The organism is Streptomyces sp. NBC_01410 (assembly GCF_045040195.1).
Classification (GTDB): domain Bacteria; phylum Actinomycetota; class Actinomycetes; order Streptomycetales; family Streptomycetaceae; genus Streptomyces.
In genome coordinates this window covers 1,481,574-1,939,172 of sequence record NZ_CP109530.1, presented here as the reverse complement: position 1 = coordinate 1,939,172, position 457,599 = coordinate 1,481,574, and the positions used below count along the sequence as shown (strand labels likewise).

General features: G+C 70.2%; 416 protein-coding genes, 8 tRNA genes, 3 rRNA genes, 3 pseudogenes and 2 riboswitches (2 of these 432 running past the window's edge). Of the genes and pseudogenes, 263 read left to right on the top strand and 167 right to left on the bottom strand.

Annotation, left to right across the window (positions count from 1 at the left end):
- The 5 genes from OG741_RS08975 to OG741_RS08955 all read right to left on the bottom strand — a co-directional run.
- Window positions 1-1,013 carry the 5' portion of a TerD family protein gene (locus OG741_RS08975; protein WP_405596279.1) on the bottom strand. It extends 856 nt beyond the left edge of the window, so 1,013 of the gene's 1,869 nt are visible here — the first part of the coding sequence; its start codon is at window positions 1,011-1,013; the stop codon falls past the left edge of the window.
- A 145-nt stretch (window positions 1,014-1,158) separates the two neighbouring features.
- A complete protein-coding gene (locus OG741_RS08970) occupies window positions 1,159-1,701 on the bottom strand; it encodes an NUDIX hydrolase (protein WP_405596278.1) in 543 nt (180 codons plus the stop codon).
- A gap of 9 nt (window positions 1,702-1,710) precedes the next feature.
- Window positions 1,711-2,835 (bottom strand): adenosylhomocysteinase, encoded by a 1,125-nt coding sequence (locus tag OG741_RS08965; RefSeq protein WP_405596277.1) that lies wholly within the window; start codon window positions 2,833-2,835, stop codon window positions 1,711-1,713.
- The gene (locus tag OG741_RS08960) at window positions 2,745-3,251 is read right to left on the bottom strand and encodes a hypothetical protein (protein ID WP_405596276.1); all 507 of its coding nucleotides are present in this window, start codon (window positions 3,249-3,251) and stop codon (window positions 2,745-2,747) included. Before OG741_RS08960 ends, OG741_RS08965 begins: the two co-directional genes overlap by 91 nt.
- Complete coding sequence (locus tag OG741_RS08955) at window positions 3,248-3,658, bottom strand: hypothetical protein (RefSeq protein WP_405596275.1); 411 nt, start codon at window positions 3,656-3,658, stop codon at window positions 3,248-3,250. The genes OG741_RS08960 and OG741_RS08955 overlap by 4 nt, the downstream gene beginning before the upstream one ends.
- A 119-nt stretch (window positions 3,659-3,777) precedes the next feature.
- Between OG741_RS08955 and OG741_RS08950 the strand changes: the two genes are divergently transcribed.
- The 4 genes from OG741_RS08950 (at window position 3,778) to OG741_RS08935 (ending at window position 6,371) form a co-directional block, all read left to right on the top strand.
- Window positions 3,778-4,845 carry a helix-turn-helix domain-containing protein gene (locus OG741_RS08950; RefSeq protein WP_405596274.1) on the top strand — a complete coding sequence of 356 codons (1,068 nt, stop codon included), beginning with the start codon at window positions 3,778-3,780 and terminating at the stop codon, window positions 4,843-4,845.
- A gap of 33 nt (window positions 4,846-4,878) precedes the next feature.
- Window positions 4,879-5,550, top strand: a complete 672-nt coding sequence (locus OG741_RS08945; protein WP_405596273.1) for a YdcF family protein — start codon at window positions 4,879-4,881, stop codon at window positions 5,548-5,550.
- A gap of 113 nt (window positions 5,551-5,663) precedes the next feature.
- A complete protein-coding gene (locus OG741_RS08940; RefSeq protein ID WP_405596272.1) occupies window positions 5,664-5,831 on the top strand; it encodes a hypothetical protein in 168 nt (55 codons plus the stop codon).
- Between the two features lie 78 nt (window positions 5,832-5,909).
- Entirely contained in the window at window positions 5,910-6,371 is a 462-nt protein-coding gene (locus tag OG741_RS08935) for a hypothetical protein (RefSeq protein WP_405596271.1), read from the top strand.
- A gap of 49 nt (window positions 6,372-6,420) precedes the next feature.
- Here the strand turns inward: OG741_RS08935 and OG741_RS08930 are convergent, their stop codons facing one another.
- Entirely contained in the window at window positions 6,421-7,410 is a 990-nt protein-coding gene (locus tag OG741_RS08930) for an alpha/beta fold hydrolase (protein WP_405605464.1), read from the bottom strand.
- 141 nt (window positions 7,411-7,551) lie between these two features.
- The gene (locus OG741_RS08925) at window positions 7,552-8,148 is read right to left on the bottom strand and encodes a DUF2867 domain-containing protein (protein WP_405596270.1); all 597 of its coding nucleotides are present in this window, start codon (window positions 8,146-8,148) and stop codon (window positions 7,552-7,554) included.
- A 97-nt stretch (window positions 8,149-8,245) separates the two neighbouring features.
- Between OG741_RS08925 and OG741_RS08920 the strand changes: the two genes are divergently transcribed.
- On the top strand, window positions 8,246-8,806 hold the full coding sequence (locus OG741_RS08920; RefSeq protein WP_405596269.1) for a TetR/AcrR family transcriptional regulator: 561 nt from the start codon (window positions 8,246-8,248) through the stop codon (window positions 8,804-8,806).
- Between the two features lie 151 nt (window positions 8,807-8,957).
- Here the strand turns inward: OG741_RS08920 and OG741_RS08915 are convergent, their stop codons facing one another.
- The 5 genes from OG741_RS08915 to OG741_RS08895 all read right to left on the bottom strand — a co-directional run bounded on the left by OG741_RS08915 (window position 8,958) and on the right by OG741_RS08895 (window position 13,645).
- Window positions 8,958-10,109, bottom strand: a complete 1,152-nt coding sequence (locus OG741_RS08915) for a DUF475 domain-containing protein (protein WP_405596268.1) — start codon at window positions 10,107-10,109, stop codon at window positions 8,958-8,960.
- A gap of 96 nt (window positions 10,110-10,205) precedes the next feature.
- Window positions 10,206-10,601, bottom strand: coding sequence for a universal stress protein (locus OG741_RS08910; RefSeq protein ID WP_405596267.1), 396 nt, complete (start codon window positions 10,599-10,601; stop codon window positions 10,206-10,208).
- Window positions 10,602-10,614: 13 nt separating this feature from the next.
- Window positions 10,615-12,114, bottom strand: coding sequence for a tripartite tricarboxylate transporter permease (locus OG741_RS08905; protein WP_405596266.1), 1,500 nt, complete (start codon window positions 12,112-12,114; stop codon window positions 10,615-10,617).
- Window positions 12,114-12,647 carry a tripartite tricarboxylate transporter TctB family protein gene (locus OG741_RS08900; RefSeq protein WP_405596265.1) on the bottom strand — a complete coding sequence of 178 codons (534 nt, stop codon included), beginning with the start codon at window positions 12,645-12,647 and terminating at the stop codon, window positions 12,114-12,116. The genes OG741_RS08905 and OG741_RS08900 overlap by 1 nt, the downstream gene beginning before the upstream one ends.
- A complete protein-coding gene (locus tag OG741_RS08895; protein ID WP_405596264.1) occupies window positions 12,644-13,645 on the bottom strand; it encodes a Bug family tripartite tricarboxylate transporter substrate binding protein in 1,002 nt (333 codons plus the stop codon). Before OG741_RS08895 ends, OG741_RS08900 begins: the two co-directional genes overlap by 4 nt.
- Before the next feature lie 97 nt (window positions 13,646-13,742).
- Between OG741_RS08895 and OG741_RS08890 the strand changes: the two genes are divergently transcribed.
- A complete protein-coding gene (locus tag OG741_RS08890; RefSeq protein WP_405596263.1) occupies window positions 13,743-15,392 on the top strand; it encodes an ATP-binding protein in 1,650 nt (549 codons plus the stop codon).
- Complete coding sequence (locus OG741_RS08885) at window positions 15,389-16,063, top strand: response regulator (protein ID WP_405596262.1); 675 nt, start codon at window positions 15,389-15,391, stop codon at window positions 16,061-16,063. Before OG741_RS08890 ends, OG741_RS08885 begins: the two co-directional genes overlap by 4 nt.
- A 55-nt stretch (window positions 16,064-16,118) precedes the next feature.
- On the opposite strand, the gene OG741_RS08880 is transcribed toward OG741_RS08885, so the two are convergent.
- Window positions 16,119-16,613 carry a DUF402 domain-containing protein gene (locus OG741_RS08880; protein ID WP_266478100.1) on the bottom strand — a complete coding sequence of 165 codons (495 nt, stop codon included), beginning with the start codon at window positions 16,611-16,613 and terminating at the stop codon, window positions 16,119-16,121.
- Window positions 16,594-17,514, bottom strand: a complete 921-nt coding sequence (locus tag OG741_RS08875) for a GNAT family N-acetyltransferase (RefSeq protein ID WP_405596261.1) — start codon at window positions 17,512-17,514, stop codon at window positions 16,594-16,596. Before OG741_RS08875 ends, OG741_RS08880 begins: the two co-directional genes overlap by 20 nt.
- Before the next feature lie 70 nt (window positions 17,515-17,584).
- On the opposite strand from OG741_RS08875, the gene OG741_RS08870 reads away from it, so the two are divergent.
- Entirely contained in the window at window positions 17,585-17,959 is a 375-nt protein-coding gene (locus OG741_RS08870) for a GntR family transcriptional regulator (protein WP_405596260.1), read from the top strand.
- 38 nt (window positions 17,960-17,997) lie between these two features.
- Here OG741_RS08870 and OG741_RS08865 read toward each other — a convergent pair whose 3' ends face one another.
- The 4 genes from OG741_RS08865 to OG741_RS08850 form a co-directional block, all read right to left on the bottom strand.
- Complete coding sequence (locus tag OG741_RS08865; RefSeq protein ID WP_405596259.1) at window positions 17,998-19,092, bottom strand: DUF5925 domain-containing protein; 1,095 nt, start codon at window positions 19,090-19,092, stop codon at window positions 17,998-18,000.
- A gap of 89 nt (window positions 19,093-19,181) precedes the next feature.
- Window positions 19,182-19,961 carry a polysaccharide deacetylase family protein gene (locus OG741_RS08860; RefSeq protein WP_405605462.1) on the bottom strand — a complete coding sequence of 260 codons (780 nt, stop codon included), beginning with the start codon at window positions 19,959-19,961 and terminating at the stop codon, window positions 19,182-19,184.
- A gap of 20 nt (window positions 19,962-19,981) precedes the next feature.
- The gene (locus OG741_RS08855) at window positions 19,982-21,187 is read right to left on the bottom strand and encodes a glycosyltransferase (RefSeq protein WP_405596258.1); all 1,206 of its coding nucleotides are present in this window, start codon (window positions 21,185-21,187) and stop codon (window positions 19,982-19,984) included.
- Window positions 21,184-22,122, bottom strand: a complete 939-nt coding sequence (locus OG741_RS08850; protein WP_405596257.1) for a glycosyltransferase family 2 protein — start codon at window positions 22,120-22,122, stop codon at window positions 21,184-21,186. The genes OG741_RS08855 and OG741_RS08850 overlap by 4 nt, the downstream gene beginning before the upstream one ends.
- 661 nt (window positions 22,123-22,783) lie before the next feature.
- Between OG741_RS08850 and OG741_RS08845 the strand changes: the two genes are divergently transcribed.
- Entirely contained in the window at window positions 22,784-23,593 is an 810-nt protein-coding gene (locus OG741_RS08845) for an SGNH/GDSL hydrolase family protein (RefSeq protein ID WP_405596256.1), read from the top strand.
- Here the strand turns inward: OG741_RS08845 and OG741_RS08840 are convergent.
- From OG741_RS08840 to OG741_RS08825, 4 genes are all read right to left on the bottom strand, one after another.
- On the bottom strand, window positions 23,577-25,232 hold the full coding sequence (locus tag OG741_RS08840) for a protein kinase domain-containing protein (RefSeq protein WP_405596255.1): 1,656 nt from the start codon (window positions 25,230-25,232) through the stop codon (window positions 23,577-23,579). The genes OG741_RS08845 and OG741_RS08840 overlap by 17 nt on opposite strands.
- A gap of 42 nt (window positions 25,233-25,274) precedes the next feature.
- Window positions 25,275-26,834: a sulfite exporter TauE/SafE family protein gene (locus OG741_RS08835; RefSeq protein ID WP_405596254.1), complete on the bottom strand. Its 1,560-nt coding sequence runs from the start codon at window positions 26,832-26,834 to the stop codon at window positions 25,275-25,277.
- Window positions 26,831-28,147 (bottom strand): tetratricopeptide repeat protein, encoded by a 1,317-nt coding sequence (locus OG741_RS08830; protein ID WP_405596253.1) that lies wholly within the window; start codon window positions 28,145-28,147, stop codon window positions 26,831-26,833. The genes OG741_RS08835 and OG741_RS08830 overlap by 4 nt, the downstream gene beginning before the upstream one ends.
- 127 nt (window positions 28,148-28,274) lie before the next feature.
- Window positions 28,275-29,807, bottom strand: a complete 1,533-nt coding sequence (locus OG741_RS08825) for a DUF4331 domain-containing protein (protein ID WP_405596252.1) — start codon at window positions 29,805-29,807, stop codon at window positions 28,275-28,277.
- A gap of 258 nt (window positions 29,808-30,065) precedes the next feature.
- On the opposite strand from OG741_RS08825, the gene OG741_RS08820 reads away from it, so the two are divergent.
- A complete protein-coding gene (locus OG741_RS08820) occupies window positions 30,066-30,329 on the top strand; it encodes a hypothetical protein (protein WP_266478115.1) in 264 nt (87 codons plus the stop codon).
- Between the two features lie 72 nt (window positions 30,330-30,401).
- Here OG741_RS08820 and OG741_RS08815 read toward each other — a convergent pair whose 3' ends face one another.
- From OG741_RS08815 to hmgA, 4 genes are read right to left on the bottom strand one after another with little or no spacing between them, the layout of a single operon-like run.
- Window positions 30,402-31,598 carry a CaiB/BaiF CoA transferase family protein gene (locus OG741_RS08815; protein WP_405596251.1) on the bottom strand — a complete coding sequence of 399 codons (1,197 nt, stop codon included), beginning with the start codon at window positions 31,596-31,598 and terminating at the stop codon, window positions 30,402-30,404.
- Between the two features lie 59 nt (window positions 31,599-31,657).
- Entirely contained in the window at window positions 31,658-32,821 is a 1,164-nt protein-coding gene (locus OG741_RS08810) for a type ISP restriction/modification enzyme (RefSeq protein WP_405596250.1), read from the bottom strand.
- A gap of 32 nt (window positions 32,822-32,853) precedes the next feature.
- Window positions 32,854-33,603, bottom strand: coding sequence for a GntR family transcriptional regulator (locus tag OG741_RS08805; RefSeq protein ID WP_405596249.1), 750 nt, complete (start codon window positions 33,601-33,603; stop codon window positions 32,854-32,856).
- A 13-nt stretch (window positions 33,604-33,616) separates the two neighbouring features.
- Window positions 33,617-34,936: a homogentisate 1,2-dioxygenase gene (gene hmgA / locus OG741_RS08800; protein ID WP_405596248.1), complete on the bottom strand. Its 1,320-nt coding sequence runs from the start codon at window positions 34,934-34,936 to the stop codon at window positions 33,617-33,619.
- Window positions 34,937-35,299: 363 nt separating this feature from the next.
- Here hmgA and OG741_RS08795 point away from each other — a divergent pair, with 363 nt between their 5' ends.
- From OG741_RS08795 to OG741_RS08775, 5 genes are all read left to right on the top strand, one after another.
- The gene (locus OG741_RS08795; RefSeq protein ID WP_405596247.1) at window positions 35,300-37,483 is read left to right on the top strand and encodes a molybdopterin oxidoreductase family protein; all 2,184 of its coding nucleotides are present in this window, start codon (window positions 35,300-35,302) and stop codon (window positions 37,481-37,483) included.
- Window positions 37,484-37,602: 119 nt separating this feature from the next.
- Complete coding sequence (locus OG741_RS08790; protein ID WP_405596246.1) at window positions 37,603-38,994, top strand: CitMHS family transporter; 1,392 nt, start codon at window positions 37,603-37,605, stop codon at window positions 38,992-38,994.
- A gap of 165 nt (window positions 38,995-39,159) precedes the next feature.
- A complete protein-coding gene (locus tag OG741_RS08785; RefSeq protein ID WP_405596245.1) occupies window positions 39,160-40,503 on the top strand; it encodes an ABC transporter ATP-binding protein in 1,344 nt (447 codons plus the stop codon).
- Between the two features lie 96 nt (window positions 40,504-40,599).
- A complete protein-coding gene (locus tag OG741_RS08780; RefSeq protein WP_405596244.1) occupies window positions 40,600-41,994 on the top strand; it encodes an aldehyde dehydrogenase family protein in 1,395 nt (464 codons plus the stop codon).
- Between the two features lie 19 nt (window positions 41,995-42,013).
- A complete protein-coding gene (locus OG741_RS08775) occupies window positions 42,014-43,093 on the top strand; it encodes a Zn-dependent alcohol dehydrogenase (RefSeq protein ID WP_405596243.1) in 1,080 nt (359 codons plus the stop codon).
- 229 nt (window positions 43,094-43,322) lie between these two features.
- Here the strand turns inward: OG741_RS08775 and OG741_RS08770 are convergent, their stop codons facing one another.
- Genes OG741_RS08770 through OG741_RS08760 form a run of 3 tightly spaced genes read right to left on the bottom strand, consistent with a single transcriptional unit; the run spans window position 43,323 to window position 45,743 of the window.
- Window positions 43,323-44,321: a DMT family transporter gene (locus OG741_RS08770; RefSeq protein WP_405596242.1), complete on the bottom strand. Its 999-nt coding sequence runs from the start codon at window positions 44,319-44,321 to the stop codon at window positions 43,323-43,325.
- 32 nt (window positions 44,322-44,353) lie between these two features.
- Window positions 44,354-45,049: an ArsR/SmtB family transcription factor gene (locus OG741_RS08765; RefSeq protein WP_405596241.1), complete on the bottom strand. Its 696-nt coding sequence runs from the start codon at window positions 45,047-45,049 to the stop codon at window positions 44,354-44,356.
- Between the two features lie 49 nt (window positions 45,050-45,098).
- The gene (locus tag OG741_RS08760) at window positions 45,099-45,743 is read right to left on the bottom strand and encodes a TetR/AcrR family transcriptional regulator (protein WP_405596240.1); all 645 of its coding nucleotides are present in this window, start codon (window positions 45,741-45,743) and stop codon (window positions 45,099-45,101) included.
- Between the two features lie 164 nt (window positions 45,744-45,907).
- Between OG741_RS08760 and OG741_RS08755 the strand changes: the two genes are divergently transcribed.
- Both OG741_RS08755 and OG741_RS08750 read left to right on the top strand, forming a co-directional pair.
- Window positions 45,908-46,201, top strand: a complete 294-nt coding sequence (locus OG741_RS08755) for a YiaA/YiaB family inner membrane protein (RefSeq protein WP_266478141.1) — start codon at window positions 45,908-45,910, stop codon at window positions 46,199-46,201.
- Between the two features lie 56 nt (window positions 46,202-46,257).
- Window positions 46,258-46,893 carry a TetR/AcrR family transcriptional regulator gene (locus OG741_RS08750; RefSeq protein WP_266478143.1) on the top strand — a complete coding sequence of 212 codons (636 nt, stop codon included), beginning with the start codon at window positions 46,258-46,260 and terminating at the stop codon, window positions 46,891-46,893.
- Window positions 46,894-46,906: 13 nt separating this feature from the next.
- On the opposite strand, the gene OG741_RS08745 is transcribed toward OG741_RS08750, so the two are convergent.
- Window positions 46,907-47,368 carry a MaoC family dehydratase gene (locus OG741_RS08745; RefSeq protein ID WP_405596239.1) on the bottom strand — a complete coding sequence of 154 codons (462 nt, stop codon included), beginning with the start codon at window positions 47,366-47,368 and terminating at the stop codon, window positions 46,907-46,909.
- A gap of 109 nt (window positions 47,369-47,477) precedes the next feature.
- Between OG741_RS08745 and soxR the strand changes: the two genes are divergently transcribed.
- Window positions 47,478-47,957 carry a redox-sensitive transcriptional activator SoxR gene (soxR, locus tag OG741_RS08740; RefSeq protein WP_266478147.1) on the top strand — a complete coding sequence of 160 codons (480 nt, stop codon included), beginning with the start codon at window positions 47,478-47,480 and terminating at the stop codon, window positions 47,955-47,957.
- Between the two features lie 64 nt (window positions 47,958-48,021).
- On the opposite strand, the gene OG741_RS08735 is transcribed toward soxR, so the two are convergent.
- The 4 genes from OG741_RS08735 to OG741_RS08720 all read right to left on the bottom strand — a co-directional run bounded on the left by OG741_RS08735 (window position 48,022) and on the right by OG741_RS08720 (window position 53,105).
- Window positions 48,022-49,098 (bottom strand): RNA ligase (ATP), encoded by a 1,077-nt coding sequence (locus OG741_RS08735; protein ID WP_405596238.1) that lies wholly within the window; start codon window positions 49,096-49,098, stop codon window positions 48,022-48,024.
- Between the two features lie 429 nt (window positions 49,099-49,527).
- On the bottom strand, window positions 49,528-50,139 hold the full coding sequence (locus OG741_RS08730; protein ID WP_405596237.1) for a hypothetical protein: 612 nt from the start codon (window positions 50,137-50,139) through the stop codon (window positions 49,528-49,530).
- A gap of 136 nt (window positions 50,140-50,275) precedes the next feature.
- Window positions 50,276-51,592, bottom strand: coding sequence for a serine-threonine protein kinase (locus OG741_RS08725; RefSeq protein ID WP_405596236.1), 1,317 nt, complete (start codon window positions 51,590-51,592; stop codon window positions 50,276-50,278).
- A gap of 274 nt (window positions 51,593-51,866) precedes the next feature.
- Entirely contained in the window at window positions 51,867-53,105 is a 1,239-nt protein-coding gene (locus tag OG741_RS08720) for an exo-beta-N-acetylmuramidase NamZ domain-containing protein (protein ID WP_405596235.1), read from the bottom strand.
- Between the two features lie 184 nt (window positions 53,106-53,289).
- On the opposite strand from OG741_RS08720, the gene OG741_RS08715 reads away from it, so the two are divergent.
- From OG741_RS08715 to OG741_RS08705, 3 genes are read left to right on the top strand one after another with little or no spacing between them, the layout of a single operon-like run.
- Entirely contained in the window at window positions 53,290-54,054 is a 765-nt protein-coding gene (locus OG741_RS08715; RefSeq protein WP_405596234.1) for an SDR family oxidoreductase, read from the top strand.
- A complete protein-coding gene (locus OG741_RS08710; RefSeq protein WP_405596233.1) occupies window positions 54,051-55,703 on the top strand; it encodes an AMP-binding protein in 1,653 nt (550 codons plus the stop codon). Before OG741_RS08715 ends, OG741_RS08710 begins: the two co-directional genes overlap by 4 nt.
- Before the next feature lie 50 nt (window positions 55,704-55,753).
- A complete protein-coding gene (locus OG741_RS08705) occupies window positions 55,754-56,347 on the top strand; it encodes a TetR/AcrR family transcriptional regulator (protein WP_266478161.1) in 594 nt (197 codons plus the stop codon).
- A gap of 176 nt (window positions 56,348-56,523) precedes the next feature.
- Here the strand turns inward: OG741_RS08705 and OG741_RS08700 are convergent, their stop codons facing one another.
- From OG741_RS08700 to OG741_RS08685, 4 genes are all read right to left on the bottom strand, one after another.
- Window positions 56,524-57,738, bottom strand: coding sequence for an acyl-CoA dehydrogenase family protein (locus OG741_RS08700; RefSeq protein ID WP_405596232.1), 1,215 nt, complete (start codon window positions 57,736-57,738; stop codon window positions 56,524-56,526).
- Between the two features lie 6 nt (window positions 57,739-57,744).
- Entirely contained in the window at window positions 57,745-58,767 is a 1,023-nt protein-coding gene (locus tag OG741_RS08695; protein WP_405596231.1) for a phosphotransferase family protein, read from the bottom strand.
- Between the two features lie 169 nt (window positions 58,768-58,936).
- Entirely contained in the window at window positions 58,937-59,851 is a 915-nt protein-coding gene (locus OG741_RS08690) for an MBL fold metallo-hydrolase (protein ID WP_405596230.1), read from the bottom strand.
- A gap of 81 nt (window positions 59,852-59,932) precedes the next feature.
- Complete coding sequence (locus tag OG741_RS08685) at window positions 59,933-60,229, bottom strand: hypothetical protein (RefSeq protein WP_405596229.1); 297 nt, start codon at window positions 60,227-60,229, stop codon at window positions 59,933-59,935.
- A gap of 169 nt (window positions 60,230-60,398) precedes the next feature.
- Here OG741_RS08685 and OG741_RS08680 point away from each other — a divergent pair, with 169 nt between their 5' ends.
- Window positions 60,399-61,334 carry an NADP-dependent oxidoreductase gene (locus tag OG741_RS08680; protein WP_405596228.1) on the top strand — a complete coding sequence of 312 codons (936 nt, stop codon included), beginning with the start codon at window positions 60,399-60,401 and terminating at the stop codon, window positions 61,332-61,334.
- Between the two features lie 7 nt (window positions 61,335-61,341).
- On the opposite strand, the gene OG741_RS08675 is transcribed toward OG741_RS08680, so the two are convergent.
- From OG741_RS08675 to OG741_RS08665, 3 genes are read right to left on the bottom strand one after another with little or no spacing between them, the layout of a single operon-like run.
- Window positions 61,342-61,659, bottom strand: a complete 318-nt coding sequence (locus OG741_RS08675; protein WP_405596227.1) for a DUF202 domain-containing protein — start codon at window positions 61,657-61,659, stop codon at window positions 61,342-61,344.
- Window positions 61,656-62,054, bottom strand: a complete 399-nt coding sequence (locus tag OG741_RS08670) for a YidH family protein (RefSeq protein WP_405596226.1) — start codon at window positions 62,052-62,054, stop codon at window positions 61,656-61,658. Before OG741_RS08670 ends, OG741_RS08675 begins: the two co-directional genes overlap by 4 nt.
- 10 nt (window positions 62,055-62,064) lie before the next feature.
- Window positions 62,065-62,571 carry an NUDIX domain-containing protein gene (locus OG741_RS08665; RefSeq protein ID WP_405596225.1) on the bottom strand — a complete coding sequence of 169 codons (507 nt, stop codon included), beginning with the start codon at window positions 62,569-62,571 and terminating at the stop codon, window positions 62,065-62,067.
- Between the two features lie 96 nt (window positions 62,572-62,667).
- On the opposite strand from OG741_RS08665, the gene OG741_RS08660 reads away from it, so the two are divergent.
- The 4 genes from OG741_RS08660 (at window position 62,668) to OG741_RS08645 (ending at window position 67,536) form a co-directional block, all read left to right on the top strand.
- Window positions 62,668-64,323: an FAD-binding dehydrogenase gene (locus OG741_RS08660; protein ID WP_405596224.1), complete on the top strand. Its 1,656-nt coding sequence runs from the start codon at window positions 62,668-62,670 to the stop codon at window positions 64,321-64,323.
- 200 nt (window positions 64,324-64,523) lie between these two features.
- A complete protein-coding gene (locus OG741_RS08655; protein WP_405605460.1) occupies window positions 64,524-65,189 on the top strand; it encodes a molybdopterin-dependent oxidoreductase in 666 nt (221 codons plus the stop codon).
- The gene (locus tag OG741_RS08650) at window positions 65,161-65,793 is read left to right on the top strand and encodes a cytochrome b/b6 domain-containing protein (protein WP_405596223.1); all 633 of its coding nucleotides are present in this window, start codon (window positions 65,161-65,163) and stop codon (window positions 65,791-65,793) included. Before OG741_RS08655 ends, OG741_RS08650 begins: the two co-directional genes overlap by 29 nt.
- 282 nt (window positions 65,794-66,075) lie before the next feature.
- Window positions 66,076-67,536, top strand: coding sequence for an amino acid permease (locus OG741_RS08645; RefSeq protein WP_405596222.1), 1,461 nt, complete (start codon window positions 66,076-66,078; stop codon window positions 67,534-67,536).
- On the opposite strand, the gene OG741_RS08640 is transcribed toward OG741_RS08645, so the two are convergent.
- Both OG741_RS08640 and OG741_RS08635 read right to left on the bottom strand, forming a co-directional pair.
- On the bottom strand, window positions 67,533-68,492 hold the full coding sequence (locus tag OG741_RS08640; protein WP_405596221.1) for an RluA family pseudouridine synthase: 960 nt from the start codon (window positions 68,490-68,492) through the stop codon (window positions 67,533-67,535). The two genes, OG741_RS08645 and OG741_RS08640, sit on opposite strands and share 4 nt — an antisense overlap.
- An 89-nt stretch (window positions 68,493-68,581) precedes the next feature.
- Window positions 68,582-68,669, bottom strand: a tRNA-Leu gene (locus OG741_RS08635).
- A 184-nt stretch (window positions 68,670-68,853) separates the two neighbouring features.
- Between OG741_RS08635 and OG741_RS08630 the strand changes: the two genes are divergently transcribed.
- The 3 genes from OG741_RS08630 (at window position 68,854) to OG741_RS08620 (ending at window position 71,472) form a co-directional block, all read left to right on the top strand.
- Window positions 68,854-70,179, top strand: coding sequence for a M20/M25/M40 family metallo-hydrolase (locus OG741_RS08630; protein WP_328679725.1), 1,326 nt, complete (start codon window positions 68,854-68,856; stop codon window positions 70,177-70,179).
- Window positions 70,180-70,345: 166 nt separating this feature from the next.
- Window positions 70,346-70,579 carry a chaplin ChpH gene (gene chpH, locus OG741_RS08625; protein ID WP_405596220.1) on the top strand — a complete coding sequence of 78 codons (234 nt, stop codon included), beginning with the start codon at window positions 70,346-70,348 and terminating at the stop codon, window positions 70,577-70,579.
- A 140-nt stretch (window positions 70,580-70,719) separates the two neighbouring features.
- The gene (locus tag OG741_RS08620; protein ID WP_405596219.1) at window positions 70,720-71,472 is read left to right on the top strand and encodes a chaplin family protein; all 753 of its coding nucleotides are present in this window, start codon (window positions 70,720-70,722) and stop codon (window positions 71,470-71,472) included.
- A gap of 102 nt (window positions 71,473-71,574) precedes the next feature.
- Here OG741_RS08620 and OG741_RS08615 read toward each other — a convergent pair whose 3' ends face one another.
- Entirely contained in the window at window positions 71,575-71,763 is a 189-nt protein-coding gene (locus tag OG741_RS08615; protein WP_005319466.1) for a DUF5703 family protein, read from the bottom strand.
- Window positions 71,764-71,810: 47 nt separating this feature from the next.
- On the opposite strand from OG741_RS08615, the gene OG741_RS08610 reads away from it, so the two are divergent.
- A complete protein-coding gene (locus OG741_RS08610; RefSeq protein ID WP_405596218.1) occupies window positions 71,811-72,470 on the top strand; it encodes a hypothetical protein in 660 nt (219 codons plus the stop codon).
- Between the two features lie 96 nt (window positions 72,471-72,566).
- Here the strand turns inward: OG741_RS08610 and OG741_RS08605 are convergent, their stop codons facing one another.
- Window positions 72,567-74,693 (bottom strand): helix-hairpin-helix domain-containing protein, encoded by a 2,127-nt coding sequence (locus OG741_RS08605; protein ID WP_405596217.1) that lies wholly within the window; start codon window positions 74,691-74,693, stop codon window positions 72,567-72,569.
- Window positions 74,690-75,673 (bottom strand): aldo/keto reductase, encoded by a 984-nt coding sequence (locus OG741_RS08600; protein ID WP_361917217.1) that lies wholly within the window; start codon window positions 75,671-75,673, stop codon window positions 74,690-74,692. The genes OG741_RS08605 and OG741_RS08600 overlap by 4 nt, the downstream gene beginning before the upstream one ends.
- A 129-nt stretch (window positions 75,674-75,802) precedes the next feature.
- Between OG741_RS08600 and OG741_RS08595 the strand changes: the two genes are divergently transcribed.
- Window positions 75,803-76,852, top strand: a complete 1,050-nt coding sequence (locus tag OG741_RS08595) for an LLM class F420-dependent oxidoreductase (protein WP_266478225.1) — start codon at window positions 75,803-75,805, stop codon at window positions 76,850-76,852.
- A 270-nt stretch (window positions 76,853-77,122) separates the two neighbouring features.
- The gene (locus OG741_RS08590; RefSeq protein ID WP_405596216.1) at window positions 77,123-77,908 is read left to right on the top strand and encodes a ferritin-like domain-containing protein; all 786 of its coding nucleotides are present in this window, start codon (window positions 77,123-77,125) and stop codon (window positions 77,906-77,908) included.
- Between the two features lie 10 nt (window positions 77,909-77,918).
- On the opposite strand, the gene corA is transcribed toward OG741_RS08590, so the two are convergent.
- Window positions 77,919-78,902: a magnesium/cobalt transporter CorA gene (gene corA, locus OG741_RS08585; protein ID WP_405596215.1), complete on the bottom strand. Its 984-nt coding sequence runs from the start codon at window positions 78,900-78,902 to the stop codon at window positions 77,919-77,921.
- Between the two features lie 67 nt (window positions 78,903-78,969).
- On the opposite strand from corA, the gene OG741_RS08580 reads away from it, so the two are divergent.
- The 5 genes from OG741_RS08580 to OG741_RS08560 all read left to right on the top strand — a co-directional run bounded on the left by OG741_RS08580 (window position 78,970) and on the right by OG741_RS08560 (window position 86,073).
- A complete protein-coding gene (locus OG741_RS08580; RefSeq protein WP_405596214.1) occupies window positions 78,970-79,656 on the top strand; it encodes a histidine phosphatase family protein in 687 nt (228 codons plus the stop codon).
- 104 nt (window positions 79,657-79,760) lie between these two features.
- On the top strand, window positions 79,761-80,351 hold the full coding sequence (locus tag OG741_RS08575; RefSeq protein ID WP_266478233.1) for a DUF3090 domain-containing protein: 591 nt from the start codon (window positions 79,761-79,763) through the stop codon (window positions 80,349-80,351).
- Entirely contained in the window at window positions 80,315-81,133 is an 819-nt protein-coding gene (locus tag OG741_RS08570; protein ID WP_405596213.1) for an SCO1664 family protein, read from the top strand. The genes OG741_RS08575 and OG741_RS08570 overlap by 37 nt, the downstream gene beginning before the upstream one ends.
- Window positions 81,134-81,704: 571 nt before the next feature.
- On the top strand, window positions 81,705-82,934 hold the full coding sequence (gene mshC, locus OG741_RS08565) for a cysteine--1-D-myo-inosityl 2-amino-2-deoxy-alpha-D-glucopyranoside ligase (protein ID WP_405596212.1): 1,230 nt from the start codon (window positions 81,705-81,707) through the stop codon (window positions 82,932-82,934).
- A 94-nt stretch (window positions 82,935-83,028) separates the two neighbouring features.
- Entirely contained in the window at window positions 83,029-86,073 is a 3,045-nt protein-coding gene (locus OG741_RS08560; protein WP_405596211.1) for an NPCBM/NEW2 domain-containing protein, read from the top strand.
- A gap of 73 nt (window positions 86,074-86,146) precedes the next feature.
- Here OG741_RS08560 and OG741_RS08555 read toward each other — a convergent pair whose 3' ends face one another.
- Window positions 86,147-86,623, bottom strand: a complete 477-nt coding sequence (locus OG741_RS08555; RefSeq protein WP_405596210.1) for a hypothetical protein — start codon at window positions 86,621-86,623, stop codon at window positions 86,147-86,149.
- A gap of 61 nt (window positions 86,624-86,684) precedes the next feature.
- The gene (locus OG741_RS08550) at window positions 86,685-88,457 is read right to left on the bottom strand and encodes a S8 family peptidase (protein ID WP_405596209.1); all 1,773 of its coding nucleotides are present in this window, start codon (window positions 88,455-88,457) and stop codon (window positions 86,685-86,687) included.
- 272 nt (window positions 88,458-88,729) lie between these two features.
- On the opposite strand from OG741_RS08550, the gene OG741_RS08545 reads away from it, so the two are divergent.
- The gene (locus OG741_RS08545; RefSeq protein ID WP_405596208.1) at window positions 88,730-89,695 is read left to right on the top strand and encodes an SMP-30/gluconolactonase/LRE family protein; all 966 of its coding nucleotides are present in this window, start codon (window positions 88,730-88,732) and stop codon (window positions 89,693-89,695) included.
- Window positions 89,696-89,775: 80 nt separating this feature from the next.
- Here OG741_RS08545 and OG741_RS08540 read toward each other — a convergent pair whose 3' ends face one another.
- From OG741_RS08540 to OG741_RS08515, 6 genes are all read right to left on the bottom strand, one after another.
- The gene (locus tag OG741_RS08540; RefSeq protein WP_324972115.1) at window positions 89,776-90,768 is read right to left on the bottom strand and encodes a PAC2 family protein; all 993 of its coding nucleotides are present in this window, start codon (window positions 90,766-90,768) and stop codon (window positions 89,776-89,778) included.
- A gap of 375 nt (window positions 90,769-91,143) precedes the next feature.
- The gene (locus OG741_RS08535; RefSeq protein ID WP_405596207.1) at window positions 91,144-91,815 is read right to left on the bottom strand and encodes a FadR/GntR family transcriptional regulator; all 672 of its coding nucleotides are present in this window, start codon (window positions 91,813-91,815) and stop codon (window positions 91,144-91,146) included.
- Between the two features lie 102 nt (window positions 91,816-91,917).
- Window positions 91,918-93,519 carry an FAD-dependent oxidoreductase gene (locus OG741_RS08530; protein ID WP_405596206.1) on the bottom strand — a complete coding sequence of 534 codons (1,602 nt, stop codon included), beginning with the start codon at window positions 93,517-93,519 and terminating at the stop codon, window positions 91,918-91,920.
- Window positions 93,520-93,525: 6 nt separating this feature from the next.
- Window positions 93,526-95,061 (bottom strand): glycerol kinase GlpK, encoded by a 1,536-nt coding sequence (gene glpK / locus OG741_RS08525; protein ID WP_405596205.1) that lies wholly within the window; start codon window positions 95,059-95,061, stop codon window positions 93,526-93,528.
- Between the two features lie 30 nt (window positions 95,062-95,091).
- Entirely contained in the window at window positions 95,092-95,880 is a 789-nt protein-coding gene (locus tag OG741_RS08520) for an MIP/aquaporin family protein (protein ID WP_405596204.1), read from the bottom strand.
- Window positions 95,881-96,106: 226 nt separating this feature from the next.
- On the bottom strand, window positions 96,107-96,871 hold the full coding sequence (locus tag OG741_RS08515; protein WP_266478266.1) for an IclR family transcriptional regulator: 765 nt from the start codon (window positions 96,869-96,871) through the stop codon (window positions 96,107-96,109).
- A 238-nt stretch (window positions 96,872-97,109) separates the two neighbouring features.
- On the opposite strand from OG741_RS08515, the gene metH reads away from it, so the two are divergent.
- The 3 genes from metH to OG741_RS08500 all read left to right on the top strand — a co-directional run bounded on the left by metH (window position 97,110) and on the right by OG741_RS08500 (window position 103,519).
- Window positions 97,110-100,622: a methionine synthase gene (gene metH / locus OG741_RS08510; RefSeq protein ID WP_405596203.1), complete on the top strand. Its 3,513-nt coding sequence runs from the start codon at window positions 97,110-97,112 to the stop codon at window positions 100,620-100,622.
- A gap of 96 nt (window positions 100,623-100,718) precedes the next feature.
- Window positions 100,719-101,420 carry an HAD family hydrolase gene (locus tag OG741_RS08505; protein WP_405596202.1) on the top strand — a complete coding sequence of 234 codons (702 nt, stop codon included), beginning with the start codon at window positions 100,719-100,721 and terminating at the stop codon, window positions 101,418-101,420.
- A gap of 503 nt (window positions 101,421-101,923) precedes the next feature.
- Window positions 101,924-103,519, top strand: coding sequence for an ABC transporter substrate-binding protein (locus tag OG741_RS08500; protein ID WP_405596201.1), 1,596 nt, complete (start codon window positions 101,924-101,926; stop codon window positions 103,517-103,519).
- Window positions 103,520-103,589: 70 nt separating this feature from the next.
- Here the strand turns inward: OG741_RS08500 and OG741_RS08495 are convergent, their stop codons facing one another.
- Together OG741_RS08495 and OG741_RS08490 are read right to left on the bottom strand one after the other, a co-directional pair.
- Window positions 103,590-104,261, bottom strand: a complete 672-nt coding sequence (locus tag OG741_RS08495; RefSeq protein ID WP_142216181.1) for a response regulator transcription factor — start codon at window positions 104,259-104,261, stop codon at window positions 103,590-103,592.
- 13 nt (window positions 104,262-104,274) lie between these two features.
- Window positions 104,275-105,135 carry a RecB family exonuclease gene (locus OG741_RS08490; protein ID WP_405596200.1) on the bottom strand — a complete coding sequence of 287 codons (861 nt, stop codon included), beginning with the start codon at window positions 105,133-105,135 and terminating at the stop codon, window positions 104,275-104,277.
- Window positions 105,136-105,255: 120 nt separating this feature from the next.
- Here OG741_RS08490 and OG741_RS08485 point away from each other — a divergent pair, with 120 nt between their 5' ends.
- The 3 genes from OG741_RS08485 (at window position 105,256) to OG741_RS08475 (ending at window position 108,285) form a co-directional block, all read left to right on the top strand.
- Entirely contained in the window at window positions 105,256-106,512 is a 1,257-nt protein-coding gene (locus tag OG741_RS08485) for a site-2 protease family protein (RefSeq protein ID WP_405596199.1), read from the top strand.
- Between the two features lie 83 nt (window positions 106,513-106,595).
- Window positions 106,596-107,483: a tRNA (adenine-N1)-methyltransferase gene (locus OG741_RS08480; RefSeq protein ID WP_266478282.1), complete on the top strand. Its 888-nt coding sequence runs from the start codon at window positions 106,596-106,598 to the stop codon at window positions 107,481-107,483.
- A gap of 226 nt (window positions 107,484-107,709) precedes the next feature.
- On the top strand, window positions 107,710-108,285 hold the full coding sequence (locus OG741_RS08475; protein ID WP_405596198.1) for a hypothetical protein: 576 nt from the start codon (window positions 107,710-107,712) through the stop codon (window positions 108,283-108,285).
- Between the two features lie 4 nt (window positions 108,286-108,289).
- Here OG741_RS08475 and OG741_RS08470 read toward each other — a convergent pair whose 3' ends face one another.
- Window positions 108,290-108,601, bottom strand: coding sequence for a ferredoxin (locus OG741_RS08470; RefSeq protein ID WP_266478286.1), 312 nt, complete (start codon window positions 108,599-108,601; stop codon window positions 108,290-108,292).
- 253 nt (window positions 108,602-108,854) lie between these two features.
- On the opposite strand from OG741_RS08470, the gene arc reads away from it, so the two are divergent.
- The 6 genes from arc to prcA all read left to right on the top strand — a co-directional run bounded on the left by arc (window position 108,855) and on the right by prcA (window position 114,951).
- Complete coding sequence (arc, locus tag OG741_RS08465; RefSeq protein WP_405596197.1) at window positions 108,855-110,621, top strand: proteasome ATPase; 1,767 nt, start codon at window positions 108,855-108,857, stop codon at window positions 110,619-110,621.
- A 236-nt stretch (window positions 110,622-110,857) separates the two neighbouring features.
- Window positions 110,858-112,369, top strand: coding sequence for a depupylase/deamidase Dop (dop, locus tag OG741_RS08460; RefSeq protein ID WP_324972170.1), 1,512 nt, complete (start codon window positions 110,858-110,860; stop codon window positions 112,367-112,369).
- A 137-nt stretch (window positions 112,370-112,506) separates the two neighbouring features.
- On the top strand, window positions 112,507-112,725 hold the full coding sequence (locus OG741_RS08455) for a ubiquitin-like protein Pup (RefSeq protein WP_016325855.1): 219 nt from the start codon (window positions 112,507-112,509) through the stop codon (window positions 112,723-112,725).
- 8 nt (window positions 112,726-112,733) lie between these two features.
- Window positions 112,734-113,330: an endonuclease VII domain-containing protein gene (locus OG741_RS08450; protein WP_405596196.1), complete on the top strand. Its 597-nt coding sequence runs from the start codon at window positions 112,734-112,736 to the stop codon at window positions 113,328-113,330.
- Window positions 113,282-114,127 (top strand): proteasome subunit beta, encoded by an 846-nt coding sequence (gene prcB, locus OG741_RS08445; protein ID WP_405596195.1) that lies wholly within the window; start codon window positions 113,282-113,284, stop codon window positions 114,125-114,127. The genes OG741_RS08450 and prcB overlap by 49 nt, the downstream gene beginning before the upstream one ends.
- A 50-nt stretch (window positions 114,128-114,177) precedes the next feature.
- On the top strand, window positions 114,178-114,951 hold the full coding sequence (gene prcA, locus OG741_RS08440) for a proteasome subunit alpha (RefSeq protein ID WP_405596194.1): 774 nt from the start codon (window positions 114,178-114,180) through the stop codon (window positions 114,949-114,951).
- Between the two features lie 88 nt (window positions 114,952-115,039).
- On the opposite strand, the gene OG741_RS08435 is transcribed toward prcA, so the two are convergent.
- Window positions 115,040-116,095, bottom strand: coding sequence for a hypothetical protein (locus OG741_RS08435; RefSeq protein WP_405596193.1), 1,056 nt, complete (start codon window positions 116,093-116,095; stop codon window positions 115,040-115,042).
- Between the two features lie 91 nt (window positions 116,096-116,186).
- Window positions 116,187-117,218 (bottom strand): LacI family DNA-binding transcriptional regulator, encoded by a 1,032-nt coding sequence (locus OG741_RS08430; RefSeq protein ID WP_405596192.1) that lies wholly within the window; start codon window positions 117,216-117,218, stop codon window positions 116,187-116,189.
- Window positions 117,219-117,358: 140 nt separating this feature from the next.
- Here OG741_RS08430 and OG741_RS08425 point away from each other — a divergent pair, with 140 nt between their 5' ends.
- The 11 genes from OG741_RS08425 to OG741_RS08375 all read left to right on the top strand — a co-directional run bounded on the left by OG741_RS08425 (window position 117,359) and on the right by OG741_RS08375 (window position 128,665).
- Entirely contained in the window at window positions 117,359-118,639 is a 1,281-nt protein-coding gene (locus OG741_RS08425; protein ID WP_405596191.1) for an MFS transporter, read from the top strand.
- A 9-nt stretch (window positions 118,640-118,648) separates the two neighbouring features.
- On the top strand, window positions 118,649-120,010 hold the full coding sequence (gene pafA / locus OG741_RS08420; protein ID WP_266478305.1) for a Pup--protein ligase: 1,362 nt from the start codon (window positions 118,649-118,651) through the stop codon (window positions 120,008-120,010).
- Window positions 120,011-120,176: 166 nt separating this feature from the next.
- Window positions 120,177-121,115 carry an FKBP-type peptidyl-prolyl cis-trans isomerase gene (locus OG741_RS08415; RefSeq protein WP_405596190.1) on the top strand — a complete coding sequence of 313 codons (939 nt, stop codon included), beginning with the start codon at window positions 120,177-120,179 and terminating at the stop codon, window positions 121,113-121,115.
- A gap of 57 nt (window positions 121,116-121,172) precedes the next feature.
- Window positions 121,173-121,547, top strand: a complete 375-nt coding sequence (locus OG741_RS08410) for an FKBP-type peptidyl-prolyl cis-trans isomerase (RefSeq protein WP_266478309.1) — start codon at window positions 121,173-121,175, stop codon at window positions 121,545-121,547.
- Window positions 121,548-121,659: 112 nt separating this feature from the next.
- Window positions 121,660-122,616, top strand: a complete 957-nt coding sequence (locus tag OG741_RS08405) for a helix-turn-helix transcriptional regulator (RefSeq protein WP_405596189.1) — start codon at window positions 121,660-121,662, stop codon at window positions 122,614-122,616.
- 17 nt (window positions 122,617-122,633) lie between these two features.
- Window positions 122,634-123,590, top strand: a complete 957-nt coding sequence (locus OG741_RS08400) for a helix-turn-helix transcriptional regulator (protein ID WP_405596188.1) — start codon at window positions 122,634-122,636, stop codon at window positions 123,588-123,590.
- A 46-nt stretch (window positions 123,591-123,636) separates the two neighbouring features.
- Window positions 123,637-123,882 (top strand): hypothetical protein, encoded by a 246-nt coding sequence (locus tag OG741_RS08395; protein ID WP_405605458.1) that lies wholly within the window; start codon window positions 123,637-123,639, stop codon window positions 123,880-123,882.
- Window positions 123,883-123,901: 19 nt separating this feature from the next.
- Entirely contained in the window at window positions 123,902-124,099 is a 198-nt protein-coding gene (locus OG741_RS08390) for a hypothetical protein (RefSeq protein ID WP_405596187.1), read from the top strand.
- 228 nt (window positions 124,100-124,327) lie between these two features.
- Entirely contained in the window at window positions 124,328-124,621 is a 294-nt protein-coding gene (gene tatA / locus OG741_RS08385; protein WP_266478316.1) for a Sec-independent protein translocase subunit TatA, read from the top strand.
- Between the two features lie 98 nt (window positions 124,622-124,719).
- The gene (tatC, locus tag OG741_RS08380; protein WP_405605456.1) at window positions 124,720-125,610 is read left to right on the top strand and encodes a twin-arginine translocase subunit TatC; all 891 of its coding nucleotides are present in this window, start codon (window positions 124,720-124,722) and stop codon (window positions 125,608-125,610) included.
- Window positions 125,611-125,836: 226 nt separating this feature from the next.
- A complete protein-coding gene (locus OG741_RS08375; RefSeq protein WP_405605454.1) occupies window positions 125,837-128,665 on the top strand; it encodes a DEAD/DEAH box helicase in 2,829 nt (942 codons plus the stop codon).
- A gap of 93 nt (window positions 128,666-128,758) precedes the next feature.
- Here the strand turns inward: OG741_RS08375 and OG741_RS08370 are convergent, their stop codons facing one another.
- A complete protein-coding gene (locus tag OG741_RS08370) occupies window positions 128,759-129,157 on the bottom strand; it encodes a nuclear transport factor 2 family protein (protein ID WP_405596186.1) in 399 nt (132 codons plus the stop codon).
- Window positions 129,158-129,354: 197 nt separating this feature from the next.
- Here OG741_RS08370 and OG741_RS08365 point away from each other — a divergent pair, with 197 nt between their 5' ends.
- Together OG741_RS08365 and OG741_RS08360 are read left to right on the top strand one after the other, a co-directional pair.
- Complete coding sequence (locus OG741_RS08365) at window positions 129,355-130,014, top strand: TetR/AcrR family transcriptional regulator (protein ID WP_405596185.1); 660 nt, start codon at window positions 129,355-129,357, stop codon at window positions 130,012-130,014.
- Window positions 130,015-130,232: 218 nt separating this feature from the next.
- The gene (locus OG741_RS08360) at window positions 130,233-131,462 is read left to right on the top strand and encodes a class I SAM-dependent methyltransferase (RefSeq protein WP_405596184.1); all 1,230 of its coding nucleotides are present in this window, start codon (window positions 130,233-130,235) and stop codon (window positions 131,460-131,462) included.
- 9 nt (window positions 131,463-131,471) lie between these two features.
- Here OG741_RS08360 and OG741_RS08355 read toward each other — a convergent pair whose 3' ends face one another.
- From OG741_RS08355 to OG741_RS08345, 3 genes are all read right to left on the bottom strand, one after another.
- The gene (locus tag OG741_RS08355) at window positions 131,472-132,842 is read right to left on the bottom strand and encodes a cryptochrome/photolyase family protein (protein ID WP_405596183.1); all 1,371 of its coding nucleotides are present in this window, start codon (window positions 132,840-132,842) and stop codon (window positions 131,472-131,474) included.
- Window positions 132,843-132,906: 64 nt separating this feature from the next.
- Window positions 132,907-133,656 (bottom strand): anti-sigma factor domain-containing protein, encoded by a 750-nt coding sequence (locus OG741_RS08350; RefSeq protein ID WP_405596182.1) that lies wholly within the window; start codon window positions 133,654-133,656, stop codon window positions 132,907-132,909.
- A complete protein-coding gene (locus OG741_RS08345) occupies window positions 133,653-134,237 on the bottom strand; it encodes a sigma-70 family RNA polymerase sigma factor (protein WP_266478321.1) in 585 nt (194 codons plus the stop codon). The genes OG741_RS08350 and OG741_RS08345 overlap by 4 nt, the downstream gene beginning before the upstream one ends.
- 149 nt (window positions 134,238-134,386) lie before the next feature.
- On the opposite strand from OG741_RS08345, the pseudogene OG741_RS08340 reads away from it, so the two are divergent.
- Window positions 134,387-134,638 (top strand): annotated as a pseudogene (locus tag OG741_RS08340) (ABC transporter permease); the annotation flags it as partial.
- 22 nt (window positions 134,639-134,660) lie between these two features.
- Here OG741_RS08340 and OG741_RS08335 read toward each other — a convergent pair.
- Window positions 134,661-135,122 carry an ABA4-like family protein gene (locus OG741_RS08335; protein WP_328679870.1) on the bottom strand — a complete coding sequence of 154 codons (462 nt, stop codon included), beginning with the start codon at window positions 135,120-135,122 and terminating at the stop codon, window positions 134,661-134,663.
- Window positions 135,119-136,075 carry a hypothetical protein gene (locus OG741_RS08330; protein ID WP_405596181.1) on the bottom strand — a complete coding sequence of 319 codons (957 nt, stop codon included), beginning with the start codon at window positions 136,073-136,075 and terminating at the stop codon, window positions 135,119-135,121. Before OG741_RS08330 ends, OG741_RS08335 begins: the two co-directional genes overlap by 4 nt.
- Window positions 136,076-136,183: 108 nt before the next feature.
- Here OG741_RS08330 and OG741_RS08325 point away from each other — a divergent pair, with 108 nt between their 5' ends.
- Entirely contained in the window at window positions 136,184-136,933 is a 750-nt protein-coding gene (locus OG741_RS08325; protein WP_405596180.1) for a MerR family transcriptional regulator, read from the top strand.
- Window positions 136,934-136,963: 30 nt separating this feature from the next.
- Here the strand turns inward: OG741_RS08325 and OG741_RS08320 are convergent, their stop codons facing one another.
- The gene (locus OG741_RS08320) at window positions 136,964-137,806 is read right to left on the bottom strand and encodes a siderophore-interacting protein (RefSeq protein WP_405596179.1); all 843 of its coding nucleotides are present in this window, start codon (window positions 137,804-137,806) and stop codon (window positions 136,964-136,966) included.
- Window positions 137,807-137,855: 49 nt separating this feature from the next.
- The gene (locus OG741_RS08315; RefSeq protein ID WP_405605452.1) at window positions 137,856-138,761 is read right to left on the bottom strand and encodes a 5'-3' exonuclease H3TH domain-containing protein; all 906 of its coding nucleotides are present in this window, start codon (window positions 138,759-138,761) and stop codon (window positions 137,856-137,858) included.
- Between the two features lie 334 nt (window positions 138,762-139,095).
- Between OG741_RS08315 and OG741_RS08310 the strand changes: the two genes are divergently transcribed.
- The 3 genes from OG741_RS08310 (at window position 139,096) to OG741_RS08300 (ending at window position 140,818) form a co-directional block, all read left to right on the top strand.
- Window positions 139,096-139,674, top strand: a complete 579-nt coding sequence (locus OG741_RS08310) for a helix-turn-helix domain-containing protein (protein WP_405596178.1) — start codon at window positions 139,096-139,098, stop codon at window positions 139,672-139,674.
- Between the two features lie 9 nt (window positions 139,675-139,683).
- Window positions 139,684-140,406 (top strand): helical backbone metal receptor, encoded by a 723-nt coding sequence (locus tag OG741_RS08305; RefSeq protein WP_405596177.1) that lies wholly within the window; start codon window positions 139,684-139,686, stop codon window positions 140,404-140,406.
- Window positions 140,407-140,536: 130 nt separating this feature from the next.
- A complete protein-coding gene (locus tag OG741_RS08300) occupies window positions 140,537-140,818 on the top strand; it encodes a hypothetical protein (RefSeq protein WP_266478340.1) in 282 nt (93 codons plus the stop codon).
- On the opposite strand, the gene OG741_RS08295 is transcribed toward OG741_RS08300, so the two are convergent.
- Window positions 140,819-141,949 (bottom strand): TDT family transporter, encoded by a 1,131-nt coding sequence (locus OG741_RS08295; protein ID WP_405596176.1) that lies wholly within the window; start codon window positions 141,947-141,949, stop codon window positions 140,819-140,821. It abuts the gene before it with no gap.
- A 70-nt stretch (window positions 141,950-142,019) separates the two neighbouring features.
- On the opposite strand from OG741_RS08295, the gene OG741_RS08290 reads away from it, so the two are divergent.
- Window positions 142,020-142,946: a LysR family transcriptional regulator gene (locus tag OG741_RS08290; protein WP_405596175.1), complete on the top strand. Its 927-nt coding sequence runs from the start codon at window positions 142,020-142,022 to the stop codon at window positions 142,944-142,946.
- A 360-nt stretch (window positions 142,947-143,306) separates the two neighbouring features.
- On the opposite strand, the gene OG741_RS08285 is transcribed toward OG741_RS08290, so the two are convergent.
- From OG741_RS08285 to OG741_RS08275, 3 genes are all read right to left on the bottom strand, one after another.
- Window positions 143,307-143,984 (bottom strand): gamma-glutamyl-gamma-aminobutyrate hydrolase family protein, encoded by a 678-nt coding sequence (locus OG741_RS08285; RefSeq protein ID WP_405596174.1) that lies wholly within the window; start codon window positions 143,982-143,984, stop codon window positions 143,307-143,309.
- A 33-nt stretch (window positions 143,985-144,017) separates the two neighbouring features.
- Window positions 144,018-145,463, bottom strand: a complete 1,446-nt coding sequence (gene eat / locus OG741_RS08280) for an ethanolamine permease (protein WP_405596173.1) — start codon at window positions 145,461-145,463, stop codon at window positions 144,018-144,020.
- A gap of 117 nt (window positions 145,464-145,580) precedes the next feature.
- Window positions 145,581-146,309, bottom strand: a complete 729-nt coding sequence (locus OG741_RS08275) for a FadR/GntR family transcriptional regulator (protein WP_405596172.1) — start codon at window positions 146,307-146,309, stop codon at window positions 145,581-145,583.
- A 78-nt stretch (window positions 146,310-146,387) separates the two neighbouring features.
- Between OG741_RS08275 and OG741_RS08270 the strand changes: the two genes are divergently transcribed.
- The 4 genes from OG741_RS08270 to OG741_RS08255 are packed head-to-tail and all read left to right on the top strand — an operon-like array spanning window position 146,388 to window position 150,897.
- Entirely contained in the window at window positions 146,388-147,752 is a 1,365-nt protein-coding gene (locus OG741_RS08270) for a glutamine synthetase family protein (protein ID WP_405596171.1), read from the top strand.
- 8 nt (window positions 147,753-147,760) lie between these two features.
- On the top strand, window positions 147,761-149,125 hold the full coding sequence (locus OG741_RS08265) for an aldehyde dehydrogenase family protein (RefSeq protein WP_405596170.1): 1,365 nt from the start codon (window positions 147,761-147,763) through the stop codon (window positions 149,123-149,125).
- Window positions 149,126-149,131: 6 nt separating this feature from the next.
- Window positions 149,132-149,917, top strand: coding sequence for a 3-oxoacyl-ACP reductase (locus tag OG741_RS08260; RefSeq protein WP_405596169.1), 786 nt, complete (start codon window positions 149,132-149,134; stop codon window positions 149,915-149,917).
- Window positions 149,918-149,958: 41 nt separating this feature from the next.
- Window positions 149,959-150,897 carry a DUF2510 domain-containing protein gene (locus OG741_RS08255; protein ID WP_405596168.1) on the top strand — a complete coding sequence of 313 codons (939 nt, stop codon included), beginning with the start codon at window positions 149,959-149,961 and terminating at the stop codon, window positions 150,895-150,897.
- 191 nt (window positions 150,898-151,088) lie between these two features.
- Here OG741_RS08255 and OG741_RS08250 read toward each other — a convergent pair whose 3' ends face one another.
- Window positions 151,089-152,291, bottom strand: coding sequence for an amino acid deaminase/aldolase (locus tag OG741_RS08250; protein ID WP_405596167.1), 1,203 nt, complete (start codon window positions 152,289-152,291; stop codon window positions 151,089-151,091).
- Between the two features lie 184 nt (window positions 152,292-152,475).
- On the opposite strand from OG741_RS08250, the gene OG741_RS08245 reads away from it, so the two are divergent.
- Window positions 152,476-154,149 carry a hypothetical protein gene (locus OG741_RS08245; RefSeq protein ID WP_405596166.1) on the top strand — a complete coding sequence of 558 codons (1,674 nt, stop codon included), beginning with the start codon at window positions 152,476-152,478 and terminating at the stop codon, window positions 154,147-154,149.
- On the top strand, window positions 154,146-155,318 hold the full coding sequence (gene mycP, locus OG741_RS08240; RefSeq protein ID WP_405596165.1) for a type VII secretion-associated serine protease mycosin: 1,173 nt from the start codon (window positions 154,146-154,148) through the stop codon (window positions 155,316-155,318). The genes OG741_RS08245 and mycP overlap by 4 nt, the downstream gene beginning before the upstream one ends.
- Here mycP and OG741_RS08235 read toward each other — a convergent pair.
- Window positions 155,305-156,003, bottom strand: a complete 699-nt coding sequence (locus OG741_RS08235; RefSeq protein ID WP_405596164.1) for a serine hydrolase — start codon at window positions 156,001-156,003, stop codon at window positions 155,305-155,307. The two genes, mycP and OG741_RS08235, sit on opposite strands and share 14 nt — an antisense overlap.
- Before the next feature lie 169 nt (window positions 156,004-156,172).
- Between OG741_RS08235 and OG741_RS08230 the strand changes: the two genes are divergently transcribed.
- Window positions 156,173-156,904 (top strand): SseB family protein, encoded by a 732-nt coding sequence (locus tag OG741_RS08230; RefSeq protein ID WP_405596163.1) that lies wholly within the window; start codon window positions 156,173-156,175, stop codon window positions 156,902-156,904.
- Between the two features lie 3 nt (window positions 156,905-156,907).
- On the opposite strand, the gene OG741_RS08225 is transcribed toward OG741_RS08230, so the two are convergent.
- Complete coding sequence (locus OG741_RS08225) at window positions 156,908-157,270, bottom strand: DUF1844 domain-containing protein (RefSeq protein WP_266478368.1); 363 nt, start codon at window positions 157,268-157,270, stop codon at window positions 156,908-156,910.
- Window positions 157,271-157,620: 350 nt separating this feature from the next.
- Here OG741_RS08225 and infC point away from each other — a divergent pair, with 350 nt between their 5' ends.
- From infC to OG741_RS08175, 10 genes are all read left to right on the top strand, one after another.
- Window positions 157,621-158,292 (top strand): translation initiation factor IF-3, encoded by a 672-nt coding sequence (infC, locus tag OG741_RS08220; protein WP_266478369.1) that lies wholly within the window; start codon window positions 157,621-157,623, stop codon window positions 158,290-158,292.
- Window positions 158,293-158,411: 119 nt separating this feature from the next.
- On the top strand, window positions 158,412-158,606 hold the full coding sequence (gene rpmI, locus OG741_RS08215) for a 50S ribosomal protein L35 (RefSeq protein ID WP_142216133.1): 195 nt from the start codon (window positions 158,412-158,414) through the stop codon (window positions 158,604-158,606).
- Window positions 158,607-158,707: 101 nt separating this feature from the next.
- Window positions 158,708-159,100, top strand: coding sequence for a 50S ribosomal protein L20 (gene rplT, locus OG741_RS08210; protein ID WP_266478373.1), 393 nt, complete (start codon window positions 158,708-158,710; stop codon window positions 159,098-159,100).
- A gap of 724 nt (window positions 159,101-159,824) precedes the next feature.
- Window positions 159,825-160,664 (top strand): TrmH family RNA methyltransferase, encoded by an 840-nt coding sequence (locus OG741_RS08205; protein ID WP_405596162.1) that lies wholly within the window; start codon window positions 159,825-159,827, stop codon window positions 160,662-160,664.
- A 98-nt stretch (window positions 160,665-160,762) separates the two neighbouring features.
- The gene (locus OG741_RS08200) at window positions 160,763-161,884 is read left to right on the top strand and encodes an ATP-binding protein (RefSeq protein ID WP_266478380.1); all 1,122 of its coding nucleotides are present in this window, start codon (window positions 160,763-160,765) and stop codon (window positions 161,882-161,884) included.
- A gap of 126 nt (window positions 161,885-162,010) precedes the next feature.
- Entirely contained in the window at window positions 162,011-163,138 is a 1,128-nt protein-coding gene (gene pheS, locus OG741_RS08195) for a phenylalanine--tRNA ligase subunit alpha (RefSeq protein WP_266478383.1), read from the top strand.
- Entirely contained in the window at window positions 163,138-165,651 is a 2,514-nt protein-coding gene (gene pheT, locus OG741_RS08190) for a phenylalanine--tRNA ligase subunit beta (protein ID WP_405596161.1), read from the top strand. The genes pheS and pheT overlap by 1 nt, the downstream gene beginning before the upstream one ends.
- A gap of 178 nt (window positions 165,652-165,829) precedes the next feature.
- A complete protein-coding gene (locus OG741_RS08185; RefSeq protein ID WP_405596160.1) occupies window positions 165,830-166,942 on the top strand; it encodes a PP2C family protein-serine/threonine phosphatase in 1,113 nt (370 codons plus the stop codon).
- Between the two features lie 295 nt (window positions 166,943-167,237).
- Complete coding sequence (locus tag OG741_RS08180) at window positions 167,238-168,578, top strand: transcriptional regulator (protein ID WP_405596159.1); 1,341 nt, start codon at window positions 167,238-167,240, stop codon at window positions 168,576-168,578.
- A 51-nt stretch (window positions 168,579-168,629) separates the two neighbouring features.
- Window positions 168,630-169,160, top strand: coding sequence for an NUDIX hydrolase (locus OG741_RS08175; protein WP_266478394.1), 531 nt, complete (start codon window positions 168,630-168,632; stop codon window positions 169,158-169,160).
- 57 nt (window positions 169,161-169,217) lie between these two features.
- Here OG741_RS08175 and OG741_RS08170 read toward each other — a convergent pair whose 3' ends face one another.
- The gene (locus tag OG741_RS08170) at window positions 169,218-169,475 is read right to left on the bottom strand and encodes a hypothetical protein (RefSeq protein ID WP_266478397.1); all 258 of its coding nucleotides are present in this window, start codon (window positions 169,473-169,475) and stop codon (window positions 169,218-169,220) included.
- A gap of 132 nt (window positions 169,476-169,607) precedes the next feature.
- Window positions 169,608-170,468 carry a 3-hydroxybutyryl-CoA dehydrogenase gene (locus OG741_RS08165; protein ID WP_324982595.1) on the bottom strand — a complete coding sequence of 287 codons (861 nt, stop codon included), beginning with the start codon at window positions 170,466-170,468 and terminating at the stop codon, window positions 169,608-169,610.
- A gap of 170 nt (window positions 170,469-170,638) precedes the next feature.
- Here OG741_RS08165 and OG741_RS08160 point away from each other — a divergent pair, with 170 nt between their 5' ends.
- Entirely contained in the window at window positions 170,639-171,901 is a 1,263-nt protein-coding gene (locus OG741_RS08160) for a glycoside hydrolase family 10 protein (RefSeq protein ID WP_405596158.1), read from the top strand.
- A 1-nt stretch (window position 171,902) separates the two neighbouring features.
- Here OG741_RS08160 and OG741_RS08155 read toward each other — a convergent pair whose 3' ends face one another.
- Window positions 171,903-172,094 carry a DUF1918 domain-containing protein gene (locus tag OG741_RS08155; protein WP_405596157.1) on the bottom strand — a complete coding sequence of 64 codons (192 nt, stop codon included), beginning with the start codon at window positions 172,092-172,094 and terminating at the stop codon, window positions 171,903-171,905.
- A gap of 101 nt (window positions 172,095-172,195) precedes the next feature.
- Window positions 172,196-173,173, bottom strand: a complete 978-nt coding sequence (locus OG741_RS08150) for a DMT family transporter (protein ID WP_405596156.1) — start codon at window positions 173,171-173,173, stop codon at window positions 172,196-172,198.
- On the opposite strand from OG741_RS08150, the gene OG741_RS08145 reads away from it, so the two are divergent.
- Window positions 173,172-174,671, top strand: coding sequence for a PLP-dependent aminotransferase family protein (locus OG741_RS08145; protein WP_405596155.1), 1,500 nt, complete (start codon window positions 173,172-173,174; stop codon window positions 174,669-174,671). The two genes, OG741_RS08150 and OG741_RS08145, sit on opposite strands and share 2 nt — an antisense overlap.
- A gap of 94 nt (window positions 174,672-174,765) precedes the next feature.
- Window positions 174,766-175,341, top strand: coding sequence for a histidine phosphatase family protein (locus tag OG741_RS08140; RefSeq protein WP_266478414.1), 576 nt, complete (start codon window positions 174,766-174,768; stop codon window positions 175,339-175,341).
- Window positions 175,342-175,366: 25 nt separating this feature from the next.
- On the opposite strand, the gene OG741_RS08135 is transcribed toward OG741_RS08140, so the two are convergent.
- The 3 genes from OG741_RS08135 to OG741_RS08125 form a co-directional block, all read right to left on the bottom strand.
- On the bottom strand, window positions 175,367-175,777 hold the full coding sequence (locus OG741_RS08135; RefSeq protein ID WP_405596154.1) for a PPOX class F420-dependent oxidoreductase: 411 nt from the start codon (window positions 175,775-175,777) through the stop codon (window positions 175,367-175,369).
- Between the two features lie 142 nt (window positions 175,778-175,919).
- A complete protein-coding gene (locus OG741_RS08130) occupies window positions 175,920-177,563 on the bottom strand; it encodes an FAD-dependent monooxygenase (protein WP_405596153.1) in 1,644 nt (547 codons plus the stop codon).
- 111 nt (window positions 177,564-177,674) lie between these two features.
- On the bottom strand, window positions 177,675-178,793 hold the full coding sequence (locus tag OG741_RS08125; protein ID WP_405596152.1) for an FAD-dependent oxidoreductase: 1,119 nt from the start codon (window positions 178,791-178,793) through the stop codon (window positions 177,675-177,677).
- A gap of 128 nt (window positions 178,794-178,921) precedes the next feature.
- Here OG741_RS08125 and OG741_RS08120 point away from each other — a divergent pair, with 128 nt between their 5' ends.
- A complete protein-coding gene (locus tag OG741_RS08120) occupies window positions 178,922-179,503 on the top strand; it encodes a TetR/AcrR family transcriptional regulator (RefSeq protein ID WP_405596151.1) in 582 nt (193 codons plus the stop codon).
- 137 nt (window positions 179,504-179,640) lie between these two features.
- Here OG741_RS08120 and OG741_RS08115 read toward each other — a convergent pair whose 3' ends face one another.
- From OG741_RS08115 to OG741_RS08105, 3 genes and pseudogenes are all read right to left on the bottom strand, one after another.
- Window positions 179,641-180,654: an FAD-dependent oxidoreductase gene (locus tag OG741_RS08115; protein ID WP_405596150.1), complete on the bottom strand. Its 1,014-nt coding sequence runs from the start codon at window positions 180,652-180,654 to the stop codon at window positions 179,641-179,643.
- Window positions 180,655-180,748: 94 nt separating this feature from the next.
- The gene (locus OG741_RS08110; RefSeq protein WP_405605450.1) at window positions 180,749-181,999 is read right to left on the bottom strand and encodes an MFS transporter; all 1,251 of its coding nucleotides are present in this window, start codon (window positions 181,997-181,999) and stop codon (window positions 180,749-180,751) included.
- A 343-nt stretch (window positions 182,000-182,342) separates the two neighbouring features.
- Window positions 182,343-182,453, bottom strand: a pseudogene (locus tag OG741_RS08105) (ATP-binding protein); the annotation flags it as partial.
- Window positions 182,454-182,638: 185 nt separating this feature from the next.
- Here OG741_RS08105 and argC point away from each other — a divergent pair.
- The 5 genes from argC to OG741_RS08080 are packed head-to-tail and all read left to right on the top strand — an operon-like array spanning window position 182,639 to window position 187,472.
- The gene (gene argC / locus OG741_RS08100) at window positions 182,639-183,667 is read left to right on the top strand and encodes an N-acetyl-gamma-glutamyl-phosphate reductase (protein WP_405596149.1); all 1,029 of its coding nucleotides are present in this window, start codon (window positions 182,639-182,641) and stop codon (window positions 183,665-183,667) included.
- A complete protein-coding gene (argJ, locus tag OG741_RS08095; RefSeq protein WP_405596148.1) occupies window positions 183,664-184,833 on the top strand; it encodes a bifunctional glutamate N-acetyltransferase/amino-acid acetyltransferase ArgJ in 1,170 nt (389 codons plus the stop codon). The genes argC and argJ overlap by 4 nt, the downstream gene beginning before the upstream one ends.
- Window positions 184,830-185,735 carry an acetylglutamate kinase gene (gene argB / locus OG741_RS08090; protein ID WP_405596147.1) on the top strand — a complete coding sequence of 302 codons (906 nt, stop codon included), beginning with the start codon at window positions 184,830-184,832 and terminating at the stop codon, window positions 185,733-185,735. Before argJ ends, argB begins: the two co-directional genes overlap by 4 nt.
- Window positions 185,732-186,928 (top strand): acetylornithine transaminase, encoded by a 1,197-nt coding sequence (locus OG741_RS08085; RefSeq protein WP_405596146.1) that lies wholly within the window; start codon window positions 185,732-185,734, stop codon window positions 186,926-186,928. The genes argB and OG741_RS08085 overlap by 4 nt, the downstream gene beginning before the upstream one ends.
- A gap of 7 nt (window positions 186,929-186,935) precedes the next feature.
- Window positions 186,936-187,472, top strand: coding sequence for an arginine repressor (locus OG741_RS08080; RefSeq protein ID WP_324982540.1), 537 nt, complete (start codon window positions 186,936-186,938; stop codon window positions 187,470-187,472).
- 25 nt (window positions 187,473-187,497) lie between these two features.
- Here the strand turns inward: OG741_RS08080 and OG741_RS08075 are convergent, their stop codons facing one another.
- The 6 genes from OG741_RS08075 to OG741_RS08050 form a co-directional block, all read right to left on the bottom strand.
- On the bottom strand, window positions 187,498-188,274 hold the full coding sequence (locus tag OG741_RS08075; protein ID WP_405596145.1) for an FAD:protein FMN transferase: 777 nt from the start codon (window positions 188,272-188,274) through the stop codon (window positions 187,498-187,500).
- Window positions 188,274-189,116 (bottom strand): FMN-binding protein, encoded by an 843-nt coding sequence (locus OG741_RS08070; protein ID WP_405596144.1) that lies wholly within the window; start codon window positions 189,114-189,116, stop codon window positions 188,274-188,276. The genes OG741_RS08075 and OG741_RS08070 overlap by 1 nt, the downstream gene beginning before the upstream one ends.
- Window positions 189,117-189,154: 38 nt before the next feature.
- The gene (locus OG741_RS08065) at window positions 189,155-190,486 is read right to left on the bottom strand and encodes a ferric reductase-like transmembrane domain-containing protein (RefSeq protein ID WP_405596143.1); all 1,332 of its coding nucleotides are present in this window, start codon (window positions 190,484-190,486) and stop codon (window positions 189,155-189,157) included.
- Window positions 190,487-190,633: 147 nt separating this feature from the next.
- Window positions 190,634-191,371: a L,D-transpeptidase gene (locus OG741_RS08060; RefSeq protein WP_405596142.1), complete on the bottom strand. Its 738-nt coding sequence runs from the start codon at window positions 191,369-191,371 to the stop codon at window positions 190,634-190,636.
- Between the two features lie 55 nt (window positions 191,372-191,426).
- On the bottom strand, window positions 191,427-192,011 hold the full coding sequence (locus OG741_RS08055) for a pyridoxamine 5'-phosphate oxidase family protein (protein WP_266478467.1): 585 nt from the start codon (window positions 192,009-192,011) through the stop codon (window positions 191,427-191,429).
- A gap of 43 nt (window positions 192,012-192,054) precedes the next feature.
- Window positions 192,055-193,524, bottom strand: coding sequence for a hypothetical protein (locus OG741_RS08050; RefSeq protein WP_405596141.1), 1,470 nt, complete (start codon window positions 193,522-193,524; stop codon window positions 192,055-192,057).
- A 159-nt stretch (window positions 193,525-193,683) separates the two neighbouring features.
- On the opposite strand from OG741_RS08050, the gene OG741_RS08045 reads away from it, so the two are divergent.
- Together OG741_RS08045 and argH are read left to right on the top strand one after the other, a co-directional pair.
- A complete protein-coding gene (locus OG741_RS08045; RefSeq protein ID WP_405596140.1) occupies window positions 193,684-194,877 on the top strand; it encodes an argininosuccinate synthase in 1,194 nt (397 codons plus the stop codon).
- An 83-nt stretch (window positions 194,878-194,960) separates the two neighbouring features.
- A complete protein-coding gene (gene argH / locus OG741_RS08040; protein ID WP_405596139.1) occupies window positions 194,961-196,388 on the top strand; it encodes an argininosuccinate lyase in 1,428 nt (475 codons plus the stop codon).
- A gap of 22 nt (window positions 196,389-196,410) precedes the next feature.
- Here argH and OG741_RS08035 read toward each other — a convergent pair whose 3' ends face one another.
- Window positions 196,411-196,914 (bottom strand): HAD domain-containing protein, encoded by a 504-nt coding sequence (locus OG741_RS08035; RefSeq protein ID WP_405596138.1) that lies wholly within the window; start codon window positions 196,912-196,914, stop codon window positions 196,411-196,413.
- 85 nt (window positions 196,915-196,999) lie between these two features.
- Between OG741_RS08035 and OG741_RS08030 the strand changes: the two genes are divergently transcribed.
- Together OG741_RS08030 and OG741_RS08025 are read left to right on the top strand one after the other, a co-directional pair.
- Window positions 197,000-197,551, top strand: a complete 552-nt coding sequence (locus tag OG741_RS08030) for a TetR/AcrR family transcriptional regulator (RefSeq protein WP_405596137.1) — start codon at window positions 197,000-197,002, stop codon at window positions 197,549-197,551.
- The gene (locus OG741_RS08025) at window positions 197,548-199,092 is read left to right on the top strand and encodes an MFS transporter (protein ID WP_405596136.1); all 1,545 of its coding nucleotides are present in this window, start codon (window positions 197,548-197,550) and stop codon (window positions 199,090-199,092) included. The genes OG741_RS08030 and OG741_RS08025 overlap by 4 nt, the downstream gene beginning before the upstream one ends.
- A 296-nt stretch (window positions 199,093-199,388) precedes the next feature.
- On the opposite strand, the gene OG741_RS08020 is transcribed toward OG741_RS08025, so the two are convergent.
- The gene (locus OG741_RS08020) at window positions 199,389-200,051 is read right to left on the bottom strand and encodes a lysophospholipid acyltransferase family protein (RefSeq protein WP_405596135.1); all 663 of its coding nucleotides are present in this window, start codon (window positions 200,049-200,051) and stop codon (window positions 199,389-199,391) included.
- Between the two features lie 249 nt (window positions 200,052-200,300).
- On the opposite strand from OG741_RS08020, the gene OG741_RS08015 reads away from it, so the two are divergent.
- The 3 genes from OG741_RS08015 to OG741_RS08005 all read left to right on the top strand — a co-directional run bounded on the left by OG741_RS08015 (window position 200,301) and on the right by OG741_RS08005 (window position 202,612).
- The gene (locus tag OG741_RS08015) at window positions 200,301-201,467 is read left to right on the top strand and encodes a glycerophosphodiester phosphodiesterase (protein ID WP_405596134.1); all 1,167 of its coding nucleotides are present in this window, start codon (window positions 200,301-200,303) and stop codon (window positions 201,465-201,467) included.
- 95 nt (window positions 201,468-201,562) lie between these two features.
- Window positions 201,563-202,072, top strand: a complete 510-nt coding sequence (locus OG741_RS08010) for a sigma-70 family RNA polymerase sigma factor (RefSeq protein ID WP_405596133.1) — start codon at window positions 201,563-201,565, stop codon at window positions 202,070-202,072.
- 36 nt (window positions 202,073-202,108) lie between these two features.
- Window positions 202,109-202,612: a GNAT family N-acetyltransferase gene (locus tag OG741_RS08005; protein ID WP_405596132.1), complete on the top strand. Its 504-nt coding sequence runs from the start codon at window positions 202,109-202,111 to the stop codon at window positions 202,610-202,612.
- Between the two features lie 6 nt (window positions 202,613-202,618).
- Here the strand turns inward: OG741_RS08005 and OG741_RS08000 are convergent, their stop codons facing one another.
- Window positions 202,619-203,050 (bottom strand): hypothetical protein, encoded by a 432-nt coding sequence (locus tag OG741_RS08000; protein ID WP_405596131.1) that lies wholly within the window; start codon window positions 203,048-203,050, stop codon window positions 202,619-202,621.
- A 2-nt stretch (window positions 203,051-203,052) separates the two neighbouring features.
- Window positions 203,053-203,412, bottom strand: coding sequence for a hypothetical protein (locus tag OG741_RS07995; RefSeq protein WP_405596130.1), 360 nt, complete (start codon window positions 203,410-203,412; stop codon window positions 203,053-203,055).
- Window positions 203,413-203,451: 39 nt separating this feature from the next.
- Between OG741_RS07995 and OG741_RS07990 the strand changes: the two are divergent.
- The 9 genes and pseudogenes from OG741_RS07990 to OG741_RS07950 all read left to right on the top strand — a co-directional run.
- Window positions 203,452-203,691, top strand: a pseudogene (locus OG741_RS07990) (HAD family hydrolase); the annotation flags it as partial.
- A gap of 392 nt (window positions 203,692-204,083) precedes the next feature.
- Window positions 204,084-205,157: a methionine ABC transporter ATP-binding protein gene (locus tag OG741_RS07985; RefSeq protein WP_405596129.1), complete on the top strand. Its 1,074-nt coding sequence runs from the start codon at window positions 204,084-204,086 to the stop codon at window positions 205,155-205,157.
- The gene (locus OG741_RS07980; protein ID WP_266478514.1) at window positions 205,154-205,825 is read left to right on the top strand and encodes a methionine ABC transporter permease; all 672 of its coding nucleotides are present in this window, start codon (window positions 205,154-205,156) and stop codon (window positions 205,823-205,825) included. The genes OG741_RS07985 and OG741_RS07980 overlap by 4 nt, the downstream gene beginning before the upstream one ends.
- A gap of 76 nt (window positions 205,826-205,901) precedes the next feature.
- Complete coding sequence (locus tag OG741_RS07975) at window positions 205,902-206,762, top strand: MetQ/NlpA family ABC transporter substrate-binding protein (protein WP_405596128.1); 861 nt, start codon at window positions 205,902-205,904, stop codon at window positions 206,760-206,762.
- Window positions 206,763-206,866: 104 nt separating this feature from the next.
- Window positions 206,867-207,559 (top strand): GNAT family N-acetyltransferase, encoded by a 693-nt coding sequence (locus OG741_RS07970; RefSeq protein WP_405596127.1) that lies wholly within the window; start codon window positions 206,867-206,869, stop codon window positions 207,557-207,559.
- Window positions 207,560-207,661: 102 nt separating this feature from the next.
- Complete coding sequence (gene cbiE / locus OG741_RS07965) at window positions 207,662-208,894, top strand: precorrin-6y C5,15-methyltransferase (decarboxylating) subunit CbiE (protein ID WP_405596126.1); 1,233 nt, start codon at window positions 207,662-207,664, stop codon at window positions 208,892-208,894.
- A 334-nt stretch (window positions 208,895-209,228) separates the two neighbouring features.
- Window positions 209,229-212,627 carry a nicotinate-nucleotide--dimethylbenzimidazole phosphoribosyltransferase gene (gene cobT / locus OG741_RS07960; protein ID WP_405596125.1) on the top strand — a complete coding sequence of 1,133 codons (3,399 nt, stop codon included), beginning with the start codon at window positions 209,229-209,231 and terminating at the stop codon, window positions 212,625-212,627.
- Window positions 212,628-213,264: 637 nt separating this feature from the next.
- The gene (gene cobA, locus OG741_RS07955; RefSeq protein ID WP_405596124.1) at window positions 213,265-214,536 is read left to right on the top strand and encodes a uroporphyrinogen-III C-methyltransferase; all 1,272 of its coding nucleotides are present in this window, start codon (window positions 213,265-213,267) and stop codon (window positions 214,534-214,536) included.
- Between the two features lie 81 nt (window positions 214,537-214,617).
- Window positions 214,618-215,436: a TrmH family RNA methyltransferase gene (locus OG741_RS07950; RefSeq protein WP_405596123.1), complete on the top strand. Its 819-nt coding sequence runs from the start codon at window positions 214,618-214,620 to the stop codon at window positions 215,434-215,436.
- Window positions 215,437-215,457: 21 nt separating this feature from the next.
- On the opposite strand, the gene OG741_RS07945 is transcribed toward OG741_RS07950, so the two are convergent.
- Window positions 215,458-216,651, bottom strand: coding sequence for a serine/threonine-protein kinase (locus tag OG741_RS07945; protein WP_266478537.1), 1,194 nt, complete (start codon window positions 216,649-216,651; stop codon window positions 215,458-215,460).
- A 231-nt stretch (window positions 216,652-216,882) separates the two neighbouring features.
- On the opposite strand from OG741_RS07945, the gene OG741_RS07940 reads away from it, so the two are divergent.
- The 4 genes from OG741_RS07940 to OG741_RS07925 all read left to right on the top strand — a co-directional run bounded on the left by OG741_RS07940 (window position 216,883) and on the right by OG741_RS07925 (window position 219,819).
- Window positions 216,883-217,140: a hypothetical protein gene (locus OG741_RS07940; protein ID WP_405596122.1), complete on the top strand. Its 258-nt coding sequence runs from the start codon at window positions 216,883-216,885 to the stop codon at window positions 217,138-217,140.
- 188 nt (window positions 217,141-217,328) lie between these two features.
- Complete coding sequence (locus tag OG741_RS07935) at window positions 217,329-217,535, top strand: hypothetical protein (RefSeq protein ID WP_266478543.1); 207 nt, start codon at window positions 217,329-217,331, stop codon at window positions 217,533-217,535.
- A 971-nt stretch (window positions 217,536-218,506) separates the two neighbouring features.
- Window positions 218,507-219,472 carry a phosphotransferase family protein gene (locus tag OG741_RS07930; RefSeq protein ID WP_405596121.1) on the top strand — a complete coding sequence of 322 codons (966 nt, stop codon included), beginning with the start codon at window positions 218,507-218,509 and terminating at the stop codon, window positions 219,470-219,472.
- Window positions 219,473-219,540: 68 nt separating this feature from the next.
- Window positions 219,541-219,819, top strand: a complete 279-nt coding sequence (locus tag OG741_RS07925) for a zf-TFIIB domain-containing protein (protein ID WP_266478549.1) — start codon at window positions 219,541-219,543, stop codon at window positions 219,817-219,819.
- Window positions 219,820-219,873: 54 nt separating this feature from the next.
- Here OG741_RS07925 and OG741_RS07920 read toward each other — a convergent pair.
- The 5 genes from OG741_RS07920 to OG741_RS07900 form a co-directional block, all read right to left on the bottom strand.
- Window positions 219,874-219,948: transfer RNA gene (locus OG741_RS07920), tRNA-Val, on the bottom strand.
- 42 nt (window positions 219,949-219,990) lie between these two features.
- Window positions 219,991-220,062: transfer RNA gene (locus tag OG741_RS07915), tRNA-Val, on the bottom strand.
- Window positions 220,063-220,082: 20 nt separating this feature from the next.
- Window positions 220,083-220,154: transfer RNA gene (locus OG741_RS07910), tRNA-Val, on the bottom strand.
- A gap of 1 nt (window position 220,155) precedes the next feature.
- A tRNA-Cys gene (locus tag OG741_RS07905) sits at window positions 220,156-220,229 on the bottom strand.
- A 33-nt stretch (window positions 220,230-220,262) separates the two neighbouring features.
- Window positions 220,263-220,335 (bottom strand) — tRNA-Gly (locus tag OG741_RS07900).
- A 145-nt stretch (window positions 220,336-220,480) separates the two neighbouring features.
- Here OG741_RS07900 and OG741_RS07895 point away from each other — a divergent pair.
- From OG741_RS07895 to OG741_RS07885, 3 genes are read left to right on the top strand one after another with little or no spacing between them, the layout of a single operon-like run.
- Entirely contained in the window at window positions 220,481-221,539 is a 1,059-nt protein-coding gene (locus OG741_RS07895; RefSeq protein WP_405596120.1) for a chorismate-binding protein, read from the top strand.
- Window positions 221,536-222,366 carry an aminotransferase class IV gene (locus OG741_RS07890; RefSeq protein ID WP_405596119.1) on the top strand — a complete coding sequence of 277 codons (831 nt, stop codon included), beginning with the start codon at window positions 221,536-221,538 and terminating at the stop codon, window positions 222,364-222,366. The genes OG741_RS07895 and OG741_RS07890 overlap by 4 nt, the downstream gene beginning before the upstream one ends.
- A 42-nt stretch (window positions 222,367-222,408) precedes the next feature.
- Window positions 222,409-223,248 (top strand): GNAT family N-acetyltransferase, encoded by an 840-nt coding sequence (locus OG741_RS07885; protein WP_405596118.1) that lies wholly within the window; start codon window positions 222,409-222,411, stop codon window positions 223,246-223,248.
- 6 nt (window positions 223,249-223,254) lie between these two features.
- Here the strand turns inward: OG741_RS07885 and OG741_RS07880 are convergent, their stop codons facing one another.
- Window positions 223,255-223,761, bottom strand: coding sequence for a DsbA family protein (locus OG741_RS07880; protein ID WP_405596117.1), 507 nt, complete (start codon window positions 223,759-223,761; stop codon window positions 223,255-223,257).
- 166 nt (window positions 223,762-223,927) lie between these two features.
- On the opposite strand from OG741_RS07880, the gene OG741_RS07875 reads away from it, so the two are divergent.
- Window positions 223,928-224,374 (top strand): hypothetical protein, encoded by a 447-nt coding sequence (locus OG741_RS07875; RefSeq protein ID WP_405596116.1) that lies wholly within the window; start codon window positions 223,928-223,930, stop codon window positions 224,372-224,374.
- A 103-nt stretch (window positions 224,375-224,477) separates the two neighbouring features.
- Window positions 224,478-224,630 carry a hypothetical protein gene (locus OG741_RS07870; protein ID WP_186357054.1) on the top strand — a complete coding sequence of 51 codons (153 nt, stop codon included), beginning with the start codon at window positions 224,478-224,480 and terminating at the stop codon, window positions 224,628-224,630.
- Window positions 224,631-224,645: 15 nt separating this feature from the next.
- Here OG741_RS07870 and OG741_RS07865 read toward each other — a convergent pair whose 3' ends face one another.
- Window positions 224,646-225,203: a CGNR zinc finger domain-containing protein gene (locus tag OG741_RS07865; RefSeq protein WP_405596115.1), complete on the bottom strand. Its 558-nt coding sequence runs from the start codon at window positions 225,201-225,203 to the stop codon at window positions 224,646-224,648.
- Window positions 225,204-225,428: 225 nt separating this feature from the next.
- Window positions 225,429-225,842, bottom strand: a complete 414-nt coding sequence (locus tag OG741_RS07860; protein WP_003959770.1) for an SsgA family sporulation/cell division regulator — start codon at window positions 225,840-225,842, stop codon at window positions 225,429-225,431.
- 190 nt (window positions 225,843-226,032) lie between these two features.
- On the opposite strand from OG741_RS07860, the gene OG741_RS07855 reads away from it, so the two are divergent.
- Together OG741_RS07855 and OG741_RS07850 are read left to right on the top strand one after the other, a co-directional pair.
- A complete protein-coding gene (locus OG741_RS07855) occupies window positions 226,033-226,491 on the top strand; it encodes a TIGR02611 family protein (RefSeq protein WP_405596114.1) in 459 nt (152 codons plus the stop codon).
- 54 nt (window positions 226,492-226,545) lie between these two features.
- Window positions 226,546-226,617 (top strand) — tRNA-Val (locus OG741_RS07850).
- A gap of 65 nt (window positions 226,618-226,682) precedes the next feature.
- On the opposite strand, the gene OG741_RS07845 is transcribed toward OG741_RS07850, so the two are convergent.
- Window positions 226,683-229,295 carry an SCO7613 C-terminal domain-containing membrane protein gene (locus OG741_RS07845; RefSeq protein ID WP_405596113.1) on the bottom strand — a complete coding sequence of 871 codons (2,613 nt, stop codon included), beginning with the start codon at window positions 229,293-229,295 and terminating at the stop codon, window positions 226,683-226,685.
- Window positions 229,296-229,398: 103 nt separating this feature from the next.
- Between OG741_RS07845 and OG741_RS07840 the strand changes: the two genes are divergently transcribed.
- From OG741_RS07840 to OG741_RS07830, 3 genes are all read left to right on the top strand, one after another.
- A complete protein-coding gene (locus OG741_RS07840; protein WP_405596112.1) occupies window positions 229,399-229,845 on the top strand; it encodes an SRPBCC family protein in 447 nt (148 codons plus the stop codon).
- Window positions 229,846-229,884: 39 nt separating this feature from the next.
- Window positions 229,885-229,956, top strand: a tRNA-Val gene (locus OG741_RS07835).
- Window positions 229,957-230,161: 205 nt separating this feature from the next.
- Window positions 230,162-231,832 carry a carbohydrate binding domain-containing protein gene (locus OG741_RS07830; protein ID WP_405596111.1) on the top strand — a complete coding sequence of 557 codons (1,671 nt, stop codon included), beginning with the start codon at window positions 230,162-230,164 and terminating at the stop codon, window positions 231,830-231,832.
- 39 nt (window positions 231,833-231,871) lie between these two features.
- On the opposite strand, the gene OG741_RS07825 is transcribed toward OG741_RS07830, so the two are convergent.
- Window positions 231,872-232,597 carry a 3'-5' exonuclease gene (locus tag OG741_RS07825; RefSeq protein ID WP_405596110.1) on the bottom strand — a complete coding sequence of 242 codons (726 nt, stop codon included), beginning with the start codon at window positions 232,595-232,597 and terminating at the stop codon, window positions 231,872-231,874.
- Window positions 232,598-232,769: 172 nt separating this feature from the next.
- Between OG741_RS07825 and OG741_RS07820 the strand changes: the two genes are divergently transcribed.
- From OG741_RS07820 to OG741_RS07805, 4 genes are all read left to right on the top strand, one after another.
- Window positions 232,770-233,366 carry a DUF4365 domain-containing protein gene (locus OG741_RS07820; protein ID WP_405596109.1) on the top strand — a complete coding sequence of 199 codons (597 nt, stop codon included), beginning with the start codon at window positions 232,770-232,772 and terminating at the stop codon, window positions 233,364-233,366.
- Window positions 233,366-234,586 carry a hypothetical protein gene (locus tag OG741_RS07815; RefSeq protein ID WP_405596108.1) on the top strand — a complete coding sequence of 407 codons (1,221 nt, stop codon included), beginning with the start codon at window positions 233,366-233,368 and terminating at the stop codon, window positions 234,584-234,586. The genes OG741_RS07820 and OG741_RS07815 overlap by 1 nt, the downstream gene beginning before the upstream one ends.
- Before the next feature lie 289 nt (window positions 234,587-234,875).
- Complete coding sequence (thrS, locus tag OG741_RS07810; RefSeq protein ID WP_405596107.1) at window positions 234,876-236,852, top strand: threonine--tRNA ligase; 1,977 nt, start codon at window positions 234,876-234,878, stop codon at window positions 236,850-236,852.
- Between the two features lie 102 nt (window positions 236,853-236,954).
- The gene (locus tag OG741_RS07805) at window positions 236,955-237,515 is read left to right on the top strand and encodes an HIT family protein (protein WP_405596106.1); all 561 of its coding nucleotides are present in this window, start codon (window positions 236,955-236,957) and stop codon (window positions 237,513-237,515) included.
- A gap of 51 nt (window positions 237,516-237,566) precedes the next feature.
- Here the strand turns inward: OG741_RS07805 and OG741_RS07800 are convergent, their stop codons facing one another.
- Both OG741_RS07800 and OG741_RS07795 read right to left on the bottom strand, forming a co-directional pair.
- On the bottom strand, window positions 237,567-239,222 hold the full coding sequence (locus OG741_RS07800) for a hypothetical protein (protein ID WP_405605448.1): 1,656 nt from the start codon (window positions 239,220-239,222) through the stop codon (window positions 237,567-237,569).
- 164 nt (window positions 239,223-239,386) lie between these two features.
- Complete coding sequence (locus tag OG741_RS07795) at window positions 239,387-241,591, bottom strand: elongation factor G-like protein EF-G2 (protein ID WP_405596105.1); 2,205 nt, start codon at window positions 241,589-241,591, stop codon at window positions 239,387-239,389.
- A gap of 266 nt (window positions 241,592-241,857) precedes the next feature.
- Between OG741_RS07795 and pgsA the strand changes: the two genes are divergently transcribed.
- From pgsA to OG741_RS07720, 15 genes are all read left to right on the top strand, one after another.
- Window positions 241,858-242,523: a phosphatidylinositol phosphate synthase gene (gene pgsA, locus OG741_RS07790; RefSeq protein ID WP_266478615.1), complete on the top strand. Its 666-nt coding sequence runs from the start codon at window positions 241,858-241,860 to the stop codon at window positions 242,521-242,523.
- Window positions 242,523-243,419: a phosphatidylinositol mannoside acyltransferase gene (locus OG741_RS07785; RefSeq protein ID WP_405596104.1), complete on the top strand. Its 897-nt coding sequence runs from the start codon at window positions 242,523-242,525 to the stop codon at window positions 243,417-243,419. Before pgsA ends, OG741_RS07785 begins: the two co-directional genes overlap by 1 nt.
- Window positions 243,416-244,576: a glycosyltransferase family 4 protein gene (locus tag OG741_RS07780; protein ID WP_405596103.1), complete on the top strand. Its 1,161-nt coding sequence runs from the start codon at window positions 243,416-243,418 to the stop codon at window positions 244,574-244,576. Before OG741_RS07785 ends, OG741_RS07780 begins: the two co-directional genes overlap by 4 nt.
- Before the next feature lie 295 nt (window positions 244,577-244,871).
- On the top strand, window positions 244,872-245,417 hold the full coding sequence (locus tag OG741_RS07775) for a hypothetical protein (protein ID WP_405596102.1): 546 nt from the start codon (window positions 244,872-244,874) through the stop codon (window positions 245,415-245,417).
- A gap of 133 nt (window positions 245,418-245,550) precedes the next feature.
- Window positions 245,551-246,465, top strand: a complete 915-nt coding sequence (gene pdxS, locus OG741_RS07770; RefSeq protein ID WP_405596101.1) for a pyridoxal 5'-phosphate synthase lyase subunit PdxS — start codon at window positions 245,551-245,553, stop codon at window positions 246,463-246,465.
- A complete protein-coding gene (gene pdxT / locus OG741_RS07765) occupies window positions 246,465-247,055 on the top strand; it encodes a pyridoxal 5'-phosphate synthase glutaminase subunit PdxT (RefSeq protein WP_405596100.1) in 591 nt (196 codons plus the stop codon). Before pdxS ends, pdxT begins: the two co-directional genes overlap by 1 nt.
- A 63-nt stretch (window positions 247,056-247,118) precedes the next feature.
- Window positions 247,119-247,871: a YebC/PmpR family DNA-binding transcriptional regulator gene (locus OG741_RS07760; protein WP_405596099.1), complete on the top strand. Its 753-nt coding sequence runs from the start codon at window positions 247,119-247,121 to the stop codon at window positions 247,869-247,871.
- A gap of 118 nt (window positions 247,872-247,989) precedes the next feature.
- Window positions 247,990-248,532: a crossover junction endodeoxyribonuclease RuvC gene (gene ruvC / locus OG741_RS07755; RefSeq protein ID WP_405596098.1), complete on the top strand. Its 543-nt coding sequence runs from the start codon at window positions 247,990-247,992 to the stop codon at window positions 248,530-248,532.
- Window positions 248,529-249,152, top strand: a complete 624-nt coding sequence (gene ruvA / locus OG741_RS07750; RefSeq protein WP_405596097.1) for a Holliday junction branch migration protein RuvA — start codon at window positions 248,529-248,531, stop codon at window positions 249,150-249,152. The genes ruvC and ruvA overlap by 4 nt, the downstream gene beginning before the upstream one ends.
- 31 nt (window positions 249,153-249,183) lie before the next feature.
- Window positions 249,184-250,263 carry a Holliday junction branch migration DNA helicase RuvB gene (gene ruvB / locus OG741_RS07745; protein WP_405596096.1) on the top strand — a complete coding sequence of 360 codons (1,080 nt, stop codon included), beginning with the start codon at window positions 249,184-249,186 and terminating at the stop codon, window positions 250,261-250,263.
- 164 nt (window positions 250,264-250,427) lie between these two features.
- Entirely contained in the window at window positions 250,428-250,919 is a 492-nt protein-coding gene (gene yajC, locus OG741_RS07740; RefSeq protein WP_405596095.1) for a preprotein translocase subunit YajC, read from the top strand.
- A 146-nt stretch (window positions 250,920-251,065) separates the two neighbouring features.
- Window positions 251,066-252,823: a protein translocase subunit SecD gene (secD, locus tag OG741_RS07735; RefSeq protein ID WP_405596094.1), complete on the top strand. Its 1,758-nt coding sequence runs from the start codon at window positions 251,066-251,068 to the stop codon at window positions 252,821-252,823.
- A 1-nt stretch (window position 252,824) separates the two neighbouring features.
- Window positions 252,825-253,919 (top strand): protein translocase subunit SecF, encoded by a 1,095-nt coding sequence (gene secF, locus OG741_RS07730; RefSeq protein WP_405596093.1) that lies wholly within the window; start codon window positions 252,825-252,827, stop codon window positions 253,917-253,919.
- Entirely contained in the window at window positions 253,916-254,458 is a 543-nt protein-coding gene (locus tag OG741_RS07725) for an adenine phosphoribosyltransferase (RefSeq protein ID WP_405596092.1), read from the top strand. Before secF ends, OG741_RS07725 begins: the two co-directional genes overlap by 4 nt.
- Before the next feature lie 227 nt (window positions 254,459-254,685).
- Window positions 254,686-257,256: a RelA/SpoT family protein gene (locus OG741_RS07720; protein WP_405596091.1), complete on the top strand. Its 2,571-nt coding sequence runs from the start codon at window positions 254,686-254,688 to the stop codon at window positions 257,254-257,256.
- Between the two features lie 76 nt (window positions 257,257-257,332).
- Here the strand turns inward: OG741_RS07720 and OG741_RS07715 are convergent, their stop codons facing one another.
- Both OG741_RS07715 and OG741_RS07710 read right to left on the bottom strand, forming a co-directional pair.
- Complete coding sequence (locus OG741_RS07715) at window positions 257,333-258,562, bottom strand: DUF349 domain-containing protein (protein ID WP_405596090.1); 1,230 nt, start codon at window positions 258,560-258,562, stop codon at window positions 257,333-257,335.
- Window positions 258,563-258,739: 177 nt separating this feature from the next.
- Window positions 258,740-259,531 (bottom strand): peptidylprolyl isomerase, encoded by a 792-nt coding sequence (locus OG741_RS07710; protein ID WP_405596089.1) that lies wholly within the window; start codon window positions 259,529-259,531, stop codon window positions 258,740-258,742.
- A gap of 133 nt (window positions 259,532-259,664) precedes the next feature.
- On the opposite strand from OG741_RS07710, the gene OG741_RS07705 reads away from it, so the two are divergent.
- Together OG741_RS07705 and hisS are read left to right on the top strand one after the other, a co-directional pair.
- Window positions 259,665-260,402: an MBL fold metallo-hydrolase gene (locus OG741_RS07705; RefSeq protein WP_405596088.1), complete on the top strand. Its 738-nt coding sequence runs from the start codon at window positions 259,665-259,667 to the stop codon at window positions 260,400-260,402.
- An 11-nt stretch (window positions 260,403-260,413) separates the two neighbouring features.
- Window positions 260,414-261,676, top strand: a complete 1,263-nt coding sequence (gene hisS / locus OG741_RS07700; RefSeq protein ID WP_405596087.1) for a histidine--tRNA ligase — start codon at window positions 260,414-260,416, stop codon at window positions 261,674-261,676.
- Between the two features lie 197 nt (window positions 261,677-261,873).
- On the opposite strand, the gene OG741_RS07695 is transcribed toward hisS, so the two are convergent.
- Genes OG741_RS07695 through OG741_RS07680 form a run of 4 tightly spaced genes read right to left on the bottom strand, consistent with a single transcriptional unit; the run spans window position 261,874 to window position 265,389 of the window.
- Entirely contained in the window at window positions 261,874-262,494 is a 621-nt protein-coding gene (locus tag OG741_RS07695) for a response regulator transcription factor (protein WP_266489332.1), read from the bottom strand.
- On the bottom strand, window positions 262,491-263,732 hold the full coding sequence (locus OG741_RS07690) for a histidine kinase (RefSeq protein ID WP_405596086.1): 1,242 nt from the start codon (window positions 263,730-263,732) through the stop codon (window positions 262,491-262,493). The genes OG741_RS07695 and OG741_RS07690 overlap by 4 nt, the downstream gene beginning before the upstream one ends.
- A complete protein-coding gene (locus OG741_RS07685) occupies window positions 263,690-264,538 on the bottom strand; it encodes an ABC transporter permease (RefSeq protein ID WP_405596085.1) in 849 nt (282 codons plus the stop codon). The genes OG741_RS07690 and OG741_RS07685 overlap by 43 nt, the downstream gene beginning before the upstream one ends.
- Window positions 264,535-265,389: an ABC transporter ATP-binding protein gene (locus tag OG741_RS07680; RefSeq protein WP_405596084.1), complete on the bottom strand. Its 855-nt coding sequence runs from the start codon at window positions 265,387-265,389 to the stop codon at window positions 264,535-264,537. The genes OG741_RS07685 and OG741_RS07680 overlap by 4 nt, the downstream gene beginning before the upstream one ends.
- Window positions 265,390-265,526: 137 nt before the next feature.
- Here OG741_RS07680 and OG741_RS07675 point away from each other — a divergent pair, with 137 nt between their 5' ends.
- Window positions 265,527-266,159 (top strand): vitamin K epoxide reductase family protein, encoded by a 633-nt coding sequence (locus tag OG741_RS07675; RefSeq protein WP_405596083.1) that lies wholly within the window; start codon window positions 265,527-265,529, stop codon window positions 266,157-266,159.
- A gap of 45 nt (window positions 266,160-266,204) precedes the next feature.
- The gene (locus OG741_RS07670; RefSeq protein ID WP_405596082.1) at window positions 266,205-267,554 is read left to right on the top strand and encodes a replication-associated recombination protein A; all 1,350 of its coding nucleotides are present in this window, start codon (window positions 266,205-266,207) and stop codon (window positions 267,552-267,554) included.
- 10 nt (window positions 267,555-267,564) lie between these two features.
- On the opposite strand, the gene OG741_RS07665 is transcribed toward OG741_RS07670, so the two are convergent.
- Window positions 267,565-268,248, bottom strand: coding sequence for a DUF2470 domain-containing protein (locus OG741_RS07665; protein ID WP_405605446.1), 684 nt, complete (start codon window positions 268,246-268,248; stop codon window positions 267,565-267,567).
- 188 nt (window positions 268,249-268,436) lie between these two features.
- Between OG741_RS07665 and rpsD the strand changes: the two genes are divergently transcribed.
- The 15 genes from rpsD to nusB all read left to right on the top strand — a co-directional run bounded on the left by rpsD (window position 268,437) and on the right by nusB (window position 282,822).
- A complete protein-coding gene (rpsD, locus tag OG741_RS07660) occupies window positions 268,437-269,051 on the top strand; it encodes a 30S ribosomal protein S4 (protein WP_266489341.1) in 615 nt (204 codons plus the stop codon).
- Between the two features lie 192 nt (window positions 269,052-269,243).
- Window positions 269,244-269,672 carry a DUF948 domain-containing protein gene (locus tag OG741_RS07655; RefSeq protein ID WP_405596081.1) on the top strand — a complete coding sequence of 143 codons (429 nt, stop codon included), beginning with the start codon at window positions 269,244-269,246 and terminating at the stop codon, window positions 269,670-269,672.
- Between the two features lie 6 nt (window positions 269,673-269,678).
- Window positions 269,679-270,014 (top strand): DUF6167 family protein, encoded by a 336-nt coding sequence (locus tag OG741_RS07650; RefSeq protein WP_405596080.1) that lies wholly within the window; start codon window positions 269,679-269,681, stop codon window positions 270,012-270,014.
- Window positions 270,014-272,683 carry an alanine--tRNA ligase gene (alaS, locus tag OG741_RS07645; RefSeq protein WP_405596079.1) on the top strand — a complete coding sequence of 890 codons (2,670 nt, stop codon included), beginning with the start codon at window positions 270,014-270,016 and terminating at the stop codon, window positions 272,681-272,683. The genes OG741_RS07650 and alaS overlap by 1 nt, the downstream gene beginning before the upstream one ends.
- On the top strand, window positions 272,683-273,147 hold the full coding sequence (gene ruvX / locus OG741_RS07640; protein ID WP_266489347.1) for a Holliday junction resolvase RuvX: 465 nt from the start codon (window positions 272,683-272,685) through the stop codon (window positions 273,145-273,147). Before alaS ends, ruvX begins: the two co-directional genes overlap by 1 nt.
- 104 nt (window positions 273,148-273,251) lie before the next feature.
- Entirely contained in the window at window positions 273,252-274,952 is a 1,701-nt protein-coding gene (gene mltG, locus OG741_RS07635; RefSeq protein ID WP_405596078.1) for an endolytic transglycosylase MltG, read from the top strand.
- The gene (locus OG741_RS07630; RefSeq protein ID WP_405596076.1) at window positions 274,949-275,788 is read left to right on the top strand and encodes a shikimate dehydrogenase; all 840 of its coding nucleotides are present in this window, start codon (window positions 274,949-274,951) and stop codon (window positions 275,786-275,788) included. The genes mltG and OG741_RS07630 overlap by 4 nt, the downstream gene beginning before the upstream one ends.
- A 138-nt stretch (window positions 275,789-275,926) precedes the next feature.
- Window positions 275,927-277,111, top strand: a complete 1,185-nt coding sequence (aroC, locus tag OG741_RS07625) for a chorismate synthase (protein WP_266489352.1) — start codon at window positions 275,927-275,929, stop codon at window positions 277,109-277,111.
- Window positions 277,108-277,623, top strand: coding sequence for a shikimate kinase (locus OG741_RS07620; protein WP_405596074.1), 516 nt, complete (start codon window positions 277,108-277,110; stop codon window positions 277,621-277,623). The genes aroC and OG741_RS07620 overlap by 4 nt, the downstream gene beginning before the upstream one ends.
- Window positions 277,620-278,711, top strand: a complete 1,092-nt coding sequence (gene aroB, locus OG741_RS07615; protein ID WP_405596072.1) for a 3-dehydroquinate synthase — start codon at window positions 277,620-277,622, stop codon at window positions 278,709-278,711. The genes OG741_RS07620 and aroB overlap by 4 nt, the downstream gene beginning before the upstream one ends.
- Window positions 278,708-279,148 (top strand): type II 3-dehydroquinate dehydratase, encoded by a 441-nt coding sequence (aroQ, locus tag OG741_RS07610; protein WP_266489356.1) that lies wholly within the window; start codon window positions 278,708-278,710, stop codon window positions 279,146-279,148. The genes aroB and aroQ overlap by 4 nt, the downstream gene beginning before the upstream one ends.
- A gap of 123 nt (window positions 279,149-279,271) precedes the next feature.
- Window positions 279,272-280,351 carry an AAA family ATPase gene (locus OG741_RS07605; protein ID WP_405596069.1) on the top strand — a complete coding sequence of 360 codons (1,080 nt, stop codon included), beginning with the start codon at window positions 279,272-279,274 and terminating at the stop codon, window positions 280,349-280,351.
- 304 nt (window positions 280,352-280,655) lie between these two features.
- Window positions 280,656-281,762, top strand: a complete 1,107-nt coding sequence (locus OG741_RS07600) for an aminopeptidase P family protein (protein ID WP_405596068.1) — start codon at window positions 280,656-280,658, stop codon at window positions 281,760-281,762.
- A gap of 62 nt (window positions 281,763-281,824) precedes the next feature.
- A complete protein-coding gene (efp, locus tag OG741_RS07595) occupies window positions 281,825-282,391 on the top strand; it encodes an elongation factor P (RefSeq protein WP_328680110.1) in 567 nt (188 codons plus the stop codon).
- 2 nt (window positions 282,392-282,393) lie between these two features.
- On the top strand, window positions 282,394-282,822 hold the full coding sequence (nusB, locus tag OG741_RS07590; protein WP_266489363.1) for a transcription antitermination factor NusB: 429 nt from the start codon (window positions 282,394-282,396) through the stop codon (window positions 282,820-282,822).
- 171 nt (window positions 282,823-282,993) lie between these two features.
- Here nusB and bldD read toward each other — a convergent pair whose 3' ends face one another.
- On the bottom strand, window positions 282,994-283,494 hold the full coding sequence (bldD, locus tag OG741_RS07585; protein ID WP_266489365.1) for a transcriptional regulator BldD: 501 nt from the start codon (window positions 283,492-283,494) through the stop codon (window positions 282,994-282,996).
- A 221-nt stretch (window positions 283,495-283,715) separates the two neighbouring features.
- On the opposite strand from bldD, the gene pyrR reads away from it, so the two are divergent.
- The 14 genes from pyrR to OG741_RS07515 all read left to right on the top strand — a co-directional run bounded on the left by pyrR (window position 283,716) and on the right by OG741_RS07515 (window position 300,330).
- Window positions 283,716-284,294, top strand: a complete 579-nt coding sequence (gene pyrR, locus OG741_RS07580; RefSeq protein WP_405596065.1) for a bifunctional pyr operon transcriptional regulator/uracil phosphoribosyltransferase PyrR — start codon at window positions 283,716-283,718, stop codon at window positions 284,292-284,294.
- A gap of 142 nt (window positions 284,295-284,436) precedes the next feature.
- Window positions 284,437-285,423 carry an aspartate carbamoyltransferase catalytic subunit gene (locus tag OG741_RS07575; RefSeq protein WP_405596064.1) on the top strand — a complete coding sequence of 329 codons (987 nt, stop codon included), beginning with the start codon at window positions 284,437-284,439 and terminating at the stop codon, window positions 285,421-285,423.
- A 2-nt stretch (window positions 285,424-285,425) separates the two neighbouring features.
- The gene (locus OG741_RS07570) at window positions 285,426-286,712 is read left to right on the top strand and encodes a dihydroorotase (RefSeq protein WP_266489372.1); all 1,287 of its coding nucleotides are present in this window, start codon (window positions 285,426-285,428) and stop codon (window positions 286,710-286,712) included.
- Window positions 286,709-287,329 carry a hypothetical protein gene (locus OG741_RS07565; protein WP_405596062.1) on the top strand — a complete coding sequence of 207 codons (621 nt, stop codon included), beginning with the start codon at window positions 286,709-286,711 and terminating at the stop codon, window positions 287,327-287,329. The genes OG741_RS07570 and OG741_RS07565 overlap by 4 nt, the downstream gene beginning before the upstream one ends.
- Window positions 287,326-288,462, top strand: coding sequence for a glutamine-hydrolyzing carbamoyl-phosphate synthase small subunit (carA, locus tag OG741_RS07560; protein ID WP_405596060.1), 1,137 nt, complete (start codon window positions 287,326-287,328; stop codon window positions 288,460-288,462). The genes OG741_RS07565 and carA overlap by 4 nt, the downstream gene beginning before the upstream one ends.
- The gene (gene carB, locus OG741_RS07555) at window positions 288,455-291,763 is read left to right on the top strand and encodes a carbamoyl-phosphate synthase large subunit (RefSeq protein ID WP_405596058.1); all 3,309 of its coding nucleotides are present in this window, start codon (window positions 288,455-288,457) and stop codon (window positions 291,761-291,763) included. The genes carA and carB overlap by 8 nt, the downstream gene beginning before the upstream one ends.
- 55 nt (window positions 291,764-291,818) lie before the next feature.
- Entirely contained in the window at window positions 291,819-292,928 is a 1,110-nt protein-coding gene (locus tag OG741_RS07550; RefSeq protein ID WP_405596056.1) for a quinone-dependent dihydroorotate dehydrogenase, read from the top strand.
- Window positions 292,925-293,764, top strand: a complete 840-nt coding sequence (pyrF, locus tag OG741_RS07545; protein WP_405596055.1) for an orotidine-5'-phosphate decarboxylase — start codon at window positions 292,925-292,927, stop codon at window positions 293,762-293,764. The genes OG741_RS07550 and pyrF overlap by 4 nt, the downstream gene beginning before the upstream one ends.
- A 277-nt stretch (window positions 293,765-294,041) precedes the next feature.
- On the top strand, window positions 294,042-294,365 hold the full coding sequence (locus tag OG741_RS07540) for an integration host factor (protein WP_005319887.1): 324 nt from the start codon (window positions 294,042-294,044) through the stop codon (window positions 294,363-294,365).
- A gap of 38 nt (window positions 294,366-294,403) precedes the next feature.
- Entirely contained in the window at window positions 294,404-294,967 is a 564-nt protein-coding gene (gene gmk / locus OG741_RS07535) for a guanylate kinase (RefSeq protein WP_405596053.1), read from the top strand.
- Between the two features lie 43 nt (window positions 294,968-295,010).
- On the top strand, window positions 295,011-295,283 hold the full coding sequence (gene rpoZ / locus OG741_RS07530; RefSeq protein WP_005319902.1) for a DNA-directed RNA polymerase subunit omega: 273 nt from the start codon (window positions 295,011-295,013) through the stop codon (window positions 295,281-295,283).
- A 136-nt stretch (window positions 295,284-295,419) separates the two neighbouring features.
- Entirely contained in the window at window positions 295,420-296,622 is a 1,203-nt protein-coding gene (coaBC, locus tag OG741_RS07525) for a bifunctional phosphopantothenoylcysteine decarboxylase/phosphopantothenate--cysteine ligase CoaBC (protein ID WP_405596051.1), read from the top strand.
- Window positions 296,623-296,864: 242 nt separating this feature from the next.
- Window positions 296,865-298,073 (top strand): methionine adenosyltransferase, encoded by a 1,209-nt coding sequence (metK, locus tag OG741_RS07520; RefSeq protein WP_405596049.1) that lies wholly within the window; start codon window positions 296,865-296,867, stop codon window positions 298,071-298,073.
- 112 nt (window positions 298,074-298,185) lie between these two features.
- Window positions 298,186-300,330 (top strand): primosomal protein N', encoded by a 2,145-nt coding sequence (locus tag OG741_RS07515; RefSeq protein ID WP_405596048.1) that lies wholly within the window; start codon window positions 298,186-298,188, stop codon window positions 300,328-300,330.
- Window positions 300,331-300,396: 66 nt separating this feature from the next.
- Here OG741_RS07515 and OG741_RS07510 read toward each other — a convergent pair whose 3' ends face one another.
- Entirely contained in the window at window positions 300,397-300,933 is a 537-nt protein-coding gene (locus OG741_RS07510; RefSeq protein WP_405596046.1) for a hypothetical protein, read from the bottom strand.
- Window positions 300,934-301,191: 258 nt separating this feature from the next.
- Window positions 301,192-302,418, bottom strand: coding sequence for an IS110 family transposase (locus tag OG741_RS07505; RefSeq protein ID WP_405596045.1), 1,227 nt, complete (start codon window positions 302,416-302,418; stop codon window positions 301,192-301,194).
- Between the two features lie 577 nt (window positions 302,419-302,995).
- Between OG741_RS07505 and fmt the strand changes: the two genes are divergently transcribed.
- Together fmt and OG741_RS07495 are read left to right on the top strand one after the other, a co-directional pair.
- Window positions 302,996-303,928 (top strand): methionyl-tRNA formyltransferase, encoded by a 933-nt coding sequence (gene fmt, locus OG741_RS07500; protein ID WP_405596044.1) that lies wholly within the window; start codon window positions 302,996-302,998, stop codon window positions 303,926-303,928.
- 273 nt (window positions 303,929-304,201) lie between these two features.
- The gene (locus OG741_RS07495) at window positions 304,202-305,635 is read left to right on the top strand and encodes an RsmB/NOP family class I SAM-dependent RNA methyltransferase (RefSeq protein ID WP_405596042.1); all 1,434 of its coding nucleotides are present in this window, start codon (window positions 304,202-304,204) and stop codon (window positions 305,633-305,635) included.
- Window positions 305,636-305,731: 96 nt separating this feature from the next.
- Here the strand turns inward: OG741_RS07495 and OG741_RS07490 are convergent, their stop codons facing one another.
- The 3 genes from OG741_RS07490 to OG741_RS07480 all read right to left on the bottom strand — a co-directional run bounded on the left by OG741_RS07490 (window position 305,732) and on the right by OG741_RS07480 (window position 310,479).
- Window positions 305,732-306,955, bottom strand: a complete 1,224-nt coding sequence (locus tag OG741_RS07490; RefSeq protein WP_405596040.1) for a branched-chain amino acid ABC transporter substrate-binding protein — start codon at window positions 306,953-306,955, stop codon at window positions 305,732-305,734.
- Window positions 306,956-307,102: 147 nt separating this feature from the next.
- Window positions 307,103-308,218 carry a CapA family protein gene (locus tag OG741_RS07485; RefSeq protein WP_405596039.1) on the bottom strand — a complete coding sequence of 372 codons (1,116 nt, stop codon included), beginning with the start codon at window positions 308,216-308,218 and terminating at the stop codon, window positions 307,103-307,105.
- 62 nt (window positions 308,219-308,280) lie between these two features.
- Window positions 308,281-310,479 (bottom strand): MMPL family transporter, encoded by a 2,199-nt coding sequence (locus OG741_RS07480; protein ID WP_405596038.1) that lies wholly within the window; start codon window positions 310,477-310,479, stop codon window positions 308,281-308,283.
- 157 nt (window positions 310,480-310,636) lie between these two features.
- On the opposite strand from OG741_RS07480, the gene rpe reads away from it, so the two are divergent.
- The 4 genes from rpe to OG741_RS07460 all read left to right on the top strand — a co-directional run bounded on the left by rpe (window position 310,637) and on the right by OG741_RS07460 (window position 315,093).
- Window positions 310,637-311,323: a ribulose-phosphate 3-epimerase gene (rpe, locus tag OG741_RS07475; RefSeq protein WP_142216015.1), complete on the top strand. Its 687-nt coding sequence runs from the start codon at window positions 310,637-310,639 to the stop codon at window positions 311,321-311,323.
- A 75-nt stretch (window positions 311,324-311,398) separates the two neighbouring features.
- Window positions 311,399-312,433: a sugar-binding transcriptional regulator gene (locus tag OG741_RS07470; RefSeq protein ID WP_266489420.1), complete on the top strand. Its 1,035-nt coding sequence runs from the start codon at window positions 311,399-311,401 to the stop codon at window positions 312,431-312,433.
- Between the two features lie 167 nt (window positions 312,434-312,600).
- Window positions 312,601-314,043: a GuaB1 family IMP dehydrogenase-related protein gene (locus OG741_RS07465; protein WP_405596036.1), complete on the top strand. Its 1,443-nt coding sequence runs from the start codon at window positions 312,601-312,603 to the stop codon at window positions 314,041-314,043.
- Between the two features lie 174 nt (window positions 314,044-314,217).
- On the top strand, window positions 314,218-315,093 hold the full coding sequence (locus OG741_RS07460) for an RNA polymerase sigma factor SigF (RefSeq protein ID WP_266489425.1): 876 nt from the start codon (window positions 314,218-314,220) through the stop codon (window positions 315,091-315,093).
- A 146-nt stretch (window positions 315,094-315,239) separates the two neighbouring features.
- Here OG741_RS07460 and OG741_RS07455 read toward each other — a convergent pair whose 3' ends face one another.
- Entirely contained in the window at window positions 315,240-315,623 is a 384-nt protein-coding gene (locus OG741_RS07455) for an ATP-binding protein (protein WP_405596034.1), read from the bottom strand.
- Between the two features lie 33 nt (window positions 315,624-315,656).
- Window positions 315,657-316,700: a GDSL-type esterase/lipase family protein gene (locus OG741_RS07450; RefSeq protein WP_405596033.1), complete on the bottom strand. Its 1,044-nt coding sequence runs from the start codon at window positions 316,698-316,700 to the stop codon at window positions 315,657-315,659.
- A 131-nt stretch (window positions 316,701-316,831) separates the two neighbouring features.
- On the opposite strand from OG741_RS07450, the gene OG741_RS07445 reads away from it, so the two are divergent.
- The 7 genes from OG741_RS07445 (at window position 316,832) to OG741_RS07415 (ending at window position 324,834) form a co-directional block, all read left to right on the top strand.
- The gene (locus OG741_RS07445; protein ID WP_405596031.1) at window positions 316,832-319,093 is read left to right on the top strand and encodes a nitrate- and nitrite sensing domain-containing protein; all 2,262 of its coding nucleotides are present in this window, start codon (window positions 316,832-316,834) and stop codon (window positions 319,091-319,093) included.
- Window positions 319,086-319,508: a roadblock/LC7 domain-containing protein gene (locus OG741_RS07440; RefSeq protein ID WP_266489433.1), complete on the top strand. Its 423-nt coding sequence runs from the start codon at window positions 319,086-319,088 to the stop codon at window positions 319,506-319,508. Before OG741_RS07445 ends, OG741_RS07440 begins: the two co-directional genes overlap by 8 nt.
- Before the next feature lie 3 nt (window positions 319,509-319,511).
- Complete coding sequence (locus OG741_RS07435; RefSeq protein ID WP_405596030.1) at window positions 319,512-319,880, top strand: DUF742 domain-containing protein; 369 nt, start codon at window positions 319,512-319,514, stop codon at window positions 319,878-319,880.
- A 244-nt stretch (window positions 319,881-320,124) separates the two neighbouring features.
- Window positions 320,125-321,591 (top strand): amino acid permease, encoded by a 1,467-nt coding sequence (locus tag OG741_RS07430; RefSeq protein ID WP_405596029.1) that lies wholly within the window; start codon window positions 320,125-320,127, stop codon window positions 321,589-321,591.
- A gap of 10 nt (window positions 321,592-321,601) precedes the next feature.
- Window positions 321,602-322,057: an Lrp/AsnC family transcriptional regulator gene (locus OG741_RS07425; protein WP_266489437.1), complete on the top strand. Its 456-nt coding sequence runs from the start codon at window positions 321,602-321,604 to the stop codon at window positions 322,055-322,057.
- Between the two features lie 209 nt (window positions 322,058-322,266).
- Window positions 322,267-323,064, top strand: a complete 798-nt coding sequence (locus tag OG741_RS07420) for a carbon-nitrogen hydrolase family protein (RefSeq protein WP_405596028.1) — start codon at window positions 322,267-322,269, stop codon at window positions 323,062-323,064.
- Between the two features lie 72 nt (window positions 323,065-323,136).
- Window positions 323,137-324,834, top strand: a complete 1,698-nt coding sequence (locus OG741_RS07415; protein ID WP_405596027.1) for a flavin monoamine oxidase family protein — start codon at window positions 323,137-323,139, stop codon at window positions 324,832-324,834.
- A gap of 95 nt (window positions 324,835-324,929) precedes the next feature.
- Here the strand turns inward: OG741_RS07415 and OG741_RS07410 are convergent, their stop codons facing one another.
- Window positions 324,930-325,634: a DUF5995 family protein gene (locus OG741_RS07410; protein WP_405596025.1), complete on the bottom strand. Its 705-nt coding sequence runs from the start codon at window positions 325,632-325,634 to the stop codon at window positions 324,930-324,932.
- 413 nt (window positions 325,635-326,047) lie between these two features.
- Window positions 326,048-327,259 carry an MFS transporter gene (locus OG741_RS07405; protein ID WP_405596024.1) on the bottom strand — a complete coding sequence of 404 codons (1,212 nt, stop codon included), beginning with the start codon at window positions 327,257-327,259 and terminating at the stop codon, window positions 326,048-326,050.
- Between the two features lie 88 nt (window positions 327,260-327,347).
- Here OG741_RS07405 and OG741_RS07400 point away from each other — a divergent pair, with 88 nt between their 5' ends.
- On the top strand, window positions 327,348-328,517 hold the full coding sequence (locus OG741_RS07400; RefSeq protein WP_405596022.1) for an ROK family transcriptional regulator: 1,170 nt from the start codon (window positions 327,348-327,350) through the stop codon (window positions 328,515-328,517).
- A 22-nt stretch (window positions 328,518-328,539) separates the two neighbouring features.
- Here the strand turns inward: OG741_RS07400 and OG741_RS07395 are convergent, their stop codons facing one another.
- On the bottom strand, window positions 328,540-329,277 hold the full coding sequence (locus tag OG741_RS07395; RefSeq protein WP_405596020.1) for an SDR family oxidoreductase: 738 nt from the start codon (window positions 329,275-329,277) through the stop codon (window positions 328,540-328,542).
- 229 nt (window positions 329,278-329,506) lie between these two features.
- A riboswitch (FMN riboswitch) is annotated at window positions 329,507-329,637 on the top strand.
- Window positions 329,638-329,791: 154 nt separating this feature from the next.
- Here OG741_RS07395 and ribD point away from each other — a divergent pair.
- From ribD to OG741_RS07345, 10 genes are all read left to right on the top strand, one after another.
- Complete coding sequence (ribD, locus tag OG741_RS07390; protein ID WP_405596019.1) at window positions 329,792-330,886, top strand: bifunctional diaminohydroxyphosphoribosylaminopyrimidine deaminase/5-amino-6-(5-phosphoribosylamino)uracil reductase RibD; 1,095 nt, start codon at window positions 329,792-329,794, stop codon at window positions 330,884-330,886.
- Between the two features lie 2 nt (window positions 330,887-330,888).
- Window positions 330,889-331,515, top strand: a complete 627-nt coding sequence (locus OG741_RS07385; RefSeq protein WP_405596017.1) for a riboflavin synthase — start codon at window positions 330,889-330,891, stop codon at window positions 331,513-331,515.
- Window positions 331,512-332,165 (top strand): nicotinamide riboside transporter PnuC, encoded by a 654-nt coding sequence (locus tag OG741_RS07380; RefSeq protein WP_405596016.1) that lies wholly within the window; start codon window positions 331,512-331,514, stop codon window positions 332,163-332,165. The genes OG741_RS07385 and OG741_RS07380 overlap by 4 nt, the downstream gene beginning before the upstream one ends.
- Entirely contained in the window at window positions 332,162-333,451 is a 1,290-nt protein-coding gene (locus OG741_RS07375) for a bifunctional 3,4-dihydroxy-2-butanone-4-phosphate synthase/GTP cyclohydrolase II (protein WP_405596015.1), read from the top strand. The genes OG741_RS07380 and OG741_RS07375 overlap by 4 nt, the downstream gene beginning before the upstream one ends.
- Window positions 333,452-333,506: 55 nt before the next feature.
- A complete protein-coding gene (gene ribH, locus OG741_RS07370; protein WP_142215996.1) occupies window positions 333,507-333,992 on the top strand; it encodes a 6,7-dimethyl-8-ribityllumazine synthase in 486 nt (161 codons plus the stop codon).
- 34 nt (window positions 333,993-334,026) lie between these two features.
- Window positions 334,027-334,299, top strand: coding sequence for a phosphoribosyl-ATP diphosphatase (locus OG741_RS07365; protein WP_142215995.1), 273 nt, complete (start codon window positions 334,027-334,029; stop codon window positions 334,297-334,299).
- Window positions 334,300-334,343: 44 nt separating this feature from the next.
- Entirely contained in the window at window positions 334,344-335,192 is an 849-nt protein-coding gene (gene hisG, locus OG741_RS07360; RefSeq protein WP_405596013.1) for an ATP phosphoribosyltransferase, read from the top strand.
- 14 nt (window positions 335,193-335,206) lie between these two features.
- A complete protein-coding gene (locus tag OG741_RS07355; RefSeq protein ID WP_405605444.1) occupies window positions 335,207-335,665 on the top strand; it encodes a PH domain-containing protein in 459 nt (152 codons plus the stop codon).
- Between the two features lie 212 nt (window positions 335,666-335,877).
- Entirely contained in the window at window positions 335,878-337,218 is a 1,341-nt protein-coding gene (locus OG741_RS07350; protein WP_405596011.1) for a hemolysin family protein, read from the top strand.
- Entirely contained in the window at window positions 337,215-338,297 is a 1,083-nt protein-coding gene (locus OG741_RS07345; protein WP_405596010.1) for a hemolysin family protein, read from the top strand. Before OG741_RS07350 ends, OG741_RS07345 begins: the two co-directional genes overlap by 4 nt.
- 46 nt (window positions 338,298-338,343) lie before the next feature.
- Here OG741_RS07345 and OG741_RS07340 read toward each other — a convergent pair whose 3' ends face one another.
- Together OG741_RS07340 and OG741_RS07335 are read right to left on the bottom strand one after the other, a co-directional pair.
- On the bottom strand, window positions 338,344-340,239 hold the full coding sequence (locus tag OG741_RS07340) for an AAA family ATPase (RefSeq protein ID WP_405596008.1): 1,896 nt from the start codon (window positions 340,237-340,239) through the stop codon (window positions 338,344-338,346).
- A gap of 355 nt (window positions 340,240-340,594) precedes the next feature.
- Window positions 340,595-341,224: a uridine kinase gene (locus OG741_RS07335; RefSeq protein WP_405596007.1), complete on the bottom strand. Its 630-nt coding sequence runs from the start codon at window positions 341,222-341,224 to the stop codon at window positions 340,595-340,597.
- A 178-nt stretch (window positions 341,225-341,402) separates the two neighbouring features.
- Here OG741_RS07335 and OG741_RS07330 point away from each other — a divergent pair, with 178 nt between their 5' ends.
- Window positions 341,403-342,767, top strand: a complete 1,365-nt coding sequence (locus tag OG741_RS07330; RefSeq protein WP_405596006.1) for a peptidase C39 family protein — start codon at window positions 341,403-341,405, stop codon at window positions 342,765-342,767.
- Between the two features lie 111 nt (window positions 342,768-342,878).
- A complete protein-coding gene (locus tag OG741_RS07325; protein ID WP_405596004.1) occupies window positions 342,879-343,559 on the top strand; it encodes a TetR/AcrR family transcriptional regulator in 681 nt (226 codons plus the stop codon).
- Between the two features lie 55 nt (window positions 343,560-343,614).
- Here the strand turns inward: OG741_RS07325 and OG741_RS07320 are convergent, their stop codons facing one another.
- The gene (locus OG741_RS07320; RefSeq protein ID WP_405596002.1) at window positions 343,615-344,880 is read right to left on the bottom strand and encodes a glycoside hydrolase family 18 protein; all 1,266 of its coding nucleotides are present in this window, start codon (window positions 344,878-344,880) and stop codon (window positions 343,615-343,617) included.
- 339 nt (window positions 344,881-345,219) lie between these two features.
- On the opposite strand from OG741_RS07320, the gene OG741_RS07315 reads away from it, so the two are divergent.
- From OG741_RS07315 to OG741_RS07305, 3 genes are all read left to right on the top strand, one after another.
- Window positions 345,220-346,392 carry an acyl-CoA dehydrogenase family protein gene (locus OG741_RS07315; RefSeq protein ID WP_405596001.1) on the top strand — a complete coding sequence of 391 codons (1,173 nt, stop codon included), beginning with the start codon at window positions 345,220-345,222 and terminating at the stop codon, window positions 346,390-346,392.
- 480 nt (window positions 346,393-346,872) lie between these two features.
- Window positions 346,873-347,997, top strand: a complete 1,125-nt coding sequence (locus tag OG741_RS07310; RefSeq protein ID WP_405596000.1) for a hypothetical protein — start codon at window positions 346,873-346,875, stop codon at window positions 347,995-347,997.
- A gap of 35 nt (window positions 347,998-348,032) precedes the next feature.
- The gene (locus OG741_RS07305) at window positions 348,033-349,106 is read left to right on the top strand and encodes a phosphotransferase family protein (protein WP_405595999.1); all 1,074 of its coding nucleotides are present in this window, start codon (window positions 348,033-348,035) and stop codon (window positions 349,104-349,106) included.
- A 4-nt stretch (window positions 349,107-349,110) separates the two neighbouring features.
- Here the strand turns inward: OG741_RS07305 and OG741_RS07300 are convergent, their stop codons facing one another.
- Window positions 349,111-349,518 carry a hypothetical protein gene (locus tag OG741_RS07300; protein WP_266489496.1) on the bottom strand — a complete coding sequence of 136 codons (408 nt, stop codon included), beginning with the start codon at window positions 349,516-349,518 and terminating at the stop codon, window positions 349,111-349,113.
- A 204-nt stretch (window positions 349,519-349,722) separates the two neighbouring features.
- On the opposite strand from OG741_RS07300, the gene OG741_RS07295 reads away from it, so the two are divergent.
- The 4 genes from OG741_RS07295 (at window position 349,723) to fxsA (ending at window position 353,993) form a co-directional block, all read left to right on the top strand.
- Entirely contained in the window at window positions 349,723-350,163 is a 441-nt protein-coding gene (locus tag OG741_RS07295) for an Lrp/AsnC family transcriptional regulator (protein WP_405595997.1), read from the top strand.
- Window positions 350,164-350,189: 26 nt separating this feature from the next.
- Window positions 350,190-351,830: an amidohydrolase gene (locus tag OG741_RS07290; protein ID WP_405595996.1), complete on the top strand. Its 1,641-nt coding sequence runs from the start codon at window positions 350,190-350,192 to the stop codon at window positions 351,828-351,830.
- Between the two features lie 707 nt (window positions 351,831-352,537).
- Window positions 352,538-353,305 carry a polyprenol monophosphomannose synthase gene (locus OG741_RS07285; protein WP_405595994.1) on the top strand — a complete coding sequence of 256 codons (768 nt, stop codon included), beginning with the start codon at window positions 352,538-352,540 and terminating at the stop codon, window positions 353,303-353,305.
- Window positions 353,306-353,396: 91 nt separating this feature from the next.
- Window positions 353,397-353,993, top strand: coding sequence for an FxsA family membrane protein (gene fxsA / locus OG741_RS07280; protein WP_405595993.1), 597 nt, complete (start codon window positions 353,397-353,399; stop codon window positions 353,991-353,993).
- Window positions 353,994-354,082: 89 nt separating this feature from the next.
- Here the strand turns inward: fxsA and OG741_RS07275 are convergent, their stop codons facing one another.
- The 4 genes from OG741_RS07275 to OG741_RS07260 all read right to left on the bottom strand — a co-directional run bounded on the left by OG741_RS07275 (window position 354,083) and on the right by OG741_RS07260 (window position 357,555).
- Window positions 354,083-354,457: an RNA polymerase-binding protein RbpA gene (locus tag OG741_RS07275; RefSeq protein WP_142215978.1), complete on the bottom strand. Its 375-nt coding sequence runs from the start codon at window positions 354,455-354,457 to the stop codon at window positions 354,083-354,085.
- Between the two features lie 255 nt (window positions 354,458-354,712).
- The gene (locus OG741_RS07270) at window positions 354,713-356,059 is read right to left on the bottom strand and encodes an MFS transporter (RefSeq protein ID WP_324989718.1); all 1,347 of its coding nucleotides are present in this window, start codon (window positions 356,057-356,059) and stop codon (window positions 354,713-354,715) included.
- A 42-nt stretch (window positions 356,060-356,101) separates the two neighbouring features.
- Entirely contained in the window at window positions 356,102-356,866 is a 765-nt protein-coding gene (locus OG741_RS07265; protein WP_405595992.1) for a glycerophosphodiester phosphodiesterase, read from the bottom strand.
- Window positions 356,863-357,555: a hypothetical protein gene (locus OG741_RS07260; RefSeq protein WP_324989714.1), complete on the bottom strand. Its 693-nt coding sequence runs from the start codon at window positions 357,553-357,555 to the stop codon at window positions 356,863-356,865. Before OG741_RS07260 ends, OG741_RS07265 begins: the two co-directional genes overlap by 4 nt.
- Before the next feature lie 64 nt (window positions 357,556-357,619).
- Between OG741_RS07260 and OG741_RS07255 the strand changes: the two genes are divergently transcribed.
- A complete protein-coding gene (locus tag OG741_RS07255; RefSeq protein WP_405595990.1) occupies window positions 357,620-359,119 on the top strand; it encodes a PLP-dependent aminotransferase family protein in 1,500 nt (499 codons plus the stop codon).
- A gap of 9 nt (window positions 359,120-359,128) precedes the next feature.
- On the opposite strand, the gene OG741_RS07250 is transcribed toward OG741_RS07255, so the two are convergent.
- A complete protein-coding gene (locus OG741_RS07250) occupies window positions 359,129-360,718 on the bottom strand; it encodes a hypothetical protein (RefSeq protein ID WP_405595989.1) in 1,590 nt (529 codons plus the stop codon).
- A 55-nt stretch (window positions 360,719-360,773) separates the two neighbouring features.
- Window positions 360,774-360,968: a hypothetical protein gene (locus OG741_RS07245; RefSeq protein ID WP_142215972.1), complete on the bottom strand. Its 195-nt coding sequence runs from the start codon at window positions 360,966-360,968 to the stop codon at window positions 360,774-360,776.
- 298 nt (window positions 360,969-361,266) lie between these two features.
- Between OG741_RS07245 and OG741_RS07240 the strand changes: the two genes are divergently transcribed.
- From OG741_RS07240 to OG741_RS07200, 9 genes are all read left to right on the top strand, one after another.
- On the top strand, window positions 361,267-361,659 hold the full coding sequence (locus tag OG741_RS07240) for an ankyrin repeat domain-containing protein (RefSeq protein WP_266489511.1): 393 nt from the start codon (window positions 361,267-361,269) through the stop codon (window positions 361,657-361,659).
- 479 nt (window positions 361,660-362,138) lie between these two features.
- On the top strand, window positions 362,139-363,557 hold the full coding sequence (locus OG741_RS07235; RefSeq protein WP_405595987.1) for a HEAT repeat domain-containing protein: 1,419 nt from the start codon (window positions 362,139-362,141) through the stop codon (window positions 363,555-363,557).
- Between the two features lie 105 nt (window positions 363,558-363,662).
- Window positions 363,663-364,787 carry a glycosyltransferase family 1 protein gene (locus tag OG741_RS07230; protein ID WP_266489515.1) on the top strand — a complete coding sequence of 375 codons (1,125 nt, stop codon included), beginning with the start codon at window positions 363,663-363,665 and terminating at the stop codon, window positions 364,785-364,787.
- Window positions 364,784-365,944: a glycosyltransferase gene (locus OG741_RS07225; RefSeq protein WP_405595986.1), complete on the top strand. Its 1,161-nt coding sequence runs from the start codon at window positions 364,784-364,786 to the stop codon at window positions 365,942-365,944. The genes OG741_RS07230 and OG741_RS07225 overlap by 4 nt, the downstream gene beginning before the upstream one ends.
- A gap of 287 nt (window positions 365,945-366,231) precedes the next feature.
- The gene (locus tag OG741_RS07220; protein WP_405605442.1) at window positions 366,232-367,083 is read left to right on the top strand and encodes an SGNH/GDSL hydrolase family protein; all 852 of its coding nucleotides are present in this window, start codon (window positions 366,232-366,234) and stop codon (window positions 367,081-367,083) included.
- Window positions 367,080-370,682 carry a hydantoinase B/oxoprolinase family protein gene (locus OG741_RS07215; protein WP_405595985.1) on the top strand — a complete coding sequence of 1,201 codons (3,603 nt, stop codon included), beginning with the start codon at window positions 367,080-367,082 and terminating at the stop codon, window positions 370,680-370,682. The genes OG741_RS07220 and OG741_RS07215 overlap by 4 nt, the downstream gene beginning before the upstream one ends.
- Before the next feature lie 223 nt (window positions 370,683-370,905).
- Complete coding sequence (locus OG741_RS07210) at window positions 370,906-372,441, top strand: hypothetical protein (protein ID WP_405595984.1); 1,536 nt, start codon at window positions 370,906-370,908, stop codon at window positions 372,439-372,441.
- A 177-nt stretch (window positions 372,442-372,618) separates the two neighbouring features.
- Window positions 372,619-373,539: a hypothetical protein gene (locus OG741_RS07205; RefSeq protein WP_405595983.1), complete on the top strand. Its 921-nt coding sequence runs from the start codon at window positions 372,619-372,621 to the stop codon at window positions 373,537-373,539.
- A 33-nt stretch (window positions 373,540-373,572) separates the two neighbouring features.
- Window positions 373,573-378,339: a hypothetical protein gene (locus OG741_RS07200; RefSeq protein ID WP_405595982.1), complete on the top strand. Its 4,767-nt coding sequence runs from the start codon at window positions 373,573-373,575 to the stop codon at window positions 378,337-378,339.
- Here the strand turns inward: OG741_RS07200 and OG741_RS07195 are convergent.
- Together OG741_RS07195 and OG741_RS07190 are read right to left on the bottom strand one after the other, a co-directional pair.
- Entirely contained in the window at window positions 378,336-379,292 is a 957-nt protein-coding gene (locus OG741_RS07195) for an IS481 family transposase (protein ID WP_405595981.1), read from the bottom strand. The genes OG741_RS07200 and OG741_RS07195 overlap by 4 nt on opposite strands.
- 270 nt (window positions 379,293-379,562) lie before the next feature.
- Window positions 379,563-380,003, bottom strand: coding sequence for a hypothetical protein (locus OG741_RS07190; RefSeq protein WP_405595980.1), 441 nt, complete (start codon window positions 380,001-380,003; stop codon window positions 379,563-379,565).
- A gap of 420 nt (window positions 380,004-380,423) precedes the next feature.
- Between OG741_RS07190 and OG741_RS07185 the strand changes: the two genes are divergently transcribed.
- Genes OG741_RS07185 through OG741_RS07170 form a run of 4 tightly spaced genes read left to right on the top strand, consistent with a single transcriptional unit; the run spans window position 380,424 to window position 384,730 of the window.
- A complete protein-coding gene (locus tag OG741_RS07185) occupies window positions 380,424-383,279 on the top strand; it encodes a nitrate- and nitrite sensing domain-containing protein (RefSeq protein WP_405595978.1) in 2,856 nt (951 codons plus the stop codon).
- Window positions 383,276-383,731, top strand: coding sequence for a roadblock/LC7 domain-containing protein (locus OG741_RS07180; protein ID WP_266489537.1), 456 nt, complete (start codon window positions 383,276-383,278; stop codon window positions 383,729-383,731). Before OG741_RS07185 ends, OG741_RS07180 begins: the two co-directional genes overlap by 4 nt.
- Window positions 383,732-383,739: 8 nt before the next feature.
- Window positions 383,740-384,144, top strand: a complete 405-nt coding sequence (locus OG741_RS07175) for a DUF742 domain-containing protein (RefSeq protein ID WP_266489539.1) — start codon at window positions 383,740-383,742, stop codon at window positions 384,142-384,144.
- Window positions 384,125-384,730, top strand: coding sequence for an ATP/GTP-binding protein (locus OG741_RS07170; RefSeq protein WP_266489542.1), 606 nt, complete (start codon window positions 384,125-384,127; stop codon window positions 384,728-384,730). The genes OG741_RS07175 and OG741_RS07170 overlap by 20 nt, the downstream gene beginning before the upstream one ends.
- A gap of 91 nt (window positions 384,731-384,821) precedes the next feature.
- Here OG741_RS07170 and glpK (OG741_RS07165) read toward each other — a convergent pair whose 3' ends face one another.
- From glpK (OG741_RS07165) to OG741_RS07140, 6 genes are all read right to left on the bottom strand, one after another.
- On the bottom strand, window positions 384,822-386,333 hold the full coding sequence (glpK, locus tag OG741_RS07165; RefSeq protein ID WP_405595976.1) for a glycerol kinase GlpK: 1,512 nt from the start codon (window positions 386,331-386,333) through the stop codon (window positions 384,822-384,824).
- Window positions 386,334-386,379: 46 nt separating this feature from the next.
- Window positions 386,380-387,141 (bottom strand): MIP/aquaporin family protein, encoded by a 762-nt coding sequence (locus OG741_RS07160; protein ID WP_405595975.1) that lies wholly within the window; start codon window positions 387,139-387,141, stop codon window positions 386,380-386,382.
- Window positions 387,142-387,426: 285 nt separating this feature from the next.
- Window positions 387,427-388,617 (bottom strand): lipid-transfer protein, encoded by a 1,191-nt coding sequence (locus OG741_RS07155; RefSeq protein ID WP_405595974.1) that lies wholly within the window; start codon window positions 388,615-388,617, stop codon window positions 387,427-387,429.
- Window positions 388,614-389,045 carry a Zn-ribbon domain-containing OB-fold protein gene (locus tag OG741_RS07150; RefSeq protein ID WP_405605440.1) on the bottom strand — a complete coding sequence of 144 codons (432 nt, stop codon included), beginning with the start codon at window positions 389,043-389,045 and terminating at the stop codon, window positions 388,614-388,616. The genes OG741_RS07155 and OG741_RS07150 overlap by 4 nt, the downstream gene beginning before the upstream one ends.
- 66 nt (window positions 389,046-389,111) lie before the next feature.
- The gene (locus OG741_RS07145; RefSeq protein WP_405595972.1) at window positions 389,112-389,459 is read right to left on the bottom strand and encodes an Mpo1-like protein; all 348 of its coding nucleotides are present in this window, start codon (window positions 389,457-389,459) and stop codon (window positions 389,112-389,114) included.
- A gap of 103 nt (window positions 389,460-389,562) precedes the next feature.
- The gene (locus tag OG741_RS07140; protein WP_405595971.1) at window positions 389,563-390,336 is read right to left on the bottom strand and encodes a M15 family metallopeptidase; all 774 of its coding nucleotides are present in this window, start codon (window positions 390,334-390,336) and stop codon (window positions 389,563-389,565) included.
- A 44-nt stretch (window positions 390,337-390,380) separates the two neighbouring features.
- Here OG741_RS07140 and OG741_RS07135 point away from each other — a divergent pair, with 44 nt between their 5' ends.
- Window positions 390,381-390,878 (top strand): NUDIX domain-containing protein, encoded by a 498-nt coding sequence (locus OG741_RS07135; protein WP_405605438.1) that lies wholly within the window; start codon window positions 390,381-390,383, stop codon window positions 390,876-390,878.
- A gap of 488 nt (window positions 390,879-391,366) precedes the next feature.
- Here the strand turns inward: OG741_RS07135 and OG741_RS07130 are convergent, their stop codons facing one another.
- The gene (locus OG741_RS07130) at window positions 391,367-393,727 is read right to left on the bottom strand and encodes a glycoside hydrolase family 31 protein (RefSeq protein ID WP_405595970.1); all 2,361 of its coding nucleotides are present in this window, start codon (window positions 393,725-393,727) and stop codon (window positions 391,367-391,369) included.
- Between the two features lie 217 nt (window positions 393,728-393,944).
- Between OG741_RS07130 and OG741_RS07125 the strand changes: the two genes are divergently transcribed.
- Window positions 393,945-395,930: an acetoacetate--CoA ligase gene (locus tag OG741_RS07125; protein ID WP_405595969.1), complete on the top strand. Its 1,986-nt coding sequence runs from the start codon at window positions 393,945-393,947 to the stop codon at window positions 395,928-395,930.
- Window positions 395,931-395,969: 39 nt separating this feature from the next.
- Here OG741_RS07125 and OG741_RS07120 read toward each other — a convergent pair whose 3' ends face one another.
- Window positions 395,970-397,289: an aminotransferase class I/II-fold pyridoxal phosphate-dependent enzyme gene (locus tag OG741_RS07120; protein ID WP_405595968.1), complete on the bottom strand. Its 1,320-nt coding sequence runs from the start codon at window positions 397,287-397,289 to the stop codon at window positions 395,970-395,972.
- 135 nt (window positions 397,290-397,424) lie between these two features.
- On the opposite strand from OG741_RS07120, the gene OG741_RS07115 reads away from it, so the two are divergent.
- Window positions 397,425-398,633: an MFS transporter gene (locus OG741_RS07115; protein ID WP_405595967.1), complete on the top strand. Its 1,209-nt coding sequence runs from the start codon at window positions 397,425-397,427 to the stop codon at window positions 398,631-398,633.
- A gap of 17 nt (window positions 398,634-398,650) precedes the next feature.
- Window positions 398,651-399,565 carry a hypothetical protein gene (locus tag OG741_RS07110; RefSeq protein WP_405595966.1) on the top strand — a complete coding sequence of 305 codons (915 nt, stop codon included), beginning with the start codon at window positions 398,651-398,653 and terminating at the stop codon, window positions 399,563-399,565.
- A gap of 75 nt (window positions 399,566-399,640) precedes the next feature.
- On the opposite strand, the gene ptsP is transcribed toward OG741_RS07110, so the two are convergent.
- Together ptsP and OG741_RS07100 are read right to left on the bottom strand one after the other, a co-directional pair.
- Complete coding sequence (ptsP, locus tag OG741_RS07105; RefSeq protein WP_405595965.1) at window positions 399,641-401,311, bottom strand: phosphoenolpyruvate--protein phosphotransferase; 1,671 nt, start codon at window positions 401,309-401,311, stop codon at window positions 399,641-399,643.
- 76 nt (window positions 401,312-401,387) lie between these two features.
- Entirely contained in the window at window positions 401,388-401,837 is a 450-nt protein-coding gene (locus tag OG741_RS07100) for a PTS glucose transporter subunit IIA (protein WP_405595964.1), read from the bottom strand.
- Window positions 401,838-402,408: 571 nt separating this feature from the next.
- Between OG741_RS07100 and OG741_RS07095 the strand changes: the two genes are divergently transcribed.
- From OG741_RS07095 to OG741_RS07035, 13 genes are all read left to right on the top strand, one after another.
- A 16S ribosomal RNA gene (locus OG741_RS07095) occupies window positions 402,409-403,933 on the top strand.
- 302 nt (window positions 403,934-404,235) lie between these two features.
- A 23S ribosomal RNA gene (locus OG741_RS07090) occupies window positions 404,236-407,359 on the top strand.
- A 96-nt stretch (window positions 407,360-407,455) separates the two neighbouring features.
- A 5S ribosomal RNA gene (gene rrf, locus OG741_RS07085) occupies window positions 407,456-407,572 on the top strand.
- Together the 16S, 23S and 5S rRNA genes form the textbook arrangement of a ribosomal RNA operon.
- A gap of 150 nt (window positions 407,573-407,722) precedes the next feature.
- On the top strand, window positions 407,723-408,331 hold the full coding sequence (locus OG741_RS07080; protein WP_405595963.1) for a CDP-alcohol phosphatidyltransferase family protein: 609 nt from the start codon (window positions 407,723-407,725) through the stop codon (window positions 408,329-408,331).
- Window positions 408,332-408,443: 112 nt separating this feature from the next.
- Window positions 408,444-410,939 carry a sugar phosphate nucleotidyltransferase gene (locus OG741_RS07075; protein WP_405595962.1) on the top strand — a complete coding sequence of 832 codons (2,496 nt, stop codon included), beginning with the start codon at window positions 408,444-408,446 and terminating at the stop codon, window positions 410,937-410,939.
- Between the two features lie 97 nt (window positions 410,940-411,036).
- Window positions 411,037-411,966: a DUF881 domain-containing protein gene (locus OG741_RS07070; RefSeq protein WP_405595961.1), complete on the top strand. Its 930-nt coding sequence runs from the start codon at window positions 411,037-411,039 to the stop codon at window positions 411,964-411,966.
- Entirely contained in the window at window positions 411,963-412,295 is a 333-nt protein-coding gene (locus OG741_RS07065) for a small basic family protein (RefSeq protein ID WP_003970459.1), read from the top strand. The genes OG741_RS07070 and OG741_RS07065 overlap by 4 nt, the downstream gene beginning before the upstream one ends.
- Window positions 412,296-412,300: 5 nt before the next feature.
- The gene (locus OG741_RS07060; protein ID WP_405595960.1) at window positions 412,301-413,266 is read left to right on the top strand and encodes a DUF881 domain-containing protein; all 966 of its coding nucleotides are present in this window, start codon (window positions 412,301-412,303) and stop codon (window positions 413,264-413,266) included.
- A 148-nt stretch (window positions 413,267-413,414) separates the two neighbouring features.
- Window positions 413,415-414,296 (top strand): FHA domain-containing protein, encoded by an 882-nt coding sequence (locus OG741_RS07055; protein WP_405605436.1) that lies wholly within the window; start codon window positions 413,415-413,417, stop codon window positions 414,294-414,296.
- A gap of 42 nt (window positions 414,297-414,338) precedes the next feature.
- Window positions 414,339-415,082, top strand: coding sequence for a MerR family transcriptional regulator (locus OG741_RS07050; RefSeq protein ID WP_405595959.1), 744 nt, complete (start codon window positions 414,339-414,341; stop codon window positions 415,080-415,082).
- 53 nt (window positions 415,083-415,135) lie between these two features.
- Entirely contained in the window at window positions 415,136-415,609 is a 474-nt protein-coding gene (locus OG741_RS07045; protein WP_006123076.1) for a bifunctional nuclease family protein, read from the top strand.
- Between the two features lie 158 nt (window positions 415,610-415,767).
- Window positions 415,768-416,361 (top strand): MerR family transcriptional regulator, encoded by a 594-nt coding sequence (locus OG741_RS07040; protein ID WP_405595958.1) that lies wholly within the window; start codon window positions 415,768-415,770, stop codon window positions 416,359-416,361.
- 67 nt (window positions 416,362-416,428) lie between these two features.
- A complete protein-coding gene (locus tag OG741_RS07035) occupies window positions 416,429-417,952 on the top strand; it encodes a DNA polymerase IV (protein WP_405595957.1) in 1,524 nt (507 codons plus the stop codon).
- Here OG741_RS07035 and OG741_RS07030 read toward each other — a convergent pair.
- Complete coding sequence (locus OG741_RS07030; RefSeq protein WP_405595956.1) at window positions 417,865-418,245, bottom strand: PRC-barrel domain-containing protein; 381 nt, start codon at window positions 418,243-418,245, stop codon at window positions 417,865-417,867. The genes OG741_RS07035 and OG741_RS07030 overlap by 88 nt on opposite strands.
- Window positions 418,246-418,359: 114 nt before the next feature.
- Window positions 418,360-418,456: riboswitch (glycine riboswitch) on the top strand.
- Between the two features lie 178 nt (window positions 418,457-418,634).
- Here OG741_RS07030 and gcvP point away from each other — a divergent pair.
- Window positions 418,635-421,520 carry an aminomethyl-transferring glycine dehydrogenase gene (gene gcvP / locus OG741_RS07025; RefSeq protein ID WP_405595955.1) on the top strand — a complete coding sequence of 962 codons (2,886 nt, stop codon included), beginning with the start codon at window positions 418,635-418,637 and terminating at the stop codon, window positions 421,518-421,520.
- A gap of 122 nt (window positions 421,521-421,642) precedes the next feature.
- Here gcvP and OG741_RS07020 read toward each other — a convergent pair whose 3' ends face one another.
- Window positions 421,643-421,834 carry a DUF5999 family protein gene (locus tag OG741_RS07020; protein ID WP_324975735.1) on the bottom strand — a complete coding sequence of 64 codons (192 nt, stop codon included), beginning with the start codon at window positions 421,832-421,834 and terminating at the stop codon, window positions 421,643-421,645.
- 331 nt (window positions 421,835-422,165) lie between these two features.
- Complete coding sequence (locus tag OG741_RS07015) at window positions 422,166-422,753, bottom strand: hypothetical protein (RefSeq protein ID WP_405595954.1); 588 nt, start codon at window positions 422,751-422,753, stop codon at window positions 422,166-422,168.
- 483 nt (window positions 422,754-423,236) lie between these two features.
- Here OG741_RS07015 and OG741_RS07010 point away from each other — a divergent pair, with 483 nt between their 5' ends.
- Window positions 423,237-424,751, top strand: a complete 1,515-nt coding sequence (locus OG741_RS07010; RefSeq protein ID WP_405595953.1) for a glutamate-cysteine ligase family protein — start codon at window positions 423,237-423,239, stop codon at window positions 424,749-424,751.
- Window positions 424,752-424,823: 72 nt separating this feature from the next.
- Here OG741_RS07010 and OG741_RS07005 read toward each other — a convergent pair whose 3' ends face one another.
- Window positions 424,824-426,629: a substrate-binding domain-containing protein gene (locus OG741_RS07005; protein WP_405595952.1), complete on the bottom strand. Its 1,806-nt coding sequence runs from the start codon at window positions 426,627-426,629 to the stop codon at window positions 424,824-424,826.
- A 161-nt stretch (window positions 426,630-426,790) separates the two neighbouring features.
- On the opposite strand from OG741_RS07005, the gene OG741_RS07000 reads away from it, so the two are divergent.
- Window positions 426,791-427,591, top strand: coding sequence for a CPBP family intramembrane glutamic endopeptidase (locus OG741_RS07000; RefSeq protein WP_405595951.1), 801 nt, complete (start codon window positions 426,791-426,793; stop codon window positions 427,589-427,591).
- A 289-nt stretch (window positions 427,592-427,880) separates the two neighbouring features.
- Here the strand turns inward: OG741_RS07000 and OG741_RS06995 are convergent, their stop codons facing one another.
- Window positions 427,881-428,702 (bottom strand): PhzF family phenazine biosynthesis protein, encoded by an 822-nt coding sequence (locus OG741_RS06995; RefSeq protein WP_405595950.1) that lies wholly within the window; start codon window positions 428,700-428,702, stop codon window positions 427,881-427,883.
- A 138-nt stretch (window positions 428,703-428,840) separates the two neighbouring features.
- Between OG741_RS06995 and OG741_RS06990 the strand changes: the two genes are divergently transcribed.
- Window positions 428,841-429,449, top strand: a complete 609-nt coding sequence (locus OG741_RS06990) for a PadR family transcriptional regulator (protein ID WP_405595949.1) — start codon at window positions 428,841-428,843, stop codon at window positions 429,447-429,449.
- Window positions 429,450-429,531: 82 nt separating this feature from the next.
- Here the strand turns inward: OG741_RS06990 and OG741_RS06985 are convergent, their stop codons facing one another.
- On the bottom strand, window positions 429,532-429,960 hold the full coding sequence (locus OG741_RS06985) for an SRPBCC family protein (protein WP_405595948.1): 429 nt from the start codon (window positions 429,958-429,960) through the stop codon (window positions 429,532-429,534).
- A 241-nt stretch (window positions 429,961-430,201) separates the two neighbouring features.
- Here OG741_RS06985 and OG741_RS06980 point away from each other — a divergent pair, with 241 nt between their 5' ends.
- The 3 genes from OG741_RS06980 to OG741_RS06970 all read left to right on the top strand — a co-directional run bounded on the left by OG741_RS06980 (window position 430,202) and on the right by OG741_RS06970 (window position 432,974).
- Window positions 430,202-430,726, top strand: a complete 525-nt coding sequence (locus OG741_RS06980; RefSeq protein WP_405595947.1) for a Clp protease N-terminal domain-containing protein — start codon at window positions 430,202-430,204, stop codon at window positions 430,724-430,726.
- 95 nt (window positions 430,727-430,821) lie between these two features.
- Window positions 430,822-431,814 (top strand): EamA family transporter, encoded by a 993-nt coding sequence (locus OG741_RS06975; RefSeq protein WP_405595946.1) that lies wholly within the window; start codon window positions 430,822-430,824, stop codon window positions 431,812-431,814.
- 212 nt (window positions 431,815-432,026) lie between these two features.
- Window positions 432,027-432,974, top strand: a complete 948-nt coding sequence (locus OG741_RS06970) for a DMT family transporter (RefSeq protein ID WP_405605434.1) — start codon at window positions 432,027-432,029, stop codon at window positions 432,972-432,974.
- A gap of 46 nt (window positions 432,975-433,020) precedes the next feature.
- Here the strand turns inward: OG741_RS06970 and OG741_RS06965 are convergent, their stop codons facing one another.
- Entirely contained in the window at window positions 433,021-433,689 is a 669-nt protein-coding gene (locus OG741_RS06965; protein WP_405595945.1) for a pyridoxamine 5'-phosphate oxidase family protein, read from the bottom strand.
- Between the two features lie 23 nt (window positions 433,690-433,712).
- Here OG741_RS06965 and OG741_RS06960 point away from each other — a divergent pair, with 23 nt between their 5' ends.
- Window positions 433,713-435,044, top strand: coding sequence for an aminotransferase class I/II-fold pyridoxal phosphate-dependent enzyme (locus OG741_RS06960; protein ID WP_405595944.1), 1,332 nt, complete (start codon window positions 433,713-433,715; stop codon window positions 435,042-435,044).
- On the opposite strand, the gene OG741_RS06955 is transcribed toward OG741_RS06960, so the two are convergent.
- On the bottom strand, window positions 435,035-435,997 hold the full coding sequence (locus OG741_RS06955; RefSeq protein ID WP_405595943.1) for a DMT family transporter: 963 nt from the start codon (window positions 435,995-435,997) through the stop codon (window positions 435,035-435,037). The two genes, OG741_RS06960 and OG741_RS06955, sit on opposite strands and share 10 nt — an antisense overlap.
- Window positions 435,998-436,071: 74 nt before the next feature.
- Between OG741_RS06955 and OG741_RS06950 the strand changes: the two genes are divergently transcribed.
- Window positions 436,072-436,992, top strand: a complete 921-nt coding sequence (locus OG741_RS06950; RefSeq protein ID WP_405595942.1) for a LysR substrate-binding domain-containing protein — start codon at window positions 436,072-436,074, stop codon at window positions 436,990-436,992.
- 63 nt (window positions 436,993-437,055) lie between these two features.
- On the opposite strand, the gene OG741_RS06945 is transcribed toward OG741_RS06950, so the two are convergent.
- Window positions 437,056-437,523 (bottom strand): pyridoxamine 5'-phosphate oxidase family protein, encoded by a 468-nt coding sequence (locus OG741_RS06945; protein ID WP_405595941.1) that lies wholly within the window; start codon window positions 437,521-437,523, stop codon window positions 437,056-437,058.
- A 127-nt stretch (window positions 437,524-437,650) separates the two neighbouring features.
- Between OG741_RS06945 and OG741_RS06940 the strand changes: the two genes are divergently transcribed.
- Entirely contained in the window at window positions 437,651-438,301 is a 651-nt protein-coding gene (locus OG741_RS06940) for a cysteine hydrolase (RefSeq protein ID WP_405595940.1), read from the top strand.
- Here the strand turns inward: OG741_RS06940 and OG741_RS06935 are convergent.
- Both OG741_RS06935 and OG741_RS06930 read right to left on the bottom strand, forming a co-directional pair.
- Window positions 438,288-438,740 (bottom strand): Rieske (2Fe-2S) protein, encoded by a 453-nt coding sequence (locus OG741_RS06935; protein ID WP_405595939.1) that lies wholly within the window; start codon window positions 438,738-438,740, stop codon window positions 438,288-438,290. The two genes, OG741_RS06940 and OG741_RS06935, sit on opposite strands and share 14 nt — an antisense overlap.
- Before the next feature lie 83 nt (window positions 438,741-438,823).
- Window positions 438,824-440,962 carry a prolyl oligopeptidase family serine peptidase gene (locus tag OG741_RS06930; protein ID WP_405595938.1) on the bottom strand — a complete coding sequence of 713 codons (2,139 nt, stop codon included), beginning with the start codon at window positions 440,960-440,962 and terminating at the stop codon, window positions 438,824-438,826.
- An 84-nt stretch (window positions 440,963-441,046) separates the two neighbouring features.
- On the opposite strand from OG741_RS06930, the gene OG741_RS06925 reads away from it, so the two are divergent.
- From OG741_RS06925 to OG741_RS06895, 7 genes are all read left to right on the top strand, one after another.
- Window positions 441,047-441,898 carry a HipA family kinase gene (locus OG741_RS06925; RefSeq protein ID WP_405595937.1) on the top strand — a complete coding sequence of 284 codons (852 nt, stop codon included), beginning with the start codon at window positions 441,047-441,049 and terminating at the stop codon, window positions 441,896-441,898.
- On the top strand, window positions 441,895-442,293 hold the full coding sequence (locus OG741_RS06920; protein ID WP_405595936.1) for a DUF3037 domain-containing protein: 399 nt from the start codon (window positions 441,895-441,897) through the stop codon (window positions 442,291-442,293). Before OG741_RS06925 ends, OG741_RS06920 begins: the two co-directional genes overlap by 4 nt.
- 153 nt (window positions 442,294-442,446) lie before the next feature.
- The gene (gene fabG, locus OG741_RS06915) at window positions 442,447-443,208 is read left to right on the top strand and encodes a 3-oxoacyl-ACP reductase FabG (RefSeq protein ID WP_266488421.1); all 762 of its coding nucleotides are present in this window, start codon (window positions 442,447-442,449) and stop codon (window positions 443,206-443,208) included.
- A gap of 17 nt (window positions 443,209-443,225) precedes the next feature.
- Window positions 443,226-443,987: an SDR family oxidoreductase gene (locus OG741_RS06910; protein ID WP_405595935.1), complete on the top strand. Its 762-nt coding sequence runs from the start codon at window positions 443,226-443,228 to the stop codon at window positions 443,985-443,987.
- A gap of 116 nt (window positions 443,988-444,103) precedes the next feature.
- Entirely contained in the window at window positions 444,104-445,684 is a 1,581-nt protein-coding gene (locus tag OG741_RS06905; RefSeq protein WP_405595934.1) for an ABC transporter substrate-binding protein, read from the top strand.
- A gap of 79 nt (window positions 445,685-445,763) precedes the next feature.
- A complete protein-coding gene (locus OG741_RS06900; protein ID WP_405595933.1) occupies window positions 445,764-446,447 on the top strand; it encodes a uracil-DNA glycosylase in 684 nt (227 codons plus the stop codon).
- Between the two features lie 133 nt (window positions 446,448-446,580).
- Window positions 446,581-447,054, top strand: coding sequence for a hypothetical protein (locus OG741_RS06895; protein WP_405595932.1), 474 nt, complete (start codon window positions 446,581-446,583; stop codon window positions 447,052-447,054).
- Between the two features lie 196 nt (window positions 447,055-447,250).
- On the opposite strand, the gene OG741_RS06890 is transcribed toward OG741_RS06895, so the two are convergent.
- Both OG741_RS06890 and OG741_RS06885 read right to left on the bottom strand, forming a co-directional pair.
- A complete protein-coding gene (locus tag OG741_RS06890) occupies window positions 447,251-447,715 on the bottom strand; it encodes a hypothetical protein (RefSeq protein WP_405595931.1) in 465 nt (154 codons plus the stop codon).
- A gap of 84 nt (window positions 447,716-447,799) precedes the next feature.
- The gene (locus OG741_RS06885; protein ID WP_405595930.1) at window positions 447,800-448,315 is read right to left on the bottom strand and encodes a DinB family protein; all 516 of its coding nucleotides are present in this window, start codon (window positions 448,313-448,315) and stop codon (window positions 447,800-447,802) included.
- 149 nt (window positions 448,316-448,464) lie between these two features.
- Here OG741_RS06885 and OG741_RS06880 point away from each other — a divergent pair, with 149 nt between their 5' ends.
- Window positions 448,465-449,370, top strand: a complete 906-nt coding sequence (locus OG741_RS06880; protein ID WP_405595929.1) for a Gfo/Idh/MocA family protein — start codon at window positions 448,465-448,467, stop codon at window positions 449,368-449,370.
- Here OG741_RS06880 and lnt read toward each other — a convergent pair.
- Window positions 449,294-450,913, bottom strand: coding sequence for an apolipoprotein N-acyltransferase (gene lnt, locus OG741_RS06875; RefSeq protein ID WP_405595928.1), 1,620 nt, complete (start codon window positions 450,911-450,913; stop codon window positions 449,294-449,296). The two genes, OG741_RS06880 and lnt, sit on opposite strands and share 77 nt — an antisense overlap.
- Before the next feature lie 93 nt (window positions 450,914-451,006).
- A complete protein-coding gene (locus tag OG741_RS06870) occupies window positions 451,007-451,465 on the bottom strand; it encodes a nuclear transport factor 2 family protein (RefSeq protein ID WP_405595927.1) in 459 nt (152 codons plus the stop codon).
- Window positions 451,466-451,593: 128 nt separating this feature from the next.
- On the opposite strand from OG741_RS06870, the gene OG741_RS06865 reads away from it, so the two are divergent.
- A complete protein-coding gene (locus tag OG741_RS06865) occupies window positions 451,594-452,217 on the top strand; it encodes a flavin reductase family protein (protein WP_405595926.1) in 624 nt (207 codons plus the stop codon).
- Window positions 452,218-452,226: 9 nt separating this feature from the next.
- Here OG741_RS06865 and OG741_RS06860 read toward each other — a convergent pair whose 3' ends face one another.
- From OG741_RS06860 to OG741_RS06845, 4 genes are all read right to left on the bottom strand, one after another.
- Window positions 452,227-453,384, bottom strand: a complete 1,158-nt coding sequence (locus OG741_RS06860) for a methyltransferase (RefSeq protein WP_405595925.1) — start codon at window positions 453,382-453,384, stop codon at window positions 452,227-452,229.
- 64 nt (window positions 453,385-453,448) lie between these two features.
- Window positions 453,449-453,622 (bottom strand): hypothetical protein, encoded by a 174-nt coding sequence (locus OG741_RS06855; protein WP_266488392.1) that lies wholly within the window; start codon window positions 453,620-453,622, stop codon window positions 453,449-453,451.
- A 53-nt stretch (window positions 453,623-453,675) separates the two neighbouring features.
- On the bottom strand, window positions 453,676-454,551 hold the full coding sequence (locus OG741_RS06850) for an undecaprenyl-diphosphate phosphatase (RefSeq protein ID WP_405595924.1): 876 nt from the start codon (window positions 454,549-454,551) through the stop codon (window positions 453,676-453,678).
- Window positions 454,552-454,867: 316 nt separating this feature from the next.
- A complete protein-coding gene (locus OG741_RS06845; RefSeq protein ID WP_405595923.1) occupies window positions 454,868-455,572 on the bottom strand; it encodes a TVP38/TMEM64 family protein in 705 nt (234 codons plus the stop codon).
- A 48-nt stretch (window positions 455,573-455,620) separates the two neighbouring features.
- Between OG741_RS06845 and OG741_RS06840 the strand changes: the two genes are divergently transcribed.
- From OG741_RS06840 to tuf, 3 genes are all read left to right on the top strand, one after another.
- Window positions 455,621-456,331, top strand: coding sequence for a DNA alkylation repair protein (locus OG741_RS06840; RefSeq protein WP_405595922.1), 711 nt, complete (start codon window positions 455,621-455,623; stop codon window positions 456,329-456,331).
- A gap of 100 nt (window positions 456,332-456,431) precedes the next feature.
- Window positions 456,432-456,554, top strand: coding sequence for a hypothetical protein (locus OG741_RS06835; protein WP_324983621.1), 123 nt, complete (start codon window positions 456,432-456,434; stop codon window positions 456,552-456,554).
- A 98-nt stretch (window positions 456,555-456,652) separates the two neighbouring features.
- Window positions 456,653-457,599 carry the 5' portion of an elongation factor Tu gene (tuf, locus tag OG741_RS06830; protein ID WP_324983622.1) on the top strand. It continues 223 nt past the right edge of the window, so the window shows 947 of its 1,170 coding nt (coding positions 1-947); the start codon lies at window positions 456,653-456,655; its stop codon lies beyond the right edge, outside the window.

Sequence of the window (457,599 nt, the reverse complement as noted above, 5' to 3'; positions counted from 1 at the left end):
GTTGGAACGTGCGCCGTCTTTTCCGGCGGCGCCAGAGCGGCGGTCTGTGCCGGAGCCGGCTCAGTCGACGGAGTGCCGGCGGGCTGTTGGTCGTGCGGTGTTCCTGAACGTACGTTGCCCAGCAGTCGGAGGAAGGTGTGTTCATCGATGACGGGCACGCCTTCGGAAGAGGCGCGCCGTGCCTTGGCGGATCCGGATGCCTGGTCGTTTGTCACGAGGACGCTGGTGTGCCGACTGACGGAGGACATCACGTTCATCCCGGCTGCGACCGAGCGAGCAACCAACTCGGCTCGGGACGTGGCGGTGTCCCCAGTAATGGCGATCTTCATGCCCTGTGTCAGCGGGCCGCCGGGAGACAGCCGTCCCGGATTTCGGAAGGCGCACGGTGTTTTGGGTGGCTTCGGCATGAACTGTGAGTCCTGCCGCGGCGGACAGGTCACGAGAGGTAATGGCAGATCGAGTCGGGCTGCCTCCCGGAGGGATGCGCGCAGTACGCCGGCCAGCACGCGTGTGTCGTCCAGCGCATCGTGTGCGTGGAGCTGCGGGACACCGTAATGGGCAGCCAGTGTGCCAAGGCGCAGGTCGTCGGTCGGTGGATCCACTCTCCGGTTCAGCGCCAGGGTGCACAGCCGCTGGGAGACCGGCAGCCACATCCGCGCTCGGGCGAATTCGTGAGCGAGGAAGTCGTAGTCGAACTGCGCGTTGTGGGCGACCAGTACGCGGTCCTGAAGCATGGCCCCGACCTGTCCGGCGATCTGCTCGAAGGTCGGGGCGCCCTGCAGTCGCTCGGCGGTCAGCCCATGTACATGCACCGGCCCGGGGTCACAGCCGGGGTTCAACAGGGTTGAGAACTCACCGGTTTGCTCGCCGTCCGGGCCGATTGTCACGACCGCGAGGGACAGCACACGATGCTGGCGCGGCACGAGGCCCGAGGTCTCGACGTCTACCAGCGCCCAGTCGAATGCATAGTCACGCAAGTTGGGCACATGGCTGGGGATGTGAGCGAGACTCATAGCGGCAAGGATCGTGCGATATTCACCCCTCCTTCAACCCGCATGACCATTTGTCCGCATTCTCAATGCTGGTTGTGCCAGTGGACGTAAAGGCGGTCCGTCGGGATCACGAAGGTGGAGCGCTCGGCGGACCGAGCGATTCGGCTCACCGAAGCGCATCGAGGATGCGGGTGCGCAGGGTCTCGTTGCCGATGGTGTCTGCGTGGTGCCAGGCCGCGGCGGTGACTTCTTCGGTTTGAAGCTCGATGACGTCGGCCGAGGTGCGGAAGAGGAACCGGAAGTCGAAGTGCTGGTGGTCGGGCTCGCCTTTGGTGGGGTTGGCGGGGATGTGGTGGGCGTCGATGTGTAGGGGACGGTGTCCGGCCGGGATGACGACTGATGCGGGGATGCCGGTTTCCTCGGTCAGTTCGCGCTGTGCGGCGGCGAGGAGGCTGGTGTCGTCGGGTTCGAGGTGGCCGCCGGGCAGGAGCCAGCGGCTGAGAGCGCGGTGTTTGATGTGGAGTACCCGGCCGGTGGGGTCGGTGAGGATCGCTCCGGCGGTGACGTGGCCGCGGAACTCCTTGCGGCTGGTGATGTCGGCTGCAGCGTCGAGGAGTTCCGGGAGCACGGCGAGTTGCCATTTCTCGTCGGGGTGGGCGTCGAGGTAGGTGTCGAGCACTTCGCGGATGTGGTCGGGCGTGATGGGCACAGGTGTCTCCTACCGGTTGAAGTAGTCGAGCCAGGTCGCCGCGATGGCGGCGCGGTCGGTGGGGCTGGTCTCGTGCATGCCGGGGTCGAGGCCACCGCGGGCGAGTGCGGTGGAGGCGGCGAGTATCTCGGCCTGGACGAGGAAGATGAACGGGCCCACGCTGGCGCCGTGCAGGAAGTTGACGGCGTTGCCGCCGTTGAGCAGGTAGAAGTAGTGGCCAGTCGTCAAGTAGCGGGTGACGTGTTCACCGATGTGGGCGCGCTCGTACACGTCCGGCAGGCCTTCGAGTTCGAGTTCGTCCTCGCTGCTGGTCACGGTGGCGACGTATGCGCCGTTGCGCAGCCGGGGAAAGTCCTCGCCGCGGAGGGAGAGCGCCCCGGTCGCGCACAACACGAGCCCGGCGTCGGCCAGTCCGCCGTCGCGGTCGCGGGCCACGGTGAAGCCCTGGGAGAGTGCCTGGGTTCGGCGCACGGGATCGATGTCGTACACCGTGACCCGTACGCCCTTGGCGTGCAGCAGGCGGGCGATGCTGGAGCCGAGTTTGCCGAAGCCGATCACGAGCGCGGTTCGGCCGTGCAGGATGTCGCCCCGGCTGCGCATGAGTGCCTCGGTCGAGAACACGACCGACTGGCCGACGAGGAAGTCTTCGGGGTCCTTGAGCGGGGAGCGGGCGACCGAGACGACCGGGCAGGGCAGCTTGTCGAGGTCCGCGTAGCGGCGGTGGCCGTTCTCGGTGTCCTCGACCACACCGAGGATCTGGCCCGAGAAACGGTCACACAGCGCGCCGAGGGCCGGAGCGAAGTAGCCGCCCACATCGAGGAGAACCACCTGGCGGCCTGCGGCTCGCGCCTCGATGTACCGCACGGCACGATCGGGGTCGGCGAACAGCTCACGCGACAGCGTGTCACAGGCGTGCCCATCCGCCTCGACCTGACGCAGCGCCCCGGCGTGCACGGACTTCGGCTTGGGTAACACCGCACGCAACTCGGTCACACCCGCCACGCCCCGGACAAACGCCGGACGTTCCGGCAGCAGGTGCGTGATCAGGAACGACGCGGGGCGCTCGGGTGGGGCAAAGGCGGAGGCGATACGACCGAAGTAGGCGTCGAGTCGGGCACGTTCAACGGATTCCATGGCGGTGTCTCCATCGAAGCGACGGTCTTGCTGTGCGCCCTGAGGGCGTGACGCAGCGCATCAGGGTCGGTGAGGCTGTCGTCGTCAGGTAGCTCGCACCACCCGCCGAACCAGTCGCCGACGCGGTAAGGGCTGGGGGCGACGAGCCATGAGTCCGAAGTGAGGAGTCGTACCGGCAGGTCACCCCATGTGCCACAGCTGCCGGTGGGGACGGCGAAGTAGAGCCGCTGGCTCGGCCGGTCGTAGAGCACCGGACCGAGCCGGTCCTCGGTAGCTCGGAGCCGCGTCAGTGCCACGAATCCGGCCTCGGCCGGGACACGTACCGCGTCCCAGGCCTCACCGAGCGCAAGCAGGTGTAGGCCCGCGATGCTTTCGATGAGCGGCGCGTCACGCAGTGCTTTACGTACAGAGATCACGCGATGCCCCTCTGCCACACGATCGGCCGCGCCCCGTCGGCACGTTCATCACCGCGCCTTGGGCCGGTCGGCCGCACCACGATCAATCGCACCCATAGCTCGGCCAGTTGCCGCTCCCGCTCGGCGGCGATGCGCTTCGGCCCGAGGTGTCCACGCGCAGGAACTACCACCCCGTACGCATCTGGCAGACCAAGAGCGTCAATCAGCCCAACGAAGGCCGGCGAGCGCGCTTCGGCTCTTGCCTCGCGCTCGGTGAAGAGGCCGCTCAGCGTCAACTCGTGCTGTCGGCAGCACTCGGCGAGCGCGTCGGAGAGGGCTGTGTGTCGTGCAGTACTGCGCGTTGTATCGCGTAAGTAGCCGTAGACGTAGGGACCGTTGACCTCGCATCGTTCCGTGATGGGATCCATGACTTCGAGCCTCGCGGTAATTCAGCGGCCTCGAAATGACCAGCTGGTGCACTTCCGTTGCACTCCGGCCTACCGTCGTCACTCTGTGTGTTTCGATTGGTGACACAAGGAGGCAGCCCGTGGTCAGCGTGCAGCAGTGGACCGGCAGAGAAGCGAGAGCCCTGCGCTCAGCGCTGCGGATGAGTACGCGAGCGTTCGCCGACCACCTCGGAGTCGCTCTGCGCACGGTGGCCAAATGGGAGAGCCTTGGCGAGGCCACGCAGCCTCGCCCGGACACTCAGGCCATCCTCGACACCGCGCTGGCGCGTGCCACCTCAGCCGTACACGCCCGCTTCGAGACACTGCTCTCCGGATCGACTCGTCGCAGCCGCGTACGCGCGGACTACGAGACGTGGACCGAGGACATCGACCGCGCCATCGTCTGCCTGAGCCGTCAGGACTTCACATTCGCATCAAGCCTCTTGAATCGGTGGCTGGGCCCGAACGATCCGCGCGGCCTCGATGACAAGGGCCTGTACCTCTATGGCCGTTCGCTCGTGCTACTCGGCGACCTGCAACGCGATCAAGGAGCGATCCTCGGACCACTGTCCGCTCGACGGTCGTACAGCAACGCTCACAGCCTCTTCACCGAACTCGACATCCCGCGCCGCACAGCGCAGATCGAGCTGTCACTCGCTGTCGTCAACGAGATGTCCGGCGAGCTGGGAGCTTCCGCCCGCCAGTACGAGCAGCTCGCAGACGACGAGCGCCTGAGTCGCAGAGACCGGGCCCGCGCTCGATTATGGGTCGGTACGGCGCTCAGCAAAGAGGGCAACAACGAGTACGCCGCTCGCGTCATGACGGCCGCAACCCGGGAATTCGAGGAGCTCGGCGAACCCGAGGACTGGTCGGTGGCTCACCAAAAGCTGGCCCTTGCCCATCGCGGTGCCGGCGACCTCACACGTGCACTCCACGACATCGACATCGCACGGCAGAGTGGGACCGTCGACTCGCCCATGCAGCGCGTGCGACTGGACACAGCACATGGGCACATCCTTCTGTCCGACTCGGCCACCCGGAATGATGGGCTGTCCGTCCTCGACGACGCGGCGCAGGTGGCCACGCAGTACGGCCTGAGTCACCAACTGCGCAGCATCAAGGGCATCCGGCGGTCGTACGACGGCCCGCCGACAGCCCAGCGGAGATGAGTGGCCAGCAAACGATGAGCGAGGGAGCCCCCCGTGCCGGACCGTGGACAGCACGCGATCACCGACGAGCAGTGGCGCGACGCCCGCCTGATCTGGCAGTACCACCAGATGGGCCACCCTCTGCGCCCCTGTTCTGCGGCGGTCGGCCTAGGCAGCCATGATCTCGGGGTAGCAACGACTGCAGCCGAGCTGTTTCGTGCAGGCCTCTTCCCCGTGGTCGTATTCAGCGGCGGCAACAGCCCGACCACCGCGGGCCGCTTCCCGCGGGGCGAGGCGGTCCACTATCGCGAGCACGCACTCGACCTGGGCGTGCCCGACGACGCGATCCTCCTGGAGACCGAGGCACGTAACACCGGGCAGAACATCACGCTCTCGCGCGACGTACTGCGCGCGGCGGGGCTCCGGATCGACTCGCTGCTCTTGATCTCCAAGCCGTACATGGAGCGCCGCTCCTACGCCACTTGTCGCATGTTGTGGCCCGAAGTCGAGGTCGTGTGCGCTTCCGAACCCCTGGAGCTTGACGACTACATCAAGTCCATCGGCGACGAGAAGTTGGTTGTAGACATGCTGGTCGGCGACCTGCAGCGGGTGATCGAGTACCCAAAGCTCGGGTTCGCCGTCGGGCAGGAAGTACCGAGGGATGTATGTGACGCCTACGAGCGCCTCCTGGGCTACGGCTTCGACAGCCGACTCATCAAGTCCTGACACGCTCACATGCGCCGCGTGCGGCGTGCGCGATCCATCAGCCCAACCTGTTCCCGAGTCTGTCCACCTAGGCCAAGCCGTACGCGGCCGACCGGTGGGTCGTCCTGGACGATGTGCAGTTCGCACGATGGGATTACCAGCGCCGCGCCCGGCTCGCGAATCTCAGCAACCCGAGCGAGCGTCAGTGGCTGACGCTCGCGAGACATCTTCCGCATCGCGGTCCTCGCCGGAGTCAGGGGCCCGGGGTTCCAACAGCTTCCACCAGCCGGTCACGGCCGTGACGATACGCCGCCGGGCTCAAGGTGGGAGGTATTGAAAGAGTGCGCAACCTGCGGCCGCCGGAACGCGTCCTTCCGGGCGTGAGCGAACTCCTTATCCCCTCCAGCCCTGACGACGACGAAGAGGCCGTGCTGCGCGGACCGCTGTGGCGCCACGCCGTATGGGTGGCGGGCCTCGCCGTCCTCGGAGTGGGCCTGGGTTGGGCAAGCGCCCAGTTCCGTATCGGCCCCGAGGAGTACGGGCTGCCGCCCGCCGCTCCGGGGCTCCAATGGCCGTATCTGGTCGCCTGGACCGTGACCGGCCTGGCGGCAGCAGCCGTACTGCGGGCTGCCGCCGCCAGGGTGCCGGTCTATGCCCCGGGGCCGATCGCGGTCGTGCTCACCCTCCTGGGCACCGAGCTTTCGCTGGGCTGGCGGCCGGAGGCGCCGGCGCTGGGTGCGATGGCCGGGGCCGCACTGACAGCGGCGGCCATATGGTGCGCCCTCGCGCTGCGCCCCGGCTCTCGTCGCAACCACGGCGGGGGAGTTACGACTGGCGGGTGAGGGGGCGGACCTCGCTTTCCGGACACGTGTCCGGGCTTCGAGTCACGCTTCAGGCGGGCAGGGCGGCGAGCCAGTCGGTCAGGAGCCGGTTGACCTCGGTGGGCTGCTCCTGCTGGATCCAGTGGCCGCAGCCGTCGAGGATGTGGGAGGCGGTCAGGCCGGGCAGTGTGACGGGGTACGCCTTGATCGCGTCGGCCAGCCAGGTGGTCGAGGCGTCCTGGCTGCCGCCGATGAACAGGGACGGCTGGGTGATGGGGGCGCCGTCGAAGTCGGCGAGGTCTTCCCAGTCGCGGTCCATGTTCCGGTAGCGGTTGAGCGGCCCGGTCAAGCCGGTCCGCTCGAACTCCCCGGCGTAGACGTCGAGGTCGCTTTCGCTGAGCCAGGCGGGCAGCCGACCGGCGGGGAACCGGTCCCTCAGCGTCCCGCCCCGGCTGACGAAGTGCGGGCCGGGCGCGCCGGGTGCGGGCATGGTGTCGGCGGACAGGGCGGCGTAGAAGCCCGCGAGCCAGCCGCGCACGTCGGGCTCGATCTCGGCCTCGGCGCGACCGGGCTCCTGGAAGTAGGAGACGTAGAACTCCTCTTCGCCGCCCATCTGGTGGAAGAGCTCGCTGGGCCTCGGTCCGCCGCGCGGGGCGTAGGGAATGCTGAGCAGCCCCACCGCGCGGAAGACGTCCGGCCTGATCAGGGCGGAGTTGGCGGCGATGGCCGCCCCCCAGTCGTGGCCGACGATCACCGCGGACTGTTCGCCCAGGGCGTGCACGACCGCCGCGTTGTCGGCCACCAGATCGAGCATCCGGTACGCGTCCGTGCCACCGGGTTTGGAGGAACGGCCGTAGCCGCGGACGTCGATGGCGACCGCGCGGTACCCTGCCGCGGCCAGCACCGGCAGCTGGTGGCGCCAGGAGTACCAGGACTCGGGGAAGCCGTGCACGAGGAGCACCAGCGGCCCGGTGCCCTGCTCCACCAGGTGGATCCGGCCCGTGGGCGAGGGGACCAGCCGGTGAGTGACCTCCGTGGCCTGCCAAGTGGCCTGCTGCATTGACTGCTGCGTCGACTGCTGCGACATGAATCCTCCGGGACTCTCGATCCGCCGTGTGCCAAGATCCTGTTCCCGATCATGCGGGGTTCCGCGCGGTCGTCGCGAGTCTTGTTGCCGCTTCGGCAAACGCACCGGATCCGGTCAGCCCGCGCTCTTCTCCCGGGTCCTCGCCTCCCACTCGCGTCCGATCCCTCGAAGCAGCGCCGGATACACCCCCAGGTACCGGAAGGGCTTGATACCCAGCATGTATATGGCGCCGAACACCCCGTTCGGTTTCACCAGGACGGCCATCTGGCCGCGGTAGCCACCGGCCCCGTCCGGGACCCAGCCGATGTGCATCACGCCGTGCATGGTCCGGTTGGCCGTCTCCGCCGCCCACTCGTCGTGCGTCTGGTAGACGGAGGTGAACGGAACCGCGTTGAGGTCCGGCCCGCGGGGGCCCTCGCGGAGGTCCGCCGGCAGCCGGTCGCGCAGCGTCGGCACCCGGCCGCCGAGGCCGTCGGCGGGCTTGTCCCAGCCGAGCAGGGCCCCGAGCTTCCAGCGGAGTGCGAAGAGTATGCGCCCCACGGGAGAGGGGACGGGATCCCCCTTGCCGCTGGCGAATTGGTCAACGAGCCGCGCGAGGTCGTCGGGGCCGCCTGGTGTCGGCAGTGCCCACACGTCCTCGATGCGGAAGTCACCGGCGATCTCGTGGATCCGCCAGGGACGCGAGGTGTGGGCGGTTGTCGGGAGTCTCATGAGCAAGCCCCTATCTATACGATGCCGTATAGAAGAAGGCTAGCACTCATCTATACGGCACCGTATAGATGAGTGGAGACGTGAGCGGAGACACATCATGGGTACGCCCCGCACGCCTCGCGGCAAGTGGATCGAGGAGGGGCTGCGGGCGCTCGCCGCCGGCGGCCCGGAGGCCGTCCGGATCGAGTCGCTGGCGCAGGCGCTCGGCGTCAGCAAGGGCGGCTTCTACGGGTACTTCCGCAACCGGGGCGCGCTGCTCACCGAGATGCTCGACACGTGGGAGCGCGAGGTCACCGAGGCGGTGATCGAGCGGGTCGAGAGCGGCGGCGGAGACGCCAGGGCCAGGCTGGACCGGCTGTTCACGATCGTCGCCTCGTACGGCGACGGCCCGACGACGGGCGTGGCGGCCGACCTCGCGATCCGCGACTGGGCCCGGCGCGACGAGGCCGTCGCCGAGCGGCTGCGGCGCGCCGACAACCGGCGCATGGACTACCTGCGTTCGCTGTTCGGCGAGTTCTGTCCCGACGAGGACGACGTCGAGGTCCGCTGCATGCTCACCTTCTCGGTGCGGATCGGCAGCTATGTCATCGCCGCCGACCACGGCGGCCACAGCCGCGCGGAGATCATGGCCCTGACGAGGAACTGGCTCCTGCGGTAGCCGTCTTCGCGACGACGGCCTGCATCCAGCCCGATAGGCCGTGCAATTGCTTCGGAGCGATCAGAGGCCCCTGTCTACGTCTCCGACATGACCAGCCAGGACGACGCCGGGCCGCGGGGAACGGCAGAGCCAACGAAGCACTAAGGACAGCTCATTTGGACAGCGCGGCCTGACCCGCTCTCTGGTCCGGGGCGTCAGCTTTTCCCTCTGCGGCCGCGAGCGCCTTATTGCGGCGCACCGAGGACCAGAAGGACCAGGCGATCAGTACGACGCCGACGAGACCGGTGATGACCTCGTTGATCTCGTACTGGATGGTGACGAGCAGGATCACGGCCAGCGCGCCGATCGCGTAGTGCGCGCCGTGCTCCAGGTAGACGTAGTCGTCGAGGGTGCCCTGGCGGACCAGGTAGACCGTGAGCGACCGGACGTACATGGCGCCGATGCCGAGGCCGAGCGCGATGACCACCGGGTCGTTGCTGACCGCGAAGGCGCCGATGACGCCGTCGAAGGAGAACGACGCGTCGAGGACCTCGAGGTACAGGAACATGAAGAAGGCGGCCCTGCCGACGAGTTTGACGGCCGAGACCGGCTTGCCGGCCTTTTTGGCCTCCTCCTCGGCCTCGTGCTCGCGCTCCTCCTCTTCCTCGAGCTTGTTCTGGAAGTAGCCGGAGAGACCGCCGACGACCATGTACGTGATGAGGCCGGCGATACCCGCGGTGAGCACCGTCCCCGACTTGTCGACGTGCTCCCCGCCGTACTGGTGGGCGTGGACCGCGAAGGTCGCCGCGGTGACCAGCAGGACGATCAGCGCGATGCACGCCGAGAGCATGTCGACCTTGCCGAGCTTGGCAAGCGGACGCTCGAGCCAGCCGAGCCACTTGATGTCCCGGTCCTCGAAGATGAAGTCGAGGAAGATCATCAGCAGGAAGATGCCACCGAAGGCGGCGATCGCCGGGTGAGCGTCGGTGACCAGCTGCTCGTACATGTCGTGGTCGTTCAATGCGAGGTCGACGGCCTTGATGGGCCCGATCCTCGCGGTGACCGCGACGATCACCACGGGGAAGATCAGCCGCATGCCGAAGACGGCGATCAGGACACCAATGGTGAGGAAGATCTTCTGCCAGAACTCGCTCATCTTCTTCAGCACGCCGGCGTTGACCACCGCGTTGTCGAAGGACAGCGAGATCTCGAGAATCGAGAGGATGGCGACGAGCCCGAAGGCCGCCCATCCTCCGTAGAACACCGCAGCGACCAGGCCGAGCGCAGTGACTGCGAACGACCAGCCGAAGGTTTTCAGTACCACTGGCTACCCCATCGTTGTGTACGGTCCCCGTTCGCACGGGCTTCCCCGGAGCCGCACGCGGCCATGTCCCGGGGACTACCCGATGCCGGGACGACGTCAGGAATCGGCTTTCACCGCGAGAACCGGGCAAGGCGCGCTCAGGAGGATCCGCTGCGCCGCGGAGCCCATGATGAGTTTGCCGACCGGGCTGCGGTGCCTCAGCCCGATCACTATCAGGGAGGCTTCGGACGACGCCGCCAGGTCGAGGATCTCTTCGTCGGCGTCGCGTCCGCCGACCACCTGGCGTAGCTCGAAGTCGACACCCAGCTCGGTCAGGTCCCGTCGGACGTGGTCGAGGTCTTTCTGCTCCGCGAAGGCGCGGTCGGCATAGGCGTCGCCTCGCGTTGTGTTCACCACCAGCAGGGTCTCGCCCCTGGTGCGGGCCTCGTCGATTCCCGCCCGCAGGGCGGCCTCGCCTTCCGGCGTCGGTACATATCCGACCAGTACGGTCATGGCTGCCTCCTTCTCAGGCACGTCGCTCGAGGACCGGACGCACGATGTACCGCCGGACCAGCGGCCAGGCCAGCAACAGCACGATCACGGTGTAGATCACGTAGGAGACCGGCCCGCCCAGCAGACCGGACAGGTCGCCGCCCGACAGCTGGAGCGACCGCCGGCCCTGCAGTTCTGCGCGCGGGCCGAGGATGACGCCCACGATCAGCGGCAGCACCGGCAGCCCGAATCTCCGCATGGCGAAACCGAGCAGGCCCAGCAGCAGGAGGAGGAACAAGTCCAGGGGCTGTGCGTTGACCGCGTAGGCGCCCATCGATGCGAAGAACACGATTCCCGCATACAGGTAGGGGCGTGGGATGCGCAGCAGCCTGGCCCACGCAGGTGCAAGCGGAAGGTTCAGCAGGAGCAGCAACAGGTTGCCGATGAAAAGGCTGGCGATCAGCGCCCAGACAAGGGTCGACTCGCGCTCGAACAGCAGCGGGCCCGGCTGGATGCCGTACGACTGGAACGCCGCGAGCATCACCGCGGCGGTCGCGTTCGTCGGCAGCCCGATGGCGAGCATCGGCACCAGGGTGCCCGCCGCGGACGCGTTGTTGGCGGCTTCGGGGCCCGCCACACCCTCGATCGCCCCCTTGCCGAACTCCTCGGGGTGCTTGGTGAGTTTCTTCTCCGTGGCGTACGACAGAAACGTCGGGATCTCCGCGCCGCCGGCCGGCATGGCCCCGAACGGAAAACCGTACGCCGTGCCGCGCAACCACGGCTTCCATGACCGTTTCCAGTCCTGTCGGCCCATCCACGGCACGCCGACCGGGATGACCCCCGCGGGCTTGCGCCGCAGATGCGCGGCCACCCACAGGGCCTCGCCGACGGCGAAGATGCCGACCGCGACCACCACCACATCGATGCCGTCGGCGAGTTGGGGGATGCCGAAGGTGAGCCGCTGCTGTCCGGACACCGAGTCGATTCCTACGATGCCGATCACCAGTCCGATGAGCAGCGAGGCGAATCCGCGGACGCGGGACGCGCCGAGCACCGCGGTGACCGCGATGAAGGACAGCAGCATGATCGCGAAGTAGTCCGGTGCGCCGAGGCTGACAGCGAACTGCACCACCAGCGGCGCGACCAGAACCAACAGCAGGGTGCCGATCGTTCCGGCGACGAAGGATCCGATCGCCGCTGTGGCGAGCGCCTGCGCCGCCCGGCCGGCCTTGGCCATCTTGTTGCCCTCGATGGCGGTGACGACCGAGGACGATTCGCCGGGGGTGTTCAGCAGGATCGAGGTGGTCGACCCGCCGTACATGCCTCCGTAGAAGATGCCGGCGAACATGATGAATGCCCGCGTCGGCTCCATTCCGTAGGTCACGGGCAGCAGCAGAGCCACAGTCATGGCCGGGCCTATACCGGGGAGGACTCCGACTGCCGTGCCGATGGTGACGCCGATCAGCGCCAGCAGGAGGTTCATCGGGGTGACGACGTGCGCGAACCCCTCGAGCAGATGATTCAGGTTGTCCATCACAGGATTCCTTGCAGCACGCCGGCCGGGAGATTGACGCCGAGCCCGATCGCGAAGGCGTAGAAGGTGATCAGCGACAGCGCGACCGAGATCGCGAGGTTGCGCACGTAGTGCCGGTTGCCCAGGGCGAAGGCCGTTCCCCAGAAGAGGACGGACCCGCTGATCACCCAGCCGAGGGGTTCGATCAGCACCGCATTGACGGCGAAGGCGCCCATCATCAGCAGCACCGTGCGCCAGTCGACCGGGGTCGTCAGGTCGACGTCCTCGCCGGCCTCCGGTTCGCCGCGACCGCCTCGCGCGACGTCGATGACGTACACCAGCGCGACCACGAGAAGAAGGACGCCGAGGATCACCGGCAGCGTGCGCGGGCCGAGCGGATCGGTGCTGCTGGTCGAGTTGCCGGTCCGGACGGCGTCGACGATGACGAGCACCCCCACCAGGGCGAGGAACGCGCACACGCCGTACTGTGCGCGGTCCCCGCCCGGTGACGGGCGGTGACTCGTTTCGTCCCGCTCGTTGACGTGCAGGCTCATGCCAGGCCGAGTTCGGTGAGGATGGCGGCGACGGCCTTGTCCTGATCCGTCAGGTAGGTGGCGAACCCATCGCCGGCCATGAACGCGTCGGTCCAGCCGTGCTTGGTCAGCTCGGCCTTCCACTCCTTGGAGTCGTGCATCGCGGTCAGGGCGTCGATCCAGACCTTCTTGTCGGCGTCGGTGATACCGGGCGGGGCGACGATTCCGCGCCAGTTCGTGAAGACCAGGTCGATACCCGAGGACTTCAGCGTCGGGACGTCCTTGAGCGCCTCGACCGGCTTCTCGCTGGTCACCGCGAGCACCCGGACCTGGCCGGCCTCGATCTGGTCGAGGAACTCACCGAAACCGCTGGCGCCGAAGGCGATCTTGTTGCCGAGGATGGCCGGGAGCAGCTCACCGCCGCCGTCGTAACCGATGTAGTTGACCTTCTTCGGGTCGATACCGACCGTCTTGGCGAGCTGCATCGGCAGAAGATGGTCCGGTCCGCCGGGCGACGAGCCGCCGCCGACAGCGACGCCCTTGGGGTTCTTCTTCCACGCGGTGACGAGATCGTCGATCGTCTTGTAGGGCGAGTCCTTGGGCACGACGATCGCGCCCGCCTCCTCCATCAGCTTGGCGAGGGGTGTGGTCTGCGCGAGCGTCGCCTTCGACTTCGCGGCGTACGACGCGCCGACGACTCCCAGCCCCATCTGCATGGCCAGCTTGCCGTTGCCCTTTTCGTTCACGGTGCGCTGCAGACCGACCGTGCCGCCTGCGCCCGGAAGGTTGAAGACCTGGATACCGGACGCGATCTTGGTGTCCTCCATCACCTTGGCCGCGGTGCGCGCCGTGGTGTCGTACCCGCCGCCCGGGGTGTTGGGGACCATGATCCGCAGGCCGGTGACGGGCTCGTCGCTCTTGCCCGTCGCCTGCTTCTGCCCAGTGGCGCCGCAGGCACTGACAGTGAGAATCGACACGGCGGTCAGGGCACCGACGAGGGCGGCTCTTCTTGCTCTCATGGCTGGTCTCTTTCGCTTCGGGCACTCGGACGCCATGATTGTGCGACTCGGCAGACACCCCGTCTGCGTTGTGTCAGCATTGAAGGTTGAGTTCATTGTGGTCGTGAAGTTTCGCCGCCATACACTCGCCGGCGAGCTGCTGGTACTGCAGCTCGCCATCATCGTGGCGGTGCTGGTGGCGGTCGCCGCGATCTCACTGGCTCAGTCCGAAGCGACCTTCGAACGGGTGGAAGGACGCCGGGTCACGGCGTTGGCCGAACAGATGGCCGGGAACCCCTTGGCGCGCAGCCAGCTCGACCGGCCCGCACCGGGAGAGGTGCTCGCCCCCCTGGTGCAGACCACGCTGACCCAGTCCGGCGTTACGTCCGTGACCGTCGCCGACGGCACCGGCAAGATCGTCAGCTCCACGAATCCCACGACGGTCGGTGACCGGATGTCACTCGGTCCTGGTGTCGCCGAGGCCCGCGGCTGGTCCGGCAAAGTGGCGCTGGACGGCTCCAGCCACATGGTGGCCCAGGTTCCGGTGATCGGTGCGGCTCAGCACAACCTCGGCCGCCACCTGGGGACGGTGATGGTCAGCGAGGCGTCGCCGACGGCCTGGCAGCGGCTGAGCAACGCGTCGTCGTATCTGCTCGCCTACCTCGGCATCGCGAGTGGGATCGGCCTGATCGGATCGTGGCTGCTGGCCCGGCGTACCAAGCGCCAGACCCTCGGCCTTGAGCCCCGCGAGATCGCCGGGCTGGCCGAGCACCGCGAGGCGATGCTGTACGGGATCGCGGAAGGCGTGATCGCCCTCGACCCGCAGTTGCGGCTCACCTTGGTGAACGCGGTCGGCAGGAGGTTGCTCGACCTGCCCGAGAACTGTGTGGGGATGAGCCTGGCCGACCTCGGGATCGAGGGCCGACTGCACGACGTGCTGGCCGGATCCCCCGGTGACACAGCCGGGCGACGCGACGAGGTCGTCATACGCCGGGGCCGGGTGCTGGTGATGAACCGGATGACGGTCACCAAGGACGGCCGCCGGCTCGGCTCGGTCACGACCCTGCGGGACCGTACCGAACTGGCCCAGCTGGAACGCGAGATCGGATCGTTCCGCAGTTCCGCCGAGCTGCTGCGCGCGCAGGGCCATGAGTTCGCCAATCAGCTGCACACGATTTCCGGACTGATCCAGATAGGCAAGCACGACGATGTGGTGCGATACGTCCGCGCGCTGAGCAGGCACCGCCAGTCGCTGGACATGACCGTGAACAGACGGATCCGCGACATGCCCGTCGGCGCTCTGCTGATGGCGAAGTCGTCACTTGCGGCGGAACGCAAGGTCGCGCTGCGTGTCTCGGAGCGTACGTCGCTCGACCGGCTGGCGCCGGAGGATTCGGCGGACGTGGCGACGGTACTCGGCAACCTCGTCGACAACGCGGTCGATGCGGCCGGGGCCGGCGACGACGACGGCCACGAGGCCTGGGTGGAGGTCGAACTGCGGCAGGACGCGTCCAGCGTCGAGATCGTGGTGCGCGACTCCGGCCCTGGAGTAGCGCCCGAACTCGCCCACGAGGTGTTCTCACACGGGTTCACCACGAAAGCCGCCCAAGAGGGGGAGCGGGGCATCGGACTGGCGCTCACCCGGCTCGTCTGCAAGCGCCGCGGCGGCGAGGTCGCGGTGGCCAACACGCCCGACGGTGCCATGTTCACCGCTCGGATGTCCGTCGGCAGCCCGGCCGACGCGGTACCGGAAGGAGCCTCCTCATGATCGACGTGCTGGTTGTCGACGACGACTTCATGGTGGCGAAAGTCCACCGGGCCTTCGTCGACCGCGTCGAGCCGTTCCGGGTCGTCGGCACGGCGAACACCGGCGAGCAGGCGGTCACAGCCGTCGGCGAGCTGCGCCCCGACCTGGTCCTGCTCGATCTGTATCTTCCTGACATGTTCGGACTGGATGTCATTCCACGTCTCCGGACCGCCGGCCATGACTGTGACGTCATGGTGATCACTGCCGCGCGCGAGGCAGCCGCAGTCCACCGTTCCGTCCGCCAGGGCGTGGTCAACTACCTGTTGAAGCCGTTCGAGTTCGAAGACCTGCGCCCCCGCCTCGAACGATACGCCGCCCAGCGCAGCAGCCTGCTCGCCTCAGTCGTCAGGGACCAGACAGACGTGGACCGGGTGCTGGCCGGCACCGCCCTGCCCACATCGAGCCCTGTGCTGCCCAAGGGCATGAGCGTAGAGACCGCGGGACTCGTCGAGCGGACGCTGCGCGGTATCGACGGATCGCTGTCCGCCGCCGAGTGCGCGGCCCGGGCCGGCATTTCCCGCGTCAGCGCCCGCCGTTACCTCGAACACTTCCAGTGCACGGGCCACGCTGAGGTGTCCCTGCGGTACGGAGCCGCGGGCAGACCTGAGCGCCGCTACAGCTGGCGCAGCTGAAGGCGCCCCGCGTGGGCGGGCCGTACGACCGCATCCACTACCGCAAGCAGCTCGCCTAACGACCGGTCCGATCGAGGAGGTCGGTCAACTTGCCCCGGTGGGCGAGGACTTCGAGCTCGTCGAGGGCGTCCACCGCACGCTCGGCGGCCCCCGGGTCGCGGGCGGCGAGGCCGCTCTCCTCGAACTCGTCCTCGTCCAGCCGCAGCACCTGAGCCCCGTCCGCCGACACCCACAGATCGAGGTCCAGGTCCTCGACGACCAGCTCGTCGCCGTCCAGGACGGCCGGGCGGGTGATGTCGCAGTACCAGCCCTTCAGCGCGCCGTCGCTCGAACTGACCTCCTTCACCGCGTACCAGCGGTCCCGCCAGTAGTGCTCGGTGAACACATCGCCCGCCTCGAAGCGTACGAAGCCGAAGTCACGAGCCTCCTCGCCCGCCCACGGCGCGCGCACCGTCACATGGGTGCCGTCGTCCGCGAGCAGCTCCGCGGCGTAACGGATCTTGGTCCGGCCCGCCTTGACCAGGACCACCTCAACCGAGCGTGCGGACATGCCGTACCTCCGTCGCGCAGATCTCGTAACCGAACCACTTGTTGATCGCCAGCATGGGCCCATTGTCCGCGTCATTACTGGTGAACGCGTCCGTGTAGCCCGCCGCGCGGGCGCGGCGCAGGGAGTCGGTCTTGGCGAGCTTCGCCAAACCCCGCCCGCGATGAGCGCGCAGCGTGCCCGTCATGCCGGACATGTAGCGGGTGCCGCCGTCCGACTGGGCCGCCGTGAAGGCGGCGACCTCGCCGTCCACCAGCACGACCGAGCTCAGCCCACGGTCGAGCAGCGGGTTGTTCCAGGTGTGGCGGATCCAGTCGTCGTAGTCGTCGAAGTCCGCGCCGATGTCGCTGGGCTCGTCCGACGTGGCCTCGGCATCGGCCCTGAACATCGGCCGCGGGTCGGCCTCGAAGTCTGCGGCGGTACGCAGCTCGACGCCCGCGGGCAGATCGGGCAGCGGCGGCAGTGTTCCGTTCGCGAGGTCAAGACGCTGGAAGTGGGCCGGACGGGTCGGCCGGTAGCCGTGTTTCTCCGCGAAGGCGCGGGACTCCGGCTCGTCGATCACCCAGGCGTAGACGGTCCTCGCGCCCTCGGCCGCCAGATGCTCCTCGGCGGTGCGCAGAATCAGCGCCCCCGCGCCCAAGCCGCGGTGCTCCGGGTGGACGTGCGGAGTGACGAACGACTGACCCGGCTCACTGGAGTCGTACGCGATGCCGGCATGGGCCGTGCCGATGATCTCCCCGTCCTTCTCGGCGATCAACAGCCTGTACTTCTTGGCCGGGTTGGCGGACTCCACACCGAAGGCGATGGCTGCCGGCGTCGTCACCATGTAAGGGAGGGCGGCACGCCTGACGCGCGACACCGACGCCGCGTCATCGGGGCGGAAATCACGGACGATCAAAGTCATGGGGAGGGACGGTACGTGCCCGCCGGGTGGCCCCGCCTCTCATTTTCCGGCGGTGAGGGAGAATCGGCGGGTGACCTTGAAGATCGCCATTGATGCCGATGCGGACCTCGCCCCGTACGAACAGGTGCGTACCCAGATCTCCCAGCAGGCGCGGTCGGGCGCACTGCCGGTGGGCTACAAACTGCCGACGGTGCGCGGGCTTGCCGAGGAGCTCGGGCTCGCCGCCAACACCGTCGCCAAGGCGTACCGCGCGCTGGAGACCGACGGAGTGATCGAGACCCGAGGCCGGAACGGCACGTTCATCGCGGCAGCGGGCGATGCGGCCGAGCGCCGGGCCGCCGCGGCAGCTGCGGCCTTTGCCGAGCAGGTGCATCGCCTGGGCCTGTCGCAGGAGGCGGCGCTGTCCGCGGCGCGGGATGCCCTGCGGGCGGCGTACGACGGCTGAGGCCGGTTGCCGGGGCTCCGCGCCTCAAACGCCGCCGGCTACAGGTACAGCCCCGCGTCCGCGCCGTCGTGCTGGAGAGGGACCGACGTGGGGCTGTGGCCGCGGCGCAGGGCGTACAGCTCGGCCAGCGTCGCGCCCTCGCGGCCGACACCCTCCTCCGTGCCCAGCCAGGTCACCGACTCCTTGCGGGTCAGCGCCCCCACCTCGATCCGGGCCAGACAGCGGCCCGGGCGGACCACCGCCGGGTGGAGCCGTTCCAGGTCCTCGTTGGTCGTCACTCCCACCAGGACATTGCGACCCTGGCCCAGCAGACCGTCCGTGAGATTGAGCAGCCGGGACAGCGCCTGGCCCGCGGTGTGCTTCGCCTCGCCGCGGATCAGCTCGTCGCAGTCCTCCAGGAGCAGCAGTCGCCAGCGGCCCTTCGAGGTGCCTTCGTCCTCGCCGATCGCGATGTCCATCAGGTAGCCGACGTCGTTGAAGAGCCGCTCGGGGTCGAGTACGCAGTCGACCTGGCACCAGTCCCGCCAGGAGCGGGCCAGCGTGCGCAGCGCGGAGGTCTTGCCCGTGCCGGGCGGGCCGTGCAGCAGGAGCAGCCGTCCGGCGATGTCGTCCGGCGTGACCTTCATCAGCCGGTCCATCGCATCGGCCACCGGCGCCGTGTAGTTGGGCCGGATCTCGTCCCAGGTACCGGCGGCGATCTGGCGGGTGGTGCGGTGCGGGCCGCGGCGCGGCGAGACGTACCAGAAGCCCATGGTCACGTTCTCCGGCTGCGGCTCCGGTTCGTCCGCCGCACCGTCCGTGGCCTGCTTGAGGACCTTCTCGGCGAGCTCGGAGGTGACCGCTGTGACGGTGACGTCCGCGCCGCGGTTCCAGCGGGAGATGAGCAGAGTCCAGCCCTCGCCCTCGGCGAGTGTGGCGCTGCGGTCGTCGTCCCGCGCTGAGCGCAGTACGGAAGCTGCCGGAGGCAGCAGGGTGGCGCCGGGCCTGACACGGTCGATGGTGGAGCTGTGGGAGTACGGCTGCTCGCCCGTCGCGAAGCGGCCGAGGAACAGCGCGTCGACGACGTCCGAAGGTGAATCGCTGTCGTCGACGGTGAGCCGGATCGGCAGTGCGTCCTGAGGCTTTGCAGACATGCGCCCATGATCCGGCACGGGACCGCCGCGCGCACGGTGTTTTGACCGGTGGCGCGGCCCGGGCCGCGGGCCGGCCGCCGGCTCCGGCATCAGCCGACGGTCCCGCGGATCAGCCCGAGGGCCCGGCGTGTGCGGCGCACCACGGCGTACCCCTTGGTGAGGGCACGGTCCTTGGCGAAGTTCCGGGCGATCGACCTCCCCTCGACGAGCCGCTCGAACTCCTCGATGCCGGTGGAGCGCCGTACGGTCACCCGCTGGATGGCGTACGGCCCCTGCCGGGGCAGGGCGAGGGCGTTGCCCACGGCGAGCGACTGCGCGAAGCCCGCCGCGCGGACCGCTCGGCGCACCCGGCGGCTGGAGTAGCCGTACGGGTAGGCGAAGGAGACCGGCGCGGTGCCCAGTTCGTCGGCGACGATGTCCCGGCAGCGGGCGGTCTCGTAGTGCAGCCGGTCGTCGTCGAGCTGGTCCATTTGCGGGTGGGTGTGGCTGTGGCCGCCGATCTCCGTGCCCGCGGCGGCCAGTTCGCGCACCTGGTCCCAGTCGAGCATGGTGTCGAGCGCGCCGCCGTCGTCATGGGCGCCGCGCAGCCAGCCGGTCGCGACGAACAGGGTGGACGCGAATCCGTGCTCGGCGAGGACGGGGAGGGCATGCCGGTGCACGCCCTCGTAACCGTCGTCGAAGGTGATCAGCACCGGGCGGCGGGGCAGGGGCCGGCGCCCGCCCGACCGCCACGCGTCGCCGAGCTGTGCGGTGGTGACGGGCGTGAACCCGCCCCCGCCGAGCAGCTCGAGCTGCTCGGCGAAGGCCTCGGGCGAGACGGACAGGCCGTACGTGGCCTCGGCCGGCCGGTGTCCGACGGCGTGGTACATCAGGACGGGGACGGGCTGGTTCACCCTGATGTACCTCCCGGTACGGACGAGGCCGGGGTTGCCCCGACCGGCCCGGGTCTCACAGGACCGGCAGCCGGCGAGGCCGGGCTCGCCAGGATCGGCCCGGGTGTCACCGGACCGGCAGCCGGCGGGGCTGGGTTTCCCGCGATCGGCCCGGGTCTCACAGGACCGGCAGCCGGCGAGGCCGGGCCTGCCAGGATCGGCCCGGACGAGAACGTCGCCCCGCCCCTGCGCGCCCGCAGGCTCCCCACCGCATAGCCGCCCGCCGCCACCGCGACCCCGGTGACGATCGCGCCGGCCCGGCCCGCTCCGCCGCGGCGGCCCAGCAGCGCGTCGCGCAGACCGCGTACGACCCCGGCCGGGAGGACCCGCGTGGTGTAGCGGCGTTCGGACTCCAGGCCCTTGTCCGCGCCCACACTTCGGGCCACCAGCGCCTTGGACAGACCCTCGGCATAGGCTCGGGTGCGGAAGTACCCGAACCGCTCCCGCGCCGCCGGGACCTTGTGGTGGATCACCGCGCGGTCGTCGATCAGCAGCACGGCTTCGGGCAGCGCCTTGGCGAGCCGGATGCACAGCTCCGTTTCCTCGCAGCCCAGCGGCCGTTTGTCGCCGTCGCGCCCGATGCCGGTGGCGAAGCCGCCCGACGCGTCGAACGCCGTGCGCCGGAAGGAGGCGTTGCCGCCCAGCACATTGCGCACCCGCACCTTGCCGCGCGGCAGGCCACGGTACGTACAGCCGACGACCCAGTCGAACTCCTCGGGGAACCAGACCGGCCTGCGCCCCGAGGCCCATGCGGCCATCGTCCGGCCGCCGACGGCCATCACCCGGTCGTCGTCGTACCCCTCGGCGAAGTACCGCAGCCAGTCACGCTCGGCCACGGCGTCGTCGTCGAGGAAGGCCACGAACTCGCCCCGGGCCGCGGCGATTCCGGTGTTGCGTCCTGCGGAGAGGCCGCGGGGGCCCGCATTGGCGAGCACCCGCACCTCCTCACCCTGCGCGACGTTCTCGCTCTGCCCGCCGTACTCCCGGTACTCCTTGTGCTCCTTGTTAAGCCTCTCCAGCAGCGCCGGATTGTGGTCGACCACCAGCAGCGTCTCCAGCGCGGGAAGCGACTGACGCCGTACGGAGCCGACGGCCGCGAGGATGTCCTCCCAGCGGTCCTCCGTATAGACGCAGATCACCACAGAGAAGCGTCGGTCGCTCAAGACACCTCTCCCCGCGACATCCTGAGGCTCAGCGACGCCTCGCGACGGCGCTCGGCGCGGCTGACGCCCTTCTCCTTGAGGATCACTCGGAGGACCCGCAGTCCGTCCCGTACGGCGCTGAGGTTGCTGACGCCGTGGATGCGCAGGTACTCGTGACTGGGGACCTCCTGCACACGCAGACCGGCCTTGACCACCCGGATGTTCATCAGCGTCTCGATCTCGAAGCCGGTGCAGTCCAGAGTGATCTTGTCCAGGCAGTGCTTCCAGAAGGCGTTGTAGCCGTAGCAGAGGTCGGTGTATCTGGCCCCGAACTTGGCGTTGACGACGGAGCACAGGACCCAGTTGCCGAGCTTGCGGATCGCGGTCATGTCATCGGTGCCGCCGCCGTTGGCGAAACGGGAGCCCTTGGCGAAATCGGCGCCGGAGACGAGGGCCGACACATAGGAAACGATCTCCCGGCCGTCGGCCGAGCCGTCCGCGTCGACCATCACGATGATGTCGCCGGTGCAGGCGGCGAATCCGCTGATGAGGGCATCCCCTTTGCCCTTGCCGGCCTGTTTGACGACCTTGACGTCCGGCCGCAGTTCGCGGGCGACCTGGACGGTGTTGTCGCTGGAATTCCCGTCGACCAGGACTACTTCGTGAATCCAGTCGGGGAGTGTCTTGAAGACGTACGGAAGATTCTCCGCCTCATTCATGGCGGGGATCACGACGCTCACGGGCGGAGTGATCGCGAGATGTGAGGAGATCGGCCGGTAGGCAGCTGATATCCGGCCGACTCCCTTCGCCGGACCTTCCGTTGTGGCAGCGGAATCGGCGGTTTCGGTGACGGATACGACGGCTGATTCGGCGGCTGATTCGGTGGTGCCCTGATGGTGCGACGGCTCGAAATACGGATCTTGCCCCGGAGCGGCCGGGTGCAGGACTGAGCTCATGAGTCTGGTTCCCTCTCCACCGGTGGACTGCCCACCCCCGGGCAGTCCGGATGAGTTTCCGGTTCGAAAGGGGGGTTCTTCTCACCCCGGCCAACACGACATAGCGACTCCGTACTTGGTGGGTGAGCTGGCAAAACTGGCCGCGCGGCGTAACGGCTCGGCAAGAGCGCGAAAACCGAGCACGGCACCCCCCTACCGCGCCCCGCTCAGGAACCCATCGCGACGCTTGAGCCCTCCCCTGGAGTCGCATTGCGTGATGGACCGTTGCGGGTGGATGTACGACGGTATTGATGATTAGGACTGTTTGGCAAGACCTGGAACAAGGACGCTTTTTTCCTTTTTTGATACACATTCGGTGGTCAGGTATGGGGGCGCCCTGATCGGATTTTCTTGATCCCTTTCATCAACCGCCCGGTCGGATTGATGTGTTCCGGGTTCCGCATTCGCCGGCCGAGGCTCCAGAGGAAGAGCAGGGCGGCGATCACGGTGATCGTCGTGATCCCTCCGCCCGCCGTCAGGACGTGCGGCGACCGTCCGGGCTGCGCAGCCCGGACGTAACCGTCAAGAAGCGCTCACGCAACATTCTTGGCATGGACACTTCCGGTGAAGTATGCCCGCTGCTACGAAAGTTGAGGCAGAGATCCTGCTAAAGGGAGGTTCCATGAAACTGTCCCGAATCGCGGCATTCTCATCCTCACTCCTCCTCGGCGCCGTCCTCGCTCTCACCGGAGCAGGCCAGGCACAGGCCTCGGACAGCGCCCTCGCCCTTGACTACGTGGCCCTGGGCGACTCCTACTCCTCAGGCGTCGGCGCCGGCAGCTACGACAGTGCGAGCGGCTCCTGCAAGCGCAGCACCAAGGCCTACCCCAAGCTCTGGGCGGCCGCGCATTCACCCTCGTCGTTCGCGTTCACCGCTTGCTCGGGCGCTCGTACGGGTGATGTCACGGCCGGTCAGCTCGGCCCCCTCAACTCCGCGACCGACCTCGTCTCGATCACCATCGGCGGCAATGACGCGGGCTTCTCCGACGTCATGACCACCTGCGTCCTGCAGTCCGAGTCCAGCTGCATCAACCGCATCAACCAGGCCAAGACGTACGTCGACACAACCCTGCCCGGCAAGCTCGACTCCGTGTACTCGGCCATCAGTTCCAGGGCACCCGCTGCGCGGGTCGTCGTCCTCGGCTACCCCCGCTTCTACAAGCTCGGCGGAAGCTGCATCGCAGGACTGAGCGAGAACGAACGGGCCGCGATCAACGGCGCCGCGGACTATCTCAACGCCGCCACCGCGAAGCGAGCGGCCGACCACGGCTACTCCTTCGCCGATGTCACCCCCGCCTTCACCGGACACGAGATCTGCTCCGGGACGGCCTGGCTGCACAGCCTGAACTGGCTCAACATCGGCGAGTCGTACCACCCCACCGCCTCCGGACAGTCCGGCGGCTACCTGCCCGTCTTCAGCTCGCGCGCCTGAGAAGGGCGTTCGTAGCGCCCGCGGTGTAGGAGCTCCCGTCCGTCGGGCTCTCCTGCTCGCAGGTGACCGAGAAATCGATCCAGTTGGAGCGTGCCTCGACCGGACTCCGGACTTCCACCCGGATCCGGTCGTGGTGCGTCTCGCCCTGCTTGTACGTCAGCTCGACGTGGCTGACCTGTTTCTGTTTCGAGCCTCCGGCCTCGAAGTCGAGCGTCTTCCACTCCGGGTCGGAGCTCTCGCCGCTTTTCGTCGCCCAGCGGTAGTCGACGGAGGCGGGGGTGCGGCCCACCGTGATCGTCGCCCGGAAGGCCGGAGCCTCCGCCTCGGGCGGCGGGCAGGTGCCCGAGTAACTGCCGTGCACCGTCTCGGCGTAGACCTTGACGGTCTGCGGCGGGGTGTACGTACCGCCGTTGCCGCCGCCGTTGTTGCCCTTGTTTCCGCTGTTGCCAGTGGTGCCGCCGTCCGTCCCGCCGCCTCCGGGGGCGGTGGCCGTATTGCCGGGGCTCGCGCTCGAACTCCCCGTCGCGGGACTCACGCTGCCGTTGTTGTCACCGCCGCCCTGGTTCCCCTTGCCGTTGTTGACCAGCGCCCAGGCGAGACCGCCGACGGCCAGGAGCAGCGCCGTCACCCCGGCGACCAGCACCACCGTCGCACGCCGCGCACGATCGGGCGGCACACCGGTCGTGGCCGTGGTGGCCGGACCGGGCACGGGCGTGGGCGGCTGGGGGAGTGCACGCGCGACAGGTGTCGGGGACGTCGACGAGACCGTGGGGCTGTACGGCCCCGGCGGCACCGGAGCCGTGGGCGCCGTGCCGCCCGCGCCCACCACCCGCAGCAGACGCTCGGCCTCCCCGGCCGAAAGGCGCTGCGCCGGATCCTTGCGCAGCAGCCCCGCGATCACCGGCGCGAGGGCCCCGGCCCTGCGCGGCGGGGGCAGTTCCTCGTCGACGACGGCACGCAGGGTGCTCAGCGGGGTGTTCTGCCGGAACGGGGAGTTGCCCTCGACCGCCGCGTACAGCAGCACGCCGAGCGACCACAGGTCCGACTCGGGCCCCGGCGTACGCCCCAGTGCCCGCTCGGGCGCGAGGAATTCGGGGGAGCCGATCAGCTCGCCCGTCATCGTCAGATTGGAGGTCCCCTCCACCATCGCGATACCGAAGTCGGAGAGCACCACACGGCCGTCGTTGCCTATCAGTACGTTCCCGGGCTTCACGTCCCGGTGCAGTACACCCGCCTCGTGCGCGGCGCGCAGGGCGGCGAGGATCTCCGCGCCGATGTGCGCGGCGCGCTGCGGGGCGAGCGGGCCCTCCGCGTCCAGTACGTCGGACAGAGCCAGCCCGCGCACGAGTTCCATCACGATCCAGGGACGGCCGTCCTCGGTCGCCACGTCGTAGACGGTCACCACATTGCGGTGGGAGATCCGGCCCGCGGCCCAGGCTTCCCGCTCGAGACGCGCGTACAGCCGCTGTTCGTCCGCGGTGCCGAGGCCGGCCGGGGCGCGGACCTCCTTGACGGCCACCTCGCGGTTCAGCACTTCGTCGCGGGCGCGCCACACCACGCCCATCCCGCCCTCGCCCAGGGGGCTCAGCAGTCGGTATCGCCCTGCCACCAGCCGCGAATCGCCCGGCACTTCGCTCACAGCGAGCCCCCATCGGTAGCAGAGGAACTACCCCAAATTACCTCACGCAAGGGCTGTTGCCGCCCCCCTGAGAGCCAATCCGCATCCGATGGCGAGAACGATGCAGGCCGTGCCGAGGGGGAGCGCGCGCTGGGCGGTGGTCAGCAGCCGCCCCTTGCGGCGGCTGCGATCGGCGAGCAGGCGGGTGGCGCGTTCGCCGAGCCGCACCGCCGCGAAGCCCGCGGCGGCGAGGGTGAGGGCGAGCCCGGCGCCGTACGCGAGGACGAGCAGCAGCCCGAACCAGGCCCGCCCGAGGGCCGCGGCGCCCACGAGGACGACGACGGCGGAGGGACTGGGGACGAGCCCGCCGGCGAAGCCGAGCAGGATGGTGGAACGGAGACCGAGGGAGCGGTGTTCATGGGTGTGGGAGTGGCTGTGCCCGTGCGTATGGCTGTGCCCGTGGTCGTCGTCGTGGCCGTGCCCGTGGTCATGCGCGTGGCCGTTGTCATGGCTGTGCCCGTGCCCGTGCTCATGACCGTGCCCGTGCGAGTGGCCGTGCGCGTGCGCGGCTCCCCGCGTCCTCCACGCCCTGCGTACGAGCACCACACCCGCCACCGCTACGAGGGCCCCGCTCGCGACGCCCAGCCAGGCGACCACCGACGGCGCTGCCGCCGAGCCCACCGCGATCAGACCGCCGAGCGCGAACACCCCGAGCGTGTGCGTGATCGTCACCGATGCGCCCAGAGACAGCACGTCGCGCAGGGAGTTGCGCCCGCCCGCCGCCGCCGCGGCCGCCATGACCGTCTTGCCGTGGCCCGGTGCGAGCGCGTGCATCGCGCCGAGCAGCAGCGCGGTCGCCAGAGCCAGCGCGGCGAATCCCGCGGTCAGGTCGCGGTGGGAGACCAGGCCGGTCAGCGCCTGCGTCCAGCGGTCGGCGCCGCGCGGCAGTACGGACGTGGGGGCCGCCGCCTCCTGCCGGTCCGCCGCCGCGGGCGCGCCGCCCGGCGTGACCGAGACCGACGCCGCCTTGCGGTCCGGCGCAGAGGACAGCTCCCCCTCGGGGTACTTCGTCAGCCGCCCCGATTCCGACGTCTGCGGTACGTCGGAGGAGGTGAGCGTCATCCGGTCGCCGCGGGCCGTGACCTCCCGCCAGCCCGGTCCCTCGGCCCCGCCCGCCGCCCGGAAGCCGATCGTCTGCCGCCCGCCGGGCAGTTCGGCCGTGAGCCTGCACTCGACGCGCAGCGTCGGCAGTCCGGCCTGCCCGGGGCGCACCTCGGCGCGGCTCGCGCCGGGCGTGAGGGCGACGGTGCGCTGTTCGACCGTGACGCGGCTGTCCCGCGCCGCGTCCCGGCAGCGCGTCCCCGCCCACGAGGACAGCTCCGCGGGGGACAACTCCCGGTCGCCGTCGCGGTCGACCTTCGTACGGGCCTGGGCCGCGGGGATCTCCGCCAGGTCCTCGACATGGTCGACGCCGAGGCGCCCGGGCGAGACGAGGAGGCCGTCGTAGCGATTGACCGTGAAGTTCCCGAGGGGATGCGCCGCGGCCGTCCCGGCGGGCAGTACGGCGAGCGCGGCACCGGCGACGAGGACCGCCGCGCCGACAGCGGTCGTACGCCTCTTCATGACGCCTCCAGAGCCTTCAGCGCGGCCCTGGCCGCACGTGAACCGGTGGGGGAGAAGCCGGGGTTGATCTTCAGCGCGGCGGCGAGCGACGCACGGGCGGCGTCCGTCCTGCCGGCGGCGCGTTCGATCATGCCGCGGTGGTACAGGAACACCGCGTTGCGGCAGCCGGCAGGCGCCGATGTGGCGAGATACGGGAGGGCTTCGGCGGAACGGCCGTTGACGTGCAGCGCCCAGGCCAGCGCGTCCGCCGTGTGCACGGTCCGGCGCTTGCCCCACTCGGCGCGCGCGGACTTGAGCGCCTCGGCCCTGTCGCCGTGGTCGGCCAGCGCCAGAGCGGTGTCCAGATCGGTGTCGACGCCGTTGGCGCGGGCCAGCTCGGTCCAGGTGCCGATGAGTTCGTACTGTGCCCGGGCGTCGGCCGCCCGGCCCCCCGCCTCGTACAGCTCACCCAGCGCCACCAGCTGACCCGGCAGCGGCAGCCGGTCCACCACCGCTTCGAGTCCCGGCAAAGCGCCCTTGGTGTCGCCGCGCGCGGACTGGGTGCGGGCTCGGCCCTCAAGGGCGGGAAGATACCCCGGGTCTGCGTCGAGCGCCGTCGTGAAGTACCGCTGCGCCGGGGCGTACGCCCCCTGGCTCCACTCCAACTGGCCCAGGGCGGTCGCGACATAGGCAGTGTCGCCGGGGGACGAGGCCGACCTCAGCGCGCCGCCGAGCACCCGCCGGGCGCCCGCGATGTCGCCGCGCAGCTCCAGGACGTATGCGTAGCGCGTGAAGACGGGGATGCCGGGGCGGCGGCCGTCGGCCTGCTCGGCGGCCGCCAGCGCCTTGGCGTAGCTGCCCAGTTCGACGAGGGCGTCGATCCGGGACGCGAGTGCGCGCTCGCTGTACGGGTTGACCTTCAGCGCCGCCTCCGACGAGCGCAGCGCCCCGCGGAAGTCGTGCCGCGCCGCCGCGAGCGCGGCACGACCCGCGAGTGCGGTGTCGTTGTCCTGCGGCTGGAGCGCCAGGGAACGGGCAAGCGCCTTGTCGGCCTGCGGATACCGGGTCGGGTCACCGCTGGTCCTGGCCTGCTCGACATAGGCGGCACCCAGAGCCGCCCACCCCCGCGCGTCCTTGGGCTGCGCCCGCAGATGCGCCTGGAGGCCGGTGACCCCGCGGGCGAGGTCACCGGTGCCGATCCGCTCGAACGGCGCGTCCGCAACAGGCGCGGCGGTCCGGGCCGCCGGGGGTTCGTCGCCCGCGCCGCCGGACACGACGATGCCCACGGTCAGGGCGACGGCCAGCATTCCGGCCGGCAGGAGCACCCCGGCCACACGTCCCGCCCCGAACCGGGGGCCGGTTTCCCGGCCCCCCGGGTCGCGGCCGTCGGCCGCTGTCGTTCCTGGCGCCCTTCGCAGGGACATCTGTCTGCCCTTTCCTCTCGTTGTCGCGTCGGGCCGGTCAGTAGCTGTTGCGCCGCCGCGTCCGCCACCAGGTCAGACCCAGCGCGACCAGCAGCACGCCCACACCCGCGGCGACAGCGGAGGCGATCAGCGTGTTGTCGGTGAATGCGCTGCTGGAGGAGGCGGACGACGCGCCCCCGCTGAGCAGATTGCCCTGGGCGTCCTTGGCATCGCCCTCCTTGGCGAGCGGGCCGCGCGAGCCCTCCGTCGGCAGCGCGAGATAGGGGAAGCTGCCGCCGAACTTCTGGTCGTTCTCGTTGACCGCGTCGCCCAAGTCGTTCTTCGAGCCGACCAGTTCGCCCTCGACGACCTGCAGCGCGATGTCCAGGACGTCGTCGCTCAGACGCCGGCCGTTGGGGAATCCGGCGTTGTCGCCGTCCAGCACACCCAGCCTCTTGGGCTCGGCGGTCGGCGCGATGGAGGTGTTGAGCCGCAGGGCCTCCGCGGGCTTCACCTTCGGCGGCTTGTTGAGCTTGTCGACGCCTGTCAGGAACACCGAGACCAGGTCGTTGCGCGGTTCCGCCGGAGCCTTGATCTTGTAGATGCCCTCGATCAGCTTCGGCAGCTCGGGCTGCGTGACGAACTGGAGGAAGTCACCGTCGTTCCACGGGTGGGACGCGTTGAACTTGTCCTTGTCCTTCACGGGGATGACGACCTCGTTGACCAGCGGCATACCGAGCCGGGACACCTGCGCCCAGTGACCGTTCGCGCTCTTGCGCTGGGTGGTGGACCAGATGCCGACGATCGGCTGCTTCTCGGACTGCCGGATGTACGCGGTCGGCACCTGCAGGGCAACGGAGTTGACGCTGTAGCCCTTGAGCGTGTCGTTGCCGACCTCGGAGAGGTTCCCGCCGTAGAGCAGGTCGAAGACGCGCAGGTCGGCGAAGAAGGGGTCGTCCGCCTGACCGGCGAACGCCGTTGATCCGCCCGCGAGTTTCTGCACGGCCTGGTCGCGCAGGGCCTGGTAGTCGGGCATGGACGCCTTGCCCACGTTCGACGGTGCCACCGGCAGATCGTCGCCGATCTTCGTGGAGTGCATCACATGCTGGTTCTTCAGCCTCAGCAGTTCGATGTCGTACGTCTGCGTGATGTTGAGGTCCGGGTCGTCGATGGTGGTGACGGGACCGGTGTTGTACAGGAAGGTGTTGCCGTTCTTGACGTGGTTCTTGAAGGTCCACCGGTAGATCAGGTCGCCCTGGGCGTCACCGTCGCTGTCGATGTGGATGTCGTACTGGGCGTCGTCGGCGAACTTGTAGAAGTTCGGCCCGCCGCCCGGTTCCTCGAACGGCAGCACGTTGGCGACGATCGTCGTGGTGTCGGGCTTGTCGGGGCTGACGAACGCGTACAGGTCCGTGTTGTCGTACTGCGGCTGCCCGGAGATCAGCGGTGCCTCCCGGTGGCTGGAAGCCTTGGCCGTGCCCGGCTCGACCCCGGTCACGCCGGAGGCCACGAGCGCCCCGGCGCCCAGCGCCACGCAGGTAAGAGCGGCGAGCCTCCTGGGCCCCCGCCCGCTGCTGCTCATTGCGGTCATCGAATCCGTCCTTCGCGAGTGCTGGTTCTGCTCCGATGTCAGCCATTCGGTGCGGAGGCCGGAACGGATTGGTCGCCAGTCCGAGAAGTTTTGTCGAGGTGCTGTCCCAAGTCGCCCTGGAATCACATGGATTCGGTGAGTAGTCGTCAACTCACGTACGGGTGTGGTGAATCCTGCGGGCGGGATACACGAGTGTGCCGGCGGGGCGATAGGGTTAACCTGCCCGGGCCGGGTGCCCTCGTACGGGTGGGGAGTGACATGGAACAGATAGCAATGCGCAGCAGGGCGCGTGTCCCTGCGATCACGTGTGGGAGCGGTGCGACCAGCACGCGTCTCGACCGACATCTCTCGGTGCTGGGCGGTCCCGCCGTCCCGCAGGGCGAGGCGGCCGAGGCGACATCGCTGATGCTCGAGCTCACCTCGCGTGATGTCGCGCACACCCGCAAGAGCAAGAGTGAGCGGGTCTCCCTCTTCGCGCCGCTCAAGCGGCTGCGTCGCTCACTCTTCGGCAGCCGCCGCTAGGGGGCATCTTTCGGATCAGACCGGGCGCGTCAGCGCCCCCTCCCTTCGCTTCACCCGTGTACGCGAACGCGCTCAGGCGATCACACCGTCCCGGCGCAGCGCCGCTGTCCCGGCATCAGTCATCCCCAGGGCCTTCAGCAGCGCGTCGGTGTGCTCGCCGAGCGCGGGAACCGCACCCATCCAGGCCTCGTCCCCGCCCGGCAGGACGATCGGCGGAAGCAGTGCCCTCAGCGGCCCCGCCGGTGAGTCCACGTTCCGCCACCGGTCGCGCGCCGCGAGCTGCGGATGCGCGGCCAGGTCGCTCACGCTGTTGAGCCGCGCGCACGCGATGCCCGCCGCCTCCAGCCTGTCGATCGCCTCGTCGCGGCTCAGCGACGACAGGCCCGCAGCCACCGCCGCGTCGGTCTCCGCCCTGTTCGTCGTGCGGGCCCTGTTGGTCGCGAAGACCGGATCGTCCGCCAGCTCGGGCCGGCCGAGTACCTGCTCGGCCAGCCGTCGCCACTCCCGGTCGTTCTGTACGGACAGCAGAACCTGGCCGCCGTCCGCCGTCGCATAGGCGTCGTACGGAGAAATGACGGCGTGCGCGACCCCGGTGCGCGCCGGGGCCTCACCCCCATGCATCTCGTGGTGCAGCGGATGCCCCATCCACTCGGCCAGCGAGTCCAGCATCGAGATCTCCACCGGCCCGCCGAGCCCTGTGGTCCCCCGCCGCAGCAGGGCCGCCAGCACCCCCGAGAAGGCGTACATCGCCGCGGCGATGTCGGCCGCCGGAATGCCCGCCTTGACGGGCTGGTCGGCGGTCCCGGTCACCGAGACCAGGCCCGCCTCGCACTGCACGAGCATGTCGTACGCGCGCTTGTGCGCATACGGCCCCTCCGCGCCGTATCCGGAGATGTCCACGGCGACGAGCCGCGGGTGCGCCGGGCACAGGGTGGCCGCGTCCAGACCGAGCCGGGCCGCCGCTCCCTGGGCGAGGTTCTGCACGAACACATCGGCATCCGCGAGGAGTTGGCGCACGATGTCCAGGCCGCGGGGGTCCTTGAGGTCGACGGCGATGGACTCCTTGCCGCGGTTGCACCAGACGAAATGCGAGGCGAGCCCGTGCGCCGCGGTGTCGTAGCCGCGGGCGAAGTCGCCGCCGTCGGGGCGCTCGATCTTGATGACGCGGGCCCCCAGATCGGCGAGCTGGCGTGTGGCGAACGGCGCCGAGACGGCCTGTTCGACGGCGACGACCGTGATCCCGTCGAGGGGGAGGGGCTGATGGTTCATAACAGCCGTGCCTACCGTGTACGTGCCACCTTTGTCACCCCGGGCGCGCGTCACCCCCCTCATACCAGGGCGAACTGACCCTCCGGGCCCTCTTCGTGGTGGTCGAGTACGGAGGCGGGCCGCCGGGCGGCGGCGGGCGGCGGAAGCACGCCCGGCAGCTCGGTGATCTCCTCCTCCACCTTCAACTCGTCCTGTCTGCTGCGGAGTTCGTCCAGCAGGGCCAGTACGGTGATCAGCTCCAGGAGATCGGAGGTCCACTCCTGCGGCCAGACGGCGGGCCGTATCGCCGCCGGCGTCCCGGGTTCGGCCGCGGCGGTACGGCCCTCGAACCAGAGCTCCAGCACGCGAACGCCGGCGACATGGAAGTCCCAGGCCTCGGCGGGCACGGGGGAGATGCGGCCGTCGCCCAGGCTGAGCACCTCCTCCTCGGCGTCGTACGCGATGGCATCGGGCCGCGCGGGCACGGCGGCCCGCACATAGGGCCGCCGTCCGCCCGGTAGCCGGGGCCGCTCGCCGCCCCGGGCCCCGCGCAGCTGGATCCGCGTCAGCTCTCGCCCCAACTCCACGCCGGACCGCCACACATCGGGGTCGGCGGGCAGCGGCACCACACAACCGGCGGCCGACGGCTCGGCGGCCGCGACGATCCAGGCCACCATCTCGTCCACGCCGACCTCGTGTCCGTAAAGGCTGCCGAGTGCGGACAGCAGACCCGGCGCGAGATTCGGCTCCACGCCCCCGGGCCGCCGGTAGAGCGGCCGGATCCGGCCGGGCCGTCCGGCCGGGGAGCGCCCGTCGGGCAGCAGCGCGCAGACGCTGACGGCGGGGCCCGCGGACTGAGCCACCCAGCCCTGCTCCACGACGAACAGCTGCCGCTCGTCGGCCACCCGCCACAGCTCGGGCCTGGCGACATCGATGAGCCGGTGGTCGGGGATCAGCCACTGCTCGTCGAAGGCCCCGTGGCAGACCCGCACCGGCGCCGGACAGGGCCCGTGCTCCCGCACGAACCTGGCTGTCCCACTGCTCTGCCCGGGCAGCTGACTGACGGCACTGCGCGGCGTACGCGCCCGCGTGCATCCGAACAGCGCGTCCTGCTCGACGCCCTCCGCCCGTACGACGGCATCCCAGCGCGCCTTGAGGGAGGCGGCATCCGGAGCCATCACCCAGGGCCGCCCCAGCCGCAGGGGTGCTGTGCCCCACGGCATGAGCTCGTCCAGCATCGGCATGCGGAAATGCTAACCGCGGGCCCTGACAACGCTCACTCCGCGTCGACGGTGACCGAGAAGGAGAAGCGGTCCCCCCGGTACCGGATCCGGGCCACGTCCACCACGCGGCCCTTCTCGTCGTACGTCACGCCTGTGTAGTGCAGGATCGGGCTCAGCAGCGGCACCTTCAGCAGCTCCGCCGTCCGCGGGTCCGCGAGGCGCGCCTCCACGGTGTCCGTGATGCGGCTGATCCGCACCCCCACCCCGTCGCGCAGCACCTTCGTCATCGGCCAGCGCTCCAGGTCCGCGAGGTCCAGCCGTGCCGCGATGTCCGGACGGACGGCGTTCTCCGCCCAGTTGGTCGGCTCACCGCTCTCGCCGTCGCAGCGCAGGCGCCGGTACGTCACGACCTCGGCGTCGTCGGGGAAGTGTTCCGCGAGTTCGCCGGGCACCGGCTCGGGGCCGTGCCCCAGGATCGTCGTGCGCTCGCCCGACTGCTGGGCCACGATCGCGTCGATCGAGCCCAGCAGCCGCCGCGGCGCTCCCCGCCGCGCCCCCGGTTCGATGAACGTGCCGCGCCGCCGGTGCCTGCTGATCAGGCCCTCCTCCTCAAGCTCCTTGAGGGCCTGGCGCATCGTGAGCACGCTGACGCCGTAGTGCGCGGCGAGCTGCTCCTCGGTGGGCAGCCGCAGCGACGCCTCGGGCGTTCGGCCCAGTATCGAGGCGCGCAGCGACTGCGAGACCTGGTACCACAGCGGCAGCTTGCGGTTCAGGACCAGCGAATCGGGGGCGAAGGCGGTCACGGCGTACTCCGTACTACGACCGGAAGTGGCGCTCAAGACCCTGCCACACGTCGTCGTACCCCTTCTGCAGATGGCCGGCGTTCGCCGCCTGCCCGGTCGCCGTCACCGGCCAGCGCGTCTCGAACATGAAGGCAAGCCCGTCGTCGATCTTCTGCGGCTTCAGCTCGGCGGCGCTGGCGCGGTCGAAGGTCTCCCGGTCGGGCCCGTGCGCGGACATCATGTTGTGCAGCGAGCCGCCGCCCGGGACAAAGCCCTCCGCCTTGGCGTCGTACGCGCCCTCGATCAGGCCCATGTACTCGCTCATCACGTTCCGGTGGAAGTACGGCGGCCGGAAGGTGTTCTCCCCGACCAGCCAGCGCGGCGCGAACACGACGAAGTCGACGCCCGCCAGGCCGGGGGTGTCGCTCGGCGAGGTCAGCACGGTGAAGATCGACGGGTCCGGGTGGTCGTAGGAGATCGTCCCGATCACATTGAAGCGGTGCAGGTCGTAGACGTACGGAACATGGTTGCCGTGCCACGCGACGACATCCAGAGGCGAGTGGTCGTAGGTCGCGGCCCAGAGGTTGCCGCAGAACTTGTTGACGACCTCGACCGGGCCTTCCACGTCCTCGTACGCCGCCACCGGCGCGAGGAAGTCGCGGGCGTTGGCCAGGCCGTTCGCGCCGATCGGGCCGAGGTCGGGCAGCTGGAACGGCTGACCGTAGTTCTCGCAGACATAGCCGCGGGCGCTCTCGTCGAGCAGCTCGACGCGGAAACGGACGCCACGGGGGATCAGCGCGACGTCGCCGGGGCGGGCCGCGAGCAGCCCGAGCTCCGTGCGCAGCAGCAGGCCGCCCCGCTCGGGCACGATCAGCAGCTCGCCGTCCGCGTCGCTGAACACCCGGTCCGTCATGGAGGAGTTGGCGTGGTACAGGTGCACGGCCATGCCCGTGCGCTGGGTCGCGTCACCGTTTCCGCCGAGGGTCCACAGACCGGCCAGCCAGTCGGTCCCGGGGGCGGGATCCGGCAGCGGGTTCCAGCGCAGCCGGTTGGGGTCGGGGACGGTCTCGGTGAAGGGCGCGCTGCGTACGCCGCCGTTGTCGATGCGGACGAACGGAGGATGCGCGGCCGACGGGCGGATCCGGTACAGCCACGAGCGGCGGTTGTGGACCCGCGGCTCGGTGAACGCACTGCCGCTCAGCTGCTCGGCATACAACCCCAGCGGGGCGCGCTGGGGTGAGTTCCGCCCGTGCGGAAGCGCGCCAGGCACGGCCTCCGAGCTGTGTTCATTGCCGAAGCCGGCCAGCTGCCCAAGGCCCTCGGCCGTCTTCCGCGCCTGCTCGATGCCGCTCATCGTCCGCTCCCGGTGCTGAAGGAATCCTATGGACAACCGTAGGATTGCGGGCCCGTCCCGTCAACGCGGCTCGGGTTGTCTGCGGCGCTGTTCCCCACCCCGCCCCTTCCCGTAACCGGGGGCGCTGCCCCCGGACCCCCGCTCCTCAAACGCCGGAGGGGCTGAATTATTCAGCCCGTCCGGCGTTTGAGGACATGCGGCCGAAGGTCGCATACGGGGAGGTTGGGGGTCCCCCCGGACGGAGTCTGGGGGAGGGCGGGTAGGGGAACAGCGCCGCAGGCGACCCGAACCGCGCCGACCCCTCCCCACCCTCCATACCGGTCGGTATGCTGGCGGGCATCGCCGTCGCCCCAGGGAGGGCCCATGCCCCGCACAGCCCCCACCCGCACCGCCCTCCGGATCTGTCCCCTCTGCGAGGCCACCTGCGGGCTGACCCTCACCATCGAGGGCACCCGCGTCACCGGCGCCCGAGGCGATCGTGAGGATGTCTTCAGCAAGGGCTTCATCTGTCCCAAGGGCGCCTCCTTCGGTGAGCTCGACGCCGATCCCGACCGGCTGCGCTCCCCCCTCGTGCGCGAGAACGGGGAACTGCGGGAGGCCACCTGGGACGAGGCCTTCGACCTGGTCGCGGCCCGGATCCGGCCGCTGATCGAGGAGCACGGGCCCAATGCCGTCGGCGTGATCCTCGGCAATCCGAACGTCCACACCATGGCCGGCGCCCTCTACCCGCCCGTCCTGCTCACCCTGCTGCGCACCCGCAATCTCTTCACCGCCAGCACCCTGGACCAGATGCCCAAGCACGTCTCCAGCGGGCTCCTCTTCGGCAGCGCCGTCGCCATCCCGGTCCCCGACCTGGACCGCACGGACCATCTGCTCCTGCTCGGCGCCAACCCCCTGGACTCCAACGGCAGTCTGTGCACCGCCGCCGACTTCCCCGGCAAGCTCAAGGCGCTGCGCAGGCGCGGCGGCACGCTGACCGTCGTCGACCCGCGCCGCACGCGCACCGCGCAGCTGGCCGACCGGCATGTCGCCATCCGGCCCGGGACCGACGCGCTGCTGCTCGCCGCCATCGCCGCCGTCCTCTTCGAGGAGAAGCTCACCGACCTCGGCGCGCTCGAAGCGCATGTCGAGCAAGTGGCCGAAGTCCAGGAAGCGGTACGGGAGTTCACGCCCGAGGCGGTCGCCGCCGCCTGTGACATGGACGCCGAGGAGATCCGTACGATCGCCCGCGAACTCGCCGCCGCGCCCACCGCCGCCGTCTACGGCCGGGTCGGCAGCTCCACCGTCGAATACGGCACCCTCACCAACTGGCTGGTGGACGTGCTCAATGTGATCACCGGCAATCTCGACCGCCCCGGCGGCGCGCTCTTCCCGCTGTCCGCCACCGATCGCGCTCCCCGCCCCGCCGCCCCCGGCAAGGGCTTCGCGCTCGGCCGCTGGGCGAGCAGGGTCAGCGGACACCCCGAGGCCAAGGGCGAACTGCCCATGGCCGCGCTGGCCGAGGAGATCGACACCCCGGGCGAGGGCCGCATCCGCGCGGTCATCTCCATCGCCGCCAACCCGGTGCTCTCCGCCCCCGACGGCGACCGCCTCGACCGCGCGCTGGCCGGGCTCGACTTCATGGTCAGCGTCGATCCGTATCTCAACGAGACGTCCCGGCACGCGGATGTGGTCCTGCCTCCGCCGCCGCCGTCCCAGAGCTCCCACTTCGACTTCGCGTTCAACGCCTTCGCCGTCCGCAACCAGGCCCGCTACACCCCGGCGGTCGTCCCCCTGGAGGAGGGGCGGATGGGCGAGTGCGAGATCCAGGCCCGGCTGGTGCTCGCCGTGGGCGGGATGCACGGCGCGGAGCCGGGCGCCGTCGACGACATGGTCATCGAGAACACCCTCGCCAAGGAGGGAGCTCCCAAGGAGCTGGCCGAGCAGCTCACCGGCCGCACCGGACCGGAACGGCGCCTCGACATGATGCTGCGCCTCGGCCCGTACGACCTCACCCTCGACAAGCTCCTGGAGAACCCGCACGGCGTCGACCTCGGCCCGCTCCAACCGCGCATTCCGCAGATCCTCAAGACCCGCAGCGGACGCATCGAGCTGCTGCCCGACCCGATCGCGGCCGATCTGCCCCGGCTGCGGCGCGCGCTGGCCGAGCGGCCCACCGCCCTCGTGCTCGTCGGCCGCCGCCATCTGCGCTCCAACAACAGCTGGATGCACAACGTCGCCACGCTCAACGGCGGCTCCAACCGCTGCACCCTGCAGATCCACCCCGCCGACGCGGCCCGGCTGGGACTCGAGGACGGCGCCCCCGCCCGTATCACCGCCGAGGGCGGCCAGGTCGAAGCGCCGGTGGAGATCACGGACGCGGTACGGACCGGAGTGGTGAGCCTGCCGCACGGCTGGGGACACGACCGGCCCGGCACCCGGATGTCGGTGGCGGCGGCGCGCCCCGGAGTCAATGTCAATCAGCTGCTCGACGGCTCACGGCTCGACCCGCTGTCCGGCACCGCTGTGCTCAACGGATTCCCCGTCGAGCTATCACCGGTGCGATGACCTGGGGTTTTGCTCGTATTGCTCACGCGTCAACATCTTGTTAACGGCTCTTGGCCGCACCTAACGTCATCCGCACCGCCGCTCCGGTGGGAGTTCAAGGATGAACGTTAGGTGTCCCCATGCTGACAATCCTCGGCTTCGCCATGATTGCGACCTTCCTGGTCCTGATCATGATGAAGAAGATGTCGCCCATCGCGGCGCTGGTCCTCATCCCCGCACTCTTCTGCGTAGTCGTCGGGAAGGGCGCGCACCTCGGTGACTACGTCATCGAAGGCGTCGGGAACCTCGCCCCCACCGCGGCGATGCTGATGTTCGCCATCGTCTACTTCGGCGTGATGATCGACGTCGGTCTCTTCGACCCGGTCGTGCGGGGCATTCTGCGCTTCTGCAAGGCGGATCCGCTGCGCGTCGTGGTCGGTACGGCGGTGCTCGCCGCGATCGTCTCGCTCGACGGCGACGGCTCCACCACCTTCATGATCACCGTCTCGGCGATGTATCCGCTCTACAAGCGCCTCAAGATGAGCCTGGTCGTGATGACGGGTGTCGCCGCCATGGCCAACGGCGTGATGAACACCCTCCCCTGGGGCGGTCCCACCGCCCGTGCGGCGACCGCGCTGAAGGTGGATGCGGGCGACATCTTCGTCCCGATGATCCCGGCGCTGGGCGTCGGACTGCTCTTCGTCTTCGTCCTCTCCTATGTGCTGGGCCGGCGCGAGCGCAAGCGCCTGGGTGTCCTCACCCTGGACGAGGTGCTGGAGCCGGAGACCGAGACGGTCCTGGTCAAGGCCGGCGGCGGCGGCGGGCAAGCGGCGTCCGCAAGTGCCGGTTCCGGTGCGGAAGTTCCCCAGCAGGACGACGGCGACGAGGGCTTCAAGGGCCTCGACCCGAACCGCGCGACCCTGCGGCCCAAGCTGTACTGGTTCAACGCGGCGCTCACCGTCGGCCTCCTCACCGCAATGATCATGGAATATCTGCCGATCCCTGTTCTGTTCCTGCTTGGCGCCGCGCTCGCCCTGACGGTCAACTACCCCAAGATGGCGGACCAGAGGGCGCGGATCGCCGCCCATGCCGAGAATGTCCTGAACGTCGCAGGCATGGTCTTCGCCGCCGCCGTCTTCACCGGAGTCCTCACCGGCACCGGGATGGTCAAGCACATGGCCGACTGGCTCGTCGGCGCCATCCCCGAGGGGATGGGCCCGCACATGGCGCTCGTCACCGGCGTCCTGAGCATCCCGCTCACCTACTTCATGTCGAACGACGGTTTCTACTTCGGTGTTCTGCCCGTCCTCGCCGAGGCCGGCGCCGCACACGGCGTCTCCTCGCTGGAGATCGCCCGCGCCTCGCTCACCGGCCAGGTCCTGCACATGTCGAGCCCGCTCGTCCCCGCCGTGTACGTCCTCGTCGGCATGGCCAAGGTCGAATTCGGCGACCACACGCGGTTCGTCGTCAAGTGGGCCGCCCTGACATCGCTGATCGTGCTCGGCGCGGGAATTCTCTTCGGCATCATCTGATGCCTTCCAGCGGCTGACCGCGCCCGACACCACCGCCTTCGCCTTCGCGCGGGCGGCGGTGTCGGTGGCACGGAGCCCCAACCTTCGCGCGACTCATTCCCTGACCGGGAGTAGTCGGCTAGTTTCAGGCGTCTCAGTCGCTCCCCTCTTCCTCCGGCGGAACTTATGAGTCGCGCCATCTCCCTGCGCAGTGTCAGCAAGAGGTACGAACGCGCCAATCGCGCCGTCGACCGGTTCTCACTCGACATCGAGCCGGGAGAGTTCGTGGTGCTGCTCGGCCCTTCGGGCTGCGGAAAATCGACCGTGCTGCGCATGATCGCGGGCCTCGAGGACATCACCGAGGGGGAGTTGCTGCTGGACGGTGAGTACGCCAACCACATCCCGCCCCGCGAGCGCGCCATGGCGATGGTCTTCCAGAACTTCGCGCTCTACCCGACCATGACGAACCGCGAGAACATCGGGTTCCCGCTGCGGCTGGAGAACCCGCGTGCGGACAGCGGCCCGCAGATCGAGGCCACTGCCCGCATGCTCGGCATCGAGGACGTCCTGGACCGCTACCCCAGCCAGCTCTCCGGCGGCGAACGCCAGCGGGTCGCGATGGGGCGGGCCATCTCCCGACGGCCCTCCGTCTTTCTGATGGACGAGCCGCTGTCCAACCTCGACGCGAAACTGCGCAACCATCTGCGGGCCGAGATAGCCCAGCTCACCGCCGAGTTGGGGGTGACGACCGTGTACGTCACGCACGACCAGGCCGAGGCGATGTCCCTCGGTGACCGGGTCGCGGTGATGCGCGGTGGCGTACTCCAGCAGGTGAGCACCCCGCGCGCGACCTATGCCATGCCCGCGAACGTCTTCGTCGCCGCGTTCATCGGCACGCCGCGGATCAATCTGCTGCAGGCGGTCGTCTACGCGCCGCTGGACGGCCGGATGTCCATCGATCTCGGCAAACAGCGACTTCCGCTGCCCGAACCCCTCAGCGCCGACCACCAGTTGCTCCGCATCCAGCAGGGCCGGCAGATCATCGTCGGCCTGCGCTCGGAGGCCACGCGAATTGCCCCGCCGAGCCAGGCCCGTCCCGGCGAGGTCGCGCTGACCGGGATCGTCGAGCACATGGAGTACCAGGGCCATGAGGCGCTCGTGCACTTCAACACCGGCTCACAGCCCGCCGTGGTCGCCGACCTCGAGTCGCCCAGGCCGCAGGGCCCCGTCCGCAGGCGCCGGACCCGCAGCGGCCCGAGCGTGCTGAACCGCCTCAAGAAGCGCGCGGTCGCCCATGTCTCGGGGCCCGTGGTGGCCCTGGACGACCCGGAGCCGCGGCCGGGGACCATGACCGCCGAGCGCCCGTCCGTGGCAGCGAGCGATCTGGTGGTGCGGACCGGGCCCGATGTGCGGCTGCGTACCGGCGCGCAGGTGCCGCTGCTCGTCGATCTCGCGCATCTCTATGTCTTCGACCACCACGGCCGCAGAATCTGCCCTGCTCCGACGGACCTCCCGGGCCTGGACGCCTGAGAGGTCCCCGTTACGCTCCAGGTGCCCTGGCGTCCAAAAACTAACACCGCTAGTTTGTGGGTGCGGACGACTGACGGCAGCTTCTGGAGGAGTGCGATGAAGGCTCACGACGGCATGTACATCGGCGGCCAGTGGCGGCCCGCCCGGGGTCCGGACACGATCGCGGTGGTGAACCCGGCCGACGAGCAGGTCATCGCCCATGCCCCGGCCGGTACGGCGGACGACGTCGACGATGCCGTGCGCGCGGCCCGCGAGGCGCTCCCCGGCTGGGCCGCCACCCCGCCCGCCGAGCGCGCCGCCCGGATCGCGGCCCTGCGCGATGTGCTCGTGGTCCGCGCGGACGAGATCGCCGAGACCGTCACCGCCGAGCTCGGCGCGCCGCTCCAGCTCTCGCAGACGGTCCACGCGGGCGTGCCGATCATGGTCGCCGGTTCGTACGCGGAGCTGGCGGCCTCGTACTCCTTCGAGGAGAGGACCGGGAACTCCACCGTGCTGCTGGAGCCGGTCGGCGTGGTCGGTGCGATCACGCCGTGGAACTACCCGCTGCACCAGATCGTCGCCAAGGTCGCCCCGGCGCTCGCGGCGGGCTGCACCGTCGTACTCAAGCCCGCCGAGGACACCCCGCTGACCGCGCAGCTCTTCGCCGAGGCCGTCGACGAGGCCGGGCTGCCCGCAGGCGTGTTCAACCTGGTGACGGGTCTCGGCCCGGTCGCCGGGCAGGCACTCGCCGCCCACGAGGACGTCGACCTGGTCTCGTTCACCGGCTCGACCGCGGTCGGCAGGCAGATCGGCGCGACCGCGGGCGGCGCGGTCAAGCGGGTCGCCCTGGAGCTCGGCGGCAAGTCCGCCAATGTCATCCTGCCGAGCGCCGACCTGGCCAGGGCCGTGGGCGTCGGTATCGCCAACGTCATGTCCAACTCCGGCCAGACGTGCAGCGCATGGACCCGGATGCTGGTCCACAAGGACCAGTACGACGAGGCGGTGGCGCTCGCGAGGGCCGCGGTCGCCAAGTACGTACCGGGCGAGCGGATCGGCCCGCTGGTCAGCGCCAAGCAGCAGCAGCGCGTACGCGGCTACATCGAGAAGGGCGTCGCCGAGGGCGCCCGCCTGGTCGCCGGCGGCCCCGAAGCCCCGCGCGAGACGGGCTACTACGTCAGCCCCACCGTCTTTGCCGATGTCACCCCCGAGATGACCATCGCGCAGGAGGAGATCTTCGGCCCGGTCGTCTCGCTGATCAAGTACGAGGACGAGGACGACGCCCTGCGTATCGCCAACGGCACCGTGTACGGGCTCGCGGGCGCGGTCTGGGCCGCCGACGAGGCCGAAGCCGTCGCCTTCGCCCGCCGGATGGACACCGGGCAGGTCGACATCAACGGCGGCCGCTTCAACCCCCTCGCGCCCTTCGGCGGCTACAAGCAGTCGGGCGTCGGCCGGGAGCTCGGCCCGCACGGTCTGTCCGAGTACCTCCAGACCAAGTCCCTCCAGTTCTGAGCCGGGAGTCCTACGCATCATGGTCCGCGCCGCCGTACTGCCCGCCGTCGGCTCTCCGCTGGAGATCACCGACATCCACCTGCCCGAACCCGGCCCGGGTCAGGTGCGGGTCCGCCTTGCCGCGGCCGGGGTCTGCCACTCCGACCTGTCCCTGTCCAACGGCACCATGCGGGTGCCGACGCCGTGCGTCCTGGGTCATGAGGGCGCGGGCACCGTCGTCTCCGTCGGCGAAGGGGTCACGCATGTCGCCCCGGGCGACGGCGTCGTCCTCAACTGGGCACCGTCCTGCGGCAGTTGCCACCACTGCTCGATCGGCGAGGTGTGGCTGTGCGCCAATGCCCTCGCGGGCGCGGCGAACGTCTACGCCCGTACCGCCGACGGCGCGGAGCTGTACCCCGGCCTGAACGTCGCGGCCTTCGCCGAAGAAACCGTCGTCGCCGCGAACTGCGTCCTGCCCGTCCCCGACGGCGTCCCGCTCACCGATGCCGCCCTGCTCGGCTGCGCGGTCCTCACCGGGTACGGCGCGGTCCACCACTCCGCCCGCGTCCGCGAGGGCGAGACGGTCGTCGTCTTCGGTGTCGGCGGGGTCGGCCTCGCCACGCTCCAGTCCGCCCGGATCGCGGGCGCGTCGACGATCATCGCGGTCGACGTTTCCGAGGAGAAGGAGTCCCTGGCGCGGGGGGCGGGTGCGACCGAGTACGTCCTCGCCTCCGACACCACCGCGAAGGAGATCCGCACACTCACGGGCGGCCAGGGCGCGGACGTGGCGATCGAGTGCGTCGGGCGGGCCGCGACGATCCGCACCGCCTGGGAGTCCACCCGCCGGGGCGGCCGCACGACGGTCGTCGGCATCGGCGGCAAGGACCAGCAGGTCACGTTCAACGCGCTGGAACTCTTCCACTGGGGCCGCACGCTCTCGGGCTGCGTCTACGGCAACAGCAACCCGGCGGTCGACCTACCGGTCCTGGCGGAGCATGTGCGCGCGGGGCGGCTGGACCTGGCGGCCCTGGTGACGGACCGGATCGGCCTGGACGGGATCGCGGATGCGTTCGCCAACATGCTGGCGGGCAGGGGCGGGCGTGCGCTGGTGGTCTTTTAAGTTCCCCACCCCGCCCCTTCCCGTAACTGGGGCAAGCCCCAGGCCCCGGACGCGCTTCGCGCGTGTCCTCAAACGCCGGACGGGCTGAACTTCAGCCCCTCCGGCGTTTGAGGAGCGGGGGTTCGGGGGCGGAGCCCCCGCACGGGGTCTGGGGCGGAGCCCCAGTTCGGGAAGGGGCGGGGTGGGGGAAAACCCACCGCCTGCGAGGCTGGCCCAGGGAGCCGCCGGATCAGTCCCGACGGCCGCCGGCCTCGGACGCCCCGGCATCCGGCGCGCACCTCGCGGCATCCCCCGGCGCGACCGCCGCATCCGGCGCAGCCGCGGCATCCCGTGAGGCCGACCTCCGGGACCGGGAGCGCGAGACGGCCACCCCCGCCAGGCACAGCGTCCCACCCGCCAGGGTGAGTCCGGCCGGCACCTCGTCCAGCGCCAGCCATGACATCAGCACGACCAGCGCGGGCACCGCATAGGTCGTCGCGCCCATCCGCCCCGCGGTCGTACGAGCCAGCGCGTAGGCCCAGGTCGTGAACGCCAGCGCGGTCGGGAAGACGCCCAGGTAGACCATGTTGAGCGTGGCCGACAGCGGAGCCCGTTCCGCCTGGGAGACCAGCTGTCCGACGAACGGCAGACAGGCCACCGCCCCGACCAGGCAGCCGAACGTCGTCACCTGCAGTGCGCTCGCGTGCGCCAGCGCGGGCTTCTGGGCCACCACCCCGCCCGCGTACCCCACCGCCGCCAGCAGGCACAGCAGTACGCCCAGCGTGGAGGCGCTGCCCTCGCCCGACATCGAGAGGCCGACGGTCACCGCACCCGCGAACGACACCGCCATCCCGGCCAGCAGCCGCGGCGGCAGCGCCTCGCCGAGCAGCCGGGCGCCGAGCAGCGCGATGAGAATCGGGCCGATGTTCACGACCATCGCGGCCGTGCCCGCGTCGACTTCCTGCTCACCCCAGTTGAGCACCACCATGTAGACGCCGAACCACAGCAGCCCGGATATGGCGATTCCCGGCCAGGCGGCCCGCGGCGGCAGCCCTTCTCGCCGGACCAGCAGGACGCTGCCGAGGGCGAGAGACCCGGCGAGGAGCCGCCCGAGGGCGAGAGCGCCGGGGGAGTACACCTCACCGGCGCTGCGGATCGACACAAAGGCCGAGGCCCACAGGACGACGGTGATGCCCGCGGCGGCGAGAGCGGGCCACTGCGAACGGGCGGGGCGCGGGGAGTGCGTCATGCGCCGACCGTACGGCGGCGACTGTTCGGCGTTCACCGCAATGTCCCTGGCTCGATGCCGAGCAGCTCGGCCAGCGCCCGCTCGCCGTCCGCGGTCACCTTCACCGCGCGCTCGGACCCGATCCGTACGCACCAGCCCGCATCCAGGGCGTGGCGGCACAGCTCGGCTCCCGCGAGCCCCGCGAGATGCGGTTTGCGCTCGGTCCAGTCCAGGCACGACCGTACGAGCGGACGCCGCCCCTTCCGCTCCAGCGTGAGCCCCAACTCGCCGAACCAGGCGATGCCTTGGGCGGTGAGCGCGAAGCCGGTGTCCTGGTGCAGCAGCCCGCGTGCCGTCATTGCCTGGGTGATCGCGATGCCGAGCCGCCCGGCGAGATGGTCGTAACAGGTGCGTCCGCGGGCCATGGCGCTGCGGGTGCTCGCGGCCCGCAGCGAGGCGGGCGGCGCGTCGGGGGCGGGTGGGGTGTGCGCGGCAAGCTCCTCGACGAGACGGGCGACGCTCTCGCCCGCGAGCCGCACATACCGGTGGCGCCCCTGGCGCTCCTCGGCGAGCAGCCCGCCCGCGACGAGCTTGCCCAGATGCTCACTGGCGGTCGACGGCGCCACGCGCGCGTGCCGGGCGAGTTCGCCCGAGGTCCAGGCGCGGCCGTCCAGCAGCGCGAGACAGAAGGAGGCCCGGGTCTCGTCGGCGAGGAGCGCGGCCAGCGCGGCAAGGTCTTTGGACTGCATGTGTCCAGGATGGCCCCATCACTGTTCGGCGGCCGCCGAACTGTCTCCGTCAGGCGCGCACCAGGGCCTCGTACTGCACGGACAGACCGTCGATGAGTGCCCGCAGACCCGTCTCGAACGCGCCCTCGTCCACCTTCTGCTGCCGCTCGGCGAGCAGATGCGCCTGCCCGAGATGCGGGTAGTCGGCCGGGTCGTACGCGGACTCGTCGTCGACGAAGCCGCGGGCGAACGAACCGAGCGCCGAGCCGGTGATGAAGTACCGCATCAGGGCGCCGATACAGGTCGCTTGGGCCGGTGGCCAGCCCGCGCGGACCATTGCGCCGAAGACGGCGTCGGCCACTTTGAGCCCCGCCGGGCGGCGGCCCGGGCCACGGGCGAGCATCGGCACGGTGTTGGGGTGGTCGGTCAGGGCCGCGCGGTAGGAGACGGCCCAGTCGTGCAGCGCGGTGCGCCAGTCGCGCTGGTCGCCCTCGTCGAACATCGACAGGTCGACCTGGGCGCTGACGGCGTCGGCGACGGCGTCGAGGATCTCGTCCTTGTTGCGGAAGTGGTTGTAGAGGGAGGGGCCGCTGACCCCGAGTTCGGCGGCGAGCCTGCGGGTGGAGACGGCGTCGAGGCCCTCGGCGTCCACGAGCGCGCTCGCCGTCTCGACGATGCGTTCTCGGCTGAGCAGGGGCTTGCGCGGGCGGGCCATGCGGCACATAGTAGGGCCTGCCGACGGGAAACTAGCAGTGATAGTTAAAGCGGGGTGGGCGTATGAACCTGGAGCTCGGTGAGGAGCAGACAGCCGTCCGCTGAGTACGCGTGTGAGTACGGGAGCGGATGTGGCGCGGGCCACGCCGACCGATGCTGACGCCTATGAGTGAGACACAGGTCAAGCAGCAGAACACCGCGGCCTTCTACGGACAGTCCGTCGCCTCCTTCGCCGTCGCGCTCGGCGCTGTCGGCCTCGGCATCCTCTATCTCGACGCCGACGCCTGGGTGCGCGGCTTCCTCGCCATCGCCGTCCTTTACCTCACGACCTCGGCGTTCACGCTGGCCAAGGTGATCCGGGACCGCCAGGAAGCCGGGCAGATCGTCAGCCGGGTCGACCAGGCCAGGCTGGAGAAGCTGCTCGCCGAGCACGACCCCTTCCAGAAGCCCAAGATCTAAGCGCTTGCTCACCCTCGGGGTATGGTGTGCCTTCTGATGAACGGAAGGGGCGAGCGATGAGTACGGCGGAGGACACGGCCGGCGAGGACATGCCGTGGGGCGAGGTCACGCCCGAGGCGGCGAGGAAGCTGCTCGTCGCCGCCGTCGAGGCCTTCGCCGAGCGGGGCTATCACGCGACGACGACCCGGGACATCGCGGGCCGCGCCGGAATGAGCCCCGCCGCGCTCTACATCCACTACAAGACCAAGGAAGAGCTGCTCCACCGGATCAGCCGGATCGGGCACGACAAGGCCCTGGAGGTCCTGTCGACGGCGGCCGACACGGGCAGCACGCCCTCCGAGCGGCTCGCCGCGGCCGTGAGTTCCTTCGTCCGCTGGCACGCGGGGCGGCACGACACCGCACGCGTGGTGCAGTACGAGCTCGACGCGCTCTCCGGCGAACACCGCGAAGAGATCGTCGAGCTGCGCCGCCGCAGCGACGCCGTCGTACGCGGAATTCTCCACGAGGGCGTCGAGTCGGGGGAGTTCGACGTCCCGGACGTCCCCGGCACCACGGTCGCCGTGCTGTCGCTCTGCATCGACGTGGCGCGCTGGTTCAACACGCGGGGCCGCAGGACCCCCGACGAGGTCGGCGCGCTGTACGCCGACCTCGTCCTGCGCATGGTCTCCGCCCGGAAGAGCCAGGACTCGTAGGAGTCGGCGGGACTCAGAAGAAGTAGCGGGACACCGACTCGGCCACGCACACCGGCTTGTCGCCGCCCTCGCGCTCCACCGTGACGAGGGCGGTCACCTGCACGCCGCCGCCCGCCTCCTCCACGCTCTGCAGCACCGCCGTCGCGCGCAGTCGCGAGCCCACCGGTACGGGCGAGGGGAAACGGACCTTGTTCGCGCCGTAGTTGATGCCCATCTTCATGCCCTCGACGCGCAGGACCTGCGGGACGAAGACCGGGAGCAGCGACAGCGTGAGATAGCCGTGCGCGATCGTCGTACCGAAGGGGCCGGTCGCCGCCCGTTCCGGGTCCACGTGGATCCACTGGTGGTCACCGGTCGCCTCGGCGAAGAGATCGATCCGCTTCTGCTCGATCTCCAGCCAGTCGCTGTGCCCCAGCTGCTCGCCGACCCCGGCGCGCAGCTCCTCGGCGGACGTGAAGATCCTCGGCTCGGCCATGTCCCTGCTCCCTGCGTCTCGTCTCTGCGGAACACCAATGTCTAAGCGCTTGCTCAGCATGGTTGGGCGGACAGCTCCTGTCAACGACGGGCCCAGTAGGCTTCGAGGAGTGCCACAGATTCCCGAGAAGATTCACGAGCTCACGGTCGGCCAGCTCTCCGCGCGCAGCGGGGCCGCCGTGTCCGCCCTGCACTTCTACGAGTCCAAAGGGCTGATCAGTAGCCGTCGGACCAGCGGAAACCAGCGCCGGTACAGCAGGGACGCGCTGCGCCGCGTCGCCTTCGTACGCGCCGCGCAGCGGGTGGGCATTCCGCTCGCCACGATCAGGGACGCACTGGCCGAACTGCCGGAGGAGCGCACACCCGACCGCGAGGACTGGGCGCGGCTGTCCGAGGCGTGGCGCGCGGAGCTCGACGAGCGCATCAGACAGCTCGGCCGGCTCCGCGACCATCTCACCGACTGCATCGGCTGCGGCTGCCTCTCCCTGCAGACCTGCGTTCTGTCCAACCCGGACGACATCTTCGGCGAGCGGCTGACGGGCTCCCGGCTGCTGCCGGAGCGCGGACGGCCCGCGAAGGACCGTGCCTGAGCATGGCGTACAGGCGGGCCCGCACCCCCGTGACGGGCCCGCCTCTGCCTTTTGCCGCGCGGGACTACTCGTACTCCGTGCCGCCCTTGCGCGTCAGATACGCCGGGCTGACCGCCTTGGCGATCGCCCGGCCGCCCACCACCGGGCTGTAGCGCTCGGCGGCGGGACGGATCACGACGCCTTCGCGCAGATGCAGCTCGCGCCCGGACACGGTCTCCCGGCCGCTCGCCAGTTCCAGCACCGTGCCGATGTCGTACGGACCCTCGAACAGCCGTGGCACCAGCGGCAGTTCACCCTCCAGCAGCTCGGCCGGCTCCAGCCAGCGGACCTGGCCGCCGATCTCGGCCGACACGTCGAAGACGGCGTAACCGAGCGCCTCGGAGCGGGCGTTGGCCCCGTAGGCGAGGTCCTGCACCCCGGCGCCGTACACCTCGCCGAAGATCCCGACCCGGCTCGCCCCCAGCTTCTCGGCGAGGCGCGCGGCGACCGCCGGGACGTCATGGCCGAGCACTGCGCGCCAGTACAGATTGCGCGGATCCTCCGTGAGGGCAAGGCCCTTGGCGCCGAAGCCCTTCGACGAGACCTGGACACGCCCCTGCCCGTCGTCCGTCGCGCAGTACGTCAGCAGGCAGGCCGAGCCGTGCAGCTTCTCGGTGATCACCACGGGCTCGCCCGGCTCGAAGATCTCCGGATAGCGCTGGATGTTCTCGATGTCGACCCAGGGCAGCAGATCGGGAGCCCGTTCCACATCGCCGCTCATCGTGGGCGGGATGGGCGGCGACCACTTGGTGATCGAGAGCAGCTCCGCGAAGTCCGTGCCGTCGGCGGCCGCCTGCGCCAGATCGATGTCTGCGAGGGCCTGCGGCCGGCAGACGATGCCCTGCGACAGCTCGCCGCGCAGCCGAACCGCCTTGACCCGGTTGGCCTCTCCGCCGGCCAGCCGTCCGGTCAGCCCCAGCTCCTCGATCAACCCGGCCGGGAGCACGGACTGTTCGGGGATGTAGACGGCGGCGTCACCACTGCGGTACGCGCCCTTGGCGACGACGGCGCGGTACAGGCCCACCTGGGCCAGTTCGAGCGCGTCGGCGTTCGGGTGCTCGTGGACGGTCAGCAGCTCTGCGGTGACACGCAGCGTGGACATCGGCGTCTCCTCGATTACGGATTTCCGCGTCCACTGTGCGGGCGGTGAGCGGGGGTCGGCCACTGAATATCGAGACGTCCAGGTCGGCGTGCGCAGTCCTGGGGCACCGCCGGTTGATCTTTCCCCACCCCGCCCCTTCCCGAACTGGGGCTCCGCCCCAGGCCCCGTCCGGGGGCTCCGCCCCCGGACCCCCGCTCCTCAATCGCCGGCGGGGCTGAATTTCGCGTCCGGGACCACGGCTCAAACGCCGGCGGGGCTGGAATGTGCGGCTCGGCCGCATATCCAGCCCGTCCGGCGTTTGAGGACATGCGGCCGAAGGCCGCATTCGGGGTCCGGGGCGAAGCCCCGTCGGGGGGCCGGGGGCAGCGCCCCCCGGTTACGGGAAGGGGCGGGGTGGGGAACAAGCCCCGCAGGGCCCGGCCCAACCGCTCAGGCCACCGACGCCAGCTCCCTGCGCCCCGCCCGCTTCGCCGCCGCCACCGCCTCGGACGTCAGTACGGGCTGCGGCACGACTATCCCGCAGCCCGTGCAAACCGGCCCGAACCAGGGCTCGTTCGCCAGATCCTGCCGCCACACGATGTGCGTCCCCCCGCACACCGGGCAGCCGTTTCCGGGTTCGGTCTCCAGCGCGGATATCAGCCGCCGCAGGACCTCGGCGAGCGGTGCCGACGGATGGTCGGCCGGGCTGTCGCAGCGGGCGACCCCGTTCCCGCCCCAGGTGCGCCGGTGCCAGTCGTCGATCGACGCCGGCCGTCGCAGTCCGTCGTGCTTCTCGCGCTTGCGGCGGTCCGCGAAACTCTCTTCGTACGCGAGCCAGACGGCCCGCGCCTGTTCCAACTCGTCGAGCGCGGCCACCAGCCGCGCCGGATCGGGGGCCCGGTCCTCGGGCTCGATGCTGTGCCTGGCGCACAGATGAGCCCAGGTTGCCCGGTGCCCATAAGGGGCAAATCGCTCCAGGCACTTGCGCAGCGAATAGCGTCGTAGCGCCAGATCACACCGCGCGTCGCGCACCTGTCTCGCAAGACTGCGGAAACCGGCCATCGCACTGCCACCTCCGTCGCTGGTACTTCGGCGTTGAGGAATGGACGTACGAGTACCCGATCCGGCTCCATCGAAAATTCGATGGGTGTCATTACAGGCCAGTGGTGGTGATCATGCCGTTTCGTCCGGATCGCCCTCAGTGTCCGATGCGGCCCGCGGCCAGTACCACCCGCGCCAGCTCCTCATGGCAGATGTCGCTGTGCGCACCGGCAGGAGGCCCGCCGCGCCGTACCACCGAGGCCGTGTCCACGCTGACGCAGCCCGAGCCGGGGATCCCCTGCCGCAGCGCCTCCTCCAGCGTCAGCCTGACCAGCGGCTGCGTGGCCTGGATGCCGTCGTGCCCCATCGCCCACCACCGCTTGTCGAGCCCGACCACGTTCGCGTCGTCCCCGGCCAGGCTGGAAGCCAGCGGATAGATCACTCCGAGCGCGCTGTCGTGCCGCGAATAGCAGGCCACCACCGGCCCGTCGACCCGCTGCTCCATGCTGCGCAGGGCGCCGCCGCTGTGTGCCGCGTGCGGCAGGCTCTGCGCGAACGCATAGTGCGAGAAGGCTCCCTGAAGAAGCGTCAGTGACTTCACGTTGTTCGCTCCGTGGGGCAGCCCGCGCAGCGCGAAGGAGACCAGCCGCGCCCCCTGGCTGTGGCCCACCAAATGCACCCGCACGGCGGGGGACGAGCGGGCGAGCTGGCCCAGCAGCGGGCCGAGACCCAGCTCGCCGACCCTCCCGGCGCGCCGCTTCATCGCGTAGTACGTCGTCTGCCTCAGTAGTTCCTTCGCGCCCTTCCACACCTTCTTGAGCCCGCCTCCGACGGCGAAGGACTCGACGGCGGGCTCCTTCTCCGTCACCTCCACGCTCTCCTCCAGCGCGAGCGCGAACCTCCGGCACATCGTCAGAGAATCCTCGAACAGGACGGCGGGCGGGCCCTGTTCGTCGTGGGGCAGATCGTCCGTGAAACAGGTCCCTCCGACTCCGCCGACCGGTGCCTCGGCCAACTGCCGTGCCAGTGAGCCGAACTCCGCGAAGGCCGCTTCCGACTCGGGCTGCGCATGCAGCAGTTGAGCGAGCCGTCGCACCGTCCCGTCGTGCCCGGGAAACAGCTCGACCAGGGCGTCCTGCGTCGCCTTGTCCAGTGCGGATTCCAGTGCGGAGTGCGGCGGGGGAGCCGTGGCGGACGGCCGGAAGTCCGGAATCGACTCGTCCGTGAACTTCATGGACGGCCACACCACACCCACGTATCCGAGCCGCACCCCCTCGCCCGTCAGCCCCGGGAAGGGCGCGAAGAAGGCCGAGTACAACTGGTTGGCGACGGAGGGCGAGTTGTTCCACCCGTGCGCGAACATCACCAGATCGGTGACGTCCATTTCAGCCAGACTGTCGCGCTGCGCGGCGTCCACGTCGCCGTCCTTGTCGAAGGTGACTTCGCGGTACGGCTCCACACTCATTTCCGGCATGACCGGCCCTCCCCGTTTTTGTCCGCCGATGCCCCAGCATCCTGCGCGAAGGGAGGAACGGCCATACCTACGACCGTGCTCGATCGCGCCTGGTCCCTGTCGGTCACAGGCGGTCGGTCAGAGGCGGTGGGCCGCGCATACCCGGTGGAGATGGATCAGTACGTCGTGCGTCACGGCCGGACGTACCGGCTCGGTATCGACCGGCCAGACGTTCCCGATGGTCCGGGTCTGGCGTACCACATTCAGCCAATCCCGCGCGACGGGTCTGATTGCCTCAGTACCTCAGGTACGTCCTCCGTACGGCCCTGAACGCGGCCAGCTCGCCCTGCCACGCCGCCACCACCTCGTCCGCCCCCGCCCCCGCGTCGATCATCGTCCGCACCCTCGCCGACCCCGTCAGCTTGTCGATCCAGTTGTCGGGCCGCCAGGCGAAGCCGCTCCACACCCGCTTCGCCGTCACCAGCAGGCCGATCCCGGTCCGCACGGGGTCGTACGACGTGCGGTCGTGGACATGCAGCTGGACCCCGCCGACCGTCTTGCCCTGGAACTTGGAGAATGTCGGCGTGAAGTACGCCTCGCGGAAGCGGACACCGGGCAGCGCGAGCCCATTCGCGGCCGCCGCCCAGGCGCGGTTGATGCCTTCGGCGCCCAGGAGCTCGAAAGGACGTGTCGTGCCGCGGCCCTCCGAGAGATTGGTGCCCTCGAACAGGCAGGTGCCCGAGTAGACCAGCGCGGTGTCCGGCGTCGGCATGTTCGGGCTCGGCGGGACCCAGGGAAGACCCGTCTCGTCGAAGAAGTCCGAGCGCCGCCAGCCCGTCATCCGCACCGTCTCCAGCTCCACCGGACGAGTCAGGAACTCGCCGTTGAACAGCAGCGCCAGCTCGGCGACCGTCATCCCGTGCGCCTGTGTGATGGGCTCGCGACCCACGAAGGTCGCGAAGGCCTTGTCCAGTACGGGCCCCAGCGCGGCTCGGCCCGTCACCGGATTGGGCCGGTCCAGGACCACGAAGCGCTTGCCCGCGAGCGCGGCCGCCTCCATGCAGTCGTAGAGGGTCCAGATGTAGGTGTAGAAGCGTGCGCCGACATCCTGGATGTCGAAGACGATCGTCTCCACGCCGGACGCGGTGAAGATGTCGGCGAGGGCCTGCCCGCTCTTGGTGTACGTGTCGTAGACGGGCAGCCCGGTCGCCGGATCGTCGTAGCGGCCCTCTGAGCCGCCGGCCTGGGCGGTGCCGCGGAAGCCGTGCTCGGGGCCGAAGACGGCGAGCAGGTTCACCCGGTCGTCGGCGTGCATCACATCCACGATGTGCTGTACGTCCCGGGTGATCCCGGTCGGGTTGGTGACTACACCGACCCGCTGTCCGGCGAGCGGCGCGTAGCCGTCTGCGGCCAGCCGCTCGAAGCCGGTGCGGACCCGGCGGTGGACGGCGAGGGCGGCGGCGGGCGAAGGGGCCGCGGCCAGCGCGCCCACCGCGCCACCGGCGGCCAGCAGACCCCGTCTGGACAGGCTCATCGGGTTACCTCCGTGGTCGCTGTCTGTCATGGCCACGCACGCTAGCGTGCACGGCGGGCGTGCGGAACGATTGCGACAGCGCGGTTCGGCCCCCGTGCGCCCGTGGCCGCACGCCCCCTTCCCTCGCGACATACCGACTGGTTAGTCTGCTCAAACGGGACGGTACGCAGAGAGGCGGAGCTTGATGAGTGCGGTGCAGGGCGCTGGAGTTGTGGTTACGGGCGCGGGCGGCGGCATCGGAGCCGCCCTGGCCCGCCGGTTCGCGGCGGAGGGCGCCCGTGTCGTCGTCAACGACATCGACCCGGCCAGGACCAAGGCCGTGGCCGACGAGATCGGCGCGACCGCGGTGCCGGGCGACGCCTCAGAGATCGTGGAAGAAGCCCGCGACGCACTGGACGGCACCGTCGACGTCTACTGCGCCAACGCCGGACTCGCCTCGCCCGGCGACGTCTTCGCCGACGAGCAGGTGTGGGCCGCCGCCTGGGACGTCAATGTGATGGCGCACGTCCGCGCGGCCCGCACCCTGCTGCCCGACTGGCTGGAGCGCGGCAGCGGCCGCTTCGTCTCCACCGTCTCCGCCGCCGGCCTGCTCACCATGGTCGGCGCGGCCCCCTACAGCGTCTCCAAGCACGGCGCGTACGCCTTTGCCGAGTGGCTCCAGCTCACCTACGCCCACCGGGGCCTGAAGGTGCACGCTATCTGCCCGCAGGGAGTGCGTACGGACATGCTCACCGCGGCCGGATCGGCGGGCGAACTCGTCCTCGCCCCCACCGCGATCGAGCCCGAGGACGTCGCCGACGCGCTGTTCGAGGGCATCGAGGCCGACCGCTTCCTGATCCTGCCGCACCCCGAGGTCGCCGAGTTCTACCAGGCACGCGCCGCGACGCCCGAGCGCTGGCTGGGCGGTATGAACCACATCCAGCAGAAGTGGGAAGGAGCGCAGAGGTGACATCCGTCTACGCGGCGAGGCCATGGCTGGCTCAGCTCACCGAGGCCCAGCGGGCCCCGATCACCCCGCCCGCGAGCGTCGTGCACTCCTTCCGCGCCGCCGTGGCCCGAGCCCCCGAGCACACGGCACTCGCCTACTTCGACGGGCGTCTGAGCTACCGCGAGACCGACGAGCTCTCCGACTCCGTCGCGGGCCATCTCGGCTCCCGCGGAGTCGGCCGCGGCGACCGCGTGGCGATCATGCTGCAGAACACTCCACACTTCGTGATCGCACTGCTCGGCGCCTGGAAGGCCGGGGCGGCTGTCGTCCCGCTCAACCCGATGTACAAGTCGGCCGAAGTCGCGCATGTCCTGAGCGACGCCGACGTCACCGTGCTGATCTGTTCGGACCGTGCCTGGGAGTCGTATCTGCGCGACAGTGCCGCCAGCTCGCCCGTACGCCTCGCCCTCACCGCCTGCGAACTGGACCTGCAGAGCCGCGACGACGAACGCGTCCTGGGCTTCGAGCGGCAGCCGGCCCCGCTGGACACCCACGACCTGCTGGCCGTGGCCCGGCAGGGACTGAAGGCGCCGGAAGGCCGCGAACTCACCCCCGCCGACGTGGCGTTGATCAGCTACACCTCCGGCACCAGCGGCACTCCCAAGGGTGCCATGAACCTCCACGGCGGGATCGTCCACAACGCCGAACGGCAGCGCACCGGCCACCCCGTGCCCGAGGGCTCCTGCTACTTCGCGCTCGCGCCGCTGTTCCACATCACCGGCATGGTCTGCGAGCTCGCCGCCTGTATCGCCAACGCGGGCACCCTCGCCCTCGCCCACCGCTTCGAGGCGGGCGTCGTCCTCGACGCCTTCGCCGAGCACCGGCCCGCGTACACCGTCGGCCCCTCCACGGCCTTCATGGCGCTGGCCGCGCATCCCGCCGCCACCCGCGAGCACTTCGCATCCTTCCGGATGATCTCCTCCGGCGGCGCCCCGGTGCCTCCCGCGCTTGTCGAGAAGTTCCGTAAGGGCTTCGGCCCCTACCTGTACAACGGCTACGGCCTCACCGAGTGCACCGCCCCCTGCGCCTCCGTACCGCCCGAGAAACAGGCCCCGGTCGATCCGGCGTCCGGCACCCTCTCCGTCGGCGTGCCCGGACCCGACACGATCGTGCGGATCGTCGACGAGAAGGGCCAGGACGTCCCGCTCGGCGAACAGGGCGAGATCGCGGTGAGCGGTCCCCAGGTCGTGCCCGGATACTGGCGGCTGCCCGAGGCCACGGCCGAGGCCTTCCCGGACGGTGAACTGCGCACCGGCGACATCGGCTTCATGGACACCGACGGCTGGCTCTATGTCGTCGACCGCAAGAAGGACATGATCAACGTCTCGGGCTTCAAGGTCTGGCCGCGCGAGGTGGAGGACGTCCTCTACACGCACCGGGCGGTTCGGGAGGCGGCCGTCGTCGGCGTACCCCACGACTACCGCGGAGAGACCGTCAAGGCGTACATCAGCCTGCGCCCCGGGGCGAGCGTGGAACCGGGCGAAATCTCCGCGTACTGTGCGGAGCGCCTGGCCGCGTACAAGTACCCGCGCGAGGTGGAGATCCTGCCGGAGCTCCCCAAGACGACAAGTGGGAAGATCCTCAGGCGGGAACTGCGTTTCCCCGGGTAAGTCAAGACACGAGTCAACCGAGTGAACTGAGTGAAAGGCGGGTGGCGGCAATGGCCAGGACGACGGACGGGGACGGCACCCCCGTCCCGCAGAGGCTGCTGGCCGCCGCCACCCGGCTCTTCGCCGAACGCGGCTACGACCGCACCTCCGTCCAGGAGATCGTCGAGGCGGCCGGCGTCACCAAGGGAGCGCTCTACCACTACTTCGGCTCCAAGGAAGACCTGCTCCAGGAGGTCTACGCCCGGGTGCTGCGGCTCCAGCAGGAACGCCTCGACGCCTTCGCAGGCGCGGACGAGCCGGTGGAGACGCGGCTGCGCGGCGCGGCGGCGGACGTCGTGGTGACGACCATCGACAATCTCGACGACGCGGCGATCTTCTTCCGCTCCATGCACCATCTGAGCCCGGAGAAGCACAAGCAGGTGCGGGCCGAGCGCCGCCGCTACCACGAGCGGTTCCGGGCGCTGGTCGAAGAGGGCCAGCAGAGCGGGGTCTTCTCCTCGGCCACGCCCGCGGACCTGGTGGTGGACTACCACTTCGGCTCGGTCCACCACCTGTCGACGTGGTACCGCCCGGACGGCCCCCTGACCCCTCAGCAGGTGGCGGACCACCTGGCAGACCTCCTGCTGCGCGCGCTGCGCCCGTGACGTGGCCGGGGGCGCTGCCCCCGGACCCCCGCGCCTCAATTATTCAGCCCGTCCGGCGTTTGAGGACATGCGGCCGAAGGTCGCATACGGGGTCCGGGGCGAAGCCCCGGCGGGGTCTGGGGGCTTGCCCCCAGTTACGGGAAGGGGCGGGTAGGGGAACAGACCCGCCCGCCCACCTACACGTACCGCTTCAACTCCCGCCGCGCCAGCGACCGCTGGTGCACCTCGTCCGGCCCGTCCGCCAGCTTCAGCGTCCGCGCCGCCGCCCACAGCTCCGCCAGCGGGAAGTCCTGGCTCACCCCGCCCGCGCCATGCACCTGCACCGCCTTGTCGAGGATGTCCACGACCGCCCGCGGCGTCGCGATCTTGATCGCCTGGATCTCGGTGTGCGCCCCGCGGTTGCCCACCGTGTCCATCAGCCAGGCCGTCTTCAGCACGAGCAGCCGCAGCTGCTCGACCGAGACCCTGGCGTCGGCGATCCAGTTCTGTACGACGCCCTGCTGGGCGATCGCCTTGCCGAAGGCCTGACGGGACACGGCCCGCCTGCACATGAGCTCGATCGCCCGCTCGGCCATGCCGATCAGCCGCATGCAGTGGTGGATACGGCCCGGCCCGAGCCGCGCCTGGGCGATGGCGAAGCCACCGCCCTCCTCGCCGATCAGGTTCGACGCGGGTACCCGTACATCGGTGAAGACCACCTCGGCGTGGCCGCCGTGGGAGTGGTCCTCGTACCCGTACACCTGCATGGCGCGCCGGACCTCCAGGCCCGGGGTGTCGCGCGGGACCAGGATCATCGACTGCTGGCGGCGGATGTCCTCGCCGTCCGGGTCGGACTTGCCCATCACGATGAAGATCTTGCAGTCGGGGTTCATCGCGCCGGAGATGTACCACTTGCGGCCGTTGATGACGTAGTCGTCGCCGTCGCGGTCGATCCGCGTCTGGATGTTCGTCGCGTCCGAGGAGGCGACCTCGGGCTCGGTCATCGCGAAGGCGGACCGGATCTCCCCGGCGAGCAGCGGCTCCAGCCACTGCTTCTTCTGCTCGTCGGTGGCGAACTGCGCGAGCACCTCCATGTTCCCGGTGTCGGGAGCGGCGCAGTTCAGCGCGGTCGGCGCCAGGTGCGGGCTGCGGCCGGTGATCTCGGCGAGCGGCGCGTACTGCAGATTGGTCAGGCCGGCCCCGTGCTCCGCGTCGGGGAGGAAGAGGTTCCACAGGCCCTGCTTGCGTGCCTCGGCCTTGAGTTCCTCCACGATCGCCGGGGTGTCCCACGGCGAGGCCAGCTGGGCGCGCTGCTCGTGCTCGATGGCCTCTGCCGGGTAGACGTGCTCGTCCATGAAGGCGAGCAGCTTGGCCCGCAGCTCCTCGGTTCGCGCGTCGAATGCGAAGTCCATGTGTACTCAGCCTTCCTGGAGGGTGGTGAGGCCGTGCTCGATGAAGAGGGGCACCAGCTCGCCGATCCGGTCGAAGCCTGGGCCGACGGTCTGGCCGAGGGTGTAGCGGTAGTGGATGCCCTCGAGGATCACGGCGAGCTTGAACCAGGCGAAGGCCGTGTACCAGGAGATGGCGGAGGTGTCGCGCCCGGAGCGGGCGGCGTACCGCTCGATGAGCTCGGCCGCCTCCGGATGGCCCGCCGCGCCGGCGGTGGTGCTGACGGGGGATTCGGGCAGCTCCAGCTTGACGCTGTACATCACCAGCAGACCGAGGTCGGTCAGTGGATCGCCCAGCGTCGACATCTCCCAGTCGAGGATCGCCTTGATCCGGTCGTCCGGGCCGACCAGGACGTTGTCCAGCCGGTAGTCGCCGTGGATGACGGCGGGTGCGGGGGAGTCGGGCAGCGCGCGGCCGAGGGCGGCGTGCAGCTCGTCGATGCCGGCCAGTTCGCGGTTGCGAGAGGCATCGAGCTGCTTGCCCCAGCGGCGCAGCTGCCGGTCGAGGAAGCCCTCGGGCCGGCCGAAGTCCGACAGGCCCACCGACTCGGGGTCCACGGCGTGCAGTTCGACCAGTGTGTCGACCAGGCCGAGGACGGCGTTCCTGGTGCGCTCGGGCCCGAGCGGGGCCAGTTCCTCGGCCGTGCGGTACGGGGTGCCGTCCACGAACTCCATGACGTAGAACGGCGATCCGATCACCGACTCGTCCTCGCACAGCAGCACAGGCTCGGGCACCGGTACCGCGGTCGGGTGGAGCGCGCTGATCACCCGGTGTTCGCGCTTCATGTCGTGCGCGGTTGCCAGTACGTGCCCGAGCGGGGGCCGCCGGACGACCCAGCGGCCGGTGCCGTCGGTGACGGAGTACGTGAGGTTGGAGCGGCCGCCCTGGATCAGCCGGACACCGAGCGGTCCGCTCACCAGACCCGGACGCTCGCGGTCGAGATAGCCGCGCAACTGCTCGGGATCGAGGCCTGGCGGGGGGACTGAGCTCATCGGTGGCACCTCCGAGGGGGCGGTAGGGAAGGTCCCGCTCATGATGACCGACCAGTCGGTATGTCGTCCAGTGCGCGCGCTGAACCGGGGTCTGGATCACAGGCTCCAGACCCACATCCCTACAAGGGGGCTATGGAGGATGACGGCGGTCGAGTGTCCGCCGGGCGGTTCAGGCGTGGCAGGCCACCGGAACGCCGCCGTTCATCGCCGCCATGTCACCGAAGACGGCGACGGGATCCAAGGGGGAGCCCTCCGGCAGGCCGTCCAGCTCCGCGTACGCCCGGTGCACGTTTGCCACCAGTCGTTCGGCTTCCCTCAGCTCGGCGAAGACCCCGAGATCGGCCTGGCGGGCGGTCTCCAGCGGAGTGAGCCCCTTGGCGTGCCCCTGCCCGGCCAGCTCGGCGACGTAGCGCAGATAGCGCTCTGTCGCGTCGTACGCCGACGGGTCGGTGACCGGGCCGTGGCCCGGCACCACGGTCGTCGCGTCCAGCGATCGCAGCACGTCCAGCGCCCGCAGTGACCCGCTCAGCGAGCCCATCGGGATGAAGGGTGTGCCGCCCTCGAAGATCAGGTCCCCGGTGAAGACCACCCGCTGCCGCGGCAGATGCACGATCGTGTCCCCGGGGGTGTGCGCGACGCAGCCGGGGTGGATGAGCCGAACCTCGATGTCCCCGACATGGACCGTGAGCCGGTCGTTGTACGTCACGGTCGGGGCGATGATCGAGATGTCGCCGAAGTCGGTGCCCGGCCACACGAGATGGAGCTGATGCCCGGCCGCCAGCTGCTCGCTGCGGCAGGAGTCGTGGCCGATCACCACGGCCTCGGGCAGGAAGACCCCGTTGCCGTAGGTGTGGTCGCCGTGGTGGTGCGTGTTGACGAGGGTCCGCGGAAGCGGGACCCCGGTCGCGACGAGCGCCTCACGCAGCGCCCGTGCGCGCCGCTCGGTGGCGGCGGTGTCGACGAGGAGGGTGGACTCCCCGTCGCTCACGAACCCCGCGTTGTTCAGGCACCAGCCGCCGTCCGGCTGGACGTAGGCGTGCACCTCTGGTGCGAGCTGGACGGTGTACGGATCGCTGACGGACAACTGAACTCCCCGAGTCGAGGCCGGACCGGTCAGCGGGAGCCTGCCAGCCGGCCCCGGCGCGGGGGAAGCCGGGGGGTGCGTTCAGTGGTCGTCCCAGTGCCCTTCGTGTTCGGCGTGCCGGTGGCCGTCGTGGACGTAGTCGACATGGTCACCGTGCTCCACGGCCGGGTGCCCGCAGCCGGGACCGTGGTCGTGCGCGTGGCCGCTGTGCGAGACATGTTCGCCGGGCTCGCACTCGTCCCAGTGGCCGGAGTGGGAGCGGTGGAGGTGTCCGTCGTGGGCGTAGTCGACGTGGTCGCCGTGCGGGACCTCGGCGTGTCCGCAGGCCGGACCGTGGACGTGCTCGTGCGCGGGGTGCTCATGGTGGAGGACGGTCATAGAGCTCACCTTTGATCTGATATACGGCGTTCTGTCATGGTTCAGGCTAGACCTCAAGACCCGGCTCGTCCGGGTCCCGGCGACGTGCCGCACCCGGGAAAACCGGGGCCGGCACCCCTGTGCCCCAGCCCGGCTTGCGCGGGTGCCGCGCCCGGCCGAGGGTCGGATCATGAAGGCGATCAGCTACAGCCGGTACGGCGGGCCCGAGGTCCTTGAGTACGGGGAGCTTCCCGAGCCCAAGGTCGGACCGGACTCCGTCCTGGTCAAGGTGCGCGCGGCGGCCGTCAATCCGGTCGACTGGAAGGCTCGCGAGGGCTACATCGACGCCCTCTTCGAACCGGTGTTCCCGGTGATCCCCGGCTGGGACGTCTCGGGCGTGGTGGTCCAACCGGGCATCGCCGTCACGGAGTTCGCGGTCGGCGACGAGGTGATGGGATACGTACGCGAGGACTTCGTCAGCCGCGGCACCTTCGCCGAATACGTGGCCGCCCCCGTCCGTACGCTCGCCCGCAAACCCCTGAACCTGAGCTTCGAGCAGGCCGCGGGGCTGCCGCTGGCCGGTCTCACCGCGTACCAGGTGCTGCGCGGCGCGCTCAAGGTGAACAGCGGGGACACGGTCCTGGTGCACGCCGCCGCGGGCGGCGTCGGGTCACTCGCCGTGCAGCTCGCCAAGCACGCGGGGGCACGCGTGATCGGCACGGCCAGTGAACGCAACCACGACCATGTGCGCGAGCTCGGCGCGGAGGCGGTGACGTACGGGGACGGGCTCGCCGACCGGGTCCGCGCGCTGGCTCCCGACGGTGTGGACGCGGCCTTCGACACGATCGGCGGGGACGCGCTCAAGTCCGCGGCCGAGGTGCTCGCGCCCGAGGGCCGGCTCGCCTCGATCGCGGACCGCGAAGTCCTGAGCCTCGGCGGCAACTACTGCTGGGTGCGGCCCGACGCTTCGGAGCTGGCGGCGCTCGGCGAACTCGCCGAACAGGGCGTGATCTCCGTCCATGTGGACCAGACCTTCCCCCTGGAACAGACGGCCGAGGCGCAGGCCGTGAACGCCGAGGGCCGCACCCGCGGAAAGATCGTCGTCACCGTCGACTGGGAGGCCTAGGGTCACCTCAGACGACCATGGCCACCGCGAACCCGGCCAGAGCGATGGTGCACGCCACCGCGGCCAGCGCCGCCCGGTCCGACATCACCCGCGGCCTCGGCCCCGCGCCCAGCGCGCGCACCCGCCAGTGGGCCACCCGCAGGAAAGCCAGCCACACCAGCGCACTGAACGCCACCGCCACCAGCCCGGCCGTGCTCAGATCGCCGCCCCCCACCTGCCGGGCCGCGAGCCCGGCCGCCACGGTGAACGCCAGCGTGGTCCTGCGCCACGCCAGCCTCGTCCGCTCCGGCTGAAGCCCCGGATCCCGCTCCGGCGCGGCCGTCAACGCCCGCCCTCCCAGCCGAAGAGCACGACCACCACCATCGCCACCGCGACAGCGGCGACCACCAGGCTCAGCACCGTCGGGAACCGCGAAACCGGCAGATCCTCGCCCCGCCGCATCGCCCGCTCGCAGCGCACCCAGTGATTCACGGCCCGCAGCGCGCACAACACCCCGGCGCCCAGCAGCCCGAGCGCCATCCCGGTCCGCAGCCACCGCGCCAGGTCCGGCAGAAACTGATCGACCGCGAACCCGCCGCCGATCAGGGCCAGCGCCGTCCGCAGCCAGGCGAGAAAGGTCCGCTCATTGGCGAGCGAGAACCGGTAGTCGGGAGTCTCGCCCTCCTCGCTCACCCGCTGGGGCGCGAACCACAGCCGCAGACTCCGTCCGAAATCGCTCACGCGTCGCACCCTACGTGCCCGACTCCCGCAGCCGTTCGTACGCCGCGAGACCGTCCGGCACCCACTCCCACTCCCCGAGCCGTTCCTCCAACTCCCGCTCGGGCAGGAAGTCGTGCCAGGCGACCTCCTCGGGCTGCGGGTTCACCGGCAGCTCGCAGCGGACCTCGTACACGGCCGACCACCAGGTCTGATCGCCGCGCTCGTAGAGGAACTTGAACAGCGGCACGGGCGCGGGGAGTCCGGAGACCCCCAGCTCCTCCTCGGCCTCGCGCAGCGCCGCCGCGTCATAGCTCTCACCCGCGCCGACGACGCCGCCCACGAACATGTCGTAGAGGGACGGGAAGACCAGCTTGATCGTCGTACGGCGGTGAACGAAGATCCGGTCCTGCGCGTCCCTCGCCAGAACGAAGACCGCACGGTGGCGCATGCCGCGCGCGTACACCTCGCCGCGCGGGGCCTGGCCGATGACCTCGTCGTTCTCGTCGACGATGTCCAGGATTTCGTCTGCGGGATTCATGTTCCCATCCAAGCACCGGCCGAACTGTTGACGAGTTACTGCCGCGTACCGAAGATCGGAGCCATCGCACTCCGGCCCCCGACAAGGATGGAACCCATGGCGTACGACGCTGATGTGATCGTGATCGGGGCAGGACTGGCCGGCCTGGTGGCCACCGCGGAGCTCGTCGACGCAGGGCGCAAGGTCATCCTGCTCGACCAGGAGCCGGAACAGTCGATCGGCGGACAGGCACACTGGTCCTTCGGCGGACTCTTCTTCGTCGACTCGCCCGAGCAGCGCCGGATGCGGATCAGGGACAGCCGGGAGCTGGCGCTCCAGGACTGGCTCGGCACGGCGGGCTTCGACCGCGAGGAGGACCTCTGGCCCCGCCAATGGGCGGAGGCGTACGTCGACTTCGCGTCCGGCGAGAAGCGGGCCTGGCTGCACGCCCAGGGGATGCGGTTCTTCCCCGTCGTGGGCTGGGCCGAACGCGGCGGCTACGACGCCACCGGGCACGGCAACTCCGTACCCCGGTTCCACATCACCTGGGGCACGGGCCCCGGAGTCGTCGCCCCCTTCGAGCGGCGGGTCAGAGCAGGCGTCGCCCGCGGACTCGTCCAGCTGAAGTTCCGTCACCGGGTCACCGGGCTGAGCAGCAGCGGCGGCACGCTCGACACGGTCGGCGGCGAAGTCCTCGAGCCCTCCGGCGCCGAGCGCGGCACCGCGAGCAGCCGCGAGGTCGTCGGGGCCTTCGAGTTCCGCGCGCAGTCGGTGATCGTCACCTCCGGCGGCATCGGCGGCAACCACGACCTCGTACGCGCACAGTGGCCCGAGCGGCTCGGCACCCCGCCCGAGAAGATGCTCTCCGGCGTCCCCGCCCATGTCGACGGGCTGATGATCGGCATCGCGGAACGCGCGGGCGCGAGCCACATCAACAGCGACCGGATGTGGCACTACACCGAGGGCATCGAGAACTGGAACCCGATCTGGGCCAAGCACGGAATCCGCATCCTGCCCGGACCCTCTTCGCTCTGGCTCGACGCGCGCGGCAAGCGGCTGCCCGTCCCGCTCTTCCCCGGCTTCGACACCCTCGGCACGCTCGAACACATCATGAAGTCCGGTTACGACCACACCTGGTTCGTGCTCGACCAGAAGATCATCGGTAAGGAGTTCGCGCTCTCGGGCTCCGAGCAGAACCCGGATCTGACCGGGAAGTCGATCCGCGACGTGATCCGGCGTGCGACGGCGGATGTGCCGGGACCGGTGAAGGCGTTCATGGACAACGGCGTCGACTTCGTCGTCGAGAAGGACCTCTCCGCGCTCGTACGCGGCATGAACGCGCTCACCAAGGAGCCGCTGATCGACGAGGCGCGGCTGCGGCGCGAGATCACCGCGCGGGACCGGGAGATCACGAACCCGTTCACCAAGGACCTCCAGGTCACGGCGATCCGCGGAGCCCGCAAGTACCTGGGCGACAAGCTCATCCGCACGGCGGCGCCGCACCGCATCCTCGACCCGAAGGCCGGTCCCCTGATCGCCGTCCGGCTGAACATCCTCACCCGCAAGTCGCTCGGCGGCCTGGAGACGGACCTGTCCTCGCGGGTGCTCAGCGACGACGGCGAGCCGCTGGCGGGTCTGTACGCGGCGGGGGAGGCGGCGGGATTCGGCGGGGGCGGGGTGCACGGCTACCGCTCACTGGAGGGCACGTTCCTGGGCGGCTGCATCTTCTCGGGCCGCGCGGCGGGCCGGGCGGCGGCGCGGGCGGTGGGGTGAATTCCAGCCCGTCCGGCGTTCGAGGACATGCGGCCGAAGGCCGCGTGCGGGGTCCAGAGGCGGAGGCCCAGGTGTGACGGAAGTCTGACGTGCGGCCGGATCCCCTGGCATCTCGCGTCCCCGAGTGTTCGAATCGAACCGTGACCACACACCACCCCGACGCCGAGGGCGCCCCCGTCGGCCGCCGCCTGGTGCTCGGCATGATCGGGCTCGGCGGGGCCGGAATCGTGGCCGCGCCGTATCTCCAGCGGGGGCTCGAGTCCTTTCTGGCCGCGGCCTCGGACAAGGACCCGACCGGCCTGACCGGACTGCTGCCCAACGGCGGCGGTTTCCGCTACTACTCGGTCGCCTCCTCCGTGCCGCACAAGAGCGAGCAGAACTACCGCCTCACCATCGACGGCCTCGTCGACCGCCCCGCGACGTACACGCTCGACAAGCTGCGCAAGCTGCCGCAGACCCGGGTCGTGCGCGACGTCCAGTGCGTCACCGGCTGGCGGGTCCCCGACACCCCCTTCGAGGGCGTGAAGCTGTCCCTGCTGCTCGACGCCGCGGGTGTACGCCCCGAGGCCAGGGCCATCCGTTTCACCTGCTTCGACGGCACGTACAGCGAGAGCCTCACCCTCCCGCAGGCCCGCCGCGACGATGTGCTGGTCTGCCTGAAGATGCAGGACAAGCCGGTCAGCCACTCGCACGGCGGCCCGGTCCGGCTGTACATGGCGCCGATGTACTTCTACAAGTCCGCGAAATGGCTCTCCGGGATCACCGTCACCTCCCGCGTCCGGCCCGGCTACTGGGAGGAGCGGGGTTATGACGTCGACGCCTGGGTCGGCCGGTCCAATGGCCGCAGTGACACCCCCACCGTCTGAACGGCCCGCCCGCGTCAAGCGGTTCAGCCGGGCCGAGCGCTGGGTGCACCGTACGACCGCCGGGCTGATGCTGCTGTGCGTGGCGACCGCGGCGGCCCTGTACGTACCGCAGATCGCCGAGCTCGTGGGGCGCCGCTACCTGGTGGTCACCCTTCATGAGTGGTCCGGGATCCTGCTGCCGGTGCCCTTCCTGCTGGGTCTCGCCTCGCCCGCCTTCAGGGCCGATCTGCGCAGGCTGAACCGTTTCGGGCCGCACGACCGGACCTGGCTGCGCGCTGCCCGGCGGCGTGATCGCAGGCCCTCGTCGCGTCCGGCGGGCAAGTTCAACGCCGGGCAGAAGGTGTACGCGGCGTGGATCGCGGGCGCGGTGCTCGTGATGCTGGTGACCGGGCTGCTGATGTGGTTCACACATCTGACGCCGCTGGTGTGGCGTACGAGCGCGACGTTCGTGCACGACTGGCTGTCGCTGGCCGTCGGCATCGCGCTGGCCGGACACATCGGCATGGCGCTCGCCGACCCGGAGGCACGCAGGGGTATGCGTACGGGGTCGGTCGAGCGCCCGTGGGCGAAGCGGGAGCACCCGCTGTGGCGCGAGGACGAGTAGAAATCCCCCGCCAGTTCGCCGTAGGGGCGCTCGCCGGGCTGGCACCACTGGCGCCCTGAAGACCTGGGCGGGGGTGTCACGCCCGACTGGTGCGTCTCTCGATGACCTTGCTTTACTGCGCCGTAACCTCTGAAACACCTCAGATCTATATCTGCGTGACCTTGGCCACTGCCAAAATCCCAGGGTTGCCCTGAATATGTGCCGTCGGGCCATGGCACGGTGACGCCCCCCACCGGCCACGGCCGGGACCGCCCATATCCCCTCACGAAGGCGAACCCCTCCATGAGTGACCGCACCACTGCGGCCGAAACGCTCGCCGCCGGGGCACCGGCGAAGAGCACCCCCCACGTCGACGCAGGCGACGCCGGCTACAGCAAGGACCTCAAGTCCCGCCACATCAACATGATCGCGATCGGCGGAGCGATAGGCACCGGCCTGTTCCTCGGAGCGGGCGGCCGGATGGCGAGTGCGGGCCCCTCCCTCGCCATCGCCTACGCGGTCTGCGGCGTCTTCGCCTTCTTCGTCGTCCGCGCGCTCGGCGAGCTGGTCCTCTACCGCCCGTCCTCCGGTGCCTTCGTCTCGTACGCCCGTGAGTTCATGGGCGAGAAGGGCGCCTTCGCGGCAGGCTGGCTCTACTTCCTCAACTGGTCGACCACCGCGGTCGCCGACATCACCGCGGCCGCCACCTACGCCCACTTCTGGGCCATGTTCAGCAGTGTCCCGCAGTGGGTCCTCGCGCTGATCGCGCTCGCCGTCGTCCTCGCCGCCAACCTCATCTCGGTGAAGTACTTCGGCGAGATGGAATTCTGGTTCGCGATCATCAAGGTCGCCGCGCTCGTCGCCTTCATGCTGGTCGGCATCTTCCTGGTGGTCACCCAGCACCCGGTCGACGGCCACACCCCCGGCTTCTCCACCGTCACCGACAACGGCGGCATCTTCCCCACGGGCATGCTGCCGATGCTGCTGGTCATCCAGGGCGTCGTCTTCGCGTACGCCTCTGTCGAGCTGTGCGGCGTCGCGGCCGGCGAGACCGAGAGCCCCGAGAAGATCATGCCCAAGGCGATCAACTCGATCATGTGGCGCGTGGGCCTCTTCTACGTCGGCTCGGTGGTGCTGCTCGCGCTGCTCCTCCCGTACACGGCGTACTCCGGTGACCAGAGCCCGTTCGTCACCGTCACGGAGAAGCTCGGTGTCCCCGGCACGGCCCACGTGATGAACCTCGTGGTGCTGACCGCCGCCCTGTCCAGCCTGAACTCCGGGCTGTACTCCACCGGCCGCATCCTGCGCTCCATGGCGCTGTCGGGCTCCGCGCCCAGGTTCACCGGCCGGATGAACAAGGGCCAGGTGCCCTACGGCGGCATCCTGCTGACCGCCGGCTTCGGCGTGCTGGGCGTCGCGCTCAACTACAAGGTGCCCGACGAGGCCTTCGAGATCGTTCTGAACCTTGCCTCGATCGGCATCCTCGGCACCTGGGGCATGATCATGCTCTGCTCGCTGCTGTTCTGGCAGCGCGCCCAGGACGGCCGGGTCACCCGCCCTTCCTACCGGCTGCCCTGGGCCCCGTACACCCAGATCGTCACGCTGTTCTTCCTGGCCGGCGTGGCCTTCCTGATGTGGTGGGGCGGCGGCGTCGGCCGTACGACCGTGATGCTGCTGCCGCTGATCGCGGCGGCGCTGGTCGGCGGCTGGTTCGTCGTCCGCCGCCGGGTGAGCGCCATCGCAGCGGAGCGCCAAGATGCCTAAAGCCAGGCGCTTGGCGGCTCCGCCGCGGGGTCGGGCAACTGCCTCAGCCGCAGGCGGCTCTCGAAGCGGTACGGCTCTCCCGTCACCGGATCGGTGAACTCCAGCACCTTCGCGAGGAGTTGCAGCGGCCGGGAGTAGTCGTCGGGCCCCGGCTCCTGGACGACCGGATAGACCGGGTCGTTCAGGAGCGGCAGCCCGAGGCTGTTCATATGGACCCGCAGCTGATGGGTGCGGCCGGTGGCCGGCAGCAGCCGGTACCGGCCGAACCCGCCCCGGTGATCGAGCAGCTCGATCCGGCTCTCGCTGTTCGGCTCGCCGGGCTCCTCACGCGCCGCCATCACCCCGCGCTCCTTCACGATCCTGCTGCGTACGGTCACGGGCAGGGTGACAGCCGGGTCGTACGGCGCGATCGCCTCGTACTCCTTGCGCACCCGCCGGTCCCGGAACAGCGTCTGGTACGCCCCGCGGTCCCCGGGCCGCACGACCAAGAGCGCGAGCCCCGCGGTCAGCCGGTCGAGCCGGTGCGCGGGCTGCAGTTCGGGCAGACCGAGATCGCGTCGCAGCCGCGCGAGCGCCGTCTCGGTGATGTGCCGGCCGCGCGGGGTGGTGGCAAGGAAGTGCGGCTTGTCGGCGATCACCAGACGCTCGTCGCGGTGGACGATCCCGACCTCGAAGGGCACGCGCTCCTCGGGGGCGAACTCGCGGTGGAACCAGAGATAGCGCCCGGCGGTGTACGGCTCGTCGGCGGCGACCGGACCGTCCGTGGAGACGATGCGTCCCTCCCGGAACAGGGCCTCGACCCTGTCGGCGCCGATGGCATCGGCGTACCGGGCGAGGAGATGGTCGTACACCGTCTTCCACGCGCCGTCGGGATCGGCGGGCAGCCGCAGCCGTACCGGATCGATGCCGTCGCGCTGGGGGAGCGGCGCGGGCGGGGCCTTGTGTCTGCGTCTCACCAAGATGACTGTATGCGCACCCTGGAGGCGCACCGCCTCGCGACCAGGCAGAACGCGAAGATCCCCACGGGATTCCGTGGGGATCTTGGTGGTGTCCGAGGGGGGACTTGAACCCCCACGCCCGATAAAGGGCACTAGCACCTCAAGCTAGCGCGTCTGCCATTCCGCCACCCGGACAAGGTGTCTGTTTCGCGGCCCTGGGCCGTTCCGACGTGGAAAACCATAGCAAACATTCGGACGTGCCCGATCACGCGCCGGTCCTTGTGAAGGGCGCACGACGGCGGACTGCCGCCTTGGGGTCCGGGCCCGCGCGCGGGAGGATGAGGAGGAACCACCAGCAGCGACAGTGGGAGGAATCAGCGTGAGCGAGTCGAACACGGCCCGTACCGTCTCGGGCGAGGACGAGGTCGTGGACCTCTGTCGTGAGCTGATCCGCATCGACACCAGCAACTACGGCGACCACTCGGGGCCGGGGGAGCGGGGCGCGGCCGAGTACGTCGCGGAGAAGCTCGCCGAGGTCGGACTCGAACCCAGGATCATCGAGTCACACAAGGGGCGCGCCTCCACGGTCGCCCGGATCGAGGGCGAAGACCCGTCGCGGCCCGCGCTCCTCATCCACGGTCACCTCGACGTCGTACCGGCGAACGCCCACGACTGGACCCACGACCCCTTCTCCGGCGAGATCGCCGACGACTGCGTCTGGGGCCGCGGCGCGGTCGACATGAAGGACATGGACGCGATGACCCTCGCGGTCGTACGGGACCGGCTGCGCAGCGGCCGCAAGCCCCCGCGCGACGTGGTGCTGGCCTTCCTCGCGGACGAGGAGGCGGGCGGCACGTACGGCGCGCGGTATCTCGTCGACAAGCACCCGGACCTCTTCGAGGGAGTCACCGAGGCCATCGGCGAGGTCGGTGGCTTCTCCTTCACCGTGAACGAGAATCTGCGGCTCTATCTCGTCGAGACGGCGCAGAAGGGCATGCACTGGATGCGCCTCACCGTCGAGGGCACCGCGGGGCACGGCTCGATGACCAACAACGACAACGCCATCACCGAGCTCTGCGAGGCAGTCGGCAGGCTCGGGCGGCACAGGTGGCCGGTCAGGATGACCAAGACCGTACGGTCCTTCCTGGACGAGCTCTCCGACGCGCTCGGCACGCCGCTCGACCCGGAGGACATGGACGCGACGCTCGCCAAGCTCGGCGGCATCGCGAAGATGATCGGCGCGACGCTGCGCAACTCCGCCGCCCCCACCATGCTGGGCGCGGGCTACAAGGTGAACGTCATCCCCGGGCAGGCGACCGCACACGTCGACGGGCGCTTCCTGCCGGGATACGAGGAGGAGTTCCTGGCCGACCTCGACCGGCTGCTCGGCCCGCGCGTCAAGCGGGAGGACGTGCACGGCGACAAGGCGCTGGAGACCAGCTTCGACGGGGACCTCGTGGACGCGATGCAGATCGCGCTCAAGGCGGAGGACCCCATCGCCCGTGCCGTTCCGTACATGCTCTCCGGCGGCACCGACGCCAAGTCCTTCGATGATCTGGGCATCCGCTGCTTCGGCTTCGCTCCGCTGAAGCTGCCTCCGGAGCTGGACTTCGCGGGAATGTTCCACGGGGTCGACGAGCGGGTGCCAGTCGACGGTCTGAAGTTCGGTGTGCGGGTGCTTGACCGATTCCTGGACGGGTGCTGAGTCGCTGCGGGTGAAATGCGCTGAAAAGAAACTCCAATAATCGTCAATGTGTGCGCACTTGACTGAAAAGAGTGAAAGGAGCCAGGGGCTCGTAGCCCACCCCTCTCCTCCTCGTTACAGGTGATGCGGTCCGCGGCTGGGATCGCATTGCCAACAAGGAGGAATAATGATCAAGAAGGTCGTCGCTGCTGCGGCTGCCACTGGCGGTCTGGTGCTCGCGGGTGCGGGCGTGGCCATGGCCGACGCGGGTGCCCAGGGTGCCGCCGTGAACTCCCCCGGCGTGCTCTCCGGAAACGTCGTGCAGGTACCCGTCCACGTGCCGGTGAACCTGTGCGGCAACGCGGTCTCCGTGATCGGGCTGCTGAACCCCACCTTCGGCAACACCTGCGTCAACGACTGACGTTGTGACTCGGCCCACCAGGGCCTGGGTTTGAACTCGGGCGGTCCCGGAGTGCGTGCCATGCACTCCGGGGCCGTCGGGCATTCCAGCCCCGGGCACGACGTCCGGGACTTCCTGAAGCGGAAAGCAGGGAACAACCTATGCGACAACTCTCTCGCAAGGGTCTGATCACCGTCGCGGCTGCGGGCGGGGTACTCGCCCTCGGCGGCGGTTATGCGCAGGCGGATGCCGGCGCGTACGGGAGCGCATCGAATTCTCCGGGCGTGGCGTCCGGGAATGCGGTCCAGGTCCCGGTTCACGTGCCCGTCAATGTGTGCGGGAACACGGTCAATGTCATCGCGCTGCTGAACCCCACGTTCGGCAACGGCTGCGCGAACGACAGCGGGTCCGACGACGCCTCGACCGGCGGAGCCCACACCGAGGGGGCGACCAGCAATTCGCCCGGCGTCGCCTCGGGCAACACCGTCCAGGTGCCGCTCGATGTCCCCGTGAACGTCTGCGGGAACACGGTCGATGCCGGAGCGGTGCTCAACCCGGCGTTCGGCAACGACTGCGGCACCGGCGGTGGCGACGATGCCAACACGCCGCCCTCCGTCCCCAACGAGCCGGGGAACCCGCAGGAGCCGACGCCCCCGGAGGAGCCGGCAACCCCCGGTGAGCCCACCACCCCGGCAGTCCCGGCTGTGCCCGTGACGCCCACCACTCCGCAGCCGGTCACTCCCGTCACTCCGGCCGTGCCGAACGCCCCCGGCACGCGGAACGTCGACCAGGGCGAGACCCCCGGCCAGCTCGCGCAGACCGGATCCAGCGCGCTCGGCCTGCTGGCCCCGGCGGGTGCGGGTCTGCTGCTGGCGGGAACGGTGCTCTACCGTCGCGCCCGCGCCTCCGCGTAACCACGCGGTTGCCGTGAGGTAGAGCGGTACGAAGCTGTACGAAGGTGCATGAAACGGAGCGGGTCCCGCGGTCGCGAGGCCCGCTCCGCTGCACTCACTCGCTCACCAGGTGGCGCGCACCTGACGGATGATGCGCCGGCGCAGCCGCACCCTGCGGCTGCCGTCCCGATGCAGACTCAGTCGGTCCAACTCCCAGTGTCCGTACTCGGCGTGGTCGGTCAGCAGACGGGTCGCTTCCTTGCGGGAGACCCCGCGCGGCACGTACACGTCGACAAATTCGTATTCCGGCATCGCATCTATTGTGCGGGCAGAGCCCCAGTACGGATAGCGTCTGCACTATGTCTGATGCTGCGCAGCCCACCGCTGCCGAGGTACGTGCCGCCGCCGAGGCGGTCAAAGCCGCACTGGACCGTCACCTCGCGGCGGTCGAGAACCGCTCGGGTGAGGACGACCCGGCCGTTTACGACGCGTTCAACATCCTTGCCGCGGCGGCGGAGGCGTACGACGAACGCCTCTACGACCGCTATGACGAGGTGACGCCGTTCGAGATCCCGGGCGCGGACGACTCGCTTCCGCCGTACGCGGGCCCCGAGGAGCCGAACGCGCTCAGCGTGCTGATCCGCCGGGACTACGCGGTGGTCGAGCCACAGCGGCTGCTCGCACAGGCACAGCGCATCGCCGATCTGGACCCCGAGGAGGACCGCTCGGAGGATGCGCCGTTGGTCGGCACGAGCGTGCACGCGGCGCTCGGCGTGCTCTTCGGGGAGTACGAACCGGATGAAATCGCCTCCCGGCACAAGGAGTTCGGCCTGGAGGAGGGCGACTCCACGCTGTGGGTGTCGGCCTCGGACGATCTTCCGGAGCCGGGGGAGTGGCTGAGTACGCCCTTCGACCAGGCGGACCCGCAGCGGGTCGTGTGCCGCTTCGACGTCAGCTCGGTCTTCGACGAGGACGAGCTGGGCGAGGGGATGGACGATCTCGACGAGTCGGAGTCCTGACCGCGGCCGGTCGGCTTGATTTCCAGCCGGGCCCCCGTCGCATCCCAGCGGCGGGGGCCTCGTGCCTTTCTGCCTGCGGTTCGGCGCCGGATGCGCCTACGGACTCGGTTCCGGGGCGAGCAGACCTTCGAGCAGCGGCCGCAGCCGGGTCGTACGGTCCTGGGACGGGATCTCCGCCACCGCACGCGGCAGCGCCTGGTCCACGCCGTGCACCACCGACAGATGACGCTCGCCACGGCTGAACGCGGTGTAGACCCACGGCCGGCTCAGCCCCTGCGCCGCGTCGCCCGGCAGCACAACCACCGCCGCGGGCCAGCGCATCCCGGCTGCCTGGTGCGCGGTGAGTGCCCAGCCGTGGCGCACGCCCGACTCGACCCGCTCCTTCGGTACGACGACGGGCGTGCCCTGGCAGTCCAGGTGCAGGCCGTCCGCGTCCGCCGAGACGACGGTGCCGGGAAGCGTCCGGCCGAGCGCCGGGGCGTAGGCCACTCGGTCGCCCGGGTCGAAGCCGCCGAACCGGCCGGGACCGGGGTTCAGCCGTTCTTTGAGGGCCGCGTTGAGCGCGCGGGTGCCCGCGGAGCCGCCGTGCCCGACGGTGATGACCTGGGTCTGCTCGGTCGGCACCCCGATGGCCCGGGGCACCGAGTCGGCGACGAGCTGGACCGTACGGTGGACCGCCTCGCCCGCGTCGCGCACCGGGACGATGACGACCTCCTTGCCGGGCGCCTCCACCTGGTTCAGCTCGCCGATCCCGATGCCCGAGACCAGCTCCCCGATCGGGCCAGGATCCGGCGTGCGCGAGGCGATCTGCGGGCACACCCCGGCCGCCAGCACATCGGCGAACACCCGGCCCGCGCCCGCCGACCACAGCACACCGGGATCGCCGCTCAGCACCAGACGGCTCCCGTCCGGCATCGACTCCACCAGCATCGCGGCGGTCTCCACATCGAGCTGCGGCGCGTCCAGCACCACCAGGAGGTCGAGTGCGAAGGCCCCGTCCGCGTCCCTGCCCGGTCCCTGAGAACCCGAGATCAGCCCGTCGAACGTGACCGCGTCACTGCCGAGCCGCCTGGTGCCGTTCTCGCTGTGGACCGCGATCACCGCGCGCAGCCCCAGCTCCGCGGCGGCCTCGGCCAGTGCCACCGGTTCGGCGCGCGCCGCCTCGCCTCCGGTGTGTACGACCAGACCGCTCACCGCGACCGCGCGGATCAGCTCGGTCGCCTCCGCCGCCTCCCATCGGGCGTCGGTGCCGGTCTTCGCCAGCCGCGCAAGCCCGTCCGCGAGGCTTTCCTCGGCGAGTGCGTAACGGTCGAGGCCCAACAGCACCGGCACGGCGGGCTGTTCGGACTCCGACTCCTCCCCGGCCTGCTCGATCTCCTCGACGCCGTCCTGGAAGACCAGTACCGCGCCCTCCGCGATGGCCTGCTGCAAGGCCTCGTCCGGATCCGGCACCGACCGCTCGGCCAGCGCGGCGCGCACGGCCGACGACTCGAGAGCGGTGTGACCCTGGAGCGCCGCGCGCTCCAACTGCCAGCCGACCAGGGCGGTCGTGCGGCGCTCGTCCCCCGGGCCGCACTCGGCGCCGAGCAGCGCCCGGGCGAAACCGTCGGCCTGCTCCGGCCGCACCCCGGGCACCGAGAGCAGCCGCCAGGGATCCTCGCGCAGGATCTCCGCGGCCTGCTCCCCGAGCGCCTGCGCGACCTGCCCCGCCAGCGCCTCGGGCGCACCGCCCTCGACGAGGACGGACCGCACGCCGTCGACGGTCTCCGGCGCGGTCGCCCGGGGTGCCCCGGCGGGCTCGGGAACCCGGGGCCGCACCGGCTCGGCCGCCGCGGGGGCGGGTCGCCTCGGCGCGGGTGCCGGGGAGTCGAAGAAAGCGGTGCCCGACTTCTCGCCGCTCTCCACCGCCCGTACGGCAGCGAGCAGATCGGCGGCCGTCCCGCTGAGCTTGGTGCCGGCCTCGATGGGCGCCGCCTTCTCGGCCTTGCGCTGCTCGATCCTGGCCCTCAACTCCCGCTGCGCGGCAAGCTCGGCCTCGGCCTCGGACAGCTCGGCGGCCTTCCCGGCGTCACCGGCGGCGGTGTCCGCCGTGCCTTCCTCGGGCGAGGCGGCCTCAGCGGTCTCGTCGGCGGCGGAGTCCGGGGCCTCGATGGCGTCCGCGGCCCCAGTGGCTTCAGCAGCCTCAGTGGCGTCCGCGGCCTCGGGCGCGTCCGGCTCGGTCACAGCGTGCTCCAGTCCTGGTCGGGATATCGGTGCACGGGCGCCGACACGTCGTCGAGCGCCTGGCAGATCTCGTCAGGAAGACTAAGCGCCTCCACTGACAACGCGGCCGTGAGCTGCTGCGCATTGCGCGCGCCGACGATCGGCGCCACCACTCCCGGCCGGTCCCGCACCCATGCCAGCGCCACCTGGAGCGTCGTCGCCGCAAGCCCGTCCGCCGCCGTCGCCACCGCGTCCACGATGCTGCTCGCCGCCTCGTCGAGATACGGCTCCACGAACGGCGCCAACTGCTCTGAGGCGCCCCGCGAGTCCGCCGGAGTGGCATGCCGGTACTTCCCCGTCAGTACCCCGCGGCCGAGCGGCGACGACGGCAGCAGACCGACCCCCAGGTCCAGCGCCGCGGGCAGCACCTCCCGCTCGACGCCCCGCTGCAGCAGGGAGTACTCCATCTGCGTACTCGCAAGTCGCGTGCGCACCCCGGGCGACGCAAGCTGCCAGGTCGCCGCCTTCGCCAGCTGCCAGCCACAGAAGTTCGACACGCCCGCATAGCGCGCACGCCCGCTGCTCACCGCGATGTCCAGCGCCTGGAGTGTCTCCTCCAGCGGGGTTTCCGGATCGAAGGCGTGGACCTGCCACAGATCCACATAGTCCGTACCGAGGCGCTCCAACGAGGCGTCCAGAGCGGCGAGGAGATGCCCGCGCGAGCCGTCGAAGCGCCGGTCCGGGTCCGGCACGCTGCCCGCCTTGGTCGCGATGACCAGATCGCGCCTCGGCACGAGCCGCTCGACGAGCTGCCCCAGCAGATACTCGGCATCCCCGCCGCCGTACACATCGGCCGTGTCGACCAGCGTGCCGCCCGCCTCCCAGAACGCCTTCAACTGGTCGGCAGCGTCATGCTCGTCGGTGTCACGCCCCCATGTCAGGGTGCCGAGCCCGATCCGGGACACGCGCAGGCCGGTACGGCCGAGATGCCTCTGCTCCATGGGCGCGAGATTACTGGCCATCGGCCCACCCTGAGAGAGCCTGTGGACAACGTCCCTCTGCCGGATCGCCCGAACCCGCGCTAGAGTCCCCGGAACAGGGACGTTACTGATCAGTAAGAGGGAGCGGTTATGCGGCTCGGCATCAACCTCGGCTACTGGGGCGCGGGGATGGACAGCGACAATCTCGCCGTCGCCAAGGAGGCCGACCAGCTCGGCTACGACGTCTGCTGGGCCGCCGAGGCATACGGCTCCGACGCCCCCACCGTGCTCACCTGGGTCGCCGCGCAGACCGAGCGCATCGACGTCGGCTCGGCCATCATGCAGATCCCGGCCCGCCAGCCCGCCATGACCGCGATGACCGCGGCCACCCTCGACTCCCTCTCCGGCGGCCGTTTCCGCCTGGGACTCGGCGTCTCGGGTCCGCAGGTCTCCGAGGGCTGGTACGGCATCAAGTTCGACAAGCCGCTCTCCCGCACCCGTGAGTACGTCGAGATCGTGCGCAGGGCGATGTCCCGCGAGCGCCTGTCGTACGAGGGCGAGCACTGGACGCTTCCGCTGCCGGACGGACCGGGCAAGCCGATCAAGCTCACCGTGCACCCGCAGCGCGAGCACATCCCGCTCTACATCGCCGCGATCGGTCCCAAGAACCTGGAGCAGACCGGCGAGATCGCGGACGGCGCGCTGCTGATCTTCCCGTCCGCAGAGCACCTCGAGGACACCGCGATCAAGTACCTCCGGGCGGGCCGCGAGAAGGCCGGGCTGACGATGGAGGGCTTCGACGTCTGCCCGACGCTGCCGCTTGCGGTCGGCGACGACGTGGGCGGTCTGGCCGACATGTTCCGTCCGTACACCGCGCTGTACGTCGGCGGCATGGGCAGCCGCAAGCAGAACTTCTACAACCAGCTTGCGCAGCGCATGGGTTACGAGAAGGAGGCGGCCGAGATCCAGGACAAGTACCTGTCCGGCGACAAGGCGGGCGCGGCCACGGCGGTCCCGCACCAGCTGATCGACCAGACGACGCTGCTGGGCCCGGTGGAGCGGATCGCCGAGCGGATGCAGGCGTACGCGGCGGCCGGGGTCACGACGCTGACGCTCGCGCCGGCCGGCTTCACGCTCGACGAGCGCCTGACCGCCCTGCGGGCGGGTACGGAAGCGCTGGAGCGCGCGGGCCTGGCGTAACCCGGTCGGCCCCCTGGGGCCGGGCAAGCCGGGCAGTGCGATTGTCGCCGTCGAGAAGTCCGCGGCCGTGGTGGGGGCTCGGGGGGTCTTCCCCGCCACGGCCGTCATGCAGCACAACGCCCGAGGGGCCTTCAGGGTTACTCCCCGGAGCCCCCTTCGTGTCGCGTACCGCCGTCGTCCGTTCGGCGGAGTTGTACGACTTACCTGTTGCCTCGCCTCCCGTACCGCATTTGACTCTTTATTTGCGGACATCTTCTTGGAGGTGCAGTGATGCTTTCGGCCCGAAGTCTTTTCCAGGAAATCGTCGACAGCGACGACGCATTCCAGCTCTTCTGCTCGATAGCCGCCAGCGGCGAGACGCAGGGCGGCTGGGAGAACGGCCGTATCGCCGCCCTCGTACCCGAAAGCATGCGTGCCCTCGCACCCAAGATCGCCCGGCACGGCGCCGACGAGGACAAGCACGGCAGACTCTTCAACGCCCTGCTCAAGAAGCGGAATCTTCAGCCGGTGCCCGTCCCGCCCGAGACCGACTACACGATGCTGCTCGAGCAGCGGGGCATCGGTCTCACCCACGAGAAGCTGCGCCGCGACCAGCCGCTGACCGAGGAGGACATCGTCGTCTACCTCTCGCACAGCCGGGTGACCGAACAGCGGGCGGCCGACCAGATGGACATGCTGGTGAAGTACTTCGGCAACCACCCCGAGCTGGGCAAGGCCATCACCATGATCTGCAACGACGAGGACAACCATCTGGCGTACTGCCACGAGGAGTTGCTGCGTCTGGCCGCCGCGGGCCACGGCCGCACCATCCAGCGGGTCCTGCGTGAGAGCGCCCTCGCCGAGATCCAGGTCTACCGCGATGTCAGCCTCGCCGTGATGGACCACATGGGCCGCGTGCTGCACTGGCCCAGGGCCAAGTCCGCCGCGCTGAGCGTGGGCATCCAGGCGATGTACGGCTACGAACGCTTCGGCGGCTGGCACCGGATGGTCAGCCTGCGGATGCCGGAGCGCGTGGGCGCGCTCGACGGTCCGCCGACCGTCGCCCCCGCCTTCTGATCCTGCGCGACTACAGCCAGCCCCGCCGCTTGAACAGCCGGAACAGGCCGTACACCGCACCGGCCATCAGCACCACTACCAACGGATACGCCCACACCCACCGCAGCTCGGGCATGTGGTCGAAGTTCATGCCGTAGATCCCCGCGACCATCGTGGGGACCGCGACCATGGCCGCCCACGCCGAGATCTTGCGCATGTCGTCGTTCTGCCGCACGCCCATCTGCGCGAGATGGGCGGACAGGACGTCCGACAGAAGCCGGTCCAGCCCCTCCACCTGCTCGTTCGCCCGCGTCAGATGGTCGTTGACGTCCCGGAAGAACGGCTGCGAGTGCTGGTGGACGAACGGCACGCCCGCGCTCGCGAGACGAGCCATCGGAGCCGCCAGCGGCCCGGCGGCCCGGCGGAACTCCAGCACTTGCCGCTTGAAGGTGTAGATCCGCACCGCGCTGTTGCGCGCACCGCCGCCGACCGGCGCGAAGACCTCGGTCTCCAATTCCTCCAGGTCCACCTGGAGCTCGCCGACGACATCGATGTAGTGGTCGACGATCGCGTCGCTGATCGCGTACAGCACCGCCGTCGGGCCGTGCTTGAGGACCTCCGGCTCGGCCTCCAGACGCAGCCGTACGGCATGCAACGGCGAGCTCTCGCCGTGCCGCACGGTCACCACGAACGAGTCACCGATGAAGACCATCAGCTCGTCCGTCGTGACGGCGCCGCTCTCCGGCGCGTACACCACCGGCTTGAGGACCACGAACAGCGAATCGTCGTACACCTCGAGCTTGGGCCGCTGATGGGCGTCGAGTGCGTCCTCCACCGCCAGCGGATGAAGCCCGAACTCCGCCGAGACATGGTCGAACTCCTTCTCCGTCGGCTCGTACAGGCCGATCCAGAGGAAGGCGTCGCCCGTGGCCCGCGCCTCGGCCAGGGCATCGGAGAAGTCGGCGGGGCCCGGCGTTCGGCGCCCCGCGCGATAGATGGCGCAGTCCACGATCACGAAGGCATTCTTCCCCGCACACGGCCCAGGCGCACCCCTTGGCGCAGGTCGGCCTAGGCTGACGGGCATGGCCACGCTGATCCTCGTACGCCACGGACGCTCCACCGCCAACACCGCGGGGGTGCTCGCCGGCTGGACCCCCGGTGTCTTCCTCGACCAGCGCGGCGCCGCGCAGGCCGCCGAGCTGCCCGGACGCCTCGCCGACGTGCCGCTCGCCGCGGCCGTCAGCAGCCCGCTGGAGCGCTGCGTGCAGACGCTGCGGCCCCTCCTCGACGCCCGGCCCGGACTGGAGCTGCAGACCGACGAGCGGATCGGCGAGTGCCACTACGGCGACTGGTCCGGCCGCAAGCTCGCCGAGCTCGCCGACGAGCCGCTGATGGAAGTCGTGCAGCAGCACCCGTCGGCGGCGGAGTTTCCCGGCGGTGAGTCGATGCGGGCGATGCAGGCGCGGGCCGTCGACGCCGTACGCGACTGGAACGCGCGCGTGGAGGCCGCGCACGGCGAGGACGCGGTGTATGTGATGTGCTCGCACGGCGACCTCATCAAGTCCCTGGTGGCGGACGCGCTCGGCATGCATCTCGACCTGTTCCAGCGGATTCATGTGGAGCCGTGTTCCGTCTCCGCGATCCGGTACACACGCACCCGCCCGTTTCTCCTGCGCCTCGGTGACACCGGGGACTTCGGCTCGCTGGTGCCGCGCGGGAACGGCGGTGGCGGGGCCGGAGTCGTCGGGGGCGGCGCGGGCGCCCCGTGATCGCTCCGCGCAGTAGGGTGGACGGGCCGAAAACCCGTATGCCCGCTCGATAACCTTCATGCCCGCTCGACAACCTTCCGCACTCGTCCCGAGGGAGACAGAACGTGTCCCGTCAGGTGTTCCTCTACGACCCGCCGGACCGGTTCGTGGCCGGTACGGTCGGGCTGCCTGGACGCCGTACGTTCTTCCTGCAGGCTTCGGCCGCAGGGCGCGTCACCAGCGTGGCCCTGGAGAAGACCCAGGTGGCCGCGCTCGCCGAGCGGATCGACGAGTTGCTGGACGAGGTGGTACGCCGCACCGGGGGCAATGCGCCGGTGCCGGCCGTGGCGCCCGCCGACGTCTCGGACACGGCGCCGCTGGACGCTCCGGTCGAGGAGGAGTTCCGGGTCGGCACGATGGCGCTCGCCTGGGACGGCGAGGAACAGCGCATGATCGTCGAGGCGCAGGCGCTCGTCGAGCTGGACGCGGACTCCGAGGAGGACCTCGCCGAGGCCGAGGAGCGGCTGCTCCAGGACGAGGAGAACGGCCCGCCGATGCTGCGCGTCCGGCTGAGCGGTGCGCAGGCCAGGGCCTTCGCCAAACGCGCGCTGGACGTGGTCAACGCCGGCCGGCCGCCGTGCCCGCTGTGCAGCCTGCCGCTCGATCCGGAAGGACACGTATGCCCGCGCCAGAACGGATACCGCCGCGGAGTCTGACGGCACTCGATCTCCTCACCAAGGGGGAGCTCAAGGTGCGCGGACAGGTCCGCGAGGCGTCCAACGCGGTGCTGTACTGCTCCGTCTCGTACGAGGGCGAAGAGGCCCACTGCGTGTACAAACCGGTCGCCGGGGAGCGGCCGCTGTGGGACTTCCCGGACGGGACGCTCGCACAGCGCGAGGTCGCGGCGTACGAGGTCTCCGAGGCGACGGGGTGGGGCCTGGTCCCGCCGACGGTCCTGCGGGACGGGCCGTACGGCCAGGGCATGGTCCAGCTCTGGATCGAGGCCGACCCCGAACAGTCCCTCCTCGCCCTGGTCGAGGACGAGGAGCCGGGCGAGGGCTGGAAGGCGGTCGGCTTCGCGGAGGTCGGCGAGGGGCGTACGGCGCTGCTCGTCCACGCGGACGACGTACGGCTGCGGCGGCTGGCCGTGCTGGACGCGGTGATCAACAACGGCGACCGCAAGGGCGGGCATCTGCTGCCGACGGCGGACGGTCATCTGTACGCGATCGACCACGGGGTCACGTTCAACGTGGACGACAAGCTGCGGACGCTGCTGTGGGGGTGGGCGGGGGATCCACTCCCGGCGGACGCACTGTCGGGGCTGGCGTCCCTGTCGGACTCCCTGTCGGCGGACGGGCCGCTGGCCACCCGTCTGGCGCAACTGCTGACGGCGGCGGAGGTGGAGGCGCTGAGGGGGCGGGTGGAGGCGCTGAGGGGGGCGGGGAGGCATCCGGTGCCGTCGGGGGAGTGGCCGGCGATTCCGTGGCCGCCGGTGTGAGGCGGGGTTTGTTCCCCCACCCCACCCCATCCCGAAACTGGGGCAGGCCCCCAGTCCCCACCGGGGCGGAGGGGAACGTGGGGGCTGACGCCCCCACACCCCAGGCGCCAGCTTCGCGGCGCGCCGCGCCCGCCACCCGCGCCGCGCCGGCTGCGCGGCGCAGGCCTGGGTCCCCGAGAGGGAGGTGCAACGTTGGGGCTGGCGCCCCACACCCCCCGAGCGCCGGCTTCGCGGCGCAAGCCGGGCATCCGCTTCCCGCGGCGCGAGCGAGGCACCCGCGTCTCCGCGGTGCGGGTGACCGAGCAGGTCACCCCGCAAGGGGGCCGCGGAGCGGGTGGAGTCGGGACGTAGAGCGTGATTTGTGGCGCGGGGACGCCCGCGCCCCTCGGTACGGCTGAGACGCGCCGTAAATCATGCAGTCCCGGCTGCACCCCGGAGCGGACCCCGAACGGCGAGCCCACGGCACCGGGCAACCCCGGCGCGGGTGCTCGACGGTCACCGACAGCGCACCGGGCAACCCCTACCCGACTCCGGGTCGTATGTGGAAGCGCCGTCCGGTTAGGCTCGTGTCATGCATGCCTGGCCCGCTTCTGAGGTCCCCGCCCTGCCTGGCAAGGGCCGCGACCTCCGGATCCACGACACCGCGACCGGTGGTCCTGTGACCCTCGACCCCGGTCCCGTCGCCCGTATCTACGTCTGCGGCATCACTCCGTACGACGCGACCCACATCGGTCACGCGGCGACCTACAACGCGTTCGACCTCGTTCAGCGCGTGTGGCTCGACAACAAGCGGCAGGTTCAGTACGTCCAGAACGTGACGGACGTCGACGACCCGCTCCTTGAGCGCGCCATCCGTGACGGGCACGACTGGACCGAGCTGGCCGAGCGCGAGACCGCGCTCTTCCGCGAGGACATGACCGCCCTGCGGATGCTTCCGCCCCAGCACTACATCGGCGCCGTCGAGGCCATACCCGGCATCGTGCCGCTCGTCGAGCGTCTTCGGGACGCCGGCGCCGCGTACGAGCTCGAAGGCGACGTGTACTTCTCGGTCGAGTCGGACCCGCATTTCGGTGAGGTGTCCCACTACGACGCCGAGGCCATGAAGGCGCTGTCCGCCGAGCGCGGTGGCGACCCCGAGCGCCCCGGCAAGAAGAACCCGCTCGACCCGATGCTCTGGATGGCCGCCCGCGAGGGCGAGCCGAGTTGGGACGGCGGCAGCCTCGGCCGCGGGCGGCCCGGCTGGCACATCGAGTGCGTGGCCATCGCCCTCGACCACCTCGGCATGGGCTTCGACGTGCAGGGCGGCGGATCCGATCTCGCCTTCCCGCACCACGAGATGGGCGCGTCGCACGCCCAGGCGCTCACCGGCGAGTACCCCTTCGCCAAGTCGTACGTCCACGCGGGCATGGTCGCCCTGAACGGCGAGAAGATGTCGAAGTCCAAGGGCAACCTGGTCTTCGTCTCCAAGCTGCGCCGCGACGGCGTGGACCCCGCCGCGATACGACTCGCGCTCCTCTCGCACCACTACCGGGCCGACTGGGAGTGGACCGACGACGTGCTCCGGGACGCCGTGGAGCGGCTCGGCCGCTGGCGTGCGGCCGTGTCCCGGCCCGACGGGCCGTCCGCCGACGCGCTCGTCGAGGAGATCCGCGACGCCCTCGCGAACGACCTCGACGCTCCCGCCGCGCTCGCCGCCGTCGACCGCTGGGCCGCGCTCCAGCAGTCCGAAGGCGGTACGGACGAGGGCGCGCCCGGCCTCGTCTCGCGCGCCGTCGACGCCCTGCTGGGCGTCGCCCTGTAGACCCGCTCCGGCCGCTCCCGGGCTTCGATAAGTCCAGGAGCGGCCGGACACAAGTCCATGGTCATGTACGCGGCAACGCGTTACACACAGCGCCATGAGATCCCCAAAACGCTTCAGATCAGCGGTCGTTGCCGCGCTCCTCGGTCTGTTCGCCGCCCTTGTGCCGCAGGTCACGGGCGCACAGGCCGAACCGGCCGACACGACGGTCGGTGACGTCACCGGGTTCGCTCACGACGGAGCCGTCTTCCGGCTGACCGCCGGCCGCGCCACCGCCCGCGTCAGTTTCGTCTCCGCCGAGACCTTCCGTATCGAACTCGCCCCGGACGGCGCCTTCACCGACCCCACGGGCACGGACATCGTCCTGCCCCAGGGCGCCCCGCCCGCGACGACCTGGCAGGACAGAGGCGACCGGTACGAACTCAGCACCTCCAAGGTCACACTGCGCGCGTACAAGTCGCCGCTCCGCTTCGCCCTGCACCGGGCCGACGGCACCCGGCTCTGGGCAGAGACCAAGGGCCTGACCTGGAACCAGGACAGGACCACCCAGACCCTGGCCCGCGGCGCAGACGAGCAGTACTACGGCGCCGGAATGCAGAACGGCCGTGGCAACACCTCGCACCGCGGCAAGACCGTCGAGGTCGGCGTCGACTACAACTGGAACGACGGAGGGCATCCCAACTCCGTGCCGTTCTACCTCTCTTCGGCCGGTTACGGCGTCTACCGCAACACGTACGCGCCCAATACGTACGCCTTCGACGACCCGGTGACGGCCACCGCCAAGGAACAGCGCTTCGACGCCTACTACTTCGCAGGACCGAGCGCCAAGGACGTCATCGGCCAGTACACGAGGCTGACCGGCAAGCCCTTCATGCCGCCCGTCTACGGCCTCGAAATCGGCGACGCCGACTGCTACTTGCACAACGCCAACCGTGGCGAGCGCCACACCCTCGACGCCCTCAAGGTCGCCGACGGCTACGTCCAGAACGACATGCCCAACGGCTGGATGCTCGTCAACGACGGCTACGGGTGCGGCTACGAGAACCTTGCGGAGACCGGCCAGGGCCTCAGGGACCGCAAGATGCAGATGGGCCTGTGGACAGAGGACGGCATCGGCAAGCTCGCCGAGCAGGTCAAGGCGGGCCAGCGCGTCGCCAAACTCGATGTCGCCTGGGTCGGCGAGGGCTACAAGTTCGCGCTCGACGGCTGCAAGGACGCGCACAAGGGGATCGAGGACAACAGCGACGCCCGCGGCTTCACCTGGGCGCCGGAGAGCTGGTCGGGAGCGCAGCGCTGCGGAGTGCAGTGGTCCGGCGACCAGTCGGGCAGCTGGGAGTACATCCGCTGGCAGATCCCGACCTACGCGGGCGCGAGCATGTCCGGTCTCGCGTACACCACGGGCGACGTGGACGGGATCTTCGGCGGCAGCCCCAAGACGTACACCCGCGATCTGCAGTGGAAGATGTTCCTGCCGGTCACGATGACCATGGACGGCTGGGCGGCCCACGACAAGCAGCCCTTCCGGTACGGCGAGCCGTACACCACTGTCAACCGCGGCTATCTCAAGCTGCACGAGTCCCTGCTCCCGTACATCTACTCCTACGCGCACGAGGCGACGAGCACGGGTGTGGGACTGGCCAGGCCGCTCGCCCTGGAGTACCCGGACGACCCCAAGGCGGCCACCGACGCGGCCAAGTACGAGTTCCTGAGCGGTGAGGACTTCCTGGTCGCGCCCGTCTACCAGGACGCCGTCAAACGGGACGGGATCTATCTGCCCAAGGGCACCTGGATCGACTACTGGAGCGGACGGACCTACGAAGGGCCCGTCACTGTCGACGGCTACAGCGCGCCGCTCGACACACTGCCGCTCTTCGTGAAGGCCGGGGCGGCCGTCCCGATGTGGCCGGGCATCCGCTCGTACGCGGACCGCACCGCCGATTCCCCGCTCGCCTGGGACATCTACCCGCAGGGGCGCTCGTCGTTCACGATGTACGAGGACGACGGCGTCACGCGCGAGCACCGGGCGGGGAAGTACGCCACCCAGCGCGCCGACGTGGCCGCGCCGAGCAGCGGAGCCGGCGATGTGACCGTCCGGATCGGCGGGAGCCAGGGGCAGTTCACGGGCAAGCAGGCCACACGCCCGTACCGCTTCAGCGTGCATACCGGCGACGCGCCGAGCAGGGTCGCACTCGACGGCCGGGCGCTGCCGAGGCTCAGCTCGAAGGCGGCGTACGAGAAGGCCGCGCAGGGCTGGTGGTACGACCAGGACGACCGCGGCGGAGTGGTGAACGTCAAGACGCCGTCCCTGCGCACCGACCGGAGCTTCGGTCTTGAGCTGAAGGACACCAGCGCCGTCGGCGGCGCGGTGGCCACAGCCGCCGCTGCCGTCGCCGTCCCGGCCGGCCAGGAGCTCGGCGCGGGCGTCGCGGGCACGGTCGCCGTCGACGTCACGGCGGGCACCCGGGACGCCACCGCGGTCCAGGTCTCGCTGAACGCCCCGGCGGGCTGGCAGGTGAGCCCGGCCCAGGCCGTGGACCGTATCCCGGCAGGGACCACCAGGCGCGTCGAGGTGGCCGTCACTCCGGCCAAGGACGCCACGCCCGGCGAGGCGACGCTGACCGCGCTCGCACGGCATCGGGCGGCGGGCGTCGACCGCACGTCACTTCAGCGGTTCGCGGTCGGGGTGATGCCGCAGCCGCCGGTCGCGGACGCATGGGCGAGCGATCTTCACTGGCTCACCGCGGCCAACGGCTACGGTCCCGCCGAACGCGACCGCAGCAACGGCGAGTCGGGCGCGGCCGACGGGCACGTGCTGACCCTGGCGGGCACGACGTACGAGAAGGGAATCGGCGCCCACGCCGACTCCGACATCGAGGTCTATCTCGGGGGGCGCTGCACCGCGCTGACCGCCGATGTCGGCATCGACGACGAGATCAACGGCTATGGGGAGGTGGCCTTCTCGGTCGAGGCGGACGGCAAGGTGCTGTGGACCTCGCCCAAGGTGACAGGCGCGTCGGCGACCGTACCGGTCGATGTGCCGCTCGTCGGGGCGCGGCATGTACGGCTGAAGGTCACCGACACCAACGGCTCGAAGGCGGGCGACCACGGCGACTGGGCGGCGGCCCGCTTCAGCTGCGCATAGGTACGTGGCCGGAGCATGATCGGGCGCCGGGTGGTCCCTTGCCCACCCGGCGCCCTCTGTGCGGGAGTTGGCGCTACTGCTTGTTCACGATGACGGCCTGGATGATGTCGTTCGTCGACTCGTAGATCCCGATGACCTGCTGCCCGAAGGCGAAGGCCTCCTGGACCTGGTCATGCGTCACCGCGTTGGGGTTGACCAGACGGCGCCAGCCGTTGTTGATGAACAGGTAGAGGATGGACGGCTGGCCGGGCAGCGGTGTCACGACGTCCCAGAACTTCGTCGCGATGCCGCTCGTGATGGCCTGGCTGTCGACCGCGCCCGGCAGCACCAGCGGCTGCTGCTGGTGTTGCTGCCCGGCCAGCTGCTGGAGCAGGTGCTGGTAGGGCTGCTGCTGGCTGAGCTGCTGCATCTCCTGCGCGAGCGGAATGTGGCTCTGCTGGCTCTGGTGGCCCATCTGGGGCGGTGCCGTGCTCGCGCCCTGCTGCGCGTACTGCTGCTGTCCGTACTGCTGGCTCATGGTGCTGGGGTTCATCTGCGGGGTGGTGCTCATGCGATGTTCACCTTCCCTTTCGATTTCCTCCGGCGATTGCTCCGGCGGTTTCATCCGCGGTTCATCCAGCGACGACCAGGCCCACGACCTCGTCGTCCGAGTACCAGACGCGAACGTCCGGCCGTCCCCCCGCGAAGGCGGCATGGACCGCCTGGCGGATGTCGGGGGCGGGGTGGTTGAGGTTGCGCCACGCGCCGGCCACGAACAGCCTCATGCGCGGCGGAAGTTCACGGGGATACGGCATCAGCTCGTCCCAGTACCGCTCCGCCCGGCCCGAGCCGACCGAGGCAGGGATCAGGTGGGTGACGGCGGACTTGATGTCGGGGCGGTTGCCGATCCGCTGCGAGGCGGGCCGTCCCGGGGCGTCCTGCTGCGGAGAACCGGTCCTGCGCAGGACCTCGCGCGCCTGCTCGGGCTTCATCGCAGCGAGCTGCGCCGCCCTGAGGATGCCCTGCAGGCAGGCCAGCGCGCCGACCACGACCGGCGAGGCGGACGAGGTGCCCGAGAAGGTGTCGGTGTACCAGGCGATCTCCTCGGCGCCGCCCTGGAGATCACCCGCCCGGTCCCAGAAACCGCCGGTCGTGGTGACCTCGCGGCCCCAGCCCTGGGCGTCGATACGCGCCCCGTAGTTGGAGAACGCCAGCCGCGAGCGGTCGGGACCGTGGTCGCGGCCGTGCGTCCCGGGCGGGGGAGCGCCCGCTCCGACGAGGATCGCCCCGGACGACTGGTTCGACGGGTTGAAGGGGTTGCGCCACCACTCGGGGAACTCGTCGGGCCTGCGCTCGTACAGCGCGTCGTCCAGGCTCTCGGCGCCGTTGCCCGCCGCCTCGACGACCAGGACACCCTTCTCGCTCGCCCAGCGGATCGCCGCGCAGTCGTCCGGCCACCACTCCAGCGCGATGTAGCCGCGCTGGTCGTCGCGCTCCTCGAAGTCGAACCTCGGTCCCGGCCGGTGGAGTTCGATGAGCAGGATGTCGCCGGGGGAGAGCCTTTCGGCCGCCGCGTGAATGGCCGCGGCCGAGCCGGTGCCCTGAAACGAGGCGGCCGCGGTCACCGCCTCCGGCGCGATCCCGGTGATGCCCTTCTCGTCGCGGTCGCCGCCGATGACGCCCAGGACCGCCGTGCCGTGGTTGCGCCAGGCGACATCCTGGACCGGATTGCCGACGACGATGCCCGCGAGCCTGTCCGCCAGGTCCTCGTGGCCCAGCTGCCAGGCGCCCTCGACATCGACGACGGTGACGCCCTGTCCCGAGCCGCCGGGACGCTGCCAGGACCAGTACGCGTCCACTCCTTCGGGCGCGGGCCGCAAGTAGCCCTGGCGGCCGGTGTAGTCGGGGGTCGCGGGCGCGCCCTCCTTGAGCCGCTTGGCCTCTTCCGTCAGGGCGGCCGGCGCAGGTGGGCCCTGTGGTGCCGTCCGCGCGGGAACGGCGCCGGGTTTGGCGTATGCCGTCTCGATCTCGGGGAGGGCCGCCAGCCGGGCGGTCAGCTCCAGGGCCCGGTCGCCCCCGCCCCGTACGCGATAGAAGAGCGAGAGGTCCGGCATCACGCCCCGTCCGGCCGGCCCGGCGGGCGGCGAGGGCAGGGCGGACCGGGTCCGCTCCTCATTGCCGAACAGCGGCTCCAGGGCGAGCTGTTCGTCGCTGAGGAACATGTTGAGGGCGGAGATGTCCGCCCCGGAGGCCGACCGTACGCGATCCGTGCCGGCGCGCAGCCGGGCCTCGGCCCGTGCGACGACGATCAGCTCCGGCTCGGCTCCTTGATAGGTGAATCCAGCTCCGTCGGGTCCAGGGCCCGTCGTTCCGGGGCCCTGACCTGGGAGTGCCTGATCGGTCATCGCGGTGACCGCTCCCTTCGGGTGCGTGCTCCGTGTCTGTGCCGGGTGGGTGCTCCGTGGCTGTGCTCCGTGGTGCCGGTGGCCACCCTGCTACCGACACCGCGGTACGTCCACCCCGCTGAACGAAATACGTTTGAATTCAAGCTGGTTGGGCAGCCCGTGCATTTCGGCTTGAAGGCGATGTCACGCCGCAATTCGGCCAAACACTGCAGAGTCGCATGGTGTGTGCTGAGGTGAGAGCGTCTGTGGAACGTGTGTCGGAAGGACGCTCAATGAACGGTCCCTTAGCACGTCGAAGAGTTCTCGGGACGGTCGCAGCCCTCGGCGGCGCGGCTCTGCTCGCCCCTCTGGAAGGGGTGGCCCGCGCGGCCGAATCCACCGGGGCGCGATGGCCCGCGCAATTCCCGTTGCCGACTGGCTTTCAGCCCGAGGGCATCACCATCGGAAAGAGTCCCTGTGCCTATTTCGGATCGATAGCGAACGGCGGCATCTACCGAGCGAGCCTGGCCACGGGCCGTGGACGCGTCATCAGCCAGGGCGGCGGCGCCGCTCACCCCGTGATCGGACTGAAAATCGACCGTCGGGAGCGCCTGCTGTTCCTCAGCGGCGGCCCGAGCCGGGAGATCCGGGTCGCCGATGTCCGCTCGGGGGAGCTGCTGAAGTCCTTTGCCGTCGGCTCGGATTCCACCTTCGTCAACGACGTGATCCTCACGCCGGGCGCCGCCTGGTTCACGGATTCGTTCGCACCGCAGATCTACCGGCTCCCACTGGACCGGCACGGCGATCCCGGTGACACGGTGACCACCGTCCCGCTGACCGGCGACTGGCAGCAGGGCCCGAGCTTCACGGCCAACGGCATCGAGCGCGCACCGGACGGCAGCGCACTGCTGGTGGTCAACGCCTTTGCCGGCGGCGGCGGTCTGATGCGCGTCGACCCGCGTACAGGAGCCGCCCGCAGGGTCGACATCGGCGACACCAAACTCCCCAACGGGGACGGCCTGTTGCTGCTCGGCCGCACGCTCTATGTCGTACAGCAGCAGCAGAACGCCATCGACGTGCTGCGGCTCAACGAGTCCGGCACCCGAGGCAGGGCGATCGCGCGCATCACCGATCCGCGCTTCAAGATCCCCACCACGGCTGCCGCCTGGGGCGACCGGATCTATCTGCCCAACGCCCGCTTCGATGTGGAGCCCACACCCGACACGACGTACGACGCCGTAGCGGTGGATCAGGTCTGAGCCGTACGGAGCTCTACGTGAGCGGGGCGGCACCGGTGAGGTGCCGCCCCGCTTCTCATGTCCGTGCCCCGGTGCCGTACTCAGTCCTCCGACGAGTCGTCCTCGTCGCCGGTATCGCCGTCCGCGTCGGCCTCGGGCTCCGCCCGGGGCGGCATCGGCGGACGGGTGCGCCCGCTGGAGGTGTCGCGCAGATACGAACCGCCCTCGCCGCCGTCGGTCGCATGCCCCGGACCGCCGTCGCGCCGCCGCAGATACCGTTCGAATTCGCGGGCGATCGCCTCGCCCGTGGCCTCCGGAAGCTCCGCGGTGTCCCGAGCCTCCTCCAGCGTCTGGACGTACTCCGCCACTTCGCTGTCCTCGGCGGCCAGTTGGTCCACGCCGAGCTGCCACGCCCGGGCGTCCTCGGCCAGTTCGCCCAGCGGGATCCGCAGACCGATCAGGTCCTCCAGACGGTTGAGCAGCGCCAGCGTCGCCTTGGGATTGGGCGGCTGCGACACATAGTGCGGCACCGCGGCCCACAGGCTCACCGCCGGAACACCCGCGTGGGTGCAGGCCTCCTGGAGAATGCCGACGATCCCGGTCGGACCCTCGTATCTGGTCTCCTCCAGATCCATGGTCCTGGCCAGGTCCGGGTCCGAGGTGATCCCGCTGACCGGCACCGGCCGCGTGTGCGGGGTGTCGCCGAGCAGCGCGCCCAGAATCACCACCATCTCGACGCCCAGCTCATGGGCGAAGCCCAGAATCTCGTTGCAGAACGAGCGCCAGCGCATGGACGGCTCGATACCGCGCACGAGCACCAGGTCGCGCGGCTTGTCGCCGCCGATGCGGACCACGGAGAGCCGGGTGGTGGGCCAGGTGATCTTCCGTACCCCGCCGTCCAGCCACACGGTGGGACGGTTGACCTGGAAGTCGTAGTAGTCCTCGGCGTCGAGCGCCGCGAACACCTCGCCCTTCCACTCCCGGTCCAGGTGTGCGACCGCGGTGGAGGCGGCGTCGCCGGCGTCGTTCCAGCCCTCGAACGCGGCCACCATGACCGGGTCGATCAGCTCGGGTACCCCCTCGAGCTCGATCACCCAGTGCCTCCCTTCCGAAGTTCCCTTGTCTACGCCCCAACCTTACGGCTTACCGGGTGCCCGGCCGCAGCCCCCGTGCACGCCAGGGTGAACTTCCGCTCTGTCGGGCATACGTCGGAGAAGCCCCGTACTCACCCCTCGATTCATCCGAGCTGTGCACGAGAATTCGGCCCCGGCCCTGGACGATGGCCCGTGAGCGGCGCCATACATCGGATGACCGGCAAAGGTCCGATGTTCTACCCGCGGGGTGCGCCGCATGTCCTCAAACGCCGGACGGGCCGCACATTCCAGCCTCGCCGGCGTCTGAGGCGCGGGGTCTGGGGCGGAGCCCCAGTTCGGGAAGGGGCGGGGTGGGGAACGAGCCCGCCGCAGGCGCTACAGCGAGGACCTCAGCCAGTGCTCCACGTTCGCGATATGCACCGTCGCCCACGACCTCGCCGCCTCCCCGTCCCGCTCCCGCAGCGCCGACACAATCGCCCGGTGCTCGTGCAGCGTGCGGCCGACCGCGTCCTCCTGGGTCAGGCCGCGCCACACGCGGGCGCGGGTGGTCGGACCTGAGAGACCGTCCAACAGGGAGCAGAGCACCGAATTGCCCGACGACTGAACGATGGCGCGGTGGAATTCGAGGTCGGCGGCGACCAGCTCCTCCACCGAGGGCTGCGGCCCCAGCGCGTCCAACTGCGCGCTCAGTACGTCCAGTTCGCTCTCGCTGATCCGCGTCGCGGCCATCGCCGTGGCGGCGGGCTCCAGGATGCGGCGTACGGCCAGGAACTCCAGCACCGTGTCGTCCCGGTGGAAGTCCACGACGAAGCTCAGCGCCTCGAGCAGCAACTGCGGGTCCAGGCTGGTGACATACGTGCCGTCGCCCTGCCGCACATCGAGGATGCGGATCAGAGACAGCGCGCGCACCGCCTCGCGCAGTGAGTTGCGGGACAGGCCCAGCTCGGCGGCGAGTTCGCTCTCCTTGGGGAGGCGGTCGCCGGGGCGCAGCGCACCCGAGACGATCATTGCCTTGATCTTCTCGATGGCCTCGTCGGTTACGGCCATGGGCGACCTCCATACATCCGATGTATCGGGCCCCATTATGCGTCCCCCAGTGGGCATGCGTAAGGGGCGGCCGCTCTTGCGACCGCCCCTTACCGACCTGCGCTACTTGCCGAGCAGATCCTCGACCTTGCTCCGGATCTCGTCCGTCGCGAGACCCCGGATCGTCAGCGTCGTACGACGGCGCAGCACATCGTCGGCCGTCTCGGCCCACTCGTGGTCACGCGCGTACACGACCTGCGCCCAGATCTCGGGAGCGTCCGGGTGGATGCGCTCGGCCAGCGCCGGGTCGTCGTTGGCGAGCCGGGCGATGTCGAACGAGAGCGAACCGTAGTGCGTGGCGAGGTGGCGCGCGGTGTCCGCGGCCATCCGCGGGCCCGGCGTGCCGCCGTCGACCAGCAGCCGGTGCGCCACCGCGTTCGGGTTGGCGATACCGGGCAGCGGGACCTTCTTCGGCAGCCGCGAGATCGGCTCCATGTCGTCGGCCAGCGGCTGCCCGGGCAGGGCGGCCAGCTTGTTCATCACGGTGCGGCCGATGTGGCGGAAGGTCGTCCACTTGCCGCCGGCCACCGACAGCATGCCGCCGCGGCCCTCCGTGACAACCGTCTCGCGCTTTGCCTTCGAGGTGTTGCCGGGACCGCCGGGCAGCACCCGCAGACCCGCGAAGGAGTACGTGATCAGATCGCGGGACAGCTGCTGGTCGCGGATGGAGAACGCGGCCTCGTCCAGGATCTGCGTGACGTCCTTGTCGTTGACCGCGACGTCCGCCGGATCGCCCTCGTACTCCTCGTCCGTCGTGCCGAGCAGCAGCATGTCCTCCCAGGGGAGGGCGAAGGTGATGCGGTACTTGTCTATCGGGGTCGCGAGCGCGGCCTTCCAGGGCGAGGTGCGCTTGAGCACCAGGTGCGCGCCCTTGGACAGCCGGATGGACGGGGCCGCGTTCGGGTCCTCCATCGTGCGCAGGTGATCGACCCAGGGCCCGGTGGCGTTGAGTACGAGACGCGCGCTGACGCCGAACTCGGTGCCGTCCATACGGTCCTTGAGCTCCGCGCCGGTGACCCGGCCCCTGGTGAAGCGCAGGCCGGTGACCTCGGCGTGGTTGAGGACGGTGGCGCCGGAGGCGACGGCCGCGCGGACGGTCATCAGCGCCATCCGGGAGTCGTTCATCTGGTCGTCGCCGTACACGGCAACGGCCTTCAGGTTCTCCGTACGCAGCTCGGGAACGTCGCGCTGCGCCTTGGACGCGCTGATGACATGGCCGACGCCGTCACCGAACGCGGAGAGCGCGGAGTAGGCGAAGACGCCTGCACCGAGCTTCGCCGCGCCGTGCGGTCCGCCCTTGTAGACCGGCAGATAGAAGGTGAGCGGGTTCGCCAGGTGGGGAGCCACCTGGCGGGAGACCGCGCGCCGTTCGAAGTGGTTCTCCGCGACCAGCTTCACCGCGCCGGTCTGCAGATAGCGCAGACCGCCGTGGAGGAGCTTGGAGGAGGCGGAGGAGGTGGCGCCGGCGAAGTCGCCGGCGTCCACCAGAGCCACCCGCAGCCCGGACTGCGCCGCATGCCAGGCGGTGGAGATGCCCAGGATGCCGCCGCCGATCACCAGGAGGTCGTATGTCGCCTTGGAAAGGTGCTCCCGAGTCTCGGCGCGGCTCGGAAGGGAGCCGGCCGGGTGCGTCCCCAGGGCAGGGACGCATCGCAGGGTGGTCATCTCGAATTACTCCTCGTCAGCGTCGTCTTCGAGCCAGCCCATGGTCCGCTCGACGGCCTTGAGCCAGCTCTTGTACTCGCGGTCCCGTTGGGCCGCATCCATGTGGGGGGTCCACTCGGCGGCCCGGCGCCAGTTGGCCCGCAGCGCGTCGGTGTCCGGCCAGTAGCCGACGGCGAGACCGGCGGCGTAGGCAGCGCCGAGGCAGGTCGTCTCGGCGACCATCGGGCGCACCACCGGTGCGTCCAGGAAGTCCGAGAGGGTCTGCATCAGCAGGTTGTTGGAGGTCATGCCGCCGTCGACCTTGAGCGCGGTCAGCTCGACGCCGGAGTCCTTGGTCATGGCGTCACTGATCTCGCGGGTCTGCCAGGCGGTGGCCTCGAGCACGGCACGCGCGATGTGCGCCTTGGTGACATAGCGGGTCAGGCCGGCGATCACACCGCGGGCGTCGTCGCGCCAGTACGGGGCGAACAGGCCGGAGAAGGCCGGTACGAAGTAGGCGCCGCCGTTGTCCTCGACACTCAGCGCGAGGGTCTCGATCTCCGCGGCAGTGCTGATCAGGCCCATCTGGTCGCGCATCCACTGCACCAGCGAACCGGTGACGGCGATGGAACCCTCCAGCGCGTACACGGGGGGCTGGTCGCCGATCCGGTAACCGACGGTCGTCAGCAGGCCGTTGTACGAGTTGACGGGCTCGTGACCGGTGTTCATCAGCATGAAGGTGCCGGTGCCGTACGTGGACTTGGCCTCGCCCTCGGAGAAACAGGTCTGGCCGAACAGCGCCGCCTGCTGGTCACCGAGCGCCGAGGCGACCGGCACACCGGCGAGGGCGCCGCCCTTGGCGACTCCGTACACCTCGGCGGAGGAGCGGATCTCCGGCAGCACCGCGGCCGGCACGTCCATCGACTGGAGGATCTTCTCGTCCCAGTCGAGGGTGTGCAGGTTCATCAGCATGGTGCGCGAGGCGTTGGTGACGTCGGTGACGTGGTGGCCGCCGTCGACGCCGCCGGTCAGGTTCCAGATGACCCAGGAGTCCATGGTGCCGAAGAGGATCTCGCCGCGCTCGGCGCGCTCGCGCAGGCCCTCGACGTTGTCGAGCAGCCAGCGGATCTTCGGTCCGGCGAAGTACGAGGCGAGGGGCAGGCCCGTCTCGCGCCGGAAGCGGTCCTGGCCCACGTTGCGGCCGAGCTCCTTGCAGAGCGCGTCGGTGCGGGTGTCCTGCCAGACGAGAGCGTTGTGCACCGGCTCGCCGGTGTTCTTGTCCCACAGGACAGTGGTCTCACGCTGGTTGGTGATGCCGATGGCCTTGACGTCGGCGGAGGTGATGCCCGCCTTCGCGACGGCGCTGTCGACAACCTCCTGGACGTTGGTCCAGATCTCGGCGGCGTCGTGCTCCACCCAGCCCGGCTTCGGGAAGATCTGCTCGTGCTCCTTCTGGTCGACGGAGACGATGCGGCCGTCGGTGTCGAAGACGATGCAGCGGCTGGAGGTGGTGCCCTGGTCGATGGCCGCGATGAAGGGGCCGGTGGTGTGTGCGTCAGTCACGGGGTGCTCCTGCGAGTTCGAAGGGAGGGCTTAGGCGAACGCGAGGTTGTAGATACCCGCCGCGAGGGCTCCGCCGGCCAGCGGTCCTACGACGGGGATCCAGGCGTAGCCCCAGTCCGAGCCGCCCTTGTTGGGCAGCGGAAGCAGGGCGTGCACGATACGCGGGCCCAGGTCGCGGGCGGGGTTGATTGCGTAGCCCGTCGGGCCGCCGAGCGAGAGGCCGATGCCGACCACGGTGAGCGCGACGATCAGTCCGCCGATGACGCCCAGACCCTTGCCGCTGTTGTTGAGGCCCTGTGTGAGTACCGCAAGGACGAGCACCGCGGTGCCGATGATCTCGGTGGCCAGGTTCTGCCACACCACGCGGACCTCGGGTCCGGTGGAGAAGACACCGAGCACCGGGCCGGCCTTCGGAGCGGCCTCTTCGCTGACCAGGCCTTCCTCGTGCGGAGGCGCGGAGATGATCTCCGGGTCCGTGAGGTGCGCCTGGAACTGTCCGTAGTACGCGATCCAGACCAGGGCGGCACCGAGCATGGCGCCGACCATCTGTCCGGCGATGTAGAGCGGAACGTTGCTCCAGTCGCTGTCCTTGATCGCGATGCCGACGGTGACGGCCGGGTTCAGGTGGGCGCCGGACAGTGTGCCCGTCATGTAAACCGCGATCAAGACCGCGAAGCCCCACCCGAAGGTGATCGCCAGCCAGCCGGCGTTCTGCGCCTTCGAGCGCTTGAGTACGACTGCGGCGACCACGCCGCCGCCGAGCAGGATGAGAACGGCGGTACCAATGATCTCGCCGATGAAGATGTCGGAGTTGGACACCCGCGACTCCTTTGTCCTTCGGGGGAAGGCGAACCCCGGGTCCCTCCGGTGGTCCGCGCCCTCAGGTGAGGGCGTTCTCGGCTTGGCGTTGCCACACCCTAGCGTGTATTGCCGGTAGGTGTTCGACAATGCCGACCGATGCACGGCAGTTTTGCGCCAGGGTTAACACGACGTCAAGGGTTGTGTGGCCGAAAATCGGATCGTTATCGATGATGCGACAGAACGGTCAGAATCGCCCGGCGCCGAGGTCGCGCGAAACCGAGCGTGCGCAGTCCCGTACTGCCGCGACCAGCTCCGACCGCAACTCGCCCGCGCTGCATACCCGTTCGACCGCACCTGTGATGGCGACAGCCCCCACCGGCATCCGGCGCCGGTCGTGGATCGGGGCGGCCACCGCGGCCACGCCCTCCCAGGTCTCCTCCACATCGGCCGCCCAGCCCCGCGCCCGGGTGTGGTCGAGCACCAGCTCGAACTCCTCCACGCCGGTGACCGTCCGAGGCGTGAAGCTCTTGCGCTCCACCTCCATGACCTCGGTGTGGGCCACCGGGTCGAACGCCGAGAGCACCTTGCCCAGCGCGGTGGAGTGCAGCGGCTGCATGGCCCCCACCTCCAGCACCTGGCGGCTGTCGTCGGGCCTGAAGACGTGGTGCACGATGAGCACGCCGTGCTGGTGCAGCACCCCGAGATGGACGCTCTCGCCGCTGGACCGCGCCAGGTCGTCCGTCCAGACCAGAGCGCGGGCACGCAGCTCGTGGACGTCCAGATAGCTGTTGCCGAGCCTGAGCAGCTCGGCCCCCAGCTGGTAGCGGCCGGACGCCGGGTCCTGTTCGACGAAGCCCTCGGCCTGCAGCGTGCGCAGAATGCCATGGGCGGTGCCCTTGGCAAGATCGAGCGAGGAAGCGATGTCCGACAGGCCCAGTCGGCGTTCCCCGCCCGCGAGCAGTCGCAGCATCGCCGCCGCCCGCTCGAGTGACTGGATGTTTTTCGCCATCGCTCGGCCCTTCTCACTGCGGTTCGACAATGCTGAACACTATCGGTCGATGCCGACCTTGGTCACCACAGAGTGAATCCTTCGTGTCCGAAAGACCATCCGGTGCGGCGAGGACATGATGCTGTCCCGCCCCGTGGGACGGCCACGCCCTGTTTCGGCGGGCACGGCTAGGCTGGCTTCGTGCGCCTTCCACCGGAGGCGCAAAGCCGACAGCCGTCGCATCCCAGGGAGCACATCCATGGCCTCGCTGCCGACCCCTTCCGCTGACAGCCGGACCCGAATCGACGCCCTTCGCGAAGCGCTCGCCACCCGAGTGGTCGTAGCCGACGGGGCGATGGGCACGATGCTCCAGGCCCAGGACCCGACACTCGAGGACTTCGAGAACCTCGAAGGCTGCAACGAAATCCTGAATGTGACCCGCCCGGACATCGTCCGGTCCGTCCATTCGGCCTATTTCGAGGTCGGCGTCGACTGCGTCGAGACGAACACCTTCGGTGCGAACCTCGCGGCCCTCGGTGAGTACGACATCCCCGAGCGGGTCTTCGAGCTCTCCGAGTCCGGCGCGCGGATCGCACGCGAGGCCGCCGACGAGTTCACGGCGTCGACCGGGCAGCAGCGCTGGGTGCTGGGCTCGATGGGACCGGGCACCAAGCTGCCGACCCTGGGACACGCCCCGTACGTGAAGCTGCGCGACGCCTACCAGCAGAACGCCGAGGGCATGATCGCGGGCGGCGCCGACGCCCTCCTGGTGGAGACGACCCAGGACCTGCTCCAGACCAAGGCCGCCGTCCTGGGCGCCCGCCGCGCTCTGGAGGCGACCGGCACCAACCTCCCCGTCATCTGCTCCGTGACGGTCGAGACGACGGGCACGATGCTGCTCGGCTCGGAGATCGGCGCGGCCCTGACCGCGCTGGAGCCGCTGGGCATCGACATGATCGGCCTGAACTGCGCCACCGGCCCGGCCGAGATGAGCGAGCACCTGCGCTACCTCGCCCGGCACTCCCGCATCCCGCTGTCCTGCATGCCCAACGCGGGCCTGCCGGTGCTCGGCAAGAACGGCGCGCACTACCCCCTGTCGGCGGGTGAGCTGGCCGACGCGCAGGAGACCTTCGTACGCGAATACGGCCTTTCCCTGGTCGGCGGCTGCTGCGGTACGACGCCCGAGCATCTGCGCCAGGTCGTCGAGCGCGTACGCGATCTCGCGCCCACCGAGCGCGTGCCGCACCCCGAGCCGGGCGCCGCGTCCCTCTACCAGACCGTGCCGTTCCGTCAGGACACCTCGTTCATGGCCATCGGCGAGCGGACGAACGCCAACGGGTCCAAGAAGTTCCGCGAGGCCATGCTGGACGGCCGCTGGGACGACTGCGTGGAGATGGCAAGGGACCAGATCCGCGAGGGCGCGCACATGCTCGACCTCTGCGTCGACTACGTGGGCCGGGACGGCGTCGCCGACATGGAGGAACTGGCCGGCCGTTTCGCCACCGCGTCGACGCTGCCCATCGTGCTCGACTCCACCGAAGTCGACGTCCTTCGGGCCGGGCTGGAGAAGCTGGGCGGCCGCGCGGTCCTCAACTCCGTCAACTACGAGGACGGGGACGGGCCCGAGTCGCGGTTCGCGAAGGTCACCGGGCTCGCGGCCGAGCACGGAGCCGCGCTCATCGCGCTCACCATCGACGAAGAGGGCCAGGCCCGTACGGTCGAGAACAAGGTCGCCATCGCCGAGCGGCTCATCGACGACCTGACCGGCAACTGGGGCGTGCACGAGTGCGACATCCTCATCGACACGCTGACCTTCACGATCTGCACCGGCCAGGAGGAGTCCCGCAAGGACGGCATCGCCACCATCGAGGCGATCCGTGAGCTCAAGCGCCGCCGCCCCGATGTGCAGACCACGCTGGGCCTGTCGAACATCTCCTTCGGCCTGAACCCGGCCGCCCGGGTCGTCCTCAACTCCGTGTTCCTCGACGAGTGCGTCAAGGCGGGCCTCGACTCGGCCATCGTGCACGCGTCCAAGATCCTTCCCATCGCGCGTCTCGAGGAGGAGCAGGTCCAGGTGGCCCTGGACCTCATCTACGACCGCCGCAGCGAGGGCTACGACCCCCTGCAGAAGCTCATGGAGCTCTTCGAGGGCGTCAACATGAAGTCGATGAAGGCGGGCAGGGCCGAGGAGCTCCTCGCCCTGCCGCTGGACGAGCGCCTCAAGCGCCGCATCATCGACGGCGAGAAGAACGGCCTGGAGGCCGACCTCGACGAGGCGCTCCAGACCCGCCCCGCCCTCGGCATCGTCAACGAGACGCTCCTGGACGGCATGAAGGTCGTCGGCGAGCTCTTCGGCTCCGGCCAGATGCAGCTGCCCTTCGTCCTGCAGTCCGCCGAGGTCATGAAGAACGCGGTCGCCTACCTCGAACCGCACATGGAGAAGTCCGACGCGGAGGGCAAGGGCACCATCGTCCTGGCGACCGTCCGCGGCGACGTCCACGACATCGGCAAGAACCTCGTCGACATCATCCTCTCCAACAACGGCTACAACGTCGTCAACCTGGGCATCAAGCAGCCGGTCTCGGCGATCCTGGAGGCGGCCGAGGAACACCGCGCCGATGTGATCGGCATGTCCGGCCTGCTGGTGAAGTCCACGGTGATCATGAAGGAGAACCTGCAGGAGCTCAACCAGCGCAAGATGGCCGCCGACTACCCGGTCATCCTCGGCGGAGCGGCGCTGACCAGGGCGTATGTCGAGCAGGACCTGCATGAGATCTACGAGGGCGAGGTTCGCTACGCGCGCGACGCCTTCGAGGGCCTGCGCCTGATGGACGCGCTGATCGCGGTCAAGCGCGGCGTCCCCGGGGCGGTCCTGCCCGAGCTCAAGCAGCGCCGGGTCCGCGCCACGACGAACGCCGTGGTCGAGGAGCGCCCGGAAGAAGGCGCCGTGCGCTCCGACGTCGCGATCGACAATCCGATCCCCGAACCGCCGTTCTGGGGCACCCGGGTGATCAAGGGCATCCAGCTCAAGGAGTACGCGTCCTGGCTGGACGAGGGCGCGCTGTTCAAGGGCCAGTGGGGCCTCAAGCAGGCCCGCACCGGTGACGGACCGACCTACGAGGAGCTCGTCGAGACCGAGGGACGGCCGCGGCTGCGCGGCTGGCTGGACCAGCTGCACACCCGGAACCTGCTGGAGGCAGCCGTCGTCTACGGCTACTTCCCCTGCGTGTCCAAGGGCGACGACCTGATCCTGCTGAACGAGGACGGCTCCGAGCGCACCCGCTTCTCCTTCCCGCGCCAGCGCCGCGGCCGCCGCCTGTGCCTCGCCGACTTCTTCCGCCCCGAGGAGTCCGGCGAGCGGGATGTCGTCGGGCTTCAGGTCGTCACCGTCGGCTCCAAGATCGGTGAAGCCACGGCAGAGCTCTTCGAGTCGGACTCGTACCGCGACTACCTCGAACTACACGGCCTGTCCGTGCAGCTGGCGGAGGCGCTGGCCGAGTACTGGCACGCCCGGGTGCGTGCCGAGCTGGGCTTCGCCGGCGAGGACCCGGCCGATGTGGAGGACATGTTCGCCCTGAAGTACCGGGGTGCGCGCTTCTCACTCGGTTACGGAGCGTGCCCGGATCTGGAGGACCGGGCGAAGATCGCCGAGCTGCTGGAGCCCGAGCGGATCGGCGTCCAGCTCTCGGAGGAGTTCCAGCTCCACCCCGAGCAGTCCACCGACGCGATCCTGATCCACCACCCCGAGGCGAAGTACTTCAACGCACGTTAGCCGCCCGAGACGTACACTTGTCGGTCCAGTGCAGGCCGGTTGCCTTCCCCACTTGGGAGGCGGCCGGCCTTCTCGTCCCCAGTGGAGGTGTGCCGGATGACCAGTACGGTCCCCGCGTCCCTGACCCGTTCGGCGGAAGGCTCCGCCCTTCAGGCCGTGTTTCTCGACATGGACGGCACCCTCGTGGACACCGAAGGCTTCTGGTGGGACGCCGAGGTGGACGTCTTCGCGGACCTCGGCCACGATCTCGACGAGGCGTGGCGCGAGGTGGTGGTCGGCGGCCCCATGACGCGCAGTGCCGCGTACCTCATCGAGGCGACCGGCGCGGACATCACGCTCGCCGAGCTGACCGTGCTGCTCAATGACCGCTTCGAGGACCGGATCGGGCGCGGTGTGCCCATGATGCCGGGCGCCGAACGGCTGCTGGCCGAGCTGGCCAGGCACAATGTGCCCACGGCGCTGGTCTCCGCCTCCCACCGCCGCATCATCGACCGTGTCCTCGCCTCGCTCCGCCCGCACACCTTCGCCCTGTCGGTCGCGGGCGACGAGGTGCCGCGCACGAAGCCGCACCCCGACCCCTATCTGCTGGCCGCGCGCGGACTGCGGGCCGAGCCCGCGAGATGCGCGGTCATCGAGGACACGGCCACCGGTGTCGCCTCCGCCGAGGCCGCGGGCTGCCGGGTGGTGGCCGTGCCGTCCGTGCACCCGATCGCGCCCGCCGACGGGCGACTGGTCGTACGGTCGCTCGAAGAAGTGGACCTTGGTTTTCTGCGTACGCTCATCACCACAATGAACTGATGCCTGTACGGTCCGTGTTTCTCGAATGCAGTGGAAACTCTGGGCAGCCGAGCGTGCCTTTTCCGTGACGAGCCCGGAGGGTTATCCGGTGCCGTTGGTGCAGAATTCACCACGTGACGTTCGTCACTGTGAGTGGCCTGGGTGATGTTGGTCCGGACCACTCCACGCCCCTTCCTGGGGTGCAGGACGCGCCATTGTGTCCGTATTGGTGGAGAGGTGTACGAATCCTTCCACCGTGGGGGCATCCACTCACAGGCATAACCGATCACTGAGCGCATACGCCCCAACTCGGGCCCGGTCACGCTTTCCTGGCGTCGCCGACTAATCTCGTCGCGAGAACTTCGTCGCATCATCGATGTGTCTCGGCGCCACCCAGTCATGGGGAACTCAGTGCCGATCGCTCTGTTTCCCCCTCCCGATCGCACCGCTCCGAACGGGCGGCCGCGACGGAGGCTCCCGAAGACATCGCTGTATCCCAGTGCCGGATGAGGAGAACGTCCAGGATGAACCGTAAGACTTTGGTGCTGCCGGCCTTGGTCGGCCTGCTCGCGCCAGTGCTTGTCGCCTGCGGCGGGGCGAAAGGCGGGTCCGGCGGCGGTGACGCCATTGTCGTGGGCACCACGGACCAGTTCGTCGCCACCGAAGACGCACCCGCGCCGCTCGACCCGGCCTACGCCTACGACACCGGTTCGTGGAGCGTCCTGCGGCAGACCGTCCAGACACTGATGCACGCCCCGCGCGGCGGCGGCGCGCCCGTGCCGGAAGCGGCCCAGTCGTGCGACTTCACGGACAAGGTCAGCGAGAGCTACCGCTGCAAGCTGCGCAGCGGGCTGAAGTTCGCCGACGGAAGTGCCATCACCGCCGAGGACGTGAAGTTCTCCATCCAGCGTGTCCTGGACATCAACGCCGACAGCGGCGTGAGCTCCCTCCTCGCGAACATCGACACGATCGAGGCCAACGGCGACGAGGTGGTCTTCCACCTCGCCACGCCGGACGCGACCTTCCCGTACAAGCTCTCGACGCCCGTCGCCGCCATCCTGAGCAAGGAGAAGTACGAGGGCAAGAAGCTCCGCGAGGGCTTCCAGGTCGACGGCTCCGGCCCGTACACCATGAGCGCCGAGACCAAGGACGGCCACGTCGCCAAGGTCACCTTCACCAAGAACCCCAACTACCTGGGTGACATCAAACTCCGCAACGACAAGGTCGAGCTGCGCTCCTTCGCGGACTCCGACTCGATGGGCCAGGCGCTCGAGTCCGGCGACATCGACATGATGACGCGGGCGATGTCGCCCGAGCAGATCAAGAGCATGTCCGAGAGCCCGAAGGAAGGCATCGAGCTCACCGAGATGCCGGGCCTGGAGATCCGCTACCTCGCCTTCAACACCAACGACCCGTCGGTGAAGGACAAGGCCGTCCGCCAGGCCATGGCCGCTGTTGTCGATCGTGGTCACATCGCGGGCAAGGTATACGGCTCCACCGCCGAGCCGCTCTACTCGCTCATCCCGGCGAGCATCGGGGCGCACACCAACTCCTTCTACAACAAGTACGGCGAGCCGAACCAGAAGAAGGCCGCGGAGCTGCTGCGCAAGGCCGACATCACCACCCCGGTGAAGCTGAAGCTCCACTACACGACCGACCACTACGGCGCCGGTACGGCCAAGGAGTTCGAGGCGCTCAAGCAGCAGCTGAACGCCACCAAGCTCTTCGACGTCACCATCGAGGGCGCCGAGTGGTCGAAGTTCGTCCCCGCCCAGAAGCGCGGTGAGTACGCGGTCTACGGAATGGGCTGGTTCCCCGACTTCCCGGACCCGGACAGCTTCATCGCGCCGTTCCTGGACAAGGGCAACTTCCTCAACACCCCGTACGTGAGCACCGAGGCGCGGGACCTCATCCCGCAGTCGCGGAAGGCCGCCGACCGCACCTCCGCGTCCCAGGCCTTCACGCAGATACAGGAGATCGTCGCCAACGACGTGCCTTTCCTGCCGCTGTGGCAGGGCAAGCAGTACGTCGCGGCGCGCACCGGCGTCACCGGCGTCGAGCGGGTGGTCAACTCCAGCTCGGACCTTCAGCTGTGGGAGCTGGGCCGCGGCACCGTGTGAGCTGCGTGCCATGAACAAGCGGCGGCGGGCCGATGCCCGCCGCCGCTTTTCGCGTGCTCCGTCCGGAGAACTACTGCGCGCCGGGGCGCACCAGACCACTCTCGTACGCGTACACCGCGGCCTGCACCCGGTCCCGAAGGCCCAGCTTCGTCAGCACATGGCCCACATGCGTCTTGACAGTCGTCTCACTGACGAAAAGATCCGCCGCGATCTCGGCATTGGACAGCCCCCGCGCGACCAGCTTGAGCACCTCCACCTCGCGCTCGGTCAGCGTGTGCAGCGTGTCCGGGACCGGCTCCTCGCCCGAGGGCAGATGGTCCGCGTACTTGTCGAGAAGCCTGCGGGTGATGCTCGGCGCGAGCATCGCCTCGCCCGCCGCGACCACCCGGATCGCCTGGACCAGCTCATTGGCGGGCGCGTCCTTCAGCAGGAAGCCGCTCGCCCCGGCCCGCAGCGCCTCCACCACGTACTCGTCGAGGTCGAAGGTGGTCAGCACCAGCACCTTCGCCGGGCCGTCCCGCCCGGGGCCGGTGATCTGACGGGTCGCCTCGACGCCGTCCATGCGGGGCATCCGGATGTCCATCAGCACCACATCGGGCTGCAGCGCACGCACCTGGTCGAGGGCCTGCAGACCGTCCCCGGCCTCGCCGACCACCGCGATGTCCTGCTCCGCCTCCAGGATCATCCGGAAGCCGGTACGCAGCAGCGGTTGGTCGTCGACCAGTAGGACGCGGATAGCCACGGGTACTCCTTAGTTAGACCGGGCCCATTCTGCCCTGACCATCCTCTGCCGAAGCGGTCGGGGAGATGCTCAGCGGATAAACCGGGGGAGTGCCGCCGAATTCCGGACAGACCGCCTGGTGGTCGCACCATCCGCACAGCTTCGTCGGCCGCGGCCGCCAGTCGCCCGTCTCGGTGGCCAGCCTGATCGCGTCCCAGAGCGCCAGCAGCTTGCGCTCCACGCGCTCCAGGTCCGCCGGGGCCGGGTCGTACGTCAGCACCTCTCCGCTGCCCAGATAGACGAGCTGGAGGCGGCGCGGCACCACGTTCTTCAGCCGCCAGATCACCAGGGCGTAGAACTTCATCTGGAACAGCGCGCCCTCGCTGTACTCGGGGCGCGGGGCCTTGCCCGTCTTGTAGTCGACGATCCGGACCTCGCCGGTGGGCGCGACATCGACCCGGTCGATGACACCGCGCAGCCGCAGCCCCGACTCCAGCTCCGTCTCGACGAACAGCTCCCGCTCGGCCGGCTCCAGCCGGGTCGGGTCCTCCAGCGAGAACCACCGCTCCACCAACTGCTCCGCCTCGGCGAGCCAGCCGGTCAGCCGCTCGCCCTCGGCGTCCTCCGCGAACAGCTCGCCCAGCTCCGGCTTCGTCTCCAGCAGCCGGTCCCACTGACCCGGGATCAGGGCCTTGGCACGCGGAGCCGTCCGCTCCGCCGCCGGCGCGTCGAAGAGCCGCTCCAGCACCGCATGCACCAGCGTCCCGCGGGTAGCCGCCTCGCTGGGCTTCTCCGGCAGCTTGTCGATCACCCGGAACCGGTACAGCAGGGGACACTGCATGAAGTCGCTCGCACGCGAGGGCGACAGCGATGTGGGCTGCTGACTCGTACTCATGACGCAGACCCTACGGCCCGCCACTGACAGCGAGCGGAATACCATCGACGTCAGACCCGCGAAACTGCATGATCGAACGAGCGAAGCATTCGCGACACCTTCGCGACAAAAAGGGGACCCGTGGACGAGGACGACACGAGCGGCGAGCGTGAGCGGGCGCAGTCCGGTGCGGGAGGAACGGACCCCGAGGGCAAGGGCAGCAAGCCGCGGCGTTCCGACGGCCCCGGCGGTGGCATTCTCATGGGCCGTCCCTTCGGTGTGCCCGTCTATGTCGCCCCGAGCTGGTTCATCGTCGCCGCGCTCATCACCTGGGTCTTCGGCGGTCAGCTCGACCGTGTGCTCCCCGAGCTCGGCGGCACGCGCTATCTCGTCTCGCTCTTCTTCGCGGTCGCCTTCTACGCCTCCGTACTGGTCCACGAACTCGCCCACACCGTCGCGGCGCTGCGCTTCAAGTTGCCGGTACGCCGGATCCAGCTCCAGTTCTTCGGCGGGGTGTCCGAGATCGAGAAGGAGTCCGAGACTCCCGGCCGCGAGTTCGTCCTGGCCTTCGTCGGACCGCTGCTCTCCCTCGTCCTGGCCGGCCTCTTCTACCTCGGGATGCAGGGCGTCGATCCCGGTACGGTCCCCGGCGTGCTGCTCGCCGGGCTGATGATCTCCAACCTGATCGTCGCCGCGTTCAACCTGCTGCCCGGTCTGCCGCTCGACGGCGGCCGCATGCTGCGCGCCGTCGTGTGGAAGATCACCGGCAAGCCGATGTCGGGCACCGTCGCCGCGGCCTGGGTGGGCCGGGCGCTCGCCGTCGCCGTCCTCATCGGCCTGCCGCTCCTCACCCACACCGGCGCCCTCGGCAATGCCACCGAGGACATCGGCGGCATGGAGACGGTCACGGACGCGCTGCTCGCCGCGATCCTCGCCGCGATCATCTGGACCGGGGCCGGCAACAGCCTGCGCATGGCCCGGCTGCGCGAACACCTCCCCGAGCTCGAAGCCCGGACGCTCACCAGGCGCGCCGTCCCGGTCGAGTCCGACACCCCGCTCTCCGAGGCCCTGCGCCGCGCCAACGAGGCGGGGGCCCGCGCGCTGGTCGTCGTCGACGGCCACGGCGACCCGACGGCCCTGGTGCGCGAGACAGCCATCGTCGGCGTCCCCGAACACCGCCGCCCCTGGGTCGCGGTCAGCGGCCTCGCCCAGGAGCTCACCGAAGGCATGAAGGTCTCGGCGGAACTGGCCGGGGAGGCGCTTTTGGACAAGCTCCGGGCCTCTCCGGCGACGGAGTACCTGGTGGTCGAGGACTCGGGCGAGATCTACGGCGTCCTGTCCACGGCGGACGTCGAGCGCGCCTTCGTCGCCGCGATGGCCCGGCCCGCGTCTTCTTGAGGTCTCGGTTGGCCTTCGGGGCGCCGGGCCCGCGGGGGCTCGCCGTGGTGAACGGGTCCGTTCCGGGCCGGTAGGCTGGTCACATGTCCGAACCGACCGGTGCCGCCCGCCGACGCGGGCCCTTCAAGGTCGGGGACCAGGTCCAGCTCACCGACCCCAAGGGACGCCACTACACGTTCACGCTCGAGGCCGGGAAGAATTTCCACACCCACAAGGGTTCCTTCCCGCACGACGAGCTGATCGGCGCTCCCGAGGGCAGTGTTGTCCGTACCACGGGAAACGTCGCCTACCTCGCGCTGCGCCCCCTGCTCCCCGACTATGTCCTGTCCATGCCCCGCGGCGCCGCCGTGGTCTACCCCAAGGACGCGGGGCAGATCCTGGCCTTCGCCGACATCTTCGCCGGCGCCCGCGTCGTCGAGGCGGGCGTGGGCTCCGGCTCGCTGAGCGCCTTCCTGCTGCGAGCCATCGGCGACCACGGCATGCTGCACTCCTACGAGCGGCGCCAGGACTTCGCCGAGATCGCCCAGCAGAATGTGGAGCGCTACTTCGGCGGCCCGCACCCCGCCTGGCAACTCACCGTGGGCGACCTCCAGGACAACCTGACCGACGCCGACGTCGACCGCGTGATTCTGGACATGCTCGCCCCCTGGGAGTGCCTGGAGGCCGTCTCCAAGGCCCTCGTCCCCGGCGGCATCCTCTGCTGCTACGTCGCGACCACCACCCAGCTCGCGCGCACCGTCGAGTCCATCCGCGAGATCGGCTGCTTCGCCGAGCCTCAGCCCTGGGAGTCGATGATCCGCAACTGGCACGTCGAAGGCCTGGCCGTGCGCCCGGACCACCGGATGATCGGCCACACCGGATTCCTCCTCACGGCCCGCCGTCTCGCGGACGGTGTGGAGCCCCCGATGCGCCGCCGCCGCCCCGCCAAGGGCGCGTACGGCGATGACTACGAAGGCCCCAACAAGGGCTGACGGAACGCCCCAAAACGGGCTGACGCCCGCACAACGTACCGACGCCGCCGTCGAGTTCCCCAGGCACCCTGGGGAACTCGACGGCGGCGTCTTCGTGTTGACCGCTTTCCCGACCTACACACTTTCTTGACCTACACACTCGGACCCCGCTGTTCCGCGCCCACTGTGACGTATGGCACGATGCAGGCCATCCCCGCCGGTTCCGCCTTCCCAGGAGACATCCCGCGTGCAGACCTCCGCCGTCCCGGACCTCGCGCACACGCACGCCCGCCCGGTGCACTGGCTCGCCACCGCGACAGCGATGGCCGGGGTGGTGGCCGCCGCCGGACTGCTGCAGCCCACAGCTCAGGCCGCCCCCCAGGCAGGCCCGCAGAACACCGGAACGGCCGCTGCACCCGCCCCCGCGCCCGATCCGGCGGGAGTGCGGCTCCCTCTGGAGTGCGGCGGCGCGAAGAGCGTGGTGACCAAGAAAGCCTCGGGCGACCTGGACGGCGACGGCAGCCTCGAAGCCGTGGTGGTGGCCCGCTGCGACGCGGGCTCCGGCACCCCTCCGAGCGGGGTCTACGTACTGACCCAGGGCCTGGGTACGGGCCCGCGCGTCGTCGCGACCCTCGTGGAGCCCGCACAGAAGCTCAGCGTCAAGGACTTCGCCGTACGTGACGGTGCGATTACGGCCACCCTGCTCGGCTACTCCTCGCCGGACGTGCCGAGCTGCTGCCCAGACCAGCTCGAGAAGGTCAAGTGGCAGTGGCAGGGCGGGAAGTTCGTCCGTACCGCCCAGCCAGAAGCACGCAGTATGTGATCCGTCACTCTGCGTCGGGTCCGAAGACCTCGACCCTGTCCGAAACGCGGCGGACGTGGATGCAGTCGCCCGGGCACTCCTTCGCGGAGTCCACGACATCGCTCAGCAGCGGCAGCGGCACGGGCGTTGTGGCGCCCGGGTTCTGGAGCAGTTCGTCGTCGGTGCTCTTCACGTAGGCGAGCCCGTCGATGTCCAGCTCGAAGACCTCGGGAGCGTACTGCGCGCAGATCCCGTCTCCGGTACAGAGGTCCTGGTCGATCCAGACCTCAAGGGCCTCGCCGACGGCTTCCGTGGGGACCTCGTGCTGCACGGTCATCTCTCCTGCCGTTTCCTTCGCCGGGTGTAGCAAAATGAAGCAAGTCGCGCCAGCCCTGACGGGTGTTGAACACTTCGACGATACCTCCGCCCGCTTTCCGATGTTGATGGGTGGGTATTCACCTGGCGTGAGGGAGAGCGCAAGGGTGAAGATCGGACACACCTCTACCGTCTTTGTGATCTAGGGGTTTCAATCACCACCCACCCAGGTAGGGTCAGGAAGCGTCCAGCTCCCCTTGGAGGAGGTGAGGACCGTGGCAGCCCACGACGACGACATCAACCGCGGCATCCGGCCGGGGCGGGGGTCTGAAGACCCCGCCGGTCAGGTTGCCTATCTCGAGCAGGAAATCGCCGTCCTGCGCCGCAAGCTCGCCGACTCTCCGCGTCATACGAGGATTCTCGAAGAGCGGATCGTCGAGCTACAGACAAACCTGGCCGGCGTCTCCGCACAGAACGAGCGGCTCGCCAACACGCTCCGTGAGGCCCGCGACCAGATCGTGGCCCTCAAGGAGGAGGTCGACCGGCTCGCACAGCCGCCGGCCGGCTTCGGTGTCTTCCTGCACGCCAACGAGGACGGCACCTGCGACATCTTCACCGGGGGCCGCAAGCTCCGGGTGAACGTCAGCCCCAGCGTCGAGCTCGAAGAGCTCCGGCGCGGCCAGGAAGTCATGCTCAACGAGGCGCTCAACGTGGTCGAGGCCATGGAATTCGAGCGCGCCGGGGACATCGTCACCCTCAAGGAGATCCTCGAGGACGGCGAGCGCGCCCTGGTGATCGGGCACACCGACGAGGAAAGGGTGGTGAGGCTCGCGGACACGCTGCTGGACACCACCATCCGCCCCGGCGACGCCCTGCTGCTCGAGCCCCGCTCCGGCTACGTCTACGAAGTGATCCCCAAGAGCGAGGTCGAAGAGCTCGTCCTCGAAGAGGTCCCGGACGTCGACTACACAAAGATCGGCGGTCTGGGCGGCCAGATCGAGATGATCCGCGACGCGGTCGAGCTTCCGTACCTCTACCCGGACCTCTTCAAGGAGCACGAACTGCGGCCGCCGAAGGGCATCCTGCTCTACGGCCCGCCCGGATGCGGCAAGACGCTGATCGCCAAGGCCGTCGCCAACTCCCTTGCCAAGAAGGTCGCCGAGGTGACCGGCCAGCCCGCGGGGAAGAGCTACTTCCTCAACATCAAGGGCCCCGAGCTCCTCAACAAGTACGTCGGTGAGACCGAGCGGCACATCCGCCTCGTCTTCCAGCGTGCCCGGGAGAAGGCGAGCGAGGGCACCCCCGTCATCGTCTTCTTCGACGAGATGGAATCCCTCTTCCGCACCCGTGGTTCCGGCGTCAGCTCGGACGTGGAGAACACCATCGTCCCGCAGCTGCTCGCCGAGATCGACGGTGTGGAGGGCCTGGAGAACGTCATCGTCATCGGCGCCTCCAACCGCGAGGACATGATCGACCCCGCGATCCTTCGCCCCGGCCGGCTCGATGTGAAGATCAAGATCGAGCGTCCGGACGCGGAGGCCGCGAAGGACATCTTCGCCAAGTACCTGACGTCCTCGCTGCCGCTGCACGCCGACGACCTCGCCGAGCACAGCGGCTCCAAGGACGCCGCCGCTCACGCGATGATCCAGTCCGTCGTCGAGCAGATGTACGCCGAGTCCGAGGAAAACCGCTTCCTCGAGGTCACGTACGCCAATGGCGACAAGGAAGTCCTGTACTTCAAGGACTTCAACTCCGGCGCGATGATCCAGAACATCGTCGACCGGGCCAAGAAGATGGCCATCAAGGCCTTCCTCGACCACAACCAGAAGGGCCTTCGGGTCTCCCATCTCCTCCAGGCATGCGTGGACGAGTTCAAGGAGAACGAGGACCTGCCGAACACCACCAACCCGGACGACTGGGCCCGGATCTCCGGAAAGAAGGGCGAGCGGATCGTCTTCATCCGCACCCTCGTCACCGGAAAACAGGGCGCGGACACCGGACGTTCCATCGACACGGTGGCGAACACCGGTCAGTACCTGTAGAACGCAGACCGGCTGCGGATGCCCGGCCGGGCATCCGCAGCCGAATGCTTTTCCGACAGGTCCAGCCATACCGGAGCAATGACGAAATTGATCTCCCCACCAGCGCAGAGGCGTTCTAGGCTCGTCGGTACCGCCGAGTCGCGCAGTGCGGGGACGGGCACCGCACACGCACCGGAGCTACAGCGGTACTTGAGCGCCGTTCCCGGAGGGGAGCGCCGCCGGGCAAGGAGGGCCGCATGACCGTACGGCGAGTAATGGGCATCGAGACGGAGTACGGCATCTCCGTCCCGGGCCACCCGAACGCCAATGCCATGCTCACCTCGTCCCAGATCGTCAACGCCTACGCGGCGGCGATGCACAGGGCGCGGCGCGCCCGCTGGGACTTCGAGGAGGAGAATCCGCTGCGGGACGCCCGCGGCTTCGACCTCGCCCGCGAGGCCGCCGACTCCAGTCAGCTCACCGACGAGGACATCGGCCTGGCCAATGTGATCCTCACCAACGGTGCCCGGCTGTACGTCGACCATGCGCACCCCGAATACAGCTCGCCCGAGGTCACCAACCCGCGCGACGCCGTGCTCTGGGACAAGGCCGGCGAGCGGATCATGGCGGAGGCCGCCGAGCGCGCGGCCCAGCTCCCCGGCGCCCAGCCGATCCACCTGTACAAGAACAACACCGACAACAAGGGCGCGTCCTACGGCACGCACGAGAACTACCTGATGAAGCGGGAGACCGCCTTCTCGGACATCGTGCGCCACCTGACGCCGTTCTTCGTCTCCCGCCAGGTCGTCACCGGCGCCGGACGGGTCGGAATCGGCCAGGACGGCCATGAACACGGCTTCCAGATCAGCCAGCGCGCCGACTATTTCGAGGTCGAGGTCGGGCTCGAGACCACGCTGAAGCGGCCCATCATCAACACCCGCGACGAGCCCCACTCCGACGCCGAGAAGTACCGCAGGCTCCATGTGATCATCGGCGACGCGAACCTGTCTGAGATCTCCACGTACCTCAAGCTGGGCACCACGGCCCTGGTGCTGTCGATGATCGAGGACGGCTTCATCGCGGTGGACCTGGCGGTCGAGCAGCCGGTCCGCACCTTGCACCAGGTCTCGCACGACCCGACCCTCAAGCGGCTGGTCACGCTGCGCAGCGGCCGGACACTCACCGCGGTGCAGCTTCAGATGGAGTACTTCGAGCTGGCCCGCAAGTACGTCGAGGAGCGCTTCGGCGCGGATGCCGACGAGCAGACCAAGGACGTCCTGATCCGCTGGGAGGACACCCTCAACCGGCTCGAGAACGACCCGATGAGCCTCGCCGGGGAACTGGACTGGATCGCCAAGAAGGAGCTCATGGAGGGCTACCGCAGGCGCGACGGCCTGGAATGGGACGCGGCTCGGCTGCACCTGGTGGACCTCCAGTACGCCGACGTACGCCCCGAGAAGGGCCTGTACAACCGGCTGGCGGCCCGCGGGAAGATGAAGCGGCTCCTGGACGAGCAGGACGTCGTACGGGCGGGGACGAAGCCCCCCGAGGACACCAGGGCGTACTTCCGCGGTCGCTGTCTGGAGCAGTACGCGGACGACGTCGCCGCGGCCTCCTGGGACTCGGTGATCTTCGATCTGCCCGGCCGTGACTCGCTGCAGCGGGTGCCAACCCTCGAACCGCTACGCGGAACGCGTAATCACGTCAAGGAGCTCCTTGACCGGTGCCGGACCGCGGAAGACCTGGTCCGGGTGCTGTCCGGCGGCTGAAATGGCTCAGGTCCGGGAATCATCGAGGTGGCCCCCGGACGTTGAGGAAAGTGCGGGGCCGATGTCGGACCCTGCTTGTAGGGTCTGATCTTGACCGAACGAACTCACGTCAGGGCAAACCGAGCGGGGTGAGGGATATGGCGACCAAGGACACCGGCGGCGGACAGCAGAAGGCGACGCGTTCCACTGAGGAGGTCGAGGAGCAGGCGCAGGACGCGCAGGCCTCCGAGGACCTCAAGGAGCGCCAGGAGAAGCTGTCGGACGACGTCGACTCCGTACTGGACGAGATCGACGACGTCCTCGAAGAGAATGCCGAGGATTTCGTGAGGTCTTTCGTTCAGAAGGGTGGACAGTAGGTCTCGCTATGGACCGCGAGGATCTGAAGTGGTGCTCTCGCTGCGAGAAGTTCCTGGCGCGCCACGCCTTCGGGCGGCACCGGGGACGACGTGACGGCTTGCAGGACTCCTGCCGGTCGTGCGCTCGTGAGTACGCGAAGCAGTGGGATCAGCGGAAGCGGCAAGAGCGCCGTGAGCTCAAGAACCCTGCCGTGCCCTCCGGGTTCAAGCGCTGCCACGGGTGTGGCGAGGTGAAGCCTCACAGCGATTGGCATCGCAACGCGACCGCCTCCGATGGCCTGTCGACACGCTGCAAAGCGTGCAAGGCCGTCGAGGGGCGGGCGGGTCACCTGAAGCGCAAGTACGGCATGACTGAGGCTGAGTTGACTCAACTCATCGACGAGCAAGGCGGTGTCTGCGTGATCTGCCTTGCTGCTCCGGCAGAGCATGTGGATCACGACCACGAGACGGGTAGGGTCCGAGGCGTACTGTGCTTCAGCTGCAATGCCGCACTGGGGCAGTTCAAGGATCGGCCGGATGCCATAAGGCGTGCAGCCGCATATGTGGAAGGAAACGCGTGGAAGCCAACACTCGTAGCACCGGGCGTCTACCAGCTGCCTTCCTGACGCCGGGCTCCTCTTCGTTCATGGACTTCCTCGGTCAGCACTCCCCGGAGATGCTGCCCGGAAGGCGGGTCCTGCCGCCCGTGCAGGGCGCCATCCAGGCACCGCACGGCACGACCATCGTCGCGACGACGTTCCCCGGTGGTGTGGTGCTCGCCGGTGACCGGCGGGCGACCATGGGCAACATGATCGCCCAGCGCGACATCGAGAAGGTCTTCCCGGCAGACGAGTACTCGGCCGTGGGCATCGCCGGCACCGCCGGCCTCGCGGTGGAGATGGTCAAGCTGTTCCAGCTGGAGCTGGAGCACTTCGAGAAGGTGGAAGGCGCCCAACTCTCCCTGGAGGGCAAGGCGAACCGGCTCTCCACCATGATCCGCAGCAACCTCGGCATGGCCATGCAGGGCCTGGCCGTGGTGCCTCTGTTCGCCGGATACGACGTCGACCGCGAGAAGGGCCGCATCTTCTCGTACGACGTCACGGGCGGCCGCTCCGAGGAGCACGGGTTCGCGGCCACCGGCTCCGGCTCGATCTTCGCCCGCGGGGCCATGAAGAAGCTCTACCGCGAGGACCTGACGGAGCAGCAGGCCACCACCCTGGTCATCCAGGCGCTGTACGACGCGGCCGACGACGACTCGGCGACCGGCGGACCCGATGTGGCCCGGCGGATCTATCCGATCGTCACGGTCATCACCGACGAGGGCTTCCGCAGGCTCACCGAGGCCGAGTCCTCCGAGATCGCCCGCTCGATCCTGGAGCGCCGCCTCGAACAGCCCGACGGCCCCCGCGCCGCGCTGCTCTGATGACCCCCTCTTCTGAACACATGCCACTGACAGAAAGGGACGGATAGCCGGTGTCGACGCCGTTCTACGTCTCACCCCAGCAGGCCATGGCCGACCGGGCGGAATACGCCCGCAAGGGCATCGCCCGTGGTCGCAGCCTCGTTGTGCTGCAGTACACCGACGGCATCGTGTTCGTCGGCGAGAACCCGTCCCGTGCGCTGCACAAATTCAGTGAGATCTACGACCGGATCGGCTTCGCCGCCGCCGGTAAGTACAACGAGTACGAGAACCTGCGGATCGGCGGCGTGCGCTATGCCGATCTGCGCGGATACACCTACGACCGTGACGATGTGACGGCCCGTGGGCTCGCCAATGTCTATGCCCAGACGCTGGGCACCATCTTCTCCAGTGCGGCCGAGAAGCCGTACGAGGTGGAGCTGGTCGTCGCCGAGGTCGGCGCGACTGCCGAGGGCGACCAGATCTACCGCCTGCCGCACGACGGATCGATCGTGGACGAGCACGGCTCGGTCGCGGTCGGCGGCAATGCCGAACAGATCAGCACCTATCTCGATCAGCGGCACCGCGACGGGATGTCGCTGGCGGAGGCGCTGAAACTGGCCGTACAGGCCTTGTCCAACCAGTCCAACGGCAGCGAGCGGGAGATCCCCGCGGATCGCCTGGAAGTCGCGGTCCTGGACCGGACGCGACCGCAGCAGCGGAAGTTCAAGCGCATCGTCGGACGGCAGCTGGCCCGGCTGCTGGAGGCGGACGGTGCGGCGTCGACCCCGACGGACGCGCCGTCGGACACGGAGGAGACCGAGGACGGCGGAGAGGGCGCGGAGTAGCCCTGCCGGAGCCTCGGCGACACACGCGACTGCGCCCCGGACCGCCCGTGCGGGCCGGGGCGCAGCCGTCTGCCCGGCTCCTGCCCGCTCAGGGGAGCGCCCAGTGGTGGAGGCGTTCGCGGTCCCGGGTGAGCCAGCTTCCGTCGCCGAGCGGGGTCACATCGCCCCCGACCGCCACCGGATACCGCAGCCGTCCCAGGGGACGGAGCGTCGCCGTGTCGCACAGCCAGTGACGGATCGAGACCGGCCGCCCGGGCAGATAGATCCGGCCGGTGACCAGGACATGATCCGCGTCGATCAGAAACGCGCCGGCGACCTCGTCGCTGTCGCGGTCGGCCGCCAGCTCCCCGAGGTCGAAGAGACCGGCCGGGTCGTCGGCGGCCACATCGTGCGAGGCGAGCTCGTCGCGGTCGTCGTTGTGTGCGATGCCCTCGGCGCGTCGCAGGGTGAGAACCCGGCCCTGGTCCGGCAGGAAGTCGATCACCTCGCGCATCGTGGTGCCGCCGCGGATGTGCAGCCCGTCCTTGCGGGGCTCGATCCACCACGTCGACCAGCTGTACCAGGCGGTCCAGCAGGAGAGGGCGAGCAGTGAGCCGTCCGGATGCCACCGCTGTGTCACGTCCGAGGAGACCGCTCCGATGGGGCGCCGGGCCCGGATATCGCCGGTCGCCGCGTCGAGCAGGAGCAGCGTGTCCCGCCCATAGCGGTGGCGTGGCGGGTTGTCGCAGATCAGTATGGCGGCGCGCTCGTCCCTGGTCGGCGTGGGCACGAGGACGCTGACGAGAGTTCCGTCCGGGCTCACGGCGGGCCTGCCGGGCGGGCGGGGGTCGCGGTGTGCGCCGTGCCAGCGGGCGTGCGACAGCTCCCAGCGGGTGGCTCCGTCGGCACCGAGTGCGCGGATCCTGCTGCCCTCGGCGACGACCGCGCTGCCGCCGGGCAGCGGGGCCGCCGCGCAGTAAGGCGGGAGGCGCAGGCTCCGGGTGGGCGCGAGGGTGCCCGAGAGGAAGGTGCCCGCGTCGTGTAACTCCAGCCCTTCGTCCGTTCTGACGGAAAGCCGTCCGTCCGCAAGCGGTGTCACGGAGCCCGCCGCGGGGGCCGTCCCGATCAGCGTCGCGTCGATCGGGCTCTCCGCCGTACTCATCATGATCGTGATCGTTCCACGGCGGACGGCGCGGTCTCAAGGCCGCTGGGTGAGGACCATACGTACGGGTTGGCGCGACCCCGGACGTCCGGGTTCACACGATCCGGGCGGGGGCCGAGGAGCCGCGTACGACCAGGCGGACCGGGAGGTCGCCCTCCTCGGGGCGGCGGCCCTCGAGAACGGCGAGCAGGGCCGCCATGCCCCGCTCGCCCACGCGTTCCGCGGGCAGGCTGAGCGTGGTGAGCTCGGGCTCTACGGCGGTGGCGAGCGCGAGGTCGTCGAAGCCGGTGACGGACATGTCCTCGGGCACCCGCAGGCCCACGCGGCGTACGGCCTTGCAGGCTCCGGCGGCCATGATGTCGTCGTCGCAGATGATCGCGGTGGGCCGGGGTCCGGGGGCGGCCAGCGCCCGCTCGGTGGCCTCGCGCGCGCCGTTGACTTCCAGGGGTGCGGAGACGGTCCGCACCACCGCGCCGGGGACGGTGCGCAGCGCCTCGTGGAGTGCCCGGGCCCGTACGTCGAAGGTCCAGGAGCTGATGGCCGACGCGAGATGGATGAAGCGGCGATGGCCGAGGGACAGCAGATGGTCCGTCATCTGCCGCATGCCGTCGGCGATGTCGAGGTTGACGTGAGCGGCCGCGCCGGGATCCGCCGGGTCGCTGTCGAGCATCACGAGCGGGAGATCCGTGCCGCGGATGGCTGTCAGCGCCTCGGCGGCCATCGAGGAGGCGATCACGCCGTCGAGCGCGGCCCGCGCCGAGGCGAAGGGGTCCTTGGCGGGTCCGACGCCCTCGGGGGACGGGTAGAGCACCACGCCGAAGCCGTGCTCGGCGGCGACGGTCGCAGCGCCGGTGTAGACGCGGGCGAAGAACTCATTGGTCAGCGCGGGCACCACGAGCAGCGCGGTCCTGGTCCGCCCGAGCCGCAGATTCCGCGCGGCGAGATTGGGCCGGTAGCCGAGCTCGCGGGCGGCGTCCCGCACCATCCCGGCGGTCCGCTCGGAGACGCGCCCGCGCCATTTCTCACCGAGGACGAGGGAAACCGTGGCCTGCGAAACCCCGGCAACCCTGGCGACATCCCGGCTGGTGGGGCGCACGCCGCCGGGCTGGGTGAACCCGTGTGCCATCGATGCCGTCCTCAGCCCTCGCCGCTCGCCGTGCCTCCGCGGTGGACCCGCGGACTGCCGTCATGGTACGTATGACGGAACACGTTATACGTAAAACCTCGGGTCGCACCCGTGGAAAGCCGGGGGAAGAGGAGCAGCACATGGCCGAGGGAACCGCCGGCTACCGGGACATCCTCAAGGCGCCGCACGCCGCGCGGCTGCTCACCGGCACGCTCGTCGGGCGGCTGCCCAACGCCACCGGGCCCGTGGCGATCGTCCTGTTCACCCGCGCTGAGGGCGGCAGCTACAGCCTCGCCGGCGGGCTCGCCGCCGTGTACGGCATAGCCACCGCGATAGGCCAGCCCCTCCTCGGCCGGGCGGTCGACCTGCACGGGCAGCCCCGCGTCCAGTTCCCCGCCGCCGTCGTCTCGGCCCTCGGCATGGTGCTGCTGGCCGCCGTCGGGATCGGCGCGCTGCCGCTCGCGTACGCGGCCGTCGCCGTCGCGGGCGTGTTCACACCGCCGCTCGAGGGCGGCCTACGGGCCCTGTGGCCCGGCGTCCTCGGCCGCGAGGACCGGGTGCACCGGGCCTACGCCATGGACGCCGTCGCCCAGGAAGTGATGTTCACCGTCGGCCCCCTGCTGGTGACGCTGCTCGTCTCGCTCTGGTCGGCGGGAGCCGCGCTCCTCGTCATCAACGTCATCGGCGTCCTCGGCGCGCTCTCCGTCGTCCTCTCGGAGCCCTCCCGAGGCTGGAGCTCGGCACCCCGAGAGGCCCACTGGCTGGGCGCCCTGCGCTCGCCCGGGCTCCTCGCGCTCCTCGGGGCCTTCTTCTTCGTCGGCCTCGCCCTCGGCTCGATCACCGTGGCCGCAATCGCGTACGCGGACGACCACGGTCAGGAGTCGGTGTACGGCTGGCTGATGGCGGCACTGGGCCTCGGCGCCCTCATCGGCGGCACGGCGTACGGCGCGCGGCAGTGGGCCGGAGCCCCCGAGCGCCGGCTGCGTGCCATCGTCGCCCTGCTCGCCCTCGGCTATCTGCCGCTCGCGCTCACGCCCGGGGTCGCCGCCATGACGGCGCTGGCGGCGGTCTCGGGCGTCTTCCTCGCCCCCGCGATCGCCTGCGCCTTCATTGTCGTGGACCGGCATGCCCCGCGCGGCACGGTCACCGAGTCCTTCTCCTGGCTCGTGACCACCTTCGGCGTCGGCGCGGCGGTCGGAACGGCCGTCGCGGGCCCGGCCGTCGAGCTCGGCGGAACCTCCTGGAGTTTTGCCGTCGCGGGAGCCGGAGGCATTGCCGCACTCCTGGTTCTGATGACCACTCAGCGGGTCCTGGCGGTTCCCGCCCGCAGCAAGGACATCGCGGTCGCAATCCCGGGCTCATCGGAAAATGATCGAAACGGTGCTGCCGAACCCGGTTTCAGCTCAGGCCGTGAGGCGTAATGTTCAGACATGGACCGCCGCATTTTCGGGCTGGAGAACGAGTACGGCGTCACGTGCACGTTCAGGGGACAGCGCCGACTGTCACCTGACGAAGTGGCGCGCTACCTCTTCCGCCGTGTTGTCTCATGGGGCCGCAGCAGCAATGTCTTCCTGCGGAACGGCGCCCGCCTCTACCTCGACGTGGGTTCGCATCCGGAATATGCAACTCCCGAATGCGACAACGTGACCGAGCTGGTCACCCACGACAAGGCCGGCGAGCGCATTCTCGAAGGCCTGCTCGTCGACGCCGAACGCCGCCTGCACGAGGAGGGAATCGCGGGCGACGTCTATCTCTTCAAGAACAACACCGACTCGGCGGGAAACTCCTACGGCTGCCACGAGAACTATCTCGTCGCCCGCCACGGAGAGTTCTCCCGGCTCGCGGACATCCTCATCCCGTTCCTGGTGACCCGTCAGCTGCTGTGCGGCGCGGGCAAGGTGCTGCAGACCCCGCGCGGCGCGGTCTACTGCGTCAGCCAGCGCGCCGAGCACATCTGGGAGGGCGTCAGCTCCGCCACCACCCGCTCGCGCCCGATCATCAACACCCGCGACGAGCCGCACGCCGACGCAGAGCGCTACCGCCGCCTGCATGTCATCGTCGGCGACTCGAACATGTCCGAGACGACCATGCTGCTGAAGGTCGGAGCGACCGATCTCGTCCTGCGCATGATCGAGGCCGGCACCGTGATGCGCGACCTGACCCTGGAGAACCCGATCCGGGCGATCCGCGAGGTCAGCCACGACATCACGGGCCAGCGCAAGGTGCGCCTGGCCAGCGGCCGTGAGGCCTCCGCCCTGGAGGTCCAGCGCGAGTACTTCGAGAAGGCCGTGGACTTCGTCGAGCGGCGAGGGATCCGCACCGGCATCGTCGAGCAGGTCCTGGAGCTCTGGGGCCGCACGCTGGACGCGATCGAGGCCGAGGACCTCGACCGGATCGGCACCGAGATCGACTGGGTCATGAAGTACAAGCTCATCGAGCGGTACCGCGCCAAGCACAACATGACCATGTCGCATCCGCGGGTCGCCCAGATAGACCTCGCCTACCACGACATCCACCGTCGCCGGGGCCTCTACTACCTGCTGGAACGCAAGGGCCAGGCCGCTCGCATCTGCAACGACCTGAAGATCTTCGAGGGCAAGTCGGTGCCCCCGCAGACCACCAGGGCTCGGCTGCGCGGCGACTTCATCCGCCGGGCGCAGGAGCAGCGGCGGGACTTCACCGTCGACTGGGTGCACCTCAAGCTCAACGACCAGGCGCAGCGCACCGTGTTGTGCAAGGACCCGTTCCGGTCGGTCGACGACCGGGTGGAGAAACTGATCGCAGGGATGTAACGACACGTTGAGTGGAACGCCACTCGGGCCCCGTACGTTCTCGTACGGGGCCCGTTGCACGCCCATAGGCGGGTGCCCGGCCGATCATGCCGGGCTCCGACAGGATCGGCCGGGCACCCCCTAGAGTGTCCGGGACCTACTGTGCCGTCTGAGATCTGAGGAACACGTGCGCCGACTAGCCGGCCTTCTCGTCATCCCCTTGCTGCTGCTGTCGGCAGTGGCGTGCGGCAGCGACGACAAGGACTCCGACTCCACCTCGTCCAGCGGGCTGCCCGCCATCACCGCAGGCGCCAAGTTCGGCGAGAAGCCGACCCTGGCCAAGGGTGAGGGTGATCCGCCCAAGGACCTGAAGGTCGTCGTGATCAGCGAGGGCAAGGGCGCGAAGCTGAAGAAGGGCGACTCGGCCCAGGTCAACTACCTCGGCCAGATGTGGGACTCCGACAAGCCCTTCGACAACAGCTTCGACCGGGGCCAGCCCTTCGACGTGACGATCGGCGGCGGCGGTGTCATCGAGGGCTGGCAGAAGGCCCTCGACGGCCAGAAGGTCGGCAGCCGTCTCGAGGTGTCGATCCCGCCGGCGCTCGGCTACGGCAAGCAGGGGCAGGGCGACATCAAGCCCAACGCCACGCTCGTGTTCGTCATGGACATCGTCAAGGCCACGGTCATTCCCGTCTCCGCCAAGGGCACCGAGGTCGCGCAGGACAACATCGATCTGCCGAAGGTGGGCACCAACACCGACGGCAAGGCCCCCTCGGTGACCTTCCCCAAGAAGGCCGACCCGCCGAAGAAGCTCGTCTCGAACTACGTGATCGAGGGCACGGGCCCGGTGCTCACGGCGAAGGACACCATCGTCGTGAAGTACGAGGCCTACCTCTGGGCCGGCGGCAAGAAGTTCGACAGCACCTACGCCGCGGGCAAGACCCAGACCTTCCCGCTGGCGCAGGTCACGCTCAAGGGCCTCAAGGACGGCATCATCGGCAAGAAGGTCGGCAGCCGTGTGCTGCTGGTCATCCCGCCGGACCAGGCATTCGGCGCCAAGGAGCAGCAGGGCATCCCGAAGAACTCGACGCTCGTCTTCGCCATGGACCTTCTGACGAAGCCGTAAGGGCAAAGATGTAAGACTGTCCTGGTTGCCCCGTTCATCATTAAGAGGAGCAGTTCAGTGAGCATCGAGAAGCCCGAGATCGACTTCCCGGGTGGCGAGCCGCCGGCCGACCTGGAGATCAAGGACATCTGGGAGGGCGACGGCCCGGTGGCCAAGGCGGGCGACACCGTCTCCGTCCACTACGTGGGCGTGGCCTTCTCCACCGGCGAGGAGTTCGACGCTTCCTGGAACCGCGGCACTCCGCTGCAGTTCCAGCTCGGTGTCGGCCAGGTCATCTCCGGCTGGGACCAGGGCGTGCAGGGCATGAAGGTCGGCGGCCGCCGCCAGCTGATCATCCCCGCGCACCTCGCGTACGGCGACCGCGGCGCCGGTGGCGGCGCCATCGCCCCCGGCGAGACGCTGATCTTCGTCTGCGATCTGGTCGCCGTCTGATCACGTACGGACAGTAAGAGGGCCCATGCCGGTCGGCATGGGCCCTCGGCTTTGCCGCGACACCCCGGGGCGGTACGGTCGACGATCAGAAGCACTGTGAGGAAGGGCGTCGATGGCCATTGCCAAGGCCGAGCGGCTGATGAATCTGGCGCTGTGTCTGCTGGGCACCCGCCGCCCGCTCAGCAAGCGCGAACTGCGCGGGTCCATCGAGGCCTACCTGGAGGCCGGTTCCGACGACTCCTTCAACCGGATGTTCGAGCGCGACAAGGACGACTTGCGTGAACTCGGCCTGGTCATCGCGACGGTGGAGAACCTCGACGGTGAGACCGGCTATCTCGCACGCCGCGACTCCAACCGGCTGCCCGCCATCACACTCGACGGCGAAGAGGCGGCCGCACTCGGTCTCGCGGCCAAGGTCTGGCAGCAGGCGCGCCTCGCCGGAGCCGCAAGCGGCGCTCTGCAGAAGCTGCGTGCGGCCGGTATGCCCGAGGCAGAGGACTCCTACGAGACGCACCACAGCGCCCTCGAACCCCGAATTCCCGTCCACGAGGCGGCCTTTGAGCCGCTGATGCTCGCCTGCCGCGACCGCCGCCCCGTCGTCTTCGACTACCGCAAGGCCAACGCCGCGCGCCCCGAGCCGCGGCATGTCGAACCATGGACCCTCGAATGCTGGCGCGGGCACTGGTATCTGGCGGGCTGGGACCGCGACCGCGGCGCCGAACGGGTCTTCCGGCTTTCGCGTATCACCGGTCGGGTCCGCTCGCGCGCCGGCTCGTTCACCGCGCCCGTGCCCGATGTCGTCACCGTCCGGGAGACCGTCGAGACCTGGGCCGGGGAGACCGCCACCCGCTCCGCGCGGATCCGGCTGCGCACCGGCTGCGGCTACCCGCTGCGCTCCAGGGCCCAGTCCATACGGGAACTGGGGGAGGGCTGGGACGAGTTGGAGATTCCGTACGGACACGGGCTCGACGCCTGGCTCGTGGAGTTCGGCCCGGACGTCGTCGTACTGGAGCCCGCGGATCTGCGGGCCGATGTGGTCGAGCGGCTGCGCGCCGTGGCCAAGGGCTGAGGGGGACTCGGACAACCATGGCCGCCAATGCCATTGACCAGACCCGGCGGATGCTCTCGCTGGTGACCTATCTGCGCGAGCGCCCCGGCGCGCGCGTCGGTGATGTCGCCCGCGCCTTCGGCATCACCGAGGACGAGCTGATCTCCGACCTCGACGTCCTGCCGATGTGCGGGACGAGCTTCCGCGGTGGCGATCTGCTCGACATTGACACAGACGGTGACCGCATCTGGTGGCACAACCCCGACGATGTCGCCGAGCCACTGCGGCTCGCGGCCGACGAGGCGACCGCGCTGCTGGTCGCCGCGCGCGCCGTGGCCACGCTGCCGGGCCTGCGCGAGAGCGACCGGCAGGCGCTGCTGCGCGCCACCGCCAAGCTGGAGACCGCCGCGGGCGAGGCGGCCGGGGCCAGTTCCCGGCTGTCGGTCACCTTCGAGTCCGAGGGCGGCGTCTTCGCCGAGGTCGACCGGGCGATCTCGGAACGGCGCCGGCTGTGGCTCAAGTACTACTCGCCCGCGCGCGACGAACTCACCGAGCGCGAGGTCGACCCGATCAGGCTCTTCGCCGTGGGACACACGTACATGGAGGCCTGGTGCCGTCTCTCCGAGGCGCGCCGGACCTTCCGTCTCGACCGGGTGGCGGAGATCAGGCTGCTCGATGCCCCCGCGGCGCCGCCCGAGATCGAACTGCGTGATCTTTCGGAGGGGCTGGTCCAGCCGTCCGCCGACGATCCCGAGGTCGTGGTCGAGGTCGGCCCCGGCGGGCGCTGGGTCGCGGAGTACTACCCGCACGACAGCGCGGAGGAGCTGCCCGACGGGGGGCTGCGCATCACGCTGCGTACGCCTGCTCCCGCCTCGCTGCGACGGCTCGCCCTGCGGCTGGGACAGGACGGGCGGATCGTCTCGCCGCAGGACCTGGCGGACAGCGCCCGGCTCGCGGCGCGCGAAGCGCTCGAGGCGTATGACGGTCAGGAATGAGGCCTATGACAGTCAGGAATAAGGAGATCTGCGCCGGATGTCTCTGATGTCTTCCCTCCCTGCCCAGGTGGGCCCGGTTCTCTTCAAGGCGGCGTGCCCCGAGTGCCGTGCCCGCTTGGAGTTGTCGGCAGGGGCGCTGCGACTGGCCATCGGCGCCAGCCGTCGCACCACCTTCTACTCCTTCACCTGTCCCGAGTGCGAGAGTGCCGTCCGCAGGCCGGCCGGTGAGCGCATCATCGAACTCCTCACCGGGGGTGGAGTGCGGACGCTGCGCCTGCACTCCACCGTCTAGAACGGTCTAGGCTCTGCGCATGTTCTGGCCCATGCTCGCCATCGCCCTCGGTCTCCTCGGGATCGCCGTGCTCGGCATCCTCGGTATCCGGGTCTTCGTCGAGGCCCAGCGCCTGGGCCGTGAGGTGGCACGCACCACCGAGCGGATCAACCGGGCGGCGGAGGATCTTGAGCACGCGGCGACCGATCTGGCCCGTACCGGCGAGGCCCTGCGCTAGAAGCACTGCTGGCACGGGTGCGCTCTGCTGCCGGGGTGACGCGGGCGGTAGGCTGATAGATGGCGGCAACAGGCAATGAGGCGCCGGCCGCAAACGGGAGTATGCAGAGGGATTGCCCTGCGTTTACCCGTGAGAGTTACGATCGCAGCCAGTCGCGGCTCGGACACCAGTCCAGCGCGATCAGCAGCTCAGCCCCATGCCGCCTCGGTGAGAAGGTAGACACCAGTTATGTTCCGACAGATCGGCCCCACCGAGATCATTCTCATCCTCGTCGTCGTGGTCTTGCTCTTCGGAGCCAAGAAGCTTCCCGAGATGGCCCGCTCGCTGGGCAAGTCGGCCCGGATCCTCAAGAGCGAGGCGAAGGCCATGAAGTCCGAGGGTCAGCCGGCTGCCACTCCTGCCGACCCGCCGCAGGACCCGGCCCAGGGTCAGGCCGCTCCTCGGACGATCCAGGCTTCCCCCGGCGATGTGACGAGCGCTCGCCCGGTGGCCGAGCCGACCGACACCACCCCCCAGCGCTGACCCCAAGGCCGCCCGCAGCGGCCTGCCGCACGAGATGAGGACGTGGGTTGCTCAAGCCTGCCCGCTCTAAACAGAAGGAGAAGGACCCCGAGGGGCGGATGCCGCTCGCGGACCATCTGCGTGAGCTCCGCAACCGGCTTGCGAAGGCGATGTTTGCGGTCACGATCGCGTCTGTCGCGGCCGCGTTCTACAGCCAGGAGCTGATGCATCTCCTGGCCTCGCCGGTCACCGCCTGTGAAAAGGGCGTGCTCGAGACCGGCGGCAAGTGCGCCACGATCGTGTACACGGACCTGCTGTCGCCCTTCACCACCACGGTGAAGGTGGTCATGATGGCGGGCATCATCGCGTCCTGCCCGGTCTGGTTCTACCAGCTGTGGGCCTTCGTGGCCCCGGGTCTGCACAGGAACGAGAAGAAGTACACGTACTACTTCATCGCCGCGGCCGTTCCCCTCTTCGCGGCCGGTGCCTATCTCGCCTTCGTGGTCATGCCGGTCAGCATGAAGGTGCTGCTGAGCATCACTCCCGACACTGCCGCGAACTTCCTCGAGGTCGACAAGATCCTGGACTTCGCCGTCCGGATGGTGCTGATCTTCGGCTTCTCCTTCGAGCTGCCGCTCATCCTGATCATGCTCAACGCGGCCGGTGTCGTCACTGGACGCCGGATGGCCGGCTGGTGGCGGGGCGTGGTCATGGGCATCTTCGTCTTCGGGGCCGTGGCCACGCCGTCGACCGACCCGCTGGGCATGGTCGCGCTGGCAGGGCCGATCATCGTGCTCTACTTCATGGCGGTCGGTTTCTCGATCCTCAACGACAAGCGGCGCGCTCGGAACAACCCCGACGCCGAACTCGACGATGACGAGGCGTCCGACCTCGACCTCACCCCCGGGGACATCGGCGAGATCGAGTCCGTACCGGCCAGCCGTGTCCTGCCCGAGCAGGCGGACGGCAGCCGCTCGGAGCGGCTCAACGGTTACGACGACGTCACCTGAGACGCGGAATGTGCGAGGGCCGGATGGGAATCCATCCGGCCCTTCTGCATGGCCGTGGCACCTACCCCAGGGTGAGCACCCACCGCGTCCGGACGATCACACTCCAGGCCGACGGGGTCATGGGATGCTGCGTGCCCGGTGCGGTGCGGGTGCTCTCGCCGGTGCTTGCCCCGGTCAATTAAAGATCGCCTGACTGTCAGTGGTGGCGGGTAGGCTCGTGAGCAAGATGACCGAGGACCTCTCTCCCGCCGAGCGCTACGCCGCCGCCCGCATCCGCGCTGCTGAGGACGCCACTGCGCTGGCCCCCTTCCGCGCGATGTACGAATTCGAGCTGGACCCCTTCCAGATCGAAGCCTGTCAGAGCCTGGAGGCGGGCAAGGGCGTGCTCGTTGCCGCGCCCACCGGTTCCGGCAAGACCATCGTCGGCGAATTCGCCGTCCATCTGGCCCTTCAGCAGGGCCGCAAGTGCTTCTACACCACGCCCATCAAGGCCCTTTCCAACCAGAAGTACACCGACCTGGCCAAGCGCTACGGCCCGGAGAAGGTCGGCCTGCTCACCGGCGACAACAGCGTCAACTCCGAAGCCCCCGTGGTCGTGATGACCACCGAGGTGCTGCGCAACATGCTGTACGCGGGCTCGCAGTCGCTGCTCGGCCTCGGCTACGTGGTCATGGACGAGGTGCACTACCTCTCCGACCGCATCCGCGGGGCCGTGTGGGAGGAAGTGATCATTCACCTCCCCGAGTCGGTGACTCTCGTGTCCCTGTCGGCGACTGTGTCCAACGCCGAGGAGTTCGGCGACTGGCTCGACACCGTCCGCGGCCACACCGACGTCATCGTTTCCGAGGAGCGGCCCGTGCCGCTGTGGCAGCACGTCATGGCCGGCCGCCGGATGTACGACCTCTTCGAGGAGGAGACCGACCACGGAGGCCGCGGCCCCGGCCGGCGCGAGGTCAATCCCGAACTCGCCCGTCTGGCACGGATGGAGAACCAGCGCACGTACAACCCCAAGGACCGCCGCCGCGGAAAGATGGTGCGCGAGGCGGACCGGGAGCGCGAGCGGCGCCAGCGCACCAGGATCTGGACACCGGGACGGCCGGAGGTCATCGAGCGGCTGGACGCGGAAGGGCTGCTGCCCGCGATCACCTTCATCTTCAGCCGCGCCGCCTGCGAGGCCGCCGTACAGCAGTGCATGTACGCGGGACTGCGGCTGAACAATGACGAGGCGCGTGCGAGGGTGCGCGAAATCGTCGAGGAGCGGACCTCCGCCATTCCGTCCGAGGACCTTCATGTCCTTGGCTATTACGAGTGGTTGGAAGGACTTGAGCGGGGCATCGCCGCGCACCACGCGGGCATGCTCCCGACCTTCAAGGAGGTCGTCGAGGAGCTCTTCGTCCGTGGTCTGGTGAAGGCCGTCTTCGCCACCGAGACCCTGGCGCTGGGCATCAACATGCCTGCACGCTCCGTGGTGTTGGAGAAGCTCGTCAAGTGGAACGGCGAGCAGCACGCCGACATCACCCCCGGTGAGTACACCCAGCTCACCGGACGGGCCGGGCGGCGCGGCATCGACGTCGAGGGCCATGCGGTCGTGCTGTGGCAGCGCGGCATGGATCCCGTCGGGCTCGCCGGACTCGCTGGCACGCGCACCTACCCCCTGCGCTCCAGCTTCAAGCCCTCGTACAACATGGCCGTCAATCTTGTGCAGCAGTTCGGGCGGCACCGCTCGCGCGAGCTGCTCGAGACGTCGTTCGCGCAGTTCCAGGCGGACAAGTCCGTCGTCGGCATCTCCCGCCAGGTGCAGAAGAACGAAGAGGGACTTGAGGGCTACCGCGAGGGAATGACCTGCCACCTGGGGGACTTCGAGGAGTACGCGCGGCTGCGCCGCGACCTCAAGGACCGCGAGACGGATCTGGCCAAGCAGGGCGCCGCCCAGCGCCGTGCGGCTGCTGCCACGTCGCTGGAAAAGCTGAAGCCGGGCGATGTCATCCATGTCCCCACAGGCAAGTTCGCGGGCCTCGCGCTCGTCCTCGACCCGGGGATCCCGGCGGGACGGAGCAACGGCCACCGCGGATTCGAGCACCACGACGGCCCCCGTCCGCTGGTGCTGACCGCCGAACGGCAGGTCAAGCGGCTGGCGTCGATGGACTTCCCGGTGCCGGTGGAGCCGCTGGAGCGGATGCGGATCCCGAAGTCCTTCAACCCGCGCTCGCCGCAGTCGCGCCGCGACCTGGCCTCCGCGCTGCGGACGAAGGCCGGACACATTGAGCCCGAGCGGCACCGCAGGCAACGGGCCGCCGCGGCCGACGACCGCGAGATCGCGCGGCTGCGCACGGAGTTGCGGGCGCATCCGTGTCACGGCTGCGACGAGCGCGAGGACCATGCGCGCTGGGCCGAGCGTTACCACCGGCTCCAGCGTGACACCCGCCAGCTGGAGCGCCGGATCGAGGGCCGTACGAACACCATCGCCCGTACCTTCGACCGGATCGTGGCGCTGCTGACCGAGCTGGACTATCTGCGCGCCGACGAGGTCACCGAGCACGGCAAGCGGCTCGCCCGGCTCTACGGGGAGCTGGATCTGCTGGCGAGCGAGTGCCTGCGCGACGGCGTGTGGGAGGGTCTCAGCCCGGCCGAACTGGCCGCGTGCGTCTCGGCGTTGGTGTACGAGGCGCGTCAGTCGGACGACGCGGTCGCCCCCAAGGTCCCGGCGGGGAAGGCGAAGGCCGCGCTCGGCGAGATGGTCCACATCTGGGGCCGGCTCGACGCGCTGGAGGAAGAGTTCAAGATCAACCAGGCGGAGGGTGTCGGGCAGCGGGAGCCGGATCTCGGCTTCGCCTGGGCCGCGCACCAGTGGGCCTCGGACCGGACGCTGGACGAGGTGCTGCGCGAGGCGGAGATGCCCGCGGGTGACTTCGTACGGTGGACGAAGCAGGTCATCGACGTGCTCGGGCAGATCGCGGCCGCGGCGCCGCGCGAGGGCAGCACGGTCGCGAAGAACGCGCGCAAGGCGGTCGACGCGCTGCTGCGGGGCGTCGTGGCGTACAGCTCGGTCGGCTGAGCAGGACGGACGTCGGCCCCGTTCCCGCTTTCGGGCGGCGAACGGGGCCGTCGCGCGTCTCCGGCGACGAAACGGGGGGTCGTCGGCGTCCGGTCAGGCCGCCCAGAAGGTGTCCTCCTCGTCGATGTCCTCGGTGCACTCGTCGATGTCGGTGATCTTGCCGCCGACGATCGTGAAGAAGAGCCCCTGGCGGATCTCGATGCCGCGGTCGCCCCGGTCGGCCCGGGTCAGGTGGAGTGACATGGCGTGCCCGCGCCCGTCGGCGAGCACTGCTTCGAGTTCGACCTGCATGGAGCCGTTGGTCTCCTCGCCCAGGCGGCGGTACAGCATGAGAACCGCGTCCCGGCCCTTGTGGTGCCCGGAGAGGATGTTGTTCCCGGGCACGTGGTGGACGACGTCCGCCGTCATCAGAGAGCCGAGTGTCTCCATGTCACCCGCTCCGAACGCTGCGTAACCCCGGCGTACCAGGGCACTGTCCGGGTGCTCAGCCATGCGAATCACGCCTTCCGTCCCGATAACTTCCCCTTTTGTTCCATGTTCCGCCGGGCGTGGAGGGCTGTCCACGCAGGGGCGGTCAGCTGTCTCTGTACGCCTGTCTTTGCGGGTCCGGGCGATTGGGGGACCGTTGCGGAACGCTCACCGTGATCTTGCGGAGGGGGGCGTTCCGGGCGTGTGCGACGATCAGCTTCATGGGCACCACCACGGGACGACGAGTCGGCAGGCCGCGCGCGATGCAGCGGCCGGACAGCGGGATGTCCGCACGGGACGAACTCCTTCTGGCCGCCGCGGAGTTGTTCACGACGCGGGGATACGCGGCGACGACGACGCGGGCGGTCGCCGAGAGCGCGGGCATGCGGCAGGCGACGATGTACCACTACTTCACCGGCAAGGAAGACCTGCTGGCGGAGCTCCTCGAGTCGACGGTCACGCCGTCCCTGACCCTCGCGCGCGCACTGCTGGCAGACGACGGGCGCCCGGCGGAGGACCGCCTGTGGGAACTGTGCCGCTCCGACGTGGGACTGCTGTGCCGGGGCCCGCACAACCTGGGCGCGCTGTACCTGCTGCCGGAGGTGCAGGGCGAACGCTTCCAGCGCTTCCACGGCGTACGGGCGGAGCTGAAGGCGGCGTACGGACAGCTGCTGTCGGCGACGACGGCGGGCTCGGAACTCTCCCGCCTGGAGCGGGCGCTGCGCACGGACCTGGTATTCGGCCTGATCGAGGGCGTCATCCTGATCCACAGGGGCACACCGGGCCGCGCGGTCTCGGGCCTGGCGGCGGCGATGGCGGACGCGGCGCTGCGGATAGTGGGAGCGTCGCGGTCGGGGGAGCCCGTCATCAGCAGGCCGTAGGCCAGGCCATGATCGGCAGGGCCCGGAAGAACAGCGGCGGCCCGTCTCCTCCGTCGCGTGGTGACGCGGAGCCATGTACCGCGCAGGCGGCGGAGCTGCCTTCGCCGAAAGATCCCGCCGTGGTACCAATCCGCGGCCGCCCCCGCGCCGAATGCCTACTGAGGACGGCGCCACCGTCGCCATGTCCAGTGGAGTCCGGCTCCCCAGGAGGGTGTGAATTGAGCGTGTCCCTGTCCCCGGCATCCTGGTCCCAGGCCCGGCCGACCGCGCCCGTCGCCGCGCGCCGTTGGCCCGATGTGGCAAGCCTGCCCCCGTCCTCCCGACTGCGGACGGCCGCGGCCGGACGGCGTGTGCGGCACGCGCTCGGCGCGCTGCCGATACGGGTGCGCTTCGGCGGCGGCGCGGTCGGCCGGGGCGGGCCCCTGGTGGAGGTGCGCGATCCGGCCGCGTTCTTCCGCAGGATCGGCGCCGGTGGCCTCGTCGGCTTGGGTGAGTCGTACATGGCGGGGGAGTGGGAGGCCCGCGATCTTGTCGGTGTGCTGACCGTGCTCGCCGAGCACGAGGCCGCCCTCGGTCCCAGGCCGCTCCGGCGGACGCGCGGAGCCCAGCAGTCCGACGGTCGCCCGCGCCCAAACCTCTCCGGCGAGCTGCTCGCGCTCTTCCTCGACGAGACCCTGACGTACTCCTCCGCGCTCTTCCGCGGCTTCCCGGCCGAGCAGCATCTCCTGGCGGCGGCGCAGCACCGCAAGGCCGACCGGCTGCTCGACCTCGCCCAGGTAGGCAGCGGCACGCAGCTCCTCGAACTCGGTACCGGATCGGGTGAGTTGGCGATCAGGGCGGCGCAACGCGGGGCGCGCGTGCTGACCGTCGCCCAGACGTCGGAGCAGCAGGAACTGGCACAGCGGCGCATCCGTGACGCGGGCTTCGAGAACCGTGTGAGTGTCCTGCTGCGTGACTTCAGCAGGGTGCTCGGCCGTTTCGACGCCATCGTCAGTGTGGAGATGATCGAGGCGATCGGCGAGGAGTGCTGGGCGCAGTACTTCCTGACGCTCGACCGCGTGCTCGCGCCCGGCGGACGTGTCGCCCTGCAGACGACCACCATGCCGCACGACCGGCTGCTCGCCTCGCGCGGCACCCGCACCTGGACCCAGAAGTACATCGTTCCCGGCGGGCTGGTGCCGTCGGCCGAGGCGATCGAGCGCTTCGTCACCCGCCGCACCGGACTGAGCCTGGCCGGACGGGACAGCTTCGGCCCGCACTACGCCGAGACGCTGCGGCTGTGGCGCGAACGCTTCACGCACAACGCCGCGCATGCCGACGCTCTCGGCTTCGACGAGATCTTCTGCCGGATGTGCACGTTCCACCTCGCCCACAGGGAGGCGGGCTTCCGGTCCGGAACGCTGGATGTGCAGCAACTGCTGCTCATAAAGGAGGAGTTGCCGGACTAGGGCGGAGGATCAGCCGAGGCCGCGGGCCCGCTCGAACCGGGCCCGCCCCTCCGCGTGGTCCACCAGCGGATCCGGGTAGTCCAGCCGTTCCCGCTGGAGCACGTCCAGCTTCCACGGTTCGTGGACGGCGGGCCCGGCCAGCTCCGCGAGTTCCGGCACCCAGCGCCTGACATAGTCGCCGTTCGGGTCGCAGCGCTTGGCCTGCGCCGCCGGATTGAGGACACGATGGGGGCGGGTGTCGGTCCCGGTGCCCGCCGCCCACTGCCAGTTGAGCTGGTTGTTGGCGATGTCCCCGTCCACCAGCAGCTCCAGGAAGTGACGGGCGCCGACGCGCCAGTCCACGTACAGCGTCTTGGTGAGATAGCTCGCTGTCAGCAGCCGCGCCCGGTTGTGCATCCAGCCCTCGTGCAGCAGCTGGCGCATCGCGGCGTCCACGATCGGGCAGCCCGTGCGGCCCTCCTTCCAGGCGGCGATCTCCTTCTCGTCGCCCCGCCAGTGGTCGTCGCGGCCGCGGTAGTCGGCGTGGGACGCGTCGGGCCGGGCGGCGAGTATCTGATGGTTGAAGTCCCGCCAGGCCAGCTGCCGTACGAACGCGTCCGCGCCCGGGCCGCCCTTGGCGCGTGCCCGCTGGGCGACTTCGGTGGCCGAGAGCGTGCCGAAGTGGAGGTGCGGGGACAGCCGGGAGGTGGCATCGCCCGGCGGATCGTTCTGCCGCCTGTCGTAGGCCGCGATGCCGTGGCTTTCGTCGGCGAGCCAGGTCCGCAGCCGCCGTCTCGCCTCCGTCTCCCCGCCCAGGGCCAGTCCCGGCGACACCCCGCCGACCGCGGTGCGCCGGGGCATGGGATGGCCCGCGAGTTCGGGAACCGGCACGGCGCGCGGCGCGGGCAGTGTCTCGCGCGGCGCGGTGTCCTGCCACCTGTGGAAGTACGGCGTGAACACCGCGAAGTGGTCGCGGCCGTCCGGTGTCACCCGCCCCGGCGGCAGCGCGGTCACCACCCCGTCGTGGACGTGCAGGGCGCAGCGGAGCGCGCTCAGCCCCTCCCTCAGCTGCTCCTCCCTGCGCAGCGCGTACGCGCTGACGCCGCCCGCGACATGCACCGAGCGGGCGCCGCTCTCGGTGATCACCCGGCAGACCTGCTCGGTGACATCGCCGGTGCGGACCACGAGCCGGCCGCCGCGCTCGCGCAGCCCCGCGTCCAGCGCGTGCAGACAGTCCGCCAGAAACGCCCGCCGGTTGGGCGCGTCGAAGCCCGCCTTCCGTATGCCCCTGTCCAGCACGAACAACGGCACGATCTCGTCGGCCTCGCGCAGTGCGGCACTCAGCGCCGGCTGGTCGTGGAGTCGCAGATCGGAGGTGAAGAGCATGACCGCAACGCTCATGCGGCGTCCTTCCTCGGACGGGGCGTCGGACAGGCAGCGGACAGGCGCCGGACCCGGGCGGTCATCACGTCGTGAACCGCACCAGGGCCAGCGGATCGGTCGTCGGCTGCGCGGAGCCGCCGGCCGGTTCGACCGTGATCCCCATGCCCGACGCGGCGTCCAGCGGACCGTCCATCAGTACGGCGTTGGTGGTGACGACCGGGTCCATCAGACCGGCCGAGCGGAACTTCCCCCCGTCGGAGAACCAGAGTTGGTAGACCTTGCCCTGCGGCGGCCTGGGCAGCCCCGAGGTCAGGAAGGCGGCCTTGTTCTCGCTCTGCGAGACCACGACCGTGCCGCGCGCACCGCCCGTGAGCTTTGCGCTGCTCACCCGGGCGTCGGGCGCGGCGAGCACAGAGGCCAGTTCCTCGGCCCGCTGCTGTGCGCGCTGCGCCTCCTGGCGGGCGTCCTGGGCCTCCTGGTGCTGCCAGAACGAGACACCGCCGAAGGCTGCGGCTGCGGCCACACATGCGGCCAGGACGAAGCGCGACATCCTCCGGCTGCGGTGGGCGCCGCCGGAGCGGCCCTGTCGTGCGACCCGCGGCGGATCCTGGCGCTCCGCGGCGATCCGCCGCAGCACGTGCTGCTTCAGCGCGGGCGGCGGCGTCACGGCCACCGCGAGGCCCAGCTTGCCGACGGTGGCGGCCAGTTCACGCACTTCCTGGGCGCAGGCAGGACACACCAGCAGATGCCGCTCGAACTCGGCACGCTCGTCGGGCGCCAGCGCGTGCAGCACGTAGGCGCCGGTCAGCGTGTGCAGATCAGCGGTGGTCATGCGCTCACCCCCAGGCAGTCGCGCAGCCGGATGAGCCCGTCGCGCAGTCGTGTCTTGACCGTGCCGAGTGGCACGGCGAGCAGTTCGGCCACTTCGCGGTAGGCCAGCCCGCGGTAGTACGCGAGCGTCACCGACTGCCGTTGCAGCTCGGTGAGGGTGCGCAGGCAGCGTCGTACCTGTTCGCGCTCGAGACGGGCCTCGACCTGCTCGGTGACCTCGTCGTAGGCGGGCGTCTGCTCCAGCAGCGCCGCCCTGCGCTCCCGGTCGGTCGCTGCCTGGGCCGAGCGGACCCGGTCCACGGCCCGCCGGTGCGCGAGCGTCAGGATCCAGGTCATCGCCGATCCGCGGGACGGCTGGAAGCGCGCCGCGCTGCGCCAGACCTCGATCAGCACTTCCTGGGTCACCTCCTCGGACTGGGCCGGATCGCGCAACACGGCGCGCACCAGCCCCAGGACCGGACCACAAACAGCGTCGTACAGGCGGGAGAAGGCCTCCTGGTCCCCACGGGCGACCAGTCCGAGCAGCTGTTGCAGATCGGGTCCCGCCGGGGCGGGGCCGCCGATGTGTACGGCTTCTTTCACGCGGCTTTCCTCCACTGTGCGGGCATGTAGTCCGGACAGGATTTCACCAGGCATTCGGAGCCCGTGAGGCGGTGGATTGGTAGGGATGCGCAGATGGTTGCACGCGAGTCTCCGGAAGCCTCGCCGATTCACGATATGTCGTGATTCACGACACCTTCCTGCTGCTGCCGCTGACCTTCCTTTCCTCGGCCTTCATGGCCCCCAGCCGGATGCCGTCCTGGATGGCCCGGATCGCGGACTTCAACCCGGTCAACTGGGCGATGGTGGCAGGCCGTTCGGCGCTGGCCGCCGAGCCGGACTGGGGCCTTGTGCTCGGTCGCGGGGGAGCGCTCGTCGGCCTCGCGGTGGTCGCGGTGTGGCTGTCGACGCGCGCTCTCCGCTCGTACCAGAAGTCGGTCTAGGTGCAGTCCGGCCGGTTTCCGGCTAGTACGACGACGGTTGTACGGCCCGGTCCTCGACTCCGGTCGCGGACCGGGCCTTCGCCGCGCGCAGCGCCAGGAAGATCAGCAGCCCGATCGGCGAGAGCAGGATCGTCAGCACCAGCAGCGGCCCCATCACCAGCGGATGGATCCCCAGCCGGCGCGACTGGAGGAACATCCACTGGCCCAGCAGCAGATCCCAGGCGATGACCTGCGCCCAGACGGCTCCTGCGCCGTTCGCGAGGGCTGCCAGGTCCCGGAATCCGTCGAGGGACGGGCTGCTCACGGCCGCCCACAGTTCGGGGAAGACGGGAATCGCCATGGTCAGATAGACCGCCAGGATCGGGATGACCGTCAGCGGCGAGGCGGCGATCCTCGCCGTGGGGCGCCAGTTGGGGGCGAAGATCATCAGCAGCCATATGGGGCTTGCCAGATAGAAGGACAGGTCGAAGAGAAATTCGGTCATGTCACGAGCTCCTTGTGGGTGTCGTCTGCCGTATGGGACGGGGGAGTTGTCCGCAGTGCGAGGAGTGATCCGGCCGCAGCGGCGACGAGGATCGCGGCCGCGGCGGTGAGCGTCGCGCCGTCCGGGTGGATCAGGGCCTGGCCGCGCAGCGCCTGCCAGGTGACCAGGGCGACCACGGCGGCGTACACCCCGCAGGCCACGAGCACGAGCCGCAGGCGTACGCGCTCGTCACGCAGCCGGGCGAAGCGCGGCGCCAGAGCGATGAGGGCGAGCAGGAAGAGAGGGATGAGCTGGAGGGCGTGCATCCCGACGAAGTGCGGGATGCGCAGATCACCGCCGGTCGTCGACCAGCCCGTGATCGGCAGGGAGGGGCCGCCCTCCGGAACGCCGACGTTGTGGGAACCGAGGACCTTGGCGAACTCCCCTTCCGCCCGTTGCTCGGAGGTGGGGCGCGTCATCAGGTTGCCCAGTCCGGCGCCCACCAGGGCGATGGCCGCGCCGAGCCGCATGGCCCAGGCGGCGGCGCGGTCGGCGAGGGGTGAGCGGAAGAGCAGGAACGCGATCGCCATGGAACTCACCCAGAGAGTGATGATGGTGGCGCCCATGATGTTGAACAGCAGGGTGTCGAAGGCGGTTGCGTAGTTGAAATGGCTGCGTTTGCCGCGGATCACCTGACCGACGATGATCACCATCTCGATCGCCCCGGCCAGGGCGACGACCGCGCCCGCCCACCAGCCCACCCGTCGGCCTCGGGTGGCCATCGAGAGCATCCAGGCCAGTGCCGCGGCGTACATCATCAGCGAGATCGAGAACTTGAAGGGCTTGAACCAGATCGGTGAGCCGACCAGAACGCGGTCGTCGGCGATCATGCCGATGCCCGACACCACTGTCAGAGCGGCCATCGACGCGGCGAAGATCATGAGCGGCCGGTGCCAGGAACGCCATGAAGGCATGCGGAACTCCCTCCCGAGTAGAATGGATAGTGACACCATCTGCTATCCGGTAGTGAAACTATCTATGCTGGTGTGTGGCGTTGGCAAGGGCGGAAGGATGAACGGGCAGTGCGCATTGGCGAGTTGAGTCGCAGAACCGGTGTTCCGGTACCGACGATCAAGTACTACATACGGGAAGGTCTGCTCCCCGCAGGACAGCTGACCAGCCCGAATCAGGCGAGCTACGACGAAGCGCACGAGCGCAGGCTTCGGCTGATCCGCGCGCTCCTCGATGTAGGAGGGCTGAAAGTAGCGGCCGTCGCGGATGTCCTCACGGCCGTGGACAAGCCCGGTACATCGGTCCACAAGGTGCTGGGCGTGGCGACGGAACTGATCGTCCCGACCTATGCGGACGTCGAGCCCGACGCCGCACTGGATGCGGCCCGCAAAGAGGTCCGGGACCTGATCGCCCGGCGCGGCTGGCTGACGGACGACGACTCTCCCGCCGGCGAGGCGCTCGCCGTGGCGCTGGCCGCGCTGAACCGGGCCGGACACGGTGCCTTCGCCGAGGTCCTGGACGCCTACGCGGACGCTGCCGAGCAGATCGCACGGGCCGACCTCGCCTATGTGGCCCGGCTCGCGGGGCTGGACGACCTGGTGGAGAGCGCGGTCGTCGGCACCGTGCTCGGGGACAGCCTGATCGCCTCGCTGCGCAGGCTCGCCCAGGCCGACGGCTCGGCACGCGTGTACGAGAACGAAGAGGCGGGGACGGACGACGCAGCGCCCCGCAGCAAGGCCAGGGCGGACGGCAAGGCCCGAGGCGGCCTCAAGTCCCGTGGGGGCCGCGGGACTTCCTCCGACGACAAGACCCCCGGCTGAGGCAGCCGGGGGTCCGTGGGGCGGCGGGTGTCAGGCCGCGCTGTCCTGCTCGCGCTCCACCTGCTCGTTCCACTCGCGCTTGACCGCGCGCCACGCCTCGTCGCTCTGGCCGAGCCGCCAGTAGCCCGAGATCGACAGCTGCTCGCGCGGGATCTGCCGGTCCAGGCGCAGATGGCGGCGCAGCTCCTTCACGAACGCCGCCTCGCCGTGGACGAACGCGCAGACGGCGCCCTCGGGGAAGTCCAGCGTCTTCACCGCCGCGATCAGCGACTCGCCCGCCGGGAGGTCCCCGCGGTGCAGCCAGGTGATCTCGACGCCGTCCGGCGTGACGACCTTCTGCTCCTCCTCCGGGCCCGCGACCTCGACGAAGGCGTGGACGACCGCGCCCGGCGGCATCCGTTCAATGGCCGCGGCGATCGCGGGCAGGGCGCTCTCGTCGCCCACCAGCAGATGCCAGTCCGCCTCCGGCGCCGGGGCGTAACCCCCGCCCGGACCGCTGATCCGCATGATGTCGCCCACCTGCGCCCGCGCCGCCCAGGGACCGGCCAGCCCCTCGTCGCCGTGCACCACGAAGTCGACCGCGAGTTCGCCGAGGACCGGGTCCCAGCTCCGTACCGTGTAGGTGCGGTTGGCGGGCCACTGCTCGCGCGGGAACTCCTCACGGATCCGCTCGATGTCGAATGGTTCGGGATAGCTCACGCCCTCGGGGGCGAACAGCAGCTTGATGTAGTGATCGGTGTACGCGCCGAGGGCGAAACCGGCCAGCCCCTCGCCGCCCAGGACGACACGCACCATGTGCGGGGTGATCCGCTCGGTGCGCACCACCCGCGCCTCGTACGGCTTGGGTCCCTTGCGGGCGGGTCGTTCTGCCACGGCGGTCTCCCTGGGCTCGTGCGTGCTTAGGCTTGCCTAAGTTAACACCTCAGCCCTGAAGTGTGGACAGCAGCCGCTGGAGCGCTCCGCCCAGTCCCCATCGGGCCGCGAGCTCATCCAGGGTCGCCGGATCGCGCGGCTCGTCGGGCAGGGCCGGATCGAAGTCGGGCAACCGCACGTCCGAGGCGACCCGCACCACCTTGGGGGCGACCGCGACATAGTCCCTGGCCTCGTCCAGCCGCTTGCGCTGCGAGGGCGTCAGCTTGGCGCGCGGATCGTCGACGGCGGCCATGATCCCGGCCAGATCGCCGAAGGTGTCCAGCAGTTTGGCCGCGGTCTTCTCGCCGATCCCGGGCACACCCGGCAGCCCGTCGCTCGGGTCGCCCCGCAGCAGCGCCAGATCGACATAGCCCGGCCCGTCCACGCCGTACTTCTCGCGCAGCCACGCCTCGTCCGTGACCTGGAGCGTCCCGACGCCCTTCAGCGGATACAGCACCCGCCGGCCGCGCGCGTCGTCCACCAGCTGGAAGAGGTCCCGGTCGCCGGTGACGATGTCGACGGGTCCGGTGGCCCGCCCGGTGAGGGTGCCGATGATGTCGTCCGCCTCATAGCCGTCGGCTCCGACACGGGCGATGCCCAGTGCGTCGAGGACAGCCTCGATCACCGGGACCTGGGGGGAGAGGGTGTCGGGGATCTCCTCCGTGTCGGGTCCTGTCGCCGTCTCGACGGCGACGCGATGTGCCTTGTACGAAGGGATCAGCTCCACCCGCCACTGCGGGCGCCAGTCGTTGTCCCAGCAGGCCACCAGGTCGTCGGGGCGGTGGTCCTGGACCAGCCGTGCGATGAAATCCAGCAGTCCGCGCACGGCGTTGACCGGGGTGCCGTCGGGGGCCCGGACCGAGTCGGGGACGCCGAAGTAGGCGCGGAAGTACAGGGAAGCGGTGTCGAGGAGCATCAGGCGTCGCGTCACAAGCCTGATGATGCCGCACGGCACTGACAGTCACCGTCCTTGCCGACCCGTGAACCTCCTTGGCCCTGGAGGAGCCGCGGCTGCCGACTCGAGGATTTCACGAGCCGTGGTGGAGCGTTCGGGCGCGGACGAGATCGCTCCGCAGTAGCCTGCAGTACGCACAAGGGGTGGTCCTCGCCGGTGGCGGGGCCACCCCTTCGGGCTGCCCCGCCGGGCGCGGGCCCGTGCTGCGCCAGGGTGCGGTGGCCTGCGCGGGAAACCGGAGCCGGAAGCTGCGTAAGGTGAGACAGGACCAGGGAAGGGGAGGGGAGCCCGCCAGATGGACGCGAAGGACGCGAAGGACCCGAAGGAGACCGAACCCCTTCGGGTGGGCGCCGCTGTCCGCAGACGCCGCCGCGCCCTGGACCTCACGCTCGCCGCGGTGGCGGAGCGCAGCGGCCTTTCCGTGCCCTTCCTCAGCCAGATCGAGAACGAGCGGGCCCGCCCCAGCACCCGCTCGCTCCAGCGGGTCGCCGACGCCCTGGAAACCACGACCGCACGGCTGCTCGCCGCCTCCGACGCCGCCCGCACCATCAAGGTCGTACGCGCCCCGCACGGCGGTGAGCTGCCGCCCACTGCGAGCACCCGTCGGCTCGTGCGGGGGCAGCACCAGCTGCAGGCCCTCGAATTCACCGGGGAGCAGGACGCGGGGCGCGAGTTCGAGCACCGTAACGACGAGCTGATGTACGTCGCCGACGGCGCGGCGGAGGTCGAGGCGGAAGGACGCGCCTACCGCCTGGCACGCGGCGACACCCTCTTCCTCTCCGGAGGAGTACGGCACCGCTGGCGCGCGACCGCGCCCGACACCCGGATCATCGTCGTCACGGTCTCCGACCACATCGAGACGCCGGAGCCGTAGGAAGCCGCCATGCGCGTCGTCTCCCTGGTGCCCTCGCTGACCGAGGCCGTGGCCGTCAGCGCGCCCGGGCTGCTGGTCGGGGCCACGGACTGGTGCAGCCATCCCGCCGGGCTCGACGTCGTACGGATCGGGGGCACCAAGAACCCGGACGTGGCGGCCGTGACCGGGCTGCGGCCCGATCTGGTGATCGCGAACGAGGAGGAGAACCGGGCGCCCGACCTGGCCGCGCTCAGGGCGGCGGGCATCCAGGTGCTCGAAACGGAGATACGCGACCTCGACCAGGCCTTCCGCGAGCTGGAGCGGGTCCTGGTGGCCGGGTGCGGCCTGACGCGGCCCCGCTGGCTGGACGGGGCGCAGGCGGCGTGGGCCGGGCTCGCGCCGCCGGGGGAGGTGCGGGCGGTCGTGCCCATCTGGCGGCGGCCGTGGATGGTGCTCGGGCGCGACACCTTCGCCGGTGATCTGCTGGCCCGGCTCGGCGTCGGCAATGTGTACGCGGGGCACGCCGAGCGCTATCCCCGTATCCCCCTGGAGGAACTGCGGGACTGTGGCGCCCAGTTGGCGGTCCTGCCGGACGAGCCGTACCGCTTCACGGCGGACGACGGGCCCGAAGCCTTTCCTTCGCTGCCGGCCGCGCTGGTCAGCGGCCGGCATCTCACCTGGTACGGGCCGTCACTGGCCGAGGCGCCGGCGGTTCTCGGCGCGGCGCTGCGACGAGGACTCGGCCGGCTGTAGCTGCCCGGTACCTCCATTCCTTCGGGATTCCGTCGGACGGCGCAGGGGCGCTCGCCACCACTCGCTGTGACCGAGGTGTGGACATAGCGTGGCAGGCAAGCTGATGTCGGACGTGAATCGAGGAGCTGAGATGGCAGTTCTGGTGCAGAACTACGGCGCGGGCTGGAACGAGGAGTTGTACCAGGCGACCTTCGACGGGGCGATCCCGGACCGTACGAAGCCGCCCGCGGGGCTCATCGCCCACCTTGCGGCGCCCGGGGAGAACGGCGGCTGGCAGGTCGTCGACGTATGGGAGTCGGAAGCCGCGTTCCGGCAGTTCGTGGAAGGGACGCTGATGCCTGTCGCACAGGAGCTCGGAGCGCCGCCTTTCGACACGTCCGTGGTCGAGCTGCACAACTCTCTGATCCCGTAGTCACCTCTGCCGGGACGCCGCGAGCAGCGTTCCGCCGAACAGGCCGCGCAGCGTACGGAAGCCGGTCACCGCCCAGGCGGTGACCAGGAGTACGTACAGGCCGACGGCCAGCCATTCGAGGGCCACCAGGCCGGTGTGGTGGGCGAGGCCCTCCGCGCCGGTCACGCACGTGCCGACCGGGAAGGTGAAGGCCCACCAGCTCATCGTGAACGGCATGCCCCTCCGGGCGGCCCGCGCCACCAACGCGGCGGCGAGTACCAGCCAGAGCAGGGCGAAGCCCAGCACCGGTACGCCGTAGATCACGGCGAACGCGCCGAAGCCCTGTGCGTACGGGGCGTCGATCGCGCCCGGGGCCGCGTCCGCGAGCTTGTTGACCGCGGTTGTGGACTGGCCCAGCGGGCCGAGCACCAGCAAGAGGGAGGGGGTGAGTGCGAGGGGCAGGGCGCCGTGGCGGATCAGCCGGGAGAAGATCACCGGCAGGATGATGAGCGTCGCGAGAAGGCTGATCCCGAACATGGCGTAGCTGGCGAGCAGCAGCGCCTCGCGCCACTGTCCGGCGGGCAGATGCGGCACCAGCAGAGGGCCCAGTGACGCGGAGACCATCGGCGGGACGACCGGAAGCAGCCAGACTGGGGAGGCGGTGGCGGGCCCGATGCGCCGACGTACGACCATCAGGTACGGGACGACGACTGCGGCGGCGAGGCCGATGAGCGTGCCGGCGCCGAACAGCGTCGCCGCCGTAACCACCGCGGCTCGCCGGCCGATCGCGTCCTGGCCCACGGTCAGGGTGCCGGTGCCGACGGCCAGCAGTGCCATCGCCAGACAGCCGTAGAACGGCGCGATCGCCGGGTCGACGAGATGGGCGCGGGCCTGGTCGCGGTGGTGGACCCAGTGGGCGGCGCGAGCGGTCAGAACGACGGCGAGCATCGCGGCGGACAGCGCCCACACCGCGGTGCAGGCTGTCCGCAGGCCCGGCACATCGACCGGGAGGCCGGCGCCGGCGGTCGCCACGATGGCCGTGCCCATGACTGTCGCGTACCACTGGGGGCCGAAATGGCGGAGCGACGGCAGCCGGACGGTGGTGAGAGCTGAGGCGGTGGTGTGAGTGCGGGGCTGCACGGCTGTGACCATTTCCCCACTGTCACGCCGGGCGGGGCTCCCCACCACGGACCGCTGTCCTATGGCCCCATAAGCTGGGTTTATGAGCGATGGCGATGAAGAGCGGATTCCGCTCGCACACAGGGTGCCGGATCTGGGCGCGCTGGAGCTGCTGCTCGCCGTCGCCCGGCACGGCAGCCTCGGGCGCGCGGCGCGTGAACTCGGGATCACCCAGCCCGCCGCGAGCAGCCGGATCCGCTCGATGGAGCGCCAACTGGGAGTGGCACTCGTCGACCGGTCGCCGCGCGGCTCCCGGCTCACGGATGCGGGGGCGCTCGTCACCGACTGGGCGCGGCGGGTCGTGGAGGCGGCCGAGGCGTTCGACGCGGGTGCGCAGGCGCTGCGGGGGCGACGGGACTCGCGGCTGCGGGTGGCTGCCTCGATGACGATTGCGGAGTATCTGCTGCCGGGCTGGCTGATCGCGCTCCGTGCGGCACGGCCCGGTACGGCCGTCTCGCTGTCGGCCGGAAACTCCGCGGCGGTCGCACAGCGGCTGCTCGCGGGCGAAGCGGACCTGGGGTTCGTTGAGGGCCTGTCCGTGCCGGAAGGCCTGGACGGGGCGGTGATCGGCCACGACCGGCTCGTGGTGGTGGCGGCGCCGAGCCATGCGTGGGCTAGGCGCCGTACGCCGCTCTCGGCCCCCGAACTGGCGGCTGCCCCGCTGATCCTGCGGGAGCGGGGGTCGGGGACGCGGCAGGTCCTCGACCGGGCGCTGAGCGAGTGCGGGGGGTTGGCGGAGCCGCTGCTTGAACTCGCCTCGACGACGGCGGTCAAGGCGGCGGCGGTGAGCGGGGCGGGGCCGGCGGTGATGAGCGAACTGGCCGTCACGGAGGAACTGGCGTCGCGCCGCCTGACGCGCATCCCGCTGGAGGGGGTCGACCTGCGCCGGGCCCTGCGCGCGGTCTGGCCGACCTCGCACCGCCCGACGGGCCCGGCGAGGGATTTGCTCGCGCTGACGAGGTCGGGGTGAGCGGTCTGGGGTGCGGGCCTTGGGGTTGCCCGGTGCGGTGTCGGTGACCGTTTGGGGTCCGCTCCGGGGTGCAGCCGGGACTGCATGATTTACGGCGCGTCTCTGGTCTGCCGCGGTGTGCGGGCGTCCCCGCGCCACAAATCACGCTCTACGTCCCGACTCCACCCGCTCCACGGCCCCCTTGCGGGGCGACGCTTGTCGGTCCCCCGCGCCGCGAAGCAGCGTTTCGGGGGTGTGGGGGCGTCAGCCCTCACGTTCCCTCTCCCCCTGGGGTGGGGGGCTGGGGGCCCGCCCCCAGTTACGGGAAGGGGCGGGGTGGGGGAACAAACCGCCCGCCGCCCCGGAAGGCGCGCGGGAACCTCACCCCGCCGCCCCCACCAGCGCCGACATCACCCGCACGTCCTCCCCCGCCTCCGGATGCCACTGCACCCCCAGCACCCACGCCGACCCCTCCAGCTCCGCCGCCTCCACCGTGCCGTCCTCCGCGTGGGCGCTCGCGGTGAGCGCGGTGGCGAGGCGGTCCACCGACTGGTGGTGGTAGGTCGGGACGGACGTCGCCTCCGGCACGATCGAGGCGTACCGCGTTCCCGGTACCGGCTTGACCGTGTGGCGGCCGAAGACGCCGACACCCCCGACGTGCCCGTCCAGGTGCTGGACCAGCGTCCCGCCGAGCGCCACGTTCAGCAGTTGCAGGCCGCGGCAGATCCCGAGCAGGGGGGTTCCGGCCGCCAACGCCGCCCGGATCAGGGCGAGTTCCCAGGCGTCCCGGTCCCGCGCCGGTGGGCCCGTGCGCGGGTCGGGCTCGGCTCCGTACCGTACGGGCTCGACGTCCGCGCCGCCCGCGACGACCAGGCCGTCCAGCCGGGCCACAACCGACTCGGCCGAGGCCGGGTCGTCCGGCGGGAGCAGTGCGGCGAGGCCGCCCGCGGCCTGGACGAGGCGGGGATATCCGGCGGGCAGTACAGCCGCGGGCATCTTCCACACGCCCCACGCGGCAGTTTCCAGGTAGGTGGTGACACCGATGAGCGGCTTGGACACAGCGACTCCCGTTTCGTTCCGTTCCGGTCCTGTTCAGTTGCGTTCGAGTTCGGCCTCCGCCGCCGCCAGCGCAGCGAACTCCTCCTCCGGCGCGCGAGCGACCAGATGATGCCGACTGTAGATCGCGAAGTAGGCGAGGGCGACGGCGTAGACGCCGAGCGCGATGAACGCCGCGTCCTTGTCCACCAGGAAGGTCGCCACCAGCGCGGAGAGCGCCAGTACGAAGGCCACGGATGAGGTCAGCACACCTCCCGGCGTGCGGTACGGGCGCTCGAGGTCCGGCTCGCGGCGGCGCAGGACGATGTGCGAGAGAGCCATCAGCGCGTACGAGATCGTCGCGCCGAAGACCGCGATGTTGAGCATCCGCGCGCCGTTCCCGGTGCCCGCCGCCAGCGCGAAGCCGATCGCCCCGGGGATCAGCAGCCCGAGGTACGGCGACTTGCGGCGGCTGGTGAGGGAGAGGAAGCGGGGGAGATAGCCGGCGCGGGAGAGCGCGAAGAGCTGGCGCGAGCCCGCGTAGATGAGCGAGAAGAAGGACGCGACCAGGCCGGCCAGGCCCGCGTAGTTGACGAAGCGGCTGAGCGGGGTCGGGTCCCCGTTGCCCTGGAGGGCGACCACGAGCGGGTTTCCGGCTTCCTGGATCGCCGCCGAGCCCCGCGCGCCGGTCGACGCGAAGAAGGTCACCACGGCCAGCAGCACCAGGATCGCCATCGAGATGGCGAGTGCCCGCGGCATCGAGCGCACCGGGTCCTTTGCCTCCTCCGCCGCCAGCGGTACGCCCTCGACGCCCAGGAAGAACCACATGCCGAAGGGGAACGCCGCCCAGATGCCCAGCAGGCCGAACGGCAGCCAGGAACCCGAGCCAAGGGCGTCCTTGTCGACGGGGATGTCGTCGAGATTGCTCGTACTGAAGTCCGTGAAGGCGCCGACCGCGAAAATCAGCAGTGCCGCGACCGCGATCGCCGTCACGATGAGGCTGAAGCGCAGCGCCTCGCCGACGCCCCACAGATGGATTCCGATGAAGATCGCGAAGCAGGCGAGATAGACGGGCCAGCCGGACTCCAGGCCGAACAGGCCGAGCGATTCGACGTAGTCGCCGATGAAGATGGAGATCGCGGCGGGGGCGAGGATGTACTCGATGAGGATCGCGGTGCCGGTCAGGAACCCGCCCCAGGTGCCGAGCGCCCGCCGGGCGAAGCCGTAGCCGCCGCCCGCGGTGGGGAGGATCGCCGACAGCTCGGCGAGTGCGAAGACGAGACAGGCGTACATCACGCCCATCAGGAGGGTCGCGATCGCGAGCCCGCCGAAGCCGCCCTTGGCAAGGCCGATGTTCCAGCCGGAGAAGTCCCCGGAGACGACGTACGCGACGCCGAGGCCGGTGAGCAGCAGCCAGCCGGCGCTGCCGCGGCGCAGCGTGCGGGCCTTCAGATAGGCGTCGTCGGCTGGGGAGGATTCGCGCGAGGTGGTGCCCTGGGCCATGAGTCGCTCCTGGCAGGCAGAGGTTCAAAGGTTTGTGCGGACACCATTGCGGGGGCCGTCAGGAATGCGCAAGCCCCGTGCGTAAATCTGTGGTTACGGATCGGCCGACGGCGGGTGTCAGGACAGGAAGCCGCGCAGCAGCGCCGCGGTGCCCTCGCAGTGCTCCCGCATCACCTCGCGCGCCGCGTCCGCGTCCCCGTCCAGAACCGCCTCGACCAGCGCGGTGTGCTGATGCTGGGAGTGCTCCAGATTGCGCACGAGCAGCGGAATGCAGTCCAGCAGATCGTTCAGCGTCGCCCTAACGGCGGCGTACTGCGCGGTCAGGGTGGGGGAGCCGGAGAGCTCGGCGAGGGTCAGATGCAGCAGGGTGTCCTGGCGCCGGTACTCGGTGAGCGGCGCGTCGTGGGTCGCGGACAGCGCCGTACGCAGCCGCTCCGCGCCCTCGTCGGTCAGGCCGTACGCGGCGCACAGTCCGGCGGCCCCCACCTCCAGGACCTCGCGGAAGCGCAGGGTGTCCTCGACGTCCACCGCGGCGACGCGCCTGCGCAGCTCGTCCTCGCCATGGGCGCCCGGGCGGTGCAGCACGAAGGTGCCGCCGTACCGGCCGCGCCTGCTCTCCACGAGCCCCTGGTCGGTCAGGACCTTCAGCACCTCGCGCAGCGTGACCCGGCTGATCCCCATCCGCTCGGCGAGCTCACGTTCCGCGGGCAGCCGCCCGCCGCCCGGGACCAGACCGAGGCGCAGCAGCTGAAGAATCTGTTCCAGCGCCTCTTCGAAGCCGTTGCCCGCGCGTACGGTGCGCAGTACGGGTGTCAGCCGGTCGCCCGCATCGTTCTTCTTCACCACGTCGCCGTTTCCTCTTCCCAGGCAATGGTCTTGGGTAATACCTTATGGCTTCCGGCTGACCCAAGGAGGCGTAATCCCGTGGCAGACCGCAAACCCCCGCTCGGGGTCGAGGAGCTTCGTGTCCTCGTAGCGAGCGGTGAGATCGACACAGTCGTCCTGGCCTTCCCCGACATGCAAGGGCGGCTCCAGGGCAAGCGGTTCGCCGCACCCTTCTTCCTGGACGAGGTCCTGGAACACGGCACCGAGGGCTGCAACTACCTCCTCGCCGTCGACACCGAGATGAACACCGTCGACGGCTACGAGATGTCCTCGTGGGACCGCGGCTACGGCGACTTCGCCATGCACCCCGACCTCACCACACTGCGACGCGTCCCCTGGAACGAGGGCACCGCTCTGCTCGTCGCAGATCTCGCCTGGAACGACGGCTCGCCCGTCGTCGCTGCACCCCGCCAGGTCCTGCGCCGCCAGCTGGAGCGCCTCGCCGAACACGGCTTCACCGCCCATGTGGGCACGGAGCTGGAGTTCATCGTCTTCAAGGACACCTACGAGCAGGCCTGGGACCGCAACTACCGCGATCTCACCCCGGCCAACCAGTACAACATCGACTACTCCGTCCTCGGCACCGGCCGTATTGAGCCGCTGCTGCGCCGGATCCGCAACGAGATGGCCGCGGCCGGCCTCACCGTCGAGTCCGCCAAGGGCGAGTGCAACCCCGGCCAGCACGAGATCGCGTTCAAGTACGACGAGGCCCTGGTCACCTGCGACCAGCACGCCGTCTACAAGACCGGCTCGAAGGAGATCGCCGCCCAGGAGGGCGTCTCGCTCACCTTCATGGCCAAGTACAACGAGCGCGAGGGCAACTCCTGTCATATCCACCTCTCGCTCCAGGACGCCGACGGCCGCAATGTGATGGCGGGCGAGGGACCTGGCGGAATGTCGCAGGTCATGCGGCACTTCCTGGCAGGACAGCTGGCCGCGCTGCGTGACTTCTCGCTGCTGTACGCGCCCAACATCAACTCCTACAAGCGCTTCCAGCCCGGCTCCTTCGCGCCCACCGCCGTCGCCTGGGGCTACGACAACCGCACCTGCGCGCTGCGCGTCGTCGGCCACGGCCGCTCGATGCGCTTCGAGAACCGGCTGCCGGGCGGCGACGTCAACCCGCACCTGGCCGTCGCCGGACTCGTCGCCGCCGGTCTGTACGGCATCGAGCAGCAGCTGGAACTCCCGGACGAGTGCACCGGAAACGCCTACACCGCCGGGTACGAACAGGTCCCCACCACGCTGCACGAAGCCGCCGAACTGTGGGAGAACAGCCCCATCGCCAAGGTCGCGTTCGGCGACGAAGTCGTCGCGCACTACCGCAACATGGCGCGGGTCGAACTCCAGGCCTTCGACGCCGCGGTGACCGACTGGGAGCTGCGCCGCTCCTTCGAACGTCTGTGAGGAACCACTTGTCGTACGAGCTCCAGGTACTGAACCCGGCGACCGAAGAAGTCGTCGCGAGCGTCCCCGCCACGACGGCCGCCGAGGTCGATGCCGCCGTCGCCCGGGCCGCGAAGGCACAGCAGGGCTGGGCGGCGGCCGCACCCGCCGACCGGGCCAGGCTGCTGCGCCGCTTCGCCGTCGTCGTCGACGAACACCTCGAAGAACTGGCCCGGTTGGAGGTCCGGGAGGCCGGACACACCATCGGCAACGCCCGCTGGGAAGCGGGCAACGTGCGCGATCTCCTCGACTTCGCGGCCGGGGGAGTGGAGCGTCTCAGCGGCCGCCAGATCCCCGTCGCGGGCGGCCTCGACATCACGATCCTCGAACCGCTCGGCGTCATCGGTGTGATCGCGCCCTGGAACTTCCCCATGCCGATCGCCGCGTGGGGCACGGCCCCCGCGCTGGCGGCAGGCAACGCCGTCCTGCTCAAGCCCGCAGAGACGACCCCGCTCACCGCACTGCGGCTGGCCGAACTCGCCCTGGAGGCAGGCCTTCCGCAGGATCTGTTCCAGGTACTGCCCGGCGCGGGCGACGTGGCGGGCAGCGCGCTCGTCGAGCACCCCGGCGTCGCGAAGATCGTGTTCACCGGCTCGACCCGGGTCGGCAAGAGCATCATGGCCAGGTGCGCCGAGCGCGTGAAGCGCGTGACGCTCGAACTCGGCGGCAAGAGCCCCAACCTCGTCTTCGCCGACTCCGACATCGAGGCCGCGGTCGCCGCGACCCCCATGTCCTTCCTCGACAACAGCGGTCAGGACTGCTGCGCGCGCACCCGCATCCTGGTACAGCGTTCGGTGTACGACCGCTTCCTGGAGCTCCTCGCGCCCGCGATCGAGTCCGTCGTCGTCGGCGATCCGGCCGACGAGAAGACGCAGATGGGCCCGCTGATCTCCCGGGTCCAGCTGGACCGGGTGCGTTCGTACGTCACCGACGAGCTGCAGGGGATCCGCGGCACCGCCCCCGATGGCCCCGGCTTCTGGTTCCCGCCGACCGTCCTCACCGGCCTCGCGCCGGACGCCCCCGCGGCCTGCGAGGAGGTCTTCGGCCCGGTCGCCGTCGTCCTCCCCTTCGAGGACGAAGCCGATGCGATCCGGCTCGCCAACTCCACCGAGTACGGCCTGTCGGGATCGATCTGGACCCGCGACATCGGCCGCGCGATCCGCGTCTCGCGTGCCGTCGCGGCCGGCAACCTGTCGGTCAACTCCCACTCCAGCGTCCGCTACTGGACGCCGTTCGGCGGCTACAAGCAGTCCGGCCTCGGCCGTGAACTGGGCCCCGACGCCCTCACCGCTTTCACCGAAACCAAGAACGTCTTCATCAGCACGGAGGCCTGAAGCATCATGACCGTTGAGACCCCCATCTGCCGCCGCCTCGTGGGCCGTACCGCAGTCGTCACCGGCGCCGGCAGCGGCATCGGGCTGGCCACCGCGCGCCGCCTCGCCTCCGAGGGCGCGAACGTCGTGTGCGCCGACATCGACGAGAGTGCGGGCAAGGCCGCGGCCGACGAGGTCGGCGGTACGTTCGTACGCGTCGACGTCACCGACCCCGAGCAGGTCGAGGCGCTGTTCAAGACGGCGTACGACACCTACGGCAGCGTCGACATCGCCTTCAACAACGCGGGCATCTCGCCCCCCGACGACGACTCCATCCTCACCACGAGCCTGGAGGCCTGGAAGCGCGTCCAGGAGGTCAACCTCACCTCCGTCTACCTGTGCTGCAAGGCCGCCATCCCTTACATGCGCCGCCAGCGCAGCGGCTCCATCATCAACACCGCCTCTTTCGTGGCCCGGATGGGCGCGGCGACCTCGCAGATCTCGTACACCGCATCCAAGGGCGGCGTGCTCGCCATGTCGCGCGAGCTCGGCGTGCAGTTCGCGCGCGACGGGATCCGCGTCAACGCGCTGTGCCCGGGGCCGGTCAACACCCCGCTCCTGCAGGAGCTGTTCGCCAAGGACCCGGAGCGCGCCGCGCGCCGCCTGGTGCACATCCCGGCCGGACGCTTCGCGGAGGCGGACGAGATCGCGGCCGCCGTGGCCTTCCTCGCCAGCGACGACTCCTCCTTCATCAACGCGACGGACTTCCTCGTCGACGGCGGCATCGCGGGCGCGTACGTCACTCCCGTGTAACCCCCGTGGAAGGGGCTCATCCCGCCCCCTAGTGTGGCCGGATGAGCATGACGACCCCGGCAGGCTGGTTTCCGGATCCGAACACGCCCGGCACCGAACGCTGGTGGGACGGGACCGCCTGGACCGCGCACACCCGCCCGGTCCAGGCGCAGGTCCCGCCGCCGGTTCCGGCCGGGTTCGGGCCGCCGACCGTGCCGATGGCGCAGGCGACGTCCGGAGGCGGCGGCAGGGGGCGGCTGTTGGCGCTCGTCGCCGCGGGTGTCGTCCTCGTGGGAGCTGTCGCCGCTGGTGCGGTGCTGCTCGGGAAGGGGGACGACGCGGACCCCGGCGCCGCGCCGAACGTATCGGAACCGGCCACGACCACGGCGGACCCGAAGAACAGCCAGTCCGCGACCCCGCCCGCGACGGACGACTCCGGGTCACTGACCGACCAGCTCAACGGCATCACCATCCCGATCCCCGAGGGCTGGGAGAAATCGGACAGCTCGCTCGACGAGGGCGCGACGATGGTCACGGACGAGACCTACGACTGCCCGGCCGGCGGTTCGCCGCTCTGCCGACGAGGCCGGGTGTCCTCCATCACCGCGTCGCGTACGGACGGGAAATCGCCCGCGGCGCTGGCCGAGCAGGACATCACGACGGCGGCGGACAAGGCGTACGAGGAAGACGCCGTCGGCACCCGCATCTACGGCGGCATCAGGTCCCACACCGTGCTCAAGTCCCAGTCCGTCGCGGTGGCCGGGCGCGCCGGCCATCTGGTCCGGTGGCGGGTCGTCACCGGAGCGGGCCCGGGCGGGTACGTGCAGTCGCTGGTCCTCCCCTCGTCGGTGGGAAGCGAGTCGATGGTGATCGTCCGCTTCGCCTTCGACGCGAGCCCCGAGGCGCCGAAGCTCGCGGACATGGACAAGATCGCCGCGAGCATCCGGCCGATCGGCGACGCGACGAGCGGCGGGGTGGGCAGCAGCATCGGCCCGGGCTAGGCCGTGTCTGACAAATCTCGCCTGGCGCGCGACGCCCGGCACGCCCACTCGCTGCGTTGTCAGAGTCATCCAAGTACGTCCAGTACGAGGATGATCCTCCGCCTTGCGATTGCACGCACCGGACGCCGCGCACCCCGCCCTGCGGGCGGACGGCGCTATTTGTCAGACACGGCCTAGGACTGCTCGCCTTCTTAGAGGAAGGTCTGGCCTTCGCCCCGATAAGTGGGCGCCGTACCCGACACGCTGTCGCCCTCGATCAGGTGCAGCGTGTCGAAGCGCTCGCACAGCTCCCCGGCCTTGGCGTGCCGGAACCACACCTTGTCACCGATCAGCAGATCGTCTGCGGGTGATCCGAGCAGCGGGGTCTGCACCTCGCCCGGGCCCTCCTGCGGGTCGTAACGCAGCCCTTCCGGGAGATACGGCACGGGCAGCCGGTCCGCGCCCGCGGCACCCGAGGCGGGATAGCCGCCGCCAAGCACGGTCACCACGCCCACGCCCGGCTTGCGCACCACGGGCTGCGCGAACAGGGCGGCCGGACGACCCGTGAACGACGTGTAGTTGTCGAACAGCCTCGGGACATACAGCCCGGAGCCCGCGGCGATCTCTGTCACCGCGTCCTCGGCCGCCGTGTGCTGGACGCTGCCGGTGCCGCCGCCGTTCACGAACTCCAGGTCCGGCGTCACCGCCCGCACCGCACGCACCACGGCCGCCCGCCGCTCCGCCAGTTCCCTGCGGGCGGCCGCCTGCATCAGCCTGATCGCCCGCGAGCGCAGCGGACGGCCGGCGAGCGAGTCGCCGACACCGGCGACATGCCCCTCGTACGCCATCAGCCCCACCAGCCGGAAGCCCGGGCGGCGCGCGATCGAACGGGCCAGCTCCGCCAGCTGGGCGGGCTCACGCAGCGGCGAACGGCGTGCCCCGATCCGTACCCGGCCGCCCAGCAGTCGCAGCGCGGTGTCGAGTTCCAGACAGATCCGGATCTCCTCCTTGCCGCCGGCGCGCGAGCGGTCGATCAGCTCCAGCTGAGCCGCGTCGTCGACCATCACGGTCACGGCGGCAGCGAGCTTCGGATCAGCCGCGAGCTCGGCGAAACCGGACCGGTCCGCGGACGGATAGGCCAGCAGTACGTCGTCGAACCCGGCCCGCGCCAGCCACAGCGACTCGTCCAGCGTGAACGACATGATCCCCGCGAATCCGTCCCGCGCCAGGACCCGCTCCAGCAGTGCCCGGCAGCGTACGGACTTGCTCGCCACCCGAATCGGCTTGCCGCACGCTCTGCGCACCAGGTCGTCGGCGTTCGCGTCGAAGGCGTCGAGATCGACGACCGCGAGCGGCGCGTCGAGATGGGCGGTGGCCCTGTCGTAGCGGGCCCGGTCAGCGGCGAGGGGCGTCATGGCCCGAGCTTGCCAGACCGGATTACCGCAGGGTAGGGGGATGTTCTGGGCAGATCCGCCCGGACCCCCGGTCTCGTTGCCGCCGGGTGCGTTCGAGCCCGTAGAGTGACGCACACGCGGTGACGAACGGGCCTGCCCCGAAAGGCGATCCGTTGGTATACGTGGACGAGGAACAGGGGGCGGGATGAGCACGGAGGCGCAGTGCCCTTCCGGCTCCGGCTCGTCTCAGTCCGACGGTGGGGGGACGACGCCCGGCGCGTCGCGCATCACGGATGCGCTGGTGCCGCCGGAGCCGGCTCCGAAGGAACTGCGCGTCTCGGGCATCGCGAAGCTGCTGTCCCCGACCCCGGGCGACGACGACCGCGCTGGAGCCCCCGGCACGCCCGCGGCGGGTCGCCCCGACGCCGACGGACCCCGTCGCCCCGCGCCTTCGACGGCACCTGCCGTCGGTCGCCCCGGCGCCGACGGACCTCGTCGTCCCGCGCCCTCGACGCCGGTCCCGGCTTCTGACAGCCGTCCCGGTTCGGCGGGTGGAGCAGGTCGCCCGGCGCCCGCGGCCGGTCGCCCCGAAGCCGACGGACCTCGTCTCCCGTCCGCCTCCGGCTCCGACGCGTCGCCGAGCACGCCCTCCACCGGGGCCCGTCCGCCCGCCGCCGGGCGTGCCGAGGCGCCCCCGCGCGCGCCCCGGCCCGCACCCGCCGCCGCCCCGTCGCCGAGCGTGCCCGCGCACCGGCCGCCGACCGGTCCACCCCCGCGTCCCGAGCCGACCCCGAGCGCCCCCGCGTCAAAGCCGCTGGCTTCCATACCCCCGCGTCCCGACGTACCGCCCGCGCGGCCGTCCGCCGGTGCGGAGCCGCCCGTCGCCCCCGTCGAGACCACCGCCAGGCTGCGGCCCATCGCCGCGCACCGCACCGCGCCCCTGCCGCCCGAGGCCCCGCCGCGACCCGTCGTCGCACCCGCCCGCCGCAGGCCCGTCGGTTCCGTCGACCTCACGCCCCCCGCACCCGGCACACGCCCCGCGCACCCGGGACCCGCCCCCTACTCCTGGGTGCCGCCGGAGACCCCGGCCGAGATGACCACCCGGCTCCGCCCCGTACGGACCCGGCGCCCCGCACGGACCATCGGCGCCCTCGCCTGCGTCGTCCTCGGCCTCGGGCTGATCGGCGGCGCCGCCACCGGCAGCTGGCTGACCGGCGACTCGAGTGCGGACCCCACCGCCCGCACCGGGTACACCGAGACCCGGACGCTGTGGCACAGCGTTCCCGTGAACACGCTCTTCCCCCGCACCCTCAGGGGCGAGGGCGCAGGCCCCGGCGGCGCCGACCGCGTCTGGACGCGGATCGCCGTCGCGCCGGACGGCGCCTGCGCACCCGCACTCGACCCGCTGCTGCTCAAGACGCTCCAGCCGGTCGGCTGCGTCCGGGTGCTGCGCGCCACGTACACCGACGCCACCGCGAGCAGTGTCACCACGGTCGGAATGATCTTCACCGAGGCCGACGCGGAAGCGATGGGCACGCTGAACTCCCGTTTCACCGAGCAGGGTCTCGACGAGCGCCGCGACCTGATGCCCCGCACCCTCCCCGCCAAGGGCACCGCCGCCTCAGGCTTCGGCGACCGGCAGCGTGCAAGCTGGACGGTCAGCGTCCTGACCGAGATGCCCGTCGTCGTCTACGCGGTGTCCGGCTTCGCCGACGGACGCACCGTCACCGACCCGCTGCCCGCCGCCGAAGCCAAGGCGGAGGGCGCGACGTCGGCGCCGGCGCAGGCCGGCCTCGGCCATGAGGCGACGGGCATCGCGGACCGGATCGAGGGCGGTCTGCGCAAGTCCGTCAGCACGGCCACGGAGAAGCCCGAATGAACCGCCGCCACCGCCACCGCATCGCCGCGACCCTCGCGGCCGCCGCTCTCGCCCTGCTCCCGGCGACGCCCGCACACGCGGACGGCATCCGGGCCCAGCAGTGGGGCCTGGACGCCCTGCACACCGACCAGGCCTGGGACACCACCAAGGGCAAGGGCATCACCGTCGCGGTCCTCGACACGGGAGTCGACGACAGCCACCCCGACCTGGCGGGCTCGGTCCTGCCCGGCAAGGACTTGATCGGGTTCGGCGCCGAGCAGGGCGACCGCTCCTGGGCGCGGCACGGCACCGCGATGGCGGGCATCATCGCCGCCCACGGCCACGGCCTCGACGACGAGGACGGCGTCATCGGCATCGCCCCCGAGGCCAAGATCCTCCCCGTCCGCGTCATCCTCGAAGGCACCGACACGGCCCGCGAGAAGGCCCGCAAGACCCGCGGCACGGCCCTCGCCCAGGGCATCCGCTGGGCCGCCGACAACGGCGCGGACGTCATCAACCTCTCGCTCGGCGACGACAGCGAGTCCGCGCACCCGGAGGCCGGTGAGGACGCCGCCGTTCAGTACGCGCTCGCCAAGGGCTGCGTCGTCGTAGCCTCGGCCGGCAACGGCGGTGAGAAGGGCGACCACATCTCGTACCCCGCCGCCTACCCCGGTGTGATCGCCGTGACGGCCGTCGATCGCTTCGGCACCCACGCCGCCTTCTCCACCCGCCGCTGGTACGCCACCGTCAGCGCCCCCGGCGTCGACATCGTCATCGCCGACCCCGACCGGAAGTACTACCAGGGCTGGGGCACCAGCGCCGCGTCCGCCTTCGTCTCCGGCGCGGTCGCCCTGGTGCGCGCGGCCCATCCCGGTCTCACCCCGGCCCAGATCAAGAAGCTCCTCGCGGACACCGCCCGCAACCGCCCCAAGGGGGGACGCGACGATGCCAAGGGCTACGGCAGCGTCGACCCGGCCGCCGCGATCAAGGCGGGCGCGAAGCTGCGCCCCGCGGATCTGAAGGCCGCATCCGCGGGCTACGGCAAGCCGTACTTCGGCCCGGGCCCCGCCCGCGCGGACAAGGACTCGGAACCGGCGGCCTGGCTCGCCCCGCTCGCGGGCGGCATGGGCGTGCTGGTGCTGCTCGGCGCGGCGGCCCTCTGGCGCGGCGGCCCGGTCAGAGGGAACTGACCGCTTTCCGCGCCGCCGCCTCGACGAGCGCGATGCCCGCCTCCTTCGTCGCGTGCCCGTCCGAGAGGACCGCCAGCAGGCACATTCGGCCGTCCACCGAGACCCGGCCGATGCTGTTGACGTCCCACAGCCCGGTGGCGGTCCGCGGCATCCAGCCGTTCTTGAGCGCCCAGCCGCTACCGGCCGCCGACACCCCCCAGTCCTGGTCCGTCGAGATCTGCTCCATCAGCCTTTGCAGATACGTACGGGATGCCTCGCTCAGCACCGAGTCCGCACCGAACACGGCCTGAAGCAGGACGAGTTGATCGCGCGCGGTGGTCTGCGTCAGCCCCCAGGCATCCGCCCCGGCCGTCTCGGTGAGACCGAGCCGCTCATTGGCCGCGTCGAGCCCCTGCGCCCCGCCGATCGTCTGCCACAGCGCCGTGGCCGCCGGGTTGTCGCTGAGCCGGATCATGGCGGCTGCCTGCGTCTTCTCCTGTGCGGTGAGCGAACGGCCCGCGTCCTGCGCCGCCAGCAGCAGAGCCGCCAGGATGTCCACCTTGACGATGCTCGCGGTGTCGTACGTCTCCTCGCCGTACACCGCGCTCTCCCCGCTCCCGGTGTCGAGCACCGCGACCGACAGCGACGCGCCGGACCGGGCGACGACCGGCTCGACCGCGGCGGCGAGCACCGTATCGAGATCCACGGTGACCTCCGCAGTTTCGGGAGTCCCCGACGGGGACTCGGACGGCGGGCCGACGATACGGCGCGGGGCGCGGCATCCGGCGAGCGCCCGAGGGAGTACGCCCCCGCGGCGACCGAACCCGTCAGGTCCGGTGAGATAGAGCCGGAGCGGGGGCGGCTAGGCTCGTCGCGTGGCGCTCAAGAACATCCCTGACCCCGGTTTCTCCGACGACGACGGCAAGGCCGATCCCCGGCTGACCGCGGCCCTCGCCGCGTGGTCCGCCGACCGCACTGCCGAGGGGCCGGTGCTCGAAGCCCTCAAGGGGGCCCGGCTGCTCGTCCCCGTCGTCGCCGTCCTCGGCGAGGTCGAGGAGGACGAGAACGGTCTGCGCCGTGAGAAGACCAGCGACATGGCCGTGCCCACCCTGACGGCAGGTGACCGCCGCGCGCTGCCCGCCTTCACCTCGATCGCCTCACTCGCCCGCTGGGACCCCGAGGCGCGGCCCGTCGCCGTGCCGCTCCATCAGGCGCTCGCGGCGGCCGCGCACGAGAAGGCCGACACACTCGTACTCGACCTGGCCGGGCCCGTCACGTACCAGCTGACCGGCAGCGCGCTGCTCGCCCTCGCCGAGGGGCGCACCAGTACGGACCCGCTCCACGACCCCGCCGTCACGACGGCTGTACGGGACGCGGTGGCGGCCGAACCCGGGGTGCTCCGCGCCCATCTGGGCCCGGGCGGCGCGGACGGCACCCTCGCCCTGGTTCTCGCCGCGGACGCCGACCCGGCCCGGTCGGCCCGCCGCGTCGCCGAGGCGCTGGCGGCCGACGACGTACTGAGGGCCCGCCTGGTGCGGGGCCTCGACCTGGCACTGCTGCCGGCCGAGGCGTCGCTTCCGGGCGAGCCCCTGTTCGTACGTGAGTAGCGGCTAGCCGTAGACCGGGCCCGTGTACTTCTCGCCCGGACCCTGGCCCGGCTCGTCCGGGACCAGCGAGGCCTCGCGGAAGGCCAGCTGCAGCGACTTGAGCCCGTCGCGCAGCGGCGCCGCGTGGAAGGAGCTGATCTCCGTCGCGCTGGCGTCCATCAGGCCGGCCAGCGCATGGACCAGCTTCCGGGCCTCGTCCAGGTCCTTGTGGTCGGCGCCGTCCTCGGTCAGACCGAGCTTCACGGCCGCCGCGCTCATCAGGTTCACCGCGACCGTGACGATCACCTCGACGGCGGGGACCTCGGCGATGTCGCGGGTCATGTCGTCGAAGCCGGGGGACTCATTGGGTGTGGTCGCGTCACTCATGACCCACACGATATGCCCCGCCGCCCGGCGTCCGGTCCCGGCCACCGGTTAGCCCGTTCCGGCCAGAGCTGCTAACCTTGTGTAACGACCGGCCGGACACGTGTGTGCCCGGCCCACAAGTGGAGGCTCCGATCTCCCACCTGACTGTCCTCCGGGACGGCGGGTCACCGGTCAGGCGGCGCCCATCGTTCCGTACGGACGATGGAGCCACCCGATAAGCCCCGCGGTTGCACGCGGCGGTGTTCCGGTATTCCAGGAGCTCCCGCCTGTGTCCCGTCCGGGGCATTTTTGATGTTCCGGTGCGGTTGGTCCAACAAAACAGACGTTACGCGGCTGCCTGCCAGCCAGCCGTGTGGTGCTACCGAGGAGGATCCATCAGCGCCGAGCCCCGCATCAACGACCGGATTCGCGTTCCCGAAGTGCGACTTGTCGGTCCCAGCGGCGAGCAGGTCGGGATTGTTCCGCTTGCCAAGGCCCTTGAGCTTGCTCAGGAGTACGACCTCGACCTCGTCGAGGTGGCGGCGACAGCCCGCCCGCCCGTGTGCAAGCTCATGGACTACGGGAAGTTCAAGTACGAGTCGGCCATGAAGGCCCGTGAGGCGCGCAAGAACCAGGCGCACACGGTCATCAAGGAGATGAAGCTCCGGCCGAAGATCGACCCGCACGACTATGACACCAAGAAGGGTCACGTCGTCCGGTTCCTCAAGCAGGGTGACAAGGTCAAGATCACGATCATGTTCCGTGGTCGTGAGCAGTCCCGCCCCGAGCTTGGCTTCCGCCTGCTGCAGCGTCTCGCTTCCGACGTCGAGGACCTCGGATTCATCGAGTCGAACCCCAAGCAGGACGGCCGGAACATGATCATGGTTCTCGGCCCGCACAAGAAGAAGACCGAGGCCATGGCCGAGGCACGTGAGGCTCAGGCCGCCCGCAAGGCGGAGCGCCAGGGCTACGCGAACGAGGAGACCTCGGAAGAGGCTGCCGAGGCTCCGGCCGAAGCACCCGCCGAGACTTCCGAGGCGTGACCTGAGGGGCGGCCATCCAGGCGCCCCGGGTCCCGCCCGGAACCACAAACCAAGATCTGACGCTCCTGCAGTCCGGTGTCCGCACCGGGGGAGCGCCACTGACGAGGAGATACGGCGCGATGCCGAAGAACAAGACGCACAGCGGTGCCAAGAAGCGCTTCAAGATCACCGGCTCCGGCAAGGTGCTCCGTGAGCGCGCCGGCAAGCGCCACCTGCTCGAGCACAAGTCGTCCAAGCTGACGCGTCGCCTCACCGGCAACGCCGAGATGGCCCCGGGTGACTCGAAGACCATCAAGAAGCTTCTCGGCAAGTGACGTTCGTGTCCCCGGTCCCCGGGGACACACGCCGAGACCGGGACCAATTCGTTTCCGGGCCGTGTGAGTCCAACCACGGCCCCGCTACAAGGAGTTAACAAGTGGCACGCGTCAAGCGGGCAGTCAACGCCCACAAGAAGCGCCGGGCAATTCTCGAGGCCGCCAGCGGTTACCGCGGTCAGCGTTCGCGCCTGTACCGCAAGGCCAAGGAGCAGGTCACCCACTCTCTGGTCTACAACTACAACGACCGCAAGAAGCGCAAGGGCGACTTCCGTCAGCTGTGGATCCAGCGCATCAATGCCGCTGCCCGCCAGAACGGCATGACGTACAACCGCCTCATCCAGGGTCTGAAGGCCGCCAACATCGAGGTGGACCGCAAGATCCTGGCCGAGCTCGCGGTCAACGACGCCAACGCGTTCGCCGCGCTGGTCGAGGTTGCGCAGAAGGCGCTGCCGAGCGACGTCAACGCGCCGAAGGCCGCGTCGGCGGCCTGACGGCCGCGCCGACCCGACCGGACCCGCAGGCCGAAGGCCTGCGGGTCCGGTGTGTTTGGCCCGGCTTCGGGGCCGCCCAAGGAACGGACCGGTCGGCTCCCGGCCCGGGCGGCCTGCCCCGGTCGGCGGGCGGGCCGCCTTGTACCGGTCGGGGACCTGCGCGTGGCCCGTACGGGACTGCCGCCCGCCCCGGCGGGTGCGTTCCGGCAGGTATCGCCCCCCGGCGGGGGCGTTCAGGGCCGGACGTCCCGCCCCCGGTCGGCCTGGCCGTCCGGGACGTGTGCGTGGCCCGTACGGAACTGCCGCCCGCCCCGGCGGGTGTGGACCGGCTGGTGCCGCCCCCCGGTGGGGGCGGTCGAGCCGGGCCTGCGCCTCGGTCGGCATGCCGACCGGTACGGCCCGGTCGGCTCGGGCGCCCCGCCCCGGTCGGCCTGCCGACCGGACACGGGCGCGGGCGTGCGCGTGGCCCGTACGAGACTGCGCGCACGGCGGGTCTGTCCCATCCGGACCCGCCCCCGGGGGCGAATCGCCGGAGGCGGTCCCGGGTCTGCGCGTGGACGCACGGGACGAGTCCCGGCGCCCGGCAGGTACGGGCCAGGGACCGGCACCGGCCCCCGCGTCCGGGATGGCCCGACCCCGCCGGGCCCCACCGGTGCCGCCACCCAACCACCACCGCAGGCGCGTCCGGGACACACCCGGACCCGAGTCAGAGAGCCGCAGGCACATGCCTACTCCCGAGCTGATCTCCCCGCGATCCCCGCGCGTCACCGCCGCACGGCGGCTGGCCAGGCGTGCCTTCCGGAGCAAGGAGCGCCTGTTCATCGCCGAGGGGCCGCAGGCCGTGCGCGAGGCCGTCGCGCACCGCGGGCCCGGCGGTGAGCCCACCCTCGTGGAGCTGTTCACCACCGTCGAGGCAGCCGAGCGGTACACGGACATCGTGGATGCGGCCCGGGCCGCCGGAGCCCGGGTGCACTACGCGTCCGACGCCGTCCTCGCCGAGGTCTCGCAGACCGTCACCCCGCAGGGTCTCGTCGGCGTGTGCCGTTTCCTCGACTCGCCCTTCGGGGAGATCCTCGCGGCCCGGCCGAAGCTCGTCGCCGTACTCGCGCACGTACGCGACCCCGGCAACGCGGGCACGGTACTGCGCTGCGCGGATGCCGCGGGCGCCGACGCCGTGGTCCTCACCGACGCCTCCGTGGACCTGTACAACCCCAAGTCCGTACGCGCCTCGGTCGGTTCGCACTTCCATCTGCCGGTCGTCGTAGGAGTACCCGTCGAAGAGGCGGTGCAAGGACTGCGTGAGGCCGGAGTGCGCGTACTGGCGGCCGACGGCGCGGGCGAGGACGACCTCGACGACGAGCTGGACGCGGGCACCATGGGCGGACCCACCGCGTGGATCTTCGGCAACGAGGCCTGGGGGCTCCCCGAGGAGACCCGCGCGCTCGCCGACGCCGTCGTACGCGTCCCCATCCACGGAAAAGCCGAGAGTCTGAACCTCGCGACCGCCGCAGCCGTATGTCTCTATGCCTCGGCGCGCGCCCAGCGCACAGGCAGTGCTCGCTGAGCTCGGGTACTCGCTCAGGGGGTCCGCTCCGTCACTTCCAGCTAGTAGGGTGACGGGCTCGGGGGCCCACTGCGCCGGCGGAGAGGTGGGGTACGGGGATGGCTGTCGGGACGAGCAGGCCCGCGGAGACACACGGGGCATTGCTGTGCCGTTCCGGCGCCCCCGAGGTGTTCGGCATCGACCCCGACGACCTCCCCGACGGACTCGTCGTCGCAGACGAGAGGGGCCGGGTGATCTGCTTCAACGACGCGGCCGTCAGGATCACCGCCGTCGCCAAGGCCGATGCTCTCGGACACCCGCTGGAGACCGCGCTGCCGCTGGAGGACCTCAAGGGCCGCCGCTGGTGGACGCTGACCGATCCGTACGGCGGACTCGCCACCCGCGTCGGCCAGCCCGAGCGCAATCTGCTGCTGCCCGGCGGCCGCGAAGTCCTCGTCTCCGCACGCTATGTGCGCGAGCGCCCCACCGGGCCGATACGCCGCCTGGTCATCAGCCTGCGCGGCACCGAGGCCCGGCGCCGCACCGAACGCAGCCACGCCGAGCTGATCGCCACCGTCGCCCATGAGCTGCGTTCGCCGCTCACCTCCGTCAAGGGCTTCACGGCAACGCTCCTGGCCAAGTGGGAACGCTTCACCGACGACCAGAAGCGGCTGATGCTGGAGACCGTCGACGCCGACGCCAACCGCGTCACCCGGCTCATCGCCGAGCTGCTCGACATCTCCCGTATCGACTCCGGCCGGCTCGAAGTACGCCGCCAGCCCATCGACATCGCCGCCGCCGTCGGACGCCACATCCAGGCACACATAGCCAGCGGCCAGTCCCCCGACCGCTTCTTCGTCCGCATCCAGCGCTGCCTGCCCGATCTGTGGGCCGACCCCGACAAGATTGACCAGGTGCTCGGCAATCTGCTGGAAAATGCGGTGCGCCACGGCGCCGGAACGGTCACCATCGAGGTGGCGCCGGCAGCGGCGAAGGACGACGAGAAGGGTACGGCCGTCACCGTGAGCGACGAAGGCCCCGGCATCCCCGAGGAGTCCATGGGCCGCGTCTTCACCCGCTTCTGGCGGGGGAGCAAGCGCGGCGGCACGGGCCTGGGCCTCTACATCGTCAAGGGCATCGTCGAGGCGCACGGCGGGACGATCACCGTCGGCCGCGGACCCGGCGGCGGCGCCGAGTTCCGATTTATTCTGCCCGTCGGCGCTCCTGCGTACCTCGCCTGAGCGGCCCGCGGGCTCATTCGCCACTCCACACCCCGTTAGACTCGGCCTTTGGCACCTTTACGTCCTCGGTCCGTCCCAGGTCGGCGAGCGGGGGCCCCAGCCAGCCCATCGGAAGTACGGGAAGAGATGTCCGCACCCAATAAGTCGTACGACCCTGTTGAGGTCGAGGCACTGAAACCGGAAGCGATCGAGCGCATGCGGGACGAGGCGCTCGCCGCCTTCGCCGCAGCGGGCGACCTCGAAGAGCTCGCCCACGCGAAGGTCGCGCACACCGGCGGTGCCTCGCCGCTCGCGCTCGCCAACCGGGAGATCGGCGCGCTGCCGCCGCAGGCCAAGGCCGAGGCCGGCAAGCGCGTGGGCCAGGCCCGCGGCGCCGTGAGCAAGGCGCTGGCCACCCGCCAGGCCGAGCTCGAGGCCGAGCGCGACGCCCGGGTGCTCGTCGAGGAGGCGGTCGATGTCACGCTGCCCCACGACCGCGTCCCGGCCGGCGCCCGCCACCCGCTGACCACGCTCATGGAGCGGCTCGAGGACATCTTCGTATCCATGGGGTACGAGGTCGCCGAAGGCCCCGAGGTCGAGGCGGAGTGGTTCAACTTCGACGCCCTGAACTTCGTGCCCGACCACCCGGCCCGGCAGATGCAGGACACCTTCTTCGTCCAGGGCCCCAAGGGCACCGTCGACGACGAGTCCGGCATCGTGCTGCGTACGCACACCTCCCCGGTGCAGGCCCGCACGCTGCTCGACCGCGAGCCGCCGGTCTATGTCGTCGTGCCGGGCCGCGTGTACCGCACCGACGAGCTGGACGCGACGCACACCCCGGTCTTCCACCAGATCGAGCTGCTCGCCGTCGACGAGGGCCTGACCATGGCCGACCTCAAGGGCACTCTGGACCACATGGTCCAGGCGCTCTTCGGCCGGGACATGAAGACGCGGCTGCGCCCGAACTTCTTCCCCTTCACCGAGCCGTCCGCCGAGATGGACATGGTCTGCTACGTGTGCCGCGGCGAGTCCGTCGGCAACCCGGACCGGCCCTGCCGCACCTGCGGCAGCGAGGGCTGGATCGAGCTCGGCGGCTGCGGCATGGTCAACCCCAAGGTGCTCATCGCCTGCGGCGTCGACCCCCAGAAGTACAGCGGATTCGCCTTCGGGTTCGGCATCGAGCGGATGCTGATGTTCCGCCACAACGTCGAAGACATGCGAGACATGGTCGAGGGTGACGTCCGGTTCACCCGGCCGTTCGGGATGGAGATCTGATGCGGGTCCCGCTTTCTTGGCTGCGGGAGTACGTCGACCTGCCGGCGACGGAGACCGGCCGTGACGTCCAGGCCAAGCTCGTTGCCGCCGGCCTCGAGGTCGAGACCGTCGAGCAGCTCGGCGGCGGGCTCAAGGGCCCCCTCGTCGTCGGCAAGGTCCTCACCATCGAGGAACTGACGGAGTTCAAGAAGCCCATCCGCTTCTGCACCGTCGACGTCGGCCAGGCCAACGGCACCGGCGACCCGCAGGAGATCGTCTGCGGCGCGCGCAACTTCTCCGTGGGCGACAAGGTCGTCGTGGTCCTGCCGGGCGCCGTGCTGCCCGGCGACTTCGCGATCGCCGCGCGCAAGACGTACGGCAAGACCTCGCACGGCATGATCTGCTCCGGCGACGAGCTCGGTATGGGCGACGACGGCAGCGGCGGCATCATCGTGCTGCCGCCCGAGTACGAGGTCGGCACCGACGCCATCGAGCTGCTCGAGCTGGTCGACGAGGTCCTCGACATCGCGGTCACGCCCGACCGCGGCTACTGCCTCTCGATGCGCGGAGTCGCCCGCGAGACCGCCATCGCCTACGGCCTGCCGCTGCGCGACCCGGCGCTCCTCGACGTCCCCGCCCCGAACTCGTACGGCTACGTGGTGAAGGTCGCCGACCCCATCGGCTGCGACCGCTTCACCGCGCGTACCGTCGTCGGCCTGGAGCCCGAGGCCCGCTCCCCGATCTGGCTGCAGCGCAGGCTGCAGAAGGCCGGAATGCGCCCGATCTCGCTCGCCGTCGACGTCACCAACTACGTGATGCTCGAGCTCGGCCAGCCGCTGCACGCCTACGACCGCGCCCGTCTCGACGGGCCGATCGGGGTACGCCGCGCCGAGCCCGGCGAGAAGCTCACCACCCTCGACGGCGTCCAGCGGGTGCTGGACGCCGAGGACCTGGTGATCACCGACAACCGCGGGCCGATCGGTCTCGCGGGCGTCATGGGCGGCGCCAACACCGAGATCGCCGACCACGACGACGAAGCCGGTGCCACCACCGGGGTCGTCATCGAGGCCGCGCACTTCGACGCGATCTCCATCGCCCGTACCGCGCGCCGCCACAAGCTGGCCTCCGAGGCGTCCAAGCGCTTCGAGCGCGGCGTCGACCCGCAGGCCGCGGCCGCCGCTGCCCAGCGGACCGTCGACCTGCTGGTGCTGCTCGCGGGCGCCACCGCCGAGGCCGGGGTCACCGAGATCGTCGCCCCGTCCGCGCCCCGCACGATCACCATGCCGGCGGACCACCCCGACCGTGTCGCGGGTGTCCGCTACGGCCGCGAGACCGTCGTACGCCGCCTCCAGGAGGTCGGCTGCGACGTTTACGGTCAGGACGAGCTGGTCGTCACCGTCCCGTCCTGGCGTCCCGACCTCGCCGAGCCGAACGACCTCGCCGAGGAAGTCATCCGTCTCGAGGGGTACGAGAACCTCCCCTCGACGCTGCCCAAGCCCCCCTCGGGCCGCGGGCTCACCGAACGGCAGCGGCTCTACCGCCGCGTCGGCCGGGCGCTCGCCGGTGCCGGCTATGTCGAGGCGCTGAACTACCCGTTCATCGGCGAGCCGGTCCTCGACCAGCTCGACATCCCGGCGGACGACGAGAGCCGACGGCTGGTCAAGCTGGTCAACCCGCTCTCCGACGAGGAGCCCGCGCTGCGCACGACGCTGCTGCCCGGGCTGCTCGGCGCGCTCCGCCGCAACGACGGCCGCGGCAGCCACGACCTGGCGCTCTTCGAGACCGGCCTGGTCTTCCGGGCTCCCGAGGAGGAGGGCATCGCGGTCCGGCTGCCGGTCCACCGCCGTCCGACCGACGAGGAGATCGCCGGTCTGAGCGGAGTGCTGCCCGTGCAGCCGCGCCATGTCGCGGTCGTGCTCGCCGGTGCCCGCGAGCAGGCCGGCTGGTGGGGCAAGGGCCGCCCGGCCGACTGGGCCGACGCGGTCGAGTCCGCCCGCGCGGTCGCCCGCGAGGCCGGGGCCGAACTGATCGTCCGCCAGGGGCAGTACGGCCCGTGGCACCCGGGCCGCTGCGCCGAGCTGGCCGTGGTGATCGACGGAGTGGAGCAGACCGTCGGTTACGCCGGTGAGCTTCACCCGCGCGTGGTCAAGGCGCTGCATCTGCCCGCGCGCAGCTGTGCGATGGAGCTGAACCTGGACCTGCTGGAGCGCTCCGCCCAGGGCGCTCTCCAGGCACCGCGGATCTCCACCTTCCCGGTGGCGACCCAGGACGTCGCGCTGGTCGTGGACCACAAGGTGCCGGCCGCCGAGGTCGAGCGGGTGCTGACGGAGGGCGCGGGTGAACTGCTCGAGTCCATCCGGCTGTTCGATGTCTTCACCGGTGAGCAGATCGGCGAGGGCAAGAAGTCGCTGGCGTACGCGCTGCGGTTCCGTGCCGCGGACCGGACGCTCACGGTCGAGGAGGCATCGGCCGCCCGTGACGCCGCCGTGGCGCTGGCCGCCGAGCGCACCGGGGCGGTTCTGCGCGGAGCCTGACCGCGTGTGATCTGCCGTACCGCCTGATGAGGGGCTCACCCGGACCACCGGGTGAGCCCCTCACTCATTCGGGTGAGAACGCGGGGCGACGTTCCCGCGGGGCTCGATTGATCGACAGAATCGACGCGGCCGCGGGGGCCTGCCTGCGCGCCGGAGGGCCTACGAGGGGACCATCCGCATGATCCGTTTCAGGTCTGGGGGTCCCTTGGGGACCCCGCGGCGGGCGAGGGCAGCGCACGCCGGCGGCTCACGGATCAGACGACTGCTGCCGCTGCTGCTTCCCGCCGCATGGGGCGCGGCCGCCCTGATCTGGAGGGTCGCCTGGCCACCGGACCAGCCGGAGAGTCTTGCCCGGCGGATCGTCACGGCCGTCGTCTTCTTCGCCGTGGGCACCGGTTTTGTGCTGGGCATCCGTCGGGAGCTGAGCCGCGAGCTCAGACGGATGCGCGAAGTCGCCCATGCCGCACAGCGGGTGCTGCTGCGGCCGCTGCCACCGCGCCTGGACGGTCTGGCGCTCGCCGCCAGGCAGCTTTCGGTGAGCCGCGGCGCCGCGGTCGGCGGTGATCTGTACGAGGCGGTGGCCACGGAGTACGGCGTACGGATCGTCATCGGCGATGTCCGCGGGCATGGCCTGGCCGCGATAGGAGCGGTCGCCGCGGTGCTCGGCAGCTTTCGGGAGGCCGCCCACGACGAGCCCGAACTGGGCGGTGTGCTCCGTCGGTTGGACCGGGCGGTCCAGCGGCATCTGCGGGAGCGTGGCAGGGACGAGCATCCGGCGGCCGGCGGAGGTGAGCCCGACTGCCCGTCCGCGGAGGAGTTCGTCACCGTACTGCTGCTGGAGATCGGTCCCGACGGCAGCCTGGTGGCTCTCAACTGCGGTCACCCCTGGCCCTATCGGCTCGGTTGCCACGGGGTGTCGCCACTCGCCTGTGTGGATCCGCTGCCACCCGTCGGCCTGTTTCCGCTCCCCGCCGAGCTGCCCGTGCACCGGTGTGCGCGGCTGCTTCCCGGTGAGGCGCTGTTCCTGCACACGGACGGGGCGGCGGACGCCCGTGACGCGTCGGGGAAGTTCTTCGCTCTGGAAGCCGTGCTCGCCGAGGCGGCGCTCGGCTCGCCGGTCTCGCCCGCCGCCGTGATCACCACCGTTCACTCGCAGTTGCTGCGGCACACGCGTGGGCGGCTCGCCGACGATGTGGCGCTGCTGGTGCTGCGCAATGACCGCTCCCGGGTGCCGGCGCAGTGCGGGGACGCCACACTGCGCCGTACCCGGCCGGAACCCTCCAATCGCTAGCCGTCACCTGCAGCCATGTGCAGCTTCGGCAACCAAGGGATTGCCGTGCGGCCGGCGCCGCCCGCCCTGCCGCGGAGTGTCGGGCAGATCAGCAGGGCAGACGACGCGATCGAGGGCCGCCGCACTGTACGAGGGGGAGCCGGCGGCCCGGCCGCCTCTGTGAGAGGCATTTCAGTCAACCGGGGTGTGCGGTACGGCGGCAGAGCGCGCGAGGCACAGATCGGGGCACTTGGTTCACACCCCGTGCGAATCCTCCTCCACTACGCTGAGGCCACCGAGCCACCGGAGTTGCCCCATGCAGCCCAACACACTGCTCGACGCCCTGCTCGACGAGGCGGGTATCTCCAACGCGGGCTTCGCCGCCCGCGTCAATCAGGCGGGCCGGGCACGGGGCCTGTCGCTGCGCTACGAACACACGGCCGTGGCACGCTGGTTGAAGGGCCAGCGTCCGCGCGGCCAGGTGCCCGACCTGATCTGTGAGGTCCTCGCGGGCCGGCTGCACCGGGCCATAACCCTCGGCGACATCGGTCTCGGCGGGCCCGGCGAGCTCGACACACCGCCCGGCTCGCCGCTGTGCGGCTTCGTGGAGCGCGCCACCGCACTGTGGCGCTGCGACGAACAGCAGCGGCCGCACATCATCGAGGCGCCCGCCGTCACCGGCACCCCCGCCGTGATGCCCGTATGGGAGTGGGAGAACCCGCCGGAGGACTCCGACGTCTCGCGCTCCGGGCAGACCCGCGTCAGCATGGCCGACATCAAGATGCTGCGGGCCGCACGGGCACACTACGAGCTGATGTACCGCAAGGCGGGCGGCATAGCGACCCGCGCCCGCATAGTCGGTTTTCTCAACGCCGAGACCGCGCCGCTGCTGCGCGGCGGCTACAGCGACGCGCTGGGCCGCCAACTGCACCGGGCGACGGGCGGTCTGGTGGCGGTGGCGGGTATCTGCGCGTACGACTCCGACGCGCACGGTCTCGCCCAGCGCTACTTCCATCAGGCGCTGCGGCTGGCAAAGGCCAGCGGGGACAGGGGACTTGACGCGTATGTCATCGCGCTGCTCGTCAACCAGTCGCTGTTCATGGCCGAGCACCGGCAGGCGGTGGCCTTCGCGGAGGCGGCCCTGCGGGCGGCCGGGCAGCAGATCACCCCGGCGCTGGCCGCCGATCTGTACGCGATGCAGGCCAAGGCGTACGCGCATCTCGGTGACGGCAGCAGTGCGCTGCGGTGCATCCGGCGGGCCGAACTGGAGGCGGAACGGATCCGTCCGGGGTATGAGCCGGACGAGACGGGCTATGTCCAGCCGGGCCTGGTGAACGTCCAGGTCGCGGAGGCTCTGCTGAGTCTCGGTGATCTCCCGGCCGCGCGCGAGCACGCCACGGCCGCCGTCGACACCCCCGCGCACGACCGCGGCCGGGTCCACCGGCTCGCCATGCTCAGCCAGATCGAGCTGCGCCAGGGCGAGGTGGACCGGGCGGCGAACACGGCCGCGGAGATGGTGGAGCGGGCGAGGGGGATGGAGTCGCAGCGTCTGAGGGACCGGCTGCGCGCGGTGCGGGAGCATCTCGTGGCGAGCGGTTGCACCAACGCGGACGAGGCGGCCGAACTCATCGACGGGGCGCTGCGAGTTCCCCTCTGACCGAGCTCCTGCTGCGATATTGCCATCTACTTGTCGGAAGGTGGCAGAAAAGTGCAGTGGACGAACTTAAGCGAACAAACTGTGTATGAAAACCGCTGGTTCAGGGTCAACCTGGCGGACGTAGTACTCCCCGACGGCCGGCACCTGGACCACTTCCTCATACGGCTCCGCCCGGTCGCCGTCGCGACCGCGGTCAACCGGGCCAACGAGGTGCTGATGCTCTGGCGGCACCGCTTCATCACCAACAGCTGGGGCTGGGAGCTCGCCGCGGGGGTCGTCGAGGACGGCGAGGACATCGAGGCCGCGGCCGCCCGGGAGATGGAGGAGGAGACGGGCTGGCGCCCGGGCCCCCTCCAGCACCTGATGACCGTCGAGCCGTCCAACGGCCTCACCGACGCCCGGCACCATCTCTACTGGTCCGAGGACGCGACGTACATCGGGCACCCCGAGGACGACTTCGAGTCCTCGCGCCGCGAGTGGATACCGCTCAAGCTGGTCCCGGACATGATCGCCCGGGGTGAGGTCCCGGCCGCCAACATGGCGGCCGGGCTGCTGATGCTCCACCATCTGCGGCTCGGCTGACGGTCTCGGACGGCCGGCCCCGGCGGATCGCCCCGGACGGCCTCCCCCGGCTGCCAGCTACTGGCCGAGCGCCTGCCAGACCGCCACCGCCAGCGCTCCGAGCGCGGTCAGCGCGGCCACGGCGGGCAGCGGCCACCTGGCGTGCTCGAGTGCCCCGACGCGCGCGGCCAGATCGGTGAGATCGCGGTCGATCTGGTCGTTGCGCTGTGCGAGCAGTGCCAGATGCCCGTCGATACGGGCGAGGCCGACGTCGAGGCAGCGGCGTAACTCGGCGAACTCCTCGACGACCACTAAATGATCAGGGTCGGTGGTCACGGATTCAACTCCTCTTCGGAAGGTTGTACAGCGGACCCTTGGCTGAGCGGGACCGAGTCAACTCTCCCTGGCAGGAGGGCGGGAGCGTGTGCGCACGGCATATGCGGGCACGCCCCGCACACTCCGTGTGAATCAGGAGTACGGATAGAACCCGGAGCCCGTCTTGCGGCCGAGGCGTCCCGCGTCCACCATCCGCTGCAGCAGCGGGGGAGCGGCGTACAGCGGCTCCTTGAACTCCGCGTACATCGAGTCGGCGACCGAGGCCACGGTGTCCAGACCGATCAGGTCGGAGAGCTTGAGCGGCCCCATCGGGTGGGCGCAGCCCAGCTCCATGCCGTTGTCGATGTCCTCGCGGCTGGCGATGCCCGACTCGAACATCCGGATCGCGGACAGCAGATACGGGATGAGCAGGGCGTTCACCACGAAGCCCGAGCGGTCCTGGGCACGGATCGGGTGCTTGTCGAGCACCTGCTGCACCACGGCCTCGGAGCGCTTGATCGTCTCTTCGGAGGTGGTGAGCGCCGGGATCAGCTCGACGAGCTTCTGGACCGGGGCCGGGTTGAAGAAGTGGATGCCGATGACCTGGTCCGGGCGGGAGGTCGCGACGGCCAGCTTCACCAGCGGGATGGAGGAGGTGTTGGAGGCGAGGATCGCGTCCTGCCGGGTCACCACCTGGTCGAGCACCTGGAAGATCTCGGTCTTGACCTGCTCGTTCTCCACGACGGCCTCGATGACGAGATCGCGGTCGGCGAACTCCCCGAGGTCGGTGGTGAAGCTGAGGCGCTCCAGGGTCGCGTCGCGCTCCTCCTCAGTGATCTTGCCGCGTTCGGCGGCCTTCGAGAGGGAGTTGTAGAGGCGGGTGCGACCGATCTCCAGGGCCTCGCCGGTGGTCTCGGCGACCTTCACCTCGAGGCCGCTGCGGGCGCACACCTCCGCGATGCCTGCGCCCATCTGGCCGCAGCCGACCACTCCGACGCGTGCAATGTCGGCCATTGAGTCCGTCACCTCGTGCCTTTCGCTGATTCGTGCGGCGAGTCCCCCGTGTGATTCCGGTGCCCGCCTCGACCCCCCGACGTTACTCCGGACGTACGGGTGGACACCCCCTGGGGGCGGGCATGCTGTGCGGATACGAACGTCGGCAGCGAGGGAGCTGAGGGCGCCATATGGGGCGGATCGGGAGAAGAGGGTTCGTGATGACGGCGGCCGGAGCCGTGGCCGCACTGGCGACGGCGGGGGACGCGACGCCTGGGGACGCGGCAGCGCAGTCCGCTGCTCAAGCGTCGAGGCGGGATGCGACGGCCCGGGAGTTCCGCGGCATGTGGATCGCGACAGTCGCCAACCGTGACTGGCCCTCCGCGCCCGGCCTCACCCCGGACCGGCAGCGCGCCGAACTCTGCGCCCATCTCGACACCGCGGTCGCCCGGAAGCTGAACGTCGTCGTCCTCCAGGTCAGGCCGACGGCGGACGCCCTGTGGCCGTCACCGTACGAGCCCTGGACGCAGTACCTCACCGGATCACAGGGGCGAGACCCCGGCTGGGACCCGCTCGGCACAGCCGTGGCCGAGGCCCACCGGCGCGATCTTCGGCTGCACGCCTGGTTCAATCCCTACCGCGCCGCCGTGCACACCGATCTGTCCCGGCTGGTCGAGAGCCACCCGGCCCGGGTGCACCCGGAGTGGGTCCTTCCGTACGGCGGGAAGCTGTACTACAACCCCGGCATTCCCGAGGTCCGCAGCTTCGTCCAGGACGCGATGATGGACGCCGTCCGCCGCTACGACATCGACGGCGTGCACTTCGACGACTACTTCTACCCCTACCCGGTCGCCGGCCAGGTCTTCGACGACGACGCGACCTACGCGCGCTACGGCGCCGGTTTCCCCGACAAGGCCGCCTGGCGGCGCGACAACACCGACCGGCTGGTGCGCGAGATGGCCGACCGGATCAAGAAGTCCAGGAAGCGCATCCCCTTCGGGATCAGTCCCTTCGGGGTGTGGCGCAATGCCGCCACCGATCCGCTCGGCTCGGACACCGCGGCGGGCGTGCAGACCTACGACGATCTGCACGCCGACACCCGCAAGTGGGTCAAGAAGGGCTGGATCGACTACGTCGTCCCGCAGATCTACTGGAACATCGGGTTCCCGGTGGCCGATTACGCCCGGCTGCTCCCCTGGTGGAACGACGTCGTACGGGACACGGACGTCGATCTCTACGCCGGTGAGGCCCTCTACAAGGCGGGTGACCCCGCCCAGCCCGCGCCCTGGCAGGACCCCGCCGAGCTCTCACGCCATCTCACGCTGGCGCGCGGGTACGAAGGAGTGCGGGGGCACTGCTTCTTCTCGGCGAAGGAGGTCAGGACGGACCGGATCGGGGCGATGGCCAGGGTGGTGGCCGATCACTATCCGACCAGAGTGCGTCCGCCGGACTGAGTCACTTCTGCTCGTGGTGGCGTACTTCGGTGTCGGGGCCCGGAGACAGCAGAGCCTCGTGGCCGTCGTCGAAGCGCACCCGGTACGGGGGGCTGCCTTTCTGCCCCAGTACCTCGACGACTTCGGCGGTCTTGTCGTGCTGTCCCACGATCCTGCCGTGGACCAGCAGTGTGTCGCCCACGTTCGCTTGCATCGGGAGTGACCTCCTCGAAGGCGGTGGTCCGTGTTTCGAGTCTAAGGCCGGGGCCGGGAGTTGCACCCCCGAGGCTCTCGGTCGATCCCGGCGCCCGGTCGTCAGCTGCGGGCCCGCTGGGTGACCGCGATGCAGACCAGGACCGCGACGGCCGCGACAGGTGCGGCGGGGGAGAGCCGCTCGCCCAGCAGGGACATCGACCAGACCAGGGTGAGCAGCGGCTGCGCGAGCTGGAGCTGGCTGGCCTTGGCGATTCCGATCGAGGCCATGCCCCGGTACCAGACGTACAGGCCGAAGAAGGTTGAACCTGCCGCGACCCAGGCGAGACCGATCATCCCGTGCGCGGTGAGCCTGACAGGCTCGACGGACAGGGCGACGGCCGAGCCCGCCAGGCTCAGCGGGAGGCAGAGGATGAGCGCCCAGCCGACCACGTGCCAGCCCGGCATCCGGCCCGCCAGCCTGCCGCCCTCGGTGTAGCCGGCCGCGCAGACCAGCAGCGCGCCGAAGAGATACAGATCGCCCCTCTGCAGCACGCCGCCGCTCTGCTGCACGGTGAAGGCGATCACCACGGCCGCGCCGGCCAGCGCCGCCAGCCAGAAGGTGCGCGAGGGGCGGCGGCCGGTACGCAGCGCGGCGAAGGCGGCGGTCGTCAGCGGCAGCAGGCCGACGACCACGGCGGCATGCGAGGTGGTGGAGGTCTGCAGGGCGAGCGTGGTCAGCAGCGGAAAGCCGACGACCACACCGCCCGCCACCACGGCGAGGCCCGCCCAGTGGCGCGACTGGGGTAGGGGGACGCGCAGCGCCAGCAGAAAGCCGCCCGCGACGACGGCCGCAAGGACGCAGCGTACGGCGACGAGCGACCAGGGGCCGAAGCTCTCCAAGCCCCAGACGGTGGACGGGAAGGTGAGCGAGAACGCGACGACGCCCAGTGCGGCGAGGGCTGTGCCGCTGCGTCCTGCGGCGGGGCTTCGGTGCTGAGATGCGAGGGCGTCGGCGTCGGCGCGGTCGGCCGTGGTGCCTTGCGCCGGTCCGGCGACCGCTATCGAGATGCGTGCAGTAGCGCTATCCTGTGCCTTCATGCAAGAGCGTAGCAGTGTCACGGAACTGGCAAACTCCCTGAAGCGTGAGCTCGACCGCTACTCATCAGGAGAGAAGCTGCCGTCGAGCCGGGCGCTGGTCGAGCGATTCCGTGTCTCCCCGGTGACCGTCTCGCGCGCGATCGCCCAGCTCGCCGCCGAGGGTCTGGTCGTCACCCGCCCCGGCGCGGGAGCCTTCCGGGCGCAGCCCCGCACCGGCACCGCTCCCGCGCCCGGGGACACCTCCTGGCAGGAGGTCACCCTCAGCGCGGACGCGGCGACCGAACTGGTGCCGCGTGCCGTGGACGCCTCCGGAGTCCTCGCGACGCTCGCCGCTCCGGCGCCTGGCGTCGTGGAGTTCAACGGCGGCTATCTGCACCACACCCTCCAGCCGGAACGGGCCATGGCCGCCGCACTGGCCCGGGCCGGACGGCGGCCCGGCGCCTGGGGTCGGCCGCCCACCGACGGGCTGCCCGAGCTGCGCGACTGGTTCGCCCGCGGCCTCGGCGAAAACAGCGGCGCGGCCGATGTGCTGATCACGGCCGGCGGCCAGTCGGCGCTGACCACCGCCCTGCGCGCGCTCGCCCCGCCCGGTGCCCCCGTCCTGGTCGAGTCACCCACCTACCCGGGCATGCTGGCGATCGCCCGCGCCGCCGGGCTGCGGCCGGTGCCCGTCCCGGTGGACGCCCAGGGGGTGCGTACGGACCTGCTCGCCGCCGCCTTCAAGGCCACCGGCGCCCGCGTCTTCGTCTGCCAGCCGCTCTTCCAGAACCCGACCGGCGCGGTGCTCGCGCCCGAGCGCCGCGGCGAGGTGCTGCGCATCGCCCGCGAGTCCGGGGCCTTTGTCGTCGAGGACGACTTCGCCCGCCGACTGGTCCACGAGGACGCGGGCCCGCTGCCCGGTCCGCTCGCCGCGGACGATCACGACGGAGTCGTCGTCCATGTCAGCTCCCTCACCAAGGCGACCTCGCCCAGCCTGCGGGTGGGCATGCTTGCGGCCCGCGGTCCGGTCCTGGAGCGGCTGCGCGCCATCCATGTCGTCGACACCTTCTTCGTGCCGCGCCCGCTCCAGGAAGCAGCTCTGGAGCTGGTCGGCTCACCGGCGTGGAATCGCCATCTGCGCGCCGTGGCAGCCGAGTTGAAGGCACGGCGTGAAACCATGTCAGCCGCCCTGCGCCTCGGCCTGCCCGAACTCGCCCTCCCGCACATCCCGTCCGGCGGCTACCACCTCTGGCTGCGCCTCCCCGACGGCACGGACGAGGCGGCCCTGCTCTCCGCCGCCCTGCGCGCGGGCGTCGCCATCGCCACCGGCCGTCCCTACTTCTGCGCCGAACCCCCGGCCGGTCATGTGCGGTTGAGCTTCGCGGGTGTGGCGGGCCCGGCCGAGATCGCCGAGGGCGTCCGAAGACTGCGCGCCGCCTGCGACGAGGTGCTCGGCCGACGGGCCGTCAGCGGCGACCCGGCAGAGCAGCCGCACCCCCCGGAAAACCGGCGGTCCTGAACCGGCGAGGCGCCCGCCAGGGCCGCGGGCCGCCCGGAGCGCGACCCTCCGGTCGCCTCTTGACCTGCGGGGCATTGGGAACCACGATCACGCCATGACTGTCCGGATCACGTTGGTCGCCGCGGCCCGCAGCTCCGCCGTGCTCGCGGAGCGCTTCGACGACGACCGGCCACTCGACTACGCGGGCTGGCACGAGGTGCAGCTCGCCGCGTACGCCTTGGTGCCGCTCAACACCGCCGAGCTGCGGTACTGCTCGCCGACCGCCCGCAGCCGGGCGACCGGCGAGGCCCTCGGCTTCGCGCCGATCGCGCAGCCCGCCCTGCGCGACTGCGACATGGGGCGCTGGCGCGGCTACACGCTGGCCGAGGTCGCGGCCCGCGAGCCCGCCGCCGTCGACGCCTGGCTCGCCGACCCGCGCTCGGCGCCGCACGGCGGTGAGCCGCTGCTCTCGTTCATATCGCGCATAGGGGGCTGGCTGGACACCAGGCCCGCCGAGGACGGCGGCTCCATGGTCGCCGTCGCCGAACCGGCGGTCGTCAGGGCAGCCCTCGTCTACGCGCTGAAGGCACCGCCCTCGTCGTACTGGAACGTGGACGTCCGTCCCCTGTCGACCGTGACGCTGGCGGGCCGGGCGGGCCGCTGGAGCCTGCGCCTGGGGACGACCGTCTGACGCGACCTCGCCGCGCCGGCGGGCATCAGAGGGCGGCGCTGCCCACCACCCGCTCCGGCGTGATCCGGATGACGATGCGTACGACCTCCGGCGGCAGCTCCAGATACTCCTCGCCAGCGCCCGCCCCCTCGTACTCCTCGGCCAGCGACACGGCGAGCTTCCTCCCGGCGTCCTCGCTCACGGTGGCCGTGCCGCGCACCTCGATGTACTGGAGCGGATCGTTCCGGTCGTACACCGTGAGGCTGACCCGCGGCTCGCGCCGTACGTTCTTGTCCTTGCGGCGTCCGGCTTCGGTGGAGATGAGTAGTTCGTCCCCGTCCCTGGCCACCCAGACGACCGATGTCTGCGGGCTTCCGTCCGGACTGACGGTCGCCAGGACCGCGGGGTTCGGCTCGTCGAGGAGTCTGAGTGCGTCTTCGCCGAATGTGATGGACATGCCCAGGAGGCTACGCCGCAGGCGCGAGGCCGAGCACAAGGCCGCGCGCAACGGGCTCGATGCCAACGAGTAGGGTCCGGCGCGTACGTACGGCCATGGGGCGCCCGGCCGAGGGAACGGGCATGGCACCGCGTCAGGTCATTCAGCCCGTCCGGAACACGCCCGCGAGGTGGGCGGTCAGCTCCTGGGCGGTCGGCGGGCAGAGCCTGGCGCCCAGGTAGCCGTCCGGGCGCACGACAAATGCCGTCGGCTCCTGCGCCCGGTAGATCCGCCCGAACTCGCCGCGGCTGTCGCGGTACACCGGCAGCCCCGTCCCGTCGGCGGGCCCGCCGTCGGCGAGCACCGCGCATGCCTCCACCCTGCCCTGTGACACCTCACGTGCGGCGGCGGCGAGTTCGTCGAACAGGTTGCCCGCCGGGTCGTGCCCGTACAGCAGCAGCACGTGCCCGCGGTCCCGCAGTACGTCGTACAGCCGCGACGGGTACGCGGCGATCTCCCCGGCGAGGCCGCCGCAGTCCGGGGCCCGGTCGCCGGGCTGGGGGCCGTCCCCGTTGCCGCCCGGGTCGGGCCGCCCCACGATCGGGCTGCCGCGGTAGGCGACGAGCAGTTGCGCTTCGCGCAGCATCAGGGTCGCCGGGTCCGTCGGGTCGGCCTGGACGCCCTCGGCGGCGTGCCGCACGGTGCGGCCGACGACCTCCTCGCCGACCGGCCGGCGCTCGGCGTCGTAACTCGTGAGCAGCCCGGGATCTGCGGCACCCTCGGCCGTGAGGGCGAGCTTCCAGGCCAGGTTGTACGCGTCCTGGATGCCGGTGTTCATCCCCTGAGCGCCCGTCGGCGGATGGATGTGCGCCGCGTCCCCCGCGACGAAGACCCGGCCCTCGGCGTACCGGTCGACCATCCGGTGGCTGATCCGGAACACCGAGGACCAGCGCATGTTGGACGCGGTGGTCGGCTGCGGCGCCAGCCGGTCCAGGACCTCCTGGATGTGGGGGAGCGAGGGGGCCCGGCCGCCCTCCAGGCCGTGCTCCACCCGGCTCCGGTCGGCTCCCTCGGTCTGCCGGGCGGTCGAGAGCTCGGGCGGCACCAGCATCGACATCCGGTACCGGCTCCGGCCGGGCAGCGGAATGCACACCAGCAGGTCGTCGACGACGCCGTCGGCACCGCGATGCATGGCGCGTACGCCGTATCCGTGCGGCAGGTCCCAGTCGGCTTCCACGTCCGCGAGCATGTACTCCTGCGGGAAGGCGCCCCCTTCGAAGGTGAGCCCGAGTGCCTTTCGGACAACGCTGTGCGCGCCGTCGCAGCCCACCAGGAACCGGGAGCGGACCTCCTCCTCCGCCCCGGAGGAGCTGACCAGCCGGCTGGTCACCCCGTCGGCGTCCTGGGTGAACGACACCAGTTCGGTGCCGCGCTCGATCCGGGCCCCGAAGCGGGCCAGGAACTCCTCGAGGATGCGCTCGGTCTCGTACTGCGGCAGCGCGGCGAATCCGTACGGCACCTCGGCCGGCAGGGCGAGGTCGATCCGGGCCTGCTCCGTGCCGTTGACGTAGGTCAGCTGCCCGCGCATCGGGACGGCCGCGTCCAGCGCGGCCCGTACCAGGCCCATCCGGTCCCAGATCTCCAGGGTGCGCGGCTGGATGCCCACGGCCTTCGCGAACGGCAGCCTGGCCGGCAGCCGGTCGACGATGCGGCAGGCGACTGACCGCCGCCGAAGCTCGGCGGCCGCGGTCAGCCCGACAGGGCCGGCTCCCGCGACCAGTACGTCCGTTACGTCGGTGTGCACCACTGGCGTCTCCCGGCGAGAGGCCCCCTTGTGAGCGGATCCACGTCAATGGTCGCCCGCAGGGTGGTGCCCAGCCACCGCTGGCCGCGGGGCGGAAGACGTGACGGAGCGTGCTCAGGAGTCCGTCGGGGGGAGGAGGTGGCCGAGTCCCTCCGCGCAGCCCTTCGCGGCCTCGGCCGAGCGCGGCAGCATGATGCTTTCGTAGGCACGGACGCCGTCGTCGAGGCTTGATTCGGTGACGAGGGCGTGGGCCAGGTCGGTGCCATCGAGCATGGCGAGGTTGGCGCCCAGCCCCAGAGGGGGCATCAAGTGCGCGGCGTCGCCCAGCAGGGTGACGCCGGGGGTGTGCTCCCAGGTGTGCGGGACGGGCAGCGCGAACAGCGGGCGATTGACGAAGCCGCTGTCGCTGTACCGCAGGAGATGGAGCAGGCTCTCGTGCCAGCCGTCGAAGATCTTCAGCAGGTGCGTCCGCACGGCCGTCGCGTCATCGAGGTCCAGATCGGCGGCCACGTGCCAGTCCTCGGGGGCGCGGAACGCGATGTAGGCGCGGATGTGGCCGTTGCTGTTGCGCTGGGCGAACAGGGCTTTGCCGTCGGCCTTCGCGAGCATGGTGCCGTCGCCGACCATCCGTGCGAGCTCTGCATGGCGGGTGTCGCAGTCGTCGAAGCCGGCCTCCACGAAGGTGACACCGGTGTAGCCGGGCGTGGCGTCCGACAGGGCCGGGCGGACCCGGGACCAGGCGCCGTCGGCGCCGACGACCAGGTCGAAGTCCTCGGTGGTGCCGTCACTGAAGAGCAGGCGGCAGGTGCCGTCCCGGAGCGGGGTGACCCCGCCGACGGCGCGGTCCCACCGCACGGTGCCCGCGGTGAGGGACTCCAGGAGCAGGCCGCGCAATTGGCCTCGGTCGATTTCCGGCCTGTCGCCGTCGCCCTCGTCGTCGGCAGGCCCCCCATCAGGCAGGAGGGCGGCGTTGGCGGTGTCGAGCAGGCGCCACTCCTGGCCTTCGGGACGGGAGAGGGTGCGGAACCGGTCGAGCAGGCCCGCCGCGCGCAGGGCGATCTGCCCGGTGTCGGCGTGCATGTCGAGAGTGCCGCCCTGAGAGCGGGCGTCGACGGACGCCTCGCCTTCGAAGACGGTTACGGAGCGACCGTGGAGTTGCAGGACGCGGGCGCAGGCAAGGCCGCCGAGGCCGGCGCCGACGACCGCGATGCGGGGGTCATGGGCGGAGTGCATGGAGCTGTCCCCTCGGAAGGTGGGTGTCGCCGGGAGGTCCCCGGCGACATCACCAAGAAAGCACACTCGCTAAATAAGTGCAATGACTCAACTTTTGTAGTGAGTGTGCTCCGGGGTACGGTGTGCAAGTGACCGAACCGACCGGGCGCCGCGAGCGCAAGAAGGCCCAAACCCGCAGGTCCCTGGCCGACGCCGCACTCGAGCTCTTCCTCGACCGCGGATACGACCAGGTCGGCGTCAAGGACGTCGCCGAGGCCGCCGACGTGTCGGTGACCACCCTGTTCAAGCACTTCCCCAGCAAGGAGGCGCTGGTCTTCGACCAGGACGACGACATCGAGGCGGCGCTCGTCGCCGCGGTGCGTGAACGCGCCCCCGGGCAGTCGATCCCGCGTGCCCTGTGCGAGCACGTCCTGCAGGCGCAGGCTCCCGCCGCGGACCCGCGGTTCGGCGAGTTCAGGCGCATGGTGGAGGACACTCCGGCGCTGCGTGACCACGCCCACCGCATGTGGATGCGCCACGAAGCGGCGGTGGCCCGGGCCATCGCCGAGGAGGTTGGCGCCCCCGAAGGCGATGTCACCTGCGCCGCCCTGGCCCGTTTCGCATTGGAGGCCCGGGACCTCGTGGGGCGACATGCCGACCCGAGGCGGGCCGCCGGAGAGGTCTTCGCCCTGCTCGAACACGGCTGGGCGGGCGCGCACCCCGACGGCTGATCGCCGAACAGACTGAGCGGTAGGTGGCCAGGGGCGCTCGTTGGCCACTGTGGCGACTGACAGTTGGCAATCGGGCTGCTTCCGCCCCCGTGCTGCTGTGCAGCGCGGGGGCGGGTGCCGTCCTCGCCCGCCTCAGGTCACTGGATTCCGGTGGCTCCGGTCACCATGCGTTGATGACGGGCGCCTCGGGTTCGTGCTGCCGCCAGGCCTCGTTGAGGCGCGCGAGCCGGTCCGCGGCGGCGATGCCGCGCAGGGACGCGACCTTGCCGTCGCTGACTTCGAACGCCACGGCTCCCACGACCCGGCCGTCGACCACGGCGAGGACGGCCGGGGAGCCGTTGACCAGCGCCATATGGATCGCGGGCGAGCCGCCGGCCAGCCGCCGCTTCGCCGGCGTGGGCTTCCTCCAGGCCGCCGCCGGCCGCGATGGGGTGCACGGCGAACCCGGCCGACCACACGGTCACGTCGGCCGGGATGGCCGTACCGTCGGCGGCGATCGCCCGTGTCGGCTCGACGGCTTCGATGCCGGTGTGCTCGTGGACGGTGATGCCGAGCCGGTCGAAGGCCTGGCGCAGGTGACGGCGGGCCTTCGGTGAGAGCCAGGCGCCCAGCTCGCCGCGGGCGGCGAGCGCGACCGAGAGGTCGGGCCGGGACTCGGCGAACTCGGTGGCGGTCTCGATGCCGGTCAGCCCTTCACCGACGACCAGCACGGTGCCGCCCCCGCCCAGGCCGGCCAGGCGCTCGCGCAGACGCAGCGCCGAGGACCGGCCGGTCACATCGAAGGCGTACTCGGCCACGCCGAGGACGCCATGGTGGGCCACGGAGCTGCCGAGCGCGTAGAGAAGCGTGTCGTACGCGAGCTCGCCGTCGCCGTCCTCGCCGGTCACGGCGACGGTCCTGCGCTCGGGGTCGACGCCGACGACGCGCGCCAGCCGCAGCCGCACCCCGGTGCCCGCGAATACGTCGGCGAGTTTCCGGAACGCGAGGTCCTGGCCGATCGCGAGCTGGTGGAGCCGCATCCGCTCAACGAAGTCGGGCACGGCGTTGACGACGGTGATCTCGGTGTCGGCGGGGGACAGCCGGCGGGCCAGGTTTCCGGCGGCGAAGGCCCCGGCATATCCGGCGCCGAGTACGACGATGCGGTGCTTCATGGCGTTGCTCCTGTCTCGTTCGCGTGCCCTTTGAACGAGACGGCGTCCCGATTGCTGACAGGAGCCGGGTGTGACGCGGGTCACCGAGAAGCCCTCACGCAGACGGGACCGGAGTCTCCGGCGGGGCGGGAAGCGTCCGTCCCAGACGGGCAAGTGGGGAAAAGGACATCAGCGCCGGCGACAGCAGCATGCCTGCGGCTGTTACCAGGAGGCTTGTGCGCGTCCCCCACACTTCCGCGAGAAAGCCGCCGAGCAACGAGCCGAGCGGGGTCAGCCCCATGCCGACAAAGTTGATCGTCGCGGCCGCGCGGCCTTGCATCCCGTCCGGAGTGACGGTCTGCCGGACGGCCATGAGCGTGACATTCACGAGCTGGCTGAAGGTCCCGAAGACGAAGTTGACCGTAAGGAGCGCGGGAACCGTCACCACAGAGGAGCCGTGCAGTGCAGGCACAAACAGGAACACGCAGTCGCCGAGTGCTGCCGCGGACACGAGAACAGCGCCATATCCGAAGCGGCTCGGTAAGCGGGCGGCCAGCAGCGAGCCCAGGAGCGCGCCCGGCCCAGTGGCCGCGAGTGCCAGCCCAACGACGCTGCCCGACAGGTTCAGGTCCCGTGGCAGGAGCAACAGATAGACGGTCATCACGGCCGCGAAGAAGAACTGGAAGGCGGCTGATGCGAGGCACACAGTCCGCAGCGAGGTGTCGCCGGCGACAAAGCGGAGGCCCTCGTGGATCCGCCGCCAGACCCGAGGAGGACGTTCCGAGCGTTCCGGGATGGATTCGCGGCGACCGATCCGTCGGATCGACAGGAACGACAGCGCGAAAAACAGCGCGCTGGAGGCGGCAGCGATCGGCGCCGACAGCACAGACACCAACGCACCGCCGAGGGCGGGACCGCCGATCTGCGCAGCGGACCGACTGCCCTCGAGCGCGCTGTTGCCCCGCACTAACTGATCGCGTTTCACCAGCCGTACCAAAGACGCCTGGTATGCCACGTCGAAGAACACGGACAGAGCCCCGACAGCGAAGGCAACCACAAGCAGCGCCGGCAGGCCTAGCCCACCGAGGAGGCCCGCCACGGTGGCCGCGCCCAGTGCCACGGCCCGACCGGCGTCCGCCAGCACCATCACCGTACGGGTCCGCCACCTGTCCACCCACGCGCCGACGAAGAGCGACAGCAGCAGGATCGGCGCCTGCCCCACCGCGCGCAGGGCGCCCAACTGGCCGGCACCGGCGTTGAGCGTCAGGACAGCGAAGAGCGGCAGAACCACCAGACTTGCATGTTCGCCCAGCTGGGAGGCCGTCTGCCCGACCCAGAGCCTGCGGAAGTCGCCGTCCCGCCACATGCTCGACGGAACAGGTCGACCGGAATCGGGTACAGCGGAGGAAGAGGACGGCACAGGGACCCCTCGGACGACCGAAGGCGAGCCCCGCCTACCGGCGCACGACAGGTGCACCGACCATTTCAGGCAGCGGGAAAGGAAGGCTCGCTGTGCCGCGAATCAACGGCAGCACGCGATGACAGGCCGCTCACGGCCTCAAACGTCAACGCGTGCTCGGACGACCGACCATGTCTTCGCTCCTCGTGAGTCACTCGCTGCGCGAACACTAGGCCTCAGTCGGCAGGGCACGAAAGGCGATTAAGGGGCTGAGCTGGGCCCCTGGTTGAGTCTGCGTGGCGTGCGGACCTCAACTCTTGACGGCCTCTGCGATCTGCCGTGCGGTCTGGTCGGGCGTGAGGTGCGTGGTGTCGACGACCTCGGCCTCGCCGTGCAGCCACGTACGGGCCGCCTCGGCCCAACGCTAGCTCTGTGCGGCCGCGGGTACGGGCACAGCAGAAACCCGGTACGGCTTCGGCGTTTCTCAGGGGTGCTGAAGGACCAGATCGGCTGCTCAGTCACACTGCGCCCTTGCGCCCACCCTCGGCACGATTGCATAAAAGTGCAGAGCTGCGTATAGTCATGCCATCACCGATGGAGGGTTCGATGGCAGTACGAGCAGCAGTCGCAGGAGCGAGCGGATACGCGGGCGGGGAACTGCTCCGACTGCTCCTGGCCCACCCCGGGACCGAGATCGGCGCCCTCACCGGCAATTCCAACGCAGGCCAGAAGCTCGGTGGCCTGCAGCGGCATCTGCTGCCGCTCGCCGACCGGGTGCTCGAACCGACCACCCCCGAGGTGCTCGCCGGGCACGACGTCGTCTTTCTCGCCCTCCCGCACGGGCAGTCCGCCGCCGTCGCCGAGCAGCTCGGCGGCGATGTGCTCGTCATCGACATGGGTGCCGACTTCCGGCTCAAGGACGCCGCCGACTGGGAGGCGTTCTACGGCTCCCCGCATGCCGGGACCTGGCCCTACGGCCTGCCCGAACTGCCGGGTGCCCGTGCCGCGCTGGAGGGGTCCAAGCGCATCGCGGTGCCCGGCTGCTTCCCGACCGCCGTGCTGCTCGCGCTCGTCCCCGCGTACGTCGCCTCCCTCGCCGAGCCCGAGGCCGTGATCACCGCGGCGTCCGGCACCTCCGGCGCGGGCAAGACGCCCAAGCCGCATCTGCTCGGCTCCGAGGTGATGGGGTCCATGACCCCGTACGGCGTCGGCGGCGGCCACCGTCACACGCCCGAGATGATCCAGAACCTCAGCGCCGCGGCGGGGGAGCGGGTCACCGTCTCCTTCACGCCGACCCTCGCGCCGATGCCCCGCGGCATCCTCGCCACATGCAGTGCGAAGGCCAGGCCGGGCACGACCGCGGCCGATGTGCGGACCGCGTACGAGAAGGCGTACGCGGACGAGCCGTTCGTCCACCTGCTCCCCGAGGGGCAGTGGCCGTCGACCGCGTCCGTCTACGGTTCCAACGCCGTTCAGGTCCAGGTCGCGTACGACGGGGCCGCGGACCGCATCATCGCGATCAGCGCCATCGACAACCTCACCAAGGGCACCGCCGGCGGCGCGGTGCAGAGCATGAACATCGCCCTCGGGCTCCCCGAGGACACAGGACTTTCCACGATCGGAGTGGCACCGTGAGCGTCACGGCAGCAAAGGGATTCACGGCGGCCGGTATCGCCGCCGGGATCAAGGAGAACGGCGGTCCGGACCTGGCTCTCGTGGTCAACAACGGTCCGCGCCGCGCCGCCGCGGGCGTCTTCACCTCCAACCGCGTCAAGGCCGCTCCGGTCCTGTGGTCCGAGCAGGTCCTGCGCGGCGGCGAGGTCAGTGCCGTCGTCCTCAACTCCGGCGGCGCCAACGCCTGTACGGGCCCCAAGGGCTTCCAGGACACCCACGCCACCGCCGAAAAGGTCGCCGAGGCTCTCGAGGGCCACGGTGCCTCCGAGGTCCCCGCCGGAGAGGTCGCCGTCGCCTCCACCGGCCTCATCGGCCTGCTGCTGCCCATGGACAAGCTGCTGCCGGGCATCGACAAAGCCGCGGCCGAGCTGAGCGAGCACGGGGGCGAGAAGGCCGCCATCGCCATCAAGACCACCGACACCGTCCACAAAACGTCCGTGGCCTCCAAGGACGGCTGGACCGTCGGCGGAATGGCCAAGGGCGCTGGCATGCTCGCCCCAGGGCTCGCCACCATGCTCGTCGTCCTGACCACCGACGCCGACCTCGAAGCCGCGACCCTCGACAAGGCCCTGCGCGAGTCGACCCGCCTGACCTTCGACCGGATCGACTCCGACGGCTGCATGTCCACCAATGACACCGTGCTGCTGCTGGCGTCCGGAGCGAGCGGGATCACGCCCCGGTACGAGGACTTCGCCGAGGCCGTGAAGAGCGTCTGCGACGACCTTGCCCGTCAGCTCATCGGTGACGCCGAGGGCGCCAGCAAGGACATCCGTATCGAGGTCGTCAACGCCGCGACCGAGGACGACGCCGTCGAGGTGGGCCGCTCGATTGCCCGTAACAACCTCCTCAAGTGCGCCATCCACGGTGAGGACCCCAACTGGGGCCGGGTCCTGTCGGCCATCGGCACCACGAAGGCCGCGTTCGAGCCGGACCGGCTCAATGTCGCCATCAACGACGTGTGGGTCTGCAAGAACGGCAGCGTCGGCGAGGACCGCGACCTCGTCGACATGCGCTACCGCGAGGTGAAGATCACCGCCGACCTCGCCGCCGGGTCCGAGTCCGCGGTCATCTGGGCCAACGACCTCACCGCGGACTACGTCCACGAGAACAGCGCGTACAGCTCATGACGAACGCCACGCGCAAGCACACCGCACTGCCGAAGGCCCAGATCCTCATCGAGGCGCTGCCCTGGCTGACCCGGCACAACGGCAGGACCGTCGTCATCAAGTTCGGCGGCAACGCCATGATCGACGAGGATCTCAAGGCCGCCTTCGCCCAGGACGTCGTCTTCCTGCGCCAGGCCGGGCTCAAGCCGGTCGTCGTGCACGGCGGCGGCCCGCAGATCAACGCGCAGCTGGACCGGCACGGCCTGGTCAGCGAGTTCAAGGCGGGCCTTCGGGTCACCACGCCCGAAGCCATGGACGTCGTACGGATGGTGCTCGCCGGGCAGGTCCAGCGCGAGCTCGTCGGGCTGCTCAACCAGCACGGGCCGCTCGCCGTCGGCATGACAGGCGAGGACGCCCACACCATGACCGCGACCAAGCACCAGCCGCAGATCGACGGAGAGCTCGTCGACATCGGCCGGGTCGGCGAGATCACCGAGATCGACACGGGCGCCATCCAGGCGCTCCTCGACGACGGACGCATTCCGGTCATCTCCTCCATCGCGCGCTCCGCCGACGACCACCACGTCTACAACGTCAACGCCGACACCGCCGCTGCCGCCCTGGCCGCGGCGCTGGGTGCCGAGACGCTGATGGTTCTCACCGATGTCGAGGGCCTGTACGAGGACTGGCCGCAGAGCGACGAGGTGATCAGCAGGCTCACCGCGAGCGAGCTGGAGAAGCTGCTGCCGGACCTCTCCAGCGGCATGGTCCCCAAGATGGAGGGCTGCCTGTTCGCCGTACGCAACGGGGTGAACACCGCCCGCGTGATCGACGGCCGCGTACCGCACTCGATCCTGCTGGAGATCTTCACCGACGAGGGCATCGGCACGATGGTCCTGCCCGACGGACTGGGGGAATCATGAGCAACCAGGAGTTCACGCGGCGGTGGCAGGGCGTGATGGCCGACAACTACGGCACGCCCAAGCTGTCGCTCGTCCGCGGCGAGGGCGCCACCGTCTGGGACGCGGACGGCGTGCGGTACACCGACTTCGTCGGCGGTATCGCCGTCAACGCGCTCGGCCATGCCCATCCCGCCGTCGTCGAGGCCGTCTCCCGCCAGATCGCCTCCCTGGGTCATGTCTCCAACCTGTATGTCGCCGAGCCGCCCCTCGCGCTCGCCGAGCGGCTGATCCAGCTCTTCGGGCGCCCCGGACGCGTTTTCTTCTGCAACTCCGGCGCGGAGGCCAACGAAGCCGTCTTCAAGATCGGCCGGCTCACGGGCCGCCGGCACATGGTCGCCACCGCCGGCGGCTTCCACGGCCGCACGATGGGCGCCCTCGCGCTCACCGGACAGCCGGGCAAGCAGGAGCCGTTCCTGCCGCTGCCGGGAGATGTCAGCCACGTGCCGTACGGGGATGCCGAGGCGCTGCGGGCCCAGGTCACCGAGGAGACCGCGCTCGTGATCATCGAGCCGATCCAGGGCGAGAACGGCGTGGTCGTCCCGCCCAAGGGCTATCTGGAGGCCGCCCGGCAGATCACCCGGGCGACCGGCACGCTTCTCGTGCTCGACGAGGTCCAGACGGGCATCGGGCGGACCGGCCACTGGTTCGAGCACCAGGCCCACCAGGGCATCGAGCCCGATCTCGTCACGCTCGCAAAGGGGCTCGGCGGCGGGCTCCCCCTCGGCGCGACGATCGCGTTCGGCGAGGCGGCCGAGCTGCTGAAGCCGGGGCAGCACGGCACCACCTTCGGCGGCAACCCGGTCGCCTGCGCCGCCGGCCTCGCCGTACTCGACACGCTCGCGGCCGGCGGAATCCTCGACGAGGTCAAGCGACTCGGCGAGAAGATCAGGGACGGAATCGAATCCCTGGGCCATCCGCTGGTCTCACATGTCCGTGGCGCGGGCCTGTTGCTGGGTATCGTGCTCACCGAGCCCCTCGCGCCCCAGGTGCAGCAGGCGGCTCAGAGCGCCGGCTTCCTGGTGAACGCCCCCGCCCCCGATGTCGTACGGCTGATGCCTCCACTGATCATCGGCGAGGCGGACGTGGACGGATTCCTCCGGGCCCTGCCGGGCGTTCTCGACGCAGCCAACGGGGATGGACGAGCCGGAGAATGAGACGACGATGACCGAGGCGCAGGACACCGAGCACGGCGGGCCCGCCGTACCCCAGACCCGCATGGCCCGCCACCGCCGGATCGTGGACATCCTCAACCGGCAGCCGGTGCGCTCGCAGAGCCAGCTGGCCAAGCTCCTCGCGGACAACGGACTGAGCGTCACCCAGGCGACGCTCTCCCGGGACCTCGACGAGCTGGGCGCGGTGAAGATCCGCAACACCGGCGGCGAGCTGATCTACGCGGTGCCCAGCGAGGGCGGCTTCCGCACCCCGCAGGCGCCGCTCGGTGAGTCGGCGAAGGAGGAGCGGATGCGGCGCCTTTCCGCGGAACTCCTCATCTCCGCGGAGGCCTCCGCCAACCTCGTGGTCCTGCGTACGCCGCCGGGCGCCGCGCAGTTCCTTGCCTCGGCCATCGACCAGGCCGAACTGCACGACATCCTCGGCACCATCGCGGGCGACGACACGCTGATGCTCATCAGCCGGGACCCGGCGGGCGGCCAGGCGCTGGCCGACCATCTGCTGCGCCTGGCTCAGAACGACCGCTGAGGCCAGGCGCCGGCGGGTCCGGTCGTCAGACAGTCAACTTCGCCGTGTGGCGGGCGAATCCGCTGGTCCGCCAGGTGCTGCCGTCGGCATTGACCGCAAAGCCCTCGGTGTCGGGCAGCTCCTCCAGCCAGTCCCGGGCCCGCCCGCCCATGGCGTACGCGGCGGTCGCGCGGGCGTCCGCGTGGGTCAGCCCCGGGCAGACGACGGTCATCGACGCCAGGGCCTCGGCGGGTGGCCGACCGGTGTGCGGGTCGAGGATGTGACAGCCGCGCTCGGCCGGACCCGAGGTGGCGACGGCGAGGCCCTCGTCGGCCTCGATCACCGTGAGGAGCCCGCCCGGGTGCAGCGGGTCGCTGACGCCCACCCGCCAGGGGCCGCCGTACAGCTGGATGTCGCCGCCTCCGTTCAGGCAGACCGCATCCGCACCGGAGGAGGCGAGCATGCGGACCGCGCACTCCACGGCCCAGCCCTTGACCAGGCCGGTCGGATCCAGCTCTCCGGCGTAGCGGGCGGTGAACCAGCCTTCGCTCTCCCGCTCGGCCGCGGCGCACAGATCGAGTACTTCGGCGACCTCGGTCACGCAGTCCCCGAGCGAGAGTTCGCCGCGGGCGAGCCGGCTGAGCTGGCTGCCGGGACGGTACGTCGAGAAGGTCTCGTCCACACGGTGCAGCCCGGCCACGGCGGCGGCGAGTCCGGCGCGCACCCTGGGAGAGGCGCCGGCGTCGGCGATACGGATGTCGAACGAGAAGACCGTGCCCATGGAGTGCTCGACATGGCGCAGACGCTCCCGGCCGTCGGGCATCACAGACCGGCCTTGTCGAGCGCGCTCTGCAGGGACTTGATGTAGCCCTCGCTGGTGTAGCTGGCCCCGGAGACGGCGTCGATCTGTGCGCTCTGCGCCGTGAGTGCTGCCTGGTTGAGCTGGGGGACTGCGGTGGCGGCGATCCGCCGGCTGTTGGCGTCGGAGTCGGGTGTCTTGACGGCGTCGGCCGCGGTGACCTTGCCGCCGGTGACCGTGATCCGGACCTGCACCGGGCCGTACTGGGTGTCGGCCACGTTCCCGAGGACGGTCTTCGCCGCCGCGGCGCCACCGGAGCCGGAGCCGGAACCCGAGCCCGGGTTCGAGCCGGAACCCGAGCCCGAGCCGGCGGCTTCACCGGAACCCGAACCCGATCCCGCGTCGGAACCCGAGCCGGAACCGGCGGTCTCGGCACCGGAGCCCACCGCCCCCGCCTTGTCGAGCGCGCTCTGCAGGGACTTGATGTAGCCCTCGCTGGTGTAGCTGGCCCCTGAGACGGCGTCGATCTGTGCGCTCTGCGCCCTCAGCACGGCCTGGTTGAGCCGGGGGATTGCGTCGGCGGCGATCTGTCGGCTCTTGGCCTCGGCGCTGGGCGCCTTCACCGCCTGGGCCCCGGTGATTCTGCCGCCGCTGAGGGTGAGCTGGACCTGGACGTCGCCGTACTGTGTGCCGGCGCTGTCACCGAGCACCGTCGCTCCCGCGCCGGCTCCGTTTCCGGCGGACGCCGAGCCGGCGGGCGGCACCTGCGAGCCGGCCTGCGACGACGCCTCCGCCACGCTGGTGCCAGGCTGCTTCAGCGCGAGCAGAAGCACGACAGCGGACGCCGTGGCGGCGGCGCCGATCATGATCCGGCGAAGTGGATGTTTCCTCTTCAAGGACGGCCTCACATCTCGAAGGACTCGTGGTGGATCCGGCGGGACGGCACTCCCGCTGCGCGCAGTGCCTGGTACGACTCCTCTGCGAGGCCGGGCGGCCCGCAGAGATAGACGTCGTGCTCGTCGATGTCGGGCAGCACTTCCTTCAGCCGCTCGGAGGTGATCTCGGGCCGGGCTCCGTCCGGACCGTTCACCGCGTACATCAGCTGTGCGTCCCGGCGCTCAGCGATCTGCTGGAGCTCGCTCCAGAGCGCCAGGTCCTGCTTCTTGCTGGCCCGGTAGAGCAGCGTCAGGTCGCCCGGGCCGCCGGGCAGCGTCTCGAACAGTGCCCGCAGCGGGGTGATTCCGGCGCCGCCCGCGATCAGCAGCACCTTGTTGCGGCTCCGTCGGCCGGCGGTCATGGCTCCGTACGGGCCTTCTGCCCAGATCCGCGTCCCCGGCTCCAGCCGGGACAGGGCCGTGCTGTGCTTGCCGACCGCCTTGACGGTGATACGCATCAGAGTGGGGCGGGGCGCCGCGGAGAGCGAGTACGGATTGGCGCTCCAGCGCAGCCCCTTGGTGAGGAACCGCCAGCGGAAGAACTGACCCGCCTCGGCGCCGAGCCGGTGCAGCCGCCGCCCGGTGATCAGCACGGAGACCACACCGGGTGCCTCTTCCACGGTCGACTCGACCCGCATCCGGTGCCAGAGATTGAGCCGCACGGGCGCCAGGACGCGGTACCAGACCAGCAGCGCGCCGACCGCCCCGTACAGCACGTACCAGACGGTGCGCACGGTCGGGTTCGCCACGAACTCGGCACCCGTCGCCAGCTGGTGCCAGAAGGTCAGATACACCGCGACATAGGTGAGAAGGTGCAGGTAGTACCAGGTCTCGTACGCCATCCGCCGACGGACTGCCCCGGCCGAGACGAAGCCGATGAGCAGCAGGAGCCCGGTGCCGATCGCCGCCTTGATCATTTCGGGGAAGTCGACGACGACGGTTACCGTCTGCTCCACGAGGCCGGTACGGGCCTGAACGGCGTACCCCCAGAGGGTCAGCACGACATGCGCGACGATCAGACTGATCGCGTAGCGTCCGCTCATCGCGTGCCAGCGGGTCACCCGGTCGGAACCCACCCGCCGCTCCAGAGCCGGAACGCGTGCCATCAGCAGGACCACCAGCGCGATCACGTATCCGCCCAGCAGGCCGGTGATCCTGCCGGCACCGATCAGCCACTCGGCGGTGGTCATGTGCACCACCGCCGTGTTCTGCCACCACAGGGAAAGGACGGCCACCGCCCCTGCCCAGGTGACGGCCAGCAGCGCCACCGCCGGGTCGCGCCGCGGGCGGATCGCACGCATGGTCTGACGCCTTGCGGCCCGACCGGTCTGCAACATCACCACGGCTGCTCCTCGCCTGTACCACTTTCGCGTACGGGAATACGCGTACGAGGCGCGTGGAGTTCAACTCGAGGGGCGCTTGTGCAATCTGTGGCTCGGCCGCCCCGGTCAGTAGCGCGTGAGGGCCGTGCGTCCGGAAGCGGTGCCGATGGCGATGTGCGGGTTGCGGTGCTGGTCGGCCCAGGCCAGGATCCGGCTCATGGCAGCCTCCGGCACCGAGACACAACCGGCCGTCGCGCCGCGCCCGTTGACGTGCAGAAAGATCCCGGCGCCGCGGCCGCGCACCGGACGGTCGTAGTTGAAGCCGATGACCATCGCGTGGGCGTACTGCGGGCGGTAGGCAGTCAGATGCTCGGACTCGGCGGCCCGGCAGTCCGCGGGCAGTGACTCCACCCAGCGGTTGTACGCGCGGGACGCGGTGTCCTGGCACCACCAGGACGCCTTCGTCACGCGGCGATAGGTGTACGCGGTCCCGGCGGGCGCCGCCTCGATCCCGAAGGCGTACGGCAGCCGGTACAGCCCGGTCGGCGTGGTGCTGGTGCCCTGCTTGCGGAGGGCGCCCTCGACCAGTCCCTTCGCGCCGAACCGCGCCACGGCCGATCCCGCGACCACCCACCGGCCGTCACCGCGGCGGTCCCACCAGGTCACCGTGCCCGTGGTGGAGCCGGGCCGCGCGGCCTCGGCGGTGATCAGCTGGGACCCGCCGCCGGTGTCGGCCATCCGCGCGGGCAGCGGCGCGCGGACAGGCGCGTGAACCGGCGCGGCGCCCGCCGATGCGGACAGCACGAAAGCGACCACGAAGGAGACGACGAACAGAACAGGACCGAGGAGAGAAGCCTTGCGCATAGGGGCGACCGTATGCCCTCCCGGCCCCGGCGGCATCGCCGTTGGTCCGTACGGCTCAGGGTGTCGGCGGCAGCGGCAGGGGGAGCCCCGGAAGCCCGTCCATGCTGCTGGCGATGTCCGGCTTCTTCTCGAAGTACGCACTGAGCGACGCGTCGTCCTCGCGCGAGAACCGCCGGCCGTGCGTCTCACGGTCCCCGTCGTACGTCATGTACGGCACCGCGAATCCGCAGCTGTCCCGGACGACTTCGGCCCGTACGACGATGATGGCGCGCAGCCCGTGCGGGGTGGTGTCGATGTCCGGGAAGTGCGCCAGCAGCTCCTTCCAGCGCGGATCGTCCCGGAAGACGGGCTCGCCGTGGCCGTGCACCCGCACGATGTTCGGCGGCCCCTGGAAGGCGCACCACATGAGGGTGATGCGGCCGTTCTCGCGGAGGTGGGCGATGGTCTCGTTGTGGCTCCCGGCGAAGTCGAGGTAGGCCACGGTCCGGTCGTCGATGACGGCGAAGGAGCCCGTCAGACCCTTGGGGGACAGGTTGACCGTCCCGTCGCCGGACAGCGGCGCGGTCGCCGTGAAGAAGAGGGGCTGTTCCTCGATGAAGGTGCGCAGTCGGCCGTCTATCCGTTCGTAGAGCTTTCCCATGCCACGGATTATCGGCGACCGGGTCCGGTCGCCGGGTCCGTTTTCACGGGGAGATACCCAACTGCCGGCGCAGTCGGCTCAGGACGTATTCGCTGAACAGATGGGTGCAGCGGTCGAGCAGCGCAGCCACCTCGGCGTCGCCGAGCGGGACATCGGCCGGCGGCACCGTCCAGAGCTGGATGGTCTGCCCGGCCAGTGCCCGAAGCCTGGGGTTCTCGTCCGTCAGCAGATGCACTGCCGCCCGGAGTTGGGTGACGCCGCCCTGTGCGCGCAGCAGCCGGAAGGCGGCCTTCCTGGTGTGGGCGGGGCGGTCCGCGGCCATCCGCCGCGTCAGCCACGCCTCGGGCAGCTGTTCCGCGGACGGGAGGAGGGCGGCGGCCGCCTCCCGGGCCACGGACGGCGAGGGGTCGTCCAGCAGCGGCAGCAGCAGCTCGGTGTCGGCCCGGTCGAGCAGACGCAGACCGGCGACCGCGGCGGCGCGGACCGGCCCGGACGGGTGGGGGAGCAGCGGCACCAGCAGCGCCGCGTCCGTGCGCGTTCCGGACTCGGCCAGCCCCAGCGGCGCCGCGGGCGGCAGTTTCGGGTCGGACGGGTCGGCGCACAGCTCCCGGTAGAGCGGCAGCGGATCGGTGCCGTGCTGCCTCAGCACCCAGCGCGCGCAGGCGCGGACGAGTCCGGAGCGGTCGACGAGAAAGGGTTCGGCCTGCGCCGGACGCCCCGCCCGGCGCAGCGCGGTGACACCCGCCGAGCGCACCCGCGGCTGTCGGGACAAGAGCAGCGGGCCCAGTACCTCGTCGCACGCGCCCTCGCGTACGGCGGCGAGTGCCGCCTCGGCGCAGAGAACCTGGATGACGACGTCGCCGTCACCGGCGGCGGTACGGGCCAGGCTCGCCGGGGAGAGCAGCCGCTCCTGGACCGCCAGGCGATGAGCGAACCGGCGCGTGGTGCGATCCCCGCCGGCGAGCAGCGCTTCGACATTCTCCCGCGGCCCCTCCCGCAGAGTCCGGTCCAGCAGGTCTCGGGCGAAGGTGCCGTGGCCGCGCGTGGCGACGCGGAGCACCAGGGCGGCAAGGGCGACCAGGTCCGGCCCGCCGACGTCGGGCAGCGCGCTCGCCAGCAGCGGCCGGGCCCGCTCGCGCACCGGCGCGGCCCAGTCCGCGCAGCGGATCACGATCAGCGGCAGCAGCCCGGGGAAGTCCGCGGCCCGCTCGATCACGGCCTCCCGGATCCGGCCGTCGACATGGCACAGCGCGAGAGCGAGCTCGCTCTCGCTGAGCGGAGCGCGCGCCCGGAGCTTCAGCTGGAGGCCCTCGATCGGGTCCCATGCGATCCGGCGGCCCTCGATGCGGGCGCGGGACGGAAGGACGGCCGGCCCGAACCGCGCCCGCTCGCGTATGCCCACATCGAGGGCCGTCCAGGCCGAGGCGTCGGCCGTGTCGATGACCGTATGGGGCGACTCGCCGTCCAGGAGTCTGCCAGCCCACGCGTACCTGGTCCGAAGGTCCGTCGTCACTGCCGCTCCCCCTGGTTGTGCCTGCGATGAGAGCCGATCGTAGGTGGGCCCCATGGCCGGGCGCCGCCGAAATAGGGGCCGCCCAGGGGCCGCGTTGACGAAACATACGGAGTAGTGCATAGTTATGCCTATCGTTGAATGCACCGTAAGGAGAAACCCGTGACCGAGCGCGTCGTACTCGCCTACTCGGGCGGCCTGGACACCTCCGTCGCCATCGGCTGGATCGCCGAGGAGACGGGCGCCGAGGTCATCGCAGTCGCCGTGGACGTCGGCCAGGGCGGCGAGGACCTGGACGTCATCCGCAAGCGCGCGCTCGCCTGCGGTGCGGTGGAGGCCGAGGTCGCCGACGCCAAGGACGAGTTCGCGGACGAGTACTGCCTTCCGGCGATCAAGGCCAACGCCCTCTACATGGACCGCTACCCGCTGGTCTCCGCCCTCTCCCGGCCGACGATCGTCAAGCACCTCGTCGCCGCCGCCGAGAAGCACGGCGCCGGCATCGTCGCCCACGGCTGCACCGGCAAGGGCAACGACCAGGTGCGGTTCGAGGCCGGTATCTCCGCCCTCGGTCCCGACCTGAAGTGCATCGCCCCGGTCCGTGACTACGCGATGACCCGGGACAAGGCGATCGCCTTCTGCGAGGAGAAGCAGCTCCCGATCGCGACCACCAAGAAGTCGCCGTACTCCATCGACCAGAACGTCTTCGGGCGGGCCGTCGAGACCGGCTTCCTGGAGGACATCTGGAACGGGCCGATCGAGGACATCTACGAGTACACCTCGAACCCCGCGATGCAGCGGGAGGCCGACGAGGTCGTCATCTCCTTCAAGGAAGGCGTCCCGGTCGCCATCGACGGCAAGCCCGTCTCCGTCCTTCAGGCCATCCAGCAGCTCAACGAGCGGGCCGGAGCCCACGGCATCGGCCGGATCGACATGGTCGAGGACCGGCTCGTCGGCATCAAGTCCCGTGAGGTGTACGAGGCGCCGGGCGCGATCGCGCTGATCACCGCCCACCAGGAGCTGGAGAACGTCACGGTCGAGCGCGAGCTGGCGCGCTACAAGCGGCAGGTCGAGCAGCGCTGGGGCGAGATGGTCTACGACGGCCTGTGGTTCTCCCCGCTCAAGCGGGCTCTTGACGGCTTCATCAACGAGGCCAACCAGCACGTCACGGGCGACATCCGGATGACCCTCCAGGGCGGCCGCGCCGTCGTCACCGGCCGGAGGTCGGACGAGTCGCTGTACGACTTCAACCTCGCCACCTACGACTCGGGCGACACGTTCGACCAGTCCAAGGCGCAGGGCTTCATCGAGCTCTTCGGCCTGTCGTCGAAGATCGCGGCGAAGCGCGACCTCGCCTGATTCCATACTCGTATTAGGCCGCCTCCCCGTTGCTCCGCGGCGGGGAGGCGGTTGCACATCCACCCTCATGAGGAGCTTCAGCTGTGAGCAGCAACAACGGTGACGTCCGGCTCTGGGGCGGCCGGTTCGCCGACGGTCCTGCCGAGGCACTGGCAAAGCTGTCCGCGTCGGTCCACTTCGACTGGCGTCTCGCGCCGTACGACATCGCCGGTTCGCGGGCGCACGCGCGCGTGCTGCACAAGGCGGGCCTGCTCACGGACGACGAGCTCCAGCGCATGCTGGCCGGGCTCGACCAGCTCGAAGCGGATGTCGCTGACGGGTCCTTCGTGGGCACGATCGCCGACGAGGACGTGCACACCGCCCTCGAGCGAGGCCTGCTGGAGCGTCTCGGCCCCGACCTCGGCGGCAAACTTCGGGCCGGGCGCTCGCGGAACGACCAGGTGGCCACCCTGTTCCGGATGTATCTGCGGGACCACGCCCGCATCATCGGGGGCCTGATCGCCGGCCTCCAGGACGCGCTGGTGGGTCTGGCAGAGGCGCATCCGGACGTCGCGATGCCCGGCCGTACGCATCTTCAGCACGCACAGCCGGTGCTCTTCGCCCACCATGTCCTGGCACATGTCCAGTCGCTGTCCCGGGACGCGGAGCGGCTGCGGCAGTGGGACGAGCGGACCGCCGTCTCCCCGTACGGCTCGGGCGCGCTCGCCGGCTCCTCGCTCGGCCTCGATCCGGAATCGGTCGCCGCGGACCTGGGCTTCGAACACGGCTCGGTGGGCAACTCCATCGACGGCACGGCCTCGCGGGACTTCGTCGCGGAGTTCGCCTTCATCACCGCGATGATCGGTGTCAATCTGTCGCGGATCGCGGAGGAGATCATCATCTGGAACACGAAGGAGTTCTCCTTCGTGACCTTGCACGACGCGTTCTCGACCGGGTCGTCGATCATGCCGCAGAAGAAGAACCCGGACATCGCGGAGCTGGCGCGCGGCAAGTCGGGCCGTCTGATCGGCAATCTGACGGGCCTGATGGCCACGCTGAAGGCACTGCCGCTCGCGTACAACCGCGACCTCCAGGAGGACAAGGAGCCGGTCTTCGACTCCTGCGACCAGCTGGAGGTTCTGCTCCCGGCCTTCACCGGGATGATGGCGACGCTGACCGTCAACCGCGAGCGGATGGAGGAGCTGGCCCCGGCCGGTTTCTCGCTCGCGACGGACATCGCGGAGTGGCTGGTCAAGCAGGGCGTGCCGTTCCGGGTGGCGCACGAGGTGGCGGGGGAGTGCGTCAAGGAGTGCGAGGCGCTCGGCATCGAGCTCGACCAGCTCACGGACGCGCAGTTCGCGAAGATCTCGCCCCACCTGACCCCCGAGGTCCGCTCGGTCCTGAACGTCCCCGGCGCTCTGGCCTCGCGAAACGGCAGGGGCGGCACGGCACCTTCGGCCGTTGCGGTGCAACTGGCCGAGCTGAAGGCGGACTTGGCGGTCCAGCACGCGTGGGCCACTGCCAAGGAGTAGCGCCTGCGCCGCCGCGTGGCGTCTATGCCGCCGCCCAGTCCGCGAGCGCGTCGAAGTCCGGCCGGGTCAGCCCGATGCCGGGGTGGACGCGCAGCAACAGGGCGGCGGCCAGGTGCCGTTGCGCCACCCACTCCTGGTCCAGGGCGGTCATCTCGTCGTCGACCCAGGCGAACGGCCGCCCCGCCGCGTACTCCAGGATGTACTGCGTCTTCCAGAAGGTCCCGCGAGGGGCCTTTCCGTGCATCTGGGGCCAGTCGATGAATGGGAGTTCGGGCAGGCCGAGATGGGGACCTATCCACTCGTTCGCCTCGCCCTTCCAGGTGGTCGCCCAGACGAGCTCGTACACGTCGGCCAGCGCCAGCAGCTCCACCCCGTGCTCCGGGTTGAGCCAGACGCGCAACGGTTTGCCCTCCGTCCAGCCGGACGGCCGCATCCGGTGGGTGCCGTATCCCTCCGGTCTGCGCTGCGGCCGCGCCGCGTACGGATTGAGCGGGCCGTCGATGTCGATCAGTAGCAACGGCTTCATGCGCACATGCTCTCTTTTCCGCGTCGGATGAGGCGACGCATTATCGTGTGAGACATTCATGTCTCACTTGGGCTATGGTTGTCTCATGACACTCGACCGGGACCAGGTGCTCCGCACCGCCGCCGCCCTCCTCTCCCGCAAGTCCACCGCCACCATGGACGAGGTCGCCCGCGCAGTCGGTATCGGTCGGGCCACCCTCCATCGGCATTTCGCGGGGCGGGACGCGCTGGTCAAAGCCCTGGAAGCGCTCGGCATACAGGAATTCGAGGCCGCGCTCGACCGGGCGCGGCTCGACGAGGGCGGGGCGGGGGACGGGCTGCGGCGGCTCATCGCCGAGATGGAACCCGCCGCCGATCTGCTCGCGTTTCTCGTCACCGAGAACCAGCTCTTCGAGGGCGAACAGGTCCACGAGGGCTGGGCACGGCTCGACGCCCGGGTGTCCGCGCTCTTCAAGCGCGGCCAGGAAGAGGGCGAGTTCCGGATCGACCTGACGCCCGCCTGGCTGACCGAGGCTCTCTACGGCCTCATCGGTGCCTGCGCCTGGTCCGTCATGGACGGCCGCGTCGCCAAGAAGGACTTCCAGTACATGATCGCCGAGCTGCTGCTCGGCGGAGCACGACGGAGTGTGGAGAAATGAGCAGCACCGTCCAGCGCCCGAGCCGGACGGACGAGAGCCTGTACCGCCCCGGGCGCTGGATCGCGCTCGCGGTTCTGGTGCTGGCCGTCCTGCTGGTGGCCGTGGACGCCACCGTCCTCGGTCTGGCCACCCCGTTCCTCAGCGAGGACCTGAAGCCCTCCGGCACCCAGCTGTTGTGGATCGGCGACGTCTACTCGTTCGTCATCGCGGGCCTGCTCGTCTCCATGGGCAGCCTCGGTGACCGGATCGGCCGCAAGAAGCTTCTGCTGGTCGGTGCGGTCGCGTTCGGCGCCGTCTCCGTTCTCAACGCGTACGCCACCACCCCCGAGATGATGATTCTCGCTCGCGCTCTCCTCGGCGTCGCAGGCGCGACCCTCATGCCGTCGACCCTCGCGCTGATCCGGAACATCTTCCACGACCCCAAGGAGCGCAGCCTCGCCATCGGGATCTGGGGCGCGACGGCCTCCGCCGGTGCGGCGGTCGGGCCGGTCGTCGGCGGCTTCCTGCTGGAGCACTTCTGGTGGGGCTCGGTCTTCCTGATCAACCTGCCCGTGATGGCTGTTCTGGTGCTCGTCGGCATCAAGCTGCTGCCGGAGTCGAAGAACCCGGTGGCCGGGCCCTGGGACCTGATCAGTGTCGCGCTGTCCCTCGTCGGCATAGTCGGCGTCGTATACGGCATCAAGGAGGCAGCGACCCACGGCCTCACCTGGGACGCCGGTGCCGCGGCCCTCATCGGGCTCGGCGCGCTGTACGGCTTCGTCCGCAGGCAGTTGACGCTGCCGGCGCCGCTGCTCGACATGAGGCTGTTTCGCCACCGGGGCTTCTCCGGCGCGGTTCTCGCCGACCTGCTGACCATCCTCGGGCTCTCCGGCCTGGTGTTCTTCCTGTCCCAGTTCCTGCAGCTGGTCCAGGGAAGGGAGCCGTTCGAGGCCGGTCTTGCCGAACTGCCCGCCGCGATCGGCGCGGTGGCGACCGGTCTGATAGCGGGCACCGTCGCACGGCGGTTCTCCGTACGCTCCGTGGTGGCCGGCGGGCTCGCCGCCGTGGGCCTCGCCCTGGCCACGATGACGATGATCAGCCAGTCCACGGGCTATCCGCTGCTCGGAGCCGCGCTGCTCTTCGTCGGTATCGGCGCGGGATTCTCCTTCACCGTCACCGCCGACGTCATTCTGTCCAGCGTGCCCAAGGAGCAGGCCGGCTCAGCGTCCGCGGTGTCCGAGACGGCCTACGAACTCGGGGCGGCGCTCGGCATCGCACTGCTGGGCTCCGTCGTCACCGGTGTCTACCGTGACTTCGCGACCCCGGTCGGCGTGCCGTCCCAGGCGGCATCCGCTGCCCACGAGTCGCTCGGCGGGGCCGTCGATGCGGCGGGCGCACTGCCGCAGCACCAGGGTGCGGCCCTGGTCGGCGCCGCGCAGGAGGCGTTCGTCGACGGGCTGCGGTTCGCGACGGGTGTGGGCGCGGCGGTGCTGCTCGCCACCGCGGTTGCCGCATGGTTCCTGCTGCGCGGCCAGAAACTCGAGGACGGCCTCGAACACTAGGTCCTGTCCGGCCGATCTTGCCGGGCTCGCGTGCCCTGGCACGGCACCTCTCCCCCGTAGCCCTTCGGGCACGGGAGGTACCCCCACCGTTGTCGTAGTCGCCTACGCTCCGCGTGGGCTCCATCCTCCGCCTTACGATGCTCCCCCGTAGCCCTTCGGGCACGGGAGGTGCCCCCATCGCCAGACCCCGCTCACTGACCCGGCCTGATCGACCGGACAGGACCTAGGGGCCCACAGACGGAGGCCGGACCCCACGCCGGGTCCGGCCCACCTCACGCCGCAAGGCCGTCAGGCCGTTACGCCGCCTTCGCCTTCGTTGCGTACATGTCCACGTATTCCTGCCCGGACAGCTCCATGACCTCGGTCATCACCGAGTCCGTCACCGCCCGCAGCACATAGCGGTCGCGGTCCATCCCGTCGTAGCGCGAGAACTCCATCGGCTCGCCGAACCGGATCGTCACCCGGCCCGGCCGCGGCAGACCCGCGCCGCCGGGCTGGAGCTTGTCCGTGCCGATCACCGCGAACGGGACCACGGGCGCGCCGGTCATCAGGGTGAGCCGGGCGATGCCCGTACGACCCCGGTACAGACGGCCGTCGGGGGAGCGGGTGCCCTCCGGGTAGATGCCGAAGATCTTGCCCTCCTCCAGCACCCGACGGCCCGTCATCAGCGCGGCCACACCGCCGTTCGCGCCGTCGCGGTCCACCGGGATCATGCCGCAGCCGGTGAAGAACCAGGCCATCATCTTGCCCTTGACTCCCTTGCCCGTGACGTACTCGTCCTTGCCGATGAAGTAGACCGGACGGGCGCACACCAGCGGGAGGATCATCGAGTCGATGAACGTCAGATGGTTACCGGCGAGGATGACGGGTCCGGTCCCCGGGATGTTCTCGGCGCCTTCCACGCGGGGGCGGAACATCAGGCGCAGGATCGGTCCTAGCACGGCCTTGATGATCGACAAGCGGGACAACGGGTCCTCCGGTGTCATACGGCGGTGGCGTGGGGGCGGACGGTAACGGCGGCGAAGTCTGTGCAGGTGAGGACCATACTCGCGGGTCGCACCTGATCGCACATCGGGTTCATGGAGCGGATACGCAGTGTTGACGTGAATTTTCGCTGCGTTCGTCCACGGTCTGCCGCAGGTAAGGCGCGGCTGCCTACCATCGGGCGGTCGCTTGGCAGGTGCGGGACATCACACGGAGGAATGTCGATGACACAGGGTGCGGACAGAAGTCCCGGACGTCGGACCGTCCTGGGCGCGGCGGTAATCGGCACGGCAGCTCTCGGTGTCGGCGGCCTCACCGCCGGAACTGCCGAGGCCGACGAGCGCCAAGTAAGCCATGGCGGACACGGTTCGTCGTACAGGGATCTGCCCTCCCCCACCATCATCGGCCACCGCGGCGCCAGCGGCTACCGGCCCGAGCACACTCTCGGCTCCTACCAGCTCGCATTGGACCTCGGCGCCCACGTCATCGAGCAGGACCTGGTGCCCACCAAGGACGGCCATCTCGTCTGCCGTCACGAGAACGACATCACGGGTACCACGGATGTCGCCGCTCACCCGGAGTTCGCCTCCCGCAAGACCACCAAGTCCATCGACGGCGTCAGCCTGACCGGCTGGTTCACCGAGGACTTCACGCTCGCCGAGCTCAAGACGCTGCGCGCCAAGGAGCGGATCCCGGCCATCCGTCAGGAGAACACCCTCTACGACGGCCGCTGGACGATCCCCACCTTCGAAGAGGTGCTGCGCTGGGCCGAGAAGGAGGGCCGCCGGCGCGGCCGTCCCGTATGGCTCCATGTCGAGACCAAGCACCCCACGTACTTCCGCGGTCTCGGCCTCGGTCTCGAGGAGCCGCTCGCCCGGCTGCTGCGCAGGTACGGCCGCGACCGCCGCAACTCGCCCGTCTTCCTTCAGTCGTTCGAGCCGAGCAGCATCCAGCGGTTGTCGAAGCTCGTGTCCTCGCCGCGCGTCGTGCTGCTGTCCGGGGCGAGCAGCCGCCCGTGGGACTTCGTCGTGGCGGGCGACCCGCGCACGGTCGCCGACCTGGTCAAGCCCGAGGGCCTGCAGTGGATCGCGTCCTACGCGCAGGGCATCGGTCCCACCCTCGACCTGATCATCCCGAAGGACGCGAGCGGCAAGCTGGGCACGCCGACGACGCTGGTGGCCGACGCGCACGCCGAGGGCCTGATCCTGCACCCGTACACGATGCGCAACGAGAACGCCTTCCTGCCCGCCGACTTCCGGCGCGGCACCGACCCGAACGCCTACGGCGACGTGTTCGGCGCGTTCAAGATCTACTTCGAGACCGGCATCGACGGCATCTTCACCGACAACGCCGACACCGGACTGCTGGCGGCCGCCGACTTCAACCGCTGACCGGCGACCGGCAGCAGACGAAGCCCGGCAGCCCGTAAGGGTGACTGTGCCGTCGCACGGCAACCGCCGCCGTGCGACGGCACGTCCCGCCGGTCATGACGCTTCTCGAAGAACTCCGTCCGCTCGTGAGCGCCGAGGCGACGGCCGAGGCCCCCGCGGCCGCGATAGAGGCCCGTGATCTCGAACAGGCCGTCTGGGTGCGGCTGCTCGAACGCCTCGAAGGAGCCGGCCCGCCGCCGGACGCCGCCCGCTGGGTCAGGTCGGCCGTACGCGCGGAAGCGCGCCGCGCCCGGCGCACCGCCGCACGGGAGCGGCCGTACGGTCCTGAGCCGTCGGCGGACCCGGCGGGCAGCCCGGAAGGGGCCGCGCTGTGGTCCGAGCGCCGCCGTGCCCTGCGCGACGCGATCGCCCGCACACCGGGCAACTGCCCGCGGCTGCTGACTGCGATGCTGTCGCCCGACGACCCGACCTACCGCGAAATCGCAGGGGAGTTGGGAATCTCACAAGGCAGTCTGGGGCCGATGCGTTCCCGTTGCCTGGGATGCCTGCGCAGAATGCTGACGGCAGAGGTTGCGGCTCCTGAACCTGGGGGAAAGGAGCGGTAGACAACCGGCGGACAGGTGAGCGGGAGGCATGCGCACATGGGCATGAGCGTGACCATCTCAGCGGCAAGAGCACAGGACGCGGAGCAGATCCTCAAGCTGCAGTATCTGTGCTACCAGAGCGAGGCCGAGCTGTACGGCGACTACGGAATCGAGCCCCTCACCCAGTCCCTGGACGACCTGAAAGCCGAAATAGCCCAGGGGCACGCGCTGGTGGCCAAGCTCGGCGACGAGGTGGTCGCCTCCGTGCGCGGCAGCGTCGACGAGGGCGGAACGGCCCGGATCGCCAAACTGATCGTGCACCCCCGGATGCAGCGCCACGGCCTGGGCGGCCGGCTGCTCGACGCGATCGAGAAGCGTTTTTCGGGCGAAGACGCAGCCAAGCGCTTCCAGCTCTTCACCGGCCACCGCAGCGAGAGCAATCTGCGGCTGTACCGCAGCCGCGGCTATGTGCAGGTCTCCAGCGAGCAGGTCGGCCCCCGGCTGACGCTGCTCACGCTGGAGAAGGAGGCCGCGGCGCGCGACTTCGCCGCGAGCGCGTAGCGACGCTCAGGCGGCGGGCTGCGCCACGTCCGTACGGGAGCGGCGCAGCCAGAGCATTCCGGTGACCGGCAGCAGCACCGGAATGAAGAGGTAGCCCATGCCGTACGCCGACCAGACCGTCGAGTCCGGGAAGGCGGAAGGCTCCACCACCGTCCAGGTGCCCACGATCAGTACGCCCGCGAGCTCGGCGGCGCAGCACACCAGCGCCGCCCTGCGGGCCCGCTCCCCGCCGCGTACCAGCGTGTACGTGATGAACGCGTACACGACGGCCGCGACGGCGGAGAGTGTGTGGGCCAGCGGCGCCGCGTCGTAGTCGGTGGCGATCTGGTAGACGGAGCGCGAGACGGCGCCCACCGACATCACTCCGTACACCCAGACCAGCAGCAGCCCGGGGCCCTGGACCAGCCGGGTCTTCTTGCTTTCCGCGGTCTTGGTCATGGTCAGCCGTTCCAGATGTCGTAGAGACGCACTTCGAGCACCGCCAGGACGATCGCCCCCGCCGCGACCGTCACGGAGCCCCAGCGGGTCCGCTCCGTCAGCGAGAGGAAACCCGCCGCCGGAACTGACGCGAACGCCCCGATCAGATACGCCACGAAGATGACCGAACCCTCGTCGGCCTTCTCGCCCCGTGCCAGCTGCACGATCCCGACCAGCAGTTGCGCCAGCGCCAGCACCGACACCACGGCCATGCCGATGAAGTGCCAGTCCTTGGTGGGCTGGTCGCGAAGGGCGGCGTAGCCGCACCAGGCGGCGAGGGCGAGCGCGGTCACGGCGACCGCGACCGTCAGGGCGTCAAGCATGGCCCCGAGCGTATTACGGGCCAAAAGGCCCGACGCGCGCGGCCCCGGCCGCCGTATCTGCTCGGTGCCGTCCGCCTCGGCGCCGACCCGGCGCGCTGCGTCGTCTTCGAGGACGCAGCGGCGGGGCTGACCGTGGGCCGCGCGGCGGGCCTGCGGACCGTGGCCTTGGCCACAACACACGAGCGTTCCGAGCTGCTCGCCGATGTCGCCGTCAGAGACCTCTCGGCCGTGTCCGCGCAGGCCACGCTCGGGGGAGCGGAGATCACGGCCGCTGGCTGAGCCGTTCGTATCCGTCCGAATACTGAAACATATCCGTCCGTTATTCGGACTACGCTGATCGCTTCGTACCCCTGTCTGCTTTACTTGCCGACATGACCACGACGAGCAGCCGCACCCTTGCGACCGAGGCGATCACCACGCCCGGTGCTCGTTGTATGTGTCGAATGTGCGCCAACTGAGGGCCCCTGCCTGAGCCTCGCGCCCCGAAGCGAGACCGACAGCCGAGCCGACTCCGGTGCTCCATCAGGACGCATCGGACCGAGCCTGCCCCGCGCCCGCGTTGCCCCCGGCCACCAGCCGAATCAGCCGTGCGGCGCCCCACTGTCCACCACCCGAATGCCCCGTGCCCGGCGGACACTTCGCCGTGCACTCGAATGTGACGGAAACCCCCTGTGATCACCACTACGGGCCTTACCAAGGTCTACGCGTCACGAGGCCGCGAGATCTCCGCCCTGGACGGCGTCGATCTGCATGTCCGTGAGGGCGAGGTCTTCGGCGTCATCGGCCAGAGCGGCGCCGGAAAGTCCTCGCTCATCCGCTGCGTCAACCTGCTCGAGCGCCCCACCTCCGGCACCGTGACCGTGGCCGGCCAGGACCTCACCGCGCTCGCCGGCCGCGGCCGCCGCGCCTCCAGAGAACTGCGCGAGGCACGCAGCCGTATCGGCATGGTCTTCCAGCACTTCAACCTGCTGTCCTCGCGCACCGTCAAGGACAACATCGAGCTGCCGCTGGAGATCCTCGGCGTCTCCGGCGCCGAGCGCTCGCGCAAGGCACTCGAACTGCTCGACCTGGTGGGCCTCGCCGACAAGGCGAAGGCCTATCCCGGCCAGCTCTCCGGCGGCCAGAAGCAGCGCGTCGGCATCGCCCGCGCGCTCGCCGGCGACCCCAAGGTGCTGCTCTCCGACGAGGCGACCAGCGCCCTCGACCCCGAGACCACCCGCTCGATCCTGCAGCTGCTGCGCGACCTCAACCGGCAGCTCGGACTGACCGTCCTGCTCATCACGCACGAGATGGACGTCGTCAAGACCATCTGCGACTCGGCAGCACTGATGAAGAAGGGGAAGATCATCGAATCCGGCACCGTGAGCGAACTGCTCGCGACCCCCGGCTCCGAGCTGGCTCAGGAGCTGTTCCCGGTCGGCGGCGAGGCCTCCGGCCCCGAAAGCACCGTCGTCGACGTCACCTTCCACGGTGAGTCCGCGACCCAGCCGGTCATCTCCCAGCTCTCGCGCACGTACAACGTCGACATCTCGATCCTCGGCGCCGCGATGGACACCGTCGGCGGCAAGCAGATCGGCCGGATGCGCATCGAACTGCCCGGACGGTACGAGGAGAACGTTGTCCCGGTCGGCTTCCTGCGCGAGCAGGGCCTGCAGGTCGAGGTCGTCGACTCCGAGGCGCCCGCCGAGCAGTTCGCTCTCCCCGGGCAGAGCACCGCCGCGCTGGTCGAGGGAGTCGCCAAGTGACCTGGTCGGAAATGCAGCCGCTGCTGAGCCAGGGCACCGTCGACACCCTGTACATGGTGCTGTGGTCCACCCTCGTCACCGTCGCGGGCGGACTGCCGCTCGGTGTGCTCCTGGTCCTCACCGACAAGGGCGGACTGCTGCAGAACACCCCGGTGAACAAGGTCGTCGGCGTGATCGTGAACATCGGCCGCTCGCTGCCGTTCATCATCCTGCTGATCGCGCTGATCCCCTTCACCACGCTGGTCGTCGGCACCTTCATCGGCCCCACCGCGATGATCGTGCCGCTCGCCGTCGGCGCGATTCCGTTCTTCGCCCGGCTCGTCGAGACCGCGATCCGCGAGGTCGACCACGGTCTGGTCGAGGCTGTCCAGTCGATGGGCGGCTCGATCCCGACCATCGTCCGCAAGGTGCTGCTGCCGCAGGCCCTGCCCTCGCTCGTCTCCGCCGTCACGACCACCGTGATCGTGCTCGTCGGCTACTCGGCGATGGCCGGCGCGGTCGGCGGCGAAGGGCTCGGTTCCAAGGCCGTCACCTACGGATTCCAGCGCTTCGAGACCCAGTTCATGCTGATCACGGTCGTCGTCCTGATCGCCGTCGTCACCGCCGTACAGCTCATCGGCGACGGAGTCGTACGACTCCTGGCGCGCCGGGGCCGTACCGCTTCCTGACCCCCAGACCTTCCCCCGCACAGCCCGCACTCCTTGTCCGGGCGCCGTTCCGCTCCACCAGAAAGAGGCACTTTTCGTGCGCAAGAACACCAAGCTCACCGTGTCCGCCGCCGCTCTCGGGGCCCTCGCCCTCGGCCTCACCGCCTGCGGCACCGCGTCCGACCCGGCCGCCAGGGCCGACTCCGGCGCCAAGGCCGACGAGTCCAAGGCGCTGGTCGTCGCCGCGTCCCCGACGCCGCACGCCGACATCCTCAACTACGTCAGGGACAACCTGGCGAAGAAGGCCGGACTGAGCCTCGAGGTAAAGGAGTTCACGGACTACGTCCTGCCGAACACCGCCACCGAGAGCGGCCAGGTCGACGCCAACTTCTTCCAGCACAAGCCGTACCTCGACGACTTCAACAAGAAGAACAACACCCACATCGTCCCGGTCGTCAACGTCCACCTGGAGCCGCTCGGCCTCTACTCCAAGAAGGTCAAGGACCTCAAGGAGCTCACGTCCGGCCAGACTGTGGCCGTGCCGAACGACACCACCAACGAGGGCCGCGCGCTCAAGCTGCTGGCCGACAACGGCCTGATCACCCTCAAGGACGGCGCGGGCACCGACGCCAAGCTCTCCGACATCAAGGACAGCAAGGGCCTGAAGTTCAAGGAGATCGAGGCCGCCACGCTGCCCCGCGCCCTGAACGACGTCGACGCCGCGGTCATCAACGGCAACTACGCCATCGAGGCCGACCTCAAGCCCGCCACGGACGCCCTGGCGCTGGAGAAGGCCGAGGGCAACCCGTACGCCAACTTCCTCGCCGTCAAGCAGGGCAACGAGAAGGACGCACGCGTGCAGAAGCTCGCACAGCTCCTCAACTCCCCCGAGGTGAAGAAGTTCATCGCGGACAAGTACGCCGGCTCGGTCGTCCCCGCCTTCGGCGCCGTCAAGTAGCCCTTGCCGCAAGCCCCTTGAGCGAGGCCCGGCGCACCGCGGCAGGTGCGCCGGGCCTCGCTCAACTCGCCACCCGGCCATGCGCATCCGTCACCGGATGCTGCATGCTGTGCCTTTACGGCTACGACCCTTCTCACACGGTCTTCGGCATGGAGCTGCGCATGACTACCACCTTCCCGGACGTGTCCATCAGCACGGAGCGGTTGGTGCTGCGCCCCTTCGAAGAAGCCGACATCCCGGCGCACACCGAGATGATGAACGACGAGATGGTCACCGCCTGGACCTCGGTGCCGCACCCGTACACGGCCGCAGACTCCGACGAATGGATCCGCAGTATCGCTCCTGCAGAGCGCACCGAAGGCCGCGGAATCGTTCTGGCCGTCACCGAGTTCCTCACCCAGCGGCTCGTCGGCATCGTCCATCTCAAGAACACCGACTGGCGCACCCTCGCCACCGAAGTCGCGTACGTCACCGCCCCCTGGGCACGCGGCGAGGGTTACGCCACCGAATCGGTGCTCGCCGTCGCCCAGTGGCTGTTCCGCGTCCAGAAGTTCGAGCGACTGGAACTGCGCACCGCCGCCGACAACACCGCCTCCCAGCAGGTGGCGCAGAAGATCGGCTGCATCAGCGAGGGCGTCCTGCGCAACGCATGGATAGCGCGTACCCAGACCGAGGACGGCGGCTGGGCCGACATCCGTACCGATCTGATCGTCTGGAGCCTGCTCCCCGAGGACCTCGAAGGCGTCTCGGGCCGGATGGCGGACGCGGGCTACGCCTCCTTCACCGACTGGAACTGACGCCACCCGGCCACGACCCACCGCGGCCCGCTCCAGGTACTCTCGCCATGCCCGCACCTGCGGGCTGCCCCGACCTGCGACGACACCAGGAGACTGACGACGATGGCCGACCGCGTCACGGTGATCGGCTGGGACGGTTCGCCCCTCACCGCCGCGGCCAGGTCCGCCCTCTCCGCCGCCACGCTGGTGGCCGGAGCCGCGCACCATCTGGCGCTGCCCGAGGTGCCGGCGGGTGCGGAACGCATCCGGCTGGGCAGCGTCGGCCTCGCCGCCCGGCGGATCGCCGGGCACCGCGGCAGTGCCGTCGTCCTCGCCGACGGCGACCCGGGCTTCTTCGGCGTCGTACGCACCCTGCGCGCGCCGGAGCACGGCCTGGAGGTCGAGGTCGTGCCCGCCGTCTCGTCCGTCGCCACAGCCTTCGCCCGCGCCGGGATGCCCTGGGACGACGCCCAGATCGTCGTCGCACACCGGCGTACGCTGCGCCGCGCCGTCAATGTGTGCCGGGCGCACTCCAAGGTCGCGGTCCTCACCTCCCCGGGCGCCGGGCCCGCGGAGCTCGCCCTGCTGCTCGAAGGCGTGCACCGCACCTTCGTCATCTGCGAGGAACTGGGCACAGACCGCGAGCAGGTCACCGTCCTGACCTCCGACAAGGCAGCCGACCACGCCTGGCGCGACCCCAACGTCGTCATCGTCATCGGGGGAGCGGGGACCGCGGCCGTCCAGGGCGGAGGCTGGATCGCGGGCCACGAGCCCGGCTACCCGTCGGCGGTACGGGGCTGGGCGCTGCCTTCGCAGGCGTACGGACACGCGTACGGAGAAGGTCTCGGCGAGGGCGAGTCGGTGCAGCTGCGCGCCGCCCAACTGGCCCGCCTCGGGCCGCGCATCGGCGACCTCGTCTGGGACATCGGCTCGGGCAGCGGCGCACTCGCGGCGGAGGCGGCCCGCTTCGGCGCCGCGGTCATCGCCGTCGACGCGGACGCGGAGGCCTGCGCCCGCACCGATGCCACGGCCCGGCACGCGGGCGCCCAGCTCCAGGTCGTCCAGGGGCGCGCGCCGCATGTGCTGGAGCGGCTGCCGGAGCCCGATGTCGTACGGATCGGGGGCGGGGGAGTGCCGGTGGTGACCGCGTGCGCCGACAGGCGGCCGCAGCGCATCGTCACGCATGCCTCGACCCGCGACGAGGCGGAGGCGATCGGCGCGGCCCTCGCGGCCGGCGGCTACGAGGTGGAGTGCGCGCTGCTGCAGTGCGTCGACATGGACACGACGGCATGGGCGGAGCGGGAGCGTTCCGTCGTCTTCCTGCTCTCCGGCCGACGGGTGGAAAGCGCCCCATGACCCTGCTGCCGGACGGCGCGCGGTAGGCTGGCCGATCGTTGTACCGCACCCGGACGTTCGTCGCTTCGTTCGTCAATGTCCGGAAAATGGGGCCGCTTTGGTTCCGATATGTGGTACGTCAGAACCGGGGGAAGCGCAACGTGGCGCAGCCCACAACGGGCCGTGGCTGATCTCATGGCCGCGGCGCCGAACGGCCGCGAGAATGCTTGGAGACCGTGGGGGCATCGTGCCGCGCGGCGCACACGCTCGTTCTTGTTGACGGGCGTCAGGTGTGCCGCGATCGGGCGTCCCGGGCGACGGGCGAAGGAACACAAGCGATGGGCGAGGGGTACGCATGACTGACACCGGCCAGATCCCGGGCGAGGGGCTGCCGGAGAACGCAGGCATGGTGGAGCAGCCGGGCATCCCCGCTCCTGGCTCGTACACCTACCTCGACCCCTCCGAGAACGGCTCCGAAGAGGACGATCTGCTGCTGATGCCGGGCGCGCAGGGGGCGTGGAGCGATCCGCAGCCGATGCAGCCCGTGCAGTCCGTGCAGTCCGTGCAGTCGGCGCAGCCTGTCCAGGCGATGCAGTCCGTTCCCGTGCAGTCCGTTTCCGTGCAGTCCGTTTCCGTGCAGCCCGTTTCCGTGCAGCCCGTGTCCGTGCAGTCCGTGCAGCAGGGCCCGGTGGCTCAGGCGCCGGCCGGTCACGGGTCCCCGGGATCCATGGAATCTGTGGGACAGGCTCCGGTGGCCGTGCCGCCGCCCGCTCCGACGGCTCAGACCTCCGCTCCCGAGCATCTCGTCTCCGAGCACCATGGCGCCGAGTCCTTTGTGTCCGAGGTTCATGCCGAGGCGTTCGTGGGAGTGCAGTCGCCCGCTGGACCGGAGTACACGGCGCCGGAGTACGCGGCTGCCGAGTTCGCCGCTCCCGCGCCGGTGGTGCCTGAGTTCATTGATGCTCAGCCCGTCTCGGAGCCTGTCGCCGAACCGGCCCCGGTGGCCGAGGCGGTGGCACCCGCCCCGCCCGTCTTCGACGCTCACGAGTCGGGTGCTCACGAGGCCGGTGGCCGGGACTCCGGTTCCGTCGACCTCAATGGCGTACGCATTCCGCCCACATCGGGCATGCCGACGCCTCCGCCCATGCGACGCCCGCTGCACATGGGCCCGCCGCTGCCCGACACCTCGGGCGGAGTGGTGCGCTCGCTCGCCGATCGCGGTCCGGCGGGCGCGCGCCCGCCCGCGATGGCGGTCGCCAACCCGGGGCCGCCCACGGCGGGTCCGGAGTACCTCGACATCCCGCGCGAGGGGCCGGCAGCCATGCTGCCGGGACCGCAGTTGGGCGAGATTCCGCCGCAGGGCGGGGCTCCCTGGGATCCGCAGCCGCCGCAGTTCCACACGCCTCCTCCGGCGTCGGTGGAAGCGGTCGTCCCGGAGCCCGCTCCCGTCACACCAGTCCCTCCCGTTGTCGCCGAGGCTCCCCTCGCGGCCGTCGAGCCCGAGCCGCAGGCGCAGTCGGAGGGGGAAGCGGAGCCCGAGCAGCCGTCGGCCGGGCAGTTCGTTCCGGTCAACGGGTCGCTGCCCACCACTCCCCACCTCGCGCCGACGCCGGTCCCCGCGGTGATGCAGGCCGAGCCCGAACCGGCGCCCCAGCCCGCGCCCGTGGAGGAGGTCGAGGCCGTGGCAGCGGACACTGAGCCGGAGGCGGAGCCGCAGTTCGTGCCGGAGCCGGCTGCTCAGGCCGAGCCGATCCTCGTGCCCGCGCCGCGCGAAGGGGACTCGGAACCCCTCGCCGAGACGGCTGTCGAGCCCCCCGACGTACCTGCTGCCCTGCCTGTCGTCGAGGTGGTTCCCGAGCCCGCCGACGTGCCTGTTGCCGTGCCTGTCGCCGAGGACGGGCCGATCGTGGCTCCCGAGGAGGTCGTCGTGGCCGAAGAACCCGAGCCCGAGCCCGCGTCCGAGCCCCAGCCGGAGCCGGAGCCCGCCGCCGTCCCCGCGCCCGAGCCGGTTGCGGCCGGTCGCGCCGCCGCGCCCGGATACGACGACGCCGAGCGCGAAGCCGTACTGCGCGTCATGCGCGAACGCCGGGACATCCGTAACGGCTTCCGCAGCGACCCCATCCCGCACGAAGTGCTGCTGCGCGTCCTGGAAGCCGCCCACACGGCGCCCAGCGTCGGCCACTCCCAGCCCTGGGACTTCGTGGTCATCCGCTCCGCCGAGACCCGGCGGACGATGCACGAACTCGCCCAGCGGCAGCGCGAGGCGTACGCGAAGTCCCTGCCGAAGGGCAGAGCCAAGCAGTTCAAGGAACTGAAGATCGAGGCGATCCTCGACACCCCTGTGAACATCGTGGTCACCGCCGACCCGACCCGCGGCGGCCGCCACACGCTCGGCCGTCACACCCAGCCGCAGATGGCCCCGTACTCCTCCGCCCTCGCCGTCGAGAACCTCTGGCTCGCCGCCCGTGCGGAAGGCCTCGGCGTCGGCTGGGTCAGCTTCTTCGACGAGCGCGAGATGGTGCGCGCGCTGGGGCTGCCGGAGCACCTGGAGGTCGTGGCGTACCTGTGTGTCGGTTACGTCGACGAGTTCCCCGAGGAGCCCGAGCTGATGCAGGCGGGCTGGTCCAAGCGCCGTCCGCTGTCGTGGGTCGTCCACGAGGAGACGTACGGGCGTCGCGCCCTGCCTGGTGAGGAGCCCCACGACCTCCTCCAGGAGACCGTTTCCAACATCCGTCCGCTGGACGCGAAGGCGCTCGGTGAGGCGTGGGAGCGGCAGAAGCGGATGACCAAGCCCGCAGGCGCGCTCGGGATGCTGGAGATCATCTCCGCGCAGCTGAGCGGACTGTCCCGGATGTGCCCGCCGCCTATCCCGGAGCCCGCGGCCGTCGCGATCTTCGCGGGCGACCACGGGGTGCACGCGCAGGGCGTCACGGCCTGGCCGCAGGAGGTCACGGCCCAGATGGTGGCCAACTTCCTCGGCGGCGGCGCGGTCTGCAACGCGTTCGCCAACCAGGTGGGCGCCGAGGTCTGCGTCATCGACGTCGGCGTGGCCGGGGACCTGCCCGCCACGCCCGGACTGCTGCCGCGCAAGGTACGGCCCGGCACGGCCGACTTCACCACCGGGCCCGCGCTGAGCCGCGAGGAGGTCCTCTCGGCCGTCGAGGTCGGCATCGAGACGGCGCGGGATCTGGTGGCGGCGGGCAACAAGGGGCTGCTCACCGGTGAGATGGGCATCGCGAACACGACGGTCTCGGCCGCGCTGATCGCCGTGTACACCGGCATCGACCCGGGCGAGATCACCGGCCGCGGTACGGGCATCAACGACGAGATGCACGCGCGCAAGGTCGACGTGGTCCGCCGCGCGCTCGAACTCCACGCGCCGGACCCGGCCGACCCGATCGGCGTCCTGGCGGCGGTCGGCGGCCTGGAGCACGCCGCGCTGGTCGGCTTCATCCTCGGCGGCGCGTCGCTGCGTACGCCGGTGGTGCTGGACGGCGTCTCGGCGGGCGCGGCCGCGCTGGTCGCCCGGGCGATCGCGCCCGAGGCCCTCGCGGCGTGCATCGCTGGCCACCGCAGCGCGGAGCCGGGCCACGTGGCGGCCCTCAATAAACTGGGCCTGCGGCCGCTGGTCGACCTGGACCTGCGGCTGGGGGAGGGCACGGGGGCGCTGCTGGCGCTGCCGGTGGTGCAGAGTGCTGCGCGGGCGATGCATGAGGTGGCGACGTTCGACTCGGCGGGCGTCACGGAGAAGTAGCCCGCGGCGGCGGCAGCCCGCTTCCGGCCGACTGGGTGTACGCCTCCCGTGGCGCGGCTGGGGCCGGGTGGTGGGTGCGCCCGCCGCCGACCCGTTCCGGCGGACCCGGTGGTGGGTGTGCCCGCCTTCGGCGGGCTGTTGTCCCACCCGCCCTCCCGTTTCGGGGCGACCGGTTGCTGGAGGTCTCTGGTGGGGTGGTCGGGCGTCGTCGGCGGCTGCGGCCCGGTGGCCGGCAGGCCCGCCGTCCGTTCCGGGCGACCGGTCGGTGGCTGCCGGCCATGGCGGGTGCGCCCGCCTTCGGCGGGCCGTTGTCCCGTCCGTTCGGGCCGACCGGCCGGTAGAGGCTCCCGATGGCCGCTGACTCGGCCACCCACCTGCCCGCGCAGAGCGATCGGTTGGGCGGCGCCTCCCGGGGCCAGGGGCCGCGGCGCGAAGCTGCCGCCGGGGGCCGTGGGGGCGTCAGCCCCCCCCTCCACGGGGTCTGGGGCACCGCCCCAGTTTCGGGAAGGGGCGGGGCAGGGGAGAAACCCCCCACCCCCTTAAGGTATTCGCCAGGGCCCCACCCCACCCCACCAGCCGCTTCACCGCCGCAGCGGTCCCGTACACGCACCGCCCCGCACGAGGAGCCACGACCGCCATGGCCGAGCACGCAGAGCCCGCTGAGCAAGCCGAGTCCGCCGCGCACGCTGAGCAAGCCGAGCACCCCGCCTACCCCGTCGGACTCCGCCTGACCGGGCGCCGCGTCGTCGTCCTAGGCGGTGGCCAGGTCGCCCAGCGGCGCCTGCCCGCGCTCATCGCGGCCGGTGCCGACATCGTCCTCGTGTCCCCGGAGGCGACGCCTTCCGTGGAGGCGATGGCCGCGGCCGGCGAGATCGGCTGGGAGCGGCGCCCGTACGCCGAGGGCGACCTCGCGGATACCTGGTACGCGCTCATCGCGACCTCCGACGCAGAGGCGAACGAGCGCGCGTCCGCCGAGGCCGAGCGCACCCGTACCTGGTGCGTACGCTCCGACGACGCCGGCGCCGCCACCGCCTGGACCCCGGCCACCGGCCGGTCCGAGGGCGTAACCGTCGCCGTGCTGACGGGACGCGACCCGCGCCGTTCGGCAGCCGTGCGCGACGCGATCGTCGAGGGCCTGCGCGACGGCTCCCTCGCGGCGCCCCACCACCGCACCCGTACGCCAGGCGTCGCCCTCGTCGGCGGCGGCCCCGGCGACCCCGATCTGATCACCGTCCGCGGCCGCCGCCTCCTCGCCGAGGCGGACGTCGTCATCGCGGACCGCCTCGGCCCGCGGGACCTTCTCGACGAACTCCCGCCCCACGTCGAGGTGATCGACGCCGCGAAGATCCCGTACGGCCGCTTCATGGCCCAGGAGGCCATCAACAACGCCCTGATCGAGCACGCGAGGGCGGGCAAGGCGGTCGTGCGCCTCAAGGGCGGCGACCCCTTCGTCTTCGGGCGCGGCATGGAGGAGGCGGAAGCCCTCGCCGCGGAGGGCATCCCGTGCACCGTCGTCCCCGGCATCTCGAGCTCCATCAGCGTTCCCGGCGCCGTCGGCATCCCGGTGACCCACCGCGGGGTGGCCCATGAGTTCACGGTGGTCAGCGGCCATGTCGCCCCCGACGACGAGCGTTCGCTCGTCGACTGGCAGTCGCTCGCCAAGCTCCGCGGCACACTCGTCGTCCTGATGGGCGTGGACAAGATCGGCGCGATCGCGCGGACCCTCGTCGCCCACGGAAAGAGCCCCGACACCCCCGTGGCCCTGGTCCAGGAGGGCACGACCGCGTCCCAGCGCCGCGTCGACGCGACCCTGGCGACCGTCGCCGAAACGGTCCGGGCCGAGGACGTGCGCCCGCCGGCGGTCATTGTCATCGGCGACGTCGTCACCGTAGGCCCGCGCAAGGGATAAGCGTTCCACGCCGCGTAACCACCAGTAACCGACCGGCGCTCAGCCGTTGGCACCACACCCAGGAGAAGGCAGTATCACCCTGTGGCTGATCTCATCACTGTCGAGGACCCCGACGACCCGCGCCTGCGCGACTACACGGGTCTGACCGACGTCGAGCTGCGGCGCAAGCGCGAACCCGCGGAGGGCCTGTTCATCGCCGAGGGCGAGAAGGTCATCCGGCGCGCCAAGGACGCCGGTTACGAGATGCGGTCGATGCTGCTCTCCGCGAAGTGGGTCGACGTCATGCGGGACGTCATTGACGAGCTGCCAGCACCCGTGTACGCGGTGAGCCCCGAGCTCGCCGAACGGGTCACCGGCTACCACGTGCACCGCGGCGCGCTCGCCTCCATGCAGCGCAAGCCCCTGCCCACGGCCGACGAACTGCTGCTGACCGCCCGCCGGGTGGTCGTCATGGAGTCGGTCAACGACCACACCAACATCGGAGCGATCTTCCGTAGTGCCGCCGCCCTCGGCATGGACGCGGTACTGCTCTCGCCGGACTGCGCGGACCCGCTCTACCGCCGCTCCGTGAAGGTGTCGATGGGTGCGGTCTTCTCCGTCCCGTACGCACGTCTCGACTCCTGGCCCAGGGGTCTGGAGTCCGTACGGGAAGCGGGCTTCAAGCTTCTCGCCCTCACCCCCGACGAGAAGGCCTCCGCCATCGACGAGGCGGCCCCGCACCGGCTGGAGCGCGTCGCGCTGATGCTCGGCGCGGAGGGCGACGGGCTCTCGACACAGGCGTTGGTCGCCGCCGACGAGTGGGTGCGGATCCCGATGGCGCACGGAGTGGACTCGCTCAACGTGGGCGCGGCCGCCGCGGTCGCCTTCTACGCGGTCGCGACGGGCCGCCCGGGCGCCTGAGCCGCAGCCCCATTCAGCCTGCTAGAGCTGCTGGGCCGCCGCGATTCCGAGCGCCACGATCAGCGTGACCACGACGAAGACGATGATGCGCTGGCGCAGCAGCCGCGGATTGGCGGGCCGCCGCCCGGGGGATGTGGGGCGCACGCCGGGTTTGGTGCCCTGACGCCCGTTCGTGCGGGAGGTGTTGCGCGGAGCCTGAGGGCGTGTGCCGCCGGTGCGCGGCGGCTGCGCCGGGCGCGGCATGGACGTGCCCGCCGTCCGCCGCTCGAGGCGCTCTGTCCGCTCCACCCTCTCGGAGCGCTCCACGCGCTGCGTACGCTGCGGATAGCGCGAGGTCGGCCGGTCCTGCTCGATCCGCTCGCGCTGGGCGGGAGGACGGGCCTCCGACAGCCCCTGGGCCTCCCTGGCCGCGATCTCCTTGAGCCGCATCGACAGCTGCAGCGTGCTGGGCCGCTCCTCGGGGTCCTTCGCCAGACAGGCCCGTACGAGCGGAGCAAGCGCGTCCGGAACCCCGTACAGCTGCGGCTCCTCATGCACCACCCGGTACAGCATGACTTCCGAACTGCCGTGTCCGAAGGGCGAGTCGGCGGTCGCCGCGTACGCGAGTGTGGCGCCCAGCGCGAAGACGTCCGTCGCCGGGGTGACGGCCGCGCCGCGCACCTGCTCGGGCGCGAGGAAACCGGGGGAGCCGACCGCCGTGCCGACGTGTGTGAGTGTGCTCGCGCCCGTCGCCCAGGCGATGCCGAAGTCGATGATCCGCGGGCCCTTCGGCGACAGCAGGATGTTCGACGGCTTCAGGTCCCGGTGGACGACCCCGGCCTCGTGCACCGCGACCAGGCCCTCCGACAGGGCGGCCCCGATCGCGGCCACCTCGGCGGCCCGGAGCGTGCCGTCCTCGGCCACCTTGTCGTGCAGGGAGGGACCGGGGACGTACTGGGTGGCGAACCACGGGCGCTCCGCCTCCAGATCGGCGGCCACCAGCCGTGCCGTACAGCCTCCGCGGATCCGCCGCGCGGCCGAGACCTCGCGCGCGAAGCGCGATCTGAACTCCTGGTCCTCCGCGAGGTCCGGCCGGATCACCTTCAGAGCCACGCGCTGCCCGCGCCGGTCGGACCCGAGGTACACAACCCCCATGCCACCCGCGCCGAGCCGCCGGTGAAGCCTGAACGAGCCGACGACACGCGGGTCCTCGCGCCGGAGCCGCATCATCGCCATGTCCGTCCCCTACCTACGGTGGGGAGACCCCACCCCCGCTGCCACGGTCGTCCGTTTGACGTGGCACAGCTTACGTACCCCTGCCCCGGTGTGCTCATAGGCCGCGCCCTCGCGGCCCGATCGATTGTCAGTGCCGGGTGGGAAACTTGAAGAGTGGTCAGGGGGCCGCGGATCGGGCCCCGGTGACCCGTGCGAGATCTCAAAGGTCCGTCGCAGAAGGGGGATTGGATCGTGAAGGGTGACCGCGTGGAGATAGTCGTGGACGCGGGAGACACGACTCGTACGTACGAAGTGGTGGCAAGCAGGGCGGGTCGCAGGGTCGAGACGGCGGTGCGCAGGGGGGTGGTGGAAGTGAGCGAAGTCACCCGCACGGGCACGGTGGTGCGGACGGCGCGCTTCATGGCCACGAGGGTGCTGGCACTGGTCGAGCAGCCGGTGCCGCGGGAGGACTCCTCGGAGCATCCCCTCGGGGAAGACCCCAAGTCCTAGGAGCTCGTCTCCACCCAGGGGAGTACGTCACCGGGGCGATGCTCATCCTCCGGGAGGCCCGGCAATCGGTACGAGGGCATGACGACCGGGACCCCCCGGATCCCTAATGTTGAAGTCAAGCGGCGGGTGCAGCACTCGTCCCCCGAGGTCAGACACCCGCCGCTGCCAAATACGACAGGAGAGGGAGCATGGCCGACACGGCATCGCGGACGATGATCCGCACGCAGGGACGCAGGGCATTCGCCGCGTTCGGCGGCCGCCCGTCGGGCCGACGCCATCCACTGGTGGCGACGGCGATGGTGCTCCCTCTCGCAGCCCTGCTCGTGGTCGCCTTCGGCGGCTGGGAAGCAGTGGTCACACAAGCGTCGTCCGTGGGCGTGATGCTGGGGCGCTGAGCGGCGCCCCGGGCCCGGAAGAGCGGTCCGGGTCGGGGACATCCGGCCAACAACCCCGTGGGGACGGGGGTGCGGCGGACGGCAGCGTTTGGCCGGTCAGCTGGGGAGCTGACCGGCCATCGCGCTGTCCACCCTTCTGCGTGCGCCCCTCGTACCGTTCGGCCCTGGCGGGCCTGACGGGCTTCGGGCCGCTGTGCCGGTCTGCCCTCTTGCGTGCGCCCCTCGCACCGCTCGGCCCTGGCGGGCCTCACGGGCTTCGGACCGCTGCGCCGGACTCCGTCCGCCGGACGGGGCACGGCAGCGTCGTGAAGCCGGGGGTTCGCTCCCCCCGTTCGGACAACTGGGCACCCTTGAGCCGCGCGCCTGGTCTGCTCGGCGTGCGCGTCCACCGCTCCACGCAGCTGGTCGACCTCGGCTGTGCCACCACCACGCTGCGAAGTGGACCCCACGGGGGTACGGGCTGCCCAGCGCCGCGAAGCCCCGGCTCCGCGAGGGCACGGCCGTGTGCCGCGAATGCGGCGCTCCACGGCGGTGCGGGCCTCGCGCGGCGAAGCCCGAGGTTCGAGTGCACGAGCCCTGCGCCGCGGCGGCCGGGAGGGTGTGGGGCCCGTGCCGACAAGCCCGGGCTCCACGGGTTGCGGGCCTCGCCCCCGAACCCGCCAAGCCCGGGCTCCATGGCGATGCGAGCCTCGCACCCCGAACCCGGCGCCCGGGGTTATGGGTCGCCCCCCGAACCCGACGCGCGCGGCAACGGGGGGCCTCGCCTCGTGAAGGCCCACGCTTCACACGGGGGTACCCGGCACGCGCCGCGAAGCCGGCGGGGGGGGCGTCAGCCCCCACACCCCCGTTCCCCGCTGGGGGGCCGGGGGCTCGCCCCCAGTTTCGGGAAGGGGCGGGGTGGGGGAAACCCACCGCCCGCACCCCCGCCGCGTAGGCTCCCGCCAGGGAACACCGCACCCCGGGGGGAGACCGTGACCGCAGACGTCGTCCGCACGCTCGCCGACGTCGCCCGCGACGCCGCCCACCTCTTCACGCCGCGCCAGGCCTGCCCCGCCTGCGGGCACGACGAGGCCGTGCTCGCCGAGCGGGACGACGGCGCCGTCGTCCGGCACGGCGAAGCCGTCGCCAAGGCGCACGCCCCCGGCACCGACCCCGGCGCGCACCACGCCCGCCTCGCCGTCGCAGCCCACCCCCGCCTCGCCGGCATCCTCCTGGCCCCCGTCCCGCTCCCCGCCGGTGACGTCAACGGCCGGCCCGTCACCGCCTGGCCCTACGGCCTGCCCGTGGACCCCGCGGATCCCGACACCGCCCCCTGGGAGGAGGCCGCCGTCCTACTGGCCCGGCTCCACCGGATCGAGCCCGCCGGGCTCCCCGGCCCCATCCCCCCCATGCGCGGCCCCGCCAAGGCCGCCGTGGCCATGGCCCGGATGCGTGCGGCGGCGGCCGACAACCCCGCGACTGCCACCGTGGAGCGCGCATGGGGGCGCCTGCCCGCCTGGGCCCGCGACGAAGCGCCCCCGCCCCGCGCCCGCACGCTCTGCCACGGCGACCTCCACCTCGGCCAGCTCGTCCGCCATCCCGCCCCCGCCGGCCCCTGGCTGCTCATCGACGTGGACGATCTCGGCCTCGGCGACCCCGCCTGGGACCTGGCCCGGCCCGCCGCCTGGTACGCGGCCGGGCTGCTGGCCCCTGAGATCTGGGGGCGTTTCCTCGGGGCGTACACGGCCGCGCAGGGGCCCGCGGTCAGCGGCAACGGAGACCCCTGGCCCCAACTCGACGTCCCCGCCCGCGCGCTGACCGTCCAGACCGCTGCCCTCGCCCTCGCGAAATCCGCCGCAGAACACCGCGAACCGGACGAGGTCGAGCAGGCCGTGATCGACGCCTGTGCCCGAATTGCCGCCCTCCCGCCCGAGTTGGAGTTCGAGCCTCCGTCGTAGGCTGAACCACCTGTCACCGGGCATGCATCCCGGCGACGTCGACCGAACGGCGAGGAGCTGAGCAGATCATGCAGTGTCCCAAGTGCCATGCAGCGATGCACACGTACAACCGCAACGGCGTTCAGATCGAGCAGTGCAGCGGCTGCCGGGGGATATTCCTCGACTACGGCGAGCTGGAGTCCCTGACCCGCCTGGAGTCGCAGTGGACGCAGGCCCCGCCCGCGCCGCCGGCCCCGCAGGCCTACCCCGCACCCGCCGCGCCCGCCTGGGGCGCCCCGCACCACGGCGGACACCACGGCGGCCACCACCGCCAGAAGAGCTTCGGCCGGATGCTCTTCTCCTCCTGAGCCGCCCCACGGACAACAGAACCCCCGGCCGTCTCGACGGCCGGGGGTTCTGGCTGGTGCGCGATACTGGGATTGAACCAGTGACCTCTTCCGTGTCAGGGAAGCGCTCTCCCGCTGAGCTAATCGCGCGGGACGATCTTGAGTTGTGCTGCGGTCCTGCATGATACTGCGTGCGCGATACTGGGATTGAACCAGTGACCTCTTCCGTGTCAGGGAAGCGCTCTCCCGCTGAGCTAATCGCGCGCGAATCCTTGCGGATCCAGTGGACGATACTGGGATTGAACCAGTGACCTCTTCCGTGTCAGGGAAGCGCTCTCCCGCTGAGCTAATCGTCCGTGGAGGTGGAGACGGGATTTGAACCCGTGTAGACGGCTTTGCAGGCCGTTGCCTCGCCTCTCGGCCACTCCACCCGGAGTGCAGGGGTTCGGGAAGATCCCCCATCGAGCGGACGACGAGATTCGAACTCGCGACCCTCACCTTGGCAAGGTGATGCTCTACCAACTGAGCCACGTCCGCTTGTCGTTTCCGGCCCGCTTGCGCGACCCGGCGACGTGTTGAACTCTAGCGGATTCCTGGTCCAGCACAAAAACGCGTTTCCGCAGCGTGCTGAGGTGTGTTCACGCCGCAGCGGCCCGTCGGCGCCCGCCATACACTCGCAGACGTGCACGACCTTGCTCCTCTGGCCCGCTTCGGCCACCTCCTCGCCACGGACCTCCGTGATGTCACCAGCGACCCGGAAGCACTCGGCTCCGCCGGCTTCTGGGCGGTCGCCGCGGACTTCGAGGGCCGTCTGACCTGCGCCCGCTTCGACAATGTGGGTACGCGGCCGGTGCCCGAGCCCGTGCCGGGGCGCTGGCGCGGACCGGCCGCCGGCGACTGGACCTCCTCGCTGGACCGGCAGGCGTACACGGCCGGTGTACACCGCATCCGCGAACACATCGCCGCGGGCGAGGTCTACCAGGCGAACCTCTGCCGAATTCTCTCGGCGCCCCTGCCCGACCCCGACGCGGCCGACGTCGACGCGCTGACCGCCCTGCTGGCGCGCGGCAACCCCGCTCCGTACGCCGGAACGATTCGGCTGCCCGCCCACGGCGTCGAGATCGCCACCGCGTCCCCCGAGCTCTACCTCAGGCGCGACGGGCAGATCGTCGAGTCCGGGCCGATCAAGGGCACCGGACGCACCGCCGCTGACCTCCAGGAGAAGGACCGCGCGGAGAACGTGATGATCGTGGACCTGGTCCGCAACGACCTGGGGCGGGTCTGCGCCACGGGCACCGTCACCGTCCCCGCCCTGTGCGCCGTCGAGGCCCACCCCGGCCTCGTGCACCTCGTCTCGACCGTCCGCGGCGAGCTGGGGCCCAAGGCGGGCTGGCCGGAGCTGCTGGCGGCCACCTTCCCGCCCGGCTCGGTGACCGGCGCGCCCAAGTCCAGTGCGCTGAAGATCATCGACGCGCTGGAGACGGCACCCCGGGGCCCGTACTGCGGAGGCATCGGCTGGGTCGACGCCGACCGCGGCACCGGAGAGCTCGCCGTCGGCATACGCACGTTCTGGATCGACCGCGACCAGCCCCGAGGACCGGTGCTGCGCTTCGGCACGGGTGCCGGGATCACCTGGGGCTCCGACCCCGAGCGCGAGTGGGACGAGACCGAGCTGAAGGCGTCCCGGCTGCTCGCGGTAGCGTCGGGGGTGTACGCGGCAAGCGGAAGGACAGCTGGATGAAGCTCTGGGTCAATGGCGGACTGACGGACGCCGAGAACGCCCGGGTATCCGTGTTCGATCACGGTCTGACCGTGGGCGACGGCATCTTCGAGACGGTCAAGGCGGTGTACGGACAGCCCTTCGCCCTCACCAGGCACCTCGACCGGCTGACCCGCTCGGCACGCGGCCTCGGCCTGCCCGACCCCGACCTGGACGAGGTGCGGCGCGCCTGCACGGCCGTACTGGAAGCCAACCCCATGGAGCTCGGGCGGCTGCGCATCACCTACACCGGCGGCACCTCGCCGCTCGGCTCCGACCGCGGCACCGAGGGGCCCACACTGATCGTGGCGCTCGGCGAGAGCAGGCGCCGCCCCGACGCCACCGCGGTGATCACCGTCCCGTGGACCCGCAACGAGCGCGGCGCCCTGACCGGGCTCAAGACGACGTCGTACGGCGAGAACGTCGTCGCGCTCGCCAGGGCGAGCGAGCAGGGCGCGTCCGAGGCGCTGTTCGCCAACACCGTCGGACAGCTCTGCGAAGGGACCGGTTCCAACGTCTTCGTGGTCGTTGACGGCGAGCTGTACACCCCGCCCGTCTCCTCCGGCTGTCTGGCGGGCATCACCCGCGCCCTGACCGTGGAGTGGACCGGGGCCAAGGAGACCGACCTGCCCTTCGACGTGCTGGAGCGGGCCGAGGAGATCTTCCTGACCTCGACGCTGCGCGACGTACAGGCGGTCCGGCGCGTCGACGACCGCGCGCTCACGGAGGCGCCGGGACCGGTCACCGCCAAGGCCATGCGGATCTTCGAGGAGCGCTCGGCCGCCGACGCGGATCCGAAGGCCCTGTAAAACCCCGTGACGAGCGGCCGCAGGGCAGGTAGAACACCCCTGATGACCACCACCCTGCGGCCGACCGGGCCGCTTCAACACGAGGCGGACGGCGCGCAGTCACGGCTCTACGAGGTCTGTGTCAACAGCCGTCCCGTCGGCCGGATCGAGATCGCCACCTTCCCCGCTCTCAGCGCCACCGCGGGCACCATCCGCTCGCTGAACATCGACGAGCGGGACCGGCGGCGTGGGCGGGGGACCGTCGCCGCGCTCGCCGCCGAGGAGGTGCTGCGCGGCTGGGGCTGCACCCAGGTGCAGGTCGCCGTTCCGCCGGAGGCGACCGCGGCCGCGAGGCTCGCGACCGCACTCGGCTACGTCGAGCGCGGCCGCAACATGCTCAAGGAGCTGCCCGACGCCCCGCCCGCCCTGCCGCCGGATGTCGCCGGCCGCCCCATGAGCGAGGCGGAGTTCGCGCAGTGGCGTGCCACGGCCGTCGAGACCTACGCACAGAACTGGATCGACAGGGGAGTCCCCGCGGCCGAGGCGCGCGCCAAGTCGGAGGCTCAGCACAGCGCGCTCCTGCCCGAGGGCCTCGCCAGCCCCGGCATCCGACTCCACGTCCTGGAGCGGGAGGGCACCGTTGTGGGCCATGTCCTCGTCGGCCGGCGGGAGGTGCGTCCCGGTGAGACGGGGGCATACGTGTACGACGTCGAGGTCGCCGAGGCACAGCGCGGCCGCGGCCACGGCCGGTCCCTGATGCTGCTCGCAGAGTGCGTCGCGCTGGACGCCGGGCTGCCGCTGCTCGGACTGCACGTCTTCGCGGACAACACCCCGGCGCTCAGGCTGTACGAGTCGCTCGGCTACGAGACGACCCACATCAACAGCTTCAAGCAGCTCATCTAGCCGGACCTAGCCGAGCAGGCGGTCCGCGATCTCCTCGATGCGCTCGCGCAGCCCCTCCTGGCTCTTGCCGCCGTCGAGACGCTCGCCGTCGATGACGTACGTCGGCGTGCCCGTCACGCCGATCGCCTTGCCCTCGGCCTGGTCGGCGTCGACGATCAGGATGTGCCGGCCGTCGAGCAGGGCGGTGTCGAACTCCTCGGCGTCCAGACCCAGTTCACGCGCGACGTCGAGCAGGAGCGGCTCGCCCTTCGCGGCGAGTTCGTCGACGCGTCCGAGCACCGCCTCGATGTACGGCCAGCCCTTGCCCTGTTCGGCAGCCTCCTCAGCGGCCTGCGCCGCCGTGAAGGCGTGCTTGTGCTTGTCGAGGGGGAAGTGCCGCAGCCGCAGCTCGAGCCGGTCGCCGTAGCGCTCGCGCAGAGCCCGCAGATCCTTCAGGGCGCTGCGGCAGTCGGGGCACTGGAGCTCGCACCAGACGTCGAGCACGACGGGGCGGGCGGTGATGGAGTCGCTCATTAGTCCAGTGTCCCAGTCCGTGGCCACCCGCACCGACCGGGACCTGGGGAGGAGACCGCCCCGGAGATCTCCCTGAGGTCGTACGGGACCGTGGCCGCAATGCGGCCCGACGGTGCACGATGGAAGGGACGTACCCCCTCGTGACCGTCTGAGCCTGGAGGACCGGATGCTTGCCGAGACCATTTGTTCCGCGGTGTCCGCGGCGGGCCTGGGCATCGCCGCCGTCACGGCGTACCGCAAGCGTTTCCTCGCTGCGGCACGGATAACCGCCTACTCGCTGGTCCCCATCGGCCTGGTGCTGACCGGCGCGGTCGAATGGGTCGTGGACACGGCCTTCAGCCCGTCCGCCTGGTTCGGCTTCGCCCTGCTCGGCGGCGCCTGGCTGCTCTTCATGACCACCCGGGCCATCGAGCGGCGGAGCGGCGGGACCCGCAAGGAACGCAAGGCGGCCGCCAGGGCGGCGGAGCAGGGGGCCGTCGCCCCGGCCGCTTCGGCGCCCTCTCTCGGGCCGGGCAGCCGTCCCGCGACCCAGCCCAAGGCGAAGCCGAAGGCCGCCGGTTCCGGCGAGGACTTCAGCGACATCGAGGCGATCCTCAAGAAGCACGGCATCTGACGTATCACGCCATGGCCGCAAACACGGGATCTGGTGAACTCCCGCAGTCGAGGGGCGTGTTGATCGATCACGGCAGGCTGCTCTGCGCCATCATCACCCCGAGATGCTCGATACCTCACGGGGCGAGGCCCCCGCACCGACCGAAGAGCCGCGTGGCTGCCTCTTCGCACTCTCCCAGCCGCCTCTGATGATCTTTCTCGCGGTGATCGGCTTTCTGCTGCTCATGGCCGCGGTACATGATCTGTTCCTGCTGTGAGGGGATCGGGGCCCCTCAGCCCGCCGCTTCCTTGCGGCGCGCGCGGTACGCGGCGACATGCAGGCGGTTGCCGCAGGTGCGGCTGTCGCAGTAGCGGCGTGAGCGGTTGCGGGAGAGGTCGACGAAGGCGCGACCGCAGTCCGGGGCCTCGCAGCGCCGCAGACGCTCCTGTTCGCCCGCGACGACGATGAAGGCCAGCGCCATCCCGCAGTCCGCCGCGAGATGGTCGGCGACCGATGCACCCGGCGCGAAGTAGTGCACGTGCCAGTCGTAGCCGTCGTGGTCGGTGAGCTGCGGGGTGGTTCCCGCGGCCGCCACCAGTTCGTTGACCAGCTCGGCCGCCGTACGGCTGTCGGGCGCCGCGAAGATCTCCGCGAACTGCGTCCGCACGCCCTGCACGGCCTTCAGGTCCCGCTGGCTCAGCTCGCCCACTCCGCTGACACTGTGGCTTCGTACGAAGTCGTACAGCGAGGCGACGTCCGCGAGCGCGTTGTCCTGCCCGCTCTCCGGGGCGGTGTTCACCAGATCGACGACCGTGTCGAGGGCAATGCGGGTGTCGTGGGGGATCAGCACGATTCGCTCCCTGGCTGCTGCGGGCCGGTGCCCGCCGAATTGCGCTGACTCTAGCGGTTCGTGCCCAAGCCCTGTCCGGGCGATCAGGCCGGACAGGACCTGGAACGCACCGGCGCCGTCACTGCGGTGGAATCCGCGGTGACGGCGCCGGTGTCTGACGTGTGTGGTTGCCCGCGCGGCGCCGTCGCCCCGAGTCGGACGGCGCCGTGCAGCTCTCGGCCTGGCTCAGCTCTCGGCGAGGATGTGCGAGAGCTCCGTGTCGAGATCGAAGTGACGATGCTCGGTGCCGGGTGGCACCGCGGCGTCGGTCCGCTTCAGGAACGACTCCAGGGCCCGCGCCGGGGCCTCGAGCAGGGCTTCGCCCTCCGGGGAGCTCAGCGCGATGCAGACGACGCCCTGGCCATGACTGCGTGACGGCCAGACTCTGACGTCGCCCGTGCCGGTGGGCCGGTGCAGACCCTCGGCGAGAAGATCGCGGGCGAAGACCCACTCGACCGTCTCTTCGGCTCCGGTGTGGAAGGTGGCGTGCACGGCGTAGGGATCGGCCGTGTCATACCGCAGGCCCGCGGGTACAGGCAGTGAAGACTCGCTCGATACAACGAGGCGCAGGTGCAGCTCGCAGCTGACCGTGGTGTTCATAAGCGCCAGGGCCTTTCGCTCAGTGTGCGCTCGGGGATTCGCACGTCGGCGAAATCGACATGCCACCTACGGTGCCGTTGTAAACCCCTCTGACCGTTTTGTGATCCTTCATGTCGCTCGTATAGCGGTGCATCACTTTGTGTTATAGGGCCATTCTGGTGACCACGCCGAATCCGGTACGTTTGGGTTCATGAATGCGGAGAGTGACGAGCGGGGCGAGGTCGTCGAAAAGACGACCGAGGTTCCCGCCACGGGGGACGTGACGGCGGCGACCGAGCCGGTGCTGGGCTCGAGGGCGCCCCACTTCATCAAGCGGTCCCGGCCGCTGCATGTGAGCTGGCAGGTCGGCGTTTTCGTCGTCGGCCTCGCGGTGGTCGGCGCCGGCATCGTGATGCTGCCGCTGCCGGGACCGGGCTGGCTGGTGATCTTCGGCGGCATGGCGATCTGGGCGACGGAGTTCGTCTGGGCGCAGCTGGTGCTGCGCTGGACCAAGCGGAAAGTGACCGAGGCGGCGCAGCGCGCGCTCGATCCGAGGGTCCGCCGGCGCAACATCATCCTGACCACGATCGGCCTGGTGATCATCGCAGTGCTGGTCGGAATCTACGTCTGGAAGTTCGGCATCGTGATGCCGTGGAAGATCAAGGAGTGACCTGAAAATGGTCTGGGGGACACTCTGACATGGGGTAATCTTTGCGGAGTGCCCGGGCGATTAGCTCAGTGGGAGAGCGCTTCGTTCACACCGAAGAGGTCACTGGTTCGAACCCAGTATCGCCCACCCGGACCGAAGGCCCGGAGACGTCGAGTCTCCGGGCCTTCGGCGTTCGTGCGTCCCGGGCCGAGTCAGCGCATCCGGCCCAGGGTGTCCCGCAGCCTCCGGGCGTCGCGCAGCCGCTGCTCGTAGGTCGCGCCGACGGCGAGGAGCAGCAGTCCGGCGAGCGCGGGCGGCAGCCAGCGGGGGAGTGCGCCCACGACCTGGACGACGTACGGCGCGAGCTCGTGCAGCGCGTCGAGCGCGAGCACCGTGCCGCCGAGCACCAGCAGCGCCTGAAGGCGCAGCCGGGCGCCGGTGAGCGTGAGGGCCAGGGCCGCCAGGCCGAGCAGCAGCGGGCGCAGCCAGTGGTCGTCTCCCCATGCCGTGACGAGGCTCGGCAGCAGCGTCGCGGCGAGACCGGGTCCGTACGCCGTCCAGGACGAGGCCCCCGGGTCGCGGCGGCGGCGCAGCACGCCCACGGCGAGCGCGGGGAGGGTCACGGGAAGGGTGTACGCCTCCGGGGTGGTGACGTCCGATGCGTACAGCCGTACCCAGGTGGCGAGCACGAACAGCACCGCGGCGAGGTATCCGGCGGAGGGGCGGCGCTCGGCCCGTACCGCGGTGCCCGCGGCGATCACACCGCAGAACGCCAGCACCAGGGCGAGGGTCGGCCTGTCCCCGGCGGCGAGGACGACCGCGACAAGGCCCGCGGCCGCGCCGGTGAGTTCCATGGGGAGGGCCACGGGGTGGCGGCCCAGCCCGGCCGCGAGCAGGGCCACGGCGGCGGGGACGGCGAGGATCAGCAACGCGGCCCGGTGGGGCGGGAGTTCGGCGGCCGCGGCGACGGCGCCGAGCAGCGCGGTCGCGAAGCCGGTGGCCGTGCAGGCGAGGACTGCCTGCACGGCGCGCGGGCCGCGGGCGGTGAACGCGGCCCCGGCGAGGGCGGCGGTCAGCGTGCCGAGCACCGTGAACGTCGCGGGGCGCGTGGCCAGAGACAGTACGGCGACGCTCCCGGCTCCCGCGAGAGAGCAGGCGAGGGCAACGGGGACGGCGGCCGGGGCGAGCCGGGCGGTCCACGCGGGACGCACGGCGAGCGCCAGGGCGGCGGCGGTGAGGAGCACGTGAAGCGTGAGGGTCGCGACGTAGCCGAGATCGAGCGCGGGCGGCACGACGAACAGCCCGGCCCACGCGAGGGCGAGGGCCCCGGTGCCGGCCGCGGCACTGCGGTCGGGCCGGGCTGCCGGGGCGTCGGCGGTCGTGCCCCAGGCAAGCCAGGGGGCACTGGGGGGCTCTGCCGGTCCGGCCGGGGGCGGTGTACCCGGCGTACCGGGCGCAGGGGTGGGGTGACCTGCCGGGGTCGGAGCTTCCGGTGAGCCCGCGCGGTCGTGCTGCGTGGACTCGTCCGAGTCGTCGCCGGGAGCGGCCGTCCGCGTCGCCGTCGGCGACAGCCACCAGCGCGACGCCGTCGCCAGCGTCGCCGCCACGATCAACAAGACAAGCGGGGACGCCGTCAGGCCCGGCTCCGGGAGCGGTACGCCCAGTGCGCCGCGGGCGGTCGGCCCGGTGGCCGACGACCAGACGGTGTCCGTCGTCGACAGCGGGCCCGCCAGGGTGAGCGCCACCAGGGGGAGCATCACGAGAGCCGCGAGCGCGTGGACCGCGCCCGCCGCGGCCGTCAGACCAGGACGCAGTCGCTGCGGCGAGACCGTCCGTACGAGAACCAACAGGCTGACCGCGCACAGCAGATACCCCAGCACCGACCATCCCTCGGGGACGCCCGCGCGGGCCACTGCGCCGAGCGCCGCGATCGTCGCGAGGCCGGCCACGGCGGAGCAGGGCACCGCGGCCGACGGCGAGCGCCGGGCCGCGAAGAGCGCCAAGCCCGCCGCCGCGAGGAGCAGCCCGGCAGGGGCGAGCGCGTCGAGCGGCGTGTCCGCGGTCACCGACTGCGCGCCGCCGATGAGCAGGGCCCCGCCACCCGTCACCGCGGCGCAGGTGGCCGCGAAGGGCCGGAGTCCCGGCTTATGGGGTGTCCACAGCGCGACCGCGACATCGAGCGAGGCGGTCGCCAGCAGGGCCCACTCCATCGGCGGTGCGCCCGGACCGGCGGTCAGCGACCAGAGCGGCAGCGGGAGTTGCGCGGTCAGCACGGCCACCGGCAGCGGAATTCGCAGCCCCTCCAGGGACAGCCCGTACGCCGACCACAGCGCCGCGAGCACGGCCGAGGCGACGGCCGCGTAGGCGAGCGGGCCGGTCTCCGCCAGCGCGACCCGGTGCAGGGCGTACGCGTCCAGCACCATCAGCACCAGGCCGAGACCTGCCAGCGACTCCGCCGTGGAGGCCAGCGTGCGCCGCAGCAGCGCGACCGGTGCGGCGAGCGCCGCGACCGTCACGGCGCCGAGCACCGCCGAGCGCCCGCCGATGCCCAAGTGACCCCAGCTGACCAGCGTGAACGCGATCGCGGCGATGGTCAGCAGGATGCCGCCGAGCGTCAGCAGCAGGTTCTGCACACTGCGCGGCGCGGCGTCCGGCGGGGGAGCGGCGAAGGGCCGCGCCGCCGAAGGAGGCGGCGCTACATGCTGCTGTACGACGGTCAGCAGCCAGGCTCTGCGGGCCAGCAACTGGGCCCGGCGGGCGTCCAGTCGGACGAGCTCGCGGTCGAGGATCGCCAGTTCCTCGGCGGGTGGCGGAACGTTCTCCATAGTGCGGAGTGTGGCCACCGCCACATCCCGAGGCATGGGCGCGCATACTCAGTTCGCGTGTGAGTACCCCCGCCGTACACCTTCCCGGGCGCAGACTTGGGCCATGAACTGGTGCCGATACCGCTTCCGCAGCATCTGGGACCTGACCGCGCGGCCCACCGCCGTGTTCGCGGTGCTCGAGCGGGCCGAGGACTACCCGCGCTGGTGGCCGCAGGTACGAGAGGTGACCCCGCTCGACGAGCTGACCGGGACCGCCCGTTTCCGTTCCTTCCTCCCGTACGAACTGCTCGTCACCGCCCGCGCCCAGCGGCGCGACCCGGCAGCAGGCGTGCTGGAAGTGGGGATGGAGGGGGACCTGGAGGGCTGGGCGCGGTGGACGCTTTCGGCGCGCGGGGCGGGCACCCGGGCGCTGTACGAACAGGAGGTGGAGGTGTGCAAGCCGCTGATGAGGCGGCTGGCGGTGCCGTGCCGTCCGGCCTTCCGTGCCAACCACGCGGTGATGATGCGCGGCGGCAGGCGCGGACTTGCCGCCTACCTGGACGGAGTTTGAAGGAAGCCCGCCGGGGCCTGTATGGTTCAGTGCGTTCCCGGGCGATTAGCTCAGTGGGAGAGCGCTTCGTTCACACCGAAGAGGTCACTGGTTCGAACCCAGTATCGCCCACCGGGAGAGGCCGGTCCGTCAGTCGACGGACCGGCCTCACTGCGTTTTCAGGGCTTCAACTCCCGGGTCGGCGGCGGCCTTTGTCCCGCGCCCACTCTTGACGTGAGCGCGCCACTCCGCTCTAATCCGCCTCGCAGGTCCAGACCAATCGTGGCGCCGCGTCCGGTCCGAACGACCCGCCCCCACCCCTTCACCGGGAGGTCACGTGCGTATCCGAAATCGCCTACTGGCCGGACTCGGTGCGGCGCTGCTCGCCGCAGCCGCATCGCTCGCCGTGCCCGGCACGGCCCAGGCCGCCAACCTGCTCAGCAATCCCGGCTTCGAAACCGGCTCCCTGTCCGGCTGGTCCTGCACCGGCGGACTCGGCTCGGTGGTGAGCAGCCCCGTGCACAGCGGTACGAAGGCGCTCGCCGGTGCCGCGAGCGCGAGCGACAACGCCAAGTGCACCCAGACCGTCGCCGTGCAGCCCAACACTGCATACACACTCTCGGGCTGGGTGCGCGGCAGCTATGTCTTCCTCGGCGTGACCGGCGCGACGTCCACCTGGACCCCGTCCGCGACCGCGTACACCCAGCTGTCCGTCTCGTTCACCACCGGCGCGGCACAGACCACCGCCGAAATCTACGTCAACGGCTGGTACGCGCAGGGCACTTACTACGCCGACGACATCAGCCTCGACGGTCCCGGCGGCGGAGGCGGCGGCGACACCCAGGCACCCACCGCACCCACGAATCCGCGCACCACCGGCAAGTCCTCCTCCAGCGTCTCACTTGCCTGGAACCCGTCGACCGACAATGTCGGCGTCACCGGCTACGACGTCTACCAGGGCTCGACGAGAGCCGCCACCGTGACCGGCACCAGCGCCACCGTCAGTGGCCTGGCGGCCAGCACCTCGTACAGCTTCACGGTCCGTGCCCGCGACGCGGCGGGCAATCTCTCACCGGCCTCGACGGCCGTCAGTGTGACGACCGACGCGGGCGGCGGCGGTGGCACCGGCTTCAAGCAGGCGGCCCCGTACCTCTACTTGGGCTGGGGCGACCCGCCCAGTGCCACCTCGGTGATGAGCGCGACCGGCATCAAGTGGTTCACCATGGCCTTCATCCTCTCCTCCGGCGGCTGCAACCCAGCCTGGGACGGCAACCGCCCGCTCACCGGTGGCATTGACCAGTCCACCATCAACGCGATCCGAGGCGCGGGCGGCGACATCGTCCCGTCCATCGGCGGCTGGAGCGGCAACAAGCTCGGCCCGAACTGCTCAACCGCCGAGGCGCTGGCCGGCGCCTACCAGCAGGTCATCAACGCCTATGGCCTGAAGGCCATCGACGTCGACATCGAGAACAGCGACGAGTTCGAGAACGAGGTCGTCCAGGACCGGATACTCGGTGCGCTGAAGATCGTCAAGCAGAACAACCCCGGCCTGAAGACGATCCTCACCTTCGGCACCAGCACCACCGGCCCGACCTGGTGGGGCAGCCGGCTCATCGAGCGCGCGAACGCACTCCAGGCCGACATCGACGTCTTCACGATCATGCCGTTCGACTTCGGCGGCGGCGCCGACATGTACGGCAACACCGTCAACGCCACCGAGGGGCTCAAGACCAAGCTCAAGAGCACCTTCGGCTGGTCGGACGCCACCGCCTACGCCCACATCGGCATCTCGGGCATGAACGGCCTCAGCGACCAGCAGGAACTCACCAGCCCGGCGACCTGGACCCAGATCAAGGACTGGGCCAACTCCCACCACATCGCCCGGCTCGCGTACTGGTCGGTCAACCGTGACCGTCCCTGCCCCGGCGGCGGCGTGGTGAGCAACTGCTCCGGCATCAGCCAGAGCACCTGGCAATTCACTTCCATCACCGCGGGATTCACCGGCTGACGGAACCGGGTGGCGTTCCCCTCGGGGCGCCACCCGGACTCAGGCCGCGGCGGGCAGATCCGTACGCAGGGGCCAGTGCGGGTCCACCTCCTCCGGCGCACCACTGCGGGCGAACCACGCCTGCAGCCCGCGCGCCTGCGCCGCATGCCACACCGCCTGCAGCGTATGCAGCTCCGAGGGGGCAAGACGCTCCAGGCGCGAGGCGAAACGGCGCCCCACCGCCCGGGTGACCTCGAGCGCCGCCATCGCGTCCGCGGCCGCGTCATGGGCGCCGTCCAGCACCACCTCGTACTGGTCGCACAGGTCCGAGAGGGTACGGCGCCCCTTGCGGTAGCGGTCCAGATGCTTGTCCAGGACCCTCGGATCCAGTACGCACAGCGGGACGTTCTCCAGATACTGGGCGAGCGACGCCGCGCGGTGGCGCCGCAACTCCCGGTCGAGGATGGTCAGATCGAAGGGTGCGTTCATCACCACGAGCGGGCGGGCCGCGGCGCACTGCTCGGCAAGCAGCCTGGCTATCTCCTCCACCACGGGCGCCGGCCAGCGGCCGTTGCGCTGAAGGTGATCGTCCGTCAGCCCGTGCACCTCGGTGGCTCCCGGGGGCACGGGCACCCCGGGATTGACCAGCCAGCGTGTGACGCGCGGGCGGCCGCCCGTCATGTCCTGGACGACGACCGCAGCCGAAACGATGCGGTCCTCCTCGACGTCGACTCCGGTTGTCTCAGTGTCAAATGCGGCCAGGGGGCCGTCATACCAGCGCGTCATCCCCGAACTCCTCGCACATGCGTGGCAGATGGCGTGATCCCCCTGCCCGAATCGGTGATACCCGGGCTGTTTGCGCCGTACGCCGGGCGGTGACAACACAGATGACGGGTGTGTGAGTTGACGGCCCGTCCAGGGGACATCGATCGGCACAGCCCGGAAGGCACGAGGAGCCATGGCGCTCACGCAGCCTGAGTCTGGGGGTACCTCCCAGGCCGAAGGTCGAGGGGGAGGGCTGCTGCCCCAGCGGACCGTACCGCTGCGCGGAGCACTCGCCACCACCGCCTGCATGGAGACACTCCAGGTGGGCTATCTGCACGCCGTTGCCGCAGCGGCGGGCTGCTCCCTGTCGCAGCCCTTTCCGGACAACGGCATCGACTGGCATGTCAGCCACAGCTCGGCCGGTCACACCGTCGACGACGAGGTGACCATCAAAGTGCAGCTCAAGTGCACCTACCAGATCCCACCGCACCCACCGGGACCGGCGTTCTCCTTCACCCTCGACAACAACCATCTGGTGAAGCTGGCCCGCAGCCCGGTGTCCGTGCACAAGATCCTCGTCGTGATGCTCGTCCCCCGGACCCAGGACGAGTGGCTGCGCGCCAGTCACGACCGGCTCGATCTGCGGCACTGCTGCTACTGGACCAACCTGGCAGGCCACCCGGTGACGGGCAGGAGCAGGACCACTGTGCGGATCCCGACCTCGCGGATCTTCGACGACCGGGCGCTCTGCGAGATCATGACCAGGGTCGGGGCGGGAGGGAGACCTTGATGCAGCGGCCTTTCGACGAGTCGGTACGGCCCCATCCGACGGGCGACCGGCCGGGCGCCTGGTACGGGAGCGGCGAACCGGACCCGGCCCAGGTCGACCCCGTGGTTCTCGGGGCGCTCCTGGACCGGCACGGGTGGCGGCGGCGCGGGGGAGCGGCCGGGCGCTATGCGCGCTGGACGCCGCCCGGGCCCGGGGCGGGCGGTACGAGCCTGCTGGTGCCCGAGAGCAGGTCGTTCCCGGACTGCGAGGACCTGCTGGGCGAGGCGCTGACCGCGCTCGCGCGCAGTGCCGCGCCCTCGGCCCGTGAGGTGCTCGTCGGACTGACCGTGCCGAGCGACGAGATCCGGTGGTGGCGTGATGTGCCCCAGGGTCCTTCGGGTGCGGCGTCGTGGACCGTACAGGAGCAACTGCGGGGAGCCGCACGGCAGATGCTGATGGCCGGGGCGCTGGCGGCGCGCGGCCGCGCGGGGTACTACGGCGCGCGGCACCGGCGCCAGGCGCAGGCCTCGCTGGAAGAGGTTCTGGTGGGACCGGCGCCCGGCGGGCGCAGCCTCACCGCGTTCGTGCCGGTGCAGAGCGGGCGGGCGGTCGTCGTGCGGCTGTACCACGCCTTGCAGGCGGCGCGGGAGGCGGCGGACTACCAGCGCGCGACGGGCGGGATGGAGGCGTTCGACGCGGCCGTTGAGGCGGGAGTGAGCCGCGAGCTGACGGAAGCGATCATCGCCCTGGTGCGGGGGTCCGAAGGGGCGCGGGTGGCGCTGGAGTGGTCACCTGCGGCGGGAGTCCCGGCAGGCTGCGCGCCGCGGAACGAACCGGTCGAGTTCTCGCCGGGCGACCTGCCCGCGCTGCGCGAGGCCGGCGCCCGCTATCTCCAGGACGAGCCGTCCGTGCCGGTCCGTGTCACCGGCACGGTCGTCCGGATGCGGCGCTCCGGGCCGCGGGGGGCGGGGACGGTGCGCCTGCGCGTCCTGGCGGGAGCGGAGGTGCCACATGTACGGGTGGCACTGGACGAGGACTCCTACCGCACGGCGGGCCATGCGCACCTGGTCGGCCTGCCGATCCGGGTCGTGGGGCGGCTGGAGAGCCGAGGGGGGTTCCGGCGGCTGACGGACGCGTCGAATGTGGTTCCGGTGCAGGTGGATGAGGCGGAGCGGGACCGGCTGATGAAGTCGCTCCAGGAGAATCTGGACTTCTTCGAGGAGGCGTGTCAGGGGGAGTAAAGGGGCGGGGTGCGGTGGTTGCGGTGCGCCTGCGGCGGGCTTGTTCCCCTACCCGCCCCTTCCCGAACTGGGGCTCCGCCCCAGACCCCGCGCCTCAAACGCCGGCGGGGCTGGAATGTGCGGCGGGGCCGCACATTCAGCCCGTCCGGCGATTGAGGACACGCGAAGCGCGTACGGGGTCCGGGGCAGCGCCCCCGGCTAACCGTTTCGCGACGGACCCCACCGGCTCGGTACGATTCGTAGCGCGCCCACTACCAACGCGGCGTCCCCCTTCAGTCAGGAGAGACCGGTGTCAGACGTCCGTGTGATCATCCAACGCGATTCCGAGCGGGAAGAGCGCGTGGTGACCACGGGCACCACGGCGGCCGACCTCTTCCCCGGCGAGCGCACCGTCATCGCGGCCCGCGTCGCCGGTGAGCTGAAGGACCTCGCGTACGAGGTCAAGGACGGCGAGGAGGTCGAGCCCGTCGAGATCTCCTCCGAGGACGGCCTGGGCATCCTGCGGCACTCCACCGCGCACGTCATGGCGCAGGCCGTGCAGGAGCTCTTCCCCGAGGCCAAGCTCGGCATCGGGCCGCCGGTCAAGGACGGCTTCTACTACGACTTCGACGTCGAGAAGCCCTTCCACCCCGATGACCTCAAGGCCATCGAGAAGAAGATGCAGGAGATCCAGAAGCGCGGCCAGCGCTTCTCGCGGCGGGTCGTCACCGATGAGGCCGCCCGCGAGGAGCTTGCGAGCGAGCCGTACAAGCTGGAGCTCATCGGCATCAAGGGCTCCGCCTCCTCCGACGACGGTGCGGACGTCGAGGTCGGCGCCGGTGAGCTGACGATCTACGACAACCTCGACGCCAAGACCGGCGAGCTGTGCTGGAAGGACCTGTGCCGCGGTCCGCACCTGCCCAGCACCCGTAACATCCCGGCCTTCAAGCTGATGCGCAATGCCGCCGCGTACTGGCGCGGCAGCGAGAAGAACCCGATGCTGCAGCGCATCTACGGCACCGCCTGGCCCTCCAAGGAAGAGCTCAAGGCTCACCTGGAGTTCCTCGCCGAGGCCGAGAAGCGCGACCACCGCAAGCTGGGCAACGAGCTGGACCTGTTCTCCATCCCGGACCAGATCGGCTCGGGTCTCGCGGTCTTCCACCCCAAGGGCGGTGTCGTACGCCGGGTCATGGAGGACTACTCCCGCAAGCGGCACGAGGAGGAGGGGTACGAGTTCGTCTACACCCCCCACGCCACCAAGGGGAAGCTCTTCGAGACCTCGGGCCACCTGGACTGGTACGCCGAGGGCATGTACCCGCCCATGCAGCTCGACGAGGGCACGGACTACTACCTCAAGCCCATGAACTGCCCGATGCACAACCTGATCTTCGATGCGCGCGGCCGCTCCTACCGTGAACTGCCGCTGCGTCTCTTCGAGTTCGGGACCGTGTACCGCTACGAGAAGTCGGGCGTCGTGCACGGCCTGACCCGGGCCCGCGGCTTCACCCAGGACGACGCGCACATCTACTGCACCAAGGAGCAGATGGCGGACGAGCTCGACTCGACGCTGACCTTCGTGCTGAACCTGCTGCGCGACTACGGCCTCACCGACTTCTATCTGGAGCTGTCCACCAAGGACCCGGAGAAGTTCGTCGGCTCCGACGAGATCTGGGAGGAGGCGACCGAGACGCTGCGCAAGGTCGCCGAGAAGCAGGGCCTCCCGCTGGTCCCCGACCCGGGCGGCGCCGCGTTCTACGGGCCGAAGATCTCCGTGCAGGCCAAGGACGCCATCGGCCGTACCTGGCAGATGTCCACCGTCCAGCTCGACTTCAACCTGCCGGAGCGCTTCGACCTGGAGTACACCGGTCCCGACGGCACCAAGCAGCGCCCGGTCATGATCCACCGCGCGCTGTTCGGCTCGATCGAGCGGTTCTTCGCGGTGCTGCTGGAGCACTACGCGGGCGCGTTCCCGGCCTGGCTCGCGCCGGTCCAGGCGCTCGGCATCCCGATCGGCGACGCGCACATCCCCTACCTGCAGGAGTTCGCCGCCAAGGCGAAGGCCAAGGGGCTGCGGGTCGAGGTGGACGCATCCTCGGACCGTATGCAGAAGAAGATCCGCAACGCGCAGAAGCAGAAGGTGCCCTTCATGGTCATCGCGGGCGACGAGGACATGGCCGCCGGCGCGGTCTCCTTCCGCTACCGCGACGGCTCGCAGGAGAACGGCATCCCGGTCGACGAGGCCATCGCGAAGATCGCGAAGGTCGTCGAGGAGCGCGTCCAGCTCTGACACCCGGCGCCCGCGCGGCAGCGGGCACGCACGCCGTACGAGACCCCCGCAGCGCGATCAGTGCTGCGGGGGTCTCCCGTCTGCGCGGCCGGGCGAAGTCATATGCTGCACAGCATGACGCTTGAGCCGGAGCAGCAGATCGGAGTCGGAACGCAGGATGCGTTCCAGCGCCTGTGGACACCCCACCGCATGGCGTACATCCAGGGAGAGAACAAGCCGACGGGTCCGGGGGCCGACGACGGCTGTCCCTTCTGCGTCATCCCCTCCATGTCGGACGAGGACGGGCTCGTCATCGCCCGTGGCTCGGACGTCTACGCGGTGCTCAATCTCTACCCGTACAACGGCGGGCATCTGATGGTCGTGCCCTACCGTCATGTCGCCGATTACACCGAACTGGACGACGCGGAGACCGCCGAGCTCGCGCTGTTCACCAAGCAGGCGATGACCGCGCTGCGCAAGGCGTCGGGCGCGCACGGCTTCAACATCGGAATGAACCAGGGCACGGTCGCGGGCGCCGGGATCGCCGCCCATCTGCACCAGCACGTCGTGCCGAGGTGGGGCGGGGACACCAACTTCATGCCGGTCGTCGGGCACACGAAGGTGCTGCCCCAGCTGCTCGCCGACACCCGCAAGATGCTGGCGGAGGCCTGGCCCGCCTCCTGAAGCCGGCCCGCCTCCTGAAGCTGGCCCGCCTCCTGAAGAGGCGGGCCGCTCCTACGCGTCGTAGAGGTCCGCCTTGCGGGGCGTGGGGTCCTGGACGAAGCCGCTCACGATCATGGAGCGGTTGCCGAAGCGCTCGGTGTCCACGCCGTTCTCCTCGAGCACCCTCATCGCCGCCGCGTGCGTGACGCGCAGGACGGGCGTGGCCGCACGCATCGCGTCGTCCGCCATGAAACGGTGCCGCCAGGGCTTCTCGGCCCAGGCGTGGCGCAGCCCGAAGGGCTCGGGGAGCACCAGCTTGCCGCCGAGGAAGTCGAGCAGCGGCGGATACCAGGTGAAGGGCGCCCGCACCGCGAGCCGTACCACCTCGGGCGTCTCCACCAGCGGCAGCGCCCGGTCGACGGTCTCCCAGAAACGGACCGTCTTGGCGACCGTGACGGTCTTGGGCGCGGGCTTGGTGGTGAACAGCGAGTGCACCGGGCCGAGCGCATGCCCGGTCACCTCGATGCGCAGTGTCTCGTGGAGAACCGTCACGGTGATCATCATGGTGATCACCAACTGGCCGTCCCAGAGCGTGAACTGCACGCCCAGATAGTGGCGGTTCCCGCCGCCGAACTGCTGGTGATTGCAGATCCGCTGTATCTCGTGGCCCTTGACCTGGAACGTCTCCACGTCCTGGCCCTCCGGCCGGGTCACCTCCCCGGCGTTCTCACCGACCGGTGCCACGATCCAGTGCTTGACCGAGGGGGTGGGGAAGCCGCCGGAGTTCAGCGGGCCGCGTTCCAGCATCTTCAGCTTGTCGTGGACCGCTCGTATCACGTCCCAGCTGCGGAACTGGTTGATGTCCTTGCCCGCCTCCTTGGAGACCAGCTCCTCGGCCATCTGCCAGCTTCCCCAGCGGGTGCCCATGCCGAGTATCCCCTTGGGGCCCGCATAGAAGACCGCGTTGGACTGCTGCTCGGCGGTGAGCTTCTCAAGTCCCTGGCGCAGTTGCTCGCGCGCGGTCTCATTGGGGTGACCGGGGACGGCCTCGGGGACCTTGGCGCCGAGACCGCCGCCCGAAAGCAGACTGTCCCAGCGGGCGCGCAGATCCTTCGCCGTGGACTCGCAGATCCGCTTGGCCAGTACCCAGCCGATGACCGGCGCCACGATCATGCCGCGGATGTAGTAGCCGAGCAGCCCGCCGAACGGCAGCTTGATCAGGAAGATCACGGCCAGGCCGCCGATGCCGACGAGCAGCAGGGTGCCGAGCGCCCCCGCCCGCTTGTTGGATGCGCCCGCGATCGTCCGCCGCAGCTGGAACACGACCAGCCAGAGCAGCAGTCCGGGCAGGAAGAGCAGCCCGAAGACGGCCATCACACCGGTGAGTCTGGCGTCGCGCTCCTTGCGGATCCGGGTGGCGGCCAGGCAGTGCTCGACCACCGCCTGCGGCTCGGTGCCGAAGGACTGGATCAGCGCCTTGCGCGCGCCGCCGAGCATCCGCAGCTGCACCGCCCGCGAGAACGCCTCGCCCAGATTCGGCTCGAACAGCGAGAACTTCCCCGGCTTCACCTCCGACTTGTGCCACTCGCTGTTGGCCTTGAGCAGGTCCTTGACCGGGCTGTCGCGGTACGCGGCGGAGGCGAGCGCATGCGTCGCCGCCGTCTGTCCGGCCGAGCCCAGGAGCGGGACCTGTGCCCCCGGAGTGAAATCGAAAGCGTCGTTCGCCACTACCGCCCCCATCGCCGCAAGCATCCGCACTGCGGCCTGTTCCCAACTACCGCGCCCCGCACACCTTCTGAGCTGGGGCACTACAGCGTATCGGGGGCGCACGGCCCACGTCACAGGTTTGAAGTGCCGCCCGCCCCACAGCTGTCGGCGGGCGGCACCCTCAATTACGAGCCGTGCTCGGCCTGCTCGCGGATCTTGTCGGCGAGCTGCGGCGGCATGGCTTCATGCCGGGCGTAGGAGCGGCTGAACTGCCCGGTGCCGTGCGAGATCGACCGCAGGTCCACCGCGTAGCGCCCGATCTCGATCTCCGGCACCTCGGCCCGTACGAGCGTGCGCCCCCCGCCCGCCTGCTCGGTGCCGACCACCCGGCCGCGCCGCCCCGACAGATCGCTCATCACCGGACCCACGTACTCGTCCGAGACCAGCACCCGCACCTCGGCCACCGGCTCCAGCAGATGGATGCGCGCATCGCCCGCCGCCTCACGCAGCGCGAGCGCGCCCGCCGTCTGGAAGGCCGCGTCCGAGGAGTCCACCGAGTGCGCCTTGCCGTCCAGCAGCGTGATCCGGACATCGACGAGCGGATATCCGGCCGCGACGCCCCGCGCCGCCTGCGCGCGTACGCCCTTCTCCACGGACGGGATGAACTGCCGCGGTACCGCGCCGCCCACCACCTTGTCGACGAACTCGATCCCCGAGCCCGCCGGCAGCGGATCCACCTCGATCTCGCAGATCGCGTACTGGCCGTGCCCGCCGGACTGCTTCACATGCCGCCCGCGTCCCGCCGACCGGTCGCCGAAGGTCTCCCGCAGCGACACCTTGTGCGGTACGACGTCGACCTGGACGCCGTAGCGGTTGCGCAGCCGCTCCAGCGCGACATCCGCGTGCGCCTCCCCGAGGCACCACAGCACCACCTGGTGGGTCGCCTGGTTCTGTTCGAGGCGCATCGTCGGATCCTCGGCTACCAGTCGCGAAAGCCCCTGGGAGAGTTTGTCCTCGTCCGGCTTGCTGTGTGCCTGGATGGCCAGCGGCAGCAGCGGATCGGGCATCGTCCACGGCTCCATCAGCAGCGGGTCGTCCTTCGCCGAGAGCGTGTCCCCGGTCTCGGCCCTGGCCAGCTTGGCCACACAGGCGAGATCTCCGGCGATGACGTGGCCGAGCGGGCGCTGCTGCTTGCCGAAGGGGGCGGAGAGCGCGCCGACGCGCTCGTCGACGTCATGGTCCTCATGGCCGCGGTCGGACAGACCGTGCCCGGACACATGGACGGTCTCGTCGGGACGCAGGGTGCCGGAGAAGACCCGTACGAGCGAGATCCGGCCGACATAGGGGTCGGACGCGGTCTTGACCACCTCGGCCACCAGAGGACCGTCCGGGTCGCAGCTGACCTGCGGGCGCGCCGCGCCCTGCGGGGTGGTCACGGCGGGGGCGGTGGTCTCCAGCGGAGTCGGGAAGCCGCCGGTGATGAGTTCGAGAAGCTCGACCGTGCCGAGCCCCTGCTTGGCACCCTCGGGCGCGGGGGCCGCGGCCAGCACCGGGTGGAAGATGCCACGCGCCACGGCCTTCTCCAGGTCCCCGATCAGCGTCTTGAGGTCGATCTCGCCGCCGCCGAGGTAGTGGTCCATGAGGGTCTCGTCCTCGCTCTCGGCGATGATCCCTTCGATCAGCCGGTTGCGGGCCTCCTCGATCAGCGGCGTCTGTGCCGGATCGGGCTCGGTCTCCTTCCGTTCGCCGGAGGAGTAGTCGAAGATCTTCTGGGACAGCAGTCCGACGAGGCCGGTGACCGGGGCGTGCCCGTCGGGATTCTGCGCCCCGTACTGCGGCAGATACAGCGGCAGTACGGCGTCGGGGTCGTCGCCGCCGAAGATGGTCCCGCAGACCCGGGTCAGCTCCTCGAAGTCGGTCCGCGCCGTCTCCAGATGCGTCACGACGATCGCGCGCGGCATTCCGACCGCCGCGCACTCCTCCCACACCATCCGGGTCGCGCCCGCGATCGCGTCGGCCTCCTGCGCGGCCGAGACAACGAAAAGGGCCGCGTCCGCGGCTCGCAGACCGGCCCTGAGCTCCCCGACGAAGTCGGCATATCCGGGAGTGTCCAGGAGATTGATTTTGTACCCGCCCCATTCGACGGGGACCAGGGACAGCTGGACGGAACGTTGCTGCCGGTGCTCGATCTCGTCGTAGTCCGAGACCGTCCCGCCGTCCTCGACCCGGCCCGCCCGGTTGACCGCTCCCGCGGTCAGCGCCAGGGCCTCGATCAATGTTGTTTTTCCCGATCCGCTGTGGCCGACCAGCACCACGTTCCGTACGGATGAGGGCTGGTCGGCCGTAGCTGCCCTGCCGGCGGCTCCGGGGTGTGCGTTCTTGTCGCCCATGATCTTGCCTCCCGATCGATTGTCCGGTGAGGAGAGTGGGGCCGCGGGCGCGGGGAGCCATGAGGGAGGTCCCGGACAGCGTCCGGGGGCAGCTCCGGCGATGCCCGCGGTCGTCTTTCGAGCTTTCCACTCCCGTCAGGTTGCGTCCATACGTCGTACGCGACCACGGGAGGCGGGTGTGCCTCGGTGGAGTGCGCGGGGCCTGGCTACGATGGGCCAGCCGGTGGCCATTGGGGTCACTCGGCCCACCGACCCTCGGGAAGGCCATGCTGAACAAGTACGCGCGTGCATTTTTTACGCGTGTCCTCACACCGTTCGCCGCGTTTCTGCTCCGCCGAGGGGTGAGCCCGGACGCGGTCACCCTCATCGGCACGGCCGGAGTGATGGCGGGTGCGCTGGTCTTCTTCCCCCGGGGAGAGTTCTTCTGGGGCACGATCGTCATCACCTCGTTCGTCTTCTCCGACCTCGTCGACGGCAACATGGCGCGGCAGGCGGGGGTTTCGAGCCGGTGGGGAGCCTTCCTGGACTCGACGCTCGACCGGGTCGCGGACAGCGCGATCTTCGGCGGCTTCGCGCTCTGGTACGCCGGCACGGGGGACGACAATGTGATGTGTGCCGTCGCCATCTTCTGTCTGGCGAGCGGCCAGGTCGTCTCGTACACCAAGGCGCGCGGGGAATCGATCGGCCTGCCCGTCGCCGTCAACGGGCTGATCGAGCGGGCCGAGCGACTGGTGATCTCACTGGTCGCCGCCGGGCTCGCGGGTCTGCACACCTTCGGGGTGCCGGGGATCGAGGTACTGCTGCCGATCGCGCTGTGGATCGTCGCCGTCGGCAGCCTGGTCACGCTCGGGCAGCGGGTCGTGACGGTACGGCGGGAGTCCGCGGAGGCGGACGCCGCCGCGGGGCAGGGGAACGAGGCTGAGGCGACGTGATGCGGGAGCGGCTGACCGACGGGCTGTACGGCCTGGGCTGGAGCACGGTCAAAAAGCTGCCCGAGCCGGCGGCCGCCGCGCTCGGCCGCACCATCGCGGACATCGCGTGGAAGCGGCGCGGCAAGAGCGTGCTGCGGCTGGAGTCCAACCTCGCCCGCGTCGTGCCCGACGCGGGCCCCGAGCGCCTGGCCGAGCTGTCGAAGGCCGGTATGCGCTCGTACATGCGGTACTGGATGGAGTCCTTCCGGCTGCCCACATGGAGCGCCGAGCGCGTCACCGACAACGTCCAGATCAAGGGCGCCCACTATCTGACGGACGGCGTCGCCTCCGGCCGCGGAGTGATCGTCGCGCTGCCGCACCTGGCGAACTGGGACCTCGCGGGCGTGTGGGTCACCAGAACCCTGGGCGTCCCCTTCACCACGGTCGCCGAGCGGCTCAAGCCCGAGACGCTGTACGACCGGTTCGTCGCCTACCGCGAGAGCCTCGGCATGGAGGTGCTGCCGCATGCGGGCGGCTCCGCCTTCGGCACGCTCGCCCGGCGGCTGCGCGCCGGTGGCCTGGTCTGCCTGGTCGCCGACCGTGATCTGTCGGCATCGGGCGTCGAGGTGAAGTACTTCGGCGAGAGCGCCCGGATGCCGGCCGGACCGGCGATGCTGGCCCAGCAGACCGGCGCGCTGCTGCTGCCGGTGACGCTGTGGTACGACGAAGCGCCGGTCATGCGGGGGCAGATCCACCCGCCTGTCGAGGTGCCCGAGACAGGTACCAAGGACGAGAAGACGTCCTCCATGACACAGGCGCTGGCCGACGCCTACGCCACGGGAATCGCCGAGCACCCGGAGGACTGGCACATGCTGCAGCGGCTGTGGCTCGCGGACCTCGAGGAGCGGCCGCTGTGAAGATCGGCATCGTCTGCCCGTACTCCTGGGACGTACCGGGTGGCGTCCAATTCCACATCAGAGACCTGGCGGAACATCTGATCCGGCTCGGCCACGACGTGTCCGTGCTGGCACCGGCGGACGACGAGACACCGCTGCCGCCGTACGTGGTCTCGGCGGGGCGGGCCGTTCCGGTCCCGTACAACGGCTCGGTCGCCAGGCTCAACTTCGGCTTTCTGTCGGCCGCGCGGGTACGGCGCTGGCTGCACGACGGCACCTTCGACGTCATCCACATCCACGAGCCGACCTCGCCGTCGCTGGGCCTGCTCAGCTGCTGGGCCGCGCAGGGCCCGATCGTGGCCACCTTCCACACCTCGAACCCGCGCTCCCGCGCCATGATCGCGGCGTATCCGATCCTGCAGCCCGCGCTGGAGAAGATCAGCGCCCGGATCGCTGTCAGCGAGTACGCCCGGCGGACCCTGGTCGAGCACCTGGGCGGCGACGCGGTCGTCATCCCGAACGGCGTCGACGTCGGCTTCTTCGACAAGGCCGAGCCGAAAGCCGAGTGGCAGGGCGACACGATCGGCTTCATAGGGCGCATCGACGAGCCCCGCAAGGGTCTGCCGGTGCTGATGAGGGCCCTGCCCAAGATCCTCGCCGAGCGTCCCGCGACCAGACTTCTGGTGGCCGGGCGCGGCGACGAGGAAGAAGCCGTCGCGTCACTGCCCGTCGACATGCGGCGGCGGGTGGAGTTCCTCGGCATGGTCAGCGACGAGGACAAGGCACGGCTGCTGCGGAGCGTCGACCTGTACGTGGCGCCCAACACCGGCGGGGAGAGCTTCGGCATCATCCTCGTCGAGGCGATGTCGGCGGGCGCTGCGGTGCTCGCCTCCGACCTGGACGCCTTCGCCCAGGTCCTGGACCAGGGCGCGGCCGGCGAACTCTTCGCCAACGAGGACGCGGACGCACTGGCCACGGCGGCGGTCCGCCTCCTGGGCGACCCGGTCCGCCGCGAGGAACTGCGCGCCCGGGGCAGCGCGCACGTACGCCGCTTCGACTGGTCGACGGTCGGGGCGGACATCCTGTCGGTCTACGAGACGGTGACGGACGGGGCGGCGTCGGTGGCGGCGGACGAGAGGTCTGGGTTCCGGGCGAGGTTCGGGCTGGCGCGGGACTGAGTTTTCCCCGACCCGCCCCTTCCCGAACTGGGGGCAAGCCCCCAGACCCCTGCCGCGCTGGCTTCGCGGCGCGAACTGGGGGCTCCGCCCCGGACCCCGTATGCGACCTTCGGCCGCATGTCCTCAAACGCCGGACGGGCTGAAATGTGCGGCCCAGCCGCACATCCAGCCCCGCCGGTCCCGGACGCGAAATTCAGCCCCTCCGGCGTTTGAGGAGCGGGGGTCCGGGGGCGGAGCCCCCGGTAACAACAGCCCCGCCGCAGGCGCCACGCCGCCACCGGTAGCCTTGCCGCCCGTGACCGCAACCCTCATCTGGACCGTCGTCGCCCTCGTCGCGATCGGCCTGTATCTGAGCTGGACCGCCGGACGGCTCGACCGGCTGCACTCCCGTATCGACGCCGCCCGCGCCGCCCTCGACGCCCAGTTGTTGCGCCGCGCCTCGGTCACCCAGGAGCTCGCCACCTCCGGTGTGCTCGATCCGGCCGCGTCGATCGTGCTGTACGAGGCCGCGCACGCCGCCCGCCAGGCGGAGGAGGAACAGCGCGAGGTCGCCGAGAGCGAGCTCAGTGCCGCGCTGCGGGCCGTCTTCGGCGAGGCCGCGCAGGTCGAGGCCGTACGCGTGGTCCCGGGCGGCGAGGATGCCGCGGGCGAGCTCGCCCAGGCCGTACGCCGCGTCCCGATGGCGCGCCGCTTCCACAACGACGCCGTACGCGCGGCCCGCGCCCTGCGTCGTCACCGTACGGTCCGCTGGTTCCGGCTGGCCGGCCACGCGCCCTTCCCGCTGGCCTTCGAGATGGACGACGAGCCCCCGGTCGCCCTGGCGGACCGCCCGGGCACATGACCCGCACCTGAGCGAACCCGCACCTGAGCTTCGAAAACGATCCACCGGCTGTTCATTGGCCCTTGCAGTGGACTGGTCCGCGCATGTTCCATCGGTGAGGCACTACAACGTCGTCTCCGAGTGAGGTCCATCCGTGTCCAGCACGCTTCCCACCATCCCGCAGGCCCCCGAGACCGGCACCGCGCGCGTCAAGCGCGGCATGGCCGAGCAGCTCAAGGGCGGTGTGATCATGGATGTGGTCAACGCCGAGCAGGCGAAGATAGCCGAGGACGCGGGCGCCGTGGCCGTCATGGCCCTGGAGCGGGTCCCCGCCGACATCCGCAAGGACGGCGGCGTGGCCCGGATGTCCGACCCCAACATGATCGAAGAGATCATCGAGGCCGTCTCCATCCCGGTCATGGCCAAGTCGCGGATCGGCCACTTCGTCGAGGCCCAGGTTCTGCAGTCCCTCGGCGTCGACTACATCGACGAGTCCGAGGTGCTGACCCCGGCCGACGAGGTCAACCACTCCGACAAGTGGGCGTTCACCACCCCCTTCGTGTGCGGCGCCACCAACCTGGGCGAGGCCCTGCGCCGTATCGCCGAGGGCGCGGCCATGATCCGCTCCAAGGGCGAGGCCGGCACCGGCAACGTCGTAGAGGCCGTCCGCCACCTGCGCCAGATCAAGAACGAGATCGCCAGGCTGCGCGGCTTCGACAACAACGAGCTGTACGCCGCCGCCAAGGAGCTCCGCGCCCCGTACGAGCTGGTCAAGGAGGTCTCCGAGCTGGGCAAGCTGCCGGTGGTCCTCTTCTCCGCCGGTGGCGTCGCCACCCCCGCCGACGCCGCGCTGATGCGCCAGCTCGGCGCCGAGGGCGTCTTCGTCGGCTCCGGCATCTTCAAGTCGGGCGACCCCGCCAAGCGCGCCGCGGCCATCGTGAAGGCCACCACCTTCTACGACGACCCCAAGATCATCGCGGAGGCATCCCGCAACCTCGGTGAGGCCATGGTCGGCATCAACTGCGACACCCTGCCGGAGACCGAGCGCTACGCGAACCGAGGCTGGTAATGACCACTCCCGTTATTGGCGTCCTGGCCCTCCAGGGCGACGTACGGGAGCACCTGATCGCCCTGGCCGCGGCTGACGCCGTGGCCAGGCCGGTGAGGCGCCCCGAGGAACTCGCCGAGGTCGACGGCCTCGTCATCCCCGGCGGCGAGTCGACCACCATGTCCAAGCTCGCGGTTCTCTTCGGCATGATGGAGCCGCTGCGCGAGCGGATCGCGGCGGGCATGCCCGTCTACGGCACCTGTGCCGGTCTGATCATGGTCGCCGACAAGATCCTCGACCCGCGTTCGGGCCAGGAGACGCTGGGCGGCATCGACATGATCGTCCGCCGCAACGCCTTCGGCCGGCAGAACGAGTCCTTCGAGGCGGCCGTCGAGGTCGCGGGCGTGGACGGCGGACCGGTCGAGGGTGTCTTCATCCGCGCCCCCTGGGTGGAGTCGGTCGGCGCCCAGGCCGAGGTGCTGGCCGAGCACGGCGGTCACATCGTCGCCGTACGGCAGGGCAATGTCCTGGCAACTTCGTTCCACCCTGAACTCACCGGCGATCACCGCGTACACGGTCTGTTTGTGGACATGGTGCGCGCCGCCCGGTGACGCCGTCCCGGTAGGATCTCTGCCGAACGCAGCAGGAATGGGTTACGCGAAGGAGACAGGCAGATGTCCGGCCACTCTAAATGGGCTACGACGAAGCACAAGAAGGCCGTGATCGATGCCAAGCGCGGCAAGCTCTTCGCGAAGCTGATCAAGAACATCGAGGTCGCGGCCCGCACCGGCGGCGCCGATGTCGAGGGCAACCCGACCCTCTTCGACGCCATCCAGAAGGCGAAGAAGAGCTCGGTCCCCAACAAGAACATCGACTCCGCGGTCAAGCGCGGCGCCGGTCTCGAGGCCGGTGGCGCCGACTACGAGACGATCATGTACGAGGGCTACGGCCCCAACGGCGTGGCGGTGCTCATCGAGTGCCTCACGGACAACCGCAACCGCGCGGCCTCCGACGTCCGCGTCGCGATGACCCGCAACGGCGGCTCGATGGCCGACCCCGGCTCGGTCTCGTACCTCTTCAACCGCAAGGGCGTTGTCATCGTCCCCAAGAGTGAGCTCTCCGAGGACGACGTGCTCGGTGCCGTCCTCGACGCGGGCGCCGAAGAGGTCAACGACCTCGGTGAGTCCTTCGAGGTGCTCAGCGAGGCCACCGACCTGGTCGCGGTGCGCACCGCGCTCCAGGAGGCCGGCATCGACTACGACTCGGCCGAGGCCAACTTCGTCCCGACCATGCAGGTCGAGCTGGAGGAAGAGGGCGCGCGCAAGATCTTCAAGCTGATCGACGCGCTCGAGGACAGCGACGACGTGCAGAACGTCTTCGCCAACTTCGATGTCTCGGACGAGATCATGGAGAAGGTCGACGCCTGACAGGCAGTCAAACGGCGGGCCGACGGGACACACCCCGTCGGCCCGCCGCTTTGTCGGTCTGCTCTGTCAGTGACACCGGATAGCCTGCACAAACAGGCGATCGACGAAGGGGGGCGGTGTGCGGGTACTGGGTGTGGACCCCGGGTTGACCCGGTGCGGCGTCGGTGTGGTCGAGGGCGTCGCGGGCCGTCCCCTGACCATGCTCGGCGTCGGTGTCGTACGAACCCCGGCGGACGCCGAGTTGGGCCCGAGGCTGGTCGCCATCGAGCAGGGCATCGAGCGCTGGCTGGACGAGCACCGGCCCGAATACGTCGCGGTGGAGCGGGTGTTCAGCCAGCACAACGTGCGTACGGTCATGGGCACCGCGCAGGCCAGCGCGATCGCCATGCTCTGCGCGTCCCGCCGCGGCATCCCCGTCGCCCTGCACACGCCCAGCGAGGTCAAGGCCGCCGTCACCGGCAGCGGCCGGGCCGACAAGGCGCAGGTCGGCGCGATGGTCACCCGGCTGCTGCGGCTCGACGCTCCGCCCAAGCCCGCCGACGCGGCGGACGCTCTCGCGCTCGCCATCTGCCACATCTGGCGGGCGCCCGCGCACAATCGCCTCCAGCAAGCCGTCGCCGCACATCGCACCGTGCACGCACCGAAAGGCCGTACCGCATGATCGCCTTTGTGAGCGGCCCGGTCGCCGCCCTCGCCCCCACCACCGCGGTCATCGAGGTCGGCGGAGTCGGCATGGCCGTCCAGTGCACCCCGAACACCCTCTCCGAGCTCCGTATCGGCAAGGAGGCCAAGCTCGCCACCTCCCTCGTCGTACGGGAGGACTCGCTGACGCTGTACGGCTTCGCCGACGACGACGAGCGCCAGGTCTTCGAGCTGCTGCAGACCGCGAGCGGCGTCGGACCGCGCCTTGCCCAGGCGATGCTCGCCGTGCACACCCCGGACGCGCTGCGCGTCGCCGTCGCCACGGGTGACGAGCGGGCGCTGACCGCGGTGCCGGGCATCGGCAAGAAGGGTGCGCAGAAGCTGCTGCTCGAACTGAAGGACCGGCTCGGCGAGCCGGTCGGCGCCCACATCGGCAGGCAGGGCATCGGCACCGCCGCGGCGGCACCCATGGCATGGCGCGACCAGCTGCACGCCGCGCTGATCGGCCTCGGCTACGCCACCCGCGAGGCGGACGAGGCGGTCGCCGCCGTCGCCCCGCAGGCCGAGGCCGCCGAGGGAGCACCTTCGGTGGGCCCGCTCCTCAAGGCCGCCCTGCAGACCCTGAACCGCACCCGCTGACTCCAGCCATCGACGCGCGAGGCAATCCACTGTGAACTGGGACGACACCGCACCGATGACCGACGACATCGCCGCCGAGCGGCTCGTCGGCGCGTCCGCCGACGGCGAGGACCAGGCCGTCGAGGCGGCACTGCGGCCGAAGTCGCTGGACGAGTTCGTCGGCCAGGAACGGGTCCGGGAGCAGCTGGACCTCGTCCTGAAGGCGGCCCTCGCCCGCGGCGGGACCGCCGACCATGTCCTGCTCTCCGGCGCCCCCGGCCTCGGCAAGACCACCCTGTCCATGATCATCGCGGCGGAGATGAACGCCCCGATCCGGATCACCTCCGGCCCGGCCATCCAGCACGCAGGTGATCTGGCCGCGATCCTGTCCTCGCTCCAGGAGGGGGAAGTTCTCTTCCTCGACGAGATCCACCGGATGTCGCGGCCCGCCGAGGAAATGCTCTACATGGCCATGGAGGACTTCCGGGTCGACGTGATCGTCGGCAAGGGCCCGGGAGCCACCGCCATTCCGCTGGAGCTGCCTCCGTTCACCCTGGTCGGGGCCACCACCCGGGCCGGACTGCTGCCGCCTCCGCTGCGCGACCGCTTCGGCTTCACCGCACACATGGAGTTCTACGAGCCCGCGGAGCTGGAGCGCGTGATCCACCGCTCCGCACAGCTTCTCGACCTCGACATAGAGGCCGACGGCGCCGCCGAGATCGCCGGACGCTCCCGCGGGACGCCCCGTATCGCCAACCGGCTGCTGCGCCGTGTCCGTGACTATGCCCAGGTCAAGCGGGACGGCCTGATCACTCGCGAGGTGGCAGCCGCCGCCCTGAAGGTGTACGAGGTCGACGCCCGCGGACTCGACCGCCTCGACCGTGCCGTCCTTACGGCGCTGCTGAAGCTCTTCGGCGGGGGCCCGGTGGGTCTGTCGACGCTCGCGGTGGCCGTGGGGGAGGAGCGCGAGACGGTCGAGGAGGTGGCCGAGCCCTTCCTGGTACGGGAGGGACTGCTGGCCCGCACGCCGCGCGGCCGGGTCGCCACCCCTGCCGCCTGGGCCCACCTCGGCCTCGTACCGCCTCAGCAGGCCCCGGGCGCAGCCGGACAACAGGGTCTGTTCGGGACGTGACGGCGCGGATACTCGCCGGGCCAGGAACCAGGGTGCGATGCTGGGCGTTGTTCCAATGATGCGGACTCGCTTAGACTCCGCCGATGCCGCCCTTACAGGTCGGCGTGCCCACCCCCGTAGATCAGGCCGTTCATCCGCGCGGTCGTGCGAAGGAATTCCGCCCCGTGAATATCTTGACCCTCCTCCCCTTTATCGTGCTCATCGGGGCCATGTTCCTGATGACCCGCTCCGCCAAGAGGAAGCAGCAGCAGGCCGCGCAGATGCGTGACCAGATGCAGCCCGGCACCGGCGTGCGGACCATCGGCGGCTTGTACGCCACCGTCAAGGAGGTCAACCACGACACGGTTCTCCTCGAGGCTGCCCCCGGCGTGCACCTGGTGTTCGCCAAGAACTCGATCGGGGCGGTCCTCGACGACGAGGAGTACAACCGCATCGTGCACGGCGACGGTGACCTCAAGTCCGACGGCCCCATCGTTCCGGACGACGCTTCCTCGCTGACCGAGGCCGGCGACTCCGATTCCTCGGACGACGCCAAGATCGACCTCGGCAAGAAGCCCGAGGCCGCCGAGGCCGACGACACCGAGGTCGCGGACGCCAAGCCCGAGGACGCCGAGTCCAAGAACGGCAAGGCCGACGGCGAGACCGACGCGAAGTAGCCATGGTCGGGGACCGCGCGGGCGCCTACCGGTGCCCGGCGGTCCCACGGTCGTGTTGAATTCTGCGGGGGCAGGTCCCCACAACACTTCGTGGCCGCCCCGGCGCACACCCGGCGCGGGGCGGTTGGACAGGGAGAAACGAGAAGGTGGCAGCACCGAATAGGGGCCGAAGGCCCGCGGGGGCTCAGGGCAAGCCGGGGCGCGCCCTGGCTCTGATCCTGATCGCCATGGTCGCGCTCACTGGCGGGATGTTCTTGGCGGGACAGCTCACGCCGCGTCTGGGTATCGACCTGGCGGGCGGTACGTCCATCACGCTCGAGGCGAAGAACGAACCCGGTAAACCGAACGCGATCAACGAGACCAACATGAAGACCGCGGTCGGCATCATCGAGCGCCGTGTGAATGGTCTGGGCGTCTCCGAGGCCGAGGTTCAGACTCAGGGCGAACGCAACATCATCGTCAACATCCCCAAGGGGACCAATTCCGAGCAGGCCCGTGAGCAGGTCGGCACCACCGCCCAGCTCTACTTCCGGCCGGTGCTGACGGTCGCCGCTGGCACCCCCACCGCTCCCCAGCCCACCCCGAGCGCCTCGCCGACCGGCAAGGCCAAGGACGGTAAGGCCAAGGAGACGGGCAAGCCGACGGCCAACGCGCCGTCCGGCACCCCCTCGGCCACGCCGACCACGCAGGGCCGCGCGGTGACCGACGCCCTCAAGGCGCCGACCCCGACCCCGACCCCCGCCGGTTCGGGCAAGCCTTCCGGGACGCCGAAGCCGCCGCCCTCCGGGGACACAGCGGGCGCCGACAAGCTGCAGAAGCAGTTCCTGGCTCTCGACTGCACGAACAAGGAGGCCCGCGTCGCGGCCGGTGTCGGCGTCAAGGCCGACGACCCGCTCGTCGCCTGTGGCAAGAACTCCGAGGGGCAGTGGGAGAAGTACGTTCTCGGCCCTGCCGAGGTCAACGGCAAGGACGTCGACGACGCCAAGGCCACGATCGACCAGCAGAGCGGTCAGTGGATCGTGCAGATGGATTTCACCGACGGTGGCTCCAAGAAGTTCCAGAAGATCACGAGCAAGCTGTCGCAGCAGCAGCCTCCGATGAACCAGTTCGCGATCGTCCTCGACGGTGAGGTTGTCTCGGCGCCGTCCGTGCGGCAGACACTGAGCGCGAACGCCGAGATCTCCGGCAGCTTCACCCAGCAGTCCGCCCAGGACCTGGGCAACATCCTCTCGTACGGTGCGCTTCCGCTCACCTTCAAGGAGCAGAGCGTCCAGACCGTCTCCGCCGCCCTCGGCGGTGAGCAGCTCCAGGCGGGTCTCATCGCCGGTGCGATCGGTCTCGCGCTGGTCATCATCTACCTGGTGGCCTACTACCGCGGCCTGGCCCTGATCGCGATCCTCAGCCTCATCGTCTCCGCGATCCTGACGTACACGATCATGGCTCTGCTCGGCCCCGGCATCGGCTTCGCCCTGAATCTGCCCGCGGTGTGTGGTGCCATCGTTGCGATCGGTATCACCGCGGACTCGTTCATCGTGTACTTCGAGAGAATCCGCGACGAGATCCGGGAGGGCCGTACGCTGCGGCCCGCCGTCGAGCGAGCCTGGCCGCGCGCCCGGCGCACGATCCTGGTCTCCGACTTCGTGTCGTTCCTCGCCGCCGCGGTGCTGTTCATCGTCACGGTCGGCAAGGTCCAGGGCTTCGCGTTCACTCTCGGCCTGACCACCGTGCTCGACGTGGTCGTGGTGTTCCTCTTCACCAAGCCGATCATGACCCTGCTCGCCCGCAAGAAGTTCTTCGCGGACGGCCACCCGTGGTCCGGCCTCGACCCGAGGCGGCTGGGTGCCAAGCCCCCGCTGCGCCGCTCCCGTCGCGCCTCCGCCCCCATCGACCCGAAGGAGGCGTGAGATGTCGCGACTTGGCACCCTCGGCGCCCGTCTCTACCGCGGCGAGGTCGGCTACGACTTCGTCGCCAAGCGGAAGATCTGGTACGGGGTTTCGATCCTGATCACCATCACGGCCATCCTCGGCCTGGCGGTGCAGGGTCTCAACCTGGGTATCGAGTTCAAGGGTGGCGCCGTCTTCACCACCCCGAAGACGAACGTCTCCGTCAGCCAGGCCCAGTCGTACGCCGAAGAGGCGTCGGGCCATGAGGCGATCGTCCAGAAGCTCGGCAGCGGCGGTCTGCGGATCCAGGTGAGCGAGCTCAACCAGACCCAGGCGAACAAGGTCGCCGACACCCTCGCCGAGGACCTGAAGGTCCCCATGGAGAGCGCCGAGATCGTCGGCCCCAGCTGGGGTGAGCAGATCGCCAACAAGGCGTGGACCGGTCTCGCGGTCTTCATGCTCCTGGTGGTGATCTACCTCGCGATCGCCTTCGAGTGGCGCATGGCCATCGCCGCCCTGATCGCGCTGATCCACGACCTCACCATCACCATCGGTGTGTACGCACTCGTGGGCTTCGAGGTCACGCCGGGCACCGTGATCGGTCTGCTGACCATCCTCGGTTACTCCCTCTACGACACCGTGGTCGTCTTCGACGGTCTCAAGGAGGGCTCGAAGGACATCACCAAGCAGACCCGCTACACCTACAGCGAGATCGCCAACCGCAGCCTCAACGGCACGCTGGTGCGTTCCATCAACACCACTGTCGTCGCGCTGCTGCCGGTTGCCGGACTGCTCTTCATCGGTGGCGGCGTCCTCGGTGCCGGAATGCTCAACGACATCTCGCTGTCGCTGTTCGTCGGCCTCGCGGCCGGTGCGTACTCCTCGATCTTCATCGCCACACCGCTCGTCGCCGACCTCAAGGAGCGCGAGCCGCAGATGAAGGCCCTGAAGAAGCGGGTGCTCGCCAAGCGCGCCAAGGCGGCCGCCGAGGGCGTGTCGGCGGAGGACTCCGGTGAGCCGGAGGACGCGGAGACGGGCGACGTGGCGCCGGCCGGCGCCGTCGTGGGCCCGCGCGGCAACCGTGGCCGCGGCCGTCCCTCGGGCAAGCGCCGATGACCGCCGCCACCTCGGAGCTGCTGCTCAGCCGCATCCGTGACGTCCCGGACTATCCGAAGCCGGGGGTGATGTTCAAGGACATCACGCCCCTGCTCGCGGACCCGGAGGCCTTCACGGTTCTCACCGACGTGCTCGCCGAGCTGTGCACGCGTTACGAGGCCACGAAGATCGTCGGTCTCGAGGCGCGCGGTTTCATCCTGGGAGCACCGGTCGCCATCCGGGCCGGGCTCGGCTTCATTCCCGTACGCAAGGCGGGCAAGCTCCCCGGAGCGACGCTCTCGCAGGCGTACGAGCTGGAGTACGGCACCGCCGAGATCGAGGTGCACGCCGAGGACCTGCGCGCGGGCGACCGCGTCATGGTCATCGACGACGTCCTCGCCACCGGCGGCACCGCCGAGGCCTCGCTGGAGCTCATCCGGCGGGCCGGAGCCGACGTCGCGGGGGTCGCTGTGCTGATGGAGCTCGGCTTCCTCGGCGGCCGCACCCGTCTGGAGCTCGCGCTGCGCGGTGCTCCGCTGGAGGCGCTGATCACGCTCTGACCCCATGGGTCGATCGAGGAACGGGCGCCCCGGGATCTTCCCGGGGCGCCCGTTCCTCTGCGCCATCGGCCGTCGGCGCGCAGTGACGAGAGGGCAACCGCAGCGATTGGGGGTGCCCTCTCCCGTCATGTCCGGACCTGCCACCTCCTGAGCACCAGAACTCCGAGGTCGATACCATGGCTTCTCCGGGCCTGACCGGGGGACCCGGAACCGCACGAGGAGCGCTCTTGCCAGACGAGGCCCAGCACGCCGCCGCGCAGCCCGACCAGCAGGCCGACAAGGCCGCGGCAGCCCCTGTCACGCCCGAGAACAAGCCGGCCGGGAAGCCGAAGCCGGGAGTGTCCGAGCGGAGCGAGATGGGGACCCCCCCGGCCGAAGCCCCCCAGCTGCCGCTGGGAGGTGCTCCCAGGGGGAGTGCGAACGGTGCTGCCCCCGTCCCCGCGCCCCTGCCGACGACCACCCCCCGGCCCACGCCCGCCGCCGTCCCCCGGACGGGCGGCTCCTCGAACCGGGTGCGCGCCCGCCTGGCCCGCCTGGGCGTCCAGCGTTCGTCGCCGTACAACCCCGTCCTGGAGCCGCTGCTGCGGATAGTGCGCAGCAACGACCCCAAGATCGAGACCTCCACGCTGCGTCAGGTCGAGCGCGCCTACCAGGTCGCCGAGCGCTGGCACCGCGGCCAGAAGCGCAAGAGCGGCGACCCGTACATCACGCATCCGCTCGCCGTCACGACGATCCTCGCCGAGCTCGGCATGGACCCGGCGACGCTGATGGCGGGGCTGCTGCACGACACCGTCGAGGACACCGAGTACGGCCTGGACACGCTGCGCCGCGACTTCGGCGACCAGGTGGCCCTGCTCGTCGACGGCGTCACCAAGCTCGACAAGGTCAAGTTCGGCGAGGCCGCGCAGGCCGAGACCGTACGCAAGATGGTCGTCGCCATGGCCAAGGACCCGCGTGTCCTGGTCATCAAGCTCGCCGACCGGCTGCACAACATGCGCACGATGCGCTATCTCAAGCGGGAGAAGCAGGAGAAGAAGGCCCGCGAGACCCTTGAGATCTACGCGCCCCTGGCCCACCGGCTGGGCATGAACACCATCAAGTGGGAGCTGGAGGACCTCGCCTTCGCGATCCTCTACCCCAAGATGTACGACGAGATCGTGCGGCTCGTGGCCGAGCGGGCGCCCAAGCGCGACGAGTACCTCGCCATAGTGACCGACGAGGTCCAGTCCGATCTGCGCGCCGCCCGTATCAAGGCCACCGTCACCGGGCGCCCGAAGCACTACTACAGCGTCTACCAGAAGATGATCGTCCGCGGCCGTGACTTCGCGGAGATCTACGACCTGGTGGGCATCCGCGTCCTCGTCGACACCGTCCGCGACTGCTACGCGGCGCTCGGCACGGTCCATGCGCGATGGAACCCGGTCCCCGGCCGGTTCAAGGACTACATCGCGATGCCCAAGTTCAATATGTACCAGTCGCTGCACACCACGGTGATCGGTCCCAACGGCAAGCCCGTCGAGCTGCAGATCCGCACCTTCGACATGCACCGCCGCGCCGAGTACGGCATCGCCGCGCACTGGAAGTACAAGCAGGAGACCGTCGCCGGCACCTCCAAGGTCCGTACCGACGTGCCCAAGGCGGGCAAGGGCACCGCCGGCCAGGACACCGTCAACGACATGGCGTGGCTGCGCCAGCTGCTGGACTGGCAGAAGGAGACCGAGGACCCCAGCGAGTTCCTGGAGTCCCTGCGCTTCGACCTCTCCCGCAACGAGGTCTTCGTCTTCACACCGAAGGGCGACGTCATAGCGCTTCCGGCGGGTGCCACGCCCGTCGACTTCGCCTACGCCGTCCATACCGAGGTCGGCCACCGGACCATAGGAGCGCGGGTCAACGGGCGGCTCGTACCGCTCGAATCGACCCTCGACAACGGCGACCTGGTCGAGGTCTTCACCTCCAAGGCCGAAGGCGCCGGCCCCTCGCGCGACTGGCTCGGCTTCGTCAAGTCGCCGCGGGCACGCAACAAGATCCGCGCCTGGTTCTCCAAGGAGCGCCGCGAGGAGGCGATCGAACACGGCAAGGACGCCATCGCGCGGGCCATGCGCAAGCAGAACCTGCCCATCCAGCGCATCCTCACCGGCGACTCGCTCGTCACGCTGGCGCACGAGATGCGCTACCCCGACATCTCGTCCCTGTACGCGGCGATCGGCGAGGGCCATGTGGCCGCGCAGGGCGTCGTACAGAAGCTGGTGCAGGCCCTGGGCGGCGAAGAGGCCGCCAACGAGGACATCGCCGAGAGCACACCGCCCTCGCGCAGCCGCTCCAAGCGCCGGGCCAACGCCGACCCCGGTGTGGTCGTCAAGGGTGTCGAGGACGTCTGGGTCAAACTGGCCCGCTGCTGTACGCCCGTCCCCGGTGACCCCATCATCGGCTTCGTCACGCGCGGCAGTGGCGTATCGGTTCACCGGGCGGACTGCGTCAACGTCGACTCGCTCTCGCAGCAGCCGGAGCGCATCCTCGACGTCGAATGGGCCCCGACCCAGTCCTCGGTCTTCCTGGTCGCCATCCAGGTCGAGGCGCTGGACCGGTCCAGGCTGCTCTCGGACGTCACGAGGGTCCTGTCCGACCAGCACGTCAACATCCTGTCCGCGGCCGTCCAGACCTCCCGCGACAGGGTGGCCACCTCGCGCTTCACCTTCGAGATGGGCGACCCGAAGCACCTCGGGCACGTACTGAAGGCGGTACGGGGCGTGGAGGGCGTCTACGACGTCTACCGGGTCACATCGGCGCGCAGGCCGTAGCGCGACGCGCCACAGCGCGGACGAAGGGCCCCCTGTACGTGAGCGTGACGTACAGGGGGCCCTTCCATGTAGCTTTTCAGCCGCCGAACTCCTCCAGGCCCTTCAGCGCCTGGTCCAGCAGCGCCTGCCGGCCCTCGAGCTCCTTGGCGAGCTTGTCGGCCTTGGCGTTGTTGCCTGCCGCGCGCGCCGCGTCGATCTGCCCGCGCAGCTTGTCCACGGCCGCCTGCAGCTGACCGGTCAGACCCTCGGCACGCGCACGCGCCTCCGGGTTCGTCCGGCGCCACTCGGTCTCCTCGGACTCCTGCAGCGCCCGCTCCACGGCGTGCATCCGGCCCTCGACCTTGGGACGGGCGTCCCGCGGCACATGGCCGATGGCCTCCCAGCGCTCGTTGATGGCCCGGAAGGCGGCTCGCGCGGCCTTCAGATCCGTCACCGGCACCAGCTTCTCGGCCTCGGCGGCGAGCTCCTCCTTGAGCTTGAGGTTCTCGCCCTGCTCGGCGTCCCGTTCGGCGAATACCTCGCTGCGGGCGGCGAAGAAGACGTCCTGGGCGCCGCGGAAACGGTTCCACAGATCGTCCTCGGACTCGCGCTGGGCGCGGCCCGCGGCCTTCCACTCCGTCATCAGCTCGCGGTAGCGGGCGGCTGTCGTGCCCCAGTCCGTGGAGCCGGACAGCGACTCGGCCTCGGTGACCAGTTTCTCCTTGGTCTTACGGGCCTCCTCGCGCTGAGCGTCCAGCGAGGCGAAGTGCGCCTTGCGGCGCTTGGAGAACGCCGAGCGGGCGTGCGAGAAGCGGTGCCACAGCTCGTCGTCGGACTTCCGGTCGAGCCGGGGCAGGCCCTTCCAGGTGTCCACCAGCGCCCGCAGCCGCTCACCGGCCGCCCGCCACTGCTCGCTCTGCGCCAGCTCCTCGGCCTCGGTGACCAGGGCCTCCTTGGCGTGGCGCGCCTCGTCACTCTGCTTCGCCTTCTGGACCTTGCGCTCCTCGCGGCGCTTCTCGACCGTCGCCACGAGCCCGTCGAGGCGCTTGCTCAGTGCGTCGAGGTCGCCGACGGCGTGATGCTCGTCCACCTGCTGGCGCAGATGGTCGATGGCGGTCTGGGCGTCCTTGGCCGAGAGATCGGTGGTCTTCACCCGCCGCTCGAGGAGGCCGATCTCGACCACCAAGCCCTCGTACTTGCGCTCGAAGTAGGCCAGAGCCTCCTCGGGAGTCCCTGCCTGCCACGATCCGACGACCTTCTCGCCATCGGCAGTACGCACGTACACGGTGCCCGTCTCATCGACACGGCCCCACGGGTCGCTGCTCACAGCGCCTCCTCCACCTGATGCCTGCGAGGGGGTTCGCCCCCGGGCATCGTCCACAGTTTCCTGGACGGGCCGCGCCCGCCCTCCACAACGCAACAATCCGGGCCGCGCTGCACAACGCCCAATCTAGGCGACCGGCCGCCCGGCTGTCCGCACTCAGCGCGGCCGAAATTCCCCGGCTCACGCCTTCGGGACGACCGCCTTCTCAATGGTGACAGCCTTCTTGGGGGCCCCGTCCTTGGCTCCGCCCGCCACTCCGTCCTTCGCCACGGTCTGTACGGCCTTGAGGCTCGCGGCGTCCATCGTTCCGAACGGTGTGTAGGTCGGCGGCAGCTTGGAGTCCTTGTAGACGAGGAAGAACTGGCTGCCTCCGGAATGCGGCTGGCCGGTGTTGGCCATCGCCACGGTCCCGGCCGGATAGGTCACGGTGCCGTCCGCGCCCGCCTTGCCCAGCGCGGTCAGATTCTCGTCCGCGATCGTGTACCCCGGGCCGCCCGTGCCGTCGCCCTTCGGGTCTCCGCACTGCAGCACGAAGATCCCCTCCGTGGTCAGCCGGTGGCACTTCGTCCCGTTGAAGTAGCCCTTGTCCGCCAGGGACTTGAACGAGTTCACGGTGTGCGGGGTCTTGGCCGCGTCCATGGCGATCTTGACGGCGCCCTGGTTCGTGGCGAGCTCCATCGAGTACTTCGCCTTTTTGTCGATCGACATGGCGGGCTCGGGGGAGGCGCTCTCGCTCGGGGAAGGGGCGGCGCTGGGGGACTGGCTGTCGCCCGCCGCGCCGTCGGCCTTGGCGTCCCCGTCGGACAGCCCGATCGAGGCATAGGCGGCGGCGCCCGCGGCGAGCACTACGGCGAGCACCGCCGCGACGATCGTGTACCGCTGCTTCTTCTTGCGGGACTGGGCCCGACGCTGCTGCTGGCGCTCGAACTTCTCCCTGGCGAGCTGCCGCCGCCGCTGATCGCTGGTGACCACCGGGTGTTCTCCTTGTACGTCGCGTGATGCCAACCGGTCGAGTGTGCCCCGTACCGTATACGGGTTGGCTGTGGGACGAGCAGCGCCGGTAGGCTCTGATCTGCTGCTCTCCACCACCACACCGAGGACGATCGTGCTTATTGCCGGGTTCCCCGCCGGGGCCTGGGGGACCAACTGTTACCTGGTCGCCCCCGCCGCAGGTGAGGAGTGCGTGATCATCGACCCAGGTCACCAGGCCACCGAAGGCGTCGAGGAAGCACTCAAGAAGCATCGGCTCAAGCCCGTCGCCGTCGTCCTCACCCATGGCCACCTCGACCATGTCGCCTCCGTCGTCCCGGTGTGCGGGGCCCATGACGTACCCGCATGGATCCATCCCGCGGACCGGTACATGATGAGCGACCCGGAAAAGGCCCTGGGCATGTCGATCGGCATGCCGCTCATGGGTGAGCTGACCGTGGGGGAGCCGGACGACGTCAAGGAACTGGCCGACGGCGCGCAGCTGCGCCTCGCCGGACTCGACTTCTCGGTCGCGCATGCGCCCGGCCATACCAAGGGGTCGGTGACCTTCCGGATGCCCGAGGCCGATGACATCCCGTCGGTCTTCTTCTCGGGCGATCTGCTGTTCGCCGGCTCCATCGGACGCACGGACCTGCCCGGCGGCGACCACGCCGAGATGCTCGAGTCGCTGGCGCGTGTGTGCCTGCCGCTCGACGACTCGACCGTGGTGCTGTCCGGCCACGGCCCCCAGACGACCATCGGCCGCGAGCGTGCCGCCAACCCGTACCTCCGGGCTGCGTCTTCTGGGGGACACCCCCAGACCCCCGAGGCCGCCCGGCCGGGAGCGGAACCCGCTCCTCGACGAGGAATGTGACGAGAGTTTCCGTGAGCACCTTTCAGGCCCCCAAGGGCACGTACGACCTGATCCCGCCGGAGTCGGCCAAGTACCTGGCGGTGCGTGAGGCCATCGCCGCGCCGCTGAAGAACTCCGGCTACGGCTACATCGAGACGCCCGGATTCGAGAACGTCGAGCTGTTCTCGCGTGGCGTCGGCGAGTCGACCGACATCGTCTCCAAGGAGATGTACGCCTTCGAGACCAAGGGCGGCACCAAGCTGGCGCTGCGCCCCGAGGGCACCGCGTCCGTGCTGCGCGCGGCGCTGCAGGCCAATCTCCACAAGCTCGGCAATCTGCCGGTCAAGCTCTGGTACTCCGGCTCGTACTACCGCTACGAGCGCCCGCAGAAGGGCCGCTACAGGCACTTCTCGCAGGTCGGCGCCGAGGCGATCGGGACGGAGGACCCGGCGCTCGACGCCGAGCTGATCATCCTGGCCGACCAGGCGTACCGCACGCTCGGCCTCAGCCAGTTCCGCATTCTTCTCAACTCCCTGGGCGACAAGGAGTGCCGGCCCGTCTACCGCGACGCGCTGCAGGGCTTCCTGCGCGGGCTGGAGCTCGACGAGGACACCCGGCGCCGGGTCGAGATCAACCCGCTGCGGGTCCTCGACGACAAGCGGGCCGTGGTCCAGAAGCAGCTGGTGGGTGCGCCGTTGCTGCGCGACTACCTGTGCGACGCGTGCAAGGCGTACCACGAAGAGGTGCGCGAGCTGCTGACCGCGGCGGGTGTCGCCTACCAGGACGACGAGAAGCTGGTGCGCGGCCTCGACTACTACACGCGCACGACCTTCGAGTTCGTCCACGACGGTCTCGGCTCGCAGTCCGCGGTGGGCGGCGGCGGCCGCTACGACGGCCTCTCCGAGATGATCGGCGGCCCGGCGCTCCCGTCGGTCGGCTGGGCGCTCGGCGTGGACCGTACGGTCCTGGCGCTGGAGGCGGAGGGCATCGAGCTCGAACTGCCCGCCACCACGAGCGTGTTCGCGGTCCCGCTGGGCGAGGAGGCGCGGCGCGTGCTGTTCGGTCTCGTCACCGAGCTGCGCAGGGCGGGTGTCGCGACGGACTTCTCGTACGGCGGGAAGGGGCTCAAGGGCGCGATGAAGAGTGCGAACCGGTCGGGGGCGCGGTATGCGTTGGTCGCCGGTGAGAGGGACCTCGCGGAGGGGGTCGTCCAGCTGAAGGACATGCAGTCCGGCGAGCAGTCGCCGGTGGCCTTGGACGCGGTCCTGGACGCGGTTCGCGAACGCCTGGCCTGACGGGGTTCTCTTTCCCCCACCCCGCCCCTTCCCGTAACCGGGGGCGCTGCCCCCGGACCCCCGCGCCTCAAACTCCCCCAGACTTCGTCCGGGGGGACCCCCACGGGGCTGAATTTTCAGCCCGTCCGGCGTTTGAGGACATGCGGCCGAAGGTCGCATACGGGGTCTGGGGCGAAGCCCCAGTTACGGGAAAGGGTTCACAGCAACCCGTTCCGCATCGCGCTCGTCACCGCCGCCGTGCGGTCGTCCACCCCCAGCTTCCCGAAGATCCGCAGCAGATGCGTCTTCACCGTCGACTCCCCGATGTACAGTCGACGCCCGATCTCCGCGTTCGTGCACCCCTCCGCCACCAGCCGCAGCACCGCCGTCTCGCGTTCCGACAGCCGCGGCCGCTCCGGCTGCCGGCGCAGCTGGTCGACCAGGCGGGCGGCCACCGAGGGGGCCAGTACCGTCTCGCCGCGGGCCGCCGCCCGTACCGCGTCGGCCAGTTCGCCGCGGGCCAGGTCCTTGAGCAGATAGCCCGCCGCCCCCGCCTCCACGGCACGCAGGATGTCCGTGTCCGTCTCGTACGTCGTCAGCACGATCACCCGGCAGGGCAGTCCTGCCGCCCGCATCCGGTTGATCGACTCGACGCCCCCGCCGCCCGGCATCCGCAGGTCCATCAGCACGATGTCCGGCTGGAGTTCGGCGCTCAGCGCCTCCGCCTGCGGTCCGCTGGACGCCTCGCCGACCACGGTCAGATCGGGCTCGGCGCCGAGCATCCCGCGCAGGCCCTCCCGTACGACGGGATGGTCGTCGGCGAGCAGAATGCGGATCACGTACCGCTCCTATCGGGTAGTGGCAGTCGTACGGTGACAGTCGTGCCCCCGCCCGGCGCGCTGCGTACGTCGGCGCAGCCGCCGACCTCGGCGGCCCGGGCCCGCAGGCCGTTCAGCCCGTAGCCCCGCAGCGGCACCGAGTCGTCGAAGCCGCAGCCCGTGTCGCGTACGGACACGGACAGGGCGGCATCGGAGTACGCGAGCGCGATGGCCACCGTCGTCCCGGCCCCCGCGTGCTTGGCGGCGTTGGCCAGGGCCTCCTGGCAGGTGCGCAGCGCCACCACCTCGAGTGCCGGGGCCAACGGCCGTGCGGTGCCCGTCACTTCGACGGACGCGGCCGTGTCCTGGCGCGCGGCGAGCCTGCGCAGCGCGTCCGGCAGCGAGTTGTCGTCCAGGTCCGCCGGTGCGCCACCGGCCACCAGGGCGCGTGCCTCGGCGAGGTTCTGCCGTGCCGTGTCGGCCATCAGTTCCAGATGGCGGCGGGCCTGCGGCAGATCGCGCTCCAGTTCCGAGTCCACCGCCTGCAGCAGCATCAGCACACTGGTGAACCCCTGGGCGAGCGTGTCGTGGATCTCGCGGGACATCCGTTCCCGCTCGGCAAGGGCCCCGCGGTCCGCCGAGAGGCGCGCGATCTCCTCCCGGCCGGCCTCCAGCTCGGCGATCAGCGCTGCCCGTTCCCTGCTCTGGTCGATGATGCGGATGATCCAGCTGCCGAGTACCGCCGAGAAGGCCAGACTGACGAGCGCGAACAGGGCCTGGAAGAAGACGGTCTGGGCGTCGGGCCTCCACACGACGGCCCACCCGAGCACCGGGGCGATGTTGATGACCGCCACGGCGATCAGGGCGAGCCGCATCCGCAGCAGCATGAAGCACTGCGGGACGAGCGCGAAGGCGGCGATGCGCGTTTCGCCCACCAGGATCGCGGGTGCCAGGAACAGCAGCACCGACCCGGCGACATAGCGCACCGGGTACCGCTCGGCCCCGGCCCGGGCCATCAGCTCGGCCCGTCCGACCCACACGTACCAGGGAGCGAGCAGCACGAACAGCGCGGCCGCGACCAGACGGACCGGCCAGCCGGAGCTCGGGGTGGCGAGCGTGAAGATCAGCGTCGCTGTCCACACGACCGCGAAATACACGTCCCAGGGCAGGAAACTGCGGTCCCAGGCGTCGGAGTCGCGCGCCCCGGCCGGCCCGCTCAGCCGTCGCGCCGGCTCTTCCAGCGGAAGGTCAGCAGACACAGCACCAGTCCTCCGATGCACCAGGCGCCCAGTACCAGGGCGATACGGCCGTACTCCCAGCTGCCCGCCTGTTCCAGCACGGAGGCCGACTCCGGCAGGAACACCCCGCGCAGACCCTGGCACATCCATTTCAGCGGGAAGATCGCGCCGATGTTCAGCATCCAGTCCGGGATGGTGTTGATCGCGATGTACACCCCGGAGATGAACTGCAGTACCAGGAAGGGGAGTACGACCACGGAGGTGGCGCTCTGTCCCGACTTCGGCACACTGCTGATGGCGATACCGAGCAGCGCGCACCCGGTCAGTCCGAGGACGAATATCCAGCCGAAGGTGAGCCACTTGCCCACGCTGGTGGGCAGATCGACATCGTAGAACACCTGGCCGACGACCAGCAGCGCCGCCGTCTCCAGCAGCCCGGTGATCAGGACCAGCCACACCTTGCCGAGGAAGTACGCGGAAGGCGGCATCGGCGTCCCGCGCAGCCGCCGCAGCTGCTTCTCGTCCCGCTCGATCGCGATCGAGATGCCCAGCGACTGGAAGCTGGTCGACATGATGCCTGCCGCGATCATCGCCGGCACATAGAGCTGGGACGCGGTGATGCCCGCGCCCTTCACGTCGTCGCTGAAGATCGACGCGAAGAGGAAGAGGAAGACGATCGGGAAGGCGAAGGTGAAGATGGCCTGTTCGCGCTGGCGGAAGAACGCCAGCACCTCCAGGCGGCCGCGCAGCAGCCCCAGCCGCCAGGCCCCGGGAAGCTGGGGTGATGTGCTGCGTACGCCGCTCTTCAGGTCCGTGACCGTGGTCATCGCGCCGCCTCCTGTCCGGTGAGCCGCAGATAGACGTCTTCGAGGGTCGGCCTGCTGATCAGCAGGCCCGGGATCTCGCCGTCGAATCGGCGCGTGAGCTCGGCGACGGTACGGGTCGGGGTCGCCGTCTGCTCGGAGCGCGGCGCACCGTCCCGCTCCGTCCAGGTGACCGTGGCCTGCGTCCCGTACTCCTCGCGCAGGCCGGCCGGGGTGCCCTCGGCGACCACCTTGCCGGCGGCGATCACGGCGAGCCGGTCGGAGAGGACCTCGGCCTCCTCCAGGTAGTGCGTGGTCAGGACGATGGTCGTGCCCTCGTCCGCCAGCCGCCGGATCAGCTCCCAGAACCGGCGGCGGGCGCCGGGGTCGAAGCCCGTCGTGGGCTCGTCGAGCAGCAGCAGCTCGGGACCGCCGATCACGCCCAGCGCCACATCCAGCCGGCGCCGCTGCCCGCCGGAGAGCGCCTTGATCCGGCTCGACGCCTTTTCTTCGAGACCCACGAGCGAGATGACCTCTTCAGGGTCACGCGGTTTCGGGTAGTAGCGGGCGAAATGGGACACCGTCTCCCGGACCGTCAACTCCGCGGGCGCCGATTCGTCCTGCCAGACGATGCCGATCCTGGACCTCCAGTGGCGGTTTCCGGTCGCAGGGTCCGAGCCGAGTACGGTCACCTCGCCCGCGTCCCGGGAGCGATGACCCTGAAGGATTTCCACCGTGGTGCTCTTGCCCGCGCCGTTGGGGCCGAGAATGCCGAAGACCTCGCCCCGGTCAATGCCCAGGTCCAGGTCGTCCACCGCTGTCACATCGCCGTACCGCTTGCGCAGTCCGCGCACGTTCACCGCGAGTTCTGTCATGACAACGAGCTTCCCGCCGAAGTGAGCCCCGGGGGACGACCGTCCGTACATCCTTATGTCCATCGAACGGTGGACACAGGTGCGGGTGCGGCAGAATGACCGTGCCCCCAGAAGGCCACTGAGCGATGGAACGGGATATGACGACTGCAGCGGTTGACGACGTGTCCTCCGAGCGGGAGAACGGCTCCAAGGGCACGATCGGCGGCAGTCGTGCCTTCTCCTGGCTTCTGGTGATCACGGGTGCGGCGGGTCTGCTGGCGTCGTGGGTGATCACGATCGACAAGTTCAAGCTGCTGGAGGATCCGGGTTTCACGCCGGGGTGCAGTCTGAATCCGGTGGTGTCCTGCGGGAACATCATGAAGAGCGAGCAGGCGTCGGCGTTCGGGTTCCCGAATCCGATGCTGGGGCTTGTGGCGTACTCGATGGTGATCGCGATCGGTGTGGGGCTGCTGGCGGGGGCGCGTTACCGGCGCTGGTACTGGCTGGGTCTCAACGCCGGGTGTCTGTTCGGGGTGGGCTTCTGCACCTGGCTCCAGTACCAGTCGCTGTACGAGATCAACGCGCTGTGCCTGTGGTGCTCGCTGGCCTGGATCGCCACCATCGTGATGTTCTGCTACGTCACGCTGCACAACATCGAGCACCGGATCATCAAGGTGCCGGAGGGGCTGCGCAAGGGACTGCTGGAGTTCCACTGGCTGCCGCCGGTGCTCTGGATCGGCATCATCGGGATGCTCGTCCTGACCCGCTGGTGGGACTTCTGGACCGGCTGACCCGGCCACGGGGGACTGTCAGACCGCTGACATAGGCTGCACAGCGTGGAGCCCGACCTCTTTACCGCCGCAGCCGAGGAACGCCAGGAGAAGGATCCGTCCAGCAGCCCCCTGGCCGTCCGGATGCGCCCGCGTACCCTCGACGAAGTCGTCGGCCAGCAGCACCTGTTGAAGCCCGGATCACCACTGCGCCGCCTCGTCGGCGAGGGCGGCGGAGGCCCCGCCGGAGCATCGTCGGTGATCCTCTGGGGACCGCCGGGCATCGGCAAGACGACCCTCGCGTACGTCGTCTCCAAAGCGACCAACAAGCGCTTCGTCGAACTCTCCGCAATCACGGCCGGAGTCAAGGAAGTACGGGCGGTCATCGACGGTGCCCGCCGGGCCGCGGGCGGCTTCGGCAAGGAGACCGTCCTCTTCCTCGACGAGATCCACCGCTTCTCCAAGGCCCAGCAGGACTCCCTGCTGCCCGCCGTGGAGAACCGCTGGGTGACGCTGATCGCCGCCACCACCGAGAATCCGTACTTCTCCATCATCTCGCCCCTGCTCTCCCGCTCCCTGCTGCTCACCCTGGAGTCGCTCACCGACGAGGACCTGAGCGCACTGCTGCGCCGGGCGCTCACGGAGGAGCGGGGCCTGGGCGGAGCCGTCGGCCTTCCCGCGGACGCCGAGGCCCATCTGCTGCGGATCGCGGGCGGCGACGCCCGCCGGGCGCTGACCGCGCTCGAGGCGGCCGCGGGCGCGGCGATCGACAAGAGCGAGAGCGAGATCAGCCTCCAGACGCTGGAGGAGACCGTCGACCGCGCGGCGGTGACGTACGACCGCGACGGCGATCAGCACTACGACGTGGCGAGCGCCCTGATCAAGTCCATCCGGGGCTCCGACGTGGATGCGGCGCTGCACTATCTGGCCCGCATGATCGAGGCGGGGGAGGACCCACGTTTCATCGCCCGCCGGCTGATGATCTCGGCGAGCGAGGACATCGGCCTCGCCGACCCGACGGCCCTGCCCACCGCCGTCGCCGCGGCCCAGGCGGTGGCGATGATCGGTTTCCCGGAGGCCGCGCTCACTCTCAGCCACGCCACGATCGCGCTGGCGCTGGCCCCCAAGTCGAACGCCGCGACGACCGCGATAGGCGCGGCGCTCGCGGACGTGCGCGCCGGTCTGGCCGGAGCTGTCCCGCCGCATCTGCGCGACGGCCACTACAAGGGCGCGGCCAAGCTCGGCCATGCGCAGGGCTATGTGTATCCGCACGATGTCCCGGGCGGGATCGCCGCGCAGCAGTACGCCCCGGACGCGGTGCAGGGCAAGCGCTACTACGAACCGACGAGGTACGGCGCGGAGGCGCGGTACGCCGACGTGGTCGAGAAGGTCCGCGAACGCCTGCGCGGCGAGTAACCGGGCGGGCCTATTGCGACGCGGCCTCGAAGAGCCTGTACATGGCCCGGCGCAGTTCCGCGACATCGCGCACCGGCGTGGGGAAGTCGAAGCGCGCGTCGAAGCTGCGTCCGCCGACGAACCGCACCCGCAGCCCGAACCGGTCCAGCGACAGCGGCACCGCCCGCTGCCCCCTCGCACCCGTCCTCTCGCTGAGCAGCCCGCACAGCTCCTGCACCTGCTCGCTGTGCGCGGAGTGCAGATGCTGCAGCAGCTCGGTCTCGTGCGCGACGAGCGGATCGACGGACGCCTGCGCGAAGTCCTCCGGCTCGACGCCGGCCGCACCCCACAGATCGTCCACCCACGCCTCGCCCGTTTCGAGGCGCAGCATCATGGCGCCGGGCGCGGCCAGACCGGGTGCGCAGGTGAGCCAGCCGTAGATCCAGGCCCGGCCGCGGATACGATGGGGCACCGAAACCGGCGCGACATCGGTGATCTCCAGCACAGCGGAGAGTTCGTCGTCCTGCGCGTGCGTGGCGGCGCGCACGGCCGGGGAGTCCGAGGGAAACAGCAGGAACACCTCACCGTCGGTTCCCACGACCCGCGCCTGCGGGGTCAGCTGCTCGGGGCGTGCGGCGTCCACCCCCGGGATGAGCAGCACCGCTGAGCATGTACTCTGTACGAGAGTTCGTGTGCGCTCGGCTGCTGACGGCATCCGCGCGATTTCAAGCCCGCTGGGACGCGGCTGACCATGAGCTGATCGGACCTCCGTCGCCTCGACGCCATTGGATGCGTCGACGTTCTTCGTGCTGTCCGTGATGCGCTTGGTGTTCCCAGGGCGAGACATGCGATCTCCTTGAGTAAGGTGAGCCTAACCTAACCTACAACGGAGGTCTGGAGAACGTGCCTAACCAGTCGCGTCCCAAGGTCAAGAAGTCTCGTGCGCTCGGTATCGCGCTGACGCCGAAGGCAGTCAAGTACTTCGAAGCCCGCCCCTACCCGCCGGGCGAGCACGGCCGTGGCCGCAAGCAGAACTCGGACTACAAGGTCCGTCTGCTCGAGAAGCAGCGTCTGCGCGCCCAGTACGACATCAGCGAGCGCCAGATGGCCCGCGCCTACGACCGCGCCAAGAAGGCCGAGGGCAAGACCGGCGAGGCGCTGGTCATCGAGCTCGAGCGCCGCCTCGACGCCCTGGTCCTGCGTTCGGGCATCGCCCGCACCATCTACCAGGCCCGCCAGATGGTCGTCCACGGCCACATCGAGGTCAACGGTGGCAAGGTCGACAAGCCGTCGTTCCGCGTCCGTCCCGACGACGTCGTGATGGTCCGCGAGCGCAGCCGCGAGAAGCCGCTCTTCCAGGTCGCGCGTGAGGGTGGCTTCGCCGCCGACGGCGAGACCCCGCGCTACCTGCAGGTCAACCTGAAGGCCCTGGCGTTCCGCCTGGACCGTGACCCGAACCGCAAGGAAGTCCCGGTCATCTGCGACGAGCAGCTGGTCGTCGAGTACTACGCCCGCTGATCACGGCTTAGCTCACACAGCTTCAGCCCGCCGCTTCCCCGCCGTTACCGATGGGGGAGCCGGCGGGCTCTCGCGTTCCGGAGCCGTTCCCTTCCTCCCCGGCGGGAATGCGGTATGGGGTGCGACCCTGGGCGCGATAGGGTCGGAGGACGATTTCCGAGGTGTCCATCGACGAGCAGAGAGCGGTGCAGCGTGACCGGTGGAGAGGTTGCCGGGATCCTGGTGGCCGTCTTCTGGGCGATCTTGGTCTCCTTCCTCGCCGTGGTGCTGGTGAGGCTGGCCCAGACGCTCAGAGCGACCACCAAGCTGGTGGCGGACGTGACCGAGCAGGCGGTGCCCCTGCTGGCCGACGCCTCCGCCACGGTGCGCTCCGCACAGACCCAGCTCGACCGGGTCGACGCCATCGCGACGGACGTCCAGGAAGTCACATCGAACGCGTCGGCGCTGTCCACGACGGTCGCCTCGACCTTCGGCGGGCCGCTGGTGAAGGTCGCGGCCTTCGGCTACGGCGTGCGCCGGGCCATGAGCCGCAAGAGCGACGACGCCCCCGCCGCGCCGTCGCGTCGACCGGTGATCGTCGGCCGTACCGTGCCGTCGCCCCGGCGTAAGCGGAAAGGCTGACGCACCATGTTCCGCCGCACGTTCTGGTTCACCGCCGGCGCCGCAGCCGGCGTCTGGGCCACCACCAAGGTCAATCGCAAGCTCAGGCAGCTGACCCCCGAAAGCCTCGCGGCGCAGGCCGCGAACAAGGCGATCGACGCGGGCCACAAGCTCAAGGACTTCGCACTCGACGTCCGGGCGGGCATGGTCCAGCGCGAGGCCGAACTGGGCGAAGCACTCGGCATCGATGCACCGGTCGACCCCGAACTGCCCACGCAGCGCCGCTACCCCGCGATCGACCGGCCGGGGCCTTCGCACGACAAGCACTCCTACAACTCGTACAACCGGAATGAGGACCACTGATGGAGTCGGCTGAAATCCGCCGCCGCTGGCTGAGCTTCTTCGAGGAGCGCGGGCACACCGTCGTGCCTTCGGCGTCGCTCATCGCGGACGACCCGACTCTGCTGCTGGTCAACGCGGGCATGGTTCCCTTCAAGCCGTACTTCCTCGGCGAGGCCAAGCCGCCTGCCCCGCGCGCCACCAGCGTGCAGAAGTGCGTGCGTACGCCGGACATCGAAGAGGTCGGCAAGACCACCCGGCACGGCACCTTCTTCCAGATGTGCGGCAACTTCTCCTTCGGCGACTACTTCAAGGAAGGCGCCATCACCTACGCCTGGGAGCTGCTCACCAGCTCCGTGGCCGACGGTGGCTTCGGCCTGGAGCCCGAGAAGCTCTGGATCACCGTCTACCTCGACGACGACGAGGCCGAGCAGATCTGGCGCGACAAGATCGGGGTACCGGCCGAGCGCATCCAGCGCCTTGGCAAGAAGGACAACTTCTGGTCCATGGGCGTCCCCGGCCCCTGCGGTCCGTGCTCGGAGATCAACTACGACCGGGGCCCGGAGTTCGGCGTCGAGGGCGGCCCGGCCGTCAACGACGAGCGGTACGTGGAGATCTGGAACCTGGTCTTCATGCAGTACGAGCGCGGCGCCGGCGAGGGCAAGGAGGACTTCCCGATCCTCGGCGACCTGCCGTCCAAGAACATCGACACCGGCCTCGGCCTCGAGCGCCTCGCGATGATCCTTCAGGGCGTACAGAACATGTACGAGACCGACACCCTGCGCGTGGTCATGGACAAGGCCACCGAGCTGACCGGCGTGCGCTACGGCGACAAGCACGACACCGACGTCTCGATGCGGGTCGTCGCCGACCACATCCGTACGTCCGTGATGCTCATCGGTGACGGAGTCACGCCGGGCAACGAGGGCCGTGGCTACGTCCTGCGCCGCATCATGCGCCGCGCCATCCGCAACATGCGCCTCATGGGCGCCACCGATCCGGTCGTCCAGGACCTGGTCGACGTCGTGATCAAGACGATGGGCCAGCAGTACCCGGAGCTCATCACCGACCGCAAGCGCATCGAGACGGTGGCCGGCGCCGAGGAGGCCGCCTTCCTCAAGACGCTCAGGGCCGGCACCAACATCCTCGACACCGCCATCACCGAGGCCAAGGCCGGCGGCGGCACGGTCCTCGCCGGCGACAAGGCCTTCCTGCTCCACGACACCTGGGGCTTCCCGATCGACCTCACCCTGGAGATGGCCGCCGAGCAGGGCCTTTCCGTGGACGAGGACGGTTTCCGCCGTCTGATGAAGCAGCAGCGGGACCAGGCCAAGGCCGACGCCAAGGCCAAGAAGACCGGCCACGCCGACCTCTCCGCCTATCGCTCGGTCGCCGACACGTCCGGCGCCACGGAGTTCACCGGCTACACCTCCACCGAGGGCGAGTCGACCATCGTCGGCCTGCTCGTCGACGGAGTCCCCTCGCCCGCCGCCACCGAGGGCGACGAGGTCGAGGTCGTCCTCGACCGCACCCCCTTCTACGCCGAGGGCGGCGGCCAGCTCGCCGACCAGGGTCGCATCAAGCTCGACACGGGCGCCGTCATCGAGGTCCGCGACGTCCAGCAGCCGGTCCCCGGCGTCTCCGTGCACAAGGGCTCGGTGCAGGTCGGCGAGGTGACTGTCGGTGCTTCCGCCTACGCCGCCATCGACACCAGGCGCCGCCGCGCCATCGCCCGCGCCCACAGCGCCACGCACCTGACCCACCAGGCGCTGCGCGACGCCCTCGGCCCGACGGCCGCCCAGGCCGGTTCGGAGAACTCCCCGGGCCGCTTCCGTTTCGACTTCGGCTCGCCCGCGGCCGTCCCCGGCACGGTTCTCACCGACGTCGAGCAGAAGATCAACGAAGTGCTCGCCCGTGAACTCGACGTCCAGGCCGAGGTCATGAGCATCGACGAGGCCAAGAAGCAGGGCGCCATCGCCGAGTTCGGCGAGAAGTACGGCGAGCGGGTCCGCGTCGTCACCATCGGCGACTTCTCCAAGGAGCTGTGCGGCGGCACGCATGTGCACAACACCGCCCAGCTGGGCCTGGTGAAGCTGCTCGGCGAGTCCTCGATCGGCTCCGGTGTGCGCCGTATCGAAGCCCTCGTCGGTGTCGACGCCTACAACTTCCTCGCCCGGGAGCACACGGTCGTCGCCCAGCTCCAGGAGCTGGTCAAGGGCCGTCCCGAGGAGCTTCCCGAGAAGATCTCCGGCATGCTCGCCAAGCTCAAGGACGCCGAGAAGGAGATCGAGAAGTTCCGCGCGGAGAAGGTCCTGCAGGCCGCCGCCGGTCTCGCCTCGGGCGCCAAGGACGTACGCGGTGTCGCGGTGGTCACCGGCCAGGTGCCGGACGGCACCGGCGCCGACGACCTGCGCAAGCTGGTCCTCGACGTCCGCGGCCGCATCCAGGGCGACCGCCCGGCCGTCGTGGCTCTGTTCACCGTCGCCAACGGCCGCCCGCTGACGGTCATCGCCACCAACGAGGCCGCCCGCGAGCGCGGACTCAAGGCCGGCGACCTGGTCCGTACGGCTGCCAAGACCCTCGGCGGCGGCGGTGGCGGCAAGCCGGACGTCGCCCAGGGCGGCGGACAGAACCCGGACGCCATCGGCGACGCCGTGGCCGCCGTCGAGCGCCTCGTCACCGAGACCGCCTGATGCGCAGAGGCCGCCGCCTCGCGCTCGATGTCGGGGACGCCCGCATCGGGGTCGCCTCGTGCGACCCCGACGGGATCCTCGCCACTCCGGTGGAGACCGTGCCGGGACGCGATGTCCCGGCCGCCCACCGGCGCCTCAAGCAGCTCGTCGAGGAGTACGAGCCCATCGAGGTCATCGTCGGCCTGCCCCGCTCGCTCAGCGGCGGGGAAGGCCCGGCCGCCGTCAAGATCCGCGGCTTCGCCCAGGAATTCGCCAACGGCATCGCCCCCATTCCGGTCCGACTGGTGGACGAGAGGATGACCACAGTGACGGCCAGTCAGGGACTCCGCGCTTCGGGCGTGAAGTCCAAAAAGGGCCGTTCCGTCATCGACCAGGCTGCCGCTGTGGTGATCCTTCAGAACGCTCTGGAGTCCGAACGGGCGTCCGGGACTGCTCCGGGCGAGGGCGTCGAAGTGGTTGTCTGATCGCGATACGGTAACGTTCCGCGCGATGCGGTGGTGTTCGAACAGCTGCCGCACAGAAAAGAGGCCGGCATGTTCCACGTCTGCCTCGCGGCCCTAGGGGATCGATGACTGAGTATGGCCGGGGCTCTGGCTCCGAACCGTGGCATCCCGAGGACCCCTTGTACGGGGACCAGGGGTGGGGAGGACAGCAGGCCGCAGCCGGCCAGACTCCGTACGGCGGCCAGCCGCAGCAGCAGTACCCACAGCAGCCGCAGCAGTACGGCAACCAGCAGCAGGACCCGTATCAGCAGCAACAGCAACAGCAGTACAACCAGCAGCAACAGCAGCAGTACAACCAGCAACAGCAGCAACAGCAGTACAACCAGCAACAGCAGCAACAGCAGTACAACCAGCAGCAGTACAACGGCGGCTGGGACACCGGCCAGCAGCCCGCCATGCCGTACGGAGCGGGCCCGGCCGACACCTACGGCGGCCAGCAGCCCGGCTACGGAAACCCGCAGGAACCCGACTACTACGCCACTCCCGAGGCCTATCCGCCGCCACAGCCCCCGGGCCGGCGCCAGGCCCAGCCGCAGCCCGCTCCCACCGACTGGGACGCCGAGGCGCAGCAGGAGGAGACCCACCCCTTCTTCACCGGCGACGACGACCGTGACGACGACGGGGAGTACGACGACGACCCGGGTGAGTCGCGCCGGGGCGGCGGCCGTGAGCGCCGAGGCAAGACCAAGAAGAAGAGCCGCAACGGCTGCGCGTGCCTGGTCGTCTCGCTGGTGCTCGCGGGCGGCCTCGGCGGTGCCGGCTACTTCGGCTATCAGTTCTGGCAGGACCGGTTCGGCCCGGCCGAGGACTACGCGGGTGCCGGAACGGGGCAGACGCAGGTCGAGGTCCCCAAGGGCGCGGGCCTGCTGGAGATCGGCAACATCCTCAAGACGGCCGGTGTCGTCAAGAGCGCGGGTGCCTTCGTCGCCGCCGCCGACGGGAAGGGCATCCAAGCCGGCGTGTACCTGCTCCCCAAGGGCATGTCCGGCAAGAACGCCGTGGCCCGCATGCTCGACCCGGCCAGCCGCAACAACCTGATGGTTATTCCGGGCAAGCGCAACTCCTGGGTCTACGAACAGATCGACGCGCGCCTCGGCATCAAGGCGGGGACCACCAAGGCCGTCGCCAAGGCGAAGGCGAAGACTCTTGGCCTGCCCGAGTGGGCAAATGACAACAAGAACATCAAGGACCCGCTGGAAGGATTCCTCTACCCCGCGACCTATCCGGTCGCCAAGGGCATGAAGCCGGAGGCCGTCCTGCAGAAGATGGTCGCCCAGGCGAACCAGGAGTTCGGCAAGAAGGACCTCAAGGCCGAGGCCGCCAGGCTGGGCCTGAAGTCGCCGCTCCAGGTGCTCACCGTCGCGAGCCTCGTCCAGGCCGAGGGCAAGTACAAGCACGACTTCGACAAGGTCTCGCGGGTCGTCTACAACCGCCTGAAGCCGAACAACATCGAGACCGTCGGACGCCTCGAATTCGACTCGACGATCAACTACATCAAGAGCGAGAGCAAGCTCGACACCGGCGCCGTCGACGATCTGCGGCAGATAAAGGATCCGTACAACACGTACGACATAAAGGGGCTGCCGCCAGGCCCGATCGGGAATCCGGGTCTGGACGCTTTCGGCTCGGCGCTGAATCCGACCCCCGGTCCCTGGTACTACTTCGTGTCGATCACCGCGGACAAGACGCTCTTCGCGGTCACCAACGCGGAGCACGAGCGCAATCGCAAGAAATACGAAGAGCAGCAGGAGAAGAACGGCCAGTGAGCACGACGAAGCGGCGTGCGGCGGTTCTCGGATCGCCGATCGCCCACTCGCTCTCCCCGGTGCTGCACCGTGCGGCCTACGCCGAACTCGGCCTCGACGACTGGTCGTACGACCGCTTCGAGGTGGACGAGGCCGGGCTGCCGGGATTTGTGGAGGAACTCGACGACTCCTGGGCCGGGCTTTCGCTGACCATGCCGCTCAAGCGCGCGATCCTGCCGCTGCTCGACGGCATCAGTGACACCGCCGCCTCCGTCGAAGCCGTCAACACGGTGGTCTTCACCGAGGACGGCCGCCGTCTCGGCGACAACACCGACATCCCCGGCATGATCGCCGCGCTGCGTGAGCGGGGGGTCGACAAGGTCGCATCGGCCGCGGTGCTGGGCGCCGGCGCGACGGCGTCGTCCGCGCTCGCCGCGCTCGCCCGGATCTGCACGGGACCGGTCGTCGCCTGCGTACGCAGCCAGGCCCGGGCCGAGGAGATGCGCGGCTGGGGCGAGCGGCTCGGTGTCGATGTGGTCATCGCAGACTGGGCCGAGGCCGCGACGGTGCTGGAGGCGCCCCTGGTCATCGCCACCACCCCGGCGGGCGCGACCGACGCGCTGGCGGCCGAGGTGCCCGAGCGGCCGGGAACGCTGTTCGACGTGCTGTACGAGCCGTGGCCCACGGCCCTGGCCGCCGCCTGGTCGGGGCACGGCGGGGACGTGGTCGGCGGCCTCGACCTCCTGGTCCACCAGGCGGTTCTCCAGGTCGAACAGATGACGGGCCGCACCCCCGCGCCGCTCGCCGCCATGCGGGCCGCCGGGGAGCAGGCCCTGAGCGGCGGCACAGCCGCGTGAGGCGGCTGGCGCGGGCGTCCGGGTGATGGACCGGAGAACGGGTCACGGACGCGGACGTGGGAGGATCGGGGGAGGCGGGCCAGGGCCGCGCACCCGGTCGCGCCGTCGCAGTCCCAGGCGCGAGCAGGAGGAGCACCGTTGAGCAGGTTGCGTTGGCTGACGGCGGGGGAGTCGCACGGACCCGCACTGGTGGCGACGCTGGAGGGTCTTCCCGCCGGTGTGCCGATCACGACGGAGATGGTGGCGGACCATCTCGCGCGTCGGCGCCTCGGTTACGGCCGCGGTGCCCGGATGAAGTTCGAGCGCGACGAGGTCACCTTCCTCGGTGGCGTACGGCACGGCCTGACGATGGGCTCGCCCGTCGCGGTCATGGTGGGCAACACCGAGTGGCCGAAGTGGGACAAGGTCATGGCCGCGGACCCGGTCGACCCCGACGAGCTCGCCCAGCTGGCCCGTAACGCCCCTCTGACCCGGCCGCGTCCCGGTCATGCCGACCTGGCGGGTATGCAGAAGTACGCACTCGACGAGGCCCGGCCGATCCTGGAGCGCGCCAGCGCCCGCGAGACGGCAGCCAGGGTCGCGCTGGGCGCGGTGGCCCGCTCGTACCTGAAGGAGACGGCGGGGATCGAGATCGTCTCCCACGTCATCGAACTGGCCTCGGCCAAGGCCCCGTACGGCGTGTACCCGACCCCTGCCGACGTCGACAAGCTCGACGCCGACCCGGTGCGCTGCCTGGACGCCGACGCGTCGAAGGCGATGGTCGCCGAGATCGACCAGGCCCACAAGGACGGCGACACCCTCGGCGGTGTCGTCGAGGTGCTGGCCTACGGGGTGCCGGTCGGCCTCGGCTCGCACGTGCACTGGGACCGGCGGCTCGACGCACGGCTCGCGGCCGCGCTGATGGGGATCCAGGCCATCAAGGGCGTCGAGGTCGGCGACGGCTTCGAGCTCGCCCGGGTGCCCGGTTCCCAGGCGCACGACGAGATCGTGCCGGGACCGGACGGGATCCGGCGCTCGACCGGCCGCTCCGGCGGCACCGAGGGCGGCATGTCCACGGGCGAGCTGCTGCGCGTACGGGCCGCGATGAAGCCGATCGCGACCGTTCCGCGTGCGCTGGCCACCGTCGATGTCGCCACCGGCGAGGTCGCGGCGGCCCACCACCAGCGCTCCGACGTCTGTGCGGTGCCGGCGGCCGGGATCGTTGCCGAGGCGATGGTCGCGCTCGTCCTCGCCGACGCGGTCGCGGAGAAGTTCGGCGGCGACAGCGTCGGCGAGACCCGCCGCAACGTCCAGTCGTACCTCGACAACCTCCACATCCGGTGAGCGTCCCCCTGATCGTCCTTGTCGGGCCCATGGGCTCGGGCAAGTCCACGGTCGGCGGGCTGCTCGCCGAGCGTCTTGGCGTGCCCTACCGGGACACCGACGCCGATATCGTCGCGGCGCAGGGCCGGGAGATCTCGGACATCTTCGTCGACGCGGGCGAGCCGTACTTCCGTGAGCTCGAACGGCAGGCCGTACGTGCCGCGCTCGCCGAGCACCCGGGCGTACTCGCCCTCGGCGGCGGCGCGATCCTCGACGACTCGACCCGCGAACTGCTCGCCGGGCTGCCCGTCGTCTATCTGTCGCTCGACGTCGAGGAAGCGGTACGGCGGGTCGGCCTCAACCAGGCGCGCCCCCTGCTCGCCGTCAACCCGCGCCGCCAGTGGCGCGAGTTGATGGACGCACGCCGCCATCTGTACACGGAAGTCGCGCGCGTCGTCGTCGCCACCGACGACCGCACCCCCGAAGAGGTCGCCCAGGCGGTCCTCGACGCTTTGGAGCTGAAGGACGTATGACGGACCAGGCAGTGACCCGTATCCAGGTCGGCGGCACGGAAGGCTCCGATCCGTACGAGGTGCTGGTCGGCCGGCAGCTGCTCGACGAGCTGCCCGGGCTCATCGGCCGGGCCCAGCGCGTGGCCGTGCTGCACCCGGAGGCCCTCGCCGAGACGGGTGAGGCGATCCGCGCGGACCTCGCCTCCCAGGGCTTCGAGGCCATCGCGATCCAGCTGCCCAACGCGGAGGAGGCCAAGACCGTCGAGGTCGCGGCGTACTGCTGGAAGGCGCTCGGCCAGACCGGATTCACCCGCTCCGACGTCATCGTCGGCGTCGGCGGCGGCGCAACCACCGATGTCGCCGGGTTCGTCGCGGCGACCTGGCTGCGCGGGGTGCGCTGGATCGCCGTACCCACGACCGTGCTCGCCATGGTCGACGCGGCGGTCGGCGGCAAGACCGGCATCAACACCGCCGAGGGCAAGAACCTCGTCGGGGCCTTCCACCCGCCCGCCGGGGTGCTCTGCGACCTCGCCGCGCTCGACTCGCTGCCCGTCAACGACTACGTCAGCGGCATGGCCGAGATCATCAAGGCCGGTTTCATCGCCGATCCCGCGATCCTCGACCTCGTCGAGTCCGACCCGCAGGGCGCGCGCAGTCCCGCGGGACCGCACACCGCCGAGCTGATCGAGCGCTCCATCCGGGTCAAGGCGGAGGTCGTCTCCAGCGACCTCAAGGAGTCGGGCCTGCGGGAGATCCTCAACTACGGCCACACGCTCGCCCACGCCATCGAGAAGAACGAGCGCTACAAGTGGCGGCACGGCGCGGCCGTCTCGGTCGGTATGGTCTTCGCCGCCGAACTGGGCCGCCTGGCGGGCCGGTTGGACGACGCGACCGCCGACCGGCACCGCTCGGTCCTCGAGTCCGTCGGGCTGCCGCTGACCTACCGCGGCGACCAGTGGCCCAAGCTCCTTCAGACGATGAAGGTCGACAAGAAGTCCCGTGGCAATCTGCTGCGGTTCATCGTCCTCGACGGCCTCGCCAAGCCGACCGTGCTGGAGGGCCCGGACCCAGCGGTGCTGCTCGCCGCGTACGGAGAGGTGTCCGCATGACGCGTCAGGTGCTGGTACTCAACGGCCCCAACCTCGGACGGCTGGGCTCGCGCGAGCCCGACGTCTACGGCGCGACCTCCTACGCGGGTCTGGTGGAGACCTGCCAGGAACTTGGCAAGGAGCTCGGCTTCGACGTCGACGTGCGGGAGACGAACGACGAGGGCGAGATGATCCGCTGGCTGCACGAGGCCGCGGACGGCTCAATTCCGGTCGTTCTCAACCCCGGTGCCTTCACGCACTATTCGTACGGGATGCGCGACGCGGCCGCCCAGCGGACCGCCCCGCTGATCGAGGTCCACATCTCGAATCCGTACACCCGCGAGGCATTTCGGCACACTTCGGTGGTCGCGGCGGTCGCCAGCGGCACGATCGCGGGCTTCGGCATCGGCTCGTACCGGCTCGCTCTGCGGGCGCTGGCCGAGGAATTGACTGGCTGACAGGGCACTTCGGACGGCTCCCGGCCGTTCCCACGGGGGGCGAACGGGAAGGTACCGTTCGGTAGCAAGGCGGCCGGGAGGGCGCCTGACCAGCGTGAGTCGTACGAGACGGAGTGGCACCGGATGCAGCACGCAGTGGGGGGTCCGCTGCCTCCGCCCCAGGAACCGGGGCAGGGACCGGCCGGATGGACACACAGCGCCCAGCACCCGGGGTCGCCGCCGGGCGCTCCCGCGGGACCCCCGCCGCCGCACGGCCGGCCCCCCGCAGGACCACTTCCCGGCGCACCGGCCGGACCCCCGCCGCCGCATCCTGCCGTGCCGCCGCAGGGCCGGCCTCCTGCCGGGCCTCCGCACCCGCAGGACCGGCCGCCTGCCGGACCTCACCCGGGCGCTCCTGCCGGGCCTCCGCCCGGCGCGCCGGGCGGCCCACCGCACTCGCAGGGGCAGCACCCCGCAGGACCGCCACCCGCGGGCCCCGCCGCGCCCCCGCACCCGCACGGCGGGCACCCCGCCCCCGGCTGGAACGGTCCCACCCCGCGGCACGCCTCGGCCTCGCCGTCCCGTGAGACCACGGGTCACATCCAGCTGCCACCCGGCGGACCGGTTCCCATGCCCGCGCCGCCCCCGGCCGACAGCGGCACCGGCACGGCCACGCTCGCCGTGCTGCTCATCGGCCCGGCCGGCGCGGGCAAGACGACCGTGGCCAGGCACTGGGCCGCCGCCCGTCGCGTCCCCACCGCGCACATCAGCCTCGACGACGTACGCGAATGGGTCTGCTCCGGCTTCGCCGACCCCCAGTCCGGCTGGAACGACCACTCCGAGGCGCAGTACCGCCTCGCCCGCCGAACCTGCGGATTCGCCGCCCGGAACTTCCTGGCAAACGGCATCTCCTGCATCCTCGACGACGCCGTCTTCCCCGACCGCCCGGTCGTCGGCCTCGGCGGCTGGAAGCGCCACGTCGGCCCCGGGCTGCTGCCCGTGGTCCTGCTTCCCGGCCTCGAGGTCGTGCTGGAGCGCAACGCCGAGCGCAGCGGAAACCGCCGCCTCTCGGACGAGGAAGTGGCCAGCATCCACGGCCGGATGGCCGGCTGGTACGGATCGGGGCTGCCAATCATCGACAACTCCAAGTACGACGTGGAGACCACGGCCCGGGTGCTCGACGATGTGCTGGCCCGGTCCATCGCCAGCCCGCCGAACTGGTAGCCCGCGGGCCAGGGCGTGTTTGAGAAGTCCCTCCCCCAGAGCTTCGCCTGGGAGGTACCCCCACCCCGCGGCGCCTGGCACGCGCACTCGCGGTGTTGTCGGAGTCGCCCAAGTACGTGCAGTACGAGGGCGATCTCCCCCAGACTTCGTCCGGGGGTGCCCCCACCGCCTTGCGATTGCACGCACCACACGCTGCGGGGCCCGCCCTTGGGGCGGACGGCGCTACTTCTGAAACGCGCCCTCGCCCACCCCGGTCGGACGCGCTGACCAGGCCGGACCGCGCGACCGCTCGTAGGCTCGGAGCATGTCAGAGGTGTATGGGGTCCGCCGCGGCCGGCTGCGGGACCGGTGCGCGGCCACCGGCAGCGCCGGGGTTCTGGTCTCCCGCCCCGCGAACGTCCGCTACCTCGCGGGCGCCGCACCGATCGGCGCCGTACTGCTGCTCGCCCCCGGCGAGGACGTCCTGCTCTGCCCCGGCACGCCCACCAGTGACCCCGCCGACGGCCGCCCCGACGAACAGCTCCGGCTGACCGTCCTGCCCACCTCGGCCGGCGATCCGGCGGTCGCCGCCGCCGAGCAGGCGCGCACCGCGGGCGTCGAGTCGCTCGCCGTCGAGGAGCACCATCTGACCGTGGCCCGCCACCGCGCCCTGGCCTCGGTCGCGCCGCGGCTGCGTCTCGCCGACCTCGGCCTCGCCGTCGAGCAGCAGCGCCTCGTCAAGGACGAGGAGGAGATCGCCTGCCTGCGGATCGCGGCCGAGATCGCCGACCAGGCCCTCGGCGAACTGCTGGAGTCGATCCTGGTCGGCCGTACCGAGCGGCATCTCGCCCTGGAGCTGGAGCGGCGGCTCGTCGACCACGGCGCCGACGGCCCCGCCTTCCCGACCTCGGTCGCCACCGGACCGAATTCGGGGCGAGGGGGTCACCACCCCAGTGACCGCCGCGTCGAGGAGGGTGATTTCCTCTCGGTCTGCGTCGGCGCGAACTATCGCGGCTACCGCTGCGAGATCGGCCGTACATTCGTCATCGGGACCACCCCGGCGGACTGGCAGATCGACCTGTACGACCTCGTATTCGCCGCTCAGCGGGCCGCCCGCGAGTCTCTCGCACCGGGAGCCGGGTTCCGCGATGTGGACCACGCGGCCCGCCAGATCCTGGACGCGGCGGGCCATGGAGAGGGCCTCGCACCCCGCACCGGGCACGGCGTCGGGCTCGAAATCGACGAGGACCCGCAGCTCGCCCCTGCGGCCATGGGTAAACTGGACGCTTGTGTGCCGGTCACCGTCGAACCGGGGGTCCACCTCCCGGGCCGGGGCGGTGTCCGGATCGATGACACGCTCGTCGTGCGCCAGGAGGCGGACGGCGGACCCGAGCTACTCACCATCACGACCAAGGAGCTGCTCGCGCTCTAGCTTTTCGCTGCAGCGCGCTTCCTCGGTCGTCCACCAGCGTCAGTCCAGGAGATTCCGCAACCGTGGCTTCCACGAACGACCTCAAGAACGGCATGGTGCTCAAGCTCGACGGAGGCCAGCTCTGGTCCGTCGTCGAGTTCCAGCACGTCAAGCCCGGCAAGGGCCCCGCCTTTGTGCGCACCAAGCTGAAGAACGTGCTCTCCGGCAAGGTCGTCGACAAGACGTTCAACGCCGGCGTGAAGGTCGAGACGGCCACCGTCGACCGCCGAGACATGCAGTTCTCGTACATGGACGGCGAGCACTTCGTCTTCATGGACATGCAGACGTACGACCAGCTGCACATCGACCGCAAGGCCGTCGGCGACGCCGCCAACTTCCTGATCGAGGGCTTCACCGCCAGCGTCGCGCAGCACGAGGGCGAGGTGCTCTACGTCGAGCTGCCCGCCGCCGTCGAGCTGACCATCCAGCACACCGACCCCGGCGTCCAGGGCGACCGCTCCACCGGCGGCACCAAGCCCGCCACGCTGGAGACCGGTTTCGAGATCGGCGTCCCGCTCTTCATCACCACCGGTGAGAAGATCAAGGTCGACACCCGCTCCGGTGAGTACCTCGGCCGGGTGAACAGCTAACCGTGGCTGCCCGGAACAAGGCCCGCAAGCGCGCCTTCCAGATCCTCTTCGAGGCCGACCAGCGCGGGGCGTCCGTGCAGACGGTCCTCGCGGACTGGATCCGGCACTCGCGGTCCGACGACCGGCAGCCGCCGGTCGGCGAGTACACCATGGAGCTCGTCGAGGGGTACGCGCAGCACGCGGACCGGATCGACGATCTCATCGCCACCTACTCGGTCGGCTGGACCCTGGACCGGATGCCGGTCGTCGACCGCAACATCATCCGGCTCGGCGCGTACGAGCTGGTGTGGGTGGACGAGACGCCGGACGCGGTGGTGATCGACGAGGCGGTGCAGCTCGCCAAGGAGTTCTCCACCGACGAGTCGCCGTCGTTCGTGAACGGCATGCTCGGCCGCTTCAAGGACCTCAAGCCGAGCCTGCGTCGCGACTAGCCGAGGGGCTGTCGGGGCTCGTTTCCCACCGCGCACCGAACGCCGACGGGGCTGGATCTTCCAGCCCCGTCGGCGTTTCGGCTGTCGCCGCCGGGGCTCGTCAACGCAGCGGAGGGCGAACCCGCACATGACGGGTTCGCCCTCCGACGTGACGTTTCTCCTGAAGTGGCGTCAGCCCTCTTCGTGGGTGACCGCGCGCCGCGCGTCCGCGTCGAGCACGCCCCAGCTGATGAGCTGCTCGGTCAGGACCGACGGCGACTGGTCATAGATCACGGCCAGGGTGCGCAGGTCGTCCTGACGGATCGACAGCACCTTGCCGTTGTAGTCGCCGCGCTGGGACTGGATCGTGGCGGCATAGCGCTGCAGCGGGCCTGCCTTCTCCTGCGGCACGTGGGCGAGCCGCTCCAGATCCAGGACGAGCTTCGGCGGCGGCTCGGCGGCACCGCCCGGCGTGGTGCCGGGAAGCAGCTCCTGCACCGGGACGCCGTAGAAGTCCGCAAGCTCGGCAAGTCGCTGTACGGTCACGGCGCGGTCGCCGCGCTCGTACGAGCCGACCACAACGGCCTTCCAGCGGCCCTGGGACTTCTCTTCCACGCCGTGGAGGGAAAGCCCCTGCTGGGTGCGGATGGCGCGGAGCTTGGCCCCGAGCTGTTTTGCGTATTCGCTGGACATATAGCTCCCCGGACGCTGAGACAACGTGCGGCTCCGCCGCGCGGCTGGTAACTCACTGTGAGGTTACGCAGCGTTACTTGGATGCGTCAAGCCGAAAAGGTCCGTCCGGATCTCCCGCAGGGGCGGGACCCGGGGCGCGGCACGGCCCTGGTAGCGTAGGAGCGCAATTTCGACGTCCTTTAAGATCCGTCCCGTGAGGCGGAGAAGGAGGTCCGTTTCATATGGACACGCATGGCAGTTCCGATGCGGCACGCCCCGTTCTCGAGGCCCCCGACATCGCGCGGGTACTGACCCGCATCGCCCACGAGATCGTCGAACGCGCCAAGGGCGCAGACGACGTGGTGCTTCTCGGCATTCCGACCCGCGGTGTGTACCTCGCCCGCCGGCTCGCCGACAAGCTCGAAGAGATCACCGGCCGCACGATCCCGGTCGGCTCGCTCGACATCACCATGTACCGCGACGACCTGCGGCTGCGGCCCGCCCGCACGCTGGCCCGCACCGACATCCCCGGTGACGGCGTCGACGGTCGCCTGGTCGTCCTGGTCGACGACGTGCTCTTCTCCGGCCGTACCATCCGCGCCGCGCTCGACGCGCTCGGCGACATCGGCCGGCCCCGCGCGGTACAGCTCGCGGTCCTCGTCGACCGCGGTCACCGCGAACTCCCGATCCGTGCCGACTACGTCGGCAAGAACCTCCCCACGTCGCTGCGGGAGACGGTCAAGGTCCTGCTCTCCGAGGAGGACGGTCGCGACACCGTGCTGCTCGGTGTGCGTGAGACCGCCCCGGCCGGCGAGCAGTAGCACCCCTCCGTACGCCCACCAGTCCCGTACGGACGTGCCACCTGCGCGCCCACACGCCGCTGAGCCTGTCCGGGACCGCACCCCACCCGCGGCTCGGCCGCAGGCCCGGACCCACGACCTTCAGACAACGGAGCACACCCAGATGAAGCGCCACCTCATCTCGGCCGCCGACCTCACCCGCGACGACGCCGTGCTGATCCTCGACACCGCCGAGGAGATGGCCCGGGTCGCCGACCGGCCGATCAAGAAGCTGCCCACCCTGCGCGGCCGTACCGTCGTCAACCTTTTCTTCGAGGACTCGACGCGCACCCGGATCTCCTTCGAGGCCGCCGCCAAGCGCCTCTCCGCCGATGTCATCAACTTCTCCGCCAAGGGCTCGTCGGTCTCCAAGGGCGAGTCGCTCAAGGACACCGCGCTGACGCTGGAGGCGATGGGCGCGGACGCCGTCGTCATCCGGCACGGCGCCTCCGGAGCCCCCTACCGCCTGGCCACCTCCGGCTGGATCGACGGCGCCGTCGTGAACGCCGGTGACGGTACCCACGAGCACCCCACCCAGGCGCTGCTCGACGCCTTCACCATGCGCCGCCGCCTCGTCGGCGCTGACGCCGGGCTCGGGCGTGGCCTCGACGGCCGCCGGATCACGATCGTCGGCGACATCCTGCACAGCCGAGTCGCCCGTTCCAACGTCCTGCTGCTGAACACTCTCGGCGCCCAGGTCACCCTGGTCGCCCCGCCCACCCTGGTCCCCATCGGTGTCGAGAACTGGCCGTGCGAGGTGTCGTACGACCTCGACGAGGTGCTGCCGAAGTCCGACGCGGTGATGATGCTGCGTGTGCAGCGCGAGCGGATGAACGCCGCCTTCTTCCCCACCGAGCGCGAGTACTCGCGCCGCTACGGCCTGGACGGCGACCGCATGGCGCGGATGCCCGAGCACGCCATCGTGATGCACCCCGGACCGATGAACCGCGGCATGGAGATCACCGCTCAGGTCGCCGACTCCGACCGCTGCACGGCCGTCGAGCAGGTCGCCAACGGCGTCTCGACCCGGATGGCCGTCCTGTATCTGCTTCTGGGCGGCAACGAGCCCGCCGTCAGCCCCACCCACGCGCGCACCGAGGAGAACAAGTAACCATGAGTAAGATCCTTATTCGCGGCGCGAAGGTGCTGGGCGGCGAGGCCCAGGACGTCCTGATCGACGGCGAGACCATCGCCGCGGTCGGTACGGGCCTGCCGGCCGAGGGTGCGACGGTGATCGAGGCCGCTGGGCGGATCCTGCTGCCCGGACTCGTCGACCTGCACACCCATCTGCGCGAGCCCGGCCGTGAGGACTCCGAGACCGTTCTCACCGGCACCAAGGCGGCCGCCGTCGGCGGCTTCACCGCCGTCCACGCCATGGCCAACACCTTCCCGGTCGCCGACACGGCCGGTGTGGTCGAGCAGGTCTACCGCCTCGGCAAGGAGTCCGGCTACTGCGACGTGCAGCCCGTCGGCGCCGTCACGGTCGGCCTGGAGGGCAAGAAGCTCGCCGAGCTCGGCGCCATGCACGACTCGGCAGCGGGCGTGAAGGTCTTCTCCGACGACGGCAAGTGCGTCGACGACGCCGTGATCATGCGCCGCGCCCTGGAGTACGTGAAGGCCTTCGACGGCGTCGTCGCCCAGCACGCCCAGGAGCCCCGCCTCACCGAGGGCGCCCAGATGAACGAGGGCGTCGTCTCCGCCGAGCTCGGCCTCGGCGGCTGGCCCGCGGTCGCCGAGGAGTCGATCATCGCCCGCGATGTCCTCCTCGCCGCCCACGTCGGCTCCCGCGTCCACATCTGCCACCTCTCCACCGCGGGCTCGGTCGAGATCGTCCGCTGGGCCAAGTCCAAGGGCTGGAACGTCACCGCCGAGGTCACCCCGCACCACCTCCTCCTCACCGACGAGCTGGTGCGCACGTACAACCCCGTCTACAAGGTCAACCCGCCGCTGCGCACCGAGGCCGACGTCCTGGCCCTGCGCGAGGCCCTCGCCGACGGCACCATCGACTGCGTCGCCACTGACCACGCCCCGCACCCGCACGAGGACAAGGACTGCGAGTGGGCCGCGGCCGCCATGGGCATGGTCGGCCTGGAGACCGCCCTGTCCGTCGTCCAGCAGACGATGGTCGACACCGGCCTCATCGACTGGGCGGGCGTCGCCGACCGGATGAGCTTCCGCCCGGCCGCCATCGGCCGGCTGGAGGGCCACGGACGCCCCGTCTCGGCAGGTGAGCCCGCGAACCTCACGCTCGTCGATCCGGCATACCGTGGAGCCGTGGACCCCGCGGGCTTCGCCTCCCGCAGCCGCAACACCCCCTACGAGGGCCGTGAGCTGCCGGGACGCGTGACCCACACCTTCCTGCGGGGCAGGGCCACGGTCGTCGACGGGAAGCTCGCGTGACATCACTCATCGTCCTGGCCGCCGGGGAGAAGTCGGCGGAGGTGACCAACTGGGCCGGACGCATCGGCTGGGTGGCCGGACTGCTGCTCTTCATCGCCCTCGTCTACTGGCTGATGCGCCAGGGGTGGAAGTGGCGCGGCAGCCTCCAGTCGGACCTTCCCGAGCTGCCTGCCCGCCCGTCTCCCACCACCACCCTCAACCGAGACGGCAAGCCGCCGCTGCCTGGAATGCCCGAGTCGCCCGGCGAGGCGACACTGAGCATGAGCGGCCGCTACCACGGCTCGACCACGGCCGGTCAGTGGCTCGACCGGATCGTGGCCCATGGTCTGGGCACCCGCAGCCGCGTCGAGCTCACGCTCACCGAGTCGGGACTCGACGTCGTACGCCCCGGGGCGCAGGACTTCTTCGTCCCCACGGCGGCCCTGCGCGAGGCGAGGCTCGACAAGGCCATCGCGGGCAAGGTCCTCGCCGAGGGCGGACTGCTGATCGTCACCTGGGTGCACGGCGACAAGCTGATCGACTCCGGCTTCCGCTCCGACCACGCGGCCGAGCACGCCGCCTGGGTCGGGGCGATCAACAACCTGAACCAGAACAGCACGACGGAAGGCGCACGATGACGACCTCCACCCGGGGAGCCGCCAAGGTTCCCGCCGTACTCGTCCTGGAGGACGGCCGTACCTTCCGCGGCCGTGCCTACGGGGCCGTGGGGGAGACCTTCGGCGAAGCGGTGTTCAACACCGGCATGACCGGTTACCAGGAGACGCTCACCGACCCGTCCTACCACCGCCAGGTCGTCGTGATGACCGCGCCGCACGTCGGCAACACCGGCGTCAACAACGAGGACGACGAGTCCGGGCGCATCTGGGTCGCCGGCTATGTCGTACGCGACCCCGCGCGCGTGCCCTCCAACTGGCGCTCACGCCGCTCCCTCGACGACGAGCTCGTCGCCCAGGGCGTCGTCGGCATCAGCGGCATCGACACCCGCGCGCTCACGCGCCACCTGCGCGAGCGCGGCGCCATGCGCGTCGGCATCTTCTCCGGCGCGGCGGTGATGGACGACGCCACGCTGCTCGGCAAGGTGCAGGCATCCCCGCAGATGAAGGGCGCGAACCTGTCCGCCGAGGTGGCCACCAACGAGACGTACGTCGTCCCCGCGACCGGCACCAAGAAGTTCACCGTCGCCGCCATAGACCTCGGCATCAAGGGCATGACCCCGCAGCTGATGGCCGAGCGAGGCATCGAGGTGCACGTCCTGCCCGCCACGGCCACGGTCGAGGACCTGTACGCGGTCAACCCCGACGGGGTGTTCCTCTCCAACGGCCCCGGTGACCCGGCCACCGCCGATCTGACCGTGGTCAAGGCGGTCCTGGAGCGCAAGACGCCCCTGTTCGGCATCTGCTTCGGCAACCAGCTCCTCGGCCGCTCCCTCGGCTTCGGCACGTACAAACTGAAGTACGGCCACCGCGGCATCAACCAGCCCGTGCAGGACCGCTCGACCGGCAAGGTCGAGGTGACCGCGCACAACCACGGCTTCGCCGTCGACGCGCCGCTCGACAAGGTCTCCGACACCCCCTACGGCCGCGCCGAGGTCTCCCACGTCTGCCTCAACGACAACGTGGTCGAAGGCCTCCGGCTGCTCGACCGGCCGGCCTTCAGCGTCCAGTACCACCCCGAGGCGGCCGCGGGCCCGCACGACGCCGCGTACCTGTTCGACCGCTTCGTAACCCTGATGGAGGGCCAGCGTGCCTAAGCGCTCCGATATCCAGTCCGTCCTGGTCATCGGCTCCGGCCCGATCGTCATCGGGCAGGCCGCCGAGTTCGACTACTCCGGCACCCAGGCCTGCCGCGTCCTCAAGTCCGAGGGCCTGCGCGTCATCCTGGTGAACTCCAACCCGGCGACGATCATGACCGACCCGGAGATCGCCGACGCCACGTACGTCGAGCCGATCACCCCCGAGTTCGTCGAGAAGATCATCGCCAAGGAGCGCCCCGACGCGCTGCTGCCCACCCTCGGCGGCCAGACCGCGCTGAACACCGCCATCTCCATGCACGAGCAGGGTGTGCTGGAGAAGTACGGCGTCGAGCTCATCGGCGCCAATGTCGAGGCGATCAACAAGGGCGAGGACCGCGACCTGTTCAAGGGCGTGGTCGAGGCCGTCCGCGCCAAGATCGGCCACGGCGAGTCCGCGCGCTCGGTCATCTGCCACTCGATGGACGACGTCCTGGGGGGCGTCGACGAACTCGGCGGTTACCCGGTCGTCGTCCGCCCCTCCTTCACGATGGGCGGCGCGGGCTCCGGCTTCGCGCACGACGAGGACGAGTTGCGCCGCATCGCCGGACAGGGCCTCACGCTCTCCCCGACCACCGAGGTGCTCCTGGAGGAGTCCATCCTCGGCTGGAAGGAGTACGAGCTGGAGCTGATGCGCGACAAGCACGACAACGTCGTGGTCGTCTGCTCCATCGAGAACTTCGACCCCATGGGCGTGCACACCGGTGACTCGATCACCGTCGCCCCGGCGATGACGCTGACGGACCGCGAGTACCAGCGGCTGCGCGACATCGGTATCGCGATCATCCGCGAGGTCGGCGTGGACACCGGCGGCTGCAACATCCAGTTCGCGGTCAACCCCGACGACGGCCGGATCATCGTCATCGAGATGAACCCGCGCGTCTCGCGCTCCTCGGCGCTGGCGTCGAAGGCGACCGGCTTCCCGATCGCCAAGATCGCCGCCCGTCTCGCCGTCGGCTACACCCTCGACGAGATCCCCAACGACATCACCGAGAAGACCCCGGCGTCCTTCGAGCCCACGCTCGACTACGTCGTGGTCAAGGTGCCGCGGTTCGCCTTCGAGAAGTTCCCGTCCGCCGACGCCACCCTCACCACCACCATGAAGTCGGTGGGCGAGGCCATGGCGATCGGCCGGAACTTCACCGAGGCGCTGAACAAGGCGCTGCGCTCGCTGGAGAAGAAGGGCAGCCAGTTCTCCTTCACCTCGGAGCCGGGCGACAAGGCGGAGCTCCTGGAGACCGCCAAGGTCCCCACCGACGGCCGGATCAACACCGTCATGCAGGCCATCCGCGCGGGCGCCACCCCCGAGGAGGTCTTCGAGGCCACCAAGATCGACCCGTGGTTCGTCGACCAGCTGTTCCTGATCAAGGAGCACGCCGACGAGCTCGCCGCCGCCGAGAAGCTCGACCCCGAGCTGCTCTCGGACGCCAAGCGCCACGGCTTCTCCGACGCCCAGATCGCCGAGATCCGCGGGCTGCGCGAAGACGTCGTACGCGAGGTCCGGCACGCGCTGGGCATACGCCCGGTCTACAAGACGGTCGACACCTGCGCCGCCGAATTCGCCGCCAGGACCCCGTACTTCTACTCCTCGTACGACGAGGAGAGCGAGGTCGCGCCGCGGGAGAAGCCCGCCGTGATCATCCTCGGCTCGGGTCCGAACCGGATCGGCCAGGGCATCGAGTTCGACTACTCCTGTGTCCACGCCTCCTTCGCGCTGAGCGACGCGGGCTACGAGACCGTGATGGTCAACTGCAACCCGGAGACCGTCTCCACCGACTACGACACCTCCGACCGGCTGTACTTCGAGCCGCTCACGCTGGAGGACGTCCTGGAGATCGTCCACGCCGAATCGCTGGCCGGGCCCATCGCCGGCGTCATCGTCCAGCTCGGCGGCCAGACCCCGCTGGGTCTCGCGCAGGCCCTGAAGGACAACGGCGTGCCCATCGTCGGCACCTCGCCCGAGGCCATCCACTCCGCCGAGGACCGCGGCGCCTTCGGCCAGGTGCTCGCCGAGGCCGGTCTCCCGGCTCCCAAGCACGGCACCGCGACCACCTTCGCGGGGGCCAAGGCCATCGCCGACGAGATCGGCTACCCCGTCCTCGTACGCCCGTCGTACGTGCTCGGCGGGCGCGGCATGGAGATCGTGTACGACGAGGCGCGCCTGGAGGCGTACATCGCCGAGTCGACCGAGATCAGCCCCACCCGTCCCGTCCTGGTCGACCGCTTCCTCGACGACGCGATCGAGATCGACGTCGACGCGCTCTACGACGGCACCGAGCTCTACCTCGGCGGCGTCATGGAGCACATCGAGGAGGCCGGTATCCACTCCGGCGACTCGGCGTGCGCGCTGCCCCCGATCACGCTCGGCGGCTTCGACATCAAGCGGCTGCGGGCCTCGACCGAGGCGATCGCCAAGGGTGTCGGCGTACGCGGCCTGATCAACATCCAGTTCGCGATGGCCGGCGACATCCTGTACGTCCTCGAAGCCAACCCCCGCGCGTCCCGGACCGTTCCCTTCACCTCGAAGGCGACCGCCGTACCGCTGGCGAAGGCCGCAGCCCGTATCTCGCTGGGCACGACCATCGCCGAACTGCGCGCCGAGGGCATGCTCCCGGCGAACGGTGACGGCGGCACCCTGCCGATGGACTCACCGATCTCCGTCAAGGAGGCCGTGATGCCGTGGTCGCGCTTCCGCGACATCCACGGTCGCGGTGTCGACACCGTCCTCGGCCCGGAGATGCGCTCCACCGGCGAGGTCATGGGCATCGACTCGGTCTTCGGCACGGCGTACGCCAAGTCGCAGGCGGGTGCGTACGGACCGCTGCCCACCAAGGGCCGCGCGTTCATCTCCGTCGCCAACCGCGACAAGCGCTCGATGATCTTCCCGGCGCGCGAGCTGGTGGCGCACGGCTTCGAGCTGCTCGCCACGTCCGGCACGGCCGAGGTGCTCAAGCGCAACGGCATCAACGCCACGATCGTGCGCAAGCAGAGCGAGGGCCAGGGCCCGAACGGGGAGCGGACCATCGTCCAGCTCATCCACGACGGAGACGTCGACCTCATCGTCAACACCCCGTACGGAACCGGTGGCCGCCTCGACGGCTACGAGATCCGCACGGCAGCGGTGGCGCGCTCCGTGCCGTGCCTGACGACGGTCCAGGCGCTCGCCGCCGCCGTCCAGGGCATCGACGCGCTCAACCGCGGTGATGTGGGCGTGCGTTCACTCCAGGAACACGCAGAACACCTGACCGCGGCCCGCGACTAGCAAACGGCGAGGGGGACACCGGAAACGGTGTCCCCCTCTTCGTGAGGACACCAGCATGTACAAGTTCTTCTTCAACCTCGTCTTCAAGCGGATGGACCCGGAGCAGGCCCACTATCTGGCCTTCCGCTGGATCCGGCTCGCGGCTCGGGTCCCCGTGCTGCGTACGTTCGTCGCGGCCGTGCTCGCGCCCCGGTACGCGTCGCTGCGCACGGAGGCGTTCGGCCTGCGGATGCACGGCCCCTTCGGTCTCGCCGCCGGCTTCGACAAGAACGCCGTCGCCGTCGACGGCATGTCGATGCTCGGCTTCGACCACATCGAGATCGGCACGGTCACCGGGGAAGCACAGCCCGGCAACCCCAAGAAGCGCCTCTTCCGCCTGGTACCGGACCGCGCGCTGATCAACCGCATGGGCTTCAACAACGAGGGCTCCGCCGCCGTCGCCGAGCGGCTGCACGCGCGCGTGCCGGTCTTCAGGACCGTCGTGGGCGTCAACATCGGCAAGACCAAGGTGGTCCCGGAGAACGAGGCGGCCGCCGACTACGTGACGTCGACCGAGCGGCTCGCCGCGTACGCCGACTACCTCGTCGTGAACGTCTCCTCGCCGAACACGCCCGGCCTGCGCAACCTCCAGGCCACCGAATCGCTGCGCCCGCTGCTCACCGCCGTACGCGAGGCGGCCGACCGCACGGTCACCGACCGCCGCGTCCCCCTCCTGGTCAAGATCGCCCCGGATCTCGCCGACGATGACGTCGACGCCGTCGCCGACCTCGCCCTCGAACTGGGCCTGGACGGCATCATCGCCACCAACACGACCATCGCGCGCGAGGGCCTCGGCCTGAAGTCCGACCCGTCGCTGATCAAGGAGACCGGCGGTCTGTCCGGCGCACCGGTCAAAAAACGCTCCCTGGAGGTCCTCAGGCGCCTCTACGCGCGCGTGGGCGACCGGATCACCCTGGTGGGCGTCGGCGGTGTCGAGAACGCCGAGGACGCCTGGCAGCGCATCCTGGCGGGCGCCACGCTCGTCCAGGGCTACAGCGCCTTCATCTATGAGGGCCCTTTCTACGCCCGCGCGATCCACAAGGGCCTCGCGGCCCGGCTCGCGGCCTCCCCGTACGCAACCCTCGCCGACGCCGTCGGCGCCGAGACCCGGAAGGCGACCACGTGACCCTCGCACCCTTCGGCGCACGCCTGCGCCACGCCATGGACACCCGCGGCCCCCTCTGCGTCGGGATCGACCCCCACGCTTCCCTGCTCACCGCCTGGGGCCTGAGCGACGACATCGCGGGCCTGGAGCGCTTCACGCGTACGACGGTCGAGGCGCTGGCCGACCGGGTCGCCGTCCTCAAGCCGCAGTCGGCGTTCTTCGAGCGCTTCGGCTCACGCGGCATCGCCGTACTGGAGAAGGCTGTCGAAGAGGCACGGGCCGCGGGCGCGCTGGTGCTCATGGACGCCAAGCGGGGCGACATCGGCTCGACGATGGGCGCGTACGCGGCGACCTACCTCGACAAGGACTCGCCGCTCTTCTCGGACGCGGTGACCCTCTCGCCGTATCTGGGCTTCGGCTCGCTGCGTCCGGCGCTGGACGCGGCCGCGGTCTCGGGCGCCGGCGTCTTCGTCCTGGCCCTCACCTCGAATCCGGAGGGCGCCGAGGTGCAGCGCTCCACGGCCGCGGACGGCCGGTCGCTGGCGCAGCTGATGCTCGACCACATGGCGGCGGAGAACGCGGGCGCCGCACCGATGGGGTCCGTGGGCGCGGTCGTCGGCGCGACGCTGGGCGACGCGGGGGTGAATCTCGACATCAACGGGCCGCTCCTGGCACCCGGAATCGGAGCCCAGGGCGCGACTCCCGCGGACCTTCCCGGAGTCTTCGGCCGGGCCGTCGGGAATGTCGTGCCGAGCGTCAGCCGGGGCGTCCTGCGGCACGGTCCGGACGTGGCCGCGCTGAGGGAGTCGGCGACCCGCTTCGCGGACGAGGTGCGCGCGGCGGTCTCCGGCGTTTAGCCCCTGGCAGGGGGCCTCGAACACGTCGGCGAAAGTCGCTGCATCGACCACGTTGACGAAAACTTGGCTCAAAACCTGGACGATATGTCGGAAATGTCCTAGTCGGTCGATGCTGACCAGGACTTTTCGTCTGTTCTCGCTGACTGGAGCGGCCTTGGCCGCTAGTCTCCGTCGAAGAGCGAACGTGCACTGCGTTGCCCGTAGCTCGCCTGGTGAGGCGCGCCAAGGTTCCTCACCGGTCCGTATCCGACAGTTCGACATCCGAGGTGACGTAGGCGTGGCTCTTCCGCCCCTTACCCCTGAACAGCGCGCAGCCGCGCTCGAAAAGGCCGCCGCGGCTCGCCGGGAGCGGGCCGAGGTCAAGAATCGACTCAAGCACTCCGGCGCCTCGCTCCACGAGGTCATCAAGCAGGGTCAGGAGAACGACGTCATCGGCAAGATGAAGGTCTCCGCTCTCCTTGAGTCCCTGCCTGGCGTGGGCAAGGTCCGCGCCAAGCAGATCATGGAGCGGCTCGGCATCTCCGAGAGCCGTCGTGTGCGCGGTCTCGGCTCGAACCAGATCGCCTCCCTGGAGCGCGAGTTCGGCGGCGGTGCCGCCTGACGTTCTCGGGCACTCCCGGGAACCTGGATAATCGCTGCATGGCAGCAGAGGTACGTCCGCGGCTGACCGTGCTCTCCGGCCCCTCCGGGGTCGGCAAGAGCACGGTCGTCGCCCATATGCGCAAGGTCCACCCCGAGGTATGGCTCTCGGTGTCGGCCACCACAAGAAAGCCGCGCCCCGGCGAGCGCCACGGCGTTCAGTATTTCTTCGTCACCGACGAGGAATTCGACAAGCTGATCGCCAATGGCGAGCTGCTGGAATGGGCGGAGTTCGCGGGCAATCGCTACGGCACGCCGCGCCGTGCGGTCCTCGAACGCCTGGACGCGGGCGAGCCGGTGCTGCTCGAGATCGATCTCCAGGGTGCGCGGCAGGTCAAAGAATCCATGCCGGATTCGCAACTTGTCTTCCTGGCCCCGCCGAGCTGGGAGGAACTGGTCCGTCGGCTCACCGGCCGCGGAACCGAGTCCGCCGAGGTCATCGAACGCCGGCTGGCGGTCGCGAAGGTGGAGCTGGCCGCCGAGTCTGAGTTCGATGTCACCCTGGTCAATACCTCCGTCGAGGACGTGGCGCGTGAGCTGCTAGCCTTGATGGAAGTTGTTTGATCTTTGTCCGATCATTTGTGCAAGTTCTTCGGAAGGCTAGAGAGTGTCCTCTTCCATCACTGCGCCCGAGGGCATCATCAACCCGCCGATCGACGAGCTGCTCGAGGCCACCGACTCGAAGTACAGCCTTGTTATCTACGCGGCCAAGCGCGCGCGCCAGATCAACGCGTACTACTCGCAGCTCGGCGAGGGTCTCCTCGAGTACGTCGGTCCGCTGGTGGACACCCACGTCCACGAGAAGCCGCTCTCGATTGCCCTGCGTGAGATCAACGCGGGTCTGCTGACCTCGGAGGCCATTGAGGGCCCGGCTCAGTAGCGTTTTACGCTTTTCACCTCAGGCCCGGCGGCACGTCCGCCGGGCCTGAGGTCTGTTCGGGGTCCCCGCGGGGGTCGTCCCCCCGGATTGATGCAGCATGGGCATGTACGAGTCGTCGGGAGCGGGGAGTTCCGTGGTGGACAGGCCGAAGGTCGTTCTGGGGGTCAGCGGAGGCATCGCCGCGTACAAGGCGTGCGAGCTGCTGCGCAGGCTGACGGAGTCGGGCCACGACGTACGGGTGGTGCCGACCCAGTCGGCGCTGCACTTCGTCGGGGCCGCGACCTGGTCCGCACTCTCCGGCCACCCCGTGTCGACCGAGGTCTGGGCCGATGTCCACGAGGTTCCGCACGTACGGATCGGGCAGGGGGCCGACCTGGTCGTCGTCGCCCCGGCCACGGCCGACATGCTCGCCAAGGCGGCCCACGGCCTCGCCGACGACCTGCTCACCAATACGCTCCTCACGGCCCGCTGTCCGGTGATCTTCGCGCCCGCCATGCACACCGAGATGTGGGAGCACCCCGCGACCCAGGAGAACGTCGCGACACTGCGCCGCCGGGGTGCCGTCGTCATCGAGCCCGCGGTCGGCCGGCTCACCGGCGTCGACACCGGCAAGGGGCGGCTGCCCGACCCCGGCGAGATCTTCGAGGTCTGCCGGCGGGTGCTCGCCCGCGGCGTGGCGGCCCCGGATCTCGCGGGCCGCCATGTGGTCGTCAGCGCCGGTGGCACGCGCGAGCCGCTGGATCCGGTGCGCTATCTGGGCAACCGTTCCTCGGGCAAGCAGGGGTACGCCCTGGCCCGTACCGCAGCGGCCCGTGGCGCCCGCGTCACGCTCATCGAGGCCAACACCGGCATCGCCGACCCGGCGGGCGTCGACGTCGTCCACGTCGGCACGGCCGTCCAGCTGCGCGAGGCCGTGCTCAAGGCCGCGGCGGACGCCGACGCCGTGGTGATGGCCGCGGCGGTCGCGGACTTCCGCCCCGCCGCGTACGCCGAGGGCAAGATCAAGAAGAAGGACGGCCAGGAGCCCGCGCCCATCGTGCTGGTCCGCAACCCGGACATCCTCGCCGAGATCTCCACCGAGCGGGCCCGCCCGGGCCAGGTGGTCGTCGGCTTCGCCGCGGAGACCGACGACGTGCTCGCCAACGGCCGCGAGAAGCTGCGCCGCAAGGGCTGCGACCTGCTGGTGGTCAACGAGGTGGGGGAGAGAAAGACCTTCGGCTCGGAGGAGAACGAGGCCGTGGTGCTCGCCGCGGACGGCGGTGAGACGCCGGTTCCGTACGGACCCAAGGAGTCCTTGGCGGACATTGTCTGGGACCTGGTCGTGCCGCGCCTTGGGTGAATTCTTGGGTTCGCTTCGATGTACGGATGAAATCCCAAGAAGTCCGGCATACTGACCCAGGAACCCGGTCTGTCGCTCTGCAGCCCCGCGTCGAAACACACGTCACACTGCTCCCACGGAGCGAGACGGGTGGACCACGGTGGGAGAGCGCCGGATAAACTGCTCATGGAACGTCGCGGGGCGCAGCCCCCGGCCGGTCCGCCAATGATCAGCCAGCAGCCGCTGCAACCCCAGGGAGCATTGTGTCCCGTCGTCTGTTCACCTCGGAGTCCGTGACCGAGGGTCACCCCGACAAGATCGCTGACCAGATCAGCGACACGATTCTCGACGCCCTTCTGCGGGAGGACCCGACGTCCCGGGTCGCCGTGGAGACCTTGATCACCACCGGTCTGGTGCATGTCGCCGGCGAGGTGACCACCAAGGCGTACGCCGACATCCCCACGCTGGTGCGCAACAAGATCCTCGAGATCGGTTACGACTCCTCGAAGAAGGGCTTCGACGGCGCGTCCTGCGGCGTCTCGGTCTCCATCGGCGCACAGTCGCCGGACATCGCGCAGGGCGTCGACACCGCGTACGAGAAGCGTGTCGAGGGCGACGAGGACGAGCTCGACAAGCAGGGCGCCGGCGACCAGGGCCTGATGTTCGGCTACGCCTGCGACGAGACCCCCGAGCGGATGCCGCTGCCGATCCACGTGGCACACCGGCTCTCGCGCCGTCTGTCCGAGGTCCGCAAGAACGGGACCATCCCGTACCTGCGCCCCGACGGCAAGACCCAGGTCACCATCGAGTACGACGGCGACAAGGCCGTGCGCCTGGACACCGTGGTCGTCTCCTCGCAGCACGCGTCGGACATCGACCTGGACTCGCTGCTCGCGCCCGACATCCGCGAGTTCGTCGTCGAGCACGTGCTCAAGCAGCTCGTCGAGGACGGCATCAAGCTGGACACCGACGGCTACCGGCTGCTGGTCAACCCGACCGGCCGCTTCGAGATCGGCGGCCCGATGGGCGACGCCGGCCTCACCGGCCGCAAGATCATCATCGACACCTACGGCGGCATGGCCCGCCACGGCGGCGGCGCCTTCTCCGGCAAGGACCCGTCGAAGGTGGACCGCTCCGCGGCGTACGCGATGCGCTGGGTCGCCAAGAACGTCGTGGCCGCCGGCCTCGCGGCCCGCTGCGAGGTCCAGGTCGCGTACGCGATCGGCAAGGCCGAGCCGGTGGGCCTCTTCGTCGAGACCTTCGGCACCGCGGCGGTCGACGTCGAGAAGATCGAGCAGGCCATCGGAGAGGTCTTCGACCTGCGCCCGGCGGCGATCATCCGCGATCTGGACCTGCTGCGCCCGATCTACGCGCAGACCGCGGCGTACGGCCACTTCGGCCGTGAGCTGCCGGACTTCACGTGGGAGCGCACGGACCGCGTGGACGCGCTGCGCAAGGCCGCGGGTCTGTAAGCGAGGACCATGCCTGACGGCCCCGGACCGTGACGGTCCGGGGCCGTCGTGCGTCCTGGTCGCAGCGTCGGTCCTGGTCGCACTGTCAGTGACGTCTGGTAGGAATTTGGCTGTGAGCAGCGACAACAAGCAGCCCGAAGAGCCCGCCGCCGGTGGGCCGGAGCAGCTTGCGCTCATTCGGGAGACGGTGCGCAAGGCCAAGGTGCCCAAGGCGAAGCCGCGGACCTGGCGAGGGGCCGCGCTCGCCAAGGATTTGCCCGTGGCGCGGGTGATGGTCAACAAGGGCGTGCTGCATCTCGATCAGTACTTCGACTACGCCGTGCCCGAGGAGCTGGACGCGGACGCGCAGCCCGGGGTGCGGGTGCGCGTGCGGTTCGGGGCCGGGGGGCACCGGGTGCGGGAAGGACGGCGTGAAGGCGGCGGCCTGATCGACGGGTTCCTCATCGAGCGGCGGGCCGAGTCGGACTACGGAGGAGCGCTGGCCGCGCTCGCCTATGTGGTCTCGCCCGAGCCGGTGCTCAGCCCGCAGATGCTTGGCCTGGCGCGTGCGGTCGCCGATCGCTACGCGGGGAGCCTGGCGGACGTGCTGCAGCTCGCCGTTCCGCCGCGGAACGGACGGGCCGAGGCGAAGCCCTCGCCGGAGCCGCTGCCGGCGCCCGGTGCGCCGGAGCCCGGCAGCTGGGTGCGGTACGGCAGGGGGGCGGCGTTCTTGGAGGCGCTCGCGACCGGTGGCGCGCCTCGGGCGGTGTGGACGGCCTTGCCCGGGCCCCAGTGGCCGGACGAGCTCGCGCGGGCCGTCGCCGCGACGCTCGCCTCGGAGCGGGGCGCGCTGGTCGTCGTGCCCGACGGGCGGCGCGCCGCGCGGGTCGACGCCGCGCTCACCGCGCTGCTGGGGGAGGGGCGCCACGCCCTGCTCACCGCCGAGTCCGGCCCCGAGAAGCGCTACCGGCAGTGGCTCGCCGTGCGACGCGGGTCCGTGCGCGCCGTCGTCGGTACCCGGGCCGCGATGTTCGCCCCCGTTCAGGACCTCGGCCTGGTCGCGATCTGGGACGACGGCGACTCCAGCCACAGCGACGAGAACGCGCCGTTCCCGCATGTGCGCGAGGTACTGGAGCTGCGGGCCGCCCACGACAGATGCGGCTTCCTGCTCGGGAGTACGAGCTGCACGGTCGAGGCGGCCCAGCTCGTGGAGAGCGGCTGGGCGCTGCCGCTGATCGCCGACCGCGAGCAGGTGCGCAAGAGCGCGCCCCTCGTGCGTACCGTCGGGGACGGCGAGCTCGCGCGCGACGAGGCCGCGCGGGCGGCACGGCTTCCGAGCCTGGCCTGGGGGACCGTGCGGGACGGGCTGAAGAGCGGACCGGTGCTGGTTCAGGTGCCCAGGCGCGGCTATGTGCCCAGGCTCGCCTGCGAGCGGTGCCGTACGCCCGCGCGCTGCCGGCACTGCGCGGGCCCGCTGGAGGCGCCGGACGAGCGCGATCTGAACTGCGGCTGGTGCGGGCGCGGTGCGCCCGACTGGCACTGCGCCGAGTGCGGCGGTACGAGACTGCGCGCCCAGATCGTCGGCGCCCGGCGCACGGCGGAGGAGCTGGGCCGTGCCTTCCCCGCCGTCCAGGTGCGCACATCGGGCCGGGACCATGTGCTGGACAGCGTGCCCGATCGGCCCGCGCTCGTGGTGAGCACGCCCGGTGCGGAGCCCGTCGCCGAGGGCGGATACGCGGCGGCGCTGCTGCTCGACGGCTGGGCGATGCTGGGTCGGCCCGATCTGCGGGCGGGTGAGGACGCGCTGCGGCGCTGGATAGACGCGGCCTCGCTGGTACGCGGGCAGAGCGAGGGCGGCACGGTGGTGGTGGTCGCCGAGCCGACACTGCGTCCCGTACAGGCGCTGGTGCGCTGGGATCCGGTCGGGCACGCACAGCGCGAGCTGGCCGAACGGGCGGAGCTCGGGTTCCCGCCGGTGTCGCGGATGGCGGCCGTGTCGGGCCGTGCTGAGGCGGTCGCCGCGTTTGTGGCGAGTGCCGAACTGCCGGGCGACACCGAGGTGTTGGGCCCGGTCCCGCTCCGGGGCACGGACCCGGGCAGGACCCGCAGACCGGGTGATCCCCCGGTGGGCGAGACATGGGAGCGGGTGCTGCTCCGGGTGCCGCCGGGCAGCGGAGCGGCACTGGCCGCGGCGCTGAAGTCGGCCCAGGCGGCCCGGATGGCCCGCGGGGGCACCGAGCAGGTACGGATCAGGGTCGACCCGCCGGACATCGGCTGACGCGCAGGGGCCGGAACAGCAAGCGACTGCCCCCACCCGTGGGGGCAGGGGCAGCCGGGCGGGAGGTCAGCCGTTGCGCGGGCCGGGGAAGGCGCTCGGGCGGGTCTCCTCGCGGTGGGATTGGCCGGGGGCCGCCGACTGCGGCGGCATCGTGCGGGCTGCGGGGACGGCCGACAGGCTCGGGCCCACCGGCAGCGTGCGGGTCGGCGCCGTCTCCCCGCCGTGGTCCACATCAGCGGTGCCCGCCTGCTGCGCGGCCCGCCGTGCTCCGTACCGGCGGTGCACCGCCTGCTTGGTGACTCCCAGGGCCGAGCCGACCGCGTCCCACGAGAAGCCCAGCGAACGGTCGAAGTCCACCGCCGCGGTCACCAGCGTCTCGACGCTGTCCCGCAGCTCCTGCGCCAGACGGACGGTCGGGGCCGGGGCTCTGCCGTAGACGACGAAGCCCGTGGAGGGGCCTGAGCGGCGCGGGCGGTAGACATTGCCCAGCTGGGCGGTGAGCGTGCGCAAGGCGTCCACCTGCCGGCGGACCCGCTCGATGTCACGCACCAACAGGTGCAGACTTGCCCGGGCTTGGGCGTCGTGGGTTGCGTGGTCGGCCATTGACAAGCCTCTCGAACCGGCGTTGAAAAGGGGCTGGGCCGCATCCGGGGCGGCCCGCTTCGGTCAATCTCTCTTGACCAACGCTCCACCCGGCGATGTGGTCACGGGGCAGGGGCGTATGCGTATGTGCGCGGGGCGCACGGCCGCCCGTACGCCCCCTGCAGCCCCGCCCCATAGACTGGTGTGCTGCTCGTCACCGCACGGACGAGCAGTTGCCGGCACGCATCAGCCTGAGAGACATCGCACGGGGCTAACTCGTCAAGCCGCTGCCGCTAGAGAGGAGGGGAACGCCTGATGCTCTTCGAACAGCTCGCCCTCCTTGAGGCAGTGGTAAAGCTGCCCGATCATGCGGTTGAACAAGTGCCGCTGGGCTTGGGCATGCCAGTCTCCGTGCTCTCGCCTGCGTCGGTAGTGGGCGCCCGCTCCCTCGGATGCGGTGATGGCGGAGAAGGCCCACAGGTATCCGGCATGGTTGAGCCTGTCGTTCTTGACCATGCGTCGCCCTACGTGGTGTTTCTTTCCGGAGGCGCGGGTGACGGGTGCCGAACCGGCGTAAGCCTTGAGGCCTCTGGCATCGGCGAACCTGTCGCGGTCGTCTCCGACCTCGGCGAGAATCCGGGCACCGAGCTGGACGCCGAGGCCGGGGAAGCTGCAGATGGTCTCAGCGTCCGGATGCTGAGGGAATGCCTCCTCCACCGCCCTCGCGAGCTCGTCGGCAGCGACGCATGCGGCTTCCAGTTGCCGCAGGAGAGCGAGCGTCTGCTTGCCGAGAGCCACCTCGACCAGGGGCGGCTGGTGAGCGTAGTCTCCGCCGAACACTGCCCGGAGCCGGTCGACCTCGACGTCGATTCGGCGGCTGCGACCGGCGCGCTTCAAAGCGGAACGGACTTGGGCGCGAGACAGGCGTGCAGCCTGAGAAGGCGTGGGTGCGAGCTTCAGCAGTTCGCGAGCCTCAGGTCGGCACAGTCCGTTCTGCCAGCCGGTGAAGGCGTCCAGGGCTGCGGGGAAGTACTCGCGAAGCAGCGAGCGGAGCTGGTTGGCCATCTGCTGCCGGTTCCAGGTGGCGTCCTGCTGTGCCCGGGCGAGGACTGCGATGGCGCGTGCCAGGTCGGTGTCGGCCGGCAGCGGACGATGCATGGGCATGTCAGTGCGCAGGACGTTCGCCAGAACGAGGGCGTCGCCGGGGTCCGACTTCTTGCGAGAGACACCGTGCCGGTCCCGGTAGCGGGCGGCAGACATGGGGTTGACCGCGAATACTTTCCGCTTGCCAGTCCGCAGGACAGCAACGAGGAGGCCGCGGCTGGTCTCGATCGCGACCGGAATTGGGTTGTCTGCAGTGTCGCCGTACTCGGCGAGCAGGTCGAGCAGCAATTTGTAGCCTGCCGCATTATCGGTGATGCGACGCTTGGCCAGCAGCTGGCCGGCGTCGTCGATCAGGGCGACATCGTGATGTTTCTCGGCCCAGTCGATTCCGCAGTAGATCAAGGTTTTCCTCCCCTTGGCGCTGAGATCTGCGCTGGTGACGAGCGCAAGTGGGCCACGCGGCTCCCTAATTCCAGGCCTCGCTATCGGGCCGGCATCGCACTAGCCGTTCGCGGCACCAGCGCACTTCACGGGCCTCGGTCTAGCCAAGGGCTCTGCGGCTCAGGCATCGCGAGAGGTCACCGTGGAGCAGGCTCGCACCACCAACACCAACGAGTGACAACTCCGTTGGGTGATTACATTTCGAGAGTGCCGAGCGTCGTTCCTGTCGCAGGACGGAGATGCCGGAGCTGCGCGCTCAGGATCGACGAAGTCGTCATCGCTCGATGGTGCCCTGGTGGTAGCCGTGGAGACGCCGAGAAGCGCCGCTCTCAGTTGGGGCTTGCGCGAGCCGGGAGGAAACTAGGCGTCCGCTCGGCGCCCGCAGGGCTACCACCAGAGCCGGGTCTACGTGCCGCTCTCTCAGGAGGCGTCAGCCGCCAGGCAGTTAGAAGGCATCGAGGACCCGCAATCGAACAGTCCGGGGAAGGACTTGCCTCTCTCCGGAACCGCTACGAGAGAATTAGGCAGTCAGCCACCGATGAAGCTCGTCTTCGCAGGCACCCCCGAGGTCGCCGTACCCGCCCTGGACGCCCTGATCGCATCCGGCCGGCATGAAGTGGCCGCCGTCGTCACCCGGCCCGACGCGCCGGCGGGGCGCGGTCGCCGCCTGGTGGCCAGCCCGGTCGCGCAGCGTGCCGAGGAGGCCGGGATCGAGGTGCTGAAGCCGGCCAGGCCGCGCGACGAGGCGTTCATCGAGCGGCTGCGCGAGATCGCGCCCGACTGCTGCCCGGTCGTCGCCTACGGCGCGCTGCTGCCCAAGGTGGCCCTCGACGTGCCCGCCCGTGGCTGGGTCAATCTCCACTTCTCGCTGCTGCCCGCCTGGCGGGGAGCCGCACCCGTCCAGCACGCGATCCTCGCGGGGGACGAGATGACCGGCGCTTCGACCTTCCTGATCGAGGAAGGCCTCGACTCCGGGCCGGTCTACGGCGTGATCACCGAGCATGTACGGTCCACCGACACCAGCGGCGACCTGCTCACCCGGCTCGCTTTCGCGGGCGCCGGGCTGCTCGCCGCGACCATGGACGGCATCGAGGACGGCACCCTGCAGGCCGTGCCGCAGCCGGCCGAGGGCATCTCGCTCGCGCCGAAGATCACCGTGGAGAACGCCCATGTGGACTTCAAGGCCCCGGCGCTGCGCGTCGACCGCCTCGTCCGCGGCTGCACCCCGGCGCCCGGCGCGTGGACCGTCTTCCGCGGGGAGCGGCTCAAGCTGATCCACGTGGCACTGGTGCCGGACCACACAGCGCTCAAGCCCGGCGAGCTCTCGGTCGGCAAGAACAATGTGTACGTGGGCACCGGATCGCACGCCGTCGAGCTGCTCTGGGTCCAGCCGCAGGGCAAGAAGCCGATGCGCGCGGCCGACTGGGCGCGCGGGGTGCGCATCGTCCCGGGAGAAGGAGTCGGCGCGTAGGCCGTGTTTTAGAACTCCCGCCTGGCCCGCGACGCCTGGCACGCACACTCGCTGCGTTGTCGGATTCATCCAAGTACGTCCAGTACGAGGATGACCCTCCGCCTTGCGATTGCACGCACCAGACGCCGCGAGCCCCGCCCTACGGGCGGACGGCGCTAGTTCTAAAACACGGCCTAGCGCCGTCGTGCAAGGGCGGTGGTGGGAGACGGGCGGGAAGGTGGGCGCGGCGGAAGTAGGCTGAGGGCGTTCGACCCTTTCGATCGCGGAGCACCTTTGAACGAGCAGGCACATCGCCGTCCCCCGAAGCCGTACCGCCGCCCCAAGAAGGATCCCGTGCGGATCCTCGCCTTCGAGGCGCTCAGGGCCGTCGACGAGAGGGACGCGTACGCCAACCTGGTCCTGCCGCCCCTGCTGAAGAAGGCCCGGGAGAAGGACGACTTCGACGCGCGCGACGCGGCCCTCGCCACCGAGCTCGTGTACGGGACGCTGCGCCGCCAGGGCACGTACGACGCGATCATCTCGGCGTGCATCGACCGGCCGCTGCGCGAGGTCGACCCGCCCGTGCTCGACGTGCTGGCGCTCGGCGCCCACCAGCTGCTCGGAACGCGGATCCCCACGCATGCGGCGGTCTCCGCGAGCGTGGAGCTGGCGCGGGTGGTGCTCGGCGACGGTCGGGCCAGGTTCGTCAACGCCGTGCTGCGCAAGATCTCGCAGGACGATCTGGACACCTGGCTGGAACGGGTCGCTCCGCCGTACGAGGACGACGCCGAGGACCACCTGGCCGTGGTGCACTCGCATCCGCGGTGGGTCGTCTCCGCGCTGTGGGACTCGCTGGGCGGCCCCCGCGCCGGGATCGAGGACCTGCTGGAAGCCGACAACGAGCGGCCCGAGGTGACCCTCGTCGCCCGGCCCGGCCGCTCCACCACCGGCGAACTGCTCGATGTGCTGGGCGAGGAGTCCGGGCTGCCGGGGCGCTGGTCGCCGTACGCCGTGCGGCTTGCCGAGGGCGGCGAGCCCGGCGCCATCGAGGCCGTACGCGACGGCCGGGCCGGTGTCCAGGACGAGGGCAGCCAGCTCGTCGCGATCGCCCTCGCGAACGCGCCGCTGGACGGACCCGACGAGCGCTGGCTCGACGGCTGCGCGGGACCCGGCGGCAAGGCGGCGCTGCTGGGCGCGCTCGCCGCGCAGCGGGGCGCATCGCTCCTCGCCTCCGAGAAGCAGCCGCACCGCGCCCGTCTGGTCGAGCGGGCACTCGCCGGAAACCCCGGCCCGTACCAGGTCATCGCCGCGGACGGGACGCGTCCGCCGTGGCGTGAGGGCTGCTTCGACCGCGTACTCGTCGATGTCCCGTGCACCGGCCTCGGCGCGCTGCGCCGCCGCCCCGAGGCCCGCTGGCGTCGCCGCCCCGAGGACCTGGAGGGCTTCGCGCCGCTCCAACGCGGGCTGCTGCGCGAGGCGTTGAAGGCCGTACGGGTCGGGGGAGTGGTCGGATACGCGACCTGCTCGCCGCACCTTGCCGAGACCCGGGTCGTCGTGGACGACGTACTCAAGGGCCGCGGCGGCGAGGCCGTGGAGGCCGAGTTGGTGGACGCCAGGCCTTTGATGCCGGGGGTTCCCGCGCTGGGTGACGGGCCCGATGTGCAGCTGTGGCCGCATCTGCACGGCACGGACGCGATGTACCTCGCGCTGCTGCGCCGTACGGCCTGAGACGAGGCGGCGGCGGGCGGCGGGGTCTGAGGCGGGGCCGGGCTGCTCCCTCCGTCCAGGAGGAAGCAGCCCGGCCCCGTGACGCCACTGCGGTGGTCAGCCTCCGAACGTGCCGGTGGTGACCGCCTTCCACGCACCGCCCGTGACCTCGTAGACGGTGAGCTGCTTGTTGGTGGCGTCGCCGTATTCGTCGAAGGAGACCTTGCCCATGACTCCGTCGAAGGAGACTTTCTGCAGGGACTCGGTGACCTGGGCGCGGGCGTCGGAGGGCAGCTTGCCGTCCTTGGCCACGGCCTTGACCGCCTGGATGATCGCCCAGGCCGAGTCGTAGGAGAAGCCGCCGTATGCCCCGTACGCCTCTTTGTACCCGGCCGCCTTGTAGTCCTCGATGAACTTCTTGGCGGAGGGCAGGTCCTCGACGGGTGCGCCGACGGAGGTGGCCATGTCGCCGTCGCCGCGGGCGCCGGTGAGCTTGAGGTACTCGTCGCTGTAGATCGCGTCGCCACCGATGAGCGGGATCGTGGCACCCGACTTCTTGACCTGCGCGCTGAGCGGGCCGGCCACCGGGTACTCACCGCCGTAGTAGACGACGTCCGCGCCCGAGTTCTTGATCTTGGTGGCTACGGAGCCGAAGTCCTTGGCCTCCGGGTTGACGTGCTCGGTGCCGACGACCGCGCCGCCGAGCTTCTTGAAGTGGGCGGAGAAGGTCGCGGCCAGGCCGGCGCCGTAGGTCTTCTTGTCGTCGACGACGAAGACCTTCTTCTTCTTGGCCGTGTTGTACAGGTACTCGGCGGCGAACGGGCCCTGGATGGCGTCCGTGGTCGCGGTCCGGAAGTACGTCTTGAACGGCCGTGCCTTCTCCCCCTTGTCCCACTTGTCGCCTTGGGTGAGGGCGGGGTTGGTGTTGACCGAGACCTCGACCACCTGGGCCGCGTCGAAGACCTTCTGCATGGACTGGGCCACGGAGGAGTTCAGCGGGCCGACGACGCCGAGGACGCTCTTGTCGGCGACGAGCTTGGTCGCGTTCTGCTGGCCGGAGGAGGGCTGTGCCTGGTCGTCGAGAGCCTGGATCTTGAAGGTGACGCCCGGCACCTCCTTGTTCTTGTTGGCCTGCTTGACGGCGAGGTCGACCGAGTTCTTCATGCCGAGGCCGAGAGCGGAGAGCTCCCCGGTCAACGGCGCGTCGAAACCGATGGTGACGACGGTGCCTTCGCCGGCGGCGTCGTTGGCTTTGCCTGTGTCACGGGAGCCGCACGCTGTGAGCGAGAGTGCTCCGGCGGCGAGCGCGGCGGTGACAGCTATGAGAGAACGGTTGCGCACGTTCGGTCCTTCCCCTTCGAGGCGCTTGACCGCGCTGTCGGAACGAAGATCGGTCCTCTGGCACGGCGGCTGGCGTGACTCTAGATGGCGTCCACCGAAGTGAGCAGTGGGGACGAACCGATGTGATTCTCTTGTGATGGCGCCCGCTCATTCCCGGGACGGCCGGACGACGAGGGTGCCGTCCGGTCCGGACTCGACGCGGGAGCCGAAGCGGTGGCTGATCCGGTCGAGGACGCCGTGCAGCCACCGGGCGTCCTCGGGCGAGGCGTGCCGCAGACGCATCCGCCGGGCCTGCATCGGTGTGATGCGTACGTCGTGGAGCCTGCCGGTCCCGGGGTCCAGCGAGACGAAGTACAGCAGCCGCAGGTCGTCCCGGTACTGCTCGTAGCCGCCGATGCCTTCGTAGTCGTCGATCAGGTCGCCGCAGCCGTAGACGATGAGCTTCCCGCCGTACACCTCCAGCGGCCTGGGATGGTGCGAGGAGTGCCCGTGCACGACATCCACGCCGCCGTCGACGAGTGCGTGGGCGAAGCGGATCTGGTCGCGGGGGACGTCGTAGCCCCAGTTGGTACCCCAGTGGATCGAGGCGACCGTGATGTCGCCCGGTTGTCCGGCCTGCCGCACCCGTGCGGCCACGTCGGCCGCTGCGGTGAGCGAGGGTTCCGCGAAGTCGATCCCGCTCCGGTCCTCCGTTGCGGCCCAGCTCCGCGGGATGCCGCTGGATGCCATCCCGAAGGAGAAGACCAGGACACGCCGGCCGTGTCCCGCCGGGACGATCGCGGGGCGCCGGGCCTCGCCGGAGCTGCGTCCCGCGCCTGCCGTACGCAGCCCGGCGGCGCTCAGCGCGTCAAGTGTTTCTTCCAGCCCGGGGCGGCCGTAGTCCAGGACATGGTTGTTGGCCAGTACGCACACGTCAGGACGGGCGGCGGCCAGGCAGGGCAGGTTGGCCGGGTGCATCCGGTAGTGGACCTCTTTGCCGGGGGCGATCTCGTCGTGCTGCGTCACGCTGGTTTCCAGATTGACGATCCGTGCGTGGGGCGCGGCCTCGTCCAGCACCCGCAGCGCGTCGCCCCAGGGCCAGGTGAAGTCGGCGGGCCGCGGAATCGGGCCGTTCGCCGCCTCCGCGAGCTCGACGTAGGCGCGGGCGTCGCGGAGCCAGATCTCCGGCAGCGTCGGATCACCGGGGTGCGGAAGGATCTGGTCGACACCGCGGCCGAGCATCACGTCGCCGCTGAGAAACAGCGTGACCGGTTCGCCGGGCACTCCCTCAGGCTAAAGCCGGGCGCGATCGACCGGACAGGTCCGAGCCTCAGGTGCTCGTTGTCTCAGGACCCTTCGGGCTTGTTCGGCGAGGAACCTCCGCCCGACACCCCGCTGCCCGCCACCGCGGGCTCCGGTGTCCGTGGCTCGTCCTCGCGGGCCAGTCGATGTGGCCACCAGATCTTCGGCCCCACGTCCAGGAACAGACCGGTGACCAGCACGGACCGTACGACGAAGGTGTCGAGCAGCACGCCCAGCGCCACCGCGAAGCCGATCTCCGCGAAGGCGACCATCGGGAGTGTGCCCAGCGCCGCGAAGGTGCCCGCCAGGACCAGGCCCGCCGAGGTGATGACCGCGCCCGTCGCAGCCAGGCCGGTCAGCACGCCCCGTCTGGTGCCCTGGCGGCCCGCTTCTTCGCGGATACGGGTGGTCAGGAAGATGTTGTAGTCGATGCCCAGCGCCACCAGGAAGACGAAGACGAACAGCGGGAAGTCCGTCGCCTCGCCGGCGTAGTCGAAGATGTAGCGGAACGCCAGCGCGCTCAGGCCCAGCGCTGCCGCGAAGGACAGCACCACCGTCCCGATCAGCAGCAGCGGGGCGACCACGGCGCGCAGCAGCAGCGTGAGCACCAGCAGCACCACGACCAGGACCAGCGGAATGATCACATAGTTGTCCCGCGTGGTGGCGGTCTCCGCGTCCAGCACCGCCGCCGTGCCGCCGCCCACCTGGGCATCGGCGTCCGGGACCGCGTGCACGGCGTCCCGTACCCGCTCGACCGTGTCCCTGGCCGCCTGGCTGTCCGCGGGATCCGTCATGGTCGCCTCGAACAGCACGCGGCCGTCGTTGAGGGGTTTGGTGCCGGGCGGGATGGTGATCGACCGGGGAACCACGCCGGAGGTCGTGGCGACGGTCTCGCCGACCGTCCGTGCCTGTGGCGCATTGGTGATGATCACCAGGGGGTCGCCGCTGCCCGCGGGGAAGTACTGGGCCTGAACGGACTGCCCGACGATCGAATCGGGTTCGCCGGTGAAGGCGTCGGCATTGCTGATCCCCTCGGCCCGCAGCTGGGTCAGCCCCAGCGCGAAGGCCGCGAGGATGACGGCGGTGATGCCCCATGTCGCTCGCGGGCGGCCGGCGATACGCCGTCCCGTACGGGACCAGAAGCCCCGCTCGGTGGGTTCGGCCGAGCCGAGGTGCGGGATCGCGGGCCAGAACATCCAGCGGCCGAAGATCACCAGCAGGGCGGGGAAGAGCGTCATCATGGCCACCAGGGCGACCGCGACGCCGATCGCGGCGACCGGGCCGAGACCGCTGGTGGAGTTCATTTCGGCGAACAGCAGGACCAGCATGCCGAGCACCACGGTCGCGCCGCTGGCCAGCACGGCGGGCCCGGCGCGGTGCAGCGCCAGGGCCATGGCCTCGTGCCGGTCCTCGTGACGGCGCAGCTCCTCCCGGTAGCGGGCGACCAGCAGCAGCGCATAGTCCGTCCCCGCGCCGAAGACGAGGACGGTCAAAATGCCCGCGCTCTGCCCGTTGACGGTCAGATCGGCATGGGTGGCCAGGAGATAGATCAGCGCCTGCGCGGCGGAGAGCGCGACGATCACCGAGATCAACGGGACCAGCAGCAGCGTCGGACTGCGGAAGGTGATCAGCAGCATCACGATCACGACAGTCATGGCCGCGAACAGCAGGGTCGAGTCGATGCCCTCGAAGGCCTCGGAGAAGTCGGCGGCCGTGCCGCCGGGGCCGGTGATGTGCACCTCCAGCCCGGTGCTGCTCTTGCCCGTAATCTCGCGGATGGAGTCGACGGCGGGCGCGATCCGGTCCCAGCCCTTCTCGTCCATCGTGATCGGCACGAAGACCTGGGCGGCCCGCGGGTCGACCGGCCGGTCGAAGATGGGGCCGCGGGTCTCGTTGCCGCGCACTCCGTGGTCCCGCAGCTGCTTGATCTCCGCGACGTCCTCGTTGATCTGCTGCCGGTCGGCCGGGGTCAGCCCGCTGTCGCGCGCGTAGATGACCACCGCCGGGATGACCTCGGGCCTGAACTCCTTGGACTCCTCGAGCACCTGGGTCGATTCGGCGCTGCCCGGCAGCCAGGACGCGGCGTCGTTGTCCTGGGCGTCGCCGAGCTTCGATGCCAGCGGGAAGGCGAGCACCATCACCGCCAGCCACAGCACCACGACGACCCATTTGCTGCGCCGCCCGCAGACGAAATGCGCGACACCCTTCTTGGGCCGCTCCTGTCCCTTGATTGCGTCCGGCATGACGCCCCCAATTACCCCTCGCGGCGGGCCGCATCGCCCTCACTTGTGGGCCGAATCGCCAGGATTGCACGGAGTGTGCTGATCCGGGGAGCCATTGGTCCGTACCGGGAGTCGTACCGCGGAAGGGAAGCGCTCCGGAACGTGGCAGGCTTGGCCCATGGCCGTACAGATCAGCCCCAGTATCCTCTCCGCCGACTTCTCGCGCCTGGCGGAGGAGGCGAAGGCAGTCGAAGGCGCCGACTGGCTGCATGTCGATGTCATGGACAACCACTTCGTGCCCAATCTGACCCTGGGCGTGCCGGTCGTGGAATCTCTCAGCCGGGCGACGGACACCCCGCTGGACTGCCATCTGATGATCGATGACCCCGATCGGTGGGCTCCGCAGTACGTCGAAGCGGGGGCCGGATCCGTCACCTTCCATGTCGAGGCGGCGGCCGCGCCGGTACGCCTCGCGCGGGAGATCCGGGCCAAGGGCGCCCGCGCCTCGATGGCGCTCAAGCCCGCGACGCCCATCGAGCCGTACGAGGACCTGCTCCCCGAGCTCGACATGCTGCTGATCATGACGGTGGAGCCCGGCTTCGGTGGTCAGGCATTTCTCGACATCATGCTGCCGAAGATCCGCCGCACCCGTGAGCTGATCTCCAAGCACGGCCTCGAGCTGTGGCTCCAGGTCGACGGCGGCGTATCGGACGCGACGATCGAACGGTGTGCCGAAGCGGGCGCGGATGTGTTCGTCGCCGGTTCGGCGGTCTACGGGGCCAAGGACCCGGCGCAGGCGGTGCGCTCGCTGCGCGCCAAGGCCGAGGAGACCATCTCCTCGGCGGCGTGGGCTTGCAACCACTGAGCCACAAGCAAGTGAACTCAACCCAACAGGGCTGATCAAGAACCGCCGGATCTGACAGGATGACGGATCCGTAGTGTGTACAGCAGTGAGGAGATCGCGGTGTCGACGGGCCGGTCAGCCATGCGGATGGGACCCGCTGAGCTGGTGCAGGCGGCGGCCATGGCCCGCCGCTTCTATCTCGAGGGCAAATCCAAGATCCAGATCGCTGAGGAGTTCGGCGTCAGCCGCTTCAAGGTCGCCCGGGTCCTGGAAACCGCACTCGAACGTGATCTTGTAAGGATCGAGATCCGCGTACCCGCAGAGCTGGACGCGGAGCGCTCGGACGCGCTCCGTGCCCGCTACGGACTGCGGCACGCGGTCGTCGTCGAATCCCCGGCGGAGGGCGAGGAGGAGTCGCCCGACCCGGAGAACCTCGGCGAAGTGGCCGCCGACCTCCTCGGCGAGCTGGTGAACGAGGGCGATGTGCTCGGGCTGGCCTGGGGCCGGTCCACCATCCATATGGCCGCCGCGCTCGACCGGCTGCCACCGTGCACGGTCGTGCAGCTCACGGGCGTGTACGACGCTGGGACCGCCGAGCGCGGCTCGGTCGAGGCCGTCCGGCGCGCCGCGCAGGTCTCCGGCGGCGAGGCCCACCCCATCTACGCCCCGATGCTGCTGCCGGACCCGGCCACCGCCGCGGCCCTGCGCAACCAGACCGGCATCGCCCGTGCCTTCGAGTACTTCGACAAGGTCACCGTCGCCGCCGTCTCCATCGGTTCGTGGGAGCCGGGCATCTCGACCGTGCACGACATGCTCACCGACGAGGAGCGCGCGCACTACGCCTCGCTCGGCGTCGCCGCCGAGATGTCCGCGCACCTCTTCGACGCGGAGGGCCGCCGGGTCGGCCGTGACCTGGGCGAACGCTGCATCACGGTCGAGGCCGACCGGCTGCGCCGTATCCCCGAGGTGGTGGCGATCGCGGGTGGTCAGCGCAAGGCGGAGGCGATCGCGGCCGTACTGCGCTCCGGGCTCGTCACCAGCCTGGTGACGGACACCGCCGCCGCGGACCATCTGCTGGCTGCGCCCCCGGGGCCGCGGCCCGCGCTGGACCGGGCGGACCCGGACGACTGACGCACGCGGGGACGGGATCGTTTGGAGGATCTGCCGGGGGCCATGCCCGTGAGCTGGAGTTTTTGCCCGGGCATCACTTGCGTACGGCCATGGGACAATGAAGTACGTGCGATTTCCCCGGCTGAGATGCCCGGGGGCCAACTCCGATCGACTGGGATGTTCTGCACGTGCGTTTCCTCAATGACCTGAAGCCGCCGTACGACCTGACGTACGACGACGTATTCATGGTGCCGAGCCGTTCGGCCGTCGGCTCCCGCCAGGGCGTGGACCTGTCCTCCCCCGACGGCACCGGCACCACCATCCCGCTGGTCGTCGCGAACATGACCGCCATCGCGGGCCGCCGGATGGCCGAGACGCTCGCCCGCCGCGGCGGCCTCGTCGTCATTCCCCAGGACATCCCGATCGACGTCGTCACCGAGGTCATCTCCTGGGTCAAGACGCGTCACCTCGTCCTTGACACCCCGATCGTGCTCGCCCCCGGCCAGACCGTCGCCGACGCGCTGTCCCTGCTGCCGAAGCGGGCCCACGACGCGGGCGTCGTCGTCGACGCCGACCACCGGCCCGTCGGTGTCGTCACCGACGCCGACCTGTCCGGCGTGGACCGCTTCACTCAGCTGTCCGAGGTCATGTCCCGGGACCTGCTGCTGCTCGACGCGGACATCGACCCGCGCGACGCCTTCAACAAACTCGACCACGCCAACCGCCGCTACGCCCCCGCCGTGGACAAGGACGGCCGGCTCGCCGGCATCCTCACCCGCAAGGGCGCCCTGCGCGCGACCCTCTACACCCCGGCCGTCGACGCCAACGGCAAGCTGCGCATCGCCGCCGCCGTCGGCATCAACGGCGATGTCGCCGGCAAGGCCAAGCAGCTCCTCGACGCCGGAGCGGACACCATCGTGGTGGACACCGCGCACGGCCACCAGGAGTCGATGATCACCGCGATCAAGGCGGTCCGCGGGCTCGACCCGCAGGTGCCCATCGTCGCGGGCAACATCGTCGCCGCCGAGGGCGTACGCGATCTGATCGAGGCGGGCGCGGACATCATCAAGGTCGGTGTGGGCCCCGGCGCCATGTGCACCACCCGCATGATGACGGGCGTCGGCCGTCCGCAGTTCTCGGCCGTGCTCGAGTGCGCCGCCGAGGCGAAGAAGTACGGCAAGCACGTCTGGGCCGACGGCGGTGTGCGCCACCCGCGCGATGTCGCCATGGCGCTGGCGGCCGGTGCCTCCAACGTCATGGTCGGCTCCTGGTTCGCCGGGACCTACGAGTCCCCGGGCGACCTCCAGCAGGCCGCCGACGGGCGCCTGTACAAGGAGTCCTTCGGCATGGCGTCCGCGCGCGCCGTGCGCAACCGTACGAGCGAGGAGTCGGCGTACGACCGCGCCCGCAAGGCGCTGTTCGAGGAGGGCATCTCCACCTCGCGGATGTTCCTCGACCCGACCCGTCCGGGTGTCGAGGACCTGATCGACTCGATCATTGCGGGCGTCCGCTCCTCCTGCACCTATGCGGGTGCGGGCTCGCTGGAGGAGTTCGCCGAGAAGGCGATCGTCGGCATCCAGAGCGCCGCCGGTTACGCCGAGGGCAAGGCGCTGCACGCCAGCTGGAACTAATTCAGTCCGGCAAGATCGGCCCGACAGGACCCAGGATCGACCACGCCACGTCCGGCCCTCGCGAAGCTCGCGGCGGCCGGACGCGGTAATTCCTCAACTCCCGATCGCGCAGGCATGCGTAGCGCATCCCTGGGTATACGCGCCCTGCACTGACCACGAGCAGGGGAGGACGAAGTGTCCACGGCGAGCACGGTCACGACCGAACTCACACAGCCTGGCACACAGCGCCCGAACATGGCGGAGCTGGATCTTCCGTCTGTGCCGAATCCTGGAGAGGTAGCACCCAGAGACGCGCGCGAGATCTCGAAGCTTTTCTTCGTACGGCTTGCCTCGCTTGACGAGGGGACGCATGAGCACCAGTACGTACGAAACACCCTCATCGAGCTGAACCTGGCGCTGGTCAGGTATGCGGCGGGCCGGTTCCGCAACCGGGCCGAGCAGATGGACGACATCGTCCAGGTCGGCACCATCGGCCTGATCAAGGCGATCGACCGGTTCGAGCTGAGCCGCGAGGTGGAATTCGCGACGTTCGCCGTTCCGTACATCGTCGGAGAGATCAAGCGGTTCTTCCGCGACACCAGCTGGGCAGTCCATGTGCCGCGCAGGCTGCAGGAGTTGCGGATCGATCTGGCGAAGGCGACCGACGAGCTCTCCCAGGAGCTGGACCGGGCGCCGACCACTTCCGAGCTCGCCGGGCACCTCGGGCTCGACGAGGAGGAGATCATCGAGGGCGTGGTCGCCAGCAACGGCTACACCGCGGGCTCGATCGACATGCCCATGGACGACGCCTCCGACCACGCGCCGGTGCCGCTGTCGGACCGGCTGGGCGCGCCGGACGCCGATCTGGAGATCGCGGAGAACGTCCAGGCACTCAAGCCGCTCATCGAGGAGCTCGACGACCGGGACAAGAGGATCCTGCGCATGCGCTTCGGCGAGGAGATGACCCAGTCGGAGATCGGAGTGGAGCTCGGCGTCTCGCAGATGCATGTGTCGCGGCTGCTGACGCGGATCACCAAGCGGCTGCGTGAGGGCTTGCTCGTCGTGGAGTGATCCACCCGTCGCCCCCCCGAGGACCCCCCACGGGAGAAGCGGCGTCCCGGCCGTCCGGGACGCCGCTTTCCCGTGTGCGCGGTCGGGGGTGATCCACCGGACACCCCCATCAGGCCCTGTCCGGTCGATCAGGCCGGATCAGTGAGCTAGTGCGCCTGCCGCAGCCAGGTCGCCTGCACCCGCTTTCCGTACGGCAGGGGGCAGACCTCCACCTGTGTGGCGAGACTCAGCACCATGTGCCAGCCGAAACCGCCGCCGCCGGCGAAGTCGGGCTCGCGCGGCACCGGAGGCAGCGGGCTGGAGTCGTCCATCTCGACCACCAGCGTGTCCTGCCCCGCCCTCAGATGCAGCTGCCACCATCCGGCGGTGTGCCGTACCGCATTGGAGACCAGTTCGGAAACGACCAGCAGCACCGCGTCCAGGTCGGCCCAGGGGCAGTGCTGCAGCAGAAACTCCGCGGTGGCCCCTCGGGCCCCCGCGCTGTCTATCTGTGGCGAGTGGTCGATCACCACATGTGGTTCCGCGTCCATCTCGGCTCGTCTACCCCACTTGTCGCACTTCTATCAGTCGGTTTCCTGGACAAGTTTCGTGCGCAGTACGCCGGCGACTGCGGCCGCCATCGCGGCATGGCCCTCGTCGTCGGGGTGCACGCCGTCGGACAGCTGGGAGGCGTCGATCAGGTCCCCTCCCGACAGAAGGAGGAGCCGCCCGTCGCCGGTGGCCTCCCCGCTGTCCAGGACGGCCCGCTCCATCGCCGTACGCAGGTCGGCGAGCGTCGCGCCCAGCCGGTTGGGGACCTGCTCGGCCTCGGGCCGCAGCACGGGGGAGAGGACCAGCAGCGGGATCCGCGGATGCCCCTGGCGTACGAGCGCGATGAACGCGCGCGTCGTCTCGTACAGCAGCGGGGCCGAACACGGCACTCCGGTCCAGCAGTTGGTGCCGAAGGCGAGAGTGATCACATCGGCGGGGAGGGCCGACAGCTGCTCCGCGGTGGCCAGTTCGCCGCGGGCCGTGCCCGCGTAGCCGAGGTTCACCGTGTCCAGGCCCAGCATCCGGCCGGCGGTGGCGGGCCAGGAGTGGGCGGGGCGGGTGGACCACCAGCCCTCGGTGATGGAGTCGCCGTGGACGAGCCAGCGCGGCTGACGGGGCGCGGGCGCGATGATGCCGCCGATGCCGCGCAGACCGAGGATCACGGGGGACTGGGCCTCCGGTGGGTGGACCGTGAACCGGCCGCGGGCACCGGCGGGGAGGGGAACGGTGACCACCGTCTCCTCGGCGGGCTCGGCGATCGTCTCGGAGACGAGGGCGCCGTCCTGCCAGAGGGCGAAGCAGTGGGCGACGGTGCGCAGGGCATCGGTCTCTCCCGGCACCGAGGCGCGGTAGCGGATCTCCACCGCGTGCGCGCCCTCGGCGGTGAACTCCAGCCGCACACCGATGGGCAGTGCCGCGCGCTGCACGGTGTCCCACGGCAGCCTTCCAAGATCCGAGGGGTCCGCGCGCACCGCGCGTCCCTGCTCCAGCCAGGCAACTCCACACAGAAAGGGGCGGGGATCGAGCCAGCTCACCGGGGACCTCCAGGGGTTGGGGGCGGTTACCTCCAGGAACATTGCGTTGTCCCTGTCCCGTCGCGTAGCTTGACTGCCCCTACCGGGGGGTAACCACCGCTGATCAGTTGTCCTATTGCTCTGGGGAGACCATGCGCCGGCGATTGCGCCGCCCCACGATCCGTGGACGGATCGTGACTCTGACGGTCATACCCGTCATCGCCCTGATGGCGCTGTGGACCTTCGCCATGGTGTCGGTGACGGGAGACCTGCGGGCCCTGATCCGCGTACAGGGTGTGTACGAGAGTTTCGGCACGCCCGTCGACACCGCCGTCGGCCAGATCCAGATCGAACGCCGGATCTCCGCCGAGTATCTGGGAGCCGGGCGCAAGGACAGTTCCGCGGCCGTCGCCGCTCTGACCCAGCAGCAGCGCTCGACCGACCGGGCCGTGCGTGCCATGCGCGAAGCCATCGGTGACGGGGACCGGCGCGAGGATCTGTCCGGACGTCAGCGGCAGTCCCTCGACACGATGGCCCGTTCCGTCGACGGTCTCGAAGACCTGCGGGAGAAGGTGATGGCGCGGACGATCTCCTGGGACGGCGCCGTCGACGCGTACACCTCCATGGTCGAGCCGACCTTCGACGTGCAGTCCACACTGACCGCCCTCCAGGCCGGTCAGATGGCCCGCGAGAGCCAGGTCGTCGTCGAGCTGGTGCGCGTACGGGAGTTCGTCTCCCGCGAGGACGCGCTCGTGGCCGGGGCGCGCGCCTCGGGCCGCCTCACCGACCAGCAGTACGACACGCTCACCGCGACCATCGAGGACCGGCGGGTCTTCCACCGTACGTACGTCGCCGATCTCCCTGACGACTCCCGGCAGTTGTTCGCCGATTTCGAGAAGGGCGAGGAGTACCGGGCGCTGACCGCGGGCGAGGACGCCCTGCTGCGCGCGGGCGCGTCCGGCGCGGGCAAGGCCATGGCCGCCGAGTCGTGGCGGACCACGACGGACCGCGCGGTCAAGCGGTACATGCTGCTGTGTACCGACTCGGCGCTCAACACCGCCGACCGCGGGCGGGCCTTCGCCTACCGCGAGATGGTCAAGGCGGCCGTCGTCGGCGTGCTCGGGCTGGTCGCCGTCGGTCTGTCGATCCGGTTCTCGATGGTCAGCGGGCGGCGCATCTCGCGCCGTCTGGAGGAGCTGCGCGACGCCGCCGATGTGCTGGCCACCCGGCAGCTGCCCGACGTGATGGAGCGGCTCGGCGCGGGCGAGGAGGTGGACGCGGCGGCGGTCGCCCCGCCACTGGACTTCGGCGACGACCACCGGGGCCCGGACGAGATCGGCCAGGTCGGGCAGGCGCTCAACGCCGCGCGTCTGGCGGCCGTCGAGGCCGCAGTCAAGCAGGCGACGCTGCGCCGCGGAATCTTCGCCGTACTGCTCAACATCGCCCGCCGCAACCAGGCACTGGTCCACCGTCAGTCCAAGCTGGTCGACACGCTGGAGCGGCGCACCAGCGACCCGGACACGCTGGAGGACCTGTTCCGGATCGACCATCTGACGACCCGGATGCGACGCCACGCGGAAGGGCTCATCATCCTCTCCGGCGCGACCCCGGGACGCCGCTGGCGCCGGCCGGTGCCGGTGGCCGACATCGTGTCCGCGGCGGCCGGTGAGATCGAGGACTACACCCGGGTCGTGGTGCCGCCGATGCCCGCCGTCGGTATCGGCGCGGAGGCCGTGGCCGACGTGGTGCACCTGCTCGCCGAACTCATGGAGAACGCCGCCGCGTTCTCCCCGCCGCACACCCAGGTCACCATGCGGACCTCGGACGCCCGCAACGGCTTCGTGCTGGAGATCGACGACCGCGGGCTCGGCATGGACGCCGGTGAACTGGAGCAGGCCCACCGGACACTGGCGCATCCCGGCGACTTCGACCCGGCGCAGGACGAGCGCCTCGGCCTGTACGTCGTCGGGCGGCTCGCCGAGCGGCACGGGATCGGCGTGACCCTCACCAGGTCGCCGTACGGCGGCACCACCGCCGTGGTGCTCCTGCCGCACGCGATCCTCGCCCCCGTCGAGGAGCCGGCCGCCGAGCCCCGGGACAGGCCCCGGCCGGTGCGTGCCGTGCCCGCTCCCAGGACGCTGGAGGCCGTGCCCGCGGTGCACGACCGTGCCCCCGAGGAACCCGAGCCCGCGCCACCGGCCGCCCCAGGTCCGCCGCTGGGCGGGCTGCCCACCCGGGTCCGCCAGGCCTCGCTCGCCGCCCCACTGCGCGAGACGCCCCCGGCAGCGGCCGGCGGACCCGAACGTGAGGTGTCCCCGGAAGAGATGCGCTCGATATTCGGAGCTTTCCAGGCCGGCCTCGACCGTGGCCGCAAGGGCGATAGCGTCGGCCCCGCGTCGCCGAGCGCCGCACGGCGCCCCCGCACGACAGATGAAGGGACGGACGACGATGGCTGAGACAAGCACCGGCGATCAGTCGGGCCTCGGCTGGCTGCTGGACGATCTGCTGGCCAGGACCGACCACGTCCGCCAGGCGGTGCTGCTGACGGCCGACGGTCTGGTCAGCAGCGCGTCCCGCGGCATGGTCAGGCGGGACATCGAGCATCTGTCCGCCGTGTGCGCGGGCTTCCACAGCCTCGCCAAGGAAGCGGGCGACCGCTTCGAGGCCGGGAGCGTCCGCCAGACGATGGTCATGCTCGACAACGCCTTCCTCTTCATCACCCCGGCCGGCGACGGCAGCAGGCTCGCGGTGCTCTCCGACATCGAGACCGACGTCGGGCAGCTCGCCCACGAGATGGCACTGCTGGTCAAGCGGGTGGGCCGGCACATGGCCGTCCCCACGCGCTCGGCCGCCGAGGCGACCGACGCCTGACCCGTGAGCGACCACTGGTACGAGGACGAGACCGGTCCCCTGGTGCGGCCGTACACCGTCACCCAGGGCCGGACCCGTCCCGCCTCCGAGCACGGCATCGATCTGATGTCCCAGGTCACGGCCCTCGACCTCGACGGGTCCGCGCCGCCGCTCGACCATGCCCGCAGCTCCCTGCTCGAACTGGTACGCCGCGAGCCGCGCCCCGTCGCCGAGATCGCCGCCGACGCGGATCTGCCGCTGACCGTCGTACGTGTCCTGCTCGCCGATCTGGTCGAAGCCGGGCTCGTCAGGGTCTCCGCACCGGTCACCCACGAGGGTCTCGACGACCCCGGGCTGCTGCGCGAAATCGTCGACCGTCTTCGGGAGCTGTGAGGCTTTCTTTCACCGGAGCGCAATGTTTCCCCGTGGCGCCCGTCATCGCGCAATGATCGTTCGCAGATGCGCAACAACCCTGCATTACGGGCACGAGCGTGCGGCTCGTAGGCTCACTCCCCGTACCAGGAGTGGCGGTGACCGTCTGCTCGGCGGTTCCCTCCCCTCATGCGCGGGCTTCTTCGCCATGCCCGCGGGCCGCCGGTCACCCGCCGCCGACCCGCAGCCATGAAGGAGCCCCGCAGTGCTTGACGCCGGCGCAGCCCCACCCGCCACCGAGCCGTCCACCGCCCAAAGCCCGGGCCTCGGCGCCCGGCTGATGCGGCGTAAGCCCGTCGAGCAGCTGGTCGCCGAGGGCGGCCAGGGCGAGGGCGGCTCACTGCGCCGCTCGCTCACCATGTGGCAGCTGACCATGATCAGCATCGGTGCGACGCTCGGCACCGGCATCTTCGTCGTGCTCGGCGAGGCCACCCCGCTGGCCGGTCCGGCGGTCGCGATCTCGTTCGTCATCGCCGGCCTGACCGCGCTGTTCTCGGCGCTCTCCTATGCGGAGCTGGCCGGATCCATCCCCGTCTCCGGCTCCTCGTACTCGTACTCGTACGCCACCATGGGCGAGATCGTCGCCTGGATCTGCGGCTGGTGTCTGATCCTGGAGTACGGCGTCTCGGTCGCCGCCGTGGCCGTCGGCTGGGGCGAATACCTCAACGAGCTGCTCGACGGCACCATCGGTGTCACCATCCCCGAAGCGGTCTCCGCACCGCTGGGCGAGGGCGGCCTCATCAACCTGCCGGCGCTGGTGGTCGTGCTTCTCGCGATGGTCTTCCTGATGGGCGGTGCCAAGGAGAGCGCCCGGATCAACACCGTCATGGTCGGCGTGAAGATCGTGACGCTGCTGCTCTTCATCGGCATCGGCTTCATGGGCATCAAGGCCGGCAACTACACCCCGCTCGCCCCGCTCGGCGTGACCGGGATCAGCGCCGCCGCGGCCAGCCTCTTCTTCTCGTACATCGGCTTCGACGCTGCCTCCACCGCCGGTGAAGAGGCCAAGAACCCCAAGCGGGACCTGCCGCGCGCGATCATGCTGTCGCTGCTGATCGTCACCGTGCTGTACTGCCTGGTCGCGCTCGTCGCCGTCGGCGCCATGCCGTGGCAGGACTTCGAAGGCACCGAGGCGGCCCTGGCCCAGATCATGAAGGACGTCACCGGCCAGAGCATCTGGGGCGTCGTGCTCGCCGCGGGCGCGGTCGTCGCCATCGCGTCGGTGGTCTTCGCCGTGCTCTATGGCCAGACCCGCATCCTGTTCGCGATGTCCCGCGACGGCCTGGTTCCCAAGCTGTTCGCCAAGGTGAACCCGCGCACCGGCGCCCCGCGCGCCAACACCGTCATCGTCTCGCTCTTCTGCGGAGCCCTCGCGGCCTTCATCCCGCTCGGTGAACTGGCCAACGCCACCAGCATCGGCACGCTCTTCGCCTTCGCACTGGTCAACGTCGCCGTGGTGATCCTGCGCTACAAGCGCCCCGACATGAACCGCACCTTCACGGTGATGCTCTTCCCGCTCACCCCGATCCTCGGCTTCGCCTTCTGCGCCTATCTGATGTACACGATGCCGGGCACCACCTGGATGGTCTTCGGTGGCTGGATGATCGTCGGCCTCGTGTTCTACTTCGGATACGGCATGCGCCGCTCCCGACTGGCCACGGCAGAGAAGTGATCCACCCGCAGTGCGACTGAACGAACTCGACGAACGCATCGTCCACGCCCTCGCCGAGGACGCCCGCCGCTCCTACGCGGACATCGGCTCCGAGGTCGGCCTCTCCGCGCCCGCCGTCAAGCGGCGGGTCGACAGGCTGCGCGCCGAAGGCGCCATCACCGGGTTCACCGTCCGGGTGGACCCGGCGGCGCTCGGCTGGGAGACCGAGGGCTTCGTCGAGATCTACTGTCGCCACAACACCTCGCCCGACGCCATCCGCCGCGGCATGGAGCGCTACCCAGAGGTCGTGTCCGCCTCCACCGTCACCGGTGAGGCGGACGCGATCGTCCAGGTCTTCGCCTCCGACATGCGCCACTTCGAGCGGGTGCTGGAGCGGATCGCGGGCGAGCCGTTCGTCGTGCGCACCAAATCGGTGCTGGTGCTCTCCCCGCTGCTGCGGCGCTTCTCCTCGGGCGCGCCCGCCTGAGCGGGCTGATCCCGGACTGTTTCTGCGATCCCGCTCCGACCGGTGACGCCGCTCCGATGCGGCGGCACGCAACGAATCACCGCCGCGGGCGGGCACGGCGCAATGGATCGGCCATCGACACGCAACGGTCGCGGGTTGTCCCGGCGGGAGTCCGGACCGTACCGTTTTAATGTCTTCTTCACCCCGCATACATCGCCCAGAGGTTGCCGATGCCCCCGCTGCGCACCGCCCTGCTCCAGAGCTCCGGCCGACCGGGCTCGGTCGCCGAGAACCTCAAGGTGCTCGACGAGGCCGCGGCCCGCGCGGCGGCGGCCGGTGCCGGACTGCTGATCGGCCCTGAGATGTTTCTGACCGGGTACGCGATCGGCGACCAGGTGCCCGTGCTGGCCGAGCCCGCCGACGGCCCCGCCGCCCGGTCCGTCGCCGAGATCGGCCGCCGCCACGGCATCGCGGTGATGTACGGCTATCCCGAGCGGGACGGCGAGAAGATCTTCAACTCCGCGCAGCTGATCGGCCCCGAGGGCGAGAGCCTCGCGAACTACCGCAAGACCCATCTCTTCGGCTGCTTCGAGCAGCAGTGGTTCACCCCGGGCGAGCAGCCGGTTGTCCAGGCCGAGCTCGGCGGGATCCGGATCGGCATGCTGATCTGCTACGACGTGGAGTTCCCGGAGAACGTCCGGGCGCACGCGCTCGCCGGCACCGATCTGCTGCTGGTGCCCACCGCCCAGATGCACCCCTTCCAGTTCGTGGCCGAGTCGGTCGTCCCGGTGCGGGCCTTCGAGAGCCAGATGTACATCGCGTACGTCAACAGGACAGGCCCGGAAGGGGAGTTCGAGTTCGTCGGACTCAGCTGCCTGGCGAGCCCCGACGGCACGACCCGCGTCCGCGCCGGGCGGGGCGAGGAACTGGTCGTCGGCGAGGTCGATCCGGCCCTGCTGAGCGCCTCCCGCGAGGCCAATCCCTATCTGCGCGACCGCCGCCCGGGCCTCTACGGCTCCCTGATCTGAACCTCTCCCCGCTCGGATCTGAACCTCTCCCCGCTCGCCGCACACGCTTTCCCCGCAAGGAGTCCGTACCCCATGACGTCCACGGTGCCCACCACTGCTGTCCAGCACGCCGACGAGCAGCCGCCGATCACCATGTTCGGTCCGGACTTCCCTTACGCGTACGACGATTTCCTCGCCCACCCGGCGGGCCTGGGCCAGATACCCGCGACCGAGCACGGCACCGAGGTCGCCGTCATCGGCGGCGGGCTCTCCGGCATCGTCGCCGCGTACGAGCTGATGAAGATGGGCCTCAAGCCCGTCGTCTACGAGGCGGACCAGATCGGTGGCCGGCTGCGCACCGTCGGCTTCGAGGGCACCGGCACCAACGAACTGTCGGCCGAGATGGGCGCGATGCGCTTCCCGCCCTCCTCCACCGCGCTTCAGCACTACATCGACCTGGTCGGTCTGACCACGCAGCCCTTCCCCAACCCCCTTGCCCCGAGCACCCCGTCGACCGTCGTCGACCTCAAGGGCGAGTCCCACTACGCCGAGACCATCGACGACCTGCCGCAGGTCTACCGCGATGTGATGGACGCCTGGAACGCCTGTCTGGAGGAGGGCGCCGACTTCTCCGACATGAACCGCGCCATGCGTGAGCGCGACGTGCCGCGTATCCGCGAGATCTGGGCGAAGCTGGTCGAGAAGCTCGACAATCAGACCTTCTACGGCTTCCTCTGCGAGTCCGAGGCCTTCAAGTCCTTCCGGCACCGCGAGATCTTCGGCCAGGTCGGCTTCGGCACCGGCGGCTGGGACACCGACTTCCCCAACTCCATCCTGGAGATCCTGCGCGTCGTCTACTCCGAGGCCGACGACCACCACCGCGGCATCGTCGAGGGCAGCCAGCAGCTGCCGCTGCGGCTCTGGGACCGCGAGCCCGCCAAGATCACCTACTGGGCGCCCGGTACCTCGCTGTCCTCCCTGCACGAGGGCGACCCGAAGCCGGCAGTGACCCGCATGCACCGCACCGCGGGCAACCGGATCACCGTCACCGACGCCTCCGGCGACATCCGTACGTACAAGGCGGCAATCTTCACCGCGCAGTCCTGGATGCTGCTCTCCAAGATCGCCTGTGACGACTCGCTCTTCCCCATCGACCACTGGACGGCGATGGAGCGCACCCACTACATGGAGTCGTCCAAGCTGTTCGTCCCGGTCGACCGGCCGTTCTGGCTGGACAAGGACGAGGTGACGGGCCGTGACGTCATGTCGATGACGCTCACCGACCGGATGACCCGCGGCACCTACCTGCTCGACAACGGGCCCGACAAGCCGGCCGTCATCTGCCTCTCGTACACGTGGTGCGACGACAGCCTCAAGTGGCTGCCGCTGCCGGCGAACGAGCGGATGGAGGTCATGCTCAAGTCCCTGGGCGAGATCTACCCGAACGTCGACATCCGCAGCCACATCATCGGCAACCCGGTCACCGTGTCCTGGGAGAACGAGCCGTACTTCATGGGCGCGTTCAAGGCGAACCTGCCGGGCCACTACCGCTACCAGCGCCGCCTGTTCACGCACTTCATGCAGGACGGGCTGCCCGAGGACAAGCGCGCCATCTTCCTCGCGGGCGACGACATCTCCTGGACGGCGGGCTGGGCCGAGGGCGCCGTGCAGACCGCGCTGAACGCGGTGTGGGGCGTGATGCACCAGTTCGGCGGGGCGACCGACCCGAGCAATCCGGGCCCCGGCGACCTGTACGACGAGATCGCTCCGGTCGAACTGCCGGAGGACTGAAAGCGACCGTCCGGGGCCGGCCGCGATCCGGCCGGCCCCGGACGGTGTTCAACTGCTCGGGCGTCTGCCGCACGGAACGCCCTGTCGACGCCCTGTCAGCGCCAGGGCGTGAGCAGACAGCGCCCGACGAGACCGACACCCGTGTCGAGCCGCTCGGTGAACTCCTCGGCCAGGCCGGGGAGTTCTCGTACTTCCCACAACAGCCGCGCCGCCGACCAGGCGCCCTCGCGAGCCCGGTCGAGGCTCCAGGAGCCGACCAGGTGGGTGAGCGGATCGGCGATCTCCAGCAGATCGGGGCCCGGCATCAGATCCTCGCGGATGCGCTCCTCAAGGAGCGTGAGAATGTCGCCGACGCGGTCGAACTCGGCCTCGAGACCGGCGGGTTCGCAGTCGAGCTCCCGGCAGGCGTCGACCACGGCGAGTGCCAGATCGTGCCCGACGTGCGCGTTGATGCCTGCGAGCGCGAACTGCAGTGGCCGTACGCCGGGATGGCGCCGGTACTGGAACAGCGGCCGCCAGCAGGCCGGCGGACGGCGTCCCTCCGCCGCCGCGTCCACGGCGGCCAGATAGCGGCGGGCGAAGAGCACGTCCAGCGTGGCGGCGGCCCGGCGGTCCTGGAAGCCACCGCCGTCGATGTGCCGGTCGATCTCCTGCGTGACGGCCAGATACACCCGGTTGAAGACGGCGACCCCGTCCGTGACGGGCCAGTCGTCGCGCAGCTCGTGCATCCGTTCCACCACGGAGTCGACCGGAAAGAGGTGACGGCCGGCCCGGGTCGCGACATGTTCCATCTGCGCCATGCAGGCAGCGTCCCAGCCGGCGGCGAAATGGCGCGGTGACGGGCCGGGGCTTCCCCAGAACGGAGGACGGGCGGCAGAGGCGTCGTACGCCGGGTTTCACGGGTGCCGCCCGCGCCGCGGTGCGATGGCCGGAAGACCCCGACGGCGCCTGGGAGTTGTGCTCACGGCTGTCGCCGCCTGTGCCACCGTGCTCGTACCGATCACGTCGTCCGGGCCGCGGCCACGTCCGGCTCGTATCCGGTGCCGAAGACGGTGGTGATCGACGGCAAGCGGCTCACCGAGGCCAAATCGCGGCTCGACCAGGGCGATCCGGCACTGAGCAAGGCAGTTCAGGCACTTGTCGTACGCGCCGACAGCCGGCTCGGACAAGGGCCCTGGACCGTCGTCGACAAGCCCAGGCCCGCACCCTCGCGTCAGGGCAGCCGCTCGACCACCGCGTCCGCGACGCCGGACTTCACGCTGTCCCGCCCTGCCGACCGCAGTACCCCCGCGCCCACGACCAGCCCGGACGCAAGCAGCGTCACCAGGCCGAAGGAGACCACCAGGCTTGTCGCGTCGGCCACCGCCCCGATCGCCGAGGGCGCGATCAGCCCCGAGGTGTACGTGATCGTGGCGACGCCCGCGATCGCCTGGCTCGGGTTCGGCCCGCTGCGCCCGGCCGCCGCGAAGGCCAGCGGTACGACGACGGCGACCCCGAGCCCGATGAACGCGAAGCCGGTCATCGCCACGGCCGGATGCGAGGCGAAGACGACCAGCAGTCCGCCGGCCGTCGCCAGCACGCCTCCCACCCGTACCGTGCGCACCGGCCCGAAGCGGTCCACGATCCGGTCGCCGGCCAGCCGCGCCACCGCCATGGTCAGCGCGAACGCGGTGGTGGACGCGGCGGCGAGACCGGCCGATGTGTCCATCTCGTTCCGCAGATACACCGCCGACCAGTCCAGGCTCGCGCCCTCCGCGAACACCGCGCAGAACCCGATCGCGCCGATGACCAGCGCCGACCTGGGCGGCAGCGCGAACCGCGGCGGCGGTGCCTCGTCGGGCGCGCTGCGCAGGTCCAGTACGCCCTGACAGGCGACGAGCCCGAGCAGGGTGAGCGTCAGGGCGGCGAGCGCGTGGTGCAGCCGGGCGTCGCTGCCCAGGTGGGCCGCGAGCGTGCCGCCCGCCGAGCCGATCAGCGCGCCCACGCTCCACATGCCGTGCAGCCCGGACATGATCGACCGGTCGAGCCGGTTCTCGGTCTCGACGCCGAGGGCGTTCATGGCCACGTCGGCCATCCCCGCCGTTGCCCCGAACACGAAGAGCGCCGCGCACAGCGCGAGCACATTCGGGGCAAAGGACGGCAGGGTCAGCGAGAGGGTCCACAGGACGATCAGCCCCCGCAGCGCGTTGCGCGCGCCGAACCGGTGGCTGACCCTTCCGGCCAGCGGCATGGCCACGGACGCGCCGAGCGCGGGGAAGGCGAGCGCGAGACCGAGCTGCCCGGCGCCGACCGACGCGTGGTCCTGGATCCAGGGGATCCGGGTGGCGAAGCTGCCGGTGACCGCGCCGTGCACGCAGAAGACGGCGGCGATGGCATAGCGCGCCCGCCTCAATCTCTGGTGACCGAAGACCACTTCGTTCGCCATGCCCTGCCCCTCCCCGTCGTCGTGCCGCGTAAACTATCAGGGACCCTGCCTGATAAATAGTGAGGGCGGGATCTGGAAGGATTCCGGCATGCCCGCATCACCGAGCACCGCCCGTGCCATCAACGACCGGCACGCCCTGCAACTGCTGCAGCAGGAAGGGCCGTTGACGGCAGGGCAGCTGAAGACCAGGACCGGACTCTCCAGGCCCACCGTCGCCGACCTGGTGGAGCGCCTGCAGGGCTCCGGCCTGATCCAGGTCGTCGGCGAGGCGGGCACGGAGCGCCGTGGCCCCAATGCCAGGGTGTACGGGATCGTCGCCGACCGCGCGCACCTGGCCGCTCTCGACGTACGGACCCAGAGCGTGACCGTCGTCGTCGCGGATCTGCTCGGCGTCACCCTGGCCGAGGCCTCGCTCCCGATCGGCAGCGACACCGGCACCGAGCCTGCGGTCGAGCAGGCGGTCGCGCTGCTGGAACGGACCGCACGCGAGGCGGGCGCGCCCCGGTTGCACAGCGTCGGCATCGGTGCGCCCGGCCTGATCGACCCGGTCACCGGCGAACTGCGCGACACCTCGGGCCTGCCCGCCTGGCACCGCCGTCTGGTCGCCGCCCTCCAGGAGAGGCTGCCCGCCAGGGTGCTCGTCGAGAACGAGACCAATTTGGCAGCCGTCGCGGAACAGCGCCTCGGCGCGGCACGCGACCGCGACACCTTTGTCCTCCTGTGGCTCGGACACGGCGTCGGGGCGGCCCTCTTCCTCGACGGCAGGCTCCGCAAGGGTGCCTCCGGAGGTGCGGGGGAGATCGGCTTCCTGCCGGTGCCCGGCACGACGGGCACACCCTCCGCGGTCGACTGCGGCGGCGGCTTCCATTCACTGGCCGGATCCGCCGCGATCTGCGAGCTCGCTGCCGACCACGGCGTCGGGGCCGACCGGCGCGGGGAGCCCCCGGCCGCGGAGCTGGTGCGGTCGGCAGTGGCGGCCGGGCGGGGCGACTTCCTCGACGCCCTCGCCCACCGGCTGTCCCTCGGTGTGGCCGCGGTCGCCGCCGTACTCGACCCGGGCTGCGTGGTCCTCGGCGGCGAGGTCGGCCACGCCGGCGGCGCGGAGCTGGCGGCCCGGGTCGAGTCCCGGGTGGCCGGGCTCTCCCCGCTGCGTACGGAGGTACGTGCCGGGGAGCTGGGCGGCACGGCGGTCCTGAGCGGCGCGCTGCTCACGGCGCGCGAGGCGGCACAGAACGAACTCTTCACCCCAGGAGGCTGAGGCGCCCCCTGGGGGTGTCCGTTCAGCCGAGCCGTCGCGTCAGGAACTGCTCGAACGTGACCTTCCCGACGGCCCGTTCGGGCGTCAGGTGCGCGCCGTCGCGGTAGCCCGCGTACGCCTTCCCGGCCAGCCGCACCGGCAGGATCGGGCGGCGCTTGCCCGTCGCGCCGAGATAGGCGCGGGCCAGATCCGCGAGCGGGCGGACCTCCGGGCCGCCCATGTCCGCGACCCGGCCCGCCGGAGCGCCCAGGGCCAACTCGGTCAGCCGGTCGGCGACTTCACCCGTGTCGATCGGCTGGACGCTCACCCCCGAGGGCAGCGCAAGCGCGGGCAGCCGGGCCGCGCCGGCGATGAGGCGGAACACCAGATCGTGGAACTGCGTGGTCCGCTGCACCGTCCAGCCGGAACCCGACTCCTCGATCATCCGCTCGACCTTGTGCTTGACGCCGTAATAGCCGAGCGGCAGCCGGTCCACGCCGACGATCGAGACGTACACCAGATGCGGCACCGCGGCCCTGCGCGCGGCCGCGAGCAGCTGCCCGGCGGCCCTGTCGTCACCGCCGCGCGGACTGGTGGCGCAGTGCACGATCGCGTCCACGCCCTCGACCGCCGCGTCCAGGCCCGTACCCTCGCGCAGATCCACGGCGTACGGATTCGCGCGGCGGCTGAGCACCCGTATGTCGTGTCCGCGCCCGCGCAGCCGCTCGCACAGCAGGCTGCCCAGCGTTCCCGTACCACCTGTCACCAGGATCGTCGTCATGGCCTCAGCCTGTCAGAGGCCGAAGACCCGGCGGCGGCAAGGGCCGGTTCTCCGCCGCCGGGCGGTCGACACTCCACGGACAGCGGAGGTGCCGCCGAGATTAAAAGGACTAGACCAGGGCGGTCAATAGGTCAGAACCGGCCGACCGGAGGGGACCTTGTGAGCCAGTCCACAGTTGGTCACTCGTACAGCCCATGCGCGGCATGGCACACTGGCCCTGTATCAGCAGCAGCGCACTCCGGGGTCGGTGTAATTCCGAACCGGCGGTTATAGTCCGCGACCCGTCCGCATCCAGCGGCCGGTTGACCAGGTGAAATTCCTGGACCGACGGTGAAAGTCCGGATGGGAGGCAGTGCGCGGCGGGCGACCTTTCCGGTACGCCGGCCGTAGTGGCTGATCGCCGCTCTGCGGCGGTCGGTGTGCTCGGCCTCGGCGACTGCCGTGAAGTGTTGTTCCGCTCTCTGTCGTCATCGACAGGCCCCGGAGTCCGTGCCCGAAGAGGCAGGAGGACCCGGTGGCCACCGCAGCCGACGTGGACGCCATGCGCCGAGCCATCATGCTCGCCGCCCGCGGACTCGGCTCCACCAGCCCCAACCCGGTCGTCGGGTGCGTCATTCTCGACTCCTCCGGAGAGCCCGCGGGTGCGGGTCACCACCAGCGCGCCGGCGGCCCGCACGCCGAGGTCAACGCCCTGCGGGACGCGGGCGATCGGGCCCGCGGCGGTACCGCGTACGTCACCCTCGAACCCTGCAACCACACCGGCCGCACCGGCCCCTGCGCCCAGGCGCTCATCGAGGCCGGGATCAGCCGGGTCGTCTACGCGGTCGGCGATCCCAACCCCCAGGCCACCGGAGGCGGCGACACCCTGCGCGCCGCCGGAGTCCGGGTCGAGTCGGGCCTGCTCGCCGACGAGGCCGAAGCGGGCAACATCGCCTGGCTCACCTCCGTACGCCTCGGCCGCCCCTTCGTCCTGTGGAAGTACGCGGCCACACTCGACGGCCGCATCGCGGCCAAGGACCGCAGCAGCCGCTGGATCACCTCGTCCGAGTCGCGCGCCGACGTCCACCGGCTGCGCGCCGAGGCCGATGCCGTCGTCGTCGGGTCCGGGACCGCCCGCGCCGACGACCCGCATCTCGCGGTGCGCGGCATCGAAGGCGCCGTCCAGCCCTTGCGGGTGGTTCTCGACACCGAGGCCACCGCGGTCGGGCCGGGCGCCCGTGTCCTCGACGACGCCGCGCCCACGCTGATCGCGGTCGCCGAGGACGCCGAGCCTCAACTGCCCGACGCCGTAGAGGTCGTGAGGCTGCCCCGCGCCGGGCGCGGCCTGTCCGTGGCGGCCCTGCTGGAAGCCCTCCACCAGCGCGGCATCCGCTCCGTACTCCTCGAAGGCGGCCCGACGCTCGCCGGAGCCTTCGTCGCCGCGGGCGCCGTCGACAAGGTCGTCGGCTATCTCGCCCCCGTCCTCCTCGGCGCGGGCCCCGCCGCCCTCGCCGACGCAGGAATCTCCACGATCACCGAAGCGTTGCGGCTCGAGCTGACCGAGACCGTACGCATCGGCCCCGATCTGCGCATCACCGCCGTACCCCAAACCGCCCCGAAGGAGCGCTGAGCGTGTTCACCGGAATCGTTGAAGAACTGGGTGAGGTCACCGCCGTCGATAACCTCGGCGACTCCTCCCGCTTCCGACTGCGCGGCCCCGTCGTCACCGAAGGTGCCAAGCACGGCGACTCCATCGCCGTCAACGGCGTCTGCCTCACCGTCGTCGACTTCGGCGACGGCGAGTTCACCGCCGATGTGATGGCCGAGACGCTGGGCCGCTCCAGTCTCGGCGCGCTCCAGGCAGGCTCCAGGGTCAATCTGGAGCGGCCCATGGCGGTCGGTGGCAGGCTCGGCGGGCACATCGTCCAGGGCCATGTCGACGGCACGGGCACCATCGTCGAGCGGAAGCCCTCCGAGAACTGGGAGATCGTGAAGATCTCCCTCCCCGCCGACCTCACCCGCTATGTCGTCGAGAAGGGCTCCATCACCGTCGACGGCGTCAGCCTCACGGTCGTCGACGCCGGACCCGACTACTTCACCATCAGCCTCATCCCCACCACCCTCGCGCTGACCACGCTCGGCATCAAGCAGCCCGGCGACCCGGTCAACCTCGAGGTCGACGTCATCGCCAAGTACGTCGAGCGGCTGCTCGGCGCGCGGTCGGCGGACGCCGCGGACGCCGAGGAGAGCGCGAAGTGAGTGCCGTCGACTGGCTGAACAGCGAGGCCTTCACGGCCTTCGGCCAGGACATCAAGTGGGCCGACATGATCGGCAACCTGGTCGGCCTGACCGCCCTCGCGCTCGGCTGGCGTCGCTCGATCTGGACCTGGCCCGCGCAGTTCGCCTCCGGTCTCATCCTTCTCGTCGCGTTCGCTTCCGCGCATCTCACCGGCAGTGCCGGCAAGCAGGTCGTGGTCATGGTCGTCGCGGCCTGGGGCTGGTCGCAGTGGACCCGCGGCCGGCAGCAGGCGCAGGACGGCTCGATCGCGGTCCGCTTCGCCACCTCGCGTGAGCGAGGAGTCCTCGCCGCCGCCGCGGCCGTCGGCACGCTCGCCGTCGGCGGCCTGTTCACCCTCTACCCGTCGCTGTCCTGGGACGCCTGGCCCGACGCGTACATCTTCGTCGGCACGCTGGTCGCCATGTACGCCCAGGCCCGCGGCATGGTCGAGTTCTGGTTCGCCTGGCTGCTCGTCGACCTCGTCGGCGTGCCGCTCAACTTCGCCAACGGCTTCGCCTTCTCCGGATTCGTCTACATCATTTACGGCGCGCTCGTCCTGTGGGGCATGCGCGACTGGTGGCTGCGCTCCCGTACGAGCGCCAAGCCCTCCCTGGAAGGAGCGGCAGCATGACTGCTCAGCCCACCTGGTACTCCACCGACAACGTCGAGGACTTCGCCCTCGACCCGGTCGAGCACGCCATCCGAGACATCGCGGCGGGACGGCCCGTCGTGGTCGTCGACGACGAGGACCGCGAGAACGAGGGCGACCTCGTCATCGCCGCCGAGAAGGCCACACCCGAGATCGTCGCCTTCATGATGAGCGAGTGCCGCGGCCTGATCTGCGCCCCCATGGAGGGTGAGGAGCTGGAGCGGCTCGACCTGCCGCAGATGGTCGAGCACAACACCGAGTCGATGCGGACGGCCTTCACCGTCTCCGTCGACGCGGGCCCGGCCTTCGGCGTCACCACCGGTATCTCCGCCGCCGACCGCGCCACCACCCTCCAGCTGCTGGCCGGCGGCAAGGCCGAGGCCTCCGACTTCGTACGCCCCGGACATGTCTTCCCGCTGCGCGCCAAGCCCGGCGGGGTCCTGGTGCGCAACGGCCACACCGAGGCCGCCGTCGACCTCGCCCGGCTCGCGGGACTGCGCCCCGCCGGTGCGATCGTGGAGATCGCGGGCGAGGACGGGGTCATGCTGCGTCTGCCCGAGCTGATTCCGTTCGCCCGCAAGCACGGCTTGACGATCATCTCCATCGAGGACCTGATCGCCTACCGCCGCTCTTCAGAGCCGACCGTCAAGCGGGAGGCCGAGGTCAATCTGCCCACGTCCTTCGGGCAGTTCACCGCCTACGGCTACCGCTCGACCGTCGACGGCATAGAGCATGTCGCCCTCGTACACGGCGAGATCGGCGACGGCGAGGACGTGCTCGTCCGCGTCCACTCCGAGTGCCTGACCGGCGACATCTTCCATTCGCTGCGCTGCGACTGCGGTCCCCAGCTCCAGGCTTCCATGGAGCACATCACCAAGACCGGCCGCGGTGTCGTCGTCTATCTGCGCGGTCACGAGGGCCGCGGCATCGGCCTGCTGTCCAAGCTGCGTGCGTACGAACTCCAGGAACGCGGCCGCGACACCCTCGACGCCAACCTCGAACTCGGCCTGCCCGCCGACGCCCGCGACTACGCGGCGGGCGCCCAGATCCTCGAGGACCTCGGCGTACGCAGCCTCCGGCTGATGACCAACAACCCCGACAAGATCACCGCGCTCGTCCGGCACGGACTCACGGTCCACGGCCGCGAGCCGATGCCCGTCCAGGCGGGCGAGCACAACCTCCGGTATCTGCGCACCAAGCGGGACCGGATGGGACACGACCTGCCCTGGCTCGACGCCTCCACCGCGTCCGCCTGCGGCAACCAGTAACCAGCGCGAGAAGCACGAGCGCGAGAAGCACGACAGAAAGCGTCAAGGGAGAAAAATGAGCGGCAAGGGTGCACCCGAACTGTCCGTACGCAACTGCGGCGACCTCCGGGTGGCGGTGATCGCGGCCCAGTGGCACGAGAAGGTCATGGACGGCCTCGTCGACGGCGCCCTGCGCGCCCTGCACGAGGTGGGCATCGACGAGCCGACGCTGCTGCGTGTCCCCGGCAGCTTCGAGCTCCCGGTGGTCGCCAAGGTGCTGGCGGGTCGCGGCTATGACGCGATCGTCGCGCTCGGGGTCGTCATCCGCGGCGGAACCCCGCACTTCGAGTACGTGTGCCAGGGCGTCACCCAGGGCCTCACCCAGGTCTCCATCGACACCGGCGTCCCCGTCGGCTTCGGTGTGCTGACGTGCGACACCGAGGAGCAGGCGCTGGACCGGGCCGGTCTTGAGGGATCGAACGAGGACAAGGGCCACGAGGCGGTCACCGCCGCACTCTCCACCGCGACCATCCTGCGTTCAGTATCTGAACCCTGGCGCTGAGGAGAAGGCCCTTCGTCGTAGGGTGGGGACCATCATGGCGAACAAAACCTTCGAAGAGCTCTTCGCCGAGCTGCAGCTCAAGGCGAAGAACGGCGACCCTGCCACCTCCCGCACCGCCGAGCTGGTGGACAAGGGTGTGCATGCCATCGGCAAGAAGGTCGTCGAGGAAGCCGCCGAGGTGTGGATGGCCGCCGAGTACGAGGGCAAGGAAGCCGCCGCCGAGGAGATCTCCCAGCTGCTGTACCACGTCCAGGTGATGATGGTCGCGCGCGGGATCTCTCTCGACGACGTCTACGCCCACCTCTGAGCACCGCCCCCGTCACATACGCACGAACAAAGGAAGCCCGTCTCATGCTGCGCATCGCCGTCCCCAACAAGGGTTCACTGTCCGGACCTGCGTCGGCGATGCTCCATGAGGCCGGCTACCAGCAGCGCAAGGAGTCCAAGGAACTCGTTCTCGTCGACCCCGAGAACGACGTCGAGTTCTTCTATCTCCGACCGCGCGACATCGCGATCTACGTCAGCTCCGGCAAGCTCGACATCGGCATCACCGGCCGCGATCTGCTGCTGGACTCCGGGGCCAACGCCGAGGAGATCCTCCAGCTCGGCTTCGCCCGCTCCACCTTCCGCTATGCCACCGAGCCCGGCACGGCCAAGGACGTCGGCGACTTCGGCGGGATGACCATCGCCACCTCCTACGAGGGCATCGTCGCCAAGCACCTGGCCGACGAGGGCATCGACGCCTCCGTCGTGCACCTCGACGGGGCTGTCGAGACGGCGATCCAGCTCGGCGTCGCGCAGATCATCGCGGACGTCGTGGAGACCGGCACCAGCCTGCGCAACGCGGGCCTGGAGGTCATCGGCAAGCCGATCATGACGTCCGAAGCGGTCGTCATCCGCCGCACCGGCGCGGAGGCGGACGACCCCAAGGTGCAGCAGTTCCTGCGCCGCCTCCAGGGCGTCCTGGTCGCCCGCAGCTACGTGATGATGGACTACGACTGCCGCGCCGAGCACCTGGAGCAGGCCGTCGCCCTCACCCCGGGCCTCGAGTCCCCGACCATCTCGCCGCTGCACAACGAAGGCTGGGTCGCGGTCCGTGCCATGGTCCCCGCCAAGGAGGCGCAGCGGATCATGGACGATCTCTACGAGCTCGGCGCCCGGGCGATCCTCACCACCGCCATCCACGCCTGCAGGCTCTGAGAATGCCGGAGACCATGTCCGCCGACGCGCCCCAAGTCCCCGCGCTTCCGGTCACGTTCAGGCCGACCCGCACCCGGGTCGTCCTGCTGACCGTCGGCGCGGTGATGTTCGCCGTGATCACCGCGGTCGCCCTGCTGCTGGAAAAGCTCAGCGCGGGGGAGCGGAGCAGCTTCATCTTCACCGCGCTGCTCTTCTTCGGCGTACTGGCCCTGCTGAGCAGGCCCAAGGTCGTCGCCGACGAGAACGGCGTCACAGTCGTCAACCTCACCCGTACGCGCCGTCTCGAGTGGGCCGAAATTGTGCGGGTGAATCTGCGGCCCGGTGACCCGTGGGTCTTCCTCGATCTCAGCGACGGCACCAGCCTGCCGGTGCTCGGCATCCAGCCCGGCATCGCCAGGGCACACGCCATCCGTGACGCCCGCGCGCTGCGGGCCCTCGCGGAGAGCCGCGGCACCCTCCCGGACCACGACTGAGACGAGGACCACGGCGAGCCGCGCGGCGATGCCCCTGCCGCGTCCGCGCCTGTCGTGATTACTCTGATGACGGTGGCGCCGAGTGCGCCCCCTCCCGCACCACCCGGCCGGCCCCGGCCCGCGGGACACCTGCGACTCGAGGAGTGACTCCCTCCAGCAATGGACGGATCGTCCGGTAGTACCTGCGCCGCCCCCTCCCTGGAGGCGGCGGCATGATCATCGCCCTGTTGCTGCTCGCCGCGGCATTCCTCCTGATCCTCGCCAACGGCTTCTTCGTGGCGGCCGAGTTCGGCCTCGTCACGGTGGAGCGGCCCGACGCCGAACGCGCGGCCGCCGACGGCGACCGCCGTGCCCGCCGCGTCGTCACTGCGCTGAGTGAGCTGTCCTTCCAGCTCTCCGGCACCCAGCTCGGCATCACCATCACCTCGCTCGTCGTCGGCATGCTCGCCGAACCCGCGACGGCCCGGCTGCTCCACTGGCCGCTGACCGCGACCGGGCTGCCCGAAGGGGCCGTCCCCGGCATCGCGGTGGTGATCGGGATGCTGCTCGCCTCCGCCGTCCAGATGGTGATCGGAGAGCTCGTTCCCAAGAACTGGGCGGTCTCCCGGCCGCTACAGGTCGCGCGCTTCGTCGCCGGACCGCAGCATCTCTTCTCGACCGCCTTCCGCCCCGTCATCACCCTGCTCAACGCCGTCGCCAACCGTCTCGTACGGCTGCTGGGCGTCGAACCGGCCGACGAGCTGGCGTCCGCCCGCACCCCCGGCGAGCTGGTCTCGCTCGCGCGCCACTCGGCGCGGGCGGGCGCGCTGGAGCAGGACACGGCCGATCTGTTCGTACGGACCCTGTCCCTCGGACATCTCACCGCGCAGCATGTGATGACCCCGCGGGTGAAGATGAGCGCCCTGCAGTCCGACGCCACCGCGGAGGACGTCCTCAACCTCACCCGGGCGACCGGCCTTTCGCGCTTTCCCGTCTACCGGGAGCGCATCGACGAGATCGTCGGCATGGTGCATCTCAAGGACGCCCTCGCGGTGCCCGTCGACGAGCGGCTGCGCACCCGGGTGGACCGGGTGGCGCTCGCTCCGCTGCTGGTGCCCGAGACGCTGCCCGTGCAGCAGCTCCTGGAGCGGCTGCGCAGCGAGCAGCCCATAGCCGTGGTGGTCGACGAGTACGGCGGCACCGCCGGGGTGGTCACCCTCGAGGACATCGTCGAGGAGCTTGTCGGCGAGGTCCGCGACGAGCACGACGCCGAGGCCGACGCCCGGCCCGAACTCGCTCCGGTGGCGGCCGAGGACGGCCATCCCGCCTGGGAGGCCGACGGCAGCTGCCGCGTCCTCACCCTGCGCCGGATAGGCCTCGATGTGCCGGACGGTCCGTACGAGACCGTGGCCGGCCTTGTCGCCGACCTGCTGGGGCGCATCCCCGCCCCCGGCGACCGGGCCGAACTGCCCGGCTGGCGGCTCTCCGTGCGCCAGGTGGACCGCTATCGCGCCGAGCGGGTACGTCTGGTGCGCACCGCCGAGGTTCCGGCCCTGACGGAGGCCGCACGATGAGTCTCCTGCAACTGCTGTTCGCCCTGCTGCTGGTGCTGGCGAACGGGTTCTTCGTCGGAGCCGAGTTCGCCCTCGTCTCCGTACGCCGCAGCCAGATCGAACCGCGTGCCGCCGAGGGCTCCGCGCGGGCACGGCAGGTGCTGCACGGACTGGAGAACCTGCCGCAGATGATGGCGGCCGCGCAGTTCGGCATCACCATCTGCTCGCTGACCCTCGGCGCGGTGGCCGAGCCGACCGTGGCCCATCTCCTGGAACCGGTCTTCCACGCGGCCCATGTGCCCGAGGGGCTGATCCATCCGCTGGGCTATGTCATCGCCCTGGCCGTGGTCGTCTTCCTGCACCTCGTCATCGGCGAGATGGTCCCGAAGAACCTCGCGATGGCCGCGCCCGAGAAGACCGCGATCTGGCTGGGCCCGGGCCTGGTCGGCTTCGCCCGGCTGTGCCGCCCGGTCACGGTGGGCCTCGGCGCCTGCGCCCGGCTGGTGCTGCGGGCCTTCCGGGTCGAGCCCAAGGACGAGGTGGAGGCGGTCTTCACCAGCGAGCAGCTCAACCGGCTGGTCGAGGACTCGGGCCAGGCGGGGCTGCTCGAGCCCGCCGAGCAGGAACGTCTCGAGGACGCGCTGGAGCTGGGCAGCCGCCCGGTGACGGATGTGCTCATCGACCGCTCCATCCTGGTGACGGTCCCGCCGTCGGTGACCCCCCGCCAGATCGAGGAGCTGACGGTACGCACCGGCTACTCGCGCTTCCCCGTCTGCGCCGAGGGCGCCGGACCCTTCATGGGCTACCTCCACGTCAAGGACGTACTCGACCTGGAGGACGGCGAACGGGCCGTGCCCCAGCAGATCTGGCGCCCCATGGCGACCCTGCGGGCCGAGCTCCCCCTGGACGACGCCCTCACCGTGATGCGCCGCGCGGCCACCCACCTCGCCCAGGTCGCCGACGCGTCCGGGCGGGTGCTGGGTCTGGTCGCGCTGGAGGACGTCCTGGAGATGCTGGTCGGCGAGGTCCGTGACCCGTCCCACCGGGTCACGGTGCCCAGGAAGCACCAGCCGTCCCTGGACAGCGCCCTGGTGGGCTGAGCCCAGGGTCGTGTCTTCAAAGTCCCGTCTGCCCGGCGGCGCCCGCTCACACAGGTGGAGGATCCTGCGGGCCGCGGTCCACCGGACCGCGGCCCGACAGGACCTCGCCGTACGCCTGCATCAGATCGGGCAGCCGCAGCGTCGAGAGGTCCTCGCGGGTCGGCGTGCCCGGATATCCGGACAGCCGAAGATCGCGGTAGGCGCAGCTCTTCTCGTACAGGGTGCGCAGAAAGCGGCCGTTGCCGAGCTCGTCGATCCAGCCCTGGTCGACCACATGCCCGCTGATGGAGCGCAGTTCGTCGCGGGCCTCGTCGTCCCACAGATCGCCGTTCTCGGCGGCCAGCACCTCACCGATCGCGGTCAGTTCGAGAGGGCGGTACGAGGGGAAGTCGACGCGGGTGGTGAAGCGGGAGGACAGGCCGGGGTTGGTGGCGAGGAGGCGGTCCATTCCCTCGGGGTAGCCGGCAAGGATGACCACCAGATGGTCGCGGTTGTCCTCGGCGCGCTTGAGAAGGACCTGAAGTGCCTCGTCGCCGTATGCGTCGCCCTTGGAGTAGCCGGAGTTGGAGAGGCTGTACGCCTCGTCCACGAACAGCACGCCACCGAGTGCCGAGTCGATCAGCTCATTGGCCTTCACAGCCGTCTGGCCCAGGAACTCGCCCACCAGATCGGAGCGCTGGGCCTCCACCAGATGGTCGCCGCCGAGCAGCCCGAGGGCGTAGAAGACCCGGCCGAGGATACGCGCGACGGTGGTCTTGCCGGTGCCGGAGGGGCCCGAGAAGACGAAATGACGTTTCGGTGGCTGGACCGGAAGGCCCTGGCCGGCTCGTAGCCGGGCCATCTTCAGCTGTGCCGACAGGGCTTTGACCTGCCGCTTGACCGGATCGAGGCCCACCATGCGCTCCAGCTCGGCGAGCGCCTCGGCGAGCAGTACCGGATCGGTGGGGCCCGCCGGGAACGTCGGCGGCGACGGCTGTACGGGAACCACCGCCTTGCGCCGCACCCCCTCGGGCGGGACGCTCGGCACCGACCCCGGGAGCTGGGTCTGCGGATCGGGGCCGCTCCGCGCCTCCGCAGCCAGGGGCCCGTCCCCGTCGGCCTGCGCGTCGGCGACGTCCTGCCCGACCCCGGCGATGGACACGGCAGCGAGCCCCGCCGAGTCGTCGTATCCCTCGATGCCGTCGTACTCCGCGATCGCGGCGAGGCGCGCCGAGGTGTCCATGAAGGCCGGATCGATCCGGTGCACCGCCCGGTACAGCGGCAGGGCGGCGGCACTGCGGCCGGTGCCCTCGTGCGCCCGCGCCAGCCAGTACCGCAGTTCCTTGCGCTGCGGCTGCTCGCTGCGACAGCGCATCAGGGCGGAGGAGAGCAGGGGCTCCGCCTGCCCGTACATCTCCAGGCGCACGCGGGCCATACCGCCGAAGAGACCGGCCTCGATGCCCAGCAGCGGATCGCTGACAAGCGGTTCGGTGTGGCGTACGAGCTGTTCCCAGTCCTTGACCAGATAGGCCCGGCAGGCGTGCAGAAAACGCACCTGCGGGTCGGCGTCCACCGGGGGCAGCCCGGCGAGCGCGCGGTCCAGCTCCGGCACATGCCGGCCGTCGAGCCAGTGGGAGGCGTGGGCGAGTAAGAGATCGCGTGGGCTCTCGAGGACCGGCTGGACCCACCAGCCCAGCCAGTACCAGGAGTTGAGGGTGCGGCGGTGGCGGGCGCGCTGCTCGCCGAAGCGTTCGCGGGCGCGGTACATGCGCAGCAGCGCGGTGGTCGTGTCGACGCGCAGCGCGTGCAGTCCGAGCCAGCCGTCGGCCATCCCGGGATCGAGCCGCACGGCGGTACGGAACTCCTCCTCCGCCTGCGGATAGGCGCCCATCGTGTAGGCGTCCACGCCGCGCACCCAGGCGAGGTCGGCGGGGGCCGGTGCGCCCTGCGTGCCGATGTCCATCAGGTCCCCCACAAACGTGCACGTGTGCTGAGCCGACGCACTGAACCGCCTTGCCGTGGACGGGAATTGACCCCACCGACGTGCATCGTACCTGCGCAAAGGGGTCGCCACTAAGGGCGCACAAGGGAACCGGTGGCCGTGACCCTGGGTGAGCGGACTCGGGTCGCCACGCCGGTGAAGTGGGGAGAGGGCAGAACGAAGCCCCCGATCACGGGGGAACAACCGGGGGCTTCGCGTCTGCGGCGGCTCCGGAAAGCCGCACATTGAGAACGTAAGACCTGTACGCCCCGTCGGTCAAGAAGGGTTGGAGCTCTCTTCCCGTCTCATTTCCGACTGCTCAGTATGCGGGGGAATGTCAGTCACCCTGTGTAATGAACCGGTTCGGTCGTGCTGTCTCTGCAGGTCCCGGCAGCCACTCATATCCCTCGTGGCACTCCCGTATCAGGGCATCCGCGAACGGACGAGACGGGTCCGCCGCGAAATGGCGTGTCTCCGCCACCGTCCAGTCGTCCCAGAAGGCGGAGAGTTCGCTTCCGTCGCGGTTTCGGCCCCGCTGCCAGGACTCCTCGGCCTCCCTCTCCATCCACAGCAGCCCCGCCAGATACGGGCGCAACACCCGTCTCCCGGCCCCGACCCCCTCGATCAGCACGACGGGAGCCGCTTCCAGCGGACGTGGGGGCCCGAAGCGGCGCAGATTCCAGTCGTACGGGTGAAAGTGTGCGGTTCTGCCGTTCGAGAGCGGTTCGATCACCTCGGCCAGCATCCGGTCCGTCCAGCTGAAGAGCTCTTCATGGCTGGCCAGATCGTCGAGATGCAGCACCGGCACGCCGTCGCCATCGATGGTGCCGCTGACGGCCGCGGAGAGCCGGGCGGCGAAGGTGCTCTTCCCCGAGCCCGCGTGGCCGTCGACCGCGATCAGCCGCACCGGTCCGCAGGAGGGCGGCAGCGCGCGCAGCGCACGGGCCCGCCGATCGAGGTCGCTCATCCGGCCAGCCTACGAGGCGCGCGCGACCCGCCCTGGCTCAGCCAGTGGGTCAGACCCCTATTGGCGGGCCGAACCGCTCCACCCATATGGCTGGAGCGACTCGGCCCCGGACGCTGGCAGAAGGCCACCGTGACCCGCGATAGTTGCCTCACTGTCGCGCACCTGACTTGGGGGTCCCATGTCCAGACATGCTTCGCGCAGAACCGTGCTGAGCGCCGCGATCGCCGCGGCGGCGGGGGCGGGCGCACCCTTATCGTCCGCCGCCGCGCCTGCCGCCTCCGCCTCGAAGCCGACGGGACTCGCCGAGGCGCTGCCGCAGGTGGACAACCACTTCTGGACCTCGTACACCGACTGGCGCAGTGGCGCCGCCACAGGGACTCGGGCCGTCGCGGGCCCACGCCCCGGCCTGGTCATCGGCGCCGCAGCGGGCCGCCGCGTCTACATCGACCCGCACACCGGGAAGAGCTCCACCTGGGAGTACGCCACCTGGACCTCGCCCGTCCACGTCTCCCCGGTGCCCGCGACCGAGGTCATCGCCTCCTGGAACGCCCATACCCCGGCCGGGACCTGGCTCCAGGTCGAGCTGCGCGGCCGCTACTCCGGCGGCACCGCGACGCCCTGGTTCGTGATGGGCCGCTGGGCGGCGGGTGACGGCGACATCCGCCGTACCTCGCTCGACAACCAGACGGACGGTAAGGCCACCATCTGGACCGACACCTTCTCGATCGACGATGCGGCGAGCGGTCTGCGGCTGAGCTCGTACCAGCTGCGCCTCACGCTCTACCGCAAGCCGGGAACGAGCCTCACGCCCACGGTCTGGCGGCTCGGCGCGATGGCCTCCGACATCCCGGACCGCTTCACGGTGCCGGCGTCGGCGCCGGGGCTCACGCGCGAGCTGGGGGTGCCGCGCTACTCGCAGAACACGCACATCGGCCAGTACCCGGAGTACGACAACGGCGGTGAGGCCTGGTGCAGCCCCACCTCCTCGCAGATGATCATCGAGTACTGGGGGCGCAGGCCCGGCGCCGCCGACCTGGCCTGGGTGAATCCCGCCTTCGCCGACCCCCAGGTGTGCCACGCGGCCCGCTTCACCTTCGACTACCAGTACAGCGGCTGCGGGAACTGGCCCTTCAACGCTGCCTACGCGGCGAGCTACCCGGACATGAGCGCCGTCGTCACCCGGCTGTCCTCGCTCACCGACCTGGAGACACTGATCCGGGCCGGGATCCCGGCCATAACGTCCCAGTCCTTCCTCAAGGAGGAGCTGACCGGCGCGGGCTACGGCACATCCGGCCATCTGATGACCGTGATCGGCTTCACCGCCGGGGGCGATGTGATCGCCAACGACCCCGCCTCGCCCAGCAACGCCGCCGTGCGCCGCGTCTACAAGCGTGCCGAGTGGGAGAAGATCTGGCTCCGCACCAAGCGCTACAACGCGAGCGGCAAGGTGGTCTCGGGCACGGGCGGCGTCTGCTACCTGTACTGGCCCGCGCGCCCGACGGCCGCGCAGCGCCTGGCTCTGGCGGGCTTCGGCATCCACTGACAGCACGAGCGGATGCTGGGGGACGCTCACGCGCCCGGCGCGTAAGGGGAGCGCATGCACAGGTCTGCCATACTGCGGAGATCCTGTGGCAGTTGGAGACTAGGGCGCAATTTGAATAATAGTCAACAGCGCGGCGCGACCGAACGATCGCAGGTGCGCCGCGGTGAACTCATCGCAACCGGGCGGAAGTTGTTCGCCGACACTTCCTATGACGCGCTGTCGATGGATGACATCGCCAAACACGCCGGGGTCGCCAAGGGCCTGATCTACTACTACTTCAAGAGCAAACGCGGCTACTACCTGGCCATCATCGAGGACTCGGTGGCCGACCTCGTCTCGCGCGCGGCGGGGGAGACCGAGTTGCCGCGCGCCGAGCGCGTGTACCGCACGGTCGACGGCTATCTGCGCTACGCCCACCATCACCAGGCGGCGTTCCGCACCATCGTCACCGGCGGAGTCGGCTTCGACACCCAGGTGCAGTCGATACGTGACGCGGTGCGCGAGGAGCTGATCGCGACCATCGCCGAGGGCGCGTACGGCAGGCGCGACATCCCCGTGCTCGCCCGCCTCGCACTGCTGGGCTGGCTCAGCAGCGTGGAGGGCATCACCCTGGACTGGCTGGGCCGCCGGGAGCTCCCGCGGGAGACCGTGTGCGCGCTGCTGATGCGGACGCTGCGCGGCACGCTCCATACGATCGCCGAGTTCGAGCCGGAGTGCCCGGAACCGCCCAGGGAGCCCTGGCCCGCCGCGCTCACCGGCACCGGTTCCGTGCCCATTCCGGTCGAGGCGTGAGTCGAGGGCGGGCCGCCGTGCGGGCGGCCCGCCCTCGACTCGTCTCACCCGCACGTCAGTTGATGGCCTTGATCAGCTCTCCGTTCGAGGTGTCACCGCTGAGCTCCCAGAAGAAGGTGCCGCCCAGGTTCTGCTGGTTCTTGTAGGTCATCTTCCCGGCGATGGTGGAGGGGGTGTCGTAGCTCCACCACTGAGTGCCGCAGTGGGCGTACGCGGTCCCGGCGACGGTTCCATTGGCCGGGCACCTGGACTTCAGCACCTTGTAGTCGTCGATTCCTTGCTCGTACTTGCCCGGCGCGGGCCCGGTCGCCGTGCCACCGGGTGCCTTCTGGGTCACGCCGGTCCAGCCGCGTCCGTAGAAGCCGATCCCGAGCAGCAGCTTCGACGAGGGGATGCCGAGGCTCTTGAGCTTCTTGATCGCCGCGTCGGTGTTGAAGCCCTGCTGCGGAATGCCGGTGTAGGAGGTGAGCGGGGAGTGCGGGGCCGTGGGGCCCTGCGCCGCCCAGGCGCCGAAGAAGTCGTACGTCATCGGGTTGTACCAGTCGACGTACTGGGCGGCGCCCGCATAGTTCGCCTTCTCGATCTTGCCGCCGGACGAGGCGTCCGCGGTGATCGCCGCTGTCACCAGGTTGGAGCTGCCGAACTTCGAACGCAGCGCGGACATCAGGTTCTTGAAGGACTCCCGGCCGCTGGTGTCGCAGCTCAGACCGCAGGCGTTGGGGTACTCCCAGTCGATGTCGATGCCGTCGAAGACATCCTTCCAGCGGGGGTCCTCGACCAGGTTGTAGCAGGACTGGGCGAAGGCGGCCGGGTTGGCCGCGGCCTGGCCGAAGCCGCCCGACCAGGTCCAGCCGCCGAAGGACCAGAGGATCTTGAGGTTCGGGTGCAGCTTCTTCAGCTTGCGCAGCTGGTTGAAGCTGCCGCGCAGCGGCTGGTCCCAGGTGTCGGCGACGCCGTCGACGCTCTGCGCGGCGGTGTAGGTCTTCTCGTAGTCGGCGAAGGAGTCGCCGACCGTGCACTTGCCGCCGGAGACGTTGCCGAAGGCGTAGTTGATGTGGGTCAGTTTGTTCGCCGACCCGGACGTCTGGATGTTCTTGACGTGGTAGTTGCGGTCGTAGACGCCCCATTCGGTGAAGTAACCGATCACCTTGCTCCCGGCCTTCGGGGCGGCGGCCTTGGCGGCGGTGGCCTTGGTGACGGGAGCCGATTCGCCGGCGGAGGCGAAGTGGGCGCCGGTGAACAGGGTCGCGCCGAGGGCTGCGGTACAGGCGGCGGCTACGAGCGCCCGGAAGCGGGCGCGGGGACGGTGTGATCCGGGCATCAGGTCTCCTCGTGGGGGAGGGAGATCGGGTGGGGGGTGTGCGGTCGGCCGTCGGGCTTCTTTGGCATGAACGCGGTCATGCGCTGGGGGGAAACGGTAGAAGGACTAGACCATTTGGTCAATGGTTCGGACCAATCTCGCCGGTGGCGGCCGGGATGCGGAGCTGGAATGCCGCCCGTGACGGAAGTGAGCTGATCAGGCATACTCGACGCGCCAACAGCCACCGTCAGCCACTTCCGTGATCCGGAAGGGCAGCATCGGCCTGGCAGGAAGACCGGCGGCGCGCCCACACCCTTCGCGCGCGACGCCGCAGCGCCCGACAGGGAGGAGAGCGCCGCAATGCCCAACCGCGCCCCGCAGCCGGTGGAACGTCAGCTGCCCACCGAGGAGTCCAGGGATCTGATCACCCTGGTACGCGACATCGTCCAGCGGGAGATCGCCCCCAGGGCGGCCGAGGAGGAGGACGCCGGGCACTTCCCGCGCGAGGTCTTCTCGCTCCTTTCCGAGTCCGGGCTGCTCGGCCTCCCGTACGACTCCGAGTACGGCGGCGGAGACCAGCCCTACGAGGTCTACCTGCAAGTTCTCGAAGAGCTCGCCGCCGCCCGCCTCACCGTCGGTCTCGGCGTCAGTGTCCACTCACTGTCCTGTCACGCGCTGGCCGGCTACGGCACCAAGGAGCAGCAGGCCGAGCATCTGCCCGCCATGCTCGGCGGTGGCCTGCTCGGTGCGTACTGCCTGTCCGAGCCCGCCTCGGGATCGGACGCCGCGTCCCTGCGTACCAAGGCGGTGCGCGATGGCGACAGCTGGGTGATCACCGGTACCAAGTCCTGGATCACACACGGCGGCATCGCCGACTTCTACACGGTCATGGCCCGCAGCGGCGGCGAGGGGGCCCGCGGCATCACGGCCTACCTCGTCCCCGGGGACACCCCCGGCCTGAACGCCGCCGCGCCCGAGAAGAAGATGGGCATGAAGGGCTCGCCCACCGCCCAGCTGAACTTCGACGGCGTACGCGTCCCCGACTCCCGTCGGATCGGCGAGGAGGGCCAGGGCTTCGCGATCGCGCTCTCCGCCCTCGACTCCGGCCGGCTCGGCATCGCGGCCTGCGCCATCGGGGTGGCCCAGGCGGCCCTGGACGAGGCGGTCTCGTACGCGACCGGGCGGCAGCAGTTCGGCCGGCCCATCGCCGACTTCCAGGGGTTGCGCTTCATGCTCGCCGACATGGCGACCCGGATCGAGGCGGGCCGCGCGCTCTATCTCGCCGCCGCGCGGCTGCGCGACGCGGGACGGCCGTTCTCCCGGCAGGCGGCGATGGCGAAGCTGTTCTGCACGGACACGGCGATGAGCGTCACGACCGACGCGGTCCAGGTACTCGGCGGCTACGGCTACACGCTGGACTTCCCGGTCGAGCGCTATATGCGCGAGGCGAAGGTGCTGCAGATCGTCGAGGGCACCAATCAGATCCAGCGCATGGTCATCGCCCGTCACCTGGCCGGCCCCGAGACGCGCTAATTCGCAGGGCCTGTCCGGCCTGGTCGGTTGGGCAGGCTCTCTTGTCGCCCGGGTTCGTGGGCGCCGTGGGCCACGGCGGGCTGATCGTTGCCGTCCGGTAGGTGGTCTCGGAGGCTCGCACCCGAGTGGCCCGCGCCGACGCGAAAGCCGGCGGCGCCGCGAGCCTGCTCCACTCTGGGTCGCGGCGCCCCGGCAAGGTTCTTCCTCTGCTCGCCCAGAGCTGGAGCAGCTCCCGGTAGATCGGCGGGTCGGCCGGGTGCGGAACCGATTCTTCGGGAGCCGGTGTCGCGAGGCGGCGCCGGTCGTGGGCGGGCTTCGAGTACAGCAGGGTCATGCCTGGCCAACGCCCCCGGTCCGGGACGGGTTACCACCCGGGCAAATCGGCCCCGTGTTCGCGGGGGCACCCCGTGGGCGCCCGCATCTGGTCTTCGGCAGGGTTTCTGACGTACCGTCAATTCCCTGCCGCCCAGGAGGTCAGCCGTGTCCGACGACCGCCCGATCGCCCTCGACGAATACCCCGTCCACCAGGCGCCCCTGTCGATGAAGCACCTGGTCACCGGCGACCGCAACGCCTACGACCGGTGCATCTTCCAGGTCTTCGACCACCAGGGCCGCGCCCTGCTCATCGCCGGTCTCGGGGTCTACCCCAACACCGGGGTCATCGACGCCTACGCCACCCTGCGCCTCGGCGACCGGCTGCATGCCGTACGCGCGTCCGACGCCCTGAGCGACGACCGGATGAATCTCGCCGTCGGACCCCTGCGCATCACCGTCGACGAGCCGCTGCGCCGCCTCACCCTGCACTGCGACGCCGACCCGGGCGACCCGGGCTCACTCTCGTACGACCTCACCTGGAGCGCGGACTTCCCCGCCGTGTGGGAGCCGCACCACATCCAGCGCCGCGGCGACCGGTTGATGCTCGAAGGCCGCCGCTTCGTCCAGGCAGGCAGCTGCACCGGTGTGATCCGGGTGGCCGGGGAAGAGATACAGGTGACAGCGGGGGAGTGGACCGGCACCCGCGACCGCAGCTGGGGCGTGCGGCCCATCCCGGGCGAGGAGGGCGGCCGCGCCGCCGAAGAGCTGCGGCCCGAGGGCTTCCACTGGCTCTGGATCCCCGTCCGCTTCGAGGACCGCTTCCTCATGGTGATCGTCCAGGAGGACGCCGACGGCCACCGCAGCCTGAACGAGGCCGTGCTCGTACGCGACGGGGAGCGCGACATCCAGCTCGGCTGGCCCCACACCGACATCACCTACCGGCCCGGCACCCGTGATCCGCGCAGCGCCGTCGTCCATCTCACCGACCCGGCCCGCAAAACCCTCGAACTCGGCGTCGAGATCCTCGCCTCCTCGCCGCTGGCCGTCGGCGCGGGCTATCCGCCCGCCGCCGACTGGCAGCACGGCACCTGGCAGGGCCGCGGCTGGACCGACCGGCACGTCTATGACCTCGCCGATCCCACCGCCCACCCCATGGCCGCCTACGGCGTCACCGACCACTCCGCCCGCTTCACCCTGGACGGCCGGACCGGGCACGGGATCTTCGAGCACGGCAGCTTCGGCCGGCACGACCCGAGCGGCTTCACCGGATACGAATCGGTCGCCCCCTGACCTCCCCGAGAGGACCTTCCGAGAGGAACCGGCAGATGGCAACGGCGCCCCGCCCCCGCACCACCACCCGCGACCCCGAGGAGCTGGCCCGTCGTCTGACCGCCTGGCTGGACGCCCGGCTGCCGGGCGCGAAGGTCGGCGGCATCCGGGTCCCCGAGTCCAACGGCATGTCCAGCGAGACGCTCCTCTTCGACATCGAGCACCCCGAACCGGCCGTCAGGGCCTGCGCGTTGCGGCTCGCCGCCGATCCCGACGCGTACACGATCTTCCCCGTGTACGACATGGCGCTGCAGTACCGCACCATGCGGGACGTCGCGGAGCACACCGACCTCCCCGTCCCGCGCGTGCTGTGGCTGGAGGAGGACCCCGGAGCCCTGGGCGCGCCCTTCTTCGTGATGGAGCGCGTGGAGGGCCGGGTGCCGCCCGACGTCATGCCCTATACGTACGAGGGCAATTGGCTGCACGCCGCGAGCGACGCCGAGCGCGCCCACCTCGAAGCCGCCACGATTTCGCTGCTTGCCCGGCTGCACGACCAGCACCCCGTCGAAGCCGCCGACGGCAGCGCGCTGAGCCGCCATGTCGATGCCCAACGGGCGTACTACGCCTGGGTGGTGAACGGGCTGCCGCGCTCACCGCTCATCGAGTCCGGCTTCGACCGGCTCGACGCCCACTGGCCGGCCGACGAGGGCGCGCCCGTCCAGAACTGGGGCGACGCCCGCATCGGCAACATCATCTACGACGGCTTCGAGCCCGCGGCCGTGCTCGACTGGGAGATGGCCGCACACGCCCCGCGCGAGGTGGACCTCGGCTGGACGGTCTACCTCCACCGCTTCTTCCAGGACCTGACCGTGAGCTTCGGCCAGTCGGGCCTGCCGGACTTCCTGCGCCGCGAGGCCATCGAGCGGCGCTACGCCGAACTCACCGGCCACACGCCGCGCGACATGGACTTCTACACGCTGTACGCGGCGCTGCGGCACGCCATCGTCATGCTGCGCGTGGCCTACCGCCAGGTCCACTTCGGCGAAGCCCGGATCCCCGAAGACCCGGACAGCCTGATCCTGCACCACGCAACTCTTGCCGCCATGGTGCAGGGAAGCTACTGGACGTAGGAGGTCAGGCCGCGTCGCGCCGCATGTGCGGCACGCGCAGGGGACGCGAGCCCGGACCGCCGACGTGCGAGAAGGGCTGCGTCCGCCAGTCGAGTCCCTGAGGGAGCGTCAACAGGAGTGCGGTGTCCTGCTCCTGGACCTCCAGGCTCTCGTCCGCGGGACGCGCCTGCGAGGCGGAGCGGCCGGTCCCGGCGCACACGGTGAGCCCGAAGGGATTCCAGGGCGTGGGGCACAGCGCGTGCTCCGGCAGGACGTCCTCGTCCGCGAGCAGCGCGATCGGCTGGGCGCAGTCCGGGCAGATCACCCGGTACATCTCAAAGGTGTCGTACGCGTCGAGCTCGTCGATCTCGGCCGGTTCGGCCGAATCGACGGGCTCCGGTTCGGTACGTCCGCTGTTCTTGACACTCTGCATGGTGAATCTCCCCCTCGGGTGGGCCGACCAGCCACGTGCGGCCTCGACCACAGCAAGCAATTCCCCACCGGCCCGGGAGGTAACCGCGCGGTCACGAGGGAGGGGCCCGCGAACCTGTGGCATTCGTCACATGCCCGCCGCAGGTGCCTCCGGGTGCCTCCGCCGACTGTGCCGGAAGCTGCCTGGGGCAATAGGTTGATCCGCATGGAGGAGCTGGACAGACAGATCGTGGAATTGCTCGTCAAGGACGGACGGATGAGCTACACCGATCTGGGCAAGGCCACTGGCCTGTCCACATCGGCGGTTCACCAGCGCGTCCGCCGCCTGGAGCAGCGCGGCGTCATCCGCGGCTATGCCGCGGTCGTCGACCCGGAGGCGGTCGGGCTCCCGCTGACCGCGTTCATCTCGGTCAAGCCCTTCGACCCGAGCGCGCCGGACGACATCGCGGAACGTCTCGCCGACGTGCCCGAGATCGAGGCCTGCCACAGCGTCGCGGGCGAGGAGAACTACATCCTCAAGGTGCGCGTCCCGACCCCGCTGGAGCTGGAGCATCTGCTCACCCGCATCCGCTCGCTGTCCGGGGTCTCCACGCGTACGACCGTCGTGCTCTCCACCCCGTACGAGGCACGCCCGCCGCGTATCTAGGCCAGCCGCGTCTCTAGGCTGGTCCCATGACCGAGAGCACCGCCCCCCAGAGCGAACACCGCACCGTGCTGCTGCGCGGTGGAGAAGTCCACAGCCCCGCCGACCCCTTCGCCACCGCGATGGTCGTCGAACGAGGGCATATCGCCTGGGTGGGCTCCGAGGGCGCAGCCGACGCCTTCGCCGCCGGTGTCGACGAAGTGATCGACCTCGAAGGGGCGCTGGTCACCCCGGCGTTCACCGACGCACATGTGCACACCACGGCGACGGGCCTCGCCCTCACCGGGCTCGACCTGTCCCGGGCGGACAGCCTGGCCGACGCGCTTCGTCTCGTACGGGAGCACAGCGCCGCACACCGGGCCGACAAGGTGCTCCTCGGCCATGGCTGGGACGCAACGCGCTGGCCCGAGCAGCGTCCGCCGTCACGCGCCGAACTGGACGAGGCGACCGGCGGGCGCCCCCTCTATCTGCCCCGGATCGACGTCCACTCCGCCGCCGTCACCACCGCCCTGCTCGACCTGGTCCCCGGAGTCACCGGCCGCACCGGCTACCACCCGGACGGGCCGCTCACCGCGGCCGCCCACCACGCCGTGCGCGCGGCGGCCCATGGCGCGATCACCCCTCAGCAGCGCGCCGCGGCCCAGCGAGCCGCACTCGCCCGGGCCGCGTCACTGGGCATCGGAAGCGTCCATGAATGCGCCGGACCCGACATCTCAGACGAGGACGACTTCGTGTCCCTGCTGGCCCTGGCCGAGGCGGAAGCCGGGCCCAGGGTCGTCGGTTACTGGGCCGAACGGGTCGCGAATGCGAAGGACGCCCAGCGCATCCGCGAACTCGGGGCGATCGGCGCGGCCGGAGACCTCTTCGCCGACGGCTCCCTCGGCTCGCACACCGCCTGCCTGCACACCCCGTACGCCGATGCCGCGCACACCGGCACCGCGCACCTGGACGCCGCCGACGTGGCCGCCCATGTCGCCGCCTGCACCGAGGCCGGGCTGCAGGCTGGCTTCCATGCCATCGGCGACGCCGCGCTGACCGCGGTCACCGAAGGCATCAGGGCCGCGGCCGACTCGCTCGGCCTCGCCCGCGTCCGGGCCGCCCGCCATCGTGTCGAGCACGCCGAGATGCTCACCCCCGAAACCATCGCCGCTTTCGCCGAGTTCGGCCTCACGGCCTCCGTCCAGCCCGCTTTCGACGCGGCCTGGGGCGGCGATACGGGCATGTACGCGCAGCGTCTGGGCGTCGACCGGGCCCGCACGCTCAACCCGTACGCCGCACTCCTGCGCGCCGGAGTCCCGCTCGCCTTCGGCTCCGACAGCCCGGTGACGCCACTGGATCCCTGGGGGACCGTCAGGGCGGCCGCCTTCCACCGCACTCCCGCGCACCGGGTCTCCGTCCGCGCGGCCTTCACCGCTCATACGCGCGGCGGCTGGCGGGCCGTCGGGCGCGACGACGCAGGTGTTCTGGTCCCGGGCGCACCCGCGGACTACGCCCTGTGGCGCACCGGGGAACTGGTCGTCCAGGCCCCCGACGACCGGGTCGCCCGCTGGTCCACCGACCCGCGTTCCGGCACCCCCGGCCTGCCCGATCTCACCCCTGGCGCCGAACTCCCGGTCTGCCTGCGGACAGTGGTCTTCGGACGAACCGTCTTTCAGCGGCCGAACGAGTGACGTGCGGACATTTCGTACCGCCGATCGAAGTTCCGGGCGCTCGGCCGCGACCTGCGGATCTTCGGCGCTGACCTGGTGATTTGGGCAAAGCTCGCAGATCAGACGACTGTTGACATGGAGCGCCCACCGGCGGGTAGGTTCGGCCGAGTCCACCACGGGACGTCCTACCGGCAACTTCCACGCAGTCTTCGAACGCCGCTGGGCCATGGGGCAGCGTGCCGCACCGGCGCACTGCCACTGGGAGCCAGGTTCAGCGCCCGCGCCTCGGGGGCGAGGGAAGGTTTCAGCCGGTTGGCAGGTGTGACCCGGGTGGGGTCCGGCGTTCAGTAGACAACGGCTCTCGGTCGACCCGCAGCCAGCGGGTCCCAGGTCGGCCCGAAGGACGCCGGGCCCCGATCCGCAGGCCTTGGGGGGTGTCTTTTCGGATCTTGCCGGGCTCGCGTGCCCTGGCACGCACATCTGCTGCGTTGTCGTCAGTCGCCTACGCTCCGCGTGGGCTCCTTCCTCCGCCTTGCAGCTGCACGCACCAGACCCCGCTCGCTGATCCGGCCTGATCCAAAAGACACCCCCTACCCCCTCCGGCCGATATCCGCGCGCCCCTCGCGCGGGCTTCGCCGGGCCCCCTGCCCCCCAGGTCCGTGCCGCTGCAACCGCGCGCCGAGCGCTCGCTATGGTGGGGCTCTGTGCACGGACTTTAAGGGGCAGAAGTGAACGACGGCGGTCAGCGGCGGTACGGCCCGCTCGGCAGAGCCTTGGTGATCATCCCGACCTACAACGAGGTCGAGAACATCAAGCCGATCGTCTCCCGGGTGCGCGCAGCCGTGCCCGAGGCGGACATCCTGATCGCCGACGACAACAGCCCCGACGGAACCGGCAAGGTCGCCGACGAACTCGTGGCCCAGGACGACAAGGTGCACGTCCTGCACCGCAAGGGCAAGGAAGGTCTCGGCGCGGCCTATCTCGCGGGCTTCGCCTGGGGCGTCGAGCACGGCTTCGGCGTACTCGTCGAGATGGACGCCGACGGCTCCCACCAGCCCGAGGAGCTTCCGCGGCTGCTGACCGCGCTCAAGGGCGCCGATCTGGTCCTCGGCTCGCGCTGGGTCCCCGGCGGGCGCGTGGTGAACTGGCCCAAGCACCGCCAGTTCCTCTCCCGCGGCGGCAGCACCTACTCCCGCCTGCTGCTCGGCGTCCCCATCCGGGATGTCACCGGCGGCTTCCGCGCCTTCCGCGCCGAGACCCTCCAGGGCCTCGGGCTGACCGAAGTCGCCTCCCAGGGCTACTGCTTCCAGGTCGACCTCGCCCGCCGGGCCGTCGCCGCCGGATATCACGTCGTGGAAGTGCCGATCACCTTCGTCGAGCGTGAGCTCGGCGACTCCAAGATGAGCAGGGACATCGTCGTCGAGGCGCTGTGGAGGGTCACCGCGTGGGGAGTGAGCGACCGGGCGAACCGCCTCCTCGGCCGCAAGCCGTCCTGACCCGCCCCTAACTGACCCGCCCCTAACTGACCGGATTCTTACTGACCGGCCCCTTACGCCGCTCGGGCGGACGCCCAGGCACACTGGGAGCATGACGACCGGTTCACCCACCCCGACGGCCCCCAAGCGCTCACGCGCCCGCACCTTCGTCCCGCTCGGCATCGCCGCCTGGGTGGTCCTGGAGGTCTGGCTGCTGACCCTCGTCGCTTCGGCGGCGGGCGGGATGACCGTGCTGGCTCTGCTCGTCGGCGGCGCCGTGCTCGGCGCCGTCGTCATCAAGCGCGCCGGCCGGCGGGCCTTCCGCAATCTCACCGAGACCCTGCAGCAACAGCAGCAGGGTCAGAGCCCCGCGGCGAGCAACGCCAACGGCACGGGCACCGGCACCACGGGCAACGGCTTCCTCATGCTCGGCGGTTTGCTGCTGATGCTGCCCGGCCTGATCTCCGACGTCGTGGGTCTGGCGCTGCTGGTGCCGCCGGTCCGCATCGCGCTCGGCCGGTACGCGGAGCGGTCGCTGGAGCGCCGTGTGCGTGCCGCGTCGCCCGGCAGCCTGGGCGACGCTTTCGAGCAGGCCAGAATTCACCGGCCGGACGGAAAGGTTGTGCAGGGTGAGGTCATCCGGCCCGACGCGACCCAGCCTTCGCGCGGTTACGAGGACGAGGGGCCCCGGCCCCCGCTGACGCCCTGAGATGACAACAGCCGCGGGCCGTCTCACATCACTGTGAGACGGCCCGCGGCTGTGTGTATTGATGACGCTGTTCGTGCGGTGTTACGCGGTCAGGCGGACTTCCGGCTGTCCCGCGGGTGCACGGCGATGTTCATGGCGCCGGAACGAAGGACCGCCAGCCTCTCGGCCAGCACCTCCTCGAGCTCCTCGCGAGTGCGTCGCTCCATGAGCATGTCCCAGTGCGTTCGCGCCGGCTTGCCCTTCTTCTCCTCGGGGCCATCCCCGTCGACCAGGAGTGCCTGGGTCCCGCAGACCTTGCACTCCCACTCCGGCGGAATCTCCGCCTCAACCGAGAAGGGCATCTCAAAACGATGGCCCTTCTCGCATGCGTACTCCACCGCCTGGCGCGGGGCCAGATCGATGCCGCGGTCCGTCTCGTAGCTGGTCACCACGAGTCGCGTACCGCGGAGAGCTCGCTCACTCATGAATCGTGCCTCCCGGGCTTGTCGCCCACAGGACAGGTGTCGCTGTCGTCGTCATCCGGTCAACGTCCGGTCGGCGGTAAAGATTCCCGTTCCGGGTCATGCGTCGCCCGTCGTGCCGCCCCTTGTTGTACCCACCAGTGCCCGGTTTGTCACATCTGATAGAAAGTGTCACCCAGTGAATTCACTTCTTCAGCGCGCAGTAACGGTCCGCCTGGCAAGCCAAAGGCGTACACTACCGGCCTTTCACTTCAACGTCTAAATTCGCTCCGGCACCGGGTTGCCCGCAGCGGCCACGGCCTGCTTGATCGGTACCCGCGCGAGCAGTACGGAACCGAGCACGAAGAAGACCACCAGAGAGATGATCGCGTCCCGATAACTGCCGGTCAGCTGGTACGCGAGGCCGAACACCAGCGGTCCCAGCCAGCTCAGCCCCCGGTCGCTCATCTCGTACGCGGAGAAGTACTCGGCCTCCTTGCCGCGCGGCACCAGATGTGAGAACAGCGACCTCGACAGCGCCTGGCTGCCGCCCAGCACCAGACCGATCGCCCCCGCCAGAGCGAAGAACCAGACCGGTGCCCCGGCCGGCAGGAAGTACCCCGCCGCCAGAATCAGCGTCCAGACGGCGAGCGAGGCGAGAATCGTCCGCTTGGCCCCGTGGGTCCGGGCGAGCCGTCCCATGCCCAGCGCGCCCACGACCGCGAGCACCTGGACCAGCAGCACCGCGGTGATCAAGGTCGTCTGGTCGAGGCCCAGCTCCTCGGAGCCGTAGACCGACGCCTGCGAGATCACCGTCTGGACCCCGTCGTTGTAGATCAGATACGCCAGCAGGAACGACAGCGTCAGCGGATGCCGGCGCATGTCGCGCAGCGTGGCCAGCAGCTGCCGCCAGCCGGACCCCACCGCGCCCTCGCCGCTCGGCGCCACCCGCCGGTCCCGCAGGCGCCGCAGCGGTACGAGTGTGAAGGCGCCCCACCACAGTCCTGCCGACGCCAGGCAGATCCGTACCGCCGCCGACTCCGAGAGGCCGAAGGAATCGTGGCCCGAGTAGAGAACCAGATTCAGTACCAGCACCAGCGCCCCGGACGTGTAGCCGAAGGCCCAGCCGCGCGAGGAGACCGCATCGCGTTCCTCCGGCTCCGCGATCTGCGGCAGATACGCGTTGTAGAGAACCATCGACACCGACAGCGAGGCGTTCGCGACGATCAGCAGGAACGCGCCGAGCAGATACCGCTCGCCTTCCAGGAAGAACATTCCCGTCGTCGCGGCCGCCCCCACATAGGCCGCCACCGCCAGCATCGGCTTCTTGCGCCCGGTACGGTCCGCGGCCGCGCCCGCCAGCGGCATCACCAGTACTGCGACCACCACCGAGACCGAGACCGCGTACGGGAAGACCGAGCCCGCGCGCACCGGGATGCCCAGCGGATGCACAAAGCCGTCGGCGTCCGCGGCGGCCTTCGCCACCGCGGTCAGATAGGGCCCGAGAAAGACGGTCAGCACACTCGTCGAATAGACGGAGCACGCGAAGTCGTAGAAGTACCAGCCGCGTTGCTCGCGTCTGCGCTCATTCGTCCCGGTCGTCCGGTCCGCGGTGTCGGTCGTCACGCCGCGCCCCCTCGCTCGTCCCGTTGTGCAGACGTTCGAGGTTCAGACCCAGACTCCCCGGTCGGTCAGTACCGTGCGCAACGTCTCCAGATGATCGGTCATGATGCCATCCACGCCGAGGTCCAGGAGCGCTGCCATCCGATCCGCGTCGTTCACGGTCCAGACATGGACCTGCAGACCGCGCTCGTGCGCCGCCCGCACGAAGCGCCGGTCCACCACCCGGATGCCGTTCTGCGACTCGGGGACCTGCGCACACACCGCGCCCATCCGCAGGGCGGCGGGAATTCCGTACGAGCGCAGGCGCAGGCCCAGCACACCCCGTACGCCGTACGACGTCGCGAGGCGCGGACCTGCCAGCCGCATGGCACGCGCCACCCGGCCCTCGGAGAACGAGCCGATGCACACCCGCTCCCAGGCACCCGCCCGGCGGATCAGATCGACCAGGGGGACTAGCGCGGGCTCGGCCTTGATGTCGACGTTCCAGCGGGCGTCCGGGAACTCCTCCAGCAGCTCCTCGAACAGCGCCAGCGGCTCCCTGCCGCCCACCCTGGCCTGCTGCACCTCGCTCCAGGGCAGCTCGGCGATCTTGCCGCTCGCGTCCGTCACCCGGTCCAGCGTGGTGTCGTGGAAGGCGACCAGCCTGCCGTCCGCGGTCGTGTGCACATCGGTCTCGAAGTAGCGGTAACCAAGATCGGCGGCTCGCCGGAAGGCGGCCGCGGTGTTCTCGATCCCGTCGGCCGCGCCGCCGCGATGGGCGAAGGCGAGCGTGGAGGGATGGTCCAGATAGGGGTGGAGTACGCGCGTCACTTTGGCAGTATCGCCTGCTCCGGTGTCCCCGCGGCGACGACCGTGCTGACAGTGCCCTGATCGGAGATGGCGAAGACGCGCAGGAACAGCTGCGCCAGCGGACCGATCGCCAGGGCGTAGGCGACCGTGCCGACGCCGACCGTGCCGCCGAGCACGAATCCGGTCGCCACCACGGCCACCTCGATGGCCGTACGGACCAGCCGGATCGAGCGGCCCGTGACCCGGTGCAGACCCGTCATCAGACCATCGCGTGGCCCGGGGCCGAAGCGCGCCGCGATATACAGGCCCGTCGCCACACCGTTGAGCACGATTCCGCCGATCAGTACCGGAATCTGTACCGCGAGTCCGTGCGCGTCCGGCACCAGGGCGAGCGTGCCGTCCATCGCGATACCGATCACGAAGACATTCGAGACCGTGCCGAGCCCGGGCCGCTGTCTGATCGGGATCCACAGCAGCAGCACAGCCGCGCCGACAATGATCGAAACGACCCCGATCGTCAGACCCGTCCGCTCGGCCAGACCCTGATGGAGCACCCCCCAGGGTTCGAGCCCGAGACCACCGCGCACCAGGAGCGCCGAGCTCACTCCGTAAAGGGCCAGGCCGATGTAGAGCTGTAGGAGCCTGCGGGTGAGATGAGTGGACACGGCGGTCACTTGACGCCCCCTGGTGGTGGGTGTGGACTGGCTCATGACACTCTGTGGCTACGGAACAGATGCCAACCATGGCCAATTCGAGGAAGGTGGACTGACTTCCATGACGCAGTGGACCTCTGCGGTGGGGGCGGCGCAGCTCGCCCGGCAGCTCACCTCCCAGCAGCCCCGCCCGGCCGGGCCCGGTGTTCGCAAGCCGCCCGCCTATCGCGCACTCGCCGACGGCGTCCGGCTGCTCGTCCTCGAAGGCCGCGTCCCCGTCGCCGCCCGGCTGCCCGCCGAACGTGAGCTCGCGCTGTCGCTTTCCGTCAGCCGCACGACGGTCGCCGCCGCGTACGAGGCGCTGCGCGCCGAGGGCTTCCTCGAATCCCGCAGGGGAGCGGGCAGCTGGACGGCTGTGCCCGCCGGGAACCCGCTGCCCGCACGCGGCCTGGAACCCCTGCCGCCCGAGTCGCTCGGTTCGATGATCGACCTCGGCTGCGCGGCCCTGCCCGCCCCCGAACCCTGGCTCACCCGCAGTGTCCAGGGCGCACTCGAAGAGCTGCCGCCGTACGCCCACACCCATGGCGACTATCCGGCAGGGCTGCCCGCGCTGCGGCAGATGCTCGCCGATCGCTACAGCGAGCGCGGCATCCCGACCATGCCCGAGCAGATCATGGTCACCACGGGTGCGATGGGCGCGATCGACGCCATCTGCCATCTCTTCGCCGGACGCGGCGAGCGCATCGCCGTCGAGTCCCCCTCCTACGCCAACATCCTTCAGCTGATGCGGGAAGCGGGCGCCCGGCTCGTGCCGGTCGCCATGGCCGAAGGGCTGACCGGCTGGGACATCCCGCGCTGGCGGCAGGTGCTGCGCGACGCGGCACCCCGGCTCGCCTATGTGGTGGCCGACTTCCACAATCCGACCGGCGCCCTGGCCGACGAGGACCAGCGCCGCCGCCTCGTGGACGCGGCGCGCTCCGCCGGCACCGTACTCGTCGTCGACGAGACCATGTCCGAGCTCCACCTGGACGAGGGCATCGACATGCCCCCGCCCGTCTGCGCCTTCGATCCGGCGGGCAGCACGGTCCTCACGGTCGGCTCGGCCAGCAAGGCCTTCTGGGCGGGGATGCGCATCGGCTGGGTGCGCGCGGCCCCGGATGTGATCCGCTCGCTGGTCTCGGCCCGTGCGTATGCCGACCTGGGCACGCCCGTCCTGGAACAGCTCGCGGTCAACTGGCTGATGCAGACCGGTGGTTGGGAGGAAGCGGTGGCCATCCGCCGCAGCCAGGCGCGGGAGAACCGCGACGCTCTGGTCGCGGCGCTGCGCAGGGAGCTGCCCGACTGGGAGTACGACGTGCCGAGCGGCGGGCTCACCCTCTGGGTGCGCACCGGCGGACTTTCCGGCTCCCGGCTCGCCGAGGTCGGCGAACGCGTGGGTGTGCGGGTGCCCTCGGGGCCCCGCTTCGGAGTCGACGGGGCCTTCGAGGGCTATGTCCGGCTGCCGTTCACGGTCGGCGGACCGGTCGCGGACGAGGCGGCGGCACGGCTGGCGGCCGCGGCCCGGCTGGTCGAGACGGGCGCGACGACCGGGACGGAAGCGCCGAGGACGTTCGTCGCCTGACGGGGCTCGTCAGCTCTCGGCCGGTACGGGAGCCGCCACGGGATTCGCCACCGGATCCGCGACCGGATCGGGTACGGCTCCGGTCTCGGCCTGGTCCTGCCGTTCGGGCAGCAGCGCCAGCACAGCACGGCGCTGTGCCTCGCTCGTCGCCTCGTCGTAGGGGTCGGGAGTGGCCGGTACCTGAATCCTGAGCACCGGACCCGTACCGAGCCGTGCGTAGCCGCGGCCGGGCGGTACCTCGGGCGTCGGCGTGGTGTGCGGACGGGTCCCGAGGACGGACTCGACCTGCTCGAAGGTGGCCCGGCCCAGCACGATCCGCGCGCGGGTGTGCGTCCGGAGGGTCTCGGTGAGCGAGTCCAGGCTGTCGAACTGCTCGGTCACCACCACCGTGACCTGCGCGGCCCTGCCGTGGCGCAGCGGCACCTGCAGCAGCTGCTGCGGATCGGTGTCCCCGTCGGCAGCCGCCAGATGACCGAAGATGCTCGGCCTGTCCAGCAGGATCCACAGCGGGCGCCTGGTGTCGTCGGGCGCGGGATGTCCGGCCTGCCGGGCACGGTTGGCGGCGATCAGCCGCCGCTCGGTCTCGTGCGCCGCCCACTCCAGGCTCGCCAGCGCACCGGCGAGAGAGCACTCGACGGCCAGCACGCCCGCCCGCCCCGTGAGACAGGCGTACTCCCCGGTGCCGCTGCCCTCCACGATCAGTACGTCCCCGTGCTGCAGGGCCTGGAGTGCGATCGAACGCAGCAGGGTCGTGGTGCCGCTGCCGGGCTCGCCGACCGCCAGCAGATGCGGCTCCGTCGAGCGCGGTCCGGTGCGCCAGAGGACCGGAGGGACGTCGTGGGTCTCCTCGCCCTCCGACACCGGCACAGTGCGCCGCACGGCGTCGGCATCGGTGAAGCCCAGCACGGTCTCGCCGGGGACAGTGACGAAACGCTGGGCGGCGATGGCGGTGGACAGGGCGGGCAGCACGCTCATCACGAGCCGGTTGCCCTCCTCGTCCCAGGTGAAGAGATACTCGCGGCCGCGCCCGGACTTGGCGTGCAGCAGCTGCTCGATGCGGGCCCGCGACTCGGCCTCGCCGTCGGTGAAGTACGCGGGGTAGGCCACCCGGAGCCGGGTGAGGCGCCCGTTGCCGTCGAACTCGTAGTCGCTGAAGGCCTTGCTCCAGTCGCCGCCGTGGGCAAACAGCGGAGCGGGGTCCTCGGCGACGGAGAAGTGCGGCACGAGCGCCTCGTACAGGGCTCGCAGCCGGCCGGCCTCCGCCTCGTCAGGGCCGTTCTTCACCGGCGTACGCACCCGGCCCTTCCAGGCGGCCGCGGCCATCACCGAGATCAGGGCGACCAGCGGCCCGTACGGGATGAGCGCGACCACCAGGACGCAGGACGCGACAAGGAACAGTGTGGGACCACGCCGTTCCTTGGGTGTGGCGGCCCACCTGTGCCGGGCCATGGCGGCCAGCTGCCGCAGACCGCGGGTGATGGTGATCAGCGGATGGAGGACGTCCGTGGCGCTGTCGGCGGCCGTGCGCGCGATCTCCCGGCTCCGGGCGATCTGTGCGCTGCCGCTGCTGAGAATGCGGGGGAGTGGTCGCCGGGCCACATCGGTCTCCTGAAGGTGCTGGGGGTGCTCATGGTGTCGGCCGGTACTGCGGGAGTCAGAACTTGATCCCGCCCAGGAGGCTGGCGAGACTCGCGCTGCCGGCCTTGATGCTCGGCGCGATGGCCGTGCCCGAGATGAAGAAGCCGAAGAGCGAGCAGACGAATGCGTGAGAGCCCTTGAGCCCGTCCTTCCTGAAAAAGAGGAAGACGATGATGCCGAGCAGCACGACGCCTGAGATGGAGAGGATCATGAGTGGTTCTCCTGGTTGAGGGGACAGTCACCATGAGTACTTCCATGCTCACAGGAAGCATCTATGTGATAAAAGGTGCGAATGGGTGAAATTCCCCTGATTTCACTCCACTGGCGGACGCCGGACCTCCGGCCGGGGGGCACACTGCGCGGTTGCGCCGCACAGTGCCTCCTCGCGGTGATCCTTTGCCGCGGCCGGACCGCCTCCTGCCGGAGTGCGGGCAGTACCCTGTCGATTCACTCGTACGGCTACTCCTGCCGTGCGCCCCAGGTCAACGCAGCGAAAGGCGGTCCTCCCGATGAGCGAAGCCCCGGATCCCGAGGTGATCGAGCTCGCCACCAAGGTCTTCGACCTGGCGCGCCAGGGAGAGACCGAGGCGCTCGCCGCGTACATCGACGCCGGGGTGCCCGCCAACCTCACCAATGACCGCGGCGACACCCTCGTGATGCTGGCCGCCTATCACGGGCACGCCCCGGCCGTGGAGGCGCTTCTCGCCCGCGGCGCCGAGCCGGACCGGGCCAACGACCGCGGCCAGACGCCGCTCGCCGGTGCCGTCTTCAAGAGCGAGGACGCCGTCATCCGCGTACTCCTGGCCGGCGGAGCCGACCCGAAGGCAGGGACGCCGTCCGCCGTGGATACGGCGCGGATGTTTGGGAAGACAGACCTCCTGGAGCTGTTCGGCGACCAATGAGCGGTCGCTGTAAGGCCGTTGACGGATTGCTGAGCGGTCGCCGACAGGTCGCCGGGAGGGACGCCGTAAATGTGGTCGCGGTGGCGATATGGGTGGGTCATCATGACGTCGGGCCCTACCCCGGACTTCACCCGGGAGTTCCCCCGGGGCCACCGACGAGAGGCAGAGGAAGATGGTCTACACCAAGCGGAAGACAACGGGCGGCCCGACATGTTGCTGCGCGGCCTAGGTCGTGTCGTCAAAGTCCCGTCTGCCCGGCGACGCCTGGCACGCACGCTCGCTGCGTTGTCGTCAGTCGCCGACGCTCCGCGTGGGCTCTCCCCCTGCCTTCGGCGGGGGGACCACCATCCTCCGGCCTGCGATCGCACGCACCAGACGCCGCTGGGCCCGCCCTTCGGGCGGACGACGCTACTTCGACGACACTCCCTAGGCATCTCCACTCCCCGGTTGCGTCGACAGCTTGATGTGAGGCTTTTCCCATGTTCGATCCAGTCATAGCGCCGAGCGGCACGCTGCTCGGCCTGCTGCAGAGGGGCCGCGGTGACGGCACGCTGCACGCGCTGGCAGCGCCGCGGGCCGAAGCGCTCGCCGCACTCAACCACTGCGTACTGAACGACCCCCGCCACGACTGGCAGGTCGAGAACCGCTCCCTGTACTACGCGCGCCTCTACCTGGATCTCCACGGCAGTCTCGAGGAGATCGAGCGCCACCTGTGCGACACCGACGACCACCTCGACACCGACGAGGCCAGGACGGGCCTCGCGCTCGCGGTGCTCGGGCATCTCGCCTCGTACGGAAGGGGCGACGCCCTTTCACTGCTGCGGCGCTACGCCGCGAACGGCGCCAACTGGGCCTGGGCGCTCGACGAGCTCGCCCTGCGCGACAACGACTCCGGCCTGCGGGCGCTGGCCACCTCCGTACTCGCCCGTTTCCCGGCCACCCCGGAGGGCGACGCCGAACTGGCCGTCGCCGTACGCGACGCCTTCGAACCGCGGCCGTGGCGGCTGTGGGCCGAGGACCGGCGTGAGGCGATCGCCGCCCGCGTGCGCGCCGCCCAGGAGGCGGGCTCCTTCGACCGCTGGCAGCGCCAGATGCGGCCCAGCGGGCCCCGTCCCGGCTGGAGCGTCCAGGCGGTCTTCGACTGGGCCGAGCAGGGCCTGGAGCGCGGCAGTCCCCTCCACGTGCCCGCAGCCCGCTGTCTGTCCGCCGTCGCAGGACCCGAGGACCGGCCCGCCATCGTCGAAGCCGCACGCGCGGGATCCGACGGCGCGCGCTGCGCCGCACTGCACTATCTCGCCGAGTCACGCGACACCGTCGTGCTCGACCTCATCGAGGCCGCCGTGTCCGGCGGCTCCCACACCGTCGCCGAGGCAGCGGTCTCCGCGTTCGAGCGCATGTGCGGCGACGAAGCCGTCGACCGGGCGCGCGGCTGGGTGCACCGGCCCGACGCGCTGGGAGCATCGGCGGCGGGCGTGCTCGCCTGCAGGGGCACGGCGGGCGACGCCCCGCTGGTGCTCGGCGCGCTGCGCGAGACCGTACGGGCCGACGGGCCCGACGCCATCCTGCTGTGGACCCTCGTCGACGGAGCCGGACGGCTCGGCATCGCCTGCGCCGCACCCGTACTGCGCCATGTCTACCGCGAGACCGCGTCCTCGCAGCTGCGCGGCCGCGCGGCCCGCGCGCTCGCCGCGACCGACCCCTCCTTCCCCACCGGATTCGCCGTCGAATGCCTGTGGGACTGCGAGGAGACCACCCGGGAAGTAGCGGCCCTGCACGCCGAGACCGGTGATGTGCGCGTGGCCGAGCGTTTGCGCCGCCTGGCCGCGGATCCCGCCGAAGAAGCAGAGGTGCAAACCGCCGTACGCAGCAGAATTGGCCCGGACATGCCCGCGATGTGACATTCCGGGCGTGAAACGGCGTCGGCCACAAACGCTCATGGGACGTTTCCCGAGCGGAAAGATCCACGTTGGGTCAGCCACCCCGGGTGCGACGACAACACGGGTATGCGAGTCGTCATCGTCACCGAATCCTTTCCGCCAGACGTCAATGGTGTGGCGCACTGCGCCCTGCAGACCGCCCGGCACCTCGCCGCGCGCGGTCATGACCCGCTCGTCATAGCCCCGGCAGTCGCCGGGGCCGACGACTCCGACCGAACCGCACCCTGCCCCGTGGTGCGCGTCCCCTCCCTGCCTCTGCCCGGATATCCCCAAGTACGGGTGGCCCTCCCCAGCCGCCGCGTCGCGGCGACCATCGCCGCCCACCGGGCCGACCTCGTCCACCTGGCCAGCCCGTTCGTCCTCGGCGTTCGGGGCATGGCGGCCGCGGCACGGCTCGGCCTGCCGGCCGTCGCCGTCTACCAGACCGACCTCGCCGGATACGCGCGCACCTATGTGGGCGCCGGCGAGGGCGCCGCGTGGCGGCGCATCCGTACGGTCCACAGTGCCGCAGACCGCACGCTCGCCCCCTCCAGCGCCGCCCTGCGCGATCTGGAGGAGCACGGTGTCGAACGGGTGCGGCTGTGGCCGCGCGGCGTGGACACCGCACGTTTTCGGCCGGAACTGCGGGACGGGGAACTCCGTCGCGAGCTCGCGCCGAACGGCGAGCTGATCGTCGGCTACGTCGGTCGCCTCGCCCCCGAGAAGCACGTGGAGCTGCTCGCCGGGGCCTGCGCCATGCCCGGCGTACGCGTCGTGGTGGTTGGCGACGGGCCGAGCGAGACCACCCTGCGCGGAGCGCTGCCCGGGGCCGTCTTCCTCGGCCGCAGGACGGGCGACGACCTCGCCCGGATCTTCGCCTCGCTGGACGTCTTCGCCCACACCGGTCCGTACGAGACCTTCTGCCAGACCGTGCAGGAGGCCATGGCCAGCGGTGTTCCGGTCATCGCCCCCGCCGCGGGCGGGCCGCTCGACCTCGTCGACCACGGGCGTACGGGCATGCTGGTCGAGCCGAGGGACGTGGACGCGGTGTCCACGGCCGTCGCCACGCTGGCGGCCGACCCTGGGCTCAGGGCCGCCTACGGGCTGGCGGGACGGGCCGCCGTCGAGGGCAGGACCTGGGCCGTGATCGGGGATCTGCTCCTCGACCACTACGCCGAGGTGCTCGGAGCACGCACGGCGGTGGCGGCATGAGCGCGCTGCGGATCGTACGGCTCGCGAACTTCGTCACCCCCGCCTCCGGCGGGCTGCGTACCGCGCTGCGCGAGCTCGGCAAGGGCTACGCCGCCGCGGGCCACGAGCCCGTGCTGATCGTGCCCGGTGACGTGGAGAGCGACCGGATGACGCCACAAGGGCGCGTCATCACCCTGCCGGGGCCCGAGCTGCCCGGCACCGGCGGATACCGCGTGCTGGCCGCCCGGCGGCGGCTGCGGGACGTCCTGGAGCTCCTGGAGCCCGACCGGATCGAGGTCTCCGACCGCACCACCCTGCGCTGGACGGGCGAGTGGGCGCGGCGCCACCGCATCCCCTCGGTGATGGTCTCCCACGAGACGGCCGACGGCGTGCTGCGCACCTGGGGTCTCTCCGAGTCCGTCGCCGCCCGGACCGCGGACCGGCTCAACCGCCGCACCGCCTGGGCGTATTCGCGGATCGTGTGCACCACGGAATGGGCCGAGCGGGAGTTCATCCGCATCGGGGCGCGCAATGTCGTACGAGCGCCCCTCGGCGTCGACCTGCGCCGCTGCCGGCCGGGGCGGCGCAGCACGGTGCTGCGCGCCAAGCACGCCGCGGGCGCCGAGGTGCTGCTGCTGCTCTGCTCCCGGCTGTCGGTGGAGAAGCGCCCGGGCATGGCCCTGGACGCGCTCGCAGAGCTGCGCGAGCGGGGCGTACGGGCCTCCCTGGTCGTCGCGGGCGACGGTCCGCTGCGGGCCGCGCTGATCCGCAGGGCCCGCGCCGAGCGGCTGCCTGCCCAGTTCCTCGGCTATGTGGGCGACCGCGAGGCGGTGGCCGAACTGCAGGCGGCGGCGGACATCTGCCTGGCGCCGGGGCCCGCCGAGACCTTCGGGCTCTCGGCACTCGAAGCGCTCGCCTGCGGCACCCCGGTCGTCGCGAGCGCCTCGTCCGCGCTGCCGGAGGTGATCGGGGACGCGGGAGCGGCCGCCCTCGACACGCCGACGGACTTTGCGGACGCGGTGCAGAAGCTGCTGGCCCGTCCCGAGGGCGAACGCCGCGAGGCGGCCAGGGCCCGGGCCGAACTCTTCGACTGGCAGCGGTCGGTGGACGCGTTCCTCGCGGCGCACGACGCTCCCCGGCTGCGCGAGCGGGCACACGGAGAGGGCGTGGCGGCATGACGTCCGCACCCGCGACCGCGCTCGCGGACGAGTCGGAGTCGCAGGGCGGGGCCTCCGGTGCCCACGACGTCCCGGCAGTCGTTCTGGCCACCGGCAGCACGCTGCACGCACCGCGCTCTCCGCAGCCCGGCACCGTGCGCCTGGGCGGCCACGGCGGCGTACTGGAGCGGTGCCTCGCCGAGCCCGTCGAGGAGCACGGCATCGCCGAGGTCACCGAATGCGGAGGCATCGACCACACCACAGGTGTCGGCACGGCCGGGCCCGCTCCCGTACCCGCGACGAGGCCTCTGCGCTTCGTCGCCCTCGGGGACTCCCTCACCGAAGGCGTGGGGGACCGGGTCGCGGACGGGTGGCGCGGGTGGGCCACCCTGCTCGCCGACGGGCTCGGCTGCCTCCAGGAGCCGGCGGAGTTCCGCAAGCTCGCCGTCAGTGGCGCCCTCACCCGGGACGTCGCCGAACGGCAGACCCCTGAGGCACTGGCGTTCGCACCGGACATCGCGTCCGTGCTCGTCGGCGTCAACGACACCCTGCGCCGCACCTTCGACATCGAGGACATGGCCAGGCAGCTCGACTCCGTGTGCGCACGGCTCACCGCGCGCGGCACCGTGCTGCTGACCGCCTGCCTGCCCGACCCCGGCAGCATGCTCGGGCTGCCTTTGCCGCTCGCCCGACCCCTCGCGAGACGTCAGCGGGCGGTCAACACCGTCGTCCACGCCCTGTCCGACCGCTACGGCGCCGTACATCTGCATGCCGCGGAGGCGTCCTGGGTCGCCGACCGGACCATGTGGAGCGCCGACCGGCTGCATCCGGGCGAGCGCGGGCACCGGATGATCGCGCGGCGTTTCCACGAGCTGCTGACCGAGCGCGGGCTCGCCCACGGGACCGTGCCCGGCAGCGACCCCGAGCAGGCCCCGCCGAGCCGTGCCGCGGTCGCCCTGTGGCTCGCCACGGCCGGGACCGCCTGGGTGGCGCGCCGCTGCACCGATCTGCTGCCGCAGCTGATGCGGCTGGCGGGTGCGGAGGCACGCCACTGGGCGCGCGGCACCAGCGCTCGGCTCGACCGAAGCGCCGAACACGCGCTTTTGGCCGCGCTCGCCGCCGTGTCCCTGGACGTTCCCCTTGCCAGAATGGGGGAATGACAGGGCGCTGGGAGTTCTGGATCGACCGTGGCGGCACCTTCACCGACATCGTGGGCAAACGCCCGGACGGACGGCTGGTGTCCCGGAAACTGCTCTCGCACAACCCGGAGCGGTACCGGGACGCGGCCGTGGCCGGGATCCGGCTGCTGCTCGGCGTCGGCCCGGACGAGCCCGTTCCGGCCGACCGGGTCGACAGCGTGAAGATGGGCACCACGGTCGCTACCAATGCCCTGCTGGAGCGCCGTGGCGAGCCGACCGTCCTCGTCATCACCGAGGGTTTCCGGGACGCCCTGCGCATCGCCTACCAGAACCGGCCCCGGCTCTTCGACCGCCGGATCGTGCTGCCCGAGGCGGTGTACGAGCGCGTCATCGAGGTTCCCGAACGCCTCGACGCGCACGGCGAGACTGTCCGGCCGCTCGATCTGGCAGCCGTCACCGAGCAGTTGAAGCAGGCCCGCGCCGACGGCTTCCTCAGCGCCGCCGTCGTACTGCTGCACGGCTACCGTCACCCCGCCCACGAGAGCCGGATCGCCGAAGCGGCCCGTGACCTCGGTTTCACCCAGGTCAGCTCCTCCTACGAGGTCAGCCCGCTGATCAAACTCGTACCGCGCGGCGACACCACCGTCGTGGATGCCTACCTGTCACCGATCCTGAGGCGGTACGTCGACGAGGTCGCAGCCGAACTCAACGGCATCCGCCTGATGTTCATGCAGTCCAACGGCGGCCTGCGCGAAGCGGCCAGCTTCCGTGGCAAGGACGCCGTGCTGTCAGGGCCGGCCGGCGGCGTCGTCGGCATGGCCCGCACCTCCGAGCAGGCCGGATTCGGCCGGGTCATCGGCTTCGACATGGGCGGCACATCCACCGATGTGTCGCACTACGCGGGCGAGTTCGAGCGCGAGCTCGGCACCCAGGTCGCCGGTGTACGGATGCGCGCACCCATGATGAACATCCACACAGTCGCCGCGGGCGGCGGCTCCGTCCTGCACTTCGACGGCCGCCGCTACCGCGTGGGCCCCGACTCCGCGGGCGCCGTGCCCGGACCGGCCTGCTACCGCCGCGGCGGTCCGCTCACCGTCACCGACGCCAATGTGATGCTCGGCCGGATCCAGCCCGAACACTTCCCCTCAGTCTTCGGGCCCGGGGGCGATGAGCCCCTCGACGCCGAAACCGTGCGCGAGCGTTTCGCCGCGCTCGCCGCGGAGGTGCACAAGGCCAGCGGCACCCAGCGCACCCCCGAAGAAGTCGCCGCCGGATTCCTGGAGATCGCCGTCCTCAACATGGCGAACGCGGTCAAGAAGATCTCCGTACAGCGCGGCCACGACATCACCCGCTACGCGCTGACCTCCTTCGGCGGTGCCGGCGGCCAGCACGCCTGCGCGGTCGCCGATGCCCTGGGCGTCAACACCGTGCTCGTGCCGCCGTTGGCCGGGGTGCTCTCCGCGTACGGCATCGGTCTCGCCGACGCGACCGCCATGCGCGAACAGTCCGTGGAGGCGGAGCTGGACGAGAGGGTGGTAAGGCGCGTACGCACACTCTGCGACGAGCTCGCCGCCCGCACCCGCGCCGAACTGCGCGACGACAACATCCCGGACGACGCGATCAGCACACAGGCGCGCGTGCTGCTCCGTTACGCGGGCACGGACGCGAGCCTGCCCGTGCCGCTGGACACTGTCACAGCCATGAAGGAGGCATTCGAGACGACCCACCAGGCGCGTTACGCGTTCACCATGGACAAGCCACTGGTCATCGAGGCGGTCTCGGTCGAAGCCGTGGGCACGGCGGGTGAACACGGCGCGTACGTCGTCGAGGAGACCGAGAGTGACGGCGAGTTCGCCCCGCGCGCCGCCGTGCCGATGTTCGTGGACGGCAAGCGGCGCGAGACGCCTCTGTACCGGCGCGGGGATCTGCGCCCGGGCGATGCCGTCGAAGGGCCCGCGATCATCGCCGAAGCCGATGCCACCACTGTCGTCGACCCCGGCTGGCGCGCCGCCGCCGACGAGAACAGGCACCTGCTGTTGACGCGCGTACGCCCACGCCCCGGCAAGACCGCTGTCGGCACCGATGTGGACCCGGTCCTCCTGGAGGTCTTCAACAACCTCTTCATGGCCATCGCCGAGCAGATGGGCGTACGGCTGGAGAACACCGCCCACTCCGTCAACATCAAGGAACGGCTCGACTTCTCGTGCGCCCTGTTCGACGACCAGGGCAACCTGGTCGCCAACGCTCCCCACATTCCCGTACATCTCGGCTCGATGGGCGAGTCCATCAAAGAGGTGCTGCGCCGCAACAAGGGCGGCAGCGGCATGCGACCGGGCGATGTGTACGCGATCAACGACCCCTACCACGGCGGCACGCATCTGCCGGATGTGACCGTCGTGACGCCCGTGTTCGACGGCGATGAGCTGCGCTTTCTGGTGGCCTCGCGCGGGCACCACGCCGAGATCGGTGGCATCACCCCCGGCTCCATGCCCGCCTTCAGCAGCACCATCGACGAGGAGGGCGTGCTCTTCGACAACTGGCTGCTCGTGCGGGACGGGCAGCTGCGCGAGGCCGAGACGCGGGAACTGCTGACCACTGCCGCGTATCCGTCCCGCGCGCCCGACACCAATCTCGCCGACCTGCGCGCCCAGATCGCCGCCAACGAGAAGGGCATCGCCGAACTGCGACGCATGGTCGACGAGTTCGGGCTCGACGTGGTCCACGCCTATATGCAGCATGTGCGGGACAACGCCGAGGAGTCGGTGCGCCGGATCGTGGCCGATCTCAGCGACGGCGAGTACCGCTACGAGACCGACAACGGCGCCGTCATCCAGGTGGCCCTGCGCGTGGACCGCGAGGCGCGTAGCGCCGTCCTCGACTTCACCGGCACCTCGCCGCAGCAACCGGGGAACTTCAACGCCCCCACGTCCGTCGTGATGGCGGCGGTGCTGTACGTGTTCCGCACGCTGGTTACCGACGACATCCCCCTCAACAGCGGCAGCCTGGAGCCGCTGGAGGTGCACGTGCCGGACGGCTCGATGCTCGCGCCCGTCTACCCCGCGGCAACCGTCGCCGGCAATGTGGAGACCTCGCAGGCCGTCACCGGCGCGCTGTACGCGGCGCTCGGCGTCCAGGCCGAGGGCTCGGGCACCATGAACAACCTGACCTTCGGCAACGACCGCGTGCAGTACTACGAGACGGTGGCCAGCGGCTCGGGCGCGGGAGAGGGCTTCGACGGGGCGGATGCCGTCCAGACCCATATGACCAACTCGCGCCTGACCGACCCCGAAGTGCTGGAGTGGCGCTACCCGGTGCGCGTGGACGCCTTCGCCGTACGGGAGGGCAGCGGCGGGCGCGGACGCTGGATGGGCGGACGCGGTGTGGTCCGCAGGATCCGCTTCCTGGAGCCGATGACGGTGGCCCTGCTCACGGGGCACCGCCGCGTCCCGCCGTACGGCATGGCGGGCGGCGGACCGGGCGAGCTCGGCAAGAACCTCGTGGAGCGGGCCGACGGCAGCGTGACGCAGCTCCAGGGCGTCGATTCCGTGGATGTCGGCCCCGGGGACGTACTCGTGATGAACACCCCCGGCGGCGGGGGATACGGCACCCCCGAACCGTAGTCAGCGAACCGGGACGAAGCGGATGGGTATCCCCGGTGCGGCCTGTGCCGCCGCCGCGAGATCCCGCTCGTCGACGACCGCGATCACCGGATAGGCGTCGCCGACGAGGACCGCGACGATGACGAGGGCGAGGACATGGACGGGCAGGCGGACGGAGCGTAGCCGGACGGTCGCTTCTGCGCCGTTTCGACCATTGTCAGTGCGAGGACCTAATCTGTTCAGCGTGACTTCGCCTGTCTCGACTGCCTCGACGGAATTCGTTCCGCCCCAGCTCAGCGCGGGGCCGCGGCCCGCGCAGGGCCCGGCCGCCGACGAAGGGCTGGCGCGGCGGCTTCGCGCGCTCGCGTGCACCGCGCCGCTGCACGACCTCGACACCCGCAAGGCGAATCTCGCGGGGGAGTACACGGTGTACGCGATGGCGGAGGTCGCCCTCGCGGCCATCGACCTCGTCACGCTCAACATGGACTTCGACACCGGCGCCGACCACGACCAGATAGTGGCGAGACTCCTGCCGCGCGTCGCGGCCCAGGCCCCGCGGCGCCCGGCCGCCGAACACGAGCGGGTCGCCCGCTGGGTGCTGGAGAACCTGATCAACGTGGGCAGCGTGGACCGTGGCTTCCGCGCGGTCTACGGCACATTCGGGCCCGACGGCGTCTACACCCGCCGTGACTACGACTTCAAGCTCATCGAGGAAGTGCCGGGATACGGCGGCAGCGTCTATCTCCGTACGACCGACGAAGCGGTCAACGTCCTGGTCGGCGCCCTCGACACGGATGTCACCAGCGCGCAGATCGCCGCCGAGGTGAAGCTGGAGGTCCTGATCAGCCGGGGCAGGCTCGCCGACGCCCAGCTCGCGGCCGAGCAGGCCAGATACCGGACCGTGCAGTACGCCGAGACGCTGCGCAGGACCCTGGAGGCCACCCGGCGCAATGTGCGCGCCGTCGACTGGCTCAGCGCCGTGCCCGACATGATCGCCGAGGCGCTCGACCATGTCGCCGACCGCTACCGCCACGAGAACGCGATCCTGACGAACATCCGCAAGGCGCGCGACGAGGCCGAGGACCCCGAGCACAAGCGCCGCGCCGCCGAGCTCGTCGACATAGTCAAGGACTGCATCCGCCGCCACACCCAGCTGCAGTCCCGGCTCCTGGAGGCGGGCCCCCTGTTCCGCGCCGAACAGGACCGCCAAGCCTTCGCCCGCCCCACCGCGCGGACCGGACTCGATCTGTACGGACAACTTCTCGCCCCGCTGCTGCCGCTCCCCGTCGAGGCGGCGATCCGTGTCACGGACGCGTTCTTCGCCCGTGGGACAGGGCTGCGCACACCGTCGTCCGTACGGGTCGGCGATCTGGTCGACATGCTGCTCACGCCGCCGGTGGAGCGCGAACACCTGGGCGCGGAGATGCCCGAGCCCGACCTGATCGCCACGCCCGACGACAGCCGCTTCAGCGAGGAGCAGTTGGCGAGCGCGATGGAACTGCTCGACCTGGAACACGACGCGCCGCGCCGCCTCTCCGGCCTGCTCGCCGAGGCGCGCCGCCGCGACCCCGAACTGCCGTACCTGGTCGCCCTGCTGGCCATCCACGCCGCAAGCCCCCCGGTCGGCACGGCCTACCGCCAGGGCGAGGAACGGCTCCTGTTCGCCGTCGACGACGGCACCGAACTGGACGACCCCGAATTCGGCGGCGCGGACCTGATCGTGGGCACGGCTCTGCTGGACGCGGCGGGCATGACGGCGGCCCGCACGGAGGCGGCGTGAACACCACGTCAGGGGCTGCAGTTCAGCCCGTCCGGCGTTTGAGGACATGCGGCCGAAGGTCGCATACGGGGAGGTTGGGGGTCCCCCGGACGGAGTCTGGGGGAGGGCGGGTAGGGGAGCAGCGCCGCAGGCAACCCGAACCGCACACCAGCATTCCGCAGCAAGGAGCACCCTCCAGTGAGTGACGACCACGCACCGACCACCGCGTGGGGCGACCGCGATCCGACCGGCTCGGCCGAGACCGCCGCATCGCCCGCACCGGCCACCGCCACCGCCGCCGTCACCCCCGCAGACGCCGCCGACGCCGCCCGCCTCGTCTCCTTCGGGCTGCAGCCCAAACTGCTGCCCGCCCGCGACGCCGAGTACGCCGAACTCCTGCGCCGCTACCGCGAAGACCCCGCCTTCGCGCGGCTCGCCGACGCCGTCGCCACCGGCCTCGGCCTCGTCGTCCTCGAAGTCTCCCCGCGCGCGGGGATGGCCGTCGCCGCCGGTGAGGACTCCGTCTTCGCCGTCCGCATGGGCGACTACGCCCGCCGCGCCTCCGCCGACTCAGCGGACCGTTTCCTGCACGGCCTGGCCCATCTCGCCGTCGCCGCCATGGCGTTCCCCCGCCCCGAGGACCTCGCCGACGACGCCTACATCGGCCGCCTCACGGTCAACGGCGTCGACGCCTTCGTACGCCAGGCCTGCCGCCGCCTGGAGGACCGTGCCGACGCACAGGGCGAGAACACCGACCCGGCCACCGACGCACCCGGTCTGGAGGCCGCCTGGCGGATCTACGCGCGGCGCAGCGCGACCGGCGCCACCAAGGACGCCCGCCGCCTCGCCGGATCCACCACCGGCATCGTCGGCAAGGCAGTCGCGTTCCTCACCGACTCCGGCTTTCTCCAGCGGACCGGTGACGACGCCGGAGGCGCGTACCGCACCACCGCCCGCTACCAGTTGCAGGTGCGCGACATGGCGGGCAGCGCGGCCATGGCCGAACTGCTCGAACTCGGCGTCGTACCGGTCGGCGACGGCAGCGCCACACTCCTGCCGCCGCCCGACGCGGACGACCTGGAGCTGGCCGCCGACGCGGGCCTGCCCTTCCACGCCTGATCCTCCACCTGCCACTGACGAGAGTCCGCCGCCATGTACGAGTTGTCCCGGGTACGCCTCTACTCCATCGGGCCCGCCGGTGCGCGCTATGCCGACACCGTGCTGGACCTGCGCGGAGTGGGCGAGCCCGTGCCCCATCCCGCCCCCGCGCAGGCGGAGTTCTTCGAGGAGGAGCCGGTCGGCCCGCCGCGCCGCCCCGCCCCCGCGGGCGTGCTCTTCCTGGAGAACGGCGGCGGCAAGTCCGTACTCCTCAAGCTGATCTTCTCGGTGATGCTGCCCGGCCACCGCAACACCCTCGGCGGCGCCAGTTCCGGCGTGCTGCGCAAGTTCCTCCTCGCCGACGACTGCGGACATGTCGCCCTGGAGTGGCAGCACACGCTCACCGGCGAGCTCGTCGTGGTCGGCAAGGTCAGCGAGTGGCGCGGCCGTCAGGTCTCCAACGACCCGCGGAAGTTCGCGGAAGCCTGGTATTCCTTCCGCCCGGGCCCCGGGCTCAGCCTCGACTCGCTGCCCGTCGCCGAATCCACCGCCGTCCGCCGGCCGGTCGAGGGCGCGTCGGGCGCGCAGGGCCGCCGCCGCACGATGAAGGGCTTCAGGGACGCCATCACCGAGGCGGGCAAGGCGTATCCGCACCTCGACGTCTACTGGGAGGAGATCCACGACCGCTGGAACGAGCATCTCGGCCATGTGGGACTTGACCCCGAACTGTTCCGCTACCAGCGGGAGATGAACGCCGACGAGGGCGAGGCCGCCGGTCTCTTCGCCGTCAAGAAGGACTCCGACTTCACCGATCTGCTGCTGCGCGCCGTCACCGACACACGCGACACGGACGGACTCGCCGACCTCGTCAGCAGTTTCGGCAACAAGCTCGGCCGCCGCGCCGAACTGACCGCGGAACGTGACTTCACCGCCGGTTCGGCCGATCTGCTCGGCCGGATCGTCGAGGCGGCCGAGGCGAGGACCAGGGCGCGGGACATCCACGCGGGCGCCGAGCGCCGTACGCGTACGCTCGCCCGCCGGCTCTCCGCGCGCGCGGCAGGGGAACGGGGGCGTACGGCGGAGCTCGCCCAGCAGGTCACCTCCGCCGCCCACACCGTCACCGAGGCCGAGCAGGCGCGCAGCCGCAGTTCGCTGATCGCCGCCGAACTGGCCTACCGGCACGCCTCGCTGGCGCTGACCGTCGCCGAGAAGAGCGCCGCCGCCCAGCGCCGTGAACTGACCGACGCGCGCACCCTGCACGCCGCCTGGCAGGCGGCGGAGGCCGTACTGCGCCACCGCGCCGCCTCCGACCGTTCCGCACGCGTCGCCGTGGCCATCCGCGAGGCGGAACGGGACGCGGCCCCGGCACTCGCCGCCCGCGCGAGGGCCGCCGCCGACCTCGTGCGCGCGCTGCACTCCGCCGCGGAGGACGGTGAGCGACTGGCCAACGAGCAGGAGGAGCGTTCCGCCGCGCTCCAGGAGGCGGGCGAATCCGCCCACCGCGATGCGACGGCCGCAGCCACCGAGGCGCAGCGCGCCCGCAGCGAGATCGGCCATCTGCGGCAGCGGCTGAGCGAGGTCGAGCAGGAGACCGCCGAGGCGGTACGGGCGGGCTGGCTCGACGACACCGCACCCGACGCCGACCCGGCGCGCGCCGCGCTCGCGGCCAGCGACGCGGAGAAGACGGCGGTCGCGGCATGGGACGCGGCACGGGAGGCCGGTCGTACGACGGCGGACCGTGCGAGGGAGGCAGCCGCGGCCGAGTCCCGTGCCGAACTCGCGGCGGCCCGCGCCTCGGACGCGGCGCTGGCGGCGGACAGCGCCTACGAGGCGGAGCGCCGCGCCGCGGAGTCGATCGCCCAGGACGAACGCCTGGCGGAGCTGCTGAGCCTGCCGCCGACGGTGCACGCGGCGGTGCCTTCACCGCGGCGTGGCACCGGCGTGGACGCGGCGTCGGGGCCCGTCCCGGCGGACCGTACCGCCGAGGACCCGTCGCAGGCGGCACGCGGAGGCCACGGCCACGACGGCCGCCCCGCCACACCCCTGCGTGCCACCGAAGGGCCCCTCACCGCCGAGGAGTTGGACGGCTACGCCGACGAGCTGCGCGAGCTGCTCGACCAGTACGTCGCATCGGCCGAGCGGCAGCTCTTCGATCTGCGTACCGCCGCGGCCGACGACGCCCGCATCCTGGGCGCACTCGGTGACGGCGGGCTGCTGCCGCCGGGGCCCGACGTCCTCGCGACCGTCGAGTACCTCGGCGAGCACGGCGTCCCCGCCCTTCCCGGCTGGCGCTATCTCGCGCAGGCCGTCGACCCGGCCGACCACGCAGCGGTCCTCTCCGCGCGGCCCGAGCTGGTCGACGGCGTGGTGATCACCGACCCCGCCTCGCACGCCCGCGCACGCGAAGTCCTCACCGGGGCCGCGCTGTTGCCCCGCTCCGCCGTCGCGGTCGGAACGGCAGCCGCGCTGCTCGCACCCGTGCCCGGTCCCGGTACCGGTGTCAGCGGCGACGGGGACGTGTTCCTCGTACCGCCGAACCCGGCCATGCACGACGAGCACGCGGCCGACGAGGAGCGCCAGGCGCTGCGGGCCCGGGCGACCGCGCGGGACGAGGAGATCCGCGCGCTCGCGGCCCGGCTCGCCGGGGACCGTTCGATCGCCGCCCGGCTCGGCTCGTGGCGTGCGGACTGCCCGCCCGGCATGCTCGCCGAGCTCGCACAGGGTGCGCAGAGCGCCCGCGAGGCCGCCGAGGAGGCGAGGGAGGCGCTGGCCGAGGCCCGTACCGCACGCGCCGAGGCGGACGAGGCCGCCGCCGACGCCGCCGGCGTGCGCGACGAGCGCCAGGAGGCCGCCCAACGCGCCCGCCGAGCCGCCGACGCACTCGCGGGCCTGGCCTTCCGGCTGCGTGAGCGCGCGGGCTGGCAGGTGAAACTGCGCGAACTCGCCGACGACGCGGCCGAGTCCGAGGCCCGGGCCACGACCTGCCTGGAGCGGGCCAAGGCCGCCGACGAGGACCGCCGCGCCGCCCAGCGCGCGGGAGACGACGCACGCCGCACCGCCCGCGCGCTGCGCGCCGAGCGGGCCGAGATCGCCGGGGCTCCCGAGAATCTGCCGGAGGCCGACGAGGACACCCCGCGCGCCGCGCTGCCCGCCCTGCGCGAGGCCTACCGCGCGGCCTCTCAGCTGTACGAGAAGGTGGGCGTCGGCGCCGACCTGCGCGCCGAGCAGGCCCGCGCGGAGAGCGACGAGAGCGCCGCCCTGGCCGAGCTCGACCGGCTCACCAACAAGGTCCGCACCCGCGCCGCCCAGCTTCTTGAGGGCACGGACGGCGCCGACGGTCCCTCCCGCCAGGCGGCGGCCGCCCGCGCCGAGTCGCTCGTACAGATGCTGGAGTCGCGCGCCTCGGAAGCCAGCGAGAAGCTGGGCCGGCTCCGCGGCGAGGCCGAGCGGCTGGCCCCCGCCGACGGCGAGTCGCACACCGGACTCCCGGACGATCTGGTCCCTGCCGACGCCGAGCAGGCCCAGGCCCAGCTGCGTACCGCGACGGGCGAACTGGCAGCGCGCACCGACGCGCTGGAGACTGCCCGGGCCGCGCACGCCGCCCTGCTCCAGGCCCACCGGTCAGCCGAGGACGCGGCAGGCGGCTTCGACGAGACCGCCGCGCTCCTGCGGGACCTGCTGCGGGAGCAGAACGACGAGGAGCCGCCGGACGCGCCCGAGCCGTACCCGGGCAGCCTGGAGGAGGCCCGCCACGCCGCCGCGGAAGCCCGGCGCTCACTGCGCGGCTGCGCCACCGATCTGTCCGCCGCCGAGGCGGCTGTGCGGGAAGCGAGCGACATTCTCGTACGGCACGCCAACTCCACCCGGTACGAGCAGGTACGCACTCCCGCACGCCAGCAGATCCGGGAACTGCCCGCCGCCGCGCTGCCCGAGCACGCCGCCAAGTGGGCGGAGGCGTTCGCGCCCCGGCTGCGCGTACTGACCGACGAACTGGAGCAGCTGGAGCGCAACCGCGACACCATCGTCGACCGGCTGCGCGGTCTGGTGGACTCCGCGCTGACGACCCTCCGCTCGGCACAGCGGCTCTCCCGGCTTCCCGAGGGCCTCGGCGAGTGGTCAGGACAGGAGTTCCTGCGGATCCGCTTCGAGGAGCCGGACCAGGCGACACTCGCCGAGCGGCTCGGCGAAGTCATCGACGAGGCGACCCGTGCGGCGGTGAAGAAGAACTCGGCGGCGGCCTACGGAGAGGGCCGGCGGGACGGAATGTCCCTGCTGCTGCGCGGTGTTCAGGCGGCACTTCAGCCCAAGGGCGTCGCCGTCGAGATCCTCAAGCCGGACGCGGTGCTGCGCGCCGAGCGGGTCCCGGTGGGGCAGATGGGCGACGTCTTCTCGGGCGGTCAGCTCCTCACCGCGGCCATCGCTCTCTACTGCACGATGGCCGCGCTGCGCAGCAACGACCGCGGCAGGGACAAGCACCGGCATGCCGGCACGCTCTTCCTGGACAATCCCATCGGCCGCGCCAATGCGACGTATCTGCTGGAACTCCAGCGGGCGGTCTCCGATGCGCTGGGCGTCCAATTGCTCTATACGACAGGGCTCTTCGACACGACGGCTCTCGCCGAATTCCCGCTGGTCATCCGGCTGCGCAATGACGCGGATCTGCGCGCGGGCCTCAAGTACATCAGCGTCGAGGAACATCTGCGCCCGGGTCTGCCGCAACAGGACCCCTCGGGCGAGACGGTCCACGGCGAGATCACGGCGACGCGCATGTTCAAGCGCACCCCGGCGCCACCGGAGCCCGCGGCCGCGGACACGCTCTAGGTGTATTGACCCGCAGGGTTGTTGACGCGGGTGATGGGTGGGTGGCCTCCGAGTGCGGTGTGGCAGCGATGGTAGTTGTAGCCGTGGAGGAAGCTGTCGAGGGCTGCGGTGCGGTCGTCGTTGCTGGTGTAGGGCCGTATGTATGCCCACTCTTCGAGCAGGGTGCGGTTGAAGCGTTCGACCTTGCCGTTGGTCTGGGGTCGGTAGATGCGGGTCAGCTTGCCGGTGGCGCCGATCTCGGCGAGGGCTTGCTTCCAGGCCAGGCCCTTGCGGTAGGCCCAGGCGTTGTCGGTCAGCACGCGCTCGATGCGGGTGATGCCGTGGGCGTGGAAGAACGCGGCTGCACGGGTGAGGAAGCCCGCGCAGGTGGCGACTTTCTCGTCGCGGTGGATTTCGCTGTAGGCGAGGCGGGAGTGGTCGTCGACGGCGGAATGGATGTAGTCGAAGCCCATCTGGCCCCGCGTGGCCCGGCCGGCCTGGCGGCCCAGCGTCTTGTGGCCGCCGCCGTCGGGGATGCGGCCGAGTTTCTTGACGTCGATGTGGACCAGCTCGCCGGGCCGGGCACGTTCGTAGCGGCGGATGACCTGTCCGGTGGGCCGGTCCATGAACGCGAGCCGGTTCAGGCCGTGCCGGACCAGGATGCGGTGCACGGTCGAGGCGGGCAGGCCCAGGATCGGGCCGAGGCGGGCGGGGCCGAGTTTGCGCTCCTGGCGCAGCCGGCAGACTCGGGCCTCGGTGTCGGCCTGGGTCCGGTGGGGCGTCGTGCGGGGCCGACTGGTCCGGTCGTGCAGTCCCAACTCGCCCTCGGCCCGCCAGCGGGCCATCCACTTGTAGGCCGTGGGGCGTGAGATGCCCATTTCGGCCGCCACGTGAGCAACCGGACGGCCGGCGAGCACACGTTCGACGAGGAGCCGCCTGCCGAAGACGGTCAGCCGGGCATTACGGTGGGACACGAAGACCTCCGTGTGGTGCGGTCCTAGACAGCTCCACCACACCGGAGGTCTTCGCCATGATCAAGACCCGCGAGTGTCAACAACGCTCGTGATCAATACATCTAGGGCCTGTCCGGCCGATCTTGCCGGGCTCGCGTGCCCTGGCACGGCACCTCGCTGCGTTGTCGTCAGTCGCCTACGCTCCGCGTGGGCTCCATCCTCCGCCTTGCGATGCACCACGCCAGACCCCGCTCCCTGATCCGGCCTGATCAACCGGACAGGACCTGGCCGTCAGGCCCGTCCGGCTATCGAGGACCGGGGTCTGGCGCTGCGCCCCTGTTGCCGCTCCGCCGCCCGTGCCATCCGGCGCGCGCGGCGGCGCTCACGGCGCAGTTGACGCGCCGTGCTGCTCGGCACCGACACGACCCCGTGGCGCTGGTTCCAGACCTGGCGGGTGACCCACACGTCCAGCACCGCCCAGGTCGCCACCACCGTGCTGCCGACGCCGCTGAGCACCATCGGAAAGGCCAGCCACGACCCTGCCAGCGTGCAGAGAAACGCGATCATTCCCTGAATCAGCGTCAGCGAGGCGATGATGACCGCGCGCACCGCTGCCGTACGGACCGGATCGGCCATGCGCCGCCGCACCGCCGGCTCCTCCACCCAGAGCTGTCGCGGGACATTGGCACAACTCGTCGCCCGAACCCCGCCGCGACGCTCGTCCGTGTCCATGGACCCTGTCACTCCCCACCTCTGTCCGACTTCAGGGTGGCTGCCCGGATTCCGCTGCTTTACTCCGGCCGCCGCATCGAATGCGGACCGGAGCCGAACCGAATGCGATGTGCCCGCGGTACCGGCGAACCCCCGTGCCCCCGTACAGAATGACGATTGACCAGGCCCGATGATTCCCGTGGAGCGAAGAATTCCAGCCATCTCCCACCGTCCGAAAGATGACGTGCCGCCAGGTGTGGTCCGACACCGTGGGGAATGCCATCTCCCCGAATACCGGGACAACTCATGATCAACACGCCTGCCGTAGGCCGAAAATCGTCCGGACGTGCCTTCGAGTTGTCTGTGTGACAGTAGTAGGCTCGCGCCGTTTGTTGACGGAACACCACCCGCACCGGGCGGGGGGTCGAGCAGGGGGAGGCCATGCGCTTTCGCGGGAAGTCCATCCGCCGGAAGATCGTGGCGTTGTTGCTGGTGCCGCTTGTCTCCCTGACCGCCCTCTGGGGCTTCGCCACCGTACTGACCGGTCGGGAGGCCGGCGAACTCCTGGATGTCACCTCCGTCGTCAAGCAAGTCGGACACCCGGTGGCGGACGCCCTCGGCGACGTCCAGAAAGAGCGCCGCCAGACGCTCATCTACCTTGCGGACCAACGTGCTTCCGACGCCCTGCCCGCCCTGCGCCGCCAGCGCGAAGCCACCGACAAGGCCATCGCCAAGATCACGGCGAACATGAACAAGGCCGGCGTCCGCGACGACATGCGGTCCGACACCCGTGAGGAACTGCGCTCGCTCGTCGAGGGCCTCGACGGACTCAGCGCCCTGCGCCGCTCGGTCGAGACCGGCACCATCTCCCGCAAGCAGGCGCTCGACTTTTACAACCGCATCATCGATCCCGGCTTCAGCTTCCTCACGACGCTCCACGCCCTCAGCGACGTCGAGCTCGAACGCCAGGGCCGCGCTCTCGTCGGCGTGGTCCGCGCCACGGAAATGCTCTCCCGCGAGGACGCCCTGATCGCCTCAGCGCTGACCACGGGCCAGATCACCGCCGAAGAGATCCGCGCGCTCTCCGACTTCATCGCGAACCGCAAGCTGTACTACGAGACCAATCTCGAGGTCCTGCCCGCCGACGAGCGCGAGATCTACGAGCAGTACTGGCGCAGCCCCGAGACGGCACCCCTGCGCGACATCGAAGAGCGCCTGATCTCGGTGGGCGCCACCAAGAAGACGGGCGCCTCCGAAGCCGGGCGCTGGCAGTCCGCGGCCACACCCGTCCTCACCGACCTCGCCCGCGAGGCCAGGGAAGCGGGCGTCCGCTACGAGGACCGCGTCGAACCCGCCGCGTACAGCGTCTTCGTCAAGGCGGGCGTCGCCGGTGTCCTCGGCTTCCTCGCGCTCCTCGTCTCCGTCATCGTCTCCGTACGCATCGGCCGTGACCTCGTCCGCGACATCTCCCGCCTCCGTAAGGAGGCCCACGAGGTCTCCGGCGTACGGCTGCCCAGCGTGATGCGCCGGCTCGCCTCCGGTGAACATGTGGACGTCGAGACCGAAGCACCGCGACTCGAGTACGACAAGGACGAGATCGGGCAGGCGGGCCAGGCGCTCAACACCCTTCAGCGGGCCGCCGTCGAGGCCGCCGTCCGGCAGGCCGACATGCGACGCGGGGTCTCCGAGGTCTTCGTCAACCTGGCCCGCCGCAACCAGGTACTGCTGCACCGCCAGCTCACGCTCCTCGACACCATGGAGCGCCGTACCGAGGACACCGAAGAACTCGCGGACCTGTTCCGCCTTGACCACCTCACCACCCGTATGCGCAGGCACGCCGAGGGCCTGGTGATCCTCTCCGGCGCGGCCCCCTCCCGCCAGTGGCGCAAGCCGATCCAGCTGATGGACGTCGTACGGGCCGCGGTCGCCGAGGTCGAGGACTACGAGCGCATCGAGGTGCGCAGGCTTCCGCGCATCGGCGTCGGCGGCCCCGCGGTCGCCGACCTCACCCACCTGATCGCCGAACTCCTGGAGAACGCCACGGTGTTCTCGCCCCCGCACACCGGGGTCCAGGTGCACGGCGAGCGGGTCGCCAACGGCTTCACCCTCGAAATCCACGACCGCGGTCTCGGCATGGCGCCCGAGGTGCTGCTCGACGCCAACCTGCGGCTCGCGGAGACCCCCGAGTTCGAACTCTCGGACACCGACCGGCTCGGCCTGTTCGTCGTCAGCCGGCTCGCCCAGCGCCAGAACGTCCGGGTCTCGCTGCAGCCTTCGCCGTACGGAGGGACCACCGCGGTCGTCTTCATCCCCGCTGCCCTGCTCACCGAGGCCCCCGAGACCCAGGGCACCGGTTTCCGCCTCGACCGCAAGAGCGAGAGCCCGGCGGGGCGGCGCGGCAGCGACGGCTCGTTCTCGGCGCTCGCCAAGGTCCCCACCGGCCTGGGCGGCTCCCCGCTGCTCGACGGTCCCGTCGAACTGGAGGCGCCGGTCGGCTCGTTGGGCTTCGACGACCGCCCGGTCCGTGGCGGTATGGACTCCGTCGCCGACATCGAGGACACCGAGAGCGAGCGCGGCGGGATCTTCCGCGCCCGGGCGGCCCGCGACCGCCGGGGCGCGAGTGCCGACGAGCAGCACCAGCAGGCACTGGACCAGACGCCCGAGCGCAACTCCGGCCCGGTGCCGCTGCCCCGCCGCAAGCCGCCGACCCTGGTCACCGACCACGGCCGCAGGGTGGACGAGCGGGGCCGCACCCACCCGGCGCCCGCCCGCGAGCCCGGGAGCGCCGCCGCCGAGCCGCCGCTCGCGCCCGCTCCCGAGCCGTGGCAGGTCCCCGAGCCGCGCCAGGGGCCGGGATCCCGCCAGGTTCCCGAGCTGCGCCAGGGTCCAGGGTCCGGCCAGGCTCCCGAGCCGCGCCCGGGACCGTGGCCCGCACCCGCCCCGGCCGCACCGGCGCCCGCACCCCGACGTGGTAACGCCCCTTCGCCTTCACCGCGATCCACCCCGCAGCCCGCTGCCGAAACGGCCCCGCGGCCCGACGGCCTGCCCCGTCGCGTCCGCCAGGCCAGCCTCGCCCACCAGCTCAGGGAGTCGGCCGCCGACCGGCAGCCGCCGGCCCCGGTCGCGGGAGGAGACGTCGAGCGGGACGCGGAGCAAGTACGCAGCCGTATGGCTTCCATGCAACGAGGGTGGCAGCGAGGCCGCCGCCACAACGCCGAAGAGGCCGGACACTCCGACCAGGCCACCGGCCCCGGCGAAACCGCACCACGAACGACATCTGAGGGGGACGGTCGATGACCGCACCACATGCCGCAGCAATCAACTCCATGGGCGCCAGGACAGCCACACAGGGGGCCGGCGAGCTCAACTGGCTGCTCGACGAGCTGGTCGACCGCGTCGCCAGCATCCGCAAGGCCCTGGTGCTCTCCAGCGACGGCCTGGCAACCGGCACCTCGCGGGATCTCACCCGCGAGGACAGTGAGCATCTCGCCGCCGTCGCCTCCGGTTTCCACAGTCTGGCCAAGGGAGTCGGCCGCCACTTCGAGGCGGGCCGGGTCCGTCAGACCGTCGTCGAGCTGGACGAGGCGTTCCTCTTCGTCACGGCCGCGGGCGACGGCAGCTGTCTGGCCGTGCTCACCGACGCGGACTCCGACGTCGGCCTGGTGGCGTACGAAATGACGCTCATGGTCAAGCGGGTCGGCGTGCACCTGTCCACCGCACCACGGACCGGTCAGACCGCCGGAGGGTGAGGGCCGGCATGAGTGAATCGGCTCAGTACGCAACCGACCCGCATCACTTCTTCGACGCCGACGCAGGCCCGGTGGTCCGTCCGTACGCCATGACCCGCGGACGGACGAGCAGCAAGACCCGCCATCGGCTCGATCTGATCGCCCTTGTCGTGCCGGAGGTCGCGGCCGAGGACCCCGGCCGCGACCAGCTGCTCTCGCCGGAGCATGTCGAGATCGTCGAACGCTGCGGCGACACGCCTCAGTCGATCGCCGAACTCGCGGCCACCCTCGACCTCCCCGTAGGGGTGGTCCGCGTCCTGGTCGGCGATCTCGTCGAGGACGCCCTGGTGCACGTAACCCGTCCCGTTCCGCCGGCCGAGCTGCCGGATGTGAGCATTCTCCGCGAGGTGATCAATGGTCTTCGGGCGCTCTAACCGCCGAACGCCGCCCATCGAGCCGGTCACGCTGAAACTCCTGGTCGCGGGTGGATTCGGCGTCGGCAAGACGACACTGGTGGGCGCGGTCAGCGAGATCAGACCGCTGCGCACCGAGGAGACGCTGAGCGAGGTGGGCCGTCCCGTCGACGACACCGAGGGCGTCGAGAGCAAGACGACCACGACCGTCGCGATGGACTTCGGGCGCATCACGCTCCGCGAGGACCTGGTGCTCTACATCTTCGGCACGCCGGGTCAGGACCGCTTCTGGTTCCTCTGGGACGAGTTGGCACAGGGCGCGCTCGGCGCGGTCGTCCTCGCCGACACGCGACGCCTGGAGGACTCCTTCGCGGCCATCGACTACTTCGAGCGCCGCGGCATTCCGTTCACCGTCGCGGTCAACTGCTTCGAAGGGGCGGGGCGTTTTCCCGGCGAGGCGGTACGGTCGGCGCTCGACCTCGACCCCGAGGTGCCGCTGCTGATGTGCGACGCGCGCGAGCGCGAGTCCGTCAAGGAGGTACTGGTGGCGGTTGTCGAGCACGCACTGACCCGCGCCGACCGGCAGCGCGAGCACGCCACGACCTGACGCGAACAGCAGGCAGGACACGGCCCGTACCCCCACCGACAGGGGTACGGGCCGTGGGTCTTGGGGGACCGAGGACGGCTACGGAAGGGGATTACGCCCCGTCCTCCTCGTGCCAGCCGAAGCTGCGCTCCACCGCCTTGCGCCAGTTGCCGTACTCACGCTCGCGGTCCTGCGCCTCCATCCGCGGCGACCACTCCACATCCCGCTGCCAGTGCGCCTTCAGCTCGTCGAGGTCCGACCAGACGCCGGTCGCCAGCCCCGCCGCGTACGCGGCACCCAGACACGTCGTCTCGGACACCTTCGGGCGGATCACCGGCACCCCCAGCACATCCGCCTGATGCTGCATCAGCAGATTGTTGGAGGTCATGCCGCCGTCCACCTTGAGCGTGGTGATCTGCACGCCGGAGTCCTGGTACATCGCGTCGACGACCTCACGCGTCTGCCAGCTCGTCGCCTCCAGCACCGCGCGCGCCAGATGCGCCTTGGTGACATACCTCGTCAGGCCGGTGATGACACCGCGCGCGTCGGAGCGCCAGTACGGGGCGTACAGCCCGGAGAAGGCGGGCACGATGTACGCCCCGCCGTTGTCGTCCACGCTCGCCGCCAGCGTCTCGATCTCGTCCGCGCTGCGGATGATGCCGAGCTGGTCCCGGAACCACTGCACCAGCGCCCCGGTGATCGCGATCGAGCCCTCCAGGCAGTACACCGGCGCCTCGTCGCCGATCTTGTACCCGAGCGTCGTGATCAGCCCGCTCTTCGACGGCACGGGCCGGTTACCGGTGTTCAGCAGCAGGAAACTGCCGGTGCCGTAGGTGTTCTTGGCCGTTCCCGTGTCGTAGCAGGCCTGTCCGAAGATCGCGGCCTGCTGGTCGCCGAGCGCGGATGCCACCGGCACGCCCGAGAGCTGGCCGACAGCGTTCCCGTACACCTGGGCCGAGGACTTGATCTCCGGGAGCATCACCTGCGGCACATTCATCGCCGACAGGATGGCCGGATCCCATGCGAGGGTCTGCAGATTCATCAGCATCGTGCGCGACGCGTTGGTCACATCGGTGACATGGACGCCGCCCTCGGTGCCGCCCGTGAGGTTCCAGATCAGCCAGGAGTCGATGGTGCCGAAGGCGATCTCGCCGCGCTCGGCCCGGCTGCGCAGCCCGGGCACATTGTCCAGCAGCCAGGCCGCCTTGGGCCCGGAGAAGTAGCTGGCGAGCGGGAGCCCGGTCGCATCGCGGAAACGGTCCTGTCCGTCCGTGCTGCCCAGTTCGTTGCAGAGCGCGGAGGTACGGGTGTCCTGCCAGACGATCGCGTTGTGCACGGGCTTGCCGGTCGCCCGGTCCCACAGGACCGTGGTCTCCCGCTGGTTGGTGATCCCGAGCGCGCTGAGCTGTTCGGCACGCAGCCCTGCCTTGGCGATCGCCCCGGCCACCACCGCCTGCACCTTGGACCAGATCTCGGTGGCGTCGTGCTCCACCCAGCCGGGCTTGGGGAAGATCTGACGGTGCTCACGCTGGTCGACGGCGACGATCGCGCCGTCCTGGTTGAAGATGATGCAGCGGCTGGATGTGGTGCCCTGATCGATTGCGGCGACGAACTTGTCCGTCATGACTTCCCCTTGTCAATGAGGCCCGCAAGGCCTGGAACTGGAAGGCCTAGAAGGCGGCGTTGAAGATGAGGCCGGCCAGCAGCCCGCCGATCGCGGGTCCGGCAACCGGCACCCAGGCGTAACCCCAGTCCGATGTGCCCTTGTTGGGGATCGGCAGCAGCGCGTGGGTGATGCGCGGTCCGAGGTCACGAGCCGGGTTGATGGCGTAACCGGTCGGTCCGCCGAGCGACAGACCGATGCCGACGACCAGCAGCGACACCAGAAGGATGGAGATGCCGGAGCCGTAGATGCCGGCGTCCTGCCCGGGTATCTGGCCGATGCCGATACCGTCGTTCCTGCCGAAGGCGAGGATCGGCAGCACCAGGCCGATCGTCGCGATGATCTCGGTCATCATGTTGGCGACGGGACTGCGGATCTCCGGTCCCGTCGAGAAGATCCCGAGCGTGGGCAGGGCGTTCTTGTCGTCGGCGTTGGCCTGGAACTGCGCGAAGTAGACGAGATAGGCGAGTACGGCGCCGAGGACCGCGCCGACCATCTGCGCCAGGATGTAGAGCGGGACCTTGCTCCACTCCCCGGTGTCGACGGCGACCCCGAGGGTCACGGCGGGATTGAGATGCCCTCCGGACAGCGGCGCGGCGGTGTACGCCCCCGCCAGCACTCCGAAGCCCCAGCCGAAGGCGATGACCACCCAGCCCGAGGCCCTGGCCTTGGAATGATGGAGGGTGACGGCGGCGCAGACACCCGCGCCGAAGAGGATGAGTATCGCGGTGCCGATGACCTCACCGAGGAAAATGTCTCCATTGCTCATGGCGGCTCCTAGCTTCGCCCGGGGCCCGGCCCCGGTCCTGCGTGCAGGGTGCGTGCTCCATGGCGTGCCATGGCTACGGGCAGGAGGCAGGGGAGTCCCGTACCCCGCCCGGCGTCCTTGACGAGCGTGGTGAGCGTGCCGAAGTGCGGCGATGCCGACGAAGAGGCAGTGTTCACCGGCCATGACGGACCGTCAAGGTCGTTGACAGCAAGCGCTGTTCACGGCCGGTGTGTTGACACGGTAGCGGGGAACGTAAGGCGGCGGGAGTACGCCTGGGCACTGTGCTCAGCGCACGGCGACGACGGCCGAACCATGGCCGAACAGCCCCTGGTTCGCGGTGATTCCGGTGCGTGCGCCGGGCACCTGGCGCTCCCCGGCCGTCCCGCGAAGCTGCCAGGTCAGCTCACACACCTGCGCGATGGCCTGCGCGGGCACGGCCTCGCCGAAGGACGCGAGTCCGCCGCTGACATTGACCGGAATACGCCCACCGAGCGCGGTGGCGCCCTCGCGCACCAGCTTGGCGCCCTCGCCCGTCCCGCACAGGCCGATGTCCTCGTACCACTCCAGCTCCAGGGCGGTGGAGAGGTCGTACACCTCGGCGAGCGACAGGTCCTCGGGACCGATGCCCGCTTCCTCGTACGCGGCCCGGGCGATCGACGCCCGGAAGGTGTGGGGGAAGGGATCGACTGCGGCCGCCGAGTCGGTCGCGATGTCAGGGAGATCGAGCACGGTCTTCGGATAGGTCGGGGTGACGGTCGATACGGCGCGGATACGCACCGGATCACTGACCCCGTGCCGCCGAGCGAAGTCCATGGCGGACAGCACCAGCGCGGCCGCGCCGTCGGAGGTCGCGCAGATGTCGAGCAGCCGCAGCGGATCGGCGACGACCGCGGACGCGGCGACATCCTCGGCCGAAACGGTCCTGCGGTAGCGGGCGTTGGGGTTCAGCGCCCCGGCCGCCGCGTTCTTGACCTTGACCAGCGCGAAGTCCTCGGGGGAATCGCCGTACAGGGCCATGCGGCGCCGTGCGTAGAGCCCGAAGTAGGCGGGGTTGGTGGCGCCGAGCACCCGGAAGCGCACCCAGTCGGGATCGTCGGGCCGATCGCCGCCCGCCGGGGCGAAGAAACCCTTCGGCGCCGAGTCCGCGCCCACCACCAGCACGACGTCGGCCATGCCCGCCAGGATCTGGGATCGCGCCGTGTTGATCGCCTGAGCGCCCGAGGCGCAGGCGGCGTAGACGCTGGTGACGCGTGCGCCCTGCCAGCCCAGCGCCTGTGCGAACGTCGCGCCCGCCACGTAACCGGGATAGCCGCAGCGCACGGTGTCCGCGCCGACCACCGACTGCACCTGCCGCCAGTCGATCCCGGCGTCGGCGAGCGCTGCCCTGGCCGCGACCGTGCCGTACTCCACGAAGCTGCGGCCCCACTTGCCCCACGGGTGCATTCCGGCCCCGAGGACCGCCACATCGCCGGTCATGACGCCATCCCCACGGGCCGCCAGTGCCAGGTCGTCCAGACGGTACTGGGCGTTTCGTCGAGCACTCCGGGTACGACCTCGACCTCCATGCCGACCGCGAGATCACCGACGGACACACCCGGCACCGCCTGCCCGAGAACGACCATGCGCTCGGCCTCCAGCTCGACGGCGACGAGGGTGTACGGCTCCCATGGCGTGTCCGGGTCGGAGACATAGGGCGCCGGCGGGCGGTAGCGCCCGTCCGTGTAGGACCACACACGACCGCGCTTGGACAGGGGGACCTCCGCCAACTCCCCGCCCTCGCAGGCCGGGTTGCGGCAGAAGGAGTCCTCGCGCGGGAAGAAGACCGACGTACAGGCGGCACAGCGGGTGCCGAGCAGCCGGAAGTCCTCCTCACAGCCGTCCTGTGTGAACCAACCGGCCACCACGGGCGTGCGCGTCACGGTTCCTCCCCGGCCCAGCAATCTGACGGAACGTCAGAAGTGTGCCACGGGTCAGCGGTTCGCGGCGAGCCATTTGGCGGCGATGTCGGCCAGCTCGCTGTCCCTGCCCGCCAGCATCATCCGGATCATCTGCACGTCGCCGCGCAGTGACCAGGCCGGATGGCCGAAGGTCGCGGGGTTGTTCTTCTCGATGAGGAAATGCGCGGGCCAGGCCGTCCCGTATCCGATGAGCGGCAGCGCCGCCGCATACCGCTTCCGGCCGCGCGCCAGCCCGTATGCAGTGATCGCGAGACCGGTCAGTGTGCCGGTCAGATGCACCCAGCGGGTGGCCGCCCTGGAGTGCATGGCGACGTAGTACGGCCAGAACTCCTCGTACGAATCGAATGTCTGCTGCGTCATAAACGCACCGTATTCCTTCCGCGGAGAACCGGATACGGCCCTGCCGCGTCCGACATCAGTGAACGGGCGGCCGGAGCCTACGGGGGTGGTCCCGGCCGTCCGTTCACTGATGCCCGGCGACCGGGAAGTCGAAGAAGGTGTCCGGGAAGGGCTCCGGCCTGAGGGTGAAGTGCCACCACTCCTGCGGCAGGCTCACAAAGCCCTCGGCGCTCAAGGTGTTCTTCAGCAACTGCCGGTTGGCGCGCTGCTCGCCCTGGATTCTGGGGTCGTCGGTGTGCGACAGCGTGTCGAAGCAGTCGAATCCGGTCCCCATGTCGACGGAATTGTCCGGGAAGCGCTCGGACCGGGGCGCGAAGCAGGGGACAAGAGGCTCACCGGGGGCATACGGCCTGGTCGGGAGAGCGGGCAGTTTCACGAGGGTGAGATCGACGGTGCTGCCGCGGCTGTGCCCCGACTTCTCCGCGATATAGCCGTCGGCGAACAGCCTCGACTTGTCGACCTGTGGATAGAACTCCTTCTTCATGGCCTCGTCACCGAGGTCCCTGGCCCACCGTACGAAGTGGTCTACGGCGCGCTGGGGCCGGTAACAGTCGTACACCTTCAGCGAATAGCCCTGGCGCAGCAGCGTCGACTGCGCCCGGTGCAGGGCTCGCGCGGCGCGCCGGGTGAGGATGCAGAGCGGCTGCCGATAGCCGTCGACGGGCGCGCCCACGAAGTTGTGACGGCTCGTGTAGCGCATCTCCTGCATGATCGTCACGTCGACGGAGCGCAGCTCCACGAACTCCCCGGGCGCCGTCGGCTCGGCCCCGGCGTGCGCCGAAAGCGCGGCGGCGGTCGCCACGGCAAGGGTGCGGAAGGCGGAAGCAAGTCCAGTCATGGGCAGACGCTTTACCAGTGATCGGGTACAGTCCGCGCGTGTCCATGGACTCCCACTGCGGCAACTGCGGGGCGCCGTACGGCTCCCTGACCCTCTGGCCGCGCACGTGCCCGACCTGCGGCGAGACGGCCTACCGCAACCCGCTGCCGGTCGCCGTCGCGCTGCTGCCCGCGTACGACGCCGACGGAACCGGGCTCGTCGTCATCACCCGCACGATCGACCCGGGACGGGGCGGCATCGCGTTGCCGGGCGGCTATGTCGACTTCGGCGAGGACTGGCAGCAGGCGGTCGTCCGGGAGCTGTCCGAGGAAACCGGCATCGAGGTCCCCCGCGAAGACGTACGCCTCGCAGACGCACTCAGCGCCGCGGACGGCCATCTGCTCCTCTTCGGCCTCCTGCCACCGCGCGCGGTGGAGTCCCTTCCACGACCGGCCCCGACCGCGGAGACGACGGGCTGGCACGTGCTCCACGAGCCCACGAAGCTGACGTTCCCGCTGCACACGATCGCGGTCCGCAACTGGTTCGAGGGCACGTACGCGTAGGGCCTGTCGCTCGGATCTTGCCGGTTCGCGTGCCCTGGTGCGCACGCTCGCCGCGTTGTCGTCAGTCGCCGACGCTCCGCGTGGGCTCTCCCCCTGCCTTCGGCGGGGGACCCTCGTCCTCCGGCCTGCACCAGAACCGTTCCGTTGGGGAGGGGTGGTGCAGGGTCGTCCCCGCGTTTCCAGCGTCCGTGGTGAGCGTGGGCCGGGGGGCGTTGGTGGTTGCTATCCGGTGGGTGGCTTCGCGGGCGAACCCCCGATTGGCGGCCAACACCGGGTGCCCTTGCGAACCCCTCATCGCCGCCGACCCCGAGGAGTCGAGCCCGGAGGCACCCCGGAACCCGCACCGTACGGCACCGGGCACCCGCGAACCCCGGAACCCGCACCGAACGGTACCGGGCACCCCCGCCCCCCAAGTCCCGCACCGAACGGCACCGGTACCCCCGCCCCCCAGACCCGCACCCCGCGGCACTGGGTACCCCCCGAACCCCCTATCCCCCCGCTCCCAACCCCCGCACCCTCATGCGCCACCTCGGCTGCGCCGACCCCCCGCCCTTCTGCTGTTTCACCACGACCCGCCCGTCCACCAGCCGTGTCGTGTACCGCTCCACCGCCGGCTGCTCCCAGCCGTCCCCCGGGTCCGCGACCACCAGGCCCCCGCCCCTGCGGCCCTCCGCCGGTGCCCAGACCTCCAGCTCCATCTCGCCGTCATCGCCCCGCACCGGGATCACCGAGCCACCCCGCGCCAGTACGGGGATACGTGACAGCGGCGCGTCCACCAGCACCTGACCCGGGCCGTCGTACGCGCGGCCCGTCGCCGTGTCGTACCACCGCCCCCTCGGCAGCCGCACCGCCCGCCGGTCCGTCCCCCGCTCCAGCACCGGTGCCACCAGCAGCGCGTCACCCAGCAAGAACGCGTCCTCGCAGTCGCGCAGCACCCGGTCCTCCGGGCAGCCCCACCACAGCGGCCGCGCATAGGGAGCCCCAGTCAGCCGCGCCAGATGCGCGAGGGTGACGAAGTAGGGCCGCAGCCGTTCCCGTTCGGCCAGCGCGGCCCGCGCGTGCTCAAGGACCGTGGGCCCGAACTCCCACGGCTCCCTGCGCCCCGCGTCGATCGCCGCATGCGTACGGAACAGCGGCAGCAGCGCCCCCAGCTGGAACCACCGCAGATACAGCTCCGGCGACGGACTGCCGTCGAAGCCGCCCACATCCGGCCCGGAGTACGGCACCCCGCACAGCCCAAGACCCAGCACCAGCGAGAGCGAGGCCCGCAGCCCCGGCCAGCCGGTGGATACGTCACCCGACCAGGTTCCTCCGTACCGCTGCATGCCCGCCCAGCCGGAGCGCGAGAAGAGGAACGGCCGCTCGTCGGGACGGAGCCGCCGCAGCCCCTCGTACCCGGCACGGGCCATCGTGAGGCCGTAGAGGTTGTGGGCCTCGCGGTGATCGCCGCCCTGTCCGTCCAGCGCGTGCCGGGCGGACCGCGGCAGGGTCATGTCGCCGAAGGGCGTGAAGGACACGGGCTCGTTCATGTCGTGCCAGACGCCGGAGAAGCCCTGCGCGAGCCGCTCCTCGTACAGGTCTCCCCACCAACGGCGGGCCGCCGGATCGGTGAAGTCCGGATAGACGCTCTCGCCGGGCCAGACGACGCCACGGACCTCCTGGCCCGCCGCGTCCCGCACGAACACCCCCGCCGCCGCACCGCTGTCGTACACCGCGTTCCCGCGCTCCGCCTTCACCGCCGGATCGACGATGGACACCAGCCGCACCCCGTCGCCGCGCAGATCCTTCGCCATCCCCGGCAGATCGGGGAAGTGCTCGCGGTCGACGGTGAAGACCTGATGCGCGTCGTAGTGATCGATGTCGAGATGGACGGCGGACAGCGGCAGCTCGCGCTCCTGATAGCCCGCGACGATCCGCCGCACTTCCTGCTCGCTGCCGAACCCCCATCGCGCGTGCTGCGGACCGAGCGCCCATGACGGCGGCACCGCGGGCGCGCCGGTCAGCTGGGTCCAGCCGGCCAGTACGCGCGTGGGTGTTCCCACCACCACCCAGCAGCGCAGAGGCCCGCCCTCCATGCGCACCTCGCTGGTGCCCGGCCGGTCGTGCCCGGAACCCGCACCCTCCTCGCCCTCCCGGAGGGTGACCCGCCCGGCCCAGGAGTTGTCGTGGAAAGCCAGATGGGTGCCCGCGTCGGACACCACCAGCTGTACGGGCATGGTGATGTACAGCGGGTCGTCGCCGGGCTCGAAGCTGCCGCGCGGGTCGGTGTTCCACAGCCGGTACGAGCCGTCGCGGAGCCGTGGCCCGGACGCCCGGCCGCCGAGCCCGAAGAAGCGTGCGTCCGCGGGCACTTCGGTCCGCTGCACCCACCGAGCGGGCCCGCCCCGGACCGGCTCCCACCAGCGCGGCGGCAGATCCCGGCGCAGTACGACACCTCCGGGCGTACGGATCTCCACGGCGCCGTGCCGGGAGACCTCCACCGTCACCCGCTCCGACACCACACGCCAGCCCCCGTCCTTGTCGGGCTCCAGCTCGGCCCGCGGGTCCGGCTCGGGAGGGGCACCGTCGAGGGCGTACGAGGGTTCGGGCTCGGCGCCGTCCCAGCCCCAGAAGACCGCGCCGCCCGCAGCCACCCGGATCCGCAGCTGAGAACGGGCGAACCGGACGATCCCGCCGCCCGGCAGTGGCTCGGCCCCGGTGACCGGCCCGGGCACTCTGGCCCGTTCCGCCCCTCTCGCCGGCAGCGCCCGGGCATCGGTCCGACGCTGCCGCCAGGCCGAGCGTGCCGCGCGCAGCCCCTGCATCGTTCCGAAGTTCCTCACCGAGCGCACCACACCACGACCGTCCATGCAGCTCAGCCTGCCATCCGGTCGCGGGTGTGCGGAGGTTTGTTCAACTCCCGTTCACCCGTGGTGGGAGCACATATTCCCTTGCCCGACCATGGGTGGGGAGCCCTGGTGCGAAAGACGATCACGTGGCATCGTCCGTGTCAGTCGTGTCACGCGCACACCCCGCTCGTGCGCGCGAGACACGCACACACCGCGTAGAGCCACCCGGAGACGCCCCATGACCTCAGCAGCGAACCCTGCCCCTCTGTGGCAGCCGGACCCCGACCGCATCGCCGCCGCCCGGATCACCCGCTTCCAGGCCTGGGCCGCCGAGCGCCACGGGGCCCCTGCCGAGGGCGGTTACGCGGCGCTGCACCGCTGGTCGATCGACGAGCTCGAAACCTTCTGGCAAGCGATCGCCGAATGGTTCGACGTCCGTTTCTCCACTCCGTACGAGCGCGTGCTGGCCGACCGGGCCATGCCCGGCGCCCGGTGGTTCCCCGGCGCCACCCTCAACTACGCCGAGCATGCCCTGCGCGCCGCCGAGGAGCGCCCCCACGATCCGGCGCTGCTTCATGTGGACGAGACACATGAGCCGACCCCGACCAGCTGGTCCGAACTCCGCCGCCAGGTGGGCGCGCTCGCCGCCGAGCTGCGCGCCCTCGGCGTACGCCCGGGGGACCGGGTCAGCGGCTATCTGCCCAACATCCCGCAGGCCGTCACCGCGCTGCTCGCCACCGCGGCCGTCGGAGCGGTGTGGACATCCTGCGCTCCCGACTTCGGCGCCCGCAGCGTCCTCGACCGCTTCCAGCAGGTCGAGCCGGTCGTCCTGTTCACGGTGGACGGCTACCGCTACGGCGGCAAGGAGCACGACCGTACCGACACGGTCGCCGAGCTGCGCCGCGAGCTCCCCACCCTGCGCGCGGTGATCCACATCCCGCTGCTCGGCACCGACGCTCCCGAGGGCGCTCTCGACTGGTCGGCGGTCACATCGGCGGACGTCGAGCCCGTCTTCGAGCAGGTCGCCTTCGACCACCCTCTGTGGGTTCTGTACTCCTCCGGCACGACCGGCCTGCCCAAGGCCATCGTCCAGTCGCAGGGCGGCATCCTGCTGGAGCACTTCAAGCAGATCGGCCTGCACTGCGACCTCGGCCCCGAGGACCGCTTCTTCTGGTACACCTCGACCGGCTGGATGATGTGGAACTTCCTCGTCTCCGGCCTGCTCACCGGCACGACGGTCGTCCTGTACGACGGCAGCCCGGGCTATCCCGACACCGCGGCCCAGTGGCGTATCGCCGAGCGAACCAAGGCCACGCTCTTCGGTACCTCCGCCGCGTACGTCATGGCCTGCCGCAAGGCAGAGGTCCACCCGTCGCGCGATTTCGACCTGTCCGCGGTCACGTGCGTCGCGACGACCGGCTCCCCGCTCCCGCCCGACGGCTTCCGCTGGCTGCACGACGAGGTGGCGGGCGACCTGTGGATCGCCTCCGTCAGCGGCGGCACGGACGTCTGCAGCTGCTTCGCGGGCGCGGTGCCGACCCTGCCCGTGCACATCGGCGAACTCCAGGCGGCCTGCCTCGGCACCGACCTCCAGTCCTGGGATCCCCAGGGCAAGCCCCTCATCGGGGAGGTTGGCGAACTGGTCGTCACGAACCCCATGCCGTCCATGCCGATCCGCTTCTGGAACGACCCCGACGGCAGCCGCTACCGCGACACCTACTTCGAGATGTTCCCGGGCGTCTGGCGGCACGGCGACTGGATCACCATCACCGATCACGGCTCCGTCGTCATCCACGGCCGCTCCGACTCGACGCTCAACCGCCAGGGCGTACGGATGGGCTCGGCCGACATCTATGAAGCCGTCGAACGCCTCCCCGAGATCCGCGAATCCCTGGTCATCGGCCTGGAGGAACCGGACGGCGGCTACTGGATGCCGCTCTTCGTCCACCTCGCCGACGGCGCCACTCTCGACGACGACCTGCGCGCCCGCATCAAACGGACGATCCGCGAACAGCTCTCCCCGCGCCACGTCCCCGACGACATCATCGAGGTCCCGGGCGTCCCGCACACGCTCACGGGCAAGCGCATCGAGGTCCCCGTGAAGCGCCTGCTCCAGGGCACGCCCCTGACGAAGGCGGTCAACCCGGGCTCGGTCGACAACCTGGAACTGCTGCGCTTCTACGAGAACGTGGCCCGCACCCGCGGATCAGGCTCGTCTGCCTAGTGAGCCGGCCTACCGGCTGAGGTGCTGGGCCTGGCCCCACTACCCCCCGTACGTCGCCTCGGACTCGCCCAGCACCTCCGCGAAGTCCGAGGCGAGCCGTACCGCATCACCCGGCTCGAGGCCCGCTGTCGAGATCCGTACGCCCGGTCCCGAGGCGATCCGGAAGCGGAACCCGGCCGCGACCCACCAGCCCCTGGACCGCAGCCCGTTGACGACACCCGACTCGTCCACGACCGGCACCCACACATTCATCCCGCTCACCCCATGTGCGGCGACACCGTGCGAGCCGAGCGCAGCCACCAGCGCCCGCCGCCGCTCTCCATAGGCCGTACGCGCCCTGTCCACCAGCTCCATCGTGTCCCCGTCACTCATCAGGCCGAGTACGGTGCGCTGCAGCAGATGACTGATCCAGCCCGAGGTCAGCAGGAGCCGACCGTCGTGCCGCGCCAGCGTCGTCGGATCGCATGCCGCCGCTGCCCACCGCAGATCCGTCCCCAGGAACTTGGTGACCGTCCGCACATGCGCCCAGCGTGAAAGCCCGCCCGCGGCAAGGGAGTTGAGCTCCGCGCCCGCGATGTCCGAGGCGTGATCGTTCTCGATCACCAGCACCTCGGGCGCCTGGCGCAACACCTCGACGAGCGCGTCGCGTCGCCCGGCCGAGAAGCATCCGCCGTACGGATTCTGGGCCCGCGGGCTGCACACGACCGCCCGCGCACCTGCCCGCAGGGCCGCGGCAAGTGCCTCGGGACGCATGCCCTCGTCGTCCACCGGCACGGCCACGGACCGCAGGCCCAATGCCTGTACGAGATCCAGCAGGTGGTGGTAGCCGGGGTCCTCCATCGCCACCGTGTCGCCCGGCCGCAGCTCGGTGGAGAGCAGTCGCGCCACACAGTCCAGCGCGCCGTGCGCGAAGGTGACGTGCTCGACCGGCACCCCATGGCCGCCGATCCAGGCCCGTACAGCCTCCTCCAGCTCCGGCAGTCGCGGGGCCGAACGGTGCGAACGGGAACCGGGGGAGAGCTGCGCCGGTGGCAGCAGATCCGGCAGAAACGCCGGATCAGGGTGCCCGCCGGCCAGATCCCGGAGCCCCTCGGGCACCTTCGGAGGCCGCCGGGAAGCGACCGCGGGCGTGGCGGCGACCACGGTTCCGCCCCGCCCGCGCGTCACCACGACCCCGCGCTGCCGCAGCTCCTTGTACGCCGTGGCGACCGTCCCGGGGCTCACCCCGAGATCGTCCGCGAGCCGCCGCACCGGCGGCAGCGCGTCGCCGGGCCCCAAACCGCCGTCCGCCACGGCCCGTTCGACGGACGCGGCGATCCCCTTGGCGGTCGTACCGCTGATCGAATATTGTGTTGCCACGTACTGAACTATGTACCAATACATAACTCACGTCAAGGGGGACCGGTGAGCCTGCCGAAGAGCCGGGCAGCACGCGAAGACACACCCAAAGACACACTCAAGAACCGCATCCCAGGCGGCCGTGACGGTCGCCGCATGCTTGCCATCACCATGGTCGACAAGACGGGCAACGGCCTCTGGACCGCCACGCAGGCCCTCTACTTCACCTACGTCACCGGCCTCTCCCTCACCGAAGTGGGCCTCCTCATTGCGCTGTCGGCCGGGGTCGGCATCGCCGGAGCACCGATCGCCGGCCGCATCGCCGACCGGCTGCCCGTCACCCGCGTGCTGATCGCCGCACAGCTCCTGCGCGCCTTCGCGGGCCTGGCCCTGCTGACCACCGACCACTACGCCCTGCTGCTCGTCTGCGCGGCCTTCGCCAGCATTGGCGACCGCGGCGCGAACGTCCTCACCAAGCTCTACGCCACCCGCATCACGGGCTCCCAGCGCGTTCGCTATCAGGCCCTGAACCGCACCGTCGGCAACACCGGCTTCGCCATCGGCGGCCTGGCCGCCGCAGCCGCGCTCGGCATCGGTACCACCGCCGCGTATCAGTCTCTCCTCGTGGGCAACGCGATCAGCTCCCTCGCCGCAGCACTGCTCATCCTGCGCTGCGGTGACGCCCCTTCACCCTCGCGTGTCGTCACCGGCTCCGGCAGCGAGACGGTCCCGGTGAAGCCCGCGAACCCCTGGCGCGACCGCACCTATCTCCTCTATGTGGCCAGTGAGACGGTGCTCTTCCTGGACGACGCCGTCTTCATGGTCGGACTACCGCTCTGGATCGTGCACGCCACCGATGCTCCGCACGGCCTGGCCCCGCTGCTCCTCGTACTGAACAACGTCATGGTCGTGGCCCTGCAGATCCCCATAGCCAAATTCGGCGCCACGACGCGAGCGGCACGGCGGCTGCTGGTCCCCCTCGCCGCAGCCTTCGCCGTCGGCACCCTCGCCATGAGCGCCTCCGTGGTCGGCAGCCGATGGCTCGCGATCACCGCCCTCGTTCTCGCCGCCGCCGCGCTCACCCTGGCGGAGATCATCCACGCCACCATCTCCTGGGAACTCTCGGTCGCCCTCGCCCCCGACGAGGCACAGGGCGCCTACCTCGGAGTGCATGGGGTGGCCGCATCGGCCCAGCGCAGCGGGGGCCCATTGATCGTCACCGGCGTCATCGCGGCAGGCCCCGCGGGCTGGGCCCTGATGGGTGCCGCACTGGTCGCCACCTGCTTCGCGCAGAGCGGTCTCGTACGGAACAAGCTGACCGAAGCCCCGTTGTCAGTGCCGTCGATTACGGTGAGTCACCAGTAATCGACACAGGGGGAGACATGGCAAACACCAAGCAGTCCACGCGCCGGCGCAACAAGACCACCGCATCCCTGCGCCGCACCCTCCGCCGCGAAGTGCCCAGCACCGTGGGCCTCATCGCCGACGAGTACGACTTCAGCGCGATGCGCCAGTACCGCACCTTCACCTTCGACGACCACACCACGTACCTCCGGCAGATCGAGGCGCTGCTCAAGACCCTCGCCTCCCGGCAACTGCACACCACCGTCGCCCTCTTCGACCCGGAAGACTTCGCCGAGTACTGCGCCGAAGCGGGCCTCGACCCCGATGCCGCCGCCAGCCGCAGCCGCTACACCGCCGCCATCGCGGCCCGCGGCGCCACCCTGGCGTACACCGGACAGCCGGTCACCAGTCTGCTGCCCCAGCTGATCAACAAGGCCGTGCGCCAGGCCACTTGGGAGTACGCGACGATGCTCCTCGCCGACCTCGGGGACTGCGCCGAGTGCGGCCAGGACATCGGCCGTGCCGCCTTCGACCGGGCCTCCCGCATCCTGATGAGCCTGCTCGAAGCGGCCGGACCGGGCAGCCACCACATGGTCTGCAGCATCCCCGCCCCCGACGAACAGCTCGTGGCCGTCCTCCACGCCGAGGGTGCCGCCGACGCACAGGCCCAGTTGGACGCCTCGGAGGGCGCGGAGTTCGTGACCGTCCTCGCCACGGGCATCGCCCTCGAAACGCCCGGGGGAGTAGTTCTGCGTACGAGTGCCGATGGCACCCCCGACCGCCTCCACGGCTGGCGGCTCCACGAGGGCAGCCTCGTCCCGCTCACCGCGGGCGAGGTCTTCAGCGCCTACTGCACCGACGCCAACACCGGGGAGCCGCTGTCCCCGGAGCCCGGCGTCGAATACTGCGCGGGATTCGCCATCACCACCGACGACCCGGACAACCACCACTGAAACGCCGAAGGGGCTTCCTGCCGTTTCCGGCAGGAAGCCCCTTCGATCAGCCGTCGAGCCACGGCATCACACCGGCTACTCGCCGGAGAGCACCGCCTGCGCGGCGACCCGCGCCTCCTCGGCCGTGTCCGCGGCGCGCGCCGCGGCGGCAGCGCGCTCGCACTGCGCGAGCGTGTACTTGGCCAGCGTCGCGCGGACGTACGGAATCGCCGCGGCACCCATCGACAGCGAGGTCACACCAAGACCGGTGAGCACACACGCGAGCAGCGGATCGGAGGCAGCCTCACCACAGACACCACAGCTCTTGCCCTCGGCCTTCGCGGCCTCGGCCGACAGCGCCACCAGGTCCAGCAGCGCGGGCTGCCACGGGTCCTGCAGCCGCGACACCGCACCCACCTGACGGTCGGCGGCGAAGGTGTACTGCGCGAGGTCATTGGTGCCCAGCGACAGGAACTCCACCTCCTGCAGGATCGAGCGCGCCCGCAGCGCGGCGGACGGAATCTCCACCATCGCACCGAACTTCGCCTGCAGCCCGGCCTCGCGGCACGCGTCCGCGAACGCCTTCGCGTCGATGCGGTCCGCCACCATCGGGGCCATCACCTCGAGGTAGACCGGCAGCCCGGCAACGGCCTTGGACAGCGCCGTCAACTGCGTACGCAGCACATCCGGGTGATCCAGCAGGCTCCGCAGCCCGCGCACACCCAGCGCCGGGTTCGGCTCGTCCGCCGGAGTCAGGAAGTCGAGCGGCTTGTCCGCACCGGCATCCAGCACCCGCACGACCACCCTGCCCTCGGGGAAGGCCTCGAGAACCTTGCGGTACGCCTCGACCTGCTTCTCCTCCGACGGCGCCTGCTTACTGTCGTCCAGGAAGAGGAACTCCGTACGGAACAGACCGACACCCTCGGCACCGGCCTCGACCGCGGCCGGCACATCGGCAGGCCCGCCGACATTGGCCAGCAGCGGCACCTTGTGCCCGTCGGACGTCGCCCCCGGCCCGCTGGAAGCGGCCAGCGCCGCCTTGCGCTCCGCCGCCGCCCTTTCCAGCTGACCCCGCTTCTCCTGGCTCGGCTCGACGAAGATCTCGCCAGTGCTGCCGTCGACGGCGATGAGCGTGCCCTCGGCCAGCTCCTTGGCACCCGGCAGTGCCACCACCGCCGGCACCCCCAGCGCCCGCGCCAGAATCGCGCTGTGGCTCGTGGGCCCGCCCTCCTCGGTGACAAACCCGAGCACCAGCGCCGGATCGAGCAGCGCGGTGTCCGCGGGCGCGAGATCCCGCGCGATCAGTACATACGGCTCGTCGCTGTCCGGTACACCGGGCATCGGCACACCGAGCAGCCGCGCCACAATCCGGTTCCGCACGTCGTCCAGGTCCGCCACCCGACCGGCCATGTACTCACCGGCACCCGCGAGCATCTCCCGATACATGGCGAACGCGTCGTACACACCGCGCTCGGCGGTGCTGCCGACGGCGATACGGCGCTCCACGTCGGACATGAGCTCCGGGTCCTGCGCCATCATGGCCTGCGCCTCGAGCACCGCCTGCGCCTCGCCACCCGCCAGATTGCCCCGGGCAATCAGGTCGGCGGCCACGGCCTCCACGGCCTTGCGGGCGCGCCCCTGTTCGCGCTCCGCGTCCTCGGGCCGAATCTGCTTGGCCGGCGGCTCCAGAACCGCCGTACCCATGTGCCGGACCTCGCCGATCGCCACACCATGGCTCACGCCGACGCCTCGCAGCGTTGTCTCCATTACACCCGTCTCCGATTGAGCGACGGCCCGTGCCGCCGCGGTGGATGTCCGACCAGCCGTCATTGCGACTCCGGCGTCACTGCCAGCCGAAGAGCGAGTCGCCGGCCTTGACGTCGCCGCCCTCACGGAGGTCGGAGAGGGAGTCGGCCGTGGCTTCGAGCGCAACGATGGGACAGATGGCGGACTTTCCGGCCTCTTCGACGGCCGCCGGGTTCCAGCGCACCACTGCCTGCCCGCGCTGGACGGTGTCGCCCTTGTTGACGAGCAGTTCGAAGCCCTCGCCGTTGAGCTGGACGGTGTCGATGCCGAGGTGCGTCAGTACACCGTGCCCCTGGTCGTCGACGACGACGAAGGCGTGCGGGTGCAGGGAGACGATGATTCCGTCGACGGGGGCGACGGCCTCCGACGGCTCACGCACGGGGTCGATCGCGGTACCGGGACCGACCATCGCACCGGAGAAGACGGGGTCCGGCACGGCAGCGAGTCCGATGGCACGTCCGGCAATAGGGGACGTCACTGTGGTCATGGAGCCTCCCAGGGGCGGAGATTCGTACGGCGCCGTCCCTGCCTGTCCTGGACGACGCACTGTTCAGTAGGGTATGACACTGGATGTCCCAGTTACGCCTGAGAGCTACCAGTTCGCGGACCTAGGGGCGCACCGGAAACGATTTGCCTCATCTCTCGGCGAGCTGTACTGTCGTACCCCTGCCTGACCCCAACGCGACATTGAGTCGGGGGTCGGCAGCACCTATCAAGCCGAGATACTAACTGGTCTAAACCTCTGCCTGCCCGCAGGGCGGTGGTCAAGAAGACCGAAAAAGCCTGATAGTGTACGGAAACACCGAAGGGAAGCGCCCGGAGGGCCCGACGAAAAGGGTCTGAAGGAAGCGTCCGTTCCTTGAGAACTCAACAGCGTGCCAAAAGTCAACGCCAGATTGACAACCCCGGCCCATTTCGGTGGGTTGAGGTTCCTTTGAAAGTCCTGTCGGCCCTTTGTGGCGGGCAGGCAAATGACACAGCGAGGACGCTGTGGATGACTGGTCTTATTCCGACCGGTTGTCCCCTCTTGTGGTGTTCGACCCGATTACGGGTAAACATTCATGGAGAGTTTGATCCTGGCTCAGGACGAACGCTGGCGGCGTGCTTAACACATGCAAGTCGAACGATGAAGCTCTTCGGGGTGGATTAGTGGCGAACGGGTGAGTAACACGTGGGCAATCTGCCCTTCACTCTGGGACAAGCCCTGGAAACGGGGTCTAATACCGGATACCACCCTCCGAGGCATCTTGGGGGTTGAAAGCTCCGGCGGTGAAGGATGAGCCCGCGGCCTATCAGCTTGTTGGTGGGGTGATGGCCTACCAAGGCGACGACGGGTAGCCGGCCTGAGAGGGCGACCGGCCACACTGGGACTGAGACACGGCCCAGACTCCTACGGGAGGCAGCAGTGGGGAATATTGCACAATGGGCGAAAGCCTGATGCAGCGACGCCGCGTGAGGGATGACGGCCTTCGGGTTGTAAACCTCTTTCAGCAGGGAAGAAGCGCAAGTGACGGTACCTGCAGAAGAAGCGCCGGCTAACTACGTGCCAGCAGCCGCGGTAATACGTAGGGCGCAAGCGTTGTCCGGAATTATTGGGCGTAAAGAGCTCGTAGGCGGCTTGTCACGTCGGATGTGAAAGCCCGGGGCTTAACCCCGGGTCTGCATTCGATACGGGCTAGCTAGAGTGTGGTAGGGGAGATCGGAATTCCTGGTGTAGCGGTGAAATGCGCAGATATCAGGAGGAACACCGGTGGCGAAGGCGGATCTCTGGGCCATTACTGACGCTGAGGAGCGAAAGCGTGGGGAGCGAACAGGATTAGATACCCTGGTAGTCCACGCCGTAAACGTTGGGAACTAGGTGTTGGCGACATTCCACGTCGTCGGTGCCGCAGCTAACGCATTAAGTTCCCCGCCTGGGGAGTACGGCCGCAAGGCTAAAACTCAAAGGAATTGACGGGGGCCCGCACAAGCAGCGGAGCATGTGGCTTAATTCGACGCAACGCGAAGAACCTTACCAAGGCTTGACATATACCGGAAAGCATCAGAGATGGTGCCCCCCTTGTGGTCGGTATACAGGTGGTGCATGGCTGTCGTCAGCTCGTGTCGTGAGATGTTGGGTTAAGTCCCGCAACGAGCGCAACCCTTGTTCTGTGTTGCCAGCATGCCCTTCGGGGTGATGGGGACTCACAGGAGACTGCCGGGGTCAACTCGGAGGAAGGTGGGGACGACGTCAAGTCATCATGCCCCTTATGTCTTGGGCTGCACACGTGCTACAATGGCCGGTACAAAGAGCTGCGATGCCGCGAGGCGGAGCGAATCTCAAAAAGCCGGTCTCAGTTCGGATTGGGGTCTGCAACTCGACCCCATGAAGTCGGAGTTGCTAGTAATCGCAGATCAGCATTGCTGCGGTGAATACGTTCCCGGGCCTTGTACACACCGCCCGTCACGTCACGAAAGTCGGTAACACCCGAAGCCGGTGGCCCAACCCCTTGTGGGAGGGAGCTGTCGAAGGTGGGACTGGCGATTGGGACGAAGTCGTAACAAGGTAGCCGTACCGGAAGGTGCGGCTGGATCACCTCCTTTCTAAGGAGCATCTAGACCCTGTCAAAGGGGTCCAGAGCCACTACGTCGGCAAATGTCCGACGGTGGTCAGCTCATGGGTGGAACGTTGACTATTCGGCACGGTTTCAGGACTTCACTAGTACTGCTTCGGCGTGGAACGTGTGAGTCAGGGGATCGTGCCGGGCGCGCTGTTGGGTGTCTGAGGGTACGGACTGAAACGTCTGGACCTTCGCGATGTCGGCCCCAGTGAACTCGCCCTGTTGGGTGGGGTGGTGGGTGGCTGGTCGTTGCTTGAGAACTGCACAGTGGACGCGAGCATCTGTGGCCAAGTTTTTAAGGGCGCACGGTGGATGCCTTGGCACCAGGAACCGATGAAGGACGTGGGAGGCCACGATAGTCCCCGGGGAGCCGTCAACCAGGCTTTGATCCGGGGGTTTCCGAATGGGGAAACCCGGCAGTCGTCATGGGCTGTCACCCGCTGCTGAACACATAGGCAGTGTGGAGGGAACGAGGGGAAGTGAAACATCTCAGTACCCTCAGGAAGAGAAAACAACCGTGATTCCGGGAGTAGTGGCGAGCGAAACCGGATGAGGCCAAACCGTATGCGTGTGATACCCGGCAGGGGTTGCGCATACGGGGTTGTGGGATCTCTTTGTCATCGTCTGCCGGCGATGAGACGAGTCAGAAACCGTTGATGTAGGCGAAGGACATGCGAAAGGTCCGGCGTAGAGGGTAAGACCCCCGTAGCTGAAACATCAGCGGCTCGTTTAAGAGACACCCAAGTAGCACGGGGCCCGAGAAATCCCGTGTGAATCTGGCGGGACCACCCGTTAAGCCTAAATATTCCCTGGTGACCGATAGCGGATAGTACCGTGAGGGAATGGTGAAAAGTACCGCGGGAGCGGAGTGAAATAGTACCTGAAACCGTGTGCCTACAAGCCGTGGGAGCGTCGCGCGCAGAGTTTACTCTGTGCGTCGTGACTGCGTGCCTTTTGAAGAATGAGCCTGCGAGTTTGCGGTGTGTTGCGAGGTTAACCCGTGTGGGGAAGCCGTAGCGAAAGCGAGTCCGAACAGGGCGATTTAGTAGCGCGCTCAAGACCCGAAGCGGAGTGATCTAGCCATGGGCAGGTTGAAGCGGAGGTAAGACTTCGTGGAGGACCGAACCCACCAGGGTTGAAAACCTGGGGGATGACCTGTGGTTAGGGGTGAAAGGCCAATCAAACTCCGTGATAGCTGGTTCTCCCCGAAATGCATTTAGGTGCAGCGTCGTGTGTTTCTTGCCGGAGGTAGAGCACTGGATAGGCGATGGGCCCTACCGGGTTACTGACCTTAGCCAAACTCCGAATGCCGGTAAGTGAGAGCGCGGCAGTGAGACTGTGGGGGATAAGCTCCATGGTCGAGAGGGAAACAGCCCAGAGCATCGACTAAGGCCCCTAAGCGTACGCTAAGTGGGAAAGGATGTGGAGTCGCAGAGACAACCAGGAGGTTGGCTTAGAAGCAGCCACCCTTGAAAGAGTGCGTAATAGCTCACTGGTCAAGTGATTCCGCGCCGACAATGTAGCGGGGCTCAAGCGTACCGCCGAAGTCGTGTCATTCCAGCATGAGGGCCAACGCCCGCTGGGATGGGTAGGGGAGCGTCGTGTGCCGGGTGAAGCCGCCGCGTAAGCGAGTGGTGGACGGTACACGAGTGAGAATGCAGGCATGAGTAGCGATACACACGTGAGAAACGTGTGCGCCGATTGACTAAGGGTTCCTGGGTCAAGCTGATCTGCCCAGGGTAAGTCGGGACCTAAGGCGAGGCCGACAGGCGTAGTCGATGGACAACCGGTTGATATTCCGGTACCCGCTTTGAAACGCCCAGTACTGAACCCATTAATGCTAAGGCCGTGAAGCCGTCCTGGAGCCTTCGGGCAAAGGGAAGTGGTGGAGCCGCCGGCCCAAGGTGGTAGTAGGTAAGCGATGGGGTGACGCAGGAAGGTAGTCCAGCCCGGGCGGTGGTTGTCCCGGGGTAAGGGTGTAGGCCGTGTGGCAGGCAAATCCGTCACACATTAAGGCTGAGACCTGATGCCGAGCCGATTGTGGTGAAGTGGATGATCCTATGCTGTCGAGAAAAGCCTCTAGCGAGTTTCATGGCGGCCCGTACCCTAAACCGACTCAGGTGGTCAGGTAGAGAATACCGAGGCGTTCGGGTGAACTATGGTTAAGGAACTCGGCAAAATGCCCCCGTAACTTCGGGAGAAGGGGGGCCATCACCGGTGATGAGTCTTGCACTCTGAGCTGGGGGTGGCCGCAGAGACCAGCGAGAAGCGACTGTTTACTAAAAACACAGGTCCGTGCGAAGCCGTAAGGCGATGTATACGGACTGACGCCTGCCCGGTGCTGGAACGTTAAGGGGACCGGTTAGTCACATTTCGGTGTGGCGAAGCTGAGAACTTAAGCGCCAGTAAACGGCGGTGGTAACTATAACCATCCTAAGGTAGCGAAATTCCTTGTCGGGTAAGTTCCGACCTGCACGAATGGCGTAACGACTTCTCGACTGTCTCAACCATAGGCCCGGTGAAATTGCACTACGAGTAAAGATGCTCGTTTCGCGCAGCAGGACGGAAAGACCCCGGGACCTTTACTACAGTTTGATATTGGTGTTCGGTTCGGCTTGTGTAGGATAGGTGGGAGACTGTGAAGCTTGGACGCCAGTTCAGGTGGAGTCGTCGTTGAAATACCACTCTGGTCGTGCTGGATGTCTAACCTGGGTCCGTGATCCGGATCAGGGACAGTGTCTGATGGGTAGTTTAACTGGGGCGGTTGCCTCCCAAAGAGTAACGGAGGCGCCCAAAGGTTCCCTCAGCCTGGTTGGCAATCAGGTGTTGAGTGTAAGTGCACAAGGGAGCTTGACTGTGAGACCGACGGGTCGAGCAGGGACGAAAGTCGGGACTAGTGATCCGGCGGTGGCTTGTGGAAGCGCCGTCGCTCAACGGATAAAAGGTACCCCGGGGATAACAGGCTGATCTTCCCCAAGAGTCCATATCGACGGGATGGTTTGGCACCTCGATGTCGGCTCGTCGCATCCTGGGGCTGGAGTCGGTCCCAAGGGTTGGGCTGTTCGCCCATTAAAGCGGTACGCGAGCTGGGTTTAGAACGTCGTGAGACAGTTCGGTCCCTATCCGCTGTGCGCGTAGGAGTCTTGAGAAGGGCTGTCCCTAGTACGAGAGGACCGGGACGGACGAACCTCTGGTGTGCCAGTTGTCCTGCCAAGGGCATGGCTGGTTGGCTACGTTCGGAAAGGATAACCGCTGAAAGCATCTAAGCGGGAAGCCTGCTTCGAGATGAGGACTCCCACCCCCTTCGAGGGGTTAAGGCTCCCAGTAGACGACTGGGTTGATAGGCCAGATGTGGAAGCCCCGCAAGGGGTGGAGCTGACTGGTACTAATAGGCCGAGGGCTTGTCCTCAGTTGCTCGCGTCCACTGTGTCAGTTCTGAAGTAACGAACTGTCGAGTCCCCCCACGGCCACGGGGCGGATTCCGGAATCGATATCTTCACAGTGTTTCGGTGGTCATTGCGTTAGGGAAACGCCCGGTTACATTCCGAACCCGGAAGCTAAGCCTTTCAGCGCCGATGGTACTGCAGGGGGGACCCTGTGGGAGAGTAGGACGCCGCCGAACAATTATTGTGGGAGAGCCCCGCACCTTCTGGTGCGGGGCTTTTCTGCGTTCACGTGCAATACCGCCGTCCTACCCCTGTGCATCCCGCGGCTGCGGCTGAGGGTAGGGTCAGGGAGCATCATTGGAACGTTCCGCACAGGAGGCCCCCGGGTGGAGGTCCAGGAGACCCGCGTCCAGACGGACCGGGTGCTCACCATCCCCAACATCCTCAGCATGGCGCGTCTCGCCGGTGTGCCGCTCTTCCTGTGGCTGATTCTCCGCCCCGAGTTCGGGGGGCCCAACAGCGATGGCTGGGCCTTGCTCGTACTGATGCTGAGCGGCGTCAGTGACTATCTCGACGGCAAGCTCGCGCGGCGCTGGAACCAGATCAGCAGACTGGGGCGGCTCCTCGACCCGGCTGCCGACCGGCTGTACATCCTCTCCACCCTCGTCGGGCTGACCTGGCGCGAGATTCTGCCCATCTGGCTCACCGCCGCCCTATTGGCGCGGGAACTGATGCTGCTGGTGATGGTGGGCATCCTCCGCCGGCACGGCTATCCGCCGCCCCAGGTCAACTTCCTGGGCAAGGCAGCCACGTTCAACCTCATGTATGCGTTCCCCCTCCTGCTCCTGAGTGACGGAAGTGGGTGGCTTGCGTCACTCGCTGCTATTTTCGGATGGGCGTTCGCAGTATGGGGTACAACTCTGTATTGGTGGGCAGGGATCCTCTACGTGGTCCAGGTCCGCCGCCTCGTCAAGGCGGATGCAGTGGCCGATTGACCTCGTCGATGCCGTGCCGTGCAGTGTTGCCGGCCGTGCATGACCCCAGAGGGCCTCATTTGACGGGTCCAGTCGGCTAGACCGTCGTCTCTTCAAGGAGGACGCTTCCGACATGAAGGCCGTCGTGATGGCCGGTGGCGAAGGTACCCGACTTCGCCCAATGACCTCGAGCATGCCCAAGCCGCTCCTGCCAGTGGCCAATCGGCCGATCATGGAGCATGTGCTGCGCCTGCTCAAGCGGCATGGGCTCAATGAGACCGTCGTAACCGTGCAGTTTCTCGCCTCACTCGTCAAGAACTACTTCGGCGACGGCGAAGAGCTCGGGATGGAGCTCACCTATGCCAATGAGGAGAAGCCACTCGGCACTGCGGGGAGCGTGAAGAATGCCGAGGAAGCGCTGAAGGACGACGCGTTTCTCGTCATCTCCGGTGATGCGCTCACCGACTTTGACCTGAGCGACCTGATCTCCTTCCACAAGGAGAAGGGCGCACTGGTCACGGTGTGCCTGACGCGAGTGCCGAACCCTCTCGAATTCGGTATCACCATCGTGGACGAAGAAGGAAAGGTCGAGCGCTTCCTCGAGAAGCCGACCTGGGGACAGGTTTTCTCGGACACGGTGAATACGGGCATCTATGTGATGGAGCCGGAGGTCTTCGACTATGTCGAGGCCGATGTTCCCGTGGACTGGTCCGCAGATGTGTTCCCGCAGCTCATGAAGGAAGGCAAGCCGATCTACGGCTATATCGCCGAGGGCTACTGGGAGGACGTGGGCACCCACGAGAGCTATGTGAAGGCCCAGGCCGATGTCCTCGAGGGCAAGGTCGATGTGGAACTCGACGGGTTCGAGATCTCTCCCGGTGTGTGGGTGGCCGAAGGTGCGGAGGTCCATCCGGACGCCGTGCTGCGCGGGCCGCTGTATATCGGCGACTATGCCAAGGTCGAGGCCGATGTGGAGATCCGCGAGCACACCGTCGTCGGGTCCAACGTCGTCGTCAAGAGCGGCGCCTTTCTCCATAAGGCCGTAATCCACGACAACGTGTACATCGGTGAGCACTGCAACCTCCGCGGCTGCGTGATCGGTAAGAACACCGACATCATGCGTGCCGCGCGTATCGAGGACGGCGCGGTCATCGGCGACGAGTGCCTTGTCGGCGAAGAATCGATTATCCAGGGCAATGTCCGGGTCTACCCGTTCAAGACCATCGAGGCCGGCGCCTTCGTCAACACCTCGGTCATCTGGGAGTCGCGGGGCCAGGCGCATCTCTTCGGAGCCCGCGGAGTGTCCGGAATCCTCAATGTCGAGATCACGCCCGAACTGGCCGTGCGGCTGGCGGGTGCGTATGCCACCACCCTCAAGAAGGGGGCGACGGTCACCACGGCGCGTGACCACTCCCGGGGCGCCCGTGCACTCAAGCGGGCCGTCATCTCCGCGCTGCAGGCCAGTGCCATCGACGTACGCGACCTGGAGAACGTGCCGCTGCCCGTGGCGCGGCAGCAGACCGCCCGCGGCAGTGCCGGCGGCATCATGATCCGTACGTCTCCCGGTGTGCCGGACTCCGTCGACATCATGTTCTTCGACGAGCGCGGCGCGGACCTCTCGCAGGCCGGTCAGCGGAAGCTCGACCGGGTGTACGCGCGCCAGGAGTACCGACGGGCGTTCCCCGGCGAGATCGGGGATCTGCACTTCCCGTCCAGCGTCTTCGACTCGTACACGGGATCCCTGCTGCGCAATGTCGACACCTCCGGCATCGCCGAGTCGGGTCTCAAGGTCGTCATCGACGCGTCCAACGGCAGCGCCGGACTGGTTCTGCCGAGCCTGCTGGGACGGCTCGGCGTGGACGCCCTGGTCATCAACCCCGGGCTCGACGAATCGAGGCCGACGGAGTCGGCCGACACCCGACGGTCCGGACTGGTGCGGCTGGGCGAGATCGTGGCCTCGGCCCGGGCGGCCTTCGGGGTGCGTTTCGACCCCGTCGGTGAGCGGCTGTCGCTGGTCGACGAACGAGGGCGCATCATCGAGGACGACCGCGCGCTGCTTGTGCTGCTCGACCTGGTGGCGGCGGAGCGGCGCAGTGGGCGGGTGGCGCTTCCCGTGACCACCACGCGTATCGCCGAGCAGGTCGCCGCGTACCACGGCACACAGGTGGAGTGGACGACCACCTCGCCCGACGATCTGACGCGTGTCGGGCGCGAGGAGACCACGATCTTCGGTGGTGACGGGCGGGGCGCCTTCATCATTCCGGAGTTCAGCAGCGTGTTCGACGGCTCGGCGGCCCTTGTACGGCTGGTCGGGCTCGTGGCCCGTACGCAGCTCACGCTGAGCCAGATCGATGCCCGTATCCCGCGGGCGCATGTGCTGCGGCGCGATCTGGCGACTCCTTGGGCGGTCAAGGGGCTGGTGATGCGGCGCGTCGTGGAGGCGGCCGGTGACCGGCACGTCGACACGACCGACGGTGTACGTGTGGTCGAGGCCGACGGCCGCTGGGTGATGGTCCTTCCCGACCCCGCGGAGGCCGTCACTCATTTGTGGGCAGAGGGGCCGGACGACGCTTCGGCGCAGGCGCTCCTCGACGAATGGTCCGCCGTCGTGGACAGTGCAGGTCACTGACGTGTGACGGGTGTGCCGGGAGTTGTCCGCGGACGGCTTCCGGCGCACCGGTGGGGCCATTCGGCGGTAACACCTGCGACGTGCGACGATGTGCGGCATGTCGCAGCAGCCCCCCGTTCGGAGCACCGGCTCTCCACCCGCACGTCCCGATGCGTCCATGTCGCTGCTGACGAACGTCATGGAGCACAGCCTCGACGACGGATACGCGGAGGCGGCGGCCCGCAGGGAGGCCGAGGGCGGAGGTCTTCCCCGTACGCTGCGGGCCAAGCTCGGACTCGCGGCCGGCCTGGTGCTGGCCGCGCTCGTCGTGACCGTGGGGGCGGCCGAGGCGCGGATATCGGCACCGGTGGTGGCGAAGGAGCGCGAGGAGCTCATCGACCGGATCGACGCGGAGACCGCGGACGCCGACGCGCTGGAGCGGAGTGTCGACACGCTCCGCGACGAGGTGGGGAACCGGCAGCGCAAGGCCCTCAAGACGCAGGGCGGGGAACAGGCAGAACTCGTCGCACTGCTCTCCGGCGCCACAGAGGTGGAGGGGCCGGGGGTCAAGCTCGTCGTCGACGACGCCAAGGACACCGATCAGGATGGCGGCGGGCCGCGGGAGAGCAGCGGCTTCAACGACACGGGCCGGGTGCGTGACCGGGACATGCAGCGGATCGTCAACGGGCTCTGGGAGTCGGGCGCCGAGGCCGTCGCGATCAACGGGCAGCGGCTGACGGCCCTGTCGGCGATCCGTGCGGCGGGCGACGCCATACTGGTCGACAACAAGCCGCTGGTGCCGCCGTACACGGTGCTCGCGGTGGGGGACGGGAAGAAGTTGAGCACCGCGTTCCAGGACAGTGCCGACGGGCAGTATCTGCACGCGTTGCAGGAGAACTTCGGTATCCGCACCAGCATCTCCGCCGAGGAGAAGGTGCGCCTGCCGGCGGCGCCGAGCTTGATCGTACGTACAGCAGAGCCGAAGACCGCCGACGCCGGGAAGGGCAACGGGCAGGGCACGGCTGACACAGGGAAGGGCACATCGTGATCGCCGTACTGGGCCTCGTCGTCGGAGTCGTGGTCGGACTGTTGGTCCGGCCCGAAGTGCCGGCGGTGGTCGAGCCCTATCTGCCGATCGCCGTCGTCGCGGCTCTCGACGCGGTCTTCGGTGGCCTGCGGGCCATGCTCGACGGAATCTTCGTCGACAAGGTCTTCGTCGTCTCCTTCCTGTCGAACGTGGTGGTGGCAGCGCTGATCGTGTTCCTGGGCGACAAGTTGGGCGTGGGCGCCCAGCTGTCGACGGGTGTGGTGGTCGTGCTCGGTATCCGGATCTTCTCCAACGCTGCCGCGATCCGCCGGCACGTGTTCCGGGCGTGAGGCCGATGAACAGCGAAGAGAATCCCCAGGGCGAAGAGCACCCCAAGGGCGAGGAGCCGGAGTCGGTGACGCCGCCGGCCGCCGACACCGGTTCCGGGAACGCTGAGCCGGAGCAGACCCGGCCGGACCAGCCCGAGCCGGAACAACCCCGCACGGAACAGCCCCGCCCAGAACAGCCCCGCCCAGAACAGCCCCGCCCAGAACAGCCCCACTCGGAGCAGCCCGAGGCCGAAGAGCCCGAGCCCGCGCAGCAGACCGGTCGGCAGCGGCTTGTCGCGGTGCTGTGGCCGCCGCGGGTCAGCCGTGCTCAACTCATCGTCGCCCTCCTGCTGTTCGTCCTCGGTCTGGGTCTCGCCATCCAGGTCCGCTCCAACAGCGACAACAGCGCGCTGCGTGGTGCCCGCCAGGAGGACCTGGTGCGCATCCTCGACGAGCTCGACAACCGCACGCAGCGGCTCGAGGACGAGAAGCAGCGTCTGGAGGACCAGCGCACCGAGCTGGAGAACAGCTCGGACCAGGCCGAAGAGGCTCGCAAACAGACCGTGCAGAAGGAGCAGCAACTCGGCATCCTCGCCGGTACGGTCGCCGCGCAGGGTCCGGGCATCACGCTCACCGTCCAGGACCCGTCCGGCACGGTGGAGTCGGACATGCTGCTCGACGCGATCCAGGAACTGCGTGCGGCGGGCGCGGAAGCGATCCAGGTCAACGACATCCGGGTCGTCGCGGACACCTACTTCACGGGAACCGGCGCCGACATCGAGGTGGACGGCAAACCGGTCAAGGCCCCGTACCGGTTCAAGGTCATCGGCAAGCCGCAGGATCTGGAGCCGGCCCTGAACATCCCAGGCGGCGTGGTCCAGACACTGGAGAAGGAGCAGGCCACCGCCACGGTGGCGCGCTCGCAGAAGATCGTCGTGGATGCCTTGCGACCCGCGAAGCGGCCTGACTACGCTCGGTCGTCGGCGCAGTGAGGCGGGGGTGCATGGGGTCAGGCGGACCAGGGCATGAGCTTGCGGGGGGTCGGCACATCACATGCGTGCCGCGTGGTGGAAACTGTCTGGTGGTCACGGACGTTGTGAGGATGTCCGGGTCGGCAGGTCTGATCATTGAGGGTTCGTCCTGCCCCACGGGCGGGTCTATTTCGGTCAAGGGGAATCGCCCGTGAAGTTGTTTGGGAAGTTGTTCGGCAAGAGCGCACGCGAGGACGGTGGCAACGCCCGGCATCGCGCGCCGCGCCATGGCCAGAGTGAGGAGCAGGGCGCTGAGCGGCCGCTCTTCCGGGATGAGGTCGCTGGTCCGGGCGGTGACATTTCGGGCGGTCAGGGCGCGTCGTCTGTTGACCCTGCCGGTTCCGGCCGCATAGGTTTCGGGGAACCATCAACCTCAAGTACGGGTGGAGGGTTTGCCCAGGACCCGTACTCAACCAATCCCCACGCGGGGCAGCCGCGGCAGGAGGATCCGTCCATGTCGGCCTTGGTTTGTACGAGGTGCGGGCACCGCAATGCCGAGGCCAGCCGGTTCTGCTCCAACTGCGGTGCGCCGCTGCGTGGCGGAGCGCCCGCCGAGCGTGCTTCGGAGACGACCTCGACGATCTCCATCTCCGGCCTTGAGGCGTACGACTCGGAGGTGACGGGGCAGACGCAGATTCCGTCGCTGTCTCCCGAGGCCCAGGCCGCCGTCGACGCGCTGCCGCTCGGCTCGGCGCTCCTGGTGGTGCGCCGCGGTCCGAACTCCGGAAGCCGCTTCCTGCTGGACGGCGAGCTGACCACGGCCGGCCGTCACCCGCAGAGCGACATCTTCCTGGACGACGTGACCGTATCGCGGCGTCATGTGGAGTTCCGCCGGGGACCGGACGGCCGCTTCAGCGTCGCGGACGTCGGCAGCCTCAACGGCACGTACGTCAACCGCGAGCGGATCGACTCCGTCGTCCTGTCGAGCGGTGACGAGGTCCAGATCGGCAAGTACCGGCTGGTCTTCTACGCGAGCCAGCGGGGCGTGTAACCCTCCCCCGGACTCCGTCCGGGGGGACCACAGGGAAGGTACATGCTGCGAACACCGACGGGCGGTGCCGGGCACGGCACCGCCACCGCGGGCGAGAGGCTGATGAGCATCGGTACGGTGCTCAGCCGGCTGCGCGACGAGTTTCCCGAAGTGACCATCTCCAAGATCCGTTTTCTGGAGTCCGAAGGGCTGGTCGAGCCGCGGCGGACACCGTCCGGGTACCGCAAGTTCAGCCCCGAGGACGTGGAGCGGCTGGCGCAGGTGCTGCGGATGCAGCGGGATCACTACCTTCCGCTGAAGGTCATCCGTGAGCATCTCGACGCCCTGGGGCGCGGTGAGCACGTTCAGCTGCCCGCGCAGGGCCCGCAGCGGGAGGTGTTCGACGGCCCGTGGGAAGCCGTCGCCGACCGGCCGACGGCCGCGCGAGTGGGGCGTTCCGAGCTCCTTGCGGCCGCCGATGTGGGCGAGGCGGACCTGGCCGAGTGGGAGTCGTACGGCCTGCTGGCGCAGGGCGAGGACGGCGCTTACGACGCCGAGTCGGTGACCGTGGCCAAGCTGGTCGCGGACCTGGGGAGATTCGGGCTGGAGCCGCGGCATCTGCGGGCGATGAAAGCCGCCGCGGACCGTGAGGCGAGCCTGGTCGAGCAGGTCGTTGCACCCTTGCGGCGGCACCGTAATCCGCAGACCAGGGCGCATGCCGAGGCGACCACAAAAGAGCTCGCTGCCCTGTCTGTACGGCTGCACGCGGCCCTCGTACAGACGGCTCTCGGGGTCAGGCTGCACTGATCATGGGAGAGCCCGACTACCCAAACCGGTCGGGCACGTCCTAGGGTTGCTGTGTGAACGAGCTCGACGTTGTGGGTGTCCGGGTCGAAATGCCCTCGAACCAACCGATCGTGCTCCTGCGTGAAGTGGGAGGCGACCGGTACCTCCCCATCTGGATCGGTCCCGGGGAGGCCACCGCCATTGCCTTTGCCCAGCAGGGCATGGCTCCGGCGAGGCCGCTGACGCATGACCTCTTCAAGGATGTGCTGGAGGCGGTGGGCCAGGAGCTCACCGAGGTGCGCATCACTGACCTGCGCGAAGGGGTCTTCTACGCGGAGCTCGTCTTCGCCAGTGGAGTCGAGGTGAGCGCGAGACCGTCCGACGCCATAGCGCTGGCCCTGCGTACGGGTACGCCGATCTACGGCAGCGACGGGGTCCTCGACGACGCGGGAATTGCCATCCCGGACGAGCAGGAGGACGAGGTGGAGAAGTTCCGCGAGTTCCTCGATCAGATCTCGCCCGAGGACTTCGGCACCAACAGCCAGTGACCGTCCGAACGGTTGTCGTCAGCGCATTCGAGTAGCCTTTCCCCGAATACGGGCACGAGAAACCACTCTCAGGGTGATTATCACTCGGCGTGGCGATCGTTGACGCACCCCTGGTGACTGCCTACCGTCGAGTCGGCAGGTCAAGGACGGAGGTCGGCGTGAGAAGCAGCGGCGACGGTACGGCTGGGGGCGCCCCCGGACGGAGTCTGGGGGAGGGCGGTCTGCATCCGCTTCACGAAAGTGCGGCCGAGGCCGGGGAAACGATCGGCTACCGCGGTCCGACCGCGTGTGCGGCGGCGGGTATCACCTACCGCCAGCTCGACTACTGGGCGCGCACCGGGCTGGTCGAGCCCAGCGTGCGGCCGGCGTACGGATCGGGGACGCAGCGGCTCTACAGCTTCCGCGATGTGGTTGTCCTCAAGATCGTCAAGCGTTTCCTGGACACCGGCGTAGCGCTGCAGAACATCCGCACCGCGGTGCAGCATCTGCGGGCGCGTGGCGTCTCGGACCTGGAGCGCATGACGCTGATGAGCGACGGTGCCACCGTCTACGAGTGCTCGTCGCCTGACGAGGTCGTGGATCTGCTCCAGGGCGGCCAGGGGATCTTCGGGATCGCCGTCGGTGTGGTCTGGCGTGATGTCGAGGCGGCGCTGTCGCAGCTCCACGGCGAGCGGATCGACACCGGCGAGACGCTGGTCGGCAACAACCCTGCGGACGAGCTGGCCAGGCGCAGACGCGACCGGGCCGTCTGAGCGGGTGCGGCGGAGGGACCACGTTCTGCCGGGGCCATTGTCAGTGGCTTAGGGCAGCATCGGAGTTGTGAGATCCGCGCCGACGATTCTGCATCTGGACATGGATGCCTTCTTCGCCGCCGCCGAGCAGGCGGCGAAGCCGAGTCTGCGCGGAAAGCCGGTGGTGGTCGGCGGGCTCGGGCCGCGCGGCGTCGTCGCGACCGCCTCGTACGAGGCACGGCGCTTCGGGGTCCACTCCGCGATGCCGATGGCGCAGGCGAGACGGCTCGCGCCCAATGCCGCCTATCTCGTGCCGCGCTTCTCGCTCTACCGCACGGTCAGCGAGCAGGTGATGGAGCTGCTGGGCAGGCTCTCACCGCTGGTGGAGCCGCTGAGCCTGGACGAGGCGTTCGTGGACCTGGAGGCGGGCGGGGTCGCCGACGACTCCGCGTCCGCGAGGGAGACGGGGGAGCGGCTGCGTGCGGAGATCCGCACGGTCACGGGTCTCACCGGGTCCGTCGGGCTCGCCGGATCCAAGATGCTGGCCAAGATCGCCTCCGAGCAGGCGAAACCCGACGGTCTGGTGCTCATCGAGCCGGGTACGGAACGTGAGCTGCTGGGGCCGATGTCGGTGCGCACGCTGCCCGGCGTCGGCCCGGCGACGGGGGAGCATCTGCGCCGCGCGGGTATGACGACCGTCGCCGAGCTCGCGGAGGCGGGCGAGGACGAGCTCGTACGGCTGCTGGGCAGGGCGCACGGGACCTCGCTGTTCCGGATGGCCATGGGGTACGACGACCGGCCTGTCGTGGCCGAGCGGGACACGAAGTCGGTGTCGGTCGAGGACACCTTCGATGTGGATCTGCACGATCGGGTGCGGGTGCGGATCGAGGTGGAGCGGCTCGCCGACCGGTGTGTGCACAGGCTGCGGGCCTCCGGGCACTCCGGGCGGACCATCGTGCTGAAGGTGCGGCGATACGACTTCTCGACGCTCACGCGCTCCGAGACGCTGCGCGGGCCGACCGACGACCCCTCGGTGGTGCGGGAGGCCGCCGGGCGGCTCCTGGAGGCCGTGGACACCACAGGCGGGGTACGGCTGCTCGGCGTGGGCGTCACCGGGCTCACCGACTACACCCAGGAAGACCTCTTCGCCCAGGCCGCCGCCGACGAGCAGGCCGCTGCCCACGAGCAGGCGGCCGCGGACGATCATGGCGGACCGGCGCACGAGGGGGCGTCCGAGGCGGCGGGCGACCAGGGGGCTCATGGGGGCGATGAGCCGGCCGAGGCGGGCGTCGTGGAGCCCGTGGCACATCCGGAGCGGCGCTGGGCGGCCGGGCACGACGTACGGCATGCCCAGTACGGCGCGGGCTGGGTGCAGGGCAGCGGCGTCGGACGGGTCACCGTGCGGTTCGAGGAGCCGGGGTCGCCGCCCGGGCGCGTCCGTACCTTCCGTGTCGACGACCCCGATCTCGAGCCCTCCGACCCCCTGCCGCTGGTGCCGCTGCCCGAGAAGGAGCAGAGCCCGGGTCAGTCCTCCTGGCCCGCGACACGGCCGAAGGAGGTTTCCCCCGACGGCGTGGGCGTTTCAGGGGCCTCGGACAGATCGAGGCCGTAGTGGTGGTAGAGCTGCAGTTCCTGCTCCGGGGAGAGATGACGGCCGACACCGAAGTCCGGCGCGTCCTTGATCAGCGAGCGTTCGTACGGGACGTGCAGGGTGTCGTCGACCACCTTGCTGGGCTCCAGCGGGACGAAAGCGTCCCTGCTGAACAGGCCGGTGCGCACAGCAGCCCACTCGGGCACGCCGGTCGCATCGTCGAGATACACCTCGTCCACAGTCCCGATCTTGGTGCCGTTGCGGTCGAACGCCTTGCGGCCGATCAGGCTGCGCGGATCGATGTCGGTCTGCACGGTCCCTCCAATTGGTCGCAACTGCTGTCTAAATACTACAAAAGTGCACATCGTGACTGTCGGCCACTTGAGCGATCGGAGCGGGAGGGCGCTGGTACGCTGGCAGACGGCTGCTGACCCCGTGCGGGAGAGTCCACCGGTGACACACCGGCGGCGCCGAAGGAGCAAATCCTCCCCGGAATCTCTCAGGCCCCTGTACCGCACGGACGAGGTCACTCTGGAAAGAAGAGCGGGCGTCGGACGGCGTCCGCTCTCACCGACGGTGAAAGCCGGCGCGCCTGCGTGTGCGCCGGTGAAGCTCTCAGGTTGAGATGACAGAGGGGGAGGCCGTCCGGGCATCCGCGCCGCGATGCCCCTCGCCGGTCGTGTCAGACCAGGAGGCCTCCTAAATGACCGCCAACCGCATTCCGCTCTCCCAGCTGGAGCAGGGCATCCCCTTCGAGCAGCGCCACATCGGGCCCGACGCCGAGGCCCAGGCCAAGATGCTGGCGCAGGTGGGGTACGGCTCGCTGGACGAGCTGACCGCCGCCGCGGTGCCCGCTGTGATCAAGAGCGCGGAGGCGCTGAACCTCCCGGGCGCGCGCACCGAGGCCGATGTCCTCGCCGAGCTGCGCACGCTGGCCGACCGCAATCAGGTGCTGGCGCCGATGATCGGCCTCGGCTACTACGGCACCTTCACGCCGCCGGTCATCCTGCGCAATGTCATGGAGAACCCTGCCTGGTACACGGCGTACACGCCCTACCAGCCGGAGATCTCCCAGGGCCGCCTCGAGGCGCTGCTCAACTTCCAGACGATGGTCGCCGATCTGACCGGCCTGCCCACCTCGGGTGCGTCGCTGCTCGACGAGGCCACCGCCGCGGCCGAGGCCATGTCGCTCGCCCGCCGCGTCGGCAAGGTCAAGAACGGCGTCTTCCTGGTCGACGCCGACGCCCTGCCGCAGACTCTCGCGGTGATCGAGACCCGTGCCGAGCCGACCGGCGTCGAGGTCGTCACGGCCGACCTGAGCGAGGGCATCCCCGCCGAGATCGCCGAGCGCGGCGTCTTCGGCGTACTGCTCCAGTACCCGGGCGCCTCCGGCGCCGTCCGTGACCTCAAGCCCGTCATCGAGCAGGCGCACGAGCTCGGCGCGATCGTCACCGTCGCCGCCGATCTGCTGGCGCTGACCCTGCTCACCTCGCCCGGCGAGCTGGGCGCCGACATCGCGGTCGGCACGACGCAGCGGTTCGGCGTCCCGATGGGCTTCGGCGGACCGCACGCCGGCTACATGGCCGTCCGCGAGAAGTTCGCGCGCAGCCTGCCGGGCCGGCTCGTCGGCGTCTCCGTCGACGCGGACGGGAACAAGGCCTACCGCCTCGCGCTGCAGACCCGTGAGCAGCACATCCGCCGCGAGAAGGCCACCAGCAACATCTGCACCGCGCAGGTGCTGCTCGCCGTCATGGCCGGGATGTACGCGGTCTACCACGGCCCCCAGGGCCTGCGGTCGATCGCGCAGCGCACCCACCGCTTCGCGACGCTTCTCGCCGAGGGCCTGCGGGCCGGTGGCGTCGAGGTCGTGCACGGCTCGTACTTCGACACGCTCACCGCGCGGGTGCCCGGCAAGGCCGCCGACGTGCTCGCCGCCGCACGCGAGGGCGGGGTCAACCTCCACCTCGTCGACGCCGACACCGTCTCCATTTCCTGCGACGAGACCACGGGACGCACGGAGCTGAACGTGGTCTGGGCGGCCTTCGGCCTCGAGGGCGACATCGAGGCGCTGGACGCGGCGACCGAGGAGGCTCTGCCGCAGTCGCTGCTGCGGACGGACGACTACCTCACGCACCCCGTCTTCCACCAGCACCGTTCCGAGACGGCGATGCTGCGCTACCTGCGCAAGCTCGCGGACAGGGACTACGCGCTGGACCGCGGCATGATCCCGCTCGGCTCCTGCACCATGAAGCTGAACGCGACCACCGAGATGGAGCCGGTCACCTGGCCGGAGTTCGCGCAGATCCACCCCTTCGCCCCCGTCGAGCAGGCCGCCGGATACCTCACGCTCATCCATGAGCTGGAGGAGCGCCTCGCCGAGGTCACCGGGTACGACGCGGTCTCCATCCAGCCCAACGCCGGTTCGCAGGGCGAGCTCGCGGGCCTGCTGGCCGTGCGCGCGTACCACCGCGCCAACGGCGACGAGCAGCGCACCATCTGCCTCATCCCCTCCTCCGCACACGGCACCAACGCCGCCAGCGCGGTCATGGCGGGCATGAAGGTCGTCGTGGTGAAGACCGCCGACGACGGCGAGGTGGACATCGAGGACCTGCGCGCCAAGATCGAGCAGTACCGCGACGAGCTCTCGGTCCTGATGATCACCTACCCGTCCACGCACGGTGTGTTCGAGGAGCACGTCGCCGACATCTGCGCCCAGGTCCACGAGGCCGGCGGCCAGGTGTACGTCGACGGCGCCAACCTCAACGCGCTGGTGGGTCTTGCCAAGCCGGGCAAGTTCGGCGGCGACGTCTCGCACCTCAACCTGCACAAGACCTTCTGCATCCCGCACGGCGGCGGCGGTCCGGGCGTGGGTCCGGTGGGTGTCCGCGCGCACCTCGCGCCGTACCTCCCCAACCACCCGCTCCAGCCGACCGCGGGACCCGAGACGGGTGTGGGTCCCATTTCGGCCGCTCCCTGGGGCTCGGCGGGCATCCTGCCCATCTCCTGGGCGTACGTACGGCTCATGGGCGGCGAGGGCCTCAAGCGCGCGACGCAGGTCGCCGTGCTCGCGGCCAACTACATCGCCAAGCGCCTGGAGCCGCACTACCCGGTGCTCTACACGGGCCCGGCGGGCCTCGTCGCCCACGAGTGCATCGTGGACCTGCGTCCGCTGTCGAAGGCGACCGGTGTCAGCGTCGACGACATCGCCAAGCGGCTGATCGACTACGGCTTCCACGCGCCGACGATGTCCTTCCCGGTGGCAGGCACGCTGATGATCGAGCCCACCGAGAGTGAGGACCTGACCGAGATCGACCGCTTCTGCGACACCATGATCGCGATCCGGGGCGAGATCGAACGGGTCGCCTCGGGCGAGTGGCCCGCGCAGGACAACCCGCTCAGCAACGCCCCGCACACCGCGGCCGCGCTCGGCGGGGAGTGGGAGCACCCCTACAGCCGCGAGGAAGCGGTCTTCCCGGCGGGGGTGAGCGCCGCGGACAAGTACTGGCCGCCGGTGCGCCGGATCGACGGTGCGTTCGGCGACCGTAACCTCGTCTGCTCCTGCCCGCCGATGGACGAGTACGAGAACTGACGGACGGCGACCGGCACACGCGGCCGGACAGGGGCCGCGCATGCGTCAGGGCCGGTGCGGAGATCAGTCTCCGTGCCGGCCCCTCGTCGTGACGGACGGCTCTCGTCGCCGTACAGACGGCTCTACGCGGCCGTCGTCACCTGCCGGTGCGGCGCGATGATCTGCCCGTCCGGCAGCAGCTCGCCGGTGTCCTCGAAGAGCAGGATGCCGTTGCACAGCAGGCTCCAGCCCTGCTCCGGGTGGTGCGCCACGAGACGCGCGGCTTCCCGGTCGGCTGAGTCGGATGTCGGGCAGGCTGGCTGGTGCTGGCACATGGCTGGGTTCTTTCGCTGCGGTGTGTCGACTGTGACTGTCCTGCGGCTCGATGAGGAGTTCATGGCCGCCCCCCGTATCTCTCGGTCCGATCCCAGTGTTGCCCTACGGGCGTCAATCCGCAGGGATTTCGCGGCAGCTCTTCTTACTGGTTAATGACGTATCACCCGGGCGGACGGTTCAGTTCAACTCCATTGTCCTTTCGGGTGGTTCGGGGGGGCCGGTATGGGCTAGTCCACCCGGGGCAGAAATGCGCCCCGCGACCGGATGGTCACGGGGCGCGAAGACGGGGTGAGCAGGGCAGCTGTGGGGGCGCTCCTCAGGCCGCGGCAGTCAGGCGGGGGAGCCGAGCAGCGGGGCCGGAGTGAGGCGCAGGGTCATGACCGGGAGGAGATCGGAGACCTGGTGCGGCCGGTGTGCGGTGATGCCCGGAGGCGCCGGAGCCAGCGGTACCAGTACGTCGGTGGGGCGGGGTGTGCCGGTCCCGGCGTCGGCGTCGGTGTCGCCGTGCAGCCAAAGGGTCAGCATGTAGAGCTCGGGGATGGACAGCAGCCGCGGCTGGAAGTGGGTCCGCATCGACTCGGCCTGCCGCAGTGCCCGTTCGGTGGAGCTCAGATAGGGACCTTCGAAGAAGTGAGAGAAGGTCCAGCCGTCGGGGGTGAGCATCGTCTCCGCCGCGGCCACGGCGCGTTCGCCGCTGCGGATGAGGAAGCGCCAGCCCGTGAGGCGGGTGTAGGGGGCACTGCTGCTCGGGACGATCTGATCCAGTACATGGACGGGAAGCGGCAGTTCGGGGCTCACAGATCCCTGGACGGACCTCAGAGCGGGTGTGCGGGCCTCGCGGACGGCGGTCGGGGAACCGAGTGCTGCGAGGACGCTGCGGAGGGCAGGCGCGGGGGCCGGGGGGACATGCAGCGGCATGATGGGTCGCCTCTCACTTCGGAGACACGTTTGAGCAGGGGCAGGTGCGGACGGCACTGTCAGCGTGGCGGGGTCAGAGGGGGCCGGAAACCCCACCGGGCGCCAACTCTCTGCCTCGTTCGCGAAGTTTATACGACACGTGTTCTCGCCATGTTTCTGCTAGCGTTCCCGCGTATTTCCGGCAAGGCGGAATCAGGTCTATTTGTTGCGAAGTATCTGCCGATTCCTTGAGAGTGCAGGGCCACGGCCTGGGGCTTTACTGTCGGCACGGTAGGCTGAAACCAGTCGGTGTTTTTCACCAGGCATCGGGCAGCGGAAACTGCAAACTGCATCATGCCGAGGGAATGTGCCGCTCGGCCACTTCGCACACACTACCGGCAGCGGACCGCGCATGGGGCGTTATGGATCAGTCAGTCTGGGCATTATCGACCGTGACGTGATCGGCTGGTGCTGCGTGGTGCCCACTCGAGGAGGGACGCTTCGATGGGGGAGAAGGTCGTGGCAGGCGGGTTCCACCTGTCCGATCGGCAAAAGTACCGGAGGAAGTTGCAGCAGTGCCTCGCGGGACTGGGGAGGCTGCTGGCCGAGAAGAGGTTCGACCGGCCCAAGAATCTCATGGGCCTTGAGATCGAGCTCAATCTCGCGGGTGCCGACGGACTGCCACGGATGATGAATGCGGAAGTACTCGAGCGGATCGCAAGCCATGATTTCCAGACCGAGCTCGGAATGTTCAACCTGGAAGTAAATATTGTTCCGCACCGGCTGAGCGGACGGGTTCTCGACCAGCTGGCAGAGGAGTTGCGCACCGGTCTCGGATACGCGCACCGAAAGGCCGTAGAACTCGGCTCGGGGATCGTCATGATCGGAATTCTTCCGACGCTCGCCCAGGACGACCTGGTCTCCGCGAACCTCTCGGACGTCGACCGGTACACACTTCTCAACGATCAGATCGTCGCGGCCCGCGGCGAGGAATTCGCGCTCGACATCGAAGGCGTGGAGCGGCTGACCTGCACCTCGGCGTCCATAGCGCCCGAAGCCGCCTGTACGTCCGTGCAGTTGCACCTCCAGGTGACGCCGGCGAGATTCGCGGACGTGTGGAACGCCGCGCAGGCGGTGGCCGCCGTCCAGGTCGCCGTCGGCGCCAACTCCCCCTTCCTGTTCGGCAGGGAACTGTGGCGCGAGTCGCGACCGCCCCTGTTCCAGCAGGCCACCGACACCCGACCGCCCGAACTGCAGGCTCAGGGGGTCAGGCCGCGGACCTGGTTCGGCGAGCGCTGGGTGAGCTCGGCGTACGACCTCTTCGAGGAGAATCTGCGCTACTTTCCCGCCCTGCTGCCGATCTGTGACGAGGAGGAGGACCCGCTGCGGGTGCTCGAGGAAGGCGGGGTCCCCAGGCTCCAGGAGCTCGTGCTGCACAACGGAACCGTCTACCGATGGAACCGCCCGGTGTACGCGGTCGTCGACGGCGTACCCCATCTGCGAGTCGAGAACCGCGTGCTCCCGGCCGGGCCCACGGTCACCGACGTGATCGCCAATGTCGCCTTCTACTACGGGCTGGTGCGCGCGCTCGCCGAGGAGGCCAGGCCGGTGTGGAGCAAACTGCCCTTCTCCGCCGCGGCCGAGAACTTCGACACCGCGTGCCGCCACGGCATCGAGGCGGAGCTCCAGTGGCCGCGTCCGGGCCGTGCGGGGGGCATCACCACGGTGCCGGCCGTCAAGCTCGTACGCGACGAACTGCTGCCGCTCGCCGCGGCGGGACTCGACGCGTGGAACGTCGAACCCGCCGATCGCGACTTCTACCTCGGCGTCATCGAGGAGCGGTGCAAGCGGCGTGTGAACGGGGCCACCTGGCAGGCAGACACCTATCACCGCGCTCTGGAGGCCGGTCTCGAGCGGGAGGCCGCGCTCGCGGCCACCACCCGTCGCTACAGCGAGCTGATGCACCTGGGCGAGCCGGTCCACACCTGGCCGGTCGGCTTTCCCGGATCCCGCTCCTGAGCGGGCACCGTCCTGAGCTGGTCCCGTCCATGAGCGGGCACCGTCCTGGGCGGGCGCCGTCCTGGGCGGGACTCACTCCTGAGCCGCGGTCCGCCCCGTCTGCCCGACCGCCATGATCGCCTTCAGGATCACGCCCTGGATCTCCGCGGGATCGCTGACCTGGTAGCCGGCACCGCCCGTCGCCCTGGCGATCTCGTCGACCTCCGCCTGATCGGCGTCGGGGCCGACCGCGATCGCGATCAGGGGCACCGGACGATCGGGGTCGGTGAGCTCTTTCAGCTGGGAGATCAGCTCGCTGCGGGAGATGCTGAACCGGTCCTGGTTGGAGCCGTCCGTGAGCAGGACGAGGGCGTTGAACTTGCCCTTCACATACGTCGCCCGGGCCTCCTTGAAGGCGGCGAGCGTCGTGTCGTACAGACCGGTCGCGCCGTCCCGGACGGGAGCGAGCGCCTTGAATGCCTTGGAGAGCCGGGCCCGCTGGGTGCCACCGTCCTCCACGCGGGCGTCGAGCCGGGCCGTCGGCACGAGCTTGCGGTAGTCGTTCGGTCCGTCGAGGCCGGTCGCGAACTCCCACAGCCCGATCTCGTCCTGCGGTGTGAACTGGCCGAGTGCCCGCAGCAGGGACGCCTTGGTGACATCGAGCCGGCTCTCCGGCTCACGGCCCGGCACAGGCTGCTGCATGGACCCCGAGACATCGACGACGGTGGTGAGACGTGCGCTCTGCACGGTGATGGTCCATGTGCCCAGCGTCTCCTGCAGGGCGTCCGTCGGCAGCGGCTGGGCCGTGGCCGCGGACGGGGCGTAGGGCTGCGGCGCACGGCCGCCGGCGGTGCGTATGACCGATTCCTCGACCTCGCCGTCGGCAGCGCGGAAGCCGTGCGCCGCGAGCGTCCGCCGGGACTCCGTCTCATCCAGCAGTCCCAAGAAGCGCGTGGCGGCCCGGCCCTCGTCGGTGCTCAGCCCGCTCTCGTCGACCAGGTTGTACGGATAGTCCAGCTGGGGCGCGCCGTCCTTGGGATAGAAGAGGTCGAGGTCGCGTGCGCTGTCGCGGGTGGCTGAGTTGTACGCGAAGGCGGCCTGCTCGGAGAGATACACGGCCTGGTTGCTCGGGGGGTCGTCGCCACCCTTGCCGGATTCGCCGGGCGCCAGGGTGCCCACCACCTGGGCGTCAGCGTCCGAGACACGCTGCGACAGGAGTTTGGCGGTGGCGGCGACCTTGGTGTCGGCATCCGGGCCGCCCGTCTTGCCCACGGACTGGGCGACGCTGGTCAGCGCCAGCAGCCCGGTCGCGCTGCGGTCCGGGTCGGCGGAGCCGAGGCGCACCCTGTCCGTCTCCGTGGCGGCCTGCGTCAGCTGTGCCCAGGTGTACGTCTTCCTGGGCCAGCCGAGGGCGGAGCCCGCCGAGTGGACCGTGGCCAGGACGACGGGGGAGACGGCGACATTGCCGGCCGGTGTGAGCGGGACTTTCTCCGCGAGCGCCTTGGCGCGCTCGGCCCAGACGCTGGAGTCGGGCAGCCACACCTCGTAGCCGGGCTCGGCCCTGCCCGCGGCGAGTTCCTGCGCGACCTGGTAGTTCTCGCGCGGGGTGACCCGTACGTCCATGCACTGGCCGTCGGATCTGATCCGCTTCTCGCGGGCGCGGTCGGCGACCTCGCGCACGGCGGGCGCTATGTCGGGCGAGGCGACGACGTCCAGGCGTACCGCGGAGTCCTCGCACGACGTGGCGAAGGAGAGCAGACCGCTCTGTGCTGCGATGCCCGTCCCCCCCGCCACGGCGAGAACGAGCATCGTGGCGATGGCGGTCGTGCGCCTGCTTACGCGTGGACGGGACCTGCCTCCGTCCCCCGCCTCGTCGTCGGGCAAGCTGTGACGTCCCATGCGGTGGTGCCCCTCTTCGAGCGATGAGCAAGGAAAAGGGGACCGCGTCATCGCGATGACGCTCGTCCCCCGGCCTGTCGCGCGCGATCTTCGTACCTGTATTCGAGACCCTAGCGGGGCGAGGATGGGGATGAGACGGGATTACTCAACTGGAGGCAGGTGTGCAGGCGGAGGCGGGACGCGTGGCTGATTCTCTACCTCAAGAGGGCATGTCGCGAAGGATCTTGCGGTCCGAGACACTGCTCGTGCTGGCGCTCTCACTGGGTGCGAGCGCGGTGTCGGCGCTGATCAGCTTTGTCGGATCGCTGACGAAACCGGGCAGCCTGAAGCAGCAGGCGGCGACACTGAACGGGTCGTTCGCCCCCGGGCGGCCATGGCTCGATCTCGCCTGGCAGCTCTTCGACATCACGACGGCCCTGGTGCCTGTTCTGCTCGTCGCGCACTTCCTGTTCCGGGAGGGCGCCGGGCTGCGGTCGATCGGCTTCGACCGGAGCAGGCCATGGAGCGATCTCGGGCGCGGCGCACTCGTCGCGGCGGGGATCGGGGGCGCCGGGCTGGCCTTCTATCTGGCGACTCGCGCCCTCGGGTTCAACCTCACGGTGGTGCCCGAGTCGCTGCCGGACGTGTGGTGGAAGTACCCGGTACTGATTCTCTCGGCGATCCAGAACTCCGTACTGGAGGAAGTGATCGTCGTCGGATATCTGCTCCGCAGGCTGGGGCAGTTGGGCTGGAGCCCGATGGCCGCGCTGGTGGCGAGCTCGGTGCTGCGCGGCTCGTACCACCTCTACCAGGGTGTCGGCGGGTTCGTCGGCAACATGGTCATGGGCGTGCTGTTCGTGCTGCTCTACCGGCGGTGGGGGCGGGTCGGGCCGCTGGTGGCGGCGCATGCGCTGCTCGACATCGTGGCCTTCGTCGGATACGGGCTGCTGGCGGGCAAGGTGGGGTGGCTGCCCACGCCGTGAGCTAGGTCCTGTCCGGTCGATCAGGCCGGATCAGTGAGCGGGGTCTGGCGATGGGGGCACCTCCCGTGCCCGAAGGGCTACGGGGGAGCATCGCAAGGCGGAGGAAGGAGTCCACGCGGAGCGTAGGCGACTACGACAACGGTGGGGGTACCTCCCGTGCCCGAAGGGCTACGGGGGAGAGGTGCCGTGCCAGGGCACGCGAGCCCGGCAAGATCGACCGGACAGGACCTAGTGCGGAGAGGGGGCGTACGGCCGATCCGTACGCCCCCTTGGCATGTCCGGCAGTGGATCAGGGCGCGGAGAGCAGCTCGCCGTCGATGACGGTGACGGCATGGCCGGTCAGCCGGGTGCGCTCGCCGCGCACGGAGGTACGGACCAGACCGGTACGGGCGGAGGCCTGCAGCCCGGTCAGCTCGGTGCGCCCCAGCCGGGCGGACCAGAACGGCGCGAGCGCCGTATGGGCGCTGCCGGTCACCGGGTCCTCGTCGATGCCGACCCGCGGGAAGAAACAGCGCGAGGCGAAGTGATAGCCGTTCGCCGGGTCCGCGGCGGCCGCCGTGGCGATGATGCCGCGCTCCGAGTGGTGGACCAGGGCGCGGATGTCCGGGGCCAGTGAGCGTACGGCCTGCTCGTCGGCCAGCTCGACGAGCAGATCACCGATGTGCGGGCCCGTGTCGTGCGCCGAGAGCACGTCGGCGCCGAGCGCCTCGGCGACTCCGTCCGGGATCTTCAGCTGCGTGAGCGTCGCGGTGGGGAAGTCGAGCGTGATCGTGCCGCTCGGGTCGGCGGTGGCGGACAGGATGCCGCACCGTGCCGCGAAGCGCACCGTGCCCGTCGCCGCGCCGGTGGTGTGCAGTACATGGGCCGTGGCCAGCGTCGCGTGGCCGCACATGTCGACCTCGGTGGCCGGCGTGAACCAGCGCAGCGCCCAGTCGGCATCGCCGCCCGCCGGGAGGGGGTGGGCGAAGGCGGTCTCGGCGTGGTTCACCTCCCTGGCCACGTGCTGGAGCCAGGTGTCCTCGGGGAAGCGGTCGGAGTCCAGTACGAGGACTCCGGCGGGGTTGCCGGTGAAGGGACGGTCGGTGAAGGCGTCGACGATTCGAATCCGCATCCCGCGACCGTAGAGGTGCCAGGAAGCCGCAGGCCAAGGCCAATTCGAGGTTGCTGGACCGATTGGGTATTGCCAGCCGACACATTCCGATATATCGTTGACGCATCGCGACAGATCAATGATGGAAGGAGCGTAGCGATGCGTTCACATGGACAGGGACACGAACACGGTCAGGGACATGGGCACTGCGGGCCCGGCCATCAGGGTCGGGGCGACTTCGAGGGGCGGCGCGCGGCGTTCGGCCCGTTCGGACCGCCGTTCGGCGGACCCTTCGGGGGCGGACGCGGTCGTGGCGGCGGTCGGGGAAGGGCGCGGCGCGGAGACGTGCGTGCCTCGATCCTGGCGCTGCTCAAGGACCGGCCGATGCACGGTTACGAGATGATCCAGGAGATCGGCGAGCGCAGCGGAGGGGCCTGGCGGCCCAGCCCGGGCTCGGTCTACCCGACGCTCCAGTTGCTCGAGGACGAAGGTCTGATCACCAACGAGACCGAGGGCGGCAAGAAGCTGTTCACGCTCACCGACGCCGGGCGCACCGAGGCCGAGTCGGGGCCGGAGGCCCCGTGGGAAGAGGCCGGGCGCGGGGTCGACTGGGACACGGTCAACGAGATCCGTCAGGCCGGGTTCGGTCTGATGGAGGCCTTCGGCCAGGTCTGGAAGACCGGCAGCACCGAGCAGCGGCAGAAGGCCGTCGCCGTCATCAACGAAGCCCGTAAGAAGCTCTATCTGATCCTTGCCGACGAGCACTGACTCACGGCGCGAGAGGGGCCCCGTGCGCGAGCGCGGGGCCCTTCTCGTGTGTCCTCTGGTCTCTCCTGTTGTCCTGCGGGCGTCAGGTGACGAGTCCCCCCAGCTTGCGCAGCGACTCGTTGAGTGCGGCCGTCGCCGAGTCCTTCAGCTTGCCCGCCATCAGCGACACGGCGGCGCCGGTGAACTCCCCGTCGATGCGCACCTGCGTGGCGTTCCCGTCCGGGGTGAGCGTGTAGCGGTTGCCGACGCTGACGCCCATCGGTCCCTTGCCCTTGATTCCCAGCACCCGGCCGGCCTCGAACTCGTCCACGGTCCAGGCGACTTCGGCCGGGAATCCCATGAGCTTCATGTTCTCGTCGTAGGTGGCTCCCAGCTCCAGCGTCTGCGGCCCGCCCTTGGGGAAGCCGGTGTGGGTGGCGTTCCACTGGCCGTAGCTGGTGAAGTCGGTCAGCTGGGCCCAGACCTTCTCGGCCGGCGCCTCGATCCGGGCTTCGGCACTGACTTCGGCCATACGACCACCCCTCCATGTCGGGTTACGGTGTCGCGGAACGTAGCCGGACCTGCCCGAACATTCAATACTGATGAATAGTCAGATCTGGATCGGGCAAGGCGGCGCGCGCCCTTGGGGGAGAAGTGTCTCGATCTCATCCGTAAGGAGGAGAAACCGGCCGCGCGTGCCCAACCTCCGTGGGATGGGCAAATGGGCCCCGGCGAGGACGCCCGGGCCCTCGGGAACTGATGGGGTGGGAGGTGTGCACAGCCCTACCCCGCGGGTGCCTCGACAGCCCGCCGCCATCCGTACGGGCATCGATTCCCGGCTCACCGCGGAGCTGGTTTCGGTGGTCGCCGGTGCGCGCCGCAGGGCACTGCGCGACGGCGACCGGCAGATCGACACGGCGCATCTCCTGCACTCACTGATCGAGTCGGACCCCGAGGTGCGGACGGCACTCGGCGGCGGGCCGCAGGTCGCGCGCGTCCTCGGCTATCTCGTACAGCGCAGCATCGGATACGGCCTGCGCTGGCAGGGCTCGGTGGAGGACTCGGGCACCCTTGCCGTCGTACGCGAGACGGACGGCGAACTGTCGGGGTGGTCGCCCGCGGCCGCCGCCGCGATGGAGGGCGCGCTGGAGCGCGCCGAGCTGCGCGGCCGGGCGCGGGCCGCAGGGATCGATCTGCTCGCCTGCCTCGCAGCGGATCCGGAGTGCCGGGCCGTGGAGGTGCTCGGGCGGGCCGGGGTGGACGCGGCGGTCCTGAGCGGGCGCATGGCGGCCGGCTGACCGCCGGACGCAGGCTCCCGGGCGCGGCTTCTCGACAGCGTCTCGACATGTGTCACGGGGGTGACGGTCCTGTCGTGCGCTGTCATGATGTGCCGATGCAGGCGTCTGAGGGAAGAAACGCCGGCCTGGGACTCGCCCTGGGCTCGGCGTTCGCGTTCGGTGGATCGGGTGTCGCGGCCAAGCCGCTGATCGAAGCGGGTCTCGACCCGCTGCATGTGGTGTGGCTGCGCGTGGCCGGATCCGCGCTCGTCATGCTGCCGGTGGCCTGGCGCCACCGTGACCTCGTGCTGCGCAGGCCCGCGCTGCTCGTCGGCTTCGGGCTGCTCGCCGTCGCGGGCGTACAGGCCTGCTACTTCGCGGCGATCTCCCGGATCCCGGTCGGTGTCGCGCTCCTCATCGAATATCTCGCGCCCGCGCTCGTCCTGGGATGGGTGCGCTTTGTCCAGCGCAGGCCGGTCACCAGGGCCGCCGCGCTCGGCGTGGTTCTCGCCGTCGCCGGGCTCGCGTGCGTCGTCGAGGTGTGGTCGGGAGTCGGCTTCGACGTGGTCGGGCTGCTGCTGGCGCTGGCCGCCGCCTGCTGCCAGGTCGGCTACTTCGTCCTGTCCGACCACGGCGGGGACGGTGACGACGCGGCGGACCCGATGGGCGTCATCGCGTACGGACTGCTCATCGGCGCGGCTGTGCTGACGCTGGTGGCCCGGCCGTGGGGGATGGACTTCTCGCTCCTCGGCGCGAGCGCGGACATGGGCGGCACGCAGGTGCCCGCGGCGCTGCTCCTCGGCTGGATCGTCCTGATCGCCACGGTGCTCGCGTACGTCACCGGGGTCGTCTCGGTGCGCAGGCTCTCGCCGCAGGTGGCGGGCGTGGTGGCCTGCCTGGAGGCGGTCATCGCGACCGTGCTGGCGTGGGTGCTGCTGCGGGAGCATCTCTCGGCGCCGCAGATCTTCGGCGGTGCGGTGGTGCTGGTCGGGGCGTTCATCGCGCAGTCACAGGCTCCGAAGGCACCGTCGGGGCCGGTCGCGGGGGGTGGGCCCACCGAGTCCGCCGTCCCCGGGGGACAGTTGTCGGCCCCGCACGCCGCACCGTAGGGTGCCAGTCATGCATTCGACCGTACTTCCGCCGCCTGCCGCTTAGCGCGGGCGGCCGCCTTTGACGAAGACCGGGCTCGGGGTGTCCCCGAGCGGTTCGTCGCTGCCCGCGTGACGGAGCAGAGCGACCAGCCATCCCGTTCTTCACACGGAGAAGTCACGTGTCGAAAATTTCCTCAACTCCCGCTGTCGGCGTGCCCGCACAAGTGCCCGTGCCGACGCTGCTGCCCACTCCTGTGCCCCTGGGGCGGAGCCTCCTCTATCTGATCTTCGCCGGGGTCGCCTGGGGGACCGCGGGCGCGGCTGCCTCGCTGGTCTTCCAGGTGAGCGATCTTGGTCCTCTCGCGCTGTCGTTCTGGCGCTGCGCCGGGGGCTTGGTGCTGCTTCTGGGCGCGCTGGCGCTGCGTACGCGGCGTACGGCTGCCGAGCGCCGTGCCGCGGCCGGTGAACCGCGTCGTCGTCGGCTGCTGCGAATTGTGGCCACGGGCATCGGCCTCACCGTCTTCCAGAGCGCCTACTTCGCTGCCGTCGAGGCGACCGGGCTCGCTGTCGGCACGGTTGTCACGCTGGGCGCGGGTCCCGTGCTGATCGCGGTGGGTGCGCGGCTGACGATGGGCGAGCGGCTCGGGCGCGGCGGTGTCATGGCGGTCACGGGGGCGCTGGCCGGCCTGTTCGTGCTCGTGCTCGGCGGCGAGGGCGGGACGGTACGGCCGGTGGGTGTGGCCCTCGCGCTGCTCTCCGCCGCCGGATACGCGGCGATCACCCTGCTGACGCGGTGGCTCGGACGCGGCGGGGGCGGTGGCGACTCGTTGTCGACGACGGCCTGGGCGTTCGCAATCGGAGCGGTAGGGCTGCTGCCGATGGCGCTGGGGGAGGGGCTGCTGCCGCACACCGAGGAACTGGGGCGCGTGGTCTGGCTGCTGGCCTATGTGGCGGCGGTGCCGACGGCGCTGGCGTACGCCCTCTACTTCGCCGGGGCGGCGGTGGTGCGGGCTGCGACAGTCTCGGTGATCATGCTGCTCGAACCGGTGAGCGCGGCGGTCATCGCGGTGACCGTGCTGGACGAGCGGCTGACGGGGGCGACTGTGGCCGGGACCTCGCTGCTGCTGGCGGCGGTGGCTGGGCTGGCGGTGGCGGAGACGCGGGTGGGGCGGCGGTAGGAGGTGCGGGGGTGGGGGCGCCGCCCCCGCCCCGCGGGCTGTGCGGTCAGCTCCGCGTCAGGTAGGCCGGTACGCCGATCGACTCGTCCAGGTCCGCCGCCGGGATCGGGGTTCCCTGGCGCGTGGTCACGGGCACCACACCCGTCCAGTACGGGAGCGTCGCGTCCTCCGGGTCGTCGTTCGGGCCGCCCGTGCGGAGCTTGGCCGAGACCTCCGTCAGGTCCAGGCGCAGGACCGCCGTCGCCGCCAGTTCCTTCGGGTTGGCGGGGCGCGAGTCGAGCGAGCGGCCCGGGACCACGTGGTCCACCAGGGCGTCCAGGGCCGTGCGCTTCTCGTCGGGGTCCGTGACCGGGTGGGCCGTGCCGTGGACGACGACCGAGCGGTAGTTGATCGAGTGGTGGAAGGCCGAGCGGGCCAGGACCAGGCCGTCGACATGGGTGACCGTCAGGCATACGGCGAGGCCCGGGTCCGGCTCGCCCGCCATACGGAGGGGGCGTGAGCCCGTCGAGCCGTGGAGGTAGAGGTGGTCGTCGACGCGGGCGTACAGCGTCGGCAGAACGACCGGCGCGCCGTCACGGACGAAACCGAGGTGGCAGACATACGCCTCGTCCAGTATCGAGTGGACCTGCTCGCGGTCGTACGCCGCGCGCTCCTTGGCGCGCGTCGGGACGGTGCGTTCGGTCGGCTCGTATGCGTCCGGCATTGCCTTCTCCATTGCACTAGTGCATAATCTCGTTTGTGTTAGGAGAGTATCGGATCGTAGGGCGCCGCGCATCGGAGATTGCCGCCAGCGTCGAGCGCGGGGTCGGCACGGGTGACCTGGAGCCGGGGCAACTGCTGCCGCCCATGCGGGAGTTGGCGACCGAGCTCGGTGTCAACCCGAACACCGTCGCGTCCGCGTACCGGACCCTGCGCGAGCGCGGGGTGATCGAGACGGCCGGACGCAAGGGCAGCCGGGTGCGGCCCCGCCCGGCCAGCACCGCCCGCGGGAGCATCGGGGTCGAAGCGCCCCCCGGCGTGCGGGACCTCGGCGAGGGGAACCCGGACCCCGCGCTGCTGCCTTCGCTGCACGAGGCGCTGGCCGCCGCGGCCCGGCGCAATGCCCAGGAGCCGGGCTTGTACGGACAGGCCCCTGTCGACGCGGAGTTCGGGCGTCTCGCCCGTGCCGCGATGGATGCCGACGGGGTGCCCGACGGGCCGGTCGCCGTCACTTCGGGGTCGCTGGATGCCATCGAACGCGTACTCGCCGCCCACCTCAAGCCCGGTGACGCCGTCGCCGTCGAGGACCCCGGCTGGGGAAGCCTGCTGGATCTGGTCTCGGCGCTGGGGCTGAAGCCCGTGCCGGTGGCGCTCGACGACGACGGGCCCCTGCCGGGCGAGGTGCGCAAGGCGCTCGCCGGCGGAGCCAGGGCGCTCATCGTCACCGACCGCGCGCAGAACCCCACCGGCGCCGCCGTGAGCAAGGAACGCGCGCGTGAACTGCGCGCGGTTCTCTCCCAGTTCCCTCACACCCTGCTCATCGAGGACGACCACGGGCACGCCATCGTCGATCTGCCGCTGCACCCCCTCGCGGGGCCGACGGACAGCTGGGCGCTCGTACGCTCAACGGCCAAGGCGTACGGCCCGGATCTTCGCGTCGCCGTGCTCACCGGCGACGCGGTCACCGTGGATCGCGTGATGGGCCGGCAGGGGCTCGGGCCCGGCTGGGTCAGCAGGCTGCTGCAGCGTGCGGTCGTCCAGCTGTGGAGGTCCGGTGCGGTGGATCCCCGAGAGGTCGCCCGCTCCTACGGGCAGCGCCGCGACGCGCTCGTCCAGGCTCTCGCCGAGCGCGGTATCGAGGCCCACGGCCGCAGCGGGATGAATGTCTGGGTGCCTGTGCCCGACGAGACCGGAGCCGTGACCCGTTTGCTGCGCGCGGGCTGGGCGGTCGCGCCGGGAGCGCGCTTCCGGATGTCCTCGCCGCCCGGCGTGCGGCTCACCGTCTCGGGCCTGGCGATGGACGAGATCGGGCAGGTCGCCGACGCGGTCGCCGCGGCGGCCACATCGGCACCCGCGCGCAGCTACGGCTGAGCCGCGGCGCGCGCCTTCGGCCTGCTCTGGCTCAGCGCCGCCCCGGCCAGGACGATCAGCGCGCCGACCGGCGTGTTCCAGCCGAGCTGCTCGTCCAGCACCGCGACGCCCGCCGCCGTCGCGATGACCGGAATGAAGTACGTGACCATCTGCGCGGTCGTCGGGCCGACCTCCGCGACCAGGCCGTACTGGAGCAGCAGCGCGAAGCCCGTTCCCAGCGCGCCGAGCGCGATCACCGCCAGCAGGGGGACGAGCGGGAAGGAGGTGGGCAGAGTGGTGAACAGCGGTGTGACGACGGCGAGTTGAATTGTCGCGAGCAGCAGCTGTGCCCCGGTCAGCGAGAGATTGGAGTGGCTGCTCCCCGCCAGTGTGCGGCGGACATAGATCCAGCCGATCGGATAGCTGAGCGAGGCGAGAAGCGCCATCGCCGTGCCGCCGAAGTCGAGACCCGAGAAGCCCTGCCAGGCGCCGAGCACCGTCAGTACGCCGAGGAAGCCGATACCGAGCCCGGCGACCCGGCGGCGGGTGGGCCGGTCCTCGGAGAGGGCGACCATCGACAGGGCCATGCCCCACAGCGGCGAGGTGGCGTTGCAGATCCCGGCGAGCGTCGAGGGGATCGTCAGCTCGGAGTAGGCGAAGAGTGAGAACGGCAGCGCGTTGAGCAGGAAGGCGGCCACCGTCAGGTGCATCCAGGTGCGGATTCCGCCCGGCAGCCGGTCCCGCCGGACCGCCATTGCGACGGCCAGCACCGCCGTACCGAAGAAGAGCCGCCCGAAGGTCACTTGAAAGGGGGCGTACGCGCCGGTGCCGACCTTGATGAGGAGAAAGCTGAAGCCCCAGACGGTGGAGAGCACCGCGAACCGGATGCGCCAGTCGAGGCCGCGGCTGCGTACGGAGCCGGTCGGGGTGGGGGTGGGTGCCGGAGAGGTTCTGGAGGGGGCAGCGGTGCTCATGGCGTCAACGATCCCGTGCCCGATCTCGTAGGACAAGCGAGAATTATTTGCTGCCTTCGCTTAGCATTGCTTATATGTTGAATCTGGAGCGCCTGCGAACCCTGGACGCGCTGGCCCGCCACGGCTCGGTCAGCGGAGCGGCCGACGGGCTGCATGTGACGACCTCTGCCGTCTCCCAGCAGATGGCGAAGCTGGAGCGGGAGGTGGGCCAGCAACTGCTGGCGAAGAACGGACGCGGAGTCCGGCTGACCGACGCCGGTCAGCTGCTCGCCGACCATGCCGCGCGCATCCTGTCCCAGGTCGAGCTCGCCCAGTCCGACATCGAGGCACAGCGCGGACAGGTCGTCGGCGAGGTGCGGATCGGGGCGTTTCCGACGGCCGCCCGCGGGCTCTTCCCTGCCGCCTTGACCGCGCTGCGCTCGGCCCACCCCGAACTGCGCGTGCGCTCACGCGAGGTGGAGCCCGAGCAGGGGATCAGGGAGGTGGTCAGGGGCGACCTCGATCTCGCAGTGGTCCTCGACTGGAGCAACAAGCGACTGCCGATGCCCGGCGGGCTCGCCCAGGCTCATCTGCTCGACGACATCCCCGATGTCGCCATGCCCGCGGATCATCCGCTGGCGGACCGGAGCGAGGTGGATCTGGAGGAGTTCGCGGAGGACGAGTGGGTGTCCTGGCCGGAAGGCGAATTCTGTTACGAGTGGCTGATGTTCACGCTGCGCTCGAAGGGCTTCGAGCCGCGGATCGGGCACATGGCGGAGGAGCACCACACCCAGCTGGCGCTCATCGAGGCGGGGCTCGGGGTGTGCGTGACGCCGAGGCTGGGGCGGGGCTGGGTGCCCGAGGGGGTGCGGCTGGTGCCGGTACGGCAGCGGATGCTCAGGCACATCTACGCGGTGTGGCGGACGGACGCCGACCGCCGGCCGTCGATCAGGGCGGCGGTCGCGGCGCTGCGCGAGGCGGCCGGCCGGGAGGGCGCGGACGGCTCGGCGGCCTGACAGCGTCTCGGCGGCCGGCAGCAGCTCTGACCGGCTGAGCGGCGCGACAGCAGTTCCGGCGGCTCAGAGACCCGACAGCTTTCTGAAGTCCCACGACGCGATCGCGTCGGGAGTCAGCCGCAGCCAGGCATGCCTGCCGTCGTGCGGCATCTCGTCGAGGCCGAAGTTCTTCCGCGCGAACAGGCTCTCCGGTACGTCCAGTTCGGGGCACGGCTCACCGGTGCGCGGCGCCTCGCCCACGAAGACGGCCGTACCGGAGAGCTCGACGCCGCGCAGCTCCCCGTACTCCTCGCCGTCGTCGATGACGACCGCGATCCGTGGATCGGCCCGCAGTTCGGTCCAGCGGCGGCTGCGGGTGAGGGAGTACAACCACAGCGAGCTCCCGTCCCAGGCGAACCACAGGGCGCTGACATGTGGACGGCCGTCCGCGGACACGGTGGCCACCCGGCAGGTGTGCTGCCCGGCCAGGAACTCGTCCAGCTCGCCGGGCGTCATCATGATGCGACGGCCCCGGCGCTGTGTGACGGCCATGCGCGGCCCCTCCCTCGTAGCTGACCCATGTAACTGACTATGTGTCAGAAATCATGGGGGCTCTTCCGCCCTCGCGCAATGGCGGTTACTGTCGCGCGCCCAGTCCCAGCCGTATGAGGGGGAAGCCGTGCCGTCCATCGAACAGCTCGCGGAGCAGCTCGACCCGGCCACCACCGTGCTGCTCACCGTCGAGTGCCAGCAAGGTGTCGTCGGCATGGACAGCGCGCTGCCCGAACTCGCCGAGCAGGCCAGGTCGTCCGGCGCGCTCCACCGGGTCGCCCGGCTGGTCGCCGCGGCTCATGAGACGGGCGTGCAGGTGCTCCACGCGGTCGCCGAGCGGCGTCCCGACGGGCGCGGCGCGAGCCACAACGCCCGGCTGTTCCGTGCGGCCGCCCGGCTGCCCGTCCAGCAGCACCCCGGTACGACGGCCGTCCGCATCGCACCTCCGATAGAGGTGGCGGACGAGGATCTCGTCGTACGGCGGCTGCACGGCCTGTCACCGATAGCGGGCACGGACGTCGACGCACTGCTGCGCAATCTCGGCTGCCGCACGCTCGTCGTCACCGGGGTCTCGGCGAATGTCGCGATCCCCAACGCCGTCTTCGACGCGGTCAACCTCGGCTATACGGCGGTGGTTCCGCAGGACGCCATCGCGGGGGTGCCCGCCGACTACATCCCCGCGATGGTCCGCAACACGCTCGCGCTCGTCGCCACGATCACCACGACGGACGACGTCCTGTCCTGCTGGAAACGGTCCCGGCGCGCTACGCGATCTTGATCGAGCCGCCGTCGACGGTGATCGAGGCCGCGGGCAGCGGTTTGGTGGCGGGCCCCTTGGTGACGCTGCCGTCCTCCGCGCTGAACTGGCTTCCGTGACAGGGGCAGTTGATGGTGCCGTTCGCGATGTCTTTCACCGCGCAGCCCGCGTGGGTGCACTTGGACGAGAAGGCTTTGAACTCTCCGGGCTTCGGCTGGGTGACGACCACATCGCCGATGACCTTGCCCCCGCCCTCGGGAATGTCCGTGATCTTGGCGATCTCCTTGCCGCCCCCGGCGCCCGCCCCGCCCTCCCCGCCCGTCGGCTTGTCGGCCACCGACGTACTGCCGTCGTCCGAGCTGCCGCACGCGGTCAGCGCGACGGCGAGACCGGCCCCGCCCGCCGCGGCGACGACGGCACGTCGTGTCATGTTCCGCGCAGAACCCTGCGATCCGGTCATGATGGCTCCCTCTCAACGGTCCCTGTCCGGCCCCCGCGCAACGGCCGGTTCTTGATGGTGTACGAGTGGGCGGCGCGGCACGTTCAGATACTCGGGGAATTCAAGGATTTCTTCAGAAAGGCCGTCTCGAGCAGCAGCAGGTGGGCGGCCTGGTCCTCGTGAGAGACCAGATGGGTGGCCCCCGAGAGCGGCAGAACCGTATGCGGGCGGCCCGCCGCGAGCAGCGCCGCCGAGAAGCGCAGCATGTGCGCGAAGACCACGTTGTCGTCGGCGACGCCGTGCACCAGCAGCAGCGGACGGGTCAGCTTGTGAGCGTACGGGACGAGCGAGCTGCGTTCGTAGTTCTCGGGCTGCACGTCCGGGTGGCCGAGGAACCGCTCTTCCCAGTGTGTGTCGTAGAGCCTGCGGTCGGTGGGGGCGGCGCCCGCGACCGCGGCGTGAAAGACCTCCGGATGGTGCAGCACCGCGCCGGCCGCCAGATAGCCGCCGTAGGACCAGCCGCGGATCGCCACCGCGTCCAGGTCCAGATCGGGATGGCGCGAGGCCGCCTCGTGCAGCGCGTCGATCTGGTCCTCGAGTACGGGCGTCAGCCGGTCGCCCTGAATGGCCTTCGCCCAGGCGCGGCCCCGGCCGGGGGTGCCGCGGCCGTCCGTGACGAGCACGGCGAAACCCTGCTCGGCGAACCACTGCGACACCGCCGACCACCAACCGCGCTCGCGCACCACCAGCTGGATGCCGGCTCCGGAGTACGGGTTGAGGAGCAAGGGCAGCTTTCCCGAACCCGGCTCGTGCCACGACGGCAGGAAGAGCCGGCTGCGCAGTTCACGCTCCCCGAGCGTGAGAAACACCGGCCGGGGCGTGACCAGTGGCTTCTCGGCGAGCACGGCGATCCGCCCGACGGGCTTGCCGCCGTGCAGCACGGTCACCGTCCGCCCGTCGTCCGTCCCGCTGTCCAGGACAACGGTGTCGCCGCCGACGTGGGCGGTGTGGACGCCGGGTCCCTCGCTGACGCGGACGAAGCCCGCATCCGGGGCGTGGGACCAGACATGGATCTCGGTCGGATCCTCGCTCGCGGTGAAGAAGACGCGCTCGCCGACCGTGCCGACGACCTCGCGGACCTCAAGCCCGTCCGGGGTGAAGGCGTCCCCGATCCGCAGCCCGTGCGTGTCCGAGAAGCACCAGGGGATCACGCAAGTGCCCGAGGGGAGCCGGACCGGAGTGCCCGGCATCAGATCCACCCATGCTCGATCGCGGGCGCGATGCTGCGCCTGCGTCGCCCCGGTCGCGGGGTCCACGGCCAGGACATACACCGAGCGCTGGTCGCGGGTCTGCACGGAGATCAGCGGGCCGTGGCTGTCCCAGCCCGCCGCCGTGACGTACTCGAAGGCCGGGTCGGTCCACTGCGAGACGTAGTGCTGCTCGCCCGCCGCCTCGGGGATCTCGACCGCCACCATCGCCTCTCCTTCGAGGCGCACGACGTGCATCGACACCTCCGCATTCGCCGTCCCCGCCGCCGGATACGGCAGCGATACCGGCGGTTTCGCCGGATTCGCCGGGTCCGCGATGTGCCAGCGCCCCACCGGTGAGGTGTCCACCCGGGCGACCAGCAACGCGTCCCCCTCCGGCGACCACCAGTGGCCCCGTGTCCGGTGGATCGACTCGGCCGACACATGGTCGGAGAGCCCGTAGGTCACCTCGGGACCCTCGGGCGCGGCCAGCAGCCGGTCGTCGCTGCCGTCGGCCCGCACGACATGGAGCGCGCCCCCGGAGACGTACGCGATCCGGTCCCCGTCCGGCGAGGGACGCGGATCGACCGCCGGGCCCGCCGTGGCGATTCTGCGCGGGGCGCCGCCGTCCGTCCGTACGGTCCAGAGCTCTCCGCCCAGCGCGAAGACCACCATCAGAGCCGCGCTGTCGGTCGCGTACGACACCACACCGGAGGAGGTCTCCCTGGCGCGCTCCCGCCGGACCTTCTCCGCCTCCGGCACATCCGTCTCGCCGCCGAGCGTGACGGGGTCGGCGAGTACACGCTCCTGTCCGTCCGCGTACAGCCACAGCCTGCTGACGCGGTCCTGGCCGCCTTTGCTGCGTAGGAACAGCACGCGCGAGCCGTCGGGCGAGACGGTGAAGTGCCGCGGGACACCGTGCGAGAAACGCCGGGTCCGGGCGTACTGACGGGGGAAGTCCTGGGCGTCCATGAGGTCTTGCGTGTCTTCGGCCATGGGGCATCGTTGGCATGTCCGCGCAGGTCAGCACAAGCGAAAATCCGAGCGATCACCCGACCCGCCCCGAAGTACTGTGGGGCAATGCTCTCCGAAGTCACAGCGACCCGCTATGTCACGCCCCTGCGTGAAGGCGGCTCGCTCCCCGGCATCGTCGAGGCCGACGATCTCGGTACGTACGTCATGAAGTTCACCGGAGCGGGACAGGGCCGCAAGACCCTGGTCGCCGAAGTCATCTGCGGACAGCTCGGCAGGCGGCTCGGTCTGCGGGTCCCCGAGCTGGTCACCATCCAGCTCGACCCCGTCATCGGTCTCGGCGAGCCCGATCAGGAGGTGCAGGAGCTGCTGAAGGCGAGCGGCGGGCTGAACCTCGGGATGGACTTCCTGCCCGGTTCGCTCGGCTTCGACCCGCTCGCCTACGAGGTGGACGCGGCAGAGGCCGGAAAGGTCGTCTGGTTCGACGCGCTGATCAACAATGTCGACCGCTCCTGGCGCAACCCCAACATGCTGGTGTGGCACGGCGACCTGTGGCTCATCGACCATGGAGCCACCATGATCTGGCACCACAACTGGCCGGGCGCCGCGGTCTCGGCGGCCAAACCGTACGACGCGTCCGACCATGCCCTCGCGCCCTTCGAGCCCGACATCGCCGCGGCCGCCGCCGAACTCGCGCCGCTGGTCACCGAGGAGCTGCTGACCGAGGTAGCCGCCGACGTCCCGGACGAGTGGCTGGTCGACGAGCCGGGTTTCGGGACCACCGACGCGCTGCGCAGGGCTTATGTCGAGGCGCTGATGCCCCGGGCGGCGACGATCCATGAGCGGATCTCGCTGAGCGCGCCCTCCAAGCCCCGGCCCTCGCAGGCGCCCGGCTGGCTGACCGAGCACCTCACCCCCTGGCCGCACCCGACCAAGAGCACGAAGGACGCGGGCCAGTGAGCGGGCGCGATGTCAGCGAGCATGATGTCTTCGAGTACGCGCTGCTGCGTGTGGTGCCGCGGGTCGAGCGCGGTGAGTGTTTCAACGCCGGCGTGGTGGTCTACTGCCGTGCCAAGTCCTTCGTCGCCGCCCGTACGTATCTCGACGAGGGGAAACTCAAGGCCCTCGACCCGCGTGCCGACGTGACGGGGGTACGCGCCGCCCTGCGGGCCGTCGAGGGCGTCTGCCGAGGCGGCGAGGACGCAGGTCAGGCGGCGCGCGACGACGCGGGACGCCGCTTCCGCTGGCTGATCGCGCCGCGCTCGACCGTCGTACAGCCGGGCCCCGTGCACACGGGACTGACCTCCGATCCACAGGCCGAGGTGGAGCGGCTGCTCGACCTGCTCGTCCGGTGAGTGATTCCGTGAGTGACGGGGCGCACCCGGTGGGCCGTTGACACCGGGTGCCAGGGCTTCTAGCGTCACGTCTGCTGAAGGTACTAAGCGGTCGCTCATCCCTGGACGTGGGACGTACCGGATGAGCCGCATCCAAGGGCGAGGAGAACCAGCATGTCCACCACCGAGCAGCGCGTCGCCGTCGTGACCGGGGCTGCGCGCGGTATTGGCGCAGCCACCGCGGTACGACTGGCGGCCGAGGGCCGCGCCGTAGCCGTACTCGACCTCGACGAGGCGGCCTGCAAGGACACCGTCGAGAAGATCACCGCGGCCGGCGGCAAGGCCCTCGCCGTGGGCTGCGACGTCTCCGACAGCGCCCAGGTGGAGGCCGCCGTCGCGCGCGTCGCCGCCGAGCTCGGCGCGCCGACGATCCTTGTCAACAACGCGGGCGTGCTCCGCGACAACCTGCTCTTCAAGATGAGCGAGTCCGACTGGGACACCGTGATGAACGTGCACCTCAAGGGCGCGTTCCTGATGGCCAAGGCCTGCCAGAAGTACATGGTGGACGCCGGATTCGGACGTATCGTCTCGCTCTCCTCCAGCTCGGCGCTGGGCAACCGCGGCCAGGCCAACTACTCCGCCGTCAAGGCCGGTCTGCAGGGCTTCACCAAGACCCTCGCCAAGGAGCTCGGCAAGTTCGGTATCACCGCGAACGCCGTCGCCCCCGGCTTTATCGTCACCGAGATGACGGCCCAGACGGCCGCCCGCGTCGGCATGGGCTTCGAGGAGTTCCAGGCCGCTGCCGCCACCCAGATCCCGGTCGCGCGCGTCGGGTTCCCCGAGGACATCGCCAACGCCATCGCCTTCTTCACGGGCGACGAGGCCGGCTTTGTCTCCGGCCAGGTCATGTACGTGGCCGGCGGACCGCTCAACTGAATCGGGAGACGACGGACATGACCGCAGAGGTACAGGACAGCGGAAAGGTCGCGCTGATCACCGGCGCGAGCCGTGGCATCGGCTACGGCGTCGCCGAGGCGCTCGTCGCCCGCGGCGACCGGGTGTGCATCACCGGCCGTGGTGAGGACGCGCTCAAGGAGGCCGTGGAGAAGCTCGGCGCCGACCGGGTGATCGCCATCGCGGGCAAGGCCCACGACGAGGCCCACCAGGCGGCCGCCGTGGAGCGCGTCATGGAGGCCTTCGGCCGCGTCGACTTCCTGATCAACAACGCCGGGACGAACCCGGTCTACTCGCCGATGGCCGAGCTCGATCTGAACGTGGCGCGCAAGGTGTACGAGACCAACGTGATCTCGGCGCTCGGCTTCGCCCAGCAGACCTGGAAGGCCTGGCAGAAGGAGAACGGCGGTGCGATCGTGAACATCGCGTCCGTCGCCGGTCTCGCTCCCTCGCCCTTCATCGGTTCCTACGGCATGAGCAAGGCGGCGATGATCAACCTGACCCTGCAACTGGCGCACGAGTTCGCGCCGGGTGTCCGGGTCAACGCGATCGCACCGGCCGTGGTCAAGACCAAGTTCGCCCAGGCCCTGTACGAGGGCAGGGAGGAAGAGGCGGCCGCGGGCTACCCGCTCGCGCGCCTCGGTGTGCCCGAGGACATCGGCGGAGCGGCGGCTTTTTTGACTTCTGACCAATCCGACTGGATCACGGGGCAGACGCTGGTCGTCGACGGGGGTATCTTCCTCAATGCCGGGGTGCACTGAGCCCCCTGGACCCTTTTGTTCCTGAATGTGTCAAGTGCCCTGCCGGGCCATCAGATTGACCCGGCAGGGCGCTGCGGTATGGTCGGCCGACCCATGGCTGAACGAGGAGCGTGCACGTGTTCTACCGGACCTGCCTGCAGGCCACTGCAGCCCTAGCGTCCATATCTCTGCTGGCCGGATGCAGCCTGTTTTCGGGTGAGAGCACCGAGCGCGAGCAGAAGATTACGGTCGGTACGATGAGTGAGCCCACCACCCTCGATCCGGCCGCAGCCTGGGACGGCTCATGGGAACTGCTGAGTAATGTCTTCCAGACGCTGGTGAGCTTCCCGTCGGGCAGCGCAGCACCGCAGCCGGACGCCGCGAAATCCTGCCGCTTCACCGATGCCAGCAACAAGCTCTTCGAGTGCGAGCTGAAGCCCGGCCTTACGTTCTCCAACGGCGACAAGCTCGACGCCGCGGCGGTCAAGTACTCCATCGAGCGGATCCGGAAGATCGACGCGAAGGGTGGCCCCAACGGTCTGCTCGGCTCGCTCGACAAGGTCGAGGCCGCCGGGGACCGCATCGTGAGGTTCAGCCTCAAGACGCCTGACGCCACCTTCCCGTTCATCCTGGCCACGCCCGCCATGGCTGTCGTCCCGCCCAAGGAGTACCCGGCGGACGAGCTCCGCGAGGACGGCGGGCTGACAGGTTCGGGGCCGTACGTCCTGAGTTCGTACAAGAAGGGCGAACGGGCCGAGCTGACCAAGAACTCCAAGTACGAGGGGTTCGCGAAGCTCAAGAACGAAGCCGTCACCATCCGCTACTTCCAGGACTCCGACGTGATGGTCGGAGAGCTCAAGAAGAAGAAGATCGACACGATCTACCGCGGTCTCACCGCGCAGGAGGTCGTCAAGCTTCAGTCGAAGCAGCCGGAGTACGACGGCCTCCAGCTCGTCGAGACGGTCGGCGCCGACATCCGTTACCTCGTCTTCAACTCCAAGGACCCCATGGCGGGCAAGCTCGCCGTACGCCGTGCGATCGCTCAGGTCGTCGACCGCGGCGCGCTGGTCGGCAAGGTCTACCAGGGCACGGCCGAGCCGCTGTACTCCATGGTCCCCAAGGGCATTTCCGGCCACACCACCGAGTTCTTCGACCGCTATGGCGAGCCGGACGTGGACAAGGCGCGGGCCATCCTCAAGGACGCCGGTATCACCAAGCCGGTGCCGCTGATGTTCGGGTACTCCTCCGACCGTTACGGCTCCGCCTCCAAGGCCGAGTTCGACGAGCTCAAGCGGCAGCTCGACGCCACCGGCCTGTTCAAGATCACGGTGGAGGGCAAGCCGGAGAAGGACTTCAGGAAGGCCTACCAGGCCGGCGAGTACCCCGTCTTCGGACGCGGCTGGTTCCCCGACTTCCCGGACCCGGACAACTTTGTGGCCCCGTTCGTCGGCAAGAACAACGCGCTCAGCATGCCGTACGAGAGCCCCGAGATCACCGACCAGCTGCTGCCCGCGTCCCGGCGCGAGAGCGACCGCGGCGCGGTCACTGACCAGTTCGAGCGGGCACAGGAGATCTTCGGCGACGACGTACGGCTGCTGCCCCTGTGGCAGGGCAAGATGTTCGTCGCCTCCAGCGAGGAGATCGGCGGCGGCGAACTCGCGATCAACCCGCAGACGTTCATGCAGATGTGGCAGCTGTACCGCAAGGCCAGCTGGTAGACCGCCGGCAGACCCCGTTGTCAGTGGCCCCCGGTAGGTTCTTTTCTCGAGAACTGGTCCCATCCCGGAGGTTGTTGACGTGACCGACACCGACATGCTGCCCGAGTCCTGGCGCGGCGTCCTCGGCGACGAGCTGCAGAAGCCCTACTTCAAGGAGCTCACCGAGTTCGTCGAGGAGGAGCGGGCCAGGGGGCCGGTCTATCCGCCGCGCGAGGAGGTCTTCGCCGCCCTCGACGCGACACCGTACGACCGCGTCAAGGTCCTGATTCTCGGCCAGGACCCGTACCACGGAGAGGGGCAGGGGCACGGCCTCTGCTTCTCCGTGCGGCCGGGCGTCAGGACCCCGCCCTCCCTGCGGAACATCTACAAGGAGATGCAGGCGGAGCTGGGCCACCCCGTCCCGGACAACGGCTATCTGATGCCGTGGGCCGAGCAGGGTGTCCTGCTGCTCAACGCCGTGCTGACGGTGCGGTCGGGCGAGGCCAACTCCCACAAGGGCAAGGGGTGGGAGAAGGTGACGGACGCGGTGATCAGCGCCGTGGCCTCGCGGCCCGACCCCGCGGTGTTCGTGCTCTGGGGCGCCTACGCGCAGAAGAAGCTGCCCCTGATCGACGAGACGCGGCATGTGGTGGTGAAGGGTGCCCACCCCTCGCCCCTGTCCGCGAAGAAGTTCTTCGGCTCGCGCCCCTTCACGCAGATCAACGAGGCGGTCGCCGCCCAGGGCCACGAGCCCATCGACTGGCGGATCCCGAACTTGGGCTGAGCGTTCGCGCACCCGGCTGACAGGCACGGGCCTGTGCCCGAGCCTGTGCGGCATTGTCACGGGCGGCGGCTAGCGTCGTGATCCGTGAATCGTAGCATTTCGCGCAATCGCCGCACGGACGTGGGAGGCCGCAGTGACGGAGCAGCCGGAGGCGTCGGGGGACGCCGTCGTGACCCGGATCGGGCAGGCGATCATGCTGCTTCACGGCGGAGACCGCGAGGAGGCGCGCAATCGCTTCGGCGCCCTCTGGTCGGAGATCGGCGAGGCCGGCGATGCCCTGCACCGCTGCACCCTGGCGCACTACATGGCGGACACCCAGGACGACCCCGGTGACGAGCTCGCCTGGGATCTGCGGGCGCTGGCCGCGGCGGACGGGCTGAGCGAGGAGCGGCCGGCCCGGCACGAGGCGGCGGTCGAGGTGCGTGCCTTCTACCCCTCGCTCCACCTCAACCTCGCCGCGGACTATGTGAAGCTCCAGCGCCCCGAGGCCGCGCGGGTCCATCTCGACCGGGCTCGCACGGCGACGGACGCCCTGGGGGACGACGGATACGGCAACGGCGTCAGGGCCGCGATCGAGCGGCTGGAGGGGCGGCTGCGGGGGGAGTGAGGCCAGGGCCTGTCGTTTGGATCAGGCCGGATCAGTGAGCGGGGTCTGGTGCGTGCGATCGCAAGGCGGAGGATGGAGCCGACGCGGAGCGTCGGCGACTGGCGCAACGCGGCATGGGGGCACCTCCCGTGCCCGAAGGGCTACGGGGGAGTGCGTGCCAGGGCACGCGAGCCCGGCAAGATCCGAACGACAGGCCCTAGTTCCCGTAGACCTCCCGGCAGATCCGGGCTTCGGTGCTGCCGGGGCGCCAGCGGCCGTAGTCCTCGCTCAGCGCACAGATGCCGGCGGGGACTTCGACGGGCACCGGCGCCGCGGGCTTTGTGGGCCGTGCAGGGCGCGCGGGCATTTCGCGCGGCCGGGAGGCCGGGCCCGAGGTGCCCGGCTCGGCGGGTCTCGGTCCCGACGGCTCGCGCGGTGCGTCCTCGATGGCAGCGGGCGGCGTGGTCTTCTCGGCCGCCGGGGGCGCAAGGGCCTCCCGCGCCGGGTCCTGCACACGCTGCGGCTCCACGACCTGGGCCCGACGGCCGCTCCCCGGCGACGGGGGCAGCGGTGGTGCGGGCGCGGGCCGCGGCTCCACGGCCACACATCCGGTCAGGACGACGCAGCCGGACAGGGCGAAGGCGGCCATCCCGGCCAGGACGGTTGTTCTCGTTCGGTGCACCTGCCCAACTCTGCTGTGCGCGGCACGCATTCACCGTCGTACGAGCGGACAATGGCCCACAAGGGTGACGACGGAAGCCGTCGGTCACTCGCCGGTCGCGCCGTCGATCCGCTCACGGAGAAGGTCGGCATGGCCGTTGTGCCGCGCGTACTCCTCGATCATGTGCGTATAGATCCAGCGCAGATTGAACAGCTCTCCGGTGCGGCGGTTCTTCCTCACCGAGAGCTCGTCCAGCGATCGTCCCGCGACGGCCTGCCTGGCTCCCGCGATCTCGGCCTGCCAGGTGGCGTACCCCTCGGCCCAGGTGTCGGCCTCGGTGACATTGAAGTCGCCGTCGGGGTCGTCCTTGGAGTAGTAGATCGGCGCGGGCTCCTCGCCGGCCATGACCACCGGGAACCAGTGCCGCTCGACCTCGGCCATGTGCCGCACCAGGCCGAGCAGGGAGAGCGTGGAGGGTGGTGCCGACGCCGTGCGCAGCTGCTCGTCGTCGAGCCCCGCGCATTTCTGTTCCAGCGTGGCCCGGTGGTAGTCGAGCCAGCCGTCCAGCATGGTGCGTTCATCTGCGGCGGTGGCCGGTTCGGTGCGCTCAGGTGTCGTCATGCCGATCATCCTGGAGCACGGACCCACCTGCCGCCAGGCCTTGTTCGCCGAGCACTCCGCGCAGCGGCTCGGGTCCCCGCAGCGCACGTATGCTGCCGGAGCACGCGACGCAACGAAGGACAACCGGCACAGCGCCAAGGGAGGCCCCTGTGAAGGTCGGCTGCATCGGGCTCGGCGACATCGCGCGGAAGGCCTACCTGCCCGTGCTCACCACGCTGCCCGGGGTCGAACTGCATCTTCAGACCCGGACCCCCGCCACCCTCGCGCGGATCGCCGAGACCCATCACATCCCGGCCGGGCGCCGCCACACCGACCTCGACTCGCTGCTCGCCCAGGGGCTCGACGCCGCTTTCGTCCACGCGCCGACGTCCGTGCACGCCGAGATCGTGACGCGGCTGCTGGAAGCGGGTGTGGCGACGTACGTCGACAAGCCGCTCGCGTACGAACTGGCCGACTCCGAGCGGCTGGTGGCCCTCGGCGAGGCACGTGGCACCAGCCTGGCAGTCGGCTTCAACCGCCGTCTCGCGCCCGGCTACGCCCAGTGCCTGGAGCACCCGCGCGAGCTGATCCTGATGCAGAAGAACCGCGTCGGCCTCGCCGAGGATCCGCGCACCCTCGTACTCGACGACTTCATCCATGTCGTCGACACCCTGCGCTTTCTGGCCCCCGGGCCGATCGACCACACCGATGTACGGGCCCGGATCGTCGACGGCCTGATGCACCATGTCGTGCTGCAGCTGTCCGGCGAAGGCTTCACCGCCATCGGGACGATGAACCGGATGAGCGGCTCCACCGAGGAGATCCTCGAGGTGTCGGGCCAGGACACCAAGCGCGAGGTCCGCAATCTCGCGGAGGTCGTCGACCACAAGGGGCAGCCGAGCGTACGGCGCCGGGGCGACTGGATGCCCGTCGCCCGCCAGCGCGGTATCGAGCAGTCGGTGCTGGCCTTCATCGACGCCGTACGGGCCGGGAAGCTCCTCAGCGCACAGGACGCGCTGCGGACTCATCAGCTGTGCGAACAGGTGGTGCTGCGAGCCCTGGAGCAGGTTTCCTGAGCGAGCGCACACCCTCGGCGGCGCAGAGCGCGGCGAGGACCGCCAGTGCTCCGTAGACCGGCCACTCGCCGAACCTGACGAACGGGGTGGTGCCGCGGGCCCGCGGGACGTCGTAGACGGCGGCGGTACTGCTGTCCGTACCGAGCAGGCGGCCGACCCGGCTGCCGTCGGGTCCGTACACCGCGCTGACCCCGGTGAGCGTGGCGTGCACCATCGGCCGGCCGCTCTCGGCCGCCCGCAGCGCCGCCAGCGAGGCGTGCTGCTCGGGCGCCCAGCTCCCCTGGAACGACGAGGTCGCCGACTGGGCGATCAGCAGCTGCGCCCCGTCCCTGGTCAGCCTCCTGCCCATGTCGGGGAACGCCGACTCGAAGCAGACCAGCGGCCCCAGACGCAGTCCGCCCGTACCCTCGCCGGGCAGCACCATCACCACCGGACGGCTACCGCGCAGCCGGTCCTCGCCGGCCGCCTTGCCCACGGAGGTCGCCCAGCCCAGCAGCTCGCGCGCCGGTATGTACTCACCGAAGGGGACGAGCCGCATCTTGGCGTAGCGATCACCGGTCGGACCCTGCGGGCCCACCAGGACCGAACTCTTGAAGATCCCCGCCCGCCCGGCGCCGTCCTGGCTCCGGGCGTCCACATTGACCAGCAGATCCGCGCCGACCGCGCGCGAGAGCACCGCGATACGGGCCGCCAGATCCGGGCGCTCGCGCAGATCCGCGCCGACGCTGCTCTCGCCCCAGACCACCAGATCGATGTCCTGACCGGCCAGTTGGCGGGTCAGCTCCTCACTGCGGGCGAAGCGCCGCTCGACGCTCTCGCTTCCGTCGACGACGCCCGGCTGTACGACAGCGATACGGGCCCGCCCCGAAGGCTCCGGCTGCGGAAGCCAGAGCCACACCGCGGTCGTGGTGAGCGCACAGATGACACCGCCGCCCACCGCGGCCGTCCGGGCGTGCGGCACCGCGATCAGCACGGTGACTGCGGTGTTCACCGCGACCACGAGCAGGCTCACCAGCCAGACGCCACCCACCGAGGCGAGCCGCAGGGCGGGGGAGACCTGCCACTGGCTCGCCCCCAGCAAGCCCCAGGGACCGCCCAATCCCTCCCACGACCTGACCAGTTCGATCATCAGCCAGCCCGAGGGCACCACCGCCAGAGCGGCGACGGCTCTGGCAGGCCTCGGGCGCCTCCCGGACAGCAGCGACCACACCAGCCACCCCCAGGGCGCCCACAGCAGCCCCAGCAGCGCGGCGATCAGCACGATGAACACATGCAGGCTCGGGATCAGCCAGTGATGCACGGCGATCATGAAGCCGATGCCGCCCAGCCAGCCCTCGACCGCGGCCCGGCGGCCCGTCGGCGCGTCCCGGACCAGCAGCATCCACGGCACCAGCGCGACATACGCGAACCACCACAGCGAGGGTTCGGGAAAGGCCAGCGCGGGCAGCGCACCGGCGGCCACCGCGGCGACGGCCCGCCAGCGCCCAGACGCCGCGAGCTCTCGCGCGCGGCCCAAGCCAGGCCGGCCGACCGGAATCCGCATACCGCGCCTCCTCGTCCGCCTCGCGGCGACCGCGAGCGGTGTCGTCTCCAGTGTGCGCGAGCAGGACCTGCAAGAACAGTGCGCCCAGGTCGGTCAGGAGCCGCCGGGGGCGTCCGGAGCCCGCCTCCACTTCTCGTGGATCACCACCGTGCGCAGCCGCCAGCCCGCGTCCGTACGCAGCAGGCCGAAGGTGTACCGGCCGCCGGAGACGAAGTCGTCCCCCGACTCCAGACGCATCGGGTTCACATAGTCGGCCTGAAGCTCGGCCCGGTCGCCCGGATAGCCGCCCAGGTCCTGGATGTGCAGCCGCCGGTTGACGATGAGGTGCTGGCGTACCGGAAAGAGGCGCATCGTCTCTGCCAGCCAGTCGGCGACCTCGGCGGCGGGACCCTCGATCCCGCCCGAGCCGCGGTAGTCCGCGCGCCCCTCGGGGGTGAACAGGGCGCGGTAGGCATCCCAGTCGCCGTCGTCCACCGCCACCGCATAACTGGTGATCAATTCATCGATGGTCAGCCGGTCCATCACGGTCGCGAGATCCACGCGCTGCGTCATCGGGTCAGTTTCGGGCAGTAAGGGCCCAAGGCCAAGAGCTGTGCACGCCAGTCACCTGCTCTTCACCCGCTCTTGTTCAGCAAACGGTCGATCTGCGCCAGTTCGGCGTCAGGCGCCATACTTCCCCCATGCGCATCGACTACGACCCGGCACAGTGCGACCGCGACACCTTCTACCGGCTGCTGACCGCCACCGTCGTCCCCAGGCCCATCGCCTGGGTCTCGACAACATCGGCCGACGGTACGGACAATCTCGCCCCGCACTCGTTCTTCACGATCTCGTGCGTGGCTCCGCCCGTCGTGCAGTTCACCTCGGTCGGCCGCAAGGACTCGCTGCGCAATATCGAGGACACCGGGGCCTTCGTGGTCAACTTCGCACCCGAGCCGCTCTTCGAGCAGATCAACGCCACCGCCACCGACTTTCCGCGTGGCATCAGCGAGTTCGACGCGGTGGGCATCGCCCGCGAGACGAGCCTGCGCGTCAAGCCTCCGCGCGTCGCGGCCTCCCCGGTGGCCCTCGAATGCGAACTGCACAGCACCGTACGACTCGGCGACTCGACGGTCGTCTTCGGCCGCGTCGTCCATGCCGTCGTCAGCAAGGAAGTGATGGCGGGCGGGCACCCCGAGGTGACGAAGCTGGCGCCGCTCACCCGGCTCGGCAAGGACGAATGGGCCACGCTCGGAGGCGTACGCGAGATCTCCCGTGTTCCCTACGCCGAGTGGCAGGACGGCGCCGACGGCCTCGGCCGCTGAGCCCGGCGGCTATTGCCTGACGGCCCGCAGCACCACGAACTTCGGGTCGCCGGCGACGACTTCGCAGTTCCCGAAGAGGCGGCGCAGTCTCAGGTGATAGCCGAGATGGCGGTTTCCGACGACCCAGAGCTCGCCCCCGGGCCGCAGGGCGCGGCGCGACTCGCCGAACATCCGGCGGGCGGCCGTGTCCGTCGTCGCCCGGTGCGAGTGGAACGGCGGATTGTTCAGCACCAGATCGACGGACGCGTCCGGCACACCCGACAGACCGTCGCCCACCAGGAACTCCGCCTTCATGTCCGACGGGACGTTCTCGCGGTACGTCGCCTCGGCCGAGGCGACCGCCGAGAACGACTCGTCGATGAAGGTCACCGAAGCCGCCGGATTGGCCAGCGCGGCCGCCGTGCCCACCACGCCGTTGCCACAGCCCAGGTCGACGACCCGCTTCGGACCGTGCCGCTCCGGCAGGCTCCGCAGAAAGAAACGGGTGCCGATGTCGAGGCGCTCGGCGCAGAAGATGCCCGCGTGATTGGTGACGGTCCGGCCCGCGAGCACGCCCACGTCGTCGGGCAGCGCATAGCGCAGCGGCCAGGGACTCGGGGTGCGGGCGAGTCTGGGGTCGGGCGTACAGAAGATGAGCCGCGCCTTCTTCACCGCGAGCGAGGTCCTGGTCGGACCGAGGATCCGCTCGAACAGCTTCAGCGTCGAGGTGTGGATCTCGCTGACCATCCCGGCGCCTATGACAACCGTGTCCGCGTGCACGGCCGGCGCGAGGCGGTGCAGCTGGTCCTCCAGCAGCGCGAGGCTCTTGGGCACCCGGATCAGCAGTACGTCGATACGCTCCGGCGGCAGGTCCCTGACCGACCGGAGGCGTACCGCGTCCACGTCGATGCCGTTGCGGGCCAGATTCGCCCGGGTCGCCTCCTGGCCGAGGAAGGAGTCCGTGATCTGTACGGGCCGGTGGGCGGCGAGCGAGGTGGAGAGGGCGCCCCAGCGGTCCCCGACGACGGCCAGCGTGCCGGTCAGATCCGTGGGCGCGGTGTCGTCGATCCCCTTGAGCTGCCCCAGAAGGTACTCGTCGGCGGCGTCCCAGGCGCGGAGCGTGTCGCGGGGGTCCTCGGGGAAGCGGGCGAGCTCGAAGCCGCCCCATGACGTGGTCAAACGATTCATTGTGGCACTCAGGCTAGCCGAGCCCGCGATCACGCCGAGCGCTCCCGGCCTGCCCGCCCCGCGCTCAGGCGGCGTGCTGCACGTCCCCGAGCGCGGCCGCGGCCCACTCCACCACCAGTGCCTCGTACTCCGGGCGCCGGTCGTCGGGCAGCTCGCCGTCTGCCCACAGCTCTCGGATCCGGGCATTGAGCTCGGCGGCGGACAACGCGGTTTCTGACTCGCGGGACAAGGGGGACATGCAGACAGGCTAAGGCCTGGGTACGACAGCCGTCAGTCCCGCGTCAACGCGCCTCAGCCGCCCGACTCACCCGCGTGCGGGCTCAGCGCATCCGTTCCGACCAGGATGAACAGCAGGATTCCCAGCAGAATGCGGTAGATCACGAAGGGCATGAAGCTCTTCGTAGTGATGAACTTCATGAACCAGGCGATCACCGCGTAGCCCACGGCGAAAGCGATGATCGTCGCGAAGAAGGTCTGCGGCCAGTCCACATGCCCGCCCTCGCTCGCGTCCTTCAGCTCGAAGGCGCCCGAGGCCAGCACGGCCGGGATGGCCAGCAGGAACGAGTAGCGAGCCGCCGCCTCACGCGTGTAGCCCATCAGCAGACCGCCGCTGATGGTCGCGCCCGAGCGCGAGACGCCCGGAATCAGGGCCATCGCCTGGCAGGCACCGTAGATCAGACCGTCCTTGACACCCAGCTCCTTCAGCGTCTTGCGCTGCTTGATGGCCCGGTGCTTGCCGCCCTGCTCGTCACGGGCTGCAAGACGGTCGGCGATGCCGAGGACTATGCCCATCACGATCAGGGTGGTGGCGATCAGCCGCAGATCCCGGAACGGGCCCTCGATCTGGTCCTTGAACGTGACGCCGAGCACGCCGATCGGGATCGAGCCCACGATGACCAGCCAGCCCATCTGGGCGTCGTGGTCACTGCGCAGCTCCTTGTTCGTCAGGGAACGGGACCAGGCGGAGACGATACGAGCGATGTCCTTGCGGAAGTAGATGAGAACGGCCGTCTCGGTGCCGATCTGGGTGATCGCGGTGAAGGCGGCGCCCGGGTCCTCCCAGCCGGCGAATGCGGCGGTGAGCCGCAGATGCGCACTGGAGGAGATCGGCAGGAACTCGGTCAGTCCCTGGACGAGCCCGAGGATGAATGATTCGAACCAAGACATCGAAAACTACGCCACCCAAGAAATGATCACGGTCTGACGGCGCGTAGCGTTCCCGATCATGCGCCAGGTCTCAGGAAGCCTAGCGTCCCCTGATCGGCGGGAATCTCGCAGCCCCTGTCAGCGCCCGCACCGGGCGCCCGCCCCCTCGCGGGGCGGGCCGGACGGCGCCCATGGAGGCGCACGCCACCGTCTCCCGCTCAACGCCCGGACGCGGCCCACGCCTTGGTGCGCGGCCCGGCGCGCGCTCAGCTCCTCCCACGCCAACTGGGCGGTGGTGGCGAGCAGATGAGGATGCGGGGCGCCTTGACCCGTCGGTCTAACGCCCCCGGAGCCGGTGCCGCTTGCGCCAGGCGACCCAGGCCGCGGCCAGCCCCGTCACCACGATGAAGCCCATCGCGATCAGGAACGCCGGGGACGTCGGCGAGCCCGCCCGGCTGCCCGCGACCACATACGCCGCCGTGTTCGGGATCGAGCCGATCGCCGTCGCCAGCAGAAAAGGGACATAGCGCATACGGGAGACGGCGGCGCAGTAGTTCGCCGCCGCGAAGGGCACGCCGGGGAAGAGCCGCACAGCCAGCATCGAGCGGAAGCCGTGCCTGCTCAGCTGGGCGTCGGCCGCCTTCAGCCAGCGCCCCCGCAGCAGCGGCCGCAGAGCGTCCTGCCCGAGCAGTCGCCCCAGGGTGAACGAGATACCCGCACCCAGCACCGTCCCGGCGAGCGCCGAGACGAACCCGGCCTGCGAGCCGAAGAGCGCGCCCGCCGCCAGATTCAGCAGCGGGCGCGGCACGAAGGCCGCGGTGCACGCCCCGTACGCGACGCCGAACAGCACCACCGCGGCAGCCCCGCTCAGCTGCGGCGGCCAGCCGGCCGAGAGCAGCCGCTGCGGCTCGTACAACACCACCGTCACCGCGGCGGCGGCCAGCATCGCCACGAGCAGCGACAGCCGCGACCACGGCGAGAGCAGCGCCCTCGTGCAGCGCACGGCGAGACCCGAAGTGGGCTGGGGGACGGGGTCGAGCATCCGGGGAGACTAACCGACAGGGGATGTGATCGCCGTAATGTGAGCCGCATGACCCCGGTCCACCCGCCCGCCGTCCCGCACAGCGAGCTCGCCGACACCGTCCTTGCGCGCCTCACCACCGTCTACCCGACCGGCGCCGATGCGGTCAGGGCCGAGTCGGCCGCCGCGTACATGAAGGGCATCGCGCCCTTCCTCGGGCTCTACACCGGCACCCGCCGCGAGCTCTCCCGCACCGTTCTGGACGGCACCGCCGTCCCCGACGAGGCCGACTGCACGGCGATCGCCCTGCGCTGCTGGGGGCTGCCCGAGCGCGAGTACCACTACTTCGCCGTCGACTACCTGCGCCGCCATGTGAAGCGCTGCTCCTCCGGCTTGCTGCCGGTCGTACGCCATCTCGTCGTCACCGTCTCCTGGTGGGACACCGTCGACGCGCTCGCCGCACATGTCGCCGGACCGCTCGTGAGCGCCGATCCCGCGCTGAAGTCCGTCATGGACAGCTGGATCGAGGACGACGACCTGTGGGTCGCGCGCACCGCGCTGCTCCATCAGCTCCGCTACAAGGCCGCGACCGACACGGAACGGCTCTTCGCCTACTGCCTGCGCCGTGCCGACCACCCCGACTTCTTCATCCGCAAGGCGATCGGCTGGTGCCTGCGCGAGTACGCCAAGACCGATGCCGACGGGGTACGCGACTTCGTCGAGCGGTACCGGGACCGGCTCGCGCCGCTGTCCGTACGCGAGGCTCTGAAGAACCTGTGAGCTGCTGAGCTCACGTACAACATCCGCGCGGCTCCCGCACAACTCCCGCGCGGGGAAAACCATTCGACGCGGCGAAGCGCCCTGAGCGATCATCGTCGACATGTTCCGGTACGCCTTCCTCGCAGCGCCGTCCGCAGTCGCGGACGCGCCGAAGGCTGCCGCATTCCCCGCAGCGGCCGCAGCCGCCGCTGCCGCAGCGCCCCTCGACGGCGCCCGAAGCTGACCCTTCCCGGATCGTCCGGCGGACCCCGCAGGGGGAGGGTCGGCAAGGCCCAGGGGTCCCATCACGCTTCGAGTTCCGAGGAAACCGAGGAAACAGCCATGCCCAAGACGGCATACGTGCGCACCAAGCCGCACCTCAACATCGGCACCATGGGCCACGTCGACCACGGCAAGACCACACTCACCGCCGCCATCACCAAGGTCCTCAGCGAGCGCGGGACCGGCACCTTCGTGCCGTTCGACCGGATCGACCGGGCGCCCGAGGAGGCGCAGCGCGGCATCACCATCAACATCGCGCACGTCGAGTACGAGACCGACACCAGGCACTACGCGCACGTGGACATGCCGGGCCATGCCGACTACGTCAAGAACATGGTCACCGGAGCCGCGCAACTGGACGGGGCGATCCTCGTCGTCTCGGCGCTCGACGGGGTCATGCCGCAGACCGCCGAGCACGTCCTGCTCGCCCGCCAGGTCGGCGTGGACCACATCGTCGTCGCCCTCAACAAGGCGGACGCGGGCGACGACGAGCTCACCGACCTGGTGGAGCTGGAGGTCCGCGAGCTGCTGACGGCCCATGGGTACGGCGGGGACGCCGCGCCGGTGGTACGGGTCTCCGGGCTGAGGGCGCTGGAGGGCGACCCGCGCTGGACGGCCGCCGTCGATGCGCTGCTCGACGCCGTCGACACGTATGTGCCGATGCCCGTCAGGTACACGGACGCGCCGTTCCTGCTCCCGGTGGAGAACGTGCTCACCATCACCGGGCGCGGCACGGTCGTCACCGGCGCCGTCGAGCGGGGCACGGTCCGCGTCGGCGACCGCGTCCAGGTCCTCGGCGCGGACACCGAGACGGTCGTCACGGGACTGGAGACCTTCGGCAAGCCGATGGAGTCCGCGGAGGCCGGTGACAACGTCGCCCTGCTGCTGCGCGGCATGGCGCGTGACGCGGTCCGGCGCGGCCATGTGGTGGCGGCGCCGGGCAGCGTCGTGCCGAGTCGGCGCTTCACGGCGCAGGTGTACGTGCTGTCCACCCGCGAGGGCGGCCG

Bases quoted from the DNA above. Each gene is read 5' to 3' on its own strand.
- OG741_RS07440 (WP_266489433.1), top strand. From the start codon at position 319,086: ATGGCTGAGACAAGCACCGGCGATCAGTCGGGCCTCGGCTGGCTGCTG.
- rpe (WP_142216015.1), top strand. From the start codon at position 310,637: ATGGCCGTACAGATCAGCCCCAGTATCCTCTCCGCCGACTTCTCGCGC.
- OG741_RS07815 (WP_405596108.1), top strand. From the start codon at position 233,366: ATGCAGCGGCCTTTCGACGAGTCGGTACGGCCCCATCCGACGGGCGAC.
- OG741_RS07510 (WP_405596046.1), bottom strand. From the start codon at position 300,933: ATGGCCGACCACGCAACCCACGACGCCCAAGCCCGGGCAAGTCTGCAC.
- OG741_RS08450 (WP_405596196.1), top strand. From the start codon at position 112,734: ATGGACCGCGAGGATCTGAAGTGGTGCTCTCGCTGCGAGAAGTTCCTG.
- OG741_RS07605 (WP_405596069.1), top strand. From the start codon at position 279,272: ATGCAGCACGCAGTGGGGGGTCCGCTGCCTCCGCCCCAGGAACCGGGG.
- OG741_RS08390 (WP_405596187.1), top strand. From the start codon at position 123,902: ATGTTCTGGCCCATGCTCGCCATCGCCCTCGGTCTCCTCGGGATCGCC.
- OG741_RS07180 (WP_266489537.1), top strand. From the start codon at position 383,276: ATGACCGCACCACATGCCGCAGCAATCAACTCCATGGGCGCCAGGACA.
- OG741_RS07245 (WP_142215972.1), bottom strand. From the start codon at position 360,968: ATGATCCTCTCCATCTCAGGCGTCGTGCTGCTCGGCATCATCGTCTTC.
- OG741_RS07355 (WP_405605444.1), top strand. From the start codon at position 335,207: ATGTCCGCCGACGCGCCCCAAGTCCCCGCGCTTCCGGTCACGTTCAGG.
- OG741_RS08725 (WP_405596236.1), bottom strand. From the start codon at position 51,592: ATGCCGGAAATGAGTGTGGAGCCGTACCGCGAAGTCACCTTCGACAAG.
- OG741_RS07175 (WP_266489539.1), top strand. From the start codon at position 383,740: ATGAGTGAATCGGCTCAGTACGCAACCGACCCGCATCACTTCTTCGAC.
- OG741_RS08955 (WP_405596275.1), bottom strand. From the start codon at position 3,658: ATGGATCCCATCACGGAACGATGCGAGGTCAACGGTCCCTACGTCTAC.
- eat (WP_405596173.1), bottom strand. From the start codon at position 145,463: ATGGCCCAGGGCACCACCTCGCGCGAATCCTCCCCAGCCGACGACGCC.
- gcvP (WP_405595955.1), top strand. From the start codon at position 418,635: ATGACCGCCAACCGCATTCCGCTCTCCCAGCTGGAGCAGGGCATCCCC.
- OG741_RS08505 (WP_405596202.1), top strand. From the start codon at position 100,719: ATGACCAGTACGGTCCCCGCGTCCCTGACCCGTTCGGCGGAAGGCTCC.
- OG741_RS07480 (WP_405596038.1), bottom strand. From the start codon at position 310,479: ATGCCGGACGCAATCAAGGGACAGGAGCGGCCCAAGAAGGGTGTCGCG.
- OG741_RS08075 (WP_405596145.1), bottom strand. From the start codon at position 188,274: ATGCCCGACGGCCGGGAGCGTCTGCGCCATGTCGAGCACTCCATGGGC.
- OG741_RS07870 (WP_186357054.1), top strand. From the start codon at position 224,478: ATGCTCGATACCTCACGGGGCGAGGCCCCCGCACCGACCGAAGAGCCG.
- OG741_RS07675 (WP_405596083.1), top strand. From the start codon at position 265,527: ATGACGACTGCAGCGGTTGACGACGTGTCCTCCGAGCGGGAGAACGGC.
- OG741_RS08645 (WP_405596222.1), top strand. From the start codon at position 66,076: ATGAGTGACCGCACCACTGCGGCCGAAACGCTCGCCGCCGGGGCACCG.
- OG741_RS08545 (WP_405596208.1), top strand. From the start codon at position 88,730: ATGAACGGTCCCTTAGCACGTCGAAGAGTTCTCGGGACGGTCGCAGCC.
- OG741_RS08250 (WP_405596167.1), bottom strand. From the start codon at position 152,291: ATGACGCCCCTCGCCGCTGACCGGGCCCGCTACGACAGGGCCACCGCC.
- OG741_RS07725 (WP_405596092.1), top strand. From the start codon at position 253,916: ATGACCGCCGCCACCTCGGAGCTGCTGCTCAGCCGCATCCGTGACGTC.
- OG741_RS06910 (WP_405595935.1), top strand. From the start codon at position 443,226: ATGACCGCAGAGGTACAGGACAGCGGAAAGGTCGCGCTGATCACCGGC.
- OG741_RS08930 (WP_405605464.1), bottom strand. From the start codon at position 7,410: ATGCAGCAGGCCACTTGGCAGGCCACGGAGGTCACTCACCGGCTGGTC.
- pheT (WP_405596161.1), top strand. From the start codon at position 163,138: ATGCGGGTCCCGCTTTCTTGGCTGCGGGAGTACGTCGACCTGCCGGCG.
- OG741_RS07335 (WP_405596007.1), bottom strand. From the start codon at position 341,224: ATGAGCGACCTCGATCGGCGGGCCCGTGCGCTGCGCGCGCTGCCGCCC.
- OG741_RS07020 (WP_324975735.1), bottom strand. From the start codon at position 421,834: ATGTGCCAGCACCAGCCAGCCTGCCCGACATCCGACTCAGCCGACCGG.
- OG741_RS08135 (WP_405596154.1), bottom strand. From the start codon at position 175,777: ATGTCCATCACATTCGGCGAAGACGCACTCAGACTCCTCGACGAGCCG.
- OG741_RS07215 (WP_405595985.1), top strand. From the start codon at position 367,080: ATGACAGGGCGCTGGGAGTTCTGGATCGACCGTGGCGGCACCTTCACC.
- OG741_RS06955 (WP_405595943.1), bottom strand. From the start codon at position 435,997: ATGAGCACCGCTGCCCCCTCCAGAACCTCTCCGGCACCCACCCCCACC.
- OG741_RS07570 (WP_266489372.1), top strand. From the start codon at position 285,426: ATGAGTAAGATCCTTATTCGCGGCGCGAAGGTGCTGGGCGGCGAGGCC.
- mshC (WP_405596212.1), top strand. From the start codon at position 81,705: ATGCATGCCTGGCCCGCTTCTGAGGTCCCCGCCCTGCCTGGCAAGGGC.
- OG741_RS06840 (WP_405595922.1), top strand. From the start codon at position 455,621: ATGACCCCGGTCCACCCGCCCGCCGTCCCGCACAGCGAGCTCGCCGAC.
- OG741_RS07825 (WP_405596110.1), bottom strand. From the start codon at position 232,597: ATGACGCGCTGGTATGACGGCCCCCTGGCCGCATTTGACACTGAGACA.
- pheS (WP_266478383.1), top strand. From the start codon at position 162,011: ATGTCCGCACCCAATAAGTCGTACGACCCTGTTGAGGTCGAGGCACTG.
- OG741_RS06975 (WP_405595946.1), top strand. From the start codon at position 430,822: ATGCAGGCGTCTGAGGGAAGAAACGCCGGCCTGGGACTCGCCCTGGGC.
- OG741_RS07060 (WP_405595960.1), top strand. From the start codon at position 412,301: ATGAACAGCGAAGAGAATCCCCAGGGCGAAGAGCACCCCAAGGGCGAG.
- OG741_RS08065 (WP_405596143.1), bottom strand. From the start codon at position 190,486: ATGCGTGCGATCCGCCCGCGGCGCGACCCGGCGGTGGCGCTGCTGGCC.
- OG741_RS06990 (WP_405595949.1), top strand. From the start codon at position 428,841: ATGCGTTCACATGGACAGGGACACGAACACGGTCAGGGACATGGGCAC.
- OG741_RS07885 (WP_405596118.1), top strand. From the start codon at position 222,409: ATGACCACCACCCTGCGGCCGACCGGGCCGCTTCAACACGAGGCGGAC.
- OG741_RS08885 (WP_405596262.1), top strand. From the start codon at position 15,389: ATGATCGACGTGCTGGTTGTCGACGACGACTTCATGGTGGCGAAAGTC.
- OG741_RS08730 (WP_405596237.1), bottom strand. From the start codon at position 50,139: ATGGCCGGTTTCCGCAGTCTTGCGAGACAGGTGCGCGACGCGCGGTGT.
- chpH (WP_405596220.1), top strand. From the start codon at position 70,346: ATGATCAAGAAGGTCGTCGCTGCTGCGGCTGCCACTGGCGGTCTGGTG.
- OG741_RS07315 (WP_405596001.1), top strand. From the start codon at position 345,220: ATGCCCAACCGCGCCCCGCAGCCGGTGGAACGTCAGCTGCCCACCGAG.
- OG741_RS08010 (WP_405596133.1), top strand. From the start codon at position 201,563: ATGACGCTTCTCGAAGAACTCCGTCCGCTCGTGAGCGCCGAGGCGACG.
- OG741_RS08650 (WP_405596223.1), top strand. From the start codon at position 65,161: ATGGCCGCAGTGACACCCCCACCGTCTGAACGGCCCGCCCGCGTCAAG.
- cobA (WP_405596124.1), top strand. From the start codon at position 213,265: ATGGCCGAGCACGCAGAGCCCGCTGAGCAAGCCGAGTCCGCCGCGCAC.
- OG741_RS08685 (WP_405596229.1), bottom strand. From the start codon at position 60,229: ATGACCGTCCTCCACCATGAGCACCCCGCGCACGAGCACGTCCACGGT.
- OG741_RS08405 (WP_405596189.1), top strand. From the start codon at position 121,660: ATGGCCATTGCCAAGGCCGAGCGGCTGATGAATCTGGCGCTGTGTCTG.
- OG741_RS08910 (WP_405596267.1), bottom strand. From the start codon at position 10,601: ATGACCGTACTGGTCGGATATGTACCGACGCCGGAAGGCGAGGCCGCC.
- OG741_RS08570 (WP_405596213.1), top strand. From the start codon at position 80,315: ATGCCCGCGCCAGAACGGATACCGCCGCGGAGTCTGACGGCACTCGAT.
- OG741_RS07685 (WP_405596085.1), bottom strand. From the start codon at position 264,538: ATGACCACGGTCACGGACCTGAAGAGCGGCGTACGCAGCACATCACCC.
- OG741_RS07550 (WP_405596056.1), top strand. From the start codon at position 291,819: ATGTACAAGTTCTTCTTCAACCTCGTCTTCAAGCGGATGGACCCGGAG.
- OG741_RS07070 (WP_405595961.1), top strand. From the start codon at position 411,037: ATGTCGCAGCAGCCCCCCGTTCGGAGCACCGGCTCTCCACCCGCACGT.
- OG741_RS08680 (WP_405596228.1), top strand. From the start codon at position 60,399: ATGAAGGCGATCAGCTACAGCCGGTACGGCGGGCCCGAGGTCCTTGAG.
- carA (WP_405596060.1), top strand. From the start codon at position 287,326: ATGACGACCTCCACCCGGGGAGCCGCCAAGGTTCCCGCCGTACTCGTC.
- alaS (WP_405596079.1), top strand. From the start codon at position 270,014: ATGGAGTCGGCTGAAATCCGCCGCCGCTGGCTGAGCTTCTTCGAGGAG.
- OG741_RS08185 (WP_405596160.1), top strand. From the start codon at position 165,830: ATGATCCGTTTCAGGTCTGGGGGTCCCTTGGGGACCCCGCGGCGGGCG.
- OG741_RS08035 (WP_405596138.1), bottom strand. From the start codon at position 196,914: ATGAAGCCGTTGCTACTGATCGACATCGACGGCCCGCTCAATCCGTAC.
- OG741_RS07350 (WP_405596011.1), top strand. From the start codon at position 335,878: ATGATCATCGCCCTGTTGCTGCTCGCCGCGGCATTCCTCCTGATCCTC.
- lnt (WP_405595928.1), bottom strand. From the start codon at position 450,913: ATGCGGATTCCGGTCGGCCGGCCTGGCTTGGGCCGCGCGCGAGAGCTC.
- OG741_RS08160 (WP_405596158.1), top strand. From the start codon at position 170,639: ATGGGGCGGATCGGGAGAAGAGGGTTCGTGATGACGGCGGCCGGAGCC.
- mycP (WP_405596165.1), top strand. From the start codon at position 154,146: ATGAACCGCCGCCACCGCCACCGCATCGCCGCGACCCTCGCGGCCGCC.
- fabG (WP_266488421.1), top strand. From the start codon at position 442,447: ATGTCCACCACCGAGCAGCGCGTCGCCGTCGTGACCGGGGCTGCGCGC.
- OG741_RS08395 (WP_405605458.1), top strand. From the start codon at position 123,637: ATGTCTTCCCTCCCTGCCCAGGTGGGCCCGGTTCTCTTCAAGGCGGCG.
- OG741_RS08085 (WP_405596146.1), top strand. From the start codon at position 185,732: ATGAGCAACCAGGAGTTCACGCGGCGGTGGCAGGGCGTGATGGCCGAC.
- OG741_RS07890 (WP_405596119.1), top strand. From the start codon at position 221,536: ATGAAGCTCTGGGTCAATGGCGGACTGACGGACGCCGAGAACGCCCGG.
- glpK (WP_405595976.1), bottom strand. From the start codon at position 386,333: ATGACGGACAAGTTCGTCGCCGCAATCGATCAGGGCACCACATCCAGC.
- OG741_RS08490 (WP_405596200.1), bottom strand. From the start codon at position 105,135: ATGAGTACGAGTCAGCAGCCCACATCGCTGTCGCCCTCGCGTGCGAGC.
- OG741_RS08400 (WP_405596188.1), top strand. From the start codon at position 122,634: ATGGCCGCCAATGCCATTGACCAGACCCGGCGGATGCTCTCGCTGGTG.
- OG741_RS08430 (WP_405596192.1), bottom strand. From the start codon at position 117,218: ATGGCACACGGGTTCACCCAGCCCGGCGGCGTGCGCCCCACCAGCCGG.
- OG741_RS08820 (WP_266478115.1), top strand. From the start codon at position 30,066: ATGGAACAGATAGCAATGCGCAGCAGGGCGCGTGTCCCTGCGATCACG.
- OG741_RS08355 (WP_405596183.1), bottom strand. From the start codon at position 132,842: ATGAGCGTTGCGGTCATGCTCTTCACCTCCGATCTGCGACTCCACGAC.
- OG741_RS07010 (WP_405595953.1), top strand. From the start codon at position 423,237: ATGGGGGAGAAGGTCGTGGCAGGCGGGTTCCACCTGTCCGATCGGCAA.
- OG741_RS07575 (WP_405596064.1), top strand. From the start codon at position 284,437: ATGAAGCGCCACCTCATCTCGGCCGCCGACCTCACCCGCGACGACGCC.
- OG741_RS08205 (WP_405596162.1), top strand. From the start codon at position 159,825: ATGCCTACTCCCGAGCTGATCTCCCCGCGATCCCCGCGCGTCACCGCC.
- hmgA (WP_405596248.1), bottom strand. From the start codon at position 34,936: ATGAGCGGCATCGAGCAGGCGCGGAAGACGGCCGAGGGCCTTGGGCAG.
- gmk (WP_405596053.1), top strand. From the start codon at position 294,404: ATGGCAGCAGAGGTACGTCCGCGGCTGACCGTGCTCTCCGGCCCCTCC.
- OG741_RS08880 (WP_266478100.1), bottom strand. From the start codon at position 16,613: ATGTCCGCACGCTCGGTTGAGGTGGTCCTGGTCAAGGCGGGCCGGACC.
- OG741_RS08470 (WP_266478286.1), bottom strand. From the start codon at position 108,601: ATGACCGTGCAGCACGAGGTCCCCACGGAAGCCGTCGGCGAGGCCCTT.
- OG741_RS08060 (WP_405596142.1), bottom strand. From the start codon at position 191,371: ATGCGCAAGGCTTCTCTCCTCGGTCCTGTTCTGTTCGTCGTCTCCTTC.
- OG741_RS08770 (WP_405596242.1), bottom strand. From the start codon at position 44,321: ATGACGCACTCCCCGCGCCCCGCCCGTTCGCAGTGGCCCGCTCTCGCC.
- OG741_RS07665 (WP_405605446.1), bottom strand. From the start codon at position 268,248: ATGCCGTCAGCAGCCGAGCGCACACGAACTCTCGTACAGAGTACATGC.
- OG741_RS08145 (WP_405596155.1), top strand. From the start codon at position 173,172: ATGCAAGAGCGTAGCAGTGTCACGGAACTGGCAAACTCCCTGAAGCGT.
- OG741_RS08610 (WP_405596218.1), top strand. From the start codon at position 71,811: ATGTCTGATGCTGCGCAGCCCACCGCTGCCGAGGTACGTGCCGCCGCC.
- OG741_RS08825 (WP_405596252.1), bottom strand. From the start codon at position 29,807: ATGACCGCAATGAGCAGCAGCGGGCGGGGGCCCAGGAGGCTCGCCGCT.
- OG741_RS07845 (WP_405596113.1), bottom strand. From the start codon at position 229,295: ATGGAGAACGTTCCGCCACCCGCCGAGGAACTGGCGATCCTCGACCGC.
- OG741_RS07935 (WP_266478543.1), top strand. From the start codon at position 217,329: ATGGCCGACACGGCATCGCGGACGATGATCCGCACGCAGGGACGCAGG.
- OG741_RS08860 (WP_405605462.1), bottom strand. From the start codon at position 19,961: ATGTACCACGCCGTCGGACACCGGCCGGCCGAGGCCACGTACGGCCTG.
- OG741_RS07050 (WP_405595959.1), top strand. From the start codon at position 414,339: ATGCTGCGAACACCGACGGGCGGTGCCGGGCACGGCACCGCCACCGCG.
- OG741_RS07680 (WP_405596084.1), bottom strand. From the start codon at position 265,389: ATGACAGAACTCGCGGTGAACGTGCGCGGACTGCGCAAGCGGTACGGC.
- ruvX (WP_266489347.1), top strand. From the start codon at position 272,683: ATGCGCAGAGGCCGCCGCCTCGCGCTCGATGTCGGGGACGCCCGCATC.
- OG741_RS07970 (WP_405596127.1), top strand. From the start codon at position 206,867: ATGCTGTGCCTTTACGGCTACGACCCTTCTCACACGGTCTTCGGCATG.
- OG741_RS07340 (WP_405596008.1), bottom strand. From the start codon at position 340,239: ATGGACATCGGCACGCAGGGCGCACCGGCCCCCGCCGACCTCGCCTGG.
- OG741_RS08795 (WP_405596247.1), top strand. From the start codon at position 35,300: ATGCCCCGCACAGCCCCCACCCGCACCGCCCTCCGGATCTGTCCCCTC.
- OG741_RS08070 (WP_405596144.1), bottom strand. From the start codon at position 189,116: ATGATCGGCGCCGCCGCCACGGCGTCCGCTGTCGTGCTTCTGCTCGCG.
- ptsP (WP_405595965.1), bottom strand. From the start codon at position 401,311: ATGGAGACAACGCTGCGAGGCGTCGGCGTGAGCCATGGTGTGGCGATC.
- OG741_RS08735 (WP_405596238.1), bottom strand. From the start codon at position 49,098: ATGTCCACGCTGCGTGTCACCGCAGAGCTGCTGACCGTCCACGAGCAC.
- OG741_RS08845 (WP_405596256.1), top strand. From the start codon at position 22,784: ATGAAACTGTCCCGAATCGCGGCATTCTCATCCTCACTCCTCCTCGGC.
- OG741_RS08620 (WP_405596219.1), top strand. From the start codon at position 70,720: ATGCGACAACTCTCTCGCAAGGGTCTGATCACCGTCGCGGCTGCGGGC.
- OG741_RS08720 (WP_405596235.1), bottom strand. From the start codon at position 53,105: ATGAGCCTGTCCAGACGGGGTCTGCTGGCCGCCGGTGGCGCGGTGGGC.
- OG741_RS07375 (WP_405596015.1), top strand. From the start codon at position 332,162: ATGACTGCTCAGCCCACCTGGTACTCCACCGACAACGTCGAGGACTTC.
- bldD (WP_266489365.1), bottom strand. From the start codon at position 283,494: ATGTCCAGCGAATACGCAAAACAGCTCGGGGCCAAGCTCCGCGCCATC.
- hisG (WP_405596013.1), top strand. From the start codon at position 334,344: ATGCTGCGCATCGCCGTCCCCAACAAGGGTTCACTGTCCGGACCTGCG.
- OG741_RS08310 (WP_405596178.1), top strand. From the start codon at position 139,096: ATGGACGCGAAGGACGCGAAGGACCCGAAGGAGACCGAACCCCTTCGG.
- OG741_RS06965 (WP_405595945.1), bottom strand. From the start codon at position 433,689: ATGGAGAAGGCAATGCCGGACGCATACGAGCCGACCGAACGCACCGTC.
- OG741_RS08835 (WP_405596254.1), bottom strand. From the start codon at position 26,834: ATGAAGAGGCGTACGACCGCTGTCGGCGCGGCGGTCCTCGTCGCCGGT.
- OG741_RS08745 (WP_405596239.1), bottom strand. From the start codon at position 47,368: ATGGCCGAGCCGAGGATCTTCACGTCCGCCGAGGAGCTGCGCGCCGGG.
- OG741_RS08810 (WP_405596250.1), bottom strand. From the start codon at position 32,821: ATGCCGATGCTGGACGAGCTCATGCCGTGGGGCACAGCACCCCTGCGG.
- OG741_RS08030 (WP_405596137.1), top strand. From the start codon at position 197,000: ATGACACTCGACCGGGACCAGGTGCTCCGCACCGCCGCCGCCCTCCTC.
- OG741_RS08025 (WP_405596136.1), top strand. From the start codon at position 197,548: ATGAGCAGCACCGTCCAGCGCCCGAGCCGGACGGACGAGAGCCTGTAC.
- OG741_RS07225 (WP_405595986.1), top strand. From the start codon at position 364,784: ATGAGCGCGCTGCGGATCGTACGGCTCGCGAACTTCGTCACCCCCGCC.
- OG741_RS08595 (WP_266478225.1), top strand. From the start codon at position 75,803: ATGCGGCTCGGCATCAACCTCGGCTACTGGGGCGCGGGGATGGACAGC.
- OG741_RS07860 (WP_003959770.1), bottom strand. From the start codon at position 225,842: ATGAACACCACGGTCAGCTGCGAGCTGCACCTGCGCCTCGTTGTATCG.
- OG741_RS08125 (WP_405596152.1), bottom strand. From the start codon at position 178,793: ATGCACTCCGCCCATGACCCCCGCATCGCGGTCGTCGGCGCCGGCCTC.
- OG741_RS07345 (WP_405596010.1), top strand. From the start codon at position 337,215: ATGAGTCTCCTGCAACTGCTGTTCGCCCTGCTGCTGGTGCTGGCGAAC.
- aroQ (WP_266489356.1), top strand. From the start codon at position 278,708: ATGACGCGTCAGGTGCTGGTACTCAACGGCCCCAACCTCGGACGGCTG.
- OG741_RS08375 (WP_405605454.1), top strand. From the start codon at position 125,837: ATGACCGAGGACCTCTCTCCCGCCGAGCGCTACGCCGCCGCCCGCATC.
- OG741_RS08765 (WP_405596241.1), bottom strand. From the start codon at position 45,049: ATGCAGTCCAAAGACCTTGCCGCGCTGGCCGCGCTCCTCGCCGACGAG.
- pgsA (WP_266478615.1), top strand. From the start codon at position 241,858: ATGCTGAACAAGTACGCGCGTGCATTTTTTACGCGTGTCCTCACACCG.
- OG741_RS07275 (WP_142215978.1), bottom strand. From the start codon at position 354,457: ATGAGTGAGCGAGCTCTCCGCGGTACGCGACTCGTGGTGACCAGCTAC.
- OG741_RS08660 (WP_405596224.1), top strand. From the start codon at position 62,668: ATGGCGTACGACGCTGATGTGATCGTGATCGGGGCAGGACTGGCCGGC.
- OG741_RS07330 (WP_405596006.1), top strand. From the start codon at position 341,403: ATGTCCAGACATGCTTCGCGCAGAACCGTGCTGAGCGCCGCGATCGCC.
- OG741_RS07300 (WP_266489496.1), bottom strand. From the start codon at position 349,518: ATGCAGAGTGTCAAGAACAGCGGACGTACCGAACCGGAGCCCGTCGAT.
- OG741_RS08665 (WP_405596225.1), bottom strand. From the start codon at position 62,571: ATGAATCCCGCAGACGAAATCCTGGACATCGTCGACGAGAACGACGAG.
- OG741_RS06945 (WP_405595941.1), bottom strand. From the start codon at position 437,523: ATGGCCGTCACACAGCGCCGGGGCCGTCGCATCATGATGACGCCCGGC.
- OG741_RS07880 (WP_405596117.1), bottom strand. From the start codon at position 223,761: ATGAGCGACTCCATCACCGCCCGCCCCGTCGTGCTCGACGTCTGGTGC.
- OG741_RS06850 (WP_405595924.1), bottom strand. From the start codon at position 454,551: ATGTCTTGGTTCGAATCATTCATCCTCGGGCTCGTCCAGGGACTGACC.
- OG741_RS08775 (WP_405596243.1), top strand. From the start codon at position 42,014: ATGGTCCGCGCCGCCGTACTGCCCGCCGTCGGCTCTCCGCTGGAGATC.
- OG741_RS08260 (WP_405596169.1), top strand. From the start codon at position 149,132: ATGACCGTTGAGACCCCCATCTGCCGCCGCCTCGTGGGCCGTACCGCA.
- OG741_RS07760 (WP_405596099.1), top strand. From the start codon at position 247,119: ATGTCCGGCCACTCTAAATGGGCTACGACGAAGCACAAGAAGGCCGTG.
- OG741_RS07290 (WP_405595996.1), top strand. From the start codon at position 350,190: ATGACCGAGAGCACCGCCCCCCAGAGCGAACACCGCACCGTGCTGCTG.
- OG741_RS07420 (WP_405596028.1), top strand. From the start codon at position 322,267: ATGCCCCCGCTGCGCACCGCCCTGCTCCAGAGCTCCGGCCGACCGGGC.
- OG741_RS08425 (WP_405596191.1), top strand. From the start codon at position 117,359: ATGGCCGAGGGAACCGCCGGCTACCGGGACATCCTCAAGGCGCCGCAC.
- OG741_RS06925 (WP_405595937.1), top strand. From the start codon at position 441,047: ATGCTCTCCGAAGTCACAGCGACCCGCTATGTCACGCCCCTGCGTGAA.
- OG741_RS08850 (WP_405596257.1), bottom strand. From the start codon at position 22,122: ATGAGCTCAGTCCTGCACCCGGCCGCTCCGGGGCAAGATCCGTATTTC.
- OG741_RS08560 (WP_405596211.1), top strand. From the start codon at position 83,029: ATGAGATCCCCAAAACGCTTCAGATCAGCGGTCGTTGCCGCGCTCCTC.
- OG741_RS08255 (WP_405596168.1), top strand. From the start codon at position 149,959: ATGAGCATGACGACCCCGGCAGGCTGGTTTCCGGATCCGAACACGCCC.
- ruvA (WP_405596097.1), top strand. From the start codon at position 248,529: ATGATCGCCTTTGTGAGCGGCCCGGTCGCCGCCCTCGCCCCCACCACC.
- OG741_RS08225 (WP_266478368.1), bottom strand. From the start codon at position 157,270: ATGAGTGACGCGACCACACCCAATGAGTCCCCCGGCTTCGACGACATG.
- OG741_RS07005 (WP_405595952.1), bottom strand. From the start codon at position 426,629: ATGGGACGTCACAGCTTGCCCGACGACGAGGCGGGGGACGGAGGCAGG.
- OG741_RS07160 (WP_405595975.1), bottom strand. From the start codon at position 387,141: ATGAGCAATGGAGACATTTTCCTCGGTGAGGTCATCGGCACCGCGATA.
- OG741_RS08700 (WP_405596232.1), bottom strand. From the start codon at position 57,738: ATGGACTTCGCATTCGACGCGCGAACCGAGGAGCTGCGGGCCAAGCTG.
- ribH (WP_142215996.1), top strand. From the start codon at position 333,507: ATGAGCGGCAAGGGTGCACCCGAACTGTCCGTACGCAACTGCGGCGAC.
- OG741_RS07795 (WP_405596105.1), bottom strand. From the start codon at position 241,591: ATGGGCGACAAGAACGCACACCCCGGAGCCGCCGGCAGGGCAGCTACG.
- OG741_RS08350 (WP_405596182.1), bottom strand. From the start codon at position 133,656: ATGACCACCGCTGATCTGCACACGCTGACCGGCGCCTACGTGCTGCAC.
- OG741_RS08000 (WP_405596131.1), bottom strand. From the start codon at position 203,050: ATGACCAAGACCGCGGAAAGCAAGAAGACCCGGCTGGTCCAGGGCCCC.
- OG741_RS08655 (WP_405605460.1), top strand. From the start codon at position 64,524: ATGATCGGGCTCGGCGGGGCCGGAATCGTGGCCGCGCCGTATCTCCAG.
- OG741_RS08455 (WP_016325855.1), top strand. From the start codon at position 112,507: ATGGCGACCAAGGACACCGGCGGCGGACAGCAGAAGGCGACGCGTTCC.
- OG741_RS07925 (WP_266478549.1), top strand. From the start codon at position 219,541: ATGCAGTGTCCCAAGTGCCATGCAGCGATGCACACGTACAACCGCAAC.
- OG741_RS07100 (WP_405595964.1), bottom strand. From the start codon at position 401,837: ATGACCACAGTGACGTCCCCTATTGCCGGACGTGCCATCGGACTCGCT.
- OG741_RS08920 (WP_405596269.1), top strand. From the start codon at position 8,246: ATGGGTACGCCCCGCACGCCTCGCGGCAAGTGGATCGAGGAGGGGCTG.
- OG741_RS07135 (WP_405605438.1), top strand. From the start codon at position 390,381: ATGGACTCCCACTGCGGCAACTGCGGGGCGCCGTACGGCTCCCTGACC.
- aroB (WP_405596072.1), top strand. From the start codon at position 277,620: ATGACGGACCAGGCAGTGACCCGTATCCAGGTCGGCGGCACGGAAGGC.
- tatC (WP_405605456.1), top strand. From the start codon at position 124,720: ATGCCGCTCGCGGACCATCTGCGTGAGCTCCGCAACCGGCTTGCGAAG.
- OG741_RS08895 (WP_405596264.1), bottom strand. From the start codon at position 13,645: ATGAGAGCAAGAAGAGCCGCCCTCGTCGGTGCCCTGACCGCCGTGTCG.
- OG741_RS07400 (WP_405596022.1), top strand. From the start codon at position 327,348: ATGCCCGCATCACCGAGCACCGCCCGTGCCATCAACGACCGGCACGCC.
- OG741_RS08140 (WP_266478414.1), top strand. From the start codon at position 174,766: ATGACTGTCCGGATCACGTTGGTCGCCGCGGCCCGCAGCTCCGCCGTG.
- OG741_RS07455 (WP_405596034.1), bottom strand. From the start codon at position 315,623: ATGGACGCGGAACCACATGTGGTGATCGACCACTCGCCACAGATAGAC.
- OG741_RS07395 (WP_405596020.1), bottom strand. From the start codon at position 329,277: ATGACGACGATCCTGGTGACAGGTGGTACGGGAACGCTGGGCAGCCTG.
- OG741_RS07240 (WP_266489511.1), top strand. From the start codon at position 361,267: ATGAGCGAAGCCCCGGATCCCGAGGTGATCGAGCTCGCCACCAAGGTC.
- mltG (WP_405596078.1), top strand. From the start codon at position 273,252: ATGACTGAGTATGGCCGGGGCTCTGGCTCCGAACCGTGGCATCCCGAG.
- OG741_RS08165 (WP_324982595.1), bottom strand. From the start codon at position 170,468: ATGGCCGACATTGCACGCGTCGGAGTGGTCGGCTGCGGCCAGATGGGC.
- OG741_RS06950 (WP_405595942.1), top strand. From the start codon at position 436,072: ATGTTGAATCTGGAGCGCCTGCGAACCCTGGACGCGCTGGCCCGCCAC.
- OG741_RS08815 (WP_405596251.1), bottom strand. From the start codon at position 31,598: ATGAACCATCAGCCCCTCCCCCTCGACGGGATCACGGTCGTCGCCGTC.
- OG741_RS08155 (WP_405596157.1), bottom strand. From the start codon at position 172,094: ATGCAAGCGAACGTGGGCGACACACTGCTGGTCCACGGCAGGATCGTG.
- OG741_RS08530 (WP_405596206.1), bottom strand. From the start codon at position 93,519: ATGACCACCCTGCGATGCGTCCCTGCCCTGGGGACGCACCCGGCCGGC.
- OG741_RS08315 (WP_405605452.1), bottom strand. From the start codon at position 138,761: ATGCTCCTCGACACCGCTTCCCTGTACTTCCGCGCCTACTTCGGCGTC.
- OG741_RS08435 (WP_405596193.1), bottom strand. From the start codon at position 116,095: ATGATGAGTACGGCGGAGAGCCCGATCGACGCGACGCTGATCGGGACG.
- OG741_RS08365 (WP_405596185.1), top strand. From the start codon at position 129,355: ATGGGCACCACCACGGGACGACGAGTCGGCAGGCCGCGCGCGATGCAG.
- OG741_RS08110 (WP_405605450.1), bottom strand. From the start codon at position 181,999: ATGTGGCGGGACGGCGACTTCCGCAGGCTCTGGGTCGGGCAGACGGCC.
- OG741_RS08785 (WP_405596245.1), top strand. From the start codon at position 39,160: ATGAGTCGCGCCATCTCCCTGCGCAGTGTCAGCAAGAGGTACGAACGC.
- OG741_RS07840 (WP_405596112.1), top strand. From the start codon at position 229,399: ATGAACTGGTGCCGATACCGCTTCCGCAGCATCTGGGACCTGACCGCG.
- OG741_RS07820 (WP_405596109.1), top strand. From the start codon at position 232,770: ATGGCGCTCACGCAGCCTGAGTCTGGGGGTACCTCCCAGGCCGAAGGT.
- OG741_RS08760 (WP_405596240.1), bottom strand. From the start codon at position 45,743: ATGGCCCGCCCGCGCAAGCCCCTGCTCAGCCGAGAACGCATCGTCGAG.
- OG741_RS08335 (WP_328679870.1), bottom strand. From the start codon at position 135,122: ATGACCGAATTTCTCTTCGACCTGTCCTTCTATCTGGCAAGCCCCATA.
- OG741_RS07110 (WP_405595966.1), top strand. From the start codon at position 398,651: ATGGCAAACACCAAGCAGTCCACGCGCCGGCGCAACAAGACCACCGCA.
- OG741_RS06885 (WP_405595930.1), bottom strand. From the start codon at position 448,315: ATGACGACACCTGAGCGCACCGAACCGGCCACCGCCGCAGATGAACGC.
- OG741_RS07255 (WP_405595990.1), top strand. From the start codon at position 357,620: ATGACGCAGTGGACCTCTGCGGTGGGGGCGGCGCAGCTCGCCCGGCAG.
- pdxT (WP_405596100.1), top strand. From the start codon at position 246,465: ATGACCACTCCCGTTATTGGCGTCCTGGCCCTCCAGGGCGACGTACGG.
- OG741_RS08115 (WP_405596150.1), bottom strand. From the start codon at position 180,654: ATGAAGCACCGCATCGTCGTACTCGGCGCCGGATATGCCGGGGCCTTC.
- OG741_RS08500 (WP_405596201.1), top strand. From the start codon at position 101,924: ATGAACCGTAAGACTTTGGTGCTGCCGGCCTTGGTCGGCCTGCTCGCG.
- OG741_RS06865 (WP_405595926.1), top strand. From the start codon at position 451,594: ATGCGCATCGACTACGACCCGGCACAGTGCGACCGCGACACCTTCTAC.
- OG741_RS08715 (WP_405596234.1), top strand. From the start codon at position 53,290: ATGAGTGCGGTGCAGGGCGCTGGAGTTGTGGTTACGGGCGCGGGCGGC.
- OG741_RS07115 (WP_405595967.1), top strand. From the start codon at position 397,425: ATGCTTGCCATCACCATGGTCGACAAGACGGGCAACGGCCTCTGGACC.
- OG741_RS08200 (WP_266478380.1), top strand. From the start codon at position 160,763: ATGGCTGTCGGGACGAGCAGGCCCGCGGAGACACACGGGGCATTGCTG.
- OG741_RS07155 (WP_405595974.1), bottom strand. From the start codon at position 388,617: ATGACCGGCGATGTGGCGGTCCTCGGGGCCGGAATGCACCCGTGGGGC.
- OG741_RS08080 (WP_324982540.1), top strand. From the start codon at position 186,936: ATGACCGAGGCGCAGGACACCGAGCACGGCGGGCCCGCCGTACCCCAG.
- OG741_RS08755 (WP_266478141.1), top strand. From the start codon at position 45,908: ATGAGTGAGACACAGGTCAAGCAGCAGAACACCGCGGCCTTCTACGGA.
- OG741_RS08245 (WP_405596166.1), top strand. From the start codon at position 152,476: ATGAGCACGGAGGCGCAGTGCCCTTCCGGCTCCGGCTCGTCTCAGTCC.
- OG741_RS06845 (WP_405595923.1), bottom strand. From the start codon at position 455,572: ATGCTCGACCCCGTCCCCCAGCCCACTTCGGGTCTCGCCGTGCGCTGC.
- OG741_RS08550 (WP_405596209.1), bottom strand. From the start codon at position 88,457: ATGACCGATCAGGCACTCCCAGGTCAGGGCCCCGGAACGACGGGCCCT.
- pafA (WP_266478305.1), top strand. From the start codon at position 118,649: ATGGACCGCCGCATTTTCGGGCTGGAGAACGAGTACGGCGTCACGTGC.
- OG741_RS08925 (WP_405596270.1), bottom strand. From the start codon at position 8,148: ATGAGACTCCCGACAACCGCCCACACCTCGCGTCCCTGGCGGATCCAC.
- secF (WP_405596093.1), top strand. From the start codon at position 252,825: ATGTCGCGACTTGGCACCCTCGGCGCCCGTCTCTACCGCGGCGAGGTC.
- OG741_RS08535 (WP_405596207.1), bottom strand. From the start codon at position 91,815: ATGGCCGTAACCGACGAGGCCATCGAGAAGATCAAGGCAATGATCGTC.
- OG741_RS07855 (WP_405596114.1), top strand. From the start codon at position 226,033: ATGAATGCGGAGAGTGACGAGCGGGGCGAGGTCGTCGAAAAGACGACC.
- OG741_RS07650 (WP_405596080.1), top strand. From the start codon at position 269,679: ATGTTCCGCCGCACGTTCTGGTTCACCGCCGGCGCCGCAGCCGGCGTC.
- OG741_RS08590 (WP_405596216.1), top strand. From the start codon at position 77,123: ATGCTTTCGGCCCGAAGTCTTTTCCAGGAAATCGTCGACAGCGACGAC.
- OG741_RS06995 (WP_405595950.1), bottom strand. From the start codon at position 428,702: ATGCGGATTCGAATCGTCGACGCCTTCACCGACCGTCCCTTCACCGGC.
- OG741_RS08305 (WP_405596177.1), top strand. From the start codon at position 139,684: ATGCGCGTCGTCTCCCTGGTGCCCTCGCTGACCGAGGCCGTGGCCGTC.
- dop (WP_324972170.1), top strand. From the start codon at position 110,858: ATGACCGTACGGCGAGTAATGGGCATCGAGACGGAGTACGGCATCTCC.
- OG741_RS08150 (WP_405596156.1), bottom strand. From the start codon at position 173,173: ATGAAGGCACAGGATAGCGCTACTGCACGCATCTCGATAGCGGTCGCC.
- OG741_RS06930 (WP_405595938.1), bottom strand. From the start codon at position 440,962: ATGGCCGAAGACACGCAAGACCTCATGGACGCCCAGGACTTCCCCCGT.
- OG741_RS07450 (WP_405596033.1), bottom strand. From the start codon at position 316,700: ATGTTCCTGGAGGTAACCGCCCCCAACCCCTGGAGGTCCCCGGTGAGC.
- argB (WP_405596147.1), top strand. From the start codon at position 184,830: ATGACGAACGCCACGCGCAAGCACACCGCACTGCCGAAGGCCCAGATC.
- OG741_RS08555 (WP_405596210.1), bottom strand. From the start codon at position 86,623: ATGAGCACCACCCCGCAGATGAACCCCAGCACCATGAGCCAGCAGTAC.
- OG741_RS07415 (WP_405596027.1), top strand. From the start codon at position 323,137: ATGACGTCCACGGTGCCCACCACTGCTGTCCAGCACGCCGACGAGCAG.
- OG741_RS08005 (WP_405596132.1), top strand. From the start codon at position 202,109: ATGGGCATGAGCGTGACCATCTCAGCGGCAAGAGCACAGGACGCGGAG.
- OG741_RS08295 (WP_405596176.1), bottom strand. From the start codon at position 141,949: ATGGTCACAGCCGTGCAGCCCCGCACTCACACCACCGCCTCAGCTCTC.
- OG741_RS08300 (WP_266478340.1), top strand. From the start codon at position 140,537: ATGGCAGTTCTGGTGCAGAACTACGGCGCGGGCTGGAACGAGGAGTTG.
- pyrR (WP_405596065.1), top strand. From the start codon at position 283,716: ATGGACACGCATGGCAGTTCCGATGCGGCACGCCCCGTTCTCGAGGCC.
- OG741_RS07185 (WP_405595978.1), top strand. From the start codon at position 380,424: ATGCGCTTTCGCGGGAAGTCCATCCGCCGGAAGATCGTGGCGTTGTTG.
- OG741_RS08750 (WP_266478143.1), top strand. From the start codon at position 46,258: ATGAGTACGGCGGAGGACACGGCCGGCGAGGACATGCCGTGGGGCGAG.
- OG741_RS07235 (WP_405595987.1), top strand. From the start codon at position 362,139: ATGTTCGATCCAGTCATAGCGCCGAGCGGCACGCTGCTCGGCCTGCTG.
- OG741_RS07145 (WP_405595972.1), bottom strand. From the start codon at position 389,459: ATGACGCAGCAGACATTCGATTCGTACGAGGAGTTCTGGCCGTACTAC.
- cbiE (WP_405596126.1), top strand. From the start codon at position 207,662: ATGGCCGACCGCGTCACGGTGATCGGCTGGGACGGTTCGCCCCTCACC.
- OG741_RS07170 (WP_266489542.1), top strand. From the start codon at position 384,125: ATGGTCTTCGGGCGCTCTAACCGCCGAACGCCGCCCATCGAGCCGGTC.
- OG741_RS06835 (WP_324983621.1), top strand. From the start codon at position 456,432: ATGTTCCGGTACGCCTTCCTCGCAGCGCCGTCCGCAGTCGCGGACGCG.
- OG741_RS07875 (WP_405596116.1), top strand. From the start codon at position 223,928: ATGCTTGCCGAGACCATTTGTTCCGCGGTGTCCGCGGCGGGCCTGGGC.
- OG741_RS07075 (WP_405595962.1), top strand. From the start codon at position 408,444: ATGAAGGCCGTCGTGATGGCCGGTGGCGAAGGTACCCGACTTCGCCCA.
- OG741_RS08290 (WP_405596175.1), top strand. From the start codon at position 142,020: ATGAGCGATGGCGATGAAGAGCGGATTCCGCTCGCACACAGGGTGCCG.
- OG741_RS07230 (WP_266489515.1), top strand. From the start codon at position 363,663: ATGCGAGTCGTCATCGTCACCGAATCCTTTCCGCCAGACGTCAATGGT.
- OG741_RS08180 (WP_405596159.1), top strand. From the start codon at position 167,238: ATGCAGCCCAACACACTGCTCGACGCCCTGCTCGACGAGGCGGGTATC.
- OG741_RS07305 (WP_405595999.1), top strand. From the start codon at position 348,033: ATGGCAACGGCGCCCCGCCCCCGCACCACCACCCGCGACCCCGAGGAG.
- OG741_RS07405 (WP_405596024.1), bottom strand. From the start codon at position 327,259: ATGGCGAACGAAGTGGTCTTCGGTCACCAGAGATTGAGGCGGGCGCGC.
- OG741_RS07995 (WP_405596130.1), bottom strand. From the start codon at position 203,412: ATGCTTGACGCCCTGACGGTCGCGGTCGCCGTGACCGCGCTCGCCCTC.
- OG741_RS08015 (WP_405596134.1), top strand. From the start codon at position 200,301: ATGACACAGGGTGCGGACAGAAGTCCCGGACGTCGGACCGTCCTGGGC.
- OG741_RS08615 (WP_005319466.1), bottom strand. From the start codon at position 71,763: ATGCCGGAATACGAATTTGTCGACGTGTACGTGCCGCGCGGGGTCTCC.
- OG741_RS08515 (WP_266478266.1), bottom strand. From the start codon at position 96,871: ATGGCGAAAAACATCCAGTCACTCGAGCGGGCGGCGGCGATGCTGCGA.
- OG741_RS07785 (WP_405596104.1), top strand. From the start codon at position 242,523: ATGCGGGAGCGGCTGACCGACGGGCTGTACGGCCTGGGCTGGAGCACG.
- OG741_RS06985 (WP_405595948.1), bottom strand. From the start codon at position 429,960: ATGGCCGAAGTCAGTGCCGAAGCCCGGATCGAGGCGCCGGCCGAGAAG.
- OG741_RS08580 (WP_405596214.1), top strand. From the start codon at position 78,970: ATGGCCACGCTGATCCTCGTACGCCACGGACGCTCCACCGCCAACACC.
- OG741_RS07600 (WP_405596068.1), top strand. From the start codon at position 280,656: ATGTCAGAGGTGTATGGGGTCCGCCGCGGCCGGCTGCGGGACCGGTGC.
- OG741_RS07130 (WP_405595970.1), bottom strand. From the start codon at position 393,727: ATGGACGGTCGTGGTGTGGTGCGCTCGGTGAGGAACTTCGGAACGATG.
- OG741_RS06935 (WP_405595939.1), bottom strand. From the start codon at position 438,740: ATGACCGGATCGCAGGGTTCTGCGCGGAACATGACACGACGTGCCGTC.
- argC (WP_405596149.1), top strand. From the start codon at position 182,639: ATGGCAGTACGAGCAGCAGTCGCAGGAGCGAGCGGATACGCGGGCGGG.
- OG741_RS07200 (WP_405595982.1), top strand. From the start codon at position 373,573: ATGTACGAGTTGTCCCGGGTACGCCTCTACTCCATCGGGCCCGCCGGT.
- OG741_RS07125 (WP_405595969.1), top strand. From the start codon at position 393,945: ATGACCTCAGCAGCGAACCCTGCCCCTCTGTGGCAGCCGGACCCCGAC.
- metH (WP_405596203.1), top strand. From the start codon at position 97,110: ATGGCCTCGCTGCCGACCCCTTCCGCTGACAGCCGGACCCGAATCGAC.
- OG741_RS07015 (WP_405595954.1), bottom strand. From the start codon at position 422,753: ATGCCGCTGCATGTCCCCCCGGCCCCCGCGCCTGCCCTCCGCAGCGTC.
- OG741_RS08865 (WP_405596259.1), bottom strand. From the start codon at position 19,092: ATGTCTGCAAAGCCTCAGGACGCACTGCCGATCCGGCTCACCGTCGAC.
- OG741_RS07295 (WP_405595997.1), top strand. From the start codon at position 349,723: ATGGAGGAGCTGGACAGACAGATCGTGGAATTGCTCGTCAAGGACGGA.
- OG741_RS07805 (WP_405596106.1), top strand. From the start codon at position 236,955: ATGCTGCACAGCATGACGCTTGAGCCGGAGCAGCAGATCGGAGTCGGA.
- OG741_RS08600 (WP_361917217.1), bottom strand. From the start codon at position 75,673: ATGGAGCAGAGGCATCTCGGCCGTACCGGCCTGCGCGTGTCCCGGATC.
- OG741_RS07945 (WP_266478537.1), bottom strand. From the start codon at position 216,651: ATGGCGATGATGCGGCTCCGGCGCGAGGACCCGCGTGTCGTCGGCTCG.
- OG741_RS08480 (WP_266478282.1), top strand. From the start codon at position 106,596: ATGTCCGAACCGACCGGTGCCGCCCGCCGACGCGGGCCCTTCAAGGTC.
- fmt (WP_405596044.1), top strand. From the start codon at position 302,996: ATGAAGCTCGTCTTCGCAGGCACCCCCGAGGTCGCCGTACCCGCCCTG.
- OG741_RS08055 (WP_266478467.1), bottom strand. From the start codon at position 192,011: ATGGGAAAGCTCTACGAACGGATAGACGGCCGACTGCGCACCTTCATC.
- OG741_RS07320 (WP_405596002.1), bottom strand. From the start codon at position 344,880: ATGCCCGGATCACACCGTCCCCGCGCCCGCTTCCGGGCGCTCGTAGCC.
- OG741_RS08875 (WP_405596261.1), bottom strand. From the start codon at position 17,514: ATGACTTTGATCGTCCGTGATTTCCGCCCCGATGACGCGGCGTCGGTG.
- rpmI (WP_142216133.1), top strand. From the start codon at position 158,412: ATGCCGAAGAACAAGACGCACAGCGGTGCCAAGAAGCGCTTCAAGATC.
- OG741_RS07190 (WP_405595980.1), bottom strand. From the start codon at position 380,003: ATGGACACGGACGAGCGTCGCGGCGGGGTTCGGGCGACGAGTTGTGCC.
- OG741_RS08780 (WP_405596244.1), top strand. From the start codon at position 40,600: ATGAAGGCTCACGACGGCATGTACATCGGCGGCCAGTGGCGGCCCGCC.
- OG741_RS07410 (WP_405596025.1), bottom strand. From the start codon at position 325,634: ATGGCGCAGATGGAACATGTCGCGACCCGGGCCGGCCGTCACCTCTTT.
- OG741_RS08695 (WP_405596231.1), bottom strand. From the start codon at position 58,767: ATGAGCTCAGTCCCCCCGCCAGGCCTCGATCCCGAGCAGTTGCGCGGC.
- OG741_RS08705 (WP_266478161.1), top strand. From the start codon at position 55,754: ATGGCCAGGACGACGGACGGGGACGGCACCCCCGTCCCGCAGAGGCTG.
- fxsA (WP_405595993.1), top strand. From the start codon at position 353,397: ATGACGACCGGTTCACCCACCCCGACGGCCCCCAAGCGCTCACGCGCC.
- OG741_RS06860 (WP_405595925.1), bottom strand. From the start codon at position 453,384: ATGAATCGTTTGACCACGTCATGGGGCGGCTTCGAGCTCGCCCGCTTC.
- OG741_RS06855 (WP_266488392.1), bottom strand. From the start codon at position 453,622: ATGTCCCCCTTGTCCCGCGAGTCAGAAACCGCGTTGTCCGCCGCCGAG.
- OG741_RS08370 (WP_405596186.1), bottom strand. From the start codon at position 129,157: ATGGCTGAGCACCCGGACAGTGCCCTGGTACGCCGGGGTTACGCAGCG.
- OG741_RS07365 (WP_142215995.1), top strand. From the start codon at position 334,027: ATGGCGAACAAAACCTTCGAAGAGCTCTTCGCCGAGCTGCAGCTCAAG.
- OG741_RS06870 (WP_405595927.1), bottom strand. From the start codon at position 451,465: ATGACGCAGCGCGTGGATCTCGCGACCGTGATGGACCGGCTGACCATC.
- OG741_RS08965 (WP_405596277.1), bottom strand. From the start codon at position 2,835: ATGGAATCCGTTGAACGTGCCCGACTCGACGCCTACTTCGGTCGTATC.
- tatA (WP_266478316.1), top strand. From the start codon at position 124,328: ATGTTCCGACAGATCGGCCCCACCGAGATCATTCTCATCCTCGTCGTC.
- OG741_RS08900 (WP_405596265.1), bottom strand. From the start codon at position 12,647: ATGAGCCTGCACGTCAACGAGCGGGACGAAACGAGTCACCGCCCGTCA.
- cobT (WP_405596125.1), top strand. From the start codon at position 209,229: ATGACTGACACCGGCCAGATCCCGGGCGAGGGGCTGCCGGAGAACGCA.
- OG741_RS07260 (WP_324989714.1), bottom strand. From the start codon at position 357,555: ATGAGCCAGTCCACACCCACCACCAGGGGGCGTCAAGTGACCGCCGTG.
- OG741_RS08905 (WP_405596266.1), bottom strand. From the start codon at position 12,114: ATGGACAACCTGAATCATCTGCTCGAGGGGTTCGCGCACGTCGTCACC.
- OG741_RS08330 (WP_405596181.1), bottom strand. From the start codon at position 136,075: ATGCCTTCATGGCGTTCCTGGCACCGGCCGCTCATGATCTTCGCCGCG.
- OG741_RS08790 (WP_405596246.1), top strand. From the start codon at position 37,603: ATGCTGACAATCCTCGGCTTCGCCATGATTGCGACCTTCCTGGTCCTG.
- OG741_RS07140 (WP_405595971.1), bottom strand. From the start codon at position 390,336: ATGACTGGACTTGCTTCCGCCTTCCGCACCCTTGCCGTGGCGACCGCC.